Source organism: Mycolicibacterium tokaiense (assembly GCF_010725885.1).
Taxonomy (GTDB): domain Bacteria; phylum Actinomycetota; class Actinomycetes; order Mycobacteriales; family Mycobacteriaceae; genus Mycobacterium; species Mycobacterium tokaiense.
Genome location: NZ_AP022600.1, coordinates 1,140,525 through 1,593,924 on the forward strand (window position 1 = coordinate 1,140,525; position 453,400 = coordinate 1,593,924).

Below are 453,400 nucleotides of genomic sequence, written 5' to 3' on the forward strand. Positions count from 1 at the left end.
CCCCTCCATGCTCGACATGTCGTGGCCCGCGTGCTGGTCGGCGCCCTGGTTCCACTGCACCAGGAAGGCGTTCATGGTGTTGATCTCGGGCTCCTGGGCCGCCTGGATCTGCTGGGCCAGGGCGGTCAGCTCCGGATTGGTGGAGCGGTCGGGCACCAGGGCGGACAGTTCGACGGCCTGCTCGTGGTGGGGCACCATCATGGAGGCGAAGGTGACGTCGGCGTCGTTGAACGCGGCGGGCTCGCCGGCGATCACCGGCTCCTGCTCGGTGGACTCGTGCGAATGATCGGTATGTCCGTCCGAGGCCTGCTCCGAGCTGGTACAGGCGGTCATGAACAGGGCGGCGGCCAGGGCAGCGGTGCCGGCGGCCAGGCGGGTGGAGGTCCGAACAGTCATGCCACCACCGTACCTGGTACCCCCGAGGGGTATCCAAAATTGCCGTGTGCGCAGCCCCGGACGGAATAATGACCGGCATGCCCTCAGAGACTCCTGACATCAAGCCCCGCAGCCGCGACGTCACCGACGGACTGGAGAAGACCGCCGCGCGCGGCATGCTGCGCGCGGTGGGGATGGGCGACGACGACTGGGCCAAGCCCCAGATCGGCGTCGGCTCCTCGTGGAACGAGATCACGCCGTGCAACATGTCGCTGCAGCGACTGGCCCAGTCGGTCAAGGGCGGGGTCCACGAGGCCGGCGGCTACCCCCTGGAGTTCGGCACCATCTCCGTCTCCGACGGCATCTCGATGGGCCACGAAGGCATGCACTTCTCCCTGGTGTCGCGTGAGGTGATCGCCGACAGCGTCGAGACCGTCATGCAGGCCGAGCGGATGGACGGGTCGGTCCTGCTGGCCGGCTGCGACAAGTCGATCCCCGGCATGCTGATGGCCGCCGCGCGGCTGGACCTGGCCAGCGTCTTCCTCTACAACGGCTCGATCATGCCCGGCGTCGCCCGGCTCACCGACGGCTCGGAGAAGGAAGTCACCATCATCGACGCCTTCGAAGCTGTCGGTGCGTGCTCCCGTGGGCTGATGTCACGCGAGGACGTCGACATCATCGAGCGCGCCATCTGCCCCGGCGAAGGTGCCTGCGGCGGCATGTACACCGCCAACACCATGGCTTCGGCGGCCGAGGCGCTGGGGATGTCGTTGCCGGGCAGCGCTTCTCCGGTGGCCGTCGACAAGCGCCGCGAGGAGTACGCGCGGCGGTCCGGCGAGGCCGTGGTCGAGATGCTGCGCCGCGGCATCACCGCCCGCGACATCCTCACCAAGGAGGCCTTCGAGAATGCGATCGCGGTGGTGATGGCCTTCGGCGGCTCCACCAACGCGGTGCTGCATCTGCTGGCCATCGCGTGGGAGGCGGGTGTGAAGCTGGAGTTGGCCGACTTCACCCGCGTCGGCCAGCGGGTGCCGCACCTGGCTGACGTCAAGCCGTTCGGCGCCTACGTGATGAAGCACGTCGACGAGATCGGCGGGGTGCCCGTGGTGATGAAGGCGCTGCTGGATGCCGGTCTGCTGCACGGTGATTGCCTGACGGTGACGGGTCAGACGATGGCCGAGAACCTGGCCCACATCGAGCCGCCGGACCCCGACGGCAAGGTGCTGCGCGCGATGAACAACCCGATCCACCCCACCGGTGGCATCACCATCCTGCACGGTTCGCTGGCCCCCGAGGGTGCGGTGGTGAAGTCCGCAGGTTTCGATTCCGACGTGTTCGAAGGCACCGCACGGGTTTTCGAGCGAGAGCGCGCCGCGCTGGACGCCCTGGAGGACGGCACCATCACCCACGGCGACGTGGTGGTCATCCGCTATGAGGGCCCCAAGGGCGGGCCGGGCATGCGCGAGATGCTGGCCATCACCGGAGCCATCAAGGGCGCCGGCCTGGGCAAGGACGTACTACTGATGACCGACGGCCGGTTTTCCGGCGGCACCACCGGCCTGTGCGTCGGGCACATCGCTCCCGAAGCCGTCGACGGTGGACCCATCGCCTTCGTCCGCGACGGTGACCGCATCCGTCTCGACGTCGCCAACGGCACCCTCGACCTGCTGGTCGACGAGGACGAATTCCAGTCACGCAAGGCAGGTTTCGAGCCGTTGCCGCCGGTGTACACCAGCGGTGTGCTGGCCAAGTACACCAAGCTGGTGGGCTCGGCGGCCGTCGGCGCGGTGTGTAGCTAGCGGCCGGATTCCAGATCGAACCCAGTCGACGATGTCCGCCGAATCGTTCGACTGAGTTCGATCCGGATTCGTCAATGAGTGGTACCCGTCGATCGCCATCGACTCGAGACGGTCAGCCTGCGCTGAAACGGTGAAACAGCTCAGGCAGGAAGCCCGCCAGGTGGTTCATTTCCTGCGCGCAGTGCACCAGGAGGTCCCGCGGGTGGGGTAACTGGCGGGCAGCAATCGGCCGGATCGCACTGTTGACCAGCCGATTGCCCTGTCGCACGCCGATGTACGGTCCGCCCATCCAGAACCTGGACCGCATCTCGGCTCCGTCGGCCGTGACGCGGACATGGTGGACGAACCAGCCGATGTCGACGGGCAGTTCGCTCGACCCGAGCCTGGCGCAGACCGCGAGGTCGTCGGAGGGCCCGAGGCCCAACACGGCGGGTTCGACGAACCGGATGGCGGCCTTGGTGTACGCCGAGCCGAGATACTCCTCGATCAGCGACGTCCGACCCAACCAGCCGGCGCCGTCGTCGTCGGCCCACCGGGCCGAGACATGAGCCCGTGGGTGCCACAGCTTGTAGCGGCGTGAGTCGCTGCCGTGCCAACCGAACCACCAGTCCCACATGGCGGGGGTGACACCGGGCAGGTCGGTACGCACAGCCACGTGGAAGCCACCGCCGCGCAGCTCACCGTAGCCGTTCTCGGTCTGGTGGTATCCCTGCTCCAGAAGCGTTGCCGCGGCATCGAACTCCAGCAGCGTCTGGTCGGCCTGCGGGCCGTGCTCGAGAGCCGTCACGACATGGCGCGGCAGTGGCGCCATCTCTGGCCGGAAGTAGCTGCCCCAGGACGTGTCGGCGTCGTTGCCGCGGTAGCCGAGGTAGGTCATGATCGGCCCATCCATGGATAGAACCGGCCGTCGGCATCGTACGTGGCACGCGCGGCGTCCAGACGCGCCATCGCGGAGTCGGTGGCGAACCTGGCTGGACGCTGCCCGAGGTTCTCGTCGGCCAGTTGGATCCCCGTGGCCAGGTGTGCCATCTGGGCCATGTGGGCCCGCGGCCAGTCTGCGTACTTCTGATCGTCGGACTCGTCCTTCCAGCCGCCGTACAGCGCCAGATAGATCTCAGCCTCCACGCTGTAGGCCATGTCCTGGCGCGCCGGGGACGGGCCCCAGTTCAGCCACAGGAAGTGCGCCGGGTGGGGCGGCATGGTGTCCAGGATGCGACGGATCCCGGGCATCAGATCCGACGCCGCCGCCGATGTCCACATGTTGTCGGCGCAGTAGCGGTGATCGTCGAGGTAGTTGCCCATGACGGCGGTGTACCAGGTGCTCAGGTCTGTTGGCGCATAGGGAATTGCCGCCAGGGCGTGATCAATGGCAGGGCAGGTACCCAAGAGCGCCAACGCCTGTTCGGCCTCGGACTCGGTGTCGGCGAACACCGGCGAAGCAAGCACGATCGCGGGACCGTCGATGCCGAGGCCCGGCACACTCTTGGTGGCGACGATCTGCAATTCCACGCGACGGTCCACGTCGGCACTGATGGCCCGCGCCCAGGTGAAGACCTCCTCGGCGCAGTCGAAGGGGTAGGCATACAAGCTCATGCCGCACACCGCCGGTTTCGGGTAGAGCCTGAGGTGGAAGCCGGTCACCACCGCGAAGAAGCCGGGGCCGGCGCCCCGCGCCGCCCAGTACAGATCCGGATGATTCTCATCGTCGATGTGGAGCTTCTCACCGTCGGCGGTGATGACGTCGAGGCCGATCACGCTCTCGCAGGCGGGTCCCAGCACCCGGCTGTTCCATCCGTACCCGCCCTGCAACAGGTAACCGCCGATGCAGACACCCTTGCAGTGCCCTGCGGGGAAGAACAGCCCCTGGGCGTCGAGTTCGGCTGCAAGGACGCTGCCACCCTTGCCGGGGCCGGCGACAGCGACCATGGCGTCCTTGTTGATGGTCGACTGATCGAACCCGTGCATGTCCAGGAGCAGCCCGCCGTCGCGCAGATGGTTGGCCGCCCAGCTGTGCCCGCCCGAGCGGATGCCGACCCGCAGGTCGTGGTCCCGCGCGTACGCCAGGGCCGCAACCACATCGTCGTCGTCCCTGGCTTCCACGATCACGTTCGGAAAACGGTTGGGCACCCGTTGGTTCCACACCGTCGCCCGCCGCACCTGCTCGTACTCCGCGTCGCCGCGAAAGAAATGCCGCCCCGCCGGCAAACCTCCCATGACTCCTCCTTGGATTCATATAACGAATCCTCGTGATTCGTTATTCGGTTCAATATAGTGACGGCATGGCCCCACCGGACGAGAATCGACCCGACGGCGTCGGCGTACTGCGCCGCGCGGCCGCCGCCCTGGATGAGATCGCCACGGCTCCCGGGCAGCTGCGACTGGTCGACCTCGAGGCCCGGCTCGGATGGCCGAAGTCGACCGTGCGGCGACTGGTGGTGGGCCTTGCCGAGATCGGTTACGCCGATGTCGATGATCAGGGCCGCTATCGCCTCGGTGACCGGTTACTGGGACTCACCCACTCTGACAGTGCACAGCTGGTGGCCACCTTCCGGTCGATTCTCGACGAGATCGCCTCGGCGACTGGCGAAACCGTCGATCTGTCCGTGCTGCGCGGAGACCAGATGTGGTTCATCGACCAGGTGGAATCCGCACACCGGTTGCGCGCGGTGTCGGCGGTCGGTGAACGATTTCCGCTTGACTGCACCGCCAACGGCAAAGCGGCCGTGGCGGCGCTCGGCGGTGCCGAAAGCGACATCGCGTTCGACCGCGACGAGCACACCGTCGGCATCTCCGCAGCCGGGATCGCGCTACGGTTGCCAGGCGGTCAGGTGGTGGCCATCTCGGTACCTGCCCCCAGCGACCGGTTCCGCGCCCGCGAGCAGGTGATCGTCGCGGCGCTGCGCGCAGCGCTGAAATCTGCCCGGTACCTCCAGGACACAGCCCAGTAATGGTCTACGACTTGGCTGTTCTGGGTGACCACGAAATTCCATCTGGGCTGGTTCCTGAACTTCGTCGCCGACGAGTGGAACGGCACCTGGGGCGACGGCGGCCGTGACTTCACCGGCGATTTCTACGTCGAGGTGGCGCGTGCCCTGGAGCGGGCCAAGTTCGACTACGTACTCATCGAGGACAAGCTCATGGTGTCCACCGCCTACGGCGACACCATGGAGTACGACCTCAAGCACGGCGTCAACCCCAAGCACGACCCGGTGCCGCTGGCGGTGCTGATCGCGGCGGGCACCAGCCGCCTCGGCGTCATCCCCACCATGTCGACCAGCTTCTACCCGCCGTTCCTGCTGGCCCGGCTGTGCAGCACGGTCGACCACATCGCGCGCGGCCGGTTCGGCTGGAACGTGGTGACCTCGGCCGAAGACCGCTCGGCGCAGAACTTCGGCATGGACAAGCTCTACGAGCACGACGAGCGCTACGCCCGTGCCGCCGAGTACATGGACCTGGTGAGCAAGCTGTGGGAGTCGTGGGAACCCGACGCCGTGGAGCGCGACTACATGACCGGCGTCTACGCCAACCACAAGAAGGTCCACACCATCGACTTCGAGGGCAAGTACTACAAGTCGCGCGGCCCGCTGAACACCGCGCCGTCACCGCAGTACCGGCCCACCATCGCCCAGGCCGGCTCGTCGCCGCCCGGACGCGCACTGGCGGCCCAGCACGCCGACACCATCGTCTCCCCCGCCGACAGCGTGGAGTCGATGAAGGCCTACCGCGACGACATGCACGCCCGGATGGAGGCCATCGGCCGCGACCCGTCGCACTGCAAGGTGCTCTACCTGGCCTCCCCCATCGTCGCCGACACCCGTGAGGAAGCCCTGGCCAAACGGGAACGCTGGCTCACCGACCCGATGTACGTGGAGTACATGCTGGCCGAGATCTCGTCGATCACCGAGATCGATTTCCGGCAGTTCGATCTGGACAAGCCGCTGCCCGAGGATCTGACCACCAACGGCGAACGCGGCACCCTGGCGGCGTTCGTGGGCAAGGACCGGACCAAGACACTGCGCCAACTGGTCACCGGCAGTGGGCTTTCCAGCCACACCCCGTTCTGCGGCACCCCGGACGAGGTCGCCGACGAGATGGGTGAGGTGATGGAGCAGGTGGGCGGTGACGGCTTCCTGCTGACCAGCCCCGTGCTGCGGCTCAACCGCCGCTACCTCACCGAGATCACCGACGGCCTGGTGCCCGCACTGCAACGCCGCGGCCTGGTGCGCTCCGAGTACACCACCACGATGTTGCGCGACCACCTCCGCGAGTTCTGATGCATTCATGCTCGTGATACGAATTCGAATTCAATTGTCCGGGAACACTTTCAGCGCCAAAACCGTGTGAGGGCCAGGGTGGGCGTGTCACGCTGAGACATGCGCACGCCCACCATGCCACACCGCCTCGCAGCGGAGTTCATCGGGACTTTCTGGTTGGTACTGGGCGGCTGCGGCAGCGCCGTATTCGCCGCGACCTTCGTCTCCGAAGACGGCACCTCTCTCGGTATCGGGTTTCTGGGGGTGGCGCTGGCTTTCGGCCTGACCGTGCTCACCGGGGTCTACGCGTTCGGCACCATCTCGGGCGGGCACTTCAACCCGGCGGTCACCCTCGGTGCGGCGCTGGCCAAGCGGGTGGAATGGAGCGCCCTGCCTGCCTACATCGCCAGCCAGCTGCTGGGAGGCCTACTGGCGGGGCTGGTCATCTTTGTGGTGGCCAAGGGCAAGGACGGCTGGACGGCCACCGGGAACATGGCCGCCAACGGCTACGGCGCACACTCTCCCGGCGGCTACACACTGGCAGCGGTACTCACCGCCGAAGTGGTTCTGACGTTCATATTCCTGCTGGTGATTCTGGGCTCCACCGACGACCGCGCCCCCAAGGGCTTCGCCGGGCTGTCGATCGGGCTCACCCTGACGCTGATCCACCTGATCTCGATCCCGATCTCGAACACCTCGGTGAATCCGGCGCGCTCCACCGCGGTGGCGTTCTTCAACGGTGACGGCGCGCCGGCACAACTGTGGGCGTTCTGGGCGGCACCGCTGGTGGGGGCGGCAATCGCGGGCGTGGCCTACCCCGTGCTGTTCGGCACTGCCGAGAAGCTGGCCGAGCGGCCGGTGCGCGACGACGCCTTGCCCGGCGGCAGTCCCGAAACCTGATGGGTCAGGTCACCAGCGCGACGGCGAAGCCGTCCCAGCCCTTGATACCGACGGTCTGGATGGCGGCGGTGTCCAGCCGCGGGTGACGTCCCATCATCTCCAGCGTGTCGCGGACCGCCCTGGCCTGCAGGTCGTCGTCGGCCGGGCTCAACACCCGGCCGTCACGAATGATGTTGTCCAGCACGATGACCGTGCCGGGACGGCCGAGTTCGACCGCGGCCTGCACGTAGGCGACGTTGTTCTCCTTGTCGGCGTCGATGAATACCAGATCGAACTCACCGGACACCGTGGGCAGGGTGTCCAGCGCCGCGCCGACGAGGATCTGTACCCGGTCGGCGACGCCGGCGCGCTCCAGGTTGCGGCGGGCGACGTCGGCGTGGCGGAGCTCGTACTCCAGCGTGGTCACCGATCCCCCTGGCCCCACCGCACGGGCCAGGCAGATGGTGCTGTAGCCGCCCAGGGTGCCGATCTCCAGAACCCTTCGCGCACCGGCGATCCGGACCAGCAGACCGAGCAGCTGGGCGCTCTGGGGGGACACTTCGATGGGCGGCAGACCCGCAGCGGCACTGTCGGCCAACGCGGCGTCCAGCACCGGATCCTCGGCCAATACGGTCCGGTTCAGCATCTCGTCGACGTCTCGGGGTGTGGGCACGTGGCTCACCGTAGCTTCACGCCGTGCTTGTCGTACAGCACCCGCAGGACGTAGCCCGCTTCGGGCCCCATCACGGTGGCGGCCAGGTCGGCCATGGTGGCGGCGAACTCCGGGCCGTGCGGCGGGTCGCACACGCAGAGATGGTGGGCGATCTCGTGCAGGACCACCAGTTCGCGCAGCGCCCACCGGGTCGCGGTGTCGGGCACCGCGATCACCCCGGCGCCGTCCCGGCTCTCGTAGTGCGCCGCCGTCGCGCCGCGCCGGGCACGGACGGTCAGCGGCGCTACCTGCACCGAGGGCAGCGCCAGTACCCGGTCGACGTAGCGCTGCACGTCCTGCACCGAGCCGAACCGCGCTTCCGGCGGCAGTGTCAGCGCGGTGCCGAAGAAGTCGGCGGTGCCGCCGCGGGCGAAGACGGTCCGGGCGAACTCCTCGGCCGCGTAGACCTTGGAGCGTTGCGAGTCGCGGCGGCTCACCGGTCCAGCGGGGTGCGGGCGCCGGGCAACTCGGGACTGTTGCCCAGCCGGGCCCGCCTGCCCGCCCGGTCACCGGCTCGTCGGGCCGCCGAGGAGTACCCGGCCGAGGCGCGGGCGGCCCGCCAGGTGCCCCGGGCCTGTGATGCGCCCCGATAGTAGTCGTGCAGTTCGATCTCCTTGTTGCGCAGGGCGAGTGCGGTTCCGGCCGAGCGCTGCTGATCCTTGATGATCTCGTCCTGCGCCTCCTGCCGGGCGTCCGCCAGGCGCTGCCCCACGCGCGCGCCGAAGGCCAGCTGGAAGTTCAGCCGTGCGGTGATGGTCGGGGTGGGGCGATGCGCACCCGAGGCGATGTAGGTGTCGGAGGCCCGCACCATCTGGACCACCAGGCTGGCGTAGAGGGCGTGGGTGGCGTCGATGTCCTCGCCGAAGCCGTAGGCGTAGACAAATGCCGAGTTCGACGCCACATCACAACGGACGTCGTTGGCGGCGGCGATCACCGCGAACAGCTGGACATAGGTGCGCAGACCCTTGGTCCCGGCCTCCCCGATGGTGATGGTGCGCTGGGTGGGCGTCTGCGCCGCTTCACGTTTGGCGCTGTGCGAGCGGGCCACCGCCAGGTCGATGGAGGTGGCGGTGGCCAGCCGTTGCGCGGCGGCCATGAAGGCCTCCGCCTCGTGTGCGTTGTCGGTGCCCTCGGCCTGGCGCAGCAGGGCCGCGATGCGGGCGAGCATCTTGTCGTCACTCATGCGGCGAGACCCTACGGAACCAGTACGACTTTTCCGCGCGCGTGACCGGTCTGCAGATAACGGTGTGCGTCCGCGGCCTGCTCCAGCGGGAACATCCGGTCGACGCTCACTTTCAGCTGTCCGGCGGCGGCGAGCTTGATCAGCTCGGGGCGCGCGGCGTCCCGGATGGCCTGGCCGCCGTCGGCCCCGGTCAGCACGGCGATGCCCAGCTCCGGGCCGCGGGCGAAGGCGGCGATGCTGGCGATCCGCGCGCGGTCGGCCACCAATTCCGTTGAGACGTTCAGTGCTTCGTCGGTGCCCACCAGATCCAACGCCACCGTGGGGGCCCCGAGCGCGCGCACGCGGTCGGCCAGCCCGACGCCGTATTCGACGGGCTGCGCACCCAGGCGGCGCAGCTGCTCGTGGCGTCCGGCGCTGGCGGTGGCGATCACGGTGGCGCCCCGGGCGACGGCCAACTGCACCGCCATCTGGCCCACCCCGCCGCCGGCGCCGTGGATGAGGACGACGTCGTCTGTCCCCACATCGGTTTTCGTCAACAGGTGCCAGGCGGTCCCGCCGGTGAGCAGCAGCCCGGCAGCCTCCTCCGGCGTCAGCGTGGCGGGCTTGTGGCCCACCTGGTCGGCGTCGACGACCACCTGGTCGGCGTAGGCCCCGGTGACGCCGGTGGCGATCACCTCGTCGCCCACCTTCAGCGCGCCGGTGTACCCGGCGATCCGAGCGGACGCCTCGGCGACCACGCCGCACACCTCCGAGCCCAACGGCATCGGCAGCCGATCGGGGTCATCGCCCATGTCGCCGCTGTAGATCTTGTAGTCGAACGGATTGGTGCCCGCCGCGCGCACCGTGAGCAGCACCTGCTCCGGACCGGGCCCCGGCAGCTCGACATGGCGCACCGCGAGCACGTCCGGCCCGCCGTAGGCCTGCGCCACCACCTGCCGCGTCATCGCACGAACCCGTCGAGCGCGTCGGTCAGCTGCGAGGACAACGGATCGCCGTTGGCGTAGTTGGCCACGTTGTCGGTCGGGTCGTCGCGCAGGACGTGGTTGACCCCCGTGAGTTCCACCAGCGTCAGATCGGTGTGCTTCAGCGCGTCGGCCAGCGGCCTGATGTCGGTGCAGGAGGCCTGCCCGTCGGAGTCCGAGCACGTCAGCAGCACCGGGGTGCCGTTGGGGACGCTGGCCGCCAGCGCCAGAGGGTCGATGGCGTCCTGCTCGGCGACGGCTTTCACGTTGCCCGGGTTGAGGATGGCACTCAGCCCGTCGGGCAGTTGTCCCGGCGGCAGGGTGCCGTCCTTGCGCACCTGGTCGACGGCCCCCAGCCACGCCGCGAGCACCCCGTCGGCCTGCTCCTGGGTCTTGCTGCCCGCTTCCAACTGCGCGGCGTTGTCGGCCTTGACCCGGCTGGTGATGAGGTCGAGGTAGCGCCCGGTCAGCGGTTGCAGCAGGACCAGTGAATGCACCAGCGGCGCATCGGGGTCGGTGCTGGTGGCCAGGGCCATCGCGTGGGTGGTGCCCTCCCCGAGGCCGTAGACCGACACCTGCGAGGAGTCCGTGCCAGGCTGTGCGGCCAGGAAGTTGATGGCTGCCTTGGCGCCGGCGGTGTAGACCGCGCTGCCCACGTCCTGCGGCCGGTTGGCGTAGGGGCCCAGGCCGGTGGCGCCGGTGCCGATCTTGTCGTAGCGCAGGCTCGCGACGCCCTTGTCCGAGAGGTACTCGGCCAGCTGGCGCATGTTGCCGACCGGGCCCGCGACGACGTTGTCGCCGTTGCGGTCGGTCTGTCCGCTCTCGGAGATCAGCAGGGCGGCCGGGCCCGTCGCGTCGTCGGCCAGGTGGCGGTAGGTGCCGTGAATGGTCAGACCGTCGGCATCGAAGGTCACGTCGGTGTCGGTCCATTCCGCCACCTGCTCGCCCGAGGACGGCTGCTCCTGGCTGGGCTCCTCCGACGACGAGCATCCGGTGAACAACAGAGCAGCCGAGAACAGCGCTGCGGCAACAGCTTTCACAGCCGGGCCTCGATCCAGGACACCACGTCGTCAAGCACCCAGTCCCGCTCCGGCTCGTTGAACACCTCGTGGAACAGCTCGGGATAGATCTTGAGATGCACGTCGTCAGAGGCTACGCACTCCACCAGGTGTTCGCTGCCCGAGGCCAGGATCAGGCGGTCCTTCTCACCGTGCACCACCAGTAACGGCTTGGTGAAACCGCCCGCCCGCGCCGGCATGGAGTCCCCGACCATCAGCAGCGCCCGCGCCACGCCCGCGGGCACCTTGCCCTGGTGCACCAGCGGATCGGCGCGGTAGGCGGCCACCACCGCCGGGTCACGGGACACGGCGTCGGCATCGAGTTGCTGCACCGGCACCCCCGGCAGCACCGCGCCGACGGCCTTGCCGACTCCTGCCAGCAGCGGCGACACCGCGGCCTGGGTGGCGATGGCCGGCCCGGAGAGCACCATGAGATCGAAGTCGGCGGGGTGCTCGGTGCCGTAGGTGAAGACGATGGCGCCGCCCATGCTGTGGCCGAGCACCACCCGCGGCAGATCGGGATGCTCCTTGGTGGCGACGGCCACCAGCGTGCCGAAGTCCGCGGTGTACTGCTCCATGCTCTTGAGGTAGACGCGCTTGCCGCCGGAGCGGCCATGCCCGCGGTGGTCCAGGGCGTAGGTGACGAAGCCCGCGTCCCCGAACCGCTGCGCCACGTGGTCGTAGCGGCGGGCGTGCTCCCCGAAACCGTGGGAAAGCACGATCACCGCTCGGGGTTCGGTGTCCGGCGTCCAGGTGTCGTAGACGATATTCACGCCATCGACCCCGGTGAAAGCCCGTTCTGTGCGCGTGGTGACCACCAGGGCAGCGTAGCCGCGTGATGGCTCTGGACTTGTCAGGGCCGCTGCGTAAGGTGAGTTTCGTGAGCGTCCTGGCGCAGCAACTCGAGTCCGACAGCAGCCGCGATGCGTTCCTGGCTGACGCGCAGCGGTACCGCCGTGAGCTGTTGGCGCACTGCTATCGCATGTCCGGATCCCTGCACGACGCGGAGGATCTGGTCCAGGAGACCTACCTGCGGGCGTGGAAGGCCTACGACAAGTTCGAGGGCAAGGCCTCGGTGCGCACCTGGCTGCACCGCATCGCCACCAATACCTGCCTGACGGCCCTGGAAGGCAAGCAGCGCCGGCCGCTGCCCAGCGGGCTCGGCGGCCCGGCGTCCGAGCCGTCGGATGAGCTGCATGCGCGCGGCGAGGTGCCGTGGCTGGAGCCGCTGCCGGACACCTCCGGCGACGACCCGGCCGATCCGTCGGTGATCGTCGGCTCCCGCGAGTCGGTGCGCCTGGCCTTCGTCGCGGCGCTACAGCACCTGCCCCCACGCCAGCGCGCGGTCCTGGTGTTGCGCGAGGTGCTGCAGTGGAAGGCCGCCGAGGTGGCCACCCTGCTGGACACCAGCACCGCCGCGGTCAACAGCCTGCTGCAGCGGGCCCGGGCGCAGCTTGACGAGATCGGCCCCTCGCAGGACGACACCATCGCGGCGCCGGAGTCGCCCGAGGCCCAGGATCTGCTGGACCGCTACATCGACGCCTTCCAGTCCTATGACATGGACAAGCTGGTGCAGCTGTTCACCGAGGACGCGGTGTGGGAGATGCCGCCGTTCGACAGCTGGTACGTCGGCCCGGCGGCGATTGTGGGGCTGACCCAGAACAAGTGCCCGGCCGAGAAGCCCGGCGATATGAAGATGCTGCCCACCACCGCCAACGGCCAGCCCGCCGCGGCCATGTACATGCGCAGCGGCGAGAGGCACCTGCCGTTCCAGCTGCACGTGCTGGACGTCAAGCCCGGCGGGGTCTCGCACGTGGTGGCGTTCCTGGACACCTCGGTGTTCCCGAAGTTCGGGCTGCCGGAGTACCTCTAAATCCGCCGAGTGTGGACTTAGGACCCGTTGATCCACGAATACCGAGGCACAACTCCACACTCGTCGAGCCATGGGCATCCGTTGGCGCGCAGCGCCTCACACACTCGGCGCACGAGAATCCAGGGCCGCCGGTTCAGGATGTCGCTGCCGATCCGCACGATCCGCCAGCCCATCTGTGTGAGTTCGGCGCTGCGGTCGATATCGCGGGAACGCTGGCGCGGGTCGGACCAGTGCTGAATGCCGTCATACTCGACCCCGACCAACACGTCCTCCCAGCCCATGTCGATCCGGGCGAAGGGGTGCCCGCCGGTCCCCCACACCACGATCTGCGTCTGCGGTCGCGGAAACCGCGATTCGACGAGCACCAGTCGCGTGCGGGTCTCCTGCGGGGATTCCGCGCCGCCATCCATCAGGTCCACCGCCCGGCGTAGGCCGACGACACCGCGTACCCCACGATGCCGGCCCGCCAGTTCCGACACCGCGGACGGCGTGACTGCAGTGGCGTTGGCCAGCGCATCGAGGTGGATCACCGCATCGGCCAGGCCCATGCGCCGACCGATATCGAAAGCGGTGCGCGCCGGGGTGGTGAGCCGCATGCCGCGAACCACGCACGCTTCCTCTTCAGGCAGCACCACGCGGTGGACAACGATGCCGTTGGTGCAGGCCTCTGCTCGGATCAGCTCGGAGGGCCGGTCGGGATCGAGCCATCTGGCACCCAGGACGGCCGCCGCCGACATGCCTGCCAACGTCGCCGAACGCTGCGAGAACAACCACGCAGCAGTAGCCCGGGACACTGCTGTGAATTGGTAGCCGATCGGCACGTGAACGTTGCGGTGCACCTGGGCATATCGACGATGCAGAGTGCCTTTCGTGACCAGTCCGGCGGCGATCGCCTCGGTGCCGAGGAACGGCGCGTTCAGATTCATTGCCCCAGAAAAGCGACGGTGGCCGACGCGAATGTGGAGTTACGCCACGCTGTGGGGCTGATCTGTGGATTAACTCCACACTGGGGATGCAACATGTCATCACGTTCGACGAGTCAGACTGGCCAGAGCCGAGGCGGTCCACCGGTCCAGCACCGCCAGATCCGCAGCATCCACATCGGCGAACATCACCGAACGCACCAGCTCGGCGTGACCTGGGGCGGCGGTGTCCAGGGCGGCGCGGCCGGCCGGGGTCAGCGACACCGTGGCACCGCGGCGGTCGTCGTCGCTACCCTCGCGCGTCACCAGCCCCCGCTCGCGCATCCGGCGCAGTTGGTGCGAGAGCCGACTCTGCTCCCAGGCCAGCTCCTCGGCCAGTTCGAACATGCGCTGCGGGCCCTGCTCGGACAGCGCCACCAGAACGTCATAGTCGCCCAGCGAGATGCCGCAGTCGGCCTGCAGTTGCCGGTTCATCGCCAGCTGCAGGCCGCTGACCAGCGCCAGATAGTTCCGCCACACCCGCTGCTGGTCGCTGGTCAACCACATGCCGACAGCGTACCCGGAATACATGACGTGTCATCTATGTTGTCCGCATCAGCCCATCCATCTAGGCTGGCGACCACCCCACGAGGAGTGCTGATGACCACCGCAACCGCAGTCGATATCCGCCGAGCCGACGACCGCGCGAAGACCAAGATCGCCTGGCTGGACTCCAAGCACTCGTTCTCGTTCGGCCACCACTACGAACCCGACAACACCCACCACGGCCTGCTGCTGGTGAACAACGACGATATTGTCAAGCCCGGCAGCGGATTTGACACCCATCCGCACCGCGATATGGAGATCATCACCTGGGTACTGCGGGGCTCCCTGGTACACCAGGATTCCACCGGTCACTCCGGCGTCATCTATCCCGGCCTGGCGCAACGGATGTCGGCAGGTAAGGGCATCCTGCACTCGGAGAAGAACGACTCCTGGCGCCTCACTGGCGGCGAAAACCACAGCGAGCCGGTGCATTTCGTGCAGATGTGGGTGGTTCCCGACGAATCCGGCATCACCCCCGGCTACCAGCAGCTCGAGATCGACGATGAGCTGATGCGCGGCAAGCTGGTCACCATCGCCTCCGGCATGCCCGAGCACCAGGGCGAGACCGCCATCGGCATCCGCAACAAGTACGCCGCCCTGCACGGTGCGCGGCTGCAGGCCGGCGAGAGCGTGCAGTTGCCCGAGGCGCCCTACCTGCACCTGTTCGTCCCGCGCGGCGAGGTCACCCTCGAAGGTGCGGGCGCGCTGCACGAAGGCGACGCGGTGCGCTTCACCGCCTCCGGTGGTCAGCGGGTCACCGCCACCACCCCCTCCGAGATCCTGGTTTGGGAGATGCATGCCGGATTGGCCGGTTAAGACCCTCGCCGCGGGCGCCGCGGCCCTCCTGTTCGCCGGGTGCAGCCAACCTGCCCCAGAGCCTGAGGATCCGACCACGACGTCGCCGCCGCCGGCCACCACCGAAGCGGCGGCGGCGCCCCAGGGCCTGGCCCCGGTGACCGTCGAGGTCCCCGACGGGATGGACACGGCGCCCTTCGACGTCCCGCGCACGGCCCAGGTGCCGCCCGGCTGGAGCCTGTCGGTGTGGGCCCGGGTGCCCGAGGCGCGGCTGGCCCAGTGGCTGCCCGACGACACCTTGCTGATCTCACGGCCCGACGCCGGCGAGGTGATCCGGCTGACCCGCGACGGGGACGCCGCACAGCCCAGCGTGCTGCTCGACGGCCTGACCCAGCCCCACGGCCTGGATTTCCGCGACGACACCCTGTACGTCGCCGAGAGCAACCAGGTGAGCGCCTATCCGTACGCCGACGGCCGACTCGGCGAGCCGCGGGTGATCGCGGGCAATCTGCCCGACGCCCGCAGCCCTGACCTGCGCGGCGCGTACTCCCACGCACTCAAGAGCGTGGCGGTGGGCCCGGACCGCAGGGTGTACTTCTCCATCGGCTCCACCGGCAACATCTCCGCCGAGGACCGCGACGCCACCCCGCCGCGGGCCACCGTCATGACCGTGGCCCCCGAGGGTGGACCGGCCCAGCCGTGGGCCACCGGCGTGCGCAACGGCACCGGTCTGGCCATCGCTCCGGACGGTTCGCTGTGGACAGCCAACAACGGCCGCGACAACGTCGCGCGCCCCAGCGACGGACAGGTGGTTCAGGAGTACGTCACCGACAACCCACCCGAACAGATGGCCCGCCTGTTCGAGGGGCGCGAATTGGGTTGGCCCTACTGCAATCCCGAGGGTGGGCCGTCGAATCTGCCGTTGATCAACGACGTCCAGACCAATCCCGACGGGGCCCTGCTGGACTGCGCGGCGCTACCACCGATCGAGCAGAGTTTCCCAGCACACTCGGCGCCCCTGGGCCTGGCCTTCACCGATGCCGTGTTGCCCGCGCCGTACCAGAGCGGGGCCCTGGTAGGGGTGCACGGATCATGGAATGCGTCCCCGCCCCGGGCACCCGAGGTCTCCTTCTTCCCGTGGACGAGTGGCACGCTGGGCCCGCGTCAGACCCTGGTCGGCGGGTTCCAGAGCGAGGACGGGTCGCGCTGGGGCCGGCCGGTGGCAGCTGTGGATGGTCCCGACGGTGCCGTCTACGTCACTGACGACGACGCCGGCGCCGTGTATCGACTGGCGCCTCCCGGCCGCTGACGTCGTCGTCAGCAAAGTTACGGTGGCGCAGCGTGATTCACGTGAAACCACCTCGTTTCGCACCTGTTATCAAAGTTGACAGTGTGTCAAGTGTGGTTATTGTGATGGTTGTCCCATTTCCCCGCGCGCGCCGAAAGGGCAACCGTGAGAGCCGCCATCACCACCGCCCGGCGCACCGTCGCCGTCGCCGCGGCGGTGCTGCTGAGTGCTGGTATCGCAGCCGCGACGGGCGAACCGGTGGCGCGGGCCTCCGGCAAAGAAGCTCTGGCGGCGGCGATCGCCAATACGCAGGGCTCGTATCTGGTGTACGCCTTCGGCGGCGGGCACCCCGCACCCATGCTCGATGCGGCAGGCAATGCCTACGAGATGGACAACGGCGGCCTGCTGATGATCATCAAAGCCGCCTCCCAGCGACTGGCCCCGCGCCTGCTGGTCGACACCCACAACGGCTACCAGGCCCGCTGCGAGCGCACCCCCGGCGCACGCACCCGGGAAGGGCTGTGGCAGGCCGCGGAGATCTACACGCCGGTGGCGGCCTGGCAAGCGATGGGACAACCCACCATCGCGATCAACGCCAACTTCTTCGACATCCGCAGCCAGGCCGGCGGGTCGTGGAAGAACACCGGCTGCAGTTCCCCGCTGGGCGCCTATGTGGACAACACCCGCGGCCAGGGCAAGGTCAACATGGCGGTGACGGGCACCATCCCCTATGCGGGCAAGCAGGGGTTGTCGGGCGGTGATGAGAAGTGGACCGCCTTGTCCACGATGATCCTGCCGGTGGGCGGGGCGCCATTTGTGGTGTCGCCCAAGTCCACTGACGACTACGACGCAGCCGGACCGGTGATCACCCGGATGGTCGACGAGGGCAGCCGCTTCGTGGCCGTCGCCGGCCTGGGCCTGCTGGCACCCGGAGACACCGGCCAGCTCAACGACCCGGGCCCCTCGGCGTCGCGGACCGCCATCGCCTACTCGAAGGCCAGGGACGAGATGTACGTCTTCCAGGGCGGCAGTTACACCCCCGATGAGGTGCAGAACCTGTTCCGCGCCCTGGGCAGCGACACCGCGGTGCTGCTCGACGGCGGCGGGTCATCGGCGATCGTGCTGCGCCGGGACACCGGCGGCATGTGGGCCGGCGCCGGGGTGCCCAAGGGAAACTGCGACACCATGGCCGTGCTGTGCGACTCACGTGAGCGGGCACTGCCGAGTTGGTTGGCATTCAACTGAGTTCGCGCGCCACCCGTGCCACCTCGCGCCCGTAGCCGCCGCCGAACAGCACCACATGGGCCAGCAGCGGGTAGAGCTGGTGCAGCCCCACCCGGTTCTGCCAACCCTCACGCAGCCGGTGCACGCTCTGGTAGCCGCGCAACACCGCCGGCAGGTGCGGGCAGCCGAACAACGCCAGCATGGCCAGGTCGGTCTCCCGGTGCCCACCGTGGGCGGCCGGATCGATCAGCACCACCCCGTCCGCGGTCCACAGCACGTTGCCGCTCCACAGGTCGCCGTGGAGTCGCGCCGGAGCGTCGTCATCATCGAAGTCGCCTGCCGCACAACGCCTCATCACGGTATCGAGATCGCGGACGGTCCGGTTCTCCAGTCGAGGCCTGGCCCGCTCGAGCATCGGCGCCAGCCGCTCCTCGGCATAGAACACCCCCCACCGCGGGTGCGTGGCATACGTCATCGGCAGCAGGTGCTCCAGCGGCCCGAAGAACCCCGGGCCCGGCCAGCCTTGCGGCGGCGCCCCGAACCCGGCGGCGCCCGCATTGTGCGTGCGGGCCAGTCGCGCGCCGAATTCGAGGGCGGCGTTCTCGGTGGGGGTCGTGGACTCCAGGCGCTGCAGCGTCAGTGAGGTGTCATCGAAGCTCACCACCTGTGCGCAGGCCACCCCGCCGGGAGCCGATGACAGCCACTGCAGACCCGCGGCTTCGCAGGCGAAGAAGCCGGGTGGCGCAGCGCGGTGGCGTTTGACGAACACCCTGCGAGACTAGGCCGCCTCCTGCTTCTCGGTCTTCTCTGCCTTCTCGGCCTTGTCCGCCTTCTCGGTCTCCTCGGAGGTGTCCTGACCGCTGTCGGTCGGCTCCGACGTGTCCTCGTCGTCCCGGGTGCCGCGGGTTCCGTAGATCACCCGCTCGATCTCCGTGCGGCCTTGCTTCGCGATGTCATCCAACGACTTCCAGGCATTCTTGAACCCGGCGTCGATCTGCTCGAAGGCGTTGTGGTCGCCGCGGTCGGTCTTCACGTCTGCGGTTTCCGCGTCCCCGGTCTCGGTGTCCCCGGTGTCGTCGTCGGACTGCTCGTCGACGTCGGCGGGCTCGGTCCCGCCAGTGTCTTCGTCGAGCTGTTGTCCGACGACCGCGGGCAGTTCCGGTGGCGCCGAACGCTGCTGTGCCGCTTCAGGTTCGGCCAGCGCCGTCACGTCGTCGGGGGTCGCGCCGAGGGCCGTCTCGAGACTACCGTCGCCGAGTAGTGCCCGGACGATGTTGACCAGGGTGCGCAGCGGGTTGTCCACCGGGGTGGAGCTGATGATGCCGTCTTCGACGGCCTGCTCGACACCGGCGACCAGCGCCTCGAACACATCACCGGGCACCCGCGCCCAGTCGATATTGGACGGTAGGGTGCCGAACGGGGTGATGACGTCGGCCTGATCCAGCGTGCGTTCGTACCCGTTGTCCTGGTCGACATCGGTGAACCCGAGATTGGTCAGGATCTTCAGTGCCGGCTCCAGCGCGGTGGCGACCGGATTGTTGAAGTTCATCCCGGTGACCAGGTTGAGGGCGTCGACCGGCAGCCGGATCGGCTCGAGCAGCGGCAAGCTGCTGGTGGGCAGCGTCAGGTAGAGATTGAGCGCCAGCGGATCGCCGGCCGCCACTGCGGCCAGTGCCTCCGCCAGTTGGGGGGTGGCCTGGTCGGTCAGCGCCGAGACCAACCCGGTCAGGGTCAGGCCCCGGAGGATGTACGTCGGGAACAGCAGCGCTGCACCGGCATTGAGCAGGGAGACCGGGTTGCCCCAGGCCGGGAAGTCCGACAGTGGATCGTACTGCGCCGTTGCGTCGACCTTGACCGGGATGAGATTGGCCCCGCCCAGGGTGATGCCGGTGCCGAGGATCGGCACATTGAGCGTACTGGTGGGGTCGGTACTGCTGGTTGCCTCGGCGTCGGGAGTGACGGTGTCGATGCCGGCCAGTGCGGCCAGGGGGTACATCCGGGCGAACAGTCCGCCGTTGGCGCGTCCGGGGTTGCGCAGCAGGATCATCGGCAGCACGGTGATGCTGCCGAGCAGCGGACTGACTCCGGTATAGGCCGCTCCCCCGGGCTGGTTCGGCAGTTGCGCCACCACCTGTGGGTAGGCCATCCCGGCGGCGAACGCGCCCAGTCCGAACCCGGCGACCACCGGGATCCGCAGGTCAACCAGGTCCAGGTCTCCGAACTCGCTGAGGGCGATCTGCAGCGGGGTCAGCAGGGCGGTCTTCTGCAGGAAATTGAGGTCGGGGTTGTTCTGGATACCTGAGATCAGTTGATTCAGAATGCTGGCCACCCCGATGTTCAAGTAGGGGGTCCCGTTGATCTCATCGGCGACGGAGTTCGGGAACCCCGGTACCCAACCCAGATCCACGCCCAGGAATTTGAGCAGGGTCAGCGGCGGGCCGGCGGTGATGATGTTGAGTCCGGGGGCGTCAACGCCCGCAAGGTTCAGCGGGTCGCTGAGGTCCAGGCCCAGCAGGGTGGTCAGGTCCAGCACGTCAGTGATCCCGGCACCGGTCAGAAACGGTGCGAGGAGGGGGCCGACGCCGGGGATCCCGGCCACGTCCAGTGGGATACCGGCCAGGGTCTGGGTGATGATGGCGCCCAGTGCGTTGTTCACCACCTCTTCCGGGTCGTAGCCCAGTGCGGTGAGCAGACCCGAGAGGTTGACGTTGTCCAGGATCGCGCGTTCGATGGCGGCGGCCACGTCCTGGAATCCGTTGTAGACCGTGGCGCCGACGCCGAAGGTCAGGTCCGGGATGTCGGCCGGGTCTGGGGCTCCCGGGGCCAATTCCATCGGCGGTAGTCCGGGTGAGCCGGGGGTGGCCACCAGCGCCGAGGCGAAGCCGCCGACCAGCGCGGCGTTCACCACCGTGTCGCTGCGTACCGGGTCGGCACCCGGCGCTGCGTTTGCCTGCAGGGGCGTCACGGTGGTCACGGCCATCGCCGTCACCGTTGCCGTGGCAGCTCCGACGGTGGCCACTCGACGTGCTCGTTCTCTGCGCTTGCGATGCGTGCCGGCCATCTGAACAGCCCCTTCATGAAATTCTCAGGTTATTCTCAGGACCGTAACATCGCGTGTAGCAATGCTGCGCCGAATTGCTGATATTGCCGCAAAATCAGCGCGGTTACCAAGATCAGATGTATTTAAAGTTTGCTGACGCGCGCGTCAGGGTTGCCCGAAGGCCTTGCGAAGCAGGCGGTCGGCCACCCCGGCGGGGAGGGTGCTGACCACAGCGATCTGCAGGCGCGCAGCCATGCCGGGCACATAGCGCGCCTTGGGACGGCGGTCGCTCAGCGCCTTCTCGATCAGCCGGGCCACCACGTCCGCCGGCACCGCCGCCTTCTGCGAGCTCGGGATCATCGCGCGGAAACCCGCGATGTGCCCGGCATACAGCACCCGCTGTTCGGGCGTCATCGCCGACTCCATCTCGTCGGCCGCCGCCTCGGCGGTGTCCCACATATCCGTTGCGGTCTGGGCGGGTTCGATGATGCTGACGCGGATGCCCCAGGGCCGCAATTCCATTCGGAGGGCGTCCGCAGCAGCCTCGAGGGCGAACTTGGAGGCGCAGTACGGGCCCAGCATCGGTGCGGCAATCCGGCCATTCACGCTGGAAACAAACACCATTCGCCCCGCGGATGCTCTCAGCAGCGGTATCACCGCCTGCGCCACCGCGATCTGTCCCACGACGTTGACGTCGAGTTGACGGCGCAACTGTTCGATCGGTACCGCCTCCAGCGGTGCGCCCACCACGGTGCCCGCGTTGTTGACCACGGCATCGAGTCGGGCGGGCAAGTGGTCCCGGAGCGCGGACACCTGGTCGAGGTCGGTGATGTCCAACGGCAGCGGCGTCACCCCGGCCACCGCGGCGAGGTGGGCGCCGTCCTGGCTGCGGCGTACGCCGGCGAACACCTGCCAGCCCCGATGGGCCAGGTGGATGGCGGTGGCTCTTCCGATACCCCGGGACGCTCCCGTGACCAGAACGCTCGCCATCACCACTCCCGTCGAGGTCACCGTCGTGGTCGGACACCGGGGAGACACGGCTGGCGTGCCCCGCCCGGTGTCCGCCCCCGACATCGCGGGGCAGATCTGCCCAAGTCATACCCGCTGTGAGCCGGCCGGCTACGAGCGCCCCGACACGTCGCACCCAGCCCGCTCACAGCGTGCGCTAAGAAATGTACACGAGCGTGACCAGATTTTATTGACGTTTCGGCAACCGAAAATCTACAACTGGGGGGTCAGATCCAGGGACGTGATGGTGTCCATGCTCGTCACCAGCCACTGCGAGCCCTCGCGCTGCAATGTCAGACGGTAGGACAGGTACCGCAACGACGGGATGTCCTTCGACAACGGACTGGTGGCCGTCGAGTTGGTGTACACGATGGCCGTGGCGTCGCGTCCGCTGACCGACTCGACCGCCGCGCCCACCACCTGGGTGTTGTTGGTGACCTGAGCCTGCTTGTTGGTCGGCGCGATGGCGTCGACGTATTTGCGGTACTGCGCTTCGAAGTCGCCGCCGAGGAATCGCGCAGACCGGTCGGCCAGCGACTCCATGTTCTCCGGGGTGTAGGTCCACAACGTGGTGATGGCATCCGCAGCAGTGCGAGCGATGTCGAGCTTGGTGTCCACGAGCGCGCGGTGCGCCACGTATGGCTGCAGGGTGGACGCGGTGAAGGCGCCGGCGCCGACGAACACCACCGCAGCCGCTCCGATCGCCGCCGGAGCCCATCTCGGCGCCGCACGGCGGGGAGCCGCGGCCACCGGTTCCTCGGCCGGCACCGACTCTGCGGTCGCGTCGGCGGTGACGGTCCGCGTCCGGCGTCGCGCCTTGCCCACCGGCGTCCTGGGCGGCTCACTCTCGGTGTCGTCGGTCAGATCACCTGCAGCAGATTGCTGATCTTCCACTGGTCTCCTTCCTGGATCGCGGTGGCCACCCAACGGGAACCGTCCTCGAAGGTCCTGCCGTCCGGGAACGTCGTCACCGTCTTGGTGGCCACCAGCACGTCGGCGCTGCCGTCGTCGTTCCAGCGTTCCACCCCCGCGTCGAGCACCGTTCCCGTGGTGGGTTCGGCCCGGGCCACCTGAACAACGATCTCGTTGATCCGCTGCTGGTAGTCCTGCGCCAGCTGCCCGGTGGCCTGATCCAGCACCGCATCGGCATAGTCGTTGGCGCGCATGGGATCCGGTGAGGTGTACTGCGTCATGAACCCGCGCACGTAACTGATCACCGCGACGTTGCGCACCGCCTCCGTGCGATGCTGCTCATGGGTGATCAGCAGTAGGGTGCCCGCCGTCAGCGCGGCGATCAGCACCACCACCGCCGACGCCATCAGCACCACCAACCCGACGGGACGCCCCCGGTGCGGGGCGCGCCGGCTGAACTGCTCGGGTGCCTTCTCCTCGACCCTGCGGCGCGGACTCACTGTGGCGGTCCTTGCGGACTGGCCAGCACGGTCAAACCCGCGACCCGCCACTGATCGTCGACCTTCTCGAAGTCCACCCGCACCGTCGCGGTGATGAACCGCTGGTCCGGCGGCACCCCGCGCTGACCCTGCAACGCCAGCAGCATGGTGCCGCGGTCGGCGGTGTTGGTCAGGACTGCGCTGTTGGCGGTCCAGTACTCGTTGGCCGTCGCACCCGATGCGGTGATGGCGTCCTGCTGCGCCGTCAGTTGATCGCGGTAGCCGTCGGTGACCAATCCGGCGGCGCGTTCGAAATCCTGTGCCAGGGTGGGAACGTCGTAGCTGAGCATGCCTTCGACCAGCTTGGGCCCTTGCACTGCCAGCTGTTCGCGGGCCTGGGCCGCCCGCAGATCCGACTGGTACACCACGAGATATCCCGCTGCCACCGCAGCCAAAGCCAGCACCATCGCGGCGCACACCGCCGCCCCGGCCCGCCGGACGGCCCGGGGCGGACGGTGGACCGTGCGGTGCACCTCGGTGTGGGCCAACAGGTCGGCCCAGGTGCGGCGGCGCGAATCCCACAGCGGCCACAGCCATCCCACGAACACCGCCGCGGTGTCCAGCAGGTGGGCCAGATCGCGCAGCAACAGCCGCCAGGGACCCGCCGGCACCCCGTCGCGGCGGACCACCCGAATGCCCAGCGCCGCCCGGCCCAGCGTCCAGCCGGTCACCGCGGGCAGCAGCAGACGGTTGACCACCACCGCGAGCAACGTCAGTCCGGCAGCAACCACACACACCCACCACAGGGGGCTGCGCTGAGCGGTGGTCCAGGCCACCAGCACCAGCGTCGTGACGGTCAGGAGACCGATCACCACGTCGATGACGAACGCGCCGGCGCGCGCCGCCCACCCGGCCCGGATGACCGCCGGGGCGGTATCGGTGTCCGTGGTCTGATCGTCGAGCACCGCGGTCACGTGGTCACCTGGTCGAGGCGGGCGATCTTGTAGGTGCCTTCGTCCTGGGCCATCTGCACCCGCAGCCGGTATCCGGTTTCCTGTTGCTGTACTTCGGTGTTGGTGAGCTTCACCCGCAGCGCCACCAGGACATCCATCGAGCCGTCGTCGTTGTGGCGCTCCACGGCAGCTTCCATGTCGGTGACCTCCACCTGCGCGTTGGCAGCCTGATACGCCTCGACCAGCACCCCGCTGTAGAGCGTGGCCTGGGTCTGGTAGTCGCCGGTGGCACAGTCGAGGATCTTCTGCTGGCTCTCCGCCATGGCCGCGGTGTCGGGGGCCTGGGTGGCCGCCACACAGTCCTTGGCGGCGGCCGTCGCCGCGGCCTCGTCGCGGGCCAGTACGCCGGCGTCGCGATTGGACTGCCCTACGAAGTATCCGGCGGTGGCCACCAGCGCCGCCGTCACCACCAGCGCGGCGCACACGCCGACGAACCAGCTCCGGCTGGACAGTCGCGTCGCCTGCGGTGTGCCGGCCACGTCGCCGCCGGGAACGTCGGTGTCGGAAACGTCGCTGTGGGCAACGTCGTCATCGGGGACGTCGGGAACGTCGTCGGGATTCAGCCGGCCGGTGCCAGCATCTCCTTCCATCCCTCTTCTCCTGTGTTCGTCGAACTGCTCACGGAGTACTTCACCCCGTCGGGACCCACCACCTCACCCGCCTGTGGGTTGTAGATCATGCCGTTGGGTGCCGGAGTGTAGATGCACGGGTTGGGTTGCTGTCCGCTGCACTGCACGGTACCGCTGCCGGGTGGGCTCAGCGGATCACTGGTGATCGGCGCCGGTGGCGGCAGCATGTCGGCGGGCAGCGGGTTCATCCCGTTGTTGATCGTCGGCGCCGGGATCACCCGCCCGGGGTTGACCGGCTGGTCGCACCGCGCGCCCGGCGCGGGGCAGTTCAACAGCTGGTTGGGATCGCCGTACCACGGGTTGTTGCCCAGCGGCACGTACGGTTCCTCGCTGCGGCATTCCCGCGGGGTGGCGGCCGTCTTGCCCGGCACATCCGCGCACGGATAGTTGCGGGCACCGCGGACCACGTTGGCCGGGGTGTCCTTCGGGATCTTGCAGTACATCCCACTCGGCAGCGGGGCGGTGGTGGTGTCGGCGGGCGAGCGCCACTGCGAGGCAGGCAGGAAGCCGGTGAGGCACGGCGGCGGTTGGTTGATGGTGAGGCTGAAGTTCAACGCCGCGGCATTCTTGAACGGCGCGGCCACGGCCTGGGCCACCGAGGCCCCCTGCGGCAGGATGACCAGTGTCTGCTCCAGGCCCTTGTTGTACCGCTTGAGCATGTCGAACACGATCGAGAGGTTGGCCAGCGTCTGAGGAAGTGCTTCACGCACTTCCCCGAACACCCCCGCCACCGCGTCGGCGGTGGGGCCGGCTTTGGCCAGGCCGCTGCGCACGGCCTGGTCCTGCTGCGCGGTCTGGGCGGCGAGGCTGTTGAGGTTGGCCGACCAGCGCCGGATGGCGTCGCCGGAATTGACCTGGCTGTCCAGGATCGGCGCCGAGTTGTCGATGATGTCGTTGATGTCGCCGATGTTGGTGTCGAAGTCGGTGACGATGGCCTGGGTTCCGTCCACCAGGCGTTGCAGCGCCGGTCCCAGACCTCCGACGGCCAGGGCGGTCTCGTCGAGCAGTCCCGAGATCTTCTCCTTGGGCAGTGCGGCCAGGCCCCGGTCGGCGGCGTCGAGCGCGGGACCGATCTCCCGTGGCACGGAGCCATCGGTGATGGTCTGGCCGGGCGAGAGGTACTGCCCGGACGTGCTGTCCGACACCAGATCCAGGTACTGCTCGCCGATCGCCGACACCGAGTGCACGTTGGCCGAGGCGTCCACCGGGATCTTGTACCGGTCCTCGATGCTCATCGTGGCCCGTGCACCCGACTCGGTGGGCTCCACCTCGGTCACCTTGCCGATGGTGATACCGCGGTAGGTGACGTTGGCGGTGCGGTACAGCCCGCCCGAGGCGGGCAGGTCCGCGTGCAGGGTGTACTGCCCCACCCCGGCCAGGCTGGGCAGCCGCAGGTAGTACCAGCCCAGCGCGGTCAGCGCGATCACCGTCAGCACGGTGAACAACGCCAACTGAATTCGGATGAAGCGGGTCAGCATCGCCTATTCACCTCGCTCCACCAACGGACCGCCGGGCACCGAATTGGGGCTCGGGGTGTAGCGCACGTCCGGGATCATCTGGTTGACGTCGCGACCCCACGCCTGTTCCAGCGCGCGCAGCGCCCCGGAGAACCCGGTGCCGGTCAGGAACGCGTTGTCCAGCGTGCTCAGCGTCAGGTCGAACGTCGCCGAGGTGTTGATGTAGTCACCACGCACCACCTTCGGCACGTTGTCGATGGCGAACGGTGCGGTGAGGATCAACTTCAGGGCGCCGATCAGGTACGGCGAGGCCCGGCCGAGCTGCTTGAGCGGCCGTTGCAGCAACTGCAGGTTGGTCTCCAGGTCGCCGCGCGCGGCCGAGAGGTACTGGTCGGTGGCTGCGCTGAAGCGGCCCAGCGCCGTCACCGCGTCGGCGAACACATCGCGCTGGTCGGCGAAATACTTGATCAGCGGCGGAAACTCGGTGAGCACCCGGTCCAGAGTGTCGTTGCGGGCCGCCACGATGGACAGCAACTCGTTGGTGGTGTCGATGGCCCGGGTCAGATCTTCGCGCTGGGCGTTGAGCTGTTCGGTGAACACGTCGAGCTTGCCGAGGAACGCGCGGACCTGTTCGGCGTTGCCGTCGAGGATGTTGTTGACCTCGGTCTGGATCACCTCCAGGTTGGGGATGCCGCCGCCGTTGAGCACCGTGGCAATGCTGGCCAGGGTGCGTTCGGTGGTGGGATAGGCCGAGCTGTCGGCCAGCGGGATCGTATCGCCGTTGCGCAGCGGTTGCGCTGACGGATCCTGCTGCGGCGCTGCGAGTTCGACGTGCTGGGTGCCCAGCAGGCTGGTCTGGCCGATGCGCGCCGTGGCGTTCTCGGGCAGTTGCACATTGCCGTCGATATCCAGGGTCAGCGTGGCCACCCAATTGACCAGTTCGATCTTGCGCACCGACCCGACGAAGACGTCGGCCACCCGCACCCGGCTGTTGACGTTGAGCGCCAGGGTGTCCGGCATCTGGACGTACACCGTCATGGTGTCACCGCTGGTGCCGGGGCCACCGGGCAGCGGCACGTTGGCCACGCCCTTCCACCCGCAGGAGGCCAGCACCATCGCGACGACGGCCAGCACCAGGGTGCGCCAGGTGGCTACGCGGGTGAACCGCAGGATGCGCGTCACGGGGCACCCACCTCAGCGGGCAGCGGCGGTCCCGGCGGGGCGGGCGCCGGTGCTGCAGGCGCCGGTCCCGGAACCTGCTGTGACAGCGGCAGCGGACCGGGAACCACGTCCGGTGCCGGGGGCGGCGGCGGACCGGGCTGCGGATACCACGGCGGCGGCAGCGGATTGTTCTGGTCGTAGGCGTTGGGCACCGCACCGCCGCGGGGACCGCCGGGCGGGTAGCTCACCGGGTCGGGCCCACCCATCAGGGCCGCCAGCGAGTCCGGGGTCAACATGTTCTTGGTGAACTGCTGCACCTGCAGGCCCTGCATGCCGGGTGCCACGATCCAGCCCGGCTCGTGGTTGCCGTGGCTGAACAGGGTGTCGCGCGACCAGACACCCGGAACGGTGGTGTCCTTGTAACCGGGGGGCGGCTGCAGCCGGGGCTCGGAGTACGCCACGTACTTGGGCAGCGTTGCCGCCGTGGCGAACTGGTTGACGCCGAACGGCGGGAAGTTGAACTTGATGGCGTCCAAGATCGGTGCGAGGTACTGCGCGCACAGCTCCGCGGACTCCTGATAGCCGAGCCGGCTGCCGGCCTGGATGGAGCTGCAGATGAACTGCATCGGGTTGGCGAAGCTGGCCACCACCGGGATCGCGGTCAGCGAGCCGTGGGTGGGCTCGTAGATGTTGACCAGGTTGGCCGCGAGGTTCGGGAAGATGTGCAGCGCGGTCTCGAGCCCGTCGCGGGGCTCGGGCTGCAGGATCGCATTGGTGGTGTTGGCCAGGTTGTTGATGCTGGTGGACAGCTCGGACCCATTGTCGTTGATGAACTGCTGTGCGGTGGTGAGCAATCCGTCGATATCGCGCAGGGCGGTCGCCAGTTCCTGGTCGTTGTTGGTGAAGGAGTTGGTGAACTGAGCGAGGTTGTCGTTGAGTTCGACGAATTGCTGATCGCTGCGGTGCAGGGCGTTGACGAACAACGCCAGGCTCTTGGCAACGGCGAAGAAGTCGCCGCGGCCCTGGTTGAGCGCGGTGATCGACTCCGACAGCGCGTTCAAGGTGGTGTTGATCTGCTCACCCTTGCCGGCCAGCCCGTCGGCGAAGGACTCGACGACGTCGCCGAACGGGCCCTTGGGCTGTCCGGGGGTGGGGCCCAGTTCCGTGACGATGTCGGTGATCTGGTTGCGCAGGTCGTCCCATTCCACCGGAACCTGGGTGCGTTCCATCGGGATCTCGGCGTTGTTCTCGAGCTCGGGGCCGCCGGTGTAGGCCGGGGACAGCTGGATGGTGCGCGAGGCGACCAGGCTGGGATTCAGGATGGACGCGGTGGCATCGGCAGGCACCTTGTACTTGTTCTCGTAGCTGAAGGTCACCTTCATCCGGTCGCCGGCGGGCTCGATGCTGTCGATCGACCCCACCCGCACGCCCATGATCTGCACCTTGTCGCCGGGGTAGAGCGCCAGCGCCTGCGGGAAGTAGGCGGTCACCGTGTTGTAGGTGAGCCTCTTGTACAGCTGCCACCCTGCGACGGCCCCCACCAGTGCAAGCACGAGCACCAGCGCGCCGATGATCACCGCCGCGCGGGACAGGCGCGGCACTTTCATGTTGCGCACGTTGAAGATCGTCGACATCGCTACCGGTTCCCTACGGCGTCAGGTGTGGTGGACGGGATGATGAACGGCGGGTTCCCGGGTAGCGGCGCCACCGAGTTGGGCGAGAGTTGCTGTCCCGGACCGGGTACCGGGGCGGGGCCGGGTCCCACCGGAGGTACCGGTACGGGCGCGGGGCCGGGTCCCGGCAGCGGGCCGACCGGGACCGTGCGCGCTCCGGGCGGGCCGGGCGCCAACGGCGGGGCAGGAACCCCCGGCACCGTCGGCACGAGGCCACCGGGCTCGTTGCCCGCGGGCACACCCGGTGCCGGGGGCGGGGCGTCGGGGTTGGGCGCTGAGGTCTGGACGCCCACCGGCGGACCGTAGTTCGTGCCGTACGGGTTGTCTCCGAACGGGCCGACGGTCAGGTCCGCGCACGGCAGTGGGTTCTCCGGCGACGGAATCCCGTCCGCGGGTGGGGTGTACGAGCACGGTGACCCCTTGGGCACCGCCGGGCCAGGGAAGTCCGGGGTGCCTTCGAGCACCTGCGGGGCCGGCGGCGGCGCGCCGTTGGGCTGACGCTGTCCGTTCGGATCCGGGAACTGGAAGGCGGGCAGCCCGGCATTGCGCCAGAACTGCTCGGGATCGATCCCGCGTTTCTTGAACGCGGCGTCGATGAAGGGCTGGACCACTTGGCCGGGCAGCAGGTTGATGATGATCACCTTGAAGTACGGCCCCGAGCCGATGGCCTCGGCCAGCGACGCGGTGAACTTGCTCAGGGTGGACAGTGATTCGGCGAGGTCGAACTTGTGGCGCTCGAGGATGCCGGAGACCGTCTGCAGCTGTTCCAGCACCCTGTTCAGGTTCGGGTTGTCGTTGATGAACCCCTCGAACTGGCGCGAGACCTGTGACACGTTCTCCAGCAGATAGTTCACCGCCTGGCTGCGCTCGTTGATGGCGGCCAGCAGCGTCCGGGAGTTCAGCAGCAGCTGGTTGATCTGCTCGCTGCGATCCCCGAGCACGCCGGCCACTTTGTTGGCGTTGGCCAGCAGTTGCTTGAACTGCTCGTCGCGCTTGCCGATCACGTCGGAGAACCTGGCCACCCCGTCCAGCGCGGCGCTCAGGTGTGGGTACGTCTGGTCGATGGTCTCGCTGAGCACATTCAGCGACTGCTTGACCGTCTGGATGTCCCAGCCCCCGGCAGCTTTGGTGACGTCGAAGAACGCGTCGTAAATCTGGTACGGCGTGGTGCTCTGCCCGATCGGCAGCTCACCGGAGGCCCGCAGCGTCTGGCTGCCGCGCGGCTCGATCTCCAGCACCTTCTTGCCCAGGATGGTGTCGGTGCGGATGGCCAGCCGCGAGTCGGTGCCGATCTGGTTGCCGCCCAGGGTGAAACCCATCCGGACATGATCGCCGTCGATGGCCAGGCTCTCCACCGTGCCCACGTCGGTGCCCGCGATGCGCACCTTGTCCCCGGTGTTCAGGCCCCCGGAATCGGTGAACAGTCCGTAGTACGTGGGCTGGGCGAACAGCATCGGCACGCTCGAGAAGCTCTGTCCCACACCGATGATGAGCACCAGGATCAGGATGCCCAGGACGCCGCTGCGGATCCGGTTGGATCCTTCGATCGATCTCACTGTGGGGTGCACCTACCCGTCGGCTGGGTGAACACCTTGACCGTGCGGACCGGGCCGCCGGGCTGCAGACCGTTCAGTTTGAGGTTCAGGTCGCACAGATAGAAGTTGAAGAAGTCACCGTAGACACCACCGGCGCGGCCGATGATCTTCAGTGCGTTGGGCACCTTGGACAGCGTGTCCTCCACCTGGGCCTGCTCGTCGATCAGCGGCTGCTGGATGGTCTCGAGGTGCCCGATGGTGTCTTTGAGCACCGGCCGGTTGTCGGCCAGCAGATCACCCAGTGTGCCTGCGGCATTGCTGATGTCGGCCACCGACTGGCCCAGTGGGTCGGCGCGGTTCTTCAGGCCGGTGATCAGCACTTCGAAGTCGTTGACCGTCTGGTCGAACTCCTTCTGGTGCTTGACGGTGGTGTCCAGGACGGTGTTGAGGTTGGTGATCACCTCACCGATGGCCTGGTCGCGGTCGGCCAGCGCGTTGGTCAGTTGTGCGGTCTGGTCCAGGATGTCGTTGATGGTGCCGCCCTGACCCTGGAACACGGTGATGATGGACTGGGCGATGTTGTTCACCTTGTCGGGGTCCAGCGCGCGGAACAGCGGCTTGAAGCCGCCGATCAGCGCATCGAGATCCAGCGCGGGAGTGGTGCGGGCCAACGGGATGAACCCACCCGGAGGCAGCACCCGGTCCGCGCCCTCCCCCTGGCCGCGTTGCAGTTCGAGGTAGCGGTTGCCGATCAGGTCCTGATAGCGGATCTGGGCGGTGGTGGACTGGTACAGCGGCAGCGTGCGGTCCACGTCGAAGTCGACCCGCACGCGCTGGCCGCCGTCGATCAACTGCACCTTCGACACCTTGCCCACCTCGACACCCGAGGCGCGGACGAACTGCCCGGCGCGAAGACCGCTGGCATTGGAGAACTCTGCGGAGTATCCGGAGGTCCGGTCGAAGCGGATCTGCCCGAAGACGATGATGATGACGGCGGTGAACATCAGCAGCACCAGAGAGAAGGCGCCGAGTTTGATCGCGGTTCCGGTGGTTCTCATGGGTTGATCGTGTTCTCCCCGACTTGGCGACCCCAGACGTACTCGGTGAGGATCGGCTGGCCCAGTTCGAAGTGGTTGTACGGCGCGATCGAGGCACCGGTGTCCATCACCAGATACGGTGCGGGCCACAGCTCACGGGTGATCTCCTGCCAGCACCCGGGTGCGCCGCCGGGGCCGCCCTTGGCGTTCACCCGCGGCAGGTTGTCCGGGTACACATACGGGTTCTCGGCACCCAGGAACGTGGTGTTCGTGTTCAGCGAATAGCCGTTTCCACCAAGGGAGGCAGCCACTTTGGGCGCGACGGTGGCGTAGTTGCGGATGGTGCAGAAGATTGCCGGGCTGTATTCGTCCAGGGTCCTGGAGGTGGTCACCAGGTCTGCTGCGCCTCGCACCAGGAACGGCCCGCCGCGTTCGAACACGTCGGCCCCGGTGTTGCCGAAACCCACGGCCGCCAGCAGGGCGGCGTCCAGGTCACCCTGGCGCTCGTTGAGCGTGCGGGCCGTGATCACCGCGTTGTCCAGGGCGTCGAAGAGATCGGGGGCCGCAGAGGTGTACACCTCACCCAAGTCCGCCAATCTCTGCACGTCGTAACGGATCTGCGGCATACGGGGGTTGATGTCGTCGAGGATCGAGTTGCCGCGGACCAGCGACTCGCCGAACTTGTCACCAAGGCCGGTCAGGGCCTCGGCGGTGGCCGACAGCGTGAGGTTCAGCTTGACCGGGTCCACCTGTTCGGAGATCGAGGTGATGGTCTCGAACAACGTGTTGAACTCTGTGGTCACATTGGAGACGTCGATGACATCGGCGGAGGTGATCCGCGCGGCGACGGGGTCATCCGGAGAGGTGAAGGAGACGTACTTGTTGCCGAACACCGTGGTGGCCTGGATGTTGGCGTTGACGTTGGCCGGTATCAGGTCGATGTAGCGCGGGTCGACGTCGAGGGTCAGCTGCGCTTTGGTGGTGCCGTCGGAGTCCAGCGGCGCCACCTTCGCCACCCGGCCGATCTCGACCCCGTTGTAAGTCACCTTCGAACCGGGGTCCATCACCAGGCCGGCGCGGCTGGAGACCAGGGTGAGTTTGGTGTTGTCGGCGAAGCCGCCGCGGAACTGGATGTAGACCAGCGTGGCCACCACCAGGACGACAACCAGGAGCACCGCGCCCGCCAGCTTGTAAGGCGGCGTGCGCTGGGTGTTGGGTGGCGAGGTGACCTGCCCGGGTGCGGTCATCGGCTACACCGTCAGGTTGAAGTTGGGGTCGACGCCGTAGAGCGCCAACGATGCGAGCAGGACGACGACGACGATCAGGACCAGCGATGCGCGCATCGAACGACCAACGGCCTCACCGACACCCACGGGACCACCACCGGCGTTGTACCCGTAGTAGCAGTGGTTGAGCATCACGATCACCGAGATGATGATGGCCTGGACGAAGGACCACATCACGTCGTCGGGCCGCAGGAAGGTCCGGAAGTAGTGCTCGTAGGTGCCGATCGACTGTCCGTAGAAGAACGTCGTGGTGATCTGGGCGGACAGGAAGCTCATGATGATCGCCATCGCGTACAGCGGGATGATCACCACGAAGCCGGCCAGGATGCGGGTGGACACCAGATACGAGATCGATTTGATGCCCATGACTTCCAGGGCGTCGATCTCCTCGCTGATGCGCATGGCGCCAAGCTCGGCGGTGGCACCCGCGCCGACGGTGGCGGCCAGGGCCTGACCGGCCACCACGGGCGCAGCGATGCGCACGTTCACCAGGGCGGCGAAGAAGCCGGTGAAGGCCTCCACCCCGATGTTGCCGAGCGAGGCGAAACCCTGGATGGCGATCAGGGATCCGCCGGAGAGCGTGACGAACCCGACGATCGCGACGGTGCCGCCGATCACGGCCATGGCCCCGGTACCCATGCCGATCTCGGCGATCAGACGCAACACCTCGCGGCGGTAGAACCGCAGCGCGTGCCCGATCGATCCGACGGCGGTGACCACGAACCAGGCGACGTGGCCGATGGAATCCAGGAACCGGCCGGGTGATCCGGCGGCGCGCCCGGCGTTGCCGTAGAGCCGGGGGAACCGGGCGCGCAGAACCTGTGTCGTGGACATCAGCGCCCCGTCCCGAAGCGGACACCGATGGTGGTGAGCACCACGTTGACGGCGAACAGGGCCACCACGCAGAGCACCAGCGTCTCGTTGACCGCGGTGCCGACACCCTTGGCGCCGCCGGCCACCGTCAGCCCCCGGTAGCAGCCCACCAGGCCGGCGATCAGGCCGAAGGTCAGTGCCTTGACCACGGAGATCAGCACCTCGGGAAGACCGGTGACCAGCGTCAGCGTCGAGACGTAGGCGCCGGCGGAGACGTTCTGGATGTAGACGCCGAAGATGAAGCCACCCACCAGCCCGATGGTGATGACGGCGCCATTGAGCAGGAAGGCGACAAACGTCGAGGCGGCGACACGCGGGACGACGAGGCGGTGGATCGGGTCGATGCCGAGCACCTCGAGTGCGTCGATCTCTTCACGGATGGTCCGGGCACCGAGGTCGGCGCAGATGGCCGTGGAGCCCGCGCCGGCCACCACGAGCACGGTGACCAGGGGGCCGAGCTGGGTCACCGCACCGAGCGCGGCACCGGCGCCCGAGACGTCGGCGGCGCCGAACTCGGCCAACAGGATGTTGAGGGTGAAGATGATCAGCACCGTGAGCGGGATCGAGACGGCGACGGTGGGCAGGAACGCCACCCGCATCAGGAACCAGCTCTGGTCGATGAACTCCCGCCATTCGAACGGTCTCAGCAGGGCCCTGCCTGCGAGCACGCACATCCGGAAGAACCCGCCGACCAGCTCCAGCGGCGTGCGCAACTGATCACGCACGTAGCCGGTGAGACCGTTTGACGACACCGTCACGCGGGCACCCGATTCCGGGTGACCCGACGGTGGCGCCCCGGCCGCAGCCATGACGAGCTACCCTGCACGCACCCTCCTTGGCCCGACCCGGAGAAAGTGTCGTCCGTCTTCCTACTGCTCAGTAGTAAGACGGACCACAGGAATGTACCCGATGCCGCGGCGGGCGTGTACCGCATCTGCACGATTAACCCTCCGCCGTCACCGGCACATAATTTGCGCCCTGGTCAACTCTTAGAATCCGATTCGAGAAATGGTCTCTATCAGGCGGTTTCGGGGCCAGAATCTACACTGAAGCGGCTGCGCAATTCGGTTTTCAGAACTTTGCCAGCCGGGTTGCGCGGCAATGCGTCGACGACCTCGAGCCCGCGCGGGTGCTTGTACCTGGCCAACCGCTCGTTGAGAAAGTCCTCCAGATCGGCCAACTGCAGACCGGGGGTATCCGGTGTGACAGCTATGACGGCCACCGGCACCTCGCCCCACTTCTCGTGGCTGCGGCCGATCACTGCCACCTCGGCGATGGCCGGGTGCGCGGCCAGCACGTTCTCCACCTCAGCGCAGTAGATGTTCTCGCCGCCGGAGATGATCATGTCCTTCTTGCGGTCGACCACCCAGACGTAGCCGTCGGCATCCATGCGCACCAGGTCCCCGGAGTGGAACCACCCGCCGGCAAACGCCTCGGCGGTGGCTTCCGGGTTGTTCCAGTACCCCGCCATCAGAGTCGGTGCGCGATAGACGATTTCGCCCACCTCACCCACCGGCACGTCGTTCATGTCCTCGTCGACCACCCGTGCGGACACCGTGGGAATCACCTTGCCCACCGAGCCCAGCTTGCGAATGGCGTCCTCCCCCAACAACATGCACGTCACCGGCGACATCTCGGTCTGCCCGAAGGCGGCCAGGATCTTGGCGGCGGGGAAGGTGTCGGCCATCTCGCGCAGCAGGGTGTCCGATGCGGGTGCGGCTCCCCAGGAGATCACCCGCAGCGCGAGATCGCGCGGGGTAACCTTCTGGGCGGCGCACACCGCCTGCCACTGCGCGGGCACCAGGAAGATGCCGGTGACGCCCTCTGTCTGCAGCAGATCCAGTAATTGGTGCGGGTCGAAGGCCCCGAGCGGGTTGATCACGGTGGGACGACCGAGGGTGAGCCCGACGAGCATGTTGGCGATCCCGGCGATGTGGAACAGCGGGACGCCGATGAAGCCGACATCGGTGTTGATGTCGGCGCCGTTGGTGTACAGCATCGTCATCGTCTGACCGGTCAGGTTGGTGTGCGTCAACACCGCACCCTTGGGCCTGCCGGTGGTTCCCGAGGTGTACATGATCAGGGCGGGGCTGTCGCCCGGTACGTCGGCGGGCGGCGCCGGGTCTCCGGCCTCGGCCAGCAGGTCCTCGTAGCCCAGCTGGCCATCGGCGGTGGGAGCACCGGCCACGATCACGGTCTCCAGCGTCGGCGCCAGCTCCCGCACCCCCGCGGCCACCGGGGCCAGCATGGGTTCGGTCACAACCACCCGGGCGTCGCAGTCGGAGACCAGGAAGGCGAGCTCGGGCGGGGTCAGCCGGAAGTTCACCGGGACCGCGATCGCGCCCAGGTAGTTGGCCGCCAGGAAGGACTCGACGAATTCCGTGCGGTTGAGCATCAGGATCATCACGCGGTCGCCGGCCCGCACCCCGCGGCGCGCCAGCGCTGCGGCCAGCGCACCGACTCGGCGGTCCAGCTCGGCCCAGGTGGTGGTGTGTCCCTGATAGCGCAGGGCGGTGCTCTGCGGCTGCATGAGGGCATGGCGGCTGAGCTGGGTGACCCAGTTCTGGCGGCGAGCGAGGTAGGGCTGGGTGGCAGGTGTTTCGGTGATCGCCTGGCCGGTCAACTGTGCGGTCAACGCTCGGCACCCCTTCTCGATCCAACTTGCGTGGATCTTACATTTGATCAAACATTGTGTTGTCCCGGTCACAGTAAAGCGTGAGCGCTGGGCAGACAACCCCCGTAGTCACATCGAATCCGAGGGCGAGGGCGACGTTGAACGCACCGGCAGGGACCCGTCGTGGCGGCGTGCGCCGCACCCAGCTCTCGGATGAGGTGGCCGGCCGGCTGCGCGCCGAGATCATGTCCGGAGTGCTCAAACCCGGCAGCTACATCCGGTTGGACGAGACGGCCGCGCAACTCGGGGTCAGCATCACCCCGGTGCGTGAGGCGCTGCTGACGCTGCGCGGCGAGGGCATGGTGCAGCTGGAGCCCCACCGTGGCTATGTCGTGCTGCCGATGAGCCGCCAGGACATCGCCGACATCTTCTGGCTGCAGGCGACCATCGCCCGGGAACTCGCAACCAGCGCCACCGCCCGCATCACCGACGAGCAGATCGACGAGTTGGAGCGCCTCACCGACGCACTGGCCGAGGCGGTGGACGGCGCCGACTCGAAGGCCGTGGTGGCCGCCGAGTTCGCGTTCCATCGCGCCTTCAACCGGGTGGCGGGCCGAATCAAGTTGGCCTGGCTGCTGTTACACGTGGCCAAGTCCATGCCCGCGCTGCTCTACGCGGCCGACCCCGGCTGGGGCGCGGACGCGGTGACCAACCATCGCGACCTGATCGCCGCGCTGCGCACCAGGGACGTCGCCGCCGCCGTCGCGCACACCGAGTGGCAGTTCAACGACGGTGCCGACCGGCTCACGGAGGTCTTGGAGCGCAGCGGGATCTGGGAAACCTAGTTACTCAGCTGCTCCGCGCGGTTCTTCAGGTTGTTCGCCAGGTGGTCGAGCGCCTCGTTGACGACCTTTTTCACCATCATGGCCGGCACCGGAACCCCGAGGTCCACCTCGACGTCCATGTCGACGGTGAGCAGCGACGTCGAACCCATGCCGACGACGGAGAACAGCTGATCCTGCTTGGAGAAGTGATCACCCTGCTGCATCACGGTCTGGATCTGGTTGGGCTGCGGGTAGTAGACGGCCTGGATGTAGGTGCCGTCATTGCCCTGGACGGAGGCGTCCAGGCGCAGCTGGCTGGGCCGGCCGTCCGGGTACCGGTGCAGGATCCAGCAGCCCTTCACCTCTTCGTTCCATTGGGGATAGGCCTCGAAATCGGCCACGATGCCCAGGATCACGGACTCCTCGGCCGCGACCTCGACCGTCTTGCTCACCAGCGGCATGGCGTCACCTTATCTCTGTGCGGTGCTGCCTTCGCCCAGCGGTGACTCCACCCGCGTCTTCTCGTCGCGGATCAGTCCGCGCAGCAGCGCGGTGCTGAATTCGGCGGCGATCTCCGGGGCCGAACGGCGGCCGTGGGGCCGCAGCCAGCGGTAGGCGCCGAGCGTCATCCCGATGTAGCCCAGGGCCAGCACGTGGGAGTCGCACGCGTAGAACTCGCCGCTGGCGATGCCCCGGTCGATCAGGCCGTGGACATGCTCGTAGACCTGGGCTTCCTTCTCCTTGATCTCGGCCACCTGCTCTTCGGTGAACCACTCGCTGATGTAGGGCTGCTCCTGGAAGTACACCGCTGCGCCTTCGGGATTGGCCGCGATCTGCGTGAGCAGCCGCACGGTGTACTGGTAGAGCGCCTCGCGGGCCGTCCAGGTGGGGTCGTCGTGCACCGCGGCCAGGGTGTTGTCGGCCGCGCGCTGGTAGATGTCGTAGAGAATGAGCGACTTGCTGGCGTAGTAGTGGTACACCGTGGCCTTGTTCAGCCCCACCACGTCGGCGACATCATCCATCCGGGTGCCGTGGTAGCCGCGAGCGGCGAACAGCTTGGTGGCGACGGCCAACAGCTCCTCGCGGCGGGTCAGCCCGTTTTCTGATGCCATGGTTCACTCTTTCTGCGGCCCCGACGGTCGGCGCCCTATCAATCAGTTGGTTGGCTAGTTTATCCCCATCGAACGCTGTCGTACTGCCGCCTCGGGTGACTACACTGGTCACACCGGTACCGCTGGGAGGCATCTGATGGATCCGAACCCGGATTACGACGCGAGCGACGAGATCGAGTACTTCTTCTCGTGGTTCCCCTGGGCGCTGCGCGGCGTGTACCCACCCCCGGCCTACCCGCCGGTCTGAGCGTCGAGGGCGTGCGCTCCCCCAACACCTGCTGGCTCACCGACATGGACGGCGTGCTGGTGCGCGAGGAACACGCGCTGCCCGGTGCAGCGGAATTCCTGCAGCGACTCGTGGACAAGGGCCGACCGTTCCTGGTCCTGACCAACAACTCGATCTTCACGCCGCGCGATCTGGCCGCCCGGCTGGCCCGCTCCGGACTGACGGTGCCCGAGGAAGCGATCTGGACCTCCGCATTGGCGACGGCCACGTTCCTGCACGACCAGCTGCCCCGCGGCTCGGCCTACTGCATCGGTGAGGCGGGGTTGACCACCGCGCTGCACGAGGTCGGCTACACCCTCACCGACGTCGGACCGGACTTCGTGGTGCTCGGCGAGACCCGCACCTACTCCTTCGAGGCCATCACCAAGGCCATCCGGTTGATCGGCGAGGGCGCGCGGTTCATCGCCACCAACCCCGACGTCACCGGCCCCTCCGCCGAAGGCCCTTTGCCCGCAACGGGTTCCGTCGCGGCACTGATCACCAAGGCCACGGGCCGGGAGCCCTATTTCGTGGGTAAGCCGAATCCCATGATGTTCCGCAGTGCGCTCAACCGCATCGAGGCCCACTCCGAGGAGACCGCGATGATCGGCGACCGGATGGACACCGACGTGGTGGCGGGCATCGAGGCCGGACTTGACACCATCCTGGTGCTCACCGGGTCGACCACCGAAGCCGACATCGACCGCTACCCGTTCCGCCCCGGTCGCGTGCTGCCGTCCATCGCCGACGTCATCGAACTCGTCTGAGCCACGCCGAGGCGTAATCCCTTGCGACGTGGCGCGGCGTGTTGCCGCAAGGGGTTACGTGTCGCGGAGGCTAGGCGGCGGCGGCTTTCACGGCGCGGCCCACCTCGGCACGCAGGTCGGCGTACTCCGGGGAGCGGCGCAGCTCGTCGGGGTCGACCCCGGTGCGCGGCAGGTCCACCGGAATGTCCAGTGCCACCTGGCCCGGCCGCCGGGTCAGCACGACGATGCGCGAACCCAGGAACGCCGCCTCGTCGGCGCTGTGCGTGACGAACACCGTGGTCCGGCCCGACTCCGCGCTGACCTGTCGCACATCCTCCTGCAACCGCTCGCGGGTCAGGGCGTCCAGTGCGGCGAACGGCTCGTCGAGCAGGAACAGCGGCGTCTCCGCCGCCAGCGCGCGGGCGATCGCGACCCGCTGCTGCTGGCCGCCGCTGATCTCCCAGATCTTGCGCCCCGCAGTGCCTTCCAGCCCCACCCGCTCGAGCAACTGGTCGCGGCGCTCCGCCCGCCGCTCGCGCGGCACCTTGGCATACTTGAGCGCCAGGTCGATGTTGCCGCCGACGGTGCGCCACGGGAACAGCCGCGGCTGCTGGAACACCACACCGGCACTCACCCCGGGCGCGGGCGGTGAACCCGACACGTCAACCGCACCTTCGGAGGGCTGCTCGAAGCCGGCGATCAGCCGCAGCAGCGTGCTCTTGCCGCAGCCCGACGCCCCGACCAGCACCAGAAACGCACCGGGCTCGACGTCGAGATCCACCGGACCCAGCGCGGTCACCTCGCCGCTGCCGCGGCCGTAGCGGTGGCTCACGTTCTGGATGCGGACCCGCCCGTCGCTACTGGTTGAGGACATCCGGTAAGCCCTTGGTGTAGATCGCCTTCTGGAACGTCTCCAGCGGCGCGGCGGCCGGGATCTGCTTCTGGTCGGCCAGGAACTGCGAGGCGCTCTCCAGGTTGGCCGCGATGTTGCCCACCGCACCGTCGCTGCCCAGCCACTCAGCCGACGCCACCTCAGCCGGGGTGAGGTACACCCCCTGCTTGAGCTGGCCCGCGGTTTCCTCAGGGGTCAAACCGATTTCGGCCGCAATGGCCTTCGCGGCAGTCTCCGGCTCATTGGCGATGACGTCGAGTGCCCGCGCCTCCTGCTGACGCCAGATGTCGACCACCTCGGGATGGGCCTCGGCGAACTCGGTCGACACCACGCCCAGGTCGAGGGTGGGCTTGCCGTCGGAGGCCAACTGCCTGCTGGTGATCAGGTCCTTACCGCCTGCGCGCAGTTGGTCCAGCGTCGGCAGCCAGGTGTAGGCCGCGTCGATGTCGCCACGCTCCCACGCTGCCAGAATGGCTTGCGGCTGCAGGTCCACCAGCTGCACATCGGCCGGGGTCAGGCCGTTCTGGTCCAGTGCCGCCAACAGCGAGTAGTGCGCGGTGGAGGCGAACGGCGTGCCCACCCGCTTGCCGCGCAGATCGGCAATGCTGTTGATGTCGCTGCCGTTTCGGGCCACCAGAGCCTCGTTGTCGCCGGCCACGTCGAGCACGAAGGCCACCTGGTACGGGATGTTCAACGGCTCGGACAGACCGCGGGCCACCGGGCTGGAGCCCAGGGCACCGAAGTCGAGCTCCTTGGCGATGAACGCCGTGTTGACGTCGGCGCCGGAGTCGAACTTGGTCCACTTGATGTTGTAATCCGGCAGGGCCTCTTCGAGCCACTTGTTGTTCTTCACGATCAGATCCCCACTCGGGAAGGTCTGGTAGGCGATGCGGATGGTTTGCTTCTCCGCGTCCTGCCCCGAGTTGTCCACCGCACACCCGGCCAGCCCCAATGCCGAGACCGCAAGGGCGGCAACCAAAGCCTTCAGTGTCATATTCTCCCTCTCCATGGGACGGCGCGCCGCTCCAGCGCGCGAAGCAGGCTGTCGATCACCAGGCCCGAGATCCCGATGGCGAAGATCCCGACCAGTACGACGGGGGTGTTGTTGTAGTTGCTGGCGTCCTTGACCAGGCCGCCGATGCCAGGGATGCCGTTGAACAGCTCGGCCGCCACCACCGACGAGTACGCCATGCCGACTGCCAGGCGGATGCCGGTGAAGGTCTCGGGCAGGGCCGAGGGCACCACCACATCGCGGATCACCTGGCTGCGGGTGGCGCCCAGCGCCCGGGCGGCTTCCTGCAGCCCCACCGGCGCGGCCACCACGGCCGCGGTGGTGGCCACGGCCGCCGGCGGCAGCGCGGCCAGGGCCAGCAGCGTGATCTTGGGTGCCTCGTCGATGCCGAGCCAGATGACCAGCAGGAAGAAGTAGGCCAGCGGCGGCAGTGCGCGCAGGAACGTCAGCCACGGCTCCAGCACGCTGCGCACCCAGCTGATCGACCCCATCACCAGCCCCAGCGCCACCCCGACCGTCACACCGATGACCACGCCGATGAGCACCCGACGCAGGGTCATGTAGAGGTGCTCCCACAGCAGGTAGCCGGCGTAACCGCGGACCCCGTCGTGGATGCTGGAGATGGTGACGAACGCGTCCCAGACTGCACGCGGGTAGGGCACGAACGTCTGGTTCCACAGCCCGCTGGCGGCGGCCAGTTGCCAGGCCACCAGGAAGATGACCACCGACAGCAGCGGCAGGGCGGCGCGGATCAGCCGGCCTTTCCACCGGCTCTCGCCGCGGGACACCGGCGACTGCGTGGACGCGGCCTCATCAGGAGCGATGTCGACAAAAACGGACACGGTAGGACTCTCTGTGTGACGGGACAGCAAAGCTGCAGGGCGCGTGAAGGCGCTTCAGCAACAGCGGCAGTCGATGACCGTCGTCCCAGGCACGTCGTGAATCAAACCGGCGTCAGGCGAAGGTGACCAGAGTCAGACTCAACGCGAGTTTAAGTCTCGCCCCTACAGCGCGACGCGCCACTGGTTCAGTGACCAGCGCTGCGCCGTCGGCAGCGTGTCGCGCACTGCGGCCACCACGCCGGGCCAGGCGTACTCGTCGAAATCGTCGCCGGTCAGCCACCCGCCGGGCACCACCTTGGGCCGCCAGGCGGTGATGTCGGCGACCACACTGTCGTAGTCGTGCCGGGCGTCCAGATGAACCCAGGTCAGCGACTCATCGGGGAACAGCGCCGCGGCGGCCAGCGAGTCCGAGATCAGGATCTGTACGGAATCGGCTGCGCCGCAAGCGATCACGTTGCGGTGCAACAGCCCGGCCATGGTGCCCGCGCCGTGCTCCACCGCGGGACGGTGGGCGTCGATGTCTCCCACCCCCTCGGGACCGCTGCCGCGGCAGGTGTCGACGCCCAGTACGGCGATGTCCCGGCCACTGGCCGCCACCACCTCGGCCAGCGAACACAGGCTTTTCCCGAGATACACCCCGACCTCGACAAACCGGCTGCCGTCGGGAAAGTGTGCGACGGCCTCTTCCTGGCCGTCGCGCCACTGGAACCAGCCCGGGATGTCCCGCCAGGTCGAGACCGGGCGATCGAAGTTGCGGGTGGGGGCGGCAGGCGACGCTTCTGGCATGGACGTTCCATACCCCGAACCCGGGGTGCTCATGCCACCGTGGCGGCGGTGGACACCCGACGGTAGAGCTCCGTCATCTGAGCACGCACCCTGGCCAAGAGCTCCCGACGCCGGGCTGCCACGGACGGGCCGGTGGCCACCTCCGCGGACAGGGCCGCGGCAACTGCCCGGTGCAGGCTCGCCGCGTCCAGCCCGTCGGGGCGGTAGGTGTAGACCGGAAAGCGTTGCTGCTCATGGAAATAGCCGTTGTCCGGGACGACGGCGCAGACGCCGGCGTCATAACATGCCTCGATCCACCCCGAATGGGTGCCGAACCGATAGGGCAGCACCATCACGTCGATCTCCGCGAGATAACGCCGGAGCGCGTCGTCGGTGAACCGTGGATGCACCCGCACGTCCACCCCCGCGGCGACATAGGCGTCCAAGCGGTCGCGGGTGGCTTCCCCGGACCGGGGAGAGCGCAGCACCGCCTGGTCGAGGTCCAGGCGCAACCGCCACCGGTCGCCCGCCCGGGGCAGCAGTGCGTCGAGTACCGGCCACGGGTCGATGTTGGCCCGTAGTGACTTGGCATGGACGGCCACCACCTGCTGTGTCCGAGGCGGGCGGGGCACCCCGATGTGCTCGGGGGCCAATACCGGCGGGTGGGGCGCCACGACGGCGCTGCGGCCCCACCGGCGCTGCACCTCGGCGGCGGCGCCCTCGGTCAGCGTGATCACCTCCGCCGCGGCGGCCACCAGTATTCCCAGGCGTTCGAGATGCTCCCCGACCTCGCGGAAATGCGGATTGTGCAGGTCATGGACGGTGACCACCAGTGGTACCCGTCGCTGGTCGAGCAGGGCGACCACCTGGGCCAGCACCGCCGGCGGGGTGGCGTCGAACCCGAAATGCACATGCAGCACGTCGACGTCGGCCAGGTGTGCTTCCAGATACTCCGGCTCGAAAAACCGTGGCGGCCACCACTGTCCGGGCAGGGTCGCCGTGGGCGGAACCGGGTCCGGCAGCAGCCGGACGTGCTGCGGGTCCACCACCGCGCGGACATACGGGTGGGCGGCGGGAACCGACGCCAGCGAAATCACTCCGCGACTGTACCCACCGGCACCGACATCTACGCTGGACGAAGTGAGCAGCGACCCCGGCCGCACCTGGCACTACCGCGACTTCTACCGGCCGGCCGGCACCCCGGCCGCCGAAGACCTGCCGTTGTGGCTGGTGGTGGGCAATTGCCAGGCCGAGGCGCTGCGACAGGTGCTGGACGCGGTGCCCAACCGGCCCTACCGCACCGCGCGGATCCCCCCGGTGCACGAACTCACGGCGGCCGATCTGCCCCACCTGCGCCGTCTGCTGTCCGAGACCGCGGTGCTGGTCAGCCAGCCGATCCGCGACGACTACCGCGATCTGCCGATCGGCACCGCCCAGCTGGGTGCGGCATTGCCGCCCGGCGCGACCACGGTGCGCTGGCCGGTGATCCGGTTCAGCGGCCTCCACCCGTTCCAGGTGATCGTGCGCCATCCCGCCGACCGTTCGGTCACGCCCCCGGTGGTCCCCTATCACGACCTGCGCACCCTGGTCGCGGCCCGCGATGGCCTGGACGTCGACGATCTGTGGGACGTGGAGGTGCCACCGGCGGCCATCCGGGCGGTGGCGCAGGCCAGCGTGGCCGAGCTGGCCCGCCGGGAGCGGCGCGACACCGACGTCGGGGTTTCCGACGTCCTGGCGCGTCACGGCGCCGGCGCCGCCCACACCATCAACCACCCCGGCAACCCGGTGCTGGGTGACCTCGCCGCGCGGATCCTGGCCGTGCGGGACGTCGACGCCGTGGTGCCCGATCCGCCGCGGGTCCTGTTGTCGTCGGTGTACGCACCACTGGAGACGCGGGTGCTGTCGGCCCTGGGCATCGAGGCGCCGGCGCGCGAGCAGTGGACGGTGCAGGGGCTGCCGGTCTCACCCCAGCAGGTGCACATCACCCAATTGTTGTGGTACCGAGAGAATCCGGACTACATCACGCTGGCCGAACAACGCCACCACGTGGTGCTGGACCTGCTGGGCCTGAACCCGGCGGGGGTGTCGTGACCGCAACGGTGACCCACCTGGTGGTCGGCCCCCCGCGCCACGGCGTGGTCCAGTTCGGCCTGGACCTGCACACCGCCATGGTGGCCGCGGGCGCGGCGTCGCAGCTGGTGGCGGTCGAACACCCTGACGAGGTGCACTGGGCGACACCACCTGCGGCGGTGCATCTGCAGTTCACCGACCGGCTGTTCGGCACCTCCCCCGAGCAGGCGGCCGCCACCGTCTCGACCATCGTGGCTCCGCTGGTGGCGGCGGGCTGCCGCGTCACCGCCACCCTGCACGACCTGCCCCAACCGTCGGACGGCCGCAACGCCGCCCGGCGGGCACAGGCCTACGCGGCGGTCTGCGCGGACGTCCACGCAGTGGTGGTCAGCAGTGAGCACGAACGCCTGCTACTCGGCGCCGATGCCCCGCCCCGCACCGCGGTGATACCCCTGCCGGTGCATACAGTCACCGCCGAACCCGTTGTGGGCGAAGCGCTGTCGGTGGGGATATTCGGCTACGTGTACCCCGGCAAGGGACATCACGAGGTGCTGTCCGCGTTGGGCGAGCTGGGCTCAGATGCCGAGCTGGTGGCCATCGGCGCACCGTCGGACGGGCACGCCCACCTGGTGGACGACCTGCAACAGCGGGCCCGCGAGTGGGGAGTGCGGTTCCGCATCACCGGCTACGTCACCGATCGGCTGCCAGAACTGTTGCAGGCCATCACCGTTCCGGTGGTGGCGCACCGGCACATCTCCGCGTCGGGCTCGCTGAACAACTGGCTGGGTCTCGGTCGGCGACCGCTGGCGCCGGCACATCGCTACACCGAGGAGATCGCGCGCCGTAACCCCGACGCCGTGCAGTTGTACCCCGACACCGACTTCGGTTTGCGCTCTGCGCTGCAGACCGCCCTTGCGGCCCCCGCGAGCACCTGGTTGCCGGCTTCGACGGTGTGCCGTCCGACGGCCCGGGACGCCGCCCTGGAATATGCACGGACCCTGAGGCAGTGGTACCGATGACAGCCCCGATTCCGCTGCCGGACAACCGGTTCACCGTGCCGGGCAACCGGTGGGACTTGGTGCACCCCGGAGGGCGGGAGCCCACCGTCGCCGTGGTGATCGCCCACTACAACCAGCAGAACGAGCTGGGCCTGACGCTGGAAGCGCTGCGGCTGCAGGACTATCCGCAGCAGCTGATCACTGTGGTGGTGGCCGACGACGGTTCCGCACAGGCCCCGGTGGTGCCTGCCGGTGTCGTGGTGGTCCGCCAACCGGACGAGGGGTTCCGCGCCGCCGCGGTGCGCAACCTCGGCGCGCGGGCCGCCGACGCCGAGATCCTGTGCTTCCTGGACGCCGACACCGTGCCGGAGCCCGGCTACGTGCGCAACATCGTCGCCCTGCCTGCGGTGCTGCCGGACGCTCTGGTGGTGGGCCGGCGCCGGCACGCCGATCTGACCGGACTGACACCCGAGGACCTGCCCCGCTGGTGGGCCGGCGAGCTGACCCCGCCGGAGTTGACCGAGCCTACCTGGCTGCGTGACGAATACGAGCGCAGCGGGGATCTGCTGCGGCTGGACCACCGCTCCTACCGCTACCTCATCAGCTCCGTGATGTGTTGCAGTGCAGAGCTTTTCCACGATCTCGGTGGATTCGACGAGAGCTTCGTCGGGTACGGCGGCGAGGACTGGGAATTCGCCCACCGTGCCCTGTCCGGCGGCGCGGTGCTGCACCATGCCCGCGGGGCCGTGGCCTGGCATCACGGACCGGACTGGGCGGGCCGGTCCGTCGAGGACAGACGCACGCAGAAGAACGCCGAGGCGCTGGCGCTGGCCCGTCGCATCACCGACCCCGACGCGCGCACACACGGATTGCACTACGCCCTACCCGATGTCGCGGTCCGGATTGCCGGCGACGGGCACACCAGCGCCTCACTGCTGCGCACCGTGAGTTGCTTCCTGCACTCCGACGCCGGCATCTGGGTCGACGACGGCGCCCTGCTCGATGACGTCGGCACCGACGATCCCCGGCTGCACCGCGGCGACATCCCGGCAGAGGTGCTGGCGCGGTGCCGCTTCGTCGTCGACGTCAGCGGCCGCGCCGTCCTGGCCACTCCGGCACTCACCGCGCTGCTGCGGCGGTGCGCGATCCCGGGGGTGGGACAGGTGTCGGTGAGCACCGACGGCGCCGAGGTGATCTGCCGGTCGTCGTGGGCGGTCAACCGAGCACGCCGGCGGACGGTGCCGCTCAACCAGATCAGCGACGCCGTCTCACTCAGCGGTGCCGAACTCGGGCTGTCCTGCGGCGAGGCGGTACCCGACCTGTCGTGGTGACGGTCGAACTACACCGATACAGTGTGTGACCCAGGTAACCGCCCGCTTGCGGCGGACCTTCCGTTTCCTACACTGACGTTTTTGCTCAACGCCTTGGGCCAGGCAGATCAGATCGGACACACAACGTGATCATCGGTATTCCGCGGGAGTCCCTCGCCGGCGAAACACGCGCCGCTGCGACGCCGCAGACCGTGGGACAGCTCATCAAGCTCGGCTACAGCGTGGTGGTGGAGTCCGGGGCCGGTGCCGCCGCCAGCTTTGCCGACGCCGCCTACGTCGAGGCCGGGGCCGAGATCGGCTCCCCCTGGAACGCGGACATCATCCTCAAGGTCAACGCTCCCGATGACGCGGAAATCGCCGCGCTGCGCGATGGGTCCACCCTGGTCAGCCTCATCTCCCCGGCACTGAAGCCCGAGCTGGTCGACAAGCTCGCCTCCCGGCCCATCACCGTGCTGGCGATGGACGCCGTGCCGCGCATCTCCCGCGCGCAGTCGCTGGATGTGTTGTCCTCGATGGCCAACATCGCCGGCTACCGCGCCGTGGTGGAGGCCTCCCACCGCTTCGGGCGGTTCTTCACCGGTCAGGTGACGGCGGCGGGCAAGGTGCCGCCGGCCAAGGTCCTGGTGGTCGGTGCCGGAGTCGCCGGCCTGGCCGCCATCGGCGCCGCCGGCAGCATGGGCGCGGTGGTGCAGGCCACCGATCCGCGCCCGGAGGTTGCCGATCAGGTGCGCTCCCTGGGTGGTGAGTACGTCTCCGTCGACCCGAACGCCGGCGAGGTGTCGGCCACCGGTTACGCCAAGGAGATGGGCGACGACTACAAGGCTCGCGAGGCGCAGCTGTACGCCGAGCTGGCCCGTGACGTCGACATCATCATCACCACCGCGCTGATTCCCGGCCGACCCGCCCCGCGCATCATCACCGCCGACATGGTGGCCGCGATGAAGCCGGGCAGCGTGATCGTCGACATGGCCGCTTCCAACGGCGGCAACGTCGAGGGCACCGTCAAGGACCAGGCCGTCGTCACCGACAACGGCGTGACGATCATCGGCTACACCGATCTGGCCGGGCGGCTGCCGTCGACGGCCTCCCAGTTGTACGGCACCAACCTGGTGAACCTGCTCAAGCTGCTCACCCCGGGCAAGGACGGCCAGCTGGTCCTGGACTTCGACGACGTTGTGCAGCGCTCGGTGACCGTGGTGCGCGACGGGGAGATCACCTGGCCGCCACCGCCGGTCCAGGTGTCGGCGGCACCGGCAGCGGCCGCCACCGCCACCTCGGTGGAGAAACCCGCACCCAAACCGCCCATGTCGGCGCAGCGCCGCCTCGGTCTCACCTTCGCTGCCGCCGCAGCCCTGTTCGTGCTGATCGCCCTGTCGCCGGCGGCCCTGCAGGTGCACCTGGTGGTGTTCGCGCTGGCGATCGTCATCGGCTACTACGTCATCAGCGGTGTGCACCACGCGTTGCACACCCCACTGATGTCGGTGACCAACGCCATCTCGGGAATCATCGTCGTCGGCGCGCTGCTGCAGATCGGCACCGGTGACCTGGTCATCACGGTGCTGGCCACCGTGGCCATTCTGCTGGCCAGCATCAACGTCTTCGGCGGTTTTGCCGTCACCCGCCGCATGCTCGCGATGTTCTCGCGCAGCTGACGCCCTCCTCGACCCTTTTCCCGAAACGGATCCCTGCATGCTTTCTCTCGAGACCACGGCCACTGCGGCCTATGTGGTGGCGGCGCTGCTGTTCATTCTCGCGCTCGCCGGCCTGTCCAAACATGAAACGTCCAAGTCCGGCAACACCTTCGGCATCGCCGGCATGGCGGTGGCGCTGATCGCCACGGTGGTGCTGGCCATCGGTCGCGACATCGAACCGCTGGGCCTGGTGCTGCTCCTGGCAGCGATGGCCATCGGCGCGGCGATCGGCCTGTGGCGGGCCAAGGTCGTCGAGATGACCGGCATGCCCGAACTGATTGCGTTGTTGCACAGCTTCGTCGGTCTGGCCGCGGTCCTGGTGGGCTGGAACGGCTACCTGCACATCGAGGCACACCCCACCGGGGCGGACACCCTCGAGATGGCCGCCGAGGGCATGCTGGGCATCCACTCGGCCGAGGTGTTCATCGGTGTGTTCATCGGCGCGGTGACCTTCACCGGTTCCATCGTGGCCAACCTCAAACTCTCGGCGCGCATGAAGTCCGCGCCGATGATGTTGCCGGGCAAGAACTTCCTCAACGTCGGCGCCCTGGTGGTGTTCGTCGCGCTCACCGTGTGGTTCGTCATCTCACCGGCGCTGTGGCTGCTGATCGTCGTCACCGTGCTGGCACTGCTGCTGGGCTGGCACCTGGTGGCCTCGATCGGCGGCGGCGACATGCCGGTGGTGGTCTCGATGCTCAACAGCTATTCCGGCTGGGCTGCCGCGGCGTCGGGCTTCCTGCTGGGCAATGATCTGCTGATCATCACCGGTGCCCTGGTCGGCTCGTCCGGTGCCTTCCTGTCCTACATCATGTGCAAGGCGATGAACCGCTCGTTCATCTCCGTCATCGCGGGTGGTTTCGGGATCGAGGCCGGCCCGGCCGAGGACAAGGATTACGGCGAGCACCGCGAGATCACCGCCGAGAGCGCGGCCGAACTGTTGTCGAACGCGCGATCGGTGATCATCACCCCGGGCTACGGCATGGCCGTGGCCCAGGCCCAGTACGGTGTGGCCGACCTGACCCGCAAGCTGCGCGAGCGCGGCGTCGATGTGCGTTTCGGCATCCATCCCGTCGCCGGCCGGCTGCCCGGGCACATGAACGTGCTGCTGGCCGAGGCCAAGGTGCCCTACGACATCGTGCTGGAGATGGACGAGATCAACGACGACTTCGACAACACCAGCGTCGTGCTCGTCATCGGCGCCAACGACACCGTGAACCCGGCCGCCTCGGAGGACCCGGGCTCACCCATCGCCGGCATGCCGGTGCTGACGGTGTGGAACGCCGACAACGTGATCGTCTTCAAGCGGTCCATGGCCTCGGGTTACGCCGGCGTGCAGAACCCGCTGTTCTTCCGTGAGAACACCCAGATGCTCTTCGGCGACGCCAAGGACCGCGTCGACGCCATCAACGCGGCGCTGTGAGCAACCCGTAGGTCACCAGCGTCGCCAGCTCGGCGTAGGCCTCGGCGTCGCTCAACCCGGTGGACTCCCGCACGCCCCGCTGCTGGATGCGCACCATCATCGTCGCGATCAGGTCGCCGGCGAACGAGGCGTGCACGTCGCGGTAGATACCCGCGCCGACACCTTCCTCGATGAGCTGCCGGACCCGCGTCGCCGCTGACCGGGTGTTGGCCTCGTACACCTGGCGGGATCCGGCGTTGGCGTTGAGGTCGGCCATGAAGACGTCCGAGGCGACGGCCAGTTCGTCGCCGACGGCGGTCAGGTAGGCCGCGACCCGCTCGGTGCGGGCCAGGGCCAGCTTCTCCTCGACGGCGGCGGTGGCGCGTTTGAAGAAGTGCACGCTCACCCGTCGCACCAGCTCGTCCTTGCTGGAGGCCAGGGTGTAGAGGGTGGATTTCGAGCAGTGCAGCCGCGCGGCGATCTGGTCGAGGGTCAGGTGCGCAAATCCCTCGGCCAGGAACAGCGCCAACAGCTCGTCGAACAGCGCCGTCCGCCGGCGTGTCGCGAAATCCATCTCGCGATAGTACTGCGAAGAGCTTTCCAGTACTGTTCGGCAGTGATACTGCAAGCCCGTCCCCAGTACTGATCGTGAGAGGTGTGCCGTGCCGGTCGACCGTCTGCTCCCCACCGACGAAGCCCACGAGCTGATCGCGCTCACCCGCGACATCGCCGACAAGGTGCTCGACCCCAGGGTCGACCAGCACGAGAAGGACGAGACCTATCCCGACGGCGTGTTCGCCCAACTGGGCGCCGCGGGGCTGCTCAGCTTGCCGCAGCCCGAGGAGTGGGGCGGCGGCGGCCAGCCGTTCGAGGTGTACCTGCAGGTGCTCGAGGAACTCGCCGCCCGCTGGGCCGCGGTGGCCGTCGCGGTCAGCGTGCACAGCCTGTCCTCGCATCCGCTGCTGGCCTTCGGCAGCGACGAGCAGAAGCGGCGCTGGCTGCCCGGCATGCTCTCCGGTGACCAGATCGGCGCCTACAGCCTGTCCGAGCCGCAGGCCGGCTCCGATGCCGCCGCGCTGACGTGCGCCGCCCGCTCCGACGGCGACTCCTACGTCCTCAACGGCGCCAAGTCCTGGATCACCCACGGCGGGGTGGCGGATTTCTACACGCTGTTCGCGCGCACCGGCGAGGGCTCGCGGGGCATCTCCTGCTTCCTGGTGCCCGCCGATCTGCCCGGGCTGAGCTTCGGCAAGCCCGAGGAGAAGATGGGCCTGCACGCGGTACCCACCACCTCGGCGTTTTACGACAACGCCCGCCTCGACGCCGACCGCCTCATCGGAGCAGAAGGCCAGGGTCTGTCGATCGCGTTCTCCGCATTGGATTCCGGCCGGCTGGGCATCGCGGCGGTGGCCGTCGGCCTGGCCCAGGCAGCGCTGGACGAAGCCACTCGCTACGCCAACGAGCGAACCACGTTCGGCCGCAAGATCATCGACCACCAGGGGCTCGGGTTCCTGCTGGCCGACATGGCTGCGGCGACGGTCAGCGCGCGGGCCACCTATCTGGATGCCGCCCGCCGCCGCGACCGGGGTCTGCCGTACGGCCAGCAGGCCAGCGTGGCCAAGCTGGTCGCCACCGATGCCGCCATGAAGGTCACCACCGACGCCGTGCAGGTGTTCGGCGGCGCGGGCTACACCCGCGACTACCGCGTGGAGCGGTTCATGCGTGAGGCCAAGATCACCCAGATCTTCGAGGGCACCAACCAGATCCAGCGACTGGTGATCGCACGGGGTATGACGGACGGGTGAGTTCTGCCCCGCTGCCCGGCTGGTCCGTGCCGCTGTTCTTCATCGTCGGTGCACTCTCGCAGTACCTGGGCGCGGCCATCGGGGTGTTCCTGTTCGACACCACCGAGCCGGCCACCGTGGCCTGGCTGCGGGCCGCGGCCGCGGCCGCGGTCCTGGTGCTGTGGCGACGACCGTGGCGGGTGCGCTGGACCAGACGGACGCTGATGACCACCACCGGCTTCGGCGCCGTGACGGTGGGCATGAACGTCGCGTTCTACGAGGCCATCGCCCGCATCCCCCTGGGCACCGCAGTTGCCATCGAGTTCGCCGGACCGGTGGCGGTGGCGGCGCTGGGATCCCGACGACCGCGTGACATCGCCGCGGTGGCCCTGGTGGCGACGGGAGTGGTGCTGCTGGCCGGCGTGCAGGGCGGCTCGGACCTGATCGGCGTGGGCTTCGCACTGATCGCGGCCGCGCTGTGGGCCGGCTACATCCTGCTCGGCAAGGTGGTCGCCGACACCGGTGACGGCCTGGACTCCCTCGCGGTGGGCATGGCCATCGCGGCGGCACTGCTGGCGCCGGTGCTGCTGGGCCTGCAATGGCAGACCGACGCCTCGGTGTTCGCCGACCCGCAGGTGTGGCTGCTGGGCGCCGGGGTGGGTGTGCTCTCCAGCGCCATCCCCTACGCGCTGGACCAGCGGGTGCTGACCACCATCGGTCGCGCCCGCTTCGCCCTGCTGCTGGCCCTGCTGCCGGCCACCGCCGCCGTGGTGGGTGCGGTGGTGCTGGCCCAACGGCCCACGGTCGCCGAGCTTGTCGGCATCACGCTGGTGATGGCCGCACTGGTGTTGTCGAGCTCGAAGGCACCGTGACGGTGGTCGTGGCGCCCCCACCCGGGGTCTCGGTGACCACGAGCGTGCCGCCGGTCGATTCGACCGCCACCACCAGCGACGCCAGGCCGATGTGCCCGGCGGCCACCGATTCGGCCAGCACGGCGGGGTCGAACCCCACCCCGTTGTCGGCGACGCGTAGCACCAGAGTCGGCCCGCCCCGGAGCTCCAGCGTCAGGCGGGTGGCCTGAGAGTGCTTGTGCGCGTTGGCCAGCAGCTCACGCGCCGCCCGGTACAGCAGGGCCTGCGCGGACGGCTTGCCCACGTCGTCGAGCGCGGTGTCGACCGGCGTGCCGGTGCGCCGGTGATGGTCGTCGGCCAACTCCTGGATCGCGGCGGCCAGACCGACCTGCGCCAGCACCGTCGGGTGCAGGGTGGCCACGGTGCTGCGCAGCTGGGACATGGTGTCGCGCAGGGCCGACTCGATACGGTCGAGCACGGCCTCGGAGTGCCCGTCCCGCAGATCCTCGAGGTCCAGCTTGACCGCCAGCAGGTTCTGCAGGGGTCCGTCGTGCAGCCGCTCAGCCAGTGCGCGACTGTGGCGTTCGTCGGCCAGCAGGGACTCGGCGACCAGCTGCCTGCGCACCTCCATGAGCCGGCGCACGCGCGCCGCGCGGCGGGTCAGCACCACGCACAGCGCCGTCGTCGCCGCCGCCAGCCACAGCAGACACCCCACCTGCACGTACACCACGTCCGGCAGACCCACCTGGTCGTCACGCTTGGAGTAGACGATCCACGCCACCAGATACCCGACCGCACCGCCGATCCCCAGCCCCGCGGTCAGCCACGGCCGGTCCAGGAACGCCACCGATATGGGCAGCAGGAAGAACACCGGCAACAGCCACGCCGTCGCCCCGCCGGACACCAGGCACAGCGCCAGCACCGCCAGCACGTCCATCCCGGTGGAGGCCCAGCCCGCCCAGCGGGGCACCGGCCGCGTCATCACCCGCGCCAGCCACGCCGTCGCTGCCAGTGCGTAGAGCACCAGCACCGCGGCGTAGGCGCCGGGCAGCCAGTGCTCGACGGCCTGCACGTACACCAGCAGAGCGATCAGGGCGATCAGCGGCAGCCGCAGCACGGCGGCCACCCGGACCGGGTCCGTGGAGAGCAGGTCGGGTGGGCGTAACACGGGTTATTCCAACAGCCCGCGGCGCATCGCCTCGGCCACCGCGGCGGCGCGGTCGCTGACGCCGAGCTTGTCGTAGAGCCGCTGCACGTGTGTTTTGACCGTCGACGGGGCCAGGAACAACTCCTCGGCGATGGAGGGGATGCTGCGGCCGGCCGCGATGAAACCCAGGACCTCGCGTTCGCGCGCACTCAGCGTCGGGCCGGCCGGTTCGGCGCGGCGGCGGATCTCCACGGCCAGCCCGGAAGCCAGCCGCGGTGCCACGATGTCGCGGCCTTTCGCGCAGTCCAGCACGGCGCTGACGATCTCGGCCCGCGTCGACTCCTTCGGCAGGAAGCCGGCAGCGCCCTGCTGCAGCGCGTGGTAAACCACCGCCGGGTCGTCATGCGCCGACACCAGCAGCACCCGGGTCGGCAGAGCGTCGCGTGTCACGGCCGCGGCCACCTCGGCCCCGTCGAGCCCCGGCATCTGGTGATCCAGCAGGGCCACGTCGGGGCGGTGGTCTCTGATGGCAGTCAGGGCAGCCACGCCGTCGGGCGCCTCGGCCACCACCTCGATGGTGTCGCTGCTGCTCAACGCACGGACCAGACCGTCGCGGAACAAGGGATGGTCGTCACCCACCACCACGCGCACCCGGTCTGTCGGCATGGCTGGCAGCTTTCCACACCTGCGCTGTCCCCCGATCGGTGGACAGCCGATTCCACCTGCTCATCCACCGGTGAGCGGACAGACGCGGCGCCCCCGCCGCGAGAGAGTTGTCTCAACGGAAAACGAACGAAACAAGGAGAACCGCCATGAAGCTCTTCACCAATCAGAAGGTCGCCCGCTACGTCGCCGCCCCGATGATCGGGCTGAGCATCCTCGGCGGCACCACCCTGGGCTTCACCGACTTCGCCAATCCGGCGACCGGAGATCCCGGGACCAGCCAAACCATCACCGGTGCATCAGGATTCGGCAACGGCGCCGCCTGACACCCCACCGCATCTCACGCCGGTCCAGCGCCGGCGGTGCGGTCGCCCCGCGCGGTGAGCCGCAGGCTCACGACTCATCTGCCGCGGTGGCGGGTGGCCACCGTCTCCAGCCCACGGTGGCCACCAGAACGTGACACCTCCGACCCCTCGACGAAAGGCAGGTATCGATACGACAGCCGACATCGCTCCTAACTCCGTATTTTCCTTCACGCCCCGGCGCACACCCTCGCGCCGGGGCGTGGGGGTTTTCCGGGCGTGTGACCGCGCCCTGAACCGCCCTCGACGCGTGTCATATCGTGGCGGTCATGGACTTCGCGATGTCGGCCAAGGCGCAGGATTACCACCGGCGGCTCACCGCCTTCATGACCGACCACGTGATCCCCGCGGAGGCGGCCTACGACGCCTACCGCGAGCAGGTGGGCCCCAAGGACTTCACGGTGCCGCCCGTGGTCGAAGAGCTCAAGGTCAAGGCCCGCGAGCAGGGGCTCTGGAACCTCTTCCTGCCCGCCGAGTCGGGACTGACCAACCTCGAGTACGCACCGCTGGCCGAGTTGTCCGGCTGGAGCATGGAGATCGGGCCCGAGGCACTCAACTGCGCCGCCCCCGACACCGGCAACATGGAGACGTTGCATCTGTTCGCCACCGACGAGCAGCGCACGCAGTGGCTCGAGCCGCTGCTGGCCGGCGAGATCCGCAGCGCGTTCTCCATGACCGAACCGGCGGTGGCCTCCAGCGACGCCCGCAACATCCAGACCGAGATCGTCCGCGACGGCGACCACTACGTCATCAACGGCCGCAAGTGGTGGACCTCGGGCGCCAACGACCCGCGCTGCAAGATCCTCATCGTGATGGGCCGCACCAACCCCGAGGCGGCCAGCCATCAGCAGCAGTCAATGATCCTGGTGCCGGTGGACACTCCCGGTGTCCAGATCCTGCGCTCCACCAGCGTTTTCGGTTGGCAGGACCAGCACGGGCACGCCGAGATCGTCTACGACAACGTTCGCGTGCCCGCCTCGAACCTGTTGGGCGAGGAGGGTTCCGGCTTCGCCATCGCCCAGGCCCGGCTGGGCCCCGGCCGTATCCACCACTGCATGCGGGCCATCGGCGTGGCCGAACGCGCACTGGCACTGATGGTGGACCGGGCCAACACCCGCATCGCGTTCGGCAAGCCGCTGGCTGATCAGGGTGTGGTGCAACAGCAGATCGCGTTCTCCCGCAACGAGATCGACCAGGCCCGGCTGCTGTGCGAGAAGGCGGCGTGGACCATCGACCAGCACGGCAACAAGGAAGCGCGCAACCTGGTGGCCCAGATCAAGGCCGTCGCACCGCAGATGGCGTGCAACGTGATCGACCGGGCCATCCAGGTGCACGGCGGCGCGGGCATCAGCGACGACACCGTGCTGGCCCGGATGTACGGCTGGCACCGCGCGATGCGCATCTTCGACGGCCCGGACGAGGTGCACCTGCGTGCCATCGCCCGCGCCGAGGTGGGTCGCGAGAAGAGTGCCCTGGCCGCGGCGGTGACGCCGAAGTGACCGGTCTGAGCGGCGCCTGGAACTTCCGCGACGTCGCCGAGACCGCCGGCATCACACCGGGGCTGCTGTTTCGCTCCGGAGAGCTCAGCGGCCTCGACGACGACGGGCGCAACAGCCTGCAACAGTTGGGGATCGGGGACGTGGCCGATCTGCGCTCCGCCATCGAGGTGGACAAGCACGGCCCGGGCCTGGTGCCCGGCGGGGTGCAGATCCACCTGCTGCCGTTCATCGAGACCGTGGTCACCGACGGCGAGGCGCCGCACGAGCATGCCTTCCAGCGGCTGATGACCGAGAAGCCTTCCGACGAGTCCACCGAGGCCGCCGCCCGGCGCTACATGGCCGAGGAGTACCGCGGCTTCGCCAAGGCGGCGGGCGCCCGGCTGGCCGTGCACCGGGTGATCACCCTGCTCGGAGATCGCCGGCCGCTGCTGGCGCATTGCTTCGCCGGCAAGGATCGCACCGGCTTCACCGTCGGGGTGGTGCTGCGCGCGGCCGGCGTGGAACGTGACGCGGTGATGGCCGACTATCTGGCCAGCAATGCCGCCGCCGCATCCCTGCGAGCGCAGATCATCGACCGGATCCGCACCCGGTTCGACGGTGAGATCCCGCCGGAGATGGCGGAGTTGACCGAGGCCCGGCTCTCCGACGACGTGCTCGGCGTGCACGAGGAGTATCTGGACGCCGCGTGGGTCACCATCGACGAGCAGTTCGGCTCGCTGGACGCCTACCTGACGGCATCGGGTGTGACGGCCGAGGACATCACCAGGCTCAGGACTGCGATTTCGGCGCGCTCGTAACCGCTCAGCGGTTGGCAGCGCGCCGAAATCACAAAAGAACCACGGCGCAGACCCAGACGACGGTCGACGCCAGAGCACCGAGCAGCTCGACGCCCACTGACAGCGCCACGCCTTTGAGGGCGTGCACGGTCGAGACCCAGGCCCGGGTGGCATCACGGCGCACCCCGAGTTCGGCCAGGTACACCCCCAGGATGAACCCGAGGAACAGGCCCAGCACCGGGATCACGAAGAACCCGATGACTCCCAGCACCGCTCCCAGCACCAGGCTGCGGGTGCGGACGTCGGCTTGGCGCATCCGTTTGACGGGCCAGACGTACTTGATCACCTCGGCTGCGATGAACAGCGCCGCCACGACGCCCAGCGTGCCCCAGGACGCGGTGGTGCCTTCGACCCAGGCCCACACCGCGATGGCTCCGAAGACCAGCAGCCCGCCGGGCAGGATCGGCACCACGATGCCGACCAGCCCGACGGCGATCGTCAGTGCAACAAGGACGATCCCCAACGTACCCACACCGACAACGTACCCGTCAGGGCTCGAGCACCAGTTTGCCCAGCACTCCCCCGTCAGCCAGCATCTGCAGCGCCGCGGGCGCGTCCGAGAGCGGAAACCGTTGCGGGGCAGGCGGACGCAACCCCGCGGCCACCAGATTGGCGATGCCGGCCCCCACGTCGGCCTGCGCGCCGGGATGACGGTTGACGAACTCACCCCACCCGACCCCGAGCACCCCGACGTTGCGCAGCAGCAGCCGGTTCACCTTGATCGTCGGGATGCCGCCGGCGGCGAAGCCGATCACCAGCAACCGGCCCTCGGTGGCGATCACCCGGATGGCGTCGTCGAAGGCGTCACCGCCCACGGGGTCCACCACCAGATCCACGCCGCGGCCGTCGGTGGCCTCCAACACGGCGTCCTTCCAGCCCTCGCCCAGCGGCAGCACCAGATCCGCGCCCAGCCCGGCGACGAACTGCGCCGCATAGGGCCGGTGCACCATGGCGATCACCTTGGCGCCCAGGGCCTTTGCCATCTGCACCGCGGCGGTGCCGACCCCGCCGGCCGAACCCAGCACCAGCACCGTCTCCCCGGCGCTCAGTCCACCGCGGCGGGTCAGGGCGAAGTACATGGTGTAGTAGTTGCCCAGCAGCGCGGCGGCCTCGGCGTCGTCGACGCCCGGGGCCGTGGGCACCACCTTCTCCGCTGCCACCGCAACCTCCTCCGCATAACCGCCCAGCATGGTGAAGGCCGAGACCCGCTGCCCGACAACGAGTTCAGAACCTTCCGGTGCCGAGCGCACCACACCGGCGACCTCCATACCCGGCACGAACGGCGGCGGCAGCTTCAGCTGGTATTCGCCGCGGGCCAGCAGCAGGTCGGGAAAGCACACCCCGGCGGCACGGACGTCGATCACCACGTCGCCGGGACCACCCGCCACGTCGGGCACGTCCGCATAGGACATGCCCGACGGGCCGGTGAGCTCGTTGACTACACAGGCCTTCACCGGAGGTTGAACGCAGCGGCCTTGGCGGCCGACAGATCGGTGATCTCCGACCACTTGCCGGCGATGTCGTCGACCGACGGCGGCGAGGTGAAGGTGACGCCCTCGTTCTGGAACAGCGCGGTGCGCTGCACCTTGCCCCCACCGACGATGAAAACCGAATCGGTGTCGGCCAGTTCCTCGGTGCACAGGTAGGCCACCACGGGTGCGACGAACTCCGGCGTCAGGTTCTTGAGCACCTCGGGCGGGAGGATGTCCTCGGTCATCCGGGTGGCCGCGATGGGCGCGATGGCGTTGGTCTTGATGTTGTACTTCGCGCCCTCCTGGGCCAGCGTGTTGATCAGGCCGACCAGACCCAGCTTGGCGGCGCCGTAGTTGGCCTGCCCGAAGTTGCCGAACAGTCCGCTGGTGGAGGTGGCCACCACCACACGGCCGAAGCTCTGCTCACGGAAGTGCGGCCAGGCCGCCCGGATGACGTTGTAGCCGCCGTAGAGATGCACCTTGAGCACGGAATCCCAGTTCTCGTAGGTCATCTTGTGGAACGTGCCGTCGCGCAGGATGCCCGCGTTGCTCACCACGCCGTCGACCTTGCCGAACTCGTCGATCGCGGTCTTGATGATGTTCTCGGCGCCGTCGGGGTCGGCCACGGAATCGTAGTTCGCCACCGCGCGCCCCCCGGCCTCGCGGATCTCGGAGACCACCTGGTCGGCCATCGCCGACCCGGAGCCAGTGCCGTCGCGCGAGCCACCGAGGTCGTTGACCACCACTGCGGCCCCTTCGCGGGCCAGCGTCAGCGCGTACTCACGGCCGAGACCGCCACCGGCACCGGTGACCACGACAACACGATCTGCAACTCCAGGCATGTGCTTCCTTCCTAGGACCGACTCAGAAGATCTTGCGCGCCAACTTCCACGCCTTCTCTGTATACGGGGGATAGATCAGCGACGATAAGTCGGGTCGGGTCGGTTTGGTCAGCACGGACTTGCGGTGGCTGAACTCCTCGAAGCCGAACCTGCCGTGGTAGGCGCCGGTACCCGAGGGGCCGACCCCGCCGAACGGCAGCTTGTGGGTGGCGAACTGGAAGATCAGGTGGTTGACCAGCATGCCGCCGGACGACACCCGGGTGATCACGCTCTCGCGGACCGACTTGGACTTCGTGAACAGGTAGGCCGCCAGCGGCTTGGGTCGCGAGTTCACGAAAGTGATTGCCTGCTCCACGGATTCGACGGTGACCACCGGCAGGATGGGGCCGAAGATCTCGTCGCGCATCAGCGGCTCGTCCAGGTCCGGGTCCACCACTACGGTGGGCTGGATCCGCAGCGCCGCGGCATCGGTTCCGCCGCCGACGGCCACCGTTCCCTTGGTGGCGGCCAATGCGGTGGACAGCCGGTCGAAGTGCCGTTGGTTGACGATCTTCTTGCCGCCGGCGTTCTGGGCTTCGAACTCGCTGACCGCCTCGCCCAGCTTGGCCACCAGGCGGTCACGGATGGTGGCCTCGGCCAGGATGTAGTCCGGGGCGATGCAGATCTGCCCGGAGTTGATCAGCTTGGTCCAGGCGATCCGCTTGGCGGCGACGTCGATGTCGGCGTCGGCCGCCACGATCACCGGGCTCTTGCCACCGAGTTCGAGGGTCACCGGGGTCAGGTGCGGCGCGGCGCCCTCGTAGACCCGGCGGCCGATGTCGGTGCCGCCGGTGAAGCAGAGCTTGTCGAAGCCCTGCGCGATCAGTTCCTGGCTGACTGCACCGTCCCCTTCGATGACGACGACGGCCTCGCTGTCCAGGTACCTGGGCACCAGTTCGGCCATCAGGGCCGACGACGCCGGGGCCACCTCGGAGGGCTTGAGCACGACGGTGTTGCCGGCAGCAATCGCCCCGACGGCGGGCCCGAGAGTCAGGGCGAAGGGAAAGTTCCACGCACCGATGATCAGAACGGTTCCGTAGGGCTCGTATTCGACCCATCCGCGGCCGGGCAGCTGGGAGAACTCCAACAGGCGGTGCTTGCGCTTGACCCACTTGCCGACGCTGCGGGCAGCGACACGGGCCTCACCGGCGGTGCCCGCCACGTCCGCCAGCCACGCCTCGAACGGAGAGCGGTCCAGATCTGCGGCCAGGGCCTCGGCGATGCGGCCCTCGTTCTCGGTCAGCAGCCTCTCCAGCGCCTCGAGCTGCGTACGCCGCCAGTGCACCGAGCGGGTGCGACCGGAGGCGAACACCGACCGGAGACCGGCCACGATGGATGGGATGTCTGTGGCCGCGGTGGGTGGCGCGACGGATTCTGTGGTCATGGCAGTACCTCCCTGGCGCGGGCGTTTGGCTCATGTTAACCAACCACCTGGTTGGGCGACAGGGGTCTGCGCAGGACGGTCAGATGCGCTCTGCGGTGACGAAACTCGAGAACGAGTCGGTGTCGCTGCGCAGCGCCACATCGATCCAGCGGTCCAGTCGCCGCATCTCGTCCTGGGAGTCGACGGCCCGGGCCCGCCAGCCGTGCGCATCGAGCCACAGCGCCAGATCGGCCCGGTCGGGGTCGTCATAGGTCAGCTCGGCGACGTCGGGCATCTCGGGCATACCCAGCTTGGCGGCCACGGCCGCAAAGCGTTCGCGGATCTGCTCGCGACGGTGGTCGGCCTGGGTGCGCATGGTCTCGGCGGCGATCCGGCTCCCGGGCGCGCTGAGTTCACCGATCTGGGTGAACAGCCGGTCCTGGGCGTCGGCGGGCAGGTACATCAGCAGGCCCTCGGCCAGCCAGGCGGTGGGGGCGTCTCGTTCGAAGCCCGCCGTCTGCAGCGCCGCGGGCCAATCGGCGCGCAGATCCACGGGCACCTCGTGCCGTTCGGCGCTCGCCGTAACCCCGTGCTGTGCCAGGATGTCCGCTTTGTACTGCAGCACCAGCGGCTGATCGATCTCGAACAGTCGCGTCCCGGCGGGCCAGTCGAGACGGTAGGCACGGGAGTCCAGACCTGAGGCCAGGATGACGATCTGCCGGATTCCGGCGGCGGTGGCGTCGGCAAAGAACGCATCGAAGAAGTGGGTGCGTACCGCCTGATAGTTGCGCATGCTGGTGAACAGCGCTGCCATGTCGGCGTCGACCTCGGCCAGTTTGTCGGTCACTGCGCCGTCCAGCAGACCTTCCCAGATTCCGGTGCCGGCGTTCTGCACGAGGATGCGGGCATACGGGTCCCGGATGAGCGGATCGGGCTGATCGGTCTCGTAGGCCCGGGCCGCCGCCACCATGACGGCAGTGCTGCCGACACTCGTCGCGATGTCCCAGGTGTCATCGTCACTGCGCAGTCCGCTCATCGGCGAGGTCCCCGATCACCGGCCGGCTGGGCGCCGGCGTTCGGGCGCCATGCTACCTGGGAAGTTAGGCAACCTAGCTGTCGGCCGACCGCGCCGCTCCGGTCAGGTCTGGAACTCCCAGAGTTTCTGGCGCAGAAGCAGTTTCAGCTGGTCGGTGATGCGCTCCAGCCCGTCCTGGTCAGCCACGAAACCGGCATAGAAGCCCATGCCCCACAGCACCGCGACCAGCATCTCGACCAGCGACTGCACGTCGGTGTCGGTCCGCAGTTCACCGGAGCCGATGGATTCGTTGACCGCCCACCGGACGAACTGCCGCGACGTCTCGAGGGAGTCGTTCTTGGCCTGGTTCAGCTCGGGATGGCGCTGCGACTCCAGCACTGCGGTCACCAGGAACGCCGCCGCCGAGCGGTCTTTCTCGTCGACCTTGATGGCCGCCTCGACGAAGGCGACCAGCCGCTCGACCAGCGAACCGGCCTCCTGAGCACGCTCGGCGCCGGCGGTCGCGACCACGTTGTTGGTCTGCTCCACCAGCTCCTGGTACAGGATCCGCTTACTGGCGAAGTAATGATTGATCGCGGGCCGGGTGAGGTCGGCACGGATGGCGATGGCCTGGAAGGTGGCAGCGTCGTAACCGAGTTCGCTGAACACCTGACGCGCCGCTTGCAGAATTCGCTCCCGAGTTTCGGCAGCCTTCGCTGCCGGGGGACGACCGGGTCCTCTACTTGCTGTATGCGGCACGGTCAAATTGTGCCACACGTCACGGCCCGACGATTTCGGAAATTGCGGAAGCGCGGCGGAACGCCGATCCTGAACATCAATTTCTACCCCTCGCGTTTTCAGCTCCGCCCCGACCAGGAGATTGTCTCACCAGCCTCTGACCGTTGTCATCAGGACTGCGGTCCCCTTAGCTGCGTTACGAAAACGTCAGATTTTTGCTGAGACAGAGTCTACCGGGTCGTCAATAATGCGGGTCCGCAAACGTCCGCGGAATCGTGCGTTCGCGTCAAAAAATGGCACGAGCTGCCAAGATCAGCTATTGAATTTGCCAGGAAACTCGACGCTCGTAAACTGTCGTAGCAAAGCCGGGTTCGAGAACTGAATTCCGACCCGTTCTCATTTGGTCACGGCCGTTACCGGATTTCCCCTTCTACCGTCGGATGCAGGCACCCTACCGACCAACATTTACGGTTGAGCCATGGTGACTCCCGGCATGCTCCTGCGCCGGGGACTCGACCGGATCGAGAACCGGGACCCCGAACTGGACGCCTTCCGGCGGGCCGCGCGGGCCGCGCTGGTGATCCCGGTGTCCGCGGGGCTCGGTTTTGCCGTCGGGGACGGCCAGACACCACTGTTCGCCATCTTCGGTTCCATCGCGTTGTTGATCGTGGTCGACTTCCCCGGCAACCGGGCGGGCCGCGCAGTCTCCTACGCCGGGTTGGCCGGGCTGGGAACGGTACTGATCACCCTCGGCACGCTGGTGGCGCCCCACCCCTGGCTCGCCGTGGCGACCATGTTCTGCCTCGGGGTCGCCGTGACGTTCGCCGGCGTGCTCAGCACGTCCATCGCCGCGGGACAGCGCGCCACCCTGCTCACCTTCGTCCTGCCGGCGTGCACTCCGCCGGGGCCGGTCGGCGAACGGCTCTTGGGCTGGTGCATCGCGCTGGCTGTCTGCGTGCCCGCCGCGTTGTTCCTGCTGCCGCCGCGCCACCACGACGAACTGCGCCGCCACGCCGCCCGGGTGTGCGGTGCACTGGCCCACCATCTCGAAGGACACGAGGACCGCCGCGGCGTCAACCGCGCCATGAACGCGCTGTGGGCCAACTATGTCGGCAGCGACTTCCGGCCCGTGGGGCTGACGGCGGGCAGCCGAGCCCTGGTGCGGGTGATCGACGACCTCGAGTGGCTCTGCGACCGGGTGCACGACGAGACCGCCGCCGACCTGGGTGTGATGACCGAACCCGCGGTGCGGGTACTGAGGGCCTCGGCGCGCCTGTTGCGCATCGCGCGGGTGGCCGACCGGGCGCCGGCCCGGGCGGAACTCGATGAAGCCCTGGCTGATCTGCGCGAGGTCGCCCAGGGCCGCTATCGCGAGGACATCGCCGAGCTGCTGGAGGGCTCCACCGATCCCGAAGCCGTGGCGATCGGGCGCCGGCTGCTGACCCGTCGCACGTTCGGCGCCACCGTGGGCGCCACCGGTCGGGTCATTGCGGCGGCCGCAGCCGCGGACGCGCGGCCGGTGTTGATGCGGGTGCTGGGCCGACAGCTGCCCGACATGGGCGCCTCCGCCCGCGTGCTCTCCGAAGCCGAGGCGGTGGCCAGCATCCCGTCGGGTTACCTGGCCACCCGGGCCGTGGTGGTCCGCAACAGCCTGCGCACCGGCCTCGGTCTGGCGCTGGCCGTCGCCACCACACATGTGTTCCCCGTCGAACACGGTTTCTGGGTGGTGCTGGCGGCCATGTCGGTGCTGCGCAGCAGCGCCTTGACCACCGGCACCCGGGTCTTCCGTGCAGTCGGTGGCACAGTGCTGGGGTTCGTGCTCGGCGCGTTGCTCATCGAATTGCTCGGCGTCGACCCATGGGTGCTGTGGCCGGTGCTGCCGCTGGTGGCGTTCGTCGCAGCCTATGTGCCAGAGGTGGCGTCGTTCGCCGCCGGGCAGGCGGCCTTCACCATGCTGGTGCTGATCGTGTTCAACCTGATCGCCCCCAGCGGCTGGGCGGTCGGGCTGGTGCGCATCGAGGACATCGTGGTGGGCGGCGCCGTCGGTTTTGTGGTGTCGATCCTGTTGTGGCCGCGCGGATCCGGGACGGCGGTCACCGCGGCGTGCGACGCGGCGTTCCTGATCGGCACCCGGTACCTGCAGGCGGCGGTCTCCCGGATCACCCACGGAACGTCCAGCACGGCCGTGACCGAGCTGTCCTATCAGGCGCTGACGGCCGCCCGCACCGTCGACGACGGTGTGCGCCAGTATCTCTCGGAGAGCGGCGGCCCCACCGACACCCGCGGCCCGGTGGTGCGCCGGGCCAACCGCGCGATCCGGCTGCGGATCGCCGCCGACCTCATCGCCGACATCCCCACGGTGCCGGAGCCGGGCGCATATCCCCGCACCCGGGCCGTCCTGGACCGCCACACCGCGCTGGTGTGCGACCGGATGTCGGGGCGCACCGACCGTCCGATCGCCTCGGAGCCGTTGACCGCCGATTTCGTGCTGGCGCTGCGGACCGAGGCGCCGGCACAGCAACGACCGGTGGCCGACGCACTGCCGCTGGTGACGGTCGCCGCGAATCTCGGCGAGCTGGAATTGCTCTACCCGGTCTCCCGCGAGGAGATGATGGGCGTCAAACCCGATGCGGCATCAGAGCGTTCGGCGGGATGACACCGAACCGGCCGGCGTTGTAGTCCTCGAGCGCGGCCACCAGCTCGGCCTTGGAATTCATCACGAACGGTCCGTACTGGAAGACCGGCTCCCGGATGGGCTTGCCCCCGAGCAACAGCACTTCCAGCGCCGGGCGGTGAGCATCCTGGCCCGCGTCCGCGGCGACGCTGATCCGGTCACCGGGGCCCAGCACGGCCAGCTGACCCTGCTGGATGGGATGGCGCACGGGTCCGACCGCGCCACGGCCGCTCAGGATGTACACCAACGCGTTGAAATCGCGGTTCCACGGCAGGTTGAGTTCCGCACCCGGCTCGATGGTGGCGTGCGCCAACGTGATCGGGGTGTGCGTAGACCCCGGGCCGGCGTGGCCGTCGATCTCGCCGGCGATGATGCGCACCAGCGCGCCACCGTCGGTGGACGTGAGCAGAGTCGCCTGCTCGCCCTCGATGGACTGGTACTTCGGGGCCGCGAACTTGTCCTTCTTGGGCAGGTTCACCCACAGCTGGACGCCGTGGAACATGCCGCCACTCTCGACCAGCTCGGCCGGCGGGGTCTCGATGTGCAGGATGCCCGACCCTGCGGTCATCCACTGGGTGGCACCGTCGGCGATCAGGCCACCGCCGCCGTGTGAATCCTGATGGGCGAATCGGCCGTCGATCATGTAGGTGACGGTCTCGAACCCGCGGTGCGGGTGCCAGTCGGTACCCCGCGGCTCGCCGGGCTGGTACTCGACCTCCCCCATCTGGTCCATGTGGACGAAGGGGTCGAGGTCGACGGCACGCGCTCCGGCGAAGGCGCGTACGACGGGAAAGCCCTCGCCTTCGTAACCGCGCGGGCCGGTGGTCACCGAACGCACCGGGCGTTCAGTGTCCCCCGCTGCCGCTGCCGCGATCCGGGGCAGGGTCAACATGGTCTGGGTGTCGACGGTGATAGCTGGCATCTGGAGCACCTCACTTGAGTTCGACTACGATGCCAACTACAACCGGACTGCGGTCCGATTATTCCCTCGCGCTCAGCCGAGCACCGCGAGCGCGGCGGCGCGGGCCTGAGCCGCACTGGCGGTCCGCAGCACGGCGTCTGCAGCCTCCCGGCACTGTGCGAGCGTCACCGCGGAGAGGGTGGCCCCCACCGCCCTGACCGCCGCCGATGCCGCCGACAGCGAGCTGACCCCCAGTCCCGCCAACACGCAGGCCAGCAGCGGGTCGGCCGCGGCCTCGCCACACACCCCGACAGGCTTGCCCACCGCCGCGCCGGCGTTGGCTGCCATCGCCACCAACGCCAGGACGCCCGGTTGCCACGGGTCGGTGAGCGTGGCCAGCTCGGCAGACATCCGGTCGGCGGCCATGGTGTATTGCGCCAGGTCGTTGGTGCCGATCGACAGGAAGTCGACGTGCGCCAGGATGCGGTCGGCCAGCAGTGCGGCCGCGGGGATCTCGATCATCACGCCGGGCGTCAGGCCATGCGCCCGGACCCGCTCGGCGAAGTTCCTGGCTTCCTCCGGGGTGGCGATCATGGGCGCCATCACCCACGGCGAGGCGGCCGAGCGCGCCGCCGCCGCGGCAATCGCCTCGAGCTGGTTGTCGAGGAGGTCGGGGTTGCCTGCGGCGATCCGGATTCCGCGCACCCCCAGTGCCGGATTGGCCTCCTCGGCGTGCCCCGCGAACCGCAGCGGTTTGTCCGAGCCCGCATCGAGCGTGCGGATCACCACCTTGCGCCCGGGGAACGCGTCGAGCACCTCGGTGTAGATCTCGGTCTGCTCCCCCACCGTCGGCTCGGTGTCGCGGTTGAGGAAGCACAGCTCCGTGCGGAACAGCCCGATGCCCTCGGCGGGCACCTGCGTGGCCGCGCGGGCCGAGGCACCGTCCTGCACATTGGCCAGTACCGCCACCGGATGACCGTCGCGGGTGGCCCCTGGACCGGCCCAGTTCGCGGTGGCTGCAGCAGCCGCCGCCGCGCTGTCCACCTGCGCGCGGGCGTGGTCGGGGTCCGGGTCCACCTCGACGGTGCCGCGGGTGCCGTCGACCAGCACCGGGGTGCCGGGGGCCACGGCGTCGAGTCCGGTGACCGCGACGACGCAGGGGATCCCGAGCTGACGGGCGATGATCGCGGTGTGGCTGGTGGGCCCGCCCAAGGTGGTGGCCAGCGCGATGATCCGCTCCGGGTCCAGGCCGGCGGTGTCGGCGGGAGCGAGGTCCTCGGCGCACAAGATGGACGGAACGTCCGGCACCGGAACGCCGGGTTCCGCCAGGCCGCTCAGCTCGGCCACCACCCGGTCGCGGATGTCGCGCAGGTCGGTGACCCGCTCGGCCATCAACCCGCCCATCTGGGTGAACAGGTCGGTGAACTGCGCGGCCGCCTCCACGGTGGCGCGCACCGCGGGTTCGCCCTGGTTGATCCGCTTCTCCGCCGCACCCAACCACGCCCGGTCCTGAGCCAGCATGGCCGTCGCAGCCAGCACCTCGGAGGCCGCGCCGGTGGCATGTGCGGCGCGGTCCTTGAGCCGGCCGGCGACCGCGGCCGCCGCAGCGGCGAAGCGGCCGGCCTCGGCGGGCCGCTGCGCCTCGGCCACCTCCGGGCCGGCGCTCAGCTCGTCGACCTGCGGCATCCGCCCCGGGCGGATCACGGGGGCGTACCGGACGCCGGGAACCACGGGAACGCCTTGCAGCACGGTCACTTCCCGGGTGAGTGACGTGGCGGCAGATGAACTGGTCATGTGAATCAGATTACAACTTTCCCTTGACAAGTCAACACGTTCAAGCGTAAAACAACACATACCAACAGTAATTCCAAGCAATTCCCACATTGAGGGAGCGTCGTGTACCCCGAAGAGCGTCAACAAGCCATCGCCTCGCTGGTGATGACCCGCGGCCGCGCTTCCGTGACCGAACTGGCCGAGGTCTACGCGGTCACCACCGAAACGGTGCGCCGCGACCTCGCGGTCCTCGATCGGGCCGGCCTGGTGCGCCGCGTGCACGGTGGGGCGGTCCCTGCGCGGGCGTTGCACGTCGTGGAAGCCGGCGTCGCCGAGCGCGACAGCACCCGGACCGACCACAAGGACACCATCGCCCACGCCGCCACGGAGTTCTTCCCCACCAGTGGTGCCAGCGTGCTGTTCGACGCCGGGACCACCACCGCCCGCGTGGCTGCCCTGCTACCCCCGGACCAGGAGCTGACCGTCGTGACCAACTCGGTGCCCATCGCCGCTCGGGTGGCCGGATCCGCCCCGGTGTCGCTGCACCTGCTCGGCGGGCGCGTACGCGGTCTCACCCAGGCCGCGGTCGGCGAACAGGTGCTGCGGGTGCTCGACACCCTGCGCGTGGACATCGCCTTCATCGGCACCAACGGCATCAGCGCCGCCCACGGACTGTCCACCCCCGACAGCGAGGAGGCAGCCGTCAAACGAGCCATGGTGCGCTGCGCCAATTACGTGGTGGTGGTCAGTGATTCGTCGAAGGTGGGCCGCGAGGAGTTCGTCAGCTTCGCCGCCATCAGCGAGGTCGACGCCCTGGTCACCGACAACGAGATCACCGACGACGCCCGAGCGGCGTTCACCGAACTCGGCGTCGAGGTGGTGATCGCATGATCGTCACCGTCACCCCCAATCCCAGTGTCGACCGCACCGTCAGCCTGCCCACTGCCCTGACCCGCGGCGCAGTGCACCGCATCACCACAGTGTCCTCCGAGCCCGGCGGCAAGGGTGTCAACGTCGCGCGTGCGCTCACCCAGGCCGGCCTGGACGCACTCGCGGTGTTGCCCGCACCGCCCAGCGACCCGTTCGTGACCGCCCTGGCCGCCGCAGGTGTGCCGTTCGCGACGGTACCGGTGGCCGCTCCCGTGCGCACCAACCTTGCCATCACCGAAACTGACGGCACCACAACAAAACTCAACGAGCCCGGTGCCACGCTGGACGCCGCCGCCCTGACTGCCCTCACCGACACGGTGGTGCACCGCGCCGCCGGCGCCGACTGGGTGGTGCTGTCGGGGTCACTCCCGCCCGGCGCCCCCGACGACTGGTACGCCGACGTCGTGTCCGCCTTGCGTTCCGTGGGGTGCCGGGTGGCTGTGGACACCTCCGACGCGCCGCTGCTGGCGCTGGCCGGCCGGTTCGGCGACGCCGCTCCCGATCTTGTCAAGCCCAACAGCGACGAACTGGCCAGCCTGGCCGGGCGGTCCGCCGCGGAGTTGGAGGACGACCCGGATGCGGTGGTCGAAGCGGCGCGATCCCTGGTGAACCGCGGCGTGGGTGCCGTCCTGGCGACGCTGGGATCGGCCGGTGCCGTGTTGGTGAACGCCCAGGGTGCCTGGCTGGCCACGCCCCCGCCCATCACTGTCCGGAGCACCGTCGGCGCCGGTGACTCCGCTCTGGCCGGATATGTGCGCGCCGATGTCGCCGGGGCCGAAGCACCCCGGCGCCTGCAGATGGCGGTGGCCTACGGCAGCGCCGCCGCTGCTCTGCCCGGCTCCGCGCTGCCCTCGCCCGCCGACCTCGATCTCTCCGGGGTCCACGTCGTCTCGGTGATCCCGACGACCCCGAACCTGATCTGACGCCCACAACCCCGACGAAGGTGCCCGACATGACCCACTCCCTCCACTCCATCACGGAGAGCACACTGGTGCTGCTCGATGTCGATGCAGGCCACGACAAAGAAGCGGTGATCGCCCGGCTGGCTGCACAGGTGGCCACCGCCGGTCGTTCCCACAATGCCGACGGACTCCGCGACGCCGCCATGGCCCGCGAAGCCCAGTCGGCGACCGGTCTGCCCGGCGGGATCGCCATCCCGCACTGCCGATCCGCCCACGTCGACACCGCCACCATCGCATTCGCACGGCTGTCGCCGAAGGTGGATTTCGGCGCCCCGGATGGCCCCGCCGATCTGGTGTTCCTCATCGCCGCACCGGAATCCGGTGGTTCCGAGCACATGAAGCTGCTCTCCAGCCTGGCCCGGGCCCTGGTGCGCCCTGATTTCGTGGCCTCGTTGCGGGCCGCGGCCTCGGCCGACGAGGTGGTGGAACTGGTTGAGGGCGTGGTGAATCCGGCTCCGGCGCCGGTGGTTCCGCCGGCGCCCGAGCCCGAAGTCAGCGCGTCGAGGTCCATCGTCGCGATCACCGCCTGTCCCACCGGAATTGCGCACACCTACATGGCGGCCGACTCCCTGGCCGCTGCCGCGGCGCGGGCCGGGGTGAACTTCACCGTCGAGACGCAGGGCTCCTCGGGCAGCACCCCGATGTCGGCGGCCACCATTGCCGCCGCCGATGCCGTCATCTTCGCCACCGATGTCGGCGTGAAGGACCGTCAGCGCTTCGCCGGCAAGCCGGTGATCGCCTCCGGCGTCAAGCGTGCGATCAACGAGCCCGACGCCATGATCGCCGACGCGCTGGCCGCCGCCGACGATCCCGCAGCGGCCCGGGTCGAAGGATCCGCCACCGCAACCAGTTCCGCCGCCCCGTCGGGCAACGTCGGCTGGGGCACCCGCACCCGGCAGATCCTGCTCACCGGTGTGAGCTACATGATCCCGTTCGTCGCGGCCGGTGGTCTGCTCATCGCGCTGGGCTTCCTGTTCGCCGGCTACGAGATCGCCAACACCCCCGAGGGCGGGTCGCAGTCCTACGGCAACCTGTACGCGCTGCAGAACTCGCTGACCAACCTCCCGCCCGGCGGCCTGACGCAGTACATCGGCGCCGTGCTGTTCACCCTCGGCGGTCTGGCCTTCGGCTTCCTGGTGCCTGCGCTGGCCGGCTACATCGCCTTCGCCATCGCCGACCGGCCTGGTATCGCACCCGGTTTCACCGCCGGCGCGGTGGCGGTGTTCGTCGGCGGCGGCTTCATCGGCGGCATCGTCGCGGGTGTGATGGCCGGTTTTGCGGCGCTGTGGATCAGCCGGATCGCTGTGCCCAAGTGGTTCCGCGGTCTGATGCCCGTGGTGATCATCCCGCTGTTCGCCTCGCTGATCATGGGCCTGCTGATGTTTTTCCTGGTCGGCCGCCCCCTGGCGTGGGTGAACACCAGCCTGACCGATTGGCTGTCGAGCATGTCCGGCACCTCGGCGGTGGTGCTGGGAGTGATCCTGGGCCTGATGATGTGCTTCGACCTCGGCGGTCCGGTGAACAAGGCGGCCTACGCCTTCGCCACCGCCGGACTGGCCGCGGCCACCACCGCGTCCTTCACCATCATGGCGGCCGTGATGGCCGCGGGCATGGTGCCGCCGCTGGCGATGGCCCTGGCCTCGGCCGTGCGGCCCGGGCTGTTCACGGAGCCCGAGCGGGAGAACGGCCGCGCCGCCTGGCTTCTGGGCGCCTCGTTCATCTCGGAGGGCGCGATTCCCTTCGCCGCCGCCGACCCGCTGCGGGTGATCCCGTCGATGATGGCCGGCGGCGCGGTGACCGGCGCGCTGAGCATGGCGCTGGAGGTGCAGTGCCGCGCCCCGCACGGCGGCATCTTCGTCCTGTTCGCCATCGACAACAAGCTCGGCTTCGTGATCTCCTTGGTGGCAGGCACGCTGGTGGCCGCAGCCTGCGTGATCGCCGCCAAGCAGTTCCTGGGCGCCAAGTCCAAGACCGCCTCGCCCGAGCTCGTCACGGCCTGATTCCGAGGCTGGCGAGGTACGAGCCAGTCGAAGGAGATCAGGGCTCAAGACACGGCCTGACCCGTAACTTCCACCATTTCGTCGGTCTCGACGCCCCACCGAAGGAGAACCATGCACACCAAGACCGTCATCGTCGGCTCGTCCATCGGCCTGCACGCCCGCCCCGCGGCCGTCATCTCCGAGGCCGCCGTCAAAGCCGGCGTCCCCGTCACCCTCTCGGTGGACGGCGGCGAACCGGTGGACGCGGGCTCCGCGCTGATGATCATGACCCTGGGCGCCGGCAACGGCGCTCAGGTGACCGTCGCCTCCGAAGACGAAGCGGCGGTCAACGAGATCGCCGCGCTGGTGCAGCAGGACCTCGACGCCTGATTTCCTTGGGATTTGTGGAGTTTCACCGGCGTACAGCGCCGGTGAAACTCCACAATTCGCTCTAGGCGGCGGCCTCGCTGGTCGGCATCAGCCGGTCCAGCACATCGGTCAGCGTGATCAGCCCCACCGGGTTGTCGTCGGCGTCGAGCACCACCGCCAGATGCTCCCGTGTCTCCCGCATGGTCCGCAGCGCCTCGTACACCGGGACTGCGGCCGGCAGCGTCAGCGCGGGTCGCATCAACTCGGCTGCAGTGCAACCGGTTTCAGCCGACAAGCTGTCGCGCACGTGCACCACGCCCCGGACCTCATCGCCGTCGAGCACCAGCAGCCGCAGATGCCCGGTGGCGCGCGACTCGGCCTGAATGGTTGCCGGATCGGCGCCGGAGGCAACGCCCCGCGGCCTCTCCCCGGTCACCAGGTCACCGACGGTGAGCGCCTGCAGTTCCAGCGCACTCATCAGGTTGATGCTGTACTGCTGGTCGAGTGTCCCGACGGTGGTCGAGTGCTCCACCAGATGCCGCAGAGTGTCGGGGTCCTGACCGGCGGCCAGCTCGTCGACGGGCGTCACGCCCACCTTGCGCAGCATCCAGTTCGCCGCGCGGTTCAGCGTGATCAGCACCGGTCGGAACACCGCCATGAACGCCCGCATGGGCAGCGCCAGCATGATCGCCGAGCGCTCGGGATGCGCGATCGCCCAGGACTTCGGTGCCATCTCCCCTACCACCAGGTGCAGGAACGTGACGATCACCAGCGCCAGCACGAAGCCGGCCACGTCGGCGGCCCAGCCGGGTGCGCCCCACGAGCTGAACACCGGTGTGAGCCAATGGTGCACAGCGGGTTTGGTGATCGCACCCAGCGCCAGCGTGCACACAGTGATGCCCAGCTGCGAGCCGGCCAGCAGCACCGACAGCTCACCGGAGCTGCGCAAAGCGGCACGGGCCGAGCGACTGCCGGCAGCGGCGTCCTCGATGCGGTGCCGGCGCGCGGCGATCAGCGCGAATTCCACGGCCACGAAGAACGCACTCGACGCGATCAAGATGACGGTGATCAGACCGATCACCCACGGGCTGCTCATCGCTGGACCTCCTCGGCACGCACGGCGACGAACACCTGCGAGGGCACGTGTTTGTCGACGGCCCGGATTTCGATGGTGAGCAGATCCTGGGGTTGCGGCTCGTCGGCCACCAGATCCTCGGCCTCGGGTTCCAACACCACCGACACGGTGTCGCCCACTGCGGGCAGACCCCCGGCCTCGGCGATGGCCAGGCCGGCGATGGTCTCGTAATCCCCCTCGGGCAGCAGACGATCGAACATCCGGTGCACTTCGTCGAGCGGGGTGTCACCGGGTATCAGCCAGCCGTCGCCTTCGGCCACGGCGTCATCGTCGGCATCGACGTCGTGCTCGTCGTCGATCTCGCCCACCAGTTCCTCGGCCATGTCCTCGATGGTCACGACGCCGGCAAATCCCCCGTATTCGTCGATCACCAGCGCCATTTCGTCATCCGCGGCGCGCAGCGCCTGCAGCACCGACGGCAGCGGCATGGCGGTGGGCACGATCACAGCCGGGCGGCACCGGGTGCCCGCGGTGCCGCCCGGTGCGGCGGCGTCCAACAGGTCCAGCATGTGCACGACGCCGCGCAGATCGTCGACGTCCTCCCCCACCACCGGGTAGCGGGTGTGCCCCTGCGCCATCAGCGCCAACACCTCGTCGGCCGGCTTGTCCGCGGAGATCACGTCCACCCGCGAGCGCGGGATCATGGCGTGTTCGGCGGTACGGGTGGGGAAGTCCAGGGTGCGGTCCAGCAACGCGGACAGATCGGGCGGCAACTCACCGGCGTCCCGGGACGCGGCCACGATGTGCTCGAGATCCTTCGGGGTGGCCGAATGTTCGACGTCGTGCACGGGTTCGATCCGCAATGCCCGCAGCAGCAGGTTGCTGCTCTGGTCGAAGAGCCAGATCAACCATCCGAACAGCCGCAGGTACCAGGTCGTGGACAGCGCCAGCGCACGCGCGACGGGCTCGGGGCGGGCGATGGCCAGGTTCTTCGGGAACAGCTCACCGAAGAGCATCTGCACCACCGTCGAGAACACGATCGCCACCACCGCACCGACGGCGACCCCGATGCCGGTGGGCACATGGGCGCCACCGAGCAGGGTGCCCACACCTTGCCCGATGAGGGGTTCGGCGACGTAACCGACGAGCAGGCCGGTGACGGTGATGCCCAGTTGGGCGCCCGAGAGCATGAACGACGTGCGTTTGGTGACCCCCAGCGCCCGCTCGGCGGCGGCGTCGCCGGACTGGGCGCGCGCCTTGAGGCGCGAGCGGTCGACCGCCATGTAGGCGAATTCCTGCGCGACGAAGTAGCCGGTGAGGGCCGTGATCGCGAGGACGACGACGATGCCGAATGCGATCGCGGCGAGCGCTGTCACCATGTCCCCACCTCCGGCCTGCTCGTCGTCGCGGCGTCAGTCGGAGGTGGGACGGGTCTTCGGGGTTCGGCGGGCAAGCGCCTCATCACTCCCTCGTGGTGGTTGGTTGACAGTGGGCATCGAGCTTAGCGGAGGCCGGGAAAGTCGCAGGTCCGTCACGGTGCGGCAGCGGGATAGGGTGAGGAGTGAAGTTTCGCAGAGTGCTGACCGACGACGTGGTGACCACCGAGGTGCTCGGGGAGGCCGGCTGGCAGACCGCGGCGTCCCCCGTCGGCCCGACACCGTTCAGTGCCGAATGGGAGCTCGCCACCGCCCGGCGTCATCTGCAGCAGACCAGCGCACTGCTGCCGTTCACCCCGTTGTCGTTCCGGGACTGTCTGCTCTCCGAGAAGCACAGCGTCGACGCGGCGCGCGGCATGATCAATGCCTTCTACCCGGGCACCGCCCGCATCACCAATACCTTCGAAAAGCTGGCGCGCAGAACGTTTCCCGCTTTCCTGCCGAAGAAGCTGTTCTACCGTCAGCCGATCTACTACATGTCCAACGCGCTGACCATCGTGCCTACCGGAACGCCGGTGAGCTTCCCCAGCTACAGCACCGCCCTGGACTTCGAGCTCGAGGTGGGCTTTGTTCTGTCCAAGCCACTGCTGGACGCCACCGCTGCCCAGGCACGGGACGCCATCGGCGCCTTCGTGCTGCTCAACGACTTCAGTGCGCGTGACGTGCAGCGCGACGAGATGAACACCGGGCTGGGGCCGCAGAAGTCCAAGCACTTTCTGACCTCGCTGTCGGACACCGCCGTGACGGCCGACGAGGTCCTGCCCCGACTGGGCGAACTGACCGGTTCGGTGATCATCAACGGCGACACCGTGAGCACGGTCGACTACTCGGGGCTGCAGTGGTCGGCCGAGGAGGCGCTGATGCACTTCTCCCGCGACGAACAGTTGCTGCCCGGTGAGCTGATCGGCCTGGGCACGCTGGCCGGCGGGTCCGGCATGGAGACCGGCCGATGGCTGAAACCCGGCGACAGCCTCCGCCTGGAACTCGACGGCATCGGCGTCGTCGAGCACCGCATCACCACCTGACACACGAGTCGGGCCCGCGTCGTGCGACGCGGGCCCGAAACTGGAGTGTGACGGCTACTTCTTGGCCTTCTCCTTGGCCTTGCTGGCGGCACCCTTTTCGGTGGTCTCGCCGGCGGTGACGATCTCGCCGCCGGAGTTCTCCAGGTGGGCACGTACGAACCACTGGAACTTCTCGAGTTCGGCGGAGTGGCCGATCAGCATGTCCTCCGACACGGGGTCGAGGTCACCGAGGGTTTCGATGTATTTGCGGGTGTCCTCGATCACGCCGTCGTACACCAAGTTCACCGCGGCGAGGTGGGCGAGCACATTGTCGCGCCCCACCGAGTAGTCATCCCAGGTCCGGTCTTTGAGGATGGCGCCGGGCGTGCCCTGCGGCGAGGCTCCCAGTGCGGCGATGCGCTCTGCGGTCTCGTCGGCGTAGCCGCGAACCAGCTCCACCTGCGGATCGATCATCTCGTGCACACCGATGAAGTTGGGGCCCACCACATTCCAGTGCACGTGCTTGAGCGTCAGATGCAGATCGTTGTACGTGCTCAACTGCTTCTGCAGCAGATCGGTGACCTTGCGGGCGTCCGCTTCGGACATTCCGGGCACGGTAAAGCTAGGCACAGTTACCTCCTAGGCCTGAAGTATTTCTTGATCGGGACAGGTGTACCCGCAGACCGGATCCGAAAACCCGAAGTCTCACAGCGCCCGGATGTTCTGCACCGACAGCCGTGGACCACGCCGCGGCTCACGGGCATGACCGCTGACGTACAGCAGCCGGGTCACGCGGTGGCGGTGCGGGCGCATGGGTTCGAGCAGGTCGATCATCCGCTCGTCGTCCACGGGATGACCGAGCAGCGTCCACCCGACCATCTTGCAGAGGTGGTAATCCCCCACCGACAGGGCATCAGGATCCCCGAAGGCGCGTTGCGCGGTCTCGGCTGCGGTCCAGACGCCCACCCCCGGCAGCGAGGTCATCGCCGCGCGCGCATCCTCGGGAGCCCGCGTCACCAGCCGTTGCAGCGCATCCGCGCGTTGCGCGCAACCGACGACGGTCCTGGCGCGGCCGGGGTCCACGTTGGCCCGGTGGAACTCCCAGGACGGAATGCGGCGCCAGACGTCGGCCTCCGGGAAGACCCGCATGCGGTCGGGCGCAGGACCCGGCGCCGGGGTGCCGAATTTGGTGACCAGGATCCGGAACGCGCGGAACGCGTCGGCGCCCTGTACCCGCTGCTCGATCACCGCGGGGATCAGCGCCTCCAGCACCAGCCCGGTGCGGCCCAGCCGCAAGTGCCGGGCCTTACGCCACGAGTCGGCCACCACGGGATGGGTGGGCACAAAATCGGAAACATCGTCGTCGGCTCCCAGGTAGGCGGGCAACCCGTCGGCGAACTCCGCCGCGCCCGGCCCCCACATCTGGGCGGTCACCGTGTCGACCCCGACGCGCGTCAGGCGCGCGGTCACCGGCCCGCTGACCTGCCTGCTGGTACGCCAGATCGCGCCGTCGGCCGCCACCTGGAAGGTGGGGTCACCGGGACCGCGGCGCAGGGGAAACAGCGTCGCGCCCAGGCTCACGGGTCCGTCGAACGTGACGGTGCGCTCCAGCGGAGTCAATCGTCGGTGACGCTGATGTCGGCTTTGTCGGGGTAGAACGCGACATGCCCGGCGATGTCGGCGACCGCCGGGTGGGGACGCTCATAGGCCCAGATGGCGTCGTCCACCACGGCGTCACCCGCGGTCACGCTGTAGTAGGTGGCGATGCCCTTGTAGGGACAGTAGGTCGTGGTGGTGGTGCACAGCAGCCCGCTCTGCACCACATCGGTCATCGGGATGTACTGCACCGCAGGGTAAGTGGACTCCTGCAGGGTGAGCGCCGAGCGGGTGTCGGCCACCACGGCGCCGTTGACCCGCACCACCACATGGCCCGCGGTGGGCTCGATGGTGATGGGATGGTCGGCGTTGGGCTGCAGGACCTTGTGCTGACCCATGCTGTCACCTCCTGGAGATGGTTCAGGTTAGTCGTTTCAACCACATCGGGCCGATACCATTCCCGGGATGGACAACGCTGCGCCTGACGTCTGCGCCACCGTGGGGGTCGATGCGCCCGCAGCGGCGGTGTACGCCCTGGTCACCGACCTCGACGTGCTCACCGACCTGGCGGCCGAAACCACCGCCATGCGCTGGCGCAGAGGCACCGCGGCCACCCCCGGTGCGGTGTTCACCGGTAAGAACCGCAACGGCCGGCGCACCTGGACCACCACCTGTACCGTCACCGCCGCGACGCCGGGTCGGGTCTTCGCGTTCGACGTCTCGAGTTACGGGATCCCGGTCGCTCACTGGCGCTACGAGATCCTCGAGGCCGACGGCGGCTGCCGGGTCACCGAGAGTGCCTGGGACCGCAGACCGCGCTGGTTCCGCGGGGTCGCCGAGCGGGCCACCGGGGTGCGCAACCGCAGCGGCGCCAACACCGAGCACATCCAGGTGACGCTGCAGCGGCTCAAGGAGCGCGCTGAGCGCTAGTCCGCCGCGCGCGCACGCCGGCGCTGCGTGCGCAGGTCCGCCCAGAAACGGGCCGCCTCGCGCACCGAATCCTGCACCGGCCGCGGCTGCCAGTGCAGCTCACGGCGGGCTTTCGAGCAGTCCACCGGGGCTTCGGCCCGCATCAGCCGCACCGACTCCAGCGTGAGCCGTTCGTCGCTGCCCCGCAGTCGCGCCTTGAGGGTGCCGGCCGCGGCCATCGCCCACAGCACGGGCAGCGGAAGGGTGCGCCGGGGCGGGGCCACCCCCGCCTCCGCGGCCGCGAGGCGCACCACCTCGGCGTTGGTGATCATCCGCTCGGAGATCAGGTACCGCTGGCCGGGGGTACCGTGCTCGGCGGCGAGCAGCATGGCCTCGGCGGCATCTTCGACGCCGACGGCCTCCAGGGAGATCTTGTCGAGGACAAACGGCATCTTGCCGAACACCGTGCCGGCGATCAGGGCGCCGTGCGGGGTCATGCCGTAGTCGCCGCGGCCGTAGGTACTGGCCACACACATCGCCACCGCGGGCAGACCGTGCCGACTCGCGTACTCGAGCACCAGGTCCTCGGCCTGCACCCGGGACCGCACATAGGCCGTCAGCGCGCCGCGGTCGATGGCGTCGGCCTCGGTGGCCACCCGTCCGCGCTTGCGGCCCACCGTGGCGTAGCTGCTGGTGAACACGAACTTCTGCAGCGAGGCAGCCACCGCCACGTCGAGCACCCCGCGCAACCCCTCGACGTTGGTGCGGAACAACGGTGCCGGATCGCGCAGCCAGGCGCGGGTGTCCACCACGCAGTAGTACACGACATCGCAGCCGTCCATGGCGGTGCGCACGGTGTCGAGATCGAAGATGTCGCCGACGAACCGGGTGACCGGGAGATCGTCGATGGCGACGGTGTTGGCGGTGGCCCGGACCATGACACGCACGTCGTCGCCGCGCTCGACCAGCTTGCGGGTGACGTGCGAGCCGAGGAATCCGTTGGCACCGATGACCAGAGCGGTCATGAGTGTCTCTCGAACCACGCCGCCGCCTCGTCGTCAAGGGTGCCCAGCTCACGCGCCTTGCGGCACCACTTCAGGCTGGCCTTGACGAACCGCAGCGGGTTGTAGATGTCCTCCTGACGACACCACCTGCCGTCGCCGGCGTAGGTGACGATCGAGATGTTGGTGGCGCTGATGACGGTGCCGTCGCCCGGGTCGCGCATCGGGTTGTCCAGTTCGCAGATCACCCGGCCGGTGGGCTCGTCGTACACGGTCCACAACGAGGGGAACGACGTCATGTAGCTGCCCGGGAAGACCGTCATGGTGCGGTAGATCCACTCGCGCACCTGCTCGCGACCGTGCATGGTGCCCGCCGCGTGTTCGACGTAGGTCACGTCGTCGGTGTAGTGCGCCACCCACGCGTCCCAGTCCTGGGTGCGGGCGGCCTGGTCAACCGTCTTTTCGAACTCGGCGAATGCGGCTCGGAGTTCATCGCGGGTAAACAGGGAAGAGACAGCCTCCACAACCAGAACTAGAACATGTTCCAACTGTGTTTGTCGAGACCACATCACCGCAGATCGGGATTATCTCAATTCGACTTGAGGTTATTGAAGGGCACAGGGAGGAAGGACCCCATGACACGCACGTACAACAAGGACCCGCAGGCCGTCGCGGCGCTGTCCCCCGAGCAGTACCACGTCACCCAGCAGAACGGCACCGAGCGGCCGTTCACCGGGGAGTACTGGGACAATCACGAGCCCGGGATCTACGTCGACGTGGTGAGCGGTGAGCCGCTGTTCGCGTCGGTCGACAAGTTCGAAAGCGGGAGCGGCTGGCCCAGTTTCACCCGTCCGATCGAGGCGCAGAACGTCATCGAGAAGCGCGACCTGAGCCACTTCATGATCCGCACCGAGGTGCGCTCCGCGGGCGGCGACAGCCACCTGGGCCATCTGTTCCCGGACGGCCCGAAGGACCAGGGCGGGTTGCGCTACTGCATCAACTCCGCTTCGCTCGAGTTCATCCACCTCGACGACCTCGAGGCCCGGGGCTACGGCCAGTACATCAGTCTGTTCAAGGAGGACGCGCAGTGACTTCGACGACGCACAAGACCGCGATTCTGGCGGGCGGCTGCTTCTGGGGCATGCAGGATCTGATCCGCAAGCAGCCCGGGGTGGTGTCGACCCGCGTCGGGTACACCGGCGGGAAGAACGACCACCCGACCTACCGCAACCATCCGGGGCATGCCGAGGCGATCGAGATCGTCTACGACCCGGCGCAAACCGACTTCCGCGCGCTGCTGGAGTTCTTCTTCCAGATCCACGATCCGAGCACCAAGGACCGGCAGGGCAACGACGTGGGTTCGAGCTACCGGTCGGCGATCTTCTACCTCGACGACGAGCAGAAGCGCGTGGCCGAGGACACCATTGCCGATGTCGACGCCTCCGGCCTGTGGCCGGGCAAGGTGGTCACCGAGGTGACGCCGGCCGGTGACTTCTGGGAGGCCGAGCCGGAACATCAGGACTACCTGCTGCACTACCCCAACGGCTACACCTGCCATTTCCCGCGGGCCGGCTGGAAGCTGCCGAAGCGGGCTCCGCAGAACGCCTGATCAGCCGGAGTGGGTCCGCGCCCACTGCGCCAGAGCGGCCTCGGTGGTGATGTGATCGAGGCCGTTCAGGACGGCGCCCCGCAGCGGGCCCTCGTCGCCGTGGGCGCCGTCCAGCACGGGCGGCGCCGCCGGCTTCCGGAATGACATCAGACCGCCGCGGTAGGCCTGGTCGAAGGCCGTGGGCGCTGCGGCGCGCACTCCGACCGCCACCCCTCCGAGGGTCACCACGTCGGGGTCGTGCAGGTTGACCAACCCACCGATCCCGGCGCCGAGGGCGGTGGCCACTGTTGTGAATGCTGCCGCCGTGCGGGCGGTTGGGCCCTCTGCCAGGAGCCGGTGCGCGTAGGCGACGGGGTCCGCCGGCACCGGGTCATCGAGATGGCGAGCCAGCGCACGCCCGTCGACGCTCAGGTCCCAGCAGGCGCGGGCGCCGCAGGGGCACACCAGGTCCGGGTCGCCGAACGGGATGTGGCCGTACTCTCCGGCCGCGCCGTGGGCACCGGCGACGGGCACACCGTCGACCACCAGTGTCCCGCCGAGGCCCACCGCCACCATCAGGTGCAGCGCGGTTCCTGCCTCGCGTGCGGCCCCGGTGCGCGCCTCGGCCAGACCGGCCAGGGTGGCGTCATTGCCGATCAACATGGGGACCGGCAGGCTGTCGGTGAGTACCGACAGCTCGACGTCGTTCCAGCCCCTGGTGGTGAACTGCACCAGCCGGGTGCCGCTGACGGTGCCGGCCACCGATACCGACACCGCGGCGATCCGTTGCGGAGCTTGCCGGTACGCCTGCCCCACCGCGTCGCGCAGCTCGGCCAACAGGTGCGACAGCCGCGTCCCGGAGTGCTCCCCCTCATCCGCCACCTCGTGGAGTCCGTCCAGCCCCGCCCGGGCCAGCCGCCACGTGGCGGCCCCCACCTCGACGGCCAGCACCAGCGGGCCGGCGGCGTGCGGCGTCAACACGGTGGTGGGGCGGCCGCGGCCCCGGGCGGGCGCAGGGATCTCGTCGAGCAGTGCAGCCCGGCGCAGGCGGGCCACCAGGTCGGTGGCTCCGCCACTGCCGATGCCCAGTCGCGACGCCGCCGCCGCCCGGGTGATCCCGGGATCCGCGCGCACCAGGGCCAACAGCTGGGCACCACCGAACCACCGGAGTTGCTCGGCTGCGCGTGCGTCCATCCCCGGCCCCCTCGCGGTTGAATAAACTCAGACGCTGAGTATATTCACATCGGTGACCGCTGTGGGAGGTTCCGCCGTTGCCGGCCTGCGCTCCCGGCTGCCCGCGCTGCTGGCCCTGGCATTGGCGTCCTGCCTCGCCGTCACCACCGAGGTGCTGCCCATCGGACTGTTGCCTGCCATCGGTGCCACCTTCGGTACCTCCGAGGCCACCACCGGACTGCTGGTGAGCCTGTACGCCGTCATGGTGGCCGCACTGTCGGTTCCACTGACCCTGCTCACCACCCGCCTCCCGCGCAAGCCGCTGCTGCTGGCGACGGTGTTCGGCTACCTGGCCAGCAACCTGGTGGTGGCACTGGCCCCCACCTTCGCCGTCCTGGCCGCGGGCCGCGTCATCGGCGGCATCACCCACGCCCTGTTCTTCTCGCTGTGCATCGGCTACGTGCCCCGACTGGTGGTCCGCTCCCAGGTGGGCCGGGCGCTGTCCATCGCCACCGGCGGCGCATCTGCGGGATTTGTTCTCGGCGTGCCGGTGTCGACATCGCTGGGTACCGCAGTCGGGTGGCGGCTGTCGTTCGGACTGCTGGCGGTGCTGGCCGGTGTGACCCTGCTGCTGCTGATCCGACTGCTGCCCGCCGTGGACTCCGGCGCCGACGAGCACGCGGGCCGGCAAGCCGGCCGGCGGCGAGACCTGGGCGCGGTGGCGGCCGCCAACACGGTGACCTATCTCGGGCAGTTCACGGTGTATACCTACATCAGCGTGCTGCTCCTGGGCGCCGGTGCGTCGCCCGCGCTGGTGGGGCCGATCCTGCTGATCTGCGGTGCGTGCGGGCTGATCGGGTTGTGGCTCACCGGCCGCGGGCTGGATCACGCACCGCGCCGGAGCACCGCGGCAACACTGGCCGTGGTGGTCCTGGCGGTCGCCGCGTTCGGGCTGGGTTACCCGGCCCTGATCGCTATGGTGGTGGCCGCTGCGGTGTGGAACGGTGCATTCGGCGGCGTTCCGCTGATCTACCAGGCCTGCGCGGTGCGCACCCACGCGGTAGCGCCGGAAATGGCTGGCGCATGGGTGAATTCGACGGCCAACATTGGGATCGCCGGGGGTTCCGCACTGGGCGCGGCGGTACTGCCGACACTGGGCCCGTCCTGGCTGCCGTGGGTGGCGGTGACTCTGATAGCCATGTCTCTGGTGCTGAGCATGGTCGCCCGGCGCGCCTTCCCGCCCCGCCCCTGAGGCTCAGCGCCGACGCAGAGTCACTCGGCCACCCTTCTTCGGGGTGAACGCCACCCCGCGGGAGTGCCACTTCTCTCCGGGTTGACTGGTGGTCTCGATAGCGAAGTCGCGCAACACCGTTCGCAGCACCACGTCCATTTCCATGGTGGCGAAGGCCGCCCCCACACAGCGGCGCGTGCCACCACCGAAGGGCACCCAGGCGAACGTGTTCGGACGCTTACCCAGGAAACGATCCGGGTCGAAGCGTTCCGGATCGGGGAACTCAGCGGCGTCGCCGTGTACCTGTCCGATCGCCACGGACACCGAATATCCCTGCGGGACCCGGAAATCGCCCAACCGGAAATCAGACGCCAGCACATGCCGGCCGGCGAAGTCGATGACGGTCCGGTTGCGCTGCACTTCCAGGATGACGGCCTGGCGATACTCGTCACCGCCGGCCTGGGCCTCGTCGACCAGCCGGCGCAGCACCGCCGGATGCCGGGAGACCCGCTCGAATGCCCAGGCCAACGTCGACGCCGTGGTCTCGTGGCCGGCCGCGAGCAGAGTCAGCAACTCATCGCCGATCTCGCTGCGCGACATCGGCGTTCCGTCTTCATAGGTACTGCGCAACAGCAGCGCCAGGACGTCGGTGCGTTGGTCGAGGGCGGGATCGCGCCGAGCCCGGTCGATCAGTTGATCCACCACTGCGTTGTACTCCCGCCGGTAGGCCGCGAGCCGGCCCCAGGGCGTCCACCTACCGAGGTCGCGCGTGGGCGTGGGCAGCACGGCCAGCCGGGAGCCGAGAGTGACCCAGGGCGGGATGATGCGTTGCAGCGTCTCGAGATTGGCGCCCTCGGCGCCGAAGATGGCGCGCAGGATGATGTTCAAGGTGATGCGCATCATCGGCTCGAGCGTGGCGAATTCGCGGCCGTCGGGCCAGGTGGCCGCCTCGCGGACAGTCTCCTCTTCGACGATGCGCTCGTAGTTCTTCATGGCCTTGCCATGGAAAGGCGGCGTGAGCAACTTGCGGCGCCGGCGGTGTTCGGCACCTTCGAGGGCGAACACCGATCCGGGGCCGAAGATGCGGCTCAGGTTGGGCTGGATGTTGCCCAGGTCCTCGGTGCTGGCCGTGAAGACCTGCTTGGCCAGGGCCGGGTCGGTGACCACCACCATGTTCCCGAAGACGGGGATGCGGATGGTGAACACGTGACCGTGCCGGTTGGCGAGCAGAGCGATGGTCTGTCTGCGGAACAGGGCGTAGCCGATGCCCTGCAGCGCCCTCGGGGCCCGGGCCACCGGCGGGACGGGCAGTGCGGCCGCGTCGATGTGATCGGTGTGCACCGTCATGGAGATCCACTCCCCTTCGCTGGTCGCGGTACCGCTCCGTACCACTTCATGATACCGACGGTACTGGGTGGTACCAGGATTCGCAACAACCTCGATCCGTTCGCGACCGGAATGCGGGAGGATGGTGCGGTGGCCGCCGACGACCCGTTGCACACCTCCGCCGACGGCGGCGACCCGTTCCGGTCCCGTCTGCTCGACGGGCTGGCCGCCTCCATCGAGGAGAAGGGCTACCGGGAGACCACGGTGGCCGACATCGTGCGGCATGCCCGCACCTCCAAGCGCACCTTCTACGACCAGTTCGGCAACAAGGACGACTGCCTGCTCGAGCTGCTCGAGATCGAGAACGCCAGGATGATCAGCGACATCCTGTCCACTGTCGACCCGGAGGGGCACTGGCACGCCCAGGTGGAGCAGGCCGTCGGCTCCTACGTCGCCACCATCGAGTCGCGGCCGGCGATCTGGCTGGCGTGGATCCGCGAGTTCCCGGCCCTCGGCGACCGCGCCCGCCCCGTACAGCGTCGCACCATGGAACGACTCACCGGCATGTTGATGGACCTGACCAACACCCCCGGTTTCGTGCGCGCCAACTTCGAGCCGGTGACCCGACGGCTGGCCCTGGTGCTCTTCGGCGGCCTGCGCGAGCTGACCGCCGACACGATGGAACGCGGTGAGGAGATCCGGTCCATCACCGAGACCGCCGTGACCGCGGCCGCGGCATTGGTCAGCCGCGCGCATACCCGCTAGAGCTGCGGCACCACATAGCCGAAAACCTGCGGGAAACCCAGCCCCCCACGCAATTCCCCGGCGCCGGCCAGCAACACGTCGCCGTGCCCGGGGTCGTAGATCCGGTAGCGACCAGCCTCGGACCCGATCAGCAGCACCCAATGCCGCGGGATCACCTTGCCCAGCAACATCGGCACCGGCCAGCCCTGCGCCACGGCCGCGGGCACCGCATCGAAGCGCGACGTCCACCGGTAGCGCACCGCGCCGCTGTGCCGGTTGAGCGCGGTGACCATGCCCAGCGGGGTGGTGCCCAGGGCGCGCGGCCACACCGCGTTGAGCTGGCGGTGCAGGCTCTGTTGCTCGGCCTCGAACCACCCCGCCTGTTCCAGCCGCGCGGCATACCCCTCGTCCAGCATGGCCGCCGCGACGATAGCCGTGCTGGGTCCGCACGTCACGCCGTCGCGCTGCCGGAGCTTCAGTTTGGTGAAATCGAGCGCCATCACCTGCCAGGTTAAGCCTGCGCGCCATGATGGTGGGCATGCTCGACGAGCTGTACCGGGCTCGACCCGAGGAGTTCACCGCACTGCGCGCCAGCTTGGCCGCCGAGGCGAACAAGCGCGGCGACACCGCCGCGGCCGCGGCACTGAAGGCCGCCCGCAAGCCCACCACCGCAGCCTGGGTGATCAACACCCTGGTACACCAGGATCCCGGGGTGCGGGAGCGGTTGCGCGAGCTGACCGGGGCGCTGCGCGACGCCCACGCCGCGATGGACGGCGAGCAGATCCGCGCGCTGTCTGCCCGGCAGCGCGCCCTGGTCGGCGAGCTGACCACCCAGGCCCTGCGCGCGGCGCAGGTGAGCCGGCCGTCGGCAGCGCTGCGTGACGACGTGACCTCGACGCTGCAGGCCGCGATCGCCGACCCTGAGGTGGCCGACCGCCTGGGCACCCTGGTCAAGGCCGAGCAGTGGTCGGGTTTCGGCGTCGGGATGTCCACTGCCAAGGCACCGGCTGCCAAGAAGCCACCGCGGAATGCACCGGCGCGGGCGAAAACCGCCCCGCCGAGGACGGCGGATCCGACCGACCACCGCCGCCGCGAGCGGGAACAGACCCGGGCACAGATGACCGAGGCCCGCCAGACCAAGAGGGACGCCGACGAGCAGCTGCGCCGCCGCCACACCGACCTGGCCGCGGCGCGCACCGCGCACGACGAGGCACAGCGCAGGCTGCGGGCGGCCGAGAAGACGCTCCAGGACGCCGAACGCGCCTACGCCGACGCCGAGGCGGCCGGGCTGACCGCCGCAGCACGGATCGTGGAGCTACGCGAACGGCTCGAGCAGCTCAGACGCTGATCCCGTCTCCGGCGGATCATCTCTCCGGCGGGCCCGCAGTTTGCCGCCGGCCCTCCCTCACCCTCGTCCCTCCCCCTCGCTTCGCTGGGGGGACCCCCAGGGATCGTCGACCGGCGGGAAGCCGCCCGTCGCCACGGGGCCCCACCGTGTCGGAGTCACCCGGATCAGGCACTTGCCCTGGTCGCGCATGGCCTGGCGGTATTCATCCCAATCGGGGTGCTCGCCGGCGATGGCGCGGTAGTAGTCCACCAGCGCCTCCACCGCCTCCGGCAGGTCGATCACCTCGGCATCGCCGTCCACCTGCACATACGGGCCGTTGAAGTCGTCGGAGAGCACCACCACGCTGGCGGTGCCGCTGCGGCGGACGTTGGCGGCCTTGGCCCGCTGCGGGTAGGTCGAGATCACCAGCTTCCCGTCGTACACCCCGCCGGTCACCGGCGAGCTCTGCGGGCGTCCGTCGGCGCGGAAGGTGGTCAGGACCATGCGGTGCCGCGGAGTGACGAACTCCAGCAGCTGCGCGAGGTCCACCTGGTCAGCGGTGGCATAGTTTCGGGGCACTCTGTCGAGGTTAACTGCGTGTGATCCGGGTCCCGCTGATCTCGGCGCCGGCAGCCCGCGGCAACCGGACGGTCTCGATCAGGGTGATCGCCAGCAACCCGGCCAACACCACATACGTCCAGCGGTAGGCCATGCCCAGATCACCATCGAACAGCGGGGACAGCTGGCCCAGCAGCAGCGCCGCCACGGCGATACCCACGCCCGCGGCCAGCTCCTGCACCGATGCGTTCAGGGTGTTGCCGTGGGTGAGGTCATCGCCCTCGACGTCGGCGAAGGCCAGCGTGTTGTAGGCGGTGAAGCCGACCGACCGCAGCGCCCCGCTGACGTAGAGGATCAGCACGATCAGCCAGATCGGCATGGCCGGCCCCAGCAGCGCGAGCAGTCCGAACCAGCCGACCGACAGCACACCGTTGACCAGCAGCACCCGCTTGATACCGAATCGGCGCATCAGCGGTGTGGTGATGGGCTTGATGGTCAGGTTGCCGACGAACAGCGCCGCCACCATCAACCCCGCCGTGAACGGCGACCAGCCGAACACCAGCTGGAACTGCAGCGGCAACAGGAAAGGCACCGACGTGATCACCATCCGGTACAACGCGCCGGCGGTGACGGTGATGCGCAGCGACCGGAACCTCAGCACCCCGAACCGGATCAACGGGTCTGCAGCCCGGCGCAGATGCCACACCGCCACCGCCAGCAGGACGACGGCGGCAGCACCCCCGCAGGCCACCAGCAGCCAGTTGGTCCCTGACACCCGGATGCTCTCCAGCGCGATCAACCCCGCCGCGATACCGGCACCCAGGGTCAGCAGGCCTCGCCAGTCCAGCGGCCGCGTCATCTCGGCGGGCCCACCGCGGATCAGCTTGCGCGCCAGCAGAAATCCCACGACGCCGATGGGGATGTTGACCACGAAAATCCACCGCCACGACCCCACCGTCGCGATGGCGCCACCCAGCGCCGGGGCGACCACGGGAGCAGCCAGCGCCGGCCAGGTGAGCAGCGCGATGGCCCGCACCCGGTCCAGCTTGTCGCTGTAGCGCAACACCGCGAGCCGTCCGACGGGCACCATCATCGCGCCGCCCATGCCCTGCAGTATCCGCATCCCGACCAACATCGGCAGCGAGACGCTGAGCGCGCAGCCGATCGACGCCAGGGTGAACACCACGATGGCGCCGAGGAATACCCGCCGGATGCCGAATCTGTCGGTCATCCAGCCGGTGGCGGGAATCAGGACCGCCACCGTCACGAGATACGCCGAGATCGCGACGTTGACGTCCACCGGCTCGACACCGAGCGACTCGGCGATCAGCGGGATGGCCGGGGTGATGATGGTGGCGTCGAGGATCTCCATGAAGAACGCTGCAGCCACCAGCAGTGCCATCCCGAGCGGGAACGTTGCACGTTCGGTGGACGACACCGGGCGATTCTCCCAGAAGCGACGTTGCCCTCCACCGGTAGGGTTTGGCCGATGACGGTCCGACGGCAGCCCGCTGCGGGCCGTCCGCGGGACCCGGACAAGGACGTCGCCGTCATCCGGGCCACCCGGGAGCTGTTGGTGGAGGCCGGGTATCAGGGCACCACCGTGATCGCGATCGCCCGACGGGCGGGGGTCGGCGCCCCGACCATCTACCGGCGCTGGGCCACCAAGGAGTCCCTGGTGGAGGAGGCGGCCTTCGGGCATGCCCATCCCACGCCGCTGCCCGCGCCCACCGGCGACCTGCGGGCCGATCTGCGGGCCTGGGTGGCGATGTTCCTGGACTGGCTGGCCCATCCGGTCACCCGTGCGGCGCTGCCGGGGTTGCTGACGGCCTACCACCGCGACGAGAACCTCTACGAACGCCTGGTGGTGCGCTCTGAACTCGACGTGCGCCATGCCCTGACCGGCCTGCTGGCTCCCACTCTGGCTGAACTTCCCCGACCGCTTCGGATCACCCGGGCGGATGCGGTGTTCGACTTCCTGGTGGCCGCCACCGTCACCCGGGCGATGACCCGGGGTCTGGTCGACCGCGAGGAATTCTGCAACCACACCGCCGAGGCGCTCGCAGTGCTGGCCACCGCCCCCCGGGTCACCCGCCGAAGAGCAGGTACAACCCGGTGAACGTATAGGCCACCATCACCAGCATCATGGCCAGCTGCCCGGTGAGCTGGTGGCCCTGGGGCAGCAGGCGCAGAGCCGCGTCGTGGGCGGCCACCACACCGGCCATGTGCCCGAGCACCACGCAGGCGACCTTGACGGTGGCCAGCACTGCCGGGTGCTCGGAGAGCACATACGCCACGTCCCAGGTGACACCGAGGGGCGCCAGGAGCAGGATCAGCGTCTGCTGGCCGCGCTCTACCAGATACGAAAGATAGTGCGCCAGAACGTAACCGAGCACGATGGGAATCAACGAGTGGGCCAGCTGCCCGGGCAGCAACCGGCGGCCCGCGGCGTCCATCCCCCCGGTGGCCCGTGCCGCGGCCCAGAAGCTCACGCCCACCACGGCGACGAACACCGCCAGGCCCACGGTGCGCACCGCCGCGCCCACCCAGACCCCACCACCCAGACCGTCGACAACACCGCGCCAGGCGGGCATCGCCGAGAAGCTGTCGAATGCCGTGGAACCCAGCAGCACCGCCAGCACCGTCACCGTGCCGCGACGTACCGGCAGCGACGGCAAGTGGTGGAAAGGGTTGCCGATCACCACGGCGCCTGCGGGGCCGCGACGCAGCGGCGAGAGCCGGGAGGCCGCCACGCTGTACACCTCGAACGGATCGGCCCGGGCGAACCAGCGCGGTCCGAATCCGGCGGCTCCGGCCACCATCACCACGGCGTAGCAGCCCAGCCACACCAGGATCGCGGGTACCGAACCCGGGTCGGGGCTGGCCAGTTCCAGCCAGACGAACGCGAAGAGACCGACCGCGGCCGGGACGTACCCCCACCCGTCGGGGTACGGGCGCGCGCGGGTGCGCGGCACCATCGACCACACCGTCCGCACCGGTGAGAGCACCCGCCACAGCGGACCGGACACCGCCGAGGCCACCGGCAGCCCCACCCACAGCAGCACGTAGAACACCCCGGGCAGCGGGTTGTCGGCGGTCGCGGACAGCACCAGCACCCAGACTGTCAGTGCGAGCGCCACCCCGCCCACGGTCCGGCGGGCCACCGGGCTGTCGGTCAACGCCGTCACCCGTGGCAGTTCACGGCCCGGGGTGGCGGGGTCGAATCGTGCTGTGCGCCAGGCGAACGCGATGACAGCGAAGGTCAGCGTCAGCGCCCATGCGGCGCCGATCAGGGCGAACGTCGGCGGGATGGGAAGATCCGTCGAGCCACCGAGCCCATGGGCGAGCACGGTGGTCTCGGTCACGGACGGACCTGGATGGTCACCACCGTGCGGTGCGCCTCGTGCAGTTCGACCTCGACGCGACCGGGCACGTCGACGGTGAATTGGAAGGACTGCCCCGCCGCCGGCACCACGTCGAAGGTGTGCTCGGGCACGGCATGCACATGCAATTCGTCGGCCACGTCGCTACTGACCACCAGCGTGATGGGCATCCCCACCCGCGCCTCGAGCTCACCGTTGGTGGGCGTCACGGTGCCACCGGCGATGGTGATGTCGAGGACCGGCCCCACCTCCGCGGCAGCCGCGGGGGCCGACGAACTCTCAGGTGACGGCGGCGGAGCTTCGGGGGCCGAGGAACACCCCGCCAGGACGACGGCAGCGATGGTCAATCCGCAGAGTCGGTACATCAATCACTTTCGGTGGGTTCGGCGTCGGGGTCCGGGCCCTGCCTGCGGTCGCGCACCGCGATGAACACCACCACTCCGGCGACGATCACCGCGGGCAACAGGGCGGGCAGCGCCAACAGCAGGGTGTGGTCGGCGAGGTAGGTGATCTGCATCAGCGGGTCGGCTGCACCTTCGGTCCGGGATCATCCTGGGCCACCGTCTGCGGATCGGCCCGGTTGATCCGGCCACCACCCCAGGTCAGAGCGGCGATCAAGGCCAGCGTGCATGCCAGCACCACCAGCGATGCGGCACTGAACAACCACGACGGGTGTTCGAAGTTGCGTTCCCGCTGCAGGATGGTGATCTCCGGAACAAAATCGCGGGTCGAATTCGCTTCTGCAGGCATACCTTCGGCACCGATGCCCGGATCTGCGGGCAGGAAGATGGGCACCCCGGCCATGGTCCTGCCGTCCTGCACCCGCAGCAGCGTCTTCCAGGTTCCCGAGACCGGGACAGCGCGGGTGGAGCGGTAGTGGCCGGGCCCCACCTGCTCGAGGCGGTCGATGATCAGGCCGCGTTCGTTGGCCAGTCCGCCCTGCCAGGCCAGGATCGATACCCACTCGGGGTTCTCGCTCACCAGATCGGGTGGGTTCATGCGGACGTCGGCGGTCACCATCCGCTGGTCCCCGACGCTGGGCGCGTCGGTCAAAGCGATGGTGGCGGTGGCGTTCTCCGGCACCGTCGAGTGCAGACCGTTGGCCACGGCACCACCGAGCACCACTACCGTGAGCACCACGATCGAGATGCCCGCCGCGGGTCGGGGCAGCCGCCGGCCGGTGAGCACCATGCCCACCATCGCTCCGCACAGACCGAGGAACACACTCACCGGGACCGCCATCATCAGCGCTTCGCCCCACATGCTGGTCGGCCACGGGTAGTGATAGACGGCGGCGATCCAGAACGACTCCAGCCACAGCCCTGCGGTGGCCACCAGTGCGCCACCGACGGCACCGAACAGCAAGGGCCGCTTGATCAATGGGGTCAGCGCCAGCAGTTCCACCGCAATCGCCGGGCCGAGGTAGAGCGGGAACCAGCTGATGGGCGCACCCAGCATGGGGCCCACCACCAGCGCCACGGCGCCCCGCAGGGCGATCGCCAACACCGCGGCGGCCATGGCCGCGCCGGGTCCGAGCACCAGCCGGGCAGCCACCAGCGCCAAGGCGGCGGCGCCCCCGATCATCATGGGCTGCAACACCAACCGGAATTGCTCGACGCCGAAGTCATACTCGATCTGGTACACCGACAGGCCGATCACCAGACCGCCGAAGGACAGATAGCGCAGCGACTTGATGGCCCAACCGTCCGGGGGCGCGTCCGGACCCATCGCCTTGCGGCCCTCGTATTCGAGGAACAGCACCGCGATCAGCGACAGACCGGCCCCGCCGATCAACATCAGGTGGGTGGGCCCCCACAACGTGACGTCCTGGCCGAAGATGCGGTGCCACACGTCGTCGAGCGGGAACCCGATCAGGGCGTACAAGCCGCAGACCGTCATCAGCACCCCGCCGACCGGGGCGTACCAGTGCCGGGTGATGCGCACCGCGGCGGCGCCCGGTTTGTCGTAGGGCAGGGTGCAGGCCAGCGCGCCGGCGATGAAGAGCATGAACAGCCCGACCAGGATGAAGTAGTGGGCGGGGTTGGCCAGCGGGCCTTCGTCGCGTCCCTTGCCGATGTGCAGGCCGACGTCCCAGATGAAGCCGAACAGCGCGCAGATCAGGGTCCCGGTGAACAGGAAGATCTGCATGGCCACCCAGGGCGGGCGCTTGAATCGGTGGCCGAGCGTGTCGGCCGTGCTGTTGAGCCAGGTGATCTTGCGGGCGCGGTGTTGATACCCGATCCAGACCAGGACGACGGTGACCACCGCGGCCACCACGGACAGCCCGATCACCTGGTCGAGCGCGGCACCCCCACCTTCGTCGCTGGCGGCCAGGATGACGGGGGTTTCAACGGCGCTCGAGGACGTCACAGTGCTGAGTATGGACTGTTCGCGAGACGTTTCAAGGGGCTTCCAGCAAATAGCCGGACCGCCGGTACCGGTCAGTAACTCAAATGCCCTCGTCGGGCCAGGTTTTACGTTGCGGCTGGTTTGTAAAAATTTTCGCGCACTGGACGGACAGTTTCGGGGTATCGCTGACAGATGCCTTCCTCCGCGGTTCTCTTCGACATCGACGGCACTCTGGTCGACTCCAACTACCTGCACGTCCACGCCTGGGCCCGGGCCTTCGCCGAGGAGCACCTCGACGTCGCCGCCTGGCGGGTGCACCGCTGCATCGGCATGGATGGCTCCGCGCTGTTGAGCGAGCTGGCGGGCGGTGTCGACGCGGACGTCGCCGATCGGCTCAAGGAACAGCATTCGCGCTTCTACCAGGAGACCGCGCCGCTGCTGAAGCAGCTGCCCGGTGCCAGGGCGCTGCTCGACCGGGTGGCGGAGCTGGGCCTGCAGGTGGTGCTGGCCACGTCTGCGCCGGAGGACGAGCTCGAACTGCTGCGCCGGGTACTCGACAGCGAGGACGTGTTCTCGGCCGTCACCTCGGGTGAAGACGTCGAGACCGCCAAGCCCGAGCCCGGCATCGTCGACATCGCGTTGCGCCGGGCCGGGGTCGGGGTCGACCAGGCGGTGTTCGTCGGCGATGCCGTGTGGGACGTGGAGGCGTGCGTCCGCGCCGGTGTGCCCTGTATCGGACTGCTGTCGGGCGGGGTGTCCCGCGGCGAGCTGCAGGAGGCCGGGGCGGAGGCCGTTTTCGAAGACGCCGCGGAACTGCTACGTCACCTGGACACCACCCGTATCGCACAACTGGCCACCAGGAAGGACTGACGATGGGAAAGGACAGGTTGGACCGCCGACCAGCCGGAGTCGACGACGCCACCGTCGAAGCCGTCGGCAAGCTCTCCGAGGCACTGGAGACCGTCGAACGCGCCCGCGGCGCGCTCTACACGTTCCACCAGTTGATGGGACACGCCGATCTGCAGGCCGGGGAAGCCAGCGAACAACTGCGCGCGGCAGGCCACGGTGACATCGCCGATCGGCTGGACACCGATCTGGTGGGCCGCAATGTGTTGCCGGGTCGCTGGACGTTCCAGGTGGTCGAGGAGTTCGACGAGGGGTACTGGCAGGTGTTCCGCGACCACTAGCGGGCCGTGCGCCACGACCTCATGCAGGGCATCCCGCACGTCTTCGAGGCGGAGATGAAGCGGGATCAGCGCACCCCGGGACAGCCGGGTCACGAGGCCGTACCGGGCTGACCGCTTATTGCCCTGGTTGTCAGTTTCGGGTGGCGGGTTTGGGGTATAGACCTGCTCGACTGCAACGCCGCGGTGGCCCGGACCGACCCAGGAAGGCGACATGGCGAACACCACACCCGAACCACTCACGACACCCGATGTCCTCGGGGTCGACCGCTTGGCCGCCGCCTCCGACATGCTCCTGTTCGGCGACCCTGGCCTGGTGTTATTCGGCGGAACCGGACGCACCACGGACTCGCTGTATCACGGCCGGCACCGTGCCGCTGAATGACGCTCACCCCCACAACTCACCGATGTGCAACCAGAAAGGCCAGTGGATAAGTTGAATTCCTCAACCCCGACGCGAGGAGTTCACTCCGATGACCGCTCTGTGCAAACGAGTCAACAAGTGAGCCCGGCCTCCGACCAGGAGGTGTGGCCCGGTAAGGCCTATCCCCTCGGCGCCACCTACGACGGGTCCGGCACCAACTTCGCCGTGTTCAGCGAAGTAGCCGAGAAGGTCGAACTGTGCCTGTTCGACGAGGACGGCACCGAGACCCGGTACACGCTGCCCGAGGTCGACGGGTTTGTCTGGCACTGCTTCCTGCCCGGTGTCGAGTCCGGGCAGCGCTACGGCTTCCGTGTGCACGGCCCCCACGACCCGGGCGCCGGGCTGCGCTGCAACCCGAACAAGCTGCTTCTGGACCCGTACTCCAAGGCCATCGACGGCTCCTTCGACTGGAACCAGTCGTTGTTCGGCTACAACTTCGGTGAGCCCGACAGCCGCAACGACGAAGACTCCGCGGCCAGCATGCCGAAGTCCGTGGTCATCAACCCCTACTTCGACTGGGGCGTGGACCGGCCGCCGCAGCGGGAGTACGCGGACAGCTTCATCTACGAGGCACACGTCAAGGGGCTCACCGAGACTCACCCCGACATCCCGGACTACATGCGCGGCACCTATGCGGCGATTGCCCATCCGGCGATCATCGAGCACCTGAAGTTGTTGGGTATCACCGCCATTGAACTGATGCCGGTGCACCACTTCGCGAATGACTCGACGCTGATCGACAAGGGTCTGTCGAACTACTGGGGCTACAACACGATCGGCTTCTTCGCGCCGGACTCGAAATACACCAGCAGTTCCACCCCCGGTGGTCAGGTGCAGGAGTTCAAGGCCATGGTGCGGGCGCTGCACGAGGCCGGCATCGAGGTCATCCTGGATGTGGTCTACAACCACACCGCCGAGGGCAATCACATGGGGCCCACCCTGTCGATGCGCGGTATCGACAACGCCGCTTACTACCGCCTCGTCGATGACGACAAGCGGTACTACATGGACTACACCGGCACCGGCAACAGTCTCAACGTCGGACATCCGCACTCGCTGCAGCTCATCATGGATTCGCTGCGGTACTGGGTCACCGAGATGCACGTCGACGGGTTCCGCTTCGACCTGGCGTCCACGCTGGCCCGCGAGTTCTACGACGTGGACAAGCTGTCCACGTTTTTCGAGCTCGTGCAGCAGGATCCGACGGTCAGCCAGGTCAAGCTCATCGCCGAACCGTGGGATGTCGGACCCGGCGGCTACCAGGTGGGTAACTTCCCCCCGCAGTGGACCGAGTGGAACGGTAAGTACCGCGACACCGTGCGTGACTTCTGGCGCGGCGAGGCGGCCAGCCTGGGTGAGTTCGCCTCGCGCTTGACCGGTTCGGCGGACCTCTACGAGCACACCGCTCGGAGACCCGTGGCCTCCATCAACTTCGTCATCGCCCACGATGGCTTTACGTTGCGGGACCTGGTGTCCTACAACGAGAAACACAACGAAGCCAACGGCGAAGACAACAACGACGGCGAGAGCCACAACCGGTCGTGGAACTGCGGTGCCGAAGGTCCCACCGATGATCCGGAGATCAACGCGCTGCGGGCCCAGCAGCAGCGCAACTTCCTGACCACACTGCTGCTGTCGCAGGGTGTGCCGATGATCTGCCACGGTGACGAGCTGGGACGTACCCAGGGCGGCAACAACAACGGCTACTGCCAGGACAACGAGATCACCTGGGTCAATTGGGCCGAGGCCGACACCGAGTTGTTGGAGTTCGCCCAGAAGATCTCGGCGTTGCGCGCCGAGCATCCGGTGTTCCGGCGCCGGCGGTTCTTCAACGGCAGACCGGTGCGCCAGCGTGGGTCGGCGGGAGTGCCGGACATCTCCTGGTTCCGTCCCGACGGGTCCGAGATGAGCGACGAGGACTGGGATTCCGGCTTCGGCAAGTCGGTGGCGGTGTACCTCAACGGTCACGGCATCCCGGATCTGGATCCCCGCGGTCAGCGAGTCACCGATGATTCTTTCGTGGTGTGCTTCAACGCCCATCACGAGCTCATCGAGTTCACGGTTCCTCCCTCGGAATTCGGCAAGAGTTGGCAGCCCGTGATCGACACAGCCGCGGCCGCCGACGACGAGACTGCCGAACCGGTGGCCGCCGAAGCCACGCTGAAGGTGGGTGCCCGCGCGATCGTGGTGCTGCAGTCGGTCTCAGACTGAGCGGCGGCGGAAGTAGGCCGCGATGAACGGTGCGATGGCGAGCACGATGCACATCCGCACGATCTGAGCGGCTGCCACCAGCGTGACGTCGGAACCGGTGGACGCGGCGGTGCCCATCACGGCGTAGATGCCGCCCGGCGTGGTGGCGAGGTAGGCGTCCAGCGGCGTCGCGTCGGTGGTGGCTGCCAGCATCCAGCCCAACCCGGCGCAACCCAGCAGGGTGACGACGATGGTCAGCATGGCCAACGGCACCATCCGCCCGATCGACAACAGGGCGGCCAGGGTGAACTTGAGGCCCACCTGCACACCGATGGCCAGATAGCCCAGGCCGGCGAGCACCACGGGCACTTCGGCCTGGGCGAAGTACGGCACCAGAGTCAGCAGTGCAGCAATCATCAACGGCCCCAACAGGGCCGGAGACGGTAGATGGAGCAATCTGCCGACCAGCAGACCGCCGATGATCGCTGCGGCGACAAAGGTCAGGTCCACCCGCCAGTCACCGGATCCCCCGGACAGGCTCACACCCTGATCGGTTGCGCCGAAGAACAGCGTGACCACCACCGGCATGGTGAGCAGCACGATCAGCAACCGCAGGTACTGCAGCACGGCGATCACGCGTGAATCGGCACCCAGATCATCGGCCATGGCTGTCAGACCGATGGCGCCGCCGGCGATCGAAGAGAACACCGCGGTGGCCGGGGTGGCGCCCCGCCGGACCAGCAGGGTGCCCACCAGCACGCTCAGGATCAGGGTGAACGCCGAGATCCCCAGGACGATGAGCCAGCGCGCACCGAGGCCGGCCAGCGTGCCCCAGTCGATGACCGAACCCACGATGACACCCACCACGGCCTGACCGCCCTGGAAGAAGGAGTTCGGCAGCCGCAGCGGGGCGCGGACCCGGACCAGGGCGTAGGCGAGTGCGCCGATCAACCCGCCGAACAGCAGCGGGGTGGGCAGCGCGATCAGGATGAAGCCGGCCGACACCGCTGAGACGATGACGAGTAGCAGCAGCCAGCGGCCCACGGCGGACGCCATGGGCGCCGCTATCCGGCTACTGCGAAAAGGTCTTCCGCGCTGCCGATGTCATCCAGCCGTCGGGCCACGTCCCAGAGGCGATCCGGGTTGTCCAGGCGCCCGGCGAGGGTCACCACCTTGGCTCGTAACTCCTCGTCACTCATGGGCGCATCGATGCTGCCGGTGGCGTGGTCCACGGTGAGCTCCACGGTACGGCCGTCGGTGGTGGTGACCACCGCCCGGCAGGCGTCTGCGGCCAGGGCGGGATCCAGCGCGACGGTCACCCGCCCACGGATGTCGGTGATCTCAGGATCGACCGCCGCGGTGTCACTGAACTCCGGCGGCCCGCCCGCGCCGCGGAGCAACCCGACGGCGAAGCAGTGGTACACCGAGAATTTGCTCCGGAGCCCGTCCACGGGTTCGGTGACGCCCATGACATCCAACACACGCGGATGAACCTGCAGCTGAACAGATCCCACGTGGGCAGGCTCCAGGCCCCCGGCTCGCAACCGGCGACCGGCGTCGATCACCGGGTGGCTGACAATGCCGCAACTGTAGGGCTTGAGCGCGTTGGATTCCACCAACCATCGGTGACCGAGATCCGCCATCGGCGCCCAATCCACCTCGGTGGCCATCAGCGCAGACATCCCCCGCCGCCCGGCCAGCGGTTCCACCGGGCCGGTGAACCCCTGCTCCGCCAACAGCGCCGCCTCCACGCCGGTGGCCGCGGCACGGCCCACCTGGAAGGACTTGGTCATCGACCCCAGTTGCTCGGTGTGCCCGGCTGCCTGCGTGGCCGCGATGGCGATGGCGTGCGCCGTTCTGGCTGCGTCCAGGCCCAGCACCCGAGCCGCCGCGCAGGCCGCGCCGATGGGACCGGTGGTGGCCGTGACATGCCATCCCCGGTCGAAGTGACTGGGCCACAGGCTGTCTCCCAGCCGACTGGCGACCTCTACGCCGGCCACCACCCCGGTCATCAGGGTCTCGCCGTCGGCACCAACCAGTTCTGCGGCCGCCAGCGCAGCCGGCACGATGGGGGCGCCCGGATGCAGGATGCACGACAGGTAGGTGTCGTCGAAGTCCTCCACGTGCGCGGTCAGTCCGTTGACCAACGCCGCCCACGGCGCGGTGAGCGTCTCGGCGCGGCCCAGCACCTGGGCGCCGCCCTGCTGACCGAGATCCGAAGCGGCTCCGAGGACCGCATCTGCGGCTGCCGAGTGGGCTGCGCCCACCGAGAGACCGATGACGTTGGCCGCGGTCCGCCGGGCGGCAGCCCGGGCCGCTTCAGGGACATCGGACCAGTTCAGTTCTGCGACAAAGGTACTGACGGTGCTGGTGAGGTCGGCGCTCATGCCGGGGTGCCTTTCGTGTCGGCGAGGTTGCGGAACCAACTCTGGGCGCTGGGAATCGTGGCGACACCGCGCGCGGCCTCGACGATCTCCTTCTCCCGGCCCGGCAAGGTGCGTTCCACCAGTGCCAGTACCTTGCGGTCCAGCTGGTCGTCGGTCAGCGGCACCTCGAGGCTGCCGCGCGCGTTGCGCACCGTGACGCTCTCGGTGCCGCCGTCCGCCAGGGTGGCGGTGAGAAACGCGGTGGCCCGGGCGACATCGGGGTCGGGGTGCAGCGCCACCTTGGACCGCATCTCGATGAGCGGCTCCGAACGTACGGTGGTGTCCTCGTAGGACTTCAGATCCACCGGCCCCTGCAGCACCCCGCTGGCGACGCCGTGGATGGTGGAGAACCGGGCAGCCAGGCCATCGGAGGGGTCCGGGTTTCCGGTCAGTTCCACCACCAGGGGGTGGCAGCGGACATCCACGCGGGCCACCTCCCGGCCACCGATCAGCTGATGCAGTTCTTCGGCCGCCTCGATCGCGGGATGGCTCACGATGCCGCAGGGGTAGGGCTTGTAGGTGTTGTCCAACAGCTCCCACCGGGTGCCCCAGTCGTCGAGCAACTTGGACTCGTCCAGTTCGGGTGCCAGCACCCGGAAGTAACCCCGGGGGCCGTCGAGGGCGCGCGGGGATGCCGTCAGGCCGTGCTTGGCGACGGTGGCCGCGACCAGTCCGTTGGCGGCGGCCTTGCCCGGGTGCAGCGGCTTGTTCATGGTGCCGAAGCCCTCGCGGTGCCCGATGGTCATGCTGGACGCCACACCGATGGCGCGGCCGGTGGTTTCGGCGTCCAGGCCCATCAGCATCGCGGCGGCCATAGCGGCGCCGATGGGGCCCACTGTGCCCGTGATGTGCCAGCCGGCATCGTAGTGCGACGGCGACATGGCGACCGCCACCCGCAGTTGGAGTTCGATGCCGACGGCGAAGGCACGCAGCAGTTCGTCGCCGCTGCGGTCCTGCTGCCAGCAGGCACCCAGTGCGGCGCCCAGGGTGGCGGCACCCGGGTGCACGACGGTGGCCAGGTGCGTGTCGTCGAAATCGTCCAGATGCGCCGCGAATCCGGTGAGCAGCGCCGCCGACGGCGCATCGAAGGTGTCCGAGCGGCCCGGGACGGGCACCTCTCCGGGTGCACCGGCGCGGCGCAGACCCGCGGCCACGACGTTGCTCTCGGCGGTGGCCGCCGCGCCGATGGTGGTGCCGACGACGTTGAGCAGGCTGCGCACGGCCTCGGTGTGCACCTGACCTTCGACCCGGTCCGCGACGGCCAGGGCCTGGGCGGCCAGTTCGGTCAGATCGATCATCAGACGTCCTTTGCTGTCGGGGCGTTCTCGAAGAGCGCGGGCAGGTCGGCCCAACTGGCGGCCAGCACGGCATCGGCGCGGTCCCCCGCGCAGTCACGTACCTTCTGCGCCAGGTGCTCCCGGGTCACCGGACGACCTGGGGCACCCGGCGGGAGTTCGATCTCGCCGGAGCGGGTGCGCCCGTCGGTGGTGGTGACCTGGACCCGCACGGAATCCTCGAGCAGGCCGTTGCCACCGGGGGTCAGGTGGATGTCCACGCTGCGGGTCAGCCGCGCCACCTCCGGCCGATGCACGGCCGTATCGGAGAAACTGTCGAAACCGGCGAACCCGTCGGTGACGCCGACGGCCAGGGCGTGCTCGAGGCAGAACTTGGCTTCCAGCCCGGAGGTCGGCCGGTGGTGCACCAGTGGCTGCACCGCGGACTCGGTGAGCCAGATGTCAATCCGCTCGACGTCCTCCGACGCCAGGCCGGCCGCCACCTCGGCCATGCACGCGATGGGGCGTTGCAGCGCATAACAACACGGGTAGACCTTGACTGCCAGGCCGCCCGGCACCATCGCGGGATCGTCGAGTGCCAGATCGAAGGGAGGCTCGGAGACCAGATCCAGCCAGGCGTCGATCACCCGCAAGTCAGCGACGGCGCCCGCGGCCGCCAGTCGGGCGGCGCGAATCCCGGCATCAACAGCCAACCCCACCTGGATGGACTTACCGTCACTGCCGAAGGCGCGTTGCACACCACCGGCGCTCGACACCGCCAGTGCCATCGCCGTTGCCAACCGGTCGGCGTCCAGTCCCATTGCGGTGCCGGCCACGGTCGCGGCGGCCATGGGTGCGGTGGTCGATGTCGCGTGCCAGCCCCGTGAGTAGTGTGACCAGCCCAGCGCAGCACCCAGCCTGGCCATCACGCCGGCACCGGCGAGGTAAGCCCCGGCATCCCCGCCGGTGGCGGCGGCGGCAGGCACACACACCGTGCTGATGTGGGAGGTGGAGGGCAGGTGCAGGTCGTCGTAGTCCACCACGTGCGCCTGGGCGGCCCACCGCGCTCCAGCGGGCAGCTCGGCCACCAGTGCGGTCACCGGGTGATTCGCACCGGCGGCAGCCACCGCAACGGTGTCGATCAGCGCGATCTGAGCCAGTTCCAGGTCGGCAGTACCGGGCACAGCGTCAACGGCCCACTGTGCCAACGACTGTGCGGCAGTGCGCACCTCTGCCGACATCTGCAGCGTCATCGCCGAGCCTCCGCGTACACACCGGCAGTCAGCATCCCGGTGACGGTGGTGATGTCCGGGCAGGCCTCCAGGGACCACAGCGTGTCCATCAGTTCGCCGGTGGCTGCGGCTCCCAGGATCGGTTCCATCAGATCCACCGCCTTGGCCGTCACTTCCTCGTCGGTCATCGGGTCGTCGACGGTGCCACGCACGGCACCGACGTAGCGCTGCCGGACCCGGCCATCGCGCAGCGTCACCGAGACGTCAGCCGTGCGAACGCCGGCCTTGTCGGGGTCGGCGATCAACTCGGTGACCGAGCGCAGTGCGGTGATCACCGGATCGGTCATCCGGTCGTCGTCGTGGGCCATGGCGAAGGTGAAGGCCCGGTCCACCAGCGTGCCTGCCACCAGGTACTGGCAGCAGATGTCGGGCATGGAGCGGTTGTCCACCACGCGACACAGGTCGTGCGGCAACACGATTCGGATGCCGGCGACCTGTGCAGGGTCGATGGGTTCGGATTCCACCAGCTCGAGCATCGCCTGCACGGCAGCCTGGGCGGGGGATCCCACGGCAAACTTCTTGATGTTGGTGTGCATGATCTCGTACCGTTCGCCCAGGCCGTCGGCCAGTTCGTCGCGACGGACCTCGGTGGACAGCGCGTCCAGGAAGTTGGGGACGGCACTGAACACGTCACCCACCCCGTCGCAGCCCGACGCCACCATGGCCGCAGCCCGAACACCGTTGGAGGCAGGCATTCCCGCGAATACGAACGCCTTCTCCATATGGTTGGGATCGCGCACCCAGCTGGTGACGCCCGAGGCACTCTGCGCGGCGTATGACAACGCGTGCCGCATCTGCTCCTCTTCCAGGGCGTAGACGACACCGGCAGCGGCAGCGGCGCCGAACAGGCCACAGTAGGCATGGGTACTGCGACCGCTGGATTCGGTGTTGAGCACCGGCTTGCCGAGGCTCAGCACCACCCGGGTGCCCGCGTCGTAGCCCGCGGCGACCGCACGCAGGATCTGCTCACCGCTGCTGTGCCTCAGGTCGCCCACGGCCAGGGCGGCGGGCACCACCGCACAGCCGGGGTGACTGATGGAACGCGCATGGGAGTCGTCGGTTTCGTCGGCGTGCGCGGACATGCCGTTGGCGAGCGCAGCATCCACCGGGTTGCTCCGCCGCCCACCGATGAGCGCACTCGGGCCGTCGCCGTCTGCACCCACGTAGGCCAGGCCCCGGATGCCCGGCAGCAACTGCGCCCCGGACACCATGGCTGCGATGGTGTCGATGATGTGGTGTTTGGTCTTGTGAAGCACCTCGGGCGGCAACGGCGTGCGCGCGGCCCCGCTCAGGTGCTCCGCCAGACGTCGTGTCTGCGGGCTGATCTCGGCAACCATGATGGTCCCTTTCATCGGAACGGTTGGTGGGCAGGCGGGCTGAGTCACATGTATGCGCCGCCGTTGACGGAGATGACCTGGCCGGTGATGTATCCGGCATCCTCGCTGCAGAGAAAGGACACGGCGCCGGCGACGTCCTCGACGGTGCCGATGCGCCCGACAGCATTGCCGGCGGCGTGTAGGTGTTGGTAATGCTGTTCGGCGACGGCGGAGTCACCCAGGCCCGGCCTGCGGGCGGTGTCGATGTGGCCCGGCGAGATGGCATTCACCGTCACCCCTGATCCGTCGGCCTCGTGCGCACATGCCTTCGTCAGACCGATCAATCCGGACTTGGCCGCCACCACCGGCGTTCGTCCCGAGGCACCTGCCTGGCCGGACATACCGGCGATGTTGACGACGCGTCCCCAGCCCCGCTCACGCATCTGGGGCAGTACGGCCCTGGTGGTCAGGAACGCACCGGTGAGGACGGTGCTCATCACGGCGTCCCAGTTCTGCACCGTCATGGACTCGATGGGCCCGTGTGCTCGGATGCCGGCATTGTTGATCACCGCATCGACTGCGCCCCAATCTGTTTCGATCTCACCGATCAGCCTCGTCACGTCCGTCTCGGCACCGATGTCGCCGGCGAACCACCGAACGGACTCCGGAGCGGCCAGGCTGTCTGCGGCGGCGGCGACACTCTGGGCGTCGCGGCCGGTCAGACAGACCCTCCAGCCGTCGTGCAGCATCCGACGGGCGATGGCCAAGCCGATGTTGCGACTGGCCCCCGTCACTATTGCGGCCCGCACCGGGGCCTCCTCTCTAGTTGTGCTGATGCACTGACTCATCGACGGCGGCCCGCTCCCGGCGCTTGGCGCGGACGTTCGAGACGGCCATGAACGCCAGCGCCGCGACCAGCAGTGCCCACAGGATGTTCACCATCACCGAACCGAAGAAGTAACCCGGGCCATCGGCCAGCTGGAGACTTCGCAGCAGGTATTCCTCGGCCAGCGGACCCAGGATGATCCCGAGGATCAGCGGGATCACCGGATAACCGTTGAGCCGCAACATCAGTCCGAGCACACCGAAGAACAGCGCCAGCCCCACATCGAAGATCGAGTTGCGGATGGCGTACACGCCGACCATGGACATGAACAGCACCGTCGGCACCAGGAACGCCAGCGGCACCCTGGTCACCAGCGCCAAGGGTCCGGCCAGTAGTACCCCCAGCGGCAGGATCAGCACGCTGGCCACGATCAGGGCCAGTGCCACGGCGTACACCTCACCGCTGTTCTCCTGCAGCACCCGGGGGCCGGGCTGGATCCCCTGTAGGTAGAACGCTGCGAGCACCACGGCCATGGTGGCGCTGCCGGGGATGCCGAGGGTGAATGTCGGGATCAGGCTCGCACTGGCCACTGCGTTGTCACACGCTTCGGAGGCAATGATGCCCTTGTGGCTGCCCTTGCCGAACTCTTCCGGGGTCTTGGAGCGCCGCTTTTCGAAGGAGTAGCTGATGAAGTTCGCCACAGCCGCACCGAGGCCGGGGATGATCCCGAGCACGATGCCGACACCGCTGGAACGTGCCACCGCGCCCGGCTGCTTCAAGGTGGCCTTCACGCCGTCGATGGCATCCTTGGTCTCTTTGCGCAGGCCGCCAGCGGTGACAGTCTGCTCTGTCTGCCGTTGCGCCATCAGCTTCGACCCCACCAACATCAGCATCTCGGTGATGGCGAACACGCCGATCAGTGCGGCCAGGAAGGGCACTCCGTCATAGAGCTGCAATTCGCCGAAGGTGAATCGGGTTTCGGCCGTCGCGGGGCTCACGCCCACCACCGCTATCAACAGGCCGAGCAGTCCCACCATCAGGCCCTTGCGGGCCGAACCGCCCATCAGTGACGATGCCACCACCAGTCCCAGCACGATGATGGCGAACATCTCCCGGGCACCGAACTTCAGCGACAGCGCACCCAGCGGCTGCAGCAGGAACAGCACGATGAAGCCACTGAGAACACCGCCGAGGACCGAGGCCATCCGGGCGATGCCAATGGCCAGGCCGGCTTGGCCCTTCTTGGCCAGCGGATAGCCGTCCAGCGCGGTCACAGCAGAGCCTGCCTCACCGGGCACGTTGAACAGGATGGCGGGCACGGCGCCGCCGAATTGTGCTCCCGCGTAGATGCTCACGATGAGCACCAGGGAGTTCTCCAGCGGCAGGGTGATCGCAAACGGCAGCAGCAGCGCCGCGGTGTTGGAGGTGCTCAGGCCCGGCAGCACACCGACGATGAAGCCGACCGACACACCGACCACGAGCCACATCAACGGTGCGGGCTGCATCAGCAGCGACAGTCCTGCGGTGATGTTGTCGAGCATCAGAAACCCCTGGCCAGTGGTAGGGGCACGCCGATCACGAGCGTGAACAGGACGTAGCCGAGTCCGATCACAACGACGGGATACCCGATGAGTACCAACGGCTTTCGCACGCCCATGATCCACAGGCCGCCGATCAGCATCAACGCCGCGGCCGGGTAGAAGCCGATGGGATTGACCAGCCACACGGTGACCGCGATCAGCGCTGCGAAACCTGCCACCCGCCAGACCACCAGGCGGCCGTACTCGGGGTCGGGTTCTTCGTCACCCGTACGCTCCCGCAGGTCCGCGATCACGTTCCACAGTCCGACGCCGATCAACAGTGCGGCCAGCACCCGCGGATAACCCTTGTCGGCCGGATTCAGGTCCACCGACAGCATCCAGGTCAACGCTCCGACGACGATGGCGATGAGGCCCGGAGTGGCCGCCAGCCCCACTGCGGCCACGGCGTTCGGCGCCGGCGATGCCGTCGCGACGGGCTCAGCCGGCGAAGGCATTCGGGTTCGCCTGCAGGAGTTCTTCGATGTCGGTCTGCGACTGCTGTGCCAGATCCTCGAGTTCATCCGGGGTCAGGTAGGACACCTTGCCCGCTTCACCCAACTGTTCCAGGTTGGCCAGGTACTCCTCGTTCTCCAGTGAGGCCTTGAGCCCGTCGACCAGGGCCTGATACCGCTCGGGGTTGCCGTCGCGGCACTCGGCCGAGGCAAAGAGTACGTAGTTCGAGGCATTCGCGGGCAGGTCGACACCGAGCGCCTCGTTGATGGGCGGGGCGTCATCGGTGACCTCAGGCCATTTGTTCTCGGGCTGACTGACCGCGATCACCCGCGAATCATCGGCAATGGCAAGGCTGTTGAACACGCCCGCGTGGGTGGCGTCCACTTCTCCGCTGATCAGGGCAGTGCGCGACGGTCCGCCACCGTCGTAGCCGATGATGTTGAGGTCGATGCCGAGATCGCGCTCCATCTGCAGCAGGGCGATGTAGTTGTTGCTCTGCAGATCCGAGACACTGACCTTGATCTGGCCGGGCCGGGCCTTGGCGTCGTCGACGAACTCCTGGACGTTCTGCCAGGGGGCGTCGTTGCGGACCCGGATCACGCCGGGTTCGATGCTGATGCCGCCGACGGGCGCGAAGCTGGACAGGTCGTAGTCGACAGCCTGGGTCATGTAGGAGAAGTTCAGGTGCGGGATGCCGTGGGTGACGATGCTCGAGCAGTCGGCGCCGTTGCTCAGCATCGTCTGGGCGCCGATGGCGTAGCCGCCGCCTTCCCGGTTCTCCACCACGGCGGTGGTGCCCAGCGCCTCGGTGAATGCCGGTTCCAATTGTCTTGTGGTGGTGTCGAATCCGCCGCCGGGCGCACTGGAGACCACCCAGCGCAACTGCGTGCCGGCGAAGTCGGTGCCGGCTTCATCCGACGCGCAGGCGGACAAAGCCAGGGCCACGGTGGCGGCGCCGGCCAATAAGCGGGTGGTGTGACGTGTCATGGGCAATCCGATCGTCTGTGATCTGGTTCATTACTCAGCATATGGCCGTACATTTTGAAGTCAAGCACCTCGTCGAGAAACTTCACTTCACAATTTGGCTGCTCAGCGCACCGAAGTTGAAGCCATACGGCACGCCACGGCCACACACAATGTTCGGCCATTGCCGCTACTGCAGGTCCTGACCGCACCCGGGAACCCCACCTGGGGACCCTCGGAACCGCACCCTCTCGGGTTCGGCAGTCTTCCCGTACAGCGGGAAGGTTATCCGTACAGCGGGAAGACTATGCCCGGCGGCGCGGGTGTGTCAACCGTCACTGCGGTGTCAGTGCCGCCTGGCCCGTCACACCAGGGGGCGTGAACCCCAGCTCGGCGGAGATGTCCGCGGCGGCGGCCAGGATGGTCGGCAGGGCGCGGTACATCCAGTCCTCGGTGACCCTGATCGCCGGCCCGGTGACACTCATCGCGGCGATCACCTCGCCGGTGTAGTCCCACAGCGGCACCGCGATGGAACGGATTCCCGCCACCCGCTCCTCGAAAGAGAAGGTGTAGCCCTTCTGCCGTACCAGGTCGATCTGCCGGACCAGCTCATCCCGGGTGACCACCGTGCTGGAGGTGATGCTCTCGAACGGGCCCTCGAGCACGTTGGCGATGGTCTGGTCGTCGGAGTACGCCAGCAACAGCCGACTGGGCGCGCCCTGATGCAGTGGGATGAACTGCCCCCACTCCGTGTAGGTGCGCCGCAGCGGCTGGGTGCTCTCCACCTGGTCGATGACAAAGCGTCCGCCGCCCTTGACCACGTGCAGGCCCACCGTTTCCCCAGTGGCGTCGCGAAGCCGCGTCATCACCGGCCGCGCGACGGCCGTCAGGTTCCCGGTGTCGCGGGCAGCGGCCGCCAGCTGCAGGATGCGGGGTCCGAGTGCGTAATTGGGCCCCACCTTGGTGACCAGACCGTGGGTGCACAACGCGGCCAGCACCCGGTGCGCAGTGCTGGTACTGAGCCCGGTCGCCCGCGCGACGTCGCTGACACCGAGCCGAAGCTGGCCGCGGGTGAAGACGTCCAGTACGGCGACTGCGCGATCCACTGCGGCGATCCCGCTCTGCGGCGCGAACACCCCGGGATCGCCGTCCCCGGTGGCAGCGGCGTTCTCATCGGCTGACGGCATCGCTCATCCCTTGCTCACGTGCGCCCGCGGCGCAGGCTGGATCGGTAGCTGTACAACGAGGTCACGAACCGCGACACCGCCAGCTCGACGGCATCGCCGCCCACGGTCCGGTACATCCGGTCGATCCGCAGCATCGGCTCGCCGGTGTCGCACTCCGCAGCGTCGGCCACCCGGGTGTCCGCCAGCGCGACGGTGATGGTCTGGTCCGCACCACCGATGGGATCGGGCAGAAGGGGGTCCAGCAGGCCGATGATGGTGCGGGAACTGCGCGCTCCACGTTGCACTTCAGGGGCGTCGGCGATGAGCGACCCGACATCGGGCGGAAGGAAGACGTCGGTGACGCAGAACGGGACGCCGAGATGCAGGCGGCGAAACGACACCGTGGTGACCGCGTCGCTCGACAGCCCGAGGCGCCCGGCGGCTTCGATGTCGATGCGCCGGGCCAGCGGCGCGAGCACCTCCATCTCGGTGTCCACCGACAGGCTCATGAGGTCCTCCACCGTCCCGAACCGCCGCAGGTACTGCGAGCCGTCCCGCGCGGCGAACGACCCGCGCCCCGGCGTTCGGGTGACCAGCCCGTCAGCCACCAGTTCCTGGTAGGCCCGGCGCACGGTCTGCCGGCTCACACCGTACTGCTGCGCCAGTTCGGCTTCGGTGGGCAGCCGCACCTCGGCATCCGGCGAACGCAACACCGTCTGCCGCAGCGACTCGGCAATGCGTTGGTAAGCCGGGCCCGCGCTCGGTTCCACCGTCATCGAGCCCTTTCCTCCCTGCGCTGTGTCGGATATGTACGCAAACCCGGCGCCACCGGTCCATGTTCCCCCTGGCTCCCCCTGGCCCACCGAAAGTGGTGTGGCCAGCGAAGACATCGGGCCAAAGCCGGTGTGCCACGAGTGACGCTACCGGAAGCGCACGTCAGCGGAGGAGCAATTGTATGTACATTTCCCCTCGCCGGGACGCCGGATACCGGCACTGCCACCACGGAAAATTGTCTATATTTGTCGGGTGAAATCCACGGCGTCGGCCGACCGCAAGCGGGGGCCGCTCATGCGCCTCAGCGACCTGGCCGCTGCGCACGTGCGCGAGCTCATCGTGTCCGGGCAACTGCGGGCCGGCGAATTCATCCGTCCCGAGGTGGTGGCCGACGAACTCGGCATCAGTGCCACCCCGGCCCGGGAAGGCCTGCTACTCCTGCAGACCGAAGGGTTCCTGACCATCGAGCCACGGCGCGGATTTTCGGTGACCGCGCTGTCCGGTGAGGACATTTGCGATGTCTACGACGCCCAGGCGCTGCTCGGTGGCGAGCTCGCCGCCCGGGCGGCTCGGGTGATCAGCACCGAGTTGGTGGACGAGTTGGAGAGCATTCAGACCGAGCTCGAACAGGCAAACGCCGATCGCGACTACGAGGCCGTGGAGCGGCTCAATCATCGCTTCCACGAGACCATCTACCGATTGGCGGGATCACGCAAGATCCGCTGGCTCATCAAGGCGACGCTGCCCTACGCGCCACGCAAGTTCTTCGCCGCCGTCGAGGGCTGGCCCGAAGCCTCCGCCGAGGACCACAGGGCCATCATCGAGCACCTGCGTTCCGGCGACGCCGAGGCCGCCCGGGGCGCCATGGCTCGGCACATCCGCCGGGCGGGTGCTCTACTGGCCGAACACCTCACTGCCAGCGGCACTCTCGGCTAGCGTCCCGCTGCGGCCAGTATCCGGCGGGCCCGCTCCACCACCGGCACGTCGATCATCTGACCGTTGACCGCGACCGCAGAACCGTCCGCGTGCTCGGCGGCCGCCAGGACTTCGCCGGCCCAGTCGATCTCGGACTCGGACGGCGCCATCGCACGGTGCACGGCCGCCACCTGGGCCGGATGGATGCACAGCTTGGCGGTCACACCCAGGCTGCGTGCGTACCTCACATCGGAGGTCACCGTGTCGGTTTCGGTGAACACCGTTGTCACCCCGTCGATCGGCGGCGCCAGGCCAGCGGCTGCGGAGGCCAGTACCAGCAGACTCCGGTGCAGCAGTAGCGCGGTGCGGTCGTCGGGGTTCACACCCAGCTCGTTGCCCAGGTCGATACTGCCGAACGCCAGCCGGGTCACACCGGCGACGGCGCTGAGCTCATGCACCGCCCGCACCCCGGCGGCGGTCTCGATCAACGGCACCAGCGGCGCGCCCGGGGCCATCTCGGTGATGCGCTCGAGCTGTTCGGCGCGTTCGGCTTTGGCCACCATCACCGGCATCCGGTGCTGCGCGACCAGTGCCAGGTCTGCGGCATGCCACGCAGTGTCCGGCGCATTGATCCGCACCATGGCCGCATTACCCGCAGCCAGCCAGGCCGCGGCGTGCTCGCGGGCGGCGTCCTTCTCCGGCGGCCCCACCGCGTCCTCGAGGTCGATGATGACGATGTCCGGTTGCGCCGCCTGAGCTTTGCCGAACCGCTGCGGACGGTTGCCCGGTACGAAGAGCAGGGTTCGGGCCAGGCGAACCAGCTCGGCGTTCATGCAAAGGCCGCGGTCGCGGTGGCGTGCATGGTCGCTGCCCCGGAGAGCACCGACAACTCCGCGGAGGCACCGCCGGGGTCGGGTGTCCCCTGGGCTCGGATGGGATCGCCGACGAACACCGGCCTCGAGAGCCGGAAGTCGAAGCCGGACAACGGACGGTCACTGTTGGCGCGGGCCAGTTCCGACATGTAGAGAGCCAGCAGCGGACCGTGCACCACCAACCCTGGGTAACCCTCGACGGCCGTGGCGTATTGCTGGTCGTAGTGGATGCGGTGGGAATTCGCGGTGAGCGCGCTGAACCGGAACAGCAACGCCGGATGGGTCTGCGGTTCGGCAACCCATGGCTGCGTCGGCGCACCCAGCGGTTCCCCGACAGCGGAGAACGAGGTGCTGCTACCGGAATCGCTGCGGTACACCAGATCCTGTTCCTCGGTCATGCGCGGGCGGCCATCCTGGCTGAACTCGTTGCGCACCGTGACGAACAGCAGTTCGCCGGTCTTGCCGTGCTTGACCTTGGTGGACACCACCTCGCAGGTACGGGTGGCCTCCCGGCCGAGCAGCAGTGGCTCGTGGATGCGCAGGCGTGCACCGGCGAACATCCGGCGGCGATCCGGGATCGGCGGGAGGAAGTGCCCGTCGCGGGGATGTCCGTCGGCCCCCAGCTCCGCGGTGGGCGGGAACTCGGTGAAATAGAACCAGTGCCACATCGGCGGCAGCGCGTCACCGTCGGCGAGACTGACGGTCAGGTCCAGCATCGCGGCCACCCGCGCGGCGTTCTCGACGCTCAGACGCTCTGTGCTGGCGAGTGGTTCGGGGCTCCAGGTACCGATGTACCGGTCCAGGGACATCTCAGCTCCTCGTCTCGACGGCGTGGCCCAGCTCCGCCAGGATTGCCGCGGTGTGCTCCCCCAGTGCCGGCACCGGGTCCATCCGTGGTTCGACCCCCAGATCCAGGGGCGGTAGCAGCGCTCGGATCGGCCCGTTCTCGGTGTGCACCGAACGCCACCGGTCCCGCGCCTCGAGCACCGGGTGTTCGAGGAACTCGCTGACCGTGTTGACCCCGGCGAACGCGATCCGCGCGGCCGTCAGCCTCTCCTCCAGCTCGGGACTGGGCCAGGCGGCGAAGGCCTCGGTGATCACCGCGTTCACCTCGCTGCGGTGCGCGACCCGCAGCGTGCTCGACGCGAACCGCGGATCCTGCGCCAGGTCGGGACGCTGCAGCACGGTGGCGCAGAAGCGCGACCACTCCGGTTCATTCTGGATGGCGATCAGGATGGTGTGCCCGTCGCCGGCATCGAAGGGGCCGTACGGAGCGATCGTGGCGTGCTGGGCACCGAAGCGGCCGGGCTGGCGGCCTGCTCCCGCGGTGAAATGGGCGGGCTGGCCGACCCATTCGGCCAGCGCCTCGAACAGCGACACCTCGATGGTGGCGCCTTCGCCGGTCATCGACCGCCGATACAGGGCCGCCAGGATGCCGCTGAAGGCGTACATGCCGGCGGCCACGTCGGCGATCGAGACACCGACCTTGGCCACCTCGTCCGGAGTGCCGGTCAACGACACCAGGCCGGTCTCGCACTGCACCAACAGGTCGTAGGCCTTGCGGTCGGCCCACGGGCCGGTGCTGCCCCAGCCGGTCACCGACACCACGATCTTGCCCGGGTCGTTTTCCCGGATCGCCTCGGCCGACAGGCCCAGGCGGGCCGCCGCTCCAGGGCCCAGGTTCTGCACCACGACGTCGGCGCGGTCGGCCAACTCATGCAGAACCTGCTGTCCCTGCTCGGTTTTGACATCGAGTGCGATGGATTCCTTGGACCGGTTGAGCCAGACGAAGTAGCTGGACGAGCCGTTCACCGAGTCGTCGTACTGCCGGGCGAAATCGCCGGAGCCAGGCCGTTCCACCTTGATCACCCGTGCACCCAGATCGGCGAGCTGGCGGGTCGCAAACGGGGCCGCCACCGCGTGCTCCAGCGACAGGACGGTCAGACCGCGCAGCGGCAGCATGTTGGTCATCACAGGGCCAGCCCGCCCCGCTTCACCAGTTGTTTGGCGATGACACCGCGCTGGATCTCGTTGGTGCCCTCGCCCACGATCATCAACGGGGCGTCGCGGAAGTACCGTTCGACGTCGTACTCGGTGGAGTAGCCATAGCCGCCGTGCACCCGCACCGCGTCCAGAGCCACCTCCATGCCCACCTCCGAGGCGAAGAGTTTGGCCATCCCCGCCTCCATGTCGACCCGGGCCCCGGAGTCGAATTTCTCTGCGGCGCTGCCCAGGAGAGCGCGGGCGGCGGAGAGCTTGGTGCCCATGTCGGCGAGCATGTTGCCCACCGATTGGTGTTGCCAGATCGGCTTGCCGAAGCTCTCGCGCTCCTGGGCGTAGCGCAGCGCATCCTCGAAGGCCGCCCGGGCCACACCGGTGGCGCGGGCGGCGACCTGCAGCCGGCCCACCTCCAGGCCCTTCATCATCTGGGCGAAACCGTCCCCTTCGGCGGCCCCCAGCAGTGCGTCGGCGGGCACCCGGCAGTCGGAGAAGTTGAGCTCACAGCTCTCCACTCCCTTGTAGCCGAGCTTGGGCAGATCCTTGGACACCGTGAAGCCCGGCACCTTCTCGACCAGCAGGATCGACACGCCCTTGTGCGCCGGTTGCGCGGCGGGGTCGGTCTTGCACATCAGAGCCACCAGCCCCGCGCGGCGGGCGTTGGTGATCCAGGTTTTGCTGCCGTTGATGACGTAGTCGTCGCCGTCCCGGCGCGCGACGGTCCGCATGGCCTGCAGGTCGGATCCGCCGCCGGGTTCGGTGAGCGCCATGGTGGTGCGTAGCTCGCCGGTGGCCATGCGCGGCAGGTACTTCTGCTTCTGTTCCTCGGTGCCGAACATGACGATCAGCTTGGACACCACGGTGTGACCGCCCATGGCACCCGCCAGGCTCATCCAGCCCCGGGCCAGCTCCTCGGTGACGGCGACGTAGCACGGCATCGAAACCTGACCGAAGCCATAGGGTTCCGGGATGGCCAACCCGAAGATCCCGATCTCCTTCATCATCTCGATGAGTTCCTCGGGGTAGGTGTTGGCGTGCTCGAGCTCGCGCACCACCGGCTTCACCTGCTTCTCGACGAACTCGCGCACCGTGTCCACGAGAGCTTTCTCCTCTGCCGACAGCACCATGCCGCCACCTCCAATCTCCATAGAAAATATTCTATGGAGACGGCAGAACGCAAGGTTTGTGGTGTCTGCACCGCCCCGGACCCGCCTGACGTGGTGAAATCCGTATGTCGATCGAGCAAAGGGGTGTCCGGGTGGTCATGCTGCTGCAGCTCCCTCCTGCCCTTCTCGGGCTCGCCTGGGTCACGATCATCGTCGCCGGCGCGGTCGGTGGGCTGATCCTGTTTCGCCGAGTGGTCCCGCATTCTCGGGTCGAGGCCGCGAATTCCGTCTCCAGCACCGTCTTTCAGCTCGGCAGCGTGTTGTATGCGGTGCTGGTCGCCTTCGTCGTGGTGGTGGTGTGGGAGCAGTTCGGCGAAGCCGAGGACGCCAGCAGGGACGAGGCCACCGCCATCTCCGACCTGTTGCGCGACTCGGCGGCACTGCCGCCGCAGAACCAGGCCGAGGCGCAGAACGCGCTGCTGGCGTACACCCGCCACGTCGTCGACGAGGAATTCCCGCGGATGCGCCACGGGGAGAAGATCTCCGACCAGTCCGACCAACTGACCGCGGTCTGGGAGGTGTACCTGAGGGTGGAACCGCGGACCCGCAATCAGATCGCCTTCTTCGACCACCAGATCGTGCGCCTGAACGACCTGGCCGGCGACCGCAAGGTGCGCACCTCCACCGCCGACGCCCAGGTGCCCGGCGAACTGTGGGTACTGCTGGTGGGCGGCGGCGCGGTGATCCTCACCTTCACGTTCCTGCTGGGTACCCGCGACCTGTTCGTGCACGCGGTCGCCGTGGGACTGACCGCCGCACTGCTCGGATTCGTGCTCTTCCTGGTGTTCGCGTTGGAGCATCCCTTTGTCGGCGAGCTGTCGGTGCCGCCCACCGTGTATGTCGACGTGCTGGAATCCTGGGGGTAGACACTTCTGCGAATCTGCCCACACGCTGTCGGCCATGCCCTAGCGTTCGGCGGGTGACCCTGCGCAATCGGCACGCCGGTGTGCCGTTCACCGACTCCGACGCCCAGATTGCCGCGGCGCTGGAGGATGTGTCGATTCCCGCCCTGCTGCTGTCGTGTGTGCACATGAGCGGCGACCCGGGTCTGCTGGACGGCCCCTTGCGGCCCGCCGGCCTGTTCCTCAACGAGGTGCAGGGTTTCATGAGCGAGGACGCCTTGACAGCCGCCCGTGCACTGGCCCTGGACATCATCTGCGACTACCGCGACCGCGGCTGCCCCGAACCCGCGCCGGTGTCACCCGAGGTACTCAAGCAGATGATGGACTGGCTGGTGTGCGAGGAGGTCTCGCCCGAGTACGTACCCATGCTGCTCGAGGAAATGGAACTCGACGGCCGCGACCAGCGGAACACCGCTCTCGCGAGCAATGCCGCCGATCGAGCCGGTTTCCCTGTGGTCGTCATCGGCGCGGGACAATCCGGGCTGCTGGCCGCCATCCGGCTGCAGCAGGCCGGCATCCCGTACACCGTCCTGGAGAAGAACCCCGGTGTCGGTGGAACATGGTGGGAGAACACCTATCCCGGCGCACGGGTGGATGTCGGCAACCACTTCTACTGCTACAGCTTCGAGCCCGACGATCACTGGACGGAGTTCTTCGCGCGCCAGCCCGAGCTGCAGTCGTACTTCCAGACGGTGATGGACCGCCACGGTGTCGCCGACCATATCCGGTTCGGCACCACGGTGACGCACGCGGAGTGGGAGGACACCACGTCGACGTGGGCCGTCCACCTGGACACCGGCGAGGTGCTCCGGGCCCGTGCGCTGATCAGCGCGGTGGGACAACTGAACTCTCCGCACGTGCCCGGGTTCGACGGCGCGGACACCTTCGCCGGCCCGGCCTTTCACACCGCCCGCTGGGACCACGGCGTCGACCTGGCCGGCAAGGACGTCGTGATGATCGGCGCGGGCGCGTCCGGCTTCCAGGTGGCCCCGGCCATCGCCGAACAGGTGGGCCACCTCACCGTCTTCCAGCGCACCGCGCAGTGGATGTTCCCCAATCCGAATTACCACGCCCCCGTCGGGCCCGGTGTCAGATGGGCGTTGCGGCACTTGCCTTTTTACGGCCGCTGGTACCGATTCCTGATCTTCTGGCCGGGCTGCGACACCGGGCTGGCCGCCGCCAAGGTGGACCCGGACTGGCCTGATCAGCAGACCGCGGTCAGCGCGGTCAACGACATGGCCCGGATGATGTTCACCGAGTGGATCACCAGTCAACTCCCCGACGATCCCGACCTGCAGGCCAAGGTGATCCCCGATTACCCGGCCACCGGTAAGCGCACCCTGCAGGACAACGGCAGCTGGTTGCGCACACTGACCCGTGACAACGTGGAGCTGGTCCGCGGCGCGGTTGCCCGGATCGATCACGACGCCGTGGTGGCTGCCGACGGCACCCGCCACCACGCAGACGTCCTGATCTACGCCACCGGTTTTCGCGTCAACGACATGCTGTCCTCACTGAGCATCAAGGGCCGCAACGGGATCGAACTCCACGACTTCTGGGGCAGCAGGCCGGCGGCCTACCTGGGTATGACGGTGCCCGGCTTCCCGAACTTCTTCTGCCTTTACGGTCCCGGCACCAACCTGGCCAGCGGTGGCAGCCTGATCTTCCACTCGGAATGCGAGATCCGCTACATCATGGGCTGTCTCGACCTCCTGGTGGCGTCCGGGTCACGTCGCATGGAACCCCGGCAGGACCGCTACGACGACTGGTACCGGCGCTGTCAGGAGGAGCTCGCCACGCTGGTGTGGTCACACCCGGCCATCAAGCACAGCTTCTACAAGGACGACGCCGGCCTGGTGCACTCACTGAGCCCGTGGCGACTGGTGGACTACTGGACCTGGACCCGCACCCCGGATGCGGCCGACTACATCCTCGAGTGAAGGTGGTGTGATGCGCTCTGTGCTGATAGAGGCACCCGGGAAGATCGTCGTGGAGACGGTGCCCGACCCCACGCTGCCCGGACCCGACGGGGCTGTGGTGGCGGTGCAGACCACCGCCATCTGCGGGTCCGACCTGCACTTCTACGAGGGTGATTATCCACTGGCACAACCGGTTCCACTGGGACACGAGGCGGTGGGCACCGTTGTCGAGGTGGGCCCCGCAGTACGGTCGGTGCGCACCGGCGACCGGGTGCTGGTGTCGTCGGTGGCCGGGTGCGGGGCCTGCGCCGGGTGCGCGACCGCCGACCCCGTCACCTGCGTGTCCGGACCCCGGATCTTCGGCTCAGGCGCGCTGGGGGGCGCCCAGTCGGAGTTCCTGGCCGTACCCGCAGCCGACTTCCAGCTGCTGCGCATCCCGGACGGGATCGACACCGAGACCGCGCTGCTGCTCACCGACAACCTGGCCACCGGGTGGGCCGGCGCGCAGCGCGCCGACATCCCGGCGGGCGGCACGGTGGCGGTCCTCGGCCTCGGTGCGGTCGGACTGTGCGCGGTGCGCAGTGCCATCGCGGCGGGCGCGGGCACCGTGTTCGCCGTGGACCCGGTGCCCGGACGTCGTGATCGCGCGGCCCGCTGCGGCGCCACCCCGGTGGAACCGTCCGCAGCCGCCGCGGCGGTGTTCGAGGCCACCGGCGGTCGAGCCGCGGCCTCGGTGATCGACGCGGTGGGCAACGACACCACGATGACCGCGGCGCTGAACCTGGTCCGCGCCGGCGGCACGGTGTCGGTGATCGGGGTACACGACCTGAACCCGTTCCCGTTCCCGGCATTGGTGAGCCTGGTGCGCAGCGTGACGTTGCGAATGACGACCGCGCCGGTGCAACGCACCTGGCCGGAGCTCATTCCGATGATCAACGCCGGACGACTGGACACCGCCGGGATCTTCACCGACACACGACCGCTCGGTGACGCGCCGGCGGCCTACGCCGCCGTGGCCGCCCGCAGTGCAGACTGCCTGAAGATCGCCCTCACCATCTAGGCCGAGCAGCGGTCAGGCGGTGGGGTCGTCCTCGTCCACGATGTCGTAGAAGGACTCGCCGTCCTCCGGGGTGCCGTCGATCTGGCCACCGGTGCGCCGCGCGGGTCGGGCCTGTTCGTCAGCCCCGGTCAGTACGTCAGGCACTTCCTCGGCGAGGCGCTCGTCGAGTGACTCCTCCTCCTTGACCTCGATCCACTCCTCAGGAGGATCGGCCACGGTGTCGCCGTCGTTGTTGCGCACCTCATCGGAGTCCAGGGACTCGCTGGGGCTCAGCGTCTGCTCGGGCCCGCCGTCGTCGTCGTAATCACCCACGCGCACGAGTCTGCCCCATTCCGTACATCGCAAAACCGACGGGACTGGAAGTATCCGGTACCGCAGGTATTGACTAAGCGCCGCCCTGGTCCCTACCGTGGGTTCATGGTTGCGCCGACTACCCCGGGGCCCACGTCCCCGAGCCGCGAGGATTTCGCCGACCGCCTCTTGAAAGGCTCGGTGAAGAAGTCCTACGAGCCGGCGGTGGACATCGACTGGGACGCTCCCCTGGACCCGGACAAGTTCTTCCTGCCGCCCCAGGTCGTCACGCTGTACGGCACCCCCGAGTGGGACGCCCTGACTCGCGCCCAGCAGATCGAACTGTCCCGCCAGGAATTGGTGAACATCCTGTCGGCGGGGATCTGGTTCGAGAACATCCTCAATCAGGCCCTACTGCGCGACCTGATGCACAAGAACCCCACTGCCAGCGCCACGCACTACGCGCTCACCGAGTTGGGCGACGAGACCCGGCACATGGTGATGTTCGGCAAGACGATCGCCCGGGTCGGCGGGATTCCGGTGCGGCCCAAGCTGTTCCAGCGAATCATCATCAACACGCTGCCGCTGACCTTTCGCGGCAGCGTGCTCTGGGCGGCGGCACTGGTGGGCGAGGAGATCTTCGACGCCCTGCAGCGTCAGATCATGGAAGATCCCGATCTGCAGCCCATCGTGCAACGCCTCATGCGTATCCACGTCACCGAGGAAGCCCGGCACATCCAGTTCGCACGCGACGGTCTGCGCAAGTCGGTCCCGAGCATGCCGCGATACCGGAAGGTGTTGCTGGCCAACGTGCACGGGCTCGGCGGCCCGTTCTACCGCATGCTGTTCACGCTGCCGGTCCAGTACCACCGCAGCGGGCTCGACGGCCGGCAGATGCGCACCGTGGCGCGGCGGAATCCGCATTTCCGGGCCATGTGCGTGACGTCGTTCGCCTCGTTGAACGCGTTCTTCGACGAGGTGCACCTCAACGGCCGGGTGGGTCGGCGGATGTGGCGGCGGGCCGGCTTCCTGTGAGCGCCGTGGTCCTGTGGAACGACGCCGACCAGGCTTCCTTCGACGAGGGCAGCCAAACGTGGACGGTGCTCACCGCCGACGGCCGCACCGAAACAGCCCGAGTGGTCATCGACGCCCGACGGTCCCGCGACGCCACCGTTGCAGTGCACGGGATGCCGAACCATTTCCGCATCCCGGGTCCGGACGTGGAACGCCAGTCCCGGTTGGTGCAGCGGTGTCTGGACCTGTTCGAGCGCTCCGGCGCCACCCGGATCGAAGCGAAGTCCCGGGTGCTCGCCACCCGCTGGCCACCGCTGCCGTTGGCCCAGCGGTTCCACCTCACCGGCGACGTTCCCGCCGGCGAGGACATCTACGACGGGCCGGCCACCGTGAACGGCATCGTCGTGCGGGCCCGGCTGTCAGGGCATCTTGCCGCCATCGACGGGCGGTACCACTGGCGCGGCACTGTTTCCGGTGAGCTGCCCGCCGAGCTGCGCAAGGGCGGACGCGCGGTCACGCTGGCCGTGGACGGACGCGAGGTGCCCGCCCGCCTCACCGAGACCACTCCCTGGGGTGGCTACACGGTCGTCGGCGCCGGCGAGCCGCCGTTCACCCTGTAGTTCTCCCGTCGCCGGCCGTCGGCCGCCACCGCGGTGCCCGGTTCTCCCGCCAGGCGGCGGCACCTTCGGCGGCGTCAGGGCCGTTCATCAGGATCACGTGGGCGGCGGTCTCCTCGGCAGCCACTTCGTCCGCAGTCAGGTCCGCCCACAACAACCGCTTGCTCAGCGCCACCGATGCCGGATTGGCCAGCAACGCCACCTCCCGGGCCATCGCCACCGCCGCGGGTAGCACCTCGGCAGCCGGCAGCGCGCGCGTGGCGATGCCGCGCTGGGCGGCCTCGGCACCGCTGAACGTGCGCCCCGTCAGCAGCACTTCGGCGGCCACCGCCAGCCCCACCGACCGCGTGAGCGTGAAGTGCACCGCGGCATCGCCGATGGTGCCGCGGCGCACCTGCGGCACGGCCAGCTGGGCGTCGGCACAGACCAGCCGGACATCACACTGCAGCGCCAGCGTGAGCCCGATGCCGATGGCGTGCCCGTTCACCGCGGCGATCACCAGCTTGCGCATCCGAAAGGCCGGCGGCTGCACCGGCGAGGCGCTGAAACCGGCGCCCGGAGCGGCGAAGGCACCGGAGCCCGCCGAGAGATCGGCGCCGGCGCAGAAGGCCCGCCCCGCGCCGGTCAGCACCACGGCCTTGATCGTTTCGTCGTGGTCGCAGCGAGCGTAGGCCGCCGACAGTGCCTGCCCGGTTTCGGTCGAGAACGCGTTCAAGCGATCCGCACCGTCGAGGGTGAGCACGGCGACGCCGGCGTCGTCGACCTCGACCCGCACCCCGGTGCCCACCCCTGTGGTCTATCACGACGCCGTGCCGAAATCGGGCCGGTACCGCAGACTGGGGCCATGTTTTCACTGTCAGGGAAGTCAGTTCTGGTCACCGGCGGCAGCAAGGGCATCGGCAAGGGCATCGCCTCGGTGTTCGCCGAGGCCGGCGCCAACGTGGCGATCGCGGCACGCGGCACCGCCGGTCTGGACGCGTGCGTCGCGGAGTTGGGCACGCTGGGCCCCGGTACCGTCATCGGTGTGACCGCCGATGTGCGGCAACCGGATTCGTGTGCGGCCATGGCCGCCGCGGTGGTCGAGGCCTTCGGCGGCATCGACGTGCTGTGCGCCAACGCCGGGGTGTTCCCCGATGCTCCGCTGCAGACCATGACCCCCGAGCAGTTCGATGACGTCTTCGATGTCAACGTCAAGGGCACCGTATTCAGTGTGCAGGCCTGCCTGGACGCCCTGACCGTCTCGGGCCGCGGCCGGGTGATCCTCACCTCGTCGATCACGGGGCCCATCACCGGCTTTCCCGGCTGGTCGCACTACGGCGCATCCAAGGCGGCGCAGTTGGGCTTCATGCGCACCGCGGCCATAGAGCTGGCCCCGCACAAGATCACCGTCAACGCCGTGCTGCCGGGCAACATCTACACCGAGGGTCTGGCCGACCTCGGCGAGGACTACCTGGCGACCATGGCCCGCTCCATCCCGGCCGGGGCGCTGGGTACCCCGCAGGACATCGGCTACGCCGCAGCGTTCCTGGCCACCGATGAGGCCGGCTACATCACCGGCCAGTCGATCACCGTCGACGGCGGGCAGGTGCTGCCGGAATCACCGGAGGCCGTCACCCCCTGACCCCCTGCGTTGACACTGCGTCCACCGTGAAGAAGTGCGAGTGCGGCTCGCGGTGGACGCAGTGTCAACGGGTTACGTCCAGGGCTGCCCGCACGATGCTGTCGGCGTCGATGCCGTGATGGCGGTACACGTCTTCGAGCGAGCCCACCTGCCCGAAACGGCTGACACCCAGCGCCATCGCGGGCACGTTGTTGATCCCGGCCAGGAACGACAGCGTGTGCGGGTGCCCGTCGAGCACCGTGACCATGGGTGCCGCCCGGTCGGCGGCAAAAGCCTGGTCCAGGATCCAGGTCGATCCCTCCCCCAGTCCCCGGCGGGCCTGCACGGCCTCGAACAGCTTGCCGGGACTGGTCACGCACACCACGTCGGCGGCCACTCCCTGCTGCTCCAGACGCTCTGCGGCAACCAGGGTCTCGGTCATCAGTGCGCCCATGCCCACCAGCGTCACCGCGGGTTCGGCGGCCCGGCGCAGCAGGTAGGCACCCGCCACCACCTGACGGCGACGCCGTTCCCGGGCAGCCGGATCAGCGGGCACGTCGGCCAGCGTCTGGTTCACCGGGCGGGTGGACAACCGCAGATACGACGAGCTGCCATCGGTGCGGCCGAGCCGGGCGATGCAGGACAACAGGATCCACTCGACGTCGATGGCGAAGGCCGGCTCGTAACTGACACACCCGGGCTGCTCCAGCCCGATCGACGGCGTCTTGATGGACTGGTGCGCACCGCCTTCGGCGGCCAGGGTCACCCCCGACGGCGTGCCGACCAGGATCGACTGGCCGCCGGCGTAGATGCCGTAAGACCAGGGCTCCAGGGCACGCTCCACAAACGGGTCGTAGAGCACCCCGATGGGAAAAAGCGGTTGGCCCCAGCGACTCCAGGTCGCGCCCAGTTCCCCGATCAGACCCACCAGATTGGTCTCGGCGATCCCGAGTTCCATGTGCTGCCCGGTGGGCCGTTCCCGCCAGTGCATGATGGTCTCGGCGTCGTCGTCGAACCAGTCGCGCCGCTCCGTCGGTGACCACACCCCGACCTTGTTCAGCCAGCCCGCCAGGTTGGTGGTGGAGCTGACGTCGGGGCTGACGGTCACCACCCGCGCCGCGGCGTCGGGCGCCTCCCGGGTGAGATCCAGCAGCGCCCGGCCCAGCGCCGCCTGGGTGGTGGACGTCCCGGTGGGGGTGCGGCCGATGTCGGTCGGTACGGCCGGGGGCGGGGACGCGGTGATGGTGCTGCGGGTCAGCCGGTCTCGCGTCTCGGCGCACAGCTTGCCGGCGTCGGTCTCCGCCGCGAAGCGCTGCCAGGGTCGCTGCGGGTCCATGCCCAGTTGGGCGGCGAGGTCCTCGTACTGCGCAGGGGTGAGCAACGACGAGTGGTTCTGCGGATGCCCCTGGGTCGGCAGGCTGTACCCCTTGATGGTGTAAGCCAGGATCACGGTGGGCCGGGTGTCGTCGATGCGGGCGAAGGTCTCACCGAGCAGGTCCATGTCATGGCCGCCCAGGTTGCGGATGGCGGCCAGCAGCGTGGTGTCGTCCAGATCGGCGATCAGCTCGGCCACCTCCGGGCCGTCGGGCAGCCGCCGGCGCAATTCGGCTGCATCGCAGCGCAACAACCGTTGGTACTCGGGGTTGGGCATCTCCACGATGCGGGTGCGCAGGTGCTCTCCCCCCGGCCGAGTGAACAGCTCTTCGAGCAGGCGCCCGAACTTGGCGGTGAGCACCTGCCAGCCGGCCGCGTCGAACATCCGCTCCAGCCGGTCGGCCGCGATCCGGGGCACCACGCGGTCCAGCGACTGGCGGTTCATGTCCACGATCCAGACGATCTCGCCGAAGTCGGCCACCCCGGGATCGAGAATCGCCTCCCAGACCGCGCCTTCGTCGAGTTCGGCATCCCCCACCAGTGAGTACTGCCTGCCCTCGCCTGCGTCCGGACCGAATCGGGTGTTGACGAAGCGCCGGGCCATCGCGCCCCAGATGGGTGCGGTGGCGCCGATTCCGACCGAGCCTGTCGAATAGTCAACGGGGTCGGGGTCTTTGGTGCGGCTGGGGTAGCTCTGCAGGCCGCCCAGCTGGCGCAGTGTGGTCAGGTAGGACTCGTCGAGTTCGCCGATCAGGTAGTTGATGGCGTGCAGCACGGGTGAGGCGTGGGGCTTGACCGACACCCGGTCACCGGAGCGCAGGTGTTCGAACCACAGCGAGGTCATAATGGTGGCCATCGACGCCGAGGACGCCTGGTGCCCACCCACTTTCAGGCCCGAGGTGTTGGGCCGGACGTGGTTGGCGTGGTGGACCATCGCCGTCGAGAGCCACAGCACCCGCTGCTCGATCTCGGTCAGAGCATTCATCGCGCACCTCCTGTGCATCGGTGCAACGATTGTCTGGCCTCGGCGCGGAAATGCGCAACGCTACCCGGCTATGCTGTGCAATCTGCACACCAACCGCGTGAACCAGGAGAAGGGAGCGGGCACTTTGACCGCACCGACACCCGTCGACAGCATAGACAGGCGCATCCTGCTGGCACTCAATGACGATCCGCGTGCGCCGGCCATCACCCTGGCCGAGCGCACCGGCCTGTCCCGCAACACGGTGCAGGCCAGATTGACCCGCCTGGAGACCGGCGGGACGCTGCGGGCATTCGAACGCCGCATTTCGCCTGCGGCACTGGGCTACCCGATGACAGCATTCATCTTGACGACGGTGACACAGCGCAAGTTGCAAGCTGTGGCCGACGCGTTGACGGCCGTTCCCGAGGTGCTGGAGGTGCTCGGCATCAGCGGGGCGGTTGATCTCCAGGTCCAGGTGGTAGCCCGGGACGCCGACGATCTGTATCGGATCGCCGGCCGCATCCTGGACATCGACGGCGTGGAGCAGACCAACACCTCGTTGGTCATGCGCCAGCTGGTGAACTACCGGCTGACACCCCTACTGGAACAGAGCTAGCCCATCTGGAATTCGTCGAAGGCCGCGATCAGATCCGACCCGGCGAACGACGCCCCGCACTGGCTGCGCAGGGTCTGCAGCGGAGCGGTGATGTTGCGCAGGTCGAAGTACTCGCCCGGATTCGCCATGAAGTAGTTGCGCACTGTGGTGGTGGCCTGGTCACGCGGCTGGGTCAAGGCGTTGGACAGCGCGTCGTTGGCACCCGGGTGGCCGGCCAGGTACTGGCTGGCAGCGCCGGAGACCTGGCTGATGGTGGCGGTGGCGGCATCGGCCCGGCAGGGCTCGGCTGCTGCGACGGGAGCGCTCAGCATCGCCACAGTCGCTGCGGACACCAACGCGCCCCCCAGGACGGTCTTTCCCATGAACGTCATGTCTGTCGTGTTCCCTTCGTCGGCCCCGTACCTGGCAACACACGTACCCCCACGTGGCCTGGGTAAACGCGACGGGCCACCGACACACCCCGGAGAGCGGAATGTGATCCACGTCGGCGGGCGTGGTGACGGGAGAGCAACAACACCCCTCGTAGTTACCGGCGAGTAACCTTCGGTCCGGTCACTGCGGCTATCGTCGGCCTTACGTGCCCTACCCAAGGAGGTCCTCATGGACCAACTGCATCACCTCGAACTCCACGGCGACCGCGTGGCCTACCGCGACGTCGGCCCCGATACCGGGAGCCCGGAAACCCTGCTGCTGATCCACGGCATGGCAGGCAGCTCCGCGACCTGGCGCTCGGTGATCCCCCAGCTGTCCGAGCACTACCGCGTGATCGCCCCCGACCTGCTCGGCCACGGCGAATCCGCCAAGCCCCGCGGCGACTACTCACTCGGCGCCTTTGCGGTGTGGCTGCGCGACCTGCTCGACGAGCTGGGCGTCATGCGCGCCACCGTGGTCGGCCAATCGCTGGGTGGCGGCGTCGCCATGCAGTTCGGCTACCAGCACCGCGACCGCTGCGAGCGGCTGATCCTGATCGGCAGCGGCGGCCTCGGCCCGGACCTGAACTGGATGCTGCGGCTGCTCAGTGCCCCCGGCGCCGAGTTCGTGCTGCCCGCCGTGGCGCCGCCACCGGTGCTCAGCGTCGGCAACTCCATCCGGTCCTTCCTCTCGTCGGCCGGCATCCACTCCCCCCGTGGCAGCGAGCTCTGGAGCGCCTACTCGTCGCTGTCGGACCGCGAGACCCGCAGCGCCTTCCTGCGCACGCTCCGCTCGGTGGTCGACCACCGCGGCCAGGCAGTCAGCGCGCTGAACCGGTTGCATCTCACCGCGCAGGTGCCGACGCTGCTCATCTGGGGCGACGACGACCGCATCATTCCCGTCGCGCACGGCCGGGCCGCGCACGAGGCGCTGCCGGGCAGCCGACTCGAAGTGCTGCCGGGGGTGGGACATTTCCCACATGTGGAGGCACCCTGGGAGGTGACGCAGATCCTGCGTGATTTCATGGCGTCCACCGACCGCCGGTCGGTGGCCGTCACCCGCTGCTGAGGAGTGCCATGGATGCCCGCCAGGTCAGCCGCAGTGTCGACATCGACGCTCCGGCTGCCGAACTGTTCGCCCTGGTTGCCGATCCGCGCCGCCACCACGAAGTGGACGGCTCGGGAACCGTGCGCACCAACGTCCGCGCACCCGCGGAAGTGGCTCTGGGATCGCGATTTTCGACCCGGATGAAGATGTTCGGCATTCCGTACCGCATCACCAGCGTCATCACCGCACTCAAGCCGAACGAGCTCGTCGAGTGGCGGCACCCGTTCGGCCACCACTGGCGGTGGGAGTTCCAGGAGATCTCGCCGACACGCACTCGCGTGACCGAGACATTCGATTACCGCAACACCGGACCGGTCAAGGACCGCACCGACTACTACCGGCGGCTGGGCTTCGTCGCCGCCAATGCCAAGGGCATCGAGGCCACCCTCGACCGGCTGCAGCGTCGCTACGCCTGATACCTCGCAGCCGGGCCCCGACTCCCCGGCTCGTCCCTCACCGCCTCGTCGACCCGCCTGATACCTCGCAGCCGGGCCCCGACTCCCCGGCTCGTCCCTCACCGCCTCGTCGACCCGCCTGATACCTCGCAGCCGGGCCCCGACTCCCCGGCTCGTCCCTCACCGCCTCGTCGACCCGCCTGATACCTCGCAGCCGGGCCCCTACTCCCCGGCTTGTCGACTCGCCTGATCAGTAGGCGATGAAGAGGATCTCGTCGCGCGAGTAGTCATGCCCGGGATGGTTCTCGGCGAGGTGCTTCTGGGTCTTCTCCACCAGGTCGTCCTCGTCGGTGCCGACGATCGCCTCGCCGCACGGGCAATTCAGGTGAGTCTTCATGAGACAGGTTTACCCGACGTGTTGCAGACACGAAAGTGCACAGCCCTTGCTTGATGCAACTGCATCAGGTCATGATGGCCCTGCTTCAATGATGAGGACGGGGTGACGACGATGTGGGATTTCGAGACCGACCCGGAGTACCAGGCCAAACTGGATTGGGTCGACGAGTTCATGAGCGCCGAGGTCGAGCCGCTGGACCTGGCCGCCCTGGACCCCTCGGACAAGCTCAACCCCGAGGTCATGGCTGTACTGCGCCCGTTGCAACAGCGCGTCAAGGACCAGGGCCTCTGGGCGGCGCACCTGACACCCGAGCTCGGCGGTCAGGGCTACGGCCAGGTCAAGTTGGCGCTGCTCAACGAGATCCTGGGCCGCTCCCGCTGGGCCCCCTCGGTATTCGGTTGCCAGGCACCTGATTCCGGTAACGCCGAGATCCTGGCCTTGTTCGGCACCGAGGAGCAGAAGCAGCGCTACCTGCAGCCGCTGCTCGACGGCGAGATCAGCTCCTGCTATTCGATGACCGAACCGCAAGGCGGCTCCGACCCGGGACTGTTTGTCACCCGCGCCGAGCGCGACGGCGACTCCTGGCTGATCAACGGCGAGAAGTGGTTCTCCTCCAACGCCCGGCACGCCTCGTTCTTCATCGTCATGGCCGTCACCGACGCGGGCGCCCGCACCCGGGACAAGATGTCGTTGTTCATCGTGCCGGCCGAGACGCCGGGCGTCGAGATCATCCGCAACGTCGGTGTGGGCGGCGAGTCGAGTGAGCACGGTTCGCACGCGTACATCCGCTACCACGACGTGCGGGTACCCCTGGATCACGTGCTCGGCGGCGAAGGGCAGGCCTTCGCCATCGCGCAGACCCGCCTCGGCGGCGGCCGCATCCACCACGCCATGCGCACCATCGCCCTGGCCCGCAAGGCTTTCGACATGATGTGCGAGCGGGCGGTGTCCCGGCAGACCCGCCAGGGCCCGCTCGGCGATTTCCAGATGACGCAGGAGAAGATCGCCGACAGCTGGATACAGATCGAGCAGTTCCGCCTGCTGGTGCTGCGCACCGCGTGGCTGATCGACAAGCACCACGACTACTCCCTGGTGCGCCGCGACATCGCCGCGGTCAAGGTGGCCATGCCCCAGGTGCTGCACGACGTGGTGCAGCGGGCCATGCAACTACACGGCGCGCTCGGCGTATCGAGCGAGATGCCGTTCGTCAAGATGATGGTGGCCGCTCAGTCGCTCGGAATCGCCGACGGCCCAACCGAAGTACACAAGCTGACGCTGGCACGCCGCACCCTCAAGGAGTACACGCCGGTGGACACGCTGTTCCCGTCGGCACACCTGCCCACCCGCCGGGAGTCGGCGCAGGCCCACCTGGCCACCCTCCTCGAACGCGAAGCGGCCGAACTCTAGGTGCCCGCCGCCGACACCCGGGCCAACCTGCTGCGCGCCGCCGAATCACTGTTCGCGCAGCGGGGTGTCGACGGCGTGAGCCTGCGCGAGATCGCCCGTAGTGCGGGAGCCAAGAACGTCATCGCGGTGCAGTACCACTTCACCGATCGCGACGGGGTGGTGCGCGCCATCCTCGACAAACACCTGCCGGCGGTCGACGAACGCCGGCACGCACTGCTGGACGCGGCCGACGGGGATCCCACCGTGCGCGCCCTGGCCGCCGCTCTGGTGCGGCCACTGGGCGCCAAACTGGCCGACACTGCGGGCGGCCCGGAATTCCTGCGGGTGTACGCCGACCTGCTGAACCGGCCGACGCCCGCACTGGAGGCGGCCGACGGCAGGTTCGCCAGCCTCAAGCGGTGGCGCAGCACCGTGGCGCCGCTGCTGGACCCGGACGCCGCCAAGCTGCACCCGCGGCTGGACGCGCTGCTCTACACCGTGGTGCAACTGTCCCGGCGCGCCGAATCCGGTCCGCACACCGACGACCGGCTGTTCACCAGCCACCTGATCGACGTGGTGGCAGCGATCCTCACCGCGGAGGTTTCCGACGAGACCCGACGGTTGTCCGGCGAGCGGGACACCAGGCGGGGCCGGGCGTCGCACACCTGAACCGGTGTGCCACACTTTGTCCATACATACCCTAGCTATGGATTTTCTGATGCTGCCGTGAGTTGGACCGAGATCGCGCTGCTGGTCGTCGCCGGGATCGCCGGCGGGCTGGCCGGCAGTATCGCCGGACTCGCCTCCGTCGCCACCTACCCCGCGCTGCTGGCCGTCGGCCTGCCGCCGGTGGCCGCCAACGTCACCAACACCGTCGCCCTGGTGGGCAACGCCGTGGGCTCCATCATCGGGTCACGCCCCGAACTGCGCGGGCAGGGACCCTTCCTGCTGCGCATCCTGCCGCTCGCCGGTCTCGGTGGCGCACTGGGCGCGGTGCTGTTGTTGTCCACTCCGGCTGAGGGTTTCGAGAAGCTGGTGCCGGTCCTCATCTTCTTCTCGTCCATCGCGATCGTGTGGCCCCGCCGCGAACGGCCCGATGCCGGGACGGCACCGCGGCGGCGATCGATGGTCCTGCTGGAGGGCGCCGCCATCCTGGCCATCGCCGTGTACGGCGGGTACTTCGGGGCCGCCGCCGGTGTCTTGCTGCTGGCGCTGCTGCTGCGCGCAGGCAACGCGACACTGGCGCATGCCAACGCGTCGAAGAATGTCCTGCTCGGCGCGTCCAACGGGGTGGCCGCGGTCATCTTCCTGTTCGTCGCGCCGGTGCACTGGCCGGCGCTGATCCCGCTGGCCATCGGCTGCATACTGGGCTCGCGACTGGGCCCGGTGGTGGTGCGGCACGCCCCGGCCACCCCGATCCGCTGGCTCATCGGCTTCGGCGGGCTCGTCCTGGCCGTCAAACTCGGCCTCGACGCCTACTGAGAGACCCGCCGAGCGCCCGTGTTTGTACGGCAACACGCCGTGAAAACTGTCGCAATGCGCACGCTCAACGGGCAGTCAGCGTCGGTCCATCCGCTCCAACGTCGTTGCCACCCGGTCCAGGAACTCGTCGACCTCGTCCTCGGCGTACCCGCGCTTGAAGAGGTCGGGTTTGTTGAACCGCGCCTCGCGTACCTGCTGCGAGGTCAGCGTGCCGGTGCCGTCCAACCGATCGAGGATGCGCTGCACCAGCGCGTCGACGTCACCTTCGCGGTAGCCGCGTTTGCCCACCGGCGGCCGCGAGAACCGGATCACACGGACCTCGTCGGCAGTGATGGGCCCGTCGCTCACACCCCAATCCTGCGGCGAGCGTGCGTTCTTGTACAGAAAATGCGGCGTGTCGGCGTGCGAACACGGACGCTCGGCGGGTGGGGTCAGCTGATGTAGCGCAGGATGCTCTCGGCGACGCAGGCCGGCTTGGCGCCACCGGAGATCTCGATGACGGTGGTCACCGTGATCTGCACGGTGCCCGCTCCGATGTCCTGGGTGTCGGTGAGCGTGCTGGTGGCACGCACCTTGGAGCCGACGGGCACCGGCGACGGGAACCGGACCTTGTTCAGCCCGTAGTTGATCCCCATCTTCACCCCGCCGACGGTGAAGATCTGGTGCATCAGGCGCGGCAGCAGCGCCAGGGTCATGAACCCGTGGGCGATGGTGGTGCCGAAGGGGCCCGCGGCCGCCTTCTCCTGGTCGACGTGGATCCACTGGTGATCGCCCGTGGCGTCGGCGAACAGGTTCACCTCGTCCTGGCTGATGGTCACCCATTCACTGGAGCCCAGTTCCTCGCCCTTGGCGGCGACGAGGGCGTCAACAGAGTCGAAGGTCCGCATCGATGAGTTCCTCTCGTGTGGTGATGCAGGAGAACCTACTCCCGCACCACGGCCATCCCTTCATGGACCGCCGTTGCGTACACCGCACCGTCGGCGGAGAGCAGTTGCGCGGTCACCACACCGCGACCGCGGGCGGCCGCCGGTGAGCGTGATTCCAGCAGATTCCACGCATCCGCATGCACCGGGCGATGGAACCAGATCGAGGCGTCAGTGGTGCCGCTGCGGTGGCTGCGGTCGCTCATCGCATGACCGTGTACCCGCAGCACCGGGTCGATCAGGTAGACGTCAGTGACGAACAGAGCCAGGCAGGTGTGCGGCAGTGCGTCGTCGGCCACTGGAACCGTTGCCCGCCAGTACATCCGGCGCGCGAAGTCCGTACCCACCCCACTGTCGGTGATCCTAATGTCGAGCTCGTCGAGCGGCAACCCCGGCGCGGGTCCGGCCGGGCCGGTGCGCTCCAGCGTGGCCGGGTCCTCGGGCAGCCCACCGCGCTCGCCGTGGGACGGCCCGGGCAGCGGCGCGGCGAACGACACCGTGGCCGCGGTGATGAGCCGGCCATCCTGGCGGGCCAGCACCCGGCGGGTCATGGCGGTGCGCCCGTCATAGAGCCGCTCCACCGCATATTCCACCGCCGCACCGGAGTCGCCGCCGCGCAGGAACTGCAGGTGCAGGCTGGTGGGCCACAGCCCGGCGGGGATGGTGCGGCCCGCCGCGGCCATCGACTGCCCCAGGAACTGTCCGCCGAAGGCCCGTTTGCCCGCCGGGCCGTGTCCGGTGGCCCGGAAAGAATCCTGGTCCACATCAACCAGATTCATCAGATCGAGCAGTGCACTCACCGCAGCACCCCGGCCCGGCGCAGGTCCTCGAGTTCGGCTGGCGTCAGCCCCAGTCGGGTCAGCACCGCCGCGGTGTCGTCGCCCAGTGCCGGTGCCGGCGACGCCGACGACCGCGCACCGTTGACCGTCACCGGCAACCCCGGCGCCAGGTACCGGCCGATCCGGGGTTGATCCAGCGGACTGAACAGGGGGTTGGCCGTCACCCGTTCATCGGCGGCCGCCTCGGCGAATGTCCGGTAGCGCTCCCAGAGGATCGATGTCGACGCCAGGCTCGCGGCCACCTCGTCGGCCGTGTGGTCGCCGAACCACACGGCGAACAAGCCGGTGAGCGCGGCACGGTGTCGGTAGCGGCTGCCCTCATCGTCGAAGTCCACTCCGAGTGCGTCTGCCAGCGCGGCAACGGCCCCGGTGGTTCCGGTCAGTGCGGCCAGGTCTCGGAAGTGCCGCGGGGTCAATGCCACCAGCATGAACGACACCCCGTCGGCGGAGGTGAAGTCCTGCCCGAACTGGCCGTAGATGGCGTTGCCGAGGCGCGGTCGTTGGCTGCCGTTGATCATGGGCTCGGTCAAGAAGCTGAGGTTGCCCGCGGTGGCCAGTGCGACGTCTTCCAGCGGCAACCGCAGATGTCCGCCCGTCCCGGTGGCGTCACGGTGGCGCAGAGCCGTCGTGATGCCCAGCGCTGCATAGAGACCGCAGGCAACGTCCCAGGCCGGCAGCACGTGGTTGACCGGCCCGTCCTCGGTCTGCGGTCCGGTCACCATCGGGAAGCCGACGCCGGCGTTGACGGTGTAGTCCACACCTGTGGAGCCATCGTGGCGGCCCGACACCTCGAGCTGGATCACATCGGGGCGATGCTGACGCAGGGTGTCATACGAATGCCATTGCCGGCCAACCACGTTGGTGATGAATACTCCGGCATCACAGATGAGGCGGCGGATCAGATCCTGGCCGGCGGTGGAGCGGAAGTCGACAGCCACCGACTGTTTGCCCTTGTTCAGCCCCGCCCAGTAGATGCTGTCGCCACCCTCGGCCAGCGGCCAGCGCCGGTAGTCCGCGGCCCCGCCCACCGGGTCCACCCGGATCACCTCGCAACCCAGTTGCGCCAGCGTCATCCCGGCCAGCGGGACCGCCACGAAGCTGGAGATCTCGATGACCCGCACGCCGGACAGGGGTGTGGTCGCATCGGCGGTCATGCGAGGTAGTCAACCAGCGTCTGCGGGAGCGGTAAACGGGTACCCGCCCCGGCATGACCAACCCGAAGAACGACTCTGAAGCCGATGTCGACAACGACGAGCACGTCGCAGCCTCCCGTGCAGGCGGATCTGACGACGACGGCTCGTATGTGGGTCGGACGGCCAACGACGACGCCCTGGACACCGAGGAGTCCGGCGCGGAGGCCCGCGCTCAGAATGACTGAATGCCTCCGCTGCAGCTGCTGCTGATCGCCGACACCCACCTGCCCAAACGTGCGAAGGATCTGCCCGCCGAGGTCTGGGCGGCGGTCGACGACGCCGACGTGGTGTTCCATGCCGGCGACTGGGTGAACGTGGAGCTCCTCGACGAGCTCGAGGCTCGCTCTGCGCGGCTGGTCGGCTGCTGGGGCAACAATGACGGCCCGGAACTGCGGGCACGACTGCCGGAGCGCCACGACGTCACGCTCGACGGCCTGCGCTTCACCGTGGTGCATGAAACCGGCGGGGCGCCGGGGCGAGACGCGCGGATGGCGCGGGAGTATCCCGACACCGACGTGCTGATCTTCGGGCACAGTCACATCCCCTGGGACACCCGCGCACCTGGTGGTCTCCGGCTGCTCAACCCGGGCTCGCCCACCGACCGGCGCCGCCAGCCGTTCTGCACCTACATGACGGCCGCGGTCGCGGACGGTGTGCTCACCGACGTCATCGTGCACCGACTGCCACCACGATAGCTCTGCGACAGAGGTATCTTGGTGGGATGGATGCCAGGGCCGAGCTGACCGGGGTGCTGTTCAGCACCGTCGGCCGCTTCCGACGGCAGGTGCGCCGCTCGGCGGGCCGCTCGTTCGCCGCCGGCCTCACCGAGTCGCAGGCCGAACTACTGCGCCTGGTCGGCCGCCGTCCCGGCATCTCGGTCAGTGCGGCCGCCGCGGAGCTGGGCCTGGCCGCCAACACCGCGTCCACCCTGGTCTCGCGGCTGGTTGCCGACGAGTTGCTGGTGCGCACGCCCGATCGGGCCGACCGCCGGGTGGGCCGGCTCCACCTGACCGAGCCGGCCCAGCGCCTGGCCGACGTGTCGCGCGCGGCTCGCCGAGCCGCCATGGCCGAGGTGATCGACCAACTCGATGATCGTGAGATCGCCACCCTGACAGCCGGTATGGAGGTATTGACCAAGATGACCCACCTGCTTGCCAAGCGCGCGCCATGACCCCCGCCATCGACTGCCGACATCTGAGCCACCGCTACGGGTCGTTCACTGCGCTGGACGACCTGACACTGACCGTCGAGGCCGGCGAAACCCTGGGCCTGCTGGGGCCCAACGGTGCCGGCAAGACCACCGCGGTGCGGGTGCTGACCACCCTGACACCGGTTCAGCACGGCGAGGTGTTGATCTTCGGATTCGACGCCCGCCGGGACACCATGGACATCCGCTACAACATCGGCTATGTACCGCAACAACTTTCGATCGAGTCGGCACTCACCGGGCGGCAGAACGTGGAGTGGTTCGCCCGGCTCTACGATGTACCGCGGCGCCACCGCAAGGCCCGGGTGGACGACGCCCTTGCGGCGATGAACCTGCTCGACGTCGCCGACAACCTGGCCGGCACCTACTCCGGCGGCATGGTGCGCCGGCTCGAACTCTCCCAGGCGCTGGTGAACAGACCGTCGCTGCTCATCCTGGACGAGCCCACCGTAGGGCTGGATCCTATTGCGCGCGACGGAGTGTGGTCACAGGTGCAGCGGATGCAGGACGAGTTCGGCATGACCGTCCTGCTGACCACGCACTACATGGAGGAGGCCGATGTGCTGTGCGACCGGGTCGCGCTGTTGCACCATGGCACGCTGCAGACCGTCGGCACTCCCGGTGAACTGAAAGACACCGTGGGCCCGGGTGCGACACTGGAGGACGTGTTCCGGCATTACGCCGGATCCACGCTGGAAGACACCCCGCAGCAGGGTCTCAAAGAGATCCGGTCCAGTCGCAGGACGGCCCGCCGTGGCAACTGATCTGGTCCGGGCGCCGCGCGGCTGGCGGCGCTTGCGTGGAATCACCATGCGGATGGGCACTTTCGCTCTGGTGGAGCTGCAGAAACTGCGACACGACCGCACCGAGCTGATCACCCGGATGGTGCAGCCGGCGTTGTGGCTGTTGATCTTCGGGCAGACCTTCAGCCACCTGGACGTCATCGACACCGGATCGGTGTCCTACCTGGCCTTCCTGGCACCCGGCATCATCGCGCAGTCGGCGTTGTTCATCTCGATCTTCTACGGCATCCAGATCGTCTGGGATCGTGATGCGGGCGTGTTGGCCAAACTGATGGTGACCCCGGCCCCGGCATCGGCGCTGGTGGCCGGGAAGTCGTTCGCCGCGGGCGTGCGGTCGGTGGCGCAGGTGGTGGGGGTGCTGGTGATCGCGTATCTGCTGGGGGTGGCCCTGACCGCCAACCCCCTGCGCATCCTGGCCGCCATGGCTGTGGTGGTGTTGGGCGCGGTGTTCTTCTCGTGCCTGTCGATGTCGCTGGCGGGCCTGGTCCGCAACCGCGACCGGCTGATGGGCATCGGCCAGGCCATCACCATGCCGTTGTTCTTCGCGTCCAACGCGCTGTACCCGGTGGACATCATGCCGCAGTGGCTGCGGTGGCTCAGTGCGGTGAATCCGTTGAGCTACGAGGTCAATGCGCTGCGGGGGCTGTTGATCGGCACCCCGTCGAACATGGCTCTGGACCTGGGCGTGCTGGTGGCCGCCGCGGTGGCGGGCATCGCCGTGGCCTCGGCGCTGCTACGCCGGCTGGTGCGCTGAGAGGCCGTCGACCACCTGGCGCACCGTGAACTCGACGCGACGCTGGGGTGACCACACCACCTGCGCGGTACCTGACATCTGCACCGTGGCGCCGGTGGGGTAATCGGTAAACAGCAGGGCCGCTTCGTCGTCCACCTGCAGATTGCCGAAGCTGTTGAACATGTTGTTGCCCGGGTAATCCGGCCACCACAGCCGGGTGGGTGAGGACACCTGCACGAAGGCCGGCGGGCCGCCGCGGTGCGAGGCGTCGCTGCCCCGGCTGGGATGGGTGGTGCCGAGGAAGAACGTATCCGAGGCCGCCACGAGTGCCTGCGCCTGAGGTGTCAGCGCCCCCGCGCGATGCGGGGCGCCGCCGCTGCGCCCCGCCGCCACCGCGGCCGCCAGGTCGTGGGGGTGGATGTGCTGCGGGCAGTTGCCGTAGGCCTGATCCACCCGGACCACCAATCGATCCTCCCCGGCATCGGTGAGAGTCCCGTTGACGCGGATCCGGCGCCGGGTGGCGAAGTCGATGACGATGAGGCCCACGGGCTGATCGGCGGGCAGGCCGTGCAGCGGGTCGCTGGTCCGCGGCGTGGTGGCGATCTGCAGCACATCACCTCGGGCGTCGAGGAATCCGGGCGGCGCCGCCAACGGCGATGCCCAGAGCACCCCGTCGTGGTCGCGGCCGGTCAGGACCGCATAGCTACGCAGGCTCAGGAACTTCTGCGCGCCGCCGGACAGGTCGGCCGGGGCCAGCATCCCCTCGAGTCGCTGCGCCTGCAGCGACACTCCCGCCGCGCGTTGCGCGGCGAGTTCACCTTCGTGGAATCCCCACTTCACGCGGTGTGCAACAGCGTCGGCGCCTCGCCTCTTCCCGGTCGGGTCACAAACACCCGCAGCAAAGCATCCGACAGGTCAGAATGTGGCGGTGAACGAGGCTTCCCCGGGAGCGGCCAACACGGCCTTGCCCAACTACGTGCCGCCGCCGCTGCCCCCGTCCATCGGGTACAGCCTCAAGCGCCTGTTCCTGGGCAAGCCGCTGGTCACCGATCAACTCAAGGACGAGAAGCTCTCCAATCGGGTTGCCCTCGGCGTGCTTTCGCCGGACGCCATCTCCTCGAGCGCATACGGCACCGAGGTGGTGCTGGTGGAGCTGCTGCCGTACGCGGCGCTGGCCTCGTTCGCGTTGCTGCTGCCCATCACCGCAGCGATCCTGTGCATCCTGGTTTTGGTGGCCGCCGCCTACTGCCAGGTGGTCATGACGTACACCAAAGCGGGCGGCTCGTATGTGGTGGCGCGCGACAACTTCGGCCCCCGGGTGGCCCAGGTGGCCGCCGCCGCGCTGATGATCGATTACGTCGTCACCGTCGCGGTGCAGGCAGCGGCAGGCACCGTCGCCGTGGTTTCCGCGATCCGCATCCTGGGTCCGTACAGCCTGGAGATCACCGTCGGCATCGTGCTGGCGATGTGCTTTGTGAACCTGCGGGGGCTCAAGGAAGCCGGCCGGCCCTTCGCCGTGCCCACCTACTTCTTCATCGTGATGATGACGACGATGATCGTCACCGGCGTGGTGCGGCATCTGATCTGGGGCCTGCCGAAATACGACCCCACGACCATCGTCGGCGCGGTGCCGGTGGAACACGGCGACGGCCTCATCCTGGGTGCGACGGTGTTGGTGCTGCTGCGTGCCTTCGCCAACGGCGGTGCCTCGTTGACCGGGGTGGAAGCCATCTCCAACACCGTCGGCGCCTTCCACGAACCGGCGGGCCGTAACGCCCGCAAGGTCATCGTGGTGATGGCGTCGGTCCTGTTCTTCCTGCTGGCCGGTGTGGCATTCCTCGCGTGTGCCACCTACGCCACCCCGTACACCGCCGGGTATCCGTCTGTGCTGTCGGAGATCGCCCGCGCTGTCTTCGGATCCAGCATGGTGGGCCACGTCCTCTACGCGCTGGTGCAGATCGCCACCGCACTGATCCTGTTCACCGGCGCCAACACCAGTTTCAACGGCTTCCCGGCGCTGGCTAACTTTGTCTCCGAAGACCGGTTCCTGCCACGCCAATTGGCCAAACGTGGTCACCGGCTGGTGTTTTCGAACGGCATCATCCTGCTGACCGTGCTGTCGGTGGCGCTGTTGATCGGCACTGGCGGGTCGGTGAGCGCGCTGGTGCCGTTCTACGCCATCGGCGTGTTCACCGGCTTCGCCATGGCCGGCTTCGGGATGGCCAAGCACCATCACCGCGAACACGGCGACGGGTGGCGCCACAAGTTCGCCATCTGCCTGACCGCCGGCGTGGTGTCCACCATCGTGGTGCTGATTTTTGCCATCGCCAAGTTCACCGAGGGCGCCTGGCTGGTGGTGGTGATCTTCCCCATCCTGGTTTTCCTGCTGATGCGGCTCAACCGCGAATACCGCGCCGAGGCAGCCATTCTGGAGTCGATCCGGGGCGGCGGGCCGCTGGAGGACTACCAACGGCTGCGGGTGCTGGTGCTGGTGGCCTCGCTCGATCTGGCCTCGCTGGAGGCGCTGCGCTACGGGCGCGGGTTGGAGGCCGACGAGTTCACCGCCGTGCACTTCAACATCGACGAGGCCCACACCGAGCTGCTGCTCACGAAGTGGGTGCATTACGGCCTGCAGACACCCCTGCGGATCATCGAATGCCCTGACCGTCGGTTGATCAGAGCTGCACAGGAACTGGTGGTCGCCGAGGCCAACCAACAGCCCGGCACCATGGTGACCCTGCTGTTGCCCCGGCGCAGTTACGCGCCACTGATCGGGTTCTTCCTGCATGACCGCACCGCCGACCGAATCGCCCGCGCCGTGAGCCGGATGCCGTTCGCGGTGGCCACCATCGTGCCCTATGACGTCCGTTCCAAGATCCGCCAGACCTTCCCGGACCGCTTCGAGGAACGGATCACCCGGGAACTGGAGAAAGTGCAGTCGCGGGTGGAGGGCAAGCCCGAAGGCCAGCGGCCCGCCACCACACCGCAGGTGATCGCCCTGGGCAATCTGGTCAGCGGCCTGCAGGCCACCGTCGAAGGTGAGGTGCTGCGCGTCGAGGACAAGGTGCGCGACGGCGAGCCGCTGCGAATCGTGGTGCTCGGCGACGACAGCGGGGAGCTCAACGTGCTGTTCAACAACGGTCGCGGCGTCGACCTCGCTGTGGGCCAACAGCTCCGGATGACAGGTAAGGCGCGCCAGACCGGCACCCGGGCGATGTTCCTGGAAGATCCGGCGGTGACGGTGTTGGGCGAACCGGCATAGGAAGACTTGACAGATCGTTGGGTTTTCCCAACACTCGGTTAGGTGAGTCCGGTGAAGCGGGGGATCACTCTCCCCATCCACAACCGAATCCGCGTGCTACGCGCCGAGCGTGGCATGAGCCGGGCCGAACTGGCGGACCGAATCGAGGTCAACCCGCAGACCGTCGGCGCGCTGGAGCGGGGCGATCACTACCCCAGCCTCGATCTGGCCTTCCGGATCTGCGACGTGTTCGACCTACCCGTCGAAGCGGTGTTCTCCCGCACGGAGTTCACACCGCTGTCCGCCGAGGTGTACAGAAGGGGATCGCATGCCTGACACAGACCTGATCGAGCGCTACCAGAACTACCGCACCAGTCGATTCCTCAAACAGGAACGCGCCTGGGCGACCTGGCTGCCCGGCTGGCGCACCCGAAGCCGTCGCCGCCTGCTGGTCGGCCTGCTCGTCGCGACCCTGGTGTTCATGCTCGCCGTGAGCGTGGCGTGCGCCGCCGGCGTGCAGTGGGCGCCGCTGCTCTGGCTGCCCGCATGCCTGGTGTTCTTTCCACTGTGGACCGCACTGCAGATCGTGTCCGGCCGCCGCGGCGACGCACCACGGGGAGTCCTGGACGAGTTCGAGATCGCGCAGCGCAACAGCGCCCGCTCCATCGGGCTGACCATCACCCAGAACTTGGTCCTGCTCGCGGCGTTCTACCTGATCTTCGGCTCGGTGATCACCGGCGGCACCGACCAGAACATGGCGTATGCCGGCGGCCTGATGACGCTGACGGCCATGCTCGCCGGTGGCTGCTCACCGGCGATGATCCTGGGCTGGACGCGACCCGATCCCGAACCGGACGAGTGACGCTCCGCATCTGACCGCGCCACCTGTCACGATGAGCCGGTGATCACCCCTGCTCATCGTCTTCAGGTGATGTCCGGCCGCGACCCCCACGAGGCGCACCGGGTGGCGACACCGCTGGAATTGCTGTTCGACCTGACGTTCGTCATCGCCTTCGGGGTGGCCGCGTCGGAGTTGGCGCACATGCTGGCCGAGAACCACCTCGGCGCGGGGCTGGCCGGGTTCGCCTTCGCCACCTTCGCGGTGAGCTGGGCCTGGATCAACTTCAGCTGGTTCGCTTCGGCCTACGACACCGACGACTGGGTCTACCGCCTGACCACCATGCTGCAGATGGTCGGTGTTGTTGTTCTGGCACTGGGGATTCCGCCGGTGTACTCCTCGATCTACGAGGGTCGGCACGTCGACAATCGGGTTCTGGTGGCCGGTTATGTGGTGATGCGCGTGGCGATGGTCCTGCAGTGGCTGCGTGCGGCGCGGCAGGACCCCACCCGCCGGCGCGCCTGCCTGACCTATGCCGTCTCGATCACCGTCGCGCAGGTGGGCTGGATCGCGGTCATCGTGGTCGACACCTCGGTGCCGACGACGTTCCTGTTGGTGGCGGCGATGACGCTGGTCGAAATGAGCGGGCCGTGGCTGGCCGAAAAGCGGATGGGCGGTACTCCGTGGCACTCGCACCACATCGCCGAGCGCTACGGCCTTCTGGTGATCATCGCTCTGGGTGAAGGGGTGATCGGCACGGTGGCCACCTTGACCGCGGTGGTGCACGACCAGGGGTGGACCTTCGACGCGGCGTCGGTGGTCATTGCCGGGATCGGGCTGACCTTCGGAATGTGGTGGGTGTACTTCGTGATTCCCACCGCCGACCTGCTGCACGCCCGCCGCGAGCGCTCGTTCCCGTGGGGTTATTCGCACATCCTGGTGTTCGGCTCCATCGTTGCCACCGGCGCCGGACTGCACGCCGCCGCGTACTACCTGGAGCGCCATTCGACGCTGGACTCGATGGCGACGGTGCTGGCGGTCGCCATTCCGGTGGGGGTTTACCTGGTCTTGATCTGCGCGCTCTACGTGCTGCTGGTAGGCCATTTCGACCTCTTCCACGCGGGCCTGCTGACGGTGGCCGGATTGGTGCTGGCCGGTGCGGTGATACTGGCGGGCACAGGCGTTGACATGGCCGTCTGCCTGTTGGTGGTCACCCTGGCCCCAGCCGTGACGGTGCTCGGTTACGAGCTGGTGGGACACCGGCGCGCTACAGCGTCGCTGGGGCACGACTGACCCCACGCTGCGCCGACGCGCCCGGTGCGGATAACAACCCGGTGTCGATTGGGCCTCCGGGCAGACATTCAATCGTTGTCCAACCGCGACTGCGGAAACCGGTTTCTGAGACGGTTCCAGCGGAAACCACATGATTCACTTTCGTCACACGAGTCACAAGCCTGTAAGTCACTGAGTCATGGAGGAGCCCTGTCGTGAAGTTCGTAGAGAAGTTGCGCGGGACGGCAAAGCGACTGGCGGTCGCGGGCGTCGCAGCCGCCGCGCTGCCCGGCCTGATCGGGATCGCCGGTGGATCGGCGACCGCCGGGGCCTTCTCCCGGCCGGGCCTGCCCGTCGAATACCTGATGGTGCCGTCCCCCTCGATGGGACGCGACATCAAGGTGCAGTTCCAGCCCGGCGGCAGCAAGGCCGTCTACCTGCTCGACGGCCTGCGTGCCCAGGATGACTTCAACGGCTGGGACATCAACACCCCGGCATTCGAGTGGTTCGAGAACTCGGGCATGTCGGCGATCATGCCGGTGGGCGGCCAGTCCAGCTTCTACGCCGACTGGTACCAGCCGTCGCAGGGCAACGGCCAGAACTACACCTACAAGTGGGAGACCTTCCTGACCCAGGAGCTGCCCACCTATCTGCAGGCCAACAAGGGCATCTCGCCGACGGGCAATGCGGCCGTCGGCCTGTCGATGGCCGGGTCGGCCTCGCTCACCCTGTCCATCTGGCATCCGCAGCAATTCATCTACGCATCCTCGCTGTCGGGCTTCCTGAACCCGTCCGAGGGCTGGTGGCCGACCCTGATCGGGATGGCGATGAACGACGCCGGCGGCTTCAACGCCAACAGCATGTGGGGCCCGTCCTCGGATCCGGCGTGGAAGCGCAACGACCCGATGGTGAACATCGACCGGTTGGTGGCCAACAACACCCGCATCTGGATCTACTGCGGCACCGGCAGCCCGTCGGATCTGGATGCCGCGGGCAACATCGGCAACCTGATGGCCGCGCAGTTCCTGGAGGGCTTCACCCTGCGCACCAACCTGGCGTTCCGGGACAAGTACATCGCCCAGGGTGGCCGCAACGGGGTGTTCAACTTCCCGTCCAACGGCACCCACAGCTGGGGGTACTGGGGCCAGCAGCTGCAGCAGATGATCCCGGACATGCAGAAGGTGCTCAACGCGCCGCAGCCGGCTGCCTGATCACATCTCGGCACGAAGTGGCCCCCGTCAACCGACGGGGGCCACTGTCGTCGAGACGTAAACGCCTGCGCCCGTTGCCGGTGTGTCGCCGCAACAGGTTACGTGTCGCGCTACTGCGCCAGCCGTTGCCGCAGACCCGTCGCCCGCACCACCCGCCGGGCGAGTGCCGCCCGCACGCCCGCCTCGGTACCCACCACCCGAACCCGCGTGGTGGCGCGGGTGATCGCGGTGTAGAACAGCTCGCGCGTCAGCAGCCGCGAGTCCTCCGACGGCAGCAGCACGGTCACGTCGTCGGCCTGGCTGCCCTGGCTCTTGTGGATGGTCAGCGCGTGCATGGTCTCGACATGGGCCAGGCGGCTGGTTGCGAACTCCACCACTGCGCCTGCACCCCCGAGTGCCACCCGCAGTTGATCACCGGCCCGCACCGTCACGCCGGTGTCACCGTTGTACAGCCCCAGCCCGTAGTCGTTCTCGGTCACGAGGACCGGCCGGCCGGCGTACCAGTCGGCCCAGCGGCCCTCGCCGGTCTCCTCCGCGAGCCACCGCTCGATCTGCCGATTCCAGTGCCGCACCCCGTGTGGACCCTCCCGGTGCGCGCAGAGCAATCGGTGGGACTCCAACGCCGCCAACGCGTCCCCGGCATCGCCGCGCAGTGCCGCCGCGCGCACCTGCAGGGCGTGGCTCACCAGGATGTCGCGCAGCTGCGCCGAACGCTCCTCGATGAACTCGATGTGTTCGTTTCCCGAGCGCAGCAGCGTGAGTACCTCGTCGCCGTCGCCGCGGCGCACCGCGCCGGCCAGAGCGCCGATGGACTCGCCGAACCGGTGCGACGTGCGTAACGCCGCCACCTGCAGGTCACGGCGCGCACCCAGACCGTCCACCAGGTCGGCCAGCACCGCCCCCGCCTCCACCGAGGCCAACTGGTCCGGATCGCCCACCAGGATCAATCGTGTTGCCGGACGGACCGATTCGAGCAACCGCGCCATCATGGTCAGCGGTACCATCGACGTCTCGTCGACCACGATGACGTCGTAGGGCAACCGGTTGGCCCGGTTGTGGACGAACCTGCCGGAGTTCTTCCACGACCGACCGAGCAACCGATGCAGGGTGACGGCGTGCAGCCCCGAGAGCCGAGCCCGGTCCTGGGGCGCCAAGTGGTCGATCTGCGCCTGCACCGCCTGCTGCAACCGCGCCGATGCCTTGCCGGTGGGCGCCGCCAGCGCGATCCGGGGCCGGGTGTGCCCGGTCAGTTCGGCCTGTTCGGCCAGCAGCGCCAACAACCCCGCCACGGTGGTGGTCTTTCCGGTGCCGGGACCGCCGGTCAGAACGGTTGTCCACTGCGACAACGCGATCTGGGCGGCCGCACGTTGCTCGGGGTAGACGCCCGCCGGGAACACCCGGTCCAGCCCCGCGGCCAGCGCGGCCTCGGCCACCGGCACCTCGGGAGAGCGGGTGGCCAGCAGATCGGCGCACACCTGCTCCTCTTCGCGGAAGTAGCGGTCCAGGTACAGCAGGTGCCGGTCGTAGAGTCGCAGGACCGGCGGCGCGCCGAGCAACGGGCTGGCCCGCACGGCCTCCAGCCACGGTGTCACCTCTGGCCACGGCAATGCCACCTCGGCGTCTGTGGCGGTGTCGGTCCGGACGGTCGACAGGTCCACGCACACCGACCCGCCGCGCAGCCCGCGCACCGCCAGTGCCGTTGCCAGCGCCACGGATTCGTCGGTTTCGCCGGCCAGCTCGGTCAGCCGCATCGCCACGTGGACATCGGCGGCCTCCAGCACACCGGCGTCGTTGAACTGGCGCAGCAGCCCCCGAGCGCCGTGCACACGACGCCATTCGTACAGATCGGTCATGGCCGAACCCCGTCCAGCAGATCCGAGATGGCGAGCACCAGTGCCGCGGGCGGCTGCCAGCTGAACACCCCGGCGGGATGGCCGTCGAATACCGGGGTCGCGGCTCCGCACATCCCGCGCAGGAACAGATACAGCACCCCGCCCAGATGCCGCTCCGGCTGGTAGCCACGCTGCCGCCAGCGCAAAAAGCGATGCAGAACAACACAATACAGTAGCGCCTGCAAGGGGTAGTCCGAATGCAGCATCGCTGCGGCCAGCTGCTCGGGGGCGTAGTCGGCTGCCGTCAACGGCCGGCCCGGCTCCCCGAGGCGGTTGGTCTTGTAGTCCACCACCAGATAGCGGGGTTGGTCCCCGTCGTGCACCCGCAGCACCACGTCGATGGACCCGGTGAGATAGCCGCGCAACGACTGCGCGCCGAGCAGCGGCCCGGACAGCCGATCGGCGTACACGGCCATCGGATCCCCGGCCGGCAGGTGCTGACGCACCAACGCCGCCATGTCGGCCAAGGTGGGCTCGGCGTCGGTCGAGGGTGCGACATCACCACCGGCCAGGGGCATCTCGAAATCCAACTCGCTCAACCGGTCGGTCAGCGGCACGTCGCGCAAGGTGAGCCCGGGCGCCAGTGGCCCCAGCGGCGTGGCGTGCACGGCCAGCAGCGCGTCGGCCACCTCCTGGGCGGTGGCCTCCACACCCCACCACGCCGCATGCCTGGTCACCTCGGCGGCCAGTTCGGCGGTCAGGTCCGCAGCATCGGGATCCGCGGTCTCGAGCACCGCGTGCACCAGCGATCCGAACGCGGTGCCGCCGGGCAAGGTGTCCATCGGCGAGATCACCTCGGCGCCTGCTGTCGCAGCCGGTGTGGTGGGAATCTCCTCGACCTCATCGTCTTTGGGTCCGGCCTCCGGCTCACTTCCCACCCCGCCGGGTTCGGCCCAGGCCGCCCGGACCAGCCCCGAGTACGACGTGCGCCGCCACCCGGTGTCGATGCTGCGGTGAAAGTGCCGCACCCCCAGGCCGGTTGGCGTCTCCACAGCCGGGAGAACGGAGGCGCCGAGGATCACCGACTCCTCGACCACCGGGCCCCCGCGCTGCGACCAGGCGGCGAAGCAGGCCTGGGCGTCGGCATCGGTGACCCCCCGGGTGCAGCTGTCGGGCACCTCGGCGGCACCGTGGTCGCGGCCGCGCAGCAAGCGGGACAGACCGGCGTTCACCTCGTCTTTGGTGGGTGCCCACCAGGTGACGAGCTGTGACTGGGCGCGGGTGAGGGCGACATAAGCCAGTCGTAGCCGCTCCGCGGTGTCCTCGGCCCGGGCCGCATCGGCGGCGTCGCCGAAGTCGCGCGCCGTCTCCCCGCCGATGAAGGTGCACCGGCGGCCGAGCTCGTCGTGGTAGGTGACCACATCGGCGGTACCCACATAGCGGTTGAAGTGAAACGGCAGATGGACCACCGGGAACTGCAGCCCCTTGCTGGCCCACACGGTCATGATCTGAACCCCGGCGGCGTCGCTGTCCAGGCGCCGGTTCCGTTCGGCGACACGTGCCTTCGGCAAGGCGTCGGTGCACTGCTCACGCAACCAGTCCCGCAGGGCGGGGACACCGAACCGGCGCTCATGGCCGACGTCGAGCAACATCTCGCCCACGTGCGCCAGATCCGTCATCAGCCGCTGACCGCCGCGCCGGCCGAGCACCCGGCGGCTCATTCCGGCGACGTTGGCAGCCTCGAACACTGCCGCGATCCCTCGCGTGCGGGCGTGGTCGGTCCAGATCCTGATGGTGGCCGCCACCCGGTCGGTCAGCGTATCTCCCTGCTGCGCCAGGTCTTCCACGGTGTGGCCGAAGAAGGAGGTGACGGCCGCCGCCCGGACCAGGGCACTACGGTGCGTCTGGTCGAATGCGGTGAGCAAAGCCAACCACTCTGCGGCCGCCTCGGAGGCGAAGATGTTGGAGTCGCCGGTGTACACCGCGGCCACCCCGACCTGCGCCAGCGCACTCTGGCAGCGGCGGGCGTCGGCGTGACTCTCGACGATCACCGCGATGTCGCCGGCCCGCAGCGCTCGGCCGTCGAAGGTGGCACCGGAAGCCAGCGTGCCGGCGATGTCGGCCGCCATGTCGGCTGCGATGTGGGTGCGCGCTTCCTCGATGGGGATGCTCTGGGTTTTGTTGTAGCCCAACGCCTGCCGCGAGACAACGCGCAGGCGCCACGGCGCAGGGTGGGGCATGCCGGCCAGGCGGTGCTCCGAATGGGCGGCCTCGACGTGGTGGACCACGATCGCCGGATCGCCCAGGGCCGCACCACCCAACACTGCCTGCAGGCTGTCCACCAGGGCACTGTCGCTGCGCCAATTGGTCGCGAGCGTGAACTTCTCACCCGCGGTGCGGGACGCGTCGAGGTAGGCGTCGATGTCGCCGCCACGGAACGCGTAGATGGACTGCTTGGGGTCGCCGATCAGCACCAGCGTGGTGTGGCCGCGAAAGGCCCGGTCCACCACCTGCCACTGCACCGGGTCGGTGTCCTGGAATTCGTCGATCATCACGATGCTCCACCGTTGGCGCATCCGCTCCCGGGCGGGGGATTCCTCGGGTTCCAGCGCCTCGGCCAGCCGCGACAGCAGGTCGTCGAAGTGCATGATGCCCAGGCGCCGCTTGCGAACCTCCAACTCCACCAGGACATCCCGGGCGAACTCCACGCGGGCGTGGGCGACCGAGCCCGGCTCGGGTGTGGCAGGGTGCAGTTCGGTGCCCGCCTTGTCCACCACGGCCGTGGCCAGCCGCAGCGCGTCATCGCGGTTCAGCGGCGGGGTGTCGGCCAGACCTCCGAAACGGCGCAGGTATACGTCGTCGACGATCTCGCGGACCAGCTCGCCGAGGTCCTCGACCAGCGCCACCCCGGCGTCGCTGTCCCCGGCCACCCCCAGTGAGGTCAGCACCAGTCGGCAGAACTCGTGGGTGGTGGCGATGGTGGCGGAGTCGAATTCCGCCAAGGCGGTGCGCAACCGGGCCTGACGGACCGCCAGCTCGTCGGGTGGCGCGGTCAGCAGATGAGTGATCAGGTCGGTCCGCGGCACGTCGGCCCCGTCGAAGGCGGCCACCACGGCCACGATCTGTTCACGCACCCGCTCCCGCAGCTCAGCGGTGGCCGCGCGGCTGAAGGTGATCAGCAGCATGTCGTCGAGAGTGGCGTCGGTCTCGGCGAGATAGCGCGTCACCAGCCCCGCCAACACGAACGTCTTGCCGGTTCCGGCGCTGGCTTCCAGCACCGTCGTCGATTCCGGCGCGGGCAGCGATCCCAGCAGATCAAAGGGCCGGGTCATCGCTGCCTCCGCTCCGCCGCCAGCAACGGTCCCCACAACCGGGCCGTGAACGCACCCAGGCGGGTGTCCTCACCGTCGACTTCTTCACCGGGCCGCGGCGGCACCGTCAGCGCGGAGAACGGCGCCGGGGGGCCGCCCCACACCCGCACATGCGCCACGTCGTCCTGGTCGCCGCCGAACTTACTGCGCCAGGTGCGCTGCGCCGCGGGCCACGGATCGCGGTGGCGGAACCGGTTCTCAGCCCAGGTGTAGGAGGTCCGGATCGGCAGCGGCAGCGGCTCGGTACGACCCTGATCGTAGAGGGCCACAATGTCTTTCAGGACCGCCTCGGCGCCGCCGGCCGGAACCCCGAAGATCCGGGTCAACACCCCGTCACCGGATCGGCCGGTGCACACGGCCGTCCAGTCGTACCCGGGTTCGGTCAGCGCGAGCGCCAGGATGTGGACCCACGGCTCCAGCAGATGCCGGCCGTCGAGCCGGGAGAAGGTGGTGGCCACCACCGTGGTGCCGTACACCGGAGTGACGGTGCCGGTGAGTCGGCGTCCGTCACCGAGGTCGACGTCGACGTCGACGGCGTGCGGTGTCAACTCCCGGTAAGCGGCGTCCGCCCGGGCGAGCATCTCGGCCTGGTCCCGGATGCTCTTGGCCAGCCGCCAGCCGAGTTGACCGGGCGGCAGTGTGCCGCGGCGCCATTCGGACTGCAGCACCCAGTTCAGGTCCTTGCCCGCCCGCAGGTCGGTCAGCATCTGCTCGCCCACCTGCCAACGCTGCAGCCCGTCGAGCTCGATGGGCATCGCGTCGGACAGACTGTCCTCGTCGCGGGGCAGCGCCATGTCCAACGACGTGAAGAACGCTCGGACCGGGTTCTTCACGAATTTCACCAGGTCTACCAGCGCGACGTCCCCTCCGGCGGGCGGCACCAGGGGCCCGGTGGGAAACGGTGTCGGTTCACTCAACGTCCCCGCCGCCGCCGTCGCGGCGGTGAGCACGGTGGGGTCGAAGGTGAACGGGGTGGGAACCCCCAGCGCGCCCGGCGTGACGTTGCGGATGTCGAAGGGCTGCAACGGGTGTGTGACGAGGATCCTGCTGCGCACCGGCGCACCGGTGGTCTGGTCCAGCGCATCGAGCACCTCGGCCAGCGGCACCGCAGGCGGACGGCGGTGGCCGCTGATCTCGTCGGCACCCGTGTAGGTGATCACCAGCTTCTCGGTCGCCGCCAGCACCGCGTCCAGCAGCAGTTGCCGATCTTCGGACCGGATGTCGCGCTCCCCGGTCATGGGGCTGCGGGCCAGCGCGTCGTCACCGTCGGTCAGATCGATCCGGGGGAACACCCCGTCGTCGAGACCGACCAGACACACCACCCGGTGCGGGATGGACCGCATCGGCACCATGGTGCACACGGTCAGGGTGCCGGTACGGAAATTCGCCCGGGTCGGCCGGCCCGCCAGCTGGCGATGCAACAGAGCACGAACATCGTTGAGCTGCAACGGGATGCCCACATGCGATCCGGCCCGGTCCAGGATGTCGGCGAACTCACGCTGCAGCTGGCCGGTCTGCCAGCTGTCGTCGCCGTCGGCGCGGGTCAGCAGATCCACCCCGGCACGCAGGATGTCGATCCACTCCCGCAGCGGCCGGGTGCCGGTCAAGCCGTCGACCACCCACGTCAGGCGGTCCACGAATTCGGCCAGCCGGCCGGCCAATTCGACCTTGTTGGAGCCCACGTCGTCCAGGGGCAGGGTGGTCGCCAGCCAGGCGTGAGCATCGTCGGACATGGCCACCCCGGCCAGCACCCGGTCGATGCCGAACCGCCAGGTGTTCTGCACATAGGTGTCCAGTCCGAAACGGCGGCGGTGATCCTTGTCGATCCCCCAGCGGATTCCGGCGTCGCGCACCCAGGCGGTGACCGCCTCCAGATCGTCATCGGTGAACCCGAACCGGGCCCGCACCGGCGCCGCCTCGGCGAGGTTCAGCACGTCGCTGGCGGTGGCACGGGCGTCGGCCAGGCCGAGTACCTGATCCGCCACGGCAAGCAGCGGATTGGTCTGCACCAACGCACGATCGGCGAGCCGGACCCGCAGCCGGTGCGCCGGGTGCAGGTCGCCTGCGACCTCTCCGAGACCGAAGCCGGCGACGATCAGCGGGGCAAACGTCTCGATGTCCGGGCACATCACCAGGATGTCGCGGGGTTCGAGGGTGGGATCGTCGGCGAGCAGGCCCAGCAGCACCTCGCGCAGGACGTCGACCTGGCGCGCCGCACCGTGACAGCTGTGCACCTGGACCGAGTGGTCGTCGTCGGCGAGGGTGCGGCGCGCGGGCGAGAGTCGGTTGGCGGCGATGTCGGCCTGCAGCCACCCCAGCAGGGTGTCCGGGTGCCCGGGCCCGGGGCGGTGTTCGTCGGTGGCCGCCGCGGGCAGGCTGCGGCGCAGCTCCCGCAGGTCACGGCCCAGGGTTGCGAGCAGCGGGTGCCTGGCGTCGCGGCGGCTTTCGTCCTGGGCGCGGGGTATCGGTCCGGGCGAGTCGCTGAAGGCGGCCCACAGCGCATCGCTGGCATGCGGGAGCCACAGGTGAAGATCGTGGTGGGTGGCCAGCGCCTCCAGCAGTTCCAGATCGGTGGTCGAGAGCCTGGTGTGACCGAACAGCGACAGCCGCTGCGGCAGGTCCGCCGGGCCCTCGTAGAGCCGGCCCAGAGTGTCGACGTGCCGGTGCACCGGCGTGGGCACCGGCATCTGTGCGCACAGCGCCCGCCACAGTTCGGGTTGCCACTGCAGGTCGGCGTCGACGGTGCCCGCGCCGCGGTTCCATTCGGCCAGCATCTGCGGGCGTTGCGCGGCATAGGAGGCGAACAGAGCGGCCAACCGGCGCGCGGTGGCGTAGCGCCTGCCGCGGCGCAGCGTCGCCTCGTTTCCGGTGTGGAAATGCCCGAGGTGGGTCGCCAGCGACCGGCACCACGGTTGGTCGAGGTTGGCATCGATGACGTCGAGCAGTGGCCACACCATGGCATCCGGCGCCCAGGGATCGGTGTCGGCGGTGCCGGTGATCTCGGCGATCAGCGCCCGGGGCGAGCGGAACGCCACCCCGGCACACACGCCGTCCTGCGCTCCACCGCGCCCCAGCCGGTGGGACAGCCGTTGTGACAGCCAGCGCTCGACACCCCGGGCCGGGACCAGCACCAGTTCCTGGGCGAACGGATCGGCCAGGGGTACCGACAGCAGTTCGCCGAGTCCGTCGGCCAGGAGATCGGTGCGTTGCGCGCGGTGGAGGTGCAGAGCCATCGACGGCAAAACTACCGACCGGCGCGGCCTACCCCGGAGGCGGAGTCCAGGCCACCGGCAATCGCTTGATCCCGTGGATGAAGGCCGACGTCAGGATGGCGGGCTCTTCGACCGCCACGATGTCGGGCACCCGGGTACGCAACTCGTCGAAGGCCACCCGCACTTCGCGCCGGGCCAGGTTGGCACCCAGGCAGAAGTGCACCCCGCCACCGCCATAGCCGACGTGCGGGTTGGGATCGCGTGTGACGTCGAAAATCCACGGGTTGGCGAACTTTCGCTCGTCGCGGTTGGCCGAGTTGTACCACATGGACACCTTGTCCCCGGCTTGCATGGCTACCCCGCCGAGTTCGATGTCACGGGTGAGATTGCGACGCATGAAGATCACCGGCGAGGCCCACCGCACGATCTCCTCGACGGCGGTGGGCGCCACGGCGGCGAAGTCGTTCCACCAGATCTCGCGCTGCTCGGGGTAGCGCGAGAGCGCCACCATGCCGTGGCTGATGGCGTTGCGGGTGGTTTCGTTGCCCGCGGCCGACAACAGGATGAAGAACGAGGCGACCTCCTCGGAATGCAGTCGCTCGCCGTCGACCTCCGCGTGTACCAGATTGGACGTCAGGTCGTCGGTGGGCGTCGAGCGCCGCGATTCGGCCAGCGCGATCCCGTACGCGGCCAGATCGGAACCCGCCGCCACCACTTCCTCGAAGTCGTGTGCCACTTCGGGGTCACCGGCGCCCAGGAGCACCGTGGTCCAGTGGAAGATCTTGGGCTCGTCCTCTTCCGGGATGCCCATCATGTCGCAGATGACCTGCAAAGGCAGCGGCCCCGCCACGGCCGTCACGAAGTCGGCCTGCCCGTCGGGATGCCCGGCGATCAGATCGTCCACCAGGCGGCGGGCGCGGTTGCGGACGCTTTCTTCGATCCGGGTGAGCACCTTCGGTGTGAAGGCGCGATTGACAATCGAGCGCAGGCGCTGGTGGCGCGGATCGTCGAGGTTGATCATCGAACCGACGAACTCGGCGAGTTCGACAGGGGTGTCGTTGAGGGCGGTGGAGGTGGGTACGGAGCTGAAGATCTCCGGGTGCCTGCTGGCGTGGTGCACGTGCTCGTGAGTTGTCAGCGCCCAGTGGCCCGCGCCGGTGGGGAAGCCGGGCACTTCGGGGACGTCGTGGAAGCTGATCGGTGCCTCGCGGCGCAGGGTCGCGAAGGCGCCGTCGCGGAAGTCGTCGTCACGCCCCCAGAACTCGAGCTGGTCCAGCCGCACCTCCGCCAGTGGCACGTCAGGCGGCGGCGTTCCGTTCTCCCGGTGTGCGATTCCGGCCGGTCCGATGGTTGCGGTCATGATGCCCCCTTTCCCCTGAGTGTGACATTGGTCACTACTTGCGGTCCAGGGTGTGTCGCTTCCTCACCTTCTGTCACACCCGTAACAGCAGCCTGTGCACACTTTTGCTACGAATTACCGGCGTGTCGTTCACAAAAACGGCGTTTTGGCATGTAAAGGGGTTTGCGAGACAGCGGCGCAAACGTCTGCGAATCTCTTTGCGTGACGCCACGCCTACGCCGCCAGGAGCGCACTGTTGTCACGGTCGCGGTCACCGTCATGGTCGCGGCAGCCACCGTGGTGGGGGTCAGCTCACTGCACCGCGCGCGCGTCGCCTTCGATACCGAACACGCCCGCTCCTTTGCCGTCGGCGACTGCGTGGTGGTGCCGTCTGATGCGCTCAATCACGTTCAGGCCCGCAAGGCCTCATGCACCGAGGACCCCAGTTATGTCATCGGTGCGACGGTTGCCGCGGGTGACGAGTGCCCGACGCCGGAGTATCAGCGCTTCGACCGCGACGTCGCCGACGAGGCCACCGCCGGGCTGTGCCTGGTGCCGAACCTGTTGGCCGAGCACTGCTATCTGATGCAACTGCCGTTCGGCGCGCTGCAACGTGCCGACTGCGCCACCGCCGAACCCAATCCCGCGGGCGGCGTGCTGGTTCAGGTGAACGAGCGTTACGACGTGCACGACAAAAGGGTGTGCCCGGACGTCGGCAACCAGTTCGTCTGGCCCTACCCGTCGCCCGAGCGCACCTACTGCACCGAAACGATTGTGTAGAGCCTTTGCGTCGAGACTGCACTGAGCGCGAAGAAATGCGAGTGGGGCTCGCGCTGGGTGCAGTCTCGATGACGGGTGAAAACCCATGTGCCACATAGTCATCTGACGTCTCACCGCGCTGATTCTTGTCGGTGGGTAGCCCTAGTGTTCGATTCATGGGCAGCTCAGCGATCGCAGACCGGGAGGCGATGCTGGCTGCCCTGACCCAGATCGAAGAGCTGACCGCGCAGATGAATAGGCTGTCGATCGACGCGTTCTCCGATGCCGAGTTGTTGGCGCTGCAGCAGCGCCGTGAAGCTATCGCTCGTGCGCAGCCGGTGCTCGATCATCGGGTGTATCAGCGGATCACGTCTCAGAGTTCACCGGTGGCCTTGGGTGCGAAGAGTTACGCGGCGGTGTTGTCGCAGCGGTTGCGGATCTCCAGCTCTGAGGCGCGCCGCCGGTTGGATGAGGCGGCGTTGTTGGGGCCGCGGACCTCGCTGACCGGTGAGCCGATGTCACCCTCCATGCCCACGTTCGCGCGCGGTCAGGCGCAGGGGTTGATCGGCGCCGAGCACATCAAGCATGTCCGGTGGTTTTTCCGTGAGCTGCCCGGCTTCGTCGACTTCCAGACCAGGCAGAATGCCGAGGCCCAACTGGCGCAGCATGCTTGCGAGCTGGGGCCTGAGGCGTTCCGCGCCGCCGCAGCGCACATGCTGTATCTGCTGAACCAGGACGGGGAGCTCTCCGATGAGGATCGCCAGGCCCTGGCCTACATTCGGGTGGGTAAGCAGCGCCCGGACGGGATGCGGCCCTTCGAAGGGTTGTTGACGCCGGAGGCGTGGGCGACTCTGGAGCCGTTGCTGGAGCGCAACGCCGCCCCGGGGATGTGCAACCCGGCTGATGAAACCCCCTGCCTCGAGGGTGAACCCACCGAGCAACAGATACGCAACGACACCCGCACCACGGGCAAACGGAACCACGATGCGCTGCTGGCTCTGTGCCAACGCATGCTCACCACGCAGCCGACCGGGACCATCAACGGCCTGCCCGCGAACGTGGTCATCACCGTCAGCCTGACCGATCTGGAGAAGAGCATCGGCCACGGCCTGACCGCCGGCGGCACGAGGCTGCCGATCGCCGATGTCCTCAAGTTCGCCGCCCACTCGAGGCCCTGGCTGGCCCTATTCGACGGCAAAGGCTTACCCCTGCACCTGGGCCGCGCCAAGAGGACCGCCACCCTCGCCCAGCGCCTGATGCTGCTCGCCAAACACCGCGGCTGCACCATGCCCGGCTGCACCGCCAGCGCCTACCGCTGCCAGGTGCATCACGCCAACCAAGACTGGAAAGACGGCGGCCGCACCGACATCGACGACCTGACATTGGCGTGCGGGCCCAACAACCGCATGGTCGAGACCACCGGCTGGACCACCCGCAACCGCCCAGACGACGGCGTCACCGAATGGATACCGCCCCCACACCTCGACGGCGGGCAATCCCGCACCAACAACCTGCACCACCGGTGAACGGATCATCGACCCCGGCGACGACCCGTAGGACAGCTATGCCTCGACCACAGCCTTGATCCGGTGCAGCGTGGTGGCCATGTCCCGCTTGTTGCGCCGGGTCCGCAGCTGCCCGCCGAAGATGCCGAACAGGGTGGCCAACAGGCCCTCGGTCATCCGGAACGACTCGGTGACATCGGTGCCACCACCGGCCGCAGGCGCGAAGGCGTAATGCCAGTTGTTGACCGACCGATCCCCCACCAGTACCTCGAAGCCGAACTCGCGCCCGGGTTCACATGCGGTGACGCGGCAGATGGTCCAGTACACGGGACCGATCTCGTTGCGCTTGACGTGGCCGCGGAACCTGGCACCCAGAGCCGGACCCGTTGCGCCGTCCAGCCATTCGGTCTCGAACACCTCGGGCGAGAACTTCGGAGTGTTGCGCACGTCGGCGACAACGTTCCACACGTCCTCGGCAACCGCATTCATGTGGACGGTCACCGCAGCGTGCATCTAGACCACCAAACGTGAGATGGAACGAAGCGGGATCGGCAGCCAATCCGGCCGGTACCGCGATTCGTAGGCCGCTTCGTAGACGGCCTTGTCCAATTCATACGCCGCCAGCAGCGCCTGCTCGGCGCGGGGGTCGGTTCCCGCCACCGCCGCGTACCCGTCGCAGAACGCCGCACGGTTCTCGTCGACCCAGGAGGTGGCCAGCGCGATGGCCTGCGTGTCCACCTCGTCACCCACCAAGGGCTGATACGCGGCGTACTCGTAGGAACGCAGCATGCCCGCGACGTCGCGGATGGGCGAGTCGGGTTTGCGACGTTCCTCCAGGGGCGCACCGGGTTCGCCCTCGAAGTCGATCAGCAGCCAGGTATCGGGGGTGCGCAACACCTGGCCCAGATGCAGATCCCCGTGCATGCGCTGCACGGTCATCGGCACCCCGGCCAGCGCACGGAAGCGGGCCTCGATTGCCGGCTGGTATTCGGCCAGCGCGGGCACCTGGCCAGCAGCCGATGCCAGCCGCGACAGCGCCGTATCGACAGGGAATTCGGCTGTGCCCGAGCCCAGTTCATCGGCGAGCGCCCTGTGCACCGACGCGACGGCCTCGCCCAGCCGGTAGGTCTCGGCCGTCAGGTCGCCGCCAGGCTGCCCGCCGTAGCGCGCCCGCGAACTGGCCGTGGCCATGTCCCAACCCTCGGTGGAGCCGGCCGCAAAATCGGTGAGCATGCCCAGCGGGCAGGGCTGACCGTCCCACACCGTCTCGTAGGCGCCGAGCAGTTTGGCGACGTTGCCGTTGCCGGCGCGGCCCAACACCCGGTTGATCTCGATGTCCGGGTTGATGCCGGGGCTGACGCGCCGGAACGCCTTGAACATGGCTTCTTTGCCGAAGATCACGCTGGTGTTGCTCTGCTCGGCCGAGGACACCCGCGGCGGGGCGTCGGTGGGCAACATCACGTTGGGCTCGCGCTCGAAGCTGATGTCGCCGCGGCGGGCAGAGGTGTCCAGAAGAGACATCACAAACGCGGCCGACGCCGGATCGTGAAGTGCGTCCGATCCGGTGCGGACGCCGTCGGCGCCGATCACCGACGCGCCGTTCGGCGCCGCGGCGTCCCACGCCACCAACACCTGATAGCGCTCCCGTGCCCCCTCGGCATAGTCGACGTCCACCAGGGCCAGATCCAAGTTGTCGCGCAGCGCCGTCACCGCCGCCGGCGTCGCCGAGACCATCGTGCGGTTGCGCCCGGCGTACCAACGTTGTTTCGGCAGCCACTCATCGAAGGGCAGCTCCATGACACCCTTCTACCCGAACCTCCTACCACTCAATCGCTTGTACAGTGCGAACGTGCGTGCCACTGACATCGTCCTGCGCTTCATCGAGCAGCAGCTCGAAGCCGGGGAGCTGCAGGTGGGCATGCGGTTGCCCGGGGAGCGGGGGCTGGCCGAGCAACTCAACGTCTCCCGGGGCTCGGTCCGCGAGGCCCTGCAGGTCCTGGCGGCGATGGGCGTGGTGCGCCGCTCGGTCGGCTCCGGGCAGGAGGCCGGCGCCATCCTGATCGCCGAGCCGGCCGCACCGCTGGACGCCGCCCTGCGCCTGCACGTGGCCACCAGGGCGTTCCCGGTGGCGCAGGTGGTAGAGACGCGGGTGCTGCTGGAATCGTGGGCGGTGTCCCGCGCAGCCCTTGCCGACGCGCCCCTGGACGAGGTTCGGGCGCTGCTCGAGAAGATGGACGCTCCCGACATCGACGTCCGCGAATTCCTGCGGCTGGACGCCGAACTGCACGTGGCCATCGCAGCGCTGTCCGGCAATGCCGTGGTGGCGCAGATGATGACGTCACTGCGCAGTTCCATCGAGAACTACGTGGTGGCCGCGATCCCCCGTGTCACCGACTGGCCGTCATTGCTCGACAAGCTACGCCGCGAGCACCACACCGTGGTGGACGCGATCGCCCGCTGCTCGCCTGACGAGGCGACGGCCGCGGTGACCCGGCACATCCACGAGTTCTACGAGCACTCCGGACTCAGCTAGCGACCACCAGCACCGGCGCCGGGGACACCCCGACCGACACCCGGTCGCCGGGGCCGAACTGCTGCGCGTGCGCGCTGGGCATCTGCGCGACGACGAGTGTCCCGTCGGTCAGCGTCGCGCTGACCCGCGACATCGGACCCAGGAACGCCACCGCCGCCACCGTCGAGGTGCCCGCGGGATCGGCCGTCACCGTCACCGCTTCGGGCCGCACCATCGCCACGCCGGCACCGTCCACCGATCCCGACAGGGCTGCCATGGAACTGCCCAGCACGGTCGCAGTGCCCTGCCCCACCTGGGCGGGGATCTTGTTGTTGAGGCCGACGAACTCGGCGACGAACGGGCTGGCCGGGTTGGTGTAGAGCTGGGCGGGCGCGTCGATCTGCTCCAGTTTGCCGCGGCTCATCACGCCCACCCGGTCGGCGACGGCCAGCGCCTCCTCCTGATCGTGGGTGACGAACAAGGTGGTGGTGCCGACCTCGAGCTGCACGCGGCGGATCTCGTCACGCAGCTGCACCCGCACCTTGGCGTCCAGTGCCGACAGCGGCTCGTCGAGCAGCAGCACCCGCGGTTCGATGGCCAACGCCCGGGCCAGTGCCACGCGCTGCTGTTGGCCGCCGGAGAGCTGGGACGCGTACTTCTCCGCGTGCTCGGACAAACCCACCAGGTCGAGCATGTCGTGGGCTCGGGATATCCGCTGCCGCTTGTCTTTTCCGCGCAACTTCAACCCGAAGGCGATGTTGTCGACGACGGTCAGGTGCGGGAACAGGCTGTAGGCCTGGAACACCATCCCCATGTCACGCTTGTTCGCCGGCACCCGGGTGATGTCCTTGCCGCCCACCTCGACGGTGCCCGACGTGGGCTCGTCCAGGCCCGCCAGGATGCGCAGCGCGGTGGTCTTGCCGCAGCCCGAGGGCCCCAGCAGCGCCACCATTTCACCCGGTTGCAGGTGCAGGCTCAACCCGTCGAGCGCCTTCACCGCACCATAGGCCCGGGTCAGGTTCTTGAGTTCAACAGCCAGGCCCGTCATGCCCTCTTCTTCCGTCCGAACAGCGAAAGTCCCAGCAGCAGCACAAAACCGAACAACAACACCGCCAGCGAGGCCGCCACCGAGGTGGGCCCGTCGGCCTTGCCGATCGCGACGATCTGCACCTGCAACGTGTTGTACCCCGTCAGCGAGGCGATGGTGAACTCGCCGAGCACCACCGCAATCGAGATGAACGCCGCCGCCAGCACCCCCGACCACACATTCGGCACGATCACCCTGGTGATGGTGGTGAGCCAGCCGGCGCCCAGCGATCGAGAGGCCTCCGACAGTGTCTGTAGGTCGATGGAAGACAGTGCGCCATCCAGAGCGCGGTAGGCGAACGGCAACACCACCACCACGTAGACGAACGTCAGCGTCAGCGCCGATTCCCCGAGGAAATACGTCACCCACAGGTACACATTGCGCAGGCCCACCACGATCACCAGCGCAGGAATGGTCAACGGCAGCAGGCACAGGAACTCCACCAGGCCGCTTGCCCACGGCGCCCGCAACCGCACCCAGATCATCGTCGGCAGCAACAGCACCAGCATCACCGCGACCGTCAGCACCGCCAGCAGCAGGGAAGTGATGATCGAATCGAACAGCGCCTCATCGGAAACGAGGTTGGCCCAGGCCTGCAGAGTCCGGCCCTCGCCCAACAGATTCCGCGTCGAGAAGTCGGCCATGGCGTACAACGGGAACAGGAAGAACAACCCGAACAGTACCCAGAGCGTGCCGCGTACGGCCCGCGTCGTCGCCGATTTCCGACTCACCGCAGCCACCGACTCGTCCGTCGCACCAGCAGGTTGTAGGCCACCATCACCAGCGCCACCACCACGATCATCTCCAGCGCCAGCGCGTAGGCGAAGCCGGACTGCCCCAGGACCACCTCACTGGTGAGCGCGGCCCGGATCAGCAACGGCAGGATGGGGCTGCCCTGACTCACCAGCGCCGCCGCTGTCGCGTAGGCGGCAAAAGCGTTGGCGAACAACAACAGTGTCGCGCCCAGGAACGCCGGGGTGAGCAGTGGCAGCGCCACTTCCCGCCAATACTGCCAGGTGGTGGCTCCCAGACTGACCGCCGCCTCGCGCCACTGTTCCCGCAACCCCTCGAGTGCGGGAAGGAACACGATGACCATCAGCGGAATCTGGAAGTAGGTGTACACCAGCATCAGCCCGGACAACCCGTACAGCCAGCCCCCGGCCGCCAGGTTGATCCCGAGGATGTCCACCACCCACACCGTCAGCACACCGTTGAGGCCGATGGTGGCCAGGAACGCGAATGCCAGTGCCACCCCGCCGAACTGGGCCAGCACGCTGCACAGCGCCAGAGTGGCTCGCCGGAACATCGACGTGGCGGGCCGGGCCAGGATCAGCCAGGAAAGCACCGCGCCCAGCACCGCCCCCAGTACCGCGGTACCCGCCGACAGGAGCAGGCTTCGCCACAGTGCGGTCAGAGCGGTATCGGAGAACAGAGCGGCCACCAGATCGAAGGTGAAACCCTGTTCACCGATGAACGCGTTGACGATCACCGTCACCGTGGGAACGATCAGGAAGATCCCGACGAAAACGAAAAACGGCAGCAGCGGCAGGGAGTCACGCAGTCGCTTAACCAATAGCGGCGGCCCAGTTCTCGGCTAGGTACTTGGTGGCGGCGTCCGTCTGCTCCTGGGTCAGCAGCGTGGTGGGTCCATCGATGGTGGGCAGTTGTTCTGCCGCGGCCTTGTCGATGGTGCCCGCCTCGGTCATCGCGTCGGCCCGCACCGGTCGCACTCCGCCCTGGGCCCAGAGGTTCTGGCCCTCGTCGCTGTAGAGGAACTCCTGCCACAGCCGCGCGGCGGCCGGATGTGGGGCGTCTTTGTTGATGGCCTGGTAGTAGTAACCGGCCACGGCGGCGTTTTCGGGGACCAGCACCTGCCAGCTGGGCAGCTTCTTGGTCTCGGCGGCGTTGAGGTAGTTCCAGTCGATCACGACCGGGGTCTGCCCGGATTCGATGGTGGCCGGGGTCGGGTCGACGGGCAGGAAGTTGCCCGCTTCCTTGAGCTTGCGGAAGAAGTCGACACCGGGTGCCACGTCGTCGCCGGAGCCGCCTTGGGACACCGCCACCATCACCACGCCGGAGAATGCGGCGCCGGCCTGGGTCGGGTCGCCGTTGAGTGCCACCTTGCCGGCGTACTCGGGCTTGAGCAGATCATCGACGCTGGTCACCGGCGGCACTTTCGCGGAGTCGAATCCGATCGACATGTAGCCGCCATAGTCGTTGACCCAGAGGCCGTCGGACTCCTTGTACTCGTCGGGGATGTCGTCCCAGGTCTGCACCTTGTAGGGCGCGAACATCGCGGTGTTGGCCAGCGCGACCGCCTGTCCGAGATCGAAGACGTCCGGCGCGGTGCTGCGGCCCTTCTGCTGATTGGCGGCGTTGATCTCCTCCTGGCTGGAGGCATCAGGCTGCGCGGAGTTGACCTTGATGCCGTACTTCTGGCCGAACGCCTCGATCACGGCGCCGTAGTTGGCCCAGTCCGGGGGCAGCGCGATGACGTTGAGTTCCCCTTCGGCCTTGGCCGCCTCGATCAGCCCTTCCATGCCACCGAAGTCTTCGGCAGAGGTGGCTTCGGCGGCGTTGACACCGGATTCGGTCTGTTCTCCGGAGCTCTGGTTCTCCGGGGGCGCGCAGGCCGCCAGGCCGATCGTCACAGTGGCAGCGGCGAGAGCACCGAGCAGGCGTTGGGGCGACAAGTTCATGGGCCGAACCTTCCGGTGGACACTCGACTTTCGTGTGACGCGCCGGTGACCACCAGGCGGCGCCTGAGTGAACGTACCGGCGAACCGGCCCCGGAAACGACGAAATCCCCCAACTGTGACAGTTGAGGGATCTCGTCGTAACAGGACGTAACAGAACTAGCCGAGCAGGTGGGCCTGCAGGTCCGGCTTCATGGCCTGCAGTTCCCGGCCCCAGTAGGCCCAGTTGTGCGTGCCGTTGTTCGGGAAATTGAACACACCGTTGTTGCCGCCCGCGGCGATGTAGTTGTCGCGGAAGGTCTCGTTGGTGCGGATGGTCAGGCCCTCCAGGAACGTGGCAGGCAGATCGCCGCCGCCGAGCTCGTTGGGTTGACCGTTGCCGCAGTAGATCCAGATGCGCGTGCCGTTGGCGACGATCTGCGGGATCTGCACCATCGGGTCGTTGCGCTTCCAGGCGCTGTTGGGATCCTCGGTGCGGCCCCACATGTCGTTGGCGCTGAAGCCGCCGGCATCACCCATCGAGATGTTGATCAGGAACGGCCACCAGCCCTCGGAGGGGTTCAGGAAGCCCGACATCGAGCTGGCGTAGGTGAATTGGTTCGGGTGGTACACCGACAGGATCAGCGACGCGGAGCCCGCCATCGACAGGCCGACCGCCGCGTTGTTGGTGGCGCGCACCTGGCGGTTGGCCGACAACCAGTTCGGCAGTTCGGAGGTCAGGAAGGTTTCCCACTTGTAAGTCTGGGTGGGCCCCTTGTTCTTGGCGGGGGCGTACCAGTCGGAATAGAAGCTCGATTGACCGCCGACCGGCATCACGATCGACAGGCCGGAGTCCAGGTACCACTCGAACGCCTGGGTGTTGATGTCCCAGCCGTTGAAGTCCTCCTGGGCGCGCAGGCCGTCGAGCAGGTAGACCGCCGGAGAGTTGGGTCCGCCGCTCTGGAACTGGACCTTGATGTCCTTGCCCATCGAGGGCGACGGGACCATCAGATATTCCACCGGCAGACCCGGGCGGGAGAAGGCACCAGCCGTGGGTGCCGCGCCGGTCACGCCCAACAGGCCGGGCAGTGCCGCTGATGCCACCGCCGCCACGCCGAGACGACGAGCCCACTTCCCGCGAAGCTTCTGAACGAGTTTCATCTTGATGATTTCCAGCCAATCTGTGCTCGTGACGCACCAGACGTCTTCGTATTCACACACGACACCCCTGCTGGGCACCCTACAGAAGACTCCCAGCTGGCGATAGTGGACGCTAACTGATAAAGGGGCACTTACGCGACCCGCAATTTCCCGACGGTTTCGGCAAATATGCCGCCGTAGCTTGCTGCGGTAGCGTGGCCACAATGGTTCGACCTGCACAAACAGCGCGCAGTGAACGCACCAGGGAAGCCCTGCGGCAAGCCGCGCTGGTGCGGTTCCTGGCCCAGGGTGTCGAGGCGACGTCGGCCGAACAGATCGCCGCGGATGCTGGCGTGTCGCTACGGACGTTCTACCGGCATTTCACCTCGAAACACGATTTGCTGTTCGCCGATTTTGATGCGGGGTTGCAGTGGTTCCGCACCGCGCTGGCCGCCCGCCCCGCCGAGGAGCCGGTGTTGTCCGCTGTCACCGCGGCCATCGACGCCTTTCCGTACGACGCCGAGGCCGTCACCAAGATCGCAGGTCTGCGCGCCGACGAGCTGGACTCCGAGCGCATCGTCCGCAACATCCGGCAGGTGGAAGCGGACTTCGCCGTCGCAGTCGAGTCCCATCTCGACCGCACCCACCGCGGGGTCTCCTCGCCTGATCACCGACTGCACCGCACCGTCGCCGCTCGCTGCATCGCTGCGGCGGTGTTCGGAGCGATGGAGCTCTGGATGGTCGGGGATGACCGATCTCTGACGGAATTGAGCCGGCTGTGCCAGACCGCGCTCTCATCTCTCGAATCCGGCATCGTCCGCGACCTAGTTTCGTCATAATTGACAAAACTTTCGTCGATCGGAGAACCACCGTGTCTGACTGGGATGCCATCGTCATCGGAGCCGGGCACAACGGGCTGACGTCCGCGGCCCTGCTGGCGCAGGCCGGGTTGCGCACCGTGTGCCTGGAGTCCAAGCGCTATGCCGGCGGGATGGCCTCGACTGTTGAGCTCTTTGACGGCTACCAGTTCGAGATCGCCGGGTCACTGCAGTTCCCCACCTCGCTGACCGTCAGCAAGGAACTGGGCCTGGACACCCTGCCCACCATCGATGTCGACGTCATGTCGGTGTCCCTGCGCGGCGTCGGCGACGCACCCGTCGTCTATTACACCGACCCGATGCGGTTGATGAACCACCTCAACGATGTGCACGGCTCCGAGGCCGTGATGGGAATGGCGCAGTTGATGGCGTGGAGTCTGGCGCCGACGCGCGCGCTGGGCCGGTTCGACGCCGGGGCCGCGCCCAAGACGTACGACGAGATGTACGCCTGCGCGTCGACGGACGCCGAGCGCGCCGCCATCACCGACCTGCTGTTCGCCTCGGTTTCCGACATCCTGGACCGCTACCTGCCCGACCGGGAGAAGCACGGCGCACTACGCGGGATGCTGGCGTTCCTGGCGGTCAACACCACCTACCGCGGGCCGCAGACGCCGGGCTCGGCCGCGGCGCTGGCCTACGGGCTGGCGGTTCCCGACGGCGATGCCACCTTGATGAAGAAACTGCGGGGAGGCATCGGGACGTTGACGACGCACCTGCAGCAGCTCTTCGAGTCCGCCGGCGGGGAGCTGCGGCTGCGCAGCCAGGTCCGCGAGATCCTCTCCGTGGACGGGCGGGTGTCCGGTGTGCGCCTGGACGACGGAACCACGCTGACGGCGCCCATCGTCATCTCCAGTCTGGCGCCCGACCTCACGGTGGCGCTGGCGGCGCTGCCCGACCGGGACAGGTACACCCGCATCGATCACCGGGGCAGCTACCTGCAGATGCACTTCGCGCTGGACGGCATCCCCGAATTCGCCGCGCCCTACGAGCTCCTGAACGACCCCGCCATGCAGTCGGCAATCGGATTGTTCAGCACGCCCGAGGAATTGCAGCAGCAGTGGGAGGCCAGCCGCCACGGGGTGGTGCCGGCCGATCCCGCCGTCGCGCTGCAGATCCCGTCGGTACACGACCCGGCGCTGGCCCCCGAGGGCAAGCACGCGGCGTCGGCGTTCGCGCTGTGGTTCCCGCTCTCCGGTGACTACGGTGCGGCCAAGGCCGAGATGGGCCAGAAGGTGATCGACAAGATCACCCGCCTGGCACCCAACTTCGAGGGCCTCATCAGCCGGCACACCACCTTCACGCCCAAGCACATGGGCACCATGTTCGGCGCGCCCGGCGGCGACTACTGCCACGGCCTGCTGCACTCCGACCAGATCGGCATCAACCGGCCGGGACCGCGCGGATATCTCGATCAGGAGTTGCCGGTCCAGGGGTTGTATCTGGGTGGCGCCGGCTGCCACGGCGGTCCCGGCATCACCTTCATCCCGGGGTACAACGCCGCGCAGCAGGCGTTGGCGGAATTCCCGTAACGGGTTTGCCCGGCCGCGGGCATACTGGCGGCCATGGCATCCGAGCCGATCTTGTTCCTGCACAGCTTCTTCGGCAGGCCGTCACTGTTCGGGCCGTGGATGGACTACTTCACCGCCGCCGGGTACAGCTGCCATGCACCGGCGCTGCCCGGCCGTGATCCCTCGGATGACACCGTGCTGGCGCGCACCGGAATCGATGACTGCTACGCCGTGGCCCTGTCGGCCTATGACGCACTCGGTGAGCCGGCCATCATCATCGGACACAGCCTGGGCGGGTTGCTGGGCCAGAAGGTGGCAGCCGCCCGGTCGCCGCGCGCACTGGTGCTGCTGGCGTCCATCCCGCCCGGCCCGCTGATCCCCCGGGTGTCGGTGCTGAACCACCTGGCCCCCCTGCTGCCCCCGATCCTGCGCGGACAACCGTTCTTCCCGTCCGAGTCGACGCTGCGCTCGGTACCGCTGAGCACCCTCGCGCGCGCCGAGCAGGACTTGCTGCTGCCGCGGTTGGTGCGCGACTCGGGCCGGGTGTTCCGGGAGATCTCCCTGGGCAGCCCCGCCACGCGCGTGCGGTCCGCCGACGTCACCTGCCCGGTGCTCAATGTCAGCGCCGGGTCGGATCGTAATGTGGCACAGTGGATTTCCCGACGCATCGCCAAACGCTACGGGGCGCAGCACCAGGTGCACCCCGGGCTGCCGCACTGGATCATCGCCGAGTCGGCGGTGGAGACCGTCGCGCCGCCCGTGCTGTCCTGGCTGCGGCGTACAGTCTGACGGGTGGCCAACCGTGACCACGGCGATCCCGGAGATGCGCCGTCCATTCCCCCGCCGCTGACCAAGCCTGTCAACCCGGTGCGCCCGTCGGCCGCCGAGGAGGCCCGCACCATCGCGGCCTCCACCAACACCGGCATCCTGGCCTCCCTGACCGCCGACGGTGACCCGTGGGCGTCGCTGGTCACCTTCGGTCTACTCGATGACGGCTCCCCCGTGTTGTGTGTGTCCCACATGGCCGAGCACGGCCGCAATCTGGCCGGTGATCCGCGCGCCAGCATCGCCGTCGTCGCGCCGGCCACCGACACCGATCCGCTGGCCAACGCCCGGATCACCCTGGCCGGGGTGGTGGAGCACCCCGAGGGTGCCGAGCTCGAGGCCGCGAGACAGGCCCACATGGCCGCCGTGCCCGCCGCCAAGTACTACATCGACTACAGCGACTTCGCCCTGTGGGTGCTGCGGGTGAACCGGGTCCGCTGGGTCGGCGGGTACGGCCGGATGGATTCCGCGGCCGGGGCCGACTACGCGACCGCCGAGCCAGACCCGGTGACCTTGAACGCATCCGGGGCCATCACTCACCTCAACGCCGACCATGCTGACTCACTGACCGTGATGGCCCAGGCACTCGGCGGGTTTCCGGATGCGACGGCCGCGGTGTGCACCGGCGCCGATCGTTACGGCCTGGATCTCAAGGTCACCACGCCGCGCGGGGTGGCCTACACCCGGGTCGGTTACCCCACCCGGTTGAATGCCGTCAGCGAGATGCGTTCTGCAAGCGTGGCTCTGGTGAAGGCTGCGCGGTCGGCCGGTTAGTCGATGTGTAGGTCGTGCGTCAAGGATCGCCGGGTCGCGGGAAGGACACCGCGGCAGCGGCCTCGCGAACCCGATGTGTCGGCACCAACAGTTTGCCAGTCAGAACTCGCCTTGGCCAGGCGTCGGTGCGTCCCCCTGGCCATGGCATTCGGGGTGCCCTGGGCTGAGCCTGGCCAGAGCCGCTGCGCTGGGAGACCCGGGTGTGGCGTGGTAGATCACCAACTCCTGCCCCGGACTCGACCGCACATCAAAGGTCTGCAAGGTCAGAGACACAGCACCGACCCTGGGGTGACAAAACCGCTTTTCCCGCAGTGATCTTCGTCGGACAGTGTGGCGCGCCCACAGAGCTGCAAAATCGGAACTGCTTTCGAGCAGCTCGTCTCGCACTGTGTGCAGGCGCACGTCCTCAGGCGCCACCCCGAGCCCGTACCGGAAGCTCGCAACCGCCTCCTCCGCGACATCCGCCCAGTCGCAAAAGAAGGATCGCGCAGCGGGTTCGGTGAAGATCCTGTGCATCAGGTTCTTGGTCGTTGTCCACTCCAAGAACATCGCGTGAGCGATCCAATTGCCGGCCAGAACATCGAAGGCCCGGTTGTAGACGAGTGCGGGCGTGACCGTCCACATGTCGAGCAGGTCGAGCAACGCCGGGTCGACGCGGGTGCCGACATCGCCTCGTTCGTGCGGGCTCAGCCCTGCCAGCCGGAACATGTACTTACGGGCGTCATCTGGCAACTGCAACACCGTTGCCAATGCGTCGATCACCTGAGGCGAAGGACGACGCTCGCGCCCCTGTTCCAGCCTCGTGTAGTAGTCGACGCTCACATCGGAGAGCAACGCCACTTCCTCCCGCCGAAGACCGCTCACACGTCGCAACCCGTGGCTCGTCAGCCCGGCTTGCGTCGGCGAGACATCTGCGCGACGGGCTCGCAAATAGTCGCCGAGACCGTCACCGCTCACGGGTCAGATCCCACGTGCCCACCGCGGCGCACTCCTGGTGGTAGCAGACCCGGCCAAGTGAACACTGTCACGACTCTGAGAGACGGCCGAAACCGCGAGGCCGACCCACCAAATAGAGTGGCAGAAGCCACCTCCGCGCGATTTGGGGAGCATGGGGATGTCCTCCCGTGGCGGCTCGAAAGAACACTGCCGTCGACCTCGGGTAGCATTCACCTCAATAAAGTCAGCGAGATGCGTTCTGGGAGCGTTGCTCTGGTGAAGGCTGCGCGGTCGGAACGGTAGTCCCGCCGTCCGGAGTGCCGTTGTACCAACCCTTGGCGAGATCCACTCCGCGGGATTCCCTGATGCTCAGCGCGCCGAGGATGCACACCACCCCCAGCGCCATCACGTATACCTGGAACATCCACTCCCGGTCGATGGACTGTAGCCAGGTGCTCAGGTAGGGGCCGGTGCCCCCGAAGATGGCCACCGACAGCGAGGCCACCGTGCCCACCACCACCGCGCGGACCCGCGTCGGCACCTGCTCGGCGATCAGCGCCGGGTACATCGCGCCCATGAGTGCCCAAGCGAACAGGCCCAGCAGTTGTGCGGCGAACAGCGTCCAGGGTGCGTCGCCGAGGATGCGTGCAATCGGAAACGCCAGCACCACGATCGCCACGCCGTGCGCCAGCGCCATCGGTTTGCGGCCCAGCGTGTCGGACAGATGCCCGAACACCGGTAGCGCCACCAACACGGCGGCCTGAGCCAGCAGACTCATCGCGAACGCGATGGACGGGCTCATGTCGTACCGGGTGATCGCCACGCTGGGCATGAACGTCACCCACGTGTAGTACCCGACGTTGATTCCGACCGACAATGCGACGATACGTGCGGCTATCACAAAGATCTGCCTGCGGGACAACCGATCCGACTGCTCCGAGGGGGATGCCTCGACGGACTGGAAGGCCTCGGTCTCCACGGCGTTGCGGCGCATCCAGAGCGCGAAGAGCCCGAGGACACCGCCGACGGCAAAACCGATGCGCCACCCCCAGGCCATCATCGCGTCGCGGCCCAGGGCGCCGGTCAGGACGGTGGCCAGCAGGGTCGCCGACATCACCCCCACCGTGATCGACATGTAGACCGAACTGGACCACAGCCCGCGGCGTCGTGGCGGGGCGACCTCGGCGACGTAGGTGTAGATGACACCGACCTCGCCACCGTGGGCGAAGCCCTGGACTATGCGCACCAGTACCAGCAGCGCGGACGCCCAGACCCCGGTGTGCCCATAGGTCGGCAGGATGGCCAGCACCAGGCTCGATGCCGCCAGGATGGCCATGCTTGTGATCATCGCGGTCTTGCGCCCCACTCGGTCACCGAAGCGGCCGAACGCCACCCCGCCGAGCGGGCGCGCAACGAAGGCGGCGGCGAAGACCGCCATGGTGGCCAGCAGGGATGATGTCGGATCACCCGGGGCAAAGAAGTTACCCGCGATGTAGACCGCGAAGGTGGCGTACAACGTCCAGTCGAACCACTCGAGTGCGTTGCCCAGCCCGGCCGCCACCAGCGATCGGCGTGGCGCGGTGCTCACGCGGTCTCGTCGAGTCGTCGCAGTCCGCCGGTCAGGAGTTCGGTCAGCGCAGCGGTCAACTCGCTTTCGTCGGCGTCGGTGGAGAATGACACATCCCACGTCATGGTGGATCCGGCGTCTCGGCGGTCGCGGACGGTGATCACTCCTTCGAAATCGCGTACCGGTACATCGCCGGCCAGGATCGTGTAGCGCACCGACATGTCGTCATCGGATGTCGCGAGTTGCTTCTCCAGCACCACGGCGCCGTCCTCGCGGACGACGTGGCGGATTGCCGGATCCTGATCGTCGTGGCGGGTGTCGGCGATACCCGGCAGCCAGGTGTGCAGCGCATGGAAGTCCCTGATGCGCCCCCAGATGGCGGTGGCGGGAACCCGGTAGTCTCGGGACAGCGCGATGGTCGGCATGACAGTCTCCTTCTGTTTGATGGTGTTGACAATGAACTCAGCGGGCGCAGGTCAAACGACCTGTGAGTCGTCCCCGGTGCGTAAGTGGATCTCGATGATGTTCATCCCGAAACATCCAGTGCGAGAGGGAAAGAGATCGGGAAGCCGGTACTCGTGGACCGGGATGATGTTGCGACTGCGGTAGCCCACCAGTCCCATCATCTCCTCGATCACCAGCACACCCCGGTGCGAGTCGACACCGAGACCCACTGGCACATAGGGATGCTCGCCGTCGATGCCACCCAGGTTGTCGTAGACGTAGACGTTGTCCCCGGCGAGAATGAAGCGTTCGTCCTCGCTGGGTCCGGCCTGCACGTCGACGTACATGGATCCGTAGGTGTGGGTGTCGTGGGCGGCCCAGAGATTGATGCCGGGCAGCACATCCGGAACGTCACCGGTGATCAGCCGCAAGCGCCCGGACCTGGCCAGCTCGAGGCCGCGCAGAATGTCGTCGGGGTCGATGGCGGTGGTGAGGAAGTTGTGGGTCGGCGGCAGCGACAGGCCCCACACCCACTTGGTCAGCTCACGCTCCTGCAGATAGAAGGTGGCGTTGGGAAAGGCGGCCGTGTTGCCGAAATGGTCGAAGTGGGCGTGGGTGACCAGCACGGTGTCGATGTCGTCCGGATGAACGCCGATCTGCGCCAACACCGTGGCCGGCGAGTGCCAGTCCGAGGCGCCGTACCGGTCGGCCAGCACCTTGCCGTAGTCGCGGTAGTTGAAACCGACGTCGATCATGATGTTGTGCCCGTGGCCGCGCAGGAAGACGTAGCCGTAGGGCATCCGGCGGCTGTCGGCGCCGTGCGCCCCGTAGATCAGCCCACCGTCGGCGTAACTGTTGATCTGGGCATACTCCAGAACCCAGATCGAGTATCCCGCTGTCGAAACCTTCTGCATTCTTTGCCCTTTCAGGAGATCAAGGCACCATCGGGGTGGACCAGCACACCCCGAGGCGGGGCACGGCCACCGCTCGTAGGGCGTCCGCGATGGTGAAAAGTACTGCGATGTCGATCATCTCGTCGTCCACGAGACCGGCCCGGCGGTTCTCTGCGGCAAGCGTCGCCGCGAGGCACGCGGTTGCCCTCAGCCGCTCCCGTAGCACCGGATGCTCCAGTTGTCCGGCTGCCGGGCAGGCCATCCGGGCGCGGTCGATGTGCTCGGCGACTGTGATCGCCGCGGCGCGCAGCACTTCGGCGTCAGCGGTGGCTGCCTGCTGCAGCAGTGCCATGGCACCGAGTCCGGCCAGTGCGGTGCGCAGATGCAGGTACGCATCGGCGAAGCGGGCCACCTGGCACAGCTCTCGATCGCTGAACCGAGTGGAGGCCGCCAAGTGATCGTGATCGGGTGCCGACGCCGGCGCCCTGTTCAATCCCACTGGCGTTCACTCAGATGTTCAGTACGGGAAGGTGATGGACATCGGCGAACAGCCGGGCGGCATCGTCCGCCAGGACATCGCCATCGTCGGCCACCAGTTCGCACACGGCCGCCACGGGGGTATACCCGGCCAGCTCGACCAGCTGGATGGCGATGTCCCAGCGATCGCGCGCAACCGGGTGGGGGTCGTCGGCGCACCGGATGGGCAGGATGTGTCCCGGGCGCGTGAGATCGGCGGGTACCGCCCCCGGGTCGGCAAGTACACGCAGCGTGCAGGCACGATCACGGCTCGAGATCCCCGTGCTGACTCCGTGGGTGGCGTCGACGGCCACCGTGAAGCGGTGACCGCTGTCCTCCGCGCCGAGCACGGGTTGGTCGGGAATTCGAAGCTGATCCAGTCGCGATGAGCGCAGCGCGGCGTGGATGAGGCCCGTCGAGTGCCGTACAGCGAAGCTCACCTGCGCCGAGGTGGCACACGCTGCGGGGAACACCAGGGCACTGCCTGCCCTCGACGCCAGCAGTGCGGTGCCGCGCTTGATGAATTCGGCGATCAAGTGAGGGCGGCCCGCAGTCCCGGGCTGGGGTTCGGCCATCAGTAGTGTGCTCATGGCGGTTGTCTCCTGTCCTGGCGAGAGGATGGTGGGAAGTCGGCTATCGGACCAGGCGGTGGTAGCCGGAGCCGTGGAACACCAGGGGTTTGTGCGCCTCGGCGTGGGTACTGATGTCGGCGATGCGCAACAGAACCAGGTGATGATCGCCGGCCGGTAGCGTCTCCTCGACACCGACAGCGATGTGCAGCGAGCCGTCGTCGATGAACACCGCGCCGTCGTCTCCGGCGCGCCAGTCGACTCCGGCGAAGCGGTCACCAACCCGCGCCGACAGGGCCCGGCTGGCGTGCTCCTGGTGCTCGGACAGCACGGTCAGCCCCAGGGTGGGCGCGGCGCTCAAGGTGGGCCAGGTGGTCGAGGAGTGCGCGATCGAGATCGCCACCAGCGGCGGGTCCAGGGACATCGACACGAACGAGCTGACTGCCATACCGACCGGTTTGCCGTCGATCAGGGCACCGACCACCACGACTCCGGTGGGGTAATGGGCGAAGGCCTGCCGCAGGCGCGTGCCGTCGAGGTTGGGCCGCGAGGTCGACGGGCCTGTGGTGGTCACCACGCGGTCACCCCACCGTCCACTGGGAAGGCGACGCCGGTGACGAACGACGAATCCGGCGACAGCAGATAGCAGATCGCCGAGGCCACCTCGTCCGGGGTTCCGAACCGCTTGATGAGATTACGGGCGAAGAACGCCTTTTCGGCATCGCCGCGGGCCGCCTCGGGGACCCCGGACAGGTATGCACGTGGCATCGGGGTGTCGATGGTCGCCGGACACACGGCGTTGACGCGGATCTCATGGTCGGCCAGGTCCATCGCGAGTGCTCGGGTCAGTCCGACACAGGCCGTTTTCGACGCCACGTAGGCGGGCATCGACGGGAACGCGACCAGGCCGGCCGTCGAACTCAGGTTCACCACACTGCCCTTGGCCCGGCGGAGATAGGGCAACAGGTCTTTGATCAGGAAGAACATCGCCTTGGCGTTGACGCCCATCAGGTGGTCCCACACCTCGTCGGTGGTCTCGGTTATGGGTAGGCCGGAGATCACCCCGGCGTTGTTGACCAGCCCGGCCAACTCACCACCCCGTTGCTCGATCAGCCGGGCGAGCTCAGCGCGGACCTCGGGCGTGCTGACATCACCGTGCACCGACGCCACCGAGGTGCCCCGGTCCTCGAGTGCCAATCGGGTGTCCTCCAGCGGGTCGGCGCACAGATCGGAGATCAGCAGCGAGTAACCACGCGCAGCGAGCAGAAGGCAGGTGGCCCTGCCGATTCCACCGCCGGCACCTGTCACCACGACCAGGGGGCTCTGTGCGCTCATGCCGTCACCGCCTTGACCGCCGCCAGGGCGACCTGCTCGTCCTGGCTGTAGTGGGCGCCGCTGACACCGACGGCGCCGATCACGCCGAGGTCCGCCAGGGTGATCTGCTCACCGCCGCCGAACACCGCATAGCCAGGAACGTTGGTCATACCGTGCAACAGCGCCGGGTCGGTGCGGATGAATTCGAAGAACTCCCCGGTGTTGAAGCCGGAGGTGGCCGCCGTGCGGGCTTTGGCAACGGCCACGTCGGTGGACAGCACCGACGCGCTCTCCATCCGCTGGTAGGCCTTGAGCACCCCGTTCGGATCGGTCACGGCGATCGTCACGGCGATGCCCATCTCCCGCGCCTTGGCCAGTCCCGCTTCGATCGCGGAGTTGGCGGCGGCCAAGGTGATGGTGCTGCTGGTGAAGCTCACGGTCGTCATGTGTTGTCACACTTTCTGGTTGGGTTTCCGCTGTCACAGAGGGCTGTTACTCACTGGGGAATCTGGCCACCCAGGATTCGACTTCCGGCAGTCCGAGAAGGGCGTTGAGGTCACCGAACTGGTACCACTGCGAGGTATTTGGCGAGGTGCCCAGCTGAGCCAGCGTCGCCCGCCCGGCTGCCAGCGCGCTCAGCAGCAGTTCGATCGGATAGATGGCGGTGGAGTAGCCCAGTTCGCGCAATCGGTCTACGGTCAGCGACGGACTGCGCCCCGTGGTCGCGGCGTTGAACAGCAACGGGCCGTCGACGCTGTCGCGGATGCGCTTCATGGCGTCGACGCTGGGGATGGCGTCGACGAAGATCATGTCCGCGCCTGCGGAACGGAACACGCGGGCGCGTTCGATGGCCGCGTCCAATCCCTCGGTGTGCAGTGAATCGGTACGCGCGATGACCACCGGAGCATCCACGCCGAACCTCTCCGCGGTGGCGATGGCCGTCGCGACCCGGGCCGCAGCCTCTTTGACCGGAACCACGGGGTCGTGCTGTAGATGCCCACACCGCTTGGGGTTGGCCTGGTCTTCGATGTGGAACCCGGCGACACCGAGTTCGATGACCTGTTCAACCGTGCGGCGGATGTTCGCGGCGTTGCCATAGCCGGTGTCGATGTCGACGACCATCGGCAGGTCGGTGGCGGCCTTGATTCTGCGGTACGTGCCGATCAGCTCCGACCCCGTGACCAACCCGACATCGGGTAGTCCGAAACTACTTGCGATGGAGGCGAATCCGCCCACGTAGACACCCTCGGCCCCCGACTCGTGCACCAGCCGGCTGGTGACGGCGTCGTAGGCGCCCGGAAGCACCAGGGGCTGCGCGAGGGTGATGCGCCGGCGTAGCCACTGGGCGCGCGTCACCTCCTGCACCAGTGAGTTCGATTGCTTGACATTCGACATGTGAGCAATTTAACTGGTCTGGCCAGTCCGGTCAACTGGCCAGGCCAGTAAATCTTGCCGACGCGTTCCCGCAGCTAGGCTGCGCGATTCCTGGAGGACATCACATGATCGACCCCTATGCAGAGCAGATCCCGCGGACGGACAACCCCTTGTTCCGCAGCTCCAACAAACTCAAGATCGGTGTTTTCGGCGCCAACTGCAGCGGCGGAACCACCATGAGCACCTACCCCGGCCTCGTCGAGGCGCGGTGGGCGGAGTCCGTGGCCATCGCCCGCGCGGCGGAAGCGGCCGGGCTGGAGGCCATGGTGCCCATCGGACGGTGGCGCGGCATGGGAGGCCAGACCAACTTCCAGTACCGCAGCTTCGAAACCCTCACCTGGGCAGCGGGTATCGCGGCAGCGACGGAGCGCATCGGCGTGTTCGCCACCGTGCATGTCCCCACCATTCATCCCGTCCGGCTGGCCAAGACGTGCGCCACCATCGACCACATCTCCGGTGGGCGGTTCGGGCTGAACGTGGTGGCCGGCTGGAACGAGAAGGAAATCGGGATGTTCGCCGATAACCAACTGCCGCACGACGAGCGCTACGACGTCGCCTCGGAGTGGATGGAACTCACGTCCAAGCTGTGGACCGCCGACGGAGAGTTCGACTTCGCGGGCACGTACTTCCGGGCCCCCGGAGCGGTCAGCGACCCCAAGCCCATCCAGCGCGGCGGCCCCCTGGTCATGAGCGCCGGCAACAGCCCGCGCGGCATCCAGTTCGCCTCGCAGTGGTGCGATCTCAACTTCGTGGCAGCTCCGTCGATCGAGGAGGCCGGTGCCACCGCACGCTCCGTCAAGGACCAGGCACTGGCGCAGTTCGGGAAGGAACTGTCGGTCTTCAGCCAGGCCTACATCATCTGCCGGGACACCGATTCCGAGGCCCGCGACGTCTACGCCGCCATCGCGGAGACGCACGGCGACCAGGAGGGCGCCGACAACCTGCTCAACGCGTTCGTGCCCAACTCCGGTAGTGCCGATTGGAACGCCATGCGCCCGGCCATCATCGCCGGATGGGGCAGCTACCCCCTGGTGGGCAGCCCCGCCACGGTGGCCGACGGATTGATCGCGCTCTCCGAGCACGGGCTCGACGGCATGGTGGTGAGCTGGCCGGACTACCTGACCGGGATCGATCAGTTCGACAAGCTCGTCATGCCGTACCTGGAGAAGGCCGGAGTCAGGTCCCGTGACGGCAGCTGAGCACGGCAACGGGACGGCGATACCGCGGTCGATCGCCGTCCTCGGTGCGGGCCTGATGGGCCACGCCATCGCCTACACGGCGGCCGCGCATGACTTCCCGGTTGCGGTCTACGACCCGTCGCAGGCTGCACTGGACACTCTTCATGGGCGCCTACAGGCATGTGATACCCCCTACGGCAGGGGCTTTCGGGACGTCACCGCTACCGACGTCCTGGCCGAGGCCGTCCGCGGCGTCGACCTCGTCTTCGAAGCCGTGCCGGAGGACCTGGGACTCAAGACAGACCTGCTCTCCGCCGTTTACGCGCTCAACCCGGGTGCGATCCTGGCGTCGAACACCTCGGTTATACCGATCCGGGACATCGAGGAGGGACTGCCCGACGGCGCCGCCGTGATCGGCACCCACTGGTGGAACCCCGCTCACCTGATGAGAGTGGTCGAGGTGGTATCCGGGCGCCACACCGATGCCGCGGTGACGCAGGCGGTGACCGAGCTCCTGGTCACGTTGGGGAAGACACCGGTACTGGTCGGTGACGCACCGGGTTTCGTCGGCAACCGCTTGCAGTTCGCGCTGTGGCGCGAAGCCATGACCATCGTCGACGCCGGCATTGCCGATGCCGAGACGGTGGACCTGATCGCCCGCGAGACCTTTGGACGCCGACTTCCGGTGCTGGGACCGCTGGAGAACGCCGACTACATCGGCCTGCCACTCACCGAGCAGATCATGTCCTACGTCTTGCCTCACCTTTCCGACTCTCCGAAGCCGCCACCCGGCCTCACCGAGCGGATAGCGCTGGGCAAGAACGGGAGTCGGACAGGATCAGGATTTCTGGAGTGGCCGGCCGGACGCGTCAGTGAGGTACGCGACCGACTCGACCGCCAACTACAACCCACCCGAGAGGATGCGACATGAAACACACGGTTCTCGTCACCGGATCGAGCACCGGTATCGGCGAGGCAACCGCCACCGCGTTCGCGGCCCGTGGCGAACGCGTCGTGGTCAACGGCCGACACGCCTCCCGCGTCGAGGCCGCCTGCACCCGGATACGTCACGCCGCCGGCGGTGGTGCCGACGTGGTAGGCGTGACCGCCGACATCGCCACCGAAGCCGGCGCGGCTACCCTGCGCGACCAGGTGCCCGACGTCGACATCCTGGTGAACAACGCCGGGATCTTCGGAGCCACACCCGTTTTCGATGTTCCAGACTCCGAGTGGCTGGAGTACTTCGAGGTCAATGTGCTCAGCGGCGTGCGCCTGGCGCGTCAGTACGTCCCGGGTATGAAGCAACGCGGGTGGGGACGGGTGATCTTCGTCAGCAGCGACTCCTCGGTGTTCGTTCCCACCGAAATGGTGCACTACGCGATGACCAAGACCGCGCAGCTGACCGTGGCCCGGGGCATGGCCCAGGATCTCGCAGGTTCCGGGGTGACCGTCAACAGCGTGCTGCCCGGCCCTACCCGGACCAGTGGTGTGACGACGTTCATCACCGACAACTTCGGCGCCGACGACGGGTATGCCGCGGCGGAGAGTCGCTTCGTCGAACAGGAATTGACGACATCGCTGATCCAGCGCCTCATCGACCCCGAGGAAGTCGCCAACATGATCTGTTACATCGGATCAGCCGCCTCGTCGGCAACCACAGGTGCAGCACTGCGGGTCGACGGCGGCGTCCTGCCGAGCATCATCCCCTGATGCACCACCCCACCGGACGTATACTGGCCTGGCCAGTCAAAGTGACTGGAATCTGCGACCCTGTGGAGGGGCAATGACGTTTGAGCCGATCGAGAAGCTGCGCGCCCACGAGCGCGTGGTGGTCCAGATCGAACAGAGCATTGCCGACGGCAAGTTCGTGCCCGGAGACCGATTCCCCTCCGAACGGGAACTCGTCGAGCAATTCGACATCAGCCGCCCGACGGTACGCGAGGGTCTACGAGTGGCCGAGAGCCTGGGTCTGATCGAGGTGCGGCCCGGCAACCCGAACGGCAGCATCATCACCGCTCATTATCCGAAGGGCCTCGCGCGGGTCATCGAAGGTGTCCTGCGCGGCAAAGCCGCATCGCTGGAGCACGTCGTCGAGATGAGGATGCTGCTCGAGGGCCAGGCCTCCTTCTACGCGGCGCAACAGAGCGGTGAGGCCGTCGCACCGCTACGCGAGGCACTGGAGCAGATGCGCCGTGCCACCAACCTCGCCGAGTTGGAAGCGGCTGACCTGATGTTCCACGAAGCCCAGGGGGCAGCCAGCGGCAACCCGCTGATCGCCCTCATGGTGGTCGCAATGCGCGACGTCACCCGGGCCACCATCAACGTCGGCCTACCTTCGCTGGGATGGCCGGATGCCCGCGACACCGCCACCGAACGTCACGGCGCCATCCTCGAAGCGGTCGAAGCCGGCGACGGCGAGGCCGCCTGCAGGGTTGCCCGCGCCAACCTGATGGCGACCTATGAGCCGCTCGTCGGCGGCTCCGCGGACCGACTGTGTGCGCTGGTCACCGCCACCCCCGCCGCCTTGAACCTCTGACCCGTCACCGCTTCCGACAAGGACCGACAATGCAACGAACCACACTCGGCAGCCTCGACGTATCCGCACAAGGCCTGGGCTGCATGGGCATGAGCGAGTACTACGGCACGTCCGACTGGGATACCAGCATCCAGACCCTGCACCACGCCCTCGAGGCCGGGGTGACCCTGCTCGACACGGCCGACCAGTACGGCGCGGGCCACAACGAGGTGCTCGTCGGCCGCGGAATCGCCGGCCGGCGCGACGAGGTGCAGCTGGCCACCAAGTTCGGCATCGACCGCAGCAGTGGTGACGAGAATCGGGTCCACCGTGGTGATCCGCCCTATGTGAAGCGGTCCTGCGAAGCCTCACTGCTGCGCCTGGGCGTCGACCACATCGATCTCTACTACCTGCACCGGCCGCCGCAGAACGCCGAGATCGAGGAGACCGTCGGCGCAATGGCCGAGCTGGTCACCGAAGGCAAGGTGCGCCACCTCGGCCTCAGCGAGGTCAGCGCGGACCTGCTGCGCCGCGCGCATGCAGTGCACCCCATTGCTGCTGTTCAGAGCGAATACTCCCTGTGGACAAGGGATGTGGAGCAGGTGACGCCGACGATGGCCGAGCTGGGGATCGGCCTGGTGCCGTACGCCCCGTTGGGTCGCGGATTCCTCACCGGATCGGTGAACACGGAAACGTTGGATCCCAAGGACTTCCGGGCCCGCAATCCGAGGTTCACCGGTGACGCCGGTGCACAGAACCAGGTGATCGCCGATACCGTCCGGGCCATTGCCGAGCGTCTCGGCGTGCTGCCGGCGCAGGTGGCGCTGGCCTGGGTGTACGCACAGGCTCAGCGACTGGGCGTGTCGGTGGTGCCCATCCCGGGAACCCGGCATGCGGAACGCCTGGACCAGAACGTCGCGTCGCTCGATGTCGAGCTGGATGCCGAGGCGATGGAGCAACTACAGCCGCTCAGCGACATGGTGCAGGGCGGACGGTATGCCGACCGGGGCGTGCGCTGAAGTTCAGACGTGCCGGTCGACGTTGAGAAACGCCGCGGTGTCGTAGTAGGTGCGAAACGCCGTGATCGCTTGCCCGTCGCCCTCCAGGACACTGACTCCGTCGTAGCTGAAGTCGGTTCCGTCGCGCAGCGTGCCGTGCGATTTCCATTCCAGGAACGCCGTTTCCGGCTCGGTGACGGTGTTCTCGAACGTCGACTCGATGGTGTCGAAGACGTTGCGGTAATCCTCCCAGAACACCTGAGCACCATCTCGGCCATGCTGCTCGTGCGGGACGCCCGCCTTGGTGAGGATGGCATCGTCGGTGAACAGTTCTTGCAGCGGGCCCACGTCCCTGTTCTCATGCAGTTGCGCCAGCGCGTCCACGAATTTGCTTGTCAGTTCTTCCATGCAGGTGCGATACCCAACCGATTCCGAGTCACGCCAGATGTCAGAACTGCGTCACACGCGTCCCCTGAGAATCAGGTTCCAGTAGATCCGCGGCAGGCCGTAGCGGTCGAAGGCCCAGGCGGTGCGACGCGGCGCCAACGGATCCAGAAAAGACGGCAGTGACGACTGCACCGCGCCGGAGCGGTCGAACTCGCCGGCGATCAGGCGGTGCGCCTCGGTGGTGATGGGGGCGACGGTGTAGCCGTCGTAGCTGCGCAGCTGTCCGCCGTGGCGCGCCGCCACGAGATTGTCGGCCAGCGTCGCCACCTGCGGCCGCAGCGCCCCGCCCGAGGGATCAGTCGCCACGGCCGCGCCGTCGCCCAGAGCCCAGACGTCCGGAAACGTGCGGTGGCGTAACGTCTCCGGGTCGATGTCGACCAGGCCGTGATCGGGGCCGGCCAGCCCGCTGTCGGTGATCCACTGTGGCCCGCGAAACGGCGGCACCAGGTGCAGCATGTCGTAGCCGAGCTGCTCGGCGCCGTTGATCGTCAGAGTCTGCGCCTGCGGTTGCAGTCCGGTCACCGCCGCTCTGTGCCGGACGTCGACGCCGAGTTCGTCGAGCCGAGCCTGCAGCCGCACGTCCAGTTCAGGCACCCCGACCAGGCCGGGCCGGTCGACGAGCAGGGTGATGCGGACGCCGGTGCCGGCCCAGTGCGCCGCCGCCAGGAACAGCGGTTTGATGGTGGTGCCGGTACAGCCGACCGGCGCCCGCGGCACGGTGAAAACCGCGTGCCGACCGGCGGGAAGCGACTGCACCAGCTCCCACGTCTTTGGTGCGTGATCAAGGTAGTTGCTGGCCACCGCCGGCGAGCGCAGCGCCTCCTCGATGCCGGGCAGCGCATCGTGATCGGGGACCAGGCCGGCGGCGAGCACCAAGTCGCGGTACCGATACGAGCGGCCGGAGGCGCAGTGCAGGGTGTTGTCCTCGGCCGACACCGACACCGCCGCGTCCCGAAGCCACGTCACACCCTTCGGGGTCACCGAGCGCTGGGTGCGCTCGGCCGCCCGCATCGACGCCTGACCGCCGCCGACATACGACAGCAGCGGACGGTACGTGTGGACTGTCTGGGGTTCCACGACGCCGATGCCGATGACGCCCTTGCGCTGCAGACGTGCCGCGGTGCTGATCCCCGCATTGCCGCCGCCGACGATCAGCACATCGAACGAGCCGTCAGATTCCATCTAGCACAGTTACCCGGGATCGGGGCGGACACACGGGCACACGCGCCCCGTGTGCTAGTAATGGGTGCACATTAAAAATGTTCCTCGGAGCCGACGAGAGTTGATGATGCACACAGACCCTCCTGCCGCGAGCCTGTCGGCCCCCAATGTGGTCATGATCGTGCTGGACGATCTCGGCTTCGCGCAGTTGGGCTGCTACGGCTCGAGCATCCAGACTCCGGCCATCGACCGGCTCGCTCGCAACGGGCTCCGGTACAACCGCTTCCACGTCACCGGGCTGTGTTCGCCAACCCGCGCCTCCTTGCTCACCGGACGAAACCACCACTCCGTCGGGATGGGATTTCTTGCCGACATCCCGAGCGCGCATCCGGGCTACACCGGCAAGATCCCCGCTTCGGTCCCCACGCTGCCACGCGTCCTTCGCGATTCCGGCTGGAGCACGATGGCTGTCGGGAAGTGGCACCTGGCGCCGCGGGGCGAACGGACGAGTGCCGGCCCGTTCACCCGCTGGCCACTGGGACTCGGGTTCGAGCGCTACTACGGTTTTCTCCTCGGCGACGCCAATCACTGGGACCCACAACTGGTCCGAGACAACACCTATCTCGACGGACCCGACGTCCGCCCAGCCGGCTACCACTTGACCGAGGATCTCACCGACGAGGCCATCAGAATGGTGGTCAGCCAGCAGCAGTCGGCACCCGGTAAGCCGTTCTTCCTCTACTTCGCCACTGGGGCGATGCACTCACCACACCATGTCCACAAGAGTTGGGCCGACGCCTACACAGGCCGATTCGATGCCGGATGGGACGTGTGGCGCGACGAGGTGTTCGCCCGCCAGGTCGCCGAAGGTGTGGTGCCCGCAGGCGCCACACTCACCGAGCGGCCCGCATGGGTGCCGGCGTGGAACACCCTCACCACAGAAGAACGCGCCGTGTACGCGCGGATGCACGAGGTGTACGCCGGCTTTCTCAGTCATACCGACGCCCAGATCGACCGATTGATTCGCGCACTCGAAGAACTCGATGTTCTGGACAACACCATCGTTATCGTCCTGTCCGACAATGGGGCGAGCGCCGAGGGAGGGGTCGCCGGAACCAGCAATGAACACCGGTTCACCCATCGGGTGCCAGAGGCGCCGGCTGACAACATCGACCGCCTACCGGATTGGGGCGGCACGGCCGGGTATCCGCACTATGCGTGGGGCTGGGCGTGGGCAGGCAACACCCCATTTCGGCTGTGGAAGCGGTATGCGTGGCTGGGCGGCACGCGGGTTCCACTGATCGTGCACTGGCCGCACGGTGTCCACGACGCCGGCGGTGTCCGTTCTCAGTTCGCACACGCTATCGACATCATGCCAACAGTGTTGGAGGCCTGCGGAGTTCAGCGGCGCGATCCGGTCCACGGTGCGAGCTTGCTGCCGACATTCGACGAATCATCGGCGCCGGCGCCTCGATCAACCCAGTACTTCGAAGTCGTGGGTTCCCGATCCATCGTCAGCGATGGCTGGAAGGCTACGACCGACCATGTGAGCCAGGGAGTCATGGACGAGGAGATACTGCTCCAGGGTAGCCGCGACTTCGCCGCTGACCGATGGTCCCTGTTTCGGGCCGACGACTTCTCCGAAGCTCACGACATCTCGGCGGAACACCCTGAGGTGGTTTCGAGATTGACCACCCAATGGATGGCCGAGGCTGCCCGCTATGACGTTCTGCCACTCACAGATTCGCTTGTGGCACGCGCGGCGGAGATGGTCTGGCCCGTGTTCCCGCCGGGGCAGCGGGTGGTGTTGCGCCCCGCCGGCGGTCCGGTCGCCGATGAGGCACTTCCCTTGCTGTACAGCAGGCTGTCCGCCGATGTCGTCGTCCCCTCCGGGGCAGCCAACGGTGTGTTGTTTGCGATCGGGAACTGGACCGGGGGGCTCGCGGCGTACGTGATCGAGTCCAGGCTGCACATCGCCATCGCCGCACCGGGCGGCGATCTCCGGGTGCGAGGCGATCGGCTGCTGACGGAGGGCCGCCACACCGTAGGCTGCCGGCTGCATCGCCTCCACGGCGAGACCCGGGTGGAAGCCGTGGTCGACAACGCCGTCGTCGGGTTCACGACGGCCCCGTTGACACTGCCGCATGTCTGGCAGCACGGCGGAACATCGATGCTGTTGGGACGAGACCGCGGGCTGCCGGTGTGTGACGACTACCAACCCCCGTTCGCGTGGAACGGCGAATTATTCTCCGTGACGGTGGAATCCGATCTGGAATCGCTACCGGGCCGCGAACTCCTCGAAGCGGCACTCAAGTCTGAGTGAATGTCACGCTCACGACTCCAGTGCCTCGAGAGTCTGCGGTGACGCCGGCGCGCGAATGATCGCCGTCAGCGAATCGATGAGGTCTGACACGAACACCGCTGTGGGCAACACCTCGGTGGCGGTCACCCACTGCCGCTGGTGGTCCGCCAGCGCGTTCAAGCTACTGGTGTAGACAAATCGAAGCCGCGTCGTGGCAACCACCTCGGGCAGATGCGAAAGATGGCTCCAGATCAGCTGATTGAGCCTTTGACCATGCTCGGTCAGTGACGGATCGGCCAAGATCCAGGCGTGTCCACCGGGTTCGGTGTACCCACGAAAGAGCAGCTGCGCCACCAACTCGACATGCCTCTCTCCCCGCTCGATGCTGCTCACCTGGGGGAGCACCAAGGCTGCGAGGAGTGCTGTGAGCTCAGGCGGTTGACCGGCCGATACCGCCTGGTCGAGCAACCGGCCCCGATCTGCATCGATCCGTTCGAGACGGTCGGCGAGTATGGCTTTGACCAGGTCATCCTTGGAGCCGAAGTGGTAGTTCACCACCGCGGCGTTGCTCTGCCCCGCGGCGAGTCGGATCTCGTTGAGGCTGACGGCAGCGATCCCTCGATCGGCAAACATGGTTTCCGCAACGGTGATGAGCTTGAGCCGCGTCTCTTCTCCGCTGCTGTTGCGGCCGCGTCTGCGCGGATGTTCCCGAACGGGACCTGACTCCGGGGGCATCGCCCGATCGTACGCAGCCCACTTCACGGTTCATGTATATAATGAGGACACATTAATTCGATGAACGTCGAGGGGACCGGACACACGATGTGGGTGGAGTTGACGTCCCTGGCACTGGTCATCGCCGTGTCACCGGCCTCGGTTGTTCCAGCGATCCTGATGCTACACACACCTCGTCCATTGGCAGCCGGGTGGGCGTTCGCCGCAGGCTGGTCTTTCTCGTTGGTGGTGGCAACCGGCCTGTTCATCCGAATCTCCGGGCGGTTCAACGATGGCGGCAACTCTCCGCCGCACTGGCTGCGACCAGCAACACTGGTACTGGCGGTGCTTCTGATCCTCACCGGACTTGTCACCTGGATGCGACGGGGACGCAGTTCACGCGCCCCGGCATGGCTGCGTGCCGTGGATTCGGTGACTCCTTGGCGAGCCCTGGCAGCCGCGCCGGTCCTGGTGTCACTGAATCCCAAAGTACTCTCCGCCTGTGCTGCAGCAGGTTTCACTCTTGCAGCGACCGAGAAGGCGAGCTCCTCTCACTGGGGTGGTGCGATAGGTTTTGCCCTGCTTGCCAGCGTGACGGTGATACTGCCGGTGCTCAGCTACGCCGTATGGCGTGAGCGCATGGACGGACCCTTACAACGGCTCAAGGTCGGGATGGAGCGACACAACGCCGCGATACTGGCTGTGATTCTCCTCGTTGTGGGTCTGATGTTGTTGCTGCAAGCAGTGTGACGATGCAAAGGAGAACAGCTGTGCCTGAACTCAACTCGCACCGCGTAAGCCGACGACTGGTCGCGCTCCAGAAGCTGATGCTGTTGGTGACAGCGAATTCGGACGGCGCCCACGACATCGAGAAGACCCGCAGAATCACCCGAACGATGGAGTCGTTGCAGCGGCACACGCGCGGGGTCCAGGAGACCACCGCCATGGTGGCCGGCGTGCCCGTTCGGTGGTTCCGTCCGGCCCGGACCGCCGCAGGGTTGATCTTCCATGTCCACGGCGGGGCCTTCGTTGCCGGCAGTTCCCTGGCAGCCCGGGCTCACAGCGAGTTGGCCAGGTCACAAGGCGTGGAGCTGGTCAGTGTTGATTACCGACTGGCACCCGAGCATCCGTCTCCCGCTGGACTGGATGACCTGTGGGCGGTCTACTCCGAGGTGGCGCGCGACCGACCCACGGTCATCATGGGGGAATCCGCCGGAGGTGGACTGGCCATGTCGCTGGTTCGTCGCGTGCTCGATCGCGGCGCCGCCGCACCCGAAGGTCTGGTGACGATGTTTCCGTGGGCGGACCTGACCAACACGTCTGACAGCTTCCTGCGGAACGAACAGCGCGACCTGCTTTCCCGCAAAGGCCTGTCACGCAGCGCAGTCGCCTACGCAGGTGACCACGATCTCACGGACCCGCTGGTGTCACCGCTCTACGGCACCTTTGCGGACTTTCCCGCCACGCTGATCATCGTGGGTACGCATGACTGTCTACTCGACGATTCGCGACGGGCCGCGGCGCGCATGCGGGCGGCCGGTGTGGACGCCACCCTCATCGAGGTGGCCGGCGGGTTCCACGGTTTCGTCCTCTTGCCTGTTCCGGAATCCAGAGAAGCACGGCGGCGGATATCGTCCTTCGTCGGCACAGTTCTCAGCCAAGGGTCGAGGTCGCCCGGGGTCTAACCCGCCCAGCTGCGCAGCAGCGCCCGCGTCCGCGCCCGCCCCTCCGCCGACCGCTCGTACGTCGCACCGACGAACTCGTCCACGCCGGCGTCCCGCAGCGCGTCCAGTCGCTCGGACACCTCGGACTCCGAGCCGATCAGCGCTGCGTCCTCCGGTCCCGCGAAACCTTCCCGATCCAGCATCGCCCGGTAGGACGGCAGCTGGCCGTACATCGCAAACTGCTTGGCCGCCGTCGCGCGCGCGCCTGCCACATCGTCGGTGACACTGATCGGTAGCGCCGCCACTACCCGAGCCTTTCTCCCCACTTCGGCGGCAGCAGACCGGATCACGGGCCCGATGTGCGATCCCAACGTCTGCGGCCCGGTCATCCACGTCACCGTCCCTGCGGTCCTGCGGCCCGCCAGCTTGAGCATCTGCGGACCCAGCGCGGCGATGTAGACGTCCGGGGCCGGGGCATCGGGGATCATGACGGAACCGCGGGTGGTCACCAACTCTCCTGCCGCGTCGGCGGGCTCGCCGTTGAGCAGCGGTAGCAGCCCGTTTAGGTATTCGTTCATCCGCCGGATCGGTTTGCCCCAGGAAATGCCCCACATGCCTTCGGTGACGGCGGCGTGGGTCATGCCGATCCCGAGGGTGAAGCGTCCTCCCGCAATCGCATTCAGGGTGAGCACGCGCTGAGCCATCAGCATCGGGTGCTGGTTTTGGATGGGCAGGACGCCGGTGCCCACACCGATGTCGGGCACCTCGCGAAATGCCACCGCCAGGGCAGTCAGCAGGTCCCGCTCATACGGCAGCTGTGTGCTCCACACCCTGGCGAAGCCCTCGTCGCGCAACATCGCCAGTTGCGCGACGTAGGTGTCGATGGAAAACGGATCACCGGTGTATTCGAGCATGCTGATCTGCATGCTCCCAGTGTGCACACCTAGCCTGAACACATGGTGGCACTCCCCGAAAAGTTCACCGAAGCCGACGTCGCACGGTTGGCGACGGTCGGCCAGGACGGCCAGCCGCACCTGGTCCCCATCGTCTTCGCCGTACGCCAGAACACCATCGTGACGGCCGTGGACGGCAAGCCCAAGTCCACGACCAGACTCAAGCGCCTGGCCAACATCACCGCCAACCCCAAGGTCAGCCTGCTGGTGGATCATTACGGCCGGGACTGGTCCCAGCTGTGGTGGGTCCGCGTCGACGGCGTGGCCACCATCACCGAGGATGCCGCAGCCCTGGACGCACTGCGGGTCAAATACCCTCAATACCAGCAGGTTCCGCTGCACGGCCCCGTCATCGAGATCTCGGTGGAGCGCGTGGCGACCTGGGGATTAGCCTGACCACCATGTACGTACCACCGGCCAACCGCCTCGACGACCACCGGGAGATCCGCGCGCTGGTGGCCGCGGCGGGCACCGCCGACTTCGTGACCGTCGACAACGGTGTGCCGGTCTCGACGCTGCTGCCCGTCGTCTGGGAGGGCGACACGGTGATCGCCCACATCGCCAAGGCCAACCCGCAGTGGCGCAGCATCACCGACGGTGCGCCGGCCCTGCTGATCTGCACCGGGCCGCAGGCCTACATCAGCCCGTCCTGGTACGCGACCAAGGCCGAACACGGTCGCGTCGTCCCCACCTGGAACTACAGCGCCGTGCACCTCACCGGCACCGTGACCCTGCACCACGACCCGGACTGGCTGCGCACCGCCGTCGACACCCTGACCGGCCGCCATGAAGACCCCCGCGAGCAGCCCTGGCACACCACCGACGCTCCGGAGCAGTACATCCGGGGTCAGCTGAACGGCATCGTGGGTATCGAGGTCACCGTCCACACCGTCGAGGGCAAGGCCAAACTCAGCCAGAACCGCTCGACGGCCGACCAGCAGGGCGTCATCGCCGGGCTCCGACACGACGGCCACACCGCGGTGGCGCGGGCCATGGAGACGCGATGACCCCGCCGGGATGCGAACTGCAGGGGCGGGTCTGGAAAGCGGGGAAACCACAGCAGGAGTTCGAGTTCGACCGGATCTCGGACTACCTGACCGAACCGGACACCCTGGTCTGGGTGGACATGTTCGACCCCGACCACGACGCCCTGGCTGCCCTGGCCCAGGAACTCGGTCTCAACGTCTGGGCCGTCGAGGACGCGGTGGCGCCATCGGAACGGGTGAAGGCCACGGTCTACCCCAGCCACACCTTCTTCACGGTCTACGCGGTCACGATGGAGACCCCCACCGACGAGCCGAAGGCCCTGCTGACCAAACACCGCATCTCGGCATTCGTCCTGAAGAACGCACTGGTGACAGTGCGGCTCGCCCCGCAGTGGGACATCCATGAGGTGCTGCGCCGCTGGGACGACCTGGGCGGTCAGCAGTACGGCGTGAGCGCGCTGGTGCACGGCCTGCTGGACGTGGTGGTGGACGGCCACTTCGACGCCGTGCAGGTACTCGACGACGGGATCGAGGACCTGGAGGACACCCTGTTCGACCCGCCGAAACGCGATGCCAACATCCAGCGCCGCAGCTTTGCCCTGCGCAAGGACCTGGTGAACCTGCGCCGGGTGGTGCTGCCGATGCGCGAGGTGGTCAACACCATTCAACATCACCGCGCCGAGACCCACCGGGCCCCGGAACTGGACCCGCTGTACACCGACCTCTACGACCATGTGCTGCGCGCCACCGAGTGGACCGAATCGCTGCGCGACATGATCACCACGGTGTTCGAGACCAACCTCTCCCTACAGGACGCGCGGCTGAACACGGTGATGAAAAAGCTCACCGGCTGGGCCGCCATCATCGCGGTCCCGACCGCCATCACCGGCTTCTACGGGCAGAACGTCCCCTACCCCGGTTTCGACTCCTGGAGTGGGTTTGTCGCCAGTTCGGCACTCATCGTTTTCCTGGTGGTCGTCCTCTATGTGGCATTCCGTCGCCGAGACTGGCTGTAAGACCGGCTAAGGTGCCCGCCATGGCGTACACCCGCTATGTCGCGCTCGGCGACAGCCAGACCGAGGGACTCTGGGACGGTGATGACGACACCGGCCTGCGGGGGTTCGCCGACCGGTTGGCAACCCGCCTCGACCAGCTGTATCCCGGCCTGCAGTACGCGAATCTGGCTGTGCGGGGCCGCACCACCCGCGATGTGCTGGACAACCAACTGCCGGCCGCGCTGGCCATGCGCCCCGACCTGGTGACGGTCTGCGTCGGGATGAACGACATGGTGCGCCCGGGCCGTTGGTTCGACACCGCCCTGGTGGAACTGGAGACGGTCTACACGCGGCTGGCGGAAACCGGCGCGGCCGTGGTGACGACGACGTTCCCCGACGTCGCCAGGATCCTTCCGGTGGGCCGGGTGCTGGCCGCACGGCTGCAGCAGATCAATGCGGTGATCGCCAATTCGGCTGCGTCACATGGTTTCGGGCTGGTGGATCTGTTCACCGCGCCGTCGATGATGGATCCCGAGGTGTGGAGCAGCGACCGCATGCACGCCTCACCCTACGGGCACCAGCTGTTCGCCGACGCGGCCGCCGAGGCACTGGGATTACCCGGCAGCAGCCATGATTGGGCCATTGCACGCGGTACCGGCCAGACTCCACGGCCCAGTCAGCGGATGCGCGCGCAGGCGCAGTGGACCCGCAACATGCTGGCGCCGTGGATCTGGCGCACGCTGCGCAGCCGGCCACCCGGCTATGGCAAATCCGCCAAGCGGCCCCAGCTGGCCGGAGTCGACGCATGATCCGGCGCGGCGACCCGCGCGGCACTCCACTGTTGTTCGTACACGGTGCTTTTCACGGGGCATGGTGCTGGGACGAGCACTTCCTGGACTTCTTCGCCGAGCGGAACTACCACGCTGTCGCACTGGATCTGCGCAACCACCCGGGTGACCCCGCAGGTGCGACGGTGGCGGATTACGTCGCCGACGTCCGCGCTGCCGCAGACGCCCTGTCCCGCCCGCCGGTGGTGATCGGCCATTCGATGGGCGGCTTCGTGGTGCAGAAGTACCTGGCCGACCACCCGGCGCCGGCGGGCGTACTGCTGGCCTCGGCCCCGCCGTACGGTCTGCACAAGGCCGCACTGCGGGTGGCCTACCGCAACGCGCGCCACAGCGGGCGACCCTCGGCGCTGCGCAGGCCGTTGCTGTTCTTCGGGACACCGGCAGTGGCGCGCAATACCTTCTACAGCGCGGCCACCCCGGAGCACCTGGTCCGCCGCTACACCGCATTGTTGTGCGATGAGAGCACCCGCGCGCTGTACCGCGACCTGCTCTACGCCGACCTCGCCGAGCCGGCGAAGGTGCGCACACCCCTGCTGGTGTTGGGTGCCGCCGAAGACGGCTTCTTCAGTCAGCGCGAAATCTGCGCCACCGCCCGGGCGTATCGGACGCATGCCGAGTTCTTCCCCGGGATGGGCCACAACCTGATGCTCGAGCCGGGCTGGGCGACGGTGGCCCAGCGCATCCACAGCTGGCTGCATGAGCAGGTGTTGTAACACCAATACCCAGTTCAGCGACACTTCCGGCAGTGGAGCACTACCATCGGTGGTCCACTGCAGCGAAGGGATGCTCACGTGCGTATACCGCTTCGGCTCGCCCTCGTCCTGGCCTTCAGCGGCCTCGTCGCCGCCCCCACGGCGTCTGCCGCAGTACCCACCCCGGCCGTCGCCCAGGTGACACCGGGGCCCGCCGACGTGGTGGGCGTCGCCCATCCCGTGGACATCACCGTCGCCGCCCCGGCGGACCGGCAGTCGGTCGAACAGTCCATCCAGGTGCTCGAGCCGAAGGGGATGACCGGCCAGTTCGACTGGGTGGACGCCGACACCGTCCGCTTCACCCCTGATGAATTCTGGCCTGCGCATTCCACTGTCCGGATGTCGGTGGGCAACACCCCACTGAACTTCAACACCGGTGCGGCCGTGGTGGGGGTGGCCGACATCTCGGCGCACACCTTCACCGTCAGCATCGACGGCGTCGAGGCTCGGCAGATGCCGGCCTCCATGGGCAAGCCCGGATTCCCGACACCCACCGGATCGTTCACCGCACTGGCCAAGGAACGCGACGTGGTGATGGACTCCCGCACCATCGGTATCCCACTGGACTCGTCGGAGGGCTACCTGCTGGACGTGAACTACGCGGTACGCGTGACGTGGGGCGGGGTGTACGTGCACTCGGCGCCGTGGTCGGTGGGCTCACAGGGTTATGCCAACGTCAGCCACGGTTGCATCAACCTCAGCCCCGACAACGCGGCCTGGTACTTCGACACGGTGAGCGTCGGCGACCCGATCATCATCAACGCCTGACCCGCGGGGTCAGTGCAGCGCACCCAGCAGCTGGTTGAACGCCTCCGTCATCGACGGGTGGGTGTAGATCTCGTCGCGCAGCGCGCTGGCGGTGATGCCGTGGCGCATGGCGAGTGCGACGGTGTTGATGACCTCGTGGGAATCGTGGGACAGCAGCGCAGCACCGATGATCGTGTCCGCGTCAGCGTCCACCACCACCTTCATCATGCCGCGCGGATCCCCCACGATCCGCGCCCGCGGCACGGTCGCCATGTCGGCCACTTTTATGGCGGCCACCTTCACCATCAGACCCGCGGCCCGGGCCGCCTTCTCGGTGAGCCCCACCCGGGACAGCGGCGGAGTGAGGAACAGCGAAAAGGGCACGGCCATGCGGTCCGTGGTGCTGCGGGTGCCACTGCCGTCCAACTGCTGCGCGACGATCCGGTAGTCGTCGAGCGAGATGTAGGTGAACTGCGGGCCGCCGTTGACATCACCGACGGCGAAGATGTGGGGTGCGCTGGTACGCAGGTATCCGTCGACAATGATGGATCCATCCGGGCGGGTGTCCACCCCGGCGCGGTCCAGACCCAGTCCGGCGGTCACGGCCCGTCGTCCCAGCGCCACCAGCACCAGATCACCTGCGACGGTGCGGGACTGTCCGTCCTGGGTGAAATGCACGGTGTCGCCTGCTATCTCGTCAACCTGAGCGCCTGAGATGACCTGCACACCGGCGCCGGTCAGCAGGTCACCGACCGCTGCGGCCACGTCGTCGTCCTCGTTGCCCAGGATGCGGTCGTGCTTTTCCAGCACGGTGACCGCCGAGCCGTAACCGGCGAACATCGCGGCGAACTCGAGGCCCACGTAGCCGCCGCCGAGCACCACCAGGCGGGCGGGCAGGTCCGGTTGGACCAATAGCTCAGTACTGGTCACCACCCGGGGATTGCCGGACAGACCGGGAATGTCGGGCAGCACCGCTTCAGAACCGGTGCCCACCACGATGTTGGTCGCTGTCACGGTGTGCACGGTGCCGTCGACGTCGTCGACGCGGATGGTGGTGGCGTCGACGAACTGGGCCCGCCCGGTCAGCACCGTCACGGTCTCCAGGTCGTCGAGCATGGCGAAGTTGCGCCCGCGCAGGTAGTCGGTCAGGTGTGCGGTGGCATCGACCGCGGCGCGGTAGGCGAACGCATGAGGTGAACCGGATTCGAGGTGCTCGGCCCCGTACACCATCGATTTGGTTGGGACACAGCCGATGTTGATGCAGGTGCCGCCATACATCTGGGCCGACTGCTCCACCATCACCACCCGGCGGCCCTGCTTGCCCCACGCTGCGGCCAGCGTCTTGCCGCCCTTGCCGAACCCGATGACGACCAGATCGGCCGTGAGTGTGTCCATGGTGCACCACTCAACCCCACCGAGGCGCAGGTGACCACCCCCGCTACCGGTAAAACCCCGCGGGTTCACTCAGGCGGTCCTGCGCCCGCCAGGTGTAGGTGGAATCATCGCAGAGATGGCCACCGATACGCCGCAGACCATCGCCTACCCGTCCCCCGGTTCCCGTCCTCGACGTCGAGACGAGGAGACCCTGGCGCCCCACGTCATCGTGCTCTTCGGCGCCACCGGCGACCTGGCCAAACGCAAGCTGCTCCCGGGGATGGCCTATCTGGTGAAATCGGCTCTGGCGCCGCAGATCCGGGTGGTCGGCACCTCGCTGGAGGACTATACCGACGCCGAGTTCCGGGAACTGGCCCGCGAGGCCATCAACGCCTTCGGCAGCCACAAGCTCACCGACGAGGAGTGGGCGGCGTTCGCCGCCCGGGTGACCTACGTGCCGCAGGGCGCCGGTCCCGAAGCGCTGGCGGCTGCCGTCGCCGAGGCCGAGACCGAACTCGGTCCCGACACCCAGCGGCTGCACTATCTGTCGGTGCCGCCGAAGGCCGCACGCGCCGTCATCACCATGCTGCGGGAGGCCAACCTCGTCGAACGGTCCCGAGTCGTGATGGAGAAACCGTTCGGCACTGACCTGGCCAGCGCGGTGGCACTCAACGACTTCGTGCACCAGACGTTCCGGGAGCGCCAGATCTTCCGCATCGATCACTTCCTCGGCAAGGAGGCCGCCCAGAACATCCTGGCCTTCCGGTTCGCCAACGGCCTGTTCGAGCCGATCTGGAACCGCAACTTCATCGACCACATCCAGATCGACATCCCCGAGACCCTGGGCCTGGACCAGCGGGCCAATTTCTACGAGAGCACCGGCGCCTACAAGGACATGGTGGTGACGCATCTGTTCCAGGTGATGGCCTTCGTCGTGATGGAACCACCCACCGCGCTGGAGCCCCGAGCCATCAGCGAGGAGAAGAACAAGGTGTTTCGCTCCATGCTGCCCATCAGGTGCGAGGACGTGGTCCGCGGCCAGTTCACCGGTTATCGCGAAACCGAGGGGGTGGCAAGGGATTCCGACACCGAGACATTCATCGCACTCAAGGTCGGCATCGACAACTGGCGTTGGGCCGGCGTGCCGATCTACCTGCGGACCGGCAAGCGGATGGCTGAAGGACAGCGCATCATCTCGATCGCCTTCAAGGAGGCGCCGCGCACCATGTTCCCCGCCGGCTCCGGCGTCGGCTCCCAGGGCCCGGATCACCTCACCTTCGATCTGGCCGACGCCTCGAAGGTGTCGCTGTCCTTCTACGGCAAGCGGCCGGGGCCCGGGATGAAGCTGGACAAGATGTCCATGCAGTTCTCCACGCAGGAGACCGAATCCCTGGGCGATGTACTGGAGGCCTACGAACGGTTGATCCTGGACGCGATGCGCGGTGACCACACCTTGTTCACCACCGCCCAGGGCATCGAATCCCTGTGGGAGCGCTCGAGCGCGCTGCTGGACGATCCCCCGCCGGTGAAGTCCTACCCGCAGGGCACCTGGGGTCCCAACGCCATTCACCAACTGATCGCACCGAATGCCTGGCGGTTGCCCTTCGAACGGGCCTGGCGCGAAAAGAAGGGATGACTTTCCTAGAACGTGTTCTAGATTGGGAGCATGACCGGCGTCTCCTTCGATCTGTCCAGCGTGTTCTCCACCGTGGCGAACACGATCCCGGAGCACACCGCCCTGGTGTGGCGTGACCTGCGGCTGAGCTACGCGCAGATCAATGCCCGTATCGACGGGGTGGCGCATTACCTCACCTCGGTGGGCCTGGGCTGCCACACCGAGCGTGACCGGTTGGCCGGTCACGAATCCGGACAGGACCACATCGGGCTCTACCTACGCAACGGCAACCAGTACCTGGAGACCATGGTGGCCGCCTATCGCGCCAGGGTGGCCCCGTTCAACGTCAGCTACCGCTACGTCGAGGACGAGCTGATCTACCTGCTCAACGACTCCAAGGCGACCGCACTGGCCTACAACGCCGAGTTCGCCCCACGGGTGGCTGCCATCCGCGACCAGCTGCCACACCTGAAAGTCCTGATCCAGGTGGCCGATCACACCGGCAACGAATTGCTGCCCGGTGCCGTCGATTACGAGTCCGTCGTGTCCACACCCGCCCCCGCCATGCCGACGCCCACCGGCGACGACCTGTACATCCTCTACACCGGCGGTACCACCGGCATGCCGAAAGGCGTGCTGTGGCGCCAGCACGACATCTTCGTCTCGGCCATGGGCGGACGCCCGTTCGGCAGCACCGAGGCACTGGGCTCGTATGCCGAACTCGCCGAGCGCGCCAAGGCCGCCGGCGGCGCACTGAAGATCCTGATGCTGCCGCCGTTCATGCACGGCGCCGCGCAATGGGCGGCCTACAACATCATCACCATGGGCGGTGCCATCGTCATTCCCGATGACGTGGAGAAACTGCGCCCCGCCGACATTCTGGAACTGGCAGCACGCGAGAAGGTGAGCAGCATTCCGGTGGTGGGTGACGCCATGGCCCGGCCGCTGATCGACGAGATAGAGACCGGCGAGCACGACCTGTCCGGCCTGATCTCGATCACCAACGGCGGTGCGCCGATGTCGCCGACGGTGCGTGACCGCATCCGGGCGGCGCTGCCGAACCTGCTGTTGATGGACGCGGTGGGGTCCTCGGAATCCGGCGCTCAGATGAGCAACGTGATCGGTGACGATGCCGGCACCTCGCCGGTGTTCACTCCCGGATCCGACACGGCCGTGGTGGATCTCGAGTTCACTCGCGTGCTGGCACCCGGGGACGGCGAGGGATGGCTGGCGCGTCGCGACCTGATCCCGTTGGGCTATCTGGGTGATGCGGCCAAGACCGCGCGCACCTTCCCCACCATCAACGGGGTGCGCTGGTCGGTGCCCGGTGACAAGGCGGTCGCACTGGCCGACGGCCGGATCGAGCTGCTGGGCCGCGATTCGGTGACCATCAACTCCGGCGGCGAGAAGATCTTCGCCGAGGAGGTGGAACGCGCCGTGGCAGCGCACCCGTCGGTCTACGACGTCGTGGTGGCGGGCCGGCCGTCGGAGCGTTGGGGCAGCGAGGTGGTGGCCGTCGTGCAACTGGCCGAGGGCACGTCGGTGACCGACGAGGAGCTGATCGAGGTGTGTGGGCGCACCATCGCGCGGTACAAGATCCCCAAGGCCTTCATCCGCACCCCGAAGGTGATGCGGTCACCGGCCGGCAAGGCCGACTACCGGTGGGCCAAGGCGATAGCCGAAGAGGCTGCCGCACTTCCCCGTTGAGCCTCACGGAGCCGGGCGGTAGACACCCTTACCGGTGACCAGCGGCATGTCCAGAGTGGTGCGGATTCCCGGCGCCGCTGCCACCACGTCCGGTATCGCGTTCACGATGCGGCCGGCCGCCACCAGGATGGCCGCGTAGTTGTGGTCACCGCGGCTGCTGGTGGGGCAGATGTCGACGGCATAGGAGGGTTCGCCGGTGATCTCGACGCGGTAGGACCCTCCCGGCTGAGCAGGCTGCGCCCAGTCGGGACGCAGGTCTTCACGCACCCGGGTGATGTGCTCCACCACCACCGCCGCCCTGCCGTCGACCATGCCGCTGATCTCGAAGCGCATCGCGGCCACGGTGCCCGCCGCGATCACCCCGCACGCGGTCTCGATGTCCTCGGGTGCGGGCTCGAGTTCGTAACTCTCCGTGATCTCGTCGAGTTCGACACCGATTCCGGCCGCCAGCATCTTCAAGGCGGTCCCCCACGCCGCGCTCAGCACCCCCGGCAGCAGGAGCATGCCCGGCTGATCCAGCGGATTGCCGAAGCCCATCACGATCTTCATCACCACCTCGCCGTCGTAGGTGGCGTAGTCGGCGATCTCCATGGTGCGGATCTGCTCGATGCGCTGACACGTCCCCGCCAGCGCGAAGGGCATCAGGTCGGTGGCGAAACCGGGGTCCACCCCAGTGATGAACACCGTCGAATTCCCCTGCAGCGTGGCATCTTCGACCCGTCTGATGGCCTTGTCCGGAAGTACGGTCCAGGGGAACTGCAAGCCGCCGGGGGCCGACCCCACGACATTGATGCCGGCCGCCAGGGCCGCGGTGACGTCACGGGTGGCTTCAACGGGCCTGGTGTCCCCCATGGCGCAGTAGACCAGGCAGTCGGGAGCGGTGGCCAGCACCTGGTCCATGCCCGCGGTGGCCACGATCCCGGTTCGCACGTCGAGTCCGGCAAGCTCACCGGCGTCTGTACCGAGCTTGTCCTCGGTGGACACGCCCACCGCGGTGAGTTCGAAGCGGGGATCCTCGATCAACTGGGTCAAAGCGATGCGGCCACAGTTACCGGTGCCGACGAGCGCGACGCGGATGGTCATGGTTGGCAGTATGTCCGGTCAGCGTCAGAATTGAAACAGGTTCTAGTTTTCTCGCTGTCGGGTAGCGTGACGCCCCATGGGACGCGTGGACGGAAAAGTTGTACTGATCAGCGGCGGGGCTCAGGGCATGGGCGCCGCGCACGCCAAGATGCTGGTCGACGAGGGCGCCAAGGTGGTGATCGGCGACATCCTGGACGAGAAGGGGCAGGCACTGGCTGCGGAGTTGGGTGATGCGGTGCGCTACGTGCACCTGGACGTCACCGAGGCGCAGCAGTGGGACGCCGCAGTACAGACTGCCGTCGACACCTATGGCTCGCTGACCGCCCTGGTGAACAACGCGGGCATCGTGGCACTGGGCAAGATCGGCAAGTTCGATATGGCCAAGTGGCAGAAGGTGATCGACGTCAACCTCACCGGGACCTTCCTCGGGATGCAGGCGGTGGTGGAGCAGCTGAAGGCCGCCGGAGGTGGGTCGATCATCAACGTGTCGTCCATCGAAGGCCTGCGGGGGGCACCGATGGTGCACCCCTACGTGGCCTCGAAGTGGGCCGTCCGCGGCCTGGCGAAATCGGCGGCGCTGGAGCTGGGCCCGTTCAACATCCGAGTCAACTCGGTGCACCCCGGGTTCATCCGTACCCCGATGACCAAGCACTTCCCCGACGACATGGTGACCGCACCGTTGGGCCGGCCGGGCAAGTCCGAAGAGGTGTCCACCTTCATCGTGTTCCTGGTGAGCGACGAGTCGTCCTTCTCGACCGGCAGTGAGTTCGTGATGGACGGCGGCCTGGTCACCGACGTGCCGCACAAGAACCTGTTCTGAGACCGCTGCGACACTGACTTCCGTCGACCCCGCGGCCTGTTCTGTGCCGTGGGGTCGACTCCGTCCGGATAACGGCACACACGATTGCAGTGTGGCCCTGCCGGCGAAGACCTGGACGCACGACGGCCCGCCCGCCGCGGCGTTGCCAGGCCTGATGACTGCTCTCCGGCCGTGTCGGCATGATTCTTGAGCAACGTTGAACTGCTTTCGTTCGCAACGGTAAACAGTTGCAGACGCGCCACCAGCGACGATGACGAATTCATCAGCTATGCCATCACTCGGTACGGCGCCACAAATGCCGGTACAAACCGGGTGTCACTCTGTCGGCAAACCTTTGCCACGCCAACGCAATGGTTTTTGTAGTGCTATCCCCCAGCTAGCATCACAACCCCGCAAACGCATTTGCCGGGTCGGATGGGCGCGCTGTCGATCATCACTGGATTTACGAAAACCCCGACTTTGTCAACTTACTTTTGAGTAGATTCCGGCTGCCGTTAATTACGCCCACGTAAAGGAGTGTCCATGTACGCCGCAGCCCGCACGTATCTGGCAACTGGTGTCGCAGTCGTCGGTGCGAGCGCCCTCGCCGTCTGCCCGCTGTCGCCGGTGCACACAACCGGGGCGGACCTCACCGTCCCCGCCGTCACCGCCCCGGCCGCCCTCTCGACGGCGGCCGTCCATCTCACCTCGCTGGCCAACCCGATCCAGTTGTGGGCGCAGGTGCTCAGCCAGGCCGTCGACAACGCCGGCGCGCTGGGCCGGGACTGGCTGTCGGATCCGGCCCCGGTGCTGCGACAACTGCTGACCAATCAGATCGGCTACCTGGAATCGCTGGCCGACGCGGGCCGCGGGGTGGTCAACGGCCTTGGTCAGTACTTCGATCCCGCCAACCCCTTCGGCGCGACCGCCGAGATCCAGCGGGCCATGCAGCAGTTCTCCGAGGGCGACATCTTCGGTGGCGTCTCGACGCTGACCGGGGCGCTGATCACCGGAACCATCATCGTCGGAGTCGGCCTGCCGCTCTTCGAATCCGGGGTGCTGGACATTCCCGCAAAGATGGCCCAGAACGCCGCGGACGTGATCGCGTCGGCGTTCAGCCTGACCACGGCGCTGCCGCTGTTGGCCGGCGTCCTGGGCCCGATCATCAACCCCATCAACGCCCTCGGCAGCACCGCGCAGGACGTGGTCGACTCCCTGGGCGCCGGAGACGTCATCGGGGCGCTCACCGCGGTGGTCAACATCCCCGCCGTGCTGACCGGTGCCCTGCTCAACGGGTTCGAAGCCGCCGACGGCACCCTCCTGCCGGGCCTGCTGTCAGTGGACAGCTTCAGCGGCGGCCTGGTCCAGGGGCTGCTGCTGACCATTCCCCGGGCCATCGCCGACGCCCTCGGCGCGAACACCAGCGCACGGACCGCGGCCGTCGACGAGGTGTCGAGCGTCAGCACCGACGCGCCCGCCACCGTCACCCTCGACGTGCCGGACTCCGCGCCCGCCGGGGTGTCCGAGCCGGAGCCGACCGGTGTCGCACCGGCTACCCCTGTCTCCGGTGAGGACACCGACGACGCCCCGGCCCACGACGAGCAGGACGTAGCCGAGGACGCCGAAACCGCAGTGCCCGAGCAGGATTCGACCGAGGTCGACGAGGTGACCGACGAAGCCCCGGCGGAGAATGACGCGGCCGACGAGGACACCACCGACGACGACACCACCGAAGACGACGTTGCCGACGACGACGCTGCCGATGACGACGCTGCCGATGATGAGTCCACCGAGTCGGAGTCCGACGCGGACACCGATCCGTCCTCCGACGGGGGCGAGAGCTCAGGCGACAGCGACAGCAGCGCGTCGGAGAGCAGCTCCGACAGCGACACCGCGGCGGCCTGAACAGCCAGGACGGGCCCTCTCCCCCATCCGGTGAGGGCCCGTTCGGTCACCGTCCCTTGACCAGGGTGACCAGCTGATCCAGTGCCGCACCCCAGCCTTCGGCGAAGCCCATCGCCTCGTGCTGCTTGCGGGCGGCTTCGCTGTCGTGCAGCACCGTCGCAATGTAACGGGTGCCATCGCCCTCGGGAACGAGGTCGAGCACCACCGTCATGGCGAACTCGCCCTCGAGCACCGGGACCGGGCGGTAGCCCGGCGCCAGCGCCGAGGTCCAGATGAGCCGTCGCTCCTGCACGACCTCCAGATAGCACCCGGTCGACGGGTACTGCTCACCCTCCGGTGAGGCCATCACGGTGTGCATCCGGCCACCGGGACGGACGTCCAGCTCCGCCTTGACCGTCGACCACGGGGCCGGCGTGAACCACTGCACCAGCAGGTCCGGATCCGTCCACGCATCCCAGACGGCCCGGGGGCTCACGTCGACCACGCGGTCGAGCACCAGATCAGTGGTGGGGTCCACATCGACGGGTCGCAGGTCGGTCATCGTGTCGTCTCCTCGGTTCGGGGTGTGCCCTTGTTCTGGATGTGCCGGGGTAGACACCCGGCCCGCCCGGAACTCATCGCGGCGTTGCGTTCCGACGCCCCCCCAGAGCTGCAATTCCATGCTCGACCAAGCTCCGCACCCCTTGGTACCGTCGGCACACCGACGCTGCAGCCGACAGGAGGGTGGCCCGTGGTGATGGCGATCCGACGCTGGTGGCGCCAGCCCGACCACTTCTACTGGATGACCTCGCTGCTGGCCGCGCGCGGACTGCAAGCCGGTGTCTGCCGGGTGATCGCAGCCACCGTCCTGGGTCTCGGAGCGGTCAACGTCGCGATGCTCGCGAGCCCGCGCGGTCCGCAGGGCATCACCAACCAGGTGCTGGTGGCCGCGGTCGCGGCGGTCTGCGTGGTGCTCGCCGCCCTGTGGCTGCGCAGGCGGTGGCCCAGCAGAACCGGTTCGTCCCTCTTTGTGGTGATCGCGGCGGCCGGCATCGCCGCGTGCTGCCTGGCGCAGCACGATCCCACAGCGGGGCTTCTGGGATGCACGGCTTTTGCCGCGCTGTGCGGGTACGTGGCCTTCTTCCATCAACCGCGCCTCATCGTGTTCACCGTCGCGGTGGCGACCGTGACCGCGACGGTGCTCGCGCTGCGTCAGACCGCCGATCCGGTGTTCGCCGCCGCCGCCCTGGCGTTCCTGGCAATGGTCCTGATCACCGTTCCCGCCGCCTGCCAGGCGATGGTGCATCTGCTCGGCATCAACGTGTTGGCCTCGGAGATCGACACCCTCACCGGCCTGCCCAACCGGGATGCCTTCTACCGGGCCACCGGGGCACTCATCTCGGCGCGCGGCCGCGTCGACGACAGGCACCTGGTGCTGCTGGTGATCACGTTGGACAACTTCAGTCTGCTCAAGAGCGCCGGCGGCACGGTGGCCTGTGAGCGGGCGTTGGTGGCGGTGGCCCAGACGCTGCGCGAGACCACCCGCAGCTCGGCGGTCCTGGGGCACATCGGCGACGCCGAGTTCGTCATCGCCGACACGTTCTCCTCGACCGATTCCTCGCCGCTGGTGGAGCGGGTGCGCGGGGCGGTGGCCACCACCCCGCCACGGCTGACCGCCAGCATCGGCGTGGTCAGTACTCCGCTGGGGGCGTTGGCCGGTTGCCCGCCGGAGGAACTGCTCGACGAGCTCATCGAGCTGGCCGGCCAGAGCATGGGCGACGCCCGCCGGGGCGGTGGCAATCAGGCCCGGTACACGGTGTGCCCGGCGCCGGCCGCCATCGAGCCCGAGAACAGGTCTGACGCCGACGAGCAGTGGTGAACCTCGACGAACTGCGCTGGTTTCTGGTCCTCGCCGACACCGAACACGTCACCGACGCGGCAGCAGCGCTGGGGATCAGCCAGCCCACGCTGTCGCGGGCGCTGGCCCGGCTCGAGGACCAGGTGGGCGCTGAACTGTTCGACCGGATCAACCGCAGGCTGGTGCTCAACGCCTACGGGCAGATCATGGCCGACCATGCCCGCCGCGCCACCGCCGATCTGGACGCCGCAGTCGAACGCATTGCCGCACTGCGTGATCCGGACACCGGGACGGTCCGGCTGGCTTTCCTGCACTCGGTGTCCAGCTGGTATGTGCCCGAGCTGTTGCGCCGCTTCCGCGCCGGGGCGCCGCACATGCGGTTCGACCTGTACCAGGGGCCGGCCCACGCCCTGTCCGAACACCTGCGGACCGGACACGCCGACCTTGCCATCACCTCACCGCGCCCGGGTGGTCCCGGGTTCGGCTGGCACTCCCTCTACGTCGAGCAGCTGTGCCTAGCCGTGCCCCACGACCACCCCTTTGCCGACCGGGGCTCGGTGCGCGTCGCCGATGTCGCGGCCGAGCCCGTGGTGGCCCTGCCGGCGGGCTTCGGATTGCGGCAACTGAGCGACGAGCTGTTCGCGAAAGCCGGTGTCACGCCGCATATTGCGGTCGAGGCCATGGAGATCCCCGCCGTCGAGGGCATGGTGGCCGCCGGTTTCGGGGTGGCGGTGGTGCCGCAGCCACGCCCGGGCCGGGGTGAACCGAACTGCGCCTATGTCGCGCTGTCTCACCGCGATGCGCAACGGCACATCGGCCTGGCGTGGAGCACCACCCGAGAGTTGCCTCCCGCAGCTGAGCGGTTTGCCGGTTTCGTGAAAACCCTGCAGCGCCCAGGTCATGCTCTTTCTTCATCATCCTGATTGCTTCCATGCATTGGACACATGCCTGACCCCGTCTTAGCGTGGAGCGGGTGTCCATCGAGAGCCCGTCGCAGCCCGGCCCCACCTGGGCCGGCCACCCGCCTGGCTCCACCGACTACCGCCGGTTGCTGGCGGCGTTGTTCTGCGCCGGCGTCGCGACATTCGCCCAGCTGTACTCGTTGCAAGGCGTGCTGCCCCAACTGGCCGAGCACTACCGCATCGGAGCCGCCGACGCCGCCTTGACCGTGTCGCTGGCCACCACCGGCCTGGCCGTCTCGGTGATTCCGTGGTCGATGGTCGCAGACCGGGTGGGCCGGGTGCGGGCCATGTCGGTGTCGGTGGCCGCGGCCACGACATTGGGCCTGCTGGTGGCGCTGGCGCCCACCTACCAGCTGCTGCTCGCGGGCAGATTCGTCGAAGGCGTCGCGCTGGGCGGGGTGCCCGCCGTCGCGATCGCCTACCTCACCGAGGAGATCGAGCGCAGGCACTCTGCGCGCGCCGCCGGGATCTACGTCGCCGGTACCACCATCGGCGGACTGCTGGGGCGGGTGGTTGCCGGACCCATCGCCGAGACCGTGCACTGGCGGATGGGCGTGTTGGTGGTGGCCGTGCTGTGCGCGCTGGCCGCAGTCGGATTCATCGCTCTGGCGCCCCGGCCCCGCGGCTTCGTGCCGTCCACCGGGGGCGGCGTGGTGCAGCGGCTGGCGGCCAATCTGCGCTCACCGCGGCAGTTGGCGCTCTACGCGCAGGCCTTCCTGCTGATGGGCGGCTTCGTCGCGCTGTACAACTTCCTGGGCTTCCGGCTCACCGCGGCACCGTTCAACCTGCCGCATCATCTCGTCAGCCTGGTGTTCCTGGCGTACCTGGCCGGCACGTGGGCGTCGTCGCGGGCAGGCGCGGAGGCCACCCGGTTCGGCCGACGCCGGGTGCTGCTGGTCGCGGTGGCGGTGATGGCCGCCGGCGTGGTGATGACCCTGTCGAATCAGCTGCTGGTGGTGCTCGCCGGGCTGGTGGTGGCCACCGTCGGGTTCTTCGGCGCCCATGCCATCGCCTCGGGGTGGACGGCGGTGGCGGCGGGCACCGGCAAGGCGCAGGCGTCGTCGTTGTACAACCTCGCCTACTACGGCGGGTCCAGCCTGGTGGGGTGGTTCGGCGGCGTGGCCTTCGACGCGCGCGGCTGGCCCGCCCTGGCCGCGACCGTACTGGGCCTGACCGTGGTGGCCGCCGCCATCGCGGCAGTGTTGCTGCGGGACGGACCGGCCGCGTCGCTCAGGCCAGGCCGAACTGGGCGTACAGCGACTGGGTCCGCCACAGGATCAATCCGATGAACACCGCCAGCAGCGCGACCACGGCCCCGGCCTGCACCAGGCTCTGTCGCTGCCGGGGCGCGTAGAGGAACGCGGCGGTGACCAGCGCGCCGGTGACCAATCCACCGAGGTGGCCCTGCCAACTGATGTTCTGAGAGCTGACCAGCGGGACGATCAGCGTGAAGGCCACGTTCAACCCGATCACCGCGAGCACGGGCCGCAAATCCAGGTTCATCCGTTTGGCCACCACGAACGTCGCGCCGAACAGGCCGTAGATCGCCCCCGACGCGCCGGCGGTACCCGTGTTCAGCGGCGCCAGCAGGTACACCAGCACCGAACCGCCGATGGCGCTCACCCCGTACAGCGCGCCGAAGCGCAACCTGCCGAACAACTGCTCGAGCTGCGGGCCCATGACATAGAGCACCAGCATGTTGAACAAGATGTGCATGACGCCGTAGTGCAAAAAGGCCGAGGTGATCAGGCGGTACCACTGGCCGTCGGCCACCGCGGGTGACCACAGCACCAGCTGGCTCTGGAAGTCAGGAATGGCCATCTGCGCCACGAAGGCGATCAGGTTCACCGCGATCAGCGAGTAGGTGACCACGGGGAGGGCGCCGGCCGGACGCAGCCCGCCGCCCATCGGACTGCGAGCCTGCCGGACGCTCTTGTTGCCTTCGGCCACACATTCGACACACTGGTGGCCCACGGCCGCCGAGCGCATGCAGTCGCCGCAGATGAAGCGGCCGCACCGGGTGCAGCGGACGTAGGTCTGCCGATCGGGATGGCGGTAACAGGTGGGAACTTCGGTGGGCGGCGGCGGGGGTGTGCCGGGGTAGCTCATCGGACAGCTCTCATGCCGGCAATTCTAGTGATCACCCCCACCGCCTCGGGTTACACCGTCACCCGTTCGGCGTCGAGGGCCCGGTTGAGCTTCTCGCCCTCGATGTCGAGATCGGGCAGGCTCCGCTGCAGCCCCTGGGGCAGCCACCAGGCGCGGTCGCCCAGCAGCGACATCACCGCGGGCACCATCGTCATCCGCACCACGAAGGCGTCGATGAAAACGCCGAAGGCCAAGGCGAATCCGATCTGTTTGATCATCGGGTCGGCGTTGAAGACGAAGCCGGCGAACACGGCCATCATGATCACGGCCGCAGCCGTCACCACCCGTGCCGCCTGGGCGAACCCGTGGGACACCGCGTCGTCACCGCGCAGGCCGTGCACGTGCGCCTCTTTCATCGACGACACCAGGAACACCTCGTAGTCCATCGCCAGGCCGTACAGCACGCCGGTCACGATGATCGGCAGCAAGCTCATGATCGGGCCGGTGGCGCTGAGCCCGAACAGCTGCTGCAGCCAACCCCATTGGAACACTGCCGTGGTGGCGCCGAAGGTGGCCAGGATGCTGAGCAGGAAGCCCACCGTGGCCTTGACCGGCACCGCGATCGACCGGAACACCAGGGTCAGTACCAGCAGCGAAAGTCCCACCACCACACCGATGTACAGCGGGATGGCACTGGCGATGCGATCGGAGATGTCGATGCCCATGGCGGTGATGCCGGTGACGCCGAGGCGCACCTGCGCGCTGTCGGCCAGCGGGCCGGCGTGGTCACGGATGGCGCGCACCAGGTCTGCGGTGGCCGCGTCGGTGGGTCCGGCGGCGGGCACCACGGAGAACACGGCCTTGTCCGAATCGTCGGACACCAACTGCATGCTCACCCCGGCCACCCCGTCGAGGCGGCGCAGATCGGTGTAGATGTCGGCGATCTCGGCAGGACTCAGCTCCGGCTTCTCGGCCACCACCAACAGCGGGCCGTTGAAGCCGTCGCCGTAGTGCTGCGCCACCAGGTCGTAACTCGCGCGCTGCGGGCTGCCCTCGTTGTACCCGGAGCCGGCGGGCAGGCCCAGATGCATGCCCAGGGCCGGGATGGCGAGCACGGCGGTCAGCAGGACGCCGCCGATCACCACCGGAATGCGGTGGCGCACCACAGCTCCCACCCACGCCGCCGCGAAGCGGTGGGTGTTGTCCTCGGATCTCTTGCCGCGTGCCGCCGCCGAGCAGATGCGTTCCCCGACCAGGCCCAGCAGCGCCGGCAGGATGGTCAGGGCGGCCACCACCGCCACCAACACCGTCGCCGCCGCGGCCAGCGCCATCGTGGTCAGCAGCGGGATACCGGCCACCGACAGGGCCACCAGCGCTATCACCACCGTGGTGCCGGCGAAGACCACGGCGCTGCCCGCGGTGCCCACCGCCCGCGCGGCGGCATCCGCAGCGCTGTGGCCGCGGTCGAGAATCAGCCGGCGCTGCCGGTTGACGATGAACATGGCGTAGTCGATGCCGACCGCCAAACCCAACATGATGGCCAGGACCGCGGTGATGGACTGCATGGTGAACACATGGGACAGCAGGAAGGTCCCGCCCACCCCGACGGCCACCGACGTCAGTGCAGTGGCCAGCGGCAGCCCGGCGGCCACCAGCGAGCCCAGGGTGATGACGAGCACCAGCGCGGCGATCAGGACACCGATCACCTCACCGACGCCGATGATCTCGGGCAGCTGCGCCATCGACGCCGACGGCAGCACCTGCAGGCCGGTGGCGGCCGCGGTGGCCGCATCGACGACGTGCTCCACCGTGCCGGCGGGCAGGTCGTTGGTCTGCTTGTCGAACTGGAACTGCAGCAGGGCGGTCTGGCCGTCGGCCGAGACCACGAGCCCCGGCACCGGCTGGCCGTCGACCAGCAGCGGTGTGGGAGCGCCGACCGGCGGCGGGAGTTGGTGTTGCACCCGTTCGATGGCCGCTCCCGCGGTCAGGGTCGGGCTGGCGGCTCCTTTGGCGAGCTCGTTTGCCATGGCGGCCCGTGGATCGATCACGTGCTCTGAGTGCGACACCGCGTCGACGGCCGACAGCAGCGCCGCGAGGTTGGCGCCCTGGTCGACGCGCTGGCCGTCGGGTGCGGCGAAGGCAATCATGCCCTGGCCGCCCGCCATCTGTGGCAGGTCGGAAGCCAGCTGGTCGATCACCTCCTGAGCAGGGGTGCCATTGATGCGCATCTCGTTGGAGATCTTGGGGGGATTGACCGCCAGGAGGCCCGCGACGACGGCGATCAACGCCAGCCAGGCGCCCAGAACGGCCCACGGGCGGGCGAACGCGAAGCGTCCCAGACGATGCAGGAAGGTCGACATAAAACTGAGAGTAGGCTCCCAATATGGGAGTCGGCTATCGTTTGTCACCGACAACACCGAAACCCTGACAGGATGAGCTGCACCACTACCGGGAGGACACCGTGACCTCGTCGCCCGCGCCCGCCAAGCGTCGTCGCGCAGATGCCTTTGCCAACGTCAACCGCATCGTCGAAGCGGCCAAGGACGTCTTCTCGGCGCGCGGCGACGCGGCCACGCTCACCGACGTGGCGACCCAAGCGGGGGTCGGCAATGCCACGCTCTACCGCCACTTCCCCAACCGGCAGGCACTGGCCGCGGCGGTCTACGAGGACATCTTCAGCACCGAGGTCCAACCGGTGTTCACAGCGCTGGTGGAGAACGACGCCCCCCGCGAATCGTTCCTCGACGTCATCGAGCGGCTCACCGACGTGATGGTGCAACAACGGCCGCTGCTGTCCTCGCTCGATCACCTGGCCGAGCTCACCGTGAAACTGTTCGACCGCAACCGGGAGCTGGTCGAAGCCGTTGTGTCGCGCGGCCAGGCCAAGGGCGAGCTGCGCAGCGACATCACCGCCGACGATGTGGCCAACTTCGTCGCGATGGTCACCACCGCCACTGTGGCCCTGAATCAGCCGGCCGCGCTGCGCCGCCGCTATCTCGGATTGATGGCCGACGCGCTCAACCCCGCCGGAGCCCAACCACTTCCGTAGCCGGCCTGTCGCCACTCGCAGGTACCCTCGGACGTCATGACAGACCCGACGGCCGCGGCTCCCGCCGTCAGTGCCGGGCCGTCCGGCGCGCACATCGGCGCCTTCTTCGACGTCGACGGCACCCTGGTGGACGGTTTCACCGCGGTGCCACACGCCGGGCACCGGATCCGGCGGCGCCAAGCCCGGATCGGCGAGGTGCTCGGCGTCATCGAGGCCGCCACCCGATATCGCTTGGGCCGCATGGAGTTCGAGCGTCTGGTGGTGCGGGCCGCCGGCTATCTGCGCGGGGAATCGCTGGCCGAACTTGACCTGCTGGGGGCCGACCTGTTCACCCGGCGGATCGAGTCCCGGATGTTCCCACAGATGCGCGACATCGTGGCCGCCCACCAGCAGCAGGGCCACACCGTGGTGATCCTCACCTCGGCACTCAACATCCACATCGAGGCGCTGGCCCGCTCCCTGGGTATCGACCACGTGCTGTGCAACTACTTCGCCGTGGACGCCGACGGCCGGCTGACCGGCGACATCCGCAAGCCCATCATCTGGGGCACCCGCAAGGCCGAGGCGCTGATGCGGTTCGGCGACGAGCACCAGCTGGACCTGCAGGCCAGCTATTTCTACTCCGACGGCGAGGAAGACCTCCCGTCGATGCGGCTGGTGGGCAACCCCCGCCCGGTGAACCCCCGCCGAACCCTGGCCGCCACCGCCGCGCAGGCCGGGTGGCCGGTCCTGCGGGTGAGCATCGCCACCCCCCGCGGCGCCTGAAGCGGGTTCTCTTGCTCTGTTAGCTCGTCTACCCTTGTCCCTTGTGTGGAGGACGACAGCGGCGGTATGGGTGACGGCTCTGGCAGTGGCAGGCCTGGGTGCGGCCGGCACGGCGCACGCCGAACCCGAGCCAACGCCCGCCCCGGCAGGCCCCAAGACCAGCATCGACGCCGGCGGCACCTACGCGGTGGGCACCGACATCGCGCCCGGCACCTGGCAGTCGCCCGGCCCCGTGGAGGGCAACGCCTGCTACTGGAAACGCGTCGGCGGCGACCAGATCCTGGACAATGCGATGAGCAAGAAGGCCCAGGCCGTGCAGATCGAGGCCACCGACACCGCGTTCACCACCAGCGGCTGCCAGCCGTGGCAGAAGACCGACTGTGCCCCGGGCTGCCTGCCCGCACCGGCGTCTCCGCTGGACGTGCTCGGCCAGCTGGGCCGGGTCCTCACCGGTCCCAAGACGCCGCCAGCCCCGGCTGCCCCCGCCCCGGCGGAAGCGCCGGCGACGCCCACGCCGTAGTGACCGAGCAGGGCCGGATAGCCGTCCCGGCCGACCTGGATTCCGTCACCGACGTCGGCGACGAGGATCCCGGCGGTCTCGACCCGGCCGCGATCGACCGCATCTGGCAGGCCGCCCGGCACTGGTATTCGGCCGGCATGCACCCGGCGATCCAGGTGTGCCTGCGCCACCGCGGCCAGGTCGTGCTCAACCGCGCCATCGGCCACGGCTGGGGCAACGGCCCCGACGACGGCCCGGACGCCGAGAAGATCCCGGTGCGCACCGAGACCCCGTTCTGCGTGTACTCGGCGGCCAAGGCCATCACCACCACGGTGGTGCACATGCTGGTCGAGCGCGGGGAGTTCTCGCTGGACGACAGGGTGTGTGACCACCTGCCCGGATACACCAGCCACGGCAAGGACCGCACCACCATCCGGCACGTCATGACCCACAGCGCCGGGGTGCCGTTCGCGACCGGTCCGCGGGTGGACCTCAAGCGGATGAACGACAGCGCCTACGCCCGCGAGATGCTGGGCCGGCTCAAGCCCATCTACCGTCCCGGTCTGGTGCACATCTACCACGGGCTGACCTGGGGCCCGCTGATGCGTGAGATTGTCTCGGCTGCCACCGGCCGCGACATCCGCGAGATCCTGGCCACCGAGATCCTCGAACCGCTGGGCTTCCGGTGGACCAATTATGGTGTGGCACAAGATGATGTGGCGCTGGTGGCACCCAGCCACGTCACCGGTCGGCCGCTGCCCGCACCCGTGGCCAAGGCGTTCAAGATCGCCGTCGGCGGTACCCCGCAGCGCATCATCCCCTTCTCCAACACCCCGGCCTTCCTCACCAGCGTCATCCCGTCGTCGAGCACGGTGTCCAACGCCGCCGAACTGTCCCGCTTCGCCGAGATCCTGGTGCGCGGCGGCGAACTCGACGGGGTGCGGGTGCTCTCGCCGCAGACGCTGCGCGCCGCCACCGCCCAGGCGCGCCGGCTGCGTCCGGACCTGGCCGTCGGGCTGAAGCCGATGCGGTGGGGCACGGGATTCATGTTGGGCTCCAAGCGGTTCGGGCCGTTCGGCCGCGACGCCGAGGCGGCCTTCGGGCACACCGGGCTGACCGATATCGCGGTGTGGGCGGACCCGCAGCGTCAGCTGGCCGCGGCGGTGGTCAGCAGCGGCAAGCCCAGCGGCCACCCCGAAGCTGGTCGCTACCCCGCCCTGCTCGACGCCATTGCCCGCGAGATCCCCCGCGTCTGATTGGCGCCCCGTTTCCGGCACACATGTGTGCTCCACTCGGCCGCCGCGGCGTGTCTCGCGGTAAACCGCACACATCTCGCGTCGAGGCGCCGTTTTTCCGGCACACATGTGTGCCCCACTCGGCCGCCGCGGCGTGTCTCGCGGTAAACCGCACACATGTCGCGCGGGTGCGGGCCGCGAAGGGCACCCCGCCGCGAGTCGACACTAGTCAACTTTCTATGGTGAAGTGATGAGCACCACAACTGACGAGGATCGGGTCGCCGAATTGGCGCGCGGTGTCGTGGCCGAGCACGACCCCACCAACGTCCCGGTCCAGGAGTATCTCGGCGCGTGCTTCGACGCCGGCCTGTCCTGGGTGCACTTCCCCGAGGGCCAGGGTGGGCTCGGGGTGTCGCGGGGCCTGCAGGCCGTCGCCGACCGCATCCTGCAGGGCGCCGGCGGCCCGGTGCCGCTGGGCCTCAACCCGATGGGCTACGGCATGGCCGCCCCGACGGTGCGCGAACACGCCCAGACCGACGAGGTGAAGCAGCAACTGCTGCGGCCGCTGGCCACCACCGAGCACATCTGGTGTCAGCTGTTCTCCGAACCGGGAGCCGGCTCGGACCTGGCCGGCCTGGCGACGTCGGCGGTCAAAGACGGTGACGACTGGGTGATCAACGGCCAGAAGGTGTGGACGTCGTTGGCCCACCGCGCCCGGTGGGGGCTGCTGCTGGCACGCACCGACCCGGACCTGCCCAAGCACAAGGGCCTGACCTACTTCGTCATCGACATGCACTCCCCCGGTGTGGAGACCCGGCCGCTGCGCCAGATGACCGGGCAGGCCGAGTTCAACGAGGTCTACTTCACCGACGCCCGCATCCCGGACACCCTGCGCCTCGGAGCCGTCAACGACGGCTGGCGGGTCGCCATGACCACCCTGATGAACGAGCGCAGCGCCCTGGGCGGCAGCGGATCCCGGCGCGGGGCAGGCACCATTGCCGACGCCACCGCGCTGTGGGCCTCACGCCCTGATCTGCAGACCCCGGTGCTGCGTGACCGGCTCACCCAGCTGTGGCTGCGGGCCGAGGCGCAGCGCCTCACCTCGGAGCGCTCGCGGGCCTCGGCCGGTGTCGGCGGGCCGGGCCCCGAAGGCTCCATCGGCAAGCTGGTGGGCGCCGAGCTGAACCAGCAGATCTACCAGTGGTGCATGGATCTGCTTGGGGCAGAGGGGGTTCTGTACCACACCTACGACCTGTTGGACGAGGATGAGCAGGCCGACTGGCGCGGTCCGGTGCAGCAGCGCTTCCTGCGCAGCCGCGCCAACACCATCGAGGGCGGGACCTCGGACGTCATGCGCAACATCCTGGGCGAGCGGGTGCTGGGTTTGCCCGGCGATCTGCGCGCCGACGCCGGTATGCCCTGGAAGGAGATTCCCCGTGGCTGAGTACGTGTTTTCGGAAGAGCAGCAGGAACTGCGCAAGGCGGTCCGTAAGTTCTCCACCGACCATTTCGACGAGCAGACGGTGCGCCGGTTGATGGAGGCGACGCCTCGGTTCGACCCCAAGACCTGGCAGCGCCTGGGCGCCGAGCTGGGGGTGCTCGGTCTGTCGGTGCCCGAGGACCGCGGCGGTGCCGGCGGCACGTTGGTGGACCAGGCGGTGGCCGTCGAGGAACTCGGCGCGGCGTTGGCCTGCGGGCCGATCTTCGGCACCGTGTTCCTGGCGATCCCGGCGCTGGTGGCCGCACAAGCGTCCCCGGACACCGACAGCCTGCTGGCCGATCTGGTGGAGGGCAGGCGCACCGCAGCGGTCGCCATCGCCGACCGTGCAGGGACATTCGACTCCACGACGGTGACCTCCGACGGCAGCACCGTCACGGGCACCGTCGAGCGGGTGGTCGACGCCGGCGCCGCCGACGTTCTGTTGGTGGCCGCCACCGGGCCCGACGGGGTCGCGCTGTATGCGGTCGACGGGGCCGACACCGAGCGCACCGACCTGGCGACCCTGGACCTCACTCGCCCGCAGGCGAAGATCCGCTTCGACTCCGCACCGGCGCGGCTGATCGCCGGGCCCGCCGAGGCCGACCGGGTGATCGGCCACACCCTGCAGGTTGCAGCGGCGCTGCTGGCCGTCGAACAGGTGGGCGTCATCAGCCACCTGCTGGATCTGGCCGTCGATTACGCCAAGACCCGGCTGCAGTTCGGCAGACCCATCGGGTCTTTCCAGGCCGTCAAACACCGGCTGGCGGACATGATGGTGGACGCCGAGCACGCCCGTTCGACGGCCTATCACGCCGTCTGGGCCCTGGCCGACGGCTCCGATGACGCTGCGTTGGTGACAGCCATTGCGCAGGCGACGTGCTCGGCGGCCGCAGCCCGCATCGGCGCGGACACCATTCAGGTGCTCGGCGGCATCGGGTTCACCTGGGAACACCGGACGCACCTGTACTTCAAGCGCGCCACCACCGACGCCGCCCTACTCGGTTCGGCAGAGCAGAACCGTGACCGGGTGGCCACCATGGTGCTGGACACGGCTGTCGCAGAACGGGTTCCGCGGGTCGCCGTCGGTTAGCCGCGGATACCGCCGTAGATCCCGCGGCCCACGATCCAGGGCCGCACCACCCGCTCGACCGACCACGCCGGGAACCGGAACCGGTAGCCGGACGGTGCGAATACCTCGAGGCCGTCCGGCTGCGTACCCAGCACCGAACCCCACTTGCGGGCAGCCGGCCGGTACTGCCGCAGCGGCGCGCCGTCGAACCAGGCGGTGACGTTGTGGGCCAGCAACTTGTCGGCCCGGTTGCGGGCCGAACTGCGCAGCGGATCGGTGGCGGCGACGTCGCCGATGGCGAACACGCCGTCGGCGCGGGGGACTCGCAGGTCGGGCACGACACACACGAATCCCTGTTCATCCAAGATCGTTTCGGGCAGCCAGTCGGTATTCGGCGTGGTGGCGCCGATGGTCCAGAGCACCGCGTCGGCGGTGGCCGGGGGTTGACCGGTGCACCAGTGCACGGGCTCGTCGGTGATCGCCCCGAAGTCGAAGCCGGCCGGCACCTGCGCCCGGTGTCCGGCGTGCAGCTGCACACCGCTGTCGACCAAACGGCGCCGCACCGCAGCCCAGGTGCGGTGGTGGTGGTCGCGCAGCGGCCGCTCCCCCGGAAAGTAGAGACGCACCGTCTTGCCCGGCCACACCGCGGCGAGGTTGGCCGCACTGCTCACCGCAGCGGCACCGCCGCCGAGCACCATCACCGAGTCCGCGGCGGCCAGCCTCTGGTGTGCGGCGCGCAAGCTGTGGGTGACCTCGGCCTCGGTCTGGACATCCGGCGTGCGCCAGAAGCCGTTGATGACACCGGTGGCGATCACCAAAGCGTCGTACCCCACGGCAGTCTCGGTTCCGTCGGCCCGCCGTACGGTCACGGTACGGGCGGCGAAGTCGGCGCCGGTGAGGGTGCCCTGGATGGTCTGCACACGGTCGAGACCGCGGAACCGTTCGAACGGTATCCAGTAATCGCGGGCCCAGTCGTCGGGCCGCGACAGCCGGACGCCGAGCTCCTGGCCGCTGAGCAACCCGGGCTTGGTGGAGATGCCGATGACGTCGTGCGCGCCGGCCAGCTTGATGGCGGTCAGCAGACCGGAATCACCCAGCCCGGCCACCACCACCCGGCGCCGCGTCACGCCCGTACTCCTCGCTTCCCCCACCGGGGCGGCCGGGGCACGAACCTCGGTACCCGGTTGACGACGTCCTGGTACCCGGGCCGGCGGGCCAGGCTGCGCTCCTCCATCATCGGGATGCTGGCGCCCAGGAACATCGCCAGCATCGCCAGGGCGCCCAGCAGCAGCCACCACCAGTCGGCGGGCGCCACTGCCACCCCGAACAGCGCCAACGACAGCCAGAAGGCGAACTCACCGAAGTAGTTGGGGTGCCGCGACCAGGCCCACAGGCCACGGTCCATCACCTGCCCCGAGGTTCGGGTGGCGACAAAGCGGTGCATCTGCACGTCGGCCACCAGTTCCAGCGTCACCGCGGCGATACCCAGCACGAATGCCAGCCAGGTGAGCCAGCGGATGTCACCCCCCGGGCGCGTCACCACCACGTATACCGGCACCATCGCCAGGAACACCTGCAGAGTCGGAATGAGGTGAATGGCAACCAGATCCGCGACGAACTCCAGCGAACCGGCCCGATCCCGGAACATGGGGTAGCGCCAGTCTTCGTGATGCAGGCCGGGAAATGCATAGACCCAGTTGGCGGTCAGACGGATTGCCCACAGCACCACCACGACGGTGATGAGCCAGCACCTCAGCTCGCCGGCTTCGGCGTCGCCGCGGATCCACCAGAACGCCAACAGCAGCGGGGGTATGACGCTCCAGAACGCGTCGTAGAAGCTGGAATTGCCGTAAGCCCGGGAGAACCCGAAGATGACCAGCATCGCCAGCAGGTCGGCCACCAACGCATCGAGCCACAACCGTCCGGTGTCGGGACCCCAGATCAGCCAGGCCGCCGCGACCGCGACCGCCAGCACGTAGGCGATCGTGACGATCCACAGCGAGGTCGCCTTGCTCCGCACCGGCGAACTGTAACACGTTCCAGTTCGGTGGCATTCGGCATTGCACCCGGGCACCTTCGCACCCGGTGACGTGGGGTTCTCCAGTACGCTGCACTGCAGATTTTCGCCCCTCGGACCAGGATGGATTCAGTGCGCACCACCGATCAACGCCGCGGTGCGCCCCTTCTGCGCCGCCTCCTGCCCCTCGGGACCCTGCTCCTGACGGTGGCCGCCTGCGCCGGTCCCGCACCGGACGCGGGCTCTCCGGACGCCGCCGACGGTTCCACAACCCTGCACGTCATGGCGTTCACGTCAGCAGCAGCGGGCTGGAACGCCAGCATCCCGGCTTTTGCGAACACGGAGGCCGGCTCGGACATCAACGTCCGGACCACGTACGCCACCTCGGCCGAGGTGGCCAAGGCCGTCCTCGACGGTGAGCCCGCCGACATCGTGCACCTGGCCGATCAGGGCAGCCTGGAGCGCCTGGTCCGGCAGGAGAAGGTCGCCGCCGACTGGAACGCCGGGCCCTACCAGGGCACGCCGTTTCACTCGATCGCCACTCTGGTGGTGCGCGAAGGCAATCCGCGCAACATCCGGGGTTGGGCCGACCTGCTGCGCCCGGGCATCCAGGTGGTGGCCGCCAACCCGGTGCTGTCCGGGTCGGGCAAGTGGGGTCTGATGGCCGCCTACGCCAACGCCAGCGACGGCGGGGCGAACCACGACGCCGGCATCGACTACCTCAACAAGCTGATCTTCGAGCACGTGGTGGAGGGCCCCACCACCGTGGCCGAGTCCATCGACCTGTTCCTGGCCGGCACCGGCGACGTTCTGCTGGCCCCCGAGAACACTGCCCTGGATGCCGAGCGCCGCTCCCCGGGTATCGAAACACTCGTGCCCGAGAGGACTCTGCGGATCGACACCGAAGTGGCGGCTCTGCGTAACGGCGAGCATCCCGACGAAGCGGCCCGCTTGGTGGCATACCTCTACACCCCCGAGGCGCAGCGACTGTGGGCAGAGGCCGGCTTCCGTTCGGTACTGCCCGAGGTGGTGGCGGAGTTCGCCGCCGACTTCCCGCAGCCGCAGACACTGTGGACCATCGACCAGATCGGCGGCTGGGCGACACTGGATCCGTTGCTCTTCGACTCCGAGAACGGGATCGTCACGAAGATCTTCGACCAGGCCACCGCCTGAGCCCTCACGACAGAGCGGTGTCGTCAACGGGTTCGAGCGCGATGCTGCGGGAGTGTCTGTAATCGCCACCGTGGGTGGGTGTACCCCTGACCGGACGCAGCTCGACGCCCCGGCCCACGGCCCGGCGGATGCCCGGTTGCTCGGGCTGCTGCAGGAAGCGGCCGATCCGTCCGGCGCTGCGCCGCAGCGGCGAGCCGAGGAACTCGCCCATCACCACGCCGCTACCGATCGCCAGGGCGGTGGCACCGGCGGCCAGCATCTGCGCCAGCCCGTCACCGAATCTCTTGTCCACGGCGAAGGCGAACACCGCTTGGAACACCGCCAGACCCGGCAGCAGTGGCGTGATGCCTGCGGTCGCAGTGACCAGTGCCGGTGCTCTTTGGCTGACCGAGATGACCGTGGCAAACAGGCCGACGACGCTGGCCGCGATACCGGTGGCGACCACCTGACCGAACCCGATGCCCCCCAGACCGATGACCACCGCCGAGGCCAGAGCCGCTGCCACACCCGCTGGAATGGCCGACCGCCATGGGCCGTAGCTGGCAATGGTGAGGCAGACACCGGACAACGCGGCACCGACCACTGCCACCGCGATCGACAGCGGCTGGGTCGGGAGGATGAATGTGCGGCTGACATCGACCTGCAGCTGAATGGTCACGCCGGCCACCGTGACCATCTGCAGCGCCGCCAGGATGCCGACGACGATTCCGCCGGTCAGGAACAAGGCGTCGCCCAATCGTGCCAAGGCGGTGATCATGTACCCGGTCAGCGCGTCCTGCATGGAACCCACGATCGTCATGCCCGACAGCAGCAGGAAGATTCCGGTGGCCACCAGCGCGGCCAGTCCCTCCCCCGCGAATTTCGACACCGCTACGGCCGCCAACGTGGCGATGGCCGCTCCAATCGCGTGCTGGAAGAAGAACGGGGTCTTCATCCGATTCAGGACGCGGCCCACCCGGTCGATGACCCCCGCCGTGGCGGCAGCGACGACGCAGGTCAGCAGGGAACCACCCAGCAGCATGGCGATGCCCAGCGCGAAGCCCGCCCAGCTGATGGTGGCCAGCCAACGGGGGTACGGATGCGGTTGCTCGGTCAACTCGTCCATGGCGGCGTGGGCCTCGTTGACCGTCACCCCGCCCGCGGTGATCCGCTGGATCAGCCGGTTCAGTTGCTGCAGCCGGGTGTAGTCGATGGAGCGTGTCCACACCGACCGCACGATCGTCACAGGCGGGCGGTCGGCGGTGGGCAGCGCGGAGACGATGATCGTTGTGAAGGTGATGTCGACGACGCAGTCGGTGAGCTGGTACGCCTGGGCGACATCGTGAGCCGTGGCGACGACGTCGGCGGTACCCGAGCCGGAGGACAACATCACCTCCGCAAGACGAATGGTGAGGTCCAGAACGTTGCGGGTGTGGATATCGCCCATGCCGCCGGAGGAGTGCCGACGTTGACCCGCCAGGGGTGCGGGGTCTCGGGAACTGTTGAGCGCCGCTTTCAGACCCCGGCTGATGCGGATCCGCCCGCTGGAACGATCGTGCGACATTGCCTGCAGAATACTGACCGCGGTCGCCTCAATTGTCCTGGTAACCCCGGGGGGTGGCGTCGTGACCGTTGACCCGATCATCAACGGCGACCGCGCCCTGCTCGTACTCGCGGGCCCGCTCCTCGGCCTCGCGGCTGCCGCTGAACACACCGGCCGCCGCCTTGGATTGGCCGTTGTGGCCGTTGCGCCGGGGGAGTTCCTGCACCGGCGTCGACCGCATCTCTTCGAAGCGCTGGTGCGGCAACGCGCCCCGGTTGGTTCGCTGCAGCCAGTCCACCAGGCCCTCGCGGACGAAGCAGCGAAGGTCGAACAATGCGCTGGCGTTCGAGGCGCTGAGCAGCATGCGGACCCGGACCACGCCGTTGACCGCATCCGTGACCTGCAGGACACCCGTGCGGCCGTCCCAGAGATCGCTCTGCTCGAGCCGACGCTGCAGTTCCACTCGCATGTCTTCGATGGGCACCGTGAAATCGACGTCGAACTCGACGGTGCCCAGCAACTCGGTGGCGTTACGGGTCCAGTTCTGGAACGGCGTGGTGGTGAAGTAGGTGGTGGGCAGCACCAATCTGCGCTGGTCCCACAGCTTCACGACGACGTAGGTGAGCGTGATCTCCTCGATGCGTCCCCATTCGTCTTCCAGCACCACCACGTCCCCCACGCGGATGGCATCGGAGAACGCGATCTGCATGCCGGCGAACACCGACCCCAATGACGTCTGTGCGGCCAGGCCCGCCACCACCGACAGCACACCGGCTGAGGCGAACAGCGTGGTGCCGATGTTGGCGAAGGCAGGGAAGGTCGTCAGCGCAGCCGCCAGACCGAACAGTACGACGATCGCGATGACCAGTCGGCGCACCGTGGTGACCTGTGTGCGCACCCGCCGCCGCTGCCGGTCGGCATCGGTCATCTCTTCGTCGCCACCACCGAACTTGGCGATCACCCGACGTTCGGCCACCTTGACCAGGCTGGCTACCAGCCAGGTGGCCGCCGCGATCAACAGAATGACCAGCGTGTGGTCCACCCAGGCGCGCCAGCTGGCACCCGGGTCGGCGAAACGACGGATCGCGATGTTGGCCGCCAGCACCATGAGCAGAAAGCGGAACGGGGTGCGGGTCAGCAGCGCCACGTCCCAGACCGAGGCGCTGCGCCGGCCCAGGCGTCGCAGCACCCACGGCACGAGCAGGCCCAGTAGGTAGGCGATCGCGATGGCACCCGCCACCCAGGCGAGTGTCACAGCGAGAGATGTTGCGGATTCGAGCTCGATTTGTTCGGGCATCGGGGACTCGGTGCTCCCGGGATCGGGGTCAGGGGTCTGCATCGACCGTACGGCACATCCGCGGGCTACGTCATCTCGACAGCGCCCATCGGAATCGCAGCCGGTGAGATGGGCCACATCCGTGTTACTCAGCCGCTGTGGGTGTCAATCCCGTTCCGTTACCGGGCATTTCGCTCCGGACGCCGTCCAGGTAGGTCTGCAGGTACACCGCGAACATCTGGTCGGCAACGTTCTCGCCCAAGATCGCCGCGCCGATCGTCAGCGCGGTCAACCCGTCGACGATGCGTACGTGCAACTGCGCCGGCACCCCGCAAGACTCCAGGTAGCCGCACAGCGCCCCGTAGTCGCCGAACACCTCTGCCCTCGGCATGAACTGGACCAGTAGGGGCGCGCACTGGGGATGGCGGACGATGCGGCCCCGCAAGGCCACCGCCTGGGCGATCAGGTAGTCGGCCCAGTCCCCGCCAGGGACCGGGGCGTCGGGCACCGAGTCGACAGCAGTGATCTCCCGTACCACGGCTTCCAACAACGCGTTCTTGTCGGTGAAGTAGTGGTACAGCGACGGCGCCCGGACGCCGAGGGCGGCGGCCAACTTGTGCATCGAGAACATCTCGAGGCCGCTCACCCCGATCACGGCGATGGCGGCATCAACCACTTTCTCCCGGGTCAGCAGGGCCTTCCGTGGTCGGGCCATCGCCCTATATTGCCGCACGCGCCAATAAACGCCACCGCAGCGCGCTGTGTTGGCCGTTTCCGCAGCACATCGCAGTCGGCAGAGTTAGCCTACGAACGTCAGGGAGTTCACCCTCGGCGTTCAGGAGCCTCCGTGAGCACATCAGCCGAACGCGCCGCCCAGTTGGCCCTGGTGGCCCGCCTGAAGTCGGCCTACCCGGAACTGCCCGACGCCCCCACCCCCGACCTGCTCGATCACCAGCGCATCACCGCCTACCTCAAACCGGTGCACGACGTCGGCGGCGAACCCGATGCCCCGATCACCTACGAGAACAAGCAGTACGAGTACTGGGAGCACATGACCTACGTCATGTGCGAGGTGCTGGCCTGGCGCGGGATCTGGCTCTCGGAGGAGCGCCGGCGGATCGGCAACGTCGACGTCGGCCGGGCGCAGTACCTCGGGTTGCCGTACTACGGGCGCTGGCTGCTGGCCGTCGCGCGAATTCTGGTGGAGAAACACCACATCGGACTCACCGAGTTGTCCGAGCGGATGGCCGAGGTCCAGGGCCGGTACGCCGACGGTCTGGACGCAAAGTTGCTGGAGGCGCTACCCAAGTCGGAGGGCGACGGCTCCGGCGTCAAGCGCAACGAACACCACATCCACGCCGTCGGCAAGGGCGACCCCCAGGTCTACGCGGGTCAGGCAGGAACACCGCGCTTCGCCGTCGGTGATCGGGTCGCGGTCCGGGAACTGCCGGTGATCTTCTACACCCGCACGCCTGAGTACGTCCGCGGCGCGCACGGGGAGATCGCCGCGGTCGCGTACGAGAGCCCGGCCGCCGAGGACGAGACCTGGGCGCGCACCGATGCCGTCCCGGAATGGTTCTACGTGGTCAGGTTCACCCTCGCCGACCTGTTCGAGGGCTACACCGGCACCGGCTCCGACACGCTGCAGACCGAGATCCCCGAACACTGGCTGGAGGCCGCGACATGAGCCACGACCACGACCACGACCGCACCGTCAAGCCGATGGTCGACGAGATCACCGACTTCGAGGTGCTCGAGATCGCGCTGCGCGAACTGTGCATCGAGAAGGGCATCTTCACCGCCGAGGAACACCGCCGTTTCACCGAGTTCGCCGAACAGATCGGCCCCACCCCGGCCGCCCGCCTGGTGGCGCGGGCCTGGCTGGACCCCGATTTCACGGCCCTGGCACTGGCCGAGCCGATGACCGCCAGCAAAGAGGTGGGCGTCGACTGGATGGAGCCCACCGGCTTCGGCACCCCCAGCGATTTCACGGCATTCCAGATCCTGGCCGACACCCCAGGGGTGCACCACGTGATCGTCTGTGCGCTGTGTTCCTGCTACCCGCGTCCGATCCTGGGCAACTCCCCGGAGTGGTACCGCACCCCCAACTACCGGCGCCGGCTGGTCCGCTGGCCGCGCCAGGTGCTCGCCGAGTTCGGGCTGTACCTGCCCGACGACGTGGCGGTCCGGGTCCAGGATTCCAACCAGAAGCACCGCTTCATGGTGATGCCGATGCGACCCGAAGGCACCGACGACTGGTCGGAGGATCAGCTGGCCGAGATCGTCACCCGGGACTGCTTGATCGGTGTCGCACTGCCCAAGCCGGGCGTGACCACCAACGCCGTCACCACCACGCGGCCTGCCGTCCACCCGATCTCATGAGCGCAGAGAGTTTTCCCGTGCTCGACGGGATCGCCGCGCGCAACCAGGTCTGGCCGGTGATGGCAGCCAAGTACGGCGTGGAGAACCCGGTGCCGCCGTGGAAGACCAGCCTGGACGGCATGTGCGACGCGCTGGATCGGGCCTCGTGCGACGCCGACGTGCCGGATTTCAAGGCGCGCCGAGACGAGGAGGACGCGCTGTCGGCCACCGTCTATGCAGACCTGCCGTACCCCGAGAATCAGCTGATGGCCCTGGCCCACTCGTTGGTGGCCCGCGGTGTCATCAGCGAGGCTGATCTGGCGGAACGGCTGGCCGCCGTCCGCGCGCGATTGGAGGCGTGAGTTCGCATCCTCGACACCGGGCACGGATAATCGATTCATTCGATTGGCAGGTCCTCAGCTGAGCGCCTGAGAGAAACGGGGCGTTGCAGTGCTGGCGGTGTTGGAGGCGTTCGCCGTCATCGCTGTCATCATCGCGGCCGGAGCCGTCGTGGGCCGCACCGGTGTGCTCGGCGACAACGCCCGGATGGTGCTCAACCGGGTGGCCTTCCACGTCGGCGTACCTGCGCTGCTCATCATCACTTTGTCGGATTCCACTCCTGCACAGGTGTTTTCATTGCCTCTGCTGGTCTCGGCGGTGGCTGCACTGGTGATGTTCGGCGCCTACTTCACCTTTGCGGTCGTCCTGCGGCGCCGCGGGCGCGCCGACGCCACCATCGGCGCATGGGCGGCGTCGTGGGTGAACTCCGGCAACCTGGGCATCCCGCTGAGCGCCTACGTGCTGGGCAGCACCACCGAAGTGTCTGTGCTGCTGGTGTTCCAGACGGTGGTACTGGTGCCGCTGGGCGTGGCGATCATCACCTCTGAAGCCCAGGGCGGTTCGTCGGTGCGCTCGCAGTTCAGGGAGTTCGTCACCAACCCGATCATCGTCGCCAGCGCCACCGGCATCGGACTGGCGCTCACGGGCGTCACTCTGCCCCGGGCGATCCACGAGCCACTGGATCTGCTGGCCGATCTCGCGATTCCCACCGTGCTGTTGGCGTTCGGTATGGCATTGGTGACGCAGACCTCCCGGCCGACACAGGAGAGCAGACTGGAACTCGCCGTGGCGGTGGTGTTCAAGGTGCTGGTGATGCCGGCACTGGCGTACGCGCTGGCGCGCTGGGTGTTCGGGGCCCCGGCCGAACAGGTGGCCGTGATCACCGTCCTGGCGGCATTGCCCGCCGCCCAGAATCTCAACACCTACGCCGCGGTCTTCGGCCGCGGTGAGACCCTGGCCCGCGACGTCACGCTGATCACGACGCTGGCCTCGGTGCCGGTGATCACCGCGTTGGCCTACCTGATGGAGCTGTGAGGGCTCAGTTGTCCAGCAGGGCCAGGAGTTTGACGGTGGTGGCCCAGCTGCGGATGGTCAGCCTCTGGTATTCCGGTGTGCCGACGATCTTGCTCATCTTGCTCCTCGTGCGCTCGGCGCTGCGCCGCGAGAAGTACACCACCCCGGACCCTGTCCAGGCCTGGTCCACCCCGTCGCGCAGTTCCACGACGCCCATCACCGTCGCGGCAGTCAGCGGCGACTTGAGGAACAGCACATCGCAGTGGTGCTCGTCCCCGCCGAAGCCCGCCGGGGCCTTGGTGACCACCGCCCGAAGCTGACGGTGCGAGCGCACCACCACCAGCAGCGGGACCCCGAACCGCTTCTCCAGCGTGGCCTCGATCTCGCTTTCCAGTGCCGTGGCCGGAGCATCGGTCTCGAACAGCACATTGCCCGACTGGATGTAGGTCCTCACGTTGCCGAAACCGTGGCCCTCCATCGCGGCCCTGAGATCCTTCATCGCGACCACGTTGCGGCCACCGACGTTGATGCCGCGCAGCAGCGCGACGTAGCTGGTGGAGGCCATGCCAGGACGGTACCGCTACCCTCGGAAGCTCCGACTACCAATGGGAGATCATGCCGCCGAACAGCGACGAGATAGGCGGCCTCGCCGGATGGGCCGTGGGCCTGATGGAAACGATCGGCGGTCCGGGAGCCGGATTGGCCGTGTTCCTCGAGAACCTCTTCCCGCCCATCCCCAGCGAGGTCATCCTGCCGCTGGCCGGGTTTGCCGCCCGGGTGGGCCATCTGTCCCTGGTCGAGGCGGTGGTGTGGACCACCGTGGGCTCGGTGCTCGGAGCCTGGGTGCTCTACGCGGCCGGGGCATGGCTGGGCCACGACCGGGTCCGCACCCTGATCACCAAGATCCCGCTCCTCGAGGTGGAGGACGTCGACAAGACCACTGCCTGGTTCGCCAAGCACGGCACCAAGGCCGTGTTCTTCGGCAGGATGGTGCCGCTGTTCCGCAGCTTCATCTCGCTGCCCGCGGGAACGGAACGGATGAACTTCGCGCTGTTCACGGTGCTCACCCTGACCGGCAGCCTGATCTGGAACGGCCTGTTCATCGGTGCCGGCTACCTGCTCGGCGCCAACTGGCAGCGCGTCGAGCCCTACAGCGCGGTGTTCCAGTACATCGTGATCGCGCTCGTGGTGTTCTTCGTGATCCGGTTCATCGTCAAGCGCATCCGCCGCACCAGAACGGCCTGAGCTCAGGCGCCCGGGATGCTCACCCGGTACATCGCCGGCCAGTTCTTGCCGGTCAGCAGGAACTCATCTCCGGACAGGTGGGCGATTCCGCTGAACACCTGGGCAGGAGATCGCTCACCGAAGTGCCACAACGGCGCGACGTCGACGATCATGGTGATGGCACCGGTGGCCGGGTCGATGCGCGCCACCTCGTCGGTGGGCCACAGGCTGGCCCACACCTGACCGTTGACGCATTCCAGTTCGTTGAGTCCGGTCACCGGGGCGCCGTCACGGGTGACGTTCACAGCGCCGATCTGATCGAACGATCCGAGCTGTCGGAACTGCAGGCGGCCCGACCCGTCGCTCATGATGAAGCGGTCACCGTCGCGGCACAGGCCCCAGCCCTCGCCGGTCACCGGGATCTCCCGGATGGGCGTCAGCGTGGCCTTGTCCCAGACGATGGCCACTCCATCCTGGTAGGTGAGCTGCCAGATGGTGTCGTCGACGATCGTGATGCCCTCGGCGAAGTAGTCGTCCGGTAGCGGTACCGATCGGCGGACGGCGCCGGTGGCCGGGTCCACCTCCCGCAGGTCCGAGCGCCCGGCCAGCCCGCTGGCCTCATACAGCGTGTCGCCCTCCACCTCGAACGCCTCGGTGTAGGAGTTCGGGTCGTGCGGGATCTCGGCGAGCACCACCGGCGTCACGACCGGGATCGGCTCGGCCGCCGCGGTGGGCGCGCACAGGGTTGCCGTGAGGAACAGGAAGCCGGTCGCGAGGCCGGCGAGTCGGGAGGCCATGACCGCAGTTGTACCCGCTGCACCAGCGGCAGCGCACCTCTTCAGGCGTTCACCGGGTGTTCACTGCCCGTACCGGTGGCGATTAGGAGTTGACGCCGGAACGAACTACGATCACCTGCGGTTTTGCTCCGAATCACCAGGCCAGCCCGCCCCGTACCCAGAGAGAATGATCATGCCCCTGCAGTCCACGATCAGGCATGCGTCCGGTGTCCGTAGACGGCCCGTCCCCCGCGCCCACTTCAGCACCGTCGGGCAGTGTTTCGACATCGAGGTCAGCCGCGACGCTTCCGGCTGGGTGGTCCGGGTTCCCGAACTGGACGCCGTGACCTATGCCCAGCGGCGCGCCGAGGTGGCGGTGGCCGCCCGTGAGTGCATCGCGGCCCGTACCGGCATCCCGATCGGCTACATCGCGGTCGTCGTGCGCGATTAGTCGAGTCGACCGATCCCGCCGAGGAACGAGGCGGGTGAGGAGCGAGGCGGGTGAGGAGCGAGACCAAGCAGACTGAGCTCCTCACGGGGTGACGGCGTCGATCGCCTTGTAGATCCTCTTCTCGCTCACCGGCACCGCCGTCCCGAGCTGTTGTGCCCAGAGGCTCACCCGCAGCTCTTCGATCAGCATCCCGATGTCGCGGACGTCCTTGGCGGCGGCCCGCATCGGTGACAGTGCCTGCCGCAGGTCGTCGTAGGCGTCCTGCACGGCCAGTATTCGGTGCAGACGTTCGCGGTCGGCCTCCGGAGCCTGCGGCAGCCGCTCGAGGCGGCGGACCACGGCGGTGAGGTAGCGGGTCAGGTGCCCCAATCGCGCCGCCCCGGTCCGCGCCACGAAACCCTTGGGCAGCAACACCTTCAGCTGCGCCCGAATGTCGTCGACGGCCTCCGCCTGCGCCGGCGTGGGCCGCTGCGGCAGCGCCAGCTGCGCCTCGTGCGCGGCCACCAGCACCTTCTGCACCCGCTTGATGATGTCCAGTGTGGTGGGCACCAACTGCGCCGCCACTTTCTGCCGGGCGGCGTCGAATTCAGCACGGCGCCATGTCGGGTCGGGCGCGATCACCGCCACCGCAGCGTCGGCGCAGTCGTCGATCAGCGCCGCCAGCGAGCCGTCGGGGTTGGTGCCGACCTGCAGCCGGGTGCGCGGGTCCAGTGCCCGTTCGACGTTCTTGCCCGGCGAGGGGGTGACCAGGCGCAGCAACCGCCGGGTCCCCGGCCCCATCGCCGCGGCCTGTTCGGCCGCGGTGGCGAACACCCGCAGATCGACGCCGGCGCCGGTGTCCACCAGCGCCGGGAATCCGCGCACCGTATGCGCTCCGCTGGTGCGGGACACCGTTTTCGGGATCTCGATCAGATCGTCGGGCCACGCCGTGAGGCCGGAGCGCTCGAGTTCTCCGGCCACCGCTTCGGCGACGGCCCGGCGCACCGGTGCCGCCAGCCGTTCCTGCAGCACGTCGAGATCCTTGCCGCGCGCCACCTCGGTACCGTCGGGGGTTTCGACGGCAAACGTGACCCGCAGGTGCGCGGGCAGCTTCTCCAGGCCGAAGGCGTCAATGGGAACCAGGATGCCGCTGCGGCGCTTGAGTTCTCGCTGCAGGCTCTCCAGCAGTGATCCACGCTCCGGCGAGAGATCCGGCAGCACCGCCTTGGCGGTGTCCGGCGCGGGCACGAAGTTGCGGCGCAGGTCCTTGGGCAGCGACTTGATCAGGGCGGTGACCAGCTCTTCGCGCAGCGCCGGTACCTGCCAGGCGAATTCGCCTCCACCCAGCCCGGCCAGCACCTCGACCGGGACGTGGACCGTCACGCCGTCGTCGGCGGCGCCGGGCTCGAATCGGTAGGTCAACGGCAGGGACATGTCTCCGCTGCGCCAGGTGTCGGGGCGGTCGGCGGCCGCGTCGTCACCCCGCAGCAACTCCTCGCGGGTGAAGGTCAGCAACTCCGGGGTCTGATGCCGTTGTTTTTTCCACCAGGCGTCGAAATGACGTGCGGACACGGCAGTCTCGGGAATCCGGGCATCGTAGAGTGCGTACAGCTCGTCGTCGGTGATCAGCAGGTCGCGCCTGCGGGCCCGTTCCTCCATCTCGTCGAGTTCGCGCAGCAGCGCGGTGTTGTCGCGGAAGAAGTGGTGCCGTGTCTGCCAGTCTCCCTCGACCAGCGCGTGCCGGATGAACAACTCCCGCGACAGCACCGGGTCCACCTGCGCGTAGCCCACTTTGCGCCGGGGCACCAGCGGCAGCCCGAACAATGTCACCCGCTCGAACGCCATCACAGCGCCACGCTTGGCCTCCCAGTGCGGCTCACTGTAGGTGCGTTGCACCAGATGCTCGGCCACCTTCTCCAGCGCCTCGGGTTCGATGCGCGCGGCGGTGCGGCCGTAGAGCCTGCTGGTCTCGACCAGCTCCGCCACCACCACCCAGCGCGGCGGCTTCTTCGTCAGCACCGAGCCCGGCGCCAGCACGAACCGGGTGTTGCGCGCCCCCAAAAAGTCTCGCGTCTCGCCTTCGCGGACACCGACGTGCGACAGCAGGCCCGCCGACAGAGCCCGGTGGATGGCCGCGGATGGGGCCGGCTCGTCGGATTCCCGGATACCCAGATCCCGGGCGATGCTGCGCAACTGGCCGGTGAGGTCCTGCCACTCCCTGATCCGCAGGTAGTGCAGGAACTCTTCTCGGCACATCCGGCGAAACGAGCTGCCGGAACGCTCCTTTCGCTGTTCGGAGAGGTACTGCCACAGGTTCAGGTAGGACAGGAAATCGGACGTCTCGTCGGCGAAGCGGGCGTGTTTCTGCCGGGCCGCCTCCTGCTGCTCCGGGGGGCGCTCCCGGGGATCGGGTATCGACAATGCCGCTGCGAGCACCAGGATCTCGCGGACGCAACCTTCATCGTGGGCGGCCAGGATCATCCGGCCCACCCGCGGGTCAAGTGGCAGCTGGGCGAGCCGGCGGCCGACGTCGGTGAGGGTTCCCTGGCGGTCGAAGGCGCCGAGTTCCTGCAGCACCTGCACACCGTCGCGGATGCTGCGGCTGTCCGGCGGATCGAGGAACGGGAACTGTTCGATCTCCCCCAGCTGCAGCGCGGCCATCTGCAGGATCACCGCGGCCAGATTGGTGCGCAGGATCTCCGGATCGGTGTAGCGGGGCCGTGTTTCGAAGTCCTCTTCGCTGTAGAGCCGGATCGCCACGCCTGGGGCCACCCGCCCCGAGCGACCCGAGCGCTGTGCGGCCGAGGCCTGCGAGATGGGCTCGATGGGCAGCCGCTGCACCTTGGTGCGTCGGCTGTAGCGGGAGATGCGCGCGGTCCCGGGGTCCACCACGTACCGGATGCCGGGCACGGTCAGCGACGTCTCGGCGACGTTGGTGGCCAACACGATTCGTCGACCGGCATGGGGTGCGAACACCTTCTGCTGCTCGGCGGTGGGCAGCCGGGCATACAGCGGCAGCACCTCGGTGGTGTGCGGGTTGAAGCCCGGCGCTCCGCGCAATGCTTCGGCGGTGTCGCGGATCTCGCGCTCGCCGGAGAGGAAGACCAGTACGTCACCCGGCGGCTCGGCCGCCAGTTCGGCAACTGCGTCGACGATCGCCTCGGTCTGGTCCCGCAGCACGGTGCGGACCTGATCGTGATCGGGGTCGTCGGGATCGTCGTCGTCGACGTCGTTGACGACGACTTCCAGCGGCCGGTAGCGGATCTCGACCGGGTAGGTGCGCCCGGACACCTCGACGATGGGCGCATCGCCGAAGTGTCGTGCGAAACGGCCCGGTTCGATGGTCGCCGAGGTGACGATGACCTTGAGGTCGGGCCGCCGGGGCAGCAGTTCCCGCAGATACCCCAGCAGGAAGTCGATGTTGAGGCTGCGCTCGTGGGCTTCGTCGAGAATCAGGGTGTCGTAGCGCAGCAGCCGGCGGTCCCGCTGGATCTCGGCGAGCAGGATGCCGTCGGTCATCAGTTTGATCAGCGTGCGGTCGCTCACCTGATCGGTGAAGCGCACGGTGTAGCCCACCGTCTCGCCGAGTGGACTGCCGAGTTCGTCGGCGATGCGCTGTCCGACCGTGCGCGCGGCCAGACGCCGGGGCTGGGTGTGCCCGATGGTGCCGCGGATACCGCGGCCCAACTCCAGGCAGATCTTGGGCAGCTGCGTGGTCTTGCCCGAGCCGGTCTCCCCGGCGACCACCACTACCTGATGGTCCCGGATGGCCGTGGCGATGTCGCCGCGCAGCGCGCTGACCGGGAGGTCCGGGTAGGTGATCTGCGGGACGGCCGCCAGCCTGGTGGCCACCAGCGCTTCGCCCGTGACGATCTGCTGCTCGATCTGGTCCAGCTTGGCAGGGTCGGGCGTGCCGCGCAGATTGCGTAGCCGTCGCCGCAGCCGGTCGGCGTCGCGGTAGGTCAGACCGTCCAGCCGCGGGTAGAGCTCACTGCTGGACTTCGCGGACACTCGACCGAGGATATCCGCTGGTACCGCCGCTAGGGCAACGGGACGTCGGCTTGTGCGGGCACCGGGGCGGGCCGAACGCGTCGCACGCTGCGTACCACCCACACCACCGCCACCACTGCGGTGCCGATGGCCGCCGGCCACAGCAGCAGTTGCGCGAGCCAGATCCGGCGCTGCACGCGCACCACCCGGCGTTCGGTGCGGACGGCGGTGCGGGCCAGCGCGGCGGCCCTGGCTCTGGTCTTGGTGGTTCCCGAGTCGGTCACAGACGACATGTCCCTCAGGTGCCCCGCCGCCGGCTGCGGGAAACCCGTTTGCCGGACCGTGGGTGGGGTAGCCGCTGCCCATGAGCACAGTCGACGACCTGCACGGCGACCCGCACGTGCAGCGCTACCTGGATACCGGCGGCGCCGAGGGGTTCCACTGGAATGGCACCGAGATCCTGATCCTCTTCACCACCGGGCGCAAATCGCAGGCCCAGCGGCGTCACGCGCTGATCTTCCGGGAGTGGAACGGCTCCTATCTGGTGGTGGCGTCCAAGGGTGGCGCCGAAGCGCCACCGGAATGGTTCCTCAATCTCGAGTCTGATCCGCACGCCGAGGTGCAGATCAAAGATCGGCGCTTCCCGGTCACGGCACGGGTGGCCGGTGATGACGAGAAGCCGGACATGTGGAAGGCGATGACGGAGGTCTGGCCGGACTACGACGACTACCAGGCCAAGTCCTCCCGGACCATTCCCGTGGTGGTGCTGGATCCGAGCTGACGGCCGGGGAAGCTCCGGGGCCCGGCAGCGCGTTGGCACTGCCATGAACTCCTGCCCCACCGGCCGGCATGACCACCATGACGTGTACGCCGAGGCCTGCCCGTGCCGCGCGCTGCTGGACCTCTTGGCCAACAAGTGGTCAGCCCTGATCATCGGACTGCTGGAGCAGGGGCCGCAGCGGTTCACCCACCTGCAGCACTGCTTGCCCGGTGTGGGCGCCAAGATGCTGACCCAGACGCTGCGCCGGCTGGAGGACGCCAGGTTGCTCACTCGTACCGTCTACGCCGAGGTGCCGCCCCGGGTGGAGTACGCACTGACCGATCTGGGTGTCAGTGTGTCCGACCCGCTGGCCCGGCTGCGGCAGTGGGTGGAGGACCACATCGACCAGACGAGCGTCGACCAGGTGAGCAGCACGGCTTCCCTGCAGGGAACTTAGCGCCCTTGCAGGAAACCGCGGTGGCGGTTCTACCATCGCGGCGACCCCACGCGAAAGGACCATCCGATGCCCACCATGACCGCCGTCGGCTCGTACGCCGGAGCACCCCTCGATGATCCCGACGCACTGCAGGACATCGAAACAGGAGTACCGGAGTTGGGTCCGCAGGATCTCCTGGTGCGGGTGCAGGCGGTGTCGGTGAACCCGGTCGACATCAAACGCCGGCGTTCCCTGCAGCCGTCCTCGACGCCGGTGATCCTCGGTTTCGACGCCGCGGGCGTGGTGGAGGCGGTGGGGCCAGAGGTCAGCGCCCATGGCGTCGGTGATCAGGTGTGGTACGCCGGTGACATCACCCGCCCGGGCAGCAATGCGGAACTGCAGGCGGTCGATTCCCGCATCGTCGGTCGCCGACCCGCCTCGCTGTCCGCCGGTGATGCCGCCGCACTCCCGCTGACCGCGATCACCGCCTGGGAGGCCTTGTTCGAACGGTTCCGGCTGACCCGGGAGTCCACCGGCGACCTCCTCATCATGGGTGCGGCGGGCGGCGTGGGGTCCATCATGATCCAGCTCGCGAAGGCCCTCACCGGAGTCCGGGTGATCGCCACCGCCAGTCGCGACGAGTCCGCGGACTGGGCCCGCACGATGGGCGCCGACGAGGTGATCAATCACCACGACCTGCTGGCGCAGGCGAAAGCGGTTGCACCGCAGGGGGTGGACTACCTCTTCTCCCCGCACAGTGCGGGCAACATCGAGACCTACGCGCAGATCGTCCGGCCGTTCGGCGAGATCACCGCCATCGACGAACCCGAGGGCATGGATCTGCTGCCCCTGAAAGAGAAGAGCATCGCCTGGCACTGGGAGCTGATGTTCACCCGTTCACTGTTCGGTTACGACCTCACCTATCAGCGTGATCTGCTGAATGCGATGGCGGACCTGGTGGACGCGGGCACCGTGCGCAGCACCGTGACAGCCACGATCGACGACTTCAGCGCGGCCGGGATCCGGGCGGCGCATCAACAGGTCGAGTCCGGGCAGATGGTGGGCAAGGTGGTGGTGACCCGCTGATCGAGTCGGGCACCGGCAAGGTCAGCGCGCGGCAATCAGGGCATCGATGGAGTCGGCGGTCAACAGCTTCTCGGTGGTCATGATCGCCGCGCCGGTGATGCCGGCCCGGTCGGCCAGTTGCGACCGGGTGATCTCGAGGTCGCGGGTGCCCAGCGGCAACGAGCGGGCGTAGACGGCCTCACGCACCCCAGCCAGCAGGTACTGGCCGGCCTCGGCGATCTGGCCACCCAGCACGATCACCGCGGGGTTGAGGGTGCTCACCAAACCGGCCAGCACGCCGCCGATTTCGCGACCGGCGTTGCGCACGGCGCGCACCGCGGCCGCGTCACCGGCCAGCACCCGGTCGACGACGTCGGAGTTGGTCCGCACCCCGGTGTCGTGCAGATCGGCGACCAAGGCCTTGCCGCCGGCCACCGCCTCCAGACAGCCGACGTTGCCGCACCAGCAGACGACGTCGTGGTGATCGGCGGCGCGGATGTGCCCGATGTCGCCGGCGGCGCCATGTGCACCGTGGAAAACTGTTCCGTTGGTGACAATTCCACATCCGACGCCGGTCCCGACCTTGACGAACGCCAACGGTGAGACGTGCGGGTAGGCCACCGCGGCCTCACCGAGTGCCATCAGGTTCACGTCATTGTCCACGAGTACCGGCACCGGGAACGTGCGTTGCAGGTAGCGAGGCACGTCGAAGCCGTCCCAGCCCGGCATGATCGGCGGTGCCACCGGCGTTCCGGTGGCGTGTTCCACCGGCCCCGGCAGGCCGACGCCGATGGCCATCACCCGGCGCGCCTGCAGCCCGGAAGTGCGCAGTAGATCGGTGAATTGTTCTGACAGCCAATCCAGTACGGTCTCTGGCCCCTCGGCGATACTGATATCGGAAACCTGTTCAGCCAGAACGTTGAGGCCGAGGTCGAAGATCGCGGTACGGGTGTGGGTGGCGCCGCAGTCCGCCGCCAGCACCAGGCCGGCCTGATGATTGAACTGCAGCGTGCTCGAGGGACGCCCACCCGAGGACACGCTGTCCTGCCCGGTCACCACCAGGCCGTGTTCGGTGAGGGCGTCGATGCGTTGGGCCACGGTTGACCGGGCCATCCCGGTGAGGCGTTGTAAATCGCCCCGGGTGCGGGCCTGCCCTCCGCGGATCAGCCTCAGCACATCGGCCGGGCTGGCACCACCACCCGCCCGATCAGCGCTGTTGGAGTTCATGATTGCAGACCTTAACTCGGTTGGACGCCCCCGACTGGAGACACGATCGATCTGGTAACGCTGCGCGCCCAGGCCTATTTTGCATGTTAACACGCCGTAACTTCTCCTCTTTTGACTGACAATCGACGTAAGTCTGGGTTACGGTCCCTCTCGTCGATGGAACGAGGAGTGACATGAATCAGCGACGAGGCGCAACCGCGGGACACCGGCTGTGACGGTCCCCGGTCGTTCGATCGGTATCGGCCTCCTGGGCACGGCGTTCATGGGCCGGGCCCATGCGCGCGGCTATCAAGGACTGGCCTCGATGTACTCGCCGCCGCTGCTGCCGCGACTTGAAATCGTTGCCGGACGAGATGCGCACCGGCGCAACGACTTCGCCGGGTCCTTTGGCTTCGCCCGCACCACAGGGGACTGGCGCACCATCATCGATGATCCCACCGTGGGCATCTTCGACAACTCCGCACCCAACGACCTGCACGAAGAACCGACCGTGGCAGCCATCGAGGCCGGTAAACACGTCATCTGCGAAAAGCCCCTGGGCCGCACCGGGGCCGAGGCGCTGCGGATCTGGCAGGCCGCCGAGCGGGCCGGGGTGGTGCACATGTGCGCCTTCAACTACCGCTTCGTGCCGGCGGTCCGCAAGCTGCGGGAGCTCATCAGCAGTGGCGCCCTCGGTCGCCCACTGCACCTGCGAGCGCGCTACCTGCAGGATTGGCTCACCGATCCCGACGCTCCGGCCACCTGGCGGCTGGACGCCGACCAGGCCGGCTCCGGGGCATTGGGAGATCTCGGCTCCCACATCGCCGACCTGAGTCGCTACCTCGTCGGCGAGATCAGCGAGGTGACCGGTGCTTCGGCGACCTTCTTCGACAACCGCCCCGGCGGGGCCGTCACCGTCGACGACGCGTTCGTGGCCACTGTGCGGTTCGACAACGGGGCGATCGGGACCCTCGAAGCGTCACGAGTTGCGCACGGCCACATCAACGATCTGTCGATCGAGGTCAACGGCACCCTGGGCTCGGCCCGGTTCGCGCTGGAGCGCCTCAACGAGTTGGAGGTCGACCTGCCCGGGTCCGACGACCAGCGCGGCTTCCGGCGCCTGCTGGTGACCAACCGCAACGATCCGTTCATGAGCGCGTGGTGGCCACCCGGCCATGTCCTCGGCTGGGAGCACACCTTCGTGCACGAACTGCACCACTTCCTAGGCAGCATCGAAGCCGGCCGGTCGGTGCGCCCCTACGGAGCGGACTTCGAAGACGGCTACCGCGCGGCGCTGATCTGCGACGCCATCGCGAATTCAGCGGCCACCGGTCGGGTGGCCGCGGTCGCGCCGGCCGGCGCCGTCCCGTCTGGTGCCAGGTCATGACCCGATCATCGGATACCGCAGCCGATTCCATCGATGTGCGGCTCAGTGGAGTGACCAAGCGGTACGGAGAATCGATCGCCGTCGACAACCTGGACCTCGACATCCGGCGCGGTGAATTCCTGTCCCTGCTGGGTCCGTCCGGCTGCGGCAAGACCACCACGCTGAAACTCATCGCCGGATTCGAACAACCCAGCCAGGGGTCGATCCTGATCGGCGGCCAACCCGCCGAAGGACTGCCCCCGCACAAACGCGACGTCAACACGGTCTTCCAGCACTACGCACTGTTCCCGCATCTGTCTGTCCTGGACAACGTCGCCTATGGGCTCAAGCAGCGGGGAGTGAAGAAGACCGTGCGCCGGGGCCAGGCAGCCGAGGCACTCGAGCTCGTCGGCCTGGCCGACCGGGCCCAGGGCCGGCCGGCCGATCTGTCCGGCGGCCAGCAGCAGCGCGTTGCGCTGGCCCGCGCACTGGTCCTGCGCCCGCGCGTGCTGTTGCTCGACGAGCCCCTGGGCGCCCTCGATCTGAAGCTGCGCGAACACATGCAGATCGAGTTGAAACGCATCCACTCCGAGGTCGGCCTGACGTTCGTGTTCGTCACGCACGACCAGGGTGAGGCGCTGAGCATGTCGGACCGGATCGCCGTCATGAATGCCGGGCGTATCGAACAACTCGCCGCACCCCAGCAGGTGTACGACGCCCCCGCGTCGGCGTTCGTGGCGTCCTTCATCGGCGAGATGAACAAGCTACGCGCTCATGTGGACGGCGGCCGCGCCGCGCTGCTGGGCGGAGCTCTGCAGCTGCCCGTCGGCATCACCGTGCACACTCTGCCGGCCGGCCGGCGCGAGGCGCTCGTCGGCATCCGGCCCCAGGACGTCTCGGTGCACCCCGCCGGCGAGGCCGACACCCACGGGCGCATCGAAACGGCGATGTTGACCGGGCACAGCATGGCACTGGTGATCGTGCTGCGCGACGGTCAACGCCTGGTCGCCAGACAGGACCGGTACGGACCGGGATCCGCCACCGCGGCGCTGCGGGCCGGAGATCACGTCGCCATCACCGCCGCCCCGGACAGCGCCCTGCTGCTCGGGACAGCAGATCCAGACCTCTCGATCACAGACCCCAAGGAGAACCTCGATGCGTAAGCAGCACGTCGTCACCGTTCTGGCCCCCGAGCAGCAGGCCGGCCAGATCCGGGCCGCACTCACCCGTAGACAGGCCCTCGTCGGCCTCGGCGCCGGAGCAGCCGCGCTGGCGCTGGCCGCGTGCGGCACCTCCGGGCCCCAGCAGTCTTCCGGATCCTCCTCGACGCCTGCCGCCCTCAACGGTGACCAGGTGGAAGGCCAGCTGGTGATCGGCAACTACGCCGACTACATCTCCGAGGACAACGTGTCCGCCTTCACCGACGCCGTCGGACCCGAGGTCCGCATCGTCACGTACTCCAGCGGCCTGGAGATGATCTCCGCGCTGGCGTCAGGCAGCGCGGACTACGACATCGTGGTTCCCGGGCCGTCGGAAACCGTGCAGCTGATCGAACGCGGCCTGCTGCGCCAGCTCGACAAGTCCCTGCTGCCCAACATCACGAACATCCGCCCGGGTGTGATGGGCCTGGAGTACGACCCGGAGAACCAGTACGCCATCCCGAAAGCCGTCGGTGTCGCGGCGTTCTGGTGGAACACCGCCACAGTGCAGGGCAGTCCCACCTCGCTGGCGGAGGTCTTCGACCTGATCAAGGCGAACCCGGAGGCCAAGGTCAACTTCTTCAGCGGCGCCAAGGAGACGTTCACTCTGGCGCTGGCGGCGATCGGCAAGCCGATCGGATCCACCGACCCTGCCGACATCGAGGCGGCCAAGCAGCTGCTGATCTCGGTCAAACCGATGATCGACAGCTTCGGCGCCGACGAGCTCGAAGGCGGCACCACCGGTTCGATCGACATCTGCATGGGCTACAACTACATCGCCAAGCAGATCAACGCCGGCGGCGGCCAGCAGGTGCAGTTCCTGCTCCCGGAGACGGGCAGCACCGAATACTTCATCGACAACTGGGCCATCGCCGGGAGCGCCAAGAACCCGGTGGCAGCGCACAAGTTCATCGATTACGTCTGCGCTCCGGAACCTGCAGGCGAGGAGATGAACGCCACCGGCACGCTGGTGCCCGTGGAGGGCATCGAACCGTTCGTCGAACCCGGCCTGATCGACGATCCCACCATCAACATCCCGCCCGCCCTGCTCGAGAAGTACGAGATCCTGCTGGCCACACCCGAATACCTCGATGTGGTGACCAAGGCATACGACGAATTCCGGGCCGCGTGAGCGCGGTCGCCGGCAAGCACGCGCTGGGCGCGCTGGCGGCGACCGTCATCGGGGCCGGCGTCCTGATCACCGTGATGGTGGCCGGCCTCGGTGAGTTCGCCACCGTCGCCCTGTTCCTGGCCACCCTCCCGGCCGGGGTGGCGCTGCGGGCGGCGCTGCTGCGCACCCGACGCCCAGCGCAGGACGACGACTACCCGCTGGTGCTGGCGTGGCCGTCGGCGGCGCTGTACACCGCGTTCTTCCTGCTGCCGCTGGTGCTCGTGGTGATCTACTCCCTGGCCACCCGACAGGGTTACGGCGACGTGGTGTACAGCTTTTCGTTCCACAACTTCGCCGAGGCACTCAGCGGTCTGTATCTGCAGGCATTCGGGCGCAGTCTGCGCTTCGCCGTCATCGGCACCATCGTGACCGTGCTGGTTGGTTTCCCCTTTGCCTACTGGCTGGCGCGGTATTCACCGGTGCGACGACGGAACCTGTTGCTGGCCCTGGTGATGGTGCCGTATGTGACCGCCTTCCTCATCCGCGCCTACGCGTGGCGACTGGTGCTCAGCGAGGACTTCCTGCTGGCCCAACTGCTGCGCACCGTCGGCCTTCTCGACGGACCGCTGAACCTGCAGAACACCGGTACCGCGGTGCAGATCGGCATCGTCTACAACTACCTTCCCCTGTTCATCCTGCCGGTGTACGCGGCGCTGGAACGCATGGACTGGCGCCTGGTCGACGCAGCCAAAGACCTGGGTAGCTCCGGGTTCTCGGCATTCCGCCAGGTCACCTTGCCAGTGGTGGCCCCGGGCGTCATCGCCGGCTCGCTGCTGGTCTTCATCCCGATGACCGGCGAGTACATCATCCCGGCAGTGTTGGGCGGGGGCCGCGTGGATTTTGTCGGCACGCTGGTGGCCCGGGCTTTCCTGGAGGGCCAGAACTACCCGTTCGGGGCGGCGCTCGGCCTGCTGGTGGTGATGGCGCTGTCCGGGTTCCTGGCGCTCTATCTGTTCATGACCAGCCGCGCAGAAAGGGCTCTCGGTGGCGTCTGAGCCAGGTGGCCGCGGCGGCGCGCTGCCGGCGGCGGCAGCTCTGCTGATCGGCGGGGTCGGTGTGATCGCCGGCGGAATAGGTGCTGTCACAGGGCAGGTCACCGCCAAGGACCTCACCCTGCTGGCCGTCGGAGCAGTGGTACTGGCCGCGGTGTTCCGGTGGATACCGATACGCCGACTACTGGCGGGCTTCGCGCTGTTGACCTTCGTCTTCCTCTTCGCACCGATCGTCGTGGTGCTCGCGTACGCCTTCAACGCCGGTGAGATCATCACTGTCTGGGCCGGGTTCTCCACCAGGTGGTTCGCCGAAGCGCTGAACAATCCCCAGATCGTCGATGCCATCGGTACATCGGTGGCCATCGCGCTGGGGTCGGCCCTGCTGTCGGTGTGCTTCGCCTGCGCCGCGGCGCTGGTGATCGGACGCGCCCGCCCGGCACTGCGCAGACCCTACGAGGCCGCGCTGCTCCTGACCTTGGTGGTGCCGGAGCTGGTGCTGGCCATCGGATTGCTGCTGTTCTACCTGCGTTTCGGCATACCCTTCGGGTCGCTGACGGCGATGGTGGGCCACTCGGTGTTCGGGACGTCGGTGGCGCTGTTGATCATCCGGGCGCGCTACACCGGTACCGGCCTGGATCTGGAACGGGCCAGTGCGGATCTCGGCGCCGGCCCGTGGGCCACGCTGTGGCAGATCACCCTGCCCCGGTTGACTCCCGCGCTGCTCGGTGCGTTTCTGCTGACCTTCATCCTGTCGTTCGACGACGTGGTGGTGTCTCAGTTCACCGCCGGGGGCACCCCCACCTGGCCGCTGTATCTGTTGTCGGCGTTGAAGTTCGGGGTGAGCCCCGAGGTCAACGCGGCCTCGGCGCTGTTGCTCGCCAGCATTCTGCTGATCGCCGCTCTCACGGCAGTGGGCATCCGGCGGCTGTCGAAGACATCGGCAGCGCCGCAATCGGTTTCCGACGAATAGAGGAAGAACATGTCCGCACCCCCCGTCGCCGTCCAACTCTGGAGTGTCCGAGACCGGTTGGCATCAGACTTCGACGGCACCGTCCGTGCGTTGGCCGAGATCGGATTCTCCGGCGTGGAAACCGCATTCGGCGTCGAAGCCGAGCTCGACGAAGACGAGATCAGGCACGCCGCAACGGTGTTCGCAGCCAGCGGCCTGCAGGTGTGCTCGGCGCATGTCGAGTTGCCGCTCGGCGATGACCGCGACGCGGTACTGCGCCAAGCCGAGATCCTCGACACCCGCCGCATCATCTGGCACGGCTGGCCCGAGGACGTCCGCTACGGCAGCCGCGCGGGCATCGAGGAACTGATCGACGTCTACGGTCGCGCCAACGATGTGGCTCGCGTCGAGGGCCTCGAGTTCGGCATTCACAACCACTGGTGGGAACTGCGTGCCGTCGACGGTGTTCTGCCGCTGGAGATCCTGCATTCGGCCCTGGACAGCTCGGTGTTCTTCGAACTCGACGTCTACTGGTCCACGGTGGCCGGTGTCGATCCCGCAGCCCTGATCGCCAGGCTCGGTTCCAGGGTGCAGCTGATCCACGTCAAAGATGGTGCAGCGCAGGACGTGGACGCGCCCATGGTGGCGCTGGGGCAGGGCAGCGTGGATCTTGAACCCACTCTGGCCGCCATCGAGCACGCCGCTTGGTGGATCGTGGAATTCGACGCTTACGACGGCGACATCCTCGATGCCCTGACCGCGAGCTTGCGGTACCTCGATGCCCGGCCCGGGAGCGCGTGAGTGCAGATCGCCTCCAGTGAATGGGTGCTTGGTGACCGCAGCCGGGCGCTGGCCCGCACGGCGGCAGCCGGCCTGACCGCCATCGAACTCGACGCCCGCCCCGACCTCGATTCGGCCACGGTGCGCCGCAGCCTCGACCAGCACTGTCTGACCGCGCCGTCGCTGTGCTGGCAGTGGAATCCGGACGCGGAACTCGGATCCCCGGACCGGGCCAGCCGATCCGCTGCCCAGCGCTACCTGCGCGGCGCCCTGGAGCAGGCCGCCGAGCTCGGCTCCGGGCAGCTGGTGGTGGTTCCCGCCTGCCGCGAGACCCCGTGGCAGGACGAACCCCGACAGGCCGGCATCGAGCGCGCCGCGGCGGCGATCCGCGAGGTGCTGGCAGACGCCCCCGCACAGGTCGGGTTGTCGATCGAAGCGTTGCGCACCGACGAGAGCTTCCTGCTCAACACCCTCGACGAGGCCGACGCGCTACGGGTGCTGATCGATGACCGGCGCGCGACCCTGCTCGCCGATCTCTACCATCTGGCCGCAGTCGAGGGCACCCTGGCCGGTGTTGTGGGCGCGCACGCCGACACGGTGTCGCTGGTGCACTTCGCCGCTGCCGACCGAGCCAGGGTCGCCCCCGACACACCGGGCATCGCGGCGGTCATCTCCACACTCACCCAGGCGGGATTCACCGGCTCGGTGACGCTGGAATACACCGTGCCCGACGACGCGGACCTGGCGCAGGCGGCTGCTTTCGCGACGCAGGCGTGGAACGCGCCCACCGAGGCCCGATGACGCCCGATCCCCTACTCCGTGCGGCGGCGACCGCCCTGTTCCCCCAGCTCCGTGAGCTGCCGGAGGTGCCCGAGCAGATCGGGGCCGCGATCCGCGACGCGATCGCAGCCATCGTGGGCACCGCCGATTTCCTCGGCCTGCCCACCGAGGATCGCCTGCGCGCGCTGCAGGCATCGGCACCCGAAGCCGTCGAGCGGTTCGGCCGCTGGGTGGCCGCGGTGGTGCTCGAGCAACCCGACGTCCTCGACACCGTGGGGTTCCGGGTGCTCCCGCCGGGTCGGCAGTGGCCCGCCGTCGAGGATTCGGTGCCTGCCACCACACCCGCCGACGACCTCGAGACCGATTACGACGTGGTGATCGTCGGCTCGGGCGCCGGCGCGGGGGTGGCCGCCCACGTGCTGACCGAAGCCGGACTGCACACGCTGGTGCTCGAACGGGCCCCGGCCCTGACTGCGGCGCAGCTCACCGCTCGCCACGGGGCAAGCGCCCGCACCTTCTCCGGCTTCGATCGCCCGGTCGACCTACCCGCCCTGGGCGCAACACGTTTCGTCGATGGTGAACCGACACCGCCCGGGACTTCGCAGTGGAACGGCAACGCGATGGCACTCGGTGGCGGCACCAGGGTCTACGGCGCGATGGCGTGGCGGTTCAGCCCCGAAGACTTCGCGATGGGCTCCATGTACGGTGGCGACTTCGTGGACTGGCCGATCACCTACGACGAGCTGGCACCCTACTACGACACGGTGGAGCAGGTCATCGGCGTCGCCGGCCCCGACGCACCCGCCGCACACGACGGTGCCCGTCGTCGCCCGTACCCGATGCCCGGCGTACCCCTGACCACGATCGGCCGGCGGCTGGCCGACGGCGCCCGCACACTCGGGTTGCCCACCACCACACCGCCGATGGCCATCAACACCCGCGCCTACAACAAGCGGCCGGCGTGTGTGCAGTGCGCGCTGTGTGTCGGACACCCGTGCCGGGCGGACGCCAAGAACGGCTCGCACAACACCGTGCTGCGCTCGGCCCTGGCCACCGGACGGTGCACACTCACCACGTCGGCGGTCGTCACCAAGCTCATCGTCGAACACACCACCGTCTGTGGGGTGGAGTTCGTGGCGGACGGACGCCCCCGCTCGGTGCGGGCACGCCACGTGGTGCTGGCCGCGGGCGCCATCGAGTCGGCCCGACTGCTGCTCGCCAGCGGTATCAACGACCCCCACGACCAGATCGGCCGCTATCTGCAGGGCCATCTGTACTCCGGTGCCACAGGGCTTTTCGCCGATCCTGTCCAGGATCTGGTGGGGCCGGGTCCCAGCATCGCCACCACCTCCTACCGGCACGGCAACCCCGGAGTCGCCGGCGGCGGCATCCTGGCCAACGAGTTCACCCCGACCCCGTTCGAGGCCTGGGGCGGGCTGGTCGAGGCCGGCGTCGTCTCGGCCTACGGTCCCAGCGCCGTCGACGAACTCGCCCGGGCCTACCAGCGCTGCGCGGTCATCATCGGCCCGGTCCACGAGGTGCCGCAGGCAGATTCGCGGGTGAGCGTCAGCGCCCACCGCCGCGACGCCGTCGGCGTCCCGCTGGTCCACCTCGACTCACCGGGGCCGCACTCCAACGACCTCGCCGTCGCCGATCTGCTGACCGACAAGGCGCGGGAATGGCTGACCGCCAGCGGCGCCGTCCGCACGGTCGCCACCCGGTGGACACCCCGCCGCGGTCCGTCCGCCGACCAGCATCAGGCCGGGACGTGCCGGATGGGCGTCGATCCCGCCACCTCGGTCACCGACGCCACCGGCGCCCTGTGGCGGTATCGGGGTATCACCGTCGCCGACGGCGCACTGCACCCCACCAACGGTGGGGTCAATCCCGTCCTGACCATCCTGGCCAACAGCTGGCGCGTCAACGAGATCCTGGCCGCCCGGCTGACGTGAACCATCCACCACCGACGTGAGGAATGCCCGTGCCGCTACGCATCGGACTGCAGTTGTACTCGGTCCGCCGAGCACTCGCCGAGTCGACACCGCTGACTCTTCAACGCATCTCCGAGCTCGGCTTCCGCTACCTCGAGGCTGCCAACCACGCCGCTGACACCGACGACGGCATCGGATTCGGTGTCCCGGCAGACGAACTGCGCACCATGTTCACCGACCTCGGCCTGCAGACCGTGGGCGCACACGTCAACCCGCTGCGCCTCGACCGGCTTCCGGCGATCCTGGACTACCAGCAGGAGATCGGCTGTCGCCAGATCGGCAACGACATCGAGTTCTTCCCCGCGGGCGACCGCGATCACGTGCTGCGCCGCGCCGACTTCTTCAACCAGGTGGGGCAACTGTGCGCCGACCGTGGCATGCGGTTCTACTACCACAACCATTACCAGGAGTTCCAGCGCATCGACGGCGAGCCCGTCTACCAGATCATCCTCGAGCACACCGACCCCGAACTCGTTTTCGTCGAGCTGGACACCTACTGGGTGACCCGCGCCGGGCACAACCCGATCGACTGGATGCAGCGGTACCGAGAGCGCATCGTCCTACTGCACCAGAAGGACTTTCCCGCCACGGCCCCCCAGCCGATCTCCATGTACGACGGCGTGGTCGACATCGGCGCCGACATCGACATGCCGCTGTTCGAGAGCGTCGAGGACCCACTCTGCTTCACCGAGATCGGCACCGGAGTCCTGCCGATCCAGGAGATCATCGACACCGCCCTGACCCTTCCCCACGTGGAGTACATGTTGCTCGAGCAGGATTACAGCCGCTATCCCGATTTGGAGTCGATCGAACGCAGTCGCGACGCCTTCCGCGCCTACCGCGGGATCAGCTGGACATGACCGGCACCGGGCAGACCTTCGACGTCCTCATCGTCGGCAGCGGGCTGATGGGCGCGGCCGTCGCCCGCTGCCTGCGCGAGGGCGATCAGGACCTGCGTATCGCGATGGTGGACGGCGGGCCGGCACTGGGTTCCACACCGGGCCAACATCTGCACGACGTGCCCGATCCGGAGATCTGGGGCCGGTACAACGAGAAAGTGGCCACCGGCATCCAGGGCTTCTACACCGGGGTGGCTCCGAGCATGGACGTCGGTGCCACCATGGTCGACGTCCAGCCGGGGATGTACCACCTGCAGTCGATCGGGCAGGACGCCACCGCCATGCCGGCGGCCGCGGTGGCCTGGAATGCCGGCGGCATGGGAATCCACTGGACCGCAGCCACTCCCGCCCCGTGGGGCAGCGAGGTGTTCCCCCACATACCGGAACCGGAGTGGACCGCCGACCTGCAGCGCGCCGCCGAACTGCTGCGGGTCAACCGCACGCCCTACCCCCCGACCGCGGCCGGCCGGGCGGTGCTCACGGCGCTGGGCGAACTCTTCGATCCGGTCAGCGCCGAGGGCCGGGGCATCCAGACCATGCCCATGGCAGTCAATCCCACGCCCTCGGGGCTCAAGGAGCGCACCGGGCCGGCGCTGATCTTCCCGCCGATCGGCGGTGCGGCCGACGCCGCCTTCACGCTGCACCTCGGCAGCCTGGCCACGGCTGTGCTGCATCGCGGCGGCCGGGCCACCGGCGTCGAGATTCGCGACGTCCGCACCGGCGCCACGCGGGCGCTACACGCGGACCACGTCGTGGTGTGCGCCGACGCCATCCGTACCCCGCAGCTGCTGTTCGCCTCGGGCATCCGGCCGCCCGCGCTCGGCCGCCACCTCAACGAGCACTACTTCCTCTCCGGGCAGGTGCTCGCCGACCCGCAGCGGCTGGGGTTCGACCTGGCCGCGCTGGACCCGCCGACCGACCACGAGTGGGCTGCCGATTGTCTGTGGGTTCCGCACAGCGGCGCCGATCAGCCGTTCCAGGTACACATCATGAACTCGGTGATGATCGACGAAGACCGCAGACCGCTGGCCTACGCGGTGGGACTGGAGTTCTACGTGGCCACCGAGATCCGTGCCGAGAATGCCCTTCGGTTCTCCGACACCGAGACCGATGCCGCCGGAATGCCGCGCATCACCGTCGAATTCGACTACACCGACACCGACCGGGCCCACCTGGAGGCGGCCCGGCGGGTGCAGCGCCGCGCGGCGGAGTCGCTGGGCCCATTCGATCCCGACACCGATTCGGGAGTGTTGCCCGCGGGTTCGTCGCTGCACTTCACCGGAACGGTGCGGTCCGGCCCGACAAACGACGGCACCAGCGTGTGTGACCCTGATTCCCGTGTGTGGGGGTTCGAGAACCTCTACGTGGCGGGCAACGGCGTGATCCCGACCGCGCTGGTCTGCAACTCGACCCTGACCGGCATGACCACCGCCGTGCGCGCCGCGCGGGCCATCACCGAGGAGCTTTCGTCATGATCAGCCGTCGCGAGGTCACCCTGTTCACCGGCCAGTGGGCGGACCTGCCCTTCGAGACGGTCGCCGAGATGGCCGGGGAATGGGGGTATGACGGCCTCGAGATCGCCGCATCGGGTGACCACCTCGATCTGCAGCGGGCCGACGAAGACCCCGAGTACCTGCAGAGCCGTCTGGACATACTCGACCGCCACGGGCTCGTAGTGCGCGCCATCTCACACCATCTGGGTGGGCAGGCTGTCTGCGACGACCCGATCGACTTCCGGCACCGCGCCATTCTGCGCCCGGCCGTCTGGGGCGACGGGGAGGCCGAAGGTGTGCGCATGCGTGCGGCCGACGACATGAAGCGCGCCGCCCGCGTGGCCCGGCGACTGGGCGTCGATGTGGTGACCGGCTTCACCGGGTCGAAGATCTGGCCGTACGTCGCGATGTTCCCGCCGGTCCCGGATGCGGTCATCGAGGCCGGCTTCGAGGATTTCGCCGCGCGGTGGAACCCGATCATCGACGTCTTCGAGGACCAGGGCGTCCGGTTCGCTCTCGAGGTCCATCCCTCGGAGATCGCCTACGACTACTGGACCACCCGTCGCACGCTCGACGCGATCGGCAACCGTCCCGGCTTCGGGTTGAACTGGGACCCCAGCCATCTGGTCTGGCAGGGCCTGGACCCGGTCACGTTCATCATCGACTTCGCCGACCGCATCTACCACGTCGACTGCAAGGACACCCGGGTGCGGCCGCCCAACGGCCGCTCCGGCCTGCTGGGGTCACACCTACCGTGGGGAGACCCCCGTCGACGCTGGGACTTCGTGTCGACCGGACGCGGCGACATCCACTGGGAGGACGCGTTCCGGGCGTTGGAACAGATCGGCTACACCGGGCCCATCTCCGTGGAGTGGGAGGACGCCGGCATGGATCGCCGCCACGGCGCCAAGGAGGCGCTCGAGTTCGTCCGCTCGCTGCTGTGGCAACTGCCGGACGCGCGCTTCGACGCCGCCTTCGACCAGAGTCACCCGGACTGACCGGGCTTGATCGCCTGCAGCGTGTAGGTCAGCGGCAATCGGTCCGGTTGCTCCGCCAGCACGAACTCCCCGGGATACTCACGGCTCCCGATCATGGCGTCGTCCAACGGGTTCCACGGCACCTCGCGGTGCTCTTCGAGGTGCGTCACGGTCAGGCCGGCCGCGGTGAGCGCAGTGAACACCTCGCCGAGTCCGTGGTTGAACGACACCGACCGCGGCTGCGCGACGGCCGCCGACCCGGCGTAGCTGGTGTCCTCCTCGAACACCACACCCCGACCCTCGAAGTAGGGATACTCCACCACCAGCAGGCCGTCGGGCCGCGGGTCGCACAGTGACCACAGCATGGGATGGCCTTCGCGCAGGAACAGCCGCCCGCCTGGTTCGAGCAGACCGGCCACCACCTCGGCCCACGCCGTGATGTCCGGCAACCAGCACAAGGCGCCGATACCGGTGTACACCAGGTCGAACCGCGTGCCCAGCGCAGCAACGGCGTCATAGACATCGGCCTCGACGAAGCGGCACCGGGCCCCCGCGCGCGCAGCGAATCGGGTGGCCGCCTGCACGGCGGCACCCGAAAAGTCCAGCCCCACCACCGAAGTGGCACCCAGGCGCGCCAGCGACACCGTGTCGGTACCGATGTGACACTGCAGGTGAACGACGGCCAGGCCGTCCAGACGGCCCAGCCGGGGCAGGTCGTAGCGCACCACCTCCGACAGATACCCGGGCTCGTCGAACGCCTTCAGGTCGTATCCGTCGGCGGCGGTGTGCACGGGTACCCGGGACTCCCAGTTCGCGTGGTTGAGTGCCCGCCAGTCCTGCGTCACCCTCGAAGCGTAGCGGGTGGCGAGCTCAGCCGGCGGAGACCGCCACCACCACTTTGTCGCCGTGGCGTTGCGACGCGGACAGGAAGGCCTTCTCGGCGTCGGCGAGCTCATGGCGCGCAGTCACCAGCGCGTCGAGATCGACGCCGCTGGTGGCCAGTTCGATTGCCCGCGGGTAGGTGTCGTTCATCCGCCGGACCATCGCGAACGTGATGCCCTTGCGCCGCGCCGGGGCCGCCGGGAAGCTGGACAGCTCCTCGGACGGAATACCTCCGAGTGCCACCCGGCCGCCCGGGCGGACCGCAGCCACGGCGGTGGCGATCGCCGGATCCGTGCCGGCCGCCTCGATCACCACGTCGACGCCGCGCCCCTCGGTGGCGTCGAGCACTTCGTCGGCACCTGCGGACGGCTCCCACGCCTGCGCCGCCCCGAAGTGCACTGCGGTGCGCCGCCGGTGTTCCAGCGGTTCGGTCACGAAGACCCGCCGAGCGCCGCGGCGCAGCGCCGCAGCCACGCTGAGCACACCGATGGGCCCGGCACCCACCACCAGCACATCGGAATCCGGGCGCACGTGACCGACGGCCGCCGCGTGGATGGCGACTCCCAGGGGTTCCAGCAGGGCGCCCGCGTCGTCGCTGAGGCTGTCGGGCAGCGGGAAAAGCAGGTGGTCTGGCCACAGCAGCTGTTCCTGCAGGGCACCGTCCACGTCACCATGTCCGGCGAATTGCACTGTCGGGCAGAGGTTGTGATAGCCCAATCCACACATCTCGCACTGGCCACACGGAATGGCGGGGTCCACTGCCACCCTGCGGCCGGCGTACGGCCCCGTCAGCGCGACACCGGCGAACTCGTGGCCGGGCACCACGGGGTTGTCGATCCGGTTCTCGCCGATCCCCCCGTCGGTGAACCAGTGCAGATCGGAGCCGCAGACCCCCACCGAGGTGACCCGCACCAGCGACCAGCCCGGCGGCGCCTGCCCCGGCTCCGGCTCGGCGCCCACCCGGAGGTCACCGACGCCGTGCAGGCGGGCGGCCAGCATCGTCACAGTCCTGCCGCCACGTGGTGGTAGACGTTGTTCCACCGAAGTTCGTGTGCGAAGCCGCGGACCGTGGTTGACTCGTCGATGACGAGCAGCTCGGTGCCCGTCATCTCGGCGAAGTCGGCGATGGTGTCGGTGTCGACGGCGGTGGACATCACCGTGTGGTGGGGTGCACCGGCCATCAGCCACGCCTCCGCCGACGTCGACCACGAGGGCAGCGGCTCCCACACCGCACATGCCACCGGCAGCTTCGGCAGCTCGGCGGTGGGCTCTACCACGCGAACCTCGTTGGCCACCAACCGGAACCGGGAGCCCATATCGCTGATGCCCACGATTACGGCGTCCGCCGGCGCCGCGGTGAAACGCAGCCGCACCGGATCCTCGCGATTGCCGATCGACAGCGGATGGACCTCCAGCGACGGGATGCCCCCCGCGATGGTGGGGCACACCTCGAGCATGTGAGCACCCAGGATCCGCTCGTGCCCCGGGGTCAGGTCGTAGGTGTAGTCCTCCATGAAAGAGGTGCCGCCCGGCAGGCCCTCGCCCATCACCTTGATGGCGCGCAGCATCATCGACGTCTTCCAGTCGCCCTCGCCACCGAAGCCGTACCCGTCGGCCATCAGCCGCTGCACGGCCAGACCGGGCAGTTGCCGCAGCCCACCGAGATCCTCGAAGTTGGTGGTGAACGCATGGAAGTTGCCGTCGGTGAGGAACTTACGCAGACCCAGCTCGATCTGGGCGCCGTGGCGCAGCGACGCGTGCCGGTCACCGCCGGAACGCAACTCGTCGGCCACCTGGTAGGTGTTCTCGTATTCGCGGATCAGTTTGTCGACGTCGGCGGGGCGCACGCGGTTCACGACGTCCACCAGGTCGTTGACGCCGTAGGTGTTGACCGAGGTGCCGAAGTGCGCCTCCGCCTCCACCTTGTCGCCCTCGGTGACGGCGACGCCGCGCATGTTGTCACCGAAACGGGCGATCTTGAGGGTCGCCAACTCGGCGCGGCCCAACGCCGCGCGTACCCACGAACCGACGCGGCGGGTGGTGTTCGGGTCGCTGACGTGGCCAGCGACGGTCTTGCGAGGCGTCGACAACCGGGACTGGATGTAGCCGAACTCCCGGTCGCCGTGAGCGGCCTGGTTGAGGTTCATGAAGTCCATGTCGATGCTGCGCCAGGGCAGTTCGACCTCGAACTGAGTGTGCAGGTGCAACAGGGGCTTACGCAGTGCCGACAGACCCCGGATCCACATCTTGGCCGGCGAGAAGGTGTGCATCCACACGATCACCCCGATGCAGTCGGGGTTGGTGTCGGCCTCACCGAGCACCCGGGCGATCTCCTCGGTGTCCTTGACCACCGGCATCCACCGGACTTCGACCGGGACGTCGCCGCTGGCGTCGAGTTGGTCGGCGATCTGCCGCGACTGGTGGGCCACCTGCTCCAGGATGTCCGGACCATAGAGGGTCTGGCTACCCGTGACCAGCCACACCTGGCTGGTCACGATGCGGGATGCGATCATCGGTCGATCTCCTCAAGAAGGGTCTGCGTGCGGACCGGTCTGGCCGTACACGTTCTGGTAACGCTCGAACAGGGCTGCCACGTCATCCGCGTCGATGGGGGCAGCGGTACCGAGTTGCCGGCTGATGTGCACGGTGCGCGCCACGTCCTCGACCATCACGGCGGCCTTGACCGCATCGCGGGCGGTGCGGCCGATGGTGAACGGACCGTGATTGCGCATCAGCACAGCCGGGGAGTTGCTGTGCTGCAACGTTTCCACGATGCCACGGCCGATGGAGTCATCTCCGATGAGGGCAAACGGCCCCACCGGGATGTCACCGCCGAATTCGTCGGCAATCATGGTGAGCACACACGGGATGGGCTCACCCCTGGCCGCCCACGCCGTGGCGTAGGTGGAATGGGTGTGCACCACACCGCCCACCTCGGGCATGTGCCGGTAGACGTAGGCGTGCGCGGCGGTGTCCGACGAGGGGTTGAGCGCACCGTCGACGAGGTTGCCGTAGAGGTCGCACACCACCATGTCCTCGGCGGTCATCGAATCATAGCTGGCCCCAGAGGGTTTGATGACCATCAGCTCTCTGCCGGGCACCCGCGCTGAGACATTTCCGGCCGTCCAGATCACCAACTCGTAGTGCGTCAGCTGGGCATGCAGATCACACACCTGTTTGCGCAGATCGGCGATCACCGAGTCGAGGTCGGAGGTAATCGTCATGCCACTTCTCCCACTGCTTCCTGTGCTCCGATGCGCCGCAGCCGGCGCATCATGTCATTGCCGCGGCCGAACCAGTCGTAGGCTGCGACGTACTCCCGGTAGAGACGGTTGTAGGCCTCCACATTGGCGGGAATCGGGTTGTACGCCTTGTGTTCACGGCGACCCATCTGCTTGGCGGCGGTCGGGACGTCGGGGAATGCCCCCGCGGCCGCGGCGGCATGGATCGCCGATCCGAGGGCCGGCGCCTGCGCCGAGGGCACCACCGACAGCGGCAGACCCACGGCGTCGGCGTAGATCTGCATCAGCAGGTGGTTCTTGAGCAGACCGCCGGCAACCACCAGCTCGTCGACCGGGACGCCGCTGTCGACGAAGGTCTCCACGATCATCCGGGTCCCGAACGCGGTGGCCTCCAACAGCGCGCGGTACATGTCGACGCAGGTGGTCTGCAGCGTCTGTCCGATCATCACCCCGGAGAGCTCGTGATCCACCAGCACCGAACGGTTGCCGCTGTGCCAGTCCAGTGCCACCAGGCCGTGCTCGCCCACCTGCTGCCTGCCGGCCAGGTCGGTCAGGTGCTCGTGCAGGGTCAGCCCGCGGCGACGCGCTTCGACGTGGTACTGCTCGGGCACGCAGTTGTCGACGAACCAGGCGAAAATGTCCCCCACGCCGGACTGGCCGGCTTCGTAACCCCAACTGCCGTCGGAGATCCCACCGAGGACCACGCCACACATGCCGGGCACTTCCCGCAGTACGTCGGAGTTCATCACGTGGCAGGTCGAGGTGCCCATGATGGCCACCAGCTGACCGGACTCCAGGGCGTCCGCGGCCGCGACCGTCACGTGGGCGTCGACGTTGCCCACCGCCACCGGGACGCCCTCCGGCAGACCGGTCCACCGGGCCGCCTCCGCGGTCAACCCCCCAGCGCAGTCCCCCAGATTGCCGATGGGGTGTTCCAGCTTGTCGGTGACAAAATCCTCGAAGCCGGGCCGCAATTCGGCGAGGAACTCGCGGGAGGGGTACTGCCCGTCCTGCCGGATCCCCTTGTAGCCGGCGGTGCAGGCGTTGCGGACGTAGGTGCCGCACAGTTGCCACACGATCCAGTCCGCCGCTTCGACGAAGTGGTCCATCGCCTGGTAGATCTCGGGATCCTCGTCGAAGATCTCCAGCGCCTTGGCGAACTCCCATTCGCTGGAGATCAATCCGCCGTAGCGGGGTAGCCACGCCTCACCGCGGCGCTGGGCCACGGCGTTGATGTGGTCGGCCTGGCGCTGCGGCGAGTGGTGGCGCCACAGCTTGGCGTAGGCGTGCCGGCGGTCGGTGAACTCGTCGAGTTCACACAGCGGCGTGCCGTCGGCGGTCACCGGCACCATGGTGCATGCGGTGAAATCGGTGCCCACCCCGATGACGTCGCGGGGATCGATCCCGGCGGCGGCGACGGCCGCGGGAACGGCCGTGCGCAGCACGTTCACGTAGTCCGCGGGCACCTGCAGGGCCGTCGACGAGGGCAGCCGACCCGGGTGCCCCGGCAGCGTGTCGGTGATGACAGCGTGTTCGTAGGTGTGTTCCGCGCTGGCCATCTCGTGGCCGTCGCTCACACGTACCACCAGCGCCCGACCCGACAAGGTGCCGAAATCGATTCCGATGGTGTATTTCTCGTCGGTCATTGATTCTCCTTGAACACCGCAGTGCTCGTGCGGACGATGAGTTCGGGTGGCAGTAGTGGCATGTTCTCCGCCGAGCCCTCCAGGGCGGCGGTCACCAGTTCGATGGCGCGTTGGCCGATGACGTGGAAGTCCTGGCGCACGGTGGTCAGGGCGGGGTTGAGGTAGGCCGCCTCGGGGATGTCGTCGAAGCCGATGACGCTGATATCGCCCGGGACCGACAGCCCCGCTTCGGCGAAGGCGTGCAGCACACCGATGGACATCTGGTCGTTGGCCACGAACACAGCACTGAGGTCGCCGCGCCGCACGAGCTCGCGGCCCAGTTCGTACCCGCGCGCCGGTGTCCAGTCCCCCACCAGTGATTCCCGCGGCGTCAGGCCGGCCGCCCGCATCGCCTCCTCGTAACCGGTGCGCCGGCCCTTGGCCTCGGTGAAGCCGGGTGGACCGGCAATGTGTTCGATGGCCCGGTGGCCGAGTTCGATCAGGTACGCCGTGGCATGCCGCGCTCCCTCGATCTGGTCCACGCCCACGCTCAGCCCGCTGCCGGACAGGTCGCCCTCGACGACGATCAGGGGCAGCCCGGCGTCGGCGGAATGCGCCACGTCCAGCGCGTCCTCCTGCGCGGCGATCATCACGATGGCCTCGACCGACTGACGCGCCAGGCGGTCCAGCGCGTCACGCAGCCCACCGGGGGTGGCCTCGGCCAGCGGCACCATGGCCGTGAAGTAGCCGGCCGCCCGGGCGGCCTCCTCCACGGAGCGCTGGATGCTCGACGGGCCGTAGAGCGCGCTGCTGGTGCCGACGATCCCGATGATCCCCGAGCGGCGCGTCACCAGCGCCCTGGCCACGGTGTTGGGCCGGTAGCCGAGCTCGTCGATGGCCTGCTGTACACGTTCTTTGGTGGCGGGGCGGATGTTGGCAGAGCCGTTGATGACCCGCGACACGGTCTGGTGGCTCACCCCGGCCAGCCGGGCCACATCGGCCATCACCGGTTTCGCCGGGAATGTCGGCTGACTGCTCATCCTGTTTTCCTCACCACGAGTCGCTGCACGAGAACGAAGACCAACAACAGCACGCCGGTCATGATCCGGGTCCAGTAGGAGTCCAGGTTCTCGGCGGTCACGAAGGTCTGGATGGTCCCGAGCACCAGCACGCCGATCACCGATCCGAACACGAAACCGACTCCACCGGAGAGCAGTACCCCGCCGATCACCGCAGCGGCGATGGCGTCGAGTTCCATGCCGATACCGTTGAGGCTGTATCCGGACAGTTTCTGCACCGCCAGCAGCAGACCGGCCAGTGCCGCACACAATCCGCTGATCGCATACACCGACACCCGAGCCCGCGCGGCCTCGAGTCCCATCAGCTGCGCCGACTGCCGGTTGCCGCCCACGGCGTACACCGTGCGGCCGAAGCGGGTCTGGTGCAACACGTAGGCCGCCACCACCACGACGGTCAGGGCGATCACCACCGTCCACCGGATGAACTTGTCCTCGTAGAGATAGACGTAGTTCAGCCCGATCTCGCGCAGCACCGGATCCTTGATGGGCAGGGTGTCGACGCTGATGACGTAGCACAGGCCGCGGGCCAGGAACATTCCTGCGAGGGTGGCGATGAACGGCTGCACGTCGAAGTACTCGATGATCAAGCCCATCAGCAGGCCGAGTGCCGGGCCCACCACCAGGACGGTGCCGACCGCCAACGGCATGGGCCAGCCGCCCTGCAACGCCGTCGCGACGATGACGGTGGACAGCGCCACCACCGAACCGACCGACAGGTCGATGCCGCCCGTCACGATCACGAACGTCATGCCGACTGCCAGGACGATCAAATAGGCGTTGTCCACCAACAGGTTCAGGAACACCTGTGCCGGACTGGCGAAGTCGTAACGCATCACCACCGCGGTGAACATCACCAGGAACAGGGCCAGCGAGGCCAGCGGGGACAGATAGCGGCCACGGACGCGGCGCAGCAGCTCGGCAGCCGGCAGCGTGCCCTGGGGCCGGGTGGCGGTGCGCAGGGTCATGATCGGCTCATCTCACGTGTGGGCAGGTCGCCCCCGCCGGTCGTAACCGAGGTCGACGGACCTGCACCGTCGCGTTTCGGCCCGGACCGCCGGCGGGTCAGCATCGCCCGGAACTTCGGGGACTGCAGCAGGCACACCGCGATGACCACCAGTGCTTTGAACACCAGCGTGGTCTCCGGGGTGATGCCGGCGGTGTAGACGGTGGTGGTCAGCGTCTGGATGATCAACGCGCCCAGGATGGTTCCGGTCAGGCTGAACCGCCCGCCCAGCAGCGAGGTGCCGCCGATCACGACCGCCAGGATGGCGTCCATCTCGATCCACAGGCCGGCATTGTTGGCGTCGGCGGCCGAGATGTTCGACGCGATCATCAGCCCGGCGATGCCGGCGCACACCGCGCAGAAGACGTAGACGGCGAAGACGATCGAGCGGTGCCGGACGCCGGCGAGGCGGCTGGCCTCCGGGTTGATCCCCACCGATTCCAGCAGCATGCCCAAGGCGGTGCGCCGCACCACCAGGCCCACCACCGCGAACACCGCGAGGCTCACCAGGATCGCGACCGGCAACCCGAACGCATACCCGGCCCCCAGCACCTTGAACGGCGCGCTGGTGACGGTGACGATCTGGCCGTCGGTGATGAACAGGGCGATGCCGCGCCCCGCGGTCATCAGCACCAGTGTCGCGATGATCGGCTGGACGCCGAACACCGAGACCAGCATGCCGTTCCACAGACCCAGCCCCACCGCCACACCGAGGGCGATGCCCATCGCGGTGATCACCGTCGCAGCCCCGGCGGGGTTGTCGGACGCGGCGATGTGCGCACACGCCAGCGCGCCGCTCACGGCCACCACGGCACCCACCGACAGGTCGATACCGCGGGAGGCGATCACCAGGGTCATCCCGAGCGCCACCAGCATGGTGGGCGCGCCGTTGCGCAGGATGTCGATCAGACTGCCGAACAGGTGCCCGTCCTGGATCCGGATGCTCAGAAAGCTCGGGGTCAGGATCACGTTGACCACCAGCAGCGCGGCCAGCGCCAGCACCGGCCACAGCAGCGGCGAGGCGGTCAGCTTCCGCATCATGTCGCACTCCCCCCGGCGATGAGCGCGGTGAGTTCCTTTACACCGCAATCAGATCCGACCTGCGCGACGCAGTGGCCGTCGCGCAGGACGGCAATCCGGTCGCTGATGCGCACCACCTCGTCGAGTTCGGCGGAGATGAACACCATCCCCATCCCGCCCTCTGCCAACTCCGCCACCAACTTCTGGATCTGGGCCTTGGCTCCCACATCGATTCCCCGGGTCGGTTCATCGAGGATGAAGAGCTGGGGCTCGGTGATCAACCACCGCGCCAGGAGCACCTTCTGCTGGTTGCCGCCGCTGAGGTTCTTCACCAGCGCCCCGGGATCTCGGGGACGGATGTCGAGCACCTGCATGTACTTGGCCACCAGTTCGTTCGTGGTCTTCGTCGACAACCGCCGCGCGAAGCCGCGGCGGGCCTGCAGGGCCAGCACGAGGTTCTCGCGCACGGTGAGGTCGCCGATGACGCCCTCGCCCTTGCGATCCTCGGAGGTGAAGGCCACACCCTGGGCGATGGCCGCGCGCGGTGACCGCAGGGTCACCGCTGTGCCGTTGATGGAGATCTCTCCGGCGGTGGCGCGGTCAGCCCCGAACAGCAAGCGGGCCAACTCTGTTCGGCCCGAGCCCAGTAGGCCCGCCAACCCCACCACTTCGCCGCGGTGCACGTCGATGTCGGTGGGTGCCACGGCGTGGGCCCGGCCCACGCCGCGGGCGTGCAGCACCCGCTGGCTCTCGTCGACGGTGTGCGCGGACTCCTCGCCCAGTTCCTCCAGCAGGTCCATCTCGTGCCCCAGCATGGCTGCCACCAACTGCACCCGGTCCAGCGCTGCGGTCGGGTACTCCCCGACCAGGCGGCCGTTGCGCAGCACCGTCAGCCTGTCGGAGATCGCATAGATCTGGTCCAGGAAGTGCGAGACGAACAGGATGGCCGTCCCGGAGTCACGCAGCCGGCGCATCACCCGGAACAGCTCGGCCACCTCACCGGCGTCGAGGCTCGAAGTCGGTTCGTCGAGGATCAGCACCTGCGCCGAGACCGCTGTCGCCCGGGCGATCGCCACGAGCTGCTGCAGGGCGATCGGGTGCTCGCCCAGGACGGATCCGGGGTCGATGTCGAGATCGAGTTCCCCGAGCAACTGGGCGGCGCGCCGCTTCATGGCCCGGGAGTCGATGCGGCCCAGGCGCCGCGGTTCACGTCCCAGCAGGATGTTCTCCGCCACGGTCAGGTTCGTGCACAGGTTGACTTCCTGGTAGACGGTGCTGATGCCCGCCTCCTGCGCCTGCCGGGGGCCGGAGAACCGTTGCGGCACACCGGCCACGGTGATACTTCCGGCGTCGATGTCGTAGACGCCGGTGAGTGCCTTGATCAACGTCGACTTCCCGGCGCCGTTCTCACCCATCAGCGCGTGGATCTCGCCGGGGAGCAGGCGGAAGTCGACGGCATCGAGTGCCCGCACTCCCGGGAAGTCGATGGTGACGCCGCGCATGTCGACCACCGGGGTCGACATGGCGGACTCGTTGACCAGCACCGCGTCAGTACTTGCGGTCGGGCAGCACGGCGGCGGCCTGCTGCTGATCGAAGGTCTCGTCGGGGGTGACGACGCGCGGCGGCACGGACTCACCGGCGACCACCTGCTTGGCCAGCTCCATCAGTTGCGGCCCGAGCAGCGGGTTGCATTCGACGATGAAGTTGAACTTGCCGTCGGCCAGCGCCTGCATGCCGTCGCGGGTGGCGTCGATCGCGACGATCTTGATGTCCTGGCCCGGCTTCTTGCCTGCCGCTTCGATGGCTTCCATGGCGCCGAGCGCCATGTCGTCGTTCTGCGCGAACACCAGGTCGATCTTCGGGTTGGCCTTGAGGAACGCCTCCATCACCTGCTTGCCGCCCGACCGGGTGAAATCGCCGGTCTGCGAGGCGATCACGGTGAGCTTGGGGTCGGCGGCGATGGCTTCGGCGAAGCCCTTGCTGCGTTCCAGGGCGGGGTCCGAACCCGTGGTGCCCTCCAGTTGGACGATGTTCACCGGTCCGGGCGTCGCCGCGAACTCCTTGACCACCCACTCGCCGGCCCAGGTGCCTTCCCGGACGAAATCGGCGCCCAGGAAGGTCTTGTAGACGTCGGGTTCGGTGGTGTCGACGGCACGGTCGGTCAGGATCACCGGGATCCCGGCGTTCTTCGCCTCGAGCAGCACAGCATCCCAGCCGGTGCGCACCACCGGGCTGAAGGCGATCACATCGACCTGCTGCTGCACGAACGACCGGATGGCAGAGATCTGGTTCTCCTGCTCGCCGTTGGCGTCGGAGAACTTCAGGTCGATGTCGGCCTCTTTGGCGGCGTCCTGGATCGAGGCGGTGTTGGCCGTGCGCCACCCGCTCTCCGCACCCACCTGGGAGAAGCCCATGGTGATCCGGCCGTCGTCGGAGCCGCCGCCGGCGTCGCCGGCGGGTGCCGGTCCGCTGCCACAGGCCGACAAGACGCCCACCGTCACGATGCCGAGCATCGCGGTCAAGAACTTGCTCATGACAAAACCCTTCATCCAAGTATTCCCTGAGGTCAGAGCAGCGCCGGTGGTGTGCGAGCAGATGGAAGATGCGACGGCAGAAGATGTGACCGGCGTTACACCTCAGGGATGTTAACGCTCACATTCGGAACCTGTCAACGATTTTGTGAACGCTAACATTGTTTGTTCGGCGCCTTGACAAATGCGTGAGAGCCGTCACAAGATCGCCGTTGTGAACGCTCACATCACGAGGGCGATCAGGCGGGGGCCGTGGATGCGCGGCACCAGAACCAAGCAAAGGACTTTCCCATGCGCAGGAGCTTTGTCCGGACGGTAGGCGTGCTCGCAGCAGCGGTCGCGATCACGAGCGTTGGGTGCGGCCGTTCGACCACCACCGAATCCACCGAGGCCGGCGGCGAAGCCTCCGGCACCATCGGCATCTCGATGCCCACCAAGTCCTCCGAGCGGTGGGTGGCCGACGGTGACAACATGGCCGAGCAGTTCCAGGCCCTCGGTTACGAGACCGATCTGCAGTACGGCGACGACGTGGTGCAGAACCAGGTGTCGCAGATCGAGAACATGATCACCAAGGGCGTGCGGGCCCTGGTCATCGCACCCATCGACGGTTCCTCGCTGACCGACATCCTGCAGCGGGCCGCCGATGCCGACATTCCGGTGGTCAGCTACGACCGCCTGATCCGCGGGTCGGAGAACGTCGACTACTACGCCACCTTCGACAACTTCAAAGTCGGTGTGCTTCAGGCTAATTACATCGTCGACAAGCTGGGGGTCGAGCAGAATCCGGGCCCGTTCAACATCGAACTGTTCGCCGGATCGCCCGACGACAACAACGCCACCTTCTTCTTCGACGGCGCCATGAGTGTCCTGCAGCCCTACATCGACAGCGGCAAGCTGGTGGTGCGCAGCGGCCAGACGTCCTTCGACCAGGTGGCCACCCTGCGCTGGGACGGTGGGCTGGCCCAGTCCCGGATGGACAACCTGCTCAGCCGGGCCTACACCAGCGGTCGGGTGGACGCCGTACTCTCGCCGTATGACGGGATGTCCCTGGGCATCATCTCTGCGCTGAAGAGCTCGGGTTACGGCACACCGGCCAACCCGCTGCCGGTGGTCACCGGACAGGACGCCGAGCTGGCTTCGGTCAAGTCCATCGTCGCGGGTGAGCAGACGCAGACCGTCTTCAAGGACACCCGGGAATTGGCCGAATCCGCTGTGCAGATGGCTGATTCCATGCTCACCGACGGTGAACCCGAGGTCAACGACACCACCACCTACGACAACGGGGTGAAGGTCGTGCCCTCCTATCTGCTGGAGCCGGTCAGCGTCGACAAGGAGAACTACGAGAAGGTGCTGGTCGAGTCGGGTTACTACACCCAGGATCAACTCGCCTGATGAGCCAGCCTGCTGCCCCGCTGCTCGAGATGCGGGACATCACCAAACGGTTCGGCGCCGTCACCGCGCTGAGCGATGTCAACCTCACCGTACGCACGGGCGAGATCCATGCCATCTGCGGGGAGAACGGCGCCGGCAAGTCCACCCTGATGAAGGTGCTCAGCGGTATCTATCCGCACGGCAGCTACGCCGGCGAGATCGTCTTCGATGGTAAACCGGGCCACTTCAAGGACATCCGCTCCAGCGAACGGGCCGGCATCGGCATCATCCACCAGGAGCTGGCGCTGGTGCCGGTGCTGACCATCGCCGAGAACATCTTCCTGGGCAACGAGCATGCCTCGGCCGGGGTGATCAACTGGAACGAGACCACCACCCACGCTCAGAAACTGTTGCAGCGCGTGGGATTACGGGAGAGCCCGGGCACCCGGATCTCCGACATCGGGGTCGGCAAACAGCAACTCGTCGAGATCGCCAAGGCGCTGTCGAAGAAGGTCAAACTCCTGATCCTCGACGAGCCGACCGCGGCCCTGAACGACGAGGACAGCCGGCATCTTCTCGACCTCATGATCGAGCTCCGCGGCCAAGGTCTGACCTGCATCATCATCTCGCACAAGCTCAACGAGGTGATGCAGGTGGCCGACAACATCACGATCCTGCGTGACGGTCAGACCATCGAGACCTTGGCGGTGAACCCCCAGATCACCGAAGAACACGTGATCCGGGGCATGGTCGGTCGCGACATGACCGACCGCTTCCCGGAGCGGACGCCGCATCCCATCGGCGAGGTCACCTTCGCCATCGAGGACTGGACGGTGTTCCACCCGCTCGACCAGCAACGCAAGGTGGTCGACGGGGTGTCGATCAACGTGCGGCGCGGCGAGGTCGTGGGCCTCGCCGGTCTGATGGGGGCCGGGCGCACCGAGCTCGCGATGAGCGTGTTCGGGCGCAGCTACGGAAAGAAGGCAGGCGGCACGGTCTTCAAGGACGGCAAGGAGATTCGCATCAACACGGTGTCCGATGCGATCACCAACCGGATCGCCTACGCCACCGAGGACCGCAAGCACTACGGCTTGAACCTGATGGACGACATCGCCCGCAGCGTGACCCTGGCGTCGTTGCAGAAGGTGAGCAAGATGACCGTCATCAACGAGCACGAGGAAGCGGTGGTCGCCGAGCGGTTCCGCAAGGACATGCACATCAAGGCGCAGTCGGTGAAGACCACCACCGGCAACCTGTCCGGGGGCAATCAGCAGAAGGTGGTGCTGAGCAAATGGATCTTCGCCGACCCGGATGTGCTGATCCTGGACGAACCCACCCGCGGGATCGACGTCGGCGCCAAGTACGAGATCTACACGATCATCAACTCCCTTGCCGCCGAGGGTAAATCGGTCATCGTCATCTCCTCGGAGCTGCCTGAGCTGATCGGCCTGTGCGACCGCATCTACACGCTGAACGAGGGGCGCCTCACCGGCGAGGTCAGTCGTGCTGACGCGACCCAGGAGACATTGATGCATCACATGATGAAGGGACGGACCACATGACCACCACCCCCACGGTGGACACCACATCACCGGCGCCGGCGGCGCCGCCACCGGATTCCACGCTCGCGCGACTCACCGCGGCGATCCGGGGCAACTTCCGCCAGTACGGCATGGTCGTGGCGCTGGTGCTCATCGTCATCCTGTTCCAGTTCACCACTGACGGCATCCTGCTCAAGCCGCTGAACGTCACCAACATCGTTCAGCAGAACGGCTACATCCTGATCCTGGCGATCGGGATGGTGATGGTGATCATCTGCGGACACATCGATCTCTCGGTGGGCTCGATCGCCGGGTTCGTCGGTGCCACCTCCGCGGTGCTGATGATCAACAACTCCATGCCCTGGCCGCTCGCTGTCGCCCTCTGTCTGCTCTTGGGAGCGTTGATCGGTGCCTGGCAGGGCTTTTGGATCGCCTATGTCGGCATCCCGTCGTTCATCGTCACGCTGGCCGGCATGCTGGTGTTCCGCGGCGCCACCCAGTACCTGCTGGAGGGCCAGTCGATCGCACCGTTCCCTCGGAGCTTCGGGGTGGTCAGCAGCGGGTTCCTGCCCGAGATCGGCGGCAGCAGCCTCTACCACTGGCCCACCATGATCCTCGGCGCACTGGTCACCGTGGCCGCGGTCTGGCAGCAGGTGCGCCAACGCCGGGCCCAGTCCCACTACGGTTTCGACGTCCTGCCGGCCGGCTGGTTCATCGCCAAGTGCGCCACGATCGTGGCTGCCCTGGCCGCCTTCACCCTGCTGCTCGCCAGCTACCGCGGCGTCCCGGTGGTCGGCATCGTGCTGGCAGTCGCGTTCGTCGTCTACGCCTTCGTGATGCGCTCGACGGTCTTCGGGCGGCAGGTGTACGCCGTCGGCGGCAACGTGGCGGCAGCGCGGCTGTCCGGGGTCAAGACCAAGCGGGTCACCTTCCTGGTCTTCGTGAACATGGGCCTGCTGTCGGCGCTGGCGGGCCTGCTGTTCGCGGCGCGGCTCAACTCCGCCACCCCGCAGGCCGGCATCGGCATGGAACTGGAAGCCATCGCCGCGGCCTTCATCGGCGGGGCATCGGCCAACGGCGGTGTGGGCACGGTGTTCGGTGCGGTCATCGGCGGTTTTGTGCTCGGTGTCCTGAACAACGGCATGTCGTTGATCGGTATCGGCAGCGATGTCCAACAGCTCATCAAGGGTCTGGTGCTGCTGGCCGCGGTGGGCTTCGACGTCTACAACAAGAAGAAGGGCGCATCCTGACCCTCGCGGCCACGCACCGGACGCTGGCAGACGGGCGCGATCTGTGGTTCTTCGACCTGCCCGGGCACCGGGTGGCCCCGGTACCCGATCGTCGCCCGCTTCCCGCGCAGCCCGCAACACCGTCGGACCTGCGCTTCGACCGGCGCACCGGCCAGTGGGTGGTGATCGCGGCCCTGCGGCAGGAGCGCACCTACAAACCGCCACCCGATCAGTGCCCGCTGTGCCCCGGGCCCACCGGCATGACCAGTGAGATCCCGGCCCCGGACTACGACGTCGCGGTCTTCGAGAACCGCTTCGCCAGTCTGTCGGCCGCCAACAACGGCCGCTGCGAGGTGGTCTGCTTCACCAGCGAGCACACCGGTTCGTTCGCCGGGCTGCAGTCGCGCAAGGCCAGACTGGTGGTCGACGTGTGGCGGGAGCGCACCCGCGACCTGATGTCCCGGCCGGGTATCGAGCAGGTGTTCGTCTTCGAGAACCGTGGAGAAGAGATCGGGGTGACCCTGACGCACCCGCACGGCCAGATCTACGGGTATCCCTACCTGCCTCCCACCACAGAGTCGATGCTGGCCGCGGCGGACGCACACCGGAAAGCCAACGGCAGCAACCTGTTCGCCGACCTGCTGGCCGATGAAGTTGCCGACGGCTCGCGGGTGATCCTGGCGACCGGTAGTGTCACCGCCCTGGTGCCGTTCGCCGCCCGCTGGCCGGTGGAGGTGCACATCTACCCGAACCGCAAGGTGCGCAACCTGCTCGAACTCGATGACGCCGAACTCGACGACCTCACCGCGGTCTACCAACAGATCCTGCAACGGTTCGACCGCATGTACGCCGCGCCGCTGCCCTACATGGCGGCACTGCACCAGTACACCGACAGCGAGGCCCAGCGCGAAGGCTACTTCCACATCCAGGTGATCTCCATCCGGCGCAGCGCCACCAAGTTGAAGTACCTTGCCGGCTCGGAGTCGGTGATGGGGGCGTTCATCAACGACGTTGTCCCGGAGGCGCTCGCCGACACACTGCGGGGGCTCTGACATGGCGGACGCCGTACGTTTCTCAGCCCCGGGACGCATCAACCTGATCGGCGAGCACACCGACTACAACCTCGGTTTCGCGCTCCCCATCGCCGTGGGCGAACGCACCACCGTCACCCTCTGCCCCGACGACAGCGACACGCTGACAGTCTGCAGCGACCGGTCACCGGATCCGGTTGTGGTGCCGCACAGCACGACTCCCGGGCAGATCGGCGGGTGGGCGGCATATGTAGCCGGGGTGGTGTGGGCGTTGCGGGATGCCGGTCACCCGGTTCCCGGCGGCACCATGTCGATCACCGGGGGTGTCGAGATGGGCGCCGGGCTGGCCTCCTCGGCAGCGCTGGAGTGTGCGGTGCTCGGCGCCCTACTGACCGCCACCGGCCGGCCGGTCGAGCGCCTCGATCAGGCGCACATCGCGCGCCGGGCCGAGAACGACTATGTGGGTGCGCCGACCGGCCTGCTCGATCAACTGGCCATCCTCTTCGCCGAACCGAAGCACGCGCAGCTCATCGATTTTCGCGACAACACCACCCGCTCGGTCGTGTTCGATCCCGACGCCCACGATCTGGCACTGCTGCTCATCAACTCACACAGCGCACATCACCACAGCGGCGGTGAGTACGCAGCGCGCCGCGCATCGTGTGAGCGGGCGGCGGCGGCACTGGGTGTGGCCTCGCTGCGCGACCTGCACGACCGGCACGACCGGCACGTCGATGGGGAGGAAGCCCTGGACGCTATGACCGAATCCGAGGACCGGCGCCGCGCCCGCCACATCGTCACCGAGAACCGGCGGGTGCTGCAGACCGTGGCAGCGCTGGGTGACAACGACTTCGGCGAAGTGGGCCGGCTGCTCACCGAGTCCCACGCCTCCATGCGCGACGACTTCGGGATCACCACCGAACACATCGATCTGATCGCCGACACCGCCGTCGCGGCGGGAGCGCTGGGCGCGCGGATGACCGGCGGCGGCTTCGGGGGATGCGTCATCGCGCTGGTCTCCTCCGCCGGTGTCGACCCGGTGCGAGAGGCCGTGCTCGCGACGCTCGATCGCGCCGGTCACCGACCACCCACCGTCAGTCACACCCGGCCCGGACCAGGTGCGGGCCCGTGGTGAGCGCACTGTCAGGCGCACCCGACGTCGAACACGTCCTGCAACTCGAGGCGCGCGGGCGGTGGGTGCGCGCGGTGATCACCGACGTCGGCGCCGCCCTGCAGGAGCTCAGCGTCGGTGACATCACCCTCACGCCGCCGGCCCACCCGGACGTCCCGGCTCCGTTCTTCTGCGGAAAGATCCTGGCGCCGTGGCCCAATCGGGTACGCGACGGCCGCTGGGCGCACGACGATCAGATGCTGCAGCTCGCCATCACCGACCCCGTCCACCGCAGCGCCCTGCACGGCCTGCTCAGCCACACCGCATATCAGGTCGTCATGCGGACCGAGTCCTCGATCACCCTGCGTGCGCCCGTGTCCGCGCAGCCCGGTTATCCCTTTGCGCTCGACACCGTGGTGCACTACCGGCTGTCCGCCCAGGGACTGGAAGCCACCCAACGGATCTACAACGTCGGTACGGCCTGTGCACCGGTCGGTTTCGGCGCGCATCCGTTCTTGGCGATCGGCGGCGTGCCCACCGAGACCCTGACGCTGACGATCAACGGTAGATACCACGTGGACGTCGACGACCGCCTGCTGCCGGTGGGCGTCACCCCGGTGGAGGGTTCGCAGTGGGATCTGCGGGCCGGGCGGGCTGTGGCCGACCTGGCGCTCGACGACTGCTGGGCGGTGGCGCCCGAACCGGACGGGTCCAGTACGCACACGCTGCGAGCCCCCGACGGCAGGTCGGTCTCGCTGCACGCCGACGCGCAGTTCGGCTTCGTGCACGCATTCGTCACCCGCGAATTCCCCTCGCCCACCGGTCCGATCACGGCCGTGGCGGTGGAACCGGTGACCGCTCCGGCCGACGCGCTGAACAACGGTGTCGGACTGCAGTGGCTGGAGCCGGGTGAATCGGTGTCAGGCCGGTGGGCGATCGTCTACCACGACGCCCTGCATCACCGCCTGCTGTCGATCGCCGATCCCCGCAGCGCCTGAGGCGGAACCCCCACCGCGGCCAGTTCGACACCCTTGGTCTCGGGCAGCAGATAGGTCGTCGCCAGGCTCACGGTCACCAGCGACGCCATCATCACGCCGATGGACAGCGGACCGAAGGCGTCGACCAGCGGCCCGGCCAGGATCGGGGGAACCGCCCCGCCCACGATGCCGCCGAGGTTGAAGGCCAACCCGGCGCCGCTGTAGCGGTAGCGGGTGGCGAAGATCTCCGGCAGGAAGGCCGCCATGGGGCCGCTGGCAATCCCCAGGATCCCGTAGGTGACCATGATCGCGACCCCGAACAGCAGCGTGGAATCGGTGTCGATCAGGGGCATCACCACAAACGACCACGGCACCGCCAGGCAGAAGCCGGTGAGGATGACGCGGCGCCGGCCCACCCGGTCACACAGCACCGCCGCCAGCGCGGTGCTCACCAGCATCGCCACCCCGCCGAGCACCCCGACCGTCAGCACCACCTCCCGCGGGTGCGCCAGGATGGTGGTGGCGTACCCCATCAGATAGGTGCCGCCCATGAAACTGAACGTGAAGACGCCGATCATGCACCCCGACCCCAGCACCACCTGCCGGGGCTGCGCGTTGAACAGCTCTGACAGCGGAGCCTGACCGGGCTCGTGGACCACTTCGCGGAACACCGGCGTCTCCTCGATGCTCACCCGGATGTACAACGCGATGATCAGCAGCACCGCGCTGAACAGGAACGGCACCCGCCAGCCCCACGACATGAACGTCGGACTGGTCTCTCCGACAGTCACATTCGCGATCAGGAACACCAGGTTGCCCAGCAGCAGGCCGGCACCCACGCCCAGTTGGGTGAACATGCCGTAGCGACCCCGCTTCTGCGGCGGTGCGTATTCCGCACTCAGCAGTGCCGACCCGGCCCATTCCCCGCCCACGGCGAACCCCTGCAGCAGCCGCAGCACCATCAGCAGTAGCGGTGCGGCCACCCCGATGCTGTCGGCGCCGGGCACCAGGCCGACACCCACCGTGGACAGACCCATGATCATCAGCGTCGCCACCAGGGTCCGCTTGCGGCCCAAGCGATCTCCGAAGTGCCCGAACACCGCCGCGCCCACCGGGCGGGACAGGAACGCCACGGCGAACGTCGACAGCGACGCCACGGTGGCCACCGTGGGGCTCAGGTCGGGGAAGAAGACCTCCGGGAACACCAGCGCGGCGGCGGTGCCGTAGATGAAGAAGTCGTAGTACTCGATGGCTGTCCCGACAAAGCTGGCCGTGGCCACCCGACGCATCCCCACCGCGACATTGTGCACGTAATACTGGTCTGCATGGCGCAGCGCAACGTTCTCGGTGGACCGCTGGAATCCTGCGGCACCGATCCGATGACCGGGTTCTTCCGCGACGGCTGTTGCTCCACCGACGCCGAGGATGTCGGGCGCCACCTCATCTGCGGTGTGGTGACTGCCGAATTCCTGGATCATCAACGGTCCATCGGCAACGACCTGTCCACCCCGATGCCGCAGTACCGGTTCCCGGGGCTGGTACCCGGTGACCGCTGGTGCGTCACCGCCGCCAACTGGTTGCGCGCCCATCAAGAGGGCCGCGCCTGCCCGGTGGTCCTGGCCGCCACCCACGAACGCGCGCTGGACCTGGTGTCACTGGAGGACTTGCAGCGCTACGCCGTGGACGTCCCGGACGATCTCTCGGGTTTCTAGCTGACTCAGGCCGGCCCCACGATGTTGCCCTCGCGCACATCGTCGCGGCACTCGATCCGGCTCTTGCCGGTCTGCTGCACGCACAGCTGCACCTGCTGCTCGATGCCGGGCGGGTAGACCTCATCGGTGGGCCCGGGCGCGACGGTGGGGCTCGGCAACGTGCCGTTGTACAGAGACCACACCGCCTGGTTGGCGGCAGGCAGGTGTGCGCAGTAGGCCTGCGCACCGGTGGTGCTCTCCCCCGCCGCACCCAACGGCTCACAGTCCGCGCCGATCAACACCACCGGCAGGTGGGGCACCGCGGTGCCCGCCGCCGGCGTCTGCTCCTGCTCACCGGAACGTTTCTCCAGCACCACCACCATCGCGACCAGCCCGGCGATCAGCACCGCCGCCGCACCCGCGCCCAGCCACGCGAGTTTCCGCCGCGAGGACGACCGCGGCGTCGTGCCCGGATCCGACGCGAAGGCCAGCTGGGTGGCGTCGGTCTCGTCGGAGCCGCCGAGCTGCTGCTCCAGCGCGCGGGCGAACTGGCGACAGCTGGCGAACCGTTCCCGGGGCTGTTTGGACAGTGCGCGCCGGAACACCGGGCTCAGCGCCGAGAGCTCGGGGCGGCGCTCGGCGATGTCGGGCGGCTCGGCACTGATGTGCTGACTGATCACCACGGCCTGATTACTGTGTTGGAACAGCGGTTTGCCGGTCAGCAACTGAAAAGCCGTGGCCGCCAGTGCATATTGATCGGCCCGGCCGTCGACGTCGCCGCCCATCAGCTGCTCGGGCGCCGCGTAGGCCACGGTGCCGACAGCCACGTCGGTCGCGGTCAGTTTGGCGGAGTCGTCTGCCCATCGAGCGATGCCGAAATCGCCCAGATACACCCGGGGTTCCTCGGAGTCGGGATCGGCGAGCAGGATGTTGGCCGGCTTGATGTCGCGATGCAGCAGCTGCCGCTGGTGGGCGTAGTCCAGCGCGTCGGCGATGGCTTTCACGATGTGGATCACCAGCGCCACCGGCATACCTTGCGGGTACTGCTTGGTCAGCAGCTTGCCGGCGTCGGTGCCGTCGATGTAGTCCATCGCGATCCACAACTTGCCGTCGGCCTCGCCCCGATCGTGCACGCTGACGATGCCGGGATGCGACAGTCCGGCCACGATGTCAGCCTCCCGGATGAACCGCTGGCGGTACTCCTGGTCCTCGGTGTGATTGGCCCGCAGCACCTTGAGCGCGTCGCGACGGGGCAGCCGCGGATGCTGGGCCAGATACACCTCGCCCATCCCGCCCACGCCCAGGGTCGCCAGGACCTCGTATCCGGCGAACTCCTGGCCGGTCTCTAGCGGCATGAGCGACCGTCACTCTCCTGCATTGGCTGACTGTTGACCCGGGCGAAGTCGAGTAAACCCCAGTCAGCGGCGCCGTGCGGCGGCGAGTCCCGCGTCCAGTCGCGCGAGCAGGCGTTTTGCCGCGACCACGTCACTATCGTCGTCGCCGAGGCCCAGGGCCAGCGTCTGCGCCCACTCCTGCTGCAGCAGCGCCAGGTTCTCCGCCGACAACGCAGTCGGATAGAGGTTGACGCCGCGGCGGTCGTGGGGATCGACCCGGCGCTCGACGAACCCGCGCTCCTCCAGCCCGCGCAGTGCGGTACTCAGGTTGCTGCGCTGCAGGCCGGTGGCCTCGGCCACCGCGCTGGGGGTGACGCCAGGTTGGGCGTCGATGCAGGTCATCACCTTGGCCTCGGAGGGGTTCAGCATGACGGCCTTGGGGTTGACGTGGCTGCGGAACCGGATCTCGCGGGCGGCGTTGAGGATCAGCTGTGCCAGCTCGGCCAGGTTGTCGGCTTCCATGGCGTGATCGTAGTGCAGTCTTGTTATAGCGTTATAGTTATTGCTCAATAACTATTGCGGAGGACGTTCATGCCCACCACCCGATCGGCCCCGGCACCGGCGGCCACCATCACCACCCCGGTGCTTCTCACCCTGGCGCTGCTGTCGGCCATGGCCCCGGTCGCCACCGACCTCTACCTGCCCGCGTTCCCCCAGATGGCCGACCAACTCGGCGTCGGCGCCTCCGCCGTGCAGCTCACCCTGATGGCCTTCCTGCTCGGTATCACCGCAGGCCAGCTGGTGTTCGGGCCGCTGTCGGACCGAGTGGGGCGGTTCTGGCCGCTGCTCGCGGGCACCGCGGCCTGCGTCGTGGCCAGCGCCGTGGCGGCCACCGCACCGGACATCACCGTCCTGGTGGCCGCGCGCTTCGCCCAGGGCTTCACCGGGGCGGCGGGCATGGTGATCGGACGCGCCATCGTCTCCGATCTGGCCACCGGGCAGACCGCCGCGCGCGCGTTCAGCCTGATGATGATCGTCGGCGGCGTGGCACCGGTGGTGGCTCCCGTCGCCGGCAGCATGCTGGTGGGCCCGGCCGGATGGCGCGGGATCCTGTGGGTGGTGTGCGCCGTGGTGGTGCTCATGCTCGTCGTCACCATCGCGGTGATCCGCGAATCTCACCCGCCGCAGCGGCGCCACCAGCTGCGCGCCGACACCACCACCTCCGCGTGGACGTCGCTGCGGTCGCGGACTTTTGCGGGCAACACCCTGGCCTTCGCCTTCGGGTTCGCGGTGATGATGGCCTACATCTCGGCGTCGCCGTTCGTCTACCAGACCCTGATCGGCACGACCCCGCAGCAGTACGGCCTGATCTTCGGTGTCAACGCCCTCGGCATCGCCGTCATGAGCGCGGTCTCGGCCCGTCTGGCCCGCCGGGTGCCGGCCCGCACGCTGCTGGGCGCCGGCCTGCTGGCCGCCTCGGTGGCCGCCGCCGTGACGCTGGGCCTGGTGGTCACCGGCGCCCCGCCGTGGCTGCTGACTATGCCGATCTTCGTGGCCGTGGCCAGCCAGGGCCTGATTCTCGGCAATGCCACCGCGCAGGCACTGGCCGCCGTGCCGCACCATGCCGGGACCGGCTCAGCAGCGCTGGGCGCCCTGCAGTTCGGCATCGGCGCCCTGGTCGCCCCGCTGGTGGGTCTCGGCGGCGAGCACACCGCACTGCCCCTGGCGCTGGTGATGTGCGGATGCGCCGCCATCGCCGTGGCCGGGTTCGTCCTGGCGCACGGCGGTGAGCGAGCCGACCCGGGTTTCGGTCCGTAGGGTGGGTGCTCGGGTCTGGGCGGCAGACCGCTGTTTCAACTGCGCGCCGCGTTGGAATACGTAGGGCACGCACAGCAGGTCGGGAAACGAGCTCGCGAAGGGGATTCATGTCTGCAGCGGCTGAGCCGGAACGCGTTGATCATGACCGTGACGATCAACCGAACGAGCCGACGGAGATCACCTTCGACGAACACCTGCACCCCGCGCGACCGCGCTCGTTGCGGTTTCGCCCGAAGGTCAAGACGCCGTTCACCCGGCGCTCACTGACCCAGGACGGACCGGCGGCCGGCGACAACCCCGCCTACGTGTCCTGGCTGCTGTCGCAGTCGATGCTCGCGGATGCCAACGAGATCAGCCAGCAGTTCTCCGGCCAGGGTTCCATGTGGCAGAACCCGTACGCGGAGCCCAACCCGCGTAGCGCCGTGGAGACGGCCTCCGTGTGGTTCACGGCCTATCCGTTGTCACTGATCACCCGGTCGAACGAGTCGTTCCTCAAGGCCATGGCCGATGAGGACATGTGGCAGGCGTTCTCCGAGATCGGCATCGAAGGGGTGCACACCGGTCCGGTCAAGCGGGCCGGCGGCATCTGGGGCTGGGAGCACACCCCCAGCGTGGACGGGCACTTCGACCGCATCAGCACCCAGATCGACCCGGCCTTCGGCACCGAGGAAGAGTTCCGCCAGATGTGCGGCACCGCGGGCTGGTACGGCGGCACCATCATCGACGACATCGTGCCCGGCCACACCGGCAAGGGCGCGGACTTCCGGCTGGCGGAGATGAAGTATGCCGACTATCCGGGCATCTACCACATGGTCGAGATCGACCCCCGCGACTGGGAACAGCTGCCGGAGGTCCCGCCCGGCACCGACTCGGTCAACATCGACACCGCCACCGAGGAGTGGCTCGACAAGGCCGGCTACATCATCGGACGGCTGCAACGGGTCATCTTCTACGCCGAAGGGGTCAAGGAGACCAACTGGAGCGTCACCCGGCCGGTGGTGGGCATCGACGGGGTCGAGCGACGCTGGGTGTATCTGCACTACTTCAAGGACGGACAGCCCTCCATCAACTGGCTGGATCCGTCGTTCGCCGGCATGCGCCTGGTCATCGGCGACGCGCTGCACTCCCTGGCGGACCTGGGTACCGGCGGACTGCGCCTGGACGCCAACGGTTTCTTGGGTGCGGAGAAGACCGCCGCCGAGGACAGCACCGCATGGTCGGAGGGCCACCCGCTGTCCGAGGCCGCCAACCACCTGATCGCCAGCATGGTGCGCAAGGTCGGTGGCTTCACCTTCCAGGAGCTCAACCTCACCATCGACGACATCCGCGAGATCGGTGAAGCGGGTGCGGATCTGTCGTACGACTTCGTCAACCGTCCCGGCTATCAGCACGCCCTGGCCACCGCCGACACCGAGTTCCTGCGACTGTGCCTGCGCACCACTCTCGACCTCGGGGTCGACCCCGCCTCGCTGGTGCACGCCCTGCAGAACCACGACGAACTCACCTACGAGCTGTTGCACTGGTCCAACGGACACCGCGACGACCTGTTCCAGTACCGCGGGTATGAGATCACCGGAGAGGAACTGGGGGCTGCCGTCCGCGCCGATCTGACCGAGAAGCTGACCGGTGAGAACGCGCCCTACAACCTGGTTTTCACCACCAACGGCATCGCCTGCACCACCGCCACGGTGATCGCGGCGACGCTGGGCGTCACCGACCTCGACCAGATCGAGGACATCGACCGGATCCGGCGCGCCCATCTGTTGCTGGCGATGTTCAACGCGCTGCAGCCCGGTGTGTTCGCCCTGTCCGGTTGGGACATGTGCGGCATGCTGACACTACCCACCTCGGAGATCTCCCAGTTGCTCCAAGGCGGGGACACCCGGTGGATCAACCGCGCCGCCCACGATCTGATGGGGGTGAACCCCCAGGCCAGCCACTCGTCGGCCGGAATGCCGCGCGGCCGAAGCCTCTACGGCTCCATCCCCGAACAGTTGGCGGACGAGACCAGCTTCCTGCGCCAGCTGCAGGCGATCCTGAAGGTGCGCTCGCATTACGGCATCGCCACCAGCACCCAGATCGACATCCCCGAGGTGTCACACCGCGGCATGCTGGTCCTGGTGCATCAGCTGGCCGAGGAGGGCCGCTACCAGCTGACGGTGCTGAACTTCGCCAATGAGGAGGTGGCCGGGACCGTGCGTTCGGACACCCTGCCGCCGGGGTCAACGGTGTCGGACATGTTCACCGGCAGTCCCATCGCCTCGGTCGACGACCTACACAGTTTCGCGGTGGAAATGCCTGCCCACCATGGGATGTCACTCTTGGTCGAGGCACCTCTGGAAGGGCCTGAGCCCGCATGACGCTGGCCGCCGGGGCTGTCAGGCTCGAGGGGCGCTTCGCCAAGGAGCTGCCCGAGCTGGCGGTGCCCTGGGCCGGCGAACCCGCACCCGCACCCCGGCTGCTCATCCTCAACGAGGCACTGGCCGTCGAACTGGGGCTGGAACCGGATTGGTTGCACACGCCCGAGGGCATCGGATTGCTCACCGGCACAGTGATTCCCGAAGATGCTGCGCCGGTGGCGCAGGCCTACTCAGGCCACCAGTTCGGCAATCTGTCTCCGCGCCTGGGCGACGGGCGCGCCCTGCTGCTCGGCGAGATCGAGGGCCGCGACCTGCATCTCAAAGGATCCGGGCGCACCCCGTTCGCGCGCGGCGGGGACGGACTGGCCGTCGTCGGCCCGATGCTGCGCGAATACATCATCAGTGAGGCCATGCACGCCCTGGGTATCCCCACCACCCGCTCGCTGGCGGTGGTGGCCACCGGCCGTGCCGTGCAACGCGAAACCACGCAGCCCGGGGCGGTGCTGGCGCGGGTGGCCGCCAGCCACCTACGGGTGGGCAGTTTCCAGTACGCCGCACTCACCGGCGGCCCGGACCTGGTGCGGCGGGTGGCCGACCACGCCATCAGCCGGCATCACCCCGACGCGGCCGCCGCACCCAATCCCTATCTGGCGCTGTTCGACTCGGTGATCGCCGTGCAGGCCCAGCTGGTAGCACAGTGGATGCTGGTCGGCTTCATCCACGGCGTGATGAACACTGACAACACCACCATCTCCGGGGAAACCATCGACTACGGGCCCTGCGCGTTCATGGAGGCGTACTCACCCGAGACGGTGTTCAGCTCCATCGACTCCTGGGGGCGCTACGCCTACGGCAACCAGCCGGCCATCGTCGGCTGGAACCTGGCCCGCTTCGCCGAGACCCTGCTGCCGCTGCTGGCCGAGGACACCGACGCCGCCATCGAACTGGCTCAGAGCTCACTGACCGGGTTCCGCGACCGCTACGAGAACGCGTATGCCACCGGGTTGGGCGCCAAACTCGGCGTCACCGAACCGCTTCCGCCGGGCCTGGCGGGCGAACTACTGGACCAGCTGACGCAGAGCCGGGTGGACTTCACCTCGTTCTTCCGGGCCCTGGGCACCGCAGCCCGCGGCGATGCCGAACCGGCGCGCGGTCTGTTCGTCGATCTCGCGAGGTTCGACGCGTGGCTGGCCCGCTGGCGGGAACTCGGGCCGGACCCAGCGTCGATGGACCGCGCCAACCCGCTGTACATCCCGCGCAACCACCTGGTGGAAGAAGCCCTGGCCGCGGCCACCGACGGTGACATGGTTCCGACGCAGCAGCTTCTGACCGCGGTCAGCGCGCCGTACACGGAGCGCCCCGGACTGGCGCGCTACGCCGAGCCCGCTCCCGATGACTTCGTGAACTACCGAACCTTCTGCGGCACGTGAGACATTGGCGAGCAGACGCGAACTCGGACTCGCTGGCGCTCGTCCACCCGAGTTCGCGTCTGCTCGGCGATGCTGGTGACTCAGTCTGGCCGGACGGTGCTCAGGCAGAAGGGGTGACCGACGGGGTCCAGCAGCACCCGCCAGTGCGCCGGGGCGGTCTGTACCTCGGCCTGCACCGCACCGAGGGCCACCGCCGCAGCAACGGCCGTGTCCAGGTCGTCGACCGCCAGATCCAGATGCATCTGCTTGTGCTGCGGACCGTTCGGCCACGACGGCGGCTCGTAGGAATGCACCCGCATCAACGTCACCATCGGCCCGGCACCCGACAGTGCCACCACGCCGCGGTCGGGGGTCGCGAAGACCTCCTCGAGGCCCAGCAGATCGCAGTAGAAACGCACCAGGGCATCAGGGTCCGGGCAGTCGATGGAGATGGACGCCAGGTGGCCGACGGGGGTGGTCATGACCTCAACCCTAGCGTCGGTCCCGGTACCGCCGCGGCACGGTCCACTGCCGGCCGAACTCCGCGTCGAAGCACTCCGGGTCGAACGGGCTGTCGCCGCCGGCCGGAAAGCTGGTCAGCTCCCCGAACACCACCCGGCCGCCGACGTCGTAGAGATCCACGCGCACGAAATCGGTGTCGACGCTCAATCGCTCTGCAAGGCGGATCATCTCATCGAGATGGTGCGGCCGCGACGGCTCGGGGTCAGCCCACGGCGGTCCGCCGCGCAACGGCAGGTGCGTCCAGTCGGGCCGGAAGAAGTCCTGGGTGCGACGGCCGAACCGGCCGCTGTCGACCTGTATGTAGGCACACCGACCGGCGAAGACGAAGAACTTGTAGTCGTCGGGGACCTTGCCGTCGGCGCCGGCCAGCATCTCCTCGACGATGATCTGCCGGGGCATCTGCCCGTACACCCATTCCCGGTTGGGGCCCTGCCCGTACAGCTGCGCCACCCAGCCCGCAGCGATCCGGACGACGTCCCCGCGTGCCGCATGCTCGGCCCGGACATGTTCGTAGCGCCAGCTTCCCGGCTCCGCGGACAACCGGGCTTCTGCGGGCGCCCGCGGCGACACCACGATCGCCGCCCCGCTGCCATGGGTCGGTTTCACCACGTAGGCACCGGGCAGGTCGATGTCGTACAACGCGGCCGGCTCCGCGACCACCGCGTACGCCCGGGGCAGGTACTGCTCACCGACCATTGCTGCCACATACCCGCGGACAGCGGCCTTGTCGGCGAAGGTGACCACCAGGGCACGGTGATCACGCAGCATCTTGTAGCGCACCTTCTCCCGGAAGGTCTGCGGGTTCCGGGTCCGCCACAGCCGCAGCGCCCGCACCAACCTGTTGCGCTCCCGCCGGCGGACGGCCGAATGACTGTGCCTCAGTGCGCTTCTCCATACTCGCCGAACCAGTAGGCCAGCTTCCCGCGCCGGCTCACGGCGCGCAACCGGCGCTCCGCGGCGGCGCGGGTCTTGGAGGTGGTGACGATCAACAGCTCGTCCCCGCTTTCGATCCGGGTGTCCGGCAGCGGAACGAAGGTGTGCTCATCCCGGATGATCAGGGTGATGACGCTGGGATCGGGCAGCCGCAGTTCGAGCACCGTCACGTTGTGCAGTCGCGAGTCCGGCGCCACCGTCATCGTCAGCAGTTCGGCGTCCAGGACGTCCAACGGGGCCGCCTCGACCTGGATCTCGCGGGTGGTCTCGCGTGAGATCAGGCCCAAACCCCGGGCGACGGGCCGCAGGCTCGGCCCCTGGATCAAGGTGAACACCACCACCAGCACGAAGACGATGTTCAGCAGCCGGTAGCTGTCGGGCACCCCCGCGACGATGGGAAACGTCGTCAACACGATGGGTACCGCGCCGCGCAGGCCCGCGCAGGACAGGAAGAGCTGCTCCCGCCACGGGATCCGGAACGCGACCAGCGACACCACCACCGAGATCGGCCGCGCCACGAACAACAGGACCAGGCCGATGACGATGGCCGGTACCACGTCTGGCAGCAGCTCACTGGGATTGATCAACAGCCCCAGGATCACGAACAACCCGATCTGGGCCAGCCAGCCCAGACCTTCGGCAAACGACCGGGTGGCCGATCGGTGGGGCAGGCCGGCGTTGGCCAGCACCACCGCTGCCAGGTACGCCGCCAGGAAACCACTCGCGTGTGCGGTGCCCGCCGACGCGAACGCCACCATCCCCAGCCCGAAGATCAGGATCGGGTACAGCCCCGATGCCGGCAGAGCCACCCGGCGGATCAGGACGGCGCCGACGAATCCGCAGACCAGACCGATCACCACGCCCGCGATCAGCTCGTAGGCGATCACCGCCACCGCGGTCTCGGGTTCGAAGACGAAGGGCACCACCGAGAAGGTCAGCACCAGGATCACCGCGGGGGCGTCGTTGAAGCCGGATTCCGCTTCCAGCAGTCCGGCCACCCGGCGCGGCAGCGGAATCAGGCGCAGCACCGAGAAGACCGCCGCGGCGTCGGTCGAGGACACGATCGCGCCCAGCAAGAACGCCAGCTGCCAGTCCATTCGCAGCAGGACATGCGCACCGACGGCGGTGACCACGGTGCTGATCACCACGCCCACCGTGGCCAGCGCCGCCGCGGGCGCCAGCATGCTGCGGATGTCGCCGAATCTGGTGGTGAGCCCGCCCTCGACCAGGATCACCGCCAGCGCCGCGGTGCCGACGTTGCGGGCCAGCTCGGCGTTGTCGAAGTCCAGTCCCAGCACGTCCTCGCCCAGCAACACGCCGACGAGCAGGAAGAACAGCAGCGCCGGGAACCCGACCCGGGTGGCCACCCGGGTGCCGACGATGCTGAACAGCAGCACCAGACCACCGATCAGCAACGCCGCGTACAGCTGCTGCAAGGTCATCTGGTTCCGTCCGCCGGGGTGGGTGCGCACAGTAAAGCAGGGCCGGCAGCCCGCCGATACGCCAAGATGAGCTGGTGGGACAGCGAAAACTGCGGATTGCGATCGCCGGGGCGGGCAACGTCGGCCGCTCGGTGGCGCGGGAACTGCTGGACTACGGACACCAGCTGCTCCTGGTCGAGAAGGAACGCCGCCGCTTCGAACCGCATTCCGTGCCCGCCGCGGACTGGCTGCTGGGTGACGCCTGCGAGCTGTCCACCCTGGAGGAGGCCGGCGCCCAGACCTGCGATGTCCTGATTGCCGCGACCGGTGACGACAAGGCCAACCTGGTGGTGGGGCTGCTGGCCAAGACCGAGTTCGGCGTCGACCGGGTGGTGGCCCGCATCAACGAGGTGGACAACGAGTGGCTGTTCAGCCAGGCCTGGGGCATCGACGTCGCGGTGTCCGCGCCCGGGGCACTGGTGGCCGGGGTGGAAGGTGCCATCGACATCGGGCACCTGGTCCGGCTGATGGGGTTCCGGGAGGGCCAGGCGGAGCTGACCAAACTGACGCTGCCCGCCGACAACCCATTGGTCGGCGCACAGGTGGGGGTCCTGCGGCTACCGGCGAACACCGCGTTGGTGACGCTGCTGCGCGGGTCCGAGGTCATCCTGCCCGGGCCCGGCCACGTGCTGGAGGCCGGCGACGAGATGGTGTTCGTCGCCAACAGCTCGGCCGAACAGTCGGTCCGCGATGCCATCGGTGGGGCCGAGCTGCTGCGCGCGCGGGTGGAGCACGAGTGAACGGGTAGCATCGTCGTCGCAATGAGCGAGAACGTCCCTGGTGTCCGGACGGCCGCCGACGGGACGACTTCTGGTCGCATCTCCGACGAAGCGCGCCGCCGCCGGACCTTCGCAGTGATCAGTCACCCCGACGCCGGTAAGTCCACCTTGACCGAGGCGTTGGTGTTGCACGCCCGCATCATCACCGAGGCCGGGGCCATCCACGGCAAGGCGGGCCGCCGCTCCACCGTGTCGGACTGGATGGAGATGGAGAAGGCCCGCGGCATCTCCATCACCTCGACGGCGCTGCAGTTCCCGTATTCGACGGGCGGGCAGGACTGTGTGATCAACCTGCTGGACACCCCCGGCCACGCCGACTTCTCCGAGGACACCTACCGCGTCCTGACCGCGGTGGACTGCGCCGTGATGCTGATCGACGCGGCCAAGGGACTGGAGCCGCAGACCCTCAAGCTGTTCCAGGTGTGCAAGCACCGCGGCATCCCGATCATCACCGTGATCAACAAGTGGGACCGCCCGGGCCGGCACGCCCTGGAGCTGATGGACGAGATCAACGAGCGCATCGGCTTGAAGACCACACCCCTGACCTGGCCGGTGGGCATCGCCGGTGATTTCAAAGGTGTGCTGGACCGTCGCACCGGCACCTTCATCCGCTTCACCCGCACCGCGGGTGGGGCCACCGCCGCCCCCGAGGAGCACATCTCCCCCGACCGGGCCCACGACGCCGCGGGCGACGACTGGGACACCGCCGTCGAGGAATCCGAACTGCTGGAGGCCGACGGCGCCGATTACGACGAGGAGACGTTCCTCGGCGGCATCTCGACGCCGGTGCTGTTCACCTCGGCCGCCCTGAACTTCGGGGTGAACCAGCTTCTCGACGTGCTGGTGCAGTTGGCGCCGCCGCCCAGCGGTCAGCCGGACGTCGACGGCAACCGCCGCTCGCCGGAATCACCGTTCAGCGCGTTCGTTTTCAAGGTGCAGGCCGGGATGGACTCCTCGCACCGGGACCGCATCGCCTACGCCAGGGTGGTCTCGGGGACCTTCGAACGCGGCGATGTGCTGACCCATGCGGCCACCGGTAAACCGTTCGTCACCAAGTACGCCCAGTCGGTCTTCGGCCAGAACCGCTCCACCCTCGACAGCGCCTGGCCCGGTGACGTCATCGGCCTGGCCAACGCCAACGTGCTGCGTCCCGGTGACACCTTGTTCCGCGATGTCGCGGTGCGCTACCCGCCGATCCCCAGCTTCTCCCCCGAGCACTTCTCCGTCGCCCGCGGCAAGGACCCCAGCAAGCACAAGCAGTTCCGCAAGGGTATCGAGCAGCTCGAGCAGGAGGGCGTGGTGCAGGTGCTGCGGTCGGATCGCCGCGGCGACCAGTCCCCGGTGCTGGCCGCCGTCGGTCCCATGCAGTTCGAGGTGGCCAGCCACCGGATGGCCGCCGAGCTGTCCGCGCCGATCTCGTTGGAGCCGTTGCCCTATCAGGTGGCCCGCGCGGTGCACCCCGACGATGCCGATTTTGTGAACCGGCAGCCGTCGGCCGAAGTGCTCACCCGGTCCGACGGTGTGATGCTGGCGCTGTTCTCCACCCGGTGGCGTCTGGAAGGGTTCCAGCGCGACCACCCGAAGATCCGGCTGAGCTCGCTGGTCGCCGCCGGCGACGCCTGAGTACCGGCTACCCGGTAGCCGCTTCTGGCGGCCAGCGTTGACGACGCATACGGCCTGCACCGGCAGGGTGGTGGGCATGTCGATACCCATCTCGGAACCCACTGCGTTCCAGGGGGCGCGGCCCGCCCGGCCGTTCTACAATCCCGGCGTGCACATCGGCCGACCCGTCGACCGCGTCGAAGGCGCGCAGAAGGTGACCGGGCAGGCGCGCTACACCGCGGACACCCCGATGGACGGACTGGCATACGCCGTGCTGGTGCAGTCGCAGGTGCACCGTGGAACGGTCACCCGGGAGTCGCTGGCCGACAGCGCCGATCGGGCCGCCACCGCGCCCGGCGTGCTGCACGTCCTGACTCCGCTGAACTGCCCCACCCTGGCGCCACCACCGGAGGACATGACCTGGGACCTGCCCATCGAACGGCGGCCACCGCTGGCTGACCTGACGGTGCAGTACGCGGGCCAGCACATGGCCGTGGTGGTGGCCGACACCTGGGAGAACGCCACCGCCGCCGCCACGGAATTCGATCTGCGCTACGACGAGGCCGAATCCGACGGCGTGGGGGTGCGCTCCGGCAGCTACCACCCCGACCACTTCGTCAAACTCGAGCACGAGTTACTCCAGGACAGCCGCGGCCACCGGCCCACCGACGCAGTGCACCGGGTGGAGGCGGTGTTCCACACCCCGGTCAATGCGCACTATCCGATCGAGCTGTCGGCGGTCATCGCGGCTTGGGACGCCGACACCCTGACCGTGCACGACAGCACCCGGTGGATCACCGGCGAGCGACGGGTGCTGGCCGCCTGGCTGGGCCTGTCGGAGAGCCGGATCCGCATCGTGTCCCCCCTGGTGGGTGGCGCGTTCGGGTCCAAGAGCTTTCTCTGGATGCACGTGATCCTGACCGCGGTGGCGGCCCGCCAGGTGGGCCGCCCGGTCAAGCTGGTCCTGACCCGCAACCAGATGTTCACCTCCACCGGGCACCGGCCACGCACCGAACAGCGGGTGGTCCTGGCGGCCGACGCGGACGGGCTGCTGCTCAGCACCGAACACCACACCGATACCGACACCTCCACGGTGGCGCATTTCTGTGAGCCCGCCGGGCTGTCCAGCCGGATCCTGTACCGCTCACCACATCTGGACGTATCCCATCGCACCACCCGGATCAACGCGCCCACACCGTGTTTCATGCGCGGCCCCGGCGAGGCACCGGGTCTGTTCGCCCTCGAGGTGGCAATGGACGAACTCGCCCTGACCGCCGGTCTGGACCCTGTGGAACTGCGGGTGCGCAACCACACCGGCATCGACCAGGCCGGCGGACGGCCCTGGTCGGCCGAGCACCTGCTGGACTGCTACCGCATCGGCGCGCAGCGGTTCGGCTGGCAGGATCGCCCGCTGCAGCCGCGTCGCCTGCAGCGCAACGGAATTCAGATCGGGACCGGTATGGCCACCGCCACCTACCCTGGCCGGCGGATGCCCGCGTCGTGCCGGGTGCGCACCCTGGCCGACGGTCGGGTGCAGTTCGCGTCGGCCACCCACGAAGTGGGCACCGGGGTCCGCACCGTGATGACACAGATTGCCGCCGACGCATGCGGCCTGCCGATCGAGCAGGTCGAATTCCTCTCGGGCGATTCGTCTTTCCCGGATGCTCCCTACAGCGGGGCTTCCCAGACCACCGCCACGGTCGGCTCCGCGGTGCTGCAGGCAGCCCAGGAGTGGCGGCGCCGGACCGATGCCGGTGAACCGGGCGATTTCACGGTCACCAGCGCTCCGGGGGAATCCGAGCTGCCCTCACAGTCTTTCGGCGCCCACTTCTGCGAAGTAGAAGTCGACGAGGATCTCGGCCGCGTCACCGTCACCAGGTGGGTGGCGGTGATGGACTGCGGCCGCGTGCTCAATCCGAAACTCGCCCGCAACCAGGTGATGGGCGGCATCCTGTTCGGCGTCGGCATGGCATTGCTGGAAGAGGTTCCCTACGATCCGCGGACCCATCAGCTGATCGGGGAGTACTACGTACCCACCCATGCCGACCGCCCGGTCTTCGACATCAGCTTCGTCGACGGCGACGACCAGGCCCTCAACCCCGTCGGGGTCCGCGGCATCGGTGAGATCGGCGCGTGCGGGGTGCCCGCCGCGATCGCCAACGCCGTCTTCCACGCCACCGGCCGTCGACTGCGCAGCCTACCCATCACCCTCGAGGACCTGATGCGTCCGTTCGAAGCGAGCACCTCATGAACATCGACCTCACCGTCAACGGCGCGCACCGGGACGTCGACGTCGACGTCCGCGCCACCTTGCTCGACGTGCTGCGCGAACGACTCGGCCTGACGGGTACCAAGAAGGGTTGCGACCACGGCCTCTGCGGCGCCTGCACGGTGTCGGTGGACGGTGAGCGGGTCCTGAGTTGTCTGACACTGGCGGTCTCCGTCGACGGCGCCGAGGTGCTGACCATCGAAGGCCTTTCCGGTGCAACAGAACTCAGCCCGCTGCAGGAGGCGTTCTGCAGGCACGACGGGTTCCAGTGTGGGTACTGCACACCGGGACAGATCTCCTCGGCGCACGCCATGCTGCGCGAACACGCCCGCGGTGATCTCAGCGCACAATCCTTCGAGACCCCGGGTTGCGCCGCCCTCTCCGATGCCGAGATCCGGGAACGGATGGCGGGCAACATCTGCCGTTGCGGCGCCTACGCCAACATCGTCGCCGCCATCCGGGAGGCCGGCTCATGAAGACGTTCGAGTTCCAGCGGGCCACCTCCCCCGAAGACGCCGTCCGCCGGGCCGCCGCGAGCGACGGCACCTTCTACGCAGGCGGCACGAACCTGCTGGACCTGATGAAGAACGGCGTGGCACAACCCACCACGCTGGTGGACGTGCGCCGGGCGCTGCAGGCCGAAGTCAGCGCCACCGCCGCCGGAGGTGTCCTGATCGGCGCCGGGGTCACCAACTCCGCCGCCGCCAACCACCCTCTGATTCGCACCCGCTATCCCGTGCTGTCGCAGGCCATCCTGAGCGGCGCCACCACCCAGCTGCGCAACATGGCCACCGTGGGCGGCAATCTCACCCAGCGCACCCGCTGCCCCTATTTCATGGACACCGCGTTCAGTGCCTGCAACAAGCGCATTCCGGGGTCGGGGTGCTCCGCGCTGACGGGGTTTCACCGCGAGCACGCCATCTTCGGCGCCGACGACAGCTGTGTGGCAGTGCACCCGTCCGACATGGCCGTCGCGCTGAGCATGCTCGACGCGCAGGTGCACACGGTGAGTACGGACGGTGCCCGCACCATCACGATCGCGGAGTTCTTCCGGCTGCCCGCGGGCGCACCGGATCGTGACAACGTGCTGCGGCGCGGTGAACTGATCACCGGCATCGAGTTGCCGCCGTCGACCCTGTCCGGGCACTGCTGGTATCTCAAGGTCCGGGACCGCCACAGCTACGCCTTCGCGCTGGTCTCGGTGGCCGCCGGGCTCGAGCTCGACGGTGACGTGATCCGCGGCGCCGCAATCGCTCTCGGCGGTGTGGCCGCCACGCCCTGGCGGGTGGCCGAGGCCGAGCAGGCGCTGGTGGGCCGCGAACCCGGCGGCGCCGCGTTCCGCGACGCGGCGCAGCTCGCCCTGCTCGGAGCAAAACCTCTGAGCCAGAATGCGTTCAAGGTCGATCTCGGGAAGCACAGCGTGGTACGCGCGCTGACCCGGGCGTGGAACAATCATCCGGAACCGACCTAGCGCTGGAGGCCGTCATGACCCGAGTTGTCATCGCCGACGATGACGTGTTGCTGCGCGAAGGGCTGGCCAGTCTGTTGCAACGCTCCGACTTCGAGATCGTCGGGCAGGCCGGGGATCACGATGAGCTGCTGGCGGTGGTTCGCGACCAGAAGCCCGACCTGGTGGTCACCGACATCCGGATGCCCCCCACCCACACCAGCGAGGGCCTCGACGCCGCCCAGGCCATCCGGGCCGAACTGCCCGACACGGCCATCCTGGTGCTCTCGGCGCATGTCGAGGTGGACCACGCGATGGAACTGCTGGCGGGCGGCAAGGCGATCGGCTACCTGCTCAAGACCCGCGTCACCGACGTCAACGAATTCGTCGACACCGTGGCTCGGATCGCCGGGGGTGCGTCCATCGTGGACCCCGCACTGGTCCAGGAACTGGTGTCGGCGCGACGCCGTGACGACCCCCTGGCCGCGCTGAGCACCCGTGAGCACGAGGTGCTGACCCTGATGGCCGAAGGCCTGTCCAACGCCGGCATCGGGCGGCGCATCTGGGTCACCGAAGGCACGGTCGAAAAGCACGTCCGCAGCATCCTGACCAAACTGGACCTGCCGGAGACCGGCGATGATCACCGCCGGGTGCGCGCGGTGATCATGTACCTCGACTCGCGTTAGCCCTGCACCAGGCGCCGGATCGACTCCGGCGACAGCGCGAACTTCGGGAGGAACCCCAGCGCCGGGCTGTCGGCGATCAGGTCGGCGAAATCCTGCTCGTCGTGCGTGGAGATCAGGATCACCGACGGCTCCGGTGGACCCGCCCGGTGCAGGGCCTGGGCCACGTCGAAACCGCTCTCGGCGCCCAGGTCGATATCCAGCAGGATCACGTCGGGGTGCAGTTCGTGGGTGCAGTCGAGCGCTTCGGCTTCGGTGGCGGCGATACCGACGACGTTGAAACCCGCACGCTCCAGCATGCTGGTAGCCGCCACGCGGAACGCCGCGCTGTCGTCGACGATCAGACAGCGCATCGGGTCAGGTTCTTGTGGCACGTTTCCACAGTGTCAGAGCGGCGGCGGCGCGGCATTACCGCTAACCGGAAAATCTGTCCCCCCGCTCGCCGGACCCACACTGACCTCGCCTTTCGGCCGTACGATCAGCGCATGTACGCGGAGATGTCGCTGCGGGAGCGACTGCTGGCGCTGGTCTTGCGGCCCACCGCACCACCCCTGCTCGTGGGTGTCGTGACCGCAGCCGCCCTGATCGCGCTCGAGGTGCTGCTGGTCCATCTGCTCAAACAGGTGGCCCCCGAGAACGCGTTCGGTGCGGTGTTCCTGCTGGGAGTACTGGTGGTCTCGGCCAGTTGGGGATTCGGGCTGGCCCTGGCGACATCGCTGGCCAGCACCCTGGCCTACGTCTGGTTCCATCTGATGGAGGGCAGCGGCAGCCTGGCCCCGGCCGCGTTGCTGTTCCTGACCATCGCGCTGCTGTCCAACGTCCTGGTGGGGCAGGCGCGGTTGCGGGCGCTGGAGGCCGATGAACGCCGACGTGAGGCCGACCAGGCAGCCGCGGCCGTCAGCGCGCTGGCCGAGCAGCAGGCCGCCCTGCGCCGCGTCGCCACCAAGGTGGCCCGAGGCGCCGACCCCGCCGCGGTCTATCCCGTCGCGGTGGCCGAACTGGCCCGCAGTCTGCACGCCGAGCACGTCACCCTGCTGCGGTTCCACGACGGCGAGGCCGAGGTGCTCGCCACCGCCGACGACCAGAACACGCTGCGGCTACAGGCCGGTGAGCGGCTGGCGCTCGGCGGTGACGGGGTGGCGGCGCAGATACTGGCCACCGGTGTGCCCGCCCGGGTGGACGACTACCGCACCGCGTCCGGGCCGACAGTCGCTCGCGTGATGGAGGCCGGGCTGGCATCCGGGGTGGGGGCGCCCATCACTGTCGACGGCCGGGTCTGGGGAGCCCTGCTGGTGGGCTCGGCGCAACCGGCGCCGATGCCCGCCGACACCGAGGAGAAAGTCTGCGACTTCGCCGATCTGGTGGCCACCGCGATCCTCAACTCGGAGACCCGCGCCGAGCTCACGGCGTCGCGCGCCCGCATCGTGGCCGCCGCCGATTCGGCGCGCCGGGGCTTCGAGCGGGATCTGCACGACGGCGCGCAGCAGCGCATCGTGTCACTCGGGCTGGAACTCGGCGCCATCCAATCGGCGGTGGCCGCGGACAACGCCGAGGCGGGCGCTCAACTGTCCGAGGTGGTGCGGGGGCTGTCCGGGCTCTACTCCGACCTGCAGGAGCTCTCCCGCGGCATCCACCCGGCGATCCTCTCGCGCGGCGGGCTGGGCCCGGCCATCAAGACGTTGGCGCGCCGCTCACCGGTGCCCGTGGACCTGCAGTTGGAGATCGACGCCACCATCCCCGACACCGTCGAGGTCGCGGCGTACTACGTGACGGCCGAAGCCCTGACCAACACCGCCAAGTACGCCCAGGCCTCCGAGGTCCGGGTACACGCCCGCACCGGCGCCGGGCAGCTGCACCTGCGCATCTCCGACGACGGGATCGGCGGTGCCCGGGCCGGCGGCGGTTCCGGGTTGGTGGGGCTCAAGGACCGGGTGAACGCCCTGTCCGGAGAGCTGATCGTCGAGAGCCCGCCCGGGTCGGGAACCACGCTGGCCGTGACCATCCCGCTGACGCCCCAGCACTGAGCTCACGGGCACCGGCCGGGTCGGTGACCCCGGCCCACTGCAGCCGGCACAGCACCCCGAAGTGATCCGACGGGAACACCCGCGGCAACGCCGGATCGATCGGTTCGCGCCCCAGCAGCTCGATACCGCTGGGTGTCCATGCCGAACCCTTCACCAGCACCCGGTCGAAGCGCACGTGGCGGTGCTTGTCCTTCATGTCGTAACGCATGTGGTTGATCGAGGTGTCCTCGGTGTACCCGGGTTCCTCGGGGCGCAGGCTCGGCCACATGTCCTGAAAGGCCGGGTCCAGGGCGTCGTCCTCGTCGTCGCGCATGTTGAAGTCGCCCAGCACGATCACGTCAGCGGTGTCCCGGAAGGTCCGGAACAGGCACCCCAGTTGTCGGGCCCGAACATGGCGGTTGCGCTTGCCGCTCTCGAGGTGCACCGATACCACGTTCTGGACCACGCCGTTGACGGCCAGTCCGACGGTCAGGTAGCCGCGCGACAGCTGGGTGGGCAACCTCGTGTAGGTGGCCGCCCGGATCGGGACCCGCGACAGCACCAGCATGCCGTAGTTGCCCACCGCCTCGCCCACCATCGCCGCACGGCGGTAATGCTGACGCACCCACGGCTGCGCGCAGATGATGTCCATGGCCGCCGGGGTGACTTCCTGGAAGACCATGACGTCGGGCTGCTCGCGAGCGAGCAGGCCGGCGATGGCGCGGTGGCGCTGCTCGGCGTGCAGGTCGTTGAACCAGATGTTGTAGGTGGCGACGGTCAGCTGTTCGCGCCGGTCCAACCGGTGGTCGGGCTGGTCGTGCCAGCGACCGTGGCGCGCGTCGTATCCGGCCACCGGCAGCGTCCTGCGGTTCCTCAGCCAGCGCTGCACGCAGGTCCTGATACCCGGGTCGGGAACTCCCCAACCATCACGGCCAGGGTCGCTCGGTCCACATCCCCCTTCGGTGTCTGCGGCAGGGCGGGCACGGCGACGAACCGCTGCGGGATCTCGAACGGGGCCAGGAGGGTGCGGCAGTGCTCGGCGATGCGGTCCGGGTCGGTGTCGGCAGTGATGACCACCGCGGCAGTGACCTGCTCGCCGTAGAGGGCGTCGGGCACCCCCACCACGGCCGCCTGCAGCACACCCGGACAGCCGGCCACTACCTGCTCGACGTGCTCGGGCGAGATCTTCTCGCCGCCGCGGTTGATCAGGTTCTTGCACCGGCCGGTCACGATGAGGTTGCCGTCGGGGTCCACGGCACCCAGATCGCCGGTCCGCAGCCAGCCGTCGGCGAACGGGTCGGCGGGCTCGGTGCCCAGATAGCCCCGCATCACCGTCGGACCACGGAAACAGATCTCGCCGTTCATGATTCGCACCTGCAAGCCGGACGGCACGCCCACGGTGTTGCGCCGCGTCTGCGCATCGGCACCGAGACGCGCGGTGGCCGCCTGGTGGGTGGTCTCGGTCATCCCGTAGGCCGCCAGCACCTGGGTGTCGAAGCGTTGCTCCAACTCTGACACCAGGTCGGGGCGCAGCGGGGCGCTACAGCTGCGGATGAAGCGCAACGGGGGCAACGGGTCGCCGCGGCGCGCGACGATCTGGTGGATGGTGGGCACCGCGGTGTACCAGGTGGCGTTCGCCGCAGCCATGTCCGCGGCGAACGTGTGCGCGCTGAACCTTCCTGCGGCAGGCAGCAGGACGGTGCCGCGGGAGGTCAGGGTCGCCAACAGGGTCGCCACCAGTCCGTGGCCGTGGAACAGTGGCATCACCGCCACAGTGGCGTCCTGCGCGGTGAGTCCGTAGGAGTCCACCACCGCGTGTACACCGGCCGACAGGCTCTGATGCGTCCAGGGCACCAGCTTCGGGGTGCCGGTGGTGCCGGAGGTCAGCATGATCATGGCGTCCCCGTCGCGCAGCCCGGCCGGGTCGTCCAGCAACGCCAGTCGGCGCGTCCGCTCGGCTTCGGGCAGTGCCGGATCCAGCGGCGCCACAACGGCTCCCGCCCGCGCAGCCGCCAGCAGCGTGACCACGTATTCCAGTGTGTTGCCGCCCGTCACCGGCACCACGCGCCCACTGATCCCGCTGGCCCGGGTCCCCACCAGGTCGTCGAGTTCGCCGTAGGTGACCGGAGCACGGTCGACGATCAGCGCCGTCGATTGCCTTGGCGCCCCGGCGAGCAGGTCGCCCAAGTGGTGCCATCCGGGCCGGGATGCGATCATCGGGGCAGTCCTTTCGGGTTCAGATCGGTCAGGTGGCCGCTCTCGGTACCGGCGTGGATGTCGAGCTCGCAGTCGATCAGTGCCGGTTGTCCCGACGACATGGACTCTGTCAGGGCAGCTTTCAGGTCCGCCGGAGTGCTCACGTGGTAACCCGCGCCTCCGAAGGCACGGATCAGGTACTCATGGTGGGCCCGCGCGTCCAGCACAGTGGGCGCGGGCGCGGCGCCGGTCGGGTCCACGTCGTCGCCGCGGTACACCCCGCCGTTGTTCAGGATCACCACCGTGACCGGAAGCCGGTAGCGGCAGATGGTTTCGATCTCCATGCCGCTGAAGCCGAAAGCACTGTCGCCCTCGATGGCCACCACCGGCTGGCCGCTTTCCACCGCGGCGGCGATGGCGTAGCCAAGGCCGACGCCCATCACGCCCCAGGTGCCGCAATCCAGGCGGTGCCGAGGCACGCTCATCGGCAACACATTGCGCCCGACGTCGAGGGTGTTGGCCCCTTCATTGACCACGTAGGCCTGGGGGTAGCCGGCCAGCACCTCCCTGATGGCGCCCAACGCGGTGTGGAACTGCATGGGTACGGCGTCGGCGCTGCACCGGTCGGCCATGGCGGCGTCGTTGACGCGGGTGCGGTCGGCGAGCTGAGCGCGCCAGACCCTCGGGCAACGGACCGGGTGATCGTTCAACCCCTCGACCAGGGCACCCACCACCGAGCCGATGTCACCGGCCAGCGGCACTGCGGTGGGCTGATTGCTGTCGAATTCGCCCGGGTCGATGTCGACCTGGATGAACTGCGCATCCGGTGACCACTGCGGCGCAGCACCGTGGGCCAGCAGCCAGTTCAGCCGCGCGCCCACCAGCAGCACCACGTCGGCACTTTTGAGTGCCAGCGAGCGCGCCGCTGCCACGGACTGCGGATGGCCGTCCGGCAGCAGCCCTTTGGCCATCGACATCGGCAGGAACGGGATGCCGGTGGCTTCGACGAGAGCGCGGATGCTGTCATCGGCGCGGGCGTAGGCGGCACCCTTGCCCAGCACGATCAGCGGCCGCTGCGCGGCGGCCAGCAGGTCGAGGGCGGCAGCCACGCTGGCCGCCGCGGGAAACTGCTCCGGCGCAGGGTCATTGATCTTCCAGAGTCCGGCGTCGGCCGTGTCGAGGGTCTGGGCCAGCACCGCGGCCGGGATGTCGAGGTACACCCCGCCGGGCCTGCCGGACGCCGCGATCCGCAGCGCGCGGGCGATGCCCCGACCGATGTCCTGGGCGCGGTTGATGCGCAGCGCGGCCTTCGCGTACGGCTTGGCCGCCGCCAGCTGATCCAGCTCCTCGTAGTCGCCGCGCTGCAGATCCACCAGGGCGCGGTCGCTGGAGCCGCCGATGTGCACCATCGGGAAGCAGTTCACCGTCGCGTTGGCCAGTGCGACCATCCCGTTGAGGAAGCCGGGACCCGACACCGTGAGCAGCACACCGGGTTTGTGTGTCAGGAACCCCGCCGCGGCGGCGGCGTGGCCGGCCGCCGACTCGTGCCGGAACCCGATGTAGCGGATCCCGCTGGCCTGGGCCAGCCGGGCCAGGTCGGTGATGGGGATGCCGACCACGCCGTAGATGGTCTCGACGTCGTTGAGCCGCAGGGCATCGACCACCAGGTGGAAGCCGTCTGTCTCGGTCATGCCCCGAGTGTCGTCGCGGACGCAGCGGGCGACCACCGGGCTGGCTGCAGCCGCGTGGGTAGCGCTAGCCGGTAGCGCCGAACTCGATCACCTGGCGCACGGCGCGGCCGTCGGCCAGTTGATCCATGCCGTCGTTGATCTGGTCCAACCCGATGGACGCTGATACCAGTGACTCCACCGGCAGCTTGCCCGAGCGCCACATCTCGACGAATCGCGGGATGTCGCGTGCCGGGACGGCCGAGCCCAGATAACTCCCGATCAGCGAGCGACCCTCGGCCACGAAACCCAGCGGCGACAAGGTGATGCGGGCGTCCGGCCTCGGCAGGCCCACGGTGACGGTGCGCCCGCCCGGTGCGGTGAGTGCCACCGCGGACTCCAGCGCGGAAGGATGCCCGACCGCCTCGACCACCACCGCACCCTTGACGCCGGCATCTGCCGCCTCCTCCGGGGTGTAGGCCTCGTGCACACCGGCCGCGCGGGCGTCGGCGATCTTGTCGGCCAACCGGTCCACCCCGATCACCCGGACATCATCGTGGGCGAGTGCGGTCAGCACCGCCGCCATGCCGACTCCGCCGAGACCCACCACGACCACCGTCTGCCCCGGCTTCGGCTGCCCGGCGTTGAGGATGGCCCCGCCGCCGGTGAGCACCGCACACCCCAGCAACGAGGCCACCACGGCGGGCACGTCGGAGTCCACCGGCACCACCGAGCGGCGGTCCACCACCGCGTGCGTGGCGAAGCCCGACACCCCCAGATGGTGGTGCACGGGCTCGCCGGCCCGGCTCAGCCGTGTCGCCCCGTTCATCAAGGTGCCCGCACCGTTGGCGGCGCTGCCCGGAATACACGGAGCCAGCCCATCGGTGGCGCAGGCCGAACATTCGCCGCAGCGCGGCAGGAACGTCAGCACCACGCGCTGTCCGACGGTGAGGTCCGAGGTGCCCCCGATCTCTTCGACCACACCGGCGGCCTCGTGGCCCAGCAGCATCGGCACCGGCCGCACGCGGTTGCCGTCGACCACCGAGAGGTCCGAATGGCACAATCCCGCTGCCTCGATGCGCAGCAGCAGCTCCCCGTCCCTGGGTGGGGCGAGGTCCAGCTCCGAGATGGTCAGGGGCGCGGACTCGGCGTAGGGCCTCCGGCGGCCGATCTCCTCCAGCACCGCGCCACGAATCGAGAGGGTCATGGGCACCAGCCTGCCACCTGCCAGACTGCAGGCCATGACCGCCGACGAACGAGAGCTGACCAGCAGCGACTTCTCAGTGCACTGGCCGGTGCTGACCCGCTGGACCGACAACGACATGTTCGGCCATCTGAACAACGCGGTGTACTACGCGCTGTTCGACACCGCGATCAACGGCTGGATCGGCACCAGCACAGGCGTGGACCCGGTGACGGCGCCGTGGCTGGGCGTGGTGGCCGAGTCTGGCTGTCGCTACTTTGCCGAGCTGAAATTCCCCGACCCGCTGATGGTGGGCCTGTCGGTGACCAGATTGGGCCGCAGCAGCGTCACCTACCGGTTGTGCGTCTTCCAGTCCCGGGCCGGGGAAACCGATCAGCAGCATCCCGTGGCCGCCGTCGGGCACTGGGTGCACGTCTACGTCGACCGGGAGACGCGGCGGCCGGTGCCGATTCCCGACGTCATCCGCCGGCTGTTGGACACAGCTGTGTCAACTGAGCATTGAGCTCGTCGATCTGCGCCAGCAGGTCTGCCTGGGCCGGGTCGGTGTTGAGCGCGCCCGCAGTGGCGGCCGCCCCGACGTCCAGCAGGGTGTTGCCGAATCGGCGCAGCGGCTCGGCCAGCTCGGCGGGGGTGGCGGGGTCCACGCGGTCCAGCACGTACTGCCCTCCGCTCATCAGCGCCACCCGGGAGTTGGCGGCCACCGCCAGCGCGCCGCTGACGTCGTCGCCCGCGACCGCCAGGTTGGTGTTGGTCTGCACGCCCGTGCGCACCGTGGTGTAGGCGCTGCAGGCGCTGTCGCGGGCCGCGGACTGCTGCTCGGCGGTGTACTCGACGGTCCTGGTCGACGACCACCAGGTGTACAGCGACACCGCCAGCGCCCCGGCTGCCATCAGGAACGCCAGCGCAGCCAGGATCACAGCACGTCGCATGCGCTAGATCGTAGAGTTCACCCATGCGCAGTGGTGTGTGGGTGGCAGCTTGCGCGGCGGCGTGTGTCCTGACGGCGGCGCCCGCGCAGGCCGACCCGCTGGTCGGTGACGGTGCGGTGGATTCGTTCGGCGGCTACCTGCCCGACGGGGTGGCGCTGACGGCCTTCGACGTCACCAACCCGATCATCGGCCGTCTCGATCCGGCGCTGCTGGCGGCGGTGCAGCAGGCCACCCGGGTGGCAGCCGACGAGGGCATCGAGATGCAGATCAATTCCGGGTGGCGCTCCCGAGGATTCCAGGAGCGGTTGTTCGACGACGGCGTGCGCACCTACGGAAGTGTCCCCGCAGCAGAGCAATTCGTTGCCACTCCGGACACGTCGTCACATGTGACCGGCCGCGCTGTCGATGTGGGCCCACCCGTTGCCCAGGCGTGGATGTCACGCAACGCGCCGCGTTTCGGACTGTGCCAGGTGTTCGCCAACGAGCTCTGGCACTACGAGCTGACGGCCGACGCACAGGGGGTGTGCCCGCCTATGCGGCCGAACGCCGCAGGGTGAGCACGGTGATCTCACTCGGGGCGAACACCCGGAACGGCGGACCCCAGAACCCGGTACCGCGGCTGGTGTAGAGCTGCGTGCGGTCGCCGTGGCGGCTGAGCCCGGCCACCAACGGCTGATCGAGGCGCACCAGGAAGTTGAACGGCCAGATCTGCCCTCCGTGGGTGTGGCCCGAGATCTGCAGGTCCACCCCGGCCTCCACCGCGGCGGGGATCTGCTTGGGCTGATGTGCCAGCAGCAGCACCGGCAGCTGCGGATCCGCGCCGGCCAGCGCGGCGCCCAGGTCGGCGCCGTGGCCCTCGAGTCCGGACGCCCGCGCGGTGCGGTCGTCAACACCGGCGATCACCAGTGTGTCCCCGCCGCGCGCCACGGTGATGTGCTTGTTGTGCAGGACGTCCCAGCCGATGCGCTGGAAGTAGTCCAGCCAGCCCTGGGCTTCGCTGAAGTACTCGTGGTTGCCGGTGACGTACACCCGGGCCGAGGTTGCCCGGACCCGCTCCAGCGGGGCCGCCTGTTCCAGCCGCACCGCCACGGTGCCGTCGGCGACGTCGCCGACGTGGCAGACCACGTCGGCGTGCAGGTCGTTCACCCTGTCGATCACCGCCGCCGACCACTGCGCCCGGTTGATGGGTCCGTAATGGGTGTCGGTGATCATCACCACGCGCAGCCCGTCGAGCCCGGGTCCCAGCCGCGGCATCGGCACGTCGACCTCACGGACCCGCGGCACCCGCATCGCCTCGTGGTGTCCCCACGCCAGCAGCACCACCACCGTCACCAGCACCGCCACGGCCACCACCCGGGCCCGCAGCGGATCGGGCACCCCGGCGAGCAACAGCACCACGCCCAGGATCTGGCCGATCACCGACCACACGAACAGCACCCACGCCGAGCCCAACAGCACGTCACCGGTGACGGCAGCCCAGTCCAGGTGCCTGCGGCCGTGGCCGAGCATCATCATCAGCGGCAGCCCCAGGAACGCCGCGAGCAGCACCACCGACCCTGCGACGGTGACGGCGAGGGGCCAGTCCGCGGCCGGTGACAGCAGCGTCCACCACGGAACCCCGAGCAGCAGGGCGACGATGGCACAGACGATCAGCAGGCGCCGCCACGACCGGCGCGGGCGGACCGGGGTGTGCGCCGGGGCATCTGACATTTCCGCCAGCGTACCGCCGCCGCGCAGGTGGCTACCTGCGCCAGAAGTCGTACTCGTCGCGGCCGGGCTTGAAGCCGGCGGCGGTCACGATGTCGGTGGCCAGGTCGAACTTGTCGCCCACACGCAGCGGGGTGTGGGCGTCACTGCCGAAGGACACCGCGTCCCCGCCTTCCTGGTACCACCACCGCATCAGTTCGGCCGACGCCAGCGGACTGGCGGTGTTGAGTTCCAGGGCCCGGCCCGACGCCGCCAGCGCCCGGAAGACACCGCGGTATTCCTCCTCGTAGTCGGCTTCGCGGTACTCCCCGGCGCCGAAGGGCCAGTAGCGCCGCGGGTAGTCACAGTGCGCCAGCACACCGAAGACGTCGGATCCCGCCACCAGGTTCAGCATCTCGGCGAAGTAGTCCCGCATCACCTCGGGCGCGTGGCGGTGTTGGAAGACACGCTGGGCGTAGACCAGTTCGCCGTCGTGCACCAGGGAGTGCAGCGAACCCAGCACCCGGTCGAACGAACCCTGGCGCAGCACTGCGGCGACCCCACCCGCGAAGTGGTGCGGCTCGCCCGCTTCGATACCGGTAAGGATGCGCAATTCGGGGAACAGGTCGCGGCACTCCTGCACACTGGCCAGGTAACCCTCGAAGTCCACCGGCGAGACCCGTTGTCGCTCAACGATATCGACACCATCACCGGGTGGATGGTCGTGATCGCCCCATTCGGTGAAGTCGACGTGTTCGGTGAAGGCGACGGCCGGCAGGCCCAGCTGGACCGCCTGCGCACAGGTGTCCCGCATGGAGGCCTGCGCACCGGTGTCCCAGGAGAACTGTGAGTGAACGTGATTGTCGGGGGGAAGCATCGGATGAGATCGTGCCATGCGTGAAGACTCTGATCGACTTCGACAACGCCGCCGTGGTGGCGTTGCCGGTCACGCCCGGCCACAGCGAGCCCGGCCCCCGGGAATGTGTGCTGCTGGAGGGCCCGCAGGGCTGGGGCGAGTTCAGCCCGCCTGCCGACGCCGACGACGACGTGCGGTGGTTGACGGCGGCGGTGGAACCGGGCACCGTCGGCTGGCCGGACGCGGTGCGCGGACGGGTGCCGGTCGCCGTGCAGGTACCTGCGGTGGACCCCGCACAGGCGCACGAGCTGGTGCGGATGTCCGGGTGCCGCACCGCTGAGGTGAGCGCGGGCGGTGACACCGTCTCGCGGCTGGAGGCGGTGCGCGACGCCCTGGGGTCTGGCGGCCGGATTCGTGTGGTGGTGGCGCATGCCGGGGACGCCGAGACCGATCTCCGGCGCTGGGGGGAGCTGGAGTTCGTGGCACTGCCCGCCGCGATCGCTGCCGAGGTACGCCGACGGGTCGACGTTCCGGTCGCGGTCGAGGTGGGCCGGGTCGGGATCGCCGCAGCGGACGTGGCGGTGCTCAGCAGTGCATCCTCGGGCGGGGTGCGCCGCGCGCTGCGTATCGCCGAGACGGTGGGCGTGCCCTGTGTGGTCCGGGCCGGCCGGGCGAGCAGCGTGGGGTTGGCGGGCGAGGTCGCCCTCGCCGGTGCGCTTCCAGAACTGCCCTATGCCTGCGCGGTGAGCCGGCCCGCGTGGGTCACCGGCGACGTGGCCGCCGCGTCCCGGGCGCTGATCCCCGTCGATGGATACGTCCCGGTGGCGCCGATGTCACCGGCGCCGCAGCCGGAGTTGCTGGACCGGTGGGCGTTGACCGATCACCAGGCGGTCGAGCGCTGGCGTGCGCGGCTGTCACGGGCGCAGGAGGCGCTGTGACTCCCGAGGAGCTGGCCGCCCGCCGCGACCGCGCCGTGGCGGCCGCCGTGGCTGCCGGGCGCGACCTGGGGCTCGAGGTCGCCGACGGGGCTGTCCTGCACGACGTGTTCTCGGTGGTGGTGCATCTGCGGCCGGCACCGGTGGTGGCCCGGATCCAGGTGGTGGTGCCGCCGGGACTGCCCGACGACGTTCGGGCTGCGCGCCAGCAGCGTGAGCTCGATGTGGTGACGTGGCTGGCCGACCAGGGCGTCGCAGTGGTGAAGCCCTCTGCGCTGGTGCCGCCACGGCCGTTGGTGCGCAATGGGTTTGCGATGACGTTCTGGGAGCTGGCCGATCTCGCACCCGACCATCAGCCGTACGGCGGTGTCGACGTCGGCCTCACCGCACCGCTCTACGCCGTGCTGGCGCGATACCCGGGCCCGCTGCCGTTCCTGGCGCCATTCAATTCCGGACTGCCGCAGCTGCTCGCGGCACTCACCGAATCCGAGCTGCTCTCGGCCGCCGACATCGGCCGGGCCCGTCGCGAATTCGAGTCACTGCAGCGGATTCTCGGGAATGAGCGGTCGTTCGCCAGGGCTTTTCCCGGCGTCAGCGTGCAGGCCCTGCACGGCGACGGCCCGTCGCACAACGTCATCAGGACCACGTCGGGCATCCTGTTCTCCGACTTCGAAGACGTCTGCCTCGGGCCGGTGGAATGGGACCTGGCGCAGCTGGGTCCTGACGCCAATGCCGACTACGACACCGCGGCAAGCGCACTGGGCCTGCGGCGCACCGATCCGGCCGTTCAGCAGGTCATGGACGCCGCCCGGACATTGCAGTTCATCGGCTGTGCGGCGTTGGTTCCGGAGCTCCCGATCCTGGCCGGCGGGCTGGCGCCGGTCATCGAGGCGTGGCGATCGGCGTCACCGCGCGCGTAGCAGGCGTGGGAACAGCGTTGCCGCTGCCGAGCCGGGCGCCAGGGTCAGGTCGGCCGCCCGCAGCGACTCCTGCGCTGCCAGCGTCTGTGCCAGCGCGGTGACAGCAGGAGCGGGTGTGAACGGAAAGTCACTGCCGTACAACAGCTGTCGCGGCGGCACCAGCTTCAGCAGGGCATCGAGGGCCACCGGAACGGGGAAGCCGGCCAGATCGAAGTACAGCGACCCCAGTGCTGCCGGCGCATCGACGGGGTTCTCGGTCAACACGCTCATGGCGGCCACCCGGTGGGCCACCACCGGCAGGACGGCCCCGGCATGCGGAACCACCCACCGGATGGCCGGATACCGGGTCAGCGTGCCGGCCAGGATCAGGTCGGCGACACAGCGGGTGGTGTCGAACAGGAACTCCAGTACGGGCCGCGGGTGCCCCAGCGCCGTCACCTCCCAGCCCGGAGGCGAGGTTGGGTGCAGCAGGACCACATCGCCGTGAGCATCCAGTTCGGCCAGCACGGCGTCGAAGTCGGGATCGGTCAGATATCGGCCGTGGTAGTTGGTCTTCATCGCCACCGCATCGGACGCCAGATCTGTTCGTGCCCTCTGCAATTCGGCCAGAGCACCGTCGACATCGGGCAGCGGGAGCACGGCCGCCAGGCCGAACGCGTCCGGGCGCTGTGCCACCACGTCCGCGCCTGCGTCGTTGACGTGTGCAGCCAGATCCCGCGCCGCCCGGTCATCACCGAAATGCACTCCCGGAGAGGAGATCGCCAAGATCGCCGCGCTGACCCCGGTATCCGCCATCAGGTCCAGCGCCTGCTCGGGGCTCCAGCCGGGCAGCCCCGGCATGCCGTCGGGTTCCCGGTGGCCGGCAGCTTCGCATTCGGCGTGATACCGCGGGGTCATGTAATGGGCATGGACGTCCAGCCAGCCGCTCATCGTGTGCCCAGCAGGATCTCGGTCAGGCGGGTGGTGGTCTGGCGGCCGTCCTCGAATCCGCCTTCACCCTCCAGCGAGTTCATGATGGCCAGGGTATAGCGCTGGCCCGGCCCGGCGAACCCGACGCTGTTGACCACCCAGCCGCCCTGTTCCTGCGACCAGCCGTTCTTGGTGCCGGGCGCCATCTCGGGACCTGCGCCCCAGACGCCCCACTGTTGATTGGCGTCCACACCCTGCATTTCGGACACGATGGCAGCGGTCTGCGCGGCAGGCAACCGACTCAGGGTGTAGTTCATCAACCGGTCCAGGTCATCGGTGGTGGACTTCTGGAAACCCCAGTCGGGGTAGACGTCACTGAACCCCTGCTGCGGTTGCAGCCCGGTCATCCCGTACGACGGGAAGTTCCGGTTGAACGCCAGGTGATCCGGGCCGCCAAAACGCTGCCAGAGGGTGGCGGCGGCATCGCTGTCGGAGGAGTGCATCATGGCCGCCATCAGCGCACGATCGGCGTCGGTCAGGGTGATCTGTCCTGCGGTGGCACGGGTGAGCAGGTCCACCACCATCGCCAGCTTGATGGTCGAGGCCGTCCAGATCAGCGTGCCTGCCGATTGATTGCGGTGCGCCAGTCCGGTGGCGCGGTCCCGCAGTACGTAGCCCACGACGCCCGGACGGGTGGCGAGGTACTGGTCGGCCGCGGTGATGCGCTGCGCGAAGTCGGCGTGGGCCGTCGGCGCAGGTGCCGTCAGACACAGCACAGCAGCCAGCAGCACCACGAGGACTCGAACCATGAACGCCCTCACTGGACGGTGAAGTGCAACTCGCCGATCCCGTCGATGCCACCGGCCACCTGTTGTCCGCGCTCGATGGGCCCGACACCCGAAGGGGTTCCGGTCATGATCAGATCGCCGGGGGCGAGGGTGACCGATGCCGACAGGTGTGCGATGACATCGGCGACGGGCCAGATCTGATCGGCCAGGTCACCCTCTTGGCGCAGTTGCCCGTCCACCGACACCCAGATGCGGCCGTGCCCCGGGTCCACGTCAGCCGCGGGCACCAGCAGCGACACCGGCGCCGACGCGTCGAATCCCTTGGACAGATCCCACGGTCGGCGTGTCTGTTTGGCGACGTCCTGCAGATCCCGCCGCGTCAGATCCACGCCGACGCAGTATCCCCAGACATGCTGCAGGGCAACGTCAGTCGCGATCTCCGCGCCACCGGTGCCAATTGCCACGACGAGTTCGATCTCATGGTGCAGGTTCGAGGTCTGCGGCGGGTACGGGACCACGCCGGCAGCACCGCCCAGGTATCCCTCGTCGGCGGTGAACACCGCGTCGGCGGGTTTGGTGAAGTAGAACGGCGGCTCGCGGTCGGGATCGGCCCCCATCTCCCGCGCGTGGTCGGCATAGTTGCGCCCGACGCAGTACACCCGCCGGACCGGGAACCGTTCTTCGGAGCCCTGCACGGCAATCGTCGTCGCAGCGACGGTGAGCATCTGTTCTTCCTCTCGACCCAGGTGACGTCCATCCTAGGGTCAGCGCTTCCGCCAGTGCTTTTCGAGAGCCGTCAGCTCGGGCCTGCCGCCGAGGCGCGCAACAGTGGATCGAGCGGCCGCCCCGGCGACGTTCGCTGCCGTCACCGGATCAGCCTCATCGAGCAGTGCGGCCGTCAAGCCCGCCATGAACGCGTCTCCGGCACCGGTCTGATCGACGACACCGCCATCGGTGTGTGGCACAAGGTCTCTGCCGGCGCGCCACAACACCAGATCGCCGGTGCCCCGGACAGCAATCGCAACCAGGCTCGGGCCGGCGTCCAGCAGTTCGGTGCCGATCTGGGAGGCGATCTGGACCGATGTCGGTGCACGGCCGGTCAGCGCCTCGGCCTCTGCAGCATCCAGACGCAGCACGTCGAGCATCGGCAACAGCGCTGCAGCGTAACCCGGTTCCGGATTACCGTCGGCAATCACGGGCACGCCGTATCGGTGCGCGGCCTCGGCGGCGGCCACCATGACCTCCCCTGGTTGTTGCAGTTGCAGGGACACCACGGCCACGGAATCGAGAGACGACTGCCGCACGTCGTCGACGGTCAGCATGCTCTCGGTCGGGGTGTGTTCGAACAGCCGGCGACTGCCAGGGTCGTCGACGAGATCGACCATCAGCGCGCTGTTCCCGCGCCGGACCACACGCGAGACGTCCACGCCGTCGGCAGCGAGCTGGTCGCGCAGCCACGGGCCGTGGCCGTCGTCGCCCACCACACCAAGCACCGCGGCCGGAACACCGAGCTGGGTCAGTGCCACCGCCTGATTGGCGCCCTTGCCGCCGACCAGCTCACGGCGCTCAGTGATCGTGGCCGACCCGCCGGACTCCGGCAATCCATCACAACGCAGCACCAGGTCGCGAGCGATCTGTCCGACAACCAAGACCGTCATCGCAACTGCGGCAGCACATCTCGCTGCCACGCAGCGAAGAATCCCTCGATGTCGGGACCAACCTGCTGGACGTACACCTCATCGGCGCCGGCCTCGAGGTACTGGCGGACCTGTGCTGCGTGGGCGTCGGGATCACCACCGCAGGTGATGGCCTCGGCCACCTTCTCCGGCGGCACCAACTGCGAGGCGTCCGCGAAGTCCATGGGGGTGGGCAGAGTCTGCGCCAAGCGTCCGGGCAGCTGCTCGTTGGCCCAGATCCGGTGCGCCGCTTCCAGGGCCGTGTCCGCGTCGCGATCCCAGCTGACCTTGGTGCCCGCCTGTACCGGCTTGTCCCCGCCGCCGCCGTCGCGGAACTTCTTGATCAGTTCGGCGTCGGGCATCGTGGTGCAATAGCCGTCACCCACTTTCGCGGCGAGTTCGACCGCCATCGGGCCGAATGCCGAGACATAGATGGGCACCGGTTGCTCGGGCAGTGTGTAGATCCGAGCTTCCTCCACGTCGTAGTGCTCGCCCCGGTGGCTGATCTTCTTGCCGGTGTGCAGCCGGCGGATCACCTCGATGGCCTCTTCGAGCATCTCGAGCCGAACGCCCGGTGACGGCCAATGATCGCCCAGCACATGCTCGTTGAGGGCCTCGCCGGTGCCCACACCGAGGATGAACCGTCCGTCGAGTTGCACGGCGGCGGTGGCGGCGGCCTGGGCGACGATTGCCGGGTGCATGCGGATCAGAGGGCAGGTGACGGCGGTGGTCACCGGGAGCGACGTCACCTGCGAGAGCGCACCGATGACACCCCAGACGAAGGCGCTCTCGCCCTGCTCGTCATTCCAGGGATGAAAGTGGTCGGAGATCCACAGAGCTTCGAAGCCCGCGTCCTCCGCACGCTTGGCCTGGTCGATCAGTTCGGCAGGGCGGTACTGCTCACATGACAGGAAGTAACCGATCTTCGACATGCCTGCCGTCTACCCGCACGATCGCGAGCCACACGTGGTGTCAGAACGGACTGCTGTTGGATTGCCGCTTGGCGTCTTCGGGGCGGGGACCGAACCGGCGGACATAATCCTCGTGGATGTGTGCGTCGCGCTTGCGCTTGATCACGTCGACGAGGTTGGGATCGAGGCCGTGCTGGGCCAGCCGGTGCCGACGCCAGACCTTGTTGAGCGCCAATGCCATCAGGATCGCCCAGATGTAGATGGGCGCGGTCATCTCCAGGCGCACGTAGAAGGACGTGTCGAGCAGCCAGATGGGTCCGAGGACGAACAGCGGCGGGATGGCGAAACGGATGAGGTGGCGTCGGACCGCCCCCTGTCCGGCCAGGTCCTCGGCGACCCAACGGTTCATCGACGGAGGCAGCCGCTTCCCGTATGAGAAGGCGATGTACTGCCAGAGGTTCGGTTTGTCGGCGGACATGCTGCTCCTGTTCAACTGTCGAGGGCCCCGGCGGCCAGTGCCGCGGTGTTGACCCGGGTCAGCACGCGGTGGAGTTGCTCGATCTCGGACATGCTGACACCCAGGCGGTCGACCACGGCGGACGGTATCGATTCCGCCCGGGTGCGCAACGCCGATCCGGCTGCGGTGAGTTCGACATCAGTGGAACGCTCGTCGGCGGCGCTGCGCGTGCGGGTGATCAAGCCGAGTGCTTCCAGTCGTTTCAGCATCGGCGAAAGAGTCGCCGAATCCAGCTGCAGTGTAGTGGCGATCTTCTTCACCGTCAGGGGTGCCGCGGAGCTCTTGCGGTGGTCCCAGAGCGCGAGCATCACCAGGTACTGCGGGTGCGTCAGTCCCAGAGGCTCCAGCAGGGGCCGGTAGACCGCCAGGACCGCGCGGTTGGTGACCGCGAGCGCGAAGCAGACCTGCTGCTCGAGCGCCAGCGGGTCGGCGGACGTGGTCGGGGCGGACATAGTTCGATAGTACGCTAATAGTTAGCGCACTAACGATCAGTGGCCCAACTCACCCGCGATGCCCCGCTCGATCTGCGCTACGGCCCGCTCCGGCAGGTCCACCAGCCCGCCCAACTCCCTGCGGGCCCGCCGATAGGCCTGGTCGCGTTCCTGCGCCGTCGCGCCATCATCCGTTGCCATCCGCAAGAGACTTCGCGCTCGCTGCAGACGCTGGCGCTCCGGCTCACTGAAGCCCAGGTCGCGCCGGCGCCTGGCTTCGGACTCGGCCACGGTGAACGCGCTGACGTACTCCTCGACCGCGTGCAGGTACTCGGTCGCGGCCTCCCGATCGTCCAGCAGGACCTCCGCCGCCTGCGGCCGGAGCAGATCTGCGCGCCACTTCGCGCGGTGGAAACGCTCGGTGACCGCTTCGGTGAGGTCGGTCATCAATGGATAGTCCAGCAATGTCACGGGGTCCAGCTCGTACTCGAGCCAGCGGGCGTCGGTGCGGTCATGTTCGGCGACCGCACGTTGGATGGTTTTCCAGCTGACCGCCTGGCGTGTGGGCCGAGGTTCGGGCTCCTCTACCGGCTCCGGCGTCTGCGGCCGCCGGCGTTGGACGGCCCGGTAACCCGCGAACGCGGCACCGGCGATCGGGATGACGATGATCAACAGCTCGATCAGTCGAATGATCAGGCCCATGAGGCCAGGATGCCAGCGACCTTCGTACGCGGCGGTCATGGGCAGTCACGCCCCGCACCCTTGAGGGGAAAGTCGCCACCTGACCACCCCTGATGTCCCCGATGTCCTGATGCAGAAGTGTCACCAATGTCCAGAGTCATCACACGTATCAATGTCGGTGGGTGGTGGCACAATCGAATGTATGTTCGATACGCTTCCGGATCCGGCGACCTACGGGGAGTTGACCCCCAAGGAGCTGGTTACTGCCATCCGGGAGTACCACCAGGCTGAGGCGCAGATGACGGCCCGCAAACTGGCCTGCATCGCCCACCTGGTGGCCCTGCGCGAGAGCTTGTCAAGACTTTTGTGTATGAGCCGCGTTGGTTAGTACGCTGGTTAGTAAATGTATGGCTCTAGTCGGTCTGGGTAGGCCAGGACCAGGGCGCCTAGTGCGTGCTTCCACCCAGTGACGATGGCGCCTTCGACGAGACGGTTACTTTGCTTGTACCGCTGGGGCGTCGTTCGGTCGCGGTGACGAACGCGTTCTCGGGAGCGTTTGTCTTCGATATCGCAGATCGCAAGCCACAAAAGCTTCACTGCCGCTTGATCATTCGGGAAATGACCACGATTCTTGATGATTTTGCGGAGTTGATAGTTCAGCGACTCGATGGCGTTGGTGGTGTAGATAATTTTGCGGACGGCCGGCGGGAACGACAGAAACGGAATGAAGCGGTCCCAGGCTGCCTCCCAGGCTCGAACCGTAGTCGGGTACTTCTTCCCCCAAGCGGACGCGGCGAACTCGTGCAGAGCGATTTCCGCGGCATCGATGGTGGGTGCGGTGTAAATGAGGCGCAACGCAGAGGCCACCTGTTTGCGATCGCCGTAGGCAACAAAACGCATCGATGACCGAAGGAGATGCACCGTGCATGTTTGCACGATGGTCTGCGGCCACGTCGCGGCAATCGCGTCGCCGAAGCCGGTTAGCCCATCCACACAGGCGATGAGCACGTCCTTAACGCCACGATTGGCCAGCTCAGCGCACACTCCAGCCCAGAATTTCGCTCCCTCGGTGGGCTGGACCCAAATCCCCAGCACGTGGCGGATCCCGTCCATATCGACTCCGACAGCGATGTGAGCGGACTTGTTTCGGACCTGATGACCGTCGCGGATCTTGATCACCAGAGCGTCCAGATAGACGATCGGATACATCGGATCCAGCGGCCTGCGCTGCCACTCCAGGACCTCTTCGAGCACCGCGTCGGTGATCTTGCTGATCGTCTCCCGCGAGATCTCGGTGCCGATCGTGGTGGCCAGGTGATGCTCGATGTCGCGGACGGTCATCCCGCCGGCATAGAGGCTGATGATCATCGAATCCAGTCCACCGATGCGCCGCGAGCCCTTCGGAACCAGCATCGGAATGAAGCTGCCGTCACGGTCACGTGGAATGGCCAGGGTGACGTCGCCGACCTCGCTAGAGACTGTCTTGGCGCTGAAACCGTTGCGGGCGTTGGGAAGTACCCGCCCAGCGGGATCGCCCTTGTCGTAGCCGAGATGGCCGGTCAGCTCCGTCTGCAGGCCGCGCTCCAGGACCGCCTTGACCATCTCCTGCAGAAAGCCACCTTCGCCAGTCAACTGCAGCTCACCCGCGTCGATCTTGGCCAGCACGTCGTCGAAACCGCCCGAGGCCTTCAACGCCTCGAACGCCTGCCGGCCTGACTCCAGCCGGTCTACTTCCTCGCCGTTATCGCCGTCACCGGCCTGACTGTCCTGCCGAACAACCATGGACATCATCGTGCTCCATCTGGCTCATGCAGCTCCTACACAAACCATCTGACACGCCCCTGCGCGAAGCCGAAGCCGCCGAGGAGGAAAAGCTCTGGGTCTATGACCCCTGGGCCGGAGCCCGAGATGAAGTTGCCGCCGCCTTGGCGTTGAGCCCCCGCCGGGCCTCCGGGCAGCTGCGCCTGGCCGAAGCCCTCGCCGTGCGACTCCCGAAGGTCGCCGCCCTCTTGGATGCCGGGGTGATCAACGCCCGCGTCGCTGCCAGCATCGTCTACCGCACCGCCCTGGTCACCCCCGCCGCCCAACCCGTCATCGACGCCGAAATCGCCGCCCGCGCCGGCAGCTACACCACCGCATCCGATACCGACGTCGAACTGGCCGTCGACGCCATCATCGACGAACACGACCCCGACGCCGTACGCCGCTACCGCGACGCCACCCACGACCTCGACGTGCAGTTCGGTAAACCCGACGACGTCACCGGCACCGCCTCGGTGTTCGGGCGGATCCTGGCCACCGACGCCGAGGTGGCCGCCCGGGTGTTGAATGCCATGGCCGACACCGTCTGCCGCGACGACCCCCGCAGCCGAGGGGAACTACGCCACGCCGGATTCGGGGCAGTGTTCCGCGGCCACGACCGCCTGGTGTGCCAATGCGGGCGCCCCGACTGTGTTGCCGCGTCGATCCCATCGAAAGTGAAGTCGATCGTGGTGCACATCCTCGCCGAAGCCGGCACCCTCGATGCCGCCCTGGCCGAAGTCGCCGCCGCCCAACACTTCCACCGCAACAGCGACCCGGCCGCACCGACGGTCGACCTCGACGCCATCGCCCGCGACGCCGACGCCGCCGCATCTGCTCGCCCAGTCGAACCGGTGACGCCGTGGCCCCGGGACGGCGCTACTCCCGACATCGGCCACGGCGACGACAGCCCGAACACCCCGCCGCCACCCGCGACCGGCTACGACGCCTACCTCGCCCCACCCACCGACGACGGTGGGGACGACGACGAGGATCCACCCTGGGCCGCACCCGGTCCCGGCACCAACACCAACGGCGACGAGCCGGACACCCTCACCAACCACGGCCATGCCACCGCGCCCACCGATGATGACGGGGACAACGACGACGAGGATCCCCCGTGGGCCGCACCCGGGCCGGGCGCACCACCCCCGCCACCGGATCACCCCGACACCGGCACCGCCGCCACCCCCAACACCGACCAGCCAGGCCCGGCCACGCCCGCCACTGAGGGGCACACCAGCGCCACCCCCGACCCCGACTCCACCGAACCCTCAGCCGCTCACACCTGCCCACCGGCAGTGAGCACCGGCGGCCACATCATCCCCACCCTGCTGCTCGCCGAACTCATCCGCACCGGCGCCACCATCCAACCCCTACCCCCACCCGCAACGGACCCCGAACCGCACTACCAGTTCTCCGACCAACTGCGCCGCTTCATCACACTGCGCGACCTACGCTGCAGCTTCCCCGGCTGCACCCGCACCGCCGAAAAACTCGACATCGACCACACCATCGCCCACGCCGACCACGGCCACACCCACCCCTCCAACGGCAAACTCCTCTGCCGCGAACACCACCTCGCCAAAACCTTCCCCACCACCGCCGGACAGTGGACCGACGAACAACTCCCCAACGGCGACATCTACTGGACCGCCCCCACCGGCCACTCCTACCTCACCGAACCCCGCAGCAGAACCCTGCTCCCCCACGCCAACCTCACCACCAGCACCACGCCCTTCATCCACCCCAACAAACGACGCCGCACCACCACACCCACCGCCCCCATGCCCACCCGACAACGCACCCGCGCCAATGACCGCGCCCAACGCATCACCACCGAACGCGAACACAACGCACTACTCCGCGCCCTCGACCACGGCCCACCCACCCGGTCGCCGTTCCGATGACCGGGTCAGACGACCACGCGCAGCGCGTCGTTCACCGTCGGCTGCAGCCCGAGCACGTCGTCGAGACCGACGATCCGCAGCGGTCGGCTGGTGACCGGACTGTCGGCCACTACGGCGAACCCGATGCGCTCCCCGACCTGTTCTCGAGCCTGCACCAGCACGGTCATCCCGGCCGAAGCGAGGAAACTGACGTTGGTCAGGTCGATGATCAATCCGCGGGGCGATTCGGCCAACACGGTGCCGATCGCAGTCCCCAGCAGCGGTGCGGTCAGCATGTCGACCACGTCGCAGACCTCCACCACGACCACGCCGTCGACCATCCGCTCATGTACGGCAAACCCGCCGGATGCCTGTTCAGTCATGTCTCTCCCGAACGCCCTGCCCGACCGCCCTCGCAGTATCTCAAGCCTCCCTGGGAACCGCCCACCACCCGGCAGAATCGCAACCATGGCAGACGTGCACCCGTTCCGCATCGACATCCCCGACTCCGCACTCGACGACCTTCAGTCGCGGCTGCGAAACACCCGATGGCCCGAGGCCGAACCGGTGGACGACTGGAATCAGGGCATCCCACTGTCGTACACCCGCGAGCTCGCCGAGTACTGGGCCAATGACTACAACTGGCGGGAACGAGAAGCCCGGCTGAACCGGTTCGCGCAGTTCACCACCGAGATCGACGGCCTCGACATCCACTTCATCCACCAGCGCTCGCCGCACCCGGATGCTTTTCCGCTGCTGATCACGCACGGCTGGCCGGGGTCCATCGTGGAGTTCCAGAAGGTGATCGAACCGCTGACCGAGGCCGGTTTCGATGTGGTGTGCCCGTCGCTGCCCGGCTACGGCTTCTCCGGTAAACCCACGGAGACGGGGTGGGGTGTGGAGCGCATCGCGACGGCCTGGGACACGCTGATGGTGCGCTTGGGCTATCAGCGATTCGGCGCGCAGGGCGGCGACTGGGGGTCGGCGGTGACCCGACAGATCGGTCGCAATATCGGCCACTGCGTGGCCATCCACACCAACATGCCGATCGGCAGTCCACCGAAGGGCGCCCTCGACAACCCCGACGAGGAGGCTCTGCGCGCGCTGTCGGCCATCGACTACTACCGCAAGTGGGACTCGGGCTACTCCAAGCAGCAGTCCACCCGGCCGCAGACCATCGGCTACGGCCTGGTGGATTCCCCGGTGGCGCAACTGGCCTGGATCGTCGAGAAGTTCTGGTCGTGGACCGACTGCGACGGCCACCCCGAGAACGTGCTCAGCCGCGACGAACTGCTGGACAACGTGATGCTCTACTGGCTGACGGCGTCGGGCGCATCATCAGCGCGGCTGTACTGGGAGAGCTTCGGCAGCTTCGGGGGCGACGCCCCGGTGACGTTGCCCACCGGGGTGGCGGCGTTCCCGAAGGAGATCCTCCAGGCACCGCGCTCGTGGTGCGAAGCCAACTATCCCAACATCATTCGCTGGACACCCATGCCGCGCGGCGGCCACTTTGCCGCCTTCGAACAGCCGCAGCTCTATGTCGAGGACGTACGGGCCTTCTTCGACACCGTCCGCGGAGACTAGACCGCTTCGACCACCGGGAGAGCGGCCCGGTGGCGCACGGCATTGAGGAAGTGTGAAGCCTCGACCGCACACCGGCGTGCGTGCGAGGTGTCCACCAGGTCGAAGGCGTGACCGGCCCGCGGGACCTCGCAGTACTCGACGGGATTGCGGGACACGGCCCGCAGCGCATCGCGGAAGGCGCGTGCCTCCCCGACCGGGATCACGACGTCGCTGTCGCCGTGGATCAGCAGAAACGGTGGCGCGTCGGCGTGGATGCGGGCCATCGGTGACGCCGCCTCGAAGACTTCCGGCTCGCGAGCTTGCTTGCGGCCCACCACAACTCGCTCCAGGAAACCTTGGAAGTTCGCCCGCGACGGGGTCGAGCGGTCTTCCCAGTCGTACCGGCCATAGATGCCCACCACGGCGTCCACCGAGGTGTCGGCGTGGTCCAGCAATTCGCCGCGGAACCTGGGATCACCGGGGGTCAGACCGGCCAGCGCGGCCAGATGCCCACCCGCCGAACAGCCGGCGATGGCGACGAAGTTCCGGTCGCCGCCGAAGCGGTCGACATTCGCCCGCGCCCATGCGATGGCGGCGTTGACATCGGCGATGTGGCGTGGCCACCGATGCACCGGTGACACGCGGTAATCCATGGTCAGGCACACCCAGCCCTGCCGGACCAGGTGATGTAGCAGAGTGTGCCCCTGCAGCACCCGCGTGCCTTGAACCCATGCGCCACCTGGGACGAACAACAGCACCGGGGCCGGTCCGTCCGGCAGATCAGGCCGGCGCCATACATCGAGCATCTGCGCGGGGTGGTCGCCGTAGCGCACCGAACCGCGATGCAGGCTGCGGCGACGCTGGCCGCTGGCGCGCAGGAAGGGTGGGACCCGGCTGCCGCGAATGGCGGCCAGGTCCACACCGGTCGCCGGGGCGGCGTCGACGGGCGCGGCGGCGGCGCTGCGTCGGTCGATGGCGGCCTTGATGGCCGGTCCGGCGTAGTGACCGCCGTACATCATCATCGCGGTGAGCCCGGCGAAGGGTTCCAGGTGCTTACCCACCACCGGCAGCGACGAGTAGAACCGGGTGGACGCCAGCACGAGATCCATGGGGTGAAGCGAGGGCAGGGCCATGGCCGTGTACCTCTCTGAGCGGCAACAGAACAAAGCGCCGCTCGGGCTGCAGCGTTGGCTGTGCTTACCCGTGCCCGACACCCGTCAAACCAGCAATTCCGCGATTGTTTGCGCCTGCTAGGGAAACGATCCCGTAACCAGTCGTAACGATGCGTTGACGATGCCGAAGCGAGACCAGAAATGGTCCACCGAGACCGTGGGCTGGTGGATGCCACCCTGTTGAGCGGCCTGATGTCGACGCTGCCCGAACGCCGCGCCCATGCGCTCCTGCACCTGCTGCACACCTCCACCGGAATCACGCGCGCCCGGTTGACGGCGGCGGACGCCCAGGGCAGGCAGGTCACCGTCGCCACCCTGGCGCGGAGCTCGGGACGCGCTGCAGACACCCTGATCCGCAGGCTGGCCGACACTTCGGGGCAGCGGATCGGTGCGCTGTACGTCGAATCCGGCCAGCACCACACACCCGCGGCTGCCGCGGTGATAGGCGAGATGACACCCTGTTTCGCAGCCGTGGCACAGGTCGCGAGCCGACGCCTGAGGCTCGGCCTGACCAGTCGCGAGACCGAGGTCCTGGCCGCCGTCGCCGAAGGCCGGACCAACGCCGAGATCGCCCGCTGCGACAGCGTGTCGGTCCGCACGGTGACCACCCATGTCGAGGCGATCTTTCGCAAGCTCGGGGTCAGCAACCGCGTGCAGGCTGCGCGGGTGGCCCTGGACTGCGGCCTGGTCGAGGCTCACAGCGCCGGCGTGGTCTCCGCCCAGGGCCTGGCTGCCTCGTAGTTGGCGGCTGCCCGCAGCACAGCGGCGTCGGCCCGGTGTCGCCCGGCGATCTGCAGTCCGACGGGTCTGCCGTCGGAGGTGAAGCCTGCGGGCACCGAGATCGCCGGGGTGGTGGTCATGTTGAACGGATACGTCAGCAACCAGCCGAGTAGCTTGCGCTGCAACGATTCCCCGTCCAGCCAGTCCGGCGCGAAGCGGTCCAGGGGGAAGGTCGGCGACGCCAGTGTCGGGCTGACCAACAGGTCATAGGTGCGCATGAAGGCGCTGAAGGTGTCCCACATGCGGCCCCGGAACGCCTCGGCGCGGCCGATCTCCATCGCCGTGAGTCGCTCGGCCTGGGCGAAGATCTCGATCAGGTTGTCGTCGACCTGCCCACCCATCGACTTCCAGTCCAGGACGTCGTACTCACACGAATATCCGGGGACCCACAGCCCTTTCCACATCGCCTCCTCGGGATCACCCCAGTCCGGCGTCGCCTCTTCGACCACCGCGCCGAGGGCCTCGAACGCGGTCACGGCTTCGGCGCACACCGCCGCCACTTCCGGGTCGACGTGCCCCAGTCCCAGGTCGGGCGACCATGCCACCCGCCAGCCGGTGATGTCGCCGGTCACCGCTGCGACGTAGTCGATCCCGTCGGGGGGCACGGTGTTGGGGTCCGAGTCGGACACCCCGGCCATCACCGAGAACATCAGCGCGGCATCGGCGACCGTTCTGGTGATGGGGCCGTGGAAGATGTGGGTGTAGTGCCGCCCGTCGAGCAGGGTGTGGGGGATGCGACCCAGTGACGGCTTGAAGCCGACCACACCGCACATCGCGGCGGGGATGCGCACCGATCCGGCACCGTCGGCCCCCTCGGCCAATGGCCCGAGCCCCGCTGCCACCGCGGCGGCAGCTCCGCCGCTGGAACCGCCCGCGGTGTGGCCGTGCTTCCAGGGGTTGTGGGTGGGCCCGTAGAGGTGGCTGTCGGTGCCGCCGTAGTAACCGAACTCCGGCGCGTTGGTCTTGCCCAGGAACAGCCCGCCGGCTTGCCGCATCCGGGTCACCACCGTCGCGTCCTGGGTGCCCAGGGTTCCGGCGAGCGGCTTCAGGCACGAGTCGAACGGCAGGCCCGCCATGGTGGTCAGGCCTTTGATGGAGAACGGCACACCGTGCAGCGGCCCGCGGGGCGTGCCCGCGTCGAGCTCGGCCTGCAGCCGGGCGGCGTCGGCCAGCACCTGCTCACGGTCGAAGTGGATGTAGGCGTTGAGCGTGGGATTGACCGCCTCGATCCGGTCGGCGAAATAGGCGCCGACCTCGGCGGGAGCCACTGCGCCGGAGCGGATGTCCGACGCGAGGACGGTGGCCGGGGTCCAGCACAACTCGGAGGCAGACATCGCGTCAGCGTAGAAGCCTCCGCACCGGCAGCACACCGGCGAAAATACGTAGGCGGCAGCTGTTGCGGCGGTGCCACACCCGGCCTTATTGTTGCGCATCACGCATTAGTTGCTTCATGCGCAACAGGAGCTCACGTATGGCCCACCCCTCAGTCGTCATCATCGGCGCCGGAATTGTCGGGACCTCACTGGCCGACGAACTGACCGCCCGCGGATGCACCGACGTCACGGTCCTGGACCGGGGACCGCTGTTCACCACCGGGGGATCGACCTCCCATGCCCCCGGCCTGGTGTTCCAGACGAACCCGTCGAAGACCATGACCGAGTTCGCGCGGTACACGGTCGAGAAGTTCGTCGGCCTCGGCGCCTTCGACCAGGTCGGGGGGCTCGAGGTGGCGACCACGCCGCAGCGGTGGACCGACCTGCACCGCAAGCTCGGCTGGGCCCGCTCCTGGGGCATTCCCGCGCGCCTGCTCGATGCTCAGGAGTGCACCCAGCTCTACCCCTTGCTGGACGCCGACCGCATCCTCGGTGGCTTCCACACCCCCACCGACGGGTTGGCCAGGGCCTTGGTGGCCGCCACCACCCAGGCGCAGCGCGCCTCTGAGCGCGGTGCGTCCTTCGTCGGCCATCAGGAGGTGGTGGACGTTCTCGAACGCCGCGGACGGGTGGTCGGCGTCCGTACCGCCTCAGGTGACGAATTCGACGCCGACGTGGTGGTGTCCGCCGCCGGCTTCTGGGGGGCGCAATTGGGCGCCAAGGTGGGCCTGACGGTGCCGCTGGTCCCGATGGCGCACCAGTTCGCCAAGACCGGGCAGCTGCCGGAACTGCGGGGCAACACCGAACCCGGGATGCCGATCCTGCGGCACCAGGACCAGGACCTGTACTACCGCGAATACGGCGACCGTCTGGGCATCGGCTTCTACGGCCACCGGCCGATGCCCGTCGACATGACCACGCTGCTGTCGGACACCGCGGGCGAGCCCATGCCCTCGATGCTGCCGTTCACCGACGACGACTTCCTCCCCGCCTGGAGCGCCAGTGCCGAACTGCTTCCCGCCCTGGGTGATTCGAAGTACGAAGAGGGTTTCAACGGCATCTTCTCCTTCACCCCCGACGGCTTCTCGATCATGGGCGAACACCGCGATCTGCCCGGATTCTGGGTCGCCGAGGCCGTCTGGGTGACCCACTCGGCCGGCGTGGCCAAGGCCATGGCGGAGTGGATCGTCGACGGCACCCCCGGGACCGACGTCCACGAATGCGACCTCTACCGCTTCGAGGAGCCCGCCAAGAGCCCCGAATTCATCCTCGCCACCAGTTCACAGGGCTTCGTCGAGGTCTACGACATCATCCACCCCCACCAGTACCGCGCCGAGCCGCGCGAGCTGCGGGTCAGCCCGTTCTACTCCCGGCAGCAGCAACTCGGCGCGTTCTTCTTCGAAGGAGGATGCTGGGAACGGCCCGCCTGGTATCAGGCTAACGCGCCGCTGGTGGACGAACTCGCCGCTGCGGGAGTGCCTTTCCCCGAGCGCGACAGCTGGTCGGGGCAGTTCTACTCCCCCATCTCGATCGCCGAGGCGCGCTGGACCCGCGAGCATGTGGCCCTGTACGACATGACCCCGCTGACACGCTATGAGGTCAGCGGCCCCGGCGCCTGCGCCTTCCTGCAACAGCTGACCACCAACAACGTCGACAAACGGCCCGGGGCGGTCACGTACACCCTGATGCTCGACGAAACCGGCGGCATCCGCAGCGATCTCACCGTGGCCCGGTTGTCCGATGACACCTTCCAGGTGGGCGCCAACGGGCCGTTGGATCTCGACTGGATCACTCGGCACCTACCGCAAACCGGGGTCGCCGTCCGGGACATCACCGGCGGCACCTGCTGTATCGGCGTGTGGGGGCCACGCGCCCGCGACCTGGTGGCACCGCTGTGCGCGGCGGACATCTCCCACCAGGCCTTCGGCTACTTCAAGGCCATCCGCACCTTCGTCGGTTCGGTGCCCGTCACCATGATGCGGGTCTCGTACGTGGGCGAACTGGGCTGGGAAATCTACGCTTCCGCCGAGCACGGCGCCAAACTATGGGACCTGCTGTTCAGCGCCGGTGCGCCGTACCGGGCCATCGCCGCCGGCCGCATCGCGTTCAACAGCCTGCGCCTGGAGAAGGGCTACCGGGCCTGGGGCACCGACATGACCGCCGAGCACCGGCCCGCGGAAGCAGGTGTCGGCTTCGCCGTGTCGGCCAAGAAGGGCGACTTCCTGGGCAAGGCTGCCCTCGATGCCGCCGCGCCCCCGGCAAAAGCTCTGCGCAGCATCGTCTTCGACGATCCCGGCGCCGTCGTCCTGGGCAAGGAACCGGTGAGCCGCAACGGCGCGACGGTGGGCTATGTGACCAGCGCCGGTTACTCGGCCACCCTGGGCCGCAGCATCGCCTACGCCTGGCTGCCCGCCGACATCACGGTGGGGGACGCCGTCACCGTCGACTACCTCACCTCGACCTATTCCGCGGTGGTGGCCGCCGAACCGGTGGTCGATCCCGACATGAGCCTGATCCGGAGGTAACACGCCTGTGAGTGACAACAGCTACGACGTCATCGTCGTCGGGCTCGGCGGGATGGGCAGCGCCGCGGCGTATCACCTGGCCCGCCGCGGGATCCGGGTCCTGGGCCTGGAGAAGTTCACCCCCGCGCATGACAAAGGCTCCAGCCACGGCGGGTCCCGCATCATCCGCCAGTCGTACTTCGAGGACCCCGCCTACGTCCCCCTGCTGCTGCGCGCCTACGAACTGTGGGAGGAGCTGGCGGGCAACACCGGCCTGGAGGTCTACCGCCTGACCGGCGGCCTGTTCATGGGCGCAGCGGACAGCCTGACCGTGGCGGGCAGCCTGCGCGCATCGCAGGAGTGGTCACTGCCGCATGAGATGCTCACCGCCGGCGACGTTCGGCGCCGCTTCCCCACCCTGACTCCCGCCGACGGCAACGTCGCCCTGTTCGAGGCCAAGGCCGGATTCGCGCGGCCGGAGATGACCGTGCAGGCCCACCTCGACCTGGCCGCCCGCGAGGGCGCCGAGCTGCGCTTCGGCGAGGAAGTGCAGTCCTGGCAGGACGGGCCCACCGGTGTCCGGGTCACCACGGCCAACGGCACCTACACGGCGGGCCAGCTGGTGATCTGCCCCGGTGCGTGGGCGCCGGCGCTGCTGACGGACCTGGGCATCCCCATCACCATCGAACGCCAGGTGCTGTACTGGTTCCAACCAGACGGCGGCACAGCACCATTCGTCGATCACCCGATCTTCATCAGCGAGGATCCGGCCGGAATGCAGATCTACGGCTTCCCGGCCATCGACGGCCCCGACGGTGGGGTCAAGGTGGCGTTCTTCCGCAAGGGCCAGGTGTGCACACCGGAGACCATCGACCGGACCGTGCACCAGCAGGAGATCAGCGAGATGCAGGAGCGGGCCACGCAGCTGCTGCCCGCGCTGACCGGTCCCGCCGTGCACACCGCCACCTGCATGTACTCCAACACCCCCGACGAGCACTTCGTGATCACCCGACCACAGGGTTTCACCAATGTCACAGTGGCGTGCGGCTTCTCGGGACACGGCTTCAAGTTCGTCCCGGTGGTGGGTGAGGTCTTGGCCGACCTCGCCGTCACCGGTGACACCTCCCATCCCATCGGGCTCTTCGACCCCCGACGACTGGTGACCGCATGACGACCATCGATGCCCCGCTGGGCGCACCCGATCCGACGACCTTCAGCACCCCCGCACCGGGCAGCAATCTGATGCCGACCCTGGGCGGCGGATGGTATTCCGACCACACGATCTTCAGCTCGGAGCAGGAAGCCATCTTCGAACGGATGTGGTTCTGCGCGGCCCGATCAGCAGATCTGGCCACCCCCGGAGCCTTCAAGAAGGTGCAGGTGGGCCGAGAGAGCGTGCTGGTGGTGCGCGCCAAAGACGGTGCGCTGAACGGCTTCCTGAACGTCTGCCGGCACCGCGGTGCGATGCTGTGCACCGAGGAGTCAGGCACCGTCAAGCGCCACCTCCGCTGCCCGTACCACGCCTGGACCTACGGTCTGGACGGAAAGCTGTTCGCTGCACCGAATCTGGGTGCGTTGACCGACGAGGCCGGCGCCCGCATCGACCGCACCGAATACGGGTTGTTGAAGGTGGCCGTCCGGGAATGGCTCGGGTACGCCTGGGTGTGCCTGGCCGCCGACCCGCCGTCGTTCGAGCAGGAGGTGATGGGCGCGGTCACCGAGCGACTCGGTGACGCCAACGCCGTCGACAGTTACGCAGTGGCCGATCTGGCCGTCGGTCGCCGCATCGTCTACGACGTGGCTGCCAACTGGAAGCTCATCGTCGAGAACTTCATGGAGTGTTATCACTGCGCCACCATCCATCCCGAACTCACCGAGGTGCTTCCGGAGTTCGCCGACGGCCTGGCCGCCCAGTACTTCGTGGGGCACGGCGCGCTGTTCGGCGAGAACGTCCAGGGTTTCACCGTGGACGGCAGTCCCGGCCTGGACACCATTCCCGGGGTCACTTCCGAGCAGGACCGCCGCTACTACGCGATCACGGTGCGGCCCAACGTATTCATCAATCTGGTGCCCGATCACGTGATCTTCCACCGGATGTATCCGATGGCGGTGGACCGCACCGTCGTCGAATGTGACTGGCTCTACCTGCCCGACGTGGTGGCCTCCGGACGCGACCTGGACCGCTCGGTCGAGTTGTTCCACCGGGTCAACGTTCAGGACTTCGACGCCTGCGAACGCACCCAGCCTGCCATGGCCTCCAGGGCATACCGCAACGGGGGCGTGCTGGTGCCGTCGGAGCATCACATCGTCGAATTCCACCAGTGGGTGGAGGCCAGGCTCAGAGCATGACGCTTACACTGGGACCCGTCATGACCCCAGACATCGACGGCGCGCCCTCCCCAGACAAGGCCCCGGCGGCTGTCCAATCGGTGGATCGGGCGCTGATGGTGCTGGAGATCCTGGGCAAATTCGGGTCCGCCGGGGTCACCGAGATCGCCACCGAACTCGGCGTGCACAAGTCGACGGTGTCGCGGCTCGTCACGGTGCTGGAGTCCCGCGGTTTCGTCGAACAACTCTCCGAGCGGGGCAAGTACCGGTTGGGCTTCACCATCGTCCGGCTCGCCGGCTCCACCAGTGCGCAGATGGATCTGGCCAAGGAGAGCCAGCCGGTGTGTGATGAACTGGCGCAACAGAGCGGCGAGACCACCAACATCGCGATCCTCGACGGCACGCGGATCATCAACGTCGTCGAGGCGCATGGGCCCGCTGAGATCACCTTGCGGACCTGGGTGGGCCAGAACTGCCCGGCCCACGCCACCTCCAGCGGCAAGGTACTGCTGTCCGGCCTGTCGGCGACCGCGGTGCGTGAGCTGCTGGGTGAGCCGTTGCCCACCTTCACCGAGATGACGGTCGCCGACGTGGATTCCCTGGTGGCCGAACTGCAGCAGGTGCGGCAGGCCGGTTGGGCCAGTGTCCGCGAAGAACTCGAAGTGGGCCTCAACGCCGTCGCGGCGCCGGTACGCGACAGCACCGGCAAGATCGTTGCCGCTCTGAGTGTTTCGGGCCCCGCGTACCGGCTGGGGGCCGACCGGTTCGAGGAGGTCGCGGCCATGACCACGCTGGCCGCGCGACGGATCAGCCTGCGCCTGGGCTTCGTCGGCTGATCCGCCATGCTCAGCGTCTTCGAGCTCTTCAAAGTCGGTATCGGACCGTCGAGTTCGCACACCGTCGGGCCGATGCGTGCGGCCACGCGGTTCGTCGACTGGCTGGCCGGCCGGTCCCGGCTCACAGACACGGTGTCGCTTCAGGTGGAGCTGTTCGGGTCACTGGGGGCCACCGGCGTCGGTCACGGCACCGTCGACGCGGTGGTGCTCGGACTACTGGGGCAGCGTCCCGAGACCGTGGACCCCGACACCATCCCCGCACTGCTGTCCGCCGTCGACGACCGCGGAACGCTCACCCTGCCCGGTGACCACACCATCGACTTCATTCCGGCCCGCGACATCCGATTGCACGCGGGGCAGCGGCTCGAGCATCACACCAACGGCATGCGCTTCACCGCACTCGACGACGGTGGCAGCACGGTCGGCACCCGCGACTACTTCTCGGTGGGTGGCGGCTTCGTGGTCGACGAAGACGAAGTGGCCTCACCCGGTGGCAGCGTCACCGCCGCAGCACCGTACCCCTTTCGCACCGCTGCGGAGTTGCTGGCGCTGGCCGAGCGAACCGGCCGGCAGATCAGCGATCTGATGCTGGCCAACGAGTCGATCAGTCGCGGAGAAGACGACGTGCGCGCCGACCTGTTGGCGATCTGGCAGGTGATGCAGCAGTGTGTCGAGCGCGGGATGACCGGCACCGGTGTGCTGCCCGGCGCCCTGCGGGTGCGCCGGCGCGCGGCGACCCTGCGCACCACACTCGAGCGCGAGCGCGGGTCGGGCGATCCGTTGGCAGCCATGGATTGGGTTGCCCTGTACGCCCTTTCGGTCAACGAGGAGAATGCCGCCGGCGGCCGGGTGGTCACCGCGCCCACCAACGGTGCGGCCGGGATCGTGCCCGCGGTGTTGCACTACTGCCGCGACTTCCTTCCCGGGTTCGACGACCGGGCGGTGGTGCGGTTCTTGTTGACCGCGGGCGCAGTGGGCATCCTGTGCAAGACCAATGCGTCGATCTCCGGCGCCGAGGTGGGCTGCCAGGGCGAGGTGGGCTCGGCCTGCGCCATGGCGGCGGCCGGACTGGCGGAAGTACTGGGGGGCAGCCCGGCTCAGGTCGAGAACGCCGCGGAGATCGGCATCGAGCACAACCTCGGGCTGACCTGTGATCCCGTGGGCGGCCTCGTGCAGATCCCCTGCATCGAGCGCAATGCGGTGGCGTCGGTGAAGGCCATCACCGCAGCCCGGATGGCGTTGCGGGGCGACGGAACGCACCACGTCGGCCTGGACACCGCCATCAAGACCATGCGCGACACCGGAGCCGATATGGCCGAGAAGTACAAGGAGACTTCCCTGGGGGGCCTGGCGCTCAACGTCGTGGAGTGTTGACCAGATGTCCAGCAGGTCGACACGCAATGTTGTTTAATACGCAACACGTGCGCTGTACGCAACACGTCGCCGTAAGGAGCTCGTGATGTCGATCGACACGAACAAGGCCTCCACCCCAAGCCCCGACGAGGGCGCCGACCGCGACGACGCTGCGCGCCCACACCCCCTGGCGCCGCTCACCGCCAAGATCGAGCCCAAGGACCCCAACCCGGGCCGCGACTGGGTGGTCTTCGGCGTCGCGGGCATCGCTTCCCTGGCCTTCGTCGTGTGGGGGCTGGTTGACACCCCCGGGCTGTCGGCGGTCTCCGCCGGCACCAAGGACGCGGCCATCAAGGGCCTGGGCTGGTTCTTCGTCCTGGCCGCCAGCTTCTTCGTGATCTACGTGCTGTGGCTGGCCGCCAGCAAGTACGGGCGCATCCCCCTGGGATGCGACGACGAGCAACCGGAGTTCCGCACCATCTCCTGGATCGCCATGATGTTCAGCGCGGGCATGGGCATCGGGCTGATGTTCTGGGGTGTCGCCGAGCCACTGAACCACTTCGTGACGCCGCCTCCCGGCACCAGCGAGGCGCAGTCCGACGAGGCTTTCCAGACGGCCATGGCCACCACGATGTTCCACTGGGGCCTGCACCCCTGGGCCATCTACGCCGTGGTGGGCCTGGCCATCGGTTACGGCATGTACCGCAAGGGGCGGCCCGGGCTGCTGTCGTCGGCCTTCACCTCGCTGTTCGGTGACCGCGCCAACGGGCCCGCCGGCAAGGTCATCGACATCCTGGCGATCTTCGCCACCCTGTTCGGATCGGCCGCCTCGCTGGGCCTGGGCGCCCTGCAGATCGGCGACGGCCTGGAATTCAACGGGTGGGTCGGCACGGTCGGCACGCCGATCCTGGTGGCCATCATCGCGGTGCTGACCGTCGCTTTCATCCTCTCGGCGGTCTCCGGCATCGCGCGCGGCATCCAGTGGCTGTCCAATATCAACATGGTGCTGGCACTGGTGCTGGCCGTCTTCGTCTTCGTCGCCGGACCCACCCTGTTGATCCTCAACCTCATCCCCAGCGCGCTCGGCGACTACATCCGCGATTTCGTCGCGATGAGCGCACGCACCGACGCCAACGGCGACGCCGAACTCGCCGCGTGGCTGTCCGGATGGACCATCTTCTACTGGGCGTGGTGGGTGTCGTGGACGCCGTTCGTGGGCATGTTCATCGCCCGGATCAGCCGCGGGCGCACCATCCGTCAGTTCGTCACAGGGGTACTGCTGGTGCCCACCCTGGTCAGCCTGATGTGGTTCGCGATCTTCGGCGGTGCGGGAATCGACCGGCAGCGCACGGTCGGGGACATGGTGGACGCCGACGGCGCGGTCAACAGCACCGGAGCGCTGTTCCAGCTGCTCGACACCATGCCGTTGGCTGCCATCACCACCGTCCTGGTGATGATCCTGGTGGCGATCTTCTTCGTATCCGGCGCCGACGCCGCGTCCATCGTGATGGGGTCGCTGTCCGAACGCGGCTCGCACGAACCCCGCCGCGCGACGGTCGTGTTCTGGGGCTCCTTGACCGGGGCGGTGGCCGCGATCATGTTGATCATCGGTGGCGGCGGGGCCGATGCCCTGACCGGGCTGCAGAACCTGACGATCGTCGCGGCCGTGCCGTTCGTGATCGTGATGGTGCTGCTGTGTGTGGCGCTGTACAAAGACCTGCGCCACGACCGCATCGTGGTGGTCGACCGACGCAGCACCGAGTTGGTGGAGCGGGCCGTGGTGACCGGATCCGGGCACTACGGCGACAATTTCGACCTTGTGACCCGCTATCACAAACTCGACAACGGGCAGTCCAAGGAGGAGGACTAGCGGCTGGCGCCCGCGTCGTCGCCGCGGCCGTCGCAGGACACGCAGTCGGACTCGTCGAAGCCGAAGGTGCCGCAGGTGGGGCAGATGAAGTCGAGCATTGAGGGCCTCCCGAAGCCGAACCGTCACGCCCACTGTTCGGGCGTTGCTTGCCTTTACCCGACGATTGTCTCGGGGAAACCACACCCCCAGCACAACGCGAACTGCTAGTTTGCTGTGCACGTGAGGTCACATATTGCTCAAGGATGAGGGCACCTGCCGCGGCACCTCAAAGAGTCGGGATGACGCGGATCGGGCCATGACCTTCCGGGGTGGGGGTTGGCTGTGGACGATCTGCGTTTCGACAGCACCGATCTTGTTGCCACCGAAAATTTTCTGGCCAAGGCATACACCTCCCTGCGCATCAGCGGGCACGGTCAATCGACCCGGGCGCGGATCGACCGTCGGTGGCTGGGTCAGGTGAGCCTGGATTCACTGTCGTTCAGTTTCGACATGCAGTTCAACGTCCTGCCTTTGCACAAGCTGCTCATCGGCCGCGTGCACTCCGGACTCATCGAGACCCGGTTCGGCTCCGTTCGCAACGTCCTGGCCCCCGGCGACGTCGCGCTGATCGCGCCGCCGGGGGCCGCCTACTCCGGGCAGCTGACCGCGGGAGCACACGACGCGACGATGCTGGAGGTCGGCCAGTTGGACCGGGTGGCCTCGCCGAGGGACTCCGGCGGCCATGTGGTGCTCACCGGGCACCGTCCCGTCTCCCCCACCGCCGGAGCCCATCTGGGCGCCTGCGTCGGCTATCTGCGCGAGCGGGTGGTCGCCGATCCGAGCATGCGTGACTCACCCCTGGTGGCCTCCACCGCGGCCATGCACCTGGCGGCGGTGGTGCTCAACACCTTCCCCAGCAACGCTCATCTGGAGCCCACCGCCGCCGACCGCACCGGCGCCAAGGCCACCGCACTGCGGCGGGCCATCGCCTACATCGACGAGTCGGCGCATCTGGACATCTCCATCGGCGACATCGCCAAACACGTCAGCATGACCCCCCGCGGCGTGCAGTATCTATTTCGCCGCGAACTCGACTGCACCCCAATGGAATATGTCCGCCGGGTCCGACTGGAGCACGCACACGTCGAACTGCTGGGCGCCGACCCCGACACGGCATCGGTGGCGGCGATCGCCACCCGCTGGGGCTTCGCCCACAAAGGTCGCTTCGCCCGTCACTACCGCCAGACCTACGGCATGTCGCCGCACCAGACACTCAGCAGTTGACCGGCCAGGTCCTGCGATGACAAGGTATCTCGCTGATGGAAGGCAAACAGGAGCAGGCGCGGCTGGCGGTGTCGCGGCACGCCTGCGCGCTGTTCTGGGAGCACGGGGTGTCCGGCACCAGCGGTGACGACATCGCCACGGCAGCAGGGCTTTCCACTCGCACGGTGTGGCGGTACTTCCGCTCCAAGGAGAGCTGCGTCGAGCCGGTGCTGGCCAAGTCGATGCAGCGCTTCGTCGGCATGCTGGAGCGCTGGCCCGATGATTTGTCCCTGGGCCGACACCTGGCGGCCGACGCGGTGACACACCCGTTCAGCCCGGCCGACCTCGAGGACGAGCGCCGCGCCATGCGCATCGCCGCCCTGACCGACCGCGAACCCGCGCTGCGCACGTCGTACCTGATGGTGCACGACGAACTCGAGCGCGCGCTGATCCCGGTGATCGCCAAACGGCTGCGCCGCGGTGTCGAAGACCTGACGGTGCGACTGTGCGCGGCCACCGTCACCGGGGCGCTGCGCGTCATCGACGAGGACGTCAGCCGGGCGGTGATCGTGGAGAACCGCACCTTCACCACCGAGGAGATCCTGATGTTGATCGACACCGCCATCTCCGACGCCACCAACGGCCGGCTCGGCGGGCCTGTCAGCGAGGAACCTCGGGAGGCGTGATCGATCGGGGCGCAAGGCGCAGTCCGCGAACGTGTTCGGCGATCTCGGACAGACTCGCCACCCAGACGTCGCTGTGGCCCCGCACATAACGCATCAGATCGCCGAGTTCGAAGGCACGCGACGGCCGGCCCGACAGGAACGGGTGATTGGTCAGCACCCAGCAGCCGCCCACCCGGCGCAGGCCGTCGAACTCCAGTTGCCAGAGTTCGCGGGCCTTTCGGGGGCTCTCGATCAACCCGGTGCCTGACACGTCGGGCAGGAAGCAGTACTGCTCCCAGTCGTCGAGCGCCCACTGGATCGGGATCTCCACCAGCGAGCCACCGGAGTCGACGGCCAGCTCGTAAGGATGATCGGCGTCCATCAGGCTGGAGTCGTAGAGAAACCCGCGCTCGGCGAGCAACCCCGGCGTATGCCACGACAGATCCCACATCGGCGCCCGGTAGCCCACCGGCCGTACCCCGGCCACCTCGTCGAGCGCGGCCAGCCCGCGGTCCAGCGCGTCGATCTCCTCGTCCCGGGTCAGCTGCGTCGGCTGCTCGTGCAGGTAGCCGTGGTGGGCGATCTCGTGGCCGGCCGCCACCAGACTGCGGATCGCCGCCGGGTAGCGGTCGGCAGTGTGGCCCGGCACGAAGAACGTCGACCGGATCTGGTGCTCGTCCAGCAGATCCAGGATTCGCGGGATCCCCACCAGCGGCCCGTAGGCCTGGTGGCTCATCACGCTCATCCGCGCGCCCACCGCCTCATTGCCCCACAGCACCGCGGACTCGGCGTCGACGTCGAAGGTGAACGCCGCGGCGGCGCGCTTGCCGGCCGGCCAGCTGATCTCACTCATGCGTCGACCATCAGGCTGATCAGCTCATAGGCGATGTTGGCGCCGGCGACGGCGGTGACCTCGGCGTGGTCGTAGGCCGGGGCCACTTCCACCACGTCCGCCCCGACGATGTGCAGGTCGCGCATGGCCCGCAGCACGGCCACCAGCTCCCGGCTGGTCATACCGCCGATCTCCGGAGTTCCGGTGCCCGGTGCGAACGCCGGGTCCAGCACGTCGATGTCGATGGACACGTACACCGGGTGCTCACCCACCCGCTGCAGTACCCGCTCGATCACACCATCGATGCCGATCCGGTCGACATCGCGGCAGTGCACCACGGTGAAACCCAGTTCTTCGTCGTCGAGCAGGTCCTTGCGGTCGTAGAGCGAGCCGCGGATGCCGACATGCGCCGAATGGCCCTTGACCAACAGCCCCTGCTCGGCGGCCCGCCGGAACGGGGTGCCGTGGGTGCACGGCGCACCGAAGTAGGTGTCCCAGGTGTCGAGATGGGCGTCGAAGTGCACCAACGCAACCGGGCCGTGCAAATGGCTGGCCGCCTGCAGCGCCGGCAGTGCGATGGTGTGGTCGCCGCCCAGCAACACGAACCGCTGCGCGGGGTCGGTCACGATGTCGAGCACCCCCGCGCGGATCTGCTCCACCGCGACCTCGATGTCGAACGGGTTGGCCGCGATGTCACCGGCATCCACCACCTGGTTCGCGACGAACGGCGCCACCTCCAGGGCGGGGTGGTAGGGCTTCAGCAACCGTGATGCCTGCCGGATGGCCGACGGCCCGAATCGGGCGCCCGGCCGGTAAGTGACCCCGCTGTCGAAGGGGACGCCGATGACCGCCACGTCGTAGCGCTCGACATCGCGGGTCTGCGGCAGCCGCGCGAAGGTACCCAGCCCGGCGTAGCGCGGAACCTGTTGTGCGTCCACCTGTCCGATGGTGCCCGATGCTGTGCGGACATAGGGTTCGGTGCTCACATCAACCTCCTAGACACGGGTCCGGGTCGATCCGCCGTTACACGAGATCACCTGTCCCACCACTGCTTTCATCTCGAAATCGCAGAGCAACTCCACGGCTGCGGCGATCTCGTCACCGATACCGATGCGGCCCAGCGGGATGGCGGCCGCGTACTCGCGGTGCATCTGGTCCAGGCTCACCCCGGCGGCATCGGCGTCCACCCGCAGCTGCGGGGTGTCGGTCACCCCCGGCGCCACCGCGTTGACGATGATGTGTTCGGCGGCGAGCTCGCGACCCAGGGTTTTCACCAGAGCGATCAGCCCCGACTTGGCGGCTGCGTAGGCCGTGGCCGCCGGCCAGCCGGTGACACCCCACTCGCTGGTGACGACGACGACGCGGCCACCGCCGCGGGCGCGCAGGTGCGGCAGCGCCGCCTGCACCAGGAAGAAGGTGCCACCCAGGTTGGTGTCCACCACCTTCCACCAGTCGTCGGGGTCGTGCTCGAGCAGCGGCGCCATCGTCATGTAGGCGTGGTTGGCCACCAGGATGTCGAGCCCGCCGGCGGCTTGCACCACGTCGTCAGTCAGGCGGACGCATTCCTCCGGGTCGCTGACGTCGCCGACGGCGGTGTGGCCGCCGATCTCGGCGGCCAGGGCGCGCAGCCGGGGGCTGTCGGTGATGTCGTTGACGGCCACGGTGGCCCCCGCGGCTGCCAGGCGCCGCGCATGCGCGGCGCCCATCCCCTGGGCGGCGCCCGTCACCAGTGCGACTCGCCCGTGCAGGTCCGTGGTCATATCACCGCTCCCGAGTTCACGTTCACCACGTCCCCGACGCTGAAGGTGGCGTCACACACCAGGTACTCGACGCATCGTGCCACCTCGCCGGGCCGGGTCAGTCGGCGCAGCGGCAAGGTCGCCAGGTAATCGGCTGCCCGCCAGGGTGAGTCCGGGGCCAGCAGCGGGGTATCGGTGGGGCCCGGGGCCACACAGTTCACCCGGACCCCGTGGTGGGCCACCTCGGCGGCCAGGCTGCGCACGGTGCCGAGGATGGCACCTTTGGCGGCGGCGTAGTGGGCGTCGTGCTCGCCGCCGCCGACGGCCAACTCACTGGCCACCGCCACCAGCGTGCCCCGCCGGGCGATCAGGTCGGGCAGCGTCGCACGCGCGGTGTTGATCAGGCCACCGAGGTGCACACGCAGCATCCGGCGCCAGGCATCGGGAGCGATCTCGGCCACCGGCGCCATCTCGTAGTAGCCGGCAGCCGTCACCACGGCGCTGACCGGGCCGACGTCGGCGCGTACCCGGTCCACCGCGGCGGACACCGCGGCCGGGTCCGAGACGTCCACGCCCACGGCCAGATCCAGGATCGCCGGCGTGAAACCCCGGGCGGTCAGGGCTGTCACCACCGCCGCCCCGATGCCGCTGGCGCCGCCGGTGACCAGCGCTACCGGACGCTCACTCATCGGTGGGAGCCGAGATCCGAGAGCGCACGCTCACCAGGATGAGTCCGCCGAGTACGGCCAGGAAGGCAATGCCTATCCACACCGACCAGTCCAGGTAGCGCTGCTCGAAGGCCACCCTCGGCCAGGCGATGTTGAGGAACTGCAGCACCGTCCACACCGCGGCCGCCACCGCCACCGGGACCGTCAACGCACCCAGCGAGAACGACGCCGGCGTCCACCGGCGCCGCAGCACCACCACCAGGAAGCCGAGCAGCGGGAACAGGAAGGCCAGGTAGAAACCGCCCGCGGTGAAGTTGACCATGAGTGAGTACACGTCGCCGGCGACGATGCTGAGCAAGAACAGCGCGCTGCCCACCACCGTGGTCACCAGGATCGCGACCACCGGGATGCGGGCCTGGCCGCGCAGCTGCACCAGCGTGCCTGCGCCGGGCAGCGCCCCGTCGCGGGCGTAGGCCCAGATGACCCGCGACCCCGAGGTCTGCAGGGCCAGGAAGCTGGCCAGGAAGCCGATGACGAACAGCACCTCGACGGGTTTGGCGATGCCCTGGCCCAACGCGCTGGTCAGTGTCTCGGACACCGGATCCGCCACCTCACCGTCGGCCACCGCGCCGAGGTCCGGGATCGCCAGGATGATCGCCAGGCTGGAGTACGCGACCACGAGAAAGATGAAGACCAGCGAGAACAACACCGCCTTGGGCAGCTCACGTCGGGGTTCGTGCACCTCTTCGGCAATGGATCCGGCGCTCTCGAAACCCACGAAGGACCAGCCGATGAACGCCACGGCCAGCAGGAAGGGCCCACTCATCCAGGACCACAGGTCGACGTCGACGCCGCCACCGTCGAAGAGCACCGACAGTGAGTTCTGCCGGTGGAACAGCAGCAGCCAGGTGCCCAGCACCACCGAGCCGATCACCTCTGCGACGATGCTGCCGATCATGAAGATCTTCAGCGCCCGGCGCCCGATCAGGTTGACCGCCGTGCCGGCCAGCAGGATGCCCAGCGCGATCAGGGCCAGCGTCCCGCCGGACGGCTCCTCGAGCCCGGCGATGTTGGCCAGGAACCCCGCCGCACCGAGGGCCACTGTCGCCATCGCGATCACCAGCGTCCACATGTAGACCCAGCCCGCGAACCAGCCGTAGGTGGTACCGAGCAGCCGGCGTGACCACTGGTAGATCGACCCTTCCAAGGGCCAGCGCGAGACCAGGGTGGCGAACACCAACGCCACCAGGAACTGGCCGGCGAAGACCAGTGCGAAGCCCCACCAGAAGCTCGGTCCTGCGGCGGACAGGGCAAGACCGAAGATCCCGTAGAGGGCGACGATCGGCGAGATGAACGCGAACGCGAAGGCGAACGACGACCACAACGTGAACTCTCGGCGCAGCTGCTGTGGCTGCTCGACCGGACTGACCGCTGACGACATGGTCGAACTATCGCCTGAGGTTGTGCAATCACACCAGACCAGGACCGTAAGACGCCGAGATTGCACCGTCGGGAGGCCCGCAAATTGGTCGATCGCACAACGCAGCGGAGGCTCTGGTGTATCCGGGAGGTTAAACTCGGCGGATGCTCGACCCGGTGGCCCCGACCCCGCGCGACCTGCTCGAGCAGTCCGGGCTGGGACTCGAGCTGCCCGACGCCGACGCCCCCGGCCTGGACCGGCCGATCAGTTGGGCCCACACCACCGAGATGCGTGACCCGTCGCGCTACCTGCGCGGCGGTGAGCTGGTGTGCACCGTCGGGCTGAGCCTGCAGACGCCACCTGACTGTCAGACGTTCGCCGAGGCCCTGGCCCGGGCGGACGTGGCCGGCCTCTGCTTCGGGGTCGGCGACGGCCACGACGAGGTGCCCGCCGCGCTGTTGGAGCACACCCGCCGACTGGGGCTGGCGGTGCTGGTGGCGCCGCCGACGGTGCCGTTCAGTGAGGTCAGCCGCTACGTCGCCGAGTCCTGGCTGGGACCCGAGATCGCCGTGGCGCGGGCGACGAATGCGCTTGTGCCCGAGCTGGTCTCCGGGTTGCGACGGCATGAGACGCCGCGGCAGCTACTGGACACCGCCGGCCAGATCCTGGGGTGCTACTTCCTGCTGGAACCGCCCGACGGTATCGAGTGGGTGGGACGCGGAGACCCACCGGAGCCGGCTCTACTGGACGTCATCACCCGGTTCGTCCGCGCGGCGCAGGGCGAGCGCGACATCGAGGCCGCGTTGGGACGTGAGCGGGTGGGGCAACTGCTCTCGCTGGTCGAACGCCGCATGCTGCTGCCCGATGCGCTGAGCCAACTGTTGCCCTGGCCGGGTTTCGGCGCCCCCGCGATCGTCTGCTCGGCATGGCCGGCCGGTGCCGGGGCGCTGCTGTCGATGGCTTTCCCGGGCGAATTGGTGGGCGACGCGCCCGATCTGTGTCTGATGCTGGCGATCGAGCCGCCCGGCGAATTGTCGGTGCCGTCCGGGCATTCGGCCTCGGTGCCGCTGACCGAACTCGGGTCGGCCATCACCCAGGCCCGGATCGCGCTCGAGTTGGCCACCCACCGCGGCGGCCGGGTGGGCCCCGATCAGTTGAGCACGTTGGAGTCCCTGGTCGAACAGCTGCCTGCCGCGCAGCTGGCACCGTTCGCCCAGCAACTCATCGACCCGTTGGTGGACCTCGATCGCCGCCGAGGCACCCAGCACGTGCGCACACTACGGGTGTTCTTGTCGGTCAACGGATCACTGAGCGAGACCGCGAAAGCGCTGTACCTGCACACCAATACGGTGCGACACCGGCTGTCCCGGATCCAGGAGATCACCGGCCGGGACCCGCTGCAGCACAGCGATCTGACCGCGTTCGCCATCGGGTTGCAGGCCTGCGACCGCGCCGAGGGCCGGTAGGTCGGACCGCTCAGCGCGATGCGGCGAAGCTGTTGCGATACTCGCTCGGGGTGGTGCGTACCTGCCTCACGAAGTGGTGCCGGAACGTCACCACCGATTCGAATCCGACTCGGTCCGCGATCTGTTCGACCGAGAGCGACGACGACTCCAGCAGCGCCAAGCTGGCTTGGATACGCTGCTCGATCAGCCACTTGATGGGGGTGGTTCCCGTGGCCTTGGCGAACTGACGCAGATAGCTGCGCCGTGACAACGACGACTGCGCCGCCAGGTCGTCCAGGGTCAGCGGTCGGTCGAGATGCTCCAGCGCCCAGGCCATTCCGGCCGCGATGCGTCCGTCCGTGGCAGGCTCGGAAATCGGGGTCTCGATGTACTGGGCCTGCCCGCCCGAGCGGTGCGGTGCGATGACCAGCTTGCGCGCGACGTCGTTGGCCACCTGACTGCCGTGGTCGGTACGCACGATGTGCAGGCACAGGTCGATCCCTGCCGCGCATCCGGCGCTGGTCAGCACGTCGCCGCTGTCGACATAGAGCGGCGCCGGGTCCACGTCGATCTCCGGGTAGCGCTGTTGCAGTTGGTCGACGTAGAGCCAGTGGGTGGTGGCGGTGCGGCCGTCCAACACACCGGCCGCCGCCAGCGCGAAGGCCCCCGAGCAGATCGACACCAGCCGTGCGCCGCGCTCGCGGGCTGTCCGGATCGCGGCGATGACGCCGGCCGAGGGCTGCCCGGTGATGTCGGCGACACTGGGGATGATCACGGTGTCCGCGGCAGCCAACACGTCCAGACCGTGTGGTGTGCGCAGGGTGGCGCCACCGAGCATGCGCACCTCGGGCGCCTCCGCGCACATGGTCAGCGAGTACCACGGCGCCGCGATCCCGGCCGAGAACCGCTCCGGCAGTTCTGCCATCCCGAAGATCTCGGCGGCCACTCCGGACTCGAAACCCGTCATTCCGTCATAAGCGAGGATGGCCACCGAATGCATGTCACTATATTAACGAACAACGGCACCAGGGCCACTGTTTGCGGCCGCAGCTTTGCGCCAGCATGGAAACATGCTGTACAAGAAGCCAACCCAGTGGCAGAAGCTCCGCGACCGCCGCATCATCCGCAGCGTCGCGTCATTCCTGGCCGGCATCCACGCCGCGCACGGCATCGCGCACGGGGTGCCGGTGTCCGAGCGCTCAGCGGCGCGTCACCAGGTCCAGACGGTCGGATCCACCGGCGGGTAGTTCATGCAGACTTCCGTGCCGTGAGCCACGACGCCCTTGTTGTTGAAGAACAGCTTGGCCCAGTTGGGCCAGTTCCAGGCCAGGGTCTCGTAGAAGGCGTTGGTGGCGGTCTCTTCGGAGTAGGCGCGCCGGCCGGCGTAGTCCATGGAGAAGAACCAGGTGATGCGGTCGCGGGCCCACTTCTGCACATCGGGGGACTTGTTGTTGTAGTCGATGATGTAGCGCTCGTAGTACACCGGGTCGGTGTCGCGGACAGCGGCCATGTACTGATCGACGGTGCAGGTGGTCTTGAGCATCCGCGACGGGATCGGATACTCGTCGGTGGCATCCGCGGCGGCCGGGGCGGCGTTCACCAATGCGGCGAACGTCAACAGGGCCAAGAGGATTCGACGCATCAGTTCCTACTCTCGGCGGCGCGCTGCAACACGACCATCTGGTCGGGGCAGTAGATCGGGATACCGGCGCCGACGAACTGCCAGGCCTGATCCGTGGTGGAGCCTTTCTGCAGCTGCGCATGGACAAAAGCAGCCGAGGCGAAGGCATCCGGGTCGTGGCCGTTGCGCAGCCGCTTGCACATGATCTTGCCGATCCAGGCGTTGAAGTCCTTCTGCCCGTAGATCCCGAAGGTGTGCAACTGCTCGGCGAAGGCCTCATCGGGATCAGCGGCCGCCGTCGGCGCAGCACCGAGCAACAGCGCCGAAACACTCAGCGCGGCAACGAGTCCCCGGATCACGATCCCACCTCCACCGGCTCACGCCGCGGCCACGGCTGCGGCTTGGGCCGCATCCGCACGTTCTGCGGCCACCAGAACCAGCGGCCCATCAGCGCCGCGATCGAGGGCGTCATGAACGACCGGATGACGAAAGTGTCGAACAGCAGGCCGAATCCGATGGTGGTGCCCACCTGCCCCATCACCGTGAGGTCGCTGACCGCCATGGTCATCATGGTGAAGCCGAACACCATGCCCGCCGCGGTCACCGTCGACCCGCTGCCGCCCATGGTCCGGATCATGCCGGTGTTCAGACCGGCGTGTATCTCCTCTTTCAGGCGTGCCACCACCAGCAGGTTGTAGTCGGCACCGACGGCCAGCAGGATGATCACCGCCATCGGTAACACCATCCAGTGCAACGGAATACCGATCAGGTGCTGCCAGATCAGCACGGAAATACCGAACGACGCGCCCAGGGACAGGATCACCGTGCCCACGATCACCGCCGCGGCCACCACTGCCCGGGTCAGGATCAGCATGATGATGAAGATCAGGCAGATGGCCGCGATCCCGGCGATCAGCAGATCGAACGCGGTGCCGTCGGCCATGTCCTTGAACGTGGCCGCAGTGCCGCCGAGATAGATGGTGGAGCCTTCCAGCGGCGTGCCCTTGATGGCCTCCTTCGCGGCGTTCTTGATGCCGTCGATCTTGGCGATGCCCTCTGCCGACATCGGATCGCCTTCGTGGGCGATGATGAACCGCACCGCGTTGCCGTCGGGCGAGATGAACTGCTCGAGGCCCTTGGCGAAGTCCGGGTTGTCCAGCGCTTCCTGCGGCAGATAGAACGAGTCGTCGTTGCGGGCGGCGTTGAACGCGTCACCCATCTCGGTCTGGTTCTCCGACATGATCTTCTGCTGTTCCTGCATCCCGGACTGGGTCTGCTGCATCGTCAGCATCATGGTCTTCATCGACACCATCGTGTCGATCATCGTGGGCATGATCGCCAGCATCTGGGGCATCAGCGAGTCCAGCCGGTACATCGAGGGCAGCAGATCCTCGATGCCGGCGGTCATCACGTCGATGCCGTCGATGGTGTCGAAGATGGACCGCAGTGCCCAGCAGATGGGGATGTCGTAGCAGTGCGGTTCCCAGTAGAAGTAGTTGCGCATCGGCCGGAAGAAGTCGTCGAAGGTGGCGATGTTGTCGCGCAGCTTCTGGATGTCGACCACCATGTTGTCCATCTGCGTCACCATCTGGTGGGTGGTGTCGGCCATCTCGGTGGTGATGCGCTGCATCTCGGTCATCGTGTCGATGTTGACCTGCATGTCTTCGGCCTGTTTGAGCATGTTGGCCATCACGTCGTCGTTGTAGCGCTGATTCAGCGTCTGCAGGGTGCCCTGCTGACTCATCATGTACGGGATCGACGTGTTCTCGATCGGCTTTCCGTCGGGTCGGGTGATGGTCTGCACCCGCCCGATGCCCTCCACCGTGAAGATGCGCTTGGCGATCTTCTCGATCACCAGCATGTCGGCGGGGTTGCGCAGATCCCGGTCGGTTTCGATCATCAGCATCTCGGGGTTGAGCCGCGCCGGGGAGAAGTGCCGTTCGGCGGCGGCATAACCCAGGTTGGTGTTGATGTCGTCCGGTAGGTACAACCGGTCGTTGTAGCTCGTCTCGTAGCTCGGCAGAGCCAGCAGACCGACCAGCGACGCGGCCACCGAGGTCACCAGGATGGGTCCGGGCCAGCGCACCACGGCGGCGCCGATCTTGCGCCAACCCCGTTTGCGCATGGACCGTTTGGGCTCCAGCAGCCCGAAGCGGCTGGCCACTGTGATGACCGCGGGACCGAAGGTCATGGCGGTCAGGATCAGCACCAGCATGCCCACGGCGAGGGGGACACCGAGTGTCTGGAAGTACGGCAACCGGGTGAAGCTCAGGCAGAAGGTGGCGCCGGCGATGGTCAACCCGGAGCCCACGATGACGTGCGCAGTGCCGCCGAACATGTTGAAGTAGGCCGTTTCCCGGTCTTCTCCGTTGCCGCGGCCCTCCTGATATCGCCCGATCAGGAAGATGGCGTAGTCCACCGCGATGGCGATGGCCAGCGTGGACAGCAGACCGGTGGCGAAGACCGACAGCCCGATGACGTCGTGATAGCCCAGGAACGCCACCGTGCCTCGCACAGTCGCGATGCTGATGCCCACCATGACCAACATCAGCACCGTGGTCACGATGGAGCGGTAGATGATCAGCAGCATGAGGATGATGACGCCGAAGGTCAGCGCCTCCACCATGCGCAGGCTGTTGTGGCTGGCCTCCTGCTGGTCGGCGGACAGCGCCGCGGCCCCGGTGATGTAGGTGGAAACCCCCTCGGGGGCCGGTGTGCTGTCGATGACGTCGCGGACGGCCTGCACGGACTCGTTGGCCAGCGACTCGCCCTGGTTGCCGGCGATGTTGGCCTGGACGTAAACCGCTTTGCCGTCGTTGCTCTGGACACCGGAGGCGGTGAGCGGGTCGCTCCACAAATCCTGGACGTGCTCGACGTGGGTGGTGTCGGCCTGCAGCTTGCGGATGATCTCGGAGTAGTACTGCCGTGAGTCCTCGCCCAGCGGTTCCTGGCCTTCCAGGACGATCATCACCGAGCTGTTGGACTTGTACTCGTCGAACACCTGACCGGCGCGCTGCATCGCGATCACCGCGGGCGCCTCGTCGGGGCTCATCGAGACCGAACGTTCCTCGCCCACTGTCTCCAGCTGAGGTACCGAGATGTTGAGGAAGGCGGCGACGGCGATCCAGATCAGGATGATCGGGACCGACAGCGTGCGGAACAGCCGGGCGGGCTTCTCGAAGTGGAAGTGCCGCGGTTGGCTCACCTGTACGGGCCCGGTGGGCGCCTCGGCCGAGTGGTTGCTCACGCGGACTTCTCGATGCAGAAGGTCTGGGCGCTCACGCCGTCCACAGTTCGTTCCTCTTTCAGTTCACCGTCGACGATGATGCGGCAGGTCAGACTGCTGCCGTCGCCTTGGGCCACCACGTGCGCCATGGCCGAGGGATTGGTGGTTTCCAGACGTACGTGCCACGGCAGCGCCGCTCCGTCGACCCGCTGCGGTTTGCCCTCGAGGTCCATGTAATTGATGTTGGCGACGCCGCCCAGGCCGTCGATCTCGTACTCGACGACCTTGGGTTCGAAGGGCTCGGGATCGTCGGCGAAGTTCACCGGGGTCTCCAGCGGCGGTTCGGAGGCGAAGAATCCGCGGATCCGATCGACAGTGAATCCGGCGATCAGCACCACCGCGACAATCACCAGCGGCAGCCACGCCCGCCTGACCACTTGCATACCCCGGACTCCTCAGTGGCCGACGCCAATCGAGACTTGTCTTTAGTGCGGCTAAACGCTATCCATTCGACTATCTTTTTACAAGCCGAGCGGCTAAGTGTCCGTGGTCACAACACACCCGGGGTACAGTCCGCTGATCGGTACATGAGCCTTGACGGGGAGGGCAAGAAAGGAGGGGCCTCGTGTCCAAATCGGTGGTCACCAAGAACGCGCCGACGCGCGGTTTTGCCCGCGAACGTGTGCTTGATGCCGCACTGGAACTGTTCGCCAAGCACGGTGTCCACGGAACCTCGCTGCAGATGATCGCCGACCGCCTGGGTGTCGGCAAAGGCGCGGTGTACTACCAGTTCCAATCGAAGGACGAGATCGCACTCGCCGTCGTCCTGCCGATCTTCGAAGACATCGAGCACCTCATCCGCATCGGCGAGCTCCTGCCCACCCGGGAAGCGCAGCGCGACGTCGCGGTCAGCGGGCTCGTCGAACTGGCCATCCGGCACCGCAGGATCTCGTCGTTGTTCTACGGCGATCCCACCCTGCACCAGATCGTGGAGTCCCACGGCGAATACAAGTCGATCATCGAGCGCTTCTCGGCGCTTCTGCTCGGGCCCGACCCGGACACTGCCACCCGGGTGTCTATGTCCATGGCCACCGCCGGAATCTATGCCTGCGCAACGGATTCCGCGCTGGCTGACATCAGCGACGACGAACTGCGCACCATCCTGCTCGCCTGCTCGAAGCGGTGCGCCGACCCCTTGTCCTGACGACGGTCAGCCGCGGGTGTCGATCACCTGCTGCGCGATGTCGACCAGTGGCGTGTTGCCATCCTGGGACAGTTTGCGCATCATCTCGAATGCGCGCACGTCATCGACGTCGAACCGCTCCATGATGATGCCCTTGGCCTGCCCGATGCGATCGCGGGACAGCAGCGCCGACTCCAGTTGTGCCCCTTGCCAATGCGCCACCACCGCTGCTGCCGCGTGTGCGGCCAGCACCGACCCGGTGGTCACCTCCTCCGGGCTCCAGGTCTTGGGCTGCACTCCGAACAGATTGAGTGCGCCGGCGGTCCGCGCAGACGTGTACAGCCGGTAGGACAAGCCGCTGAGCACACCGATTTCCGCCGCGGCCGCCGAGTAGGCGGGCCAGCGGGTCTCGGACCGGAAGTCGTCGGTGCGCACCACCAGATCCTGGAGCGCCGCGGACATGCACGGGCCCTCCTGCAGGGTGTGCTGCAACTCATCGAGCTCGTGCGGCAGAGCCGAGGTGGCTCCGTGGGATTCGAACTTTCCGCCCTTGGTGATCAGCAACACTCCCGCGGCATCAACACCGGGGATCAGCTCGACGGCCGCCGCGGATACCTCGGCAAAGATCTCCTCCGACGAGCGGGGTACAGCAACCGAGCGCGCCAGGTCAGCCATGCGCACAGCAAGATGCGTTGGGTCGGCCACGTGTGCAGGCTGCCCCCTTCCGCCCGACTCAAACACATCGGTCTCACGGCACGCGGCGAGTGGTCACCTGCCCGGCGGTCAGGTCGCGGACGAGCTGCTCGAGCATGGAGCGGCGCCGCAGCGGCGGGCTCACCGTGTGAGCCCCCTCCGAGACCCCGGCCAGCACATCGGCCAGCGCATCGGTGGCCGACCACTGCGGCGCCCATTCCAGCTCCCGGCGGGCGCGTCCGGTGTCCAGCAGCGGCACCGAGAACGCCAGGTCCAGCCAACCCCGGTCGATCGGCTGCAGGCGTGCCCGCCAGCTCAGGTCCACCGCAGCCCCGAGCAAACCGGACGGAACCTGAATTGCTTTGGCGCCCAGTACCTTCGCTACTGTATCGCGATCCAGGGGCGGCTCGCCGGCCAGGTTGAACGCTCCCCTTGCGCGCCTGTGTACGACGGCCACCAGCGCAGTCGCCACGTCATCGGCGTGGATCAGCGGGATGCACAGCGCACGGTCCAGGGGCAGCACCGGCAGCAGCGGCAGCACCCGCATCGGTATCCAGGCGGGCAACCCGTAACGCATCAGCCCGCTGGCGGCGGCGCGTTGCACGATGAACCCTGGCCGGGCGCGCGCGATCAGCACCCCGCCATCAGCGTTGTCACGTTCGTAGACGTCCAGCAGTGCCTCCGCGGCGGACTTGTCCCGGCTGTAGGGCGAGCTCCGGACACCGGACGTGGACCAGGCCTCGTCAACGCGCTCACCGTACCGACCGGGGGCGTAGGTCCCCACCGAGGACATGTGGACCAGCTGGGGAACCTGTGCACGGTGCGCCGCATCCAGCACCGCCTGTGTGCCACCGACGCCCAGCCGGGTCAGGTACTCGGTGTTGCGCGTGGGCTGAAAGCCCCAGGCCAGATGGATCACCGCGTCGGCGCCGACGAAGATCCCGGCTAGCTGCCCGCCGGCGCGGTCCTCGGCCAGATCCACGGCGTGCCAGGTCATGTCGCGGTAGTCGCCCTCCAGGGCGGGCGGCCGGCGCACCACACCGACCAGCTCGTGGCCGGGGTCGGCACGCCGCAGCACCCGCAGCACGGCCGTGCCGACATTGCCGGACGCACCGGTGATCACAATCCGCATGCAGGGCGGGTTTCCGACGAAATCGGTTCCAAACTCCGTTTCACCGCCTGCACGGCGGGTAAAGCCGGGCGATGAAACTGCGCTGCGATCCGCACGGCAAGGGTGTCGACACCCCCGGCCCGCTCCCGCCGGTGACCCATGACCACCCGGTACGTGCGGTGGGCCGACGACTGGTGGAGGTCGACCGACTCGATGAACGCGGTGTCGTCGAAGTCGACACCGATGACCACGGCGTGCTCGCGGTGGGGGTCACTCCCGATGGCGCACCGTTCGCGGTGGGCAACCTGTGCCGGCATCAGTTCGCCAAACTGGGCCAGGGTCGGGTGAACGCCGACGGTTGTCTCGAGTGCCCTTGGCACCGAGCCGATTACGACGTGCACACCGGCGCCATGCGGTCGGGCCCCAAGGGGCGGGTGTTCGGGTTCCTGCCCTATTCGGCGGCCATCACGGCGTTCGGTCGCATCGCCACACTGCGGACCTTCCCGGTCGAGGTGCGCGACGGCGCCATCTGGCTGTCCTGACCCGCCGCGCGCTAGATCCGGCCGACGGCGTAGGCGGCGCCCTCGCTGACCTGCCCGTTGAAGGGGTAGAGGCCGTGCGCCACCGTGGGGCTGCCGCCGAACGCCCCCTCGCAGATGGTGTCGCCGCGGGCGCACAGTTCCAGTGTCTTGTCGGTGAAAGCCGGTCCGATCTGGACCGCCGGGGCGTTGTAACTGCGCAGGAACTGCTCGGACGGCAGGCCGAAGAGCACCACCGCAGCCACATTGTCGGCCACGTCGGCGGGCAGCGCAGGCGGCACCAGGTCGGTCGGCACCTCCGGCGGGGCCACCGGCGCGGTGGTGAAGCCGCCCACAGCGGCCCCCTGGGAGTAGCCGCCCAGGATCAGCCGGGTGTCGGGGCAGGCGGCAGCCATGGTCTGGATTCGGGCCTCCGCGTCGCGCACCCCGTCGGTGACACTGCGGACGATGTCGAGGCGGTCGTTGAAGTTGCCGCTGGCCGGATAGTTCACCGGATACACCCCGACGGAGCGGCCACCGGCCTGGTTGCGTACCGAGTCGACGAAGGCTTGGCCCACCCCGCCCACACCGGGCGTTTCGCCGGTACCGCGGGCGAAGATCACCTCTGCATCGGGGCACGCGGGTTCGGCAGCCGCCGTCGGGGCACCGATGAGGGCACCCGCGGCGCCGGTTGCGCAGAGCAGGCCGAACAGGTTGCGGAAAGTCATGGCTATTCCCATACCCACCGTCGGCGCCGGCAAAATTACAGTTTGCTGACGGCGTACACCGCGGCGCGCGACACCATGCCGTTGACCGGGTAGAGCCGGTGCGCGGCACGGGGTCCGTCCAGGATGCCTTCACACACGGCGTCACCCGGTGCACACAGGTCCATGGTCTTGAACGCAAACCGCGGCCCGATGATGATCCGGGTGACGCTGTAGCGCGGCAACAGCTCACCGGATGGTTTGCCGAAGAACACCACGGCGGCCACGTGGTCGGACACCTCGGCAGGCAACGGTGTGCTGGTCAGCATGCCGGTGAGCGCGGCGCCCTGCGAATACCCCGCGAGCACCAGCTTGGTGTCGGGGCAGCGCCGCACCATCCACATCAGGTGATCGGCCTCGTCCCGCACGCCGGCCGCGATGGTCTGGGCGATCTCCGGGCGATTGGCGAAATTGCTGCTGGCCGCGTACCGCACCGCGTACACGCCGACCGACCGCCTGCCGGCCTGAGAACGAACGGCGTCGACGAAGGCTCGCCCCACGCCACCGACGCCCGGCGGCTCCCCGCTGCCGCGGGCGAACACCACCTCGATGTCGGGGCACGGTTCGGCAATGGCCGCCGGGGCATCCAGTGGCGTCCAGGCCGCCGCGACGGCCGTCACCACGGCTGCGACGATCCGGGCCCACCGCGTCGTCATGTCTCCCCCCGGGCGGACTCGTGGAATGCGTTGCCGGTCAGCAATTTCGCCGGACCAGGATAATCGACAGCGACGACGTGAGGAGTCAGGTGCCGGAAGATGATTACCGACAGGTCCTGTCGGCAGAGCAGAGCTACGTCGAGGAGCTCTATACGCGGCTCGATGCCGAGCGCGCCCGGTTGCAGGCGCGCTACAGCGCCGCGCTGCGCGGCCACGACGACCGTGAGGGTGCAGCGTTGCTGGAACGCGATGTCGAGGTACGGGCGGTGGCCAAGCAGCTGGCGCGGGTGGACGTCGCCGACCACGGTCTGTGCTTCGGCCGCCTCGACAGCACCGCCGGTGAGCGGTTGTACATCGGCAGGATCGGTATCGGGGTGGAGATCGCCGACGCCGACCCGCTGTTGATCGACTGGCGCGCCCCCGCGGCGCAGGCCTTCTACACCGCGACGACGGCGCACCCGGAGGGTATGGCCCGACGGCGGCAGTTCCACTCCCGCGGGCGCGCGGTGGTCGACTTCACCGACGAGGAGTTCGGCACTCCGCATGCGGGAGCGCGCGGGGACGCCGCACTGCTGGCCGCCGTCACCGCGCCGCGGGGTGAGGGCATGCGCGACATCGTGGCGACCATCCAGGCCGAGCAGGACCGGATCATCCGTCTGGACAACCCCGGCGTGCTCGTCATCGAAGGCGGTCCCGGCACCGGCAAGACGGTGGTGGCCCTGCACCGGGTGGCCTACCTGCTCTACACCCAGCGGGCCCGATTCGAGCGGCATGGCGTACTCATCGTCGGGCCCAACCAGGCCTTCCTCAACCACATCGGCCGGGTGCTGCCGTCGCTGGGTGAGTCCGACGCGGTGTTCATGACCACCGGCGACCTGGTCCCGGGCCTGCAGGTCAGCGCCCAGGACTCGGCCGACGCGGCCCGGTTCAAGGGCTCGCTGAAGATGCTCGACGTGCTCGCCGCAGCCATCGCGGACTGGCAGCGCCTCCCTGAGGACCCGATCCCGATCGAACTCACCGACACCGAGGTGCGCATCGATGCGCCCACGGTCGAGTGGGCCAGGCAGGAGGCCCGCGACAGCGGACTGCCGCACAACGACGCCAGGGCCAAGTTCCGCGAGATCATCGTCTACGTCCTGACCGAACGGGCCACCAGTCGGATCGCCCGTGGCTGGCTGTCGCGGGAGGACACCGGAGCGTGGGCGGAGCTGCGTTCGGATCTGTCCGCCGAACTCGACGACCACGAACAGGTGAGCGCGGCCATCGACAGGCTGTGGCCGATCCTCACGCCGGAACAGGTGCTCGATGCGCTTTACAGCTCACCGGAGCGATTGAGCACCGCCGGCGCGGATCCTGCGCTCTTTCGTGAGGACGGCTCGGCGTGGACCGTCTCGGACGTGCCGCTGCTCGACGAGCTGATCGACATGCTGGGCCGCGATCGCCGGGCCGAGGCCGCCGCCGAGCGCGAGCGGGAGGAGGAAGAGGCGTACGCGGCCGGGGTGCTCGATCTGATGATCGATCGCGAAGACCTGATGGACGACGAGGACAAGCTGCTGGCCGGCGACGTCATCGACGCCGAGAAACTGGCCGACCGCTTCACCGAACGCGATACCCGTGACCTGGCCACCCGGGCCGCCGCGGATCGCGACTGGACCTATCGCCACGTGGTCGTCGACGAGGCCCAGGAACTCTCGGAGATGGACTGGCGGGTGCTGATGCGGCGCTGCCCCAGCCGGTCGTTCACGGTGGTCGGGGATCTGGCCCAGCGCCGGTCGGCGGCGGGCGCCCCCACCTGGGGCGCGATGCTCGACCCGTACGTGCCGGGCCGGTGGGTGTATCGCACGCTGTCGGTCAACTACCGCACCCCGGCCGAGATCATGGAGGTGGCCGCGTCGTTGCTGACCGAGATCGCCCCCGGGGTGACCCCGCCGGAATCGGTGCGCTCCAGTGGCAACGCACCCTGGGCCCGTCAGGTCGATGCCGACGAATTGCCCGCGTCGATCGCCGAATTCGTGAGCCGGGAGGCCGATCTGGACGGCACCAGCGTGGTCATCGGCCCGCCGGGCATGCCCGGCACGGTGCCCCCGTCGGAGACCAAGGGACTGGAGTTCGATGCCGTGCTGGTGGTCGAGCCGGATCAGATCCTGGCCTCCGAAGGCGGCGGCGCAGAACTGTACGTCGCCCTGACGCGGGCCACGCAACGGCTCGGTGTGTTGCACACCCGCCCCCTGCCGGAGGCGTTGCGCGGCCTCACCTGATCACAGTGCGGGGGTGGTGGGTTGCAGCACCGCTGCTTCCACCGCCTCCGTGCGCAGGTGTTCGAACTTCACGTAGTCCGGGTCGACGATCATCTCGGCGAAATGTCGACGACTCGGGTACCGGATCAATGCCACCATGTCCCAGGTGCGGCCGTCTGCGGCCAGCGGCGGTGCACCCACGCCGCCGTAGACGATCTCGACGCCGTAGCGCTGCTTGACCCCGGTGGTCTCGAAGTTCTCGATGTACGACTGGTACTTGGCGGCACCGCCGTCCGGGACGAACTTCAGCAGGTTGAGCATCACCACCGGCCCCCCGTCGTCCTCGTCGAGGAACTGCTGCACCACTGTGTCATCGAGACCCGACATATTTTCCTCCATCACTTACTTGCCATACATCAAGCAACTTTAACGGTGCGAGCGTTACTGTCAACCCCATGCCGGAATCAGCCCAATCCGCCCGCCGCACCCAGGAACAGCGACGCACCGACGCCCGGCGCCGGGTGGTCGACGCCGCCACCGAGCTGGTGGCACACCGGGGTTCGCGATCGGTCTCGCTGGCCGACGTCGGCACGGCGGCCGGCTACAGCCGGGGCATCGTGAACCATCACTTCGGCTCCAAGGACCGACTACTGGCCGCGGTGCTGGAGCACTCCCAGAACTTCGCGGAGCCCCCGGAGGCACCCAGCGGCCTCGGCCGGCTGACCTCGCTGATCACCACCTACCTGGGCGTGATCCGCCGCCGCTCCCCCAAACCCGAGGCGTTCCTGCAGCTGTGGTCGGAGTCGATGTGCACGGGCTCGGACCTGGGACCGCTGTTCGCCGAACGCGATTCGTGGTTCCGCGAGCTCCTGGCCGGCCACATCCGCGACGGCATCGCCGACGGCTCCATCCGCCCCGACGCCGATCCCGCCACCACCGCACTGATCGTGGCGGGCATGTTGCGTGGCACCGCGATGCTGCTGTTCTCCACCGCCCGGGACGTCGAGGCCGAGTCAATCGCCGCCGACGCAGCGGCCATGGTGCAACGTGACCTCGCCGCTACCGCCACGCGAAAACGGGCTGCTCCAGCTCGTTGACCGGCTCGGAGCGACCCTCCAGCCCCAGCCAGCGCACCTGCAGCAGCACGGCGCCGGTCGGCGCGTGAATCAGGTCGTGCCCCAGAGGAACCTGCACCACCGGCCGCGGGCTCTCGGGAATGGTGATGAAGCGCGGAGAGTCCTCGCGCAACAGCTGGTGCAGCCCCACCCGGTAGACGGCCACCACCTCATCGGGCGACGGGCGCAGGTCGAGGCGGCCGCCACCCCACACCACCACCGGGGTGATGACGTACCCGGAGCGGGTCGGATAGTCGTCGAGCAACCCCAGGACCGCCGACTCCGGCAGCCGCACCCCCACCTCCTCATCGAGCTCGCGCAACGCCGCGTGCTCGGATGTCTCACCTGGGTCCAGCCGCCCACCGGGCAACGCCCACTGCGCGGAATGCGAACTGAGCCGGGATGCCCTGCGGCACAGCAAGAACGAGGCGCCGCCGGCGACGTCGACCATGCGTCCGTCCAGGTTCTGCTCGGGCGCGATCCGACCGTCCATCCAGTCGTCGGGCAGCTGCGGATCCACCCGGTCCTCACCGGCCACCGAGTCCACCAGCACCACCGCTACCGCCGCGCGCCGCTTGGACTCATCCGTCACTGCCCGGCGGCGGTGCGCGGCCAGGTTCCGGGCGATCCGGTCGCGCAGAGTCTCGTCGTAGGCGATCGGGTCAGGGGTGCTCGTCACCTCCCGACCATAAGGTGTGGGTCAGTCGTTCATGCGGGCGATCCAGCGCTGCAGGCTGCGCACGAACGACTGCGGCACCCGGTCGGGATCCATCAGATCGTTCTCCGCCAGCAGGCTGCCCTCCCCGGCGATGGTGTCCGCGGTGAAGGGCGTCAGAGTCCGCCCCTGACCGCGGGCCTGCTCGATGGCGGCGACCAGGGATCCGTGCTGCTCCACCGACCGGGCGAACTCGCCGGGGTCCACGCCGAGGTGCTCGGCGATCAGACCGTCGCGGAATTCCGTGATCGCGGACCGCTGAGCATCGTCGGCCGCCTCGAAGGCCAGGTCACATTCCTTGTCGAACCCCAGGGAACGGTTGTTGAGGTTCGACGAGCCGATTCGCAGCAACTGGTCGTCGATCACCATCACCTTGGAATGGACGTAGACCCCTGTCTCGGGTCCGACGACCGGCCAGTACACCCCCAGCCGGCCGTGCTTGTCGGCCTCCCACAGCATGTGCAACAGGCGGTAGCGGGCGCTGTCCATCGACTGCTCCTCGAGCACACTCTCGGAGTGTCGCGGCAGCACGATCACCACCTCCGGGCCTTCGGGCTCGCGTAGCCGCACCGCCAGTACGTCGACGATCTTGCGGGAGGCCAGGTACTGGTTCTCCAGGTAGATCGATCGGTCCGCGACGGCCAGGGCGGCGAGGTTGAGCGCCTCGACCTCCCGCACCTCGGCATGCTCGGGCAGCTCCGGCAGCGTGCGCGCGATGCCGACCCGGACATCGCGCATCGTCGGCTCCAGCCCGCGCGGCCACACCACGTGGGTGGCCGCCACCGGCTCCAGCTGCACCCCGGTCGCGGTGAACCAGCGCTCCCGGGCGTGTTCGGCCAGCGCCGCGGCTGCAGCCCCGTCCACCGCAGCCGCCACGTCGTGCCGGGGACCGTAGACGTGGCCGACGTTCTTGCGGAATTCGTTGCGTTCCAAGTGTTCTCGGGTGTCCCACCGGTCCACGGTGAGGTCCATCCCACCGCAGAAGGCGATGGCGTCGTCGACCACCACGATCTTCTGGTGCGGTACCGCGCCCAGCGGGTGCACCCCGTCCACGGCAAACTGCAGGCGGTCGCTACTGAGCCGGTTCATCAGCGCCACCGGCGTCACCGCACCCCACATGGACTCGAACGCCGACACCAACCGCACGTTCGAACGCAGCAGGTGGATCTCGAGATCGGGTCGGATGCGCACCAGGTAGCGCAGCAGGGTGCCCAACGGATTGGGCCCCGGCAGCGTCTTGCCGCCGCGCTCCATCAACATCCGGGTGTCGAAATCCCAGCCGATGAGCAGGATGCGACGGCGGGCCCGCAGCATGGCCGCCTTCACCTGCCGGAAGTAGTCCTGCCCGTCCACGATGCAGGCCACCCGGTCGGCGTGCTCCACGCGCCAGCACGTCTGACCGCTGACCAACAGGCGCCCGTCGCGCATCTGGTGTGTCTACCACAGCCGCGCGCCGTCGGCCGGTGACGCGGGCAACCCGGGGGTCAGGCACGCTGGTACCCGACATGAGCACTCCTCTGCTGCCCGACCCGAGCGACCTGACCGCGCTGCGCGCACGCGGCTCGGACGCCGACGACCTGTTCACCTCGTTCGCCGAGTGGGCGCAGGACAACGGCACGCCGCTGTATCCGGCGCAGGAAGAGGCGCTGATCGAACTGGTCAGCGGCGCCAACGTGGTGCTGGCCACCCCGACCGGGTCCGGCAAGTCGCTGGTGGCCGCCGGCGCGCAGTACGCCGCGCTGGCGGGCGGACGGCGCAGCTACTACACCGCCCCGATCAAGGCGCTGGTCAGCGAGAAGTTCTTCGCCCTGTGCGACGTGTTCGGCGCCGCCAACGTCGGCATGCTCACCGGCGACGCGGCGGTGAACGCGCAAGCCCCGATCATCGCGTGCACGGCCGAGATCCTGGCGAATGTGGCGCTGCGGGAAGGCGCGGACGCCGACATCGGGCTGTGTGTGATGGACGAGTTCCACTTCTACGGCGACCCGGACCGGGGCTGGGCCTGGCAGGCGCCGCTGCTCGAGCTGCCGCGGGCGCAGTTCCTGCTGATGTCGGCGACCCTGGGCGACGTCGCGTTCCTGCGGTCGGACCTGACCCGGCGCACCGGGCGACCCACCGCGCTGGTGGCCGGCGCCGAGCGCCCGGTGCCGTTGTTCTATTCGTATGCCACCACGCCGATGCATGAGACGATCGGCGATCTGCTGGACACCCGCCAAGCCCCGGTGTACGTCGTGCACTTCACCCAGGCGTCGGCGCTGGAGCGTGCGCAGGCGCTGATGAGTGTCAACGTCAGCACCAAAGAGGAGAAGGCGGCCATCGCCGAGCACATCGGCGGGTTCCGGTTCTCGACGGCCTTCGGCGCCACGTTGTCGCGACTGGTGCGCCACGGCATCGGCGTCCACCACGCCGGCATGCTGCCCAAGTACCGGCGCCTGGTCGAGCAGCTGGCCCAGGCCGGGCTGCTGAAGGTCATCTGCGGCACCGACACCCTCGGCGTCGGCATCAACGTGCCGATCCGCACCGTGGTGTTCTCGGCGCTGTCCAAGTACGACGGCACCCGCACCCGGCTGCTCAACGCCCGCGAGTTCCACCAGATCGCCGGGCGCGCCGGGCGGGCCGGCTTCGACACCGTGGGCACCGTGGTGGTGCAGGCCCCCGAGCACGAGGTGGAGAACCTCAAGCAGTTCGCCAAAGTCGCCGACGATCCGAAGAAACGCCGGAAACTGGTGCGGCGCAAGGTTCCCGAGGGCATGGTCCCCTGGAGCGAGAAGACCATGACTCGGCTGATCGAGGCCACACCGGAAGCGCTGACCAGCAACATGAAGGTGTCGACGGCGATGATCCTCGACGTCGTGGACCGCCCGGGTGACCCGTTCGTGGCCATGCGCCGGTTGCTCACCGACAACCACGAGCCCCGCAAACGTCAGCTGCGGTTGATCCGGGAAGCGGTCGGCATCGCGCGTTCACTGCTGCAGGCCGGCGTCCTCGAGCGCCTCGACGCGCCCGAACCCGACGGGCGCCGCTACCGGCTGACCGTCAACCTGCCGCCGGACTTCGCCCTCAACCAGCCGCTGTCCACGTTTGCCCTGGCCGCCATCGACGTCCTGGACCCGAACTCGGAAACCTATGCCCTGGACGTTGTTTCGGTGATCGAAGCGACGCTCGAAGACCCCCGCCAGATCATCGCCGCGCAGCTGAAGAAGGCCAGAGGCGAGGCGGTGGCCGCCATGAAGGCCGAGGGCATCGAGTACGAGGAGCGGCTGGAGCTGCTCGATGAGGTCAGCTATCCCAAGCCGCTGGAAGAGCTGCTGGGCCACGTCTACGAGGTCTACCTGCAGTCCAACCCGTGGGCCGCCGACGGCCAGTTGTCCCCCAAATCCGTTGTCCGCGAGATGTGGGAGCGTGTCCTCACCTTCAAGGAACTGGTCAGTGTCTACGGCCTCACCCGGTCCGAGGGGGCGGTGCTGCGGTACCTGTCGGACGCGTTCAAGGCGCTGCGGTCCGGTGTGCCCGCGGCGGCGCGGACCGAGGATCTGACCGACATCGTGGAATGGCTGGGTGAGCTGGTGCGCCAGGTGGACTCCAGCCTGCTCGACGAGTGGGAGCAGCTCACCGACCCCGACCGCCCGCACGATGTCCCGGTGCCGGTGCCGGCCCGCCCGCGCCCGCTCACCGGCAACGAGCGGGCCTTCACCGCGATGGTGCGCAATGCGTTGTTCCGGCGGGTCGAACTGTTCGCCCGCGGACGCTGGGCCGAGCTGGGCGACCTGCACCCCGGCTGGCCGGTGGAGCGCTGGGAGGCCGTCGGCGAGGACTACTTCGACGAGCACGACGACGTGGGTACCGGCGCCGACGCACGCGGGCCTGCGCTGCTGATCATCCAGCGCGATCCGGGACGGTGGCGGGTGCGCCAGATCCTCGACGACCCGGCCGGCGATCACGACTGGGGCTTCGACGTCGAGGTGGACCTCGAGGCGTCCGACGAGGCCGGGGAACCGGTGCTGACCCTGGTGGACGCGGGACGGTTGGACTGACAGGTTCGGCCCCCGGCAAGGTCCTAGGGTGAGTGTCATGGCCGACGAATTCGCGATCACCGATGTCCCGTTCACCCACGACCCCTGGACGGCGGCGCGGGATCGCTACGCGACCATGCCGTACCGGCGCGTGGGGACCTCCGGACTGCTGTTGCCCGCGATCTCGCTGGGGCTCTGGTACAACTTCGGAGACAACCGGCCCTTCGACGGCCAGCGCGAGATCCTGCGCCACGCGTTCGACCGCGGTATCACCCACTTCGACCTGGCCAACAACTACGGCCCGCCCTACGGTTCGGCCGAGGAGAACTTCGGCCGGATGATGCGGCGCGACTTCAAGCCCTACCGCAACGAGTTGGTCATCTCCACCAAGGCCGGTTGGGACATGTGGCCCGGTCCGTACGGTCAACTCGGCGGGCGGACGTACCTGCTGAACAGCCTCGACGAGTCGCTGGACCGCATGAGTCTGGACTACGTCGACATCTTCTACTCACACCGCATCGACCCGGTGACGCCGCTGGAGGAAACGATCGGCGCCCTGGACACCGCGGTCCGCGCCGGCAAGACCCGCTACGTGGGCATCTCGTCGTATTCGCCGAGCAAGACCGCCGAGGCCGCGGAGATCGCGGCGCGGCTGGGCACGCCGCTGGTGATCCACCAGCCGTCGTACTCGTTGTTGAACCGCTGGATCGAAGGTGGTCTGACCGCCGAGCTGGGCAAGGCGGGCATGGGCGCCATCGCCTTCACCGCCCTGGCCCAGGGTCTGCTGACCGATCGCTACCTCGAGCAGCCCGCCGATGAGATCAGCCGTGCCACCGCCCGGCCCACCTTCGACGACGAGTTGGTCACCGACCAGGTGCGCGAGCAACTGCGGGGGCTGGCTGCCGTGGCCCAGCGGCGCGGCCAGTCGCTGGCTCAGCTGGCCCTGGCCTGGGTGCTGCGCGATCCCGCGGTGTCGTCCACGCTGGTGGGCGCATCGAGTGTGAAGCAGTTGGACGAGAACCTGGGGGCGCTGGACAACCTGGACTTCACCGACGACGAGCTGGCCGAAATCGACCGCTATGCAACAGATTCCGGTATCGACCTGTGGCGCGAGAGCTCGGACGTCTAGTGAAGGTGCTGGTTCCCGATGACCTCGGCATGCGGATGCTGGGATCGTCGCCACCAGTGGTGCCGGTGCGCTACACCGCCGGTTCACCCTGGCCCGAAGAACACCTGGACGCCGAAGCGGTGGTGGTGGACTTCACCGAGGCCGAAGCCACCGGGCACCGCCTCGGCGACCTCCCCCAGCTGCGACTGGTGCAAACGCTGCACGCCGGCTACGAGCAGTGGCGACCGTTCGTCCCCGAGGGGGTGATGTTGTCGAACGGCCGAGGCGCCCATGGTGGTTCCACCGCCGAGTGGGTGGTGGCGGTGCTGCTGAACATCTACCGTGAGCTGCCGATGTTCGCCCGGCAGCAGGACGCCGGGGTGTGGCGCCAGCAGGACACCGACACCCTGATCGGTAAACGGGTCGTGGTGCTCGGGGCCGGGGATCTGGGCACCAATCTGGCGGCGCGGCTGGCACCGTTCGACACCGACGTCACGCTGGTGGGACGCACGGCGCGGCCGGGTGTCGTCGCCCTGTCCGACGTCGCCACCCTGCTGCCCGAGGCCGACGCGGTGGTCTCGATGTTGCCCGACGACCCGTCCACCCGCCATACCGTCGACCGGGATTTCCTGGCCCGCATGCGCGACGGTGCCGTCCTGGTCAACGCGGGTCGGGGTCCGGCGGTGGACACCGACGCCCTGCTCGTCGAACTGCGGTCCGGACGGCTGCGCGCGGCGCTCGACGTCACCGATCCCGAACCGCTGCCCCCGGGTCATCCGTTGTGGTCGGCCCCCGGTCTGCTGGTCACGCCGCACGTGGCCGGGAGCACCGCCGGAGCCGCTGAACGCGGATGGAAGGTGGCGCTGGCCCAGTTGCTGGCCTTCGCCGAGACCGGGGTGCCGCCGAACCGGGTCTGATGACAGAATTTCGCCGGTGACGGCACCCGTATTCGACGTGGAGACGTTCCGCGGCCAGTTTCCCGCGCTCGACTCGGGAACTGCGTTCTTCGACGGCCCCGGAGGTTCGCAGACCCCGGTCCCGGTCGCCGACGCCATCCGGTCCGCGCTGCTGGCGCCGCTGGCCAACCGCGGTAGTGTCACCGCGGCGGCACGCAATGCCGAGGACCTGGTGCTGAGCTGCCGCGACGCGCTGGCCGATCTGCTGGGTGTCGCCGCCGACGAGGTGGTCTTCGGCCGCAGCATGACCGCGTTGACTTTCGACTTCGCCAGAACCCTTGCCCGGCAGTGGCGCCCGGGTGACGAGATCGTGGTGACCCGGCTGGATCACGACGCCAACGTCCGGCCGTGGGTGCTGGCCGCCGACGCGGCGGGAGCGACGGTGCGGTGGGTGGACTTCGACCCCGCCACCGCTGAACTGTCGGTCGCGGACGTGGCCGCGCAGCTGAGCGAGCGGACCCGGGTGGTCGCCGTCACCGCCGCGTCCAACCTGATCGGCACGATGCCCGACATCGCCGCCATCGCCACCCACGTGCACGGCGCGGGAGCGCTGCTCTACGTCGACGGTGTGCACTACACAGCTCACCACAATGTCGATGTGCCCGCGTTGGGAGCCGACTTCTTCGCCTGCTCGCCGTACAAGTTCCTGGGCCCGCACTGCGGTGTGGTGGCCGCACGCGGCGAGCTACTGGCCGAACTGCACCCGGACAAGCTGGTGCCCTCCCCTGATCGGGTGCCGGAACGCTTCGAGCACGGCACCCTGCCGTACGAGCTGATGGCAGGCACCACGGCAGCGGTCGACGTCCTGGCCGGCCTCGCCGCCGGCGACAGCCGGCGCGAGCGCCTGGTAGCGGCCATGGGCGCCATCGATGCCCACGAGCTGGCGTTGCGGCAACGGATCGAGGCCGGGCTGGCGCACCTGCGCGGGATCAGCGTGCATTCCCGCGCTGCGCGACGCACTCCGACGCTGCTGATCACCTTCGAGGGCGCCGACGCCGCTGCGGTGAGTGCCGAACTGGCCCGCCGCGACATCAACGCCCCCTCCGGCAGCTTCTACGCCTATGAGGCTTCGCGTCGGCTGGGTCTGGGCGAGGCCGGCGGGGTGCGAATCGGGCTGGCACCGTACAACACCGACGCCGAGGTGGACCGACTGCTGGCGGCGCTGGAATCGGTCACCTAGCGCGTCACGATGCGCGCCCTGCGAGGCCGCCACTGCGAGTCGGGGTGGCGCGACGGGGCGCCGTCCAACCGGCCGGTGAGCGTGCGAAGAGTGTGTATCTCGCGGTCGCGGTACGGTCTGCCGCCGCGGTGCAGCAGATCGTGGAACCATTCGCGCGGCGGTTCGGCCACGTAGGGTCGGTCCCAGGAATCCCACGGCAGATAAGTCTGGGTCTTCCCGGCGATCAGTCCCCAGGTATACGTTCCGACGTTGCGGCGCTGGGCAACCGGCAGAATGCCCTCGATGGTGCTGCCCTCCGGCCTGGCCATGTACTCGGTACAGATCAGGGGCCGCTGCCATGGGCTCAGCTCGTTGATCCGGAAATCGAACTCCCCCGGCGGGGCGTAACTGTGGAAGGTGATGACGTCGGAATTCTCCAGTTGGATGCCGGCGATCTCGGTCCGCCGGGCCGCATCTCCCCACTCCCCCTCCCAGACGCCGCTGGTCAACGGTTGGCTGGGGTTCACCTCGCGGGCCCAGCGGAACACCTGGGGCAGCAACTGGGCCACCAGGTCCAGCTTGTCCGGGTTCTCCACACGACGGTAGACCCGCGCCGGGTTGTCGGGTTCGTTCCACAGATCCCAGCCGAGCACGCGGTCGTCGTTGCGGAACTGGGTCAGCACACCTCGGACGTAGTCGTTCATCACCAGGGTGTAGCGCCGGTCACCCAGCCGCTCGGCTCCCGGGCTCTGCGCCCAGCGCGAGTTGTGGATGCCGCGTTGCGGGGCGAGCTGCCTGCCCGCGCGGGGCAGTGGATCCCAGCACGAATCGAACAGGACCAGAAGAGGTTTGATGCGGTTGCGATCCGCGATCCCGAGGAACTGGTCGAGTCGTCGCAGGAACCCCACCCTATCCTGGGTCCACAGCTGATCGTGCAGGAACACCCGCACGGTGTTGATGCCGATCAACCGGGCCAAGCGCAGTTCACTCTGGATGAGTGAGGGATCGAACGTCTCGGCCTGGAACATCTCGAACTGGTTGACGGCATTGGAGGGGATGTAGTTTGCGCCCACCAACCATTGCTGCGCCCGATACCAGGTATGCGCCCGCTGGGGGCTCCACCGCACCGGCGCCGCCAGCGCACGCGGCGTCTGCGTGAGCGTCAATACTGCAGCCGCAGAAGCGACTACGGGGATCTTGAGCGCAGTTCGCCGACCGACCACAGGCACCACAGTGCATCCCCCTGCCAGCTTGGCATCGATTCGGGCACAGACCGCCACAGCTCCGTGGCCTCACCACTGCGGCCCCCCGCCGCGCGGCACCCACACTACCTTCAGTCCGTCGCTGCGGGGCGGCGGCGTGTTACACCGGCAGTTCGCCCCGCAACAGCATAGATATGCGAATTAGCTTGACAGGCAGCCACTCTCAGGGTGTGCCCAGCAGCGAGTCACCGAACATTCAGGTCACCGGCCCAGCGGAGGACATTCAAACGTTCGAACGGTGCGTTTGCGGCTCACCTGCATCTTTCTCGCTGTTGACAAACGATCGTTCGGTTGGGAGCATCGGAGCATGCCCGATACCGCCACCCGAAGGGTCCGTCCGGCCACCGGTGGTGGCAGCCAGGTGGTCCTCGACGCCGCGGTGCAGAACTTCCAGGCCCGGGGGTATCACGGGACCTCCATCCGCGACATCGCCCGGGACGCGGGGATGACCCCGGCGTCCATCTATCACCACTTCCCGTCGAAACAGCGCATCCTGCAACACATCATGGAAGCGGTGATGAAAGACGTCATCGCGGCCACCAACGCGGCACTGCTCCAGTCGGGCAACTCCCCGACCGAGCAACTCGACGCGCTCGTGCAGGCCTGGGTGCTGTTCCACACCCAGCGTCGGGCTGAGGCACTGATCGGCGCCTCCGAGATCCGCAGCCTGGATGACGTGGGCCACCGCATCGTGGTGGCGCTGCGCGACCAGCAGGAGCAGATGTTCCGGGTGATCATCGACCGCGGCGTTGCCGAGGGCGTGTTCGCCACCGCGCACCCGCACGAGGCCGCGAGGGCCATCATCAACATGGGATCTTCGATCGCCGGCTGGTACCGGCCCGACGGCGATCTGTCCCCCGAGGACATCGCCCGGCGCTACGCCGACCTGGCGTTGGGAACAGTGGGAGCACAACGATGATCGACAACATCGACCGACTGCGGCACTGGCTCGCGGACGCCGAAACCCAGCCGGTGGGTGAACACCTGGATGCCCGGCTGATCGCCGGAGGTCGCTCCAATCCCACCTACGAACTCACCGACGGCCGGCGATCCTGGATCCTGCGGCGTCCGCCAGTGGGGCACGTGCTACCCACCGCCCACGACATGGGACGCGAGTACCGGGCGCTCACCGCGCTACAGGGCAGCGCCGTGCCGGTGCCCCGCACCGTCGCCCTGTGTGACGACACCACGGTGATCGGTGCCCGGTTCTACGTGATGGACAAGCTCGAGGGCATCACCCTGCGCACTGCGCAGGACACCGCCAGGCTCACCGAACAGCAGCGAGAAAACTTGTCCCGCAATGCCATACAGGTGTTGGCTGACTTGCACCGGATCGACCCCGCGCAGGTCGGACTGGCGGACTGGGGCAGGCCCGACGGTTATCTCGAGCGGCAGCTGAGCCGGTGGATGCGTCAGTGGCAGTCGTCGGTCACCAGGGAACGCCCACAGATCGAGGAACTGCACCGGCGACTGTCCGGTGCGCTGCCGGCGAGTGACTATCCCGGAATCGTGCACGGCGACTTCAAGATCGACAACCTGATGGTCGCAGCCGACGATCCCACGCGCATCATCGGTCTGCTGGACTGGGAGATGTCCACCCTCGGTGACACGCTGACCGACCTGGGGATCCTCTGCTCGTTCTGGGACCACGCCGGCGAGTTCCACAACCCCATCACCGCGGGCGCCACTGCGCTGCCGGGCTTCCCCACCCGCGACGAACTGGTGGCCGCATACCTGTCTGCCCGCGACATCGACGTCGACGACATCGACTGGTACCTGGTGTTCGCCGACTTCAAGATCGCGGTCATCCTCGAGGGTATCCATGCCCGGCATCTCCAAGGGCACACCGAGGGTGAGGACTTCGCCGGCGTCGGCGCGATGGTGGACCCACTGCTCGACCGCGCCCTGGAGCGGGCGTCCCGCTCCGCCGTCGCCGCTCTGGCGCGCTGACCCATCTGCCGCTGATATCGGAGGATTCATGACCGCCACCGCCCTGCCCGCCGTCGCACCGACGCTCCCGCCGGAGACCGATCCCGCGGCACTGGACCTCCGCCCGTCCGACCGGGCCCGCGAGTTGCGTTCCGAGCTGGTCGATTTCATGCACACACACGTCTTCCCGGCTGAACACGAATACGAGGCGTACCGCCAGGCTGCCGGACCGGATGATCACGTGGTACCGCCGGTGGTGGAGGACCTCAAGGCCGAGGCCCGCTCCCGCGGGCTGTGGAACCTGTTCCTGCCCGCGGAGTCCGGTATCGGTCAGCTCGATTATGCGGGTCTGGCCGAGATCACCGGGTGGAGCCTGCATCTGGCCCCGGAGGCCACCAACGGCCAGGCCCCGGACACCGGGAACATGGAGCTGCTGCACCTGTTCGGAACCGACGAGCAGAAGTCCCGGTGGCTGGCGCCGTTGCTCGAGGGCTCCATTCGCTCGGCGTTCTCCATGACCGAAGTGGCCGTCGCCAGCTCTGATGCCACCAACATCGAGACCCGCATCGACCGCGACGGCGACGAGTACGTGATCAACGGTCGGAAGTGGTGGACCAGCGGGGCCGCAGATCCGCGCTGCGCGCTGCTGATCGTGATGGGCAAGACCGATGTGGATGCCGCGCCGCACCGCCAGCAGTCGATGGTGCTGGTGCCCACGTCGGCCCCCGGGGTCACCATCGCGCGCGACGTGCCGGTCTTCGGTCGCCACGACCAGCACGGTCACTGCGAGGTGGTGTACGACAACGTGCGGGTGCCCGTGACCAACATCCTCGGCGAGGAGGGCGCCGGCTTCGCCGTCGCCCAGGCCCGGTTGGGTCCTGGCCGCATCCATCACTGCATGCGAGCCCTCGGTGCGGCCGAGCGCGCGCTGAGTCTGATGACCGCGCGGGCCACGTCGCGGGTGGCCTTCGGCAAGCCGCTGGCCGAGCAGGGCACGGTGCAGCAGCAGATCGCCGAGTCACGCATCGCCATCGACCAGGCGCGCCTGCTGTGCCAGTTTGCCGCCAAGACCATCGATCTGCATGGCAATCGCGCTGCGGCACAGCTGATCTCGCAGGCCAAGGTGTCGGTGCCGCGGGTCGCCCTGGAGGTGATCGACCGGGCCATCCAGGTGCACGGCGGTGCCGGCGTCAGCGACGACGTGCCTCTGGCTGCGATGTACGGCTGGCACCGGTCCATGCGCATCTTCGACGGGCCCGACGAGGTGCATCTGCGTTCCATCGCCAAGGCCGAACTGCGCAAGCAGCACTGAGCTGCAGCGATCAGTCCGCCCGGCGCAGCGACGCCGCCTTCATCGTCAGGTGGTCCCGCTCGGGAACGGTCTGGGCGCGCGCGGCAGCATCGGCGTACAGGTGCGCCGCCACCCCCAGATTCCCGTCTTTCTCGTGCAGATACGCCAGCGCCGCGGTGTGTCGAGGCAGTGCTGGATCCAGATCGGCCAACGCGGTCAACCCGGCTCCCGGACCGTCCGCCTCACCGAGTGCCACCGCCCGGTTGAGTCGGGCGATCGGGCTGTCGGTGAGAGCGATCAGTTCGTCGTACCACTCGACGATTTGCACCCAGTCGGTCTCGCCCGCGCTCGGGGCGTCGGCGTGCAGGGCAGCGATGGCCGCCTGTGCCTGGTACTCGCCCAGTCTGCCGCGGGCCAGGGCGCTCTGCAGTACGTCCACCGCCTCGGCGATCAGGTCGGTACACCACAGCGTGCGGTCCTGCTCGGCCAGCGGCACCAGCCTGCCGTCGGCACGGTGGCGCGCCGGGCGCCTGCTGTGGTGTAACAGGAACAGGGCCAGCAGACCCGCCACCTCCGCATCGTCGGTCTGCGCCGCCAGCTGGCGGGCCAGCCGGATCGCCTCGGCGGCCAGATCGACGTCACCGGTGTAGCCCTCGTTGAACACCAGGTACAGCACCTTCAGCACCGTGCGCAGGTCGCCTCTCCGGTCCAGGCGAACGGTGCTCACCGTCCGTTTGGCGCGGCTGATCCTCTGCGCCATGGAGGCTTGCGGGACCAGGTAGGCGTTGGCGATCTGAGCCGTGGTCAGACCGCCGACCGCCCGCAGCGTCAGCGCCACCGCCGAGGCCGGGCTCAGGCTCGGATGGGCGCACAGGAAGTACAGCGCCAGGGTGTCGTCGACGGCGGCCGAGGGGCCCGGCAGAGGTGTGCTCGCCGATTCGCGCTCACGCCTGCGCCGGGCGACATCGGATCGGGTGCTGTCGAGATAACGGGGCCACGCAGCAGTGACCAACCAGCCCGCGGGATCGTCGGGCGGTTGGTGGGGCCACGTCTCCCAGGCCCGGACCAACGCCTCTTGCACGGCGTCCTCGGCACCGGAGAAGTCCGCCCCGCGGCGTACCAGTGCCGCCAACACGCCGGGGACGAGACCACGCACCGCGTCCGGGTCGAACGCCACTATTCGGTGACGGTCGGCGCCGAGGCCATGAAGGGGCGTACCTCGAGCCATTCGTGGATGGGCTCACCGCCTGCGCCCGGCGCCGCGGACAGTTCCCCGGCCAACTCGACGGCGCGCTCGTAGGAGTCGACGTCGACGATCATGTAGCCGGCAATCAGGTCCTTGGTCTCGGCAAAGGGGCCGTCGGTGATCGGCGGCCGCCCCGGGCCGTCGGAACGCACCCAGGCGCCCTCGGCGGACAGGGCCTGGCTGTCCACGTACTCACCGGACTGCTTGAGCCGATCGGCGAAGTCGTTCATGTACTGCAGGTGGGCATCGATCTCGGCCGGCGTCCGACGATCCATCGGCACGTCGTTCACCGAGGCCGGGGCGCCGCGGTAGTGCTTGAGGAACAGGTACTTCGCCATGGGTACTCCTTCGTCGGATTCCGCGACCGGGACGGTCAACGTATCCAGGGGACGGTGCCGTCACCCCATTCTCGACATCCCGGGGCGACTCATTGCTTGCCCCATGAGCAATGAGCCTTGGCATTCATCGGTGCGCACGTCACGATGATCGGCATGACCCGTGTGGATACCCGCCCACCCCGTACCGGTGACAGCGAGAAGGACGTTCTGACGGGGTTCCTCGACTACCTTCGCCAGTGTGTCGTCGAGAAGGTCAGGGGCGTGCCCGAGCCTGCGGTACGCGAACCCGGCGTCGCCTCGGGCACCAATCTGCTGGGCCTGCTGAAGCACCTGACACACGTGGAGCGGTTCATGTTCCTGGGTGAACAGGCTGCGGACTGGCCGGCAACGTTTCACGCCGCACCCGAGGAGACGGTCGACGATCTGATTGCGGCCTATCAGCAGGCGGTGCGGGAGGTCAACCGCGTGATCGCCGATTGCGGCGATCTGGCGTCGCCTGCCGCCCGCCCCGGCCGGACGCGGGTGACCATGCGGTGGGCGCTCACCCACATGGTCGAGGAGACCGCCCGGCACGCCGGACACCTGGACATCCTGCGCGAACTCGTCGACGGCAGCACCGGTCGGTGAGATACGTTGGCGCTCAGAATCTTTGCGACACGGCCAGCGCACGCGGACCGGTGAACACGAGCGTCAAGAAGAAGAAGCTGTACAGCGCCGCGGTCTCACCCTCGTTGACGTAGGGCCAGAAGTTCCGCGGGAAGTGCACCCAGAAATAGGCCACGGCCATCATGCCGGAGGCGATGAACGCCGCCACCCGGGTGGCCAGGCCGGCGGCGATCATCGCGCCGAGCACCACCTCGAGAATGCCGGCCCACCACATCGGCCACGCCCCCACGGCGGCAGCCTGCCCCGTCGGCCACCCGAAGAGCTTCACGGTGCCGTGCATGGCGAACATCAGCGCGGCGAGGATGCGGAACACTCCGAATGCCAGGTCGGATTTGGACGCCAGCCGGGTCTCGATCGGTGCGGAGGTGGCGGTGATCGTGGACATGCGTTCTCTACCTTTCGTCGGGTTTCGGTGTGCTCATCGTCAGCCCGTGAGTTCTCGAGGCAGCGACTCTCATAGCCGATTCACATATGAGATATGCAGGTGTGAGCCAACTTTGAGATGGTCGGTGCTGCGATGCAGGCCACATCCGATGAACGCAACGGGGCCCCTCTATGAGATGTCTATGAACTCCGCGTGTCGCGCGCCCGTCACCGCGACAATGGACCGGTGACCTCTGCTCCGATGGAGAAACAGCAGCCCCGCAAGGCCATCTTGGGCCAGCTGCCCCGGATGTACCGTGCCGACGGCTCGCCCATCCGGGTACTGCTCGTCGACGACGAACGCGCACTGACCAACCTGGTCCGGATGGCCCTGCAGTACGAGGGGTGGGAGATCGACGTCGCCCACGACGCCGACGAGGCGTTCGCGAAGTACCAGGCCAACACCCCTGATCTGCTGGTGCTGGACATCATGATGCCGGGTACCGACGGTCTCGGTGTGCTCGCCAAGGTCCGGGAATCCGGCACGTACACCCCCACCCTGTTCCTGACCGCACGGGACTCGGTCTCCGATCGGGTGACGGGGTTGACTGCCGGCGGCGACGATTACATGACCAAGCCGTTCTCCCTGGAGGAGTTGGTGGCGCGGCTGCGCGGGCTGCTGCGGCGCACGGCGTTCCTCACCCCCGCCGAGGACGAGACACTGCAGGTCGCCGACCTGGTACTCGAAGCCGCCAGCCGAGAGGTCACCCGGGCCGGCGTCGCCGTGTCACTGACCTCCACCGAGTTCGACTTGTTGCGCGTGCTCATGCGCAATCAGCGAAAGGCTTTGACTCGCAAGGAAATCCTGCGACAGGTCTGGGACTACGACTTCGGCGGCAAGACCAGCATCGTCGATCTCTACGTGTCGTACCTGCGTAAGAAGATCGACACCGGTCACGAGCCGATGATTCACACCGTGCGCGGCGTTGGATACATGCTGCGTCCACCGGAGACGCCCGGGCAGTGAAACGCATCTGGAGTAACTGGACCCTACTGCGACAGCTGGTCGTCGGAGTATCGGCCGTGGTGATGGTCGCACTGGTGACCGTGGGTGTCACCACGGTGGTGAGCCTGCGGGCGTCGGTGCTCGGGATCATCGACACCCAACTCGCGGGTGCCTCGGACGGTTACGTCAGCTCGGTGGCCAAGTACCGCAACACCCCGGGGCCCGATGGTGCGCTGCCGCAGCCGGGGGCGATGAAGCCACTGGTCAATCTGGTGGGGCAGGCTCCCGGCAACATCGTCGCGCTGATCCAGGACGGCCGCGTCGTCGACTCCGCTTACTTCTCCGACGGTGAGGCCGGCGTGGCCCCGGCAGCCGCCGTCGACAAGATCGCGCAGCTGTCCTGGCTCGGCGAGCCCCTGCGCAGCATCGAACTCCCTGGGCTGGGCTGGTACCGCATGTCCGGCGTCGCCGGCGATGGCAACGAGATCCTGGTGACCGGGGTGTCGCGGGCGCCGGCCTGGGATGCGATGGTGCGGGAGACCGCCATCGTGTCCGGGCTGACGGCGCTGGCCCTGGTGTTCACCGCGCTGTCCACCATCGCGATCGTGCGGTTCGCACTGCGGCCGCTACGCCGGGTGGCGACCACCGCCGCCGAGGTGGCGGCCCTGCCACTGGACCGCGACAACCACGCCATCACCCCTCGTGTGCCCACGGCCGACACGGACCCGCGCACCGAGGTTGGCCTGGTCGGCGACACCCTCAACCGGTTGCTCGACCACGTCGAGCGGGCCCTCGGTGATGTCGCGGCCTCGGATCGCCGGATGCGGCAGTTCATCACCGACGCCAGCCATGAATTGCGCACCCCGCTGGCCGCAATCGGCGGCTACGCACAGCTCACCCGGCAGGACAGCTCGGTGTTGCCCGAGATGACGGAGTATTCGCTGGCGCGCATCGAAGCCGAGACCCAACGGATGAATTCGTTGGTGTCGGATCTGCTGCTGCTGGCCCGGCTGGACGAGGGCCAAGACCTGGACCGGGCGGACGTCAATCTGGTCGAACTGGTGGTTGACGCGGTCAATGACGCCGCGGTGTCGGCGCCGGGTCACCTGTGGCACACCGCGGTGCCGGACGAGCCGGTGTGGGTGCGCGGCGATCAGGCGCGGCTGCACCAGACGCTGGCGAACCTGCTGTCCAACGCTCGTGTGCACACTCCCGACGGGACCACCGTCCGGACGGTTCTGACGACCGGGCGGACCGAGGACGGGGCCGACTACACGGAGTTGACGGTCTCTGACGACGGCACCGGTATCGACGCCGAGCTGTTGCCGCACCTGTTCGAGCGGTTCGTCCGCGCCGACAAGTCCCGCTCCCGCGAATCGGGAAGCTTCGGGCTCGGACTGTCCATCGCGGCATCCATCGTGGAGGCGCATGGCGGCACCATCACCGCCGAGTCCAGGTCGGGTCGAACCACGTTCGAGATTCGCCTGCCGACAGCGCTCCAACCGGCGACGGCGCCGGTCTGATCCCCACACCGAGTCCCGATCATCGCCTTACTGTGACCTTATCTAGCCCTTATTTTCCTTAAGTTCTGCGGTACGGTGGGGGATCGGCACCGGAGCACGCCACGGAAGGAACTCGACATGGGACATCAGCCCGAACGAATCGTCCTGGTCACCGGCGCTGCGGGAGGCGTCGGCGCCGAAGCGGCCCGACTCCTGGCCGCGGCGGGCACCCATGTGATCACCGCTGCCCGCTGGGATGAGGCCAGCATCTCCACCGTCATCGATTCCATCGCCGCCGAGCACGGCCGTCTCGACGGGGTGATCATCAACGCGTCCTGCGGTCTCGACATCGATTCCAGTCCCGCCGACGCGGTGGGCCTGAGCCCGGACGCGCAGCGGCGACTGGCCCGCCAGGCCGTCCCCCTCATGCCCGCGGGCGCCCGGATCGTGTTCGCCACCACCCATCAGGCGCACTTCTATCCCGCCAAGGCCGTCCCGAAGGGCTACGCAGCCGCGGCGGCCAGCATGCGCGCCGGCGAGACCGCACTGCATGCGTTGCGGGCCGAGTTCGCCCGGGCCGGCGTCCAGTTCACTGTGGTCTCCGGCGACCTCACCGATCGCCGCGACATGGCTGCAGCGGTGGTCAACGCGACCAATGTCGCGAACTCGTCCGGCGTCGTCTACGTGGGTCGGGCCGATTACCAGATGACGGCCTGACCTCCGGCGAACGACAAATCTGCCACCAACCGGTATCTTCAGCGACAGTTGGCGGCAGAGAGGTTGTGATGTTTCTTCCAGTTCCGACGGGCAGCACCACCGGCGCACTGATGACAGTCTTGACGACAGTCGTCGCGATCATGCTGATCAGCGCCATCTGGGTCTACCACGACGCAAGTGCATCCGCTGAGCGCGGCCGCCCCATCATCTCGTCAGTGGGTTCGCTGCAACTGAAGAAACCGGTCGCTTGGTTCCTGGCCGTCCTCCTGCTGTGGGAAATGTGCCTGCCGCTCTACATAACCAGCCGGAGTCAGGCCTAAACGCCTGCGCCTGAATTCGGTCGGGTTCATTCCACGCACGCGTTTGAACGCGGCGCTGAACCCGAACGGATCGGCGTACCCCACGCGTGCCGCGACCTCGGCGATGGTCGCCGTCCTGTGTTCCACCAGCAGGTCCGCGGCCAGCGTCATGCGCCACCCGGTCAAGTACGTCAGTGGTGGTTCGCCCACCAGATCGGTGAAACGCTTGGCCAGCGTCGAGCGTGACACCCCGATCCGACGCGCCAGTCCGGCCACGGTCCACGGCTCGGCCGGCTCCCCGTGGATCAGCCGCAATGCCTCACCCGCCACCGGGTCGCGCTGCGCCGCCCACCACGCCGGGGGTTGGCCGCCGGGCCGGTCGAACCACTCCCGCAACGTGCAGACCAGCATCCAGTCCAACAACCGGTCCAGGACCACCTGCTGGCCCGGCGCGTCGACGGCCACCTCCGCGGCCAGGTGGTCCACCACCGGATCACCGGTGCCCCCGGCCTCGACCCGCAGCACCACCGGCAGCGCCTCGAGCAGCCGGCGGTTGATCTCGCCGCCCACCGGATAGGCACCGACGATGAGTGTCGGGCCGCCGGCGTCGGCGTCGGCCCAGCCCAACCGATGGCGAGTGCCGCCCAACTCTGGCGTTGCACAGAACCGGCCGCACTGTACGGGCTGAGCCTCGGTATCGAGGGCGTCGACAAACGAGAAGATCCCGGGTCCACGCACCACCACGGTCTCGTAGGAATTCAGCGGCTCGGGCTCCCCGTGTTCGGGCACGATCCACCCGGAGCCGTTCAGGATGGTGCACAGCGTCAGGGGCGCGCCGTCGACAAAATGCAGGGACCACGGCGCTGACAAGGCGGTACTGCCGAACAGCGACCCATGCGCCCGCACCCCGCGGAACAGATCAGCGAAAGCGTCCACCCACCCAGGCTAGACGAATGGACAGGCATTCCGGCTTCTCACCCATGGGAAAGTCCAACAACCCCGGGTTGACTGGAGCCATGAACACCACCGACAACACCCTGGTCCTGGGGGCCAGCGGCAAGACCGGCCGCCGGCTCGTCCCCCGTCTGCGACTGCGCGGAGTGCCCGTGCGGCCGGCATCACGGTCCAGCAGGATCCGGTTCGACTGGGCTGACCGCGACAGCTGGTCCGCGGCCCTGCAAGACGTCGCCGCGGTGTATCTGGTGCCGCCACGCGACCCTGCGCCCGTGCGGGAGTTCGTGTCACTGGCCGAGCAGCGCGGGGTCCGACGGGCCGTCGTGCTCTCCGGCCGGGGCGCGGACACCTGGGGCGATTCGACTTTCGGACTGGACATGCGTGCCGCCGAGGACGCCGTGCGGGCCTCGAGCCTGGAGTGGACCATCCTGCGTCCCAACAACTTCGCGCAGGACTTCGACGAGGACGTTTTCCGCGACGATGTGGTCTCCGGGCAGCTTGCGCTGCCCAGCACGGTGGCAGAGCCGTTCATCGACATCGCGGATGTCGCCGACGTGGCGGCGACGGTACTGACCGAACCCGGCGCGCACGTCGGACAGATTTACGAGATGAGCGGTCCGCGATCGATCACCTTCGCCGAGGCCGTACAGCTGATCGCCACGGCGTCCGGACGCCCGGTGCACTACACCGCGGTGTCGCCGCAGGAGTACCGCGCCGGCCTGGTGGCGCAGGGCCTGAGCGAGGACGATGCGCACCACGTCGCGGAGATGTTCGTGATGATGGAGCGCGGTGCACTCAGTGCACCCACCGACACGGTGCCCACACTGTTGGGGCGCCCGGCCCACACGTTCGAGGACTATGTGCTGCGGGCCGCGGCGGCGGGGGCGTGGGACCGATGAGCACCTCACTGCGTGCGCAGGATCTCGACCTGCTGCGCCGGCCCCTGCACGGATTCCTGACGATCGCCGGAGGGCCCCAGCCGCCCCAGCCCCGCCCGGTGTGGTTCGAGGCGGCCGACGACGGGACCATCCAGCTGTTCACTGGCCCTGACACCGCCAAAGTTCGCCAGCTGCAGCGTGATCCGCGGGCCTCGCTGGTGGTGGCCGCCCCGGTCGGGGAACATGAACACTGGGTCTCGGTCACCGGCCCGGCCACCGTGGAACGCGACGGGGCCGACGAGCTGCTACACCGCCTGGCGGCGCGCTACTGGGACCTCGACGACCCCCGCCGCGCCGCGGAGCTCGCCGAGATGTCGGCCCAGAACTGGCTGCGGGTGGTCATTCACCCGGACAAGGTGAGCGGCTACGCGATGTGAGTCGGACGAGGCGGGTCAGGACCAGCCGTCGGCGACGGCGGCCACCTCGGCCCGCACCTCGGCGATGGGCCGGTGGAAGTCACCTGGGTTCGCCGGAGGCTCGGTGTGCACCACCACGCCCTGGACCTGCATCCCCATGAAGGCGCCGAGGATGCCGAAGAAGGGCCCGATCACGAAGTCGGTTTCCACGTCGGCTCCCGTTGGGGTCGCGCGCGCCGAGATCACCAGTACCGGCTTTCCCCGCAAGGGTGCAATGCCTTCTGCCGCAGGCGAAGTGGCACCGATGACGTGGACGTTGTCCAGCCACGCCTTCAGGGTCGAGGGCATCGAGTAGTTGTACATCGGCGCACCCACCACCACCGCGGCCGCATCGCTCAGCTCGGCGAGCAGCTCGTCCTGCAACCGGCGGGCCTCCGGCGACGGGGTCACACTGCCGTCGGGCTGCAGTTCAGCCGTGAAGTGCAGGGCGTTGGTGTGCAGGTGCGGCAACTGCTCGGTGTGCAGGTCGCGGCGACGGATCTCCCGGCCGGGCGCCGCGGCCGCCCACCGCTGGGCGAACTCTGTCGCCAACTGTCGTGACGCCGACGAGGTGAGGTTGGCCGACGAGTCGAGCTGCAAGATGTAGGTCACGAGGTAAGCAGTCTAGTGTGGCCGTTCAGCAGTCCCGAAAGACGCACTGCGCGTGGCCAAGACGCCTCCGGCGCCGGAAACCCGGGCCGAAAAATCCTCTGAAAAAATCTGGCACTCTCCGGCGCCGAGTGCTAATCTCGGCGGTGCACAGTGATTGGTCGCCCGCCAGGGTGGCGGGCCCCTAGTGTCGAGGAGGTGGGTTGCTGTGCTTCGTTTTGATCCCTTCGGTGACATTGACTCCCTGACCCGCGGACTGCTCGCGAATCAGTCGACGAACAGCCGAGTTCCCCGGTTCATGCCGATGGACCTGTGCAAGATCGGCGACCATTACGTGTTGACCGCCGACCTGCCTGGCATCGACCCCGGCTCCGTCGACGTCGATGTGGACGGCGGAACCCTGACCATCTCGGCGCACCGCACGGCCCGTTCCGAGGAGTCCGCCCAGTGGCTGGCCAACGAGCGGTTCTCCGGCAGCTATCGCCGTCAGTTGTCGCTCGGGGACAACATCGACACGTCTGCCATCTCGGCGACGTACGAGAACGGCGTGCTGACCGTCACGATCCCGGTGGCCGAGAAGGCCAAGCCGCGCAAGATCGAGGTCAGCCACACCGGCTCAGCAGTTCCGATCGAGCGGACCACCGTCGACGCAGAGTGAAAGGGGGTATATAGCAGCGACATTCGCCACCGAACCTTCACAGCTCCCGCACCTGCCCGCGTTCGACCAGCCAGCGGCGATCCAGCCGGACGTTCTGCACCATCCTGCGGTCATGCGTCACCAGCAGGAGTGCGCCGGTAAAAGTCTCCAACGCCTGCTCCAGCTGCTCGATCGCGGGCAGGTCCAGATGATTGGTGGGCTCGTCGAGCACCAGCACATTGGTGCCGACCGCCTGGAGCAGCGCCAGGCCGGCCCGGGTGCGTTCACCGGGCGACAGCGCGTCGACGGGGCGTTCCACATGGTCTGACTTGAGCCCGAACTTGGCCAGCAGCGTACGCACGTCGGCGGTGGTCCAATCCGGCAAGCGCTGCTCGAACCGTTGTACCAGTGTGCCCGAGCCGGTGAAATCGGCTCGGGCCTGGTCGATTTCGCCGATCGACACGTTTGCGCCCAGGCTGGCGCGTCCCTCGTCGGGCAGGATGCGCCCGAGTAGCAGCCGCAGCAGGGTGGACTTGCCCGCCCCGTTGGGTCCCGTGATGCCGATGCGGTCTCCGGCATCCACCTGCACACTCACCGGACCCAGGACGTGATCGCCTTGGCGCACCACTGCCTGGTTCAGGGTGGCCACCACCGCACTGGAGCGCGGCGCCGATCCGATGGTGAACTGCAGCGTCCACTCCTTGCGGGGTTCGGCCACGTCTTCGAGCCGGGCGATACGACTCTCCATCTGCCGGACCTTCTGTGCCTGCTTCTCGCTCGATTCGGTGGCCGCGCGGCGGCGGATCTTGTCGTTGTCCGGGGCCTTGCGGATCGCGTTGCGCACCCCCTGGCTGGACCACTCCCGCTGCACCCGGGCCCGCGCCACCAGATCCGCCTTCTTCTCGGCGAATTCCTCATACTGTTCGCGCCGGTGCCTGCGGCCGACCTCACGCTCTTCGAGGTAACTGTCGTATCCGCCGCCGAACACCGTGGTGGTGTTCTGCGCCAGATCCAGCTCCAGCACCCGGGTCACACTGCGCGCCAGGAACTCCCGGTCGTGACTGACCAGCACGACACCGCCGCGCAGCTCACGGACGAACTGCTCCAGCCGGTCGAGGCCGTCGAGATCCAGGTCATTGGTCGGTTCGTCGAGCAGGGCGATGTCGAACCGGGACAGGATCAGCGCCGCCAGGCCCACCCGCGCGGCCTGCCCGCCCGAGAGCGACGTCATGTCGGTCACCTCGGGCGTCACACCGTCGATCCCGAGATCGGCCAGCACCGCAGGCACCCGGTCCTCGAGGTCAGCGGCGCCGGTGGCCAGCCAGTGGTCCAACGCCACCGAGTAGGCGTCTGCGGCGGCGTCGGATTCACCCAGCGCCGCCGCCGCTGCTTCCATCGTCTCGGTGGCGGCAGCACACCCGGTGCGCCGCGCTATGTATGCGGCGACGGTCTCACCCGGGACACGCTCGTGTTCCTGCGGCAGCCAGCCCACGAATGCGTCTGCCGGAGCGAGGCTGACCGAGCCGGCCAGTGGTGGCAGTGCACCGGCCAGGATGCGTAGTAGCGTGCTCTTCCCGGCGCCGTTGGCGCCCACCACACCCAGCACGTCGCCGGGCGCCACCGTGACGTCCACGCCTTCGAAGAGAGTCCGGTGTGCGTAGCCGCCGGCCACCGCCTTGGCGACGAGCGTGGCGGTCACTACCAGCCCGCGTTGGCGGCCAGGTCGATGGCGTACTGGTTGACGAAGGTGCCCGCACTCGGGGCGCCGCGGCAGGATCCGTCGGACTCACCCGGGCGCTTGACCCACAGGAACGCATCCACCTGGGGGTTGCCGGTGTCGGTGGTGGGCCGGACACCGAGTGCGCGACCGCTGGGGTTGCACCAGTACAGCGGATCACCCTCGACGGGGCCCGCGCCGTTGCGTGAGGTGTCGATGACGAATGGCTTGCCACCCGTCATCCCCGAGATCGCAGCGCCGTAGCCCGTCGACTCTTCGGTGGTGAAGAAGTTGGCGGTGTTGAGGCTGAAGCCGCGGGCCTTGGCCACGCCCACCCGGTTGAGCCGCGCCGCCATCACATCGGCAGGCACCCAGCGGGAGTGGCCGGCGTCGACGTAGACGGCCGTGCCCGGGTTGCGGGTCAACACGTCGACGGCGTAGCCGATGAGGTCGAAGCGTTCCTCCTGTTGAGCCGGGGAGAGGCAGTCGGCCATGGCCAGCGCATCGGGCTCCAGGATCACTGCGGCGTGGCCGCCGCCGATGGCGCCGGCCACGCCGTCGATCCAGCCCCGGTAGGCGTCCGCCGAGCCGAATCCGCCCGCGGCGTAGCTGCCGCAGTCGCGGTTGGTGATCCCGTAGAGCGCCAGGATGGGCATGGTGCCCGCGGCCTGGGCGTCGGCGATGTACTTGGCGTCCACCGACGGGGTGGACAGGTGATCCATCCAGTACGCCGTGGGGGTGTTCACCACGGCGTTCAGCTGCGGGCTGGGGTTGCCGGCGGCGGCGCGAATTCCCTTCGAGTTGGGGTTCACGTAGAACGGCCGGCCCACCAGGGGGTTGGCTTCGCTGACCAGGTGCACCTGCGGCGCCGTGCTGGGGGCGTCCGGTAGGGAAACCGCACCGAGCCCGGCGACAACGGCCGCGGCCAGGAAGGGGCTGGTCCAACGCAGGACTGAGGAGATCACGTCCCGAAACTAGTGGCGGCCGGTGGTGAGCGCCAATCCGCCCCCACCGGTGCAGCGTCGGAGACGGGGCGCCGAAGAACAATCCGGTCGAGTCGGCGTTGCGGAGGCAGGAGGTGACGGCGGTTAGGGTGCTTGGGTGACCGCAGCAGCAGAAACGTCTCCTCTCGAAGCCCGGTTGGGCCACCACTACCAGATGGACGGCACCTACCTCGTCGGCCGCGAGAAGCTGCGCGAGTACGCCCGGGCGGTGCAGGACTACCACCCCGCGCACTGGGACGTGGCGGCCGCTGCCGAACTGGGCTACGCGGACGTCATCGCCCCGCTGACCTTCACCTCGGCACCCGGCATGCAGTGCAATCGCCGGATGTTCGAGTCCATCGTGGTCGGTTATGACACCTACCTGCAGACCGAAGAGGTCTTCGAGCAGCACCGCCCGATCGTCGCCGGCGACGAACTGACCATCGACGTCGAACTCACCGCCGTGCGCCGGACCGCCGGCCGGGACTTCATCACCGTCACCAACACCTTCACCGACACCGCGGGCGAGCGGGTGCACACCCTGCACACGACGGTCGTCGGTGTGACCGCCGACGACATCGACGCCGGGGTCAAGACAGCCGTGCAGAAGGCGATGATGCACGACATGAACATCCTCGACATCGGGGGTGACGACGCCGATTACGTCAAGACGCTGCGCCCCGAGACGGAGATCCGCATCGCCGACGGTTCCGGCCGCACACCGGGCACCCCGGATTTCGACAGCATCACCGTGGGTGACGACCTCGGGGTGCACCACACCCGGTTGTCGCGCGGCGACCTGGTCAATTACGCCGGCGTGGCCGGCGATGCCAATCCGATCCACTGGGATGAAGCCATCGCCAAGCTCGCCGGACTGCCCGACGTGATCGCCCATGGCATGCTCACCATGGGCCTGGGCGCGGGCTTCGCCTCCACGTGGACCGGTGATCCCGGAGCGGTGACCCGGTACACGGTGCGCCTGTCGCAGCCGGCCGTGGTGTCCGCCGCTGAGGGCGCCGACATCGAATACAGCGGCAAGGTGCGGTCACTGGACCCTGAAACCCGCAACGGAGTGCTGCTGATCGGCGCAAAGTCGGCCGGCAAGAAGATCTTCGGACTGGCGACGATGCACGTCAGGTTCCGCTGACCGGCACCTCGAGTGTCGTGATCCGCCGCTGTACCTCGCGGCGCAGCGCCCCGAGGATGACGAACACGTCGATCATCGAGATGTGGTTGGCGGCCAGCAGCACTGCCACGCCCGCTTGCCCATCCCCCGCGAGCGCGGTCGTCGTCTCGGTGCCGCCATGCCCCCGTGGTTGCATCGAACCGTATAGATAGAACCCCTAAGTTCCGGTAGCGTCGCTGGGGTGACTCTCGGCATCTGGGGTGATCTGACGGTCCTGGCCGCGGTGCTGGAGATCGTCTTCGCGAGCTGTGTCTTCGTCTACGTCTCCCGGCTGGAGAGGCGACGGTCCCATCCCCTGGGCGACCAGGTGGGCGCCCACAAGGCGGTGCTGGCCAAAGTACGCAAGGGCGCACCCATGACGCCGGAGGAAGTCGACTACGCAGCCGAGCTGGTGGCGGACGCCCGTTCACCACTGGCGTACGCCATCCCCGCCGCCTTGTTCACCATCGGTTTCTTCTACGTCGTCGGGTGTCTGTTCATGCTCCACGTCCACGGCGGCGATCCCTCCTTTCGCACCTTCATCGGCGGCATCCCCATGCTGACGTCGATGAACATGGCTGCCCAGCTGCGCCGGGTCGCCGGACTGAAGCGCAAACTGCCGGCCGTCAGCGCTGCGTGAGCACCGGGTCCCCGTCCTCCCACAACCGCAGTTGACGGTCGCGGTCACGGCCGCCGAAGGGCCGGGGCGCGGGGCGCTGGCGGACGTTCAGCGGCCACCAGAACCAGCGACCCAGCAATGCCGCGATGGCCGGGGTCATGAAGGACCGCACGATCAGTGTGTCGAACAGCAGACCCAGGGCGATGGTGGTGCCGATCTGTCCCAGGATCCGCAAGTCCGCGAACAGGAATGAGGCCATGGTGGCGGCAAACACCAGACCCGCTGCCGTGACGACGGCCCCCGATCCGGCCATCGCCCGGATGATGCCGGTGTTGAGCCCGGCCCCGATCTCTTCTTTGAAGCGGGAGATCAGCAGCAGGTTGTAGTCCGAGCCGACCGCCAGCAGCAGAATCACCGCCAGCGCCAACACGATCCAGTAGAGGTCGACGCCGAAGATCTCCTGCCAGATCAACACCGACAGCCCGAACGACGCACCCAGTGACAGGGCGACGGTTCCGACGATGACGAACGCTGCGACGATGCTGCGGGTGATGAACATCATCACGAGCAGGATCAGACACAGCGCCGCGATCGCCGCGATCATCAGGTCGTACTTGGCACCGTCCTGAATGTCCTTGTAGGTTGCGGCAGTTCCGGCGAGGTAGATCTGTGAACCCGCCAGCGGGGTTCCCTTGACAGCTTCCTTGGCGGCCTGCCTGATCGCATCGATGTGCGAAATACCTTCAGGGGTGGCCGGATCCCCCTCGTGGGTGATGATCATCCGCGCCGCCTTGCCGTCCGGTGAGAGGAACAGCTTCAGTCCGCGTTGGAATTCGGGGTTGGTGAAGGCCTCAGGTGGCAGGTAGAAGGAGTCGTCGGTCTTGGAGGCGTCGTAGGCCTGCCCCAGCGCAGTGGCGTTCTGCAGTGCCGCCGCGGCCTGGTCGTTGAGCCCCGAGGTGGTGGCGTAGTTGGTCAGCGTCAGGTCGCGGTTGGTCTCCTGGCTGGCGATCTGTGGAGGGATCAATGCCAGCAGCTTCGGTTGCAGCTCATCGAGTTTGGCGATGCTGCCCGCGACATCGGCCAGTTGATCGGTCAAAGCGTTGATGCCGTCGAGCGCGTCGAACAGTGACCGCAGCGCCCAGCAGATCGGGATGTCATAGCAGTGCGGTTCCCAGTAGAAGTAATTGCGCAACGGTCGGAAGAAATCGTCGAAGTTGGCGATCTTGTCTCGCAGGTCCTCGGCGGTGGCCACGGTGTTCTGGAAGGCCCTGGTCTGTTCGTCGGTGACCGCGCTGGACTGCTGCTGCAACGCATACTGCTGTCGCAGGACTTCGATGGAGTTGTTGATGACGTCCACCTGCTTGAGCAGATCTGCACCGCGCGCCTGCTGGAAGGGCAGGTTGTTGATCTGCGAGCCGCTGCCCGCACTGATCTGGAACGGGATGGACGTGTGGTCCAGAGGTGTGCCCAGCGGCCGGGTGATCGACTGCACCTGCGCGATGCCGTCGGTATGGAAGACGGCCTTGGCCACCCGTTCCAGCAGGATCATGTCGGTGGGGTTGCGCAGGTCGTGATCGGCTTGCACCATCAGCAATTCGGGGTTGAGGCGGGCCTGCGAGAAGTGCCGCTCGGCAGCGGTGTAACCGACATTCGCCGGCGCGTCGGAGGGCAGGTAGGGGCGGGCGTCGTAGCTCGTGGCGTAGCTGGGCAGCGCCAACAGCCCGATCAAGGCGACCGCCACCGTGGCTACCAGGATCGGTCCCGGCCAGCGGACGATTGCCGTACCGATCCGGCGCCAGCCGCGGGTGCGCATGGGTCTGCTGGGTTCGAAGAGGCCGAAGTGCCGCCCGATGACCAGCAGCGCCGGTGCGAGGGTCAACGCCGCCACCACTGCCACCAGAACTCCGATGCCCGCTGGGATTCCGAGGCTCTGAAAGTAGGGCAACCGGGTGAACGTCAGGCACAGCACCGCCCCGGCGATGGTCAACCCGGAACCCAGGATGATGTGGGCCGTGCCGTGGTACATCGTGGAGAACGCGGTGATCCGGTCCTCGCCGGCTTGGCGCGCCTCGTGGAACCGCCCGAGCAGGAAAATCGCGTAGTCGGTGCCCGCCGCTATCACCAGTAGCGTCAACAAATTGGTTGAGTAGGTCGATAATTCGATGATGCCGGCGTTGGCGAGCACCGCCACGACGCCGCGTGAGGCAGTCAGCTCGATCATCACCGTGAAGAGCACCATGAACACCGTGGTGAGCCTGCGATACAGCCAGAGCAGCATCAGCGCTATCACCCCGAGGGTGATCAGGGTGGTCTTCAAGGTGCCCTGCCGACCCACCTCGAACTGGTCGGTGACCAACGGCGCCGCGCCGGTGACGTAGGCCCGCAGGCCTTCTGGAGGCGGGTTGTCGTTCACGATGGCGCGCACGGCATCGACGGACTCGTTGGCCAACGACTCGCCCTGGTTGCCCGCCAGGTACAGCTGGACCAGCGCCGCTTTGCCATCCGAACTCTGCGATCCGGCGGCCGTGAGCGGGTCGCCCCAGAAGTCCTGAATGTGCTGGACGTGGCTGGTGTCTGCCGAGAGCTTCTGGACCAGCCCGTCGTAGTAGTGATGGGCATCGGCACCGAGCGGCTGGTCGCCCTCCAGAACGATCATCGCCGAACTGTCGGAATCGAATTCATCGAATACCGCGCCGATTCGCTTGCTTGCCTGCAGCGACGGCGAATCCTGCGGACTCAGCGAGACGTTGTGCGACTCCGCGACCGTCTCGAGCTGCGGAACGAAAACGTTGGTGAGCACCGCCAGCACCAGCCAGAACAGCGCGATGAGCACCGAGTACCGCCGGATCAGATCCGGAATCCGCTGCGCGCTCATCCGGACTTGTCCAGGCAGTAGGTGAAGGCGTTCAGTGTGTGCGCCGAACGCTCGTCCTTGACGTCATTGTCGATGGTGATCCGACAGCCGATCCAGTCGCCGTCGCCTTGCGCCGCGATGTTGACGAAGACGGCCGGATCCGTGGTCGTGGTGTCGTACACCCACGGCAGCGCGACTCCTTCCGCCTTCTGGGGCTGGGCCTCGACATCGGTGTACGTGACCGTCGCCACCACGCCGGGCGGACCGAAGACCTCCAACAGCACGTGTTTGGGATTGAACGGCACGATGTCGTTCTCGGCTCCGCTGGGCGTGGACACCACGTCCTCGGAGGCGAAAATGCCACGCAGCCGGTACACCGCAAAGCCGGCCGCCACGACCACCACCACCGCGACCAGGGCCATCCATCGCCGCTGCAGCACCTTGCTGACCGACACCCGCGGCATCCGCAACCCCTTCTGTGAGCGGCGACAGGCGCAAGCACATTTCTATAGTGAAGCTAAACAACTCGGTAGACGCTACGTCACCCGACCCCCCTGCACAACTGGAACAGCGAATCTGACCAGTACCGAATACAACCGATTCACAGCGAATTCGAAGGAGCAGGTGCTGTTCCAGCTAAGCGTTGCGTGATCGCCGGGCGGCACCGATGGTCAGCCACACCGCCGCAACCACGAAGTAGAAGGCACCGAACGCGGCATACGGTGCCACCGCGGTCGCGTCCGGAACCTCGGTCGAGGTCGACGCGATCACGAACATGACCCCCGCAGCAGTCGATTGCGCACCGCTGAGCAGCATCGCCCACTGCCCACCGGCCCTGCGGCGGCGACGCAATCCGGTGGCCAGTTGCAGCAACCCGGACACCGCTGCCCAGACGCCGAATACGCCGAGTACGGCATTCATGCTGCCAGTCAGCGCGACGGCGACGGCGCCGGTGGTGAGCACACTGACCGCCGCGTTCACCGCCTGCGTCGGGTTGTTGCGGACACCGCCACTGCGTTGTGCGTCAACCACATTGGCTGCGGCATCCCAGGCCGGGTAGATCAGGAACAGGACGGCCAGAGCCGGCGCGGCATCGGGGGTCAGAAAGGCCGCAGCCACCCACGCGACGTTGAAAGCTGCGCGCACCAGGTAGTAGCGGGTGAGCCAGCGGTCAGCACCGTGGTCCACCTCGGGCGCGCTGAGCGTATCGGTCATGGAGTCACTCCTTGTTGTGATTCGGGCACGACGGATCAACCCCTCGCGTATTGCGAGCGGTGGACGTGCCCGGTTGCGGGTGGGTCAGGTGTGTGCGCGGAGCCTGTCGATTGCGCTGTCGGCGATGGCGGCGAAAACCCCGGGATCGCCATGCGCCCGCGCCGAGAGCATGGCGCCGTGCACGGTGGCCATGAACACCTCAGCCTCTGCGCGTGGTGAGCCCGTGAAGGAGAAGATCCCCTGCGCGGCGCCGGTTTCCAGTGCAGCCGTCAACCAGTCCGACAGGGACCGGAAGTAGGCCCGGACTTCAGTAGCCACCTCGTCGGGCAGAACCGGAATCTGTGTGGCCAACAGTGCACAGAGGCAATAACTGGTGTCGGGCACCCCGATGCAGGCGGCCCAGTAATCGGTGTAGCCGTGCAACCGTGCCACTGGATCTGCCACCGTGCGAAGCGATTCCGCCATCCCCGCCTCCGCCTCTGCGCGGTAGCGCTGCACCAGGGTGCGCACCAGGTCGACCTTGGTCGGAAAGTGGTGGTGAATGCTGGCCTTGCGGATGCCTACGACGGCGGCGATGTCGGCGTAACTGAATCCGTTGTATCCCCCGGCGACGATCGATGCGCGGGCGCAGTCGAGGATCGCGTCGGGGGTAGACATCGAAGGCATGCCGCGAGCCTACCTTCTAGTAGGTAGTTAGGCAATCGAACCGTCGGGATAGTCGGGAAGGTCGAGATCACGCCCGCCGATATCAGCGATGCCCACCAACTTTGACACCGTTGTGCCCAGGGGGCCTGCCGCGATGGCAGCCCCGGCGTGCAGTGCCCGGATTCCGGCACGGGAGCCCGGGTTCGCCACCTTCAGCGCACCGGCCCGGACAGTGGGTGCAGTCGCGATGAACGGCTGCATCGTCCGGTGGTAGCGGCCGAGCGCATCCCAGACATCCCCGGGGGCAGCGAGTTCCCCCGCCAAGACGTAGGCACCGATCAGCGCCAGGCTGGTGCCGGCGCCCCCGAACGTGGCATTGCAGAAGGCGGAATCGCCCAGCAGGGTGATGCGTCCGCGACTCCAGGACGCCGGACGCACCTGCCCGACCGTCGAGAAGTACATCGGCGCCCCGTCCGCGATCGCGGCGAGAATGCGCGGTGCCGCGCCACCGACGCCGGCGAAGGTCCGGTCGAGGATCGTGGCCTGACCGGCCCGATCCAGTTCCGCCAGTCCCCGCACGTCGGAGAGGAACGTCAAAATTGCACGGGTGGTGCCCAGGTTGTCCGGGCGCAGATGCACCGCGCGGTGCTCGGTCTCGTGCTGCCAGGTCCACCATGGCCCGTCGGAATCGATACGAGGAATGGTGACATAGGCGAAGTACATGCCCAGAGGCGTGACCTCGACGGGATCGACGAAGCGCCGCGTTCGCGAGTACAGGCCTTCGGCGACCACGAGCAGGTCTGCTTCCACCTCCGCGCCGTCCTGCAGGGTCACGGTCACGTGGTCGCGGTGATCGGTCACGTCGGCGATCTGGGTGCCGAACCGGTAGTCGGAGGCGGCCGTACGGTCGATCAGGATGCGAGACAACTCGCCCCGCAGGATCTCCAGTTCGGCGGTGGGGCCATCGGGGGCACCCGACTCGGCCACCCGGAACTCTGCCGCCACCGACCCGTCCGATCGGACGAAACGGGTTCCGATCTCGCCGGTGCCCGCCGCGCGGACGGCATCCTCGATGCCCATCCGCCGCACCACCTCACGCGCGGCACCGCGGATGTCGACGTTCTGCCCCTCCTCGCGACGCTGGGGCGCCCGCTCGATCACCGTGCTCCGCCACCCGCGGGCCGCCAGTTGATGAGCCAGAGCGGGGCCGGCGACACCGGCGCCCGAGATGACGGCGTGTCCGGTCATGACAGAATGCGGTCCCCTCTTCTCGATGGAGAACGCATGATGCCCCGTGGCCGCAGATCTGAAACGGTGGCGGCCCCGCGGTCACTTACTCGTCAGAGATCGAGTTCCTGATCGATCCGGGTGGTGACGCCGGTGGCGACGATGGTGCGGTCGGCGTCCAGCGAGGCATAGGTCCAGAAGATGTGGAGTTCCTCGGTGTCAGAGACATTTTCGAAGTAGTGGTGAATGCCGGCGGGAATGAAGGACACGTCCCCGGCAACCACGGGATGCTGCTCGCCGGCGACATGGGCGACAGCGTTGCCGCGCAGGATCAGCACCGCCTCGTCGCAGTTGTGGAAGTGCTCGGCAATGGCCGCGCCGGGCGGGAACATCGTGATCCCGTTCAGGAAGTCCCGGGCACCGACCCGGGCCGACACCATGGGCAGTGTGCGCGCACCGCCGGCCCGGGCACGTGGTGTGATCTCGGCGGGTCTCAGGATCGCAGCGGTGCGTCCGCCGCGCCCCTGGGTTGTCGTGGTGTCGACGTCGGCCATGATCAGGCTCCTCGGGATCGGGTGCAACCCACCTTGGCGCCCCTGCCGCGCAGGGCGTATCCCGCGAAGGGTGAGGTTTCACTCCCCGCGTTCACCGATGCCGTCATCGCGGCGGGGCCAGGATGCCAACACGGCGTCGGCCACCCGCCGCAACTGCGCGCGGGAAGCTCCGTCACGCGCGCGGGTGGACAGTCCGTTGATGACGATGATCAGGAGATCGGCAAGCGTTTCCGGCTCGGCCCACGCAGGTAGGTCGCCGTCGGCGATGCCTCCTCGGAGCCGCCCGGCCACCACGGCCCGGCCTGAATCACGACGTCCGACCAGCAGTGGGTCGGTGTTGACCAAGGCATCCCCGTGGCTGTCCTCGTTTCTCACAGTCGACGATGGCTCCGTCCAGCAGCCGGCGGGTCGCCGAACGCGTGCCGCATTCCACAGGCATCGTTACGCCCGAGATCAATGGGTTTGATAACGAATTGCGCAGCGAGCCTGCCGACTTCGGCATTGGCCGCAGGGCTGTTGCGGGGCAGGAACGCAACTCTGCGACCCGCTCCGGTATCGGGGTCGCGAGCCAGCACGTTGGCCCAGGTGTTGCCGGAGGCCTTGACCCCCTGGGGTTGCGGGTCCACTCCGCCACCAGATCCGACGATGGCTGCCCACCCAGGTCGGCAGCCGAGAAACTGCTGTAGCCAATGGCATTGGCAGCGTCAACAATGATGCGCTGCTCCAGTCGGACACTTGCTCGACCAGTTCGCGAACCACCTCGAACGGTACGCCAGCATCACCGTGTCGGCCCGACAGCGCGGCAGCCACCTCAACCGGACGGATCTCGGAGCCCAGGCAACGACGCAACGGCGCCACCGGGTTACGATCACTTCTGTAGGGATCGTCATACAACCGATGGCGCAAGCCCGCCACGCTGACTCGGCAGGAGCCCCCATGTCCGACACCGTCACCACGCTGATGAACGACAATCTGCTCGCCGTGTTCAACGAGCGCGACCAGAGCAAGCGGCAGGCTGCGCAGACACGCACCTACGCGGCCGGAGTCCGGTGGACCGATGCCGAAGGCACCACCACAGGACTCGATGCGCTGGAGGCCAAATGCATCGGACTGCAGTCGGGCCTGGGCGAGTTGCAATTCGAAGCCGAGGGACCAATCCACGAGCTACCCGGATTCGGTTACCTGGCTTGGCGATTGGTGAACCCGGCCACCGGCGAGGTGCAAATGACGGGATTCGACGCCGCGCGGGTTGAGGACGGCAAGATCACCGAACTGTGGACGGTACTGATCCCGCCGCACTGACGTTTGCGGGGGCAGCCTGCGAGCAGCCACTCAATGCGGTGGCGGCGAACGGCGGGGCGAGGAGGTCGGCGCTGGGGCGCGGGACGTTCATCTGACTTCGCCTGTGGTCCAGGCCCGCTGGCATCAGCGGGCCTGGACACAGGCTGTTCTGTGCTACGAGCTGGCGGTCACGATTTTCAGTTGCGCACGCTGGTGTCGACACGGGGCACCTTCACCACCGGTACCAGCTGGCCCGCCCACGGGCTGTTGCTGTCACCGCTGTAGTAGCCGCGGTCGCGGTCACGGCCGCTGTAGCCGAAACCGTGGTCGTCGTCCGCCTGGGCCGGGGCTGCGAAGCCCACCACGACCGCGGACAGCACGCCTGCGATGATTCCTGCCATTCCGATCTTCGTCATCGGTCTCGCCTCTTCCTGTGCAATTCCGTCGACGGGTTGTGTACCTGCGACGGTTGCTGCAACCAAGGCGGCCGCGGAAAGATTCCGCCGGGCTGCAACCCCTACCCGGTGACGACGGGGGTACCCACCATCCAGCCCCCGTCGACCACCAGGATCTCCCCCACGATCTGATCGGCCAACGGCGAGGACAGGAACAGCACCGCGTCGGCGATCTGGGCGGCGCTGGCCCACTTCCCGTTGGGGGTCTGGGCCTCCAGCGCGGTGCGGATGGATCGGTCATAGATGGCCGTCATGTCGGTTTCCACAAAACCCGGAGCCACCGAGTTGATATTGATCCCGCTCGCGGCGTAGTCGATGCCGGCTTGCCGGGTGAGGTTCACCACGGCGGCCTTGGCCGAGCAGTACGCCGCAAACCCGGGGTTCGCGCGCAGACCGCTGATCGAGGTGACGTTGACGATCTTGCCCCGGCGCCCGGCCGCGAGCATGGCACGTACCGCGGCACGCATGCAGAAGAACGTTCCGTCGACGTTGATACGGAACTGCTGACGCCACATCTCGTCGTCGGTGTCCACCAGGGAGCCGGCCAGCAGCGCTCCCGCGTTGTTGACCAGGATGTCCAGCCCGTACCGCGCCTCCACGTCCGCGAACACGGCCTCCACGGCTGCCACGTCGGCGATGTCCAGCGCCACTGACTCGCCACGCCCACCAGCGTCCTCGATCGCTTTCCAGGTGGCCGTGGCCGGGGCGGCGGTGTGGTCGGAGCGGTCGGCGATCACCACCCGCGCGCCCGCCTGCGCCAGCCTCAGCGCCACCGCCCGGCCGATACCGCGGGACCCGCCCGTCACCAGTGCCGTCTGACCCGTCAGATCGATCATCGATGTCGCCCTCTCCTGTGATCGGCCCCTCTGGAGAGAAGAGTTGACGAGGACCATTTCTGGTTCCGGCCCAGTCGCGTTAACGCAGTGCAAAACGCTAGCGCGGCAGCACAGGCGGCACGAAGTCGAACGTCATCCCCAGCAGCCACACCAGAGCCAGCACCACCGGCAGGTGGAAAACGAACTGCAGGAACGTGAATCCCACCAGATCACGAGCCCGCAGACCGAGGACTGCGAGCAGCGGCAACATGAAGAACGGGTTGATCAGGTTCGGTAGCGCTTCGGCCACGTTGTAGATCTGCACCGTCCAGCCCAGGTTCATCCCGACATCGGTGGCCGACTGCATGACGTAGGGCGCCTCGACCAACCACTTCCCTCCGCCGGAGGGCACGAACAGACCGAGCACCACGGTGTAAAGAGCGATCACCACCGCGAACCATCCACCGCCGACGGTGGTGAACGCCTGCGCCAGCAGATCGGAGACGGTGTGGCCGTTGCGCCCCTCGGCTGTGGTGAGGATGGCGGCCATCGCGGCGTACAGCGGGAACTGAACCAGGATTCCGCCGGTGGCCGGCACCGCCCCGGCGACCGCCTGCAGAAACCGCCGCGGCGTCCCGTGCAGCACCAGACCGAGGATCAAGAACACCAGCAGGTACCCGTTGAGGCTGCTCACCACCGTCAGGACCGGCTTGGTGACCAATTGGGAGATCAACCAGCCCAATGTCATCAGCCCGGCCACGATCGGCAGGATGCGGCTGTACTCCAGCCACTCGCCGGGCCGCGACCGGGGCGGCACCTCGTCGCGCTGATCGTCGAGGTCGATCTCCATCGCCTCGGCGGTCCTGATGGCCACGCCGCGGGGTGCGGAGAAATGCGCGATGACGGCGGTGATCACCATGATCACCGCGCACATGAGCAGCGACTGCCACGTGAAGATGGTGGCGCCGAAGTCCAGGACCCCGGTGATGGCCAGCAGTTCCGGCGGCAGCGAGCCGGCGGTGGCCTGTAGCTGCGCCGCCGACGACGACATGCCCAGCGCCCACACGGCACCCAGACCCATGAACGCCGCGGCGCCGAGCGCGCGGTAGTCCACCCGCAGATCACTGCGCCGCGCGATGGCGCGGGCCAGCAATCCTGCGAACACCAGGCTCAGACCCCAGTTCAGGAACGACACCGACATGGCCAGCACTGCAACAAAACTGACGGCACTACGGGCGTTCTGCGGCACCATCGCCAGGCGGTCGATCATGCGAGCCACCGGCGGACTGGTGGCCACCACGTATCCCGTCAACACCACCATCGCCATCTGCAGCGTGAAGGTGGCCAGGTCCCAGAACCCGTCACCGAACGCAGTCACCACCGTCTGCGGTGAGGAACCGTTGGCCAGCGCGGCGACGGCGACGACGACCACCCCGGCCAGCGCGAACACATACGCGTCCGGGAACCACTTCTCCGTCCACCCGGCCAGCGACTGGGCGACGCGCGCCAGCCCTTTCTCCGAAGGTGCACCGTCGGTGGCCGGCCCGGCGCTCATGACCAGGACTCGTCCAGCTCACCGAGGCTGGCGATCAGGGCACTGTTGGCGCCGTAGTCCACCGGGCAGGCGATGACGCTGACAGTGGCGTCCGACAGCGCCCGCTGCAGCGTCGGCAGTAACTCGGCGGCGGAGGTGATGCGGTACCCGGTGGCACCAAAACTCTCGGCGTAGGCAACGAAGTCGGGGTTGGCGAACCGGGTGTCCACGTTGTGGCCGATCTCGAGGTCCATCTTCCAGCTGATCAGACCATAGGCGTCGTCAACCCACACCAGGATCACCATCGGGGTGCCTACCCGCAGCGCGGTCTCGATCTCCTGGGAGTTCATCAGGAACGATCCGTCACCGGTGGCCACCAGGATGTTGGCCTCGGGCCGGGCAATCTTGGCGGCGATCCCGCCCGGCACCGTCCAACCCATCGTGGACAGGCCGTTGGAGATCAGGCAGGTGTTCGGCTCATAGGTCGGGTACAGCCGGGCCATCCACATCTTGAGCGCACCGGTGTCCACCAGAACGATGTCGTTGCGCCGCAGGGCTTGGCGGGTGTCGGCGACGATGCGCGCCGGGGTCAGCGGGAAGCTGTCGTCGACCCGACCGCGGTCGAGTTCCTCGGCGAGCAGGTCCCGGATCCGTTCACTGCCCGAGGAATACGGCTCATCGAGCGTCACCGCCGCCGCCAACGCGTCGAGGCACCGACCGATGTCGGCCTGCAGTCCCACCGCCACGTCGTAGTGCACGTCGACCTCTGCCGGGAACCGGTGGATGTGGATGATCCTGGTCTCACCCCGGGGATTGATGCGTACCGGGTCGAACTCCTGCAACTCATAACCGGCGGCGACGATCACGTCGGCCTGGTCGAATCCGAAGTTCACGTAATCGTGGCGCATGAAGCCGACCGCGCCGAGGGCCAGCGGGTGATCGTCGGGCATCACGCCCTTGCCGTGGAAGGTGGTCGCCACCGGCATTCCGAGTGACTCGGCGAATCGGCGCACCGCCGCGGCGGCCTCCCCACGCACTGCACCGTGGCCGGCGAGTAGCACCGGATTCCGGGCCCCTTGCAGGATTTCGGCGGCGCGTGCGATCTGCGCGGCGGCCGGATCATCGGGCCGCGGCATGTTGATCGGCAGCGGGAAGCCACCGGCGGGGGCGTCTGCTTCTTCGACGTCCTCGGGCACCGCGAGATACACGGCCCCGGGCCGTTCGGTCTGCGCGAGCTTGAATGCCTTGCGCACCATCTCCGGTACCGCGCCCGGAGTGGCGATCAGGGCCGACCACTTGGTCACCGGGGTGAACATCGAAACCAGATCCACGCTCTGGTGCGATTCCTTGTAGTTACGCTGCATCCCGACCTGCGCCGAAAGCGCGAGCACCGGAGTGGAATTCGTGGTCGCGTCGGCAACGCCCAGCAGCAGGTTGATTGCGCCGGGGCCCAGGGTCGCCGAGCACACCCCAGCTCTGCCGGTCAGGCGCCCGTAGACCTCGGCCATGAACGACGCGCCCTGTTCGTGGCGGGTCAGCACGTAGTCGATCGAGGATCTCGACAATGCGTCGACCAATCGGATGTTCTCTTCACCCGGTATCCCGAAGACGTGCGTGACGCCCTCGTTCTCCAGACACTCGACGATCAGTTCAGCGGTGGTGCGCCCGGGATCCGGCATCAGCCGAGCTAACCACAGCAGCGTTGTGCGGCCTAGGGGGCACGGTGCGCCACCGTCCCCACAGCAGGGTGGCTGCGACCACCGGTGTCATGGCCAGAAGGTAGACGACCGTGCTGGTGGTGATCGACATGGCGGAACCGGTGAACGTGTCCAGTCCGGCCGCCACCACGAGATTGCCTCCGCCGTGCACGATCGTCGAGGGCCACACCGATCCACTGCGGCCCCACACAAAGCCGATGAGGAACTCCAGCAGGACGGACAGCGGGATCCACAGCACCATCGCGATGACCGCGTCCCACGCCGAGGTCTGCGCGCCGAAATAGCCGACCCAGGGCAGTGGCCAGTGCCAGACTCCCCAGATCAGGCCGGTGGCAAAGGTGGTGGCCACCGGCCTGCCCGGTAGCAGCCGATCCCGTAGGTACGCGGTCCAGCCGAACTCCTCACCGAAGAAGATCGGCATCGCCAGCAGCGGTATCACCGGGATGGCGGCGATGAAGAGCAGATGCTGTGACCAGTCGGTGGCCGCCGGGTTCCACAGGCCACCGGCCCAGGCGATGAGCAGCGCGATACCCAGGATCAGGGGCGGTAATGCCGAAGCAAAGACATAGATCCGCCAGTTCCGGCGCAGCCCGAGCCGCAGTCCGGCGTCGGCAAAGCCCTCTCGGGTGATCCAGCGCCGCACGATCACCGCTGCGGCTGCGGGGATGAATGCGGCGGTGATCAGCTGGATCACCGGATCGTCCAGGCCCAATCCCATCGCGCCGACCGCGGCCCACGCCACCCATGCGGGTCCGAAGGACAGGGCGATATAGCTGAGAATTCCGGTTCGTCGTGTCGATGACCGCATGATCTCCATCTGACCGCCTGCCGCTTCCGGGGACAACGGGGGCATCTCCCCTAGTGATGGTGGGGGTATCCCCCGCATCTGCGGAATAGGTCTCGCCGGAGCTGCGTTGCGCGACGGAGTTGGACCTACACACCGGGAGGCGCGCAATGCGGATCGGAATCATCGGAGCAGGCCTCATCGGCGGGACGCTGACGCGGCGACTACGCCACCTCGGTCACGAGGTGGCCGTCGCCAACTCGCGTTCGCCTGAGACGCTCGCCGAGCTGGCCGCCGAGACCGGAGCCACCGCGGTGTGGGCGAAGGATGCGGCGGCCGACGCCGATCTGGTGATCGTCAGTATTCCGCAGAAGAACGTTCCCGATCTGGCGGACGGCATCGTCGACGCGCGCACATCGGGCGCGCCGGTGATCGAGACCAACAACTACTACCCCCAGCAGCGTGACGGTGAGATCGCCGCGATCGAAGACGGCCAGGTCGAGAGCGCGTGGGTGGCCGAGCAGATCGGTGCACCCGTCTACAAGGTATTCAACGGCATCTGGTGGAAGCACCTGCTCGAAGGCGGCAAGCCGCCCGGCGCGGCGGGGCGGATCGCCCTTCCCGTCGCGGGCGAGGACGGCGCGGGGCGCGACCTGGTGCACGACCTCGTAGATCAGCTCGGTTTTGATCCGGTGAACGCCGGGTCCATCGCCGAGTCGTGGCGCCAACAGCCGGGAACACCGGTGTACGGCAAAGACTTCGATGTAGCGAAGACCATCGCGGCGCTGGCTCAGGCATCACGTGAACGAACCCCGGAGTGGTCCGCCCGCACCGCGTGAACTGAACCGCCTACCCTGGGGTCCCATGGCAACCTTCGGCTCCTGGCCCACCCCGGTGACCTCTGAACTCGTGGTTCGCACGGCCGCCGGTCTCGGTGATGTCCGGATCCAGGACGAAGCCGTGGTGTGGTCTGAGCAGCGACCGAACGAAGGCGGACGTACTCAGTTGGTCCGCCGCCTCGGCACCGGGGAAGCCTCCGATGTGCTGGCACCCGGCTTCAACGCCCGCACGGCGGTGCACGAGTACGGCGGCGGCGCATGGTGGTTGGCCGGTGAGCGGGTGTGGTTCACCAACTGGTCAGACCAACGGCTCTACACCGTCATCGGAGCCGAAGCGCCCGTACCGGTGACCCCCGAGCCGGACGTGCCGCGTGGTGATCGATGGGCCGACGGCTGCGTGACCCCGGATGGCCGGTGGGCCCTGGTGGTGCGCGAACATCACCGGCCCGGCGGCGGCCCCGTCGACGTGGTCAACGAGATCGTCGTGCTCGACGCCGCCGGTGAGCTGGCTCCACGGGTGCTGGTCACCGGGCCCGATTTTGTCTCCGACCCGCGCGTATCCCCCGGCGGTGACGCAGTGTGCTGGTTGCAGTGGTCGCATCCCGACATGCCCTGGGACGGAACCGAATTGTGTGTAGCAGCTCTCACCGACAGCGACATCGGCCCCACCCTGGGTGAGGTGCGGGTGGTCGCGGGGCGCCCGGACGGTGAGTCGGTGAGCGAGCCCCGGTGGGCCGGTGACGGCAGCCTGTGGTTCATCTCCGACCGGTCGGACTGGTGGAACCTCTACCGCTGGGTTCCCGGGGGTGACCGGGTTGATCCCATGGTGACCATGGATGCCGAGATCGGCGGGCCGCAATGGGTGTTCGGACAGTCGAGCTATGCGTTCCTGTCCGGCGGTCGCACAGTCTTCGCGTCGTCGCACAACGGTCTCGGTTTCCTCGCGATCCGGCTCGCCGACGGTCGGGTTGTCGACGTAGACCTGCCGTACACGTCGTTCGGCTCGATCCAGGCCGAAGGCGACCGGGTCGTCTTCATCGGCGCGTCGTCCGTGGCCGAGCCGGCCGTTGCAGCACTGACGGTCGGGGAGCACGGCGACGTAGTGGACTCCGGAATCCTGCGCGCACCACGTGAACTCGGGCTGGATCAGGCCTGGTTTTCGGTGCCTGAGCCGATCTCGTTCCCCACCAGCGGTGGCCGCACCGCGCATGCCCTGTTCTACCCGCCCACCAACCCGGATGTGCAATCGACACCCGGGGAACTGCCGCCCCTGCTGGTGCTGATCCACGGTGGCCCCACCAGCGCCGCCCGGTCCCTGCTGCAGCTCGGCACGCAATATTGGACCAGTAGGGGTTTCGCGGTGGTGGACGTCAACTATGGCGGGTCCACCGGATATGGACGGAATTACCGCAACCAGCTGCGCAACCAGTGGGGTGTGGTCGATCTCGATGACTGCGAGGCCGCCGCCCGGTGGCTGGCCGAGCAGGGCCGGGTGGACCCGGCCAGGCTGTGCATCCGTGGTGGATCGGCCGGCGGATACACCACGTTGGCCGCGCTGGCGTTCCGTGACACGTTCACCGCCGGAGCCAGTCACTACGGGGTGGCTGACCTCGAGGCTCTGGCCGCCGAGACACACAAGTTCGAAAGCCGGTACCTCGACCGCCTCATCGGCCCCTATCCCGAACGCCGCGACCTGTACATCGAGCGCTCACCGATCCACCACGTCGACGGGTTCGACCGGCCACTGATCGTGCTGCAGGGGCTCGAGGACGAAGTGGTGCCCCCGAATCAGGCCGAGATGATCGTCGACGCGCTACGCGCCAAAGGTGTGCCGGTCGCCTACGTCGCCTTCGACGGTGAGCAACACGGGTTCCGGCAGGCGGCCAACATCCGACGCGCGCTGGACTCTGAATTGTCTTTCTATGCACAGGTTTTCGGGTTCGATCTGCCGGCCGACGAGCACATCGAGCCGGTGGTCGTGGAGAACCTGTAAGAGTGGTTGACGCTCAGTCCAGCCCGAGCTTGGCCGCCAGATCCAGCACCGCCTCGGCACGCGCCCGGGTGGGCCCGACGCTGCCGTCGTACACGCCGGTGGGTGCGTCCAGACAGGCCAGGGTGCGGTGCGCCTCGTCGATGTCCAGCGGCGAGGGGCTCAGCAGCGCATTGATGGCGTCGGCGTGCGCGGCGTCCAGACACAGGCGAGCGGTCATGCCGGCGCTCTTGGCCACGTCGGTATCGCGGGCCAGATCCTGGGCGGCCGAACGCAACGTCGGACCGTCGATCGGCGCGGGCAACCCGGCGGCGCGGCTGGCGATCACCAGTCGGGCTCGCGCGTAGGCCAGCACCGTGGGCTCAGCGCTCATCCCGGTGTCGCGACGGAAGTCGCCGACGCCGAAGGCAATTCGAGAGCAGCCCGGAGTGCGCGCGACCTCGAGGGCGCACTCGATGCCCAGGGCCGACTCGATCAACGCGACCACCGGTGTGCCGACGGGCAACCGGGCTGCGGTCGCGCTGATGTCGTCGGCGGATTCCGTCTTGGCCAACATCACCCCGGCCAGGCCGGGCGCGTCCGCCACCGCCGCCAGGTCCTCACTCCACCTCGGGCTGCTCACGCAGTTGATCCGCACCCAGGCCGACCGGTCGTCGCGCAGGTACTCGGCCACCGTTCGTCGGCCGGCATCCTTGAGCGCATCGGGCAGCCCGTCTTCGATGTCGAGAACCACCACATCGGCGGTGCTCGCATCGGCGGCGTCGAACGCGTCGGAGCCCTCCGGCAGGCCCGGTTGCAGCAGCCACGTCCGTGCCAACGACCAGTGCGGCTTGCGGACACGCTCGGCCAGCTGCGAAGAAACCAGACTCATGGCCTCCATGGTGGGGGGAAGCGGTCCTCAGGCCAAGGTTGTGCACATTTTGTTCACGCCTCAGGCACCGCGCGCCAGCTTCTGGATGGTCTGGATTTCACTGGTCCGGAAAGCCCGGCCATCCGGATGGACCAGATCGTGCATCCACTTCTCGGGCACGGTGGCATACGGCTGCTCCCAGGAATCCCACGGGAAGTAGGTCTGGGTACGTCCGGCGACCAGACCCCAGTTGTAGGCGCCGACACCGCGCCGTTTGGCAATCGGAAGGATGTCCTCGATGGTGCTGTCGTCGCCGCGCGCCAGGTACTCCGTGCACAGGATCGGCCGCCCGAGCGGGGCGAGTTCGTCGATGCGCTCCTCGAACTGCTCCGGCGGGGCGTAGCTGTGGAAGGTGATGATGTCGGAGTTGTCCAGCTGGGTGGCCATGATGCCAGTGGGGTTGCGCCACGATCCGCGCCAGACGCCACTGGTCAGGGGCTGGGCCGGACCAACGGAGCGGGCCCACTCGAAGACCTGCGGCAGCAGCGCCGCCACCACCTCGGCCTTGTCGCTGCGCTCGACGTCGCTGTACTGCGGTGCGGGATTGTCCGGTTCGTTCCACAGGTCCCAGCCCAGCACCCGGGGGTCGTTGCGGAACGCTCCGATGATGCCGGTGACGTAGTCCCGCATCACCGGCTGGTACTCCGGCTTGTCGATCAGCTCGGCGCCCGGCCCCTGCACCCACCGCGAATTGTGCACACCGGCGGTCGGCGTCTTCTGCGGGCCGAGCCGTGGATGCGGGTCCCAGCACGAGTCGAACAGGACGAACAGCGGCTTGATCCCGTGACTGGCGGCGATGTCGACGAACTGGCCCACCCGGCGCAGGAAGTTGGCCCGGTCCTGCGCCCACAGTTGGTCGTGCAGGAAGACCCGGACGGTGTTGAACCCGATCTGTCGAGCCACCTGCAGTTCCCCGTTGATCCGCCGCGGATCGTAGGTGCCGGCCTGCCACATCTCGAGCTGGTTGCTGGACGTCGCCGTGATGTAGTTCGCACCGACCAACCAGCCCTGCTGGCGGTACCAGGAATTGGCCTGTTCAGCGCTCCAGCGTGCGGTGGCCGCCGCTGCAGTGGGAGAATGCCCCAGTGCTGCGCCCACTGCCGCGAGGGCGGAGAGTTGAAGGACGGTTCGGCGGCGCACTGCACCGAACCTAGGGCGTTGCGCAGCCCGGTCTCCACACCCGAATGACATTGCAACCGTTCGGGTAACAAACTGTTACACATCCGTTGATCTGGGCATTCCAGTCAGATCGTCTACACGGCCCGCTCTGGGCCGGCTGTTCCAGAAGGGGTTGATGGTGGCGCTGTCGAGATGGGCCGGCACCGGCGTAGCCGCGGTGATGGCGGCGGTACTCCTCTCCGGATGTGAAGCACACAGCTCGGGCATGCCTCCCGCGGGTGCCGAGACACCCCCGCAGGCAACGGTCTCCGAGGTGCCTGCGGCGCCGCCCGCGGATGTGCCTGCACCCTTCGAAGGTCTCGGTGCCCGCACCCTGCAGGCGACTGCGGACGCCGCGGCCGAAGGCGCCGACATCACGGTGGCCGCGCTGGACCGCGATACCGGGCAGCTGATCTCCGACCGCGCCGACCAGGCGTTCCCCATCGCGTCGGTGGTGAAGCTGTTCATCGCCGACGACCTGTTGCTCCAGGAGTCACGCGGCGAGACGGAACTGTCTGCGGCGGACCGGAAATCGCTGGAGAGCATGCTGCGCGCGTCGGATGACAGTGCGGCTCAGATGTTCTGGGACCGCAGCGGCGGTAGCGCCGTGATCGCGCGGATCAAGCAGCGCTACGGCCTGGGCGGCACCACTGCTCCCTACAACGGGCGCTGGGATGTGACGCAGAGCACTGCCAACGATCTGGTGCGCTACTACGACATGTTGCTCGACGGCGCCGGCGGACTGCCGCCTGAGCAGACCGAGGTGATCGTCGGCAACCTCGCGCAGTCCACCCCTACGGGTCTGGACGGTTACCCCCAGAGGTTCGGCATCCCCGAGGGCTTGTTCGCCGAGTCGGTGGCCGTCAAGCAAGGGTGGTTCTGCTGCTGGAACGGCGGAAATCAGCTGCATGTGTCCACCGGCATCATCGGTCCGGACCGCCGGTACGTGATGGCCATCAGCTCGCTGGACCCCACCGGCGAAGCAGCTGCGCGCCAGCACATCACCCAGGCGGTGGAGACGATGTTCCCAGGCGGACGGATCTAGTCCCTCTGCGGCGCAAGCAGACTCGCCAGACCGGCGAGCGCCACATCGACCGCGGTGTCGAGTTTGTCCTGCGATGTGCCCCCGGCCGCGTCGACCGCGAGCCCCTGCCCGATGGTGACGGCGAATCGCGCCAGGGCAGCGGTGTCCACCGCGGCCGCGTCCTCAGTGGCCGCAAGGGCCGTTGCCACTGCCTCTTCGATGCCGCGGCGGTAGTCGGCCAGTAGCTGCGGCACGCGGGCGTTGTTGGGACCGCACGACAATCCACCTTGGATCGACAGGCACCCAGGCTCGCTTCCCGCCCGTACCGCCTCGGCAGTGGCGCGCAGATAGGACTCCAGCACGCCGTACACGGTGGGGCGCGCCAGCACGGCCGCGAGGTTCCGGTGGGCGGTGCGACCGTACTGCTCCAGCGCACGGGTGAACAGATCTTCTTTTCCGCCGTAGACGGCATACAGGCTGGGCTTGTTGATGCCCATCGAATGAGTCAGCTCTGCCATCGAGGCGCCCTCGTAGCCGAGTCGCCAGAACACATCGATGGCACGCTCGAGCGCGCGATCCTCGTCGAAGGTGCGCGGCCGCCCTCCGGCATGTCGTTCGCCCATGGCCGCGATCCTAACCGTCATCCAGCCGCTTTAACCGATCGGTACAAAACTGCTATGGTCAAGTTTCCAACCGACTGGTACAAATCTGGAGGATCACATGTCGACTCTCATCGGCAAAACCGCTCTCGTCACCGGAGCCACCTCGGGCATCGGCCTGGCCGGAGCGCAGGCGCTCGCCGGCGAGGGGGCCCACGTCTTCCTCGTCGGCCGCCGCGAGGAGGCGCTGGCCGACGCGGTGGCCGATATCGGGTCAGACAAGGCCACCTCGATCCGTGCCGACGTGACCGATCAGGCTGATCTGGACCGCGTCGCGTCCACCATCGAGGCGGCGGGACGCGGACTGGACATTGTGTTCGCGAACGCGGGCATCAACGAGTTCGCCCCCCTCGGCGAGATCACCCGCGAGCTGCACAGCCGCATCTTCGACGTCAACGTCGGCGGCATCGTCTTCGCCGTCCAGTCCGTTCTGCCCCTGCTCAACGACGGCGCGTCGATCATCCTCTGCGGCTCGAACGGGGACATCAAGGCGGCGCCCGGTGCCAGCATCTACGCCGCATCCAAAGCCGCGATCCGCTCCCTCGGCCGCAGCTGGGCCGCGGAACTGCTGGACCGCAAGATCCGGGTCAACGTCGTCGCGCCGGGATTGACCCACACCCCGGGATTGGCTGACCTGTTCGCCGGCTCCGATGACGCCCTGGATGATCTCACCGCCACCGTGCCCATGAAGCGCCGGGCCGACCCGGCCGAGATCGGCAGTGTGGTCGCCTTCCTGGCCTCCGACCGCAGCTCGTTCATGACCGGCTCCGAGGTGTACGTCGACGGCGGCGCCAGCCAGTTCTGATCTAGCGGCGGGGCGTCGTGGTCAGGTGCACGTGGTCGAAGTGACCGTAGCCGGACCCCGCCGGACCGGACGGCGTGTAGTAGACGCCGCGCCAGATCACGTCTTGGATGCCGAACCGGGCGGCATTGGTCAGGAAGAAGTTCATGATCTGGTCCCCGAGTGCGATGCCTTCGGGGCTACCCGAGTTCGGGATCATGATGTCGATCGCCAGGCCGCTCGGATGCCAGGGCTTGGAGTCCGGTCGCACCCCGCCGATCTCGGAGATCTGCGGGAACTGTGCGCTGACCGCCCGGGCCGCGAGCACGGTATTGGGTTGTAGGCCGACCTCCGAGGCCACCCCGACGGGCAACGCCTCCGGGTTCAGCGCCGCGGAAGGGACCGGCGGCAGTGGGGCGGCCGGGGCAGCGACGTCGCCGGGCATACCGGGCATCGCGGCGAAGGGCGGGGGCGGCGGCGCGGCTGCGATGTCGACGGCCGCCTGCTGCTGCGGTGTCAGTGCGGCGTACTGAGCCTCCGCGGCGGAGATCTGGCGCAGCATCTCGTTGAGGGCGGCCTGCAGCTCGGCGCGGACCGCCGCAGCCTGCTCCGCCGCGGTGCGCGCCTCCGCGGCAGAGCGCTCTGAGGTCCGAGCGGCGGCGCCGGCGCGCGCCTGCGCCTGACGCAGACCGTCGAGCTGCACGGCCGCCTCGGTGGCCACCGCTCGCTGGACCGCCAAGCCGTCGATCAGCTGCTGCGGCGACTCCGCGGTGAGCGCCGCGGTGAGCTGACCGGTGCGCCCGCTCATGTAGGTCATCACCGCCACCTGATCGATCGCAGCTTGGAACGGTTCCAGGCGGGCGTTGGCGACGCGCAGAGTGTCGAGGTCGGCGCGGTGGCGTTCCTCGGCGGCGGTTTGGGCGGCGAGTTTGGCTTCCACATCGCTCTGGGCGGCGGTGACGGCCTGGCGGCTCTGCAGTGCCTGGCTGGACAGCTCGTTGAGCCGGGCCAGTGCATCGGCGGCCGGGTCGGCGCGCACCTCGCTCACCGCGCCAGCGACCACCAGTGCCGCCGCCACCGAAGCGCAGATCGTTCGCCGAAGTGGTGGGCGAACGGCCATCCGGACTCTCACGCCCCTTCGTCCCACGGACCGACCCCGGTCCAGCTGCACTGTCCCGGACAGGCTACGAACCGGCATCGGCGCTGTCCACCCACCCCAAGCGGTCCCCGGCGACCAGCTAACCGTCACCGCCGCTCGGCCACCCGCTGTCGACGCGCCAGCGAAAAGAGAGCCCTCGCCCGCCCAGCACGCGGGCAGCGGGCCTCCTCGGCGAGGCTTCCCGATTAACATCCGCCCCATCGTTAACATCGGGCCGTGCAGGACTCACCGGACACCCTCGGCACTCGGCCGTCGCGCCCGGTAACCCGACGTGACGCGCTGCGGTACGCCGCCGCGGCAACAGCCGTCGCCGGCCTCGGCGCCGGGGCGGCGGCGCTCGGAAGCCCCACAGCCGCTGCGGCGGGGCCGATGCTGATCGACTACGCCGCGCACCAGATACCGGCCGCGGACATCAAGGCCGCCGGTTACGCCGGCGTCGTGAACTACGTATCGCTGTCGCGTCCGGGTACGAACTTCGGCGCCAAACCGATCACGCGGCCCTACGCCGAGTCCCTGGCCCAGGCGGGACTGGTGATCGTCAGCAACTACCAGTACGGCAAGCCGGGCGGCAGCGCCCCCTCGGACTTCACCCGCGGTTATGCCGGCGGAGTCGCCGACGCCAAGACAGCCTGGCAGCTGCACACCGCAGCGGGCGGGACCCGCAACGCCCCCATCTACTTCTCCATCGACGAGGACATCAGCCTCGACACCTGGAAGACGGTGGCGCTGCCCTGGTTCTACGGCATCAACTCTGTGCTCGGGGTGCAGCGCACCGGTGTGTACGGCGGCATCGACGTGTGCCACTGGGCGGCGGTGTCCGGTGTGATCGGCAACTCCCGCACCCCCGGCCGGGTGTGGGCGTGGCAGACCAAGGCCTGGTCAGGCAGTCGCGTGCATCCCAATGCCGTTCTCTACCAACGCATCGTGGCCACCGCCTCGAACCCCGGCCCACTGGTCGGGGGCTACGAAGTCGACGTCAACGACGTCCTGGCCCAGGACGTCGGCCAGTGGAACCTGCACACCTGAGTCGACGCCCGCTCACTCGTCGAGTCCGGTGATCACGCTGAGGTGCGGGTGCCGAGCTTTGCGCAGCCACTGCAGAATCCACCGCATCAGGGTGCTGTCAGCGGCGATGCAGCCCTCGGTGAGCTGGTCGGTGTCGCTGTCGTCGTCATCATCTTCCTTACAGTGCAGGAAGATCGCGCACCCCCAACCGGGCCGCCGGCTCGGGTTGTGGTCGACGAAAACCGCGTAATCGTAGGCGGGTTCGGTGCCCAGCGACTCCACTTCGTGGGTCACGCCATCCTTCGGCGGCCGAATCGCATCCTTGGTGATGTGGGTGTTGTACGTCGTCGGCAGGTTCTGCGAATAGTCGTCGAACCAGTACTCGAATCCGGAATCCCAGAAGTCGACTCCGTCGACAGCTTCGAAGTAGTCCATGTCGCAGCCGAAGTTGGGCTCGTGGCCGAACGCGACGCCCAGCGGGAACGAGCCGATGGGCGTCTCGAAACTGTTGTCCCCTGCCCCACCGATGGCACCTTCGCCCAGGTACACAAGGAGGCCGTCGCCTTTGTCGCTGCCTGCGCGCTCGACCCAGGGCGAGTCCTTGGACTCACGCTCGTAGCAGAAGAGCACCCCGTCGGTGCTCTCGAAGGAGTCGGCATAGACCACGATCACCTGTGTGCAGTCATCCGGCACGTTCCCCACGACAGTCTCGGTCATGGCATCGATCGTGGTGGGCCGCTGGGCGGGCCGAGCGTGAACCGGCGCACCGTCATCGAATCGCAACCCGCCGGTCGCCGTCACGAGTCACGGGACACAGGCTTGGCGGTGAGATCGAGTGGCGCGACGTCGAGCACCTCGGCCGCGAGAACCGGTGCGCTGCAGTGATTCCCCTGAATCACATCACAACCCAGATCGCTGAGCAGGCGGGCCGTGATGGCGTCCTCGACGCCCTTGGCGACACAACACATCCCCAGGGCGTGCGCCAGATCGATCGCCGACGTCACCACCACCTGCGCGCCGGCATTCGACGACATCGCGGCGATCAGGGTGTGATCGAGTTTGAGTTCGTCCACCTCCAGGTGGGGCAGGCTGCTCAGCGCGGAGTGCCGGTCGCCGAAGCCGTCGATGGCGATGCGCACGTCGTGCTCTCGCCAGCTCCGCAGCACCGCCACCGCCCTGGCTCGGTGTTCGAGCACGATCTCGCCGGTGGTCTCGATGGTGAGCCAGCTGGGGGGGATCTCGTAGGCGTGCAGGATGGCCAGCACCCGCTTCGAGAAGTCGGGATCGGTGAGCTTGGGCGCAAACAGGTTGACCGCGATCCCCAGCTCCCGGCCACAATTGCGCCACTGCGCTGCGTCCACGGCGGCGCGGGTCACCACGAACTCGGTCAGTGCACCCATCAGGCCGTTGGTGCGCGCCACCGCGAGGAACACCTCCGGAGGCAGAGGCCCCAGGCGGGGGTGTGACCAGCGCACCAGTGTCTCCACGCCGACAACCTCGCCCGACGGGCAGGCGAACTTCGGCTGGTACACCACCCCGAGATCGCCGGCCTCCAGAGCGCGGCGCAACTCGTCGAACAGTACCGGGCTGGACGCCGGCCCCGCGTTGCCCCGCAGCCGGGCGAAGTCGGTTTCGTCACGCTCGATCAGCGCCATGTCCGGTGCATACGTGGCCACGCCCGCGCCCCGGTCCCGCTTGGCGGCGTACATGGCCAGATCGGCGTTGCGCAGAATCACGTCGGCCGTGGCGGCGTGGGCGGTGGTGGCCACTCCGACACTGGGCAGCACCACCCACGGTTGCCCTTCGAGCACGAACGGCGCGTCGAAGGCCTGTCGAATACGGTGCGCCACCTCGATGGGAAGGTCCGGGGCATCCTCGAGCAGCACCGCGAACTCATCGCCACCCAGCCGGGCGACGGTGTCCGTGCCCCGCACGCAACCCCGGATGCGAGCCCCTGCTTCCACCAGCAGCGCGTCGCCGGCGGCATGCCCCAGCGAGTCGTTGACCAGTTTGAAGTCATCGAGGTCGATGCACAGCACCGCGAGTGAACGGTCACCGGCTCGGTCCGCCGCCATGGCAGCTGAGAGCCGCTCGCGCAGCAGGGTCCGGTTCGCGAGGCCGGTCAGCGGATCGTGGAGGGCCTGCGCCGCCATGGTCTCCAGCAGGCGGCGGTTGTCGGCCAGCACCAGGAACTGCCGCACCAGAACCGCCGCGATCACGATCGCGAGCGCCACGAATGTCGGGAGATCGTTGGCCTCCTCCACCGAGGCCACCAGACCCACGCCGATGGCGATGGGCAGCAGCAGGTAGGGAAACCACAACGCCGCTGCCGACAGGGACGCGACCACCTTGCCCTGGTGATTCGGCACCCGCCGCAACGCCGCCAGCGCCATCAGCGTCAACCCCGCTGCGTATCCGATGTCGATGGGGTGGCCGCTGACGTAATCCTGTTCGGCGACCAGGTACACAAAAGCACTGTCGGACACACCCATACAGACCAGCCCTGCCGTCAGCAGTCCGATCGAGGCCCGTTGTGCTGGTTGCGCGGTGGCCAGGACGAGCAGCGCTGTGGTCAGGAGCACCAGGTCACTCAGGGGATAGGCCAGCGACACCACGAACGTCGACACCGATTCGACGCTGGTGCTGAACACCTCCCCCAGGCCCAGAGCCCAGGCCAGGACGAACAGTGACCCGGCGACGAGGATCCCGTCCAGAGACAGCCGTAGTCGCGACTGGCGGGTGTACCCGACCGGGAACGTCATCAGGGCGACGCACGCTGCAACGGGGAACAACAGATAACCCACGTCGGCGACGCTCGGGAACGGGGCCTCGGTCTCGCGCAGCACGAGTTCATACCAGGCCCAGATCACGTCGCCGGCCACCCAGCCGGCCAGGCCTGCCGCCAGCGCCACCCAGGCCCGGCGTTGCGGTCCGGAGCTCGACCGGGCCGCGGCGGCGGTGCAGCCCAGAGCAGCCCCGCCGAACAAGAGCGAGCCCAGGTTGCTCACCAGCTGCAGCACGGCCGGGCCGCCCCACCCGCTGAGCAGCAACGCGGAGAACACCGCCAGCGCCGCCGCTGCGATGATTCCTGACCTGCGCAACGCGGCTCCTCGCGACCAGCACGCAGGTCATCGAGCGACCTGCATTGAATGCAAAGACTAGAAGAAACGGGCTGTGGGCGGAGCAAAAGCATGTGTTGGATAGGTCTCGTGCGCTGCGCGTCACTCATCGCGTCGGCCCACCGGCCCCGGTTTCGGCATGCCTCTGCAGCACCGTCGTGGAAAGCTAATTGTCGCGCGCTGCCGCGCAGGACCTGGGAGGAGCCAACCGTGGCCGAAACAAAGATCACCGTCATCTATGACAACCCCACCGACCCCGCTGCTTTCGACGCTGCCTATCAGACCGAGCAGCTCGATCTCGCCCGCGCCATTCCGGGCTATGTGCGTATGGAGACCTCGCGGGTGTGGCCCAAAGAAGACGGCAGCCCCACACCGGCCTACCGCATGATCGACCTGTACTACACCGACTACGACGCTGCCAGCGCCGCAGTCACCACACCCGAGGCGGGGGCGTTCTTCGAGGCCATGGGCAGGCTGTCGACCGGCGGCGTGCGAGTCCTGTTCTCCGACATCGAGATTGCCGCCAACTCCTGATCAGCGCCGCGGGTTCACACCGCAGACACCCCGTCGGGAAGTGGCATCGAGGCCACCAACGCAGGGGCGAGCTCGCAGAACGTCCGGGCCACGGGCGACAGCGATCGACCGCGCAGGGTGATCAGGCCGACGGTGCGGGTTGCTCCCTGGATCGGCACCTTCACAACGTCGTCGATCCGATAACCGGCGAACTCCATGGCCGGCAGCGCTGACACCCCGAAGCCTTCCCGCACCAGCCCACCCAGGGTGCCCATGTTGGACACCTGAATGTGGTCCTCGATCGAGACGCCGGACTGCGTCAGATGTCGGTCCACGATGGACCGGACACTCGTCCCGAACCGCGCGGACACCATCTGCTGGTCGGCGAAGTCCTTCCACAGGATCTCGTTTCGCGCTTCCCAGGGATGACTTCTTTGAGCGATGGCGTAGAAACGCTCCAATGCGAGGGGCAGTATCTCGTAACGCTCGAGGTCGACGTCGTCGGCGGTGATGGCGACTTCCGAGCCGCCGCGGTCGAGGTCGTCGAGGACGTTGCTGGCCCAGCCATCCTCGACCCGGATCTCGACCTGCGGGCGGTCTCGCACGAACGCGGCGAGCAACCCGGGTAGCAGTACCGACGCGTACGAGACAATCGCGGCCACCGAGAGCCGTCCCGCCCGTCCGGCGACGAAGTGCCCGAACCCGTCGATCCCGTGCATCAACGAGACGGTGATGGGTCCGCAAATTCGAAGCAGCTCTTCGCCTTCCGGCGTGAGCTCGACAGAGCGCGTGCTCCTACTGAACAGCTGAGCGCCGACTCCGGTCTCGAGCTGGCGGATGCTACGGCTCAGAGCGGACTGGGACGTCTGCAGCCGGCGCGCAGCCTTGGTGAAGTTGGTCGCGTCAGCGACCACCTGAAATGCCCGGAGCTGCTGCAGGGTGATCGAGGTGAGGCGATCGCGAGGCCACTCCGTGCGTCTGTTCGGGGCCGGCATCCAGCATTTATACCAGTATGTTGCCACTTAATGCATAAATTACCCATCTTTGTTGCATCGAACTCATTGACCCTGGCAGATCGCCGAACCTACGGTTAGCGCCGAGCGAAAGGGCATCGGAGCCAATGACAGCAGGCAGTCTCATTTGGAGCGATCTCGCAGTCGGTGACGCATTCACCAGCGGCGGTCGGACCATCACCGAATACGACATAGTGGGCTTCGCGGGTCTCACCGGCGACGGTTCTCCTGTCCACCTCGATCAGGAATTCGCCGCGGCAACCGAATTCGGCCAGCGGATCGCTCACGGTCTACTCGGACTGTCCTATGCCCACGGCCTGATCATGGGTTCGGGGTTGTTCCGCGACTGCGCTCTCGCCTTCCTCGGTATATCCGACTGGAAATTCAAGGCACCCATCTTCATCGGCGACACCATCCACGTCGACTACCGCATCAGCGAACTGAGATTGCGGCGTTCCCGGGATGACCAGGGCATCGTGACATTCGATGTGGACGTCTGCAACCAGCGCAGCGAGGTGCTGCAGAGCGGCACCAAAGCCATCCTGATGCGCACGCTGGAGGAGGTCGGACGATGACGTCGCACAACGGATCCGAGAATCAGACGCAACTGGTGTATGAGGGCGTACGAATCCTCGACTTCACCCAGCTGGAGCAGGGGCCGTCGGGCACCCAGGTGTTGGCTGACTTCGGCGCCGAGGTCATCAAGGTCGAACGGCCCGACATCGGAGAGATAGGTCGCCGTAATGGAACTCGAGTCAACGGCTGGAGTCCGCATTGGGCGGCGAACAACCGCAACAAGCGCAGCTTGAGCCTGGACGTCAAAGACCCCCAGGCACGCCCCATCCTCGATGAACTGGTGCGGCGTTCCGACATCGTCGTGAGCAATTTCAGGCCGGGTGTCATGGAGCGACTCGGCCTCGGACACGAGGATCTCGTCCAACTCAATCCCCGGATCATTTCGGCGTACGCGTCCGGGTACGGCCGCACCGGGCCCTACCGCCACCGCCGCGGACAGGACCTGGCGGCGCAGGCCATGGGCGGCATCATCGCACTCACCGGCTCCCCGGAACAGCCGAGTGCGATCGGTACCTATGCGGTGGACTACCTCGCCGCAATGCATCTGGCCCAAGGGATGATGCTGGCGCTCGCCGCCCGGGATCGCACCGGGCAGGGGCAGGTAGTCGATGTCTCCCTGCTGAACTCGTCCATCGCCATGCATCTGCAGGAGGGCAGCGAATTCCTCAACCGCCGCGAGGCGTTTCCCCGCTCCCCCGGCGGAATAGCGCACAGCGGCAGCACCGGCCTCTACGGGATCTACACAGGAATCGACGGCAAGTCGTTCGTGCTCGTCGCCGACGTCTTCGTCGACGAGCCGTGGTCACGTATCTGCCAGGCACTGGATGCCGACGAAGCCGAGACTGCGAATCCGCTGATGGCATCAACCGAGTCGATGAAGGCCGATCCGGCGCGTTCGCACGCGGTCGTACAAGCGTTGGCTTCCCGTTTCACCCGCGACGAATGCGTCTCCCGGCTTGAGAAGCAAGACCTGCTCAGCGCACCGGTCAATGACTACGACGAGCTCTTCGACGATCCACAGGTGCTGCACAACAACATGATTCTCGAGCTCGAGCATCCCGTAGCCGGTGCCATGCGCCTGGTGGGCATGCCCGTCAAGCTGAGCGGCACGCCGGGAACTGTGCGCCTGCTTCCACCCATGGTGGGAGAGCACAACCAGTCCATCCTCGCCGAACTCGGACTCGACAGCGCCCAGATCGACGCGTTGCGGCACTCCGGGGTGGTCGGCGCCGAGTCGACCAGGCAGACACCAGCGTGGTGACCCCGGGCCGGATGGTCGTGATCACGGGGGCCACAGGTGGCATCGGTGCTGCGATCGCGCGGGCGGTCCACCGCCGCGGCGGTGTCGCGGTGCTGGCCTGCCACCCCTCCACCTTTGCGGAGGGCCACGCGCTGTCCGCCGACATACCCGAATCCCTGGTCCTACCGGTTGATGTGGCCGACACCGCATCGGTGAGGACATTCGCCCGGGAGATCACGCGGTACGGCACTGGCATCGAGGGCCTGGTGAACAATGCCGGCGTGCTCGTCGAGAGATCCTTCGAGGACCTGGACGAGCAGACATGGGCGCGGGTCATCGATGTGAATCTCTCCGGCACCTTCCGGATGGTGCACGCCCTGCGTCAGGCTCTGTCTGCGGGCGAAGGCGGTTCGGTGGTCAACATCGCCTCACAGCTGGCCTACACCGGGGCGCCGAATGTGGCTGCCTACGCGGCATCCAAAGGTGGGGTGCTGGGCCTGACCAGAGCGCTCGCTCACGACCTCGCCCCGAAGATCCGCGTCAACGCGGTCGCGCCCGGACCGATCGAATCCCCGATGAACACCCCGTACATGTCCGATCAGCAGTGGGTTGCCCGCAAGGTGGGAAAGTCCGTCATGGGCCGGTTCGGAACGGCGGACGAGGTAGCCGGCGCAGTGCTGTATCTCCTGAGTCCCGAAGCCACATTCTTCACAGGCCAGACTCTGTCGCCCAACGGCGGCGGGGTCATGCCGTAGCCGGTCCCATCGCACCCTTCAACGAGGAAGATCACCATGACAGAAAACGTCGCCAACAGAACGTCCACGGCTGTGGATGACCCGGCCAACGTGCGGCGGGTAGTCACCGCCGGCGTCGTCGGCCAGCTTGTTGAGTATTACGACTACGGCCTCTACGCGCTACTGGCGGTGTACATCGGCAGGGCCTTTTTCCCGGAAGCCAGCGACGGCGCCCAACTCCTCGCCGCCTTCGCGATCTTCGGGGTCGGGTTCCTGGCGCGCCCGCTGGGTGGCGCCATCCTGGGTCCCATGGGGGACCGGGTCGGTCGACGTGCGGTCCTGATTCGATCGCTGGTGATCATGACTGGATGCACGGTCCTGGTCGGCCTGACCCCCGGCGCCGACGTGATCGGGCTCGCCGCTCCGATCATCGTCGTGTTGCTGCGACTCGGCCAGGCATTCTCTGCGGGCGGGGAGTTCATCTCAGCGGCAACCTTCGTCAACGAGCATGCACCCGTGGGCAGGCGCGGCCTGTATTCCTGCCTACTGCAGGCGGGTTCGGCATCCGCGTTCCTCCTCGGCACCCTGGTGGTGTTCCTGACCGAGGCAGCGGCCGGCCCAGATGCGATGGAAAGCTGGGCGTGGCGCATCCCGTTCCTGCTCTCACTTCCCATCGGCATTGTCGGTCTCTACGTTCGCCTTCGACTCGAAGAAAGCCCCGTCTTCGAGCACCTGAAGGAAACCGGCGGCTTGACCAAGACGCCTTTGCGCGATTCGATGCGTGGGCCAAACCGCAAGGTGTTCTTCCAGACGATCGGACTGTCGGCGTTCCTGTTCGTCTCGACCTACACGTTTCTCGCGTACCTGCCCTCACTGCTACGAGCAGACGGCTACTCGTCCGGCCAGGTGGTCCTGTTGACGGTGATCGCCAACTCCGCCAACGTCATCTTCTTCCCGCTGGTCGGTCTTCTGTCAGAACGCACCGGACGCAAGCAGATCTGCATGGCAGGTGCGGTTTTCATGATCGTGATGAGTTGGCCGTTGCTGACGGTCCTGGGAATGGGAAGCCTCCCGCTGGCCATCGTGTGTGTCATCGTCATGGCATTCGGCGTCTCGCTGGTGGTCGGCCCACCCGCCGCGATGTTCGTCGAGTTCATTCCCGCGGCTGTGCGCATGAGTACCTTCGGGCTCGCCTACAACCTGGGCGCCGCCATCTTCGGCGGGACCGCGGTCTATGTGGCCGGATTCCTGCGCGAGACCACCGGATCTCCGGCCTCGCCGGCCTACTACCTCATTGCAGCGTCGGTGATCAGCCTCGCCACCCTCGTGACGATCAAGAACTACCGAGGCGTCAACGAGTCCGTACAGTGAGCCGCGCTGAACAGGACATGACACCCCTGAACGTCTTCATCGCGCTGTCCCGCTACCTCGTGCCGATCGAGCAGGTAGAGAGTTTCCTCCCGGAACACGCGCGGTGGGTGGCGCAGCGCTACGCCGAGGGCAGGATTCTCGTGTCGGGTCGCCAGATTCCGGCCCGCGGCGGCGCCACAATCCTGGTCGGGCCAGACCGCCAGAGTGTCGAGACGCTCTTCAGCACAGACCCTTTCGTTCACAACGGCATTGCCGAGTACACCGTCATCGAATTCGTACCCAGCGATGGCGACCGACGTTCGATGGATTTTACGGCGTTCCTCGCGCGGCAGTAGTGCAGGACATGTGCCGAGCCGTCACCCGAGTCCGACCCAGAGATCAGGAGCAGCTATGTACGAAGTATTCCGCGGTGTCATCCCGGCCGCGGTCATGCCCTTCGACGCCTCGTTCGAGATCGACGAGCACAACTTCCGACGACACCTTCGCCATCTGGCAGAAACCGACGGTGTGACTGCCGTTGCCGTCAATGGCGATGCGGGCGAGGTGCTTTCACTGTCACCCGAGGAGCAGGCGTTCGCAGTGCGGGTTGCCGTCGACGAAATCGGCGACCAGGTGCGGGTTCTCTGTGGCGTCGCGGATCCGAGTGCGGCCGCGGCTGTCCGCACCGCCGCCATGGCCCAGGACGCCGGGGCCCACGGCCTGCTGGTTTTCCCGTCGCTGTTCTTCGCACACGGTGCGCGTCTACGCGCCGACGTCGTCCACGCCTTCTACGGCGAGATAGCGTCGAGCACCGACCTGCCCATGGTGTTGTTCGTCGATGCCGCCACCTCGGCGAAGAACGTTCCGGCACCCCTGTTGGCGGAGCTGTGCCTGGCCAACGAGAACATCACGGGTATCAAGGATTGGAGCGTCGACATCCTGGCCTATGAGGCGAACCTCCGTGCGGTGAGAAGCCTGGACCGCCCGGTGTCGATGCTGACGAGCTTCAGCCGAGCGCTGCTGCCGACGCTGGCTCTCGGTGCCGACGGCATCCTCAGCGGCCACGGCTCACTGATCGCCGACGTGCAGGTAGAGCTCTTCCGCGAGGTCGAGAGCGGCAATCTCAAGGCTGCCCGCGACACAGCGGATCGGATCTACGAGCTGACACAGGTCTTTTATGCAGCCCCGGTGATCGATCAGTTCAATCGAATGAAAGAGGGGCTCAAGGTACTCGGCAGGATCGACGAGGCGTACTCTCGGCCTCCCGTGCTGCCGGTGTCCCCCGCCGAACGCTCGCTGATCCATGACGCGGTGCGCGCCGCCGGGCTGTCCTGACCAAGACGTTCTCGCCGGCGCCGGCTTGCGTCCAGCGCCGGCGTTAGCAAGGGACTGTCCGTCCCAGGCTTGCCGCCTCGTGCGGCGGCATACTCGGTGCCATGATCCTGCGTGTTCTCCTCGCTGCTGTCATGGCGATCCTGGCCGCGATCGGTCTGTCCACCGAGGCGGCCGCCGCGCCCAACCAGGTGGTGGGAACGTGGCGGATGGTCTCGGCGGAGATCGAACGCGACGGAGTCTCCACCCCGGCCTACGGTGAGCAGCCCAACGGCATGCTGGCCTTCACCCCGGACATGCGCTTCGTCGAGGTGCTCACCGATGCATCCGTCCCGCCCTTTGCCTCCGATGCACGAGGGGAAGGCACCGACGCCGAGAACCGGGCCGCCATGGCCGGCAGCATCGGACTGTTCGGCACCTACACCGTCGACGAGTTCGGCCAGTTCAGCGGCAATCGCGTGGAGGGTTCCACCTTTCCCAACTGGGTCGGCGATGTCAGGACGACCGATGATCTGCGCATCATCGTCGACGGCGACCGTATGACGGAGAACTTCACCCGCCCGGACGGCACCCGAATCGCCATCGTCTTCGAGCGGGTGCGCTGACCCGTTTTTGCAGGATGCGCCGGTGGGTACAGTCGAATCACCATGGCACTCACCCGCGGCATCCGGCGATCGACGTTCCTGGTCACCGTGCTGGTGACCGCAGGGGTCTTCGGGTCGGCCCCGGCCGCCGCCGACCTGGGGGACTACCTCTGGGAGCGCCGCCCGCTGCTGCTCTTCGCGCCGACGAATCAGGACCCGCGGCTCACCGAGACGGTGAGCCGGATCGAGGCCACACGGTGCAAGTTCGACGACCGTCAGATGGTGCTCGGCGTGGTGGTGGCCGCAGGCCCCAGCACGCTCGACGGGCAAGCCATCACCGCCGAGGAAGCGCAGCGACTGGCTGACCGGTACGCGGTCGATCCGAATGCGTTCGCCGCGGTGCTGATCGGCAAGGACGGCGGCGAGAAGTACCGCGTGGACCAGGTGCCAGAGCTGGGCCTCGTCTACACGGTGATCGATGGTATGCCGATGCGCAGTCGCGAAACCGGCGCAGAGTCGGGAGGATGCTGATGACCCACGAGCAACGCTGGCTTGCCGGAATAGCCTGTGCCGGTGCGGTTCTGGCCATGGTGCCCTGCGCCAGCGCGGCGGCCGAGGACTCCGTCACTGCACTCGTCAATCTTTCCGACGCGCAACAGGTCGCCGGGTGGACCACGGTCAACGATCCGGTCATGGGCGGCAGGTCCACCTCCTCGGTGTCCTTCGGCGACAACGCCCTGGTGTTCTCCGGTGACCTCTCTTTGGAGAACAACGGCGGCTTCGCGTCCACGCGCAGCCCCGAAGACCCCGAAATCGGGCAGCGGGCGGCGGGTGCGACGGCGCTGCGCGTCCAAGCGGTGGGCGATGGCAAGACCTATCTGCTGAAGGTGGGGATCGCCGGGCAGCCGTGGTCCTACATCCAGCGTTTCCCCACCGAGGCCGGCGTCCAGCAGACCCATGATCTGCCCGTGGCCAACTTCGAGCCGGTCGGCATGCGCCTGGATCCCGCGCCCGAAGCGCCGGCGACCCTGGACCCTGCCGCTATCGATCAGCTGGGCATCTACATCCTGGACAAACAGCAGGGCCCGTTCATGATCACCCTCGACGCGATCGACGCCGTGCGCTGACCAGCCCCGTCACAACCTCCCGTTGCGCCGGTCGTAGTCCCGCGCCGCGTCGGCACGCGCCTGCGGGTTGCCGTACCCGCCGCCACCCGCAGTCTCCACGCGCAGCACGGTGCCCGGCTCCAGGGTCAGCGACGCCTTGTCCGCCAGACCGGTGATCTCACGGCCGTCCGGGCCGACGACGGTCACGGTGGTGGCTTTGGCGTCGCCGCCGCCGTTGGCGCCGCGGGGGGCGAAGTCCGGATGCGTCTGTTCTGAGTAGAACGTAACCCGTTGGGGCACATCGATGATCTGGTACTCGCGCCGCAACCCCAGACCACCGTTGTGTTCGCCCAGCCCTTGGGAACCGGGGATGAACTCGCTCTTGAGAACCCGCACGCTGTAGTTGGTCTCGACCACCTCGGTGGGCATGACACCGACGTTGGACATGTAGGTGTCCACTCCGTCGATACCATCACCGATCGCGGTGGCTCCGGTGCCGCCACCCACCACGTCGGCCATCACCGACGGCCGGCCGGTCACAGGGCTGACCGATCCGATGTTGCAGCAGAAGAAGCTGACTGTGCTGCTACCCACCGCGGCCTGCGGCCACATGTCCGCCATCGCCCGGATCAGCGTGTCCGCGAAACGCTGGCATGTGTTGTGCCGCACCGACACAGCGGCGGGCGGTTCGGGGTTCAGTACGATCCCGAGCGGAGCGTCGACGTCGACAGCGCGCAACAATCCGTCGTTGGCGCCCAGCTCCGGTGCCACCACGGCGCGCACCGCGTAGACAATTCCGGCGCGAGAACTCGCCCACGGCACGTTCATCGCGCCCGCCACCTGCTGATCGCAGCCGGTCAGATCGATCGACAGATGATCGCCGCGTTTCGACACCCGGACGTGGATGCGGGTGGGCGGCCCGCCGCGCCCGTCGTCGTCGAGGAACCCCTCCGCTTCGCCGGCACCGTCGGGCAGGGCCGTCAACGCTGTTCTGACACCGCGCTCCACCGCATCGAGCATGCGGTCCATGACCTCCAGCAGTGCGCCCACCCCGTACATCTCGGCCAGCTCGGTTACCCGTTCGCCGCCCAGCGCACACGCCGCCCGCTGGGCGCGCAGATCACTGACGGTGCTGCGCGGATCGCGGATGTTCTCCGTGATCACCGCCACCAGGTCCTCGTTCTCGACACCCCCGACGGCCAGGCGCACCGGCGGCAGCACCAGTCCCTCACCGAAGATGTCTTCGAGTTCCGGTCCCTCGCTGCCGGGATTGACCCCACCGACATCGATGTGGTGCGCGGCCGTGCCCGCCCACGCCACCAGTCGTCCGTCCAGGAACACCGGAGCGATGACGTTGACGTCGGGCAGATGCATCGCGCCCATGAACGGATGGTTGGAGATGAAGACGTCGCCGTCGCAGATCCGGCCGTCCCAGCGGCCGATGATGGCCTTGACCACCAACGACATCGCGCCCAATTGCGCCGGAATGTAGTCGGCCTGCGCCACCAGTTGCCCATCCGCGGTGAACAGGGCGCAGGAGAAGTCGTCCATGTCGCGGATGATGGGGCTGTAGCTCGACCGCTTGAGTACATTGCCCATCTCCTCCGCCGCCGACTGGAGAGCCGCGGCCACCACCTCGAACGTGACCGTGTCCACCTGGTGCGCCGACGTGGTCATCTGTCGCCTCCGTTCTTTGATTCGGTGATCAGGAGATCGCCGCCCTCGGCGACCTCGGCGCACTGACCTTCGAGCATGACTGTGGTGGAGTCCATCTGCCGCACGATCGCCGGCCCGATGATCCGGTCGCCATGACAGAGCAGGCTGCGCTCGTAGATCGGGACCCGGGCGGATGCGAAACCGGGAATGCGGACCTCGCGGTGCGTGACCACCGCGCGCTCCGGGTGCCCGGTACCCGCCGGGATCTGGCCCCCGCTGGAGCCACGGTCATACGCACCCACCGCGGCGATCCGGACGGTCACCAATTCGACCGGCTCGGACCGGTTGGCGTGGCCGTAGCGCTCGGCATGCGCAGCATGGAAGAGATCGGGAATCTGGTTCAGCTGCTCGGCATTCCAGTCAGACAGCGCGATGTTGAGTTCATACCCCTGCCCGAGGTAACGACAGTCGACCGAGGCGGTGACCGTGATCCGGTCGCGGCTGGCGCCGTCGCGGAGCAGCTGCCCGGTGGCCGCCGCCGCGGAGCTGGTGAACCAGTCGGCGATACGGGGTACGGACTCGTCGCCGAAGGCCGTCAGCACGGTCTGTGAGTCATCGAGGCGGAGCCCGGCGACCAACAGACCGTCGGCGGAGAACAGGCCGGGCCAGTGCGGCACCAGGACTCCCCGCAGACCGAGGTGACGTAGGAGCAGCCCGGCGTGCAGCGGTCCCGCCCCACCGAACGGCACCAGGGTGAACCGCCGCGGATCGAGCCCCCGCTCCACGCTGACCTTGCGCACCGCGCGGACCATGTGCGCCAAGCCGATCGCCAGGATCGCCTCGGCTGCCTCGTCGGTGGACATGCCGACCACCGCGCCGATGCGGTCGACGGCGGCGCGCGCCGCATCGCGGTCCAGCACCAGCGCGTCGGCCAACTCGTCGGTGCCCAGCGTGCCCAGCACCACGTGCGCGTCGGTGATGGTCGGTTCGACGCCGCCGCGCCCGTAGCTCGCCGGCCCCGGCACTGCCTTGGCCGAGCGCGGGCCGACCCGCAGCCGGCCGGTCTGATCGGTCCACGTCACACTGCCGCCACCCGCCCCGATCGTGTGGATGTCGACCGTCGGCGCCAACAACACGTGATCACTGACCACCTGCGAGGTGGTGAACGGGATGCGTTGCGCGCGAACCAGACACACGTCGGTGGAGGTACCACCCATGTCGAGGCTGATGACGTCCTGCAGGCCGTGCCGCCCGGCGGCCGCGACCAGCCCGGCCACCCCGCCCGCCGGACCCGAGAGCACCAGGCGATGTGCGGCGTCCTCGGCCCGCGCCGCGGGCACACTGCCACCGTTGGACTGCATCACCAGAAACGACCCCCGCAGCCCGACCCCCTCGAGAGTGGTCACCGCGCGCTGCATGTACCCGCCGATCACCGGACGCAACGCCGCACTGATGACCGTGGTGGCCGTCCTCGGGTACTCGCGGAACTCCCGGGCCACCTCGCTGGACAGTGCCACCGGAATTCCCGGCAGGGCCGCGCGCAGTGCCGCGCCGAGCCGCCGTTCGTGGGTGTCGTCGAGATAACTGAACAACAGGCTCACCGCGACGGCTTGCACGTCGAGTGCCCGGGCCTCGGCGACCACCCTGTCGATCTCGTCATCGGTGAGGGCGGTGAGCACGTCACCGGTGCTGGTGAGACGTTCGTCGACCTCCAGACGGGCGTGACGTTCGACGAGCTCGGCGGGTCGCGCCGGTGTCAGGCTGTACACGCTCGGCCTGCTGGACTGCCGATACCCCATCACATCGCGGAACCCGCGGGTGGTCAACAGCGCCACCGGGGCAAGGTTTCCGGTGAGTACGGCATTGGTGGCGACGGTGGTGCCGTGACACAACAGGGCCACCTGGTCAACCGGCATGCCCTGCTCGACCAGTGACGTGACCGCGTTGGCCAGGCCCTGCGACGGATCCTCCGGCGTGGACGCGACCTTGGCGACCAGCACCCGCCCATCGACGTGCCGGGCCACCGCGTCGGTGAAGGTGCCGCCGGCATCGATGCTGACCGTCCAGTTGCGTTGTTCCACGTCGATCCCTTCCGTATCCGCTCGACGCTCAGTACACCGCCGGGCCGGACACGTCGTCATGCGTCAATCGACGGACGCCCTCTACGTCAGATGGCGGATGCCGGAGGCGTCGGCACCGGCCAGAATCGGGGGGTGGCAGCAGAATCGCAGGCGGCCTGGCCCCACGGCGCCCGCTACGGCGCGAGTATCACCTTCGACTTCGACGCCGAGGAGGTGTGGATCGGCGAGGACCCCGCCAATGCCGGCCGCCCGGGTGTGCTGTCCCAGGGCACCTACGGCCCCAAGGTGGCGGTGCCGCTGCTGCTCGAGCTGCTGGCCCGCCACCAGGTGACCGCCACGTTCTTCATCTGCGGCCGCGACGCCGACCGCCACCCCGACCGGGTGCGCGAGATCCTGGCCGCCGGCCACGAGGTGGCACACCACGGCCACACCCACCGCTCCCCGGTGAACCTCACCCCGCAGGAGGAGGAGGCCGAACTGGTACACGGCCTCGACAGCCTGCGCAAACTGGGTGCCGAGGTGGTCGGATACCGGTCGCCTTCCTGGGACTTCAGCCCGCACACCCTGGGACTGCTGGCCGAACACGGACTGCAGTACTCATCGAATCTGATGGACGACATCCGGCCGTACCGCCACCCGGGCGGCATCGTGGAGATCCCGGTGTCCTGGCTGCTCGACGACGCACCCCATTTCTGGTTCTCCGGGGCGGACTGGTCCAAGACCATCAGAACCGTCGACGAGGTGTACCGGCTGTGGCGCGACGAACTCGACGGTATCGCGGAGCTGGGCGCGCACTTCATGCTGACCATGCACCCGCAGTTCATCGGTCGGCCGTCACGGCTGAAGTTGTTGGACCGGTTGCTGACCGACATGCGTGAGTCCGGTGCCTGGATCGCCCCGGCCCGCGAGGTTGCCCAGTGGGTCCCGTGAGCGCCGCGTCGGACACGTTGTCCTGTGCAGTGGTCACCGGTGCCGCCACCGGGCTGGGCGCCGGTGTCGCCACCCGGCTGCTCGATGAGGGCTGGTGTGTGGTCGCCGCCGACATCGATCCAGCGGTCGAAGAGCGTTTCAGCGCAGGCAGTTTCGACGGGCGGGTGCGCAGCGCGGTGGCCGACATCGCCGACGCCGACACCGCCGCGGCGCTGGTCAATGCCGCCATGGCCTCGTTCGGCCGCATCGACGCCGTGATCAACAATGCAGGAATCGGAGGGCCCGGCGGGCACCTCGACGAGGTGGCCGTCGACGACATCCAGCGCACGCTCGATGTCAACCTGCTGGGGGTGGTGCGACTGTCCCAGGCTGCGATCCCCCACCTCAAGGCGCAACGCTTCGGCAGGATCGTCAACATAGGCTCGGTGTTCGCCCAGCGTCCCGTGCGCAACGGCAGTGCCTACATCATGTCCAAGGCGGCAGTACACGCTCTGTCACAGTGCATGGCAATAGAGTTGGGCCCCTTCAACGTCACCGTGAACACGGTGGCCCCCGGCTACATGATGACGCGCATGCACGAGGAGGAGATCGAACTGCGGGCCCGCGCCGCCGGTGTGGACGCCGCCGAGATCGAGGGCCGGCTGCGCGACGAGGTGCCCTTGGGCCGACACGGGTGCAGCGCGGACGTCGCGGGGGCGGTGGTATGGCTGCTGTCCGAGGATGCCGGCTACGTCACCGGGCAGACCATCGGGGTCAATGGTGGAATAGTGGTGAGCTGATGCCGCATCTGGTCGTGACCGGCGCCGCCTCGGGTATCGGGGCCGCAGTGGTCCATCACGCCGAAACACTCGGCTGGACGGTGGCCGGCCTGGACCGGACCTATCCGGCCTCCGATGCACCCGACAATCGCTTCGCCGTTGATGTCGCCGAGTCCGGTTCGGTGACAACAGCATTGCGCCGTGTCGTCGAGGGCTGGGGGTGCGCTCCGGATGCGCTGGTTCACGCCGCCGGTGTCTACCGGGTACGTGCCGCCGCCGACCTCGACGCCGACGGTTGGGACGACACCGTGGGCATCAACGCCAGGGGCAGCTTCCTGATGGCCCGGGCAGTTGCCGCGGCCATGATCGCCGGCGGCACCGGGGGCTCTCTGGTACTGCTGGGGTCGGTCGCCGCGATGCGCGGGGACAGCCTCGAACCGAGCGCCGCCTACACCGCCAGCAAGGGCGCTGTCGGCGCTCTGACCCGACAGCTCGCCGTGGAGTGGGCCGGCGCCGGGATCCGGGTCAACAGCGTGGTCCCCGGCGTGATCGACACCGCGATGACCACGATCGTCGGCGACGCCGCCGCCACCGAAGCACTGCTGCAGCGCCTGCCGCTGGGTCGGCTCGGGCGTGCCGACGAGGTGGCCGCGGCGTGCATGTTCCTGGCCGGTGCACAATCGTCGTACATCACCGGCACCGAAATCGTCGTCGACGGAGGGTATCTCGTCTCATGACCACTGCAGAGCTGCCTGTCATCACCGTCGGCGGTGCGGCACACGAACGCGGCCTGCAGTACGGCCGCCAGGCCGCCGACCGGGTACAGCGCACCCGCTCGGCCTACGCCGAGGTCTACGCCCACTTCGCGACCTGGGAGTGGGATCGGGTGCGTGAGGAGGCACAGGCCTTCATCGACCCCATCCGGGCATTCCACCCCGACTCCCTCGATGAGATGGCCGGCATCGCCGAGGGCGCCGGGCTCGAGTTCGTCGACGTCCTGGCGATGAACCTGCGCACTGAGATCCTGTTCGCCGCCAAGGTACGCGCCAGCGGTGCCGAACTGCCGCCGATGCTCGAATGCACCTCCTTCGCCGCCAGAAACTCCGAGGGCGCCCAATTGATCGGACAGACGTGGGACTGGCTGACGTTCTCGGCCGACACCGTGGTGCTCGTCGAATCCACACCTGAGAACGGGCCGGCGTTCATGACCGTCGTCGAGGCCGGTTTGTTGGCCAAGCTCGGCATGAACTCCGCGGGCCTGGCGCTGGCCACCAACGCACTGGTCACCGCGGCGGACACCGGCAGGCCTGGCATCCCGTACCACGTCATGCTGCGGGCGCTGCTGGACTGCCGTACGCCCACCGAGGCGGCGACGCTGCTGCAATCGGCGCACCGCTCGTCTTCGGCCAACTATCTGTTCGGGACCGGGGAGGGCTTGGTCGTCGACGCCGAGACGCGGCCCGGGAGTTACGCGGACATCTCCTGGGGCGTCCCCGATGACGATGGATTGCTGTTGCACGCCAACCACTTCACGGTCGCACCCGCGGGCACCGTCAACGATGTCGGCGCCATGCTGATGGCGGATTCGCTGTTCCGGTTGCAGCGGGTGCGCCGGCTGGCGCGGGAGTCACCGCAGTGCGGCGTCGAGCAGTGGAAGAACATTCTTTCCGACCACGCGGGGTCGCCGGCAGGCATCTGCTGTCACCCCGACCCGGGTACCCACAGCATGGATCAGTGGACCACCGCCACCGGGGCGATCTTCGAACCCGCGGACCGGCGGGCCCACATCTCGGTGGGCAACCCGTGTCGCGGAGAGTGGCTGACACGCGAGTACGCGCAGGTGTGGGCGTAGAGTCCATCACTGCCGCGCCCTGCGGCACGGCGTCAAGGGAGTTCGATGTCCAGGGTTCTTGCCGAGCTGATCATCGAGGCGGGCGCGCGGACCCGCCCCTCCCACCCCGCTGTGCCACCACGGGTGCTCGACTACGCCGAAGGCTTCCTCCAGACCAGTCGTGATTCCCTCCGGTTCCTGTGGCGCCACGACGATGCCTGGTTGGCCATTCACCTGACACGCCGCCGATACGACCCCGAAGTGATCGGGTCCCGCCGCGGCTCCACCGAAAAGGTGGTGGTCCAGGTGGCCGAAGTCGAGATGCCCCGCGGAATCACCTTGCGCGAAGTCGATGTGCTGACGCTGCTCGCGCTGGGCCTGACGAACGTGGGAATCGCCGAGCGCCTCGGCACCAGCGCCCGGACGGTGTCGACCCAGATCGAGCGGCTGCTCACCAAGCTGGATCAGTGCACCCGCGGTGGCCTGGCGGCGTTGGCCGTGGACTCCGGCCTGCTCCGACTGCCGATCCCGGGCGGCGTCGACGGCACACCGGGCATCGGGGTGGTGGAACTCGAATCCGTCGTCACCGCGGTCCCCCGAACCCCGGTGCCGCCGCTGCGGCCCGCGTACCCCCGGACCCGTCCCCTCGTGGTCGGCTCACTGATCCCGACCGGAGCCGCGGCCGCGGACGGGGTCGAGGTCCGACACGGCGCCATGCTGGCCGTTGCGGAGATCAATGCCACCGGCGGTGTGGCGGGCCGGCGCGTCGAACTGGTGACCGCCGATGTGGATCTGTTCGACTGGTCCAGTGTCGAACGCGGGTTGAGCCGGTTGTTCGCCAATGAGGTCGACGCCATCACCACCAGCTACGCCAGCGCCGAGAACTCGGCGGTGATCGATGCCGTCGCCGACTACGGCAAGCCCTTCCTGCACACCGCCACCTTCGCCGCTCAGGTGGAACAGGCAGAGTCCGATCCGAGCCGGTACGGCGCGGTGTTCCAGACCTGCGCGTCAGAGACGTTCTACGGCGTGGGTCTCATCAGGCTGCTGACCGAACTCGAGGGTGCCGAGGTGTGGCGCCCCCGCTCACGCCGCATCGTCAGCGTCGAAGCCGCCACGACCAGCACCCGGGTGACCAACGAACATTTCCTGGCCACCGCCGCTCAGGCGAACTGGTCGCTGACGGACCTGATCCGGGTACCGGTCCCCTCCACGGACTGGAACCAGGTGATGAGCCGCATCACCGCCGCCGATCCGGAGGTGGTGATGGTGACCCACTTCCTCGACCAGGAGCTGGCGGCGTTCCAGCAGGCGTTCGTGGCCGCGGGCCTTCCCGCCCTGGTGTATTGCGTGTACGGGCCATCCATTCCGCGGTTCCAGGATTCAGTGGGCGGAGCAGCGGATGGCATCATCTGGTCCACCACCACCGGCACGTACGACGACGTGCTGGGACAGCGGTTCCGTAACCAGTACGCATCACGGTTCGGGCGCGCACCGGGGTGGTCGCAAGCAGGTGCCGCCTACGACCAGGTGAACCTGTTGGCCGCGGCCTGGTGCGCCACCGGCACCCGCCACACCGACGACGTGGTGCGGTATCTGCGACGCTGGCCGCACCGCGGCGTGAACGGTGTCTACTACTTCGGTGACACGAGCCAATCGACGCTCTCGTACCCCGACCTGACTCCGGATGCGTCGATGGGCCAGGCCCACATGGTCTACCAGATCCAAGGTGGCACGCACCGCGCGCTGGCTCCCGAGCCATTCGGATCCTGCCGCCGATTCCGGATGCCCTCGTGGTGCGCCACCGACCTGTCGGCCTGACGTCCGTCATCTGACGGATGCACCCCGGGCGCCGATTGGCTGTACTGCATGTCACACCGGGGCCGCACCGCCCCTCGATGTGGAGCGCCGAGGAGCGAATTCATGCCGGATACCCCACCCCCAGCCAGACCCCGCGGAGTTTCTCGCCGCAACTTCGTCAACGGTCTCGGCATCGCCGGGCTCGGGGGCGTCGTGGTGGGCGGCGGGGCCGCCTGGGCGGCCAAGCCGGCCGGTTCGGGTATCGGTGGCACCGCAGCGGCGGGCGATCCCATCAAGATCGGCAGCGTCGCACCGCTGACCGGACCCTACTCCGGGGACGGGCAGGAGATGGTGCGCGGTGCGGAGATGGCGATCGACGACATCAACGGCGCGGGCGGTGTCGCCGGGAGGCCCGTCGAGCTGGTGACCGCCGACATCAGCGACCAAGCGCCCGAGAACTTCATCCAGGCGGCACAACGGCTCGTATCGCAGGAGCGGGTGTCCGCGGTGTTCAGCGGCTACACCACCACCACGTCCGCGGAGTACCAGATCTACGGTGATGCCGGGGTGCCGATGCTGCACGCCAACACTCTGCAGTCGAACACCGATTTTGTGGTCGACAACGGCATCACCAGCATCTACCAGGTGTGCCCGACCGAGATCTGGTATGCCGCCGGCTTCCTGCAGCTGATGCGCCAGTGGATCGAATCAGGTACCTGGACGCCCAGCTCCAACACCGCGGCCGTGATCGCCAGCAACGACTCCTACAGCATCTCCATCGCCACCGTGTTCCAAGAGGGTCTGCGCGAAATGGGCTGGGACATCACCTTCTACGACGAGGTGACCGCGCCCAACGCAGACTGGGGGCCCCAGTTGGCCCGCATCAGGGCCAACCCGCCGGGCCTCATCTTCATCACCGACTACCTCGCGGGTGACCTCGCCAGCTTCGCCACCCAATTTGCCGGCGCCCCAACACCTTCACTGCTGTACCAGCAGTACGGGCCGAGTGTCCCAGAGTATCTGGACCTGGCGAAAGGCGCCGCCAACGGCGTGCTGTGGTCCACGACCATCGGCACGCTACCCGACGACATCGGCACCAGCTTCCGGGAGCGCTATCAGAGCAAGTACGGCGCCCCGGCCGGGCTCAGCCAATCCGGCGCACAGTATGACGCCGTGCGACTCTGGGCCCGGGCGGCCGCCCAGGCGGGGAACCCTGACGACTTCGACCGGGTGAACCAGTTTCTCGCAGCCACGGTGTTCCGCGGTGTGGTGGGCACCTACGCCTTCGACCCGACAGAACTGACGGCAGTGCCGTACCCGGACAAGGTCAACGATCCCAGCCTGGGAATGCCACATCTGACGTATCAGATCCAAGACGGCAAGCAGGTGCTGTTGTCCCCCGATCCCTACACCCAGGGCCAGTTTGCACTCCCGCCGTGGATGGCCGGTCGATGACGACGCCGGTCTTCGAAACCCGCTCGATCACCAAGTCTTTCGGTGGCCTGACCGCCGTCGACCAGGTGTCCCTGGCCGTGCAGGACGGGCAGATCTTCGGCATCGCCGGGCCCAACGGCGCCGGGAAGACCACGTTGTTCGATCTGGTGACCGGACTGGTGCGCATCGATTCCGGAGAGGTCAGACTTCGCGGCGAAACGATCACGCACGCCAGCGTCAATCAGATCTGTCACCGCGGCATCGCACGGACGTTCCAGCATCCTTCGGTCTTCGACACCCAGACTGTGCTGGCCAACGCGGTGGTCGGTGCCCAGTTCGGTTCGGGGCGCGGCTGGTGGCACGCCCTGCGCAAAGACCGGGCCGCTCTCGACGCCGCCTGGGCCGAACTGGATTTCGTCGGCCTGGCCGACCACGCCCGTTCCGCGGCGGGCCCACTGCCGGTGTTCGACAAGAAGCGGCTCATGATCGCCTCGGCGTTGGCCACCTCCCCGGTGATGCTGTTCCTCGACGAACCGTTCGGCGGCCTGACCCTGCAGGAGATCGACGCGCTGATGGAGCTGCTCACCCGGATCAGGCAACGCGGTGTCACGATCGTGCTCATCGAACACGTCATGCGGGCACTGATGACTCTCTCCGACCGCGTATTGATCCTCAACCAGGGCAAGGTCCTGTTCGAGGGTAGCCCGCGGGAAGTGATGGCCCACGAGGACGTGGTGCGGGTGTATCTCGGCGAATCGGTGACTAGGGCAGGGGATTCCGGTGACGAATGAGACCCTGCTCGACATCACCGGTGTGTCGGCCGGCTACGAGTCCGCCCCCGTCCTGCACGACGTCGATCTCCGGGTGAGCCGAGGTCAGTTCTCCGTGGTGATCGGGCCCAACGGCCACGGCAAGACCACGCTTCTGCGCGCCATCAGCGGTCTGGTCACTCCGCGCACCGGCACCGTCTCCTTCGACGGGCAGGACATCACCGGCTGGATACCGGAACGTATCGCCGGGCGAGGCCTGGTGCACATCCCACAGGGCGATCTGCTGTTCCCGGACATGACGGTGTTGGAGAATCTGACCCTCGGCAGCTTCCTGTGCAAGGACGGCCGGGCCGGGCGGGCACGCCGACTCGCCGAGGTGCACGAGGTCTTCCCGAGACTGGCCGAGCGGTCTGCACAGCGCGCCCGCACCCTGTCCGGCGGGGAGCGGCGGATGCTCGCCCTCGGCCGGGGGCTGATGGCCGACGCGAACATCCTGATGATCGACGAGCCCAGTCTCGGCCTGGCGCCGGTGCTCGTCGACGAGGTGTATGCCCAGATCGCACGCATCCATCAGACCGGCATGACGATCCTGCTGGTCGAGGAGAATTTCTCACGCATCAAGGATCTCGCCGACCACCTCACCCTGATGGAGAACGGCGCCGTGCGCGCTGCGGGCACCGTGGCCCACGTGCTCAGCGATCCCGCCGTCGCGGCGACCTACCTGGGGGTGGACTCGTGAACCTCGCTCTGCAGACCCTGGTGAGCACCATCGTCCAGGGCTCCATCCTGGCGCTCATCACCATCGGGATGAGCCTGGTGTACGGCACGTTGCGGGTGCTGAACATGGCCCAGGGTGTGATGGTCATGGTGGGTGGGATGGCCGCGTATGTGTTTGTCGCAGAATGGGGATTGCCGGTCTGGGCCTCGCTGTTGTTCGCGGCTGTGGTGGCATTCGCGCTGGGTGTGCTCACCTTCTACAGCGCGGTGCGGCCTCTGGTGGGCCGGCTGGGCATCGACTTCGAGATGACGGCGTTCATCTCGACGTTTGCGATCGCCACGATCGTCCAGAGCATCGTGCTCGCGATGTTCGGGCCCCGCCAGAAGCCGTTTCCCGAATTGGTCTCCGGCAGAGTCGATCTTGTCGCCGGGGTGTCCATCACCTACCACTCGATCCTGATGGCTGTTGTGGCGGTGACCGTGCTGGTGGCCCTCGGCGCCTTCCTGGCCCGGTCGCGCTACGGCCTGGCCATCACCGCGGTGGCACAGAACATCGACGCTGCGCGTCTGATGGGCATCCCGGCGTCCGCGGTGTACGTGCTCACGATCGGTATCGCGGCCGCCCTTGCGGGCATCGCCGGGGTACTGCTGGCGCCGGTGTACTTCGTCTACCCCAACGCCGGCGACCTGCCGCTGCTGCAGGCGATGATCGTGGCGATCTTCGCCGGGCTCGGCAGCATCCGCGGCACCATCATCGCGGCGTACATCATCGGGTTCGTTCAGGCCGCGGTGTCCATCTACTGGAGCTCGACGTTCGCCCTGCCGGTGCTGTACGCGTTCATCCTCGTCGTTCTCCTGGTGCGTCCCTGGGGAATCGACGGCAAGCCCCAGGAGGCCAGGCTGTGAGCACACAGACAGCACCGCCGATACCCTCGCGCGCCCTGCGCAACTGGTCCGCGCGCGACATGGGATGGCCACGCCCCCGCTGGATCGCGTGCGTAGCCGCGTTGCTGCTCGCGGTCGTCCTTCCCTTTGTGGTCCCCGACCGCAGCTGGCTCAGCGTGGCAATCCTGGGCGCGGTCTGGCTGACGCTGAACCAGAGCTGGAACCTGGTCCTCGGATTCTCCGGCGTGTGGAACTTCGGCCAGCTGGCCATCTACGCGATCGGCGCGTACGTCGCCGCGCTGCTCAGCCTGCACACCGATACGCCCGCAGTGCTGTCGATCCTGGTGGGCGGCGCTGCCGCCACCGCGGTGTCGATTCTGCTGTCCTTGCCCGCACTTCGGCTACGCGGTATCTACGTCGCCTTGATGACCTTCGGCTTCGGCGAGGTCATCCGGTTGCTGATCATCGCCGACGGCACCGGGCTGACCGGCGGAACCTACGGACTGTCCGGATTCAGCGGCTTCGGTCTCGACCACCTGGATTCACTGTCTCGCGACCGCGCGCACTACTGGATCGCCATGGCCGTCGCCATCGTCACCGGTCTGGTCATCTTCGCGATCATGCGCTCCCCACTGGGCTCCGCGCTGATCGCGTTGCGCGACAATCCTTCCCTGGCAGCCGCGCGGGGGGTCAGTCCCCGGGTCATGCAGATGGTGGCGTTCGGAGTATCCGGGTTTTTCGCCGGTGTGGCCGGCGCGTTGTACGCGTTCGCCTTCGGTGTGGTGGCGCCGACGCTGATGGGACTTGCGCCGATGACCTTGCTGGTGACGATGCTGGTGGTCGGCGGCCTCGGCAGAGTCACCGGTCCGGTGGTGGGCACGGTCATCATTGCCTTTGTGCAGGCGCGGCTGCAGAGTTGGCCGGACGCCCGCCTGATCATCCTGGGTCTCATCCTGCTGGTGATGGTGGTGGCGGTGCCTAAGGGTATCGTCCCGCTGGTCAGCAAGTATCGCCAGCGCATCGACCAGTGGGTGGAAGAGGACGAGATGGATGACGACGACATTCGGTTGCGCGCGACACGGTGACTGACGTCGACGCGGTCGTCGTCGGCGGTGGGCTCGCCGGCCTCGTCGCCGCCCGCAACCTGCGCCGTGCAGGACGGCGCGTTGTGTTACTGGAAGCTCGAGACCGGCTCGGCGGCAGGGTGTTTGCCCGCGAACTGGCGGCAACCGGGCTGCGGGTGGATTTCGGGGGAACCTGGGTGATACCGGGAGAGCACCCGGCGCTGTTCGCCGAACTCGATCGCTACGGCATCGACACGGTGGCCACTCCCGAACCCACCTGGTTCGCCAGCGACCTCGGCGGCACGGTACGCCCGAGAGGCGACCTCGACCGCGCGGCGCTCGAGGACCTCACCCGGGTGTTCGAGGCCATCAGAGCCACTGGCCGCGAATCGGACTCACTCGGTGAACTGGTTCGACGGCACGGTGTGTCGCCGCCGGGCTACGCCTGGCTGCAGGCCCATTTCCGGTATCTCAACGGCGCCGGACTCGATGAGGTGAGCGCACTCGCACTGGCCGACTATCCGATGAGCGATCTGGCCCGGCCCGACCACTACACACACGAGATCGCCGGAACCACTGATGCTCTGGTGACGGCTCTGGCCCGAGACGCGGATTGTGAGCTGCGGCTGGGGACCGCGGTGCGCCGGGTCACCGACATGGGCTCATCGGTTGCGCTGGATCTCGACGACGGCGCGCGGGTGACGGCCCGCCGCACCGTGATCACTGTTCCGGCGAACACGTTGGGCGCCATCACCTTCGAGGCCGCCATCGAGGCCGTCACCGCGCTGGCGACAGCGGGCCACGCCGGGCACTCCACCAAACTGTGGATCGTGGCCCGCGACGTCCCCGGCACCCCGCGTTTGCTCAGCGACACGGGCCCGTTCCCCTACGTGCGCCTGGTGCGGCGGCTCGAGGACGGCACCGCGCTGCTGGTGGGTTTCAGTGACCGCGACGGTGCCGCGTCGATGGACCCTGCTGCGGTCGAACACGCGCTCAGCGGGCTGATACCCGGCATCCGGGTGTTGGGGGTCGATGCCCACGATTGGAACGCCGACCCACATTCCCGAGGTACCTGGATGGCCGCCCGCCCCGGCCAGGAGGGGACGCTCGAGGCGCTGCGTAACCACCCGGGGCCGCTCTACTTCGCCGGTGGCGATCTATCTTCCAGCCAGCCGGGCACCATCGAGGGTGCCATCGCGAGTGGCGCCAGCGCAGCCGAGCACGTGGTCGCTGACTTCAGGTGAATCAGGACGACGGCGCCGAACCATGTTGCCTATGCGGCGGCGTCCAGCATGCCGGCTTCTTCGCAGTGCGTGTGGCCGCATCCACTGCAGTGGACTTCGTACCACAGCGTCCCGGATTCTGCAGTGGCGAAGGCGTATTCGGCGGACCGACCACAGCGGGGGCATCGCGCCGTCCCGCGTTCGACAGTTGACCTCACCGCTGACCTCCCCACATCGACCCGTGCGGTGCAGGTGTACCCCGCTGTCGGCGCGCGCAATCCACAGGATTGCCCCGTCTCGGACTCGCGCAAGCTGGGTATACGGATCGCGATGACTGATGCATGCCACCCCCGCCACGAGCTCGGCGACGCTGGCTTCACCGTCACGGTGCAGGCGACGCCCGCTGCCGTTTCGGACCTGACGAGGCAGGTCGGCCGGTGGCTCGACGCGATGCCGGTGGACACGCAGCGGCATTCAGACATCGTACTGGCGGCGTACGAGGCGCTGGCCAACTGCGCTGATCACGCCTACCGCGATTGCGACGTCACCGGAGCCATGACGCTGGAGGTGACCCTGGACGAAGAGACCGTGCGGGTGTGCATCACCGACGGAGGGCGGTGGGTCGATCCGCAGACACAACAACCCACCACGACGCGCGGCCGTGGCTTGCGTCTGATGCAGGCATTGTGCGACGACTTCACCGTCAACGGCACCGATGACGGCACCACGGTGTGCCTGCACTTCCAGCAGTGCCTCACCGCGTCACAACCCCCACGGGAACAGGGATCGGGGCAGCGGGCGGGTTCCGACGACTCGGTGTCGACCGGCGCATGACCCGCCGGCCACTACTGAACACCTAGTCCAGTTACGATTGGGCATGTCGGTGGTCATGACTACCGTCAGTGAGGTCAGGGCCCCCGATGAGCCTTCGAAGCCAAGATGCTGTCTGCTCAACATCTCCATCGGGGGCCCTGCCTGGGGTCGGCTGCCTGATCGATGTCCGTCTCGACGGACGGTGCAGCGTGCCCGAAGAACTCTGTTCCCACTCTCAGACAAATCAATACATCTCCCCGGCGTGGCAGCCGTGCCAGCGCAGTGAGCTGCCAAAACGCCCGGGTCGGGCGCGAACGTGGGAAAATGGCCGCCGTGATCGACAGCAACGGAAACGGTTCGCCTCTGGCCGGCACCGACTTCACCGACACGGTGCGCGACGCGATGGCCGAAGTCACTCGCCGCTTTGCCCGCCCCACCGATGTCGATGCGACGTTGAGCGCGGTCACCACCGCCGCGGTGGCCCTGCTGGACACCGTGGACAGCGCTGACGTCCTGCTCATCGACCCGGACGACAACTACCGCTCCACTGCCGCCACCTCCCCGCTGGCCGAGGCTCTCAGCAAGGTCCAGCAGCGATACCATCAGGGGCCCTGCGTGGACGCGGCCGTCGGCGAGACCATGGTGCTGTCGCAGAACCTGCGGGAGGACGCGCGCTGGCCCGACTTCACCACCGAGGCCGTGATGGCAGGTGCGCACGGGGTGTTGTCCTTCCAGCTCTACACCCACCAAAAACGACCGAGCTGTCGCGCGGCCCTGAATCTGTTCAGCACCACCGCGTCGGCCTTCGACGGCGACACCCAGACGCTGGCGGCCACGCTGGCAACGCATGCCGCCCTCGCGCTCATCGCGCAGGACCGCGAAGCGCAGTTCCAGTCCGCACTTGCCAGCCGTGACGCCATCGGCCAGGCCAAGGGAATGCTGATGGAGCGATTCGGCGTCGATGCCGTGCGGGCGTTCGAGTTGATGCGCCACCTCTCCCAGGAATCCAACACCCCCATCGTCACCATCGCGGCCCGCATCATCACCACCGGCCCCGACCACTGAGCGGCTTTCACAGACATCTCCGACCGTCCGTCGCGGCAACCGCTGAAACCCGCCTCGTCGTCGATGACCTCGCGGGGCAGTACCACGCCGCGGCTGTCTGATTCATATGTTTGCGGAAGCATTTGCGATGTTTTTCACCTGGTGCGTTTACACTCGTCCTTGGTCGACCATCGATGCGAGCGAGCATGGCGTACGCAGGGCCGACTGCCTCCGATCCAGGGAAAGAAGCTGGCCTTCAACAAGCACGTCGAAGCCAGTCTTGAACCTTTTGGCGGACTCGCCCCCCGCCAATTGACGTGGATGCTAGTGTCCCGGTGTTCTGTATCACGGTGACCGGTCTCGACGCCCGAAGTGAAGGTAGCCATGGGTGTCGAAATTTGCACTGAGATACAGCCAACGTAGCTGTCCTCGGTGAATTCGAGAGCAAGGGAGCACCAGTGGCCGCCTCGAGCCCCCGCAAGCCGCGTCGCGCCCGAGGCCGTCACCGCAAGCCCTCCACCTTTCCCGCGCCGGACTGCGGACGCTGGTTACGCGTGGGGGTGGTTGGCACCGGGCTCGCCGCGGCGATCGCGGCAGGCTCGGGCGTCGCCTCGGCAAGCACGGATGACTCCGCGAACTCCAGCGGAGCATCCTCGCGTTCCGAGACCGCCGGAAACACCGATACGAGTGCCGACACCAAGACAGAACCCGCGAGCGATACCACCGATGACAGCGCCGATACCGCCGATGCCGATGACACCGACACCGACACCGACACCGACACCGACACCGACGATGAGACCGACACTGACGACACCGAAGAGGACGACGAGGAAGCGACCGAGACCGACCTCGACGGGGATGAACAGAGTGAGGTGCCCGATGAAACGGCGGCGGATCCGCAGTACGTGGATGCCCCGGCACCGGATGACAACCCCACCGAGGAGTCCGATGAGTCCCCGGCCGACCCGGTAGCGCAGGAGTCACCGCCGCCTGTTGATGTCCCGTCCGACGAGTCCGACACCACGGAGCCCAGCGAGCCGGCAATACCTCCGTCGCAGGTCGAGCAGACCGATCCCACAGACGTCACCGCACCACGAGCACCGACGCCGGACACGATCGAGCCCGTGCAGTCCGAGAAACCGGCCACCGGCGCCGCGCCGGTCGCGATGGCGGCCGTTGCTGCAGCCGCGCCGCCCGCGCCGGGGTCAAATGAGCACTTCTGGGCCGTACTGCAGCGGGCGTTAGGGCGTCTCGGGTCCTGGCCCGGGCTGCCACGGAACTTCACCGACATCACCAACTTTCAGACTGACCACACCCTCGATGCGGCCAACGATCAGCTCGATGCCCTGATCTGGGGTGCCGTGCCGGGCGGACCGGCCCGCTGGCTGCCTGACCTGCTCGACATCGTCGGCCTGTTCGTCAAGCCCGCGCTGCCGAATTTCACGTTCACCGACACGCTCAACACGATCGGCGACTTCGTGAACCGCGTGGTTCCGCCGTTCCGGATCGTCGACAGCGCAGGCACCTTCGGCATCATCACCCCGTACAAGATCATGGGTGCAGCCGTAGTCGGAACAGCGACGGTGCTGCAGGACATGCTCAACGGCATCTACGACCCCGCTCAGTGGGCGATCCACGTCATCAAGGCGACCACCGGGGCGAACGCCACCGTGTCCGACCTCAGCGACTTCGGCAGCCTGTCAGGCAAAGTCGTCGCAGCACAGGCAGCAGCTCTGCTCGGCGGCGACGGCGGCGCGTTCGACGAGCCCGAACGCGCCTTGAATCTGACGTTGCCCACCTGGACTGCCGCTCAAGTGAATCCGTTCACGGTGGTCACCTACATCGCCGTGGTCGCGATGTACAAGCGCTTCCAGGAGATGGCCGTCCTGACCACGTTCACCACCAACACCACTTACGACAGCTGGCATTACGCCACGCCGGGATTCGGCCTCTACGCGGCGGGCACCTTCCATGCAGTTGATCCCGACGGCAACAGCGTTGACTTCTTCGGGGTGTCGCAAGGCGGAACGTACATCTCCGAGATCGGCGGAGCGACAGTCACGATCAACACCGCCCAAGGCGGCTTCACCTACACACCGTGGTTCCAGAGTGCGGCTTTCCTGCACCGGTCGACGTCGGAGAATCCCGAAGACCGTTACGACACGGTGAAGATCCCCGTGAAGTCCGCCGACGGGGTCACCTACACGCTCACTTTCAAGATCGAGATCGTCGGCGGAAGCAACGCCAACCCGACGGCAGGCCACACAGTGGGCAGCACCGACGCGCTGGGCGTGGTGAAGGGCAAGGTCACCGGCAGCGACTCCGACGGCGACACCATGACCTACTCCCTGGTGGGCTCGTCGGTCAACGGGCTGACCGGAAACTCCGCGTACACCACCGGCGGCGGGATCGTCACTGTCAACCCGACGACCGGCGATTTCACCTACGTCTCGACGTCCACGGCCGGTGCGTCCCAGAGTTTCCAGGTTCGGGTGTCCGATGGTCACAACGGCAGCGTCATCAGGACGGTCGCGGTGCCCAACACCACGACCGTCACCCCGGCCAACGTCAACACCACGACACCGTACGTCGTGACCGGCACAGTCCCCGGCTCGACCAACTCCCCTGGGGTGTTCACCAGTTACGCGCTCGGCTCCTCACCGTCGAAGGGCACCGTGACGTCCTTCAACCCGGCCACCGGGGCATTCACCTACACGTCGAGTGCGGGCCGGACGGGGGCGAACGACGACGTGGTCACCGTTCTCGCCACCGACGCCAACGGCCGCACCGTCACCCTTCGCATGGCGGTCAAGCCCACCGTGGTCAACAACGCTCCCGTCGTGGTCACGACAACCACCGACAAGGGCAGCAGCGATCCCAGCAAGTGGCGGCTGGACAACGCCGGTGGCGACAACCGGACCCAGACGACCACGGGCAAGATCACCGCCACCGATGCCGACGGCGACACGCTCACGTACTCGCTCGTGGATCCGGTGACCCACGCCGCGGTGTCCACCACCACCGACGGGGGCACCGTCGTCTTCAACGCCGACGGCTCATACACGTACACGATCACCAAGAACAAGTCGTACCTCCACGCCGCCGCCAAGGTCGGTGCCGCAGCGGCGGATGTCAACGACACATTCACCGTCGCAGTGACGGACGGCTTCACCGGCAGCGTCGCCTACACCACGGTGACGATGTCGACGTTTGCGGTCAACAGCGCACCCACCTTCGTCAGCAGCAGCGGCGTCGCAAACCTCTTCGGTCTGAAGACTGTCAGTGGTATCAAGTTCACCGACGCCGACGGGGACACCATCGGAACCACCCGAAACCCCTCGGGCGGTGGCGCAGGGTACTTTGCGCCCAGCGGGTTCACCTCGGGCACCGAGAATGTACAGAGTGGCGTTGGCGCCCTGGTCACCTTCACCGGCACCTACACCCTGTACGTGCAGGACGGGTATTACACGGTCAACAACGGGGTCGTCACCGGCTCCTACGCCGTATCGACACCAACGCGGTCGTGGAGCTGACCGGACACCGAGGTCACGGATCCACCGCGGCCGCGCGGAGATCCTCCAACCAGGCCTGCAAGCCCAGCCCCAGGTGAGTGGTCGACAACTCCGGGGTGGCGTCCACCTGCCTGCCCGTCCAGGTCTCCTCGGTGCTCACCAGGACTCCCCCCTCGATCTCGGTGAAGGTCCAGACATGCACACCGCGGTCGATGTCGACTCCCTCACCCCTGGCGGGTCCGCTCCAGCGGATGCAAGCAAGCTCCTCGAGTTGCTGCACCGTCGACGTGACGTACAGCGTGGTAGCCGGAGTCACCTCTGTTGCCGGAACCGGTGTTGTCCACAGGAATTGGGACTGCGGGCGCAGCGGGCCCTCCGTCAGCACCGTCGCGTCCGCGACGGCGGGCTGCCACGACGGCCATCGCGCGACGTCGACCTGAAGATCCCAGATCGTCTGCAGTGGAGCTGGAATCACTGCCTGGGTCCGGTATCTGATGGCGGCGTTCGGGTCCACCGTCTGCCCATCGCACGCCAGGAGCGGCTCCGGCAAGGGGCTCTCGGTGCTCAGATACCGATAGGCGGCGTCGGGATCGCGTGGGCCGTCCACCACCGCCCAGGCAGCGGCGAACCCGATGACGACAATCAGCACGCCGTGCCTGCAGCGGTCCACGATGGTGCCTGCTACCCTCAGCCGCCGGCGCTCTGGGGCTGGAAGGCCGCCCACAGCCCGTAGGAGTCCTCGAGGAAGTTGTATGCGGCGAGCTTGCCGTCGCGGACGGTGCAGATGGTGGCGAAGTCGCTGTCGAACTCCTTGCCGGTGTCGAGGATGCGGTGGGTGAACCGACCGATCACCACCACCTGGTCATCAGCCTCGAACATCCGGGTGATGTCGAAGCTGACGGGGTGAAAGTGATTGGGGAACAGCTCTAGCCATTCCCTCACCTCGTCTCGACCGTGCCGGGTACCGATGGTGGGGACATCCGGCGCACCCTGGACGTGCCAGACCACGTCCTCGGTGAGGCAGTCCAACGTCTTGTTGATGTCGTGGCTGAAGAACACGTCGAAGTAATTCCGGACGACGGCACCGGCCGTCGTCTCCTCAGCTGCGTTCTCGGTCATCGTTGTCCGCCGGACATGATGATGAACTCTCCTGTCATCCAAGCGCTCTCATCGGATGCCAGATACACCGCAGCCGGGGCGACATCCTCGGAACGACCGAGGCGGCCCAGCGGCGTCTCGGCGATGAGCGCGTCGCCGAATCCGCTGGTGAGAAAGCCGCCGGCCTGCACGCCCTCGGTGTCGACCACGCCCGGTTTGATTCCGTTGACCCGAATACCCTGTGGCGCCAACTCATTCGACAACGCGCGAGTCAGCCCGTCGATGGCGCCCTTGCTGGCGGTGTAGACGGACGCTTCGGTGGGTCCGAAGATGGTGACCGTGGACCCCATGTTGACGATGCTCGCTCCGGCTGACATGTAGTGCACGGCTTCTTTGATCGCCAGTAGGTAGCCGTAGACGTTGAGTTCGAAGTGGCGCCGGAACAGTTCGAGGGTCAGGTTCTGCAGTGGCTGGAAATCATACACGCCGGCGTTGTTGACCAGGATATCCAGGCTGCCGAAGGCGTTCTGGGTGTCGACGAACAATTGCCGGACCTGCTCTTCGTTGCTCATGTCCGCGTGGATGGCCACCGCCGTGCCGCCGGCGCGGGTGATGTCGTCGACCAGATCGGTGGCCGCTCCCTCACTGTGGGAGTAGTTCACCACCACCGAGGCACCCTCGGCGGCGAACTGCCGGGCGATCTCCGCCCCGAGGCCCTTTGATGCCCCGGTGACCACTGCGGTCTTGCCTTTGAGACGCTGATTCACGTTGCTGCCCCTTCCGTCTCAGCGCACGCCGTGATCGGCGTAGCGCCCGCCCTTGACCAGATCGCTGAGGGGTTGCAGCTCGGCGAGCGCATCGTCGTCGAGTTTCACGTCCAGGGAGGCCGCGTTCTCGTCGAGCCGGTTGGCATGGCGGGTTCCGGGGATGGGCACCACCGAGACGCCCAGACGCTCCTGCTGCGCGTACACCCAGGCCAGGGCAACCTGTGCGGGCAGCACACCCAACCGTTCGGCGACTGACCGGACGGTATCGGCGATGACCTGGTTCTGTTCACCGCCCTCGCCGGTGAACCGCGGATTGCGGGCCCGGAAGTCATTGGCGTCGAGCTTCGCCGTCTGCACCGACCCGGTGAGGAAGCCTCGGCCCAACGGAGCATAGGGCACCAAGCCTATCCCCAGTTCGGCCATCACCGGCGTGATCTCCTCGACTTCCCTTGTCCACAGCGAGTATTCGCTCTGCACTGCCGTGATCGGGTGCACCGCGTGCGCCCTGCGCAGCAGCTCTTCACTGACCTCGCTGAGGCCGAGGTAACGGACCTTTCCGTCCCTCACCAGCTCGGCCATCGCGCCCACGGTGTCTTCGATCTCGGCGTTCTCCGGCGGGCGGTGCAGGTAGTAGAGGTCGATGTGGTCGATACCCAGTCGCAGCAGCGACGCTTCGCACGAGCGCTTCACGTAAGGCGGATCACCCCGGTGGACCCGGTTTTCGTCACCGCTGCTGCGGTCGATACCGAACTTGGTGGCAATCTGCACGTCGTCGCGACGGCCGGCGATGCCTCGGCCCACGAGGACTTCGTTGTGTCCGGAGCCGTATTGGTCGGCCGTGTCGAAGAGGGTCACACCGACATCGATGGCGTGGTGGATTGTCTCGATGCTGGTGTCCCAGTCCGATGTTCCGTAGTACTCGCTCATACCCATGCAGCCCAGGCCTTGGGCCGACACGTCCAAACTGCCGAGAGTGGTTCGCTTCACGATCAATCCTTTCCGAAGGATGGCGCCGAGATCTCGAAGATTAGTGAGCGCGGGCACGCTCACAAGGGGTGCGATACACCCAGGAACATCACGCAGGGGCGGCCGTGATGACCGTCCGCATGGGCGCGATGTCGGTGAAGGTGGGGATGTCGTCAGCGACGGCGGCGGACTCGGGTGCCGCCAGCGCCCGATCCACACCTGCCCGATCGGCGAAGTGACACAGACACATCGCCACGACATCCGGCCCCGTCGCGGGATCCACGGCGTAGAACACCTCGGTACGCTGCAGGCCGAACGGAGCCCAGGTTCGCTCGACCAGCGGGATATGGTGCGTGTCATAGGTTGTGCGGTCGAAGCGGCTGTCGGCGCCGCCAACATAGGTGACCATCAGAATGGACATAGATGCACTCTCGCTTTCTGTTGTTGATGTTGTGACAAAGGCGATTTCACTCGGTGGCTGCCCACGCGCAGAGCACCGACAGGGACTCCGCACTGGGGGAACCGGGCGTTGCGTGGTAGACGACCAGCTCTTGCCCCGGGCTGGACCGTACGTCGAAGGTCTGCATCGTCAATGCCATCACACCGACCTCGGGATGGCGGAAGGTCTTGTTTTGCAGTGCTTTCCGCCGCGCATCGTGTCGCATCCACAGCGCAGCGAAAGCGGGGCTGCGCTCCAGCAGTTCATCGCGCACGGTGCGCAGGCGCACGTCGTTAGGGGCAAGTCCGAAGCCGTGCCGAAAGCTCGCCACCGCGTCCTCGGCCACCACCGACCAGTTGCAGTAGAACGTCTGCGCCTCGGGATCGGTGAAGATCGTGTGCATCAAGTTCCGCGAGCGAGTCCACTGCATGAACATGGCATCGGCGATCCGGTTGCTGGCCAGCACGTCGAACGCCCGGTTGTACACCAGCGCGGGGTTGAACGGCCACATGTCGAGCAGATCGAGCAGTGCAGGGTCGACGCGGGTGCTGACGCTCCCCCGTTCCTGGGGACTCAGCCCCGCCAGCCGGAACAGGTGCTCTCTGGCGTCATCCGACAGCTGCAAGACTGCTGCCAACGCGTCGATGACCTGTGGCGAGGGCCGTCGTTCCCGGCCCTGCTCCAGGCGGGTGTAGTAGTCCACGCTGACGCCGGCGAGAAGCGCCACCTCTTCTCGTCGCAGCCCGCTGACCCGGCGCAGTCCCTCGCTGGGGAGCCCCACCTCCCCCGGGGATACGTCGGCGCGGCGAGCTCGCAGATACTCGCCCAGACCGTCGGTGCCCATGAACCGGAGCTTAGGTCCGCACCACGGGCCCATCCTGGTACTACCGCACCCTGGTAGGACCCCCGGCCGGATCAGGTCATCGACCCTCACACGGTCGATTCCATCGATGAGCCCAGGGCCAACTCGCTACTATCCCCCCAGGCGAACATCGGGGGCCACGGGTGAACTACGTCGGCCAATGGTGGCGGCAGCCGGACCGCTATAAGTGGCTGTCCGAGTATCTGGCGACGCGTCGACTACTCGTCGCCGCACGCACCGTCATGACCGTCGTCAGTCTGATCCTGGCCGTCGCGGTGGTGTTGATCCCGTTCAGTCCCGCCGGCCAGCCCGGACCCGCGCAAGCGGTCGTCTGGGTGATCGGCGCCGGGTTCGCCGGGATGGCCCTCCTGTACGCCCGACGCTGGCCCACCGCACGGCAATCGACGGCTCTGAGCATCGCCGGCAGCCTGGGCATCGCAGTGACCGCCCTGACCCCTGTTGACCCGCACACCGGGCTGTTGACCTGCTGGGCTTTTGTCGGACTCGCCGCCTACGTCGCGTCCTTCCACACTCCCAAGCTGCTCACCTTCACCGTCGGCGTCTCGCTCGGAACCGTCGCCGCGTGTGCCCTGCGCACCGGACTGGCCGGTGACGCACCGCTCGCTGTGGCTGTGTTTCTGCTGTCCACCGGTGGGCTGCTGACGGTGGCTTTCGGTGGGCAGATCCTGGTACGACTGGTGTGGAACGACGCGGTGTCCACCGATCCGCTGACCGGGCTGAGCAACCGTCGGGGATTCCGCCGGTCGGCACGCACCATGATCGCCGAGGCTGCCCGTCGTGGTTCGAGCAGTTTCAGTGTGGTGATGGTCGATCTCGACGGGTTCAAAAGTCTCAACGACACGCTGGGGCACGCCGTCGGCGACGAGGTGCTGGTCACGGTGGCCGCCACGCTGCGGGAGGTCTGCGGCCCCGGGGTGATCACCGCACGCGTCGGCGGCGAGGAATTCGTGGTCGCGCAGGCCTCGCCCCCCGGTGACATGGAGTTGCTCGCACGCCGACTCTGCGTCGCCATCGCCGCCAACCGTTGGGGCGTCACCGGCAGCCTCGGCGTCGCGGGCATCACCGTCCGCGACCTGGAAGCGGATCCGGGGACAGTGATCGAGCGCGTGGTCGCCTCGGCTGACATGGCGATGTACGAAGCGAAGCGCGCCGGCGGCAACCAGATCCGCCAGGCCACCGCCGCCTGAACCGGATCCGGAGCAACCGGCTGCTATTTCGCGCGTGTTACGACTTCGGTCGCAGCGGCGCCAGGTCTTGCGCACCCGCCCCGGCAGGTCTACTTTTCGCCACTAAGCGATTTGTTAAGCACTCTTGAGCGAACAGAGAACATGCCTTCTGAATCCGCCATTGCTGTGACCGACGTGGACGTAGCGGCCCGCACCGTCCTCGGCGAACGGCTGCGGGCTGCCAGGGAACGCGCACGGATGTCCACCCGCGACGCCGCCGCCCGCGCCGGGGTCAGCGCGGGCTTCATCAGCCAGCTGGAGAACGGGAAATGCGGTGTCTCGGTTGGTGTGCTCAAACGGCTCTCCGCAGCAGTCGGGGTAACGGTGGCAGAGCTGCTGGCCGACGAGACACCCTCTGCCAGAGCGGTTCTGCGTGCACACGAACGCCCAGTGTTCTCCAGCGACGGCGGGCTGAAGAAGTTGCTGCTGTCCCGCCCGCCGATTCACCAACTGGAGGTCTACGAGGGCACGTTCGAGGTGGGCGGGTCCACCGGTCCCGAACCCTACGCCCACGACAACGCCCACGAACTGTTCTACGTGCTGACCGGGCACATCGAGTTCTCGATCGGCCCTGACACCCTCACGCTCGGCCCCCGCGACAGCGTGGAATACCTGTCCTCGGTTCCACACCGGGCGGTGAACGTCGGTACCGTTGTCGCCCAAGCCATGTGGATCACGTCCCACTACACGCCACCACGTGACCCGAACCCCCTCTCGGGAGCTCCCGCACACCAGATGAAGGACTGACCCATGGCCACATCCCATCGCCTGCTGATCACCGGCGGCCACGTCTTCACCCCCGCCGGAATCGTCGAGGAGCCCGTGCTCATCACCGACGGCATCATCACCGCGATCGGTCCGGACGCACTGGCCGAGACCGGCGCCACCGAGATCGACGCTGCCGGCGGCCTGGTCTCGCCCGGCTTTCAGGACTGCCACATCCATCCGTACCACGCCGGCCTTGATATGAACGCCTGCGATCTCACTCCCTACTCCACCGCCGACGGCTACCTCACCCGGATCGCGGAGTACGCCGCCGACAATCCCGAGCTCGAATGGGTCACCGGCGGTGGCTGGTCGATGGACTCCTTTCCCGGCGGGCTTCCGACGGCGGCAGCTCTGGACGCGGTGGTCGCCGACCGGCCGGCCTTCTTCCCCAACCGCGACGGCCACGGCGGCTGGGTGAACACCAAGGCCATGCAGATCGCCGGCATCGATGACTCGACACCGGACCCGTTCGACGGCCGGATCGAGCGAGACGCCGACGGACACGCCATCGGGACCTTGCAGGAAGGCGCAATGGGCCTGGTGGCCAAGCACATTCCCCTGCCCACGCAGGACGACATGGACGATGCCCTACGGGTCGCCCAGCAGCAGCTTTTCGCCTGGGGCGTCACCGGTTGGCAGGACGCCATCGTGGGCGCCACCAACGACACCCCGGATCCCCTTGATTCCTATCTGCGGGCGACGGCTTCCGGCGAGCTGAAAGCACACGTCGTCGGCGCCCTCTGGTGGGACCGAAACCGCGGACTCGAGCAGATCCCCGAGCTGGTGGACAAGCGCGCCCGGGCGCTGGCCGCCGGATTTGCCGCCACCACCGTCAAGATCATGCAGGACGGAGTCGCCGAGAACTTCACCGCGGGAATGCTGGAGCCCTATCTGGACGCCTGCGGGTGCCCCGGCGAGAACATGGGTAAGAGCTTCGTCGACCCCACCAGCCTCAAGGACATCTCCGTGCAGCTGGATGCTCTGGGCTTCCAGCTGCACTACCACGCCCTCGGCGACCGGGCGGTCCGCGAGTCACTGGACGCTATCGAGGCGGCCCGAAATGCCAACGGCGACAACGACCTGCGCCACACCTTGGCCCACATCCAGGTGATCCACCCCGACGACATCCCCCGGTTCGCCGAACTCGACGTGGTGGCCAACATGCAGCCGCTGTGGGCGCGCCACGAAGACCAGATGGATCTGCTGACCATCCCGTTTTTGGGTCGGCGCCGGGCCGCCTGGCAGTACCCATTCGGCTCGCTGCACCGCGCCGGTGCGAAGTTGGCATCAGGCAGCGACTGGCCGGTGAGCACCGCCAACCCTCTGGAAATCCTGCACACCGCCGTCAACCGGGCGCCTGCCGGCGCCACCGGGCCGTCGGCGCTGCCCTTCCTGGGTGAGCAGGCCCTGTCACTGGCCGACGCTTTGATCGCGCACACCCTGGGCACGGCGTACCTCAATCACGACGAAACCCGTTCGGGCAGCATCGAGATCGGCAAGACCGGTGACATCGTGATTCTCGATCGAGATATCTTCGCCGCCCCGGTAGCCGAGATCGGTTCCGCCAGAGTGGTTTACACGATCATCGGCGGCGAGGTCGTCTACCATGCGGATTCGGCTCTGGTAACGGCATGAGCGCCACCGACCTGACCGCGCACGATATCGCGACACCCACGTCTACTCCCGCATCGGTCGAATTACGTTCATTGACCAAGGCATACGGGCCTGCCGTGGCAGTGGACAACCTGAGCCTGCAGGTGCAACCCGGTGAGTTCTTGAGCCTGCTGGGCCCCAGCGGATGCGGCAAGACCACCACGCTGCGCATGATCGGCGGGTTCGAATTCCCCGACGACGGATCCATCCAGATCTCCGGGCGCAACGTCGAGAATCTCCCCCCGCACAAGCGTCCGGTGAACACCGTTTTCCAGGCCTACGCCCTGTTCCCCCACCTGAAGGTGACCGACAACGTCGCCTACGGTCTACGCAGGTCCGGGGTGGCGAAAAGCGAGATGGCCGGACGCGTGCGCCGCGCTCTGGATATGGTGCGGATGACGGCGTACGCCGACCGCAAACCGGCTCAGCTCTCCGGTGGCCAGCAACAGCGCATCGCCTTGGCGCGGGCACTGGTCAACCGTCCGGCCGTGCTGCTGCTCGACGAACCGATGAGTGCACTCGATCGCAAACTGCGCGAGGAGATGCAGGTCGAGTTGAAGCTGCTGCAGCGCGAACTCGGCACCACCTTTGTCTTCGTCACCCATGATCAGGAAGAGGCCCTGTCGATGAGCGACCGGGTGGCCGTGATGAAGGACGGACGGATCGAACAGATCGGCACAGCCTCGGAGGTATACGACGCACCAGAATCCGCATTCGTCGCGGGTTTCATCGGTCGCCAGAACTCCTTCTCCGCCACGATCTCGTCGTTTGACAGTGCCGGGGTCAGCGTCACGACCGCGGGCCTGTCGCTGTACTCCTCGCGGCCGGTCAAAGGTGAAACGCCGGCAGCCGCCGGCGCCCAGGTGACGGCGGCCATCAGGCCCGAGTCCGTAGGTGTCAGCTCCGCGCAGTCATCGAGTGGCAGCGCCGCGTCGGACCCGCCGGTGAACTCCGTCTCCGGAACCCTGCTGGGGGTCTCCGAGCTGGGCCACAGCCTGCAGCTGGTGGTGCACACCGGCGGCGACGATCAGCTACTGGCCCGCCTGCCCCGGGCCGCCAATCCGCCCACCGAACTCGGATCGCCGGTGACCTGCTCCTGGTCCGCCGACGCCGTCCGGATCTTCACCTCCTGACCCCTGCAACGGAAAGAAACCCCCATGGCACAGCAAGAGCCGGTGCGCGCGCTCGTTCCCGCCGCACTGCAGAAGTCCCTCAGCCGCCGCATGTTCCTGGGCGGCACCGCGGCACTGGGCGCGGGCGCATTCCTGGCCGCCTGCTCGTCGTCCTCCGGGGGAGGTGACTCTGCGTCGGGCACACTGAACATCTACACCTGGGGCGAGTACGACGATCCCGACGTGCTCAAGGAGTTCACCGCGGCCAACGGTCCCTCGATCACGCTGGACTCCTACGGCTCCAATCCGGAGATGATCGCCAAACTCAGTGCCGCCAAGGGCACCTCGGGTTACGACATCTGCGTCCCCACACACTCGGCGATCCAGCAGATGGTCAGCGGTGACCTGCTCGCCGAGCTCGACCACGCCAAGCTGCCCAACATGAAAAACCTCAATGCCAGCGTGGTCGACACCCCCTTCGATCCGGGCAACAAGTACAGCGTGTGCAAAGACTGGGGCTCAACGGGTTACGTGTACGACACCACCGTCATCAACCGCGAGCTGACGTCCTGGGCCGACTTCCTGGACGCCGCGCAGAAGGAAGCTTCCGGCAGTCTGTCGCTGCTGGAGGATCAGGGGGAGGTGGCGTTCACCTACTTCTACGCCAACGGTATCGACCCGAACACCACCGACCCCGCCAACATCGAGGCATACCGGACGTTCATCATCGACAAGATCGCCCCCCACGTCCAGGCTTTCGAGTCCTCGACCAACACGTCGATCTCCACCTCGGCCCGGGCCCTGATCCACTGCTGGAACGGCGACGCCCGGCTGGGCCTTCTCAACAACCCCGAACCCGAGCGCTACAAATGGGTGTGGCCCTCCGAGGGGGCGAACCTCTGGCAGGACAACTGGGCCATCGTCAAGGGTGCGCCCAACGAGGAAGCTGCCTACCAGTTCATCAACTACGTCCTGGACCCTGCGGTGTCCCTGAAGGAACTGACCTACATCGGCTACAACACCGGCATCGACGGGGTGGAGCAGGCGGCGACCGAGGCCGGCATCGAGCGGCCCGATCTGGTGTTCATCAGCGACGAGGTGATGTCGAAGCTCGTCTACAGCCAGATGACGTCGATGGACGGCACCATCATCGCCATCTATGACGAACTCAAGGCAGCGGCGGGCCAGTGACGGTGGTGGACGCCCCGGTGACCGCCGAGGCAGCACCGCGGAGCCGACCACGGCTGCCCGGCAGTCTCGGCGCCCTGCCGCTCGGCGCCTGGATCCTGTTCTTCTTCATCCTGCCGTTCGGCCTGGTCGTCTGGTACAGCTTCGGATACAAGCCGGGCATCTACTCCACCCACGCCAACGACATCCTCTCCCTGGATCGCTACAGCGAGGCCGCGTCGCCGACGTTCCTCGCGATCTTCGTCCGGACATTGAAGATCGCGGCGACCGGAACGGTGCTCTGCCTGCTGATCGCGTTCCCGATGGCGTACTGGATGGCTCAGAAGCTGACGTCGAAATGGCGCGGAGTGGTGTTGGCCCTGGTGCTCATCCCCTACTGGACGAACTTCCTGGTCCGCACCATCGGTTGGCAGATCTCCCTGAGCCCCACCGGTTTCGTCTCCGAGATATTGCAGTGGGCTCACCTCACCGACGACCAGCTGCACGTGCTGTACACCTCGGCGGCGGTACAGCTGGGCGTGGTGTACAACTACCTGCCGCTGATGATCCTGCCGCTGTACGTCGCCCTCGAGCGCCTGGATCCCCAGCTGTTGGAAGCCAGCCGTGATCTGGGTGGAACGGCGTGGAGCACGTTCTGGCACGTCACCTTTCCGCTGGCGGTGCCGGGTGTGACAGCGGGGCTGCTGCTGGTTTTCGTACCCCTGATGGGTGATTACATCACCCCCACCGTGCTCGGCGGCGCCAGCGGCAGCATGGTCGGCCAGATGGTGGCCGCGCAGTTCCAGAGCGCGCAGAACTGGGCCCTCGGGTCGGCGATGGCGGTGTTGCTGATGATGGCCATCTTCGGTACCAGTGCGGTGGTCGGTGGCGTGCTGAAAGTGTTGGGCCGCATCATGACTGCGCTGACATCGCTGTCACTGTCGACGAAGGAGACCTCATGACGATCGCGGGGGCGCGGCGCCGGCGCAGGTTTGTTCTCGGCGACGCCGCCCTGACGGCATGGGGTCTGTTGGGTCTGGCTTTCCTGTTCTTCCCCATCGTGGTCATCGTGGTGTTCTCGTTCAACTCCGGCCGTACGCTGCAGGCGTTCGAGGGCTTCAGCCTCCAGCCCTACCTCGACGCGCTGGCCAATCCCGCCATCACCAACGCCATCTCGGTGTCGTTGGTCACCGCCGCCGGGACAGCAGTGGTGTCCACGGTGCTCGGCACCTTGGCCGGCATCGCACTCACCCGCCGGCCAGGATGGTGGGCGCCCGCTCTGCTCGTCCTGCTGGGTCTGGTGATGGTGACTCCCGAGATCGTCAGCGCCATCTCGCTGCTGCCCTGGTTTGTCAGCCTCGGAACCGACTGGGGTGTCGCATTTTTCAACGTCGGGCAGGTGCGTCTCATCGTGGCCAACTCGCTGTTCGCCAGCGCTGTCGTCACGTTCATCGTGCGTGCGCGCATGGCGGGGATGAACGAGGCTCTCGAGGAAGCGGCTGCCGACCTGTACGCCACGCCACTGCGGCGGTTCACCGACATCACGCTGCCGTTGATCAGTCCCGCCGTCATCTCGGGGGCATTGTTGGCATTCACTCTCAGCCTCGACAACACCGTGGTGTCCTCATTCGTGTCGGTGGCCGGCTCCACGCCGTGGCCGGTGTACATCTTCGCCTCGCTCAAAGCGTCCCTGCGGCCGGAGATTGCCGCGATGTCGACCCTGATGCTCGCACTCACGCTGGTGGTGCTGGGCATCGTGGCGTTGATCCTGCGACGTGACCCGACCGGCGACGGCGGTGGCGCCTCGGGTCTCACCGGAGCGATGGTGGGGCGCTGAGCTAGTTCACAGGCCGAGGCCGGACAGACTGGGATGGTCGGCAGGGCGCGGGCCGCTGCGGTCCCAGAAGAATTTCCGGTCGCTCTCCTGGATCGGCACGTCATTGATGCTGGCATGCCGGTGAGTCATCAGACCGGACTCGTTGAACATCCAGTTCTCGTTGCCGTACGCACGGAACCATGCGCCGGAGCCGTCGTGATACTCGTAGGCGAACCGCACCGCGATGCGGTTGTCGCTGTGCGCCCACAGTTCCTTGATCAAGCGGTACTCGTGCTCACGTTCCCACTTGCCGGCGAGGAACTCGACAATGTTCTCCCGGCCGGTGACGAATTCCGAGCGGTTTCGCCAGCGGCTGTCCAGCGAGTAGGCCATGGACACGACCTGGGGATCGCGGGTGTTCCACGCATCCTCGGCCAGCCGGACCTTACGGGTGGCGGACTCGTCAGTGAAGGGCGGGACCGGGAGTTTCACTTCTGTCGACGTGGTCATGTCGTCTCACTTTCGGGCGGGTCGTCGTTGGTAGACAGGTTTGTCTACATGAGTGACGGTAGCTTGTGTAGACAGATCTGTCTACACTAAGGCTGTGAGCGTGACCGACATCCTGGATCCCCCGCTTGACCTGTCGTCCCTGTCTGCGCGTGAGCGCATTCTGAGCACTGCCTATCGGCTGTTCTACCGCGACGGAATCCGCGCGACCGGAATCGACACCGTGATCGCCGAGGCCCGGGTCACCAAGGTGACGTTCTACCGCCACTTCCCCAGTAAGGATGCGCTGATCATCGCCTTCCTCGAACTCCGCCACCACCGCTGGATGCAGTGGTTTCGGGAGGCGCTGGCGCGGCATGCCGCCGCGGGTAGGCAGAGGCGCGCGCCGGTCGTCGCGGCCGTCGAGGAGTGGCTCACGGCGGAGTCGTTCCGCGGATGCGCCTTCATCAACAGTGTCAACGAGCTCGGCGGCGACCTACCCGAGGTGCACGACATCGCGGCGAGGCACAAGGCCGACATGGTTGCCGCGATCAGGGACACCCTGCCGCCGGGACCGCACCGCGCCCGCACGGCCCAGGCTCTGGGCGTAGCTGTGGACGGCGCAGTGGTGCACGCCCAGTACACCTGTGGGGCAGCTGCTGCGGTCAAGGCCTTGGCGACCATCGCCGACGCACTCATGGCGAGTGTGCCCGAGTAGCCTCCAAGCCAACGGCTTTCGCAATCCGGCCACTGACGTTCGCTTCGGCGCCGGACATATTTTGTTTTCCTAATCAAAATTGACGATTCCGCAGACAGCTCAACTTACTTCCGAGTAGGTTCCGTCTGTTGTTGGTCACATTCAGGTAAAGGAAAGCCCATGCACGCTGCTGCCCGTTCCTCTCTCGCCGCCGGTGTCGCGCTGGTCAGCGCCGGTGCAATTGCGGTCAGCCCGGTACATCCGCCGGTGCTGCGCGGCGAGGCCGTCAGCCCGTCGGTCCAGCTCAGCGCGGCCATCGACCCGATCACCCCGTGGCTGGAAACGTTCAACGACGCCGAGATCAACTTCGCCAACCTGGCCGCCGCCTGGCTGGAGGCACCGGCGCCGGTACTGCAGCAGATCATCGCCAACCAGATCGGCTATCTGAGCCAGCTCCCCGACTTCCCGGCCATTGCCGAGCAGATCGCGCAGAACACCGTTGCAGCCATTCAGGCGCCGTTCGCCGAGGACCTCAGCACGCTGGACTCGCTGCACGCCATCATCTACGACCTGCTGCTCAACGGCTTGCCGCCGATCATCGACCCGGTGGTGCCGGCGAACCTGACCCCGCTGGTGGAGTTCAGCACCACCTACCTCAGCGGTGTCCTGCTCGGTCTGGTGGGCCCGATCATCAACCCCGTGCTGGCGCTCGGCGGCAGCCTGCAGTCGGTGGTCGACAACCTGACCAGCAGCGCCCCCGACATCGAGGCCGCGCTCAACACCGTGATCAACACCCCGGCCGCCATGGTGGACGCGTTTCTCAACGGAGGCCAGTCCATCGACATCACCCCCCTGCTCAACGCTGTCGGCGTCGAGTCTCCCCTTCCCGGCCTGACCTTCTCCGCCGACTTGGTGTTCGGCGGCCTGCTCAGCCCGGGCGGATCGATCTTCAACGCCCTCACCATCGACCTCGGCGACGGCAGCGGCCCCATCGGCGTGGGCCCGGGTGCGCTCGGTTCACTGATCGGCATGGCCCAGCAGATCGCCAAGGCCCTCGGCTGGGATGGAACCGGCAATCCTCTTGCCCCGCCGCTGGATACGCCCGAGCCGGCCACCAGCGAGGTCGACGCCGTGACTGCGACGCCGAGCAAGAACGCGGCGTTGGTGAATGTCGACCTGCCGACGGCGGCGCCGGCGTCGGGCCCAGAGATTGCGGATCCGGCGGCCGAGGCCCCGGCTGCCGACATCGAGGGCGAGGGCGATTCCACACCCGCGCAACCGCAGGGGTCCGACAGTGGCACCGCCACCGACGACGAGGCCGCAGAGGACGTCGAAGCTGACGAGCCCGTGACCGAGACCGAGGACGAGTCGACCGAGGAGAGCGCGGCCGCTGACGAAGACAGCTCGGCGGAGGACGAGGACAGCGCCGAGGGCAGCGAGACCGAGGAGTCGAGTCCGGAGTCGGAGCCGAGCTCTGAATCGACCGACAGCACCGAGTCGAACGACTCCAGCGGGTCCGACGACGGCGGTGACGCCTCCTCCAACGACTCCGCCGCGGAGTAGACGACCAGCACAGCCCCGAGCCTGTCCGCGGCTCGGGGCTGTCTTGGCCCGGACTCTCTCACATCCTGCACACTGTGCGGGTGAAGCGGCCCGCCCCACCGATCACCTTGCTCACCGACCCGTTCCTGCAGCGGCCGCACCCGGATGTCACCGAAGTGGCGTGGTTCACCGAGTTCGGCGGCGGTACACACCACGTGATCGTCGGCGAACCGGTGGCAGCGATGTCGGCGGAGCAGGTACACCGGCTCATCGCAGGCGAGTCTGCCCCGGGCGTGCGGGTGGTCAGCGCCCACACCACCACGTTGTCGCGGGTCGCCGAGGACGCTGAGTCGCGGTTGCCGCCGGGCCGCAGACCGGCGCAGGGCATCGTCGCCAGAGCTGTCCATCGGCATCACGCCCTGATCGACGTACCCGCAGGCGTCCGAACCCCGTACCGCGTGGCCAGTGTGACCGGTGCGGCAATCGCCGTTTCCGACAGCTTCACCGTCCGCGGGCCGCTCCGGCCCGGCGAGCCCGCGGTGATCATGCTGACCTCCGACCACCAGCTGACCGTCAACACCGCGGCCAACCTGCACTTCGCCGCCGCCACCATCACCTCGCACCTCGGCGCCATCGATGCGGTCTTCGCCGCAGGCGACCTGGTGAACGTGCCTGACCGGGCGTCGGAGTGGTTCGACGATGACAGCGGCTCGGGCTTCTTTCCCACGATGCAGGCGCGGGGCGCCCGCACCGGCACCGACGGAAGGGTCTACCGCGGCGGTCAGATCCTCCAGCACGCGCCCATCTATCCGGCGATCGGTAACCACGACGTGCAGGGCCGACGCGCTGGACACAGCACCTTGGCCGCGTCGTTCAGCAATCCCGTCCCCCGCGCTGTGGCCGAGGCCGAGTACCACCGCAACGCCGCAGCGATCAATCCGGGTGATGACCCGGGTGTCAAAGCCTCGTGGATCGAGGACAACTCGTTCTCCACCACCACGTTCCAGGAGATCTTCTCGTTGCCCGGCGGCAGGCCCTACTACGCCACCACCGTGGGCGACGTCCGGCTCATCGTGCTGTTCGCCACCCGGGCCTGGCGCGGTGAAGGTGCCGATCCGGATCCGGCCATGCGCACCGCCACCACGCGATACCAGGATTGCCGTACTTCTGTGGACGATCCACTGGAGCGCGGACACGGTGCGCTTCTCTTCGAGGATCTCGGTGTCGGTTCACGCCAATATGATTGGTTACGAGAGGAGTTGGAGTCCCCGGCTTTCCGCGCCGCCCGGTACACCGTGGTCATGCTGCACGAGGGCCCGCACAGTCTGGGCGAGAACGCCACGCCGCCGTTCGCGCACCCGCTGCGTACCGAAGACCGTGACGCCCGCGGGACGGTGGTCGGATATCGCTATGACTACCCGGCTGCCGAGGACATCCTGCTGCATGACGTAGCGCCTCTGCTCGAAGCCGCGGGAGTGGACCTCGTGCTCAACGGCCACAACCACCTGTGGAACCGATTTGTCTCTCCCACGGGTGTCAACTACCTCGAGGGGTCGAACACCGGCAACAGCTTCGGCGCCTTCGACCCCGCATCGGGCAGGCAGCGCCGGGTACCTCCAGCGCCCTGGAACCCCGAGAACTATTGCGTGCACGGTGATCCCGGCGGCCTCCGGCCTGCACTGCCGACCACGGCACCCGTCACCGACACCCTGGGCCGACCGCTGCCCTTCATCGCCGACGACAATCTCGTGGTGTTCCAGGCGCTGGACACCGGAACCGGCACGGTCACCAGTTGGTATGTCGACATGGCGGACCCGCACGGCTCGGCGGTCATGTTCGACGTACTCCAACTCTGAGATATTCGCGTCCCTCCGTTCCTCCGTCCGTCCGCGATACGTTGCGCCGTCCGACAGACCCCGTTAACCGGCAGTTAGAACTACTTATCTAGACATGTAGACACCAACTGCCGGAGAGCAACAGAACGGGAAATCCAATGTTCGGACACAGATTCAGCGCAGGCGCTGTCGTAGCACTGTCCGCGGCGATGCTCGCTGTCGGCTGCAGCAGTGCGCCCACCGACGAGGAACAGGCCGGCACCGTCCGCTTTGCCGTCACGGATCTGCAGGGTCTCGAGGAACTGCAACGCGAATTCGGCGCATTCCAGGGAGCGCTGGAAGAGTACTCCGGACTCGACATCGAGTTCGTCGCAGTGAACGACCGCACCGCTGCCGCGGCCGCCCTGGGTGCCGACCGGGTGGATGTCGTGTTCACCGGGCCCGCCGAATACGTCGTCATCCACGAACGCACCGGGGCTGAGCCCATCGTCGCCATCGACCGTGACAACTACCGCTCCTGCATCTACACCCGCGCCGACAGCGACATCACCAGTCTCGACCAACTGCGCGGCAAGAAAGTCGCCATGACCGACGTCGGTTCCACCAGCGGTCATCTCGGCCCCTCGCAGCTCCTGATGGACGCGGGCCTGCAACCGACCGCCGACGTCGAGATCCTCACCGTCGGTGACGCCGTGCACCAGGCGCTCAAGCGGGGCGATGTCGACGCTGCCGGCGTCGGATGCCATGACTATGACGAGGCCATGGCCACCGACGACGCCACCCAGTTCCGGGTGATCGAGCGCGGCGAGAACCTGCCGCCGGATCTGCTGGTCGGCCGTCAAGGCCTCGACCCACAGACCTCGGCTGCACTCAAAACTGCCTTTCAGGAACACTTTCCGGAGCTGCTGACCGCAATGTTGGAAGGCAAGGACAACGCCAAGTTCGCCGGCGCGGAACTCGTCGAAGTAACCGACCGGGATTACGACCGTGTTCGGTCCATGTACCAAGCGGTCGGCGTCAACGACTTCTCCCAGTTCCTGGGGAACTGAGGTGGTCACGTCCTCCCGCCTGCCGGGTCTCAACCCTGCCCGCACCGCCGCCGACATGGCAATCGAGGTCCGGGATCTCCGGATGCGCTTCCGACGAGGCAACGCAGACGTCCTCGCGGGGGTCGATCTCCGGATCGGGCACGGCGAGACGGTGGCTCTGATCGGAACCAACGGTGCGGGCAAGTCCACTCTGTTGCGCTGCCTGGTTCGGTTGATCGAACCCACCAGCGGCACAGTGGCTCTGGCCGGGACGGACGTGACCGCCGCGCCGAAGCGTGCGTTGCGGGGCATCCGGCGCGACGTCGGCTTCGTCTTCCAGCGCTTCCACCTCATTCCTCGTCTCACGGTGTTCCACAACGTCGTCCACGGCGCCATGGGGCGGCACGGCACCCGCTGCGCCTGGCCGCTGACCAGCCCGGCCGACGTGCGTCGCGAGGCCATGGAGAGCCTGGAGCAAGTGGGCCTGGCCGGGATGGCCGGCCAGCGGGTCGACACCTTGTCGGGGGGCCAACAGCAGCGCGTGGCGATCGCTCGGATGCTGATGCAGCGACCGACGCTGATCCTGGCTGATGAACCGGTGGCCAGCCTGGACCCGGCCTCGGCGACCACGGTCATGGAGCTGCTGTCCTCGATCGCCGCCGAACGCAACGTCACTGTGGTGATGGCCCTACACCAGATGGATCTGGCCCTGCGCTACGCCAGCCGAGTGGTCGGGTTACGCGGCGGCACAGTCGAGTTCGATCAACTATCCGCGGACTGCGATGCAGCGCAGTTGGCTCCGGTCTTCGCCGGCGGTGTCTCATGAGCCGCGCCACGATGCCGCCACCGGGCGACACCACGGTGTCACCACCGCGGTTACGGCGGCCCAGCCTGTTCTCGCTGGTGATCGTGCTCGTGGTCGGCGGCCTGCTCGTTCACGGCTGGACCCAGGGCGCCGCCTTGCATCCCGACTCACTGGCCTCCGGTGTGTTCCGCCTCGGCGACTTCCTGTCCGACGCAGTTCCCCCCGACACCCACCGGCTGGGCCCCATCCTCAAGGCGCTGCTCGTGACTGTGGAGATGGCGTTGCTCGGGACCGTCGTCGGGGTGATCCTGAGCGTACCGCTGGCTGTACTCGCCGCGCGCAACACCTCACCGCACTGGTCGCTGTATGCGCTGAGCCGGGGCATCATCACCGTCAGCAGGACCATCCCCGACCTGGTGTGGGGTCTGATCTTCGTGATCGCGGTGGGACTCGGGCCCGAGGCGGGTGTGCTGGCGATCGCGGTGGACGTGATGGGTTTCTGCGGCCGATTCTTCGCCGAGAGCATCGAGGACATCGACCCCGGGCGCATCGAAGGCCTGCACGCGCTGGGGGCACCCCGCTTCGGAGTGCTCGCCGGCGGCGTCCTTCCCGCCTGCACACCGTCCTTCGTCACCACATCGATGTTCGCCCTGGAATCCTCCGCACGATCCTCGGTGGTCCTCGGACTGGTCGGCGCCGGCGGCATCGGCATTGAACTGGCGACCTCGATGACGTTGCTGCGCTATGACGAAGCCGCCACCATCATCCTGGCGATCCTTGTCGTTGTGGTGGCATTCGAGAGGGCCGCTGCGGCGATACGTCGGCGCGTCCTGGGAAGTGACGGACGGTGATCAGCAACCATCAGGACATGATCAACAGGTACGCGGGGCAGCCGCTCTACCGCCAACTGAGCGACGTATTGGAAACCCGCCTCACCCGGCAGGCCAAGCCCGGCGACAAGCTGCCCAGCGAAGCCGAACTGTCCCGGGAGTTCGATGTCAACCGCCTCACGGTGCGGCGGGCACTCGACGAACTCAATCAGCGTGGCCTCATTGAAACCGTCCGTGGTAAGGGCTCTTTCGTCGCCACGCCCAGGATGCGGTACGACATGTCGGCCGGCAGCGACGCAAGCTTCACCCGCAACATGCGCGAGCTCGGGCACCGGGTGGACATCACCGTTCTGTCCACCGGCATCGTCGAGACGTCCGAGCGTAGCGACGCGCTCCAGACCGCGCAGCCCCTGTTCGTGTGCCGGACACTGCGGCTCGTCGACGGCGAGCCGTGGTCGATGTCGATGACTTCGGTGCCCACCGAACGGTTCCCGCAGTTGGCCCAGCAGTGGGCCGGGGACACTTCACTGTTCGACCATCTGCTCGACCATTACGGAGTACGGATGCGCCGGGCACCACGCACCTTTGCGGCCAGCCTGGCCGAACCCGAGGAAGCCGAACACCTCCGGATCAGGGTCGGGGCAGCAATTCTGGAGATGCGCGGCCTGAACATCGACCAGGACGGCAGCCCGGTGGCCGCAGTGCAACACCGCTTCCGCGGCGACCAGGTCCAATTTACGGTGGATCTCGGATGAGTCCCGAAGAACGCATGGAGGCACTGAGTTTCGCCGACCCGCAGACGCTGGAACAGCTGGCCGACGACATCCTGGCCACGGCCGTGCCGGTGGCGGTGATCACCGGGCCGGAATCGGTCACCGCCGCGGTTCGGGTGCCCATCCCGGGGACGGACGACGCCACCACCGTGCTGGGCCACGTGGCCCTGACCCGCTGCACCGTCGAACTGGCAGGTACCCGCGGCGACGGCATTCGAACCGGCTATGACCCGGCGGTGGCCGCCGCCGCCGCGATCTGTGACGCGGAGTACGAACGCGACGGACCGCACCGCGAGCAGGTCGAACAACTGTGCCGCGATGCTGTGCACGAGCGGGCCGTGCGGGCACGCAGGCGTGCCGACCTGGTGTCGTCGACCCGATTGGAGCAGTCATGACGTGGGACCCGGTGCACGACAGCAGAAGCACCTTCCTTGCCTGCATGCACGCGCTGTGCTCACCGGGGACACCGTTCGAGCTTCCTCAGACACCCGACATGACCGACCGGCCCGAACTCGACCGCGCCGCAGCGGTTCTGCTCGCCCTGCTCGACCGAGGCCTGGGACTTGCCATTCACGGCGGCGACGCGGCCGCACAGGTGGCTGCCGCAGCGCGCACCGCCACCGGGGCCGACTCGACCGACCTGGGTGCCGCCGACTGGGTTCTGGTAGATGGCCCGCCGGCCCCCGCCATCGTGCACGCACGGCGTGGCACCCCTACCAATCCCGAGAGCAGCGCGACGCTGGTGATCGCCTCGACCGGGCCGACCCGACCAGTGCGCTTGGCCGGTCCGGGATTACGCGAGCCGGTGACGCATCGAATTCCGCTGGACGAGCTGGCACAGCAGGCGCTGGTGGTGGCGAATCAAAACCCTCCGATGGGGCTCGACATCTTCATCGTCACCCCGGACTGTCTGATCGGGCTTCCCCGCAGCGTCAGCCTCCAGGCGGTGGCGTGATGTATGCCAGCATGCACGAGAACCCCGCGCTGGACGCCGCCCGCGCCATCGCGCGCTCCTCACGCCGTGGCAACGAGGTCAACACCGCCATGCTGGAGGAACAGATCTGCGCCGAGGCCGGGCTGTGGGAGCCGGCCGCCGCGCGGCGAGCGCTCGACCAGTCGCACGGCGACCCGTCACACGCGGTCTCCATGTTGCGGGTCTGGGCGGCCGCCCAACCACATGTCGACACCCTGACCATACAATCCACCGATACGGTGCTGACCCGCCGGCTGTCGTCGGCCTATCCGCAGATTCCAGGCGGTCAGTGGCTGGGCTTCGCACCGGAACTGACCACCCGCCAGCTGGATTGGACAACTCACAACGACACGGGTGAGGCCCCGCCGGCTCCCGCGCACCCGACACCGGGGACGCCTGATCCGGCCACCGAGGACGCCCCCCGGCGCGCCGACACCGTACGGGTACGAGACCTCATCCAGGGAGCACCCACCAAGTCGGCTCCGGCAGACGGGCCCGGTGACGACCCCGCTCGCTCCGTTTTGGTGGCGCCGCACACCAGACCCAACCGGCTGGCCATGCTGGCCCGCGGCGAAACCGGCGCTCTGGTGTCGCTGGCCGCCATGATCCTGGGCCGCCGGCAAGAGGCGGTGCTGGTGGAACTCAGCGTGGCCACCGTGAGCCTGCGAATCCCTCACCCTCGCAGCGGTATTGCGGTAGCCGTGGGAGAAGTGCCTATCACCGAGGTCGAGGTGGTGCTGGATGCTGACGTCGACGGGCGGCCCGGTCTTGCCCTCGGGTGGGGCGCCACGCTGGGCACTGTCGAGCGTCGCGCCATCGCGCTGGCGCTGCTGGACGCGGCCATGCTGGCCGACGGCGAGCTTGCCGAACCACTGCTGCTCGACGAGCAGACCGTCATCGCCGCCACCGACGGCCCCGCCACCATCGGGTTCGTCGAGCACCTCCGCCTCCCCCACTACGCAGGATTCACCGCCTATCTCGCCCAAGCAGCCGCCAAGGAGCCACGATGACGTCCCCACCTGTGACGGTGGCCTCGCTGGCCGCACAGCACGCCCGTCGGGAGGCCTACGCCTATCTCGACGAGGACACCAAACGCAATGTGCGGCGGGCGATCCTGAAGGCGTTGGCGATCCCCGGCTGGCAGGTGCCGTTTGCCTCCCGCGAGATGCCGGTGGCGCGCGGCTGGGGTAGCGGCGGTCTGCAGGTGACCCTGTCAGTGGTCGGGCCCACCGATACCGTCAAGGTGATCGATCAGGGCGATGACATGTCGGTCAACGCGGTCAGCATGCGCACTTTGATCAGTACATCCGCACAGTGCCAGGCCACCACCAGCACCGCCGCGGCGACCATCATCCAGAGTCGGCACCGCATCCCCGAGATCGAACTCAGGGCCGACCAACTCCTGGTACTCCAGGTGCCCCACCCCGAGCCGCTGCGGCGGGTGGTGTCCGACGACATCGCGGCCCTGGCGCGCCACGCCGAAGGCGATTACACGCCGGCCTGGCTGGATCTCTACGACGCCCAAGCCCGACTCGGCGGCCCGCGCACCGGCGCCGACCATCCCGTCCTGGTCGACGGCGCCCGCCTGATGAGCCCGAGCCCGATCCCGCGCCACGACGTCCTGCGGCTCGACCGGCGGCCACATCCCATCCTGCTCGGCGCCGGCCGGCGGGCCCGGCTGACGGCATTGCCGCCCTACACCCCGGTGGTACCACTGGCTTTCGATGACGTCGCCTTGGAGCCGGAGGCGGCCGGCGGCCCCTGTCGGCGCTGTGACAGCACGACGTCCTACCGGGTGCCCACCGACGGACCAGGAGCCACCCTGGTGTGGTGCTGCAGTGACGAGGACGCCTGCCGGAGCCGTCGTGAGGAGACCGCGCCATGACCGCAACCACCACGATGGCGGCCGCCCTGCAGCCACCGGCGGCGGTGGTCTCCGTCAGCGGCGTATCTCACCGCTTCGGAGCGGGGTGCGAGCGCTGCATCGAGCTGACCGGGGAGGAGGCCGGCACCAATCGATGCCGCAACTGCGGTGCCGTCGTGGCCGTGCACCAGGCCTCGTTCGAGATCGGCCCGCATGAGGTCCTCGGTGTGGTCGGCGAGTCGGGATCGGGCAAGACGACTCTGCTCCGGTGCCTCAACCTCGACCTCACCCCCGAGGCCGGTTCCATGGCGGTCGCCGGACACGGCGACCTGTTCGGCCGGGCCGGTCATACCGCAGCGCTGAAGCGATCGACGGTGGTGATGGTGCACCAGAACGCGCTGGCGGCGGGCCTCTACCCGCGGTTGGGGGCCGCCTCCAATGTCGCCGAGCGGCTACTCGGTGGCGGTGCGCGCCACTTCGCCGACACCCAAGCGCAGGCCGGAGAACTGCTCGGCGAGCTGGGGTTGCGACCGGAACGGCACAACGATGCCCTGATGACCTTCTCCGGCGGCATGCAGCAACGTGTACAACTCGCGCGCGCTCTCGTGGACCCGCCGCAACTGTTGTTGCTGGACGAGCCGACCACCGGACTCGACCCATCCGTACAAGCTGACCTGCTCGAAGCCGTTGCGCGGGTGGCTGATTCACTGGGTTCGGCGACCATCGTGGTCTCCCACGATCTGGCAGCGGTGCGCATCCTCGCCTCACGTGTGCTCGTGCTGCACCACGGGCGCATCGTCGAGCAGGGCATCACCGAGCAAGTGCTCGAAGATCCCCAGCATCCCTACACCCGACTTCTCGTGTCTTCGAGGCTGACATGACCACTACCGTCGCGACGACGACCATCACGGCGGCCGGGCTGTCCAAGCGTTTCGACAACGGCGCCGACGTCCTACGCGGCGCGGTACTGAACGCGGCAGGTGGTCAGCTCACGCTGATCCGCGGGGCCGCCGGCTCGGGCCGCACCACCCTGACCCGCTGCCTGACCGGGGTCTACCGGCCGGACGCCGGCGAGGTGACGCTCCGCCTCGGCGACCGCGGCGAGGCGGACCTCACCGGGGCGGACCCCCGCGCGGTGGCGTGGCTGCGCGCCCACCACATCGCCACCTTCGACGGCCCTTTGGCCACCGCCCCCACCCTGCCGGCCCAGGCTGCAGTCGCCCGGGCAGCGCGCTGCAGTTCCGAGATCGCCGCGGCCGGGCTGGCCCGTCTCGATGCCGCTGAGGTGGCGCTGACACCACTGGGTCGGTTGCGTTCGCCCCAACGCCATCTGGTGGCGCTGACAGCCGCCCTGCTCGCCGACCGAGCCTTCATGGTTCTCGACAGACCCGACGAGTACGCCCCACACCGGGCCCTTGCCACCTGGCTGCTCGAAGCAACCACCGCCGGCGCGGCGGTCATCGTGACCGCCGCGGCCGACAGCCCACTCGCGTCGATCGCCTCAGCGGTCGGCGAACTCAGACAAGGAGAAATAACATGGCAGACAGTGTGATCGAGGGCGTCACCGTCGTTCCCGGCGGCGGGCGCGAAGCAATTCCGAATGCGATCGTGACGCTCGACGCACACGGCCGCGTCGAGGACATCACGCCGGACGCGGCTGCCGGGGACGACCTCTACCTCGTGCCCGGCGCGGTAGACCTGCACCTGGACAACCTGCTGCAGCGCCGCCGCCCGCGAGCCACCGTGTCACTCGAGCACGCGGCGATCATCCCGGTGCTGGACGCAGAATGTGCAGCCGCCGGCATCAGCACCGTCTGCATCGCGGCCCGCTGCGAGGACTCTCCGCGCAAGGGCATCGCGATCGCCGATGCGGCCGTGCTGGCCGCGGTGCTGGAGGAGCTGGCGCCGATGCTGGCCTGTGACTGGCGGATTCACGCCCGGGTCGAGCTCACCGACGAGGGCGCCGTGGACGCGCTGCATGCCGTGCTCGCGGCGTCGTCGCGGGTGGCGTTGATCTCCATGATGGAGACCTCGGTGGCCCGCAGCAGGTTCTCGTCACTGGCCGAGACCCAGGCCTTCTACGCGCAGGACTGGGGAGTGTCCGAAGCCGAGGTCGCGCAGATCTTCACCGTCGACGCGCATCAGCTGAGCCGCATCGCCGAGCGTCGGCAGGCGGTGGCGGCACTCGCCGCGAGCCGCGGCATCGTGCTGGCCACGCATGACGACCGTACCGAGGAACACATCGACGAAGCGTTCGCGTTCGGGGCCCGGGTTGCCGAGTTCCCGCTGAGCATGGCGGCGGCGCGCCGAGCGCACGAGCTCGGGATGGCAGTGGTGCTCGGTGCTCCCAACGCCCTGCGGGGCCGCTCGACGTCGACGGGCAACGTGCTTGCGGCAGAAGCCATCGAGGCCGGAGTGTGCGACGTGCTCTGCTCGGACTATCTGCCGATCGCAATGCATTCCGCACCGCACGTACTGGCCCGCGCTCACGGCGTGTCGCTGTCTCACGGGATCGATCTCGTGTCGACGAATCCGGCGAAGATACTGGGGTTGGTGTCGCCCACCATCGAGGTCGGCACCGTGCTCACCGCGTCCCTACGGCGGGTGCGACCGTTTCACACCGATTCTCCCGAGCGGCCGGCGCACGTGGGTACCGCGCTGTGGCGTGACGGGCGGCTGGTGTTCCGGCGCGCAGCGGTGGAGCCCCTTCCTGGGATGACAGCCGTGCCGGCGACAGCCTGACCGACCAGCACGCCGGTCACCGGCTGACCGGCCCAGGACTCCGGGCCCGGCGCTTCACCTCGTGCGCCGCAGGATGCCCTCAGCGGCGGTGCGGAGCGTCTGTAATTCGAAGGGGAGCCGTTCACGGTCCCCCGGGAGCGCACGCTCGAAGGACAGCCCGTTGACCACCGTGCTCAGAAACCGCGCCTGCGCGTCGAGATCGCCCGGAGCCAGCGCGCCCTCGTCGCGCAGGAGCCCGAGCCATCGCGCGATGCGGTGCACCGCAAGGCGTTCGAGCGCGAGGAAAGAATGGGTGGCATCCGCCGATGGCGTTGCTGCGACGTAGGTGTCGTGAAGGGAGCGCCAGTGCTCCCGGGCCCGCTCGCCGGTACCCACCTGTGACAGCAGCAACTGAAGGCAGGCCACGAGACGCTCGCCGGGATCGCCGGTGGTGTCCTGCATCGGATCGTCGGGCAGGTCCAAGTCGTAGATTCCGGCGATCACGGTGTCGACCAAGGCCCGCTGGGTCGGGAAGAAGTGGCGAAGCGAGCCGACGCTGACCCCGGCGCGCGCAGCGACTGCGCGCACACTCAGCCGAGAGGTCGGATCCTCACCGAGCATCGTCGCAGCGGCGATCAGGATCTTGTCGCGAGTGCTCTGCCTCGTCACGCCCATCGGGACGGCACCTCCTCCTCCGCTCTAGCACACTGTGCTAGTTTCAACCCCGATCCACTAGTACAGCGTGCTAATCCAGGCGGATCCGCATCTGCGTCAGCGCTGGGCGCCGGCGGCCACCCGTCGAGATTATCGAGGAGCAGACGATGAACACCCTGACCCGGCCCTGGATTCTGCAGGGCGATGATCCCCACCCGACACCGCGGATCCCCGGCGGCGTCGAATACCACCGGGTGTACGCAGGACAACGACGCGTCGTCCTGCGTGGCATCGTGGCCCTCGCGCTGCTGATGGTCGGATTTGTCGGCTTTGCGGTTCTCCTGACCGAGATCTCGGTGATCATCGACCGGGAATTCTTCGGCCGTTCGGGTCCGTCGACACCATTGAGGCAGGCAGCCGGTGCGCTGTCGTTGGCAGCGCTGATCCCGTACTGCATGCTGCTGCAGCGGGTGCTCTACGGGGTGCCGCCCGGGACGCTGCACTCTGTGGCGGGCCGATTCCGCTACGGGGTGTTCGGTCGAGCACTGCTCGCGTTCGGGCCCCTGGTTCTGGCCGCGGTTGCGGTCGCCTCTCTGGACCAGCACAGCTCGGCAGCATGGACGACGCCGGATCTGGTGGCCTTCTTCGTCATCGGCATGGCCCTCACACCACTGGCTGCAGCGGGTGAAGAGTACGGCTTTCGCGGTGTGATGTTCCGGGTGCTCGGCAGCTGGGCGCCGGGCGCGCGTTCCGGGGCAATCCTCGGCATCGTCGTGACGACCGTGCTGTTTTCGCTCATACACGGCACGGTGGACCCGTTCCTGCTGACGTCATACCTGGTGCTGTTCTCGTCGACGGCCATAGTCACTTGGCGCACCGGTGGCCTCGAAGTGGCCGTCGTCCTCCACGGCGTCTACAACGTCATGTTCCTCGTGCTCGCGACCACCCTGCACCAAGACATCGGCGCCCAGCTTGCGAACCGGGGCGAAGCGGTCGGCTCGATGACCAACCTGGTGCCCAGCGCCGCGCTGATCGTCATCACCGCCGCGGTGTGGTGGATGACCCGCGCGAGTGGCCCTGCGCGTACTGCGATAGTCGAGCCGGTGACGGGACAGCAGCAGTGAGCGCGAGCTGGAACGAACGTCGGCTTGTCAAGCGTGTGAAGCCAGGTGACGGACGGCTGCTCAAACCGTTTCGCTGGTGGCAGATGACGCGTCGGTCGGTCCTGTCCATCGCACTGCCGGTGGACGGCCGACAGGTCATACACGGTTGACGTGAAACACGGCGGAGACGCCGAAAGCGGCGTCGTCCGGGCAGGCCTGTATCTCGATGGGCACCTGCGGGCGCGGTCACGCGTGCCCGCTCGCTTCCCCGTCGCACACGGACACATCGAGGTCCGCACCAGCCAGCTGGGGCTGCGACGGTGCCACCTCGTCGCGCACGACGGCTCGCAGCGGCCACTCGAGCCCCATCCGAAGTCTGCCGAGGGCCGGCGGATGCGTTTCGGTCGCGAGCATCCCGCCCTGAGCGGACTCCTCGGTGTGGTCTCTGTGCTCTTACTGCTCACCGCAGTGGTGCTCAACGTGCTACAGGCTGCGGAGCCGATCTCTGAGATCCCCTATATCGCAGGCATGATCGGCTCGTTCGAGTCACCCCTGCACCTTCCGGGGTGGCTCAACCTGGCGTTGGGTTTCGGTGCGGCGGCCGCCGCCGCCGAACGTGCGATGCACATGCGCTATCACTGGCTGCTCGACAGCGGCGCTGGCACCTGACACCTCAGGACGTTCGAACTAGCTGTCTCGCAACACTTCCGGGACAGGATGTTCGTACTCACCGCCCTGGCCCAGGCGCTCGGCACGTCGACCAGCGGTGAGCAGGACGACGATGCCGAGGCAGATGATGACGGCGATGGTCAACAGGGCGTAGGTGTAACTCCCGGTGGCGGTCTCGATGGCGCCGGTTACGTAGGGACCGATGAAACCGCTGAGGTTGCTCATCGAGTTGATCAGCCCGATCCCCGCCGCAGCGGCAGCACCGGACATGGTCAACGCCGGCAATCGCCAGAACTGCGGCATGGCAGTGTAGATACCGGAAACGGAAACACATACGGCGATGATGAACAGCACGCCGTTGTGGGTGAAGGTTGCCGCCACCAACCCTACGGCGCCGAACGCCATGGGCACCGTGGTGGAGAAGATGATCGACTTCCTGGCGGCATACCGCGCCCACAGCAGCATCACGATGATCGCCGCCACCGAGGGAATCGCGGCCAGCAGCACGCTCGACACGTTGCCGGCCGAATCGATGGTGTCGGTCAGGTTCGAGATCATGGTCGGCAGGAAGAATGCGATCGGGTAGAGGCCGAAGACGATTGCGAAGAACGCAAAGCCGAGCGCCCATACGCGCCTGTCGAGCAGCGCTTGCCGGACCCCGGTCAGGCCGCCGCGACCGGCGCTGCGCGCGTTCTCCCGCGCAATCACGCTCTCGATGTGCGCCTGCTCATTGACGTTGAGCCACCCTGCTTTCGCCGGACGGTCCGGCAGGAACAGCAGGATCACGATGCCGACGACGACGGTGACAGCGCCCTCCACCACGAACAGCGCCCGCCAGCCTGCAATGCCGAGCAGTCCCTGACCCCAGGTCAGCAGCGCGGCGGCGATTGGGGCACCGATGATCGCCGACAGTGGAATCATCAGAAAGAACGTCGACATCGCCCACGTGCGTTGCTTCTTGGGGAACCAGAAAGTCAAATAGAGCAGAATTCCTGCGGCCAGCCCCGCCTCTGCGAATCCGAGCATGATCCGCGCGAAGTAGAGCTGACCGGTGGTGTGCACCGCCCCTGTCAGTGCGGTGACGATTCCCCAGGTGACGATGATGCGGCTGATCCACAGTCGCGCCCCGACGCGGTGCAGCATCATGTTGCTCGGCACTTCGATGAGGATGTAGCCGATGAAGAAGAGGCTGGCAGCCAGACCTATCTGCGCGGTGGTCATGCTCAGGTCCTCGCCCAGGGGTTCGGCAACGTAGCCGAGATTGGCGCGGTCGATGTAACTGACGATGTAGGCGACACCGACCAGGGGAAGTATGCGAAAGCCGACCTTGCGCCACATTCGGCGTTCGGCCTCCTCGTCGAGGGTTGCGGCAACACCGTCATCAGTCATGACCCGGCCTTTCGTGGAGAGCGGCTGGCAGCGGAAACCGGCTGAGGTCTGTGCCACAGAGTAGAACCGACATAAGATATTTTCAAGGGCAACTTAGGATACTAGGGGCTTGATTCAGCCTTCGATATGCTTGCTGTCTACTATCTGCACCGAGCGGAGGATCCGAGTGAAGTTCGAGCCAGCCCTGATCAGGTCCGCTCCCGACGGTGCCAACCTGATGGAACAGGCCTATCAGCGTCTCAAACGCGACATCATCGAACTCAAGCGCAAACCCGGAGAACATTTCACCGAGCATCAGGTGGCTGCCGCGTGGGGCCTGAGCAAGACACCGGTACGAGAAGCATTGGCGCGCTTGCACCGTGACGGTCTGGTGGTCCCCATCCGACGGGCCGGGTACGTGGCATCGGCCATCACCCTCAACGACGCCGCCGACCTGTGCGACATGCGGACTCTCCTCCAGGGTGAGGCAGCAGCGCGCACCGCGGCAAAGGGCCTGTCTGACACCGATCAGGTCCGCCTGACCGAATTGGCCGTGGACGACGGTTATGGGCAGCTCGCCGGGCCCTATCTCGACGAAAGGCTGCGCCAGAACTACGAATTCGAGAGCATCATTGCCAACGGGTGCGGCAACGAGAGGCTGGCGGCCAGTATCGTCGCGGTGTTTGATGACCTGGAACGGGTCGTGCGGCTGGCGAACATGCTCGAACCGAGCATGTCGCCGTTTCGGACCGAAGAACGCAAGGCCATCGTCGACGCGATCCTCGCCCGGGACCCGGATGCCGCTCGCGCAGCCATGACGGCACGCACCCAATCCGCGCGCCGTGAGGTCCTCGCAGCACTGATCACCAGCCCCTCGGTGACCTCGGTGGAGATCGGGGTCCCCAAGCTGTCCACCTCTCCTGCGCCGACGAGTCCTTAGCCGACGAGCGCCCGCAGCTGCCGGCCCAGGTGGGCCAGGCTTGCCTCGGTCCCGCCGTACAACAGGCGGGCATGCGTACCGGGGCCGACGAATCGCTGCCCGTTGAGGGCGGTGATCCCCGCCTCGAACAGCCGGTCTTCGAGCGCGACGCCGCCTATTCCGACCCGGGACATGTTGACGAAAGCGAAGATTCCCGCCTCCGGCGTGATCACCGAGAGACCCGCCTCGGCCACCGCCGCGCAGAGGATGTCACGACGTGTGCGAAATGTGCGGAACTCGCGTTCGAGCCACTCCTGGGGTCCGGAAATCGCCGCAGCGGCAGCCAGTTGCGGGATGTCAGCGACATTGATGGCATCCCATTCCAGCGCGGCGTGGATGGTGTCGATGAGATCCGGCCGGGCGTGGATGTAGCCCACCCGCCAGCTGGTGAACGCGTAGTTCTTGCTGAGGCTGGTCACGGTGACCAATCGGTCGTGGTGATCGACAAGCGACATCTGTGGGACATAGCCCGGACCGTCATGGACGTAGCGTTCGTAGGACTCGTCGGCCACGACGTAGAGCCCGTATCTGCCGGCCAGGTCCAGCACCGCCGACAGCTCCGCCGCGATGGGAACGTTGCCGGTGGGGTTGTTCGGGTTGCACAGCAGGATCGCGCGGGTGCGGGGGGTGACTGCGGCGGCCAACCGTTCCAGCGGCAGTCGCCAGCCGTCGGACTCCGCCGAGGGAACATAAGACGGCAGCGCCCCGGCCAGCCGAACCGTGCCGTCGAAAAGATAAGTCGGCGCGGGTATCAGCACCTCGTCACCGGGTTCGAGGAGCGCGCGGAGCACGACGCTGAGCCCGTGTTGCGCGCCGAAGCTGATCAACAGCTCCCGTTCCGGGTCGACCTGTAGATCAAAAGCGAATCGAAGATGGTCGGCGATCGAGGTTTTCAGGATCACCGAGCCTCGGCTGTCACGCGGGAAGACGTCCGGCGCAGCGCGGGCCACCGCATCCACGACGTGCGGCGGCATCGGCAGCATGGGGACCCCCCGCATCGCCACCATCTCGTGTCCACTGCGCTCGGCGGCCATCGCACGCTCGGCCAGAACCAGAGCCGGCATACGGTCGAGCATCGCAACTCCTTGTTCGGCGAACCGTTGTGATGAGGCTAACGCCGCATTAGTATCCATACAACAGCATTTGAATATCTTAACAGCCCGGCATCGAATGCGGTCGGGCGTTTCTGACCTCGCCACAGCCCGTACAACCGCCGCCCCCACCTGAGCAGGAGAGACATGACCGCTACCCACCCCTCGGACGCGCGATGGCTGATTGCGGCTGACATCGGCGGTACGTTCACCGATGTCCTGGCCCTCGGCCCCGACACCCGGATCGTGCCCATGAAAGTGCTCTCCACCCCACCGGACTTCGGCACCGGCGTCATCACGGGCGCCACGGCCGCGCTCGATCAGTCGGAGGCGCAGCCTGGGCAGGTCGCCGCGGTGCTGCACGCCACCACCGTCGCCACCAATGCCATCTTGGAAATGCGGGGCGCACGAACCGCGTTGGTGACGACCCGGGGATTCCGCGATGTACTCGAGATCGGCCGGCTGCGACGACCGACGCTCTACGACCTCTCATGGACCAAGCCAACGCCCCTGGCGAGGCGGCGCCACCGCTACGAAATCGATCATCGGATCCTGGCCGACGGCACGATCGCCCGCCCGGTGGCCGCGGCCGAGGTGGCGGCGCTGGCTGAGCGACTTCGTGCCGACGATATCGGCGCGGTTGCGATCTGCCTGCTCAACTCCTACGCGGCTCCGCAGGTCGAACGCGAGGTCGCCGGCCAACTCCGGACGCTGCTGCCCGACGTGTATGTGACTGCATCGGTGGATATCTCGCCAGAGATGCACGAGTACGAGCGCAGTAGTACCGCGGTGGTCAACTCCTACGTGGGCCCGGTGGTGCACCGCTACGTCACCGAGCTGGGGCACAGTCTGCGCTCGCAGGGCATTGCCGCGCCGTTCTCCATCATGCAGTCCTCCGGCGGGCTCCTGGACGCCGAAACAGTGGTGGAGCGCCCTGTACAGATCGTCGAATCCGGACCGGCAGCCGGAGTGATCGCCGTGCAGAAACTGGCGCAGCTAATGGGGCTGGACAACGTCGTGGCCTTCGACATGGGAGGCACCACCGCCAAGGCCTCACTGATCGAGAACCGGCAACCGTTCGTCGCCAACGACTACGAGGTGGGCGGCGGCATGAACATCAGCCGCGGCATGGGCAAAGGCGCCGGATACGCGGTCCGAGTGCCTTCGATCGACATTGCGGAGGTGGGGGCCGGCGGCGGCAGCATCGTGTGGGTCGACGAGGCGGGGGCGCTGCACGTCGGACCGGAGAGCGCAGGGTCACGGCCCGGGCCCGCCTGTTACGGCCTGGGCGGAGACCGGCCCACGCTCACCGACGCCAATGTCGCCCTCGGTTACCTCAATCCCGACGCCCTGGCCGGCGGCCGCGTCGGCATCCAGCCCGACCTCGCGGATAAGGTGTTGGAACACGTTGCGCAGCAGATGAACCGCGACATCCGTGATGCGGCACGCGGCGCCTTCGAGGTGGCCACCTCGAGCATGACCAAGGCCGTCAAGGCGGTGACCAGCGAACGTGGCCGTGACCCCCGGGAGTCGATCATGGTCGCATTCGGCGGCGCCGGTCCCCTGTACGGCGCAGCGCTGGCCCGAGAACTGGGTATCCGCACCGTGATCGTTCCGGTCCACACCGGCCTGTTCAGCAGTCTCGGCCTGTTGGTCGCCGACACCGAATACCAGCTGGTGGCCCCGTTTCGTTCCGGACAGCTCGCCGAGGCGTTCGACGAGTTGTCTGCGGCGGTCACGGCCAAGCTCGACTGCACCACCGTCGAGATCGAGCGCATCCTCGACATGCGCTATCGCGGGCAACGTTTCGATCTGCGTATCCCGTTACCGGACGGCCCCGTCGACGACGATCTTCTCGGTGAGGCGTTCCAGGCGTTTCATGCCGAACACCGCAGGACCTACGGCCGCTCCGGCACCGACGACATGATCGAGATCGTCAACCTGCGTGTCCGCGGCTTCGTCCCCAACCCCGTCACCATCGACCGGGCGCTCACCGCAGACAGCATTCCCGGCTTCGACGAGACGACACGCGTCTGCCGGTTCACCGAAGACATTGCCACCCCCGTCATCTCGCGATTCCATCTGTCGGACCGACCGCGCACCGGTCCGTTGGTCATCGAAGACATGGATTCGACGACGCTGGTGCCACCGGGCGCCTCCGCACACCTGGACATGTTCAACAACATCCTCATCACCTGGGAGGCAGCCGAATGAACACAACCATCCGAAACGCCGCCACCTTCGAGGTGTTCCGTAACGCCGTATCGGGGCTGGCCGACGAACTGGCCATCACGATCCTGCGCACCGCGCACTCGCAGATTGTCGCCTCGAGCATGGATTTCTCGGCCGCACTGTGTGATGCACAGGGCCGGATCATCGCTCAGGCCAACACCTGTCCGGTGCACCTCGGCTCGATTCCGGACGCCATCAAGGCGGTGTTCGAGGAGTTCGGGGAGGCGTTCGGTGACGGCGACGTCTATCTGCTCAACGATCCCGACCGCGGTGGTATGCATCTTCCCGACATCTTCGCGATCGCGCCGGTCTTCACCGGCCCCGGCGGCCGGCTGATCGGATTCGTGGTGACTGTTGTCAACCACGCCGACGTCGGCGGGTGGGCGGCCGGTTCCATGGCCGTGCAATCGACCAACATCTTCGCCGAGGGCGTTCAGATCCCACCGTCGCGGATGATCGAGGCCTCGGTGGTCAACCAGACCTTCTACGATGTGATCCTGCGGAACGTGCGCGAGCCGGAACTGCTACGCGGCGATCTGGACTCCCAGCTGGCGGCCTGTCACGCCGGTAGCAACGGTATCCGCGCGCTGGTGCAGCGATACGGCATCGAGGAGTACGACCGTCTGGTCGACGAATTACTGAACTATTCAGAACTATTGGTGCGCAATGCGATCGCAAAGGCTCCCGACGGCGAATACCGGTTCCGGGACGCCATCGACGACGACGGCCTGGGATCCGGTCCCATCCCATTCGAGGTCACCGTGACCATCCGCGGCAGCGACATCGCCTTTGACTTCACCGGGTCCTCCCCCCAGGTCGCGTCCGCACTCAACGCCACCGCATCATTCACCCGATCCGCGTGCTACGCCTCCCTGCAGGGAGCGCTGGGATCCGACATCCCGGCCAATTCGGGGTTCTACCGACCCTTCACCTTCACCATCCCGGAGGCGTCGATTCTCAACGCCCGTCGTCCTGCCGCCAGGGGCGCCCGTGGGTTGGTCGCCTATCGCATCATCGACACCGTGCTGGGCGCACTCGCTCCGGCCTTCCCCGAACGCGTTCCCGCCGCCGGCGACGGCGGTCCGAACTGGGTGGCACTCGGCGTCACCGAACCCGATGGCACCTCGGTGGTCCGCTGGGACATTCTCTGTGGTTCCTGGGGAGCGACCCCCGCCGGTGACGGCAACGACGCCATCAGCCCTCTCGGCGCGAATCTGGCCAACACCCCTATCGAGGAGCTCGAACAAACCGGGCATCTGCGCATCGACGGCTATGGCTACCTCGCCGATACCGGTGGGGCAGGCCTATTTCGAGGTGGGCTGTCCACCTTCCGTGACATGACGGTTCTGTACGACCAGTCCACCATCCATGTTCGGTCCGACCGACGCACGTCAGCGCCCTACGGACTGGCCGGCGGTCACAGCGGTGCGTCCTCCCTCAATGTTCTCAACGTGGGCGCCGATCACGAGGAGCTTCTACCCTCGAAGTTCCACCGCAGCGTCGTCGCCGGGGACCGCCACCGGCAGGTCACCGCCGGGGGCGGCGGGTACGGCGACCCCCTGTCCCGTGACCCCCAACGGGTGCTCGACGATGTGCTCGAC

At 68.0% G+C, this 453,400-nt stretch carries 442 protein-coding genes and 4 pseudogenes (2 of these 446 only partly in view); 227 read left to right on the plus strand and 219 right to left on the minus strand.

Features of this window, described 5'->3' with window-relative positions; all coding sequences use genetic code 11:
- A protein-coding gene (locus G6N58_RS05440; protein ID WP_068918923.1) for a DUF305 domain-containing protein crosses the window boundary here: on the minus strand, positions 1-396 show its 5' portion. 225 nt of this gene lie to the left of the window's left edge; 396 of the gene's 621 nt are visible here — the first part of the coding sequence; the start codon lies at positions 394-396; its stop codon lies beyond the left edge, outside the window.
- A 77-nt stretch (positions 397-473) separates the two neighbouring features.
- Here G6N58_RS05440 and ilvD point away from each other — a divergent pair, with 77 nt between their 5' ends.
- A complete protein-coding gene (ilvD, locus tag G6N58_RS05445) occupies positions 474-2,174 on the plus strand; it encodes a dihydroxy-acid dehydratase (protein WP_163907928.1) in 1,701 nt (566 codons plus the stop codon).
- A 112-nt stretch (positions 2,175-2,286) separates the two neighbouring features.
- Here ilvD and G6N58_RS05450 read toward each other — a convergent pair whose 3' ends face one another.
- Both G6N58_RS05450 and G6N58_RS05455 read right to left on the minus strand, forming a co-directional pair.
- Positions 2,287-3,066, minus strand: coding sequence for a DAPG hydrolase family protein (locus tag G6N58_RS05450; protein ID WP_232067741.1), 780 nt, complete (start codon positions 3,064-3,066; stop codon positions 2,287-2,289).
- Complete coding sequence (locus G6N58_RS05455; RefSeq protein ID WP_115279440.1) at positions 3,048-4,388, minus strand: FAD-binding oxidoreductase; 1,341 nt, start codon at positions 4,386-4,388, stop codon at positions 3,048-3,050. The genes G6N58_RS05450 and G6N58_RS05455 overlap by 19 nt, the downstream gene beginning before the upstream one ends.
- A 65-nt stretch (positions 4,389-4,453) precedes the next feature.
- Here G6N58_RS05455 and G6N58_RS05460 point away from each other — a divergent pair, with 65 nt between their 5' ends.
- The 3 genes from G6N58_RS05460 (at position 4,454) to aqpZ (ending at position 7,327) form a co-directional block, all read left to right on the plus strand.
- The gene (locus G6N58_RS05460) at positions 4,454-5,122 is read left to right on the plus strand and encodes an IclR family transcriptional regulator (RefSeq protein ID WP_115279439.1); all 669 of its coding nucleotides are present in this window, start codon (positions 4,454-4,456) and stop codon (positions 5,120-5,122) included.
- 24 nt (positions 5,123-5,146) lie between these two features.
- A complete protein-coding gene (locus tag G6N58_RS05465; protein ID WP_068918927.1) occupies positions 5,147-6,448 on the plus strand; it encodes an NtaA/DmoA family FMN-dependent monooxygenase in 1,302 nt (433 codons plus the stop codon).
- Positions 6,449-6,547: 99 nt separating this feature from the next.
- Positions 6,548-7,327: an aquaporin Z gene (aqpZ, locus tag G6N58_RS05470; RefSeq protein ID WP_115279438.1), complete on the plus strand. Its 780-nt coding sequence runs from the start codon at positions 6,548-6,550 to the stop codon at positions 7,325-7,327.
- Positions 7,328-7,331: 4 nt separating this feature from the next.
- Here the strand turns inward: aqpZ and G6N58_RS05475 are convergent, their stop codons facing one another.
- Genes G6N58_RS05475 through G6N58_RS05500 form a run of 6 tightly spaced genes read right to left on the minus strand, consistent with a single transcriptional unit; the run spans position 7,332 to position 12,039 of the window.
- Positions 7,332-7,988, minus strand: a complete 657-nt coding sequence (locus tag G6N58_RS05475) for an O-methyltransferase (RefSeq protein ID WP_232067742.1) — start codon at positions 7,986-7,988, stop codon at positions 7,332-7,334.
- Positions 7,985-8,455: a TIGR04338 family metallohydrolase gene (locus tag G6N58_RS05480; RefSeq protein WP_115279437.1), complete on the minus strand. Its 471-nt coding sequence runs from the start codon at positions 8,453-8,455 to the stop codon at positions 7,985-7,987. Before G6N58_RS05480 ends, G6N58_RS05475 begins: the two co-directional genes overlap by 4 nt.
- Entirely contained in the window at positions 8,452-9,201 is a 750-nt protein-coding gene (locus G6N58_RS05485; RefSeq protein WP_115279436.1) for a DUF2786 domain-containing protein, read from the minus strand. The genes G6N58_RS05480 and G6N58_RS05485 overlap by 4 nt, the downstream gene beginning before the upstream one ends.
- 11 nt (positions 9,202-9,212) lie before the next feature.
- Positions 9,213-10,145 carry an NADP-dependent oxidoreductase gene (locus tag G6N58_RS05490; protein WP_115279435.1) on the minus strand — a complete coding sequence of 311 codons (933 nt, stop codon included), beginning with the start codon at positions 10,143-10,145 and terminating at the stop codon, positions 9,213-9,215.
- Complete coding sequence (locus tag G6N58_RS05495; RefSeq protein WP_115279434.1) at positions 10,142-11,203, minus strand: alpha/beta hydrolase; 1,062 nt, start codon at positions 11,201-11,203, stop codon at positions 10,142-10,144. The genes G6N58_RS05490 and G6N58_RS05495 overlap by 4 nt, the downstream gene beginning before the upstream one ends.
- Entirely contained in the window at positions 11,200-12,039 is an 840-nt protein-coding gene (locus G6N58_RS05500; RefSeq protein WP_115279433.1) for an alpha/beta hydrolase, read from the minus strand. The genes G6N58_RS05495 and G6N58_RS05500 overlap by 4 nt, the downstream gene beginning before the upstream one ends.
- Before the next feature lie 32 nt (positions 12,040-12,071).
- Here G6N58_RS05500 and G6N58_RS05505 point away from each other — a divergent pair, with 32 nt between their 5' ends.
- A complete protein-coding gene (locus G6N58_RS05505) occupies positions 12,072-13,094 on the plus strand; it encodes a sigma-70 family RNA polymerase sigma factor (protein WP_115281784.1) in 1,023 nt (340 codons plus the stop codon).
- Positions 13,095-13,111: 17 nt separating this feature from the next.
- On the opposite strand, the gene G6N58_RS05510 is transcribed toward G6N58_RS05505, so the two are convergent.
- Together G6N58_RS05510 and G6N58_RS05515 are read right to left on the minus strand one after the other, a co-directional pair.
- The gene (locus G6N58_RS05510; RefSeq protein WP_115279432.1) at positions 13,112-14,020 is read right to left on the minus strand and encodes an endonuclease domain-containing protein; all 909 of its coding nucleotides are present in this window, start codon (positions 14,018-14,020) and stop codon (positions 13,112-13,114) included.
- 99 nt (positions 14,021-14,119) lie between these two features.
- On the minus strand, positions 14,120-14,563 hold the full coding sequence (locus G6N58_RS05515; RefSeq protein WP_435406164.1) for a MarR family winged helix-turn-helix transcriptional regulator: 444 nt from the start codon (positions 14,561-14,563) through the stop codon (positions 14,120-14,122).
- Between the two features lie 93 nt (positions 14,564-14,656).
- Here G6N58_RS05515 and G6N58_RS05520 point away from each other — a divergent pair, with 93 nt between their 5' ends.
- The 3 genes from G6N58_RS05520 to G6N58_RS05530 all read left to right on the plus strand — a co-directional run bounded on the left by G6N58_RS05520 (position 14,657) and on the right by G6N58_RS05530 (position 17,930).
- On the plus strand, positions 14,657-15,418 hold the full coding sequence (locus G6N58_RS05520; protein WP_115281782.1) for a pirin family protein: 762 nt from the start codon (positions 14,657-14,659) through the stop codon (positions 15,416-15,418).
- Positions 15,399-16,706: a PQQ-dependent sugar dehydrogenase gene (locus G6N58_RS05525; RefSeq protein ID WP_232067743.1), complete on the plus strand. Its 1,308-nt coding sequence runs from the start codon at positions 15,399-15,401 to the stop codon at positions 16,704-16,706. Before G6N58_RS05520 ends, G6N58_RS05525 begins: the two co-directional genes overlap by 20 nt.
- Positions 16,707-16,814: 108 nt before the next feature.
- Complete coding sequence (locus G6N58_RS05530; protein ID WP_435406163.1) at positions 16,815-17,930, plus strand: phosphodiester glycosidase family protein; 1,116 nt, start codon at positions 16,815-16,817, stop codon at positions 17,928-17,930.
- Here the strand turns inward: G6N58_RS05530 and G6N58_RS05535 are convergent.
- The 16 genes from G6N58_RS05535 to fadD5 form a co-directional block, all read right to left on the minus strand.
- On the minus strand, positions 17,923-18,678 hold the full coding sequence (locus G6N58_RS05535; protein WP_115279429.1) for a fructosamine kinase family protein: 756 nt from the start codon (positions 18,676-18,678) through the stop codon (positions 17,923-17,925). The genes G6N58_RS05530 and G6N58_RS05535 overlap by 8 nt on opposite strands.
- A gap of 9 nt (positions 18,679-18,687) precedes the next feature.
- On the minus strand, positions 18,688-20,928 hold the full coding sequence (locus tag G6N58_RS05540) for an alpha/beta hydrolase family protein (RefSeq protein ID WP_163907930.1): 2,241 nt from the start codon (positions 20,926-20,928) through the stop codon (positions 18,688-18,690).
- A 186-nt stretch (positions 20,929-21,114) separates the two neighbouring features.
- Positions 21,115-21,939, minus strand: a complete 825-nt coding sequence (locus tag G6N58_RS05545; protein WP_115281778.1) for an SDR family NAD(P)-dependent oxidoreductase — start codon at positions 21,937-21,939, stop codon at positions 21,115-21,117.
- A 231-nt stretch (positions 21,940-22,170) separates the two neighbouring features.
- Complete coding sequence (locus G6N58_RS05550; protein WP_068918941.1) at positions 22,171-22,851, minus strand: mammalian cell entry protein; 681 nt, start codon at positions 22,849-22,851, stop codon at positions 22,171-22,173.
- Complete coding sequence (locus tag G6N58_RS05555) at positions 22,818-23,369, minus strand: Rv1363c family protein (RefSeq protein WP_068918942.1); 552 nt, start codon at positions 23,367-23,369, stop codon at positions 22,818-22,820. Before G6N58_RS05555 ends, G6N58_RS05550 begins: the two co-directional genes overlap by 34 nt.
- On the minus strand, positions 23,366-24,322 hold the full coding sequence (locus G6N58_RS05560; RefSeq protein ID WP_115279427.1) for an RDD family protein: 957 nt from the start codon (positions 24,320-24,322) through the stop codon (positions 23,366-23,368). The genes G6N58_RS05555 and G6N58_RS05560 overlap by 4 nt, the downstream gene beginning before the upstream one ends.
- The gene (locus G6N58_RS05565; RefSeq protein WP_115279426.1) at positions 24,319-24,951 is read right to left on the minus strand and encodes an Rv1363c family protein; all 633 of its coding nucleotides are present in this window, start codon (positions 24,949-24,951) and stop codon (positions 24,319-24,321) included. Before G6N58_RS05565 ends, G6N58_RS05560 begins: the two co-directional genes overlap by 4 nt.
- Positions 24,921-26,468, minus strand: coding sequence for an MCE family protein (locus G6N58_RS05570; RefSeq protein WP_115279425.1), 1,548 nt, complete (start codon positions 26,466-26,468; stop codon positions 24,921-24,923). Before G6N58_RS05570 ends, G6N58_RS05565 begins: the two co-directional genes overlap by 31 nt.
- 3 nt (positions 26,469-26,471) lie before the next feature.
- A complete protein-coding gene (locus tag G6N58_RS05575) occupies positions 26,472-27,620 on the minus strand; it encodes a virulence factor Mce family protein (RefSeq protein ID WP_264035578.1) in 1,149 nt (382 codons plus the stop codon).
- A gap of 5 nt (positions 27,621-27,625) precedes the next feature.
- The gene (locus G6N58_RS05580) at positions 27,626-29,242 is read right to left on the minus strand and encodes a virulence factor Mce family protein (RefSeq protein WP_115279424.1); all 1,617 of its coding nucleotides are present in this window, start codon (positions 29,240-29,242) and stop codon (positions 27,626-27,628) included.
- A 2-nt stretch (positions 29,243-29,244) separates the two neighbouring features.
- Entirely contained in the window at positions 29,245-30,837 is a 1,593-nt protein-coding gene (locus G6N58_RS05585) for an MCE family protein (protein ID WP_115279423.1), read from the minus strand.
- Positions 30,834-31,874, minus strand: a complete 1,041-nt coding sequence (locus G6N58_RS05590; protein ID WP_068918948.1) for a virulence factor Mce family protein — start codon at positions 31,872-31,874, stop codon at positions 30,834-30,836. Before G6N58_RS05590 ends, G6N58_RS05585 begins: the two co-directional genes overlap by 4 nt.
- Positions 31,871-33,100, minus strand: coding sequence for an MCE family protein (locus G6N58_RS05595; protein WP_068918949.1), 1,230 nt, complete (start codon positions 33,098-33,100; stop codon positions 31,871-31,873). The genes G6N58_RS05590 and G6N58_RS05595 overlap by 4 nt, the downstream gene beginning before the upstream one ends.
- A gap of 3 nt (positions 33,101-33,103) precedes the next feature.
- Entirely contained in the window at positions 33,104-33,973 is an 870-nt protein-coding gene (locus G6N58_RS05600) for an MlaE family ABC transporter permease (protein ID WP_115279422.1), read from the minus strand.
- Entirely contained in the window at positions 33,973-34,770 is a 798-nt protein-coding gene (locus G6N58_RS05605) for an MlaE family ABC transporter permease (RefSeq protein ID WP_172545004.1), read from the minus strand. Before G6N58_RS05605 ends, G6N58_RS05600 begins: the two co-directional genes overlap by 1 nt.
- A gap of 260 nt (positions 34,771-35,030) precedes the next feature.
- On the minus strand, positions 35,031-36,647 hold the full coding sequence (gene fadD5 / locus G6N58_RS05610; RefSeq protein WP_170314328.1) for a fatty-acid--CoA ligase FadD5: 1,617 nt from the start codon (positions 36,645-36,647) through the stop codon (positions 35,031-35,033).
- A 137-nt stretch (positions 36,648-36,784) separates the two neighbouring features.
- On the opposite strand from fadD5, the gene G6N58_RS05615 reads away from it, so the two are divergent.
- Entirely contained in the window at positions 36,785-37,471 is a 687-nt protein-coding gene (locus G6N58_RS05615; protein ID WP_232067744.1) for a GntR family transcriptional regulator, read from the plus strand.
- On the opposite strand, the gene G6N58_RS05620 is transcribed toward G6N58_RS05615, so the two are convergent.
- Positions 37,468-37,911 carry an SRPBCC family protein gene (locus G6N58_RS05620; protein ID WP_115279419.1) on the minus strand — a complete coding sequence of 148 codons (444 nt, stop codon included), beginning with the start codon at positions 37,909-37,911 and terminating at the stop codon, positions 37,468-37,470. The genes G6N58_RS05615 and G6N58_RS05620 overlap by 4 nt on opposite strands.
- Before the next feature lie 9 nt (positions 37,912-37,920).
- Complete coding sequence (locus tag G6N58_RS05625; RefSeq protein ID WP_115279418.1) at positions 37,921-38,562, minus strand: TetR/AcrR family transcriptional regulator; 642 nt, start codon at positions 38,560-38,562, stop codon at positions 37,921-37,923.
- 136 nt (positions 38,563-38,698) lie between these two features.
- On the opposite strand from G6N58_RS05625, the pseudogene G6N58_RS30725 reads away from it, so the two are divergent.
- Both G6N58_RS30725 and G6N58_RS05630 read left to right on the plus strand, forming a co-directional pair.
- Positions 38,699-38,809, plus strand: a pseudogene (locus G6N58_RS30725) (CAP domain-containing protein); the annotation flags it as partial.
- A gap of 11 nt (positions 38,810-38,820) precedes the next feature.
- Complete coding sequence (locus G6N58_RS05630) at positions 38,821-39,594, plus strand: HAD-IIA family hydrolase (protein ID WP_115279416.1); 774 nt, start codon at positions 38,821-38,823, stop codon at positions 39,592-39,594.
- A 70-nt stretch (positions 39,595-39,664) separates the two neighbouring features.
- Here the strand turns inward: G6N58_RS05630 and G6N58_RS05635 are convergent, their stop codons facing one another.
- From G6N58_RS05635 to G6N58_RS05655, 5 genes are all read right to left on the minus strand, one after another.
- Positions 39,665-40,447 (minus strand): ABC transporter ATP-binding protein, encoded by a 783-nt coding sequence (locus tag G6N58_RS05635; RefSeq protein WP_115279415.1) that lies wholly within the window; start codon positions 40,445-40,447, stop codon positions 39,665-39,667.
- On the minus strand, positions 40,431-41,459 hold the full coding sequence (locus G6N58_RS05640; protein ID WP_115279414.1) for a taurine ABC transporter substrate-binding protein: 1,029 nt from the start codon (positions 41,457-41,459) through the stop codon (positions 40,431-40,433). The genes G6N58_RS05635 and G6N58_RS05640 overlap by 17 nt, the downstream gene beginning before the upstream one ends.
- Positions 41,456-42,319 carry an ABC transporter permease gene (locus tag G6N58_RS05645; protein WP_115279413.1) on the minus strand — a complete coding sequence of 288 codons (864 nt, stop codon included), beginning with the start codon at positions 42,317-42,319 and terminating at the stop codon, positions 41,456-41,458. The genes G6N58_RS05640 and G6N58_RS05645 overlap by 4 nt, the downstream gene beginning before the upstream one ends.
- 162 nt (positions 42,320-42,481) lie before the next feature.
- A complete protein-coding gene (locus G6N58_RS05650; protein WP_115279412.1) occupies positions 42,482-43,105 on the minus strand; it encodes a class I SAM-dependent methyltransferase in 624 nt (207 codons plus the stop codon).
- Positions 43,106-43,134: 29 nt separating this feature from the next.
- Positions 43,135-44,181 carry a glycosyltransferase gene (locus tag G6N58_RS05655; protein WP_163907932.1) on the minus strand — a complete coding sequence of 349 codons (1,047 nt, stop codon included), beginning with the start codon at positions 44,179-44,181 and terminating at the stop codon, positions 43,135-43,137.
- Positions 44,182-44,224: 43 nt separating this feature from the next.
- On the opposite strand from G6N58_RS05655, the gene G6N58_RS05660 reads away from it, so the two are divergent.
- From G6N58_RS05660 to pntB, 5 genes are all read left to right on the plus strand, one after another.
- Positions 44,225-45,175, plus strand: a complete 951-nt coding sequence (locus G6N58_RS05660) for a WcbI family polysaccharide biosynthesis putative acetyltransferase (RefSeq protein ID WP_115279410.1) — start codon at positions 44,225-44,227, stop codon at positions 45,173-45,175.
- Positions 45,172-46,173 (plus strand): glycosyltransferase family protein, encoded by a 1,002-nt coding sequence (locus G6N58_RS05665; protein WP_115279409.1) that lies wholly within the window; start codon positions 45,172-45,174, stop codon positions 46,171-46,173. The genes G6N58_RS05660 and G6N58_RS05665 overlap by 4 nt, the downstream gene beginning before the upstream one ends.
- Entirely contained in the window at positions 46,170-47,483 is a 1,314-nt protein-coding gene (locus G6N58_RS05670) for a glycosyltransferase (protein ID WP_163907934.1), read from the plus strand. Before G6N58_RS05665 ends, G6N58_RS05670 begins: the two co-directional genes overlap by 4 nt.
- A 125-nt stretch (positions 47,484-47,608) precedes the next feature.
- On the plus strand, positions 47,609-49,135 hold the full coding sequence (locus tag G6N58_RS05675; protein WP_115279407.1) for a Re/Si-specific NAD(P)(+) transhydrogenase subunit alpha: 1,527 nt from the start codon (positions 47,609-47,611) through the stop codon (positions 49,133-49,135).
- A gap of 37 nt (positions 49,136-49,172) precedes the next feature.
- Positions 49,173-50,594 carry a Re/Si-specific NAD(P)(+) transhydrogenase subunit beta gene (gene pntB / locus G6N58_RS05680; RefSeq protein WP_068918966.1) on the plus strand — a complete coding sequence of 474 codons (1,422 nt, stop codon included), beginning with the start codon at positions 49,173-49,175 and terminating at the stop codon, positions 50,592-50,594.
- On the opposite strand, the gene G6N58_RS05685 is transcribed toward pntB, so the two are convergent.
- A complete protein-coding gene (locus G6N58_RS05685) occupies positions 50,578-51,147 on the minus strand; it encodes a TetR/AcrR family transcriptional regulator (RefSeq protein ID WP_115279406.1) in 570 nt (189 codons plus the stop codon). The two genes, pntB and G6N58_RS05685, sit on opposite strands and share 17 nt — an antisense overlap.
- 88 nt (positions 51,148-51,235) lie before the next feature.
- Here G6N58_RS05685 and G6N58_RS05690 point away from each other — a divergent pair, with 88 nt between their 5' ends.
- Both G6N58_RS05690 and G6N58_RS05695 read left to right on the plus strand, forming a co-directional pair.
- On the plus strand, positions 51,236-52,378 hold the full coding sequence (locus tag G6N58_RS05690; RefSeq protein WP_115279405.1) for an acyl-CoA dehydrogenase family protein: 1,143 nt from the start codon (positions 51,236-51,238) through the stop codon (positions 52,376-52,378).
- The gene (locus G6N58_RS05695; RefSeq protein ID WP_068918969.1) at positions 52,375-53,229 is read left to right on the plus strand and encodes an EamA family transporter; all 855 of its coding nucleotides are present in this window, start codon (positions 52,375-52,377) and stop codon (positions 53,227-53,229) included. Before G6N58_RS05690 ends, G6N58_RS05695 begins: the two co-directional genes overlap by 4 nt.
- On the opposite strand, the gene G6N58_RS05700 is transcribed toward G6N58_RS05695, so the two are convergent.
- Together G6N58_RS05700 and G6N58_RS05705 are read right to left on the minus strand one after the other, a co-directional pair.
- The gene (locus G6N58_RS05700; protein WP_115279404.1) at positions 53,180-54,376 is read right to left on the minus strand and encodes a sensor histidine kinase; all 1,197 of its coding nucleotides are present in this window, start codon (positions 54,374-54,376) and stop codon (positions 53,180-53,182) included. The genes G6N58_RS05695 and G6N58_RS05700 overlap by 50 nt on opposite strands.
- A gap of 3 nt (positions 54,377-54,379) precedes the next feature.
- Positions 54,380-55,021 (minus strand): response regulator transcription factor, encoded by a 642-nt coding sequence (locus tag G6N58_RS05705; RefSeq protein ID WP_068918971.1) that lies wholly within the window; start codon positions 55,019-55,021, stop codon positions 54,380-54,382.
- 146 nt (positions 55,022-55,167) lie between these two features.
- Here G6N58_RS05705 and G6N58_RS05710 point away from each other — a divergent pair, with 146 nt between their 5' ends.
- The 3 genes from G6N58_RS05710 (at position 55,168) to G6N58_RS05720 (ending at position 57,676) form a co-directional block, all read left to right on the plus strand.
- Positions 55,168-55,344: a hypothetical protein gene (locus G6N58_RS05710; RefSeq protein WP_163907936.1), complete on the plus strand. Its 177-nt coding sequence runs from the start codon at positions 55,168-55,170 to the stop codon at positions 55,342-55,344.
- A 305-nt stretch (positions 55,345-55,649) separates the two neighbouring features.
- Complete coding sequence (locus tag G6N58_RS05715) at positions 55,650-56,879, plus strand: acyl-CoA dehydrogenase family protein (RefSeq protein WP_232067745.1); 1,230 nt, start codon at positions 55,650-55,652, stop codon at positions 56,877-56,879.
- Positions 56,876-57,676 (plus strand): tyrosine-protein phosphatase, encoded by an 801-nt coding sequence (locus G6N58_RS05720; protein WP_115279403.1) that lies wholly within the window; start codon positions 56,876-56,878, stop codon positions 57,674-57,676. The genes G6N58_RS05715 and G6N58_RS05720 overlap by 4 nt, the downstream gene beginning before the upstream one ends.
- 28 nt (positions 57,677-57,704) lie before the next feature.
- On the opposite strand, the gene G6N58_RS05725 is transcribed toward G6N58_RS05720, so the two are convergent.
- From G6N58_RS05725 to G6N58_RS05750, 6 genes are all read right to left on the minus strand, one after another.
- Positions 57,705-58,187: a DUF456 domain-containing protein gene (locus tag G6N58_RS05725; protein ID WP_115279402.1), complete on the minus strand. Its 483-nt coding sequence runs from the start codon at positions 58,185-58,187 to the stop codon at positions 57,705-57,707.
- A gap of 16 nt (positions 58,188-58,203) precedes the next feature.
- Positions 58,204-59,169 (minus strand): NADPH:quinone oxidoreductase family protein, encoded by a 966-nt coding sequence (locus G6N58_RS05730; protein WP_115279401.1) that lies wholly within the window; start codon positions 59,167-59,169, stop codon positions 58,204-58,206.
- Positions 59,166-60,029: an SDR family oxidoreductase gene (locus G6N58_RS05735; RefSeq protein ID WP_068918975.1), complete on the minus strand. Its 864-nt coding sequence runs from the start codon at positions 60,027-60,029 to the stop codon at positions 59,166-59,168. The genes G6N58_RS05730 and G6N58_RS05735 overlap by 4 nt, the downstream gene beginning before the upstream one ends.
- A 22-nt stretch (positions 60,030-60,051) precedes the next feature.
- Positions 60,052-61,452 carry an aldehyde dehydrogenase family protein gene (locus G6N58_RS05740; protein WP_115279400.1) on the minus strand — a complete coding sequence of 467 codons (1,401 nt, stop codon included), beginning with the start codon at positions 61,450-61,452 and terminating at the stop codon, positions 60,052-60,054.
- Positions 61,453-61,531: 79 nt separating this feature from the next.
- The gene (locus tag G6N58_RS05745) at positions 61,532-62,467 is read right to left on the minus strand and encodes an SAM-dependent methyltransferase (protein ID WP_115279399.1); all 936 of its coding nucleotides are present in this window, start codon (positions 62,465-62,467) and stop codon (positions 61,532-61,534) included.
- A 102-nt stretch (positions 62,468-62,569) separates the two neighbouring features.
- Entirely contained in the window at positions 62,570-63,205 is a 636-nt protein-coding gene (locus tag G6N58_RS05750; RefSeq protein ID WP_115281774.1) for a TetR/AcrR family transcriptional regulator, read from the minus strand.
- 457 nt (positions 63,206-63,662) lie between these two features.
- On the opposite strand from G6N58_RS05750, the gene G6N58_RS05755 reads away from it, so the two are divergent.
- A complete protein-coding gene (locus tag G6N58_RS05755) occupies positions 63,663-65,840 on the plus strand; it encodes an FUSC family protein (RefSeq protein WP_068918978.1) in 2,178 nt (725 codons plus the stop codon).
- On the opposite strand, the gene G6N58_RS05760 is transcribed toward G6N58_RS05755, so the two are convergent.
- Together G6N58_RS05760 and G6N58_RS05765 are read right to left on the minus strand one after the other, a co-directional pair.
- Positions 65,803-66,780: a pirin family protein gene (locus G6N58_RS05760; protein WP_068920197.1), complete on the minus strand. Its 978-nt coding sequence runs from the start codon at positions 66,778-66,780 to the stop codon at positions 65,803-65,805. The two genes, G6N58_RS05755 and G6N58_RS05760, sit on opposite strands and share 38 nt — an antisense overlap.
- 72 nt (positions 66,781-66,852) lie before the next feature.
- Positions 66,853-68,553, minus strand: a complete 1,701-nt coding sequence (locus G6N58_RS05765; protein ID WP_435406162.1) for a putative PEP-binding protein — start codon at positions 68,551-68,553, stop codon at positions 66,853-66,855.
- 102 nt (positions 68,554-68,655) lie between these two features.
- On the opposite strand from G6N58_RS05765, the gene G6N58_RS05770 reads away from it, so the two are divergent.
- From G6N58_RS05770 to G6N58_RS05785, 4 genes are all read left to right on the plus strand, one after another.
- Positions 68,656-69,423, plus strand: coding sequence for a DeoR/GlpR family DNA-binding transcription regulator (locus G6N58_RS05770; protein WP_068918980.1), 768 nt, complete (start codon positions 68,656-68,658; stop codon positions 69,421-69,423).
- Positions 69,420-70,385 carry a 1-phosphofructokinase gene (gene pfkB, locus G6N58_RS05775; RefSeq protein WP_115279397.1) on the plus strand — a complete coding sequence of 322 codons (966 nt, stop codon included), beginning with the start codon at positions 69,420-69,422 and terminating at the stop codon, positions 70,383-70,385. The genes G6N58_RS05770 and pfkB overlap by 4 nt, the downstream gene beginning before the upstream one ends.
- 29 nt (positions 70,386-70,414) lie before the next feature.
- Entirely contained in the window at positions 70,415-72,424 is a 2,010-nt protein-coding gene (locus G6N58_RS05780) for a PTS fructose transporter subunit IIABC (RefSeq protein ID WP_115279396.1), read from the plus strand.
- A 111-nt stretch (positions 72,425-72,535) separates the two neighbouring features.
- Positions 72,536-72,793: an HPr family phosphocarrier protein gene (locus G6N58_RS05785; protein WP_068918983.1), complete on the plus strand. Its 258-nt coding sequence runs from the start codon at positions 72,536-72,538 to the stop codon at positions 72,791-72,793.
- Between the two features lie 61 nt (positions 72,794-72,854).
- Here the strand turns inward: G6N58_RS05785 and G6N58_RS05790 are convergent, their stop codons facing one another.
- Positions 72,855-73,868, minus strand: a complete 1,014-nt coding sequence (locus G6N58_RS05790; protein WP_115279395.1) for a hemolysin family protein — start codon at positions 73,866-73,868, stop codon at positions 72,855-72,857.
- Positions 73,865-75,226 carry a hemolysin family protein gene (locus G6N58_RS05795; protein ID WP_115279394.1) on the minus strand — a complete coding sequence of 454 codons (1,362 nt, stop codon included), beginning with the start codon at positions 75,224-75,226 and terminating at the stop codon, positions 73,865-73,867. Before G6N58_RS05795 ends, G6N58_RS05790 begins: the two co-directional genes overlap by 4 nt.
- 182 nt (positions 75,227-75,408) lie before the next feature.
- Here G6N58_RS05795 and G6N58_RS05800 point away from each other — a divergent pair, with 182 nt between their 5' ends.
- Positions 75,409-76,308 (plus strand): fumarylacetoacetate hydrolase family protein, encoded by a 900-nt coding sequence (locus G6N58_RS05800; protein ID WP_115279393.1) that lies wholly within the window; start codon positions 75,409-75,411, stop codon positions 76,306-76,308.
- 54 nt (positions 76,309-76,362) lie between these two features.
- On the opposite strand, the gene G6N58_RS05805 is transcribed toward G6N58_RS05800, so the two are convergent.
- The 3 genes from G6N58_RS05805 to G6N58_RS05815 form a co-directional block, all read right to left on the minus strand.
- On the minus strand, positions 76,363-76,917 hold the full coding sequence (locus G6N58_RS05805; protein ID WP_068918987.1) for a Dps family protein: 555 nt from the start codon (positions 76,915-76,917) through the stop codon (positions 76,363-76,365).
- 75 nt (positions 76,918-76,992) lie between these two features.
- Complete coding sequence (locus tag G6N58_RS05810) at positions 76,993-77,907, minus strand: DNA-3-methyladenine glycosylase family protein (protein WP_115279392.1); 915 nt, start codon at positions 77,905-77,907, stop codon at positions 76,993-76,995.
- Positions 77,904-78,281, minus strand: coding sequence for a DUF427 domain-containing protein (locus tag G6N58_RS05815; RefSeq protein ID WP_068918988.1), 378 nt, complete (start codon positions 78,279-78,281; stop codon positions 77,904-77,906). The genes G6N58_RS05810 and G6N58_RS05815 overlap by 4 nt, the downstream gene beginning before the upstream one ends.
- Positions 78,282-78,348: 67 nt before the next feature.
- Here G6N58_RS05815 and G6N58_RS05820 point away from each other — a divergent pair, with 67 nt between their 5' ends.
- On the plus strand, positions 78,349-78,813 hold the full coding sequence (locus tag G6N58_RS05820) for an SRPBCC family protein (protein WP_115279391.1): 465 nt from the start codon (positions 78,349-78,351) through the stop codon (positions 78,811-78,813).
- On the opposite strand, the gene G6N58_RS05825 is transcribed toward G6N58_RS05820, so the two are convergent.
- Both G6N58_RS05825 and G6N58_RS05830 read right to left on the minus strand, forming a co-directional pair.
- A complete protein-coding gene (locus G6N58_RS05825) occupies positions 78,810-79,817 on the minus strand; it encodes an NAD-dependent epimerase/dehydratase family protein (protein ID WP_115279390.1) in 1,008 nt (335 codons plus the stop codon). The two genes, G6N58_RS05820 and G6N58_RS05825, sit on opposite strands and share 4 nt — an antisense overlap.
- A complete protein-coding gene (locus tag G6N58_RS05830) occupies positions 79,814-80,317 on the minus strand; it encodes a nuclear transport factor 2 family protein (RefSeq protein ID WP_232067746.1) in 504 nt (167 codons plus the stop codon). The genes G6N58_RS05825 and G6N58_RS05830 overlap by 4 nt, the downstream gene beginning before the upstream one ends.
- A 111-nt stretch (positions 80,318-80,428) precedes the next feature.
- On the opposite strand from G6N58_RS05830, the gene msrB reads away from it, so the two are divergent.
- Together msrB and msrA are read left to right on the plus strand one after the other, a co-directional pair.
- A complete protein-coding gene (gene msrB / locus G6N58_RS05835) occupies positions 80,429-80,884 on the plus strand; it encodes a peptide-methionine (R)-S-oxide reductase MsrB (protein WP_115279388.1) in 456 nt (151 codons plus the stop codon).
- A 50-nt stretch (positions 80,885-80,934) separates the two neighbouring features.
- Positions 80,935-81,402 carry a peptide-methionine (S)-S-oxide reductase MsrA gene (msrA, locus tag G6N58_RS05840; protein WP_068920199.1) on the plus strand — a complete coding sequence of 156 codons (468 nt, stop codon included), beginning with the start codon at positions 80,935-80,937 and terminating at the stop codon, positions 81,400-81,402.
- Here msrA and G6N58_RS05845 read toward each other — a convergent pair whose 3' ends face one another.
- On the minus strand, positions 81,403-82,575 hold the full coding sequence (locus G6N58_RS05845; protein ID WP_115279387.1) for an ROK family transcriptional regulator: 1,173 nt from the start codon (positions 82,573-82,575) through the stop codon (positions 81,403-81,405).
- Positions 82,576-82,627: 52 nt separating this feature from the next.
- Here G6N58_RS05845 and G6N58_RS05850 point away from each other — a divergent pair, with 52 nt between their 5' ends.
- Entirely contained in the window at positions 82,628-83,806 is a 1,179-nt protein-coding gene (locus G6N58_RS05850) for an MFS transporter (RefSeq protein WP_163907937.1), read from the plus strand.
- Between the two features lie 3 nt (positions 83,807-83,809).
- Here the strand turns inward: G6N58_RS05850 and G6N58_RS05855 are convergent, their stop codons facing one another.
- Positions 83,810-85,132 (minus strand): cytochrome P450, encoded by a 1,323-nt coding sequence (locus tag G6N58_RS05855; protein ID WP_163907939.1) that lies wholly within the window; start codon positions 85,130-85,132, stop codon positions 83,810-83,812.
- Between the two features lie 111 nt (positions 85,133-85,243).
- On the opposite strand from G6N58_RS05855, the gene G6N58_RS05860 reads away from it, so the two are divergent.
- Complete coding sequence (locus G6N58_RS05860; RefSeq protein ID WP_115281772.1) at positions 85,244-85,876, plus strand: TetR/AcrR family transcriptional regulator; 633 nt, start codon at positions 85,244-85,246, stop codon at positions 85,874-85,876.
- Here G6N58_RS05860 and G6N58_RS05865 read toward each other — a convergent pair.
- Positions 85,873-86,355, minus strand: coding sequence for a hypothetical protein (locus G6N58_RS05865; RefSeq protein WP_115279386.1), 483 nt, complete (start codon positions 86,353-86,355; stop codon positions 85,873-85,875). The genes G6N58_RS05860 and G6N58_RS05865 overlap by 4 nt on opposite strands.
- A gap of 38 nt (positions 86,356-86,393) precedes the next feature.
- Between G6N58_RS05865 and G6N58_RS05870 the strand changes: the two genes are divergently transcribed.
- Complete coding sequence (locus G6N58_RS05870) at positions 86,394-87,203, plus strand: hypothetical protein (RefSeq protein WP_435406161.1); 810 nt, start codon at positions 86,394-86,396, stop codon at positions 87,201-87,203.
- Positions 87,204-87,260: 57 nt separating this feature from the next.
- On the opposite strand, the gene G6N58_RS05875 is transcribed toward G6N58_RS05870, so the two are convergent.
- The gene (locus tag G6N58_RS05875) at positions 87,261-87,761 is read right to left on the minus strand and encodes a PPOX class F420-dependent oxidoreductase (RefSeq protein WP_115279385.1); all 501 of its coding nucleotides are present in this window, start codon (positions 87,759-87,761) and stop codon (positions 87,261-87,263) included.
- A gap of 10 nt (positions 87,762-87,771) precedes the next feature.
- Positions 87,772-89,142, minus strand: a complete 1,371-nt coding sequence (locus tag G6N58_RS05880; RefSeq protein WP_115281768.1) for an MFS transporter — start codon at positions 89,140-89,142, stop codon at positions 87,772-87,774.
- A gap of 87 nt (positions 89,143-89,229) precedes the next feature.
- On the opposite strand from G6N58_RS05880, the gene G6N58_RS05885 reads away from it, so the two are divergent.
- On the plus strand, positions 89,230-89,859 hold the full coding sequence (locus G6N58_RS05885; protein ID WP_115279384.1) for a TetR/AcrR family transcriptional regulator: 630 nt from the start codon (positions 89,230-89,232) through the stop codon (positions 89,857-89,859).
- On the opposite strand, the gene G6N58_RS05890 is transcribed toward G6N58_RS05885, so the two are convergent.
- The 4 genes from G6N58_RS05890 to G6N58_RS05900 are packed head-to-tail and all read right to left on the minus strand — an operon-like array spanning position 89,828 to position 93,493.
- A complete protein-coding gene (locus G6N58_RS05890) occupies positions 89,828-91,105 on the minus strand; it encodes a hypothetical protein (RefSeq protein ID WP_115279383.1) in 1,278 nt (425 codons plus the stop codon). The two genes, G6N58_RS05885 and G6N58_RS05890, sit on opposite strands and share 32 nt — an antisense overlap.
- A complete protein-coding gene (locus G6N58_RS05895; RefSeq protein ID WP_435406160.1) occupies positions 91,102-91,491 on the minus strand; it encodes a hypothetical protein in 390 nt (129 codons plus the stop codon). The genes G6N58_RS05890 and G6N58_RS05895 overlap by 4 nt, the downstream gene beginning before the upstream one ends.
- On the minus strand, positions 91,488-91,640 hold the full coding sequence (locus tag G6N58_RS30440) for a hypothetical protein (protein WP_170314329.1): 153 nt from the start codon (positions 91,638-91,640) through the stop codon (positions 91,488-91,490). Before G6N58_RS30440 ends, G6N58_RS05895 begins: the two co-directional genes overlap by 4 nt.
- On the minus strand, positions 91,640-93,493 hold the full coding sequence (locus tag G6N58_RS05900) for a hypothetical protein (RefSeq protein WP_232067747.1): 1,854 nt from the start codon (positions 93,491-93,493) through the stop codon (positions 91,640-91,642). Before G6N58_RS05900 ends, G6N58_RS30440 begins: the two co-directional genes overlap by 1 nt.
- A 171-nt stretch (positions 93,494-93,664) precedes the next feature.
- Between G6N58_RS05900 and G6N58_RS05905 the strand changes: the two genes are divergently transcribed.
- The 4 genes and pseudogenes from G6N58_RS05905 (at position 93,665) to glgX (ending at position 97,291) form a co-directional block, all read left to right on the plus strand.
- Complete coding sequence (locus G6N58_RS05905; RefSeq protein ID WP_115279381.1) at positions 93,665-94,342, plus strand: HAD family hydrolase; 678 nt, start codon at positions 93,665-93,667, stop codon at positions 94,340-94,342.
- Between the two features lie 2 nt (positions 94,343-94,344).
- Positions 94,345-94,770 (plus strand): annotated as a pseudogene (locus G6N58_RS05910) (hypothetical protein).
- Between the two features lie 100 nt (positions 94,771-94,870).
- Positions 94,871-95,041 (plus strand): hypothetical protein, encoded by a 171-nt coding sequence (locus G6N58_RS05915; RefSeq protein ID WP_163907941.1) that lies wholly within the window; start codon positions 94,871-94,873, stop codon positions 95,039-95,041.
- A gap of 117 nt (positions 95,042-95,158) precedes the next feature.
- A complete protein-coding gene (glgX, locus tag G6N58_RS05920; RefSeq protein WP_115279380.1) occupies positions 95,159-97,291 on the plus strand; it encodes a glycogen debranching protein GlgX in 2,133 nt (710 codons plus the stop codon).
- On the opposite strand, the gene G6N58_RS05925 is transcribed toward glgX, so the two are convergent.
- The 11 genes from G6N58_RS05925 to G6N58_RS05975 form a co-directional block, all read right to left on the minus strand.
- Positions 97,283-98,326 (minus strand): AbrB family protein, encoded by a 1,044-nt coding sequence (locus G6N58_RS05925; RefSeq protein WP_115279379.1) that lies wholly within the window; start codon positions 98,324-98,326, stop codon positions 97,283-97,285. The genes glgX and G6N58_RS05925 overlap by 9 nt on opposite strands.
- An 8-nt stretch (positions 98,327-98,334) precedes the next feature.
- Positions 98,335-99,657 (minus strand): MmgE/PrpD family protein, encoded by a 1,323-nt coding sequence (locus G6N58_RS05930; RefSeq protein WP_115279378.1) that lies wholly within the window; start codon positions 99,655-99,657, stop codon positions 98,335-98,337.
- Positions 99,654-100,994, minus strand: a complete 1,341-nt coding sequence (locus tag G6N58_RS05935; protein ID WP_115279377.1) for an MmgE/PrpD family protein — start codon at positions 100,992-100,994, stop codon at positions 99,654-99,656. Before G6N58_RS05935 ends, G6N58_RS05930 begins: the two co-directional genes overlap by 4 nt.
- Entirely contained in the window at positions 100,994-102,223 is a 1,230-nt protein-coding gene (locus G6N58_RS05940; RefSeq protein WP_115279376.1) for an MmgE/PrpD family protein, read from the minus strand. The genes G6N58_RS05935 and G6N58_RS05940 overlap by 1 nt, the downstream gene beginning before the upstream one ends.
- Positions 102,220-103,614, minus strand: a complete 1,395-nt coding sequence (locus tag G6N58_RS05945; RefSeq protein WP_115279375.1) for an MmgE/PrpD family protein — start codon at positions 103,612-103,614, stop codon at positions 102,220-102,222. Before G6N58_RS05945 ends, G6N58_RS05940 begins: the two co-directional genes overlap by 4 nt.
- 29 nt (positions 103,615-103,643) lie before the next feature.
- Positions 103,644-104,387 (minus strand): SDR family NAD(P)-dependent oxidoreductase, encoded by a 744-nt coding sequence (locus G6N58_RS05950; RefSeq protein ID WP_068919008.1) that lies wholly within the window; start codon positions 104,385-104,387, stop codon positions 103,644-103,646.
- Positions 104,388-104,400: 13 nt separating this feature from the next.
- Complete coding sequence (locus G6N58_RS05955) at positions 104,401-105,945, minus strand: tripartite tricarboxylate transporter permease (protein WP_115279373.1); 1,545 nt, start codon at positions 105,943-105,945, stop codon at positions 104,401-104,403.
- The gene (locus tag G6N58_RS05960) at positions 105,945-106,439 is read right to left on the minus strand and encodes a tripartite tricarboxylate transporter TctB family protein (RefSeq protein WP_163907943.1); all 495 of its coding nucleotides are present in this window, start codon (positions 106,437-106,439) and stop codon (positions 105,945-105,947) included. Before G6N58_RS05960 ends, G6N58_RS05955 begins: the two co-directional genes overlap by 1 nt.
- On the minus strand, positions 106,423-107,424 hold the full coding sequence (locus tag G6N58_RS05965; RefSeq protein ID WP_115279371.1) for a Bug family tripartite tricarboxylate transporter substrate binding protein: 1,002 nt from the start codon (positions 107,422-107,424) through the stop codon (positions 106,423-106,425). The genes G6N58_RS05960 and G6N58_RS05965 overlap by 17 nt, the downstream gene beginning before the upstream one ends.
- A 311-nt stretch (positions 107,425-107,735) precedes the next feature.
- Positions 107,736-108,587, minus strand: a complete 852-nt coding sequence (locus G6N58_RS05970) for an IclR family transcriptional regulator (protein WP_068919012.1) — start codon at positions 108,585-108,587, stop codon at positions 107,736-107,738.
- Between the two features lie 14 nt (positions 108,588-108,601).
- On the minus strand, positions 108,602-109,342 hold the full coding sequence (locus G6N58_RS05975; RefSeq protein ID WP_068919013.1) for a GntR family transcriptional regulator: 741 nt from the start codon (positions 109,340-109,342) through the stop codon (positions 108,602-108,604).
- Between the two features lie 292 nt (positions 109,343-109,634).
- Between G6N58_RS05975 and G6N58_RS05980 the strand changes: the two genes are divergently transcribed.
- Positions 109,635-110,276, plus strand: a complete 642-nt coding sequence (locus G6N58_RS05980; protein WP_068920205.1) for a GntR family transcriptional regulator — start codon at positions 109,635-109,637, stop codon at positions 110,274-110,276.
- On the opposite strand, the gene G6N58_RS05985 is transcribed toward G6N58_RS05980, so the two are convergent.
- Genes G6N58_RS05985 through G6N58_RS06000 form a run of 4 tightly spaced genes read right to left on the minus strand, consistent with a single transcriptional unit; the run spans position 110,273 to position 114,252 of the window.
- Complete coding sequence (locus G6N58_RS05985; protein WP_115279370.1) at positions 110,273-111,088, minus strand: HpcH/HpaI aldolase/citrate lyase family protein; 816 nt, start codon at positions 111,086-111,088, stop codon at positions 110,273-110,275. The genes G6N58_RS05980 and G6N58_RS05985 overlap by 4 nt on opposite strands.
- On the minus strand, positions 111,085-111,936 hold the full coding sequence (locus G6N58_RS05990) for an HTD2 family dehydratase (RefSeq protein ID WP_115279369.1): 852 nt from the start codon (positions 111,934-111,936) through the stop codon (positions 111,085-111,087). Before G6N58_RS05990 ends, G6N58_RS05985 begins: the two co-directional genes overlap by 4 nt.
- Position 111,937: 1 nt before the next feature.
- Positions 111,938-113,089 (minus strand): CaiB/BaiF CoA transferase family protein, encoded by a 1,152-nt coding sequence (locus G6N58_RS05995; protein ID WP_172545103.1) that lies wholly within the window; start codon positions 113,087-113,089, stop codon positions 111,938-111,940.
- A gap of 8 nt (positions 113,090-113,097) precedes the next feature.
- Complete coding sequence (locus G6N58_RS06000; RefSeq protein WP_068920207.1) at positions 113,098-114,252, minus strand: acyl-CoA dehydrogenase family protein; 1,155 nt, start codon at positions 114,250-114,252, stop codon at positions 113,098-113,100.
- Between the two features lie 104 nt (positions 114,253-114,356).
- On the opposite strand from G6N58_RS06000, the gene G6N58_RS06005 reads away from it, so the two are divergent.
- From G6N58_RS06005 to G6N58_RS06015, 3 genes are read left to right on the plus strand one after another with little or no spacing between them, the layout of a single operon-like run.
- Positions 114,357-115,157 carry a bestrophin-like domain gene (locus tag G6N58_RS06005; RefSeq protein WP_083230943.1) on the plus strand — a complete coding sequence of 267 codons (801 nt, stop codon included), beginning with the start codon at positions 114,357-114,359 and terminating at the stop codon, positions 115,155-115,157.
- A 59-nt stretch (positions 115,158-115,216) separates the two neighbouring features.
- Positions 115,217-117,133, plus strand: coding sequence for a flavin-containing monooxygenase (locus G6N58_RS06010; RefSeq protein ID WP_115281764.1), 1,917 nt, complete (start codon positions 115,217-115,219; stop codon positions 117,131-117,133).
- 10 nt (positions 117,134-117,143) lie between these two features.
- Positions 117,144-118,172, plus strand: coding sequence for an alcohol dehydrogenase catalytic domain-containing protein (locus G6N58_RS06015; RefSeq protein WP_115279367.1), 1,029 nt, complete (start codon positions 117,144-117,146; stop codon positions 118,170-118,172).
- A gap of 12 nt (positions 118,173-118,184) precedes the next feature.
- Here G6N58_RS06015 and G6N58_RS06020 read toward each other — a convergent pair whose 3' ends face one another.
- Complete coding sequence (locus G6N58_RS06020) at positions 118,185-118,484, minus strand: hypothetical protein (protein WP_083231164.1); 300 nt, start codon at positions 118,482-118,484, stop codon at positions 118,185-118,187.
- A 105-nt stretch (positions 118,485-118,589) separates the two neighbouring features.
- Here G6N58_RS06020 and G6N58_RS06025 point away from each other — a divergent pair, with 105 nt between their 5' ends.
- Together G6N58_RS06025 and G6N58_RS06030 are read left to right on the plus strand one after the other, a co-directional pair.
- Positions 118,590-119,498, plus strand: coding sequence for an AurF N-oxygenase family protein (locus G6N58_RS06025; protein ID WP_115279366.1), 909 nt, complete (start codon positions 118,590-118,592; stop codon positions 119,496-119,498).
- Complete coding sequence (locus G6N58_RS06030) at positions 119,495-120,097, plus strand: DUF4873 domain-containing protein (protein WP_115279365.1); 603 nt, start codon at positions 119,495-119,497, stop codon at positions 120,095-120,097. The genes G6N58_RS06025 and G6N58_RS06030 overlap by 4 nt, the downstream gene beginning before the upstream one ends.
- Here G6N58_RS06030 and G6N58_RS06035 read toward each other — a convergent pair.
- Positions 120,087-120,881: an enoyl-CoA hydratase/isomerase family protein gene (locus G6N58_RS06035; protein ID WP_115279364.1), complete on the minus strand. Its 795-nt coding sequence runs from the start codon at positions 120,879-120,881 to the stop codon at positions 120,087-120,089. The two genes, G6N58_RS06030 and G6N58_RS06035, sit on opposite strands and share 11 nt — an antisense overlap.
- A 57-nt stretch (positions 120,882-120,938) precedes the next feature.
- On the opposite strand from G6N58_RS06035, the gene fabG reads away from it, so the two are divergent.
- Positions 120,939-121,715, plus strand: coding sequence for a 3-oxoacyl-ACP reductase FabG (fabG, locus tag G6N58_RS06040; RefSeq protein WP_115279363.1), 777 nt, complete (start codon positions 120,939-120,941; stop codon positions 121,713-121,715).
- A gap of 64 nt (positions 121,716-121,779) precedes the next feature.
- On the opposite strand, the gene G6N58_RS06045 is transcribed toward fabG, so the two are convergent.
- Entirely contained in the window at positions 121,780-124,053 is a 2,274-nt protein-coding gene (locus G6N58_RS06045) for a thiamine pyrophosphate-binding protein (protein WP_232067748.1), read from the minus strand.
- 70 nt (positions 124,054-124,123) lie between these two features.
- Between G6N58_RS06045 and G6N58_RS06050 the strand changes: the two genes are divergently transcribed.
- Positions 124,124-124,648, plus strand: coding sequence for an Lrp/AsnC family transcriptional regulator (locus G6N58_RS06050; protein WP_115279361.1), 525 nt, complete (start codon positions 124,124-124,126; stop codon positions 124,646-124,648).
- On the opposite strand, the gene G6N58_RS06055 is transcribed toward G6N58_RS06050, so the two are convergent.
- Positions 124,645-125,019 carry a heme-binding protein gene (locus tag G6N58_RS06055; RefSeq protein WP_068919022.1) on the minus strand — a complete coding sequence of 125 codons (375 nt, stop codon included), beginning with the start codon at positions 125,017-125,019 and terminating at the stop codon, positions 124,645-124,647. The two genes, G6N58_RS06050 and G6N58_RS06055, sit on opposite strands and share 4 nt — an antisense overlap.
- A 229-nt stretch (positions 125,020-125,248) precedes the next feature.
- Between G6N58_RS06055 and G6N58_RS06060 the strand changes: the two genes are divergently transcribed.
- Together G6N58_RS06060 and G6N58_RS06065 are read left to right on the plus strand one after the other, a co-directional pair.
- On the plus strand, positions 125,249-126,127 hold the full coding sequence (locus G6N58_RS06060; protein WP_115279360.1) for an alpha/beta fold hydrolase: 879 nt from the start codon (positions 125,249-125,251) through the stop codon (positions 126,125-126,127).
- A gap of 8 nt (positions 126,128-126,135) precedes the next feature.
- Positions 126,136-126,582: an SRPBCC family protein gene (locus tag G6N58_RS06065; protein WP_115279359.1), complete on the plus strand. Its 447-nt coding sequence runs from the start codon at positions 126,136-126,138 to the stop codon at positions 126,580-126,582.
- Between the two features lie 229 nt (positions 126,583-126,811).
- Here G6N58_RS06065 and G6N58_RS06070 read toward each other — a convergent pair whose 3' ends face one another.
- Positions 126,812-126,958 carry a DUF1059 domain-containing protein gene (locus G6N58_RS06070; RefSeq protein WP_068919025.1) on the minus strand — a complete coding sequence of 49 codons (147 nt, stop codon included), beginning with the start codon at positions 126,956-126,958 and terminating at the stop codon, positions 126,812-126,814.
- A 111-nt stretch (positions 126,959-127,069) separates the two neighbouring features.
- Between G6N58_RS06070 and G6N58_RS06075 the strand changes: the two genes are divergently transcribed.
- The 3 genes from G6N58_RS06075 to G6N58_RS06085 are packed head-to-tail and all read left to right on the plus strand — an operon-like array spanning position 127,070 to position 129,826.
- Complete coding sequence (locus G6N58_RS06075) at positions 127,070-128,365, plus strand: acyl-CoA dehydrogenase family protein (RefSeq protein WP_115279358.1); 1,296 nt, start codon at positions 127,070-127,072, stop codon at positions 128,363-128,365.
- Positions 128,366-129,013 carry a TetR/AcrR family transcriptional regulator gene (locus G6N58_RS06080; protein ID WP_115279357.1) on the plus strand — a complete coding sequence of 216 codons (648 nt, stop codon included), beginning with the start codon at positions 128,366-128,368 and terminating at the stop codon, positions 129,011-129,013.
- Positions 129,014-129,070: 57 nt separating this feature from the next.
- Positions 129,071-129,826, plus strand: coding sequence for a sulfite exporter TauE/SafE family protein (locus G6N58_RS06085; protein ID WP_068919028.1), 756 nt, complete (start codon positions 129,071-129,073; stop codon positions 129,824-129,826).
- A 75-nt stretch (positions 129,827-129,901) separates the two neighbouring features.
- On the opposite strand, the gene G6N58_RS06090 is transcribed toward G6N58_RS06085, so the two are convergent.
- From G6N58_RS06090 to G6N58_RS06105, 4 genes are all read right to left on the minus strand, one after another.
- On the minus strand, positions 129,902-130,174 hold the full coding sequence (locus G6N58_RS06090) for a DivIVA domain-containing protein (protein WP_115279356.1): 273 nt from the start codon (positions 130,172-130,174) through the stop codon (positions 129,902-129,904).
- 83 nt (positions 130,175-130,257) lie between these two features.
- Complete coding sequence (locus G6N58_RS06095; RefSeq protein WP_115279355.1) at positions 130,258-130,713, minus strand: MaoC family dehydratase; 456 nt, start codon at positions 130,711-130,713, stop codon at positions 130,258-130,260.
- A 35-nt stretch (positions 130,714-130,748) separates the two neighbouring features.
- Complete coding sequence (locus G6N58_RS06100; protein WP_172545001.1) at positions 130,749-131,549, minus strand: acyl-CoA thioesterase; 801 nt, start codon at positions 131,547-131,549, stop codon at positions 130,749-130,751.
- Entirely contained in the window at positions 131,546-132,742 is a 1,197-nt protein-coding gene (locus G6N58_RS06105) for a CoA transferase (protein WP_115279354.1), read from the minus strand. The genes G6N58_RS06100 and G6N58_RS06105 overlap by 4 nt, the downstream gene beginning before the upstream one ends.
- Positions 132,743-132,795: 53 nt before the next feature.
- On the opposite strand from G6N58_RS06105, the gene G6N58_RS30445 reads away from it, so the two are divergent.
- Genes G6N58_RS30445 through G6N58_RS06125 form a run of 5 tightly spaced genes read left to right on the plus strand, consistent with a single transcriptional unit; the run spans position 132,796 to position 135,545 of the window.
- Positions 132,796-132,966, plus strand: a complete 171-nt coding sequence (locus tag G6N58_RS30445) for a hypothetical protein (RefSeq protein ID WP_170314330.1) — start codon at positions 132,796-132,798, stop codon at positions 132,964-132,966.
- A 9-nt stretch (positions 132,967-132,975) separates the two neighbouring features.
- Positions 132,976-133,476, plus strand: coding sequence for a metallophosphoesterase family protein (locus tag G6N58_RS06110; RefSeq protein WP_115281760.1), 501 nt, complete (start codon positions 132,976-132,978; stop codon positions 133,474-133,476).
- A 26-nt stretch (positions 133,477-133,502) separates the two neighbouring features.
- On the plus strand, positions 133,503-133,952 hold the full coding sequence (locus tag G6N58_RS06115; protein WP_115279353.1) for a MarR family winged helix-turn-helix transcriptional regulator: 450 nt from the start codon (positions 133,503-133,505) through the stop codon (positions 133,950-133,952).
- Positions 133,949-134,752 (plus strand): ATP-binding cassette domain-containing protein, encoded by an 804-nt coding sequence (locus G6N58_RS06120; RefSeq protein WP_115279352.1) that lies wholly within the window; start codon positions 133,949-133,951, stop codon positions 134,750-134,752. The genes G6N58_RS06115 and G6N58_RS06120 overlap by 4 nt, the downstream gene beginning before the upstream one ends.
- Positions 134,753-134,798: 46 nt before the next feature.
- Positions 134,799-135,545, plus strand: coding sequence for an ABC transporter permease (locus G6N58_RS06125; RefSeq protein WP_163908604.1), 747 nt, complete (start codon positions 134,799-134,801; stop codon positions 135,543-135,545).
- On the opposite strand, the gene G6N58_RS06130 is transcribed toward G6N58_RS06125, so the two are convergent.
- Positions 135,525-136,364, minus strand: a complete 840-nt coding sequence (locus G6N58_RS06130) for a pyridoxamine 5'-phosphate oxidase family protein (RefSeq protein WP_232067749.1) — start codon at positions 136,362-136,364, stop codon at positions 135,525-135,527. The two genes, G6N58_RS06125 and G6N58_RS06130, sit on opposite strands and share 21 nt — an antisense overlap.
- A gap of 88 nt (positions 136,365-136,452) precedes the next feature.
- Between G6N58_RS06130 and G6N58_RS06135 the strand changes: the two genes are divergently transcribed.
- The 5 genes from G6N58_RS06135 (at position 136,453) to G6N58_RS06155 (ending at position 142,086) form a co-directional block, all read left to right on the plus strand.
- Positions 136,453-138,786, plus strand: a complete 2,334-nt coding sequence (locus G6N58_RS06135; protein WP_435406159.1) for an APC family permease — start codon at positions 136,453-136,455, stop codon at positions 138,784-138,786.
- Positions 138,787-138,828: 42 nt separating this feature from the next.
- Complete coding sequence (locus tag G6N58_RS06140) at positions 138,829-139,101, plus strand: helix-turn-helix transcriptional regulator (RefSeq protein ID WP_068919036.1); 273 nt, start codon at positions 138,829-138,831, stop codon at positions 139,099-139,101.
- A complete protein-coding gene (locus G6N58_RS06145; protein WP_115279350.1) occupies positions 139,094-139,627 on the plus strand; it encodes a hypothetical protein in 534 nt (177 codons plus the stop codon). The genes G6N58_RS06140 and G6N58_RS06145 overlap by 8 nt, the downstream gene beginning before the upstream one ends.
- A 69-nt stretch (positions 139,628-139,696) precedes the next feature.
- Complete coding sequence (locus G6N58_RS06150; protein WP_115279349.1) at positions 139,697-140,896, plus strand: low temperature requirement protein A; 1,200 nt, start codon at positions 139,697-139,699, stop codon at positions 140,894-140,896.
- A gap of 194 nt (positions 140,897-141,090) precedes the next feature.
- Positions 141,091-142,086: an esterase family protein gene (locus tag G6N58_RS06155; RefSeq protein WP_115279348.1), complete on the plus strand. Its 996-nt coding sequence runs from the start codon at positions 141,091-141,093 to the stop codon at positions 142,084-142,086.
- A 110-nt stretch (positions 142,087-142,196) separates the two neighbouring features.
- Here G6N58_RS06155 and recD read toward each other — a convergent pair whose 3' ends face one another.
- From recD to G6N58_RS06175, 4 genes are read right to left on the minus strand one after another with little or no spacing between them, the layout of a single operon-like run.
- Positions 142,197-143,939 carry an exodeoxyribonuclease V subunit alpha gene (recD, locus tag G6N58_RS06160; RefSeq protein WP_115279347.1) on the minus strand — a complete coding sequence of 581 codons (1,743 nt, stop codon included), beginning with the start codon at positions 143,937-143,939 and terminating at the stop codon, positions 142,197-142,199.
- A complete protein-coding gene (locus G6N58_RS06165; RefSeq protein WP_115279346.1) occupies positions 143,936-147,250 on the minus strand; it encodes a UvrD-helicase domain-containing protein in 3,315 nt (1,104 codons plus the stop codon). The genes recD and G6N58_RS06165 overlap by 4 nt, the downstream gene beginning before the upstream one ends.
- A complete protein-coding gene (recC, locus tag G6N58_RS06170) occupies positions 147,247-150,522 on the minus strand; it encodes an exodeoxyribonuclease V subunit gamma (RefSeq protein ID WP_115279345.1) in 3,276 nt (1,091 codons plus the stop codon). Before recC ends, G6N58_RS06165 begins: the two co-directional genes overlap by 4 nt.
- 28 nt (positions 150,523-150,550) lie before the next feature.
- Complete coding sequence (locus G6N58_RS06175; protein WP_115279344.1) at positions 150,551-151,861, minus strand: cytochrome P450; 1,311 nt, start codon at positions 151,859-151,861, stop codon at positions 150,551-150,553.
- Between the two features lie 201 nt (positions 151,862-152,062).
- Here G6N58_RS06175 and G6N58_RS06180 point away from each other — a divergent pair, with 201 nt between their 5' ends.
- Entirely contained in the window at positions 152,063-152,620 is a 558-nt protein-coding gene (locus tag G6N58_RS06180; protein WP_232067750.1) for a hypothetical protein, read from the plus strand.
- Positions 152,621-152,775: 155 nt separating this feature from the next.
- Positions 152,776-154,125 (plus strand): HNH endonuclease signature motif containing protein, encoded by a 1,350-nt coding sequence (locus G6N58_RS06185; protein ID WP_115279343.1) that lies wholly within the window; start codon positions 152,776-152,778, stop codon positions 154,123-154,125.
- A 36-nt stretch (positions 154,126-154,161) separates the two neighbouring features.
- On the opposite strand, the gene G6N58_RS06190 is transcribed toward G6N58_RS06185, so the two are convergent.
- Both G6N58_RS06190 and G6N58_RS06195 read right to left on the minus strand, forming a co-directional pair.
- Positions 154,162-154,617, minus strand: coding sequence for an SRPBCC family protein (locus tag G6N58_RS06190; RefSeq protein ID WP_068919048.1), 456 nt, complete (start codon positions 154,615-154,617; stop codon positions 154,162-154,164).
- Positions 154,618-155,901 (minus strand): maltokinase N-terminal cap-like domain-containing protein, encoded by a 1,284-nt coding sequence (locus G6N58_RS06195; protein ID WP_115279342.1) that lies wholly within the window; start codon positions 155,899-155,901, stop codon positions 154,618-154,620.
- Between the two features lie 52 nt (positions 155,902-155,953).
- Here G6N58_RS06195 and G6N58_RS06200 point away from each other — a divergent pair, with 52 nt between their 5' ends.
- Positions 155,954-156,637 (plus strand): FadR/GntR family transcriptional regulator, encoded by a 684-nt coding sequence (locus G6N58_RS06200; RefSeq protein ID WP_115281752.1) that lies wholly within the window; start codon positions 155,954-155,956, stop codon positions 156,635-156,637.
- On the opposite strand, the gene G6N58_RS06205 is transcribed toward G6N58_RS06200, so the two are convergent.
- The 5 genes from G6N58_RS06205 to G6N58_RS06225 all read right to left on the minus strand — a co-directional run bounded on the left by G6N58_RS06205 (position 156,630) and on the right by G6N58_RS06225 (position 161,539).
- Positions 156,630-157,664, minus strand: a complete 1,035-nt coding sequence (locus G6N58_RS06205) for an ABC transporter ATP-binding protein (RefSeq protein WP_115279341.1) — start codon at positions 157,662-157,664, stop codon at positions 156,630-156,632. The two genes, G6N58_RS06200 and G6N58_RS06205, sit on opposite strands and share 8 nt — an antisense overlap.
- Positions 157,661-158,347, minus strand: a complete 687-nt coding sequence (locus G6N58_RS06210) for an ABC transporter permease (RefSeq protein WP_172545102.1) — start codon at positions 158,345-158,347, stop codon at positions 157,661-157,663. Before G6N58_RS06210 ends, G6N58_RS06205 begins: the two co-directional genes overlap by 4 nt.
- An 83-nt stretch (positions 158,348-158,430) precedes the next feature.
- A complete protein-coding gene (locus G6N58_RS06215) occupies positions 158,431-159,276 on the minus strand; it encodes an ABC transporter permease (RefSeq protein WP_068919052.1) in 846 nt (281 codons plus the stop codon).
- Positions 159,269-160,402 (minus strand): ABC transporter substrate-binding protein, encoded by a 1,134-nt coding sequence (locus G6N58_RS06220; RefSeq protein WP_115279339.1) that lies wholly within the window; start codon positions 160,400-160,402, stop codon positions 159,269-159,271. Before G6N58_RS06220 ends, G6N58_RS06215 begins: the two co-directional genes overlap by 8 nt.
- Positions 160,403-160,558: 156 nt before the next feature.
- Positions 160,559-161,539: an esterase family protein gene (locus tag G6N58_RS06225; protein ID WP_068920216.1), complete on the minus strand. Its 981-nt coding sequence runs from the start codon at positions 161,537-161,539 to the stop codon at positions 160,559-160,561.
- Between the two features lie 203 nt (positions 161,540-161,742).
- On the opposite strand from G6N58_RS06225, the gene G6N58_RS06230 reads away from it, so the two are divergent.
- The 4 genes from G6N58_RS06230 to G6N58_RS06245 are packed head-to-tail and all read left to right on the plus strand — an operon-like array spanning position 161,743 to position 165,503.
- Positions 161,743-162,357: a TetR family transcriptional regulator gene (locus tag G6N58_RS06230; protein ID WP_115279338.1), complete on the plus strand. Its 615-nt coding sequence runs from the start codon at positions 161,743-161,745 to the stop codon at positions 162,355-162,357.
- Between the two features lie 32 nt (positions 162,358-162,389).
- On the plus strand, positions 162,390-163,925 hold the full coding sequence (locus G6N58_RS06235) for a phytoene desaturase family protein (protein WP_115279337.1): 1,536 nt from the start codon (positions 162,390-162,392) through the stop codon (positions 163,923-163,925).
- Positions 163,926-163,958: 33 nt separating this feature from the next.
- Positions 163,959-164,693, plus strand: a complete 735-nt coding sequence (locus G6N58_RS06240) for an alpha/beta hydrolase (protein WP_115279336.1) — start codon at positions 163,959-163,961, stop codon at positions 164,691-164,693.
- A gap of 3 nt (positions 164,694-164,696) precedes the next feature.
- Positions 164,697-165,503, plus strand: a complete 807-nt coding sequence (locus tag G6N58_RS06245; protein ID WP_115279335.1) for a HugZ family pyridoxamine 5'-phosphate oxidase — start codon at positions 164,697-164,699, stop codon at positions 165,501-165,503.
- Positions 165,504-165,602: 99 nt separating this feature from the next.
- Here the strand turns inward: G6N58_RS06245 and G6N58_RS06250 are convergent, their stop codons facing one another.
- The 10 genes from G6N58_RS06250 to G6N58_RS06295 form a co-directional block, all read right to left on the minus strand.
- Entirely contained in the window at positions 165,603-166,460 is an 858-nt protein-coding gene (locus G6N58_RS06250) for a helix-turn-helix transcriptional regulator (RefSeq protein ID WP_115279334.1), read from the minus strand.
- Between the two features lie 223 nt (positions 166,461-166,683).
- Entirely contained in the window at positions 166,684-168,027 is a 1,344-nt protein-coding gene (locus G6N58_RS06255; RefSeq protein ID WP_232067751.1) for an MFS transporter, read from the minus strand.
- Positions 168,024-168,431, minus strand: a complete 408-nt coding sequence (locus tag G6N58_RS06260; protein ID WP_115279333.1) for an SRPBCC family protein — start codon at positions 168,429-168,431, stop codon at positions 168,024-168,026. The genes G6N58_RS06255 and G6N58_RS06260 overlap by 4 nt, the downstream gene beginning before the upstream one ends.
- A 51-nt stretch (positions 168,432-168,482) precedes the next feature.
- On the minus strand, positions 168,483-169,364 hold the full coding sequence (locus G6N58_RS06265; RefSeq protein ID WP_115279332.1) for an N-acyl homoserine lactonase family protein: 882 nt from the start codon (positions 169,362-169,364) through the stop codon (positions 168,483-168,485).
- A gap of 19 nt (positions 169,365-169,383) precedes the next feature.
- On the minus strand, positions 169,384-169,842 hold the full coding sequence (locus G6N58_RS06270; protein ID WP_115279331.1) for a hypothetical protein: 459 nt from the start codon (positions 169,840-169,842) through the stop codon (positions 169,384-169,386).
- A 10-nt stretch (positions 169,843-169,852) separates the two neighbouring features.
- A complete protein-coding gene (locus G6N58_RS06275; RefSeq protein WP_115279330.1) occupies positions 169,853-170,449 on the minus strand; it encodes a 3,4-dihydroxy-2-butanone-4-phosphate synthase in 597 nt (198 codons plus the stop codon).
- Positions 170,450-170,492: 43 nt separating this feature from the next.
- Positions 170,493-171,005 carry a flavin reductase family protein gene (locus G6N58_RS06280; protein WP_232067752.1) on the minus strand — a complete coding sequence of 171 codons (513 nt, stop codon included), beginning with the start codon at positions 171,003-171,005 and terminating at the stop codon, positions 170,493-170,495.
- The gene (locus G6N58_RS06285) at positions 170,999-171,763 is read right to left on the minus strand and encodes an SDR family NAD(P)-dependent oxidoreductase (protein ID WP_115279329.1); all 765 of its coding nucleotides are present in this window, start codon (positions 171,761-171,763) and stop codon (positions 170,999-171,001) included. Before G6N58_RS06285 ends, G6N58_RS06280 begins: the two co-directional genes overlap by 7 nt.
- Positions 171,760-172,188 (minus strand): GlcG/HbpS family heme-binding protein, encoded by a 429-nt coding sequence (locus G6N58_RS06290; RefSeq protein ID WP_115279328.1) that lies wholly within the window; start codon positions 172,186-172,188, stop codon positions 171,760-171,762. The genes G6N58_RS06285 and G6N58_RS06290 overlap by 4 nt, the downstream gene beginning before the upstream one ends.
- A 46-nt stretch (positions 172,189-172,234) precedes the next feature.
- Positions 172,235-173,137, minus strand: coding sequence for an isocitrate lyase/PEP mutase family protein (locus G6N58_RS06295; protein ID WP_115279327.1), 903 nt, complete (start codon positions 173,135-173,137; stop codon positions 172,235-172,237).
- A 104-nt stretch (positions 173,138-173,241) separates the two neighbouring features.
- Between G6N58_RS06295 and G6N58_RS06300 the strand changes: the two genes are divergently transcribed.
- From G6N58_RS06300 to G6N58_RS06320, 5 genes are all read left to right on the plus strand, one after another.
- Complete coding sequence (locus tag G6N58_RS06300; RefSeq protein WP_115279326.1) at positions 173,242-174,375, plus strand: LLM class flavin-dependent oxidoreductase; 1,134 nt, start codon at positions 173,242-173,244, stop codon at positions 174,373-174,375.
- Positions 174,362-175,285, plus strand: a complete 924-nt coding sequence (locus G6N58_RS06305; protein WP_115279325.1) for a 3-hydroxyacyl-CoA dehydrogenase family protein — start codon at positions 174,362-174,364, stop codon at positions 175,283-175,285. Before G6N58_RS06300 ends, G6N58_RS06305 begins: the two co-directional genes overlap by 14 nt.
- Positions 175,282-176,064 carry an SDR family NAD(P)-dependent oxidoreductase gene (locus G6N58_RS06310; RefSeq protein ID WP_115279324.1) on the plus strand — a complete coding sequence of 261 codons (783 nt, stop codon included), beginning with the start codon at positions 175,282-175,284 and terminating at the stop codon, positions 176,062-176,064. Before G6N58_RS06305 ends, G6N58_RS06310 begins: the two co-directional genes overlap by 4 nt.
- Before the next feature lie 73 nt (positions 176,065-176,137).
- The gene (locus tag G6N58_RS06315; RefSeq protein WP_115279323.1) at positions 176,138-176,890 is read left to right on the plus strand and encodes a FadR/GntR family transcriptional regulator; all 753 of its coding nucleotides are present in this window, start codon (positions 176,138-176,140) and stop codon (positions 176,888-176,890) included.
- A 29-nt stretch (positions 176,891-176,919) separates the two neighbouring features.
- A complete protein-coding gene (locus G6N58_RS06320) occupies positions 176,920-177,888 on the plus strand; it encodes an aldo/keto reductase (protein ID WP_115279322.1) in 969 nt (322 codons plus the stop codon).
- A gap of 3 nt (positions 177,889-177,891) precedes the next feature.
- Here the strand turns inward: G6N58_RS06320 and G6N58_RS06325 are convergent, their stop codons facing one another.
- Both G6N58_RS06325 and G6N58_RS06330 read right to left on the minus strand, forming a co-directional pair.
- Positions 177,892-178,275 (minus strand): nuclear transport factor 2 family protein, encoded by a 384-nt coding sequence (locus G6N58_RS06325; protein WP_115279321.1) that lies wholly within the window; start codon positions 178,273-178,275, stop codon positions 177,892-177,894.
- Positions 178,276-178,326: 51 nt separating this feature from the next.
- A complete protein-coding gene (locus G6N58_RS06330) occupies positions 178,327-179,496 on the minus strand; it encodes an NAD(P)/FAD-dependent oxidoreductase (RefSeq protein ID WP_115279320.1) in 1,170 nt (389 codons plus the stop codon).
- Positions 179,497-179,599: 103 nt separating this feature from the next.
- Between G6N58_RS06330 and G6N58_RS06335 the strand changes: the two genes are divergently transcribed.
- Positions 179,600-181,798: an arylsulfatase gene (locus G6N58_RS06335; RefSeq protein WP_232067753.1), complete on the plus strand. Its 2,199-nt coding sequence runs from the start codon at positions 179,600-179,602 to the stop codon at positions 181,796-181,798.
- Between the two features lie 9 nt (positions 181,799-181,807).
- Here the strand turns inward: G6N58_RS06335 and G6N58_RS06340 are convergent, their stop codons facing one another.
- Positions 181,808-182,512: a TetR/AcrR family transcriptional regulator gene (locus tag G6N58_RS06340; RefSeq protein WP_115279319.1), complete on the minus strand. Its 705-nt coding sequence runs from the start codon at positions 182,510-182,512 to the stop codon at positions 181,808-181,810.
- A gap of 60 nt (positions 182,513-182,572) precedes the next feature.
- Here G6N58_RS06340 and G6N58_RS06345 point away from each other — a divergent pair, with 60 nt between their 5' ends.
- Positions 182,573-183,241 carry a GAP family protein gene (locus G6N58_RS06345; RefSeq protein ID WP_115279318.1) on the plus strand — a complete coding sequence of 223 codons (669 nt, stop codon included), beginning with the start codon at positions 182,573-182,575 and terminating at the stop codon, positions 183,239-183,241.
- A gap of 20 nt (positions 183,242-183,261) precedes the next feature.
- Positions 183,262-184,176: an alpha/beta hydrolase gene (locus tag G6N58_RS06350; protein WP_163907945.1), complete on the plus strand. Its 915-nt coding sequence runs from the start codon at positions 183,262-183,264 to the stop codon at positions 184,174-184,176.
- Here G6N58_RS06350 and G6N58_RS06355 read toward each other — a convergent pair.
- On the minus strand, positions 184,173-185,081 hold the full coding sequence (locus tag G6N58_RS06355) for a TIGR03564 family F420-dependent LLM class oxidoreductase (RefSeq protein ID WP_115279316.1): 909 nt from the start codon (positions 185,079-185,081) through the stop codon (positions 184,173-184,175). The two genes, G6N58_RS06350 and G6N58_RS06355, sit on opposite strands and share 4 nt — an antisense overlap.
- A gap of 30 nt (positions 185,082-185,111) precedes the next feature.
- On the opposite strand from G6N58_RS06355, the gene G6N58_RS06360 reads away from it, so the two are divergent.
- The 6 genes from G6N58_RS06360 to G6N58_RS06385 all read left to right on the plus strand — a co-directional run bounded on the left by G6N58_RS06360 (position 185,112) and on the right by G6N58_RS06385 (position 189,457).
- The gene (locus tag G6N58_RS06360; protein WP_115279315.1) at positions 185,112-185,504 is read left to right on the plus strand and encodes a TIGR03668 family PPOX class F420-dependent oxidoreductase; all 393 of its coding nucleotides are present in this window, start codon (positions 185,112-185,114) and stop codon (positions 185,502-185,504) included.
- Positions 185,505-185,509: 5 nt separating this feature from the next.
- A complete protein-coding gene (locus tag G6N58_RS06365) occupies positions 185,510-186,115 on the plus strand; it encodes an FMN-binding negative transcriptional regulator (protein WP_115279314.1) in 606 nt (201 codons plus the stop codon).
- Positions 186,112-187,110: a magnesium transporter CorA family protein gene (locus tag G6N58_RS06370; RefSeq protein WP_115279313.1), complete on the plus strand. Its 999-nt coding sequence runs from the start codon at positions 186,112-186,114 to the stop codon at positions 187,108-187,110. The genes G6N58_RS06365 and G6N58_RS06370 overlap by 4 nt, the downstream gene beginning before the upstream one ends.
- Before the next feature lie 20 nt (positions 187,111-187,130).
- Positions 187,131-187,898 carry an SGNH/GDSL hydrolase family protein gene (locus tag G6N58_RS06375; RefSeq protein ID WP_115279312.1) on the plus strand — a complete coding sequence of 256 codons (768 nt, stop codon included), beginning with the start codon at positions 187,131-187,133 and terminating at the stop codon, positions 187,896-187,898.
- Positions 187,895-188,650: an alpha/beta hydrolase gene (locus tag G6N58_RS06380; protein WP_115279311.1), complete on the plus strand. Its 756-nt coding sequence runs from the start codon at positions 187,895-187,897 to the stop codon at positions 188,648-188,650. The genes G6N58_RS06375 and G6N58_RS06380 overlap by 4 nt, the downstream gene beginning before the upstream one ends.
- A 78-nt stretch (positions 188,651-188,728) precedes the next feature.
- Positions 188,729-189,457, plus strand: coding sequence for a L,D-transpeptidase (locus tag G6N58_RS06385; protein ID WP_172545000.1), 729 nt, complete (start codon positions 188,729-188,731; stop codon positions 189,455-189,457).
- 9 nt (positions 189,458-189,466) lie between these two features.
- Here G6N58_RS06385 and G6N58_RS06390 read toward each other — a convergent pair whose 3' ends face one another.
- Complete coding sequence (locus G6N58_RS06390) at positions 189,467-190,831, minus strand: FAD-dependent oxidoreductase (RefSeq protein ID WP_115279309.1); 1,365 nt, start codon at positions 190,829-190,831, stop codon at positions 189,467-189,469.
- 115 nt (positions 190,832-190,946) lie between these two features.
- Between G6N58_RS06390 and zwf the strand changes: the two genes are divergently transcribed.
- Positions 190,947-192,446: a glucose-6-phosphate dehydrogenase gene (zwf, locus tag G6N58_RS06395; RefSeq protein WP_172544999.1), complete on the plus strand. Its 1,500-nt coding sequence runs from the start codon at positions 190,947-190,949 to the stop codon at positions 192,444-192,446.
- Positions 192,447-192,476: 30 nt separating this feature from the next.
- Positions 192,477-194,132 (plus strand): acyl-CoA synthetase, encoded by a 1,656-nt coding sequence (locus tag G6N58_RS06400; RefSeq protein WP_163907947.1) that lies wholly within the window; start codon positions 192,477-192,479, stop codon positions 194,130-194,132.
- A gap of 3 nt (positions 194,133-194,135) precedes the next feature.
- On the opposite strand, the gene G6N58_RS06405 is transcribed toward G6N58_RS06400, so the two are convergent.
- Positions 194,136-195,215, minus strand: a complete 1,080-nt coding sequence (locus G6N58_RS06405; protein WP_115279308.1) for an NAD(P)H-dependent amine dehydrogenase family protein — start codon at positions 195,213-195,215, stop codon at positions 194,136-194,138.
- A gap of 76 nt (positions 195,216-195,291) precedes the next feature.
- On the opposite strand from G6N58_RS06405, the gene G6N58_RS06410 reads away from it, so the two are divergent.
- A complete protein-coding gene (locus tag G6N58_RS06410) occupies positions 195,292-196,035 on the plus strand; it encodes a glucose 1-dehydrogenase (RefSeq protein WP_115279307.1) in 744 nt (247 codons plus the stop codon).
- Positions 196,036-196,557: 522 nt separating this feature from the next.
- A complete protein-coding gene (locus tag G6N58_RS06415; protein ID WP_115279306.1) occupies positions 196,558-197,919 on the plus strand; it encodes a hypothetical protein in 1,362 nt (453 codons plus the stop codon).
- Positions 197,920-197,965: 46 nt separating this feature from the next.
- Here G6N58_RS06415 and G6N58_RS06420 read toward each other — a convergent pair whose 3' ends face one another.
- Positions 197,966-198,460, minus strand: coding sequence for an SRPBCC family protein (locus tag G6N58_RS06420; protein WP_115279305.1), 495 nt, complete (start codon positions 198,458-198,460; stop codon positions 197,966-197,968).
- Positions 198,461-198,655: 195 nt separating this feature from the next.
- Here G6N58_RS06420 and G6N58_RS06425 point away from each other — a divergent pair, with 195 nt between their 5' ends.
- Genes G6N58_RS06425 through G6N58_RS06435 form a run of 3 tightly spaced genes read left to right on the plus strand, consistent with a single transcriptional unit; the run spans position 198,656 to position 202,007 of the window.
- The gene (locus G6N58_RS06425) at positions 198,656-199,777 is read left to right on the plus strand and encodes a GGDEF domain-containing protein (RefSeq protein WP_068920219.1); all 1,122 of its coding nucleotides are present in this window, start codon (positions 198,656-198,658) and stop codon (positions 199,775-199,777) included.
- Positions 199,774-200,679, plus strand: a complete 906-nt coding sequence (locus tag G6N58_RS06430) for a LysR family transcriptional regulator (RefSeq protein ID WP_115281744.1) — start codon at positions 199,774-199,776, stop codon at positions 200,677-200,679. Before G6N58_RS06425 ends, G6N58_RS06430 begins: the two co-directional genes overlap by 4 nt.
- Before the next feature lie 50 nt (positions 200,680-200,729).
- Positions 200,730-202,007: an MFS transporter gene (locus tag G6N58_RS06435; protein ID WP_068920221.1), complete on the plus strand. Its 1,278-nt coding sequence runs from the start codon at positions 200,730-200,732 to the stop codon at positions 202,005-202,007.
- On the opposite strand, the gene G6N58_RS06440 is transcribed toward G6N58_RS06435, so the two are convergent.
- On the minus strand, positions 201,949-202,827 hold the full coding sequence (locus G6N58_RS06440; protein ID WP_068919076.1) for a rhomboid family intramembrane serine protease: 879 nt from the start codon (positions 202,825-202,827) through the stop codon (positions 201,949-201,951). The two genes, G6N58_RS06435 and G6N58_RS06440, sit on opposite strands and share 59 nt — an antisense overlap.
- A 50-nt stretch (positions 202,828-202,877) precedes the next feature.
- Positions 202,878-205,166, minus strand: a complete 2,289-nt coding sequence (locus tag G6N58_RS06445; protein WP_115279303.1) for an MMPL family transporter — start codon at positions 205,164-205,166, stop codon at positions 202,878-202,880.
- Positions 205,167-205,267: 101 nt separating this feature from the next.
- Between G6N58_RS06445 and G6N58_RS06450 the strand changes: the two genes are divergently transcribed.
- The 6 genes from G6N58_RS06450 (at position 205,268) to G6N58_RS06475 (ending at position 210,924) form a co-directional block, all read left to right on the plus strand.
- Positions 205,268-205,855, plus strand: a complete 588-nt coding sequence (locus tag G6N58_RS06450; protein WP_068919078.1) for a TetR/AcrR family transcriptional regulator — start codon at positions 205,268-205,270, stop codon at positions 205,853-205,855.
- A 36-nt stretch (positions 205,856-205,891) separates the two neighbouring features.
- Positions 205,892-206,620: an HAD family hydrolase gene (locus G6N58_RS06455; RefSeq protein WP_115279302.1), complete on the plus strand. Its 729-nt coding sequence runs from the start codon at positions 205,892-205,894 to the stop codon at positions 206,618-206,620.
- Positions 206,621-206,663: 43 nt separating this feature from the next.
- Positions 206,664-207,140, plus strand: coding sequence for an Rv1352/Rv1906c domain-containing protein (locus tag G6N58_RS06460; RefSeq protein WP_115279301.1), 477 nt, complete (start codon positions 206,664-206,666; stop codon positions 207,138-207,140).
- Positions 207,140-208,375 carry a lipase LipE gene (lipE, locus tag G6N58_RS06465; protein ID WP_115279300.1) on the plus strand — a complete coding sequence of 412 codons (1,236 nt, stop codon included), beginning with the start codon at positions 207,140-207,142 and terminating at the stop codon, positions 208,373-208,375. The genes G6N58_RS06460 and lipE overlap by 1 nt, the downstream gene beginning before the upstream one ends.
- A gap of 229 nt (positions 208,376-208,604) precedes the next feature.
- Complete coding sequence (locus G6N58_RS06470; RefSeq protein ID WP_115279299.1) at positions 208,605-209,798, plus strand: acyl-CoA dehydrogenase family protein; 1,194 nt, start codon at positions 208,605-208,607, stop codon at positions 209,796-209,798.
- The gene (locus tag G6N58_RS06475; RefSeq protein ID WP_163907949.1) at positions 209,791-210,924 is read left to right on the plus strand and encodes an acyl-CoA dehydrogenase family protein; all 1,134 of its coding nucleotides are present in this window, start codon (positions 209,791-209,793) and stop codon (positions 210,922-210,924) included. The genes G6N58_RS06470 and G6N58_RS06475 overlap by 8 nt, the downstream gene beginning before the upstream one ends.
- On the opposite strand, the gene G6N58_RS06480 is transcribed toward G6N58_RS06475, so the two are convergent.
- Together G6N58_RS06480 and G6N58_RS06485 are read right to left on the minus strand one after the other, a co-directional pair.
- Positions 210,921-212,030 (minus strand): FAD-dependent oxidoreductase, encoded by a 1,110-nt coding sequence (locus G6N58_RS06480; RefSeq protein ID WP_115279297.1) that lies wholly within the window; start codon positions 212,028-212,030, stop codon positions 210,921-210,923. The genes G6N58_RS06475 and G6N58_RS06480 overlap by 4 nt on opposite strands.
- Complete coding sequence (locus tag G6N58_RS06485) at positions 212,027-212,923, minus strand: DUF1295 domain-containing protein (RefSeq protein ID WP_232067754.1); 897 nt, start codon at positions 212,921-212,923, stop codon at positions 212,027-212,029. The genes G6N58_RS06480 and G6N58_RS06485 overlap by 4 nt, the downstream gene beginning before the upstream one ends.
- Before the next feature lie 129 nt (positions 212,924-213,052).
- Between G6N58_RS06485 and G6N58_RS06490 the strand changes: the two genes are divergently transcribed.
- Positions 213,053-214,093, plus strand: a complete 1,041-nt coding sequence (locus tag G6N58_RS06490) for an extracellular solute-binding protein (RefSeq protein WP_163907952.1) — start codon at positions 213,053-213,055, stop codon at positions 214,091-214,093.
- Between the two features lie 4 nt (positions 214,094-214,097).
- On the opposite strand, the gene G6N58_RS06495 is transcribed toward G6N58_RS06490, so the two are convergent.
- From G6N58_RS06495 to G6N58_RS06505, 3 genes are all read right to left on the minus strand, one after another.
- Positions 214,098-215,636: a threonine/serine exporter family protein gene (locus G6N58_RS06495; protein ID WP_115279295.1), complete on the minus strand. Its 1,539-nt coding sequence runs from the start codon at positions 215,634-215,636 to the stop codon at positions 214,098-214,100.
- A gap of 28 nt (positions 215,637-215,664) precedes the next feature.
- Positions 215,665-216,912, minus strand: a complete 1,248-nt coding sequence (locus tag G6N58_RS06500) for a mechanosensitive ion channel family protein (RefSeq protein ID WP_115281740.1) — start codon at positions 216,910-216,912, stop codon at positions 215,665-215,667.
- A 124-nt stretch (positions 216,913-217,036) separates the two neighbouring features.
- Entirely contained in the window at positions 217,037-217,606 is a 570-nt protein-coding gene (locus G6N58_RS06505; RefSeq protein ID WP_115279294.1) for a TetR/AcrR family transcriptional regulator, read from the minus strand.
- Between the two features lie 132 nt (positions 217,607-217,738).
- Here G6N58_RS06505 and G6N58_RS06510 point away from each other — a divergent pair, with 132 nt between their 5' ends.
- From G6N58_RS06510 to G6N58_RS06525, 4 genes are all read left to right on the plus strand, one after another.
- Entirely contained in the window at positions 217,739-218,578 is an 840-nt protein-coding gene (locus G6N58_RS06510) for an SH3-like domain-containing protein (RefSeq protein WP_115279293.1), read from the plus strand.
- Entirely contained in the window at positions 218,575-219,273 is a 699-nt protein-coding gene (scnC, locus tag G6N58_RS06515; RefSeq protein ID WP_115279292.1) for a thiocyanate hydrolase subunit gamma, read from the plus strand. The genes G6N58_RS06510 and scnC overlap by 4 nt, the downstream gene beginning before the upstream one ends.
- Positions 219,270-219,614 carry a thiocyanate hydrolase gene (locus G6N58_RS06520; RefSeq protein WP_115279291.1) on the plus strand — a complete coding sequence of 115 codons (345 nt, stop codon included), beginning with the start codon at positions 219,270-219,272 and terminating at the stop codon, positions 219,612-219,614. The genes scnC and G6N58_RS06520 overlap by 4 nt, the downstream gene beginning before the upstream one ends.
- An 88-nt stretch (positions 219,615-219,702) precedes the next feature.
- Positions 219,703-220,626, plus strand: a complete 924-nt coding sequence (locus G6N58_RS06525) for an AEC family transporter (protein WP_115279290.1) — start codon at positions 219,703-219,705, stop codon at positions 220,624-220,626.
- A 4-nt stretch (positions 220,627-220,630) separates the two neighbouring features.
- Here G6N58_RS06525 and G6N58_RS06530 read toward each other — a convergent pair whose 3' ends face one another.
- Positions 220,631-221,170 (minus strand): DUF1697 domain-containing protein, encoded by a 540-nt coding sequence (locus tag G6N58_RS06530; RefSeq protein WP_115279289.1) that lies wholly within the window; start codon positions 221,168-221,170, stop codon positions 220,631-220,633.
- A gap of 50 nt (positions 221,171-221,220) precedes the next feature.
- Between G6N58_RS06530 and G6N58_RS06535 the strand changes: the two genes are divergently transcribed.
- Positions 221,221-221,850 carry a DedA family protein gene (locus tag G6N58_RS06535; protein WP_197746395.1) on the plus strand — a complete coding sequence of 210 codons (630 nt, stop codon included), beginning with the start codon at positions 221,221-221,223 and terminating at the stop codon, positions 221,848-221,850.
- A gap of 2 nt (positions 221,851-221,852) precedes the next feature.
- Here G6N58_RS06535 and G6N58_RS06540 read toward each other — a convergent pair whose 3' ends face one another.
- A complete protein-coding gene (locus G6N58_RS06540; RefSeq protein ID WP_068919093.1) occupies positions 221,853-222,626 on the minus strand; it encodes a glutaminyl-peptide cyclotransferase in 774 nt (257 codons plus the stop codon).
- A 265-nt stretch (positions 222,627-222,891) separates the two neighbouring features.
- Here G6N58_RS06540 and G6N58_RS31170 point away from each other — a divergent pair, with 265 nt between their 5' ends.
- Positions 222,892-223,056: a long chain fatty acid-CoA synthetase Faa4p gene (locus G6N58_RS31170; protein ID WP_308207298.1), complete on the plus strand. Its 165-nt coding sequence runs from the start codon at positions 222,892-222,894 to the stop codon at positions 223,054-223,056.
- 81 nt (positions 223,057-223,137) lie between these two features.
- On the opposite strand, the gene hrpA is transcribed toward G6N58_RS31170, so the two are convergent.
- Both hrpA and G6N58_RS30730 read right to left on the minus strand, forming a co-directional pair.
- The gene (gene hrpA / locus G6N58_RS06550; protein ID WP_232067756.1) at positions 223,138-227,046 is read right to left on the minus strand and encodes an ATP-dependent RNA helicase HrpA; all 3,909 of its coding nucleotides are present in this window, start codon (positions 227,044-227,046) and stop codon (positions 223,138-223,140) included.
- 29 nt (positions 227,047-227,075) lie between these two features.
- Positions 227,076-227,309, minus strand: coding sequence for a hypothetical protein (locus tag G6N58_RS30730; protein ID WP_232067757.1), 234 nt, complete (start codon positions 227,307-227,309; stop codon positions 227,076-227,078).
- 80 nt (positions 227,310-227,389) lie between these two features.
- On the opposite strand from G6N58_RS30730, the gene G6N58_RS06555 reads away from it, so the two are divergent.
- From G6N58_RS06555 to G6N58_RS06565, 3 genes are all read left to right on the plus strand, one after another.
- Positions 227,390-227,806, plus strand: a complete 417-nt coding sequence (locus G6N58_RS06555) for a nitroreductase family deazaflavin-dependent oxidoreductase (protein ID WP_115279287.1) — start codon at positions 227,390-227,392, stop codon at positions 227,804-227,806.
- A 43-nt stretch (positions 227,807-227,849) separates the two neighbouring features.
- Complete coding sequence (locus G6N58_RS06560) at positions 227,850-228,242, plus strand: winged helix-turn-helix transcriptional regulator (RefSeq protein ID WP_115279286.1); 393 nt, start codon at positions 227,850-227,852, stop codon at positions 228,240-228,242.
- A 66-nt stretch (positions 228,243-228,308) separates the two neighbouring features.
- On the plus strand, positions 228,309-229,307 hold the full coding sequence (locus G6N58_RS06565) for a zinc-binding alcohol dehydrogenase family protein (protein ID WP_068919098.1): 999 nt from the start codon (positions 228,309-228,311) through the stop codon (positions 229,305-229,307).
- A 21-nt stretch (positions 229,308-229,328) separates the two neighbouring features.
- Here G6N58_RS06565 and G6N58_RS06570 read toward each other — a convergent pair whose 3' ends face one another.
- Positions 229,329-230,513, minus strand: coding sequence for an ROK family transcriptional regulator (locus tag G6N58_RS06570; protein WP_115279285.1), 1,185 nt, complete (start codon positions 230,511-230,513; stop codon positions 229,329-229,331).
- Positions 230,514-230,724: 211 nt separating this feature from the next.
- On the opposite strand from G6N58_RS06570, the gene G6N58_RS06575 reads away from it, so the two are divergent.
- Genes G6N58_RS06575 through G6N58_RS06625 form a run of 11 tightly spaced genes read left to right on the plus strand, consistent with a single transcriptional unit; the run spans position 230,725 to position 243,110 of the window.
- The gene (locus G6N58_RS06575) at positions 230,725-231,879 is read left to right on the plus strand and encodes a Gfo/Idh/MocA family protein (RefSeq protein WP_232067758.1); all 1,155 of its coding nucleotides are present in this window, start codon (positions 230,725-230,727) and stop codon (positions 231,877-231,879) included.
- A complete protein-coding gene (locus tag G6N58_RS06580; RefSeq protein ID WP_115279284.1) occupies positions 231,876-233,021 on the plus strand; it encodes an ABC transporter ATP-binding protein in 1,146 nt (381 codons plus the stop codon). Before G6N58_RS06575 ends, G6N58_RS06580 begins: the two co-directional genes overlap by 4 nt.
- Entirely contained in the window at positions 233,014-234,189 is a 1,176-nt protein-coding gene (locus G6N58_RS06585; RefSeq protein WP_115279283.1) for an ABC transporter substrate-binding protein, read from the plus strand. Before G6N58_RS06580 ends, G6N58_RS06585 begins: the two co-directional genes overlap by 8 nt.
- The gene (locus G6N58_RS06590; RefSeq protein WP_115279282.1) at positions 234,186-235,223 is read left to right on the plus strand and encodes an ABC transporter permease; all 1,038 of its coding nucleotides are present in this window, start codon (positions 234,186-234,188) and stop codon (positions 235,221-235,223) included. The genes G6N58_RS06585 and G6N58_RS06590 overlap by 4 nt, the downstream gene beginning before the upstream one ends.
- Positions 235,213-236,190: an ABC transporter permease gene (locus tag G6N58_RS06595; RefSeq protein ID WP_115279281.1), complete on the plus strand. Its 978-nt coding sequence runs from the start codon at positions 235,213-235,215 to the stop codon at positions 236,188-236,190. The genes G6N58_RS06590 and G6N58_RS06595 overlap by 11 nt, the downstream gene beginning before the upstream one ends.
- Positions 236,191-236,199: 9 nt before the next feature.
- Positions 236,200-236,970 carry a sugar phosphate isomerase/epimerase family protein gene (locus tag G6N58_RS06600; protein WP_115279280.1) on the plus strand — a complete coding sequence of 257 codons (771 nt, stop codon included), beginning with the start codon at positions 236,200-236,202 and terminating at the stop codon, positions 236,968-236,970.
- Positions 236,971-237,750, plus strand: coding sequence for a sugar phosphate isomerase/epimerase family protein (locus G6N58_RS06605; protein ID WP_115279279.1), 780 nt, complete (start codon positions 236,971-236,973; stop codon positions 237,748-237,750).
- On the plus strand, positions 237,747-239,681 hold the full coding sequence (locus G6N58_RS06610) for a GMC family oxidoreductase N-terminal domain-containing protein (protein WP_115279278.1): 1,935 nt from the start codon (positions 237,747-237,749) through the stop codon (positions 239,679-239,681). Before G6N58_RS06605 ends, G6N58_RS06610 begins: the two co-directional genes overlap by 4 nt.
- 29 nt (positions 239,682-239,710) lie before the next feature.
- Positions 239,711-240,580 carry a sugar phosphate isomerase/epimerase family protein gene (locus G6N58_RS06615; protein WP_163907954.1) on the plus strand — a complete coding sequence of 290 codons (870 nt, stop codon included), beginning with the start codon at positions 239,711-239,713 and terminating at the stop codon, positions 240,578-240,580.
- Positions 240,577-242,094: a GMC oxidoreductase gene (locus G6N58_RS06620; protein WP_115279276.1), complete on the plus strand. Its 1,518-nt coding sequence runs from the start codon at positions 240,577-240,579 to the stop codon at positions 242,092-242,094. The genes G6N58_RS06615 and G6N58_RS06620 overlap by 4 nt, the downstream gene beginning before the upstream one ends.
- A complete protein-coding gene (locus G6N58_RS06625) occupies positions 242,091-243,110 on the plus strand; it encodes a sugar phosphate isomerase/epimerase family protein (RefSeq protein ID WP_115279275.1) in 1,020 nt (339 codons plus the stop codon). Before G6N58_RS06620 ends, G6N58_RS06625 begins: the two co-directional genes overlap by 4 nt.
- Here G6N58_RS06625 and G6N58_RS06630 read toward each other — a convergent pair.
- Genes G6N58_RS06630 through G6N58_RS06675 form a run of 10 tightly spaced genes read right to left on the minus strand, consistent with a single transcriptional unit; the run spans position 243,098 to position 254,475 of the window.
- Complete coding sequence (locus G6N58_RS06630; RefSeq protein WP_115279274.1) at positions 243,098-243,934, minus strand: class I SAM-dependent methyltransferase; 837 nt, start codon at positions 243,932-243,934, stop codon at positions 243,098-243,100. The two genes, G6N58_RS06625 and G6N58_RS06630, sit on opposite strands and share 13 nt — an antisense overlap.
- A 25-nt stretch (positions 243,935-243,959) precedes the next feature.
- Positions 243,960-244,970 (minus strand): zinc-dependent alcohol dehydrogenase, encoded by a 1,011-nt coding sequence (locus G6N58_RS06635; RefSeq protein WP_115279273.1) that lies wholly within the window; start codon positions 244,968-244,970, stop codon positions 243,960-243,962.
- A 2-nt stretch (positions 244,971-244,972) separates the two neighbouring features.
- Entirely contained in the window at positions 244,973-246,484 is a 1,512-nt protein-coding gene (gene araA / locus G6N58_RS06640) for an L-arabinose isomerase (protein WP_115279272.1), read from the minus strand.
- A 12-nt stretch (positions 246,485-246,496) separates the two neighbouring features.
- Positions 246,497-247,195, minus strand: a complete 699-nt coding sequence (locus tag G6N58_RS06645; protein ID WP_115279271.1) for an L-ribulose-5-phosphate 4-epimerase — start codon at positions 247,193-247,195, stop codon at positions 246,497-246,499.
- Positions 247,192-248,859, minus strand: coding sequence for a ribulokinase (gene araB, locus G6N58_RS06650; protein ID WP_115279270.1), 1,668 nt, complete (start codon positions 248,857-248,859; stop codon positions 247,192-247,194). Before araB ends, G6N58_RS06645 begins: the two co-directional genes overlap by 4 nt.
- Positions 248,856-249,878, minus strand: coding sequence for a LacI family DNA-binding transcriptional regulator (locus tag G6N58_RS06655; protein WP_115279269.1), 1,023 nt, complete (start codon positions 249,876-249,878; stop codon positions 248,856-248,858). The genes araB and G6N58_RS06655 overlap by 4 nt, the downstream gene beginning before the upstream one ends.
- Complete coding sequence (locus tag G6N58_RS06660) at positions 249,875-250,882, minus strand: ABC transporter permease subunit (protein ID WP_115279268.1); 1,008 nt, start codon at positions 250,880-250,882, stop codon at positions 249,875-249,877. Before G6N58_RS06660 ends, G6N58_RS06655 begins: the two co-directional genes overlap by 4 nt.
- A complete protein-coding gene (locus tag G6N58_RS06665; RefSeq protein ID WP_115279267.1) occupies positions 250,879-251,961 on the minus strand; it encodes an ABC transporter permease in 1,083 nt (360 codons plus the stop codon). Before G6N58_RS06665 ends, G6N58_RS06660 begins: the two co-directional genes overlap by 4 nt.
- Positions 251,958-253,463: a sugar ABC transporter ATP-binding protein gene (locus tag G6N58_RS06670; RefSeq protein ID WP_163907958.1), complete on the minus strand. Its 1,506-nt coding sequence runs from the start codon at positions 253,461-253,463 to the stop codon at positions 251,958-251,960. Before G6N58_RS06670 ends, G6N58_RS06665 begins: the two co-directional genes overlap by 4 nt.
- 25 nt (positions 253,464-253,488) lie before the next feature.
- On the minus strand, positions 253,489-254,475 hold the full coding sequence (locus tag G6N58_RS06675) for an ABC transporter substrate-binding protein (RefSeq protein ID WP_068920232.1): 987 nt from the start codon (positions 254,473-254,475) through the stop codon (positions 253,489-253,491).
- A gap of 288 nt (positions 254,476-254,763) precedes the next feature.
- Here G6N58_RS06675 and chvE point away from each other — a divergent pair, with 288 nt between their 5' ends.
- From chvE to G6N58_RS06705, 6 genes are read left to right on the plus strand one after another with little or no spacing between them, the layout of a single operon-like run.
- Positions 254,764-255,864, plus strand: a complete 1,101-nt coding sequence (gene chvE / locus G6N58_RS06680) for a multiple monosaccharide ABC transporter substrate-binding protein (protein WP_115281734.1) — start codon at positions 254,764-254,766, stop codon at positions 255,862-255,864.
- Complete coding sequence (mmsA, locus tag G6N58_RS06685; RefSeq protein WP_115279266.1) at positions 255,864-257,405, plus strand: multiple monosaccharide ABC transporter ATP-binding protein; 1,542 nt, start codon at positions 255,864-255,866, stop codon at positions 257,403-257,405. Before chvE ends, mmsA begins: the two co-directional genes overlap by 1 nt.
- Positions 257,402-258,634 (plus strand): multiple monosaccharide ABC transporter permease, encoded by a 1,233-nt coding sequence (gene mmsB, locus G6N58_RS06690; protein WP_115279265.1) that lies wholly within the window; start codon positions 257,402-257,404, stop codon positions 258,632-258,634. Before mmsA ends, mmsB begins: the two co-directional genes overlap by 4 nt.
- Entirely contained in the window at positions 258,628-259,665 is a 1,038-nt protein-coding gene (gene galT / locus G6N58_RS06695; protein WP_068920234.1) for a galactose-1-phosphate uridylyltransferase, read from the plus strand. Before mmsB ends, galT begins: the two co-directional genes overlap by 7 nt.
- Position 259,666: 1 nt before the next feature.
- Positions 259,667-260,779, plus strand: coding sequence for a galactokinase (locus G6N58_RS06700; RefSeq protein WP_115279264.1), 1,113 nt, complete (start codon positions 259,667-259,669; stop codon positions 260,777-260,779).
- Entirely contained in the window at positions 260,776-261,753 is a 978-nt protein-coding gene (locus tag G6N58_RS06705; RefSeq protein WP_232067759.1) for an aldose 1-epimerase family protein, read from the plus strand. Before G6N58_RS06700 ends, G6N58_RS06705 begins: the two co-directional genes overlap by 4 nt.
- On the opposite strand, the gene G6N58_RS06710 is transcribed toward G6N58_RS06705, so the two are convergent.
- The gene (locus G6N58_RS06710; protein ID WP_115281730.1) at positions 261,714-263,021 is read right to left on the minus strand and encodes an MFS transporter; all 1,308 of its coding nucleotides are present in this window, start codon (positions 263,019-263,021) and stop codon (positions 261,714-261,716) included. The genes G6N58_RS06705 and G6N58_RS06710 overlap by 40 nt on opposite strands.
- Before the next feature lie 36 nt (positions 263,022-263,057).
- On the opposite strand from G6N58_RS06710, the gene G6N58_RS06715 reads away from it, so the two are divergent.
- The gene (locus G6N58_RS06715) at positions 263,058-263,444 is read left to right on the plus strand and encodes a DUF2237 family protein (protein ID WP_115279263.1); all 387 of its coding nucleotides are present in this window, start codon (positions 263,058-263,060) and stop codon (positions 263,442-263,444) included.
- A 5-nt stretch (positions 263,445-263,449) separates the two neighbouring features.
- Here the strand turns inward: G6N58_RS06715 and G6N58_RS06720 are convergent, their stop codons facing one another.
- Complete coding sequence (locus G6N58_RS06720) at positions 263,450-264,778, minus strand: serine/threonine-protein kinase (RefSeq protein WP_068919125.1); 1,329 nt, start codon at positions 264,776-264,778, stop codon at positions 263,450-263,452.
- Between the two features lie 63 nt (positions 264,779-264,841).
- Positions 264,842-265,279 carry a MarR family winged helix-turn-helix transcriptional regulator gene (locus tag G6N58_RS06725; protein ID WP_115279262.1) on the minus strand — a complete coding sequence of 146 codons (438 nt, stop codon included), beginning with the start codon at positions 265,277-265,279 and terminating at the stop codon, positions 264,842-264,844.
- Positions 265,280-265,348: 69 nt separating this feature from the next.
- Here G6N58_RS06725 and G6N58_RS06730 point away from each other — a divergent pair, with 69 nt between their 5' ends.
- From G6N58_RS06730 to G6N58_RS06740, 3 genes are all read left to right on the plus strand, one after another.
- A complete protein-coding gene (locus tag G6N58_RS06730) occupies positions 265,349-266,575 on the plus strand; it encodes a multidrug effflux MFS transporter (protein ID WP_115279261.1) in 1,227 nt (408 codons plus the stop codon).
- A gap of 107 nt (positions 266,576-266,682) precedes the next feature.
- On the plus strand, positions 266,683-268,935 hold the full coding sequence (gene treS / locus G6N58_RS06735) for a maltose alpha-D-glucosyltransferase (protein ID WP_115279260.1): 2,253 nt from the start codon (positions 266,683-266,685) through the stop codon (positions 268,933-268,935).
- Positions 268,932-270,365, plus strand: coding sequence for a protein adenylyltransferase SelO (locus G6N58_RS06740; protein ID WP_115279259.1), 1,434 nt, complete (start codon positions 268,932-268,934; stop codon positions 270,363-270,365). Before treS ends, G6N58_RS06740 begins: the two co-directional genes overlap by 4 nt.
- 80 nt (positions 270,366-270,445) lie before the next feature.
- On the opposite strand, the gene G6N58_RS06745 is transcribed toward G6N58_RS06740, so the two are convergent.
- The 3 genes from G6N58_RS06745 to G6N58_RS06755 are packed head-to-tail and all read right to left on the minus strand — an operon-like array spanning position 270,446 to position 273,241.
- Positions 270,446-270,826, minus strand: a complete 381-nt coding sequence (locus G6N58_RS06745) for a VOC family protein (protein ID WP_115279258.1) — start codon at positions 270,824-270,826, stop codon at positions 270,446-270,448.
- 10 nt (positions 270,827-270,836) lie between these two features.
- Positions 270,837-271,700 (minus strand): ATP-grasp fold amidoligase family protein, encoded by an 864-nt coding sequence (locus tag G6N58_RS06750; protein WP_232068082.1) that lies wholly within the window; start codon positions 271,698-271,700, stop codon positions 270,837-270,839.
- A 44-nt stretch (positions 271,701-271,744) separates the two neighbouring features.
- On the minus strand, positions 271,745-273,241 hold the full coding sequence (locus tag G6N58_RS06755) for a potassium/proton antiporter (protein ID WP_115279257.1): 1,497 nt from the start codon (positions 273,239-273,241) through the stop codon (positions 271,745-271,747).
- 89 nt (positions 273,242-273,330) lie between these two features.
- Here G6N58_RS06755 and G6N58_RS06760 point away from each other — a divergent pair, with 89 nt between their 5' ends.
- The 6 genes from G6N58_RS06760 (at position 273,331) to G6N58_RS06785 (ending at position 280,063) form a co-directional block, all read left to right on the plus strand.
- A complete protein-coding gene (locus G6N58_RS06760; protein WP_068920238.1) occupies positions 273,331-274,020 on the plus strand; it encodes a potassium channel family protein in 690 nt (229 codons plus the stop codon).
- Positions 274,021-274,041: 21 nt separating this feature from the next.
- On the plus strand, positions 274,042-275,682 hold the full coding sequence (locus G6N58_RS06765) for a peptide chain release factor 3 (protein ID WP_068919131.1): 1,641 nt from the start codon (positions 274,042-274,044) through the stop codon (positions 275,680-275,682).
- A 76-nt stretch (positions 275,683-275,758) separates the two neighbouring features.
- A complete protein-coding gene (locus G6N58_RS06770) occupies positions 275,759-277,912 on the plus strand; it encodes a xanthine dehydrogenase family protein molybdopterin-binding subunit (RefSeq protein ID WP_115281726.1) in 2,154 nt (717 codons plus the stop codon).
- Positions 277,909-278,406 carry a (2Fe-2S)-binding protein gene (locus G6N58_RS06775; RefSeq protein ID WP_115279256.1) on the plus strand — a complete coding sequence of 166 codons (498 nt, stop codon included), beginning with the start codon at positions 277,909-277,911 and terminating at the stop codon, positions 278,404-278,406. Before G6N58_RS06770 ends, G6N58_RS06775 begins: the two co-directional genes overlap by 4 nt.
- Positions 278,403-279,401 carry an FAD binding domain-containing protein gene (locus G6N58_RS06780; RefSeq protein WP_115279255.1) on the plus strand — a complete coding sequence of 333 codons (999 nt, stop codon included), beginning with the start codon at positions 278,403-278,405 and terminating at the stop codon, positions 279,399-279,401. The genes G6N58_RS06775 and G6N58_RS06780 overlap by 4 nt, the downstream gene beginning before the upstream one ends.
- 14 nt (positions 279,402-279,415) lie before the next feature.
- On the plus strand, positions 279,416-280,063 hold the full coding sequence (locus tag G6N58_RS06785; RefSeq protein ID WP_115279254.1) for a response regulator transcription factor: 648 nt from the start codon (positions 279,416-279,418) through the stop codon (positions 280,061-280,063).
- Here G6N58_RS06785 and G6N58_RS06790 read toward each other — a convergent pair.
- Positions 280,060-280,413: a response regulator transcription factor gene (locus G6N58_RS06790; RefSeq protein ID WP_115279253.1), complete on the minus strand. Its 354-nt coding sequence runs from the start codon at positions 280,411-280,413 to the stop codon at positions 280,060-280,062. The two genes, G6N58_RS06785 and G6N58_RS06790, sit on opposite strands and share 4 nt — an antisense overlap.
- 132 nt (positions 280,414-280,545) lie before the next feature.
- Here G6N58_RS06790 and G6N58_RS06795 point away from each other — a divergent pair, with 132 nt between their 5' ends.
- Positions 280,546-282,084, plus strand: coding sequence for a GAF domain-containing sensor histidine kinase (locus G6N58_RS06795; RefSeq protein ID WP_115279252.1), 1,539 nt, complete (start codon positions 280,546-280,548; stop codon positions 282,082-282,084).
- Here G6N58_RS06795 and G6N58_RS06800 read toward each other — a convergent pair.
- The 4 genes from G6N58_RS06800 to G6N58_RS06815 all read right to left on the minus strand — a co-directional run bounded on the left by G6N58_RS06800 (position 281,981) and on the right by G6N58_RS06815 (position 287,133).
- Complete coding sequence (locus tag G6N58_RS06800) at positions 281,981-282,952, minus strand: endonuclease/exonuclease/phosphatase family protein (RefSeq protein ID WP_232067760.1); 972 nt, start codon at positions 282,950-282,952, stop codon at positions 281,981-281,983. The genes G6N58_RS06795 and G6N58_RS06800 overlap by 104 nt on opposite strands.
- Positions 282,937-284,280 carry an AMP-binding protein gene (locus tag G6N58_RS06805; protein ID WP_115279251.1) on the minus strand — a complete coding sequence of 448 codons (1,344 nt, stop codon included), beginning with the start codon at positions 284,278-284,280 and terminating at the stop codon, positions 282,937-282,939. The genes G6N58_RS06800 and G6N58_RS06805 overlap by 16 nt, the downstream gene beginning before the upstream one ends.
- Positions 284,277-285,950: an oxalyl-CoA decarboxylase gene (gene oxc / locus G6N58_RS06810; RefSeq protein ID WP_115279250.1), complete on the minus strand. Its 1,674-nt coding sequence runs from the start codon at positions 285,948-285,950 to the stop codon at positions 284,277-284,279. Before oxc ends, G6N58_RS06805 begins: the two co-directional genes overlap by 4 nt.
- Positions 285,951-286,014: 64 nt before the next feature.
- The gene (locus G6N58_RS06815) at positions 286,015-287,133 is read right to left on the minus strand and encodes an alcohol dehydrogenase catalytic domain-containing protein (protein ID WP_115279249.1); all 1,119 of its coding nucleotides are present in this window, start codon (positions 287,131-287,133) and stop codon (positions 286,015-286,017) included.
- A 34-nt stretch (positions 287,134-287,167) separates the two neighbouring features.
- Here G6N58_RS06815 and G6N58_RS06820 point away from each other — a divergent pair, with 34 nt between their 5' ends.
- Positions 287,168-287,632, plus strand: a complete 465-nt coding sequence (locus G6N58_RS06820) for an acyl-CoA thioesterase (RefSeq protein ID WP_068920240.1) — start codon at positions 287,168-287,170, stop codon at positions 287,630-287,632.
- On the opposite strand, the gene G6N58_RS06825 is transcribed toward G6N58_RS06820, so the two are convergent.
- Positions 287,589-288,059 carry a hypothetical protein gene (locus G6N58_RS06825; protein ID WP_179968211.1) on the minus strand — a complete coding sequence of 157 codons (471 nt, stop codon included), beginning with the start codon at positions 288,057-288,059 and terminating at the stop codon, positions 287,589-287,591. The two genes, G6N58_RS06820 and G6N58_RS06825, sit on opposite strands and share 44 nt — an antisense overlap.
- Before the next feature lie 23 nt (positions 288,060-288,082).
- Here G6N58_RS06825 and G6N58_RS06830 point away from each other — a divergent pair, with 23 nt between their 5' ends.
- Positions 288,083-288,616 (plus strand): M15 family metallopeptidase, encoded by a 534-nt coding sequence (locus G6N58_RS06830; protein WP_115279248.1) that lies wholly within the window; start codon positions 288,083-288,085, stop codon positions 288,614-288,616.
- Here G6N58_RS06830 and G6N58_RS06835 read toward each other — a convergent pair.
- Both G6N58_RS06835 and G6N58_RS06840 read right to left on the minus strand, forming a co-directional pair.
- Positions 288,591-289,769: a metallophosphoesterase gene (locus G6N58_RS06835; RefSeq protein WP_115279247.1), complete on the minus strand. Its 1,179-nt coding sequence runs from the start codon at positions 289,767-289,769 to the stop codon at positions 288,591-288,593. The two genes, G6N58_RS06830 and G6N58_RS06835, sit on opposite strands and share 26 nt — an antisense overlap.
- 31 nt (positions 289,770-289,800) lie before the next feature.
- Positions 289,801-290,622, minus strand: coding sequence for a PHP domain-containing protein (locus tag G6N58_RS06840; protein ID WP_115279246.1), 822 nt, complete (start codon positions 290,620-290,622; stop codon positions 289,801-289,803).
- A gap of 20 nt (positions 290,623-290,642) precedes the next feature.
- On the opposite strand from G6N58_RS06840, the gene G6N58_RS06845 reads away from it, so the two are divergent.
- Positions 290,643-291,539 carry an O-succinylbenzoate synthase gene (locus G6N58_RS06845; RefSeq protein WP_115279245.1) on the plus strand — a complete coding sequence of 299 codons (897 nt, stop codon included), beginning with the start codon at positions 290,643-290,645 and terminating at the stop codon, positions 291,537-291,539.
- On the plus strand, positions 291,536-292,456 hold the full coding sequence (locus G6N58_RS06850) for a phosphotransferase family protein (RefSeq protein WP_115279244.1): 921 nt from the start codon (positions 291,536-291,538) through the stop codon (positions 292,454-292,456). Before G6N58_RS06845 ends, G6N58_RS06850 begins: the two co-directional genes overlap by 4 nt.
- On the opposite strand, the gene G6N58_RS06855 is transcribed toward G6N58_RS06850, so the two are convergent.
- Genes G6N58_RS06855 through G6N58_RS06890 form a run of 8 tightly spaced genes read right to left on the minus strand, consistent with a single transcriptional unit; the run spans position 292,442 to position 298,390 of the window.
- Positions 292,442-293,386: an amidohydrolase family protein gene (locus tag G6N58_RS06855; RefSeq protein WP_115279243.1), complete on the minus strand. Its 945-nt coding sequence runs from the start codon at positions 293,384-293,386 to the stop codon at positions 292,442-292,444. The two genes, G6N58_RS06850 and G6N58_RS06855, sit on opposite strands and share 15 nt — an antisense overlap.
- Positions 293,383-294,174, minus strand: a complete 792-nt coding sequence (locus G6N58_RS06860) for a serine hydrolase (RefSeq protein ID WP_232067761.1) — start codon at positions 294,172-294,174, stop codon at positions 293,383-293,385. Before G6N58_RS06860 ends, G6N58_RS06855 begins: the two co-directional genes overlap by 4 nt.
- Before the next feature lie 8 nt (positions 294,175-294,182).
- Complete coding sequence (locus G6N58_RS06865; RefSeq protein WP_115279242.1) at positions 294,183-294,878, minus strand: fumarylacetoacetate hydrolase family protein; 696 nt, start codon at positions 294,876-294,878, stop codon at positions 294,183-294,185.
- Between the two features lie 39 nt (positions 294,879-294,917).
- Positions 294,918-295,811 carry a PfkB family carbohydrate kinase gene (locus tag G6N58_RS06870; RefSeq protein WP_115279241.1) on the minus strand — a complete coding sequence of 298 codons (894 nt, stop codon included), beginning with the start codon at positions 295,809-295,811 and terminating at the stop codon, positions 294,918-294,920.
- Positions 295,808-296,761 (minus strand): TIGR03557 family F420-dependent LLM class oxidoreductase, encoded by a 954-nt coding sequence (locus G6N58_RS06875; RefSeq protein ID WP_115279240.1) that lies wholly within the window; start codon positions 296,759-296,761, stop codon positions 295,808-295,810. Before G6N58_RS06875 ends, G6N58_RS06870 begins: the two co-directional genes overlap by 4 nt.
- 40 nt (positions 296,762-296,801) lie before the next feature.
- Complete coding sequence (locus G6N58_RS06880; RefSeq protein WP_068919151.1) at positions 296,802-297,218, minus strand: DUF5313 domain-containing protein; 417 nt, start codon at positions 297,216-297,218, stop codon at positions 296,802-296,804.
- An 11-nt stretch (positions 297,219-297,229) separates the two neighbouring features.
- A complete protein-coding gene (locus G6N58_RS06885; RefSeq protein ID WP_068919152.1) occupies positions 297,230-297,709 on the minus strand; it encodes a MarR family winged helix-turn-helix transcriptional regulator in 480 nt (159 codons plus the stop codon).
- A 36-nt stretch (positions 297,710-297,745) separates the two neighbouring features.
- On the minus strand, positions 297,746-298,390 hold the full coding sequence (locus G6N58_RS06890) for a hypothetical protein (protein WP_115281718.1): 645 nt from the start codon (positions 298,388-298,390) through the stop codon (positions 297,746-297,748).
- A gap of 181 nt (positions 298,391-298,571) precedes the next feature.
- Between G6N58_RS06890 and G6N58_RS06895 the strand changes: the two genes are divergently transcribed.
- The gene (locus G6N58_RS06895) at positions 298,572-298,757 is read left to right on the plus strand and encodes a hypothetical protein (RefSeq protein ID WP_115279239.1); all 186 of its coding nucleotides are present in this window, start codon (positions 298,572-298,574) and stop codon (positions 298,755-298,757) included.
- Between the two features lie 8 nt (positions 298,758-298,765).
- Here G6N58_RS06895 and G6N58_RS06900 read toward each other — a convergent pair whose 3' ends face one another.
- Entirely contained in the window at positions 298,766-300,151 is a 1,386-nt protein-coding gene (locus tag G6N58_RS06900) for an IS256 family transposase (RefSeq protein WP_115277645.1), read from the minus strand.
- A 26-nt stretch (positions 300,152-300,177) separates the two neighbouring features.
- Between G6N58_RS06900 and G6N58_RS31030 the strand changes: the two genes are divergently transcribed.
- Positions 300,178-302,079: an HNH endonuclease signature motif containing protein gene (locus G6N58_RS31030; RefSeq protein WP_115279238.1), complete on the plus strand. Its 1,902-nt coding sequence runs from the start codon at positions 300,178-300,180 to the stop codon at positions 302,077-302,079.
- Between the two features lie 5 nt (positions 302,080-302,084).
- On the opposite strand, the gene G6N58_RS06910 is transcribed toward G6N58_RS31030, so the two are convergent.
- Entirely contained in the window at positions 302,085-302,441 is a 357-nt protein-coding gene (locus G6N58_RS06910; RefSeq protein ID WP_083230955.1) for an STAS domain-containing protein, read from the minus strand.
- 85 nt (positions 302,442-302,526) lie between these two features.
- On the opposite strand from G6N58_RS06910, the gene G6N58_RS06915 reads away from it, so the two are divergent.
- The gene (locus tag G6N58_RS06915; protein ID WP_115279237.1) at positions 302,527-303,642 is read left to right on the plus strand and encodes an epoxide hydrolase family protein; all 1,116 of its coding nucleotides are present in this window, start codon (positions 302,527-302,529) and stop codon (positions 303,640-303,642) included.
- On the opposite strand, the gene G6N58_RS06920 is transcribed toward G6N58_RS06915, so the two are convergent.
- Positions 303,639-304,730 (minus strand): alpha/beta hydrolase fold domain-containing protein, encoded by a 1,092-nt coding sequence (locus tag G6N58_RS06920; RefSeq protein ID WP_308213266.1) that lies wholly within the window; start codon positions 304,728-304,730, stop codon positions 303,639-303,641. The two genes, G6N58_RS06915 and G6N58_RS06920, sit on opposite strands and share 4 nt — an antisense overlap.
- 228 nt (positions 304,731-304,958) lie before the next feature.
- Between G6N58_RS06920 and G6N58_RS06925 the strand changes: the two genes are divergently transcribed.
- On the plus strand, positions 304,959-305,534 hold the full coding sequence (locus G6N58_RS06925) for a helix-turn-helix transcriptional regulator (protein ID WP_197746396.1): 576 nt from the start codon (positions 304,959-304,961) through the stop codon (positions 305,532-305,534).
- On the opposite strand, the gene G6N58_RS06930 is transcribed toward G6N58_RS06925, so the two are convergent.
- On the minus strand, positions 305,489-306,907 hold the full coding sequence (locus G6N58_RS06930; protein WP_115279234.1) for an amidase: 1,419 nt from the start codon (positions 306,905-306,907) through the stop codon (positions 305,489-305,491). The two genes, G6N58_RS06925 and G6N58_RS06930, sit on opposite strands and share 46 nt — an antisense overlap.
- Before the next feature lie 137 nt (positions 306,908-307,044).
- Here G6N58_RS06930 and G6N58_RS06935 point away from each other — a divergent pair, with 137 nt between their 5' ends.
- The 8 genes from G6N58_RS06935 (at position 307,045) to G6N58_RS06970 (ending at position 317,765) form a co-directional block, all read left to right on the plus strand.
- Positions 307,045-309,471, plus strand: coding sequence for a GcvT family protein (locus G6N58_RS06935; protein WP_115279233.1), 2,427 nt, complete (start codon positions 307,045-307,047; stop codon positions 309,469-309,471).
- Between the two features lie 52 nt (positions 309,472-309,523).
- Positions 309,524-310,621, plus strand: coding sequence for an N-methyl-L-tryptophan oxidase (gene solA, locus G6N58_RS06940; RefSeq protein ID WP_435406196.1), 1,098 nt, complete (start codon positions 309,524-309,526; stop codon positions 310,619-310,621).
- A complete protein-coding gene (locus tag G6N58_RS06945) occupies positions 310,618-311,799 on the plus strand; it encodes an aromatic ring-hydroxylating oxygenase subunit alpha (RefSeq protein WP_115279231.1) in 1,182 nt (393 codons plus the stop codon). Before solA ends, G6N58_RS06945 begins: the two co-directional genes overlap by 4 nt.
- Complete coding sequence (locus G6N58_RS06950) at positions 311,796-312,614, plus strand: IclR family transcriptional regulator (RefSeq protein WP_435406158.1); 819 nt, start codon at positions 311,796-311,798, stop codon at positions 312,612-312,614. The genes G6N58_RS06945 and G6N58_RS06950 overlap by 4 nt, the downstream gene beginning before the upstream one ends.
- Positions 312,615-312,620: 6 nt before the next feature.
- Complete coding sequence (locus G6N58_RS06955; protein ID WP_115279229.1) at positions 312,621-313,988, plus strand: L-serine ammonia-lyase; 1,368 nt, start codon at positions 312,621-312,623, stop codon at positions 313,986-313,988.
- Between the two features lie 85 nt (positions 313,989-314,073).
- Positions 314,074-315,837 (plus strand): BCCT family transporter, encoded by a 1,764-nt coding sequence (locus G6N58_RS06960; protein ID WP_083230956.1) that lies wholly within the window; start codon positions 314,074-314,076, stop codon positions 315,835-315,837.
- 321 nt (positions 315,838-316,158) lie between these two features.
- Positions 316,159-317,100 (plus strand): helix-turn-helix transcriptional regulator, encoded by a 942-nt coding sequence (locus G6N58_RS06965; protein WP_232067762.1) that lies wholly within the window; start codon positions 316,159-316,161, stop codon positions 317,098-317,100.
- 35 nt (positions 317,101-317,135) lie between these two features.
- Complete coding sequence (locus tag G6N58_RS06970) at positions 317,136-317,765, plus strand: TetR/AcrR family transcriptional regulator (RefSeq protein ID WP_115279227.1); 630 nt, start codon at positions 317,136-317,138, stop codon at positions 317,763-317,765.
- On the opposite strand, the gene G6N58_RS06975 is transcribed toward G6N58_RS06970, so the two are convergent.
- The 5 genes from G6N58_RS06975 to G6N58_RS06995 are packed head-to-tail and all read right to left on the minus strand — an operon-like array spanning position 317,740 to position 322,424.
- Positions 317,740-318,597 (minus strand): polysaccharide deacetylase family protein, encoded by an 858-nt coding sequence (locus G6N58_RS06975; RefSeq protein WP_115279226.1) that lies wholly within the window; start codon positions 318,595-318,597, stop codon positions 317,740-317,742. The two genes, G6N58_RS06970 and G6N58_RS06975, sit on opposite strands and share 26 nt — an antisense overlap.
- Complete coding sequence (speB, locus tag G6N58_RS06980; RefSeq protein ID WP_068919167.1) at positions 318,594-319,562, minus strand: agmatinase; 969 nt, start codon at positions 319,560-319,562, stop codon at positions 318,594-318,596. Before speB ends, G6N58_RS06975 begins: the two co-directional genes overlap by 4 nt.
- A 9-nt stretch (positions 319,563-319,571) precedes the next feature.
- A complete protein-coding gene (locus G6N58_RS06985) occupies positions 319,572-320,336 on the minus strand; it encodes an SDR family NAD(P)-dependent oxidoreductase (protein WP_115279225.1) in 765 nt (254 codons plus the stop codon).
- Positions 320,333-321,004, minus strand: a complete 672-nt coding sequence (locus tag G6N58_RS06990) for an SDR family NAD(P)-dependent oxidoreductase (protein ID WP_068919169.1) — start codon at positions 321,002-321,004, stop codon at positions 320,333-320,335. Before G6N58_RS06990 ends, G6N58_RS06985 begins: the two co-directional genes overlap by 4 nt.
- Positions 320,997-322,424: an APC family permease gene (locus G6N58_RS06995; protein WP_068919170.1), complete on the minus strand. Its 1,428-nt coding sequence runs from the start codon at positions 322,422-322,424 to the stop codon at positions 320,997-320,999. Before G6N58_RS06995 ends, G6N58_RS06990 begins: the two co-directional genes overlap by 8 nt.
- Before the next feature lie 143 nt (positions 322,425-322,567).
- Here G6N58_RS06995 and G6N58_RS07000 point away from each other — a divergent pair, with 143 nt between their 5' ends.
- The gene (locus G6N58_RS07000) at positions 322,568-323,869 is read left to right on the plus strand and encodes a PucR family transcriptional regulator (RefSeq protein WP_068919171.1); all 1,302 of its coding nucleotides are present in this window, start codon (positions 322,568-322,570) and stop codon (positions 323,867-323,869) included.
- A gap of 10 nt (positions 323,870-323,879) precedes the next feature.
- Here G6N58_RS07000 and G6N58_RS07005 read toward each other — a convergent pair whose 3' ends face one another.
- Positions 323,880-324,848, minus strand: a complete 969-nt coding sequence (locus tag G6N58_RS07005) for a helix-turn-helix domain-containing protein (RefSeq protein WP_115279224.1) — start codon at positions 324,846-324,848, stop codon at positions 323,880-323,882.
- A gap of 70 nt (positions 324,849-324,918) precedes the next feature.
- Between G6N58_RS07005 and G6N58_RS07010 the strand changes: the two genes are divergently transcribed.
- Complete coding sequence (locus G6N58_RS07010; protein WP_163907961.1) at positions 324,919-325,095, plus strand: hypothetical protein; 177 nt, start codon at positions 324,919-324,921, stop codon at positions 325,093-325,095.
- Here the strand turns inward: G6N58_RS07010 and G6N58_RS07015 are convergent.
- The 4 genes from G6N58_RS07015 to G6N58_RS07030 are packed head-to-tail and all read right to left on the minus strand — an operon-like array spanning position 325,059 to position 329,138.
- Positions 325,059-325,490, minus strand: coding sequence for a DUF5078 domain-containing protein (locus G6N58_RS07015; RefSeq protein WP_115279223.1), 432 nt, complete (start codon positions 325,488-325,490; stop codon positions 325,059-325,061). The genes G6N58_RS07010 and G6N58_RS07015 overlap by 37 nt on opposite strands.
- Positions 325,490-325,825 (minus strand): DUF732 domain-containing protein, encoded by a 336-nt coding sequence (locus G6N58_RS07020; RefSeq protein WP_115281716.1) that lies wholly within the window; start codon positions 325,823-325,825, stop codon positions 325,490-325,492. Before G6N58_RS07020 ends, G6N58_RS07015 begins: the two co-directional genes overlap by 1 nt.
- Positions 325,825-328,716, minus strand: a complete 2,892-nt coding sequence (locus G6N58_RS07025) for an MMPL/RND family transporter (RefSeq protein WP_115279222.1) — start codon at positions 328,714-328,716, stop codon at positions 325,825-325,827. The genes G6N58_RS07020 and G6N58_RS07025 overlap by 1 nt, the downstream gene beginning before the upstream one ends.
- Positions 328,713-329,138, minus strand: coding sequence for an MmpS family transport accessory protein (locus tag G6N58_RS07030; protein ID WP_115279221.1), 426 nt, complete (start codon positions 329,136-329,138; stop codon positions 328,713-328,715). The genes G6N58_RS07025 and G6N58_RS07030 overlap by 4 nt, the downstream gene beginning before the upstream one ends.
- Positions 329,139-329,320: 182 nt before the next feature.
- Between G6N58_RS07030 and G6N58_RS07035 the strand changes: the two genes are divergently transcribed.
- A complete protein-coding gene (locus G6N58_RS07035) occupies positions 329,321-329,899 on the plus strand; it encodes a TetR/AcrR family transcriptional regulator (RefSeq protein WP_232067763.1) in 579 nt (192 codons plus the stop codon).
- 6 nt (positions 329,900-329,905) lie between these two features.
- Here the strand turns inward: G6N58_RS07035 and G6N58_RS07040 are convergent, their stop codons facing one another.
- Positions 329,906-330,553 (minus strand): GAF and ANTAR domain-containing protein, encoded by a 648-nt coding sequence (locus tag G6N58_RS07040; RefSeq protein ID WP_115279220.1) that lies wholly within the window; start codon positions 330,551-330,553, stop codon positions 329,906-329,908.
- Between the two features lie 73 nt (positions 330,554-330,626).
- Positions 330,627-331,703: an NAD-dependent epimerase/dehydratase family protein gene (locus G6N58_RS07045; RefSeq protein ID WP_115279219.1), complete on the minus strand. Its 1,077-nt coding sequence runs from the start codon at positions 331,701-331,703 to the stop codon at positions 330,627-330,629.
- A 71-nt stretch (positions 331,704-331,774) separates the two neighbouring features.
- Between G6N58_RS07045 and G6N58_RS07050 the strand changes: the two genes are divergently transcribed.
- On the plus strand, positions 331,775-332,224 hold the full coding sequence (locus G6N58_RS07050; RefSeq protein ID WP_115279218.1) for a Rieske (2Fe-2S) protein: 450 nt from the start codon (positions 331,775-331,777) through the stop codon (positions 332,222-332,224).
- A gap of 11 nt (positions 332,225-332,235) precedes the next feature.
- Here G6N58_RS07050 and G6N58_RS07055 read toward each other — a convergent pair whose 3' ends face one another.
- Together G6N58_RS07055 and G6N58_RS07060 are read right to left on the minus strand one after the other, a co-directional pair.
- The gene (locus G6N58_RS07055; RefSeq protein ID WP_115279217.1) at positions 332,236-332,928 is read right to left on the minus strand and encodes a cutinase family protein; all 693 of its coding nucleotides are present in this window, start codon (positions 332,926-332,928) and stop codon (positions 332,236-332,238) included.
- A gap of 35 nt (positions 332,929-332,963) precedes the next feature.
- Positions 332,964-333,620 (minus strand): cutinase family protein, encoded by a 657-nt coding sequence (locus G6N58_RS07060; protein ID WP_115279216.1) that lies wholly within the window; start codon positions 333,618-333,620, stop codon positions 332,964-332,966.
- A gap of 89 nt (positions 333,621-333,709) precedes the next feature.
- Between G6N58_RS07060 and helR the strand changes: the two genes are divergently transcribed.
- The gene (gene helR / locus G6N58_RS07065) at positions 333,710-335,878 is read left to right on the plus strand and encodes an RNA polymerase recycling motor ATPase HelR (protein WP_197746397.1); all 2,169 of its coding nucleotides are present in this window, start codon (positions 333,710-333,712) and stop codon (positions 335,876-335,878) included.
- On the opposite strand, the gene G6N58_RS07070 is transcribed toward helR, so the two are convergent.
- Positions 335,879-336,244, minus strand: a complete 366-nt coding sequence (locus G6N58_RS07070; protein WP_115279215.1) for a DUF1330 domain-containing protein — start codon at positions 336,242-336,244, stop codon at positions 335,879-335,881.
- A gap of 68 nt (positions 336,245-336,312) precedes the next feature.
- Here G6N58_RS07070 and G6N58_RS07075 point away from each other — a divergent pair, with 68 nt between their 5' ends.
- The gene (locus G6N58_RS07075) at positions 336,313-336,954 is read left to right on the plus strand and encodes a TetR/AcrR family transcriptional regulator (RefSeq protein WP_115279214.1); all 642 of its coding nucleotides are present in this window, start codon (positions 336,313-336,315) and stop codon (positions 336,952-336,954) included.
- On the opposite strand, the gene G6N58_RS07080 is transcribed toward G6N58_RS07075, so the two are convergent.
- A complete protein-coding gene (locus G6N58_RS07080) occupies positions 336,917-337,651 on the minus strand; it encodes an NUDIX hydrolase (protein ID WP_232067764.1) in 735 nt (244 codons plus the stop codon). The genes G6N58_RS07075 and G6N58_RS07080 overlap by 38 nt on opposite strands.
- Positions 337,652-337,672: 21 nt before the next feature.
- Positions 337,673-339,115, minus strand: coding sequence for a phospholipase D-like domain-containing protein (locus G6N58_RS07085; RefSeq protein WP_115279213.1), 1,443 nt, complete (start codon positions 339,113-339,115; stop codon positions 337,673-337,675).
- A gap of 77 nt (positions 339,116-339,192) precedes the next feature.
- Between G6N58_RS07085 and G6N58_RS07090 the strand changes: the two genes are divergently transcribed.
- Genes G6N58_RS07090 through G6N58_RS07105 form a run of 4 tightly spaced genes read left to right on the plus strand, consistent with a single transcriptional unit; the run spans position 339,193 to position 344,944 of the window.
- A complete protein-coding gene (locus G6N58_RS07090; protein ID WP_115279212.1) occupies positions 339,193-341,721 on the plus strand; it encodes a DEAD/DEAH box helicase in 2,529 nt (842 codons plus the stop codon).
- 37 nt (positions 341,722-341,758) lie between these two features.
- Positions 341,759-342,829: an aldo/keto reductase gene (locus tag G6N58_RS07095; protein ID WP_068920248.1), complete on the plus strand. Its 1,071-nt coding sequence runs from the start codon at positions 341,759-341,761 to the stop codon at positions 342,827-342,829.
- Positions 342,829-343,725 (plus strand): 2-hydroxyacid dehydrogenase, encoded by an 897-nt coding sequence (locus G6N58_RS07100; RefSeq protein WP_232067765.1) that lies wholly within the window; start codon positions 342,829-342,831, stop codon positions 343,723-343,725. The genes G6N58_RS07095 and G6N58_RS07100 overlap by 1 nt, the downstream gene beginning before the upstream one ends.
- Before the next feature lie 16 nt (positions 343,726-343,741).
- The gene (locus G6N58_RS07105; RefSeq protein WP_115279211.1) at positions 343,742-344,944 is read left to right on the plus strand and encodes a cysteine desulfurase-like protein; all 1,203 of its coding nucleotides are present in this window, start codon (positions 343,742-343,744) and stop codon (positions 344,942-344,944) included.
- A 71-nt stretch (positions 344,945-345,015) separates the two neighbouring features.
- Here the strand turns inward: G6N58_RS07105 and G6N58_RS07110 are convergent.
- Positions 345,016-346,146 (minus strand): annotated as a pseudogene (locus tag G6N58_RS07110) (glycoside hydrolase 5 family protein); the annotation flags it as partial.
- A 346-nt stretch (positions 346,147-346,492) separates the two neighbouring features.
- Between G6N58_RS07110 and G6N58_RS07115 the strand changes: the two are divergent.
- Genes G6N58_RS07115 through G6N58_RS07125 form a run of 3 tightly spaced genes read left to right on the plus strand, consistent with a single transcriptional unit; the run spans position 346,493 to position 349,426 of the window.
- Entirely contained in the window at positions 346,493-347,104 is a 612-nt protein-coding gene (locus G6N58_RS07115; RefSeq protein WP_115279210.1) for a TetR/AcrR family transcriptional regulator, read from the plus strand.
- Positions 347,101-348,135: a phosphotransferase family protein gene (locus G6N58_RS07120; protein ID WP_115279209.1), complete on the plus strand. Its 1,035-nt coding sequence runs from the start codon at positions 347,101-347,103 to the stop codon at positions 348,133-348,135. The genes G6N58_RS07115 and G6N58_RS07120 overlap by 4 nt, the downstream gene beginning before the upstream one ends.
- Before the next feature lie 28 nt (positions 348,136-348,163).
- Positions 348,164-349,426, plus strand: a complete 1,263-nt coding sequence (locus G6N58_RS07125) for an acyl-CoA dehydrogenase family protein (protein ID WP_115279208.1) — start codon at positions 348,164-348,166, stop codon at positions 349,424-349,426.
- A 10-nt stretch (positions 349,427-349,436) separates the two neighbouring features.
- On the opposite strand, the gene G6N58_RS07130 is transcribed toward G6N58_RS07125, so the two are convergent.
- Together G6N58_RS07130 and G6N58_RS07135 are read right to left on the minus strand one after the other, a co-directional pair.
- The gene (locus G6N58_RS07130) at positions 349,437-350,582 is read right to left on the minus strand and encodes an RNA polymerase sigma factor (protein WP_232067766.1); all 1,146 of its coding nucleotides are present in this window, start codon (positions 350,580-350,582) and stop codon (positions 349,437-349,439) included.
- Entirely contained in the window at positions 350,582-350,989 is a 408-nt protein-coding gene (locus tag G6N58_RS07135; protein WP_115279206.1) for a YciI family protein, read from the minus strand. Before G6N58_RS07135 ends, G6N58_RS07130 begins: the two co-directional genes overlap by 1 nt.
- A 153-nt stretch (positions 350,990-351,142) precedes the next feature.
- Here G6N58_RS07135 and G6N58_RS07140 point away from each other — a divergent pair, with 153 nt between their 5' ends.
- Positions 351,143-351,616, plus strand: coding sequence for a DinB family protein (locus G6N58_RS07140; RefSeq protein ID WP_232067767.1), 474 nt, complete (start codon positions 351,143-351,145; stop codon positions 351,614-351,616).
- A gap of 13 nt (positions 351,617-351,629) precedes the next feature.
- Here the strand turns inward: G6N58_RS07140 and G6N58_RS07145 are convergent, their stop codons facing one another.
- Entirely contained in the window at positions 351,630-352,040 is a 411-nt protein-coding gene (locus G6N58_RS07145) for a DoxX family protein (protein ID WP_068919191.1), read from the minus strand.
- Between the two features lie 240 nt (positions 352,041-352,280).
- Here G6N58_RS07145 and G6N58_RS07150 point away from each other — a divergent pair, with 240 nt between their 5' ends.
- From G6N58_RS07150 to G6N58_RS07160, 3 genes are all read left to right on the plus strand, one after another.
- The gene (locus tag G6N58_RS07150) at positions 352,281-353,045 is read left to right on the plus strand and encodes a response regulator transcription factor (RefSeq protein WP_068919192.1); all 765 of its coding nucleotides are present in this window, start codon (positions 352,281-352,283) and stop codon (positions 353,043-353,045) included.
- A 62-nt stretch (positions 353,046-353,107) separates the two neighbouring features.
- Entirely contained in the window at positions 353,108-354,547 is a 1,440-nt protein-coding gene (locus G6N58_RS07155) for a sensor histidine kinase (RefSeq protein ID WP_115281704.1), read from the plus strand.
- A 117-nt stretch (positions 354,548-354,664) separates the two neighbouring features.
- Positions 354,665-355,243: a Rossmann-fold NAD(P)-binding domain-containing protein gene (locus G6N58_RS07160; protein WP_068919194.1), complete on the plus strand. Its 579-nt coding sequence runs from the start codon at positions 354,665-354,667 to the stop codon at positions 355,241-355,243.
- A gap of 326 nt (positions 355,244-355,569) precedes the next feature.
- On the opposite strand, the pseudogene G6N58_RS07165 reads toward G6N58_RS07160, so the two are convergent.
- Positions 355,570-356,478 (minus strand): annotated as a pseudogene (locus G6N58_RS07165) (cupin domain-containing protein); the annotation flags it as partial.
- A 17-nt stretch (positions 356,479-356,495) separates the two neighbouring features.
- Between G6N58_RS07165 and G6N58_RS07170 the strand changes: the two are divergent.
- Both G6N58_RS07170 and G6N58_RS07175 read left to right on the plus strand, forming a co-directional pair.
- Positions 356,496-357,395 carry an NAD(P)H-binding protein gene (locus G6N58_RS07170; RefSeq protein ID WP_232067768.1) on the plus strand — a complete coding sequence of 300 codons (900 nt, stop codon included), beginning with the start codon at positions 356,496-356,498 and terminating at the stop codon, positions 357,393-357,395.
- Positions 357,392-357,811, plus strand: a complete 420-nt coding sequence (locus G6N58_RS07175) for a pyridoxamine 5'-phosphate oxidase family protein (RefSeq protein ID WP_068919196.1) — start codon at positions 357,392-357,394, stop codon at positions 357,809-357,811. The genes G6N58_RS07170 and G6N58_RS07175 overlap by 4 nt, the downstream gene beginning before the upstream one ends.
- A 15-nt stretch (positions 357,812-357,826) precedes the next feature.
- On the opposite strand, the gene G6N58_RS07180 is transcribed toward G6N58_RS07175, so the two are convergent.
- A complete protein-coding gene (locus tag G6N58_RS07180; RefSeq protein ID WP_115279203.1) occupies positions 357,827-358,441 on the minus strand; it encodes an FMN-dependent NADH-azoreductase in 615 nt (204 codons plus the stop codon).
- 205 nt (positions 358,442-358,646) lie between these two features.
- Here G6N58_RS07180 and G6N58_RS07185 point away from each other — a divergent pair, with 205 nt between their 5' ends.
- On the plus strand, positions 358,647-359,096 hold the full coding sequence (locus G6N58_RS07185; RefSeq protein WP_068919198.1) for an Hsp20/alpha crystallin family protein: 450 nt from the start codon (positions 358,647-358,649) through the stop codon (positions 359,094-359,096).
- A 37-nt stretch (positions 359,097-359,133) separates the two neighbouring features.
- Here G6N58_RS07185 and G6N58_RS07190 read toward each other — a convergent pair whose 3' ends face one another.
- Together G6N58_RS07190 and G6N58_RS07195 are read right to left on the minus strand one after the other, a co-directional pair.
- Entirely contained in the window at positions 359,134-360,774 is a 1,641-nt protein-coding gene (locus tag G6N58_RS07190; protein WP_115279202.1) for an ABC-F family ATP-binding cassette domain-containing protein, read from the minus strand.
- Positions 360,774-361,757, minus strand: a complete 984-nt coding sequence (locus G6N58_RS07195; protein WP_115279201.1) for a glycoside hydrolase family 6 protein — start codon at positions 361,755-361,757, stop codon at positions 360,774-360,776. The genes G6N58_RS07190 and G6N58_RS07195 overlap by 1 nt, the downstream gene beginning before the upstream one ends.
- A gap of 136 nt (positions 361,758-361,893) precedes the next feature.
- Here G6N58_RS07195 and G6N58_RS07200 point away from each other — a divergent pair, with 136 nt between their 5' ends.
- Positions 361,894-362,922: a fused (3R)-hydroxyacyl-ACP dehydratase subunits HadA/HadB gene (locus G6N58_RS07200; protein WP_115279200.1), complete on the plus strand. Its 1,029-nt coding sequence runs from the start codon at positions 361,894-361,896 to the stop codon at positions 362,920-362,922.
- On the opposite strand, the gene G6N58_RS31035 is transcribed toward G6N58_RS07200, so the two are convergent.
- On the minus strand, positions 362,909-363,031 hold the full coding sequence (locus tag G6N58_RS31035; protein WP_272866082.1) for a hypothetical protein: 123 nt from the start codon (positions 363,029-363,031) through the stop codon (positions 362,909-362,911). The two genes, G6N58_RS07200 and G6N58_RS31035, sit on opposite strands and share 14 nt — an antisense overlap.
- A gap of 111 nt (positions 363,032-363,142) precedes the next feature.
- Between G6N58_RS31035 and G6N58_RS07205 the strand changes: the two genes are divergently transcribed.
- Positions 363,143-363,580, plus strand: a complete 438-nt coding sequence (locus tag G6N58_RS07205; protein WP_115279199.1) for a hypothetical protein — start codon at positions 363,143-363,145, stop codon at positions 363,578-363,580.
- Here G6N58_RS07205 and G6N58_RS07210 read toward each other — a convergent pair.
- The 7 genes from G6N58_RS07210 to G6N58_RS07240 all read right to left on the minus strand — a co-directional run bounded on the left by G6N58_RS07210 (position 363,567) and on the right by G6N58_RS07240 (position 370,429).
- Positions 363,567-366,434, minus strand: a complete 2,868-nt coding sequence (locus G6N58_RS07210; RefSeq protein WP_115279198.1) for an MMPL/RND family transporter — start codon at positions 366,432-366,434, stop codon at positions 363,567-363,569. The two genes, G6N58_RS07205 and G6N58_RS07210, sit on opposite strands and share 14 nt — an antisense overlap.
- Complete coding sequence (locus G6N58_RS07215; protein WP_172544996.1) at positions 366,431-366,877, minus strand: MmpS family transport accessory protein; 447 nt, start codon at positions 366,875-366,877, stop codon at positions 366,431-366,433. Before G6N58_RS07215 ends, G6N58_RS07210 begins: the two co-directional genes overlap by 4 nt.
- A 172-nt stretch (positions 366,878-367,049) precedes the next feature.
- Complete coding sequence (locus G6N58_RS07220; RefSeq protein ID WP_115279197.1) at positions 367,050-367,628, minus strand: DUF308 domain-containing protein; 579 nt, start codon at positions 367,626-367,628, stop codon at positions 367,050-367,052.
- A gap of 84 nt (positions 367,629-367,712) precedes the next feature.
- A complete protein-coding gene (locus G6N58_RS07225) occupies positions 367,713-368,294 on the minus strand; it encodes a TetR/AcrR family transcriptional regulator (RefSeq protein WP_115279196.1) in 582 nt (193 codons plus the stop codon).
- Between the two features lie 27 nt (positions 368,295-368,321).
- Positions 368,322-369,521 carry an FAD-dependent monooxygenase gene (locus tag G6N58_RS07230; RefSeq protein WP_115279195.1) on the minus strand — a complete coding sequence of 400 codons (1,200 nt, stop codon included), beginning with the start codon at positions 369,519-369,521 and terminating at the stop codon, positions 368,322-368,324.
- Between the two features lie 92 nt (positions 369,522-369,613).
- The gene (locus G6N58_RS07235) at positions 369,614-370,054 is read right to left on the minus strand and encodes a cupin domain-containing protein (protein WP_115279194.1); all 441 of its coding nucleotides are present in this window, start codon (positions 370,052-370,054) and stop codon (positions 369,614-369,616) included.
- 78 nt (positions 370,055-370,132) lie between these two features.
- Positions 370,133-370,429, minus strand: a complete 297-nt coding sequence (locus G6N58_RS07240) for a hypothetical protein (protein WP_115279193.1) — start codon at positions 370,427-370,429, stop codon at positions 370,133-370,135.
- A 561-nt stretch (positions 370,430-370,990) separates the two neighbouring features.
- On the opposite strand from G6N58_RS07240, the gene G6N58_RS07245 reads away from it, so the two are divergent.
- The gene (locus tag G6N58_RS07245; protein ID WP_115279192.1) at positions 370,991-371,356 is read left to right on the plus strand and encodes a nuclear transport factor 2 family protein; all 366 of its coding nucleotides are present in this window, start codon (positions 370,991-370,993) and stop codon (positions 371,354-371,356) included.
- A gap of 176 nt (positions 371,357-371,532) precedes the next feature.
- Here G6N58_RS07245 and G6N58_RS07250 read toward each other — a convergent pair whose 3' ends face one another.
- The 5 genes from G6N58_RS07250 to G6N58_RS07270 all read right to left on the minus strand — a co-directional run bounded on the left by G6N58_RS07250 (position 371,533) and on the right by G6N58_RS07270 (position 376,710).
- The gene (locus G6N58_RS07250; RefSeq protein ID WP_068919210.1) at positions 371,533-371,751 is read right to left on the minus strand and encodes a hypothetical protein; all 219 of its coding nucleotides are present in this window, start codon (positions 371,749-371,751) and stop codon (positions 371,533-371,535) included.
- Positions 371,752-371,852: 101 nt separating this feature from the next.
- Positions 371,853-372,626 (minus strand): SDR family NAD(P)-dependent oxidoreductase, encoded by a 774-nt coding sequence (locus tag G6N58_RS07255; RefSeq protein ID WP_115279191.1) that lies wholly within the window; start codon positions 372,624-372,626, stop codon positions 371,853-371,855.
- 97 nt (positions 372,627-372,723) lie between these two features.
- Positions 372,724-374,160, minus strand: a complete 1,437-nt coding sequence (locus G6N58_RS07260; protein WP_115279190.1) for a short-chain fatty acid transporter — start codon at positions 374,158-374,160, stop codon at positions 372,724-372,726.
- Positions 374,157-375,818, minus strand: a complete 1,662-nt coding sequence (locus G6N58_RS07265; RefSeq protein ID WP_115279189.1) for an acetolactate synthase large subunit — start codon at positions 375,816-375,818, stop codon at positions 374,157-374,159. Before G6N58_RS07265 ends, G6N58_RS07260 begins: the two co-directional genes overlap by 4 nt.
- The gene (locus tag G6N58_RS07270) at positions 375,790-376,710 is read right to left on the minus strand and encodes a CPBP family intramembrane glutamic endopeptidase (RefSeq protein WP_232067769.1); all 921 of its coding nucleotides are present in this window, start codon (positions 376,708-376,710) and stop codon (positions 375,790-375,792) included. Before G6N58_RS07270 ends, G6N58_RS07265 begins: the two co-directional genes overlap by 29 nt.
- A gap of 101 nt (positions 376,711-376,811) precedes the next feature.
- On the opposite strand from G6N58_RS07270, the gene G6N58_RS07275 reads away from it, so the two are divergent.
- Positions 376,812-377,480: an NADPH-dependent F420 reductase gene (locus G6N58_RS07275; RefSeq protein ID WP_115279187.1), complete on the plus strand. Its 669-nt coding sequence runs from the start codon at positions 376,812-376,814 to the stop codon at positions 377,478-377,480.
- Between the two features lie 25 nt (positions 377,481-377,505).
- Positions 377,506-379,473, plus strand: coding sequence for a S9 family peptidase (locus G6N58_RS07280; RefSeq protein ID WP_115279186.1), 1,968 nt, complete (start codon positions 377,506-377,508; stop codon positions 379,471-379,473).
- Positions 379,474-379,486: 13 nt separating this feature from the next.
- Here G6N58_RS07280 and G6N58_RS07285 read toward each other — a convergent pair whose 3' ends face one another.
- Positions 379,487-380,341 (minus strand): HpcH/HpaI aldolase/citrate lyase family protein, encoded by an 855-nt coding sequence (locus G6N58_RS07285; RefSeq protein ID WP_115281700.1) that lies wholly within the window; start codon positions 380,339-380,341, stop codon positions 379,487-379,489.
- Between the two features lie 60 nt (positions 380,342-380,401).
- Positions 380,402-381,520, minus strand: coding sequence for a cellulase family glycosylhydrolase (locus G6N58_RS07290; RefSeq protein WP_068919221.1), 1,119 nt, complete (start codon positions 381,518-381,520; stop codon positions 380,402-380,404).
- A gap of 154 nt (positions 381,521-381,674) precedes the next feature.
- Between G6N58_RS07290 and G6N58_RS07295 the strand changes: the two genes are divergently transcribed.
- The gene (locus G6N58_RS07295) at positions 381,675-382,583 is read left to right on the plus strand and encodes a serine hydrolase (RefSeq protein ID WP_115279184.1); all 909 of its coding nucleotides are present in this window, start codon (positions 381,675-381,677) and stop codon (positions 382,581-382,583) included.
- Here the strand turns inward: G6N58_RS07295 and G6N58_RS07300 are convergent.
- On the minus strand, positions 382,580-383,185 hold the full coding sequence (locus G6N58_RS07300) for a TetR/AcrR family transcriptional regulator (protein WP_068919223.1): 606 nt from the start codon (positions 383,183-383,185) through the stop codon (positions 382,580-382,582). The genes G6N58_RS07295 and G6N58_RS07300 overlap by 4 nt on opposite strands.
- Before the next feature lie 97 nt (positions 383,186-383,282).
- Here G6N58_RS07300 and G6N58_RS07305 point away from each other — a divergent pair, with 97 nt between their 5' ends.
- Positions 383,283-384,026 carry an SDR family NAD(P)-dependent oxidoreductase gene (locus G6N58_RS07305; RefSeq protein ID WP_115279183.1) on the plus strand — a complete coding sequence of 248 codons (744 nt, stop codon included), beginning with the start codon at positions 383,283-383,285 and terminating at the stop codon, positions 384,024-384,026.
- 1 nt (position 384,027) lies between these two features.
- Here the strand turns inward: G6N58_RS07305 and G6N58_RS07310 are convergent, their stop codons facing one another.
- A complete protein-coding gene (locus G6N58_RS07310) occupies positions 384,028-385,122 on the minus strand; it encodes a coiled-coil domain-containing protein (RefSeq protein ID WP_115279182.1) in 1,095 nt (364 codons plus the stop codon).
- Between the two features lie 255 nt (positions 385,123-385,377).
- Here G6N58_RS07310 and G6N58_RS07315 point away from each other — a divergent pair, with 255 nt between their 5' ends.
- Positions 385,378-386,187, plus strand: a complete 810-nt coding sequence (locus tag G6N58_RS07315) for a DUF1906 domain-containing protein (RefSeq protein ID WP_115279181.1) — start codon at positions 385,378-385,380, stop codon at positions 386,185-386,187.
- Positions 386,188-386,199: 12 nt separating this feature from the next.
- Here the strand turns inward: G6N58_RS07315 and G6N58_RS07320 are convergent, their stop codons facing one another.
- The gene (locus tag G6N58_RS07320) at positions 386,200-386,883 is read right to left on the minus strand and encodes a hypothetical protein (protein WP_147289353.1); all 684 of its coding nucleotides are present in this window, start codon (positions 386,881-386,883) and stop codon (positions 386,200-386,202) included.
- Positions 386,884-386,963: 80 nt separating this feature from the next.
- Positions 386,964-389,267 (minus strand): putative bifunctional diguanylate cyclase/phosphodiesterase, encoded by a 2,304-nt coding sequence (locus G6N58_RS07325; protein ID WP_115279179.1) that lies wholly within the window; start codon positions 389,265-389,267, stop codon positions 386,964-386,966.
- A 228-nt stretch (positions 389,268-389,495) separates the two neighbouring features.
- On the opposite strand from G6N58_RS07325, the gene G6N58_RS07330 reads away from it, so the two are divergent.
- On the plus strand, positions 389,496-389,819 hold the full coding sequence (locus tag G6N58_RS07330) for an EthD family reductase (RefSeq protein WP_068919237.1): 324 nt from the start codon (positions 389,496-389,498) through the stop codon (positions 389,817-389,819).
- A gap of 14 nt (positions 389,820-389,833) precedes the next feature.
- Here G6N58_RS07330 and G6N58_RS07335 read toward each other — a convergent pair whose 3' ends face one another.
- Positions 389,834-390,793 (minus strand): LysR family transcriptional regulator, encoded by a 960-nt coding sequence (locus tag G6N58_RS07335; RefSeq protein WP_115279178.1) that lies wholly within the window; start codon positions 390,791-390,793, stop codon positions 389,834-389,836.
- A gap of 125 nt (positions 390,794-390,918) precedes the next feature.
- Here G6N58_RS07335 and G6N58_RS07340 point away from each other — a divergent pair, with 125 nt between their 5' ends.
- The 9 genes from G6N58_RS07340 to G6N58_RS07380 all read left to right on the plus strand — a co-directional run bounded on the left by G6N58_RS07340 (position 390,919) and on the right by G6N58_RS07380 (position 397,754).
- The gene (locus G6N58_RS07340) at positions 390,919-391,386 is read left to right on the plus strand and encodes a MaoC/PaaZ C-terminal domain-containing protein (protein WP_115279177.1); all 468 of its coding nucleotides are present in this window, start codon (positions 390,919-390,921) and stop codon (positions 391,384-391,386) included.
- Positions 391,383-392,648: a CaiB/BaiF CoA transferase family protein gene (locus G6N58_RS07345; protein WP_115279176.1), complete on the plus strand. Its 1,266-nt coding sequence runs from the start codon at positions 391,383-391,385 to the stop codon at positions 392,646-392,648. Before G6N58_RS07340 ends, G6N58_RS07345 begins: the two co-directional genes overlap by 4 nt.
- Entirely contained in the window at positions 392,642-393,382 is a 741-nt protein-coding gene (locus tag G6N58_RS07350) for an SDR family NAD(P)-dependent oxidoreductase (protein WP_197746398.1), read from the plus strand. The genes G6N58_RS07345 and G6N58_RS07350 overlap by 7 nt, the downstream gene beginning before the upstream one ends.
- 36 nt (positions 393,383-393,418) lie before the next feature.
- Positions 393,419-394,732, plus strand: a complete 1,314-nt coding sequence (locus G6N58_RS07355; RefSeq protein ID WP_115279175.1) for an MFS transporter — start codon at positions 393,419-393,421, stop codon at positions 394,730-394,732.
- Positions 394,729-395,067, plus strand: a complete 339-nt coding sequence (locus tag G6N58_RS07360) for a YciI family protein (RefSeq protein ID WP_115279174.1) — start codon at positions 394,729-394,731, stop codon at positions 395,065-395,067. The genes G6N58_RS07355 and G6N58_RS07360 overlap by 4 nt, the downstream gene beginning before the upstream one ends.
- Before the next feature lie 55 nt (positions 395,068-395,122).
- On the plus strand, positions 395,123-396,046 hold the full coding sequence (locus G6N58_RS07365; RefSeq protein WP_163907963.1) for a dihydrodipicolinate synthase family protein: 924 nt from the start codon (positions 395,123-395,125) through the stop codon (positions 396,044-396,046).
- Positions 396,047-396,147: 101 nt separating this feature from the next.
- Positions 396,148-396,648, plus strand: a complete 501-nt coding sequence (locus tag G6N58_RS07370; RefSeq protein ID WP_068919238.1) for a lipocalin-like domain-containing protein — start codon at positions 396,148-396,150, stop codon at positions 396,646-396,648.
- A 42-nt stretch (positions 396,649-396,690) separates the two neighbouring features.
- Positions 396,691-397,158, plus strand: coding sequence for a DUF4174 domain-containing protein (locus G6N58_RS07375; protein ID WP_115279172.1), 468 nt, complete (start codon positions 396,691-396,693; stop codon positions 397,156-397,158).
- Positions 397,152-397,754 (plus strand): CIA30 family protein, encoded by a 603-nt coding sequence (locus tag G6N58_RS07380; protein ID WP_232067770.1) that lies wholly within the window; start codon positions 397,152-397,154, stop codon positions 397,752-397,754. The genes G6N58_RS07375 and G6N58_RS07380 overlap by 7 nt, the downstream gene beginning before the upstream one ends.
- A gap of 9 nt (positions 397,755-397,763) precedes the next feature.
- On the opposite strand, the gene G6N58_RS07385 is transcribed toward G6N58_RS07380, so the two are convergent.
- On the minus strand, positions 397,764-399,410 hold the full coding sequence (locus G6N58_RS07385) for a hydantoinase B/oxoprolinase family protein (RefSeq protein WP_115279171.1): 1,647 nt from the start codon (positions 399,408-399,410) through the stop codon (positions 397,764-397,766).
- Positions 399,407-401,470 (minus strand): hydantoinase/oxoprolinase family protein, encoded by a 2,064-nt coding sequence (locus G6N58_RS07390; RefSeq protein WP_163907965.1) that lies wholly within the window; start codon positions 401,468-401,470, stop codon positions 399,407-399,409. The genes G6N58_RS07385 and G6N58_RS07390 overlap by 4 nt, the downstream gene beginning before the upstream one ends.
- A gap of 132 nt (positions 401,471-401,602) precedes the next feature.
- Here G6N58_RS07390 and G6N58_RS07395 point away from each other — a divergent pair, with 132 nt between their 5' ends.
- The 14 genes from G6N58_RS07395 (at position 401,603) to G6N58_RS07460 (ending at position 418,275) form a co-directional block, all read left to right on the plus strand.
- Positions 401,603-402,400 carry a polysaccharide deacetylase family protein gene (locus tag G6N58_RS07395; protein ID WP_197746399.1) on the plus strand — a complete coding sequence of 266 codons (798 nt, stop codon included), beginning with the start codon at positions 401,603-401,605 and terminating at the stop codon, positions 402,398-402,400.
- Positions 402,397-403,179, plus strand: a complete 783-nt coding sequence (locus G6N58_RS07400) for an SDR family NAD(P)-dependent oxidoreductase (RefSeq protein ID WP_163907967.1) — start codon at positions 402,397-402,399, stop codon at positions 403,177-403,179. The genes G6N58_RS07395 and G6N58_RS07400 overlap by 4 nt, the downstream gene beginning before the upstream one ends.
- A complete protein-coding gene (locus G6N58_RS07405; RefSeq protein WP_163907969.1) occupies positions 403,179-403,895 on the plus strand; it encodes an SDR family NAD(P)-dependent oxidoreductase in 717 nt (238 codons plus the stop codon). The genes G6N58_RS07400 and G6N58_RS07405 overlap by 1 nt, the downstream gene beginning before the upstream one ends.
- Complete coding sequence (locus G6N58_RS07410) at positions 403,892-405,010, plus strand: C45 family autoproteolytic acyltransferase/hydrolase (RefSeq protein WP_115279166.1); 1,119 nt, start codon at positions 403,892-403,894, stop codon at positions 405,008-405,010. The genes G6N58_RS07405 and G6N58_RS07410 overlap by 4 nt, the downstream gene beginning before the upstream one ends.
- 45 nt (positions 405,011-405,055) lie before the next feature.
- The gene (locus tag G6N58_RS07415; protein WP_115279165.1) at positions 405,056-406,810 is read left to right on the plus strand and encodes an ABC transporter substrate-binding protein; all 1,755 of its coding nucleotides are present in this window, start codon (positions 405,056-405,058) and stop codon (positions 406,808-406,810) included.
- A 102-nt stretch (positions 406,811-406,912) separates the two neighbouring features.
- Positions 406,913-408,244: an ABC transporter substrate-binding protein gene (locus tag G6N58_RS07420; RefSeq protein WP_163907971.1), complete on the plus strand. Its 1,332-nt coding sequence runs from the start codon at positions 406,913-406,915 to the stop codon at positions 408,242-408,244.
- On the plus strand, positions 408,241-409,014 hold the full coding sequence (locus G6N58_RS07425; RefSeq protein ID WP_115281694.1) for an ABC transporter ATP-binding protein: 774 nt from the start codon (positions 408,241-408,243) through the stop codon (positions 409,012-409,014). The genes G6N58_RS07420 and G6N58_RS07425 overlap by 4 nt, the downstream gene beginning before the upstream one ends.
- The gene (locus G6N58_RS07430) at positions 409,004-409,732 is read left to right on the plus strand and encodes an ABC transporter ATP-binding protein (protein WP_115279163.1); all 729 of its coding nucleotides are present in this window, start codon (positions 409,004-409,006) and stop codon (positions 409,730-409,732) included. Before G6N58_RS07425 ends, G6N58_RS07430 begins: the two co-directional genes overlap by 11 nt.
- Positions 409,729-410,616, plus strand: coding sequence for a branched-chain amino acid ABC transporter permease (locus G6N58_RS07435; RefSeq protein ID WP_115279162.1), 888 nt, complete (start codon positions 409,729-409,731; stop codon positions 410,614-410,616). Before G6N58_RS07430 ends, G6N58_RS07435 begins: the two co-directional genes overlap by 4 nt.
- Positions 410,613-411,680, plus strand: a complete 1,068-nt coding sequence (locus tag G6N58_RS07440) for a branched-chain amino acid ABC transporter permease (protein ID WP_115279161.1) — start codon at positions 410,613-410,615, stop codon at positions 411,678-411,680. Before G6N58_RS07435 ends, G6N58_RS07440 begins: the two co-directional genes overlap by 4 nt.
- Entirely contained in the window at positions 411,677-412,903 is a 1,227-nt protein-coding gene (locus tag G6N58_RS07445; RefSeq protein ID WP_115279160.1) for a flavin monoamine oxidase family protein, read from the plus strand. The genes G6N58_RS07440 and G6N58_RS07445 overlap by 4 nt, the downstream gene beginning before the upstream one ends.
- Before the next feature lie 309 nt (positions 412,904-413,212).
- Positions 413,213-413,716 (plus strand): ATP-binding protein, encoded by a 504-nt coding sequence (locus tag G6N58_RS07450; protein WP_163907973.1) that lies wholly within the window; start codon positions 413,213-413,215, stop codon positions 413,714-413,716.
- 303 nt (positions 413,717-414,019) lie between these two features.
- Entirely contained in the window at positions 414,020-414,760 is a 741-nt protein-coding gene (locus G6N58_RS07455; RefSeq protein WP_232067771.1) for a GAF and ANTAR domain-containing protein, read from the plus strand.
- A gap of 437 nt (positions 414,761-415,197) precedes the next feature.
- On the plus strand, positions 415,198-418,275 hold the full coding sequence (locus G6N58_RS07460) for an Ig-like domain-containing protein (protein WP_115279158.1): 3,078 nt from the start codon (positions 415,198-415,200) through the stop codon (positions 418,273-418,275).
- 13 nt (positions 418,276-418,288) lie between these two features.
- Here G6N58_RS07460 and G6N58_RS07465 read toward each other — a convergent pair whose 3' ends face one another.
- From G6N58_RS07465 to G6N58_RS07490, 6 genes are all read right to left on the minus strand, one after another.
- Positions 418,289-418,924 carry an SRPBCC family protein gene (locus G6N58_RS07465; protein ID WP_197746400.1) on the minus strand — a complete coding sequence of 212 codons (636 nt, stop codon included), beginning with the start codon at positions 418,922-418,924 and terminating at the stop codon, positions 418,289-418,291.
- 17 nt (positions 418,925-418,941) lie between these two features.
- Positions 418,942-419,373 carry a nuclear transport factor 2 family protein gene (locus tag G6N58_RS07470; RefSeq protein WP_115279157.1) on the minus strand — a complete coding sequence of 144 codons (432 nt, stop codon included), beginning with the start codon at positions 419,371-419,373 and terminating at the stop codon, positions 418,942-418,944.
- A complete protein-coding gene (locus tag G6N58_RS07475) occupies positions 419,370-420,119 on the minus strand; it encodes an SDR family NAD(P)-dependent oxidoreductase (protein ID WP_068919255.1) in 750 nt (249 codons plus the stop codon). Before G6N58_RS07475 ends, G6N58_RS07470 begins: the two co-directional genes overlap by 4 nt.
- Positions 420,120-420,137: 18 nt before the next feature.
- Positions 420,138-421,052: an aldo/keto reductase gene (locus tag G6N58_RS07480; protein ID WP_276016682.1), complete on the minus strand. Its 915-nt coding sequence runs from the start codon at positions 421,050-421,052 to the stop codon at positions 420,138-420,140.
- Positions 421,053-421,194: 142 nt separating this feature from the next.
- Entirely contained in the window at positions 421,195-421,506 is a 312-nt protein-coding gene (locus tag G6N58_RS07485; protein ID WP_068919256.1) for an EthD family reductase, read from the minus strand.
- Positions 421,507-421,552: 46 nt separating this feature from the next.
- Positions 421,553-422,368, minus strand: coding sequence for a helix-turn-helix transcriptional regulator (locus tag G6N58_RS07490; protein WP_115279156.1), 816 nt, complete (start codon positions 422,366-422,368; stop codon positions 421,553-421,555).
- A gap of 161 nt (positions 422,369-422,529) precedes the next feature.
- Between G6N58_RS07490 and G6N58_RS07495 the strand changes: the two genes are divergently transcribed.
- The 7 genes from G6N58_RS07495 to G6N58_RS07525 all read left to right on the plus strand — a co-directional run bounded on the left by G6N58_RS07495 (position 422,530) and on the right by G6N58_RS07525 (position 430,170).
- A complete protein-coding gene (locus G6N58_RS07495) occupies positions 422,530-423,594 on the plus strand; it encodes a GGDEF domain-containing protein (protein ID WP_115279155.1) in 1,065 nt (354 codons plus the stop codon).
- 141 nt (positions 423,595-423,735) lie between these two features.
- Positions 423,736-424,380, plus strand: coding sequence for a helix-turn-helix domain-containing protein (locus G6N58_RS07500; protein ID WP_068919259.1), 645 nt, complete (start codon positions 423,736-423,738; stop codon positions 424,378-424,380).
- Between the two features lie 3 nt (positions 424,381-424,383).
- A complete protein-coding gene (locus tag G6N58_RS07505) occupies positions 424,384-426,036 on the plus strand; it encodes an amidohydrolase (protein ID WP_115279154.1) in 1,653 nt (550 codons plus the stop codon).
- On the plus strand, positions 426,033-427,187 hold the full coding sequence (locus tag G6N58_RS07510) for an ABC transporter ATP-binding protein (RefSeq protein ID WP_068919261.1): 1,155 nt from the start codon (positions 426,033-426,035) through the stop codon (positions 427,185-427,187). Before G6N58_RS07505 ends, G6N58_RS07510 begins: the two co-directional genes overlap by 4 nt.
- A 24-nt stretch (positions 427,188-427,211) precedes the next feature.
- Positions 427,212-428,357, plus strand: a complete 1,146-nt coding sequence (locus G6N58_RS07515) for an ABC transporter substrate-binding protein (protein WP_068919262.1) — start codon at positions 427,212-427,214, stop codon at positions 428,355-428,357.
- Complete coding sequence (locus tag G6N58_RS07520) at positions 428,354-429,295, plus strand: ABC transporter permease (RefSeq protein WP_232067773.1); 942 nt, start codon at positions 428,354-428,356, stop codon at positions 429,293-429,295. The genes G6N58_RS07515 and G6N58_RS07520 overlap by 4 nt, the downstream gene beginning before the upstream one ends.
- Positions 429,292-430,170, plus strand: a complete 879-nt coding sequence (locus tag G6N58_RS07525; protein ID WP_163907975.1) for an ABC transporter permease — start codon at positions 429,292-429,294, stop codon at positions 430,168-430,170. Before G6N58_RS07520 ends, G6N58_RS07525 begins: the two co-directional genes overlap by 4 nt.
- Positions 430,171-430,176: 6 nt before the next feature.
- On the opposite strand, the gene G6N58_RS07530 is transcribed toward G6N58_RS07525, so the two are convergent.
- Positions 430,177-430,659, minus strand: coding sequence for a nuclear transport factor 2 family protein (locus G6N58_RS07530; protein ID WP_068919263.1), 483 nt, complete (start codon positions 430,657-430,659; stop codon positions 430,177-430,179).
- A gap of 94 nt (positions 430,660-430,753) precedes the next feature.
- Here G6N58_RS07530 and G6N58_RS07535 point away from each other — a divergent pair, with 94 nt between their 5' ends.
- The 14 genes from G6N58_RS07535 (at position 430,754) to G6N58_RS07600 (ending at position 443,724) form a co-directional block, all read left to right on the plus strand.
- A complete protein-coding gene (locus tag G6N58_RS07535) occupies positions 430,754-431,353 on the plus strand; it encodes a TetR/AcrR family transcriptional regulator (RefSeq protein ID WP_115279153.1) in 600 nt (199 codons plus the stop codon).
- Positions 431,354-431,512: 159 nt separating this feature from the next.
- Entirely contained in the window at positions 431,513-432,895 is a 1,383-nt protein-coding gene (gene gjpA, locus G6N58_RS07540; RefSeq protein WP_115279152.1) for an outer membrane porin GjpA, read from the plus strand.
- Positions 432,896-432,975: 80 nt separating this feature from the next.
- Positions 432,976-434,730 (plus strand): metallophosphoesterase family protein, encoded by a 1,755-nt coding sequence (locus G6N58_RS07545; protein WP_147289352.1) that lies wholly within the window; start codon positions 432,976-432,978, stop codon positions 434,728-434,730.
- 137 nt (positions 434,731-434,867) lie between these two features.
- Entirely contained in the window at positions 434,868-435,758 is an 891-nt protein-coding gene (locus G6N58_RS07550; RefSeq protein WP_068919265.1) for a phosphate/phosphite/phosphonate ABC transporter substrate-binding protein, read from the plus strand.
- Between the two features lies 1 nt (position 435,759).
- Positions 435,760-436,563 (plus strand): phosphonate ABC transporter ATP-binding protein, encoded by an 804-nt coding sequence (gene phnC, locus G6N58_RS07555; protein ID WP_232067775.1) that lies wholly within the window; start codon positions 435,760-435,762, stop codon positions 436,561-436,563.
- Positions 436,560-437,393: a phosphonate ABC transporter, permease protein PhnE gene (phnE, locus tag G6N58_RS07560; RefSeq protein WP_172544995.1), complete on the plus strand. Its 834-nt coding sequence runs from the start codon at positions 436,560-436,562 to the stop codon at positions 437,391-437,393. Before phnC ends, phnE begins: the two co-directional genes overlap by 4 nt.
- Before the next feature lie 17 nt (positions 437,394-437,410).
- A complete protein-coding gene (locus G6N58_RS07565) occupies positions 437,411-438,127 on the plus strand; it encodes a GntR family transcriptional regulator (protein WP_172544994.1) in 717 nt (238 codons plus the stop codon).
- Complete coding sequence (locus tag G6N58_RS07570; protein ID WP_115279150.1) at positions 438,124-438,540, plus strand: phosphonate C-P lyase system protein PhnG; 417 nt, start codon at positions 438,124-438,126, stop codon at positions 438,538-438,540. Before G6N58_RS07565 ends, G6N58_RS07570 begins: the two co-directional genes overlap by 4 nt.
- Entirely contained in the window at positions 438,537-439,100 is a 564-nt protein-coding gene (phnH, locus tag G6N58_RS07575) for a phosphonate C-P lyase system protein PhnH (protein ID WP_115279149.1), read from the plus strand. Before G6N58_RS07570 ends, phnH begins: the two co-directional genes overlap by 4 nt.
- Complete coding sequence (locus G6N58_RS07580) at positions 439,100-440,128, plus strand: carbon-phosphorus lyase complex subunit PhnI (RefSeq protein WP_115279148.1); 1,029 nt, start codon at positions 439,100-439,102, stop codon at positions 440,126-440,128. Before phnH ends, G6N58_RS07580 begins: the two co-directional genes overlap by 1 nt.
- Positions 440,125-441,003, plus strand: a complete 879-nt coding sequence (locus tag G6N58_RS07585; protein WP_115279147.1) for an alpha-D-ribose 1-methylphosphonate 5-phosphate C-P-lyase PhnJ — start codon at positions 440,125-440,127, stop codon at positions 441,001-441,003. Before G6N58_RS07580 ends, G6N58_RS07585 begins: the two co-directional genes overlap by 4 nt.
- Positions 441,000-441,863: an ATP-binding cassette domain-containing protein gene (locus G6N58_RS07590; protein WP_115279146.1), complete on the plus strand. Its 864-nt coding sequence runs from the start codon at positions 441,000-441,002 to the stop codon at positions 441,861-441,863. The genes G6N58_RS07585 and G6N58_RS07590 overlap by 4 nt, the downstream gene beginning before the upstream one ends.
- Positions 441,860-442,534, plus strand: a complete 675-nt coding sequence (locus G6N58_RS07595) for an ATP-binding cassette domain-containing protein (protein ID WP_115279145.1) — start codon at positions 441,860-441,862, stop codon at positions 442,532-442,534. Before G6N58_RS07590 ends, G6N58_RS07595 begins: the two co-directional genes overlap by 4 nt.
- Positions 442,519-443,724, plus strand: a complete 1,206-nt coding sequence (locus G6N58_RS07600) for an alpha-D-ribose 1-methylphosphonate 5-triphosphate diphosphatase (protein WP_115279144.1) — start codon at positions 442,519-442,521, stop codon at positions 443,722-443,724. Before G6N58_RS07595 ends, G6N58_RS07600 begins: the two co-directional genes overlap by 16 nt.
- Before the next feature lie 54 nt (positions 443,725-443,778).
- Here the strand turns inward: G6N58_RS07600 and G6N58_RS07605 are convergent, their stop codons facing one another.
- Positions 443,779-444,378, minus strand: coding sequence for a TetR/AcrR family transcriptional regulator (locus G6N58_RS07605; protein WP_115279143.1), 600 nt, complete (start codon positions 444,376-444,378; stop codon positions 443,779-443,781).
- A 146-nt stretch (positions 444,379-444,524) separates the two neighbouring features.
- Here G6N58_RS07605 and G6N58_RS07610 point away from each other — a divergent pair, with 146 nt between their 5' ends.
- Both G6N58_RS07610 and G6N58_RS07615 read left to right on the plus strand, forming a co-directional pair.
- The gene (locus G6N58_RS07610; RefSeq protein WP_115279142.1) at positions 444,525-445,481 is read left to right on the plus strand and encodes a CPBP family intramembrane glutamic endopeptidase; all 957 of its coding nucleotides are present in this window, start codon (positions 444,525-444,527) and stop codon (positions 445,479-445,481) included.
- A 150-nt stretch (positions 445,482-445,631) separates the two neighbouring features.
- Positions 445,632-446,129, plus strand: coding sequence for a hypothetical protein (locus G6N58_RS07615; RefSeq protein WP_197746401.1), 498 nt, complete (start codon positions 445,632-445,634; stop codon positions 446,127-446,129).
- 18 nt (positions 446,130-446,147) lie between these two features.
- Here the strand turns inward: G6N58_RS07615 and G6N58_RS07620 are convergent, their stop codons facing one another.
- A complete protein-coding gene (locus G6N58_RS07620; protein WP_115281682.1) occupies positions 446,148-447,518 on the minus strand; it encodes an MFS transporter in 1,371 nt (456 codons plus the stop codon).
- 166 nt (positions 447,519-447,684) lie between these two features.
- On the opposite strand from G6N58_RS07620, the gene G6N58_RS07625 reads away from it, so the two are divergent.
- Positions 447,685-448,437 (plus strand): GntR family transcriptional regulator, encoded by a 753-nt coding sequence (locus tag G6N58_RS07625; protein WP_197746402.1) that lies wholly within the window; start codon positions 447,685-447,687, stop codon positions 448,435-448,437.
- Here G6N58_RS07625 and G6N58_RS07630 read toward each other — a convergent pair.
- A complete protein-coding gene (locus G6N58_RS07630; protein WP_115279141.1) occupies positions 448,434-449,552 on the minus strand; it encodes a pyridoxal phosphate-dependent aminotransferase in 1,119 nt (372 codons plus the stop codon). The genes G6N58_RS07625 and G6N58_RS07630 overlap by 4 nt on opposite strands.
- A gap of 162 nt (positions 449,553-449,714) precedes the next feature.
- On the opposite strand from G6N58_RS07630, the gene G6N58_RS07635 reads away from it, so the two are divergent.
- Positions 449,715-451,781 carry a hydantoinase/oxoprolinase family protein gene (locus G6N58_RS07635; RefSeq protein WP_115279140.1) on the plus strand — a complete coding sequence of 689 codons (2,067 nt, stop codon included), beginning with the start codon at positions 449,715-449,717 and terminating at the stop codon, positions 451,779-451,781.
- Positions 451,778-453,400 carry the 5' portion of a hydantoinase B/oxoprolinase family protein gene (locus tag G6N58_RS07640; protein ID WP_163907978.1) on the plus strand. It continues 114 nt past the right edge of the window, so only the first 1,623 of its 1,737 coding nucleotides appear in the window; it begins with the start codon at positions 451,778-451,780; its stop codon lies off the right edge, out of view. Before G6N58_RS07635 ends, G6N58_RS07640 begins: the two co-directional genes overlap by 4 nt.

Excerpts from the sequence above, each read along its gene's own strand:
- ilvD (WP_163907928.1), top strand. The coding sequence starts at position 474 with ATGCCCTCAGAGACTCCTGACATCAAGCCCCGCAGCCGCGACGTCACC.
- G6N58_RS05450 (WP_232067741.1), bottom strand. The coding sequence starts at position 3,066 with ATGGATGGGCCGATCATGACCTACCTCGGCTACCGCGGCAACGACGCC.
- G6N58_RS05455 (WP_115279440.1), bottom strand. The coding sequence starts at position 4,388 with ATGGGAGGTTTGCCGGCGGGGCGGCATTTCTTTCGCGGCGACGCGGAG.
- G6N58_RS05460 (WP_115279439.1), top strand. The coding sequence starts at position 4,454 with ATGGCCCCACCGGACGAGAATCGACCCGACGGCGTCGGCGTACTGCGC.
- aqpZ (WP_115279438.1), top strand. The coding sequence starts at position 6,548 with ATGCGCACGCCCACCATGCCACACCGCCTCGCAGCGGAGTTCATCGGG.
- G6N58_RS05485 (WP_115279436.1), bottom strand. The coding sequence starts at position 9,201 with ATGAGTGACGACAAGATGCTCGCCCGCATCGCGGCCCTGCTGCGCCAG.
- G6N58_RS05490 (WP_115279435.1), bottom strand. The coding sequence starts at position 10,145 with ATGACGCGGCAGGTGGTGGCGCAGGCCTACGGCGGGCCGGACGTGCTC.
- G6N58_RS05510 (WP_115279432.1), bottom strand. The coding sequence starts at position 14,020 with ATGAATCTGAACGCGCCGTTCCTCGGCACCGAGGCGATCGCCGCCGGA.
- G6N58_RS05515 (WP_435406164.1), bottom strand. The coding sequence starts at position 14,563 with ATGTGGTTGACCAGCGACCAGCAGCGGGTGTGGCGGAACTATCTGGCG.
- G6N58_RS05520 (WP_115281782.1), top strand. The coding sequence starts at position 14,657 with ATGACCACCGCAACCGCAGTCGATATCCGCCGAGCCGACGACCGCGCG.
- G6N58_RS05525 (WP_232067743.1), top strand. The coding sequence starts at position 15,399 with ATGCCGGATTGGCCGGTTAAGACCCTCGCCGCGGGCGCCGCGGCCCTC.
- G6N58_RS05545 (WP_115281778.1), bottom strand. The coding sequence starts at position 21,939 with ATGGCGAGCGTTCTGGTCACGGGAGCGTCCCGGGGTATCGGAAGAGCC.
- G6N58_RS05565 (WP_115279426.1), bottom strand. The coding sequence starts at position 24,951 with ATGGAAGGAGATGCTGGCACCGGCCGGCTGAATCCCGACGACGTTCCC.
- G6N58_RS05570 (WP_115279425.1), bottom strand. The coding sequence starts at position 26,468 with ATGCTGACCCGCTTCATCCGAATTCAGTTGGCGTTGTTCACCGTGCTG.
- G6N58_RS05580 (WP_115279424.1), bottom strand. The coding sequence starts at position 29,242 with ATGTCGACGATCTTCAACGTGCGCAACATGAAAGTGCCGCGCCTGTCC.
- G6N58_RS05590 (WP_068918948.1), bottom strand. The coding sequence starts at position 31,874 with ATGAGAACCACCGGAACCGCGATCAAACTCGGCGCCTTCTCTCTGGTG.
- G6N58_RS05595 (WP_068918949.1), bottom strand. The coding sequence starts at position 33,100 with ATGACCGCACCCGGGCAGGTCACCTCGCCACCCAACACCCAGCGCACG.
- G6N58_RS05600 (WP_115279422.1), bottom strand. The coding sequence starts at position 33,973 with ATGTCCACGACACAGGTTCTGCGCGCCCGGTTCCCCCGGCTCTACGGC.
- G6N58_RS05620 (WP_115279419.1), bottom strand. The coding sequence starts at position 37,911 with ATGCCGCTGGTGAGCAAGACGGTCGAGGTCGCGGCCGAGGAGTCCGTG.
- G6N58_RS05625 (WP_115279418.1), bottom strand. The coding sequence starts at position 38,562 with ATGGCATCAGAAAACGGGCTGACCCGCCGCGAGGAGCTGTTGGCCGTC.
- G6N58_RS05635 (WP_115279415.1), bottom strand. The coding sequence starts at position 40,447 with ATGTCCTCAACCAGTAGCGACGGGCGGGTCCGCATCCAGAACGTGAGC.
- G6N58_RS05640 (WP_115279414.1), bottom strand. The coding sequence starts at position 41,459 with ATGACACTGAAGGCTTTGGTTGCCGCCCTTGCGGTCTCGGCATTGGGG.
- G6N58_RS05650 (WP_115279412.1), bottom strand. The coding sequence starts at position 43,105 with ATGCCAGAAGCGTCGCCTGCCGCCCCCACCCGCAACTTCGATCGCCCG.
- G6N58_RS05670 (WP_163907934.1), top strand. The coding sequence starts at position 46,170 with ATGACAGCCCCGATTCCGCTGCCGGACAACCGGTTCACCGTGCCGGGC.
- pntB (WP_068918966.1), top strand. The coding sequence starts at position 49,173 with ATGCTTTCTCTCGAGACCACGGCCACTGCGGCCTATGTGGTGGCGGCG.
- G6N58_RS05685 (WP_115279406.1), bottom strand. The coding sequence starts at position 51,147 with ATGGATTTCGCGACACGCCGGCGGACGGCGCTGTTCGACGAGCTGTTG.
- G6N58_RS05705 (WP_068918971.1), bottom strand. The coding sequence starts at position 55,021 with ATGCCGACAGACCGGGTGCGCGTGGTGGTGGGTGACGACCATCCCTTG.
- G6N58_RS05710 (WP_163907936.1), top strand. The coding sequence starts at position 55,168 with ATGAAGCTCTTCACCAATCAGAAGGTCGCCCGCTACGTCGCCGCCCCG.
- G6N58_RS05715 (WP_232067745.1), top strand. The coding sequence starts at position 55,650 with ATGGACTTCGCGATGTCGGCCAAGGCGCAGGATTACCACCGGCGGCTC.
- G6N58_RS05735 (WP_068918975.1), bottom strand. The coding sequence starts at position 60,029 with ATGCCTGGAGTTGCAGATCGTGTTGTCGTGGTCACCGGTGCCGGTGGC.
- G6N58_RS05740 (WP_115279400.1), bottom strand. The coding sequence starts at position 61,452 with ATGACCACAGAATCCGTCGCGCCACCCACCGCGGCCACAGACATCCCA.
- G6N58_RS05745 (WP_115279399.1), bottom strand. The coding sequence starts at position 62,467 with ATGAGCGGACTGCGCAGTGACGATGACACCTGGGACATCGCGACGAGT.
- G6N58_RS05755 (WP_068918978.1), top strand. The coding sequence starts at position 63,663 with ATGGTGACTCCCGGCATGCTCCTGCGCCGGGGACTCGACCGGATCGAG.
- G6N58_RS05760 (WP_068920197.1), bottom strand. The coding sequence starts at position 66,780 with ATGCCAGCTATCACCGTCGACACCCAGACCATGTTGACCCTGCCCCGG.
- G6N58_RS05765 (WP_435406162.1), bottom strand. The coding sequence starts at position 68,553 with ATGACCAGTTCATCTGCCGCCACGTCACTCACCCGGGAAGTGACCGTG.
- pfkB (WP_115279397.1), top strand. The coding sequence starts at position 69,420 with ATGATCGTCACCGTCACCCCCAATCCCAGTGTCGACCGCACCGTCAGC.
- G6N58_RS05780 (WP_115279396.1), top strand. The coding sequence starts at position 70,415 with ATGACCCACTCCCTCCACTCCATCACGGAGAGCACACTGGTGCTGCTC.
- G6N58_RS05785 (WP_068918983.1), top strand. The coding sequence starts at position 72,536 with ATGCACACCAAGACCGTCATCGTCGGCTCGTCCATCGGCCTGCACGCC.
- G6N58_RS05790 (WP_115279395.1), bottom strand. The coding sequence starts at position 73,868 with ATGAGCAGCCCGTGGGTGATCGGTCTGATCACCGTCATCTTGATCGCG.
- G6N58_RS05795 (WP_115279394.1), bottom strand. The coding sequence starts at position 75,226 with ATGGTGACAGCGCTCGCCGCGATCGCATTCGGCATCGTCGTCGTCCTC.
- G6N58_RS05815 (WP_068918988.1), bottom strand. The coding sequence starts at position 78,281 with ATGGGTCAGCACAAGGTCCTGCAGCCCAACGCCGACCATCCCATCACC.
- G6N58_RS05820 (WP_115279391.1), top strand. The coding sequence starts at position 78,349 with ATGGACAACGCTGCGCCTGACGTCTGCGCCACCGTGGGGGTCGATGCG.
- G6N58_RS05825 (WP_115279390.1), bottom strand. The coding sequence starts at position 79,817 with ATGACCGCTCTGGTCATCGGTGCCAACGGATTCCTCGGCTCGCACGTC.
- msrB (WP_115279388.1), top strand. The coding sequence starts at position 80,429 with ATGACACGCACGTACAACAAGGACCCGCAGGCCGTCGCGGCGCTGTCC.
- msrA (WP_068920199.1), top strand. The coding sequence starts at position 80,935 with ATGCAGGATCTGATCCGCAAGCAGCCCGGGGTGGTGTCGACCCGCGTC.
- G6N58_RS05845 (WP_115279387.1), bottom strand. The coding sequence starts at position 82,575 with ATGGACGCACGCGCAGCCGAGCAACTCCGGTGGTTCGGTGGTGCCCAG.
- G6N58_RS05855 (WP_163907939.1), bottom strand. The coding sequence starts at position 85,132 with ATGACGGTGCACACCGATCACATCGACGCGGCCGCACTGCCCGTCCCG.
- G6N58_RS05860 (WP_115281772.1), top strand. The coding sequence starts at position 85,244 with ATGCGGGAGGATGGTGCGGTGGCCGCCGACGACCCGTTGCACACCTCC.
- G6N58_RS05865 (WP_115279386.1), bottom strand. The coding sequence starts at position 86,355 with ATGGCGCTCGATTTCACCAAACTGAAGCTCCGGCAGCGCGACGGCGTG.
- G6N58_RS05870 (WP_435406161.1), top strand. The coding sequence starts at position 86,394 with ATGCTCGACGAGCTGTACCGGGCTCGACCCGAGGAGTTCACCGCACTG.
- G6N58_RS05880 (WP_115281768.1), bottom strand. The coding sequence starts at position 89,142 with ATGGCACTGCTGGTGGCTGCAGCGTTCTTCATGGAGATCCTCGACGCC.
- G6N58_RS05885 (WP_115279384.1), top strand. The coding sequence starts at position 89,230 with ATGACGGTCCGACGGCAGCCCGCTGCGGGCCGTCCGCGGGACCCGGAC.
- G6N58_RS30440 (WP_170314329.1), bottom strand. The coding sequence starts at position 91,640 with ATGCAGATCACCTACCTCGCCGACCACACCCTGCTGTTGGCGCTGCCC.
- G6N58_RS05905 (WP_115279381.1), top strand. The coding sequence starts at position 93,665 with ATGCCTTCCTCCGCGGTTCTCTTCGACATCGACGGCACTCTGGTCGAC.
- G6N58_RS05915 (WP_163907941.1), top strand. The coding sequence starts at position 94,871 with ATGGCGAACACCACACCCGAACCACTCACGACACCCGATGTCCTCGGG.
- G6N58_RS05925 (WP_115279379.1), bottom strand. The coding sequence starts at position 98,326 with ATGGCGTCCGCCGTGGGCCGCTGGCTGCTGCTACTCGTCATCGTCTCA.
- G6N58_RS05930 (WP_115279378.1), bottom strand. The coding sequence starts at position 99,657 with ATGAGCGCCGACCTCACCAGCACCGTCAGTACCTTTGTCGCAGAACTG.
- G6N58_RS05935 (WP_115279377.1), bottom strand. The coding sequence starts at position 100,994 with ATGATCGATCTGACCGAACTGGCCGCCCAGGCCCTGGCCGTCGCGGAC.
- G6N58_RS05940 (WP_115279376.1), bottom strand. The coding sequence starts at position 102,223 with ATGACGCTGCAGATGTCGGCAGAGGTGCGCACTGCCGCACAGTCGTTG.
- G6N58_RS05945 (WP_115279375.1), bottom strand. The coding sequence starts at position 103,614 with ATGAAAGGGACCATCATGGTTGCCGAGATCAGCCCGCAGACACGACGT.
- G6N58_RS05955 (WP_115279373.1), bottom strand. The coding sequence starts at position 105,945 with ATGCTCGACAACATCACCGCAGGACTGTCGCTGCTGATGCAGCCCGCA.
- G6N58_RS05960 (WP_163907943.1), bottom strand. The coding sequence starts at position 106,439 with ATGCCTTCGCCGGCTGAGCCCGTCGCGACGGCATCGCCGGCGCCGAAC.
- G6N58_RS05965 (WP_115279371.1), bottom strand. The coding sequence starts at position 107,424 with ATGACACGTCACACCACCCGCTTATTGGCCGGCGCCGCCACCGTGGCC.
- G6N58_RS05970 (WP_068919012.1), bottom strand. The coding sequence starts at position 108,587 with ATGCCGTCAGCCGATGAGAACGCCGCTGCCACCGGGGACGGCGATCCC.
- G6N58_RS05975 (WP_068919013.1), bottom strand. The coding sequence starts at position 109,342 with ATGACGGTGGAACCGAGCGCGGGCCCGGCTTACCAACGCATTGCCGAG.
- G6N58_RS05980 (WP_068920205.1), top strand. The coding sequence starts at position 109,635 with ATGCGCCTCAGCGACCTGGCCGCTGCGCACGTGCGCGAGCTCATCGTG.
- G6N58_RS05985 (WP_115279370.1), bottom strand. The coding sequence starts at position 111,088 with ATGAACGCCGAGCTGGTTCGCCTGGCCCGAACCCTGCTCTTCGTACCG.
- G6N58_RS05990 (WP_115279369.1), bottom strand. The coding sequence starts at position 111,936 with ATGTCCCTGGACCGGTACATCGGTACCTGGAGCCCCGAACCACTCGCC.
- G6N58_RS05995 (WP_172545103.1), bottom strand. The coding sequence starts at position 113,089 with ATGCTGCCGCTGCGCGGTCTGACCGTCCTGTCGCTGGAGCACGCGGTG.
- G6N58_RS06000 (WP_068920207.1), bottom strand. The coding sequence starts at position 114,252 with ATGGTGCTGTCGGCAGAGGAGAAAGCTCTCGTGGACACGGTGCGCGAG.
- G6N58_RS06005 (WP_083230943.1), top strand. The coding sequence starts at position 114,357 with ATGTCGATCGAGCAAAGGGGTGTCCGGGTGGTCATGCTGCTGCAGCTC.
- G6N58_RS06015 (WP_115279367.1), top strand. The coding sequence starts at position 117,144 with ATGCGCTCTGTGCTGATAGAGGCACCCGGGAAGATCGTCGTGGAGACG.
- G6N58_RS06025 (WP_115279366.1), top strand. The coding sequence starts at position 118,590 with ATGGTTGCGCCGACTACCCCGGGGCCCACGTCCCCGAGCCGCGAGGAT.
- fabG (WP_115279363.1), top strand. The coding sequence starts at position 120,939 with ATGTTTTCACTGTCAGGGAAGTCAGTTCTGGTCACCGGCGGCAGCAAG.
- G6N58_RS06045 (WP_232067748.1), bottom strand. The coding sequence starts at position 124,053 with ATGAATGCTCTGACCGAGATCGAGCAGCGGGTGCTGTGGCTCTCGACG.
- G6N58_RS06050 (WP_115279361.1), top strand. The coding sequence starts at position 124,124 with ATGCTGTGCAATCTGCACACCAACCGCGTGAACCAGGAGAAGGGAGCG.
- G6N58_RS06055 (WP_068919022.1), bottom strand. The coding sequence starts at position 125,019 with ATGACGTTCATGGGAAAGACCGTCCTGGGGGGCGCGTTGGTGTCCGCA.
- G6N58_RS06060 (WP_115279360.1), top strand. The coding sequence starts at position 125,249 with ATGGACCAACTGCATCACCTCGAACTCCACGGCGACCGCGTGGCCTAC.
- G6N58_RS06065 (WP_115279359.1), top strand. The coding sequence starts at position 126,136 with ATGGATGCCCGCCAGGTCAGCCGCAGTGTCGACATCGACGCTCCGGCT.
- G6N58_RS06070 (WP_068919025.1), bottom strand. The coding sequence starts at position 126,958 with ATGAAGACTCACCTGAATTGCCCGTGCGGCGAGGCGATCGTCGGCACC.
- G6N58_RS06075 (WP_115279358.1), top strand. The coding sequence starts at position 127,070 with ATGTGGGATTTCGAGACCGACCCGGAGTACCAGGCCAAACTGGATTGG.
- G6N58_RS06095 (WP_115279355.1), bottom strand. The coding sequence starts at position 130,713 with ATGCGGACCTTCGACTCTGTTGACGCCCTCGTCGCCGCCAAGGGCGAG.
- G6N58_RS06105 (WP_115279354.1), bottom strand. The coding sequence starts at position 132,742 with ATGACCGCCGATGCGACCACACCCCTGTCCGGCGTGCGGGTCATCGAG.
- G6N58_RS30445 (WP_170314330.1), top strand. The coding sequence starts at position 132,796 with ATGACCAACCCGAAGAACGACTCTGAAGCCGATGTCGACAACGACGAG.
- G6N58_RS06115 (WP_115279353.1), top strand. The coding sequence starts at position 133,503 with ATGGATGCCAGGGCCGAGCTGACCGGGGTGCTGTTCAGCACCGTCGGC.
- G6N58_RS06120 (WP_115279352.1), top strand. The coding sequence starts at position 133,949 with ATGACCCCCGCCATCGACTGCCGACATCTGAGCCACCGCTACGGGTCG.
- G6N58_RS06125 (WP_163908604.1), top strand. The coding sequence starts at position 134,799 with ATGCGGATGGGCACTTTCGCTCTGGTGGAGCTGCAGAAACTGCGACAC.
- G6N58_RS06145 (WP_115279350.1), top strand. The coding sequence starts at position 139,094 with ATGCCTGACACAGACCTGATCGAGCGCTACCAGAACTACCGCACCAGT.
- G6N58_RS06150 (WP_115279349.1), top strand. The coding sequence starts at position 139,697 with ATGTCCGGCCGCGACCCCCACGAGGCGCACCGGGTGGCGACACCGCTG.
- recD (WP_115279347.1), bottom strand. The coding sequence starts at position 143,939 with ATGACCGATCTGTACGAATGGCGTCGTGTGCACGGCGCTCGGGGGCTG.
- G6N58_RS06165 (WP_115279346.1), bottom strand. The coding sequence starts at position 147,250 with ATGACCCGGCCCTTTGATCTGCTGGGATCGCTGCCCGCGCCGGAATCG.
- recC (WP_115279345.1), bottom strand. The coding sequence starts at position 150,522 with ATGGCTCTGCACCTCCACCGCGCGCAACGCACCGATCTCCTGGCCGAC.
- G6N58_RS06175 (WP_115279344.1), bottom strand. The coding sequence starts at position 151,861 with ATGACCGCAACCATCGGACCGGCCGGAATCGCACACCGGGAGAACGGA.
- G6N58_RS06185 (WP_115279343.1), top strand. The coding sequence starts at position 152,776 with ATGGGCAGCTCAGCGATCGCAGACCGGGAGGCGATGCTGGCTGCCCTG.
- G6N58_RS06190 (WP_068919048.1), bottom strand. The coding sequence starts at position 154,617 with ATGCACGCTGCGGTGACCGTCCACATGAATGCGGTTGCCGAGGACGTG.
- G6N58_RS06195 (WP_115279342.1), bottom strand. The coding sequence starts at position 155,901 with ATGGAGCTGCCCTTCGATGAGTGGCTGCCGAAACAACGTTGGTACGCC.
- G6N58_RS06205 (WP_115279341.1), bottom strand. The coding sequence starts at position 157,664 with ATGACGGGCCTGGCTGTTGAACTCAAGAACCTGACCCGGGCCTATGGT.
- G6N58_RS06210 (WP_172545102.1), bottom strand. The coding sequence starts at position 158,347 with ATGGCCGACTTCTCGACGCGGAATCTGTTGGGCGAGGGCCGGACTCTG.
- G6N58_RS06220 (WP_115279339.1), bottom strand. The coding sequence starts at position 160,402 with ATGAACTTGTCGCCCCAACGCCTGCTCGGTGCTCTCGCCGCTGCCACT.
- G6N58_RS06225 (WP_068920216.1), bottom strand. The coding sequence starts at position 161,539 with ATGAAACTCGTTCAGAAGCTTCGCGGGAAGTGGGCTCGTCGTCTCGGC.
- G6N58_RS06230 (WP_115279338.1), top strand. The coding sequence starts at position 161,743 with ATGGTTCGACCTGCACAAACAGCGCGCAGTGAACGCACCAGGGAAGCC.
- G6N58_RS06240 (WP_115279336.1), top strand. The coding sequence starts at position 163,959 with ATGGCATCCGAGCCGATCTTGTTCCTGCACAGCTTCTTCGGCAGGCCG.
- G6N58_RS06260 (WP_115279333.1), bottom strand. The coding sequence starts at position 168,431 with ATGCCGACCATCGCGCTGTCCCGAGACTACCGGGTTCCCGCCACCGCC.
- G6N58_RS06265 (WP_115279332.1), bottom strand. The coding sequence starts at position 169,364 with ATGCAGAAGGTTTCGACAGCGGGATACTCGATCTGGGTTCTGGAGTAT.
- G6N58_RS06275 (WP_115279330.1), bottom strand. The coding sequence starts at position 170,449 with ATGAGCACACTACTGATGGCCGAACCCCAGCCCGGGACTGCGGGCCGC.
- G6N58_RS06285 (WP_115279329.1), bottom strand. The coding sequence starts at position 171,763 with ATGAGCGCACAGAGCCCCCTGGTCGTGGTGACAGGTGCCGGCGGTGGA.
- G6N58_RS06290 (WP_115279328.1), bottom strand. The coding sequence starts at position 172,188 with ATGACGACCGTGAGCTTCACCAGCAGCACCATCACCTTGGCCGCCGCC.
- G6N58_RS06295 (WP_115279327.1), bottom strand. The coding sequence starts at position 173,137 with ATGTCGAATGTCAAGCAATCGAACTCACTGGTGCAGGAGGTGACGCGC.
- G6N58_RS06300 (WP_115279326.1), top strand. The coding sequence starts at position 173,242 with ATGATCGACCCCTATGCAGAGCAGATCCCGCGGACGGACAACCCCTTG.
- G6N58_RS06310 (WP_115279324.1), top strand. The coding sequence starts at position 175,282 with ATGAAACACACGGTTCTCGTCACCGGATCGAGCACCGGTATCGGCGAG.
- G6N58_RS06315 (WP_115279323.1), top strand. The coding sequence starts at position 176,138 with ATGACGTTTGAGCCGATCGAGAAGCTGCGCGCCCACGAGCGCGTGGTG.
- G6N58_RS06320 (WP_115279322.1), top strand. The coding sequence starts at position 176,920 with ATGCAACGAACCACACTCGGCAGCCTCGACGTATCCGCACAAGGCCTG.
- G6N58_RS06325 (WP_115279321.1), bottom strand. The coding sequence starts at position 178,275 with ATGGAAGAACTGACAAGCAAATTCGTGGACGCGCTGGCGCAACTGCAT.
- G6N58_RS06330 (WP_115279320.1), bottom strand. The coding sequence starts at position 179,496 with ATGGAATCTGACGGCTCGTTCGATGTGCTGATCGTCGGCGGCGGCAAT.
- G6N58_RS06335 (WP_232067753.1), top strand. The coding sequence starts at position 179,600 with ATGATGCACACAGACCCTCCTGCCGCGAGCCTGTCGGCCCCCAATGTG.
- G6N58_RS06340 (WP_115279319.1), bottom strand. The coding sequence starts at position 182,512 with ATGCCCCCGGAGTCAGGTCCCGTTCGGGAACATCCGCGCAGACGCGGC.
- G6N58_RS06345 (WP_115279318.1), top strand. The coding sequence starts at position 182,573 with ATGAACGTCGAGGGGACCGGACACACGATGTGGGTGGAGTTGACGTCC.
- G6N58_RS06355 (WP_115279316.1), bottom strand. The coding sequence starts at position 185,081 with ATGCAGATCAGCATGCTCGAATACACCGGTGATCCGTTTTCCATCGAC.
- G6N58_RS06360 (WP_115279315.1), top strand. The coding sequence starts at position 185,112 with ATGGTGGCACTCCCCGAAAAGTTCACCGAAGCCGACGTCGCACGGTTG.
- G6N58_RS06365 (WP_115279314.1), top strand. The coding sequence starts at position 185,510 with ATGTACGTACCACCGGCCAACCGCCTCGACGACCACCGGGAGATCCGC.
- G6N58_RS06370 (WP_115279313.1), top strand. The coding sequence starts at position 186,112 with ATGACCCCGCCGGGATGCGAACTGCAGGGGCGGGTCTGGAAAGCGGGG.
- G6N58_RS06375 (WP_115279312.1), top strand. The coding sequence starts at position 187,131 with ATGGCGTACACCCGCTATGTCGCGCTCGGCGACAGCCAGACCGAGGGA.
- G6N58_RS06380 (WP_115279311.1), top strand. The coding sequence starts at position 187,895 with ATGATCCGGCGCGGCGACCCGCGCGGCACTCCACTGTTGTTCGTACAC.
- G6N58_RS06390 (WP_115279309.1), bottom strand. The coding sequence starts at position 190,831 with ATGGACACACTCACGGCCGATCTGGTCGTCATCGGGTTCGGCAAGGGC.
- zwf (WP_172544999.1), top strand. The coding sequence starts at position 190,947 with ATGGCCACCGATACGCCGCAGACCATCGCCTACCCGTCCCCCGGTTCC.
- G6N58_RS06400 (WP_163907947.1), top strand. The coding sequence starts at position 192,477 with ATGACCGGCGTCTCCTTCGATCTGTCCAGCGTGTTCTCCACCGTGGCG.
- G6N58_RS06405 (WP_115279308.1), bottom strand. The coding sequence starts at position 195,215 with ATGACCATCCGCGTCGCGCTCGTCGGCACCGGTAACTGTGGCCGCATC.
- G6N58_RS06410 (WP_115279307.1), top strand. The coding sequence starts at position 195,292 with ATGGGACGCGTGGACGGAAAAGTTGTACTGATCAGCGGCGGGGCTCAG.
- G6N58_RS06415 (WP_115279306.1), top strand. The coding sequence starts at position 196,558 with ATGTACGCCGCAGCCCGCACGTATCTGGCAACTGGTGTCGCAGTCGTC.
- G6N58_RS06420 (WP_115279305.1), bottom strand. The coding sequence starts at position 198,460 with ATGACCGACCTGCGACCCGTCGATGTGGACCCCACCACTGATCTGGTG.
- G6N58_RS06425 (WP_068920219.1), top strand. The coding sequence starts at position 198,656 with ATGGCGATCCGACGCTGGTGGCGCCAGCCCGACCACTTCTACTGGATG.
- G6N58_RS06440 (WP_068919076.1), bottom strand. The coding sequence starts at position 202,827 with ATGAGCTACCCCGGCACACCCCCGCCGCCGCCCACCGAAGTTCCCACC.
- G6N58_RS06445 (WP_115279303.1), bottom strand. The coding sequence starts at position 205,166 with ATGTCGACCTTCCTGCATCGTCTGGGACGCTTCGCGTTCGCCCGCCCG.
- G6N58_RS06455 (WP_115279302.1), top strand. The coding sequence starts at position 205,892 with ATGACAGACCCGACGGCCGCGGCTCCCGCCGTCAGTGCCGGGCCGTCC.
- G6N58_RS06470 (WP_115279299.1), top strand. The coding sequence starts at position 208,605 with ATGAGCACCACAACTGACGAGGATCGGGTCGCCGAATTGGCGCGCGGT.
- G6N58_RS06495 (WP_115279295.1), bottom strand. The coding sequence starts at position 215,636 with ATGTCGCACGATCGTTCCAGCGGGCGGATCCGCATCAGCCGGGGTCTG.
- G6N58_RS06500 (WP_115281740.1), bottom strand. The coding sequence starts at position 216,912 with ATGCCCGAACAAATCGAGCTCGAATCCGCAACATCTCTCGCTGTGACA.
- G6N58_RS06505 (WP_115279294.1), bottom strand. The coding sequence starts at position 217,606 with ATGGCCCGACCACGGAAGGCCCTGCTGACCCGGGAGAAAGTGGTTGAT.
- scnC (WP_115279292.1), top strand. The coding sequence starts at position 218,575 with ATGAGCCACGACCACGACCACGACCGCACCGTCAAGCCGATGGTCGAC.
- G6N58_RS06520 (WP_115279291.1), top strand. The coding sequence starts at position 219,270 with ATGAGCGCAGAGAGTTTTCCCGTGCTCGACGGGATCGCCGCGCGCAAC.
- G6N58_RS06530 (WP_115279289.1), bottom strand. The coding sequence starts at position 221,170 with ATGGCCTCCACCAGCTACGTCGCGCTGCTGCGCGGCATCAACGTCGGT.
- G6N58_RS06535 (WP_197746395.1), top strand. The coding sequence starts at position 221,221 with ATGCCGCCGAACAGCGACGAGATAGGCGGCCTCGCCGGATGGGCCGTG.
- G6N58_RS06540 (WP_068919093.1), bottom strand. The coding sequence starts at position 222,626 with ATGGCCTCCCGACTCGCCGGCCTCGCGACCGGCTTCCTGTTCCTCACG.
- G6N58_RS06555 (WP_115279287.1), top strand. The coding sequence starts at position 227,390 with ATGAGCACAGTCGACGACCTGCACGGCGACCCGCACGTGCAGCGCTAC.
- G6N58_RS06560 (WP_115279286.1), top strand. The coding sequence starts at position 227,850 with ATGAACTCCTGCCCCACCGGCCGGCATGACCACCATGACGTGTACGCC.
- G6N58_RS06565 (WP_068919098.1), top strand. The coding sequence starts at position 228,309 with ATGCCCACCATGACCGCCGTCGGCTCGTACGCCGGAGCACCCCTCGAT.
- G6N58_RS06570 (WP_115279285.1), bottom strand. The coding sequence starts at position 230,513 with ATGAACTCCAACAGCGCTGATCGGGCGGGTGGTGGTGCCAGCCCGGCC.
- G6N58_RS06580 (WP_115279284.1), top strand. The coding sequence starts at position 231,876 with ATGACCCGATCATCGGATACCGCAGCCGATTCCATCGATGTGCGGCTC.
- G6N58_RS06585 (WP_115279283.1), top strand. The coding sequence starts at position 233,014 with ATGCGTAAGCAGCACGTCGTCACCGTTCTGGCCCCCGAGCAGCAGGCC.
- G6N58_RS06600 (WP_115279280.1), top strand. The coding sequence starts at position 236,200 with ATGTCCGCACCCCCCGTCGCCGTCCAACTCTGGAGTGTCCGAGACCGG.
- G6N58_RS06610 (WP_115279278.1), top strand. The coding sequence starts at position 237,747 with ATGACGCCCGATCCCCTACTCCGTGCGGCGGCGACCGCCCTGTTCCCC.
- G6N58_RS06620 (WP_115279276.1), top strand. The coding sequence starts at position 240,577 with ATGACCGGCACCGGGCAGACCTTCGACGTCCTCATCGTCGGCAGCGGG.
- G6N58_RS06625 (WP_115279275.1), top strand. The coding sequence starts at position 242,091 with ATGATCAGCCGTCGCGAGGTCACCCTGTTCACCGGCCAGTGGGCGGAC.
- G6N58_RS06635 (WP_115279273.1), bottom strand. The coding sequence starts at position 244,970 with ATGCTGGCCGCCCGCCTGCACGGCGTCGGTGACCTCCGGGTGGGCGCC.
- araA (WP_115279272.1), bottom strand. The coding sequence starts at position 246,484 with ATGATCGCATCCCGCATCGTGACCAGCCAGGTGTGGCTGGTCACGGGT.
- G6N58_RS06645 (WP_115279271.1), bottom strand. The coding sequence starts at position 247,195 with ATGACGATTACCTCCGACCTCGACTCGGTGATCGCCGATCTGCGCAAA.
- araB (WP_115279270.1), bottom strand. The coding sequence starts at position 248,859 with ATGACCGACGAGAAATACACCATCGGAATCGATTTCGGCACCTTGTCG.
- G6N58_RS06655 (WP_115279269.1), bottom strand. The coding sequence starts at position 249,878 with ATGAGCAGTCAGCCGACATTCCCGGCGAAACCGGTGATGGCCGATGTG.
- G6N58_RS06660 (WP_115279268.1), bottom strand. The coding sequence starts at position 250,882 with ATGACCCTGCGCACCGCCACCCGGCCCCAGGGCACGCTGCCGGCTGCC.
- G6N58_RS06665 (WP_115279267.1), bottom strand. The coding sequence starts at position 251,961 with ATGATGCGGAAGCTGACCGCCTCGCCGCTGCTGTGGCCGGTGCTGGCG.
- G6N58_RS06670 (WP_163907958.1), bottom strand. The coding sequence starts at position 253,463 with ATGTCGACCCCGGTGGTCGACATGCGCGGCGTCACCATCGACTTCCCG.
- G6N58_RS06675 (WP_068920232.1), bottom strand. The coding sequence starts at position 254,475 with ATGAGCAAGTTCTTGACCGCGATGCTCGGCATCGTGACGGTGGGCGTC.
- chvE (WP_115281734.1), top strand. The coding sequence starts at position 254,764 with ATGCGCAGGAGCTTTGTCCGGACGGTAGGCGTGCTCGCAGCAGCGGTC.
- mmsA (WP_115279266.1), top strand. The coding sequence starts at position 255,864 with ATGAGCCAGCCTGCTGCCCCGCTGCTCGAGATGCGGGACATCACCAAA.
- mmsB (WP_115279265.1), top strand. The coding sequence starts at position 257,402 with ATGACCACCACCCCCACGGTGGACACCACATCACCGGCGCCGGCGGCG.
- G6N58_RS06700 (WP_115279264.1), top strand. The coding sequence starts at position 259,667 with ATGGCGGACGCCGTACGTTTCTCAGCCCCGGGACGCATCAACCTGATC.
- G6N58_RS06710 (WP_115281730.1), bottom strand. The coding sequence starts at position 263,021 with ATGCGTCGGGTGGCCACGGCCAGCTTTGTCGGGACAGCCATCGAGTAC.
- G6N58_RS06715 (WP_115279263.1), top strand. The coding sequence starts at position 263,058 with ATGGCGCAGCGCAACGTTCTCGGTGGACCGCTGGAATCCTGCGGCACC.
- G6N58_RS06720 (WP_068919125.1), bottom strand. The coding sequence starts at position 264,778 with ATGCCGCTAGAGACCGGCCAGGAGTTCGCCGGATACGAGGTCCTGGCG.
- G6N58_RS06725 (WP_115279262.1), bottom strand. The coding sequence starts at position 265,279 with ATGGAAGCCGACAACCTGGCCGAGCTGGCACAGCTGATCCTCAACGCC.
- G6N58_RS06730 (WP_115279261.1), top strand. The coding sequence starts at position 265,349 with ATGCCCACCACCCGATCGGCCCCGGCACCGGCGGCCACCATCACCACC.
- treS (WP_115279260.1), top strand. The coding sequence starts at position 266,683 with ATGTCTGCAGCGGCTGAGCCGGAACGCGTTGATCATGACCGTGACGAT.
- G6N58_RS06740 (WP_115279259.1), top strand. The coding sequence starts at position 268,932 with ATGACGCTGGCCGCCGGGGCTGTCAGGCTCGAGGGGCGCTTCGCCAAG.
- G6N58_RS06745 (WP_115279258.1), bottom strand. The coding sequence starts at position 270,826 with ATGACCACCCCCGTCGGCCACCTGGCGTCCATCTCCATCGACTGCCCG.
- G6N58_RS06755 (WP_115279257.1), bottom strand. The coding sequence starts at position 273,241 with ATGACCTTGCAGCAGCTGTACGCGGCGTTGCTGATCGGTGGTCTGGTG.
- G6N58_RS06765 (WP_068919131.1), top strand. The coding sequence starts at position 274,042 with ATGAGCGAGAACGTCCCTGGTGTCCGGACGGCCGCCGACGGGACGACT.
- G6N58_RS06770 (WP_115281726.1), top strand. The coding sequence starts at position 275,759 with ATGTCGATACCCATCTCGGAACCCACTGCGTTCCAGGGGGCGCGGCCC.
- G6N58_RS06775 (WP_115279256.1), top strand. The coding sequence starts at position 277,909 with ATGAACATCGACCTCACCGTCAACGGCGCGCACCGGGACGTCGACGTC.
- G6N58_RS06780 (WP_115279255.1), top strand. The coding sequence starts at position 278,403 with ATGAAGACGTTCGAGTTCCAGCGGGCCACCTCCCCCGAAGACGCCGTC.
- G6N58_RS06785 (WP_115279254.1), top strand. The coding sequence starts at position 279,416 with ATGACCCGAGTTGTCATCGCCGACGATGACGTGTTGCTGCGCGAAGGG.
- G6N58_RS06790 (WP_115279253.1), bottom strand. The coding sequence starts at position 280,413 with ATGCGCTGTCTGATCGTCGACGACAGCGCGGCGTTCCGCGTGGCGGCT.
- G6N58_RS06795 (WP_115279252.1), top strand. The coding sequence starts at position 280,546 with ATGTACGCGGAGATGTCGCTGCGGGAGCGACTGCTGGCGCTGGTCTTG.
- G6N58_RS06805 (WP_115279251.1), bottom strand. The coding sequence starts at position 284,280 with ATGATCGCATCCCGGCCCGGATGGCACCACTTGGGCGACCTGCTCGCC.
- oxc (WP_115279250.1), bottom strand. The coding sequence starts at position 285,950 with ATGACCGAGACAGACGGCTTCCACCTGGTGGTCGATGCCCTGCGGCTC.
- G6N58_RS06815 (WP_115279249.1), bottom strand. The coding sequence starts at position 287,133 with ATGACCCTCTCGATTCGTGGCGCGGTGCTGGAGGAGATCGGCCGCCGG.
- G6N58_RS06820 (WP_068920240.1), top strand. The coding sequence starts at position 287,168 with ATGACCGCCGACGAACGAGAGCTGACCAGCAGCGACTTCTCAGTGCAC.
- G6N58_RS06825 (WP_179968211.1), bottom strand. The coding sequence starts at position 288,059 with ATGCGACGTGCTGTGATCCTGGCTGCGCTGGCGTTCCTGATGGCAGCC.
- G6N58_RS06830 (WP_115279248.1), top strand. The coding sequence starts at position 288,083 with ATGCGCAGTGGTGTGTGGGTGGCAGCTTGCGCGGCGGCGTGTGTCCTG.
- G6N58_RS06835 (WP_115279247.1), bottom strand. The coding sequence starts at position 289,769 with ATGTCAGATGCCCCGGCGCACACCCCGGTCCGCCCGCGCCGGTCGTGG.
- G6N58_RS06840 (WP_115279246.1), bottom strand. The coding sequence starts at position 290,622 with ATGCTTCCCCCCGACAATCACGTTCACTCACAGTTCTCCTGGGACACC.
- G6N58_RS06855 (WP_115279243.1), bottom strand. The coding sequence starts at position 293,386 with ATGAGCGGCTGGCTGGACGTCCATGCCCATTACATGACCCCGCGGTAT.
- G6N58_RS06860 (WP_232067761.1), bottom strand. The coding sequence starts at position 294,174 with ATGGTTCGAGTCCTCGTGGTGCTGCTGGCTGCTGTGCTGTGTCTGACG.
- G6N58_RS06865 (WP_115279242.1), bottom strand. The coding sequence starts at position 294,878 with ATGCTCACCGTCGCTGCGACGACGATTGCCGTGCAGGGCTCCGAAGAA.
- G6N58_RS06870 (WP_115279241.1), bottom strand. The coding sequence starts at position 295,811 with ATGACGGTCTTGGTTGTCGGACAGATCGCTCGCGACCTGGTGCTGCGT.
- G6N58_RS06875 (WP_115279240.1), bottom strand. The coding sequence starts at position 296,761 with ATGTCGAAGATCGGTTACTTCCTGTCATGTGAGCAGTACCGCCCTGCC.
- G6N58_RS06880 (WP_068919151.1), bottom strand. The coding sequence starts at position 297,218 with ATGTCCGCCGACAAACCGAACCTCTGGCAGTACATCGCCTTCTCATAC.
- G6N58_RS06885 (WP_068919152.1), bottom strand. The coding sequence starts at position 297,709 with ATGTCCGCCCCGACCACGTCCGCCGACCCGCTGGCGCTCGAGCAGCAG.
- G6N58_RS06890 (WP_115281718.1), bottom strand. The coding sequence starts at position 298,390 with ATGGGCCTGATCATTCGACTGATCGAGCTGTTGATCATCGTCATCCCG.
- G6N58_RS06895 (WP_115279239.1), top strand. The coding sequence starts at position 298,572 with ATGTTCGATACGCTTCCGGATCCGGCGACCTACGGGGAGTTGACCCCC.
- G6N58_RS06900 (WP_115277645.1), bottom strand. The coding sequence starts at position 300,151 with ATGGTTGTTCGGCAGGACAGTCAGGCCGGTGACGGCGATAACGGCGAG.
- G6N58_RS31030 (WP_115279238.1), top strand. The coding sequence starts at position 300,178 with ATGCAGCTCCTACACAAACCATCTGACACGCCCCTGCGCGAAGCCGAA.
- G6N58_RS06910 (WP_083230955.1), bottom strand. The coding sequence starts at position 302,441 with ATGACTGAACAGGCATCCGGCGGGTTTGCCGTACATGAGCGGATGGTC.
- G6N58_RS06915 (WP_115279237.1), top strand. The coding sequence starts at position 302,527 with ATGGCAGACGTGCACCCGTTCCGCATCGACATCCCCGACTCCGCACTC.
- G6N58_RS06920 (WP_308213266.1), bottom strand. The coding sequence starts at position 304,730 with ATGGATCTCGTGCTGGCGTCCACCCGGTTCTACTCGTCGCTGCCGGTG.
- G6N58_RS06930 (WP_115279234.1), bottom strand. The coding sequence starts at position 306,907 with ATGTCTGCCTCCGAGTTGTGCTGGACCCCGGCCACCGTCCTCGCGTCG.
- G6N58_RS06935 (WP_115279233.1), top strand. The coding sequence starts at position 307,045 with ATGGCCCACCCCTCAGTCGTCATCATCGGCGCCGGAATTGTCGGGACC.
- solA (WP_435406196.1), top strand. The coding sequence starts at position 309,524 with ATGGGCAGCGCCGCGGCGTATCACCTGGCCCGCCGCGGGATCCGGGTC.
- G6N58_RS06945 (WP_115279231.1), top strand. The coding sequence starts at position 310,618 with ATGACGACCATCGATGCCCCGCTGGGCGCACCCGATCCGACGACCTTC.
- G6N58_RS06950 (WP_435406158.1), top strand. The coding sequence starts at position 311,796 with ATGACGCTTACACTGGGACCCGTCATGACCCCAGACATCGACGGCGCG.
- G6N58_RS06955 (WP_115279229.1), top strand. The coding sequence starts at position 312,621 with ATGCTCAGCGTCTTCGAGCTCTTCAAAGTCGGTATCGGACCGTCGAGT.
- G6N58_RS06960 (WP_083230956.1), top strand. The coding sequence starts at position 314,074 with ATGTCGATCGACACGAACAAGGCCTCCACCCCAAGCCCCGACGAGGGC.
- G6N58_RS06970 (WP_115279227.1), top strand. The coding sequence starts at position 317,136 with ATGGAAGGCAAACAGGAGCAGGCGCGGCTGGCGGTGTCGCGGCACGCC.
- G6N58_RS06975 (WP_115279226.1), bottom strand. The coding sequence starts at position 318,597 with ATGAGTGAGATCAGCTGGCCGGCCGGCAAGCGCGCCGCCGCGGCGTTC.
- G6N58_RS06985 (WP_115279225.1), bottom strand. The coding sequence starts at position 320,336 with ATGACCACGGACCTGCACGGGCGAGTCGCACTGGTGACGGGCGCCGCC.
- G6N58_RS06990 (WP_068919169.1), bottom strand. The coding sequence starts at position 321,004 with ATGAGTGAGCGTCCGGTAGCGCTGGTCACCGGCGGCGCCAGCGGCATC.
- G6N58_RS06995 (WP_068919170.1), bottom strand. The coding sequence starts at position 322,424 with ATGTCGTCAGCGGTCAGTCCGGTCGAGCAGCCACAGCAGCTGCGCCGA.
- G6N58_RS07000 (WP_068919171.1), top strand. The coding sequence starts at position 322,568 with ATGCTCGACCCGGTGGCCCCGACCCCGCGCGACCTGCTCGAGCAGTCC.
- G6N58_RS07005 (WP_115279224.1), bottom strand. The coding sequence starts at position 324,848 with ATGCATTCGGTGGCCATCCTCGCTTATGACGGAATGACGGGTTTCGAG.
- G6N58_RS07010 (WP_163907961.1), top strand. The coding sequence starts at position 324,919 with ATGCTGTACAAGAAGCCAACCCAGTGGCAGAAGCTCCGCGACCGCCGC.
- G6N58_RS07015 (WP_115279223.1), bottom strand. The coding sequence starts at position 325,490 with ATGCGTCGAATCCTCTTGGCCCTGTTGACGTTCGCCGCATTGGTGAAC.
- G6N58_RS07030 (WP_115279221.1), bottom strand. The coding sequence starts at position 329,138 with ATGCAAGTGGTCAGGCGGGCGTGGCTGCCGCTGGTGATTGTCGCGGTG.
- G6N58_RS07040 (WP_115279220.1), bottom strand. The coding sequence starts at position 330,553 with ATGGCTGACCTGGCGCGCTCGGTTGCTGTACCCCGCTCGTCGGAGGAG.
- G6N58_RS07045 (WP_115279219.1), bottom strand. The coding sequence starts at position 331,703 with ATGCGGATTGTGATCACCGGTGCGTCCGGCAATGTCGGCACGGCCGTG.
- G6N58_RS07050 (WP_115279218.1), top strand. The coding sequence starts at position 331,775 with ATGAAACTGCGCTGCGATCCGCACGGCAAGGGTGTCGACACCCCCGGC.
- G6N58_RS07055 (WP_115279217.1), bottom strand. The coding sequence starts at position 332,928 with ATGACTTTCCGCAACCTGTTCGGCCTGCTCTGCGCAACCGGCGCCGCG.
- G6N58_RS07060 (WP_115279216.1), bottom strand. The coding sequence starts at position 333,620 with ATGACGACGCGGTGGGCCCGGATCGTCGCAGCCGTGGTGACGGCCGTC.
- G6N58_RS07070 (WP_115279215.1), bottom strand. The coding sequence starts at position 336,244 with ATGTCGGGTCTCGATGACACAGTGGTGCAGCAGTTCCTCGACGAGGAC.
- G6N58_RS07075 (WP_115279214.1), top strand. The coding sequence starts at position 336,313 with ATGCCGGAATCAGCCCAATCCGCCCGCCGCACCCAGGAACAGCGACGC.
- G6N58_RS07085 (WP_115279213.1), bottom strand. The coding sequence starts at position 339,115 with ATGCGCGACGGGCGCCTGTTGGTCAGCGGTCAGACGTGCTGGCGCGTG.
- G6N58_RS07090 (WP_115279212.1), top strand. The coding sequence starts at position 339,193 with ATGAGCACTCCTCTGCTGCCCGACCCGAGCGACCTGACCGCGCTGCGC.
- G6N58_RS07095 (WP_068920248.1), top strand. The coding sequence starts at position 341,759 with ATGGCCGACGAATTCGCGATCACCGATGTCCCGTTCACCCACGACCCC.
- G6N58_RS07115 (WP_115279210.1), top strand. The coding sequence starts at position 346,493 with ATGCCCGATACCGCCACCCGAAGGGTCCGTCCGGCCACCGGTGGTGGC.
- G6N58_RS07120 (WP_115279209.1), top strand. The coding sequence starts at position 347,101 with ATGATCGACAACATCGACCGACTGCGGCACTGGCTCGCGGACGCCGAA.
- G6N58_RS07125 (WP_115279208.1), top strand. The coding sequence starts at position 348,164 with ATGACCGCCACCGCCCTGCCCGCCGTCGCACCGACGCTCCCGCCGGAG.
- G6N58_RS07135 (WP_115279206.1), bottom strand. The coding sequence starts at position 350,989 with ATGGCGAAGTACCTGTTCCTCAAGCACTACCGCGGCGCCCCGGCCTCG.
- G6N58_RS07140 (WP_232067767.1), top strand. The coding sequence starts at position 351,143 with ATGACCCGTGTGGATACCCGCCCACCCCGTACCGGTGACAGCGAGAAG.
- G6N58_RS07145 (WP_068919191.1), bottom strand. The coding sequence starts at position 352,040 with ATGTCCACGATCACCGCCACCTCCGCACCGATCGAGACCCGGCTGGCG.
- G6N58_RS07150 (WP_068919192.1), top strand. The coding sequence starts at position 352,281 with ATGGAGAAACAGCAGCCCCGCAAGGCCATCTTGGGCCAGCTGCCCCGG.
- G6N58_RS07155 (WP_115281704.1), top strand. The coding sequence starts at position 353,108 with ATGGTCGCACTGGTGACCGTGGGTGTCACCACGGTGGTGAGCCTGCGG.
- G6N58_RS07160 (WP_068919194.1), top strand. The coding sequence starts at position 354,665 with ATGGGACATCAGCCCGAACGAATCGTCCTGGTCACCGGCGCTGCGGGA.
- G6N58_RS07170 (WP_232067768.1), top strand. The coding sequence starts at position 356,496 with ATGGACAGGCATTCCGGCTTCTCACCCATGGGAAAGTCCAACAACCCC.
- G6N58_RS07175 (WP_068919196.1), top strand. The coding sequence starts at position 357,392 with ATGAGCACCTCACTGCGTGCGCAGGATCTCGACCTGCTGCGCCGGCCC.
- G6N58_RS07210 (WP_115279198.1), bottom strand. The coding sequence starts at position 366,434 with ATGAGCGCGCAGCGGATTCCGGATCTGATCCGGCGGTACTCGGTGCTC.
- G6N58_RS07215 (WP_172544996.1), bottom strand. The coding sequence starts at position 366,877 with ATGCCGCGGGTGTCGGTCAGCAAGGTGCTGCAGCGGCGATGGATGGCC.
- G6N58_RS07220 (WP_115279197.1), bottom strand. The coding sequence starts at position 367,628 with ATGACCGATACGCTCAGCGCGCCCGAGGTGGACCACGGTGCTGACCGC.
- G6N58_RS07225 (WP_115279196.1), bottom strand. The coding sequence starts at position 368,294 with ATGCCTTCGATGTCTACCCCCGACGCGATCCTCGACTGCGCCCGCGCA.
- G6N58_RS07230 (WP_115279195.1), bottom strand. The coding sequence starts at position 369,521 with ATGACCGGACACGCCGTCATCTCGGGCGCCGGTGTCGCCGGCCCCGCT.
- G6N58_RS07235 (WP_115279194.1), bottom strand. The coding sequence starts at position 370,054 with ATGGCCGACGTCGACACCACGACAACCCAGGGGCGCGGCGGACGCACC.
- G6N58_RS07245 (WP_115279192.1), top strand. The coding sequence starts at position 370,991 with ATGTCCGACACCGTCACCACGCTGATGAACGACAATCTGCTCGCCGTG.
- G6N58_RS07250 (WP_068919210.1), bottom strand. The coding sequence starts at position 371,751 with ATGACGAAGATCGGAATGGCAGGAATCATCGCAGGCGTGCTGTCCGCG.
- G6N58_RS07255 (WP_115279191.1), bottom strand. The coding sequence starts at position 372,626 with ATGATCGATCTGACGGGTCAGACGGCACTGGTGACGGGCGGGTCCCGC.
- G6N58_RS07260 (WP_115279190.1), bottom strand. The coding sequence starts at position 374,160 with ATGAGCGCCGGGCCGGCCACCGACGGTGCACCTTCGGAGAAAGGGCTG.
- G6N58_RS07265 (WP_115279189.1), bottom strand. The coding sequence starts at position 375,818 with ATGCCGGATCCCGGGCGCACCACCGCTGAACTGATCGTCGAGTGTCTG.
- G6N58_RS07270 (WP_232067769.1), bottom strand. The coding sequence starts at position 376,710 with ATGCCCCCGTTGTCCCCGGAAGCGGCAGGCGGTCAGATGGAGATCATG.
- G6N58_RS07275 (WP_115279187.1), top strand. The coding sequence starts at position 376,812 with ATGCGGATCGGAATCATCGGAGCAGGCCTCATCGGCGGGACGCTGACG.
- G6N58_RS07280 (WP_115279186.1), top strand. The coding sequence starts at position 377,506 with ATGGCAACCTTCGGCTCCTGGCCCACCCCGGTGACCTCTGAACTCGTG.
- G6N58_RS07285 (WP_115281700.1), bottom strand. The coding sequence starts at position 380,341 with ATGAGTCTGGTTTCTTCGCAGCTGGCCGAGCGTGTCCGCAAGCCGCAC.
- G6N58_RS07295 (WP_115279184.1), top strand. The coding sequence starts at position 381,675 with ATGGTGGCGCTGTCGAGATGGGCCGGCACCGGCGTAGCCGCGGTGATG.
- G6N58_RS07300 (WP_068919223.1), bottom strand. The coding sequence starts at position 383,185 with ATGGGCGAACGACATGCCGGAGGGCGGCCGCGCACCTTCGACGAGGAT.
- G6N58_RS07305 (WP_115279183.1), top strand. The coding sequence starts at position 383,283 with ATGTCGACTCTCATCGGCAAAACCGCTCTCGTCACCGGAGCCACCTCG.
- G6N58_RS07310 (WP_115279182.1), bottom strand. The coding sequence starts at position 385,122 with ATGGCCGTTCGCCCACCACTTCGGCGAACGATCTGCGCTTCGGTGGCG.
- G6N58_RS07320 (WP_147289353.1), bottom strand. The coding sequence starts at position 386,883 with ATGACCGAGACTGTCGTGGGGAACGTGCCGGATGACTGCACACAGGTG.
- G6N58_RS07335 (WP_115279178.1), bottom strand. The coding sequence starts at position 390,793 with ATGCCGGCCCCGAACAGACGCACGGAGTGGCCTCGCGATCGCCTCACC.
- G6N58_RS07340 (WP_115279177.1), top strand. The coding sequence starts at position 390,919 with ATGACAGCAGGCAGTCTCATTTGGAGCGATCTCGCAGTCGGTGACGCA.
- G6N58_RS07345 (WP_115279176.1), top strand. The coding sequence starts at position 391,383 with ATGACGTCGCACAACGGATCCGAGAATCAGACGCAACTGGTGTATGAG.
- G6N58_RS07355 (WP_115279175.1), top strand. The coding sequence starts at position 393,419 with ATGACAGAAAACGTCGCCAACAGAACGTCCACGGCTGTGGATGACCCG.
- G6N58_RS07365 (WP_163907963.1), top strand. The coding sequence starts at position 395,123 with ATGTACGAAGTATTCCGCGGTGTCATCCCGGCCGCGGTCATGCCCTTC.
- G6N58_RS07370 (WP_068919238.1), top strand. The coding sequence starts at position 396,148 with ATGATCCTGCGTGTTCTCCTCGCTGCTGTCATGGCGATCCTGGCCGCG.
- G6N58_RS07375 (WP_115279172.1), top strand. The coding sequence starts at position 396,691 with ATGGCACTCACCCGCGGCATCCGGCGATCGACGTTCCTGGTCACCGTG.
- G6N58_RS07380 (WP_232067770.1), top strand. The coding sequence starts at position 397,152 with ATGCTGATGACCCACGAGCAACGCTGGCTTGCCGGAATAGCCTGTGCC.
- G6N58_RS07385 (WP_115279171.1), bottom strand. The coding sequence starts at position 399,410 with ATGACCACGTCGGCGCACCAGGTGGACACGGTCACGTTCGAGGTGGTG.
- G6N58_RS07405 (WP_163907969.1), top strand. The coding sequence starts at position 403,179 with ATGCCGCATCTGGTCGTGACCGGCGCCGCCTCGGGTATCGGGGCCGCA.
- G6N58_RS07410 (WP_115279166.1), top strand. The coding sequence starts at position 403,892 with ATGACCACTGCAGAGCTGCCTGTCATCACCGTCGGCGGTGCGGCACAC.
- G6N58_RS07415 (WP_115279165.1), top strand. The coding sequence starts at position 405,056 with ATGTCCAGGGTTCTTGCCGAGCTGATCATCGAGGCGGGCGCGCGGACC.
- G6N58_RS07420 (WP_163907971.1), top strand. The coding sequence starts at position 406,913 with ATGCCGGATACCCCACCCCCAGCCAGACCCCGCGGAGTTTCTCGCCGC.
- G6N58_RS07425 (WP_115281694.1), top strand. The coding sequence starts at position 408,241 with ATGACGACGCCGGTCTTCGAAACCCGCTCGATCACCAAGTCTTTCGGT.
- G6N58_RS07450 (WP_163907973.1), top strand. The coding sequence starts at position 413,213 with ATGACTGATGCATGCCACCCCCGCCACGAGCTCGGCGACGCTGGCTTC.
- G6N58_RS07455 (WP_232067771.1), top strand. The coding sequence starts at position 414,020 with ATGGCCGCCGTGATCGACAGCAACGGAAACGGTTCGCCTCTGGCCGGC.
- G6N58_RS07470 (WP_115279157.1), bottom strand. The coding sequence starts at position 419,373 with ATGACCGAGAACGCAGCTGAGGAGACGACGGCCGGTGCCGTCGTCCGG.
- G6N58_RS07480 (WP_276016682.1), bottom strand. The coding sequence starts at position 421,052 with ATGGGTATGAGCGAGTACTACGGAACATCGGACTGGGACACCAGCATC.
- G6N58_RS07485 (WP_068919256.1), bottom strand. The coding sequence starts at position 421,506 with ATGTCCATTCTGATGGTCACCTATGTTGGCGGCGCCGACAGCCGCTTC.
- G6N58_RS07490 (WP_115279156.1), bottom strand. The coding sequence starts at position 422,368 with ATGGGCACCGACGGTCTGGGCGAGTATCTGCGAGCTCGCCGCGCCGAC.
- G6N58_RS07500 (WP_068919259.1), top strand. The coding sequence starts at position 423,736 with ATGCCTTCTGAATCCGCCATTGCTGTGACCGACGTGGACGTAGCGGCC.
- G6N58_RS07505 (WP_115279154.1), top strand. The coding sequence starts at position 424,384 with ATGGCCACATCCCATCGCCTGCTGATCACCGGCGGCCACGTCTTCACC.
- G6N58_RS07510 (WP_068919261.1), top strand. The coding sequence starts at position 426,033 with ATGAGCGCCACCGACCTGACCGCGCACGATATCGCGACACCCACGTCT.
- G6N58_RS07515 (WP_068919262.1), top strand. The coding sequence starts at position 427,212 with ATGGCACAGCAAGAGCCGGTGCGCGCGCTCGTTCCCGCCGCACTGCAG.
- G6N58_RS07525 (WP_163907975.1), top strand. The coding sequence starts at position 429,292 with ATGACGATCGCGGGGGCGCGGCGCCGGCGCAGGTTTGTTCTCGGCGAC.
- G6N58_RS07530 (WP_068919263.1), bottom strand. The coding sequence starts at position 430,659 with ATGACCACGTCGACAGAAGTGAAACTCCCGGTCCCGCCCTTCACTGAC.
- gjpA (WP_115279152.1), top strand. The coding sequence starts at position 431,513 with ATGCACGCTGCTGCCCGTTCCTCTCTCGCCGCCGGTGTCGCGCTGGTC.
- G6N58_RS07550 (WP_068919265.1), top strand. The coding sequence starts at position 434,868 with ATGTTCGGACACAGATTCAGCGCAGGCGCTGTCGTAGCACTGTCCGCG.
- phnE (WP_172544995.1), top strand. The coding sequence starts at position 436,560 with ATGAGCCGCGCCACGATGCCGCCACCGGGCGACACCACGGTGTCACCA.
- G6N58_RS07565 (WP_172544994.1), top strand. The coding sequence starts at position 437,411 with ATGATCAACAGGTACGCGGGGCAGCCGCTCTACCGCCAACTGAGCGAC.
- G6N58_RS07570 (WP_115279150.1), top strand. The coding sequence starts at position 438,124 with ATGAGTCCCGAAGAACGCATGGAGGCACTGAGTTTCGCCGACCCGCAG.
- phnH (WP_115279149.1), top strand. The coding sequence starts at position 438,537 with ATGACGTGGGACCCGGTGCACGACAGCAGAAGCACCTTCCTTGCCTGC.
- G6N58_RS07580 (WP_115279148.1), top strand. The coding sequence starts at position 439,100 with ATGTATGCCAGCATGCACGAGAACCCCGCGCTGGACGCCGCCCGCGCC.
- G6N58_RS07585 (WP_115279147.1), top strand. The coding sequence starts at position 440,125 with ATGACGTCCCCACCTGTGACGGTGGCCTCGCTGGCCGCACAGCACGCC.
- G6N58_RS07590 (WP_115279146.1), top strand. The coding sequence starts at position 441,000 with ATGACCGCAACCACCACGATGGCGGCCGCCCTGCAGCCACCGGCGGCG.
- G6N58_RS07595 (WP_115279145.1), top strand. The coding sequence starts at position 441,860 with ATGACCACTACCGTCGCGACGACGACCATCACGGCGGCCGGGCTGTCC.
- G6N58_RS07600 (WP_115279144.1), top strand. The coding sequence starts at position 442,519 with ATGGCAGACAGTGTGATCGAGGGCGTCACCGTCGTTCCCGGCGGCGGG.
- G6N58_RS07605 (WP_115279143.1), bottom strand. The coding sequence starts at position 444,378 with ATGGGCGTGACGAGGCAGAGCACTCGCGACAAGATCCTGATCGCCGCT.
- G6N58_RS07610 (WP_115279142.1), top strand. The coding sequence starts at position 444,525 with ATGAACACCCTGACCCGGCCCTGGATTCTGCAGGGCGATGATCCCCAC.
- G6N58_RS07620 (WP_115281682.1), bottom strand. The coding sequence starts at position 447,518 with ATGACTGATGACGGTGTTGCCGCAACCCTCGACGAGGAGGCCGAACGC.
- G6N58_RS07630 (WP_115279141.1), bottom strand. The coding sequence starts at position 449,552 with ATGCTCGACCGTATGCCGGCTCTGGTTCTGGCCGAGCGTGCGATGGCC.
- G6N58_RS07635 (WP_115279140.1), top strand. The coding sequence starts at position 449,715 with ATGACCGCTACCCACCCCTCGGACGCGCGATGGCTGATTGCGGCTGAC.